Genomic DNA, 331197 nt, shown 5'->3' with positions numbered 1-331197 from the left:
AGGAGGCACTCCCCCGCGGGCGCGGGGGGGGGGGGCGGGGGGGGGGGGGGGCGCGGGCCCCCCCCCCCCCCCCCCCCCCCCCCCCCCCGCGGGGCCCCCCCCCCCCCCCCCCCCCCCCCCCCCCCCCCCGGCGTCTTCGCGTTGACGGGCACCCCCCGGGGAGCGAGCCGCGAGCAGGCCAATCCGACCAGGTACCCACCCCGCCGTTCCCCCGCACTGTGACGTGTGGCACGATGCTGGCCACCCCCACCGGCACAGCCCTCACAGGAGAAACTCCTCGTGCAGCACCCCGCCGTTCCGGACCTGTCCCACACGCACACCCGGCCGATCCACTGGGTCGCCACCGCCACGGCCGTCGCCGCGGTGGTCGCCCTGTCCTCGGTCCTCCAGCCCGACGCCGCCACGGCGGCACAGCCCGCCGCCGGCCCGAAGACGGCGCCGGCCCACGGCACGCCCCCCGATCCCGCGGCCGTCGCCTTCCCCCTGGAGTGCGGCCCGGTCAAGGCGGTGGTGCAGAAGAAGGCCACCGGCGACCTCGACGGCGACGGACGGCCCGAGACGGTGGCGGCCGTGCACTGCGACGCACCCATGGGGACCCCGCCGGACGGAGTGTACGTCGTCACGCGCGGCGCCGACGGAGGCAAGCCGCGGGTCGTCGCCACCCTCGTCGACCCGAAGGACCGCCACACCGTCACCGAGCTGACGGTCGACGGCCGCGGATCCGTGCGGGCCACCCTCCTCGGCTACTCGTCGGCCGACGTGCCCAGTTGCTGCCCCGACGTCACCGACCACGTGAAGTGGCGCTGGGAGAACGGCGCGTTCGTCAGCGACGCGCCGTCCCAGGCGCGCACCGTGTGACCCAACAGACATCGGTCACACACCGTAGACAGCGAGTCACGTTTTGGTCACTCTGAGTCCGGACCGTAGACCTCGGCCCTGTCCGAAACCCGACGTACGTGGATGCACTCGCCCGGACACTCCTTCGCGGAGTCGACCACGTCCGTGAGAAGCGGCAACGGCACGGGTGTTGCCGCCCCAGGAGCCTGCAGCAGCTCGTCGTCCGCGCCCTTCACGTAGGCCAGACCATCGATGTCCAGCTCGAACACCTCGGGCGCGTACTGGGCACAGATGCCGTCGCCGGTACACAGGTCCTGGTCGATCCAGACCTCCAGAGCCTCGCCGTCGACTCCGGCCTCCTGCTGCACGCTCATCTCTCCTGCCGTTTCCTGCGCCGAGCCGCTCGGGAATCCGGCCAGCTCTGACGGGTGTTGAACGCTTCGAGCGTACCCCCGCCTGGGTTCCATTCACGTCCGGTGGGTATTCCCCTGGCGTGAGGGAGAGCGCAAGGGTGAAGATCGGACACACCCCGACAGTCTTTGTGATCTAGGGGTTTCAATCGACACCCACCCAGGTAGGGTCTGGAAGCGTCCAGCTCCCCATGGAGGAGGTGAGGACCGTGGCAGCCCACGACGACGACATGAACCGCGGCATCCGCCCGGGACGCGGGTCCGACGACCCGGCCGGGCAGGTGGCCTATCTTGAGCAGGAGATCGCCGTCCTGCGACGCAAGCTCGCCGAATCTCCGCGGCACACGAGAATTCTCGAAGAGCGGATCGTCGAACTGCAGACCAACCTGGCCGGCGTCTCCGCACAGAACGAGCGGCTCGCCGGCACACTCCGCGAGGCCCGCGACCAGATCGTGGCCCTCAAGGAGGAGGTCGACCGGCTGGCCCAGCCACCGGCCGGCTTCGGAGTCTTCCTGCAGGCCAACGAGGACGGCACCGCCGACATCTTCACCGGCGGCCGCAAACTCCGGGTGAACGTCAGCCCGAGCGTCGAGCTCGACGAGCTCCGACGCGGCCAGGAACTGATGCTCAACGAAGCACTCAACGTGGTCGAGGCCATGGAGTACGAGAGCGTCGGCGACATCGTCACCCTCAAGGAGATCCTCGAGGACGGCGAGCGAGCCCTCGTGCTCGGGCACACCGACGAGGAGCGGGTGGTGCGGCTCGCCGAACCCCTGCGCGGACTCACCATCCGCCCCGGCGACGCCCTCCTGCTCGAACCACGCTCCGGCTACGTCTACGAGGTCGTGCCCAAGAGCGAGGTCGAGGAACTGGTCCTCGAAGAGGTCCCCGACATCGGCTACGAGCAGATCGGTGGCCTCGGCGGACAGATCGAGGCCATCCGCGACGCGGTCGAGCTCCCCTATCTCTATCCGGACCTGTTCCGGGAGCACGAGCTGCGTCCGCCCAAGGGCGTCCTGCTCTACGGGCCCCCCGGATGCGGCAAGACGCTCATCGCCAAAGCGGTCGCCAACTCGCTGGCCAAGAAGGTCGCCGAGGTCACCGGCCAGGCCGCAGGCAAGAGCTTCTTCCTCAACATCAAGGGCCCCGAGCTGCTCAACAAGTACGTCGGCGAGACCGAGCGGCAGATCCGCCTGGTCTTCCAGCGAGCCCGCGAGAAGGCCAGCGAGGGCACCCCCGTCATCGTCTTCTTCGACGAGATGGAATCCCTCTTCCGCACCCGCGGCTCCGGCGTCAGCTCGGACGTGGAGAACACCATCGTCCCCCAGCTGCTCGCCGAGATCGACGGCGTGGAGGGCCTGCAGAACGTGGTCGTGATCGGCGCCTCCAACCGCGAGGACATGATCGACCCCGCCATCCTGCGACCCGGCCGGCTCGACGTGAAGATCAAGATCGAACGTCCGGACGCCGAGGCGGCCAAGGACATCTTCGGCAAGTACCTCACCGAGCGCCTCCCGCTCCACTCCGACGACCTCTCCGAACACGGAAAGGACCGGGGTGCCACCGTCCAGAGCATGATCCAGACGGCGGTGGAACAGATGTACGCCGAATCCGAGGAGAACCGCTTCCTCGAGGTCACCTACGCCAACGGCGACAAGGAAGTCCTCTATTTCAAGGACTTCAATTCCGGCGCCATGATCGAGAACATCGTGGGCCGCGCCAAGAAAATGGCGATCAAGGACTTCCTCGAGAAGACCCAGAAGGGCCTCCGCGTCTCCCACCTCCTCCAGGCCTGCGTGGACGAGTTCAAGGAGAACGAGGACCTGCCGAACACCACCAACCCGGACGACTGGGCCAGGATCTCCGGAAAGAAGGGCGAGCGGATCGTGTACATCCGTACGCTCGTCACCGGAAAGCAGGGCGCGGACACCGGACGCTCCATCGACACGGTGGCGAACACCGGTCAGTACCTGTAAAAGGCGGGGCGGCTGCGGGTCCCCACAATGGGTACCCGCAGCCGACTGTTTTCCGGAGCCCCGACTGGAGCAAGGCAATGCCGCAAATGATCTCCCCACCAGTGCAAAGGCGTTCTAGGCTCTTCCATACCGCCGAGTCGCGCAGTGCGGGGACGGGCACCGCACACGCATCGGAGCGCCAGCGGTACTTGAGCGGTGCCCACGACCGAGGGCACCGCCGGGCAAGGAGGGCCGCATGACAGTACGGCGAGTAATGGGCATCGAGACGGAGTACGGGATCTCCGTCCCCGGCCACCCGAACGCCAATGCCATGCTCACCTCGTCCCAGATCGTCAACGCCTACGCGGCGGCGATGCACCGGGCCCGCCGGGCCCGCTGGGACTTCGAGGAGGAGAACCCGCTGCGGGACGCGCGAGGCTTCGACCTCGCCCGCGAGTCGGCCGACTCCAGCCAGCTCACCGACGAGGACATCGGCCTGGCCAACGTCATCCTCACCAACGGAGCACGGCTCTACGTCGACCACGCCCACCCCGAATACAGCGCTCCGGAGGTCACCAACCCGCGGGACGCCGTGCTGTGGGACAAGGCCGGCGAAAGGATCATGGCCGAGGCCGCCGACCGGGCCGCCCAGCTGCCCGGCGCCCAGCCGATCCACCTCTACAAGAACAACACCGACAACAAGGGCGCCTCCTACGGCACGCACGAGAACTACCTGATGAAGCGGGAGACCGCCTTCTCCGACATCGTGCGCCACCTGACGCCCTTCTTCGTCTCCCGCCAGGTCTTCACCGGCGCCGGCCGCGTCGGCATCGGCCAGGACGGGCACGAGCACGGCTTCCAGCTCAGCCAGCGCGCCGACTACTTCGAGGTCGAGGTCGGCCTGGAGACGACGCTCAAGCGCCCCATCATCAACACCCGCGACGAACCCCACGCGGACGCCGAGAAGTACCGGCGGCTCCACGTGATCATCGGCGACGCCAACCTGTCCGAGATCTCGACCTACCTGAAACTCGGCACCACGGCACTCGTGCTGTCGATGATCGAGGACGGCTTCATCGCCGTCGACCTGGCCGTCGACCAGCCCGTTCGCACCCTCCACCAGGTCTCCCACGACCTCACGCTCAAACGCCTGGTCACGCTGCGCAGCGGCCGCACACTGACCGCGGTCCAGCTCCAGATGGAGTACTACGAACTGGCCCGCAAGTACGTCGAGGAGCGGTACGGCGCGGACGCCGACGACCAGACCAAGGACGTCCTCGGCCGCTGGGAGGACACCCTCAACCGCCTGGAGAACGACCCCATGAGCCTCGCCGGCGAGCTGGACTGGGTCGCCAAGCGGGAGCTGATGGAGGGCTACCGGCGCCGCGACAACCTGGACTGGGACGCCGCCCGGCTGCACCTCGTGGACCTCCAGTACGCCGACGTACGTCCCGACAAGGGCCTGTACAACCGTCTGGTGGAGCGCGGCCGGATCAAGCGGCTGCTGGACGAGAACGAGGTCGAGCGGGCCCGTACGAAGCCGCCGGAGGACACCCGCGCCTACTTCCGCGGACGCTGTCTGGAGCAGTACGCGGACGACGTCGCGGCGGCCTCCTGGGACTCGGTGATCTTCGATCTGCCGGGCCGGGACTCGCTCCAGCGGGTGCCAACCCTGGAACCGCTTCGCGGAACGCGTAATCACGTCAAGGAGCTACTGGACCGCTGCCGCACCGCGGAAGACCTGGTCAAGGTGCTGGCCGGCGGGTAGCGGCACCCAGCGGGTACACCAGAAGGAGACCGCCGGACGAGGTGGAAAGTCACCGGGTCCGGGAACCATCGAGATGGCCCCCGCACGTTGTAGCAACTGCGGGGCCGATGTCGGACCCGGCTTGTAGGGTCTGATCTTGAACCGAGCAACTGTGTCGGGCGAACCGAGCGGGGTGAGGGTTATGGCGACCAAGGACACCGGCGGCGGGCAGCAGAAGGCCACGCGGTCCACCGAGGAGGTCGAGGAGCAGGCGCAGGACGCGCAGGCCTCCGAGGACCTCAAGGAACGCCAGGAAAAGCTGAACGACGACGTGGACTCCGTCCTGGACGAGATCGACGACGTACTCGAAGAGAATGCCGAGGATTTCGTGAGGTCCTTCGTTCAGAAGGGCGGGGAGTGATTTCGCCTTCGATTCAAAGGTGAAATCGGGGGCTGTGGCGTGATCGAGGGGTCGGCGTTGAGGCGCTGCTCAAGGTGCAAGCAACACTTGCCGAGGGCGGCGTTCGCCAGCAACAAGTCCGTGTCCGACGGTCTCCAGGCGTACTGCCGGGAGTGCTCCGCTGAGTACTACCGGCAGCGTCAGGAGGCCAAAGGCAAGAAGGTGCGCGAGAAGGTTTCCGTCCCTTCGGGGCACAAGCGATGCCCGCAGTGCAGCGAAGTGAAGCCTCACTCCGCGTGGGAGAGGAACAAGTCCACCTCCGACGGTTGGTCGAGCTACTGCCGCGAGTGCCGTGCGATGCGGAACCGGGCGAGCTACTTCAAGCGCAAGTACGGCCTCACTGAGGACCAACTCGACAAGTTGATCGCCGATCAAGGCGGCGTCTGCTGCATATGTTTGGCGGCTCCGGCCGCACATGTGGATCACTGCCACAAGACGGGTAGGGTCCGAGGCGTACTGTGCTTCAGCTGCAACGCAGCCTTGGGGCAGTTCAAGGATCGGCCCGATGCCATAAGGCGGGCTGCCGCTTACGTGGAGGGAATCGCGTGGAAGCCAACACTCGTAGCACCGGGCGTCTACCAGCTGCCTTCCTGACGCCCGGGTCCTCCTCCTTCATGGACTTCCTCGGTGCGCACCAGCCGGAGATGCTCCCGGGCAACCGGCAGCTGCCGCCGGTGCAGGGCGTGATCGAGGCGCCGCACGGCACCACGATCGTGGCCGTCACGTTCCCGGGGGGCGTCGTGCTCGCCGGTGACCGGCGGGCCACCATGGGCAACATGATCGCCCAGCGGGACATCGAGAAGGTCTTCCCGGCCGACGAGTACTCGGCGGTGGGCATCGCCGGCACGGCGGGCCTGGCCGTGGAGATGGTGAAGCTGTTCCAGCTGGAGCTGGAGCACTTCGAGAAGGTCGAGGGGGCGCAGCTGTCCCTGGAGGGCAAGGCGAACCGTCTGTCCACGATGATCCGGTCCAACCTGGGCATGGCGATGCAGGGGCTGGCCGTGGTGCCGCTGTTCGCCGGGTACGACGTGGACCGGGGTACGGGCCGGATCTTCTCGTACGACGTGACGGGCGGGCGGTCCGAGGAGCAGAACTTCGCGACCACGGGGTCGGGGTCGATCTTCGCGCGTGGTGCGATGAAGAAGCTGTTCCGTGAGGATCTGACCGAGGAGCAGGCCACGACGCTCGTGGTCCAGGCGCTGTACGACGCGGCTGACGACGACTCGGCGACCGGTGGTCCCGACGTCGCCCGCCGGATCTACCCGATCATCACTGTGATCACCGAGGACGGCTTCCGCCGGCTCAGCGAGGACGAGGGTTCGGAGCTCGCCCGGGCGGTGCTGGAGCGGCGGCTCGAGCACCCGGACGGTCCGCGGGCCGCGCTGCTGTAGCGGGTGCGTTCGTGTTGTCAGGTGGTCCAGTGACTTCTCCAGAAAGGGATGGATAACCGGTGTCGACGCCGTTCTATGTCTCACCCCAGCAGGCCATGGCCGACCGGGCGGAGTACGCCCGCAAGGGCATCGCCCGTGGCCGCAGCCTGGTCGTGCTGCAGTTCGCCGACGGCATCGTGTTCGTCGGTGAGAACCCGTCCCGTGCGCTGCACAAGTTCAGCGAGATCTACGACCGGATCGGCTTCGCGGCCGCCGGCAAGTACAACGAGTACGAGAACCTGCGGATCGGCGGCGTGCGCTATGCCGATCTGCGCGGGTACACGTACGACCGGGACGATGTGACCGCCCGTGGTCTGGCGAACGTGTACGCGCAGACGCTGGGCACGATCTTCTCCAGTCAGGCCGAGAAGCCGTACGAGGTGGAGCTGGTCGTCGCGGAGGTCGGTGACAGTCCGGAGAGCGATCAGATCTATCGGCTGCCGCACGACGGTTCGATCGTGGACGAGCACGGCTCGGTCGCGGTCGGGGGCAACGCGGAGCAGATCAGCGGGTACCTGGATCAGCGGCACCGGGACGGTATGACGCTGGCCGAGGCGCTGAAGCTGGCGGTGCAGGCGCTGTCGCGTGACACGAACGGCAGTGAGCGGGAGATTCCGGCGGAGCGGCTGGAGGTCGCTGTGCTGGACCGTACGCGGCCGCAGCAGCGGAAGTTCAAGCGGATCGTGGGCGCGCAGTTGTCGCGGCTGCTGGATTCCGGTGCGAGCGGGGGTGCCGATGACTCCGGCGCGTCCGAGGCGGATGACGCCGACGTCGAGAAGACGGACGAGTAGGACGGCGCGGGGCGGCTTCGCGCCGCCCCGTCCGGCTCACCGCGGTGGTGCCGTGGAGCCCCGTACGACCAGGCTGACGGGCAGGTCCCCTTCCTCGGGGGCCTGCCCTTCCAGTACGGCCAGCAGCGCCCGCATGCCGCGTTCGCCGAAGGCCTCCGCGTCGAGGCGGACCGTGGTCAGTTCGGGGTCGATGGCGGTGGCGAGGCCGAGGTCGTCCAGGCCGGTGACCGAGAGGTCGTCGGGGACGCGCAGCCCGGCGCGTCGGGCTGCTTTGTAGGCGCCGGCGGCCAGTTTGTCGTCGTCGCAGACGAGGGCCGTGGGCCGGGGTCCGGGTGCTCTGAGCGCGCTCTCCGTGGCGGTGCGGGCGCCTTCGATGGAGATGGGCGCGCGGGCCGTGCGCAGGTCGGTGCCGGGCGTGGCGGACAGCCGGGTCGCCAGTTCCCGGGCGCGTACCTCGAAGGTCCAGGAGGGTACGTCGGCCGCGAGGTGCAGGAAGCGGCGGTGGCCCAGGGTGAGCAGGTGGTCGGCGACCTGGCGGATGCCGTCGGCGATGTCGAGGTTGACCGTGGCGGCGCCGAGGCTGCCCTCGGGATCGCTGTCGAGCATGACGAGGGGCAGTTGGTCGCCCCGGATCGCCGTGAGGGCGTCGGCGGCCATGGAGGACGCGATGACGCCGTCCAGTGCGGCTTGCGCGGAGGCGAAGGGGTCCCTGGCGGGGCCCACGCCCTCGGGGGAGGGGTAGAGCACGACGCCGAAGCCGTGTTCGGCGGCCACGCGTGCGGCGCCGGTGTACACCTCGGCGAAGAACTCGGTGGTCAGCGCGGGGACGACCAGTAGGACGGTGCGGGTGCTGCCGAGGCGGAGGTTGCGCGCGGCGAGGTTGGGGCGGTAGCCCAGCTCGTGGGCAGCCTCGCGGACGCGCTGTGCGGTGGGCTCGGAGACGCGGCCGCGCCATTTGTCGCCGAGTACCAGGGAGACCGCGGCCTGGGAGACTCCGGCTGCCTGGGCGACGTCCCGGCTCGTGGGGCGGGTGCTGCCTTGTGCCACCGTTCGCCTGCGCTTTCGTCTGGACTCGTGAACAGGCGACATGGTACGTATGGCGGAGTAAGTTATACGTAACACGTCAGCATGTCAGTGAGTGCAGCAGAGAAGGGGGCGCCGCGTGGTCGCCGGGTATCTGGACATCCTCCGGGCGCGGCACGCCGTGCGGTTGCTGGTCGGCACGCTGGTGGGGCGGCTGCCCAACGCCACGGCGGCCATCGCGATCGTGCTGTTCGTGCGGGCGGAGGGCGGCTCGTACAGCCTTGCGGGCGCGCTGGCCGCCGTGTACGGCGTCGCCAATGCGGTGGGGCAGCCGGTGCTGGGGCGGTTGGTGGACCTGCGCGGGCAGCCCTTGGTGCAGTTGCCGGCGGCCGTGCTGTCGGCGCTGGCGATGAGTGTGTTCGCCTTCGCCGGTACCGGGTCGGCCGTGCTCGCGTATGTGGCCGTGGGTGCGGCCGGGTTGTTCACGCCGCCGTTGGAGGGCGGGTTGCGGGCGCTGTGGCCCAGTGTGCTCGGCGAGGAGGAGCAGGTGCACACGGCGTACGCGATGGACGCCGTGGCGCAGGAGGTCATGTTCACCGTCGGGCCGTTGCTGGTGACGGTGTGCGTGTCGTTGTGGTCGCCGCTGGTCGCGTTGCTGGTGCTCAACGGGCTGGGGGTGCTGGGCGCGCTGTCCGTGGTGGTGTCGCCGCCCTCGCGCGCGTGGCGGTCGGCGCCGCGGGAGGCGCACTGGCTGGGCGCGCTGCGTTCGGGCGGGCTGCTGGCGCTGCTGGGGGCGTTCCTCTTCATCGGGATGGCGCTGGGTTCCATCACCGTGGCGTCGGTGCCGTACGCGGACGAGCACGGCGGTGACGCGGTGTACGGGTGGCTGATGGCGGCCCTGGGGCTCGGTGCGCTGGTCGGGGGCGCGGTGTACGGGGCGCGGCGGTGGACCGGTGAGCCGGCCCGGCGACTGCGCCTTCTGGTGGCGTTGCTGGCGGTCTGTTATCTGCCGCTGATGTGGATGCCGGGTGCAGTCGCGATGGTGCTGCTCACGGTTGTCGCGGGCGTCTTCCTGGCGCCGTGCATCGCTTGTGCGTTCGTCCTCGTCGATGTGCACGCCCCGCGCGGGACGGTGACGGAGGCGTTCTCCTGGCTGGTGACGACCTTCACCGTGGGGGCGTCGGTGGGCACCGGGCTCACGGGGCCCGTGGTGGAGCACGGCGGGGCCCTGTGGGGCTTCGCGGTGCCCGGGGCGGCGGGGGCGGTGTCGTTGCTCGTGCTGGTGGCCACGGGGCGGGTCCTCGCAGCTCCCGCGCGGGGAGCGGTGGTTGCGGCTTCATCGGAAAATGATCCAAACCGTGCCGTCGAACCCCGTTTCAGTTCGGGTCATCAGGCGTAATGTTCAGTCATGGACCGCCGCATTTTCGGGCTGGAGAACGAGTACGGCGTCACGTGCACGTTCAGGGGACAGCGCCGCCTGTCGCCTGACGAGGTGGCGCGGTACCTCTTCCGCCGTGTCGTGTCATGGGGCCGCAGCAGCAATGTCTTTCTGCGCAACGGGGCCCGCCTCTATCTCGACGTGGGATCACATCCGGAATACGCGACACCCGAATGTGACAACGTGATCGAACTCGTCACCCACGACAAGGCGGGCGAGCGCATTCTCGAAGGACTCCTGGTGGACGCCGAACGACGCCTGCACGAGGAGGGAATCGCGGGCGACGTCTACCTCTTCAAGAACAACACCGACTCCGCCGGCAACTCCTACGGCTGCCACGAGAACTATCTGGTGGCGCGGCACGGGGAGTTCTCGCGGCTCGCGGACATCCTCATTCCGTTCCTGGTGACCCGGCAGCTGCTGTGCGGCGCCGGGAAGGTGCTGCAGACGCCGCGCGGTGCGGTGTACTGCGTCAGTCAGCGGGCGGAGCACATCTGGGAGGGCGTCTCCTCGGCGACCACCCGCTCCCGTCCCATCATCAACACCCGCGACGAGCCGCACGCCGACGCCGAGCGCTACCGGCGCCTGCACGTCATCGTGGGCGACTCGAACATGTCGGAGACGACCATGCTGCTCAAGGTCGGAGCCACCGACCTGGTGCTGCGCATGATCGAGGCGGGCACGGTGATGCGTGATCTGACCCTGGAGAACCCGATCCGGGCGATCCGCGAGGTCAGTCACGACATCACCGGGCGGCGCAAGGTGCGCCTGGCCAGCGGCCGGGAGGCGTCCGCGCTGGAGGTGCAGCGGGAGTACTACGAGAAGGCCGTGGACTTCTGTGAGCGCCGGGGTATCCGCACCGGCACCGTGGAGCGGGTGCTGGAGCTGTGGGGGCGCACGCTGGACGCGATCGAGGCCGAGGACCTCGACCGTATCGACACCGAGATCGACTGGGTCATGAAGTACAAGCTCATCGAGCGGTACCGGGCCAAGCACAACATGACCATGTCGCATCCGCGGGTCGCGCAGATAGACCTCGCCTACCACGACATCCACCGGCGTCGTGGTCTCTACTACCTGCTGGAGAAGAAGGGGCAGGCGGCCCGGGTCGCCAACGACTTGAAGATCTTCGAGGGCAAGTCGGTGCCGCCGCAGACCACTCGGGCCCGGCTGCGTGGCGACTTCATCCGGCGGGCGCAGGAGCAGCGGCGGGACTTCACCGTCGACTGGGTCCACCTCAAGCTCAACGACCAGGCGCAGCGCACCGTGTTGTGCAAGGACCCGTTCCGTTCGGTGGACGACCGGGTGGAGAAGCTGATCGCCGGAATGTGACCCCGGCCGGGTGAGGTACGCGTCACCGCACGAAAGGGCGGAACGCCACACGGGCACCGTACGTTATCCGTACGGTGCCCTTCTCACGCCGTAGAGTTGCGTGCACGCCATCACGCAGACCCCCATCGATACGAGGCCCCCACCGTGCGCCGACGTTCCCTCCTCATCGCCGTCCCCGCGGGGCTGGCCACGCTCGCCGCATGCGGTGACGACGACTCCGGCTCTTCGAGCGACGCGAGTGGCAGCCCGTCGCCCGAGGCGTCGGCCACGACGTCGGCACCGCCGCCGCCGAAGATCGTGGACGGTCCGCTGCCGGCCATCACGGCGGGGACGAAGTTCGACGAGAAGCCGACGGTCGCCAAGGGCAGCGGGGAGCCGTCGAAGGACCTCGCGGTGAAGACGGTCATCGCGGGCGGCGGCAAGGCCGTCGCGGAGGGCGACTTCGTGTCGGCCAACTACCTCGGTCAGGTCTGGCAGAGCGCGAAGGTCTTCGACAACTCCTACGACCGCAAGACCCCTCTCGTCATCCAGCTGGCGCAGGGCAGCATCATCGACGGCTGGCGGTACGCGCTCACGGGCAAGAAGACCGGCAGCCGCGTCGAGTTCTCCGTGCCGCCCAAGTGGGGGTACGGCGAGCAGGGCAACGAGCAGGCGGGCATCAAGGGCACCGACACGCTGGTGTTCGTGGTCGATCTGCAGGACACGTTCAACGCCAAGAGCTCCGCCAAGGGCGAGGAGGTGCCGCAGGACGACGCGGCGCTGCCCAAGGTCGGCACCAACACCGACGGCAAGGCGCCCTCCATCGAGGTGCCCGACGGCGACGCGCCGAAGAAGCTCGTGGCGGAGTACGTCCTGGAGGGCGACGGCGCCGAGGTCGGCGCCCAGGACAGCGTCCTCGTGCAGTACAAGGGCGTCGTGTGGGACGGCGGCAAGGAGTTCGACTCGACGTACAGCAGGAAGCAGCTGACGTCGTTCTCGCTGCAGCAGGTCGTCAAGGGCTGGTCGCAGGGGCTGACCGGCAAGAAGGTCGGCAGCCGCGTCCTCATCGTGATTCCGCCGGACCTCGGGTACGGCGACAGCCCGCCGGAGGGCAGCGGCATCGAGAAGGACTCCACGCTCGTCTTCTCGGTGGACATCCTGGCGAAGATGTGACGCTCCGGAGATGTAAGACTTGGCCCGTTGCCTTTCCGCAGACAAGCAGGAGCTGAACACGTGAGCATCGACAAGCCCGAGGTCGACTTCCCGGGCGGCGAGCCGCCGGCGGACCTCGAGATCAAGGACATCTGGGAGGGCGACGGCCCGGTGGCCGAGGCCGGTCAGACCGTGACCGTCCACTACGTGGGCGTGACCTTCAGCACCGGCGAGGAGTTCGACGCCAGCTGGAACCGCGGTGCGCCGTTCCGCTTCCCGCTCGGCGGCGGCCGCGTCATCAAGGGCTGGGACCAGGGCGTGCAGGGCATGAAGGTCGGCGGGCGCCGCCAGCTGACCATCCCGGCGCACCTCGCCTACGGCAACCAGAGCCCGACCCCGGCGATCCCGCCCGGCTCGACGCTGATCTTCGTGGTCGATCTGCTCGGAGTCTGATCCACGTCCGAACGGACGGTGATCAGAGCCGGTCATCAAGGGTCCATGCCTGTCCGGGCATGGGCCCTCGGCTTTTGCCGCGCCACCCCGGGGCGGTACGGTCATCCGTCGTAAGCACCATAGGGAGAAGGGCGTCGATGGCCATTGCCAAGGCCGAGCGGCTGATGAACCTGGCGCTGTGTCTGCTCGGGACACGGCGGCCGCTCAGCAAGCGTGAGCTGCGGGAGTCCGTCGAGGCCTACCTCGAAGCGGGCTCCGACGACTCCTTCAACCGCATGTTCGAGCGCGACAAGGACGACCTGCGCGAACTCGGACTGGTCATCGAGACCGTGGAGAGCCTCGACGGCGAGATCGGCTACCTGGCCCGCCGGGACAGCAACCGGCTGCCGCCCATCACGCTGGACGCCGAGGAGGCCGCCGCGCTGGGGCTCGCCGCCAAGGTGTGGCAGCAGGCCCGGCTCGCCGGCGCGGCCAGCGGCGCCCTGCAGAAGCTGCGCGCGGCAGGTCTGCCGGAGGACGTCGACCCCTACGAGCCGCACAGCGCGCTGGAGCCGCGCATCCCGGTGCACGAGGCGGCCTTCGAGCCGTTGATGCTCGCCTGCCGCGACCGCCGGCCCGTCGGCTTCGACTACCGCAAGGCCAACGCCGCCCAGCCCGAGCCCCGGCACGTGGAGCCCTGGGCGCTGGAGTGCTGGCGCGGGCACTGGTACCTGGCGGGCTTCGACCGGGACCGCGGGGCCGAGCGGGTCTTCAGGCTGTCGCGGATCACCGGCCGGGTCCGCTCGCGCGGCGGGCGCTTCACCGCGCCGGTGCCCGACGTGGTCACCGTCCGCGAGACGGTCGCGAGCTGGGCGGGGGAGACCGCCGACCGCTCGGCGCGGATCCGGCTGCGTACGGGCGCGGGCTACCCCCTTCGGGCGAAGGCCACCGCCGTACGGGAACTCGGCGACGGCTGGGACGAGTTGGAGATTCCGTACGGGCACGGCCTGGACGCCTGGCTGGTCGAGTTCGGGCCGGACGTGGTGGTGCTGGAGCCCGCGGAGTTGCGTGCGGACGTGGTGGACCGGCTGCGTGCCGTCGCCAAGGGCTGAGGGGGAGCGGACAACACAGTGGCAGGCAAACCGGTCAGGGCAGTGAACGCCATCGACCAGACCCGGCGGATGCTCTCCCTGGTGACGTATCTGAGGGAGCGCCCCGGGGCGCGGATCGAGGACGTGGCGCGGGCCTTCGGCATCACCGAGGACGAGCTGGTCTCCGACCTCGACGTGCTGCCCATGTGCGGCACCAGCTTCCGCGGCGGCGACCTGCTCGACATCGACACCGACGGCGAGCGCATCTGGTGGCACAACCCGGCGGCGCTCGGCGCGGACGCCGCGGAGCCGCTGCGGCTCGCCGCCGACGAGGCCACCGCGCTGCTGGTCGCCGCCCGTGCCGTGGCGACCCTGCCCGGCCTGCGGGAGAGCGACCGGCAGGCACTGCTGCGGGCGACCGCCAAGGTCGAGACCTCGGCCGGGGAGGCCGCGGGCGCCAGTTCGCGCCTGTCCGTCACCTTCGAGTCCGAGGGCGGCGTCTTCGCCGATGTCGACCGGGCGATCTCCGAGCGCCGCCGGCTGTGGATCCGCTACTACTCGCCGGCCCGCGACGAGGTCACCGAGCGCGAGATCGATCCCATCCGGCTGGTCAGCGTCGGGCACACCTACGTGGAGGCGTGGTGCCGCCGCTCCGAGGCGCGGCGCACCTTCCGCCTCGACCGGGTCGCCGAGATCCGCATCCTGGACGAGCCGTCCGCGCCGCCCGAGGTGGAGCTGCGGGACCTGTCGGAGGGGCTGGTGCAGCCGGCCGCCGAGGACCCGGAGGTCGTCGTCGAGGTCGGCCCGGGCGGGCGCTGGGTCGCCGAGTACTACCCGCACGACAGCGCGGACGAACTTCCCGACGGCGGCCTGCGCATCACTCTGCGCACCCCCGAGCCGGCCTCTCTGCGGCGGCTGGCGCTGCGGCTGGGCCGTGACGGCCGGATCGTCTCCCCGCCCGAGCTGGCCGACAGCGCCCGGCACGCCGCCCGGGAGGCGCTGGCCGCCTACGACGGGATCGAGGCGGCCGGTCCGGCAGCCGGCGCCGAGACGGTCGAGGGCCCGCGCGACAGGCAGGAGCGAGGACTGTGAGCGAGCCCCTGGGACCGGGTGGGCCGGGCATGTCGGCGGCGTCCGCGTTCGCGGGCATGAGACGGGTGTCGCCGATCGTGTTCAAGGCGGGCTGCCCGGACTGCCGGGGCCGCTTCGAACTCGCCGCGAGCGCCCTTCGGCTGGCCATCGGCGCCTCCAGCCGCACCACCTTCTACTCGTTCACCTGCCCCGAGTGCGGCTCCGCGGTCCGCAAGCCGGCGGGGGAGCGGGTCGTGGAACTGCTCACGGGTGGCGGGGTCAGGACACTGCGACTGCACTCCACCGTCTAGTCTCGACGTCATGTTCTGGCCGATGTTCGCCGTTGCCCTGGGTTTCCTTGGTCTCGCCGTCCTCACGGTGTTCGCCGTGAAGGTGTTCGTGGAGACGCAGCGACTCGCCAGGCAGGTGACGGACTCGGCCCGCAGGATCGGCCGGGCCGCGGACGATCTGGAGCGGGCCACGGAGAGCGCCGCCCGTTCCGTGGACGCCCTGTGAACGCGAGAACCGCGCCACGCGGCCCCGTGACCGGCCCGACGGACACGCGCGCCTGGCGTTGCGGACCGCTTCGCCCTGTCACCCCACAGGCCCCTGAAGGTACGCTGCTGGTCGCGGCCCGGAAAACGAGGCCCGGTCGCGGACGGGAGTACGCACGGGGATTGCCTCACGTTCACCCCTGAGCGTTACGATCGCTGCACAAGACGATCGATCGGACGTATGTCCGGCCGGTCGGACAGCACCCCACCCAGCCGCCTCGGTGAGAAGGTAAAGACTTATGTTCGGAAGGCTCGGAGCCCCCGAGATCATTCTCATCCTCGTCGTCATCATCCTGCTGTTCGGCGCGAAGAAGCTTCCGGACATGGCGCGCTCCCTCGGCAAGTCCGCGCGCATCCTCAAGAGCGAGGCCAAGGCGATGAAGAGCGAGGGCAAGACCGACGCGTCCGCCCCCGCCGACCCGCCGAACCCCGAGCAGTCCGCGGCGCAGCGCACCATCCAGGCCGCCCCCGGTGACGTGACCAGCTCCCGGCCGGTCAACGAGCCGACGGACACGACCAAGCGCTGACGCAGGGCCGGTGACCTCCGGCCCGCCGCACGAGATGGGAACGTGGGTTGCTGAAGCCTGCCCGCACCAAGGAGAGGGACCCCGAGGGGCGGATGCCCCTGGCGGAGCACCTTCGTGAGCTCCGCAACCGGCTTGCGAAGGCACTGTTGGCCATCGTCGTCGTCACGGTGGTCGCCGCCTTCTTCTATGAGTGGATCATCAACGCCCTCACGGATCCGATCCTCCAGTCGATCGGCTGTGAGAAGTCCTTCGCGGAGCTGGCCGAGTCGACGGCCGGCTCCGAGCCGTGCGCGCAGATCACCATCAACGGTCTGCTCGGCCCGTTCACGCTGGCGCTGAAGGTGTCGCTGACCGCGGGCATCGTGCTGGCCTCGCCGGTCTGGCTCTACCAGTTGTGGGCGTTCGTCGCCCCGGGGCTGCACCGCAGCGAGAAGAAGTACGCCTACGCGTTCGTCGCCACCGGGGCCCCGCTGTTCCTCATCGGCGCCTACTTCGCCTACGCGGTGCTGCCCACCTCCGCGGAGGTGCTGATCGAGTTCACGCCGAGCGACGTCGACAACCTGCTGCCGCTGGACGACCTGCTCGACCTCGTCACCCGCATGGTGATCGTCTTCGGACTCTCCTTCGAGCTGCCCCTGCTGCTCGTGATGCTCAACCTCACCGGAGTGCTGTCCGGCAGGCGGATGCTCGGCTGGTGGCGCGCGATGATCATGGGCATCACGCTGTTCGCGGCCATCGCCACGCCGAGCACGGACCCGCTGACCATGATCCTGCTGGCCGGGCCGATCTGGGTGCTGTACTTCGCCGCCGTCGCCGTCTCCCTGGTCAACGACCGCCGCAGGGCCCGCCGCGAGGCCCTGGAGCCCGACGACGACGAGGCGTCGGACCTCGACCTGACCCCCGAGAGCGTCGGCGAGGTCGAGGCCGTGACCACCGCCCGCGCCCTGCCCGAGCAGGCCACGAAGGACCGGGTCAACGGCTACGACGACGTGACCTAGCGCCACCGGGGCGGCGACGGCAGGCGTCGCCGCCGCCCCCACGGAACCCCCACAGGGCCGTTCCCGATAATGATCGTCCTGTTGTCAGTGCGGCCCGGTACGCTCGAAAGCACGATGACAGAGGATCTCTCACCGGCCGAGCGGTACGCGGCAGCCCGTCAGCGCGCTGTCGAGCAGGCCACCGCGCTCGCCTCCTTCCGCGAGATGTACGACTTCGGCCTCGACCCCTTCCAGATCGAGGCCTGTCAGGCCCTCGAGGCGGGCAAGGGCGTGCTGGTGGCCGCGCCCACGGGTTCCGGCAAGACGATCGTCGGCGAGTTCGCCGTCCACCTCGCCCTCCAGCAGGGCAAGAAGTGCTTCTACACGACGCCCATCAAGGCACTGTCGAACCAGAAGTACGCCGACCTGTGCCGCCGCTACGGCTCGGACCGCGTCGGCCTCCTCACCGGTGACAACAGCGTGAACTCGGAGGCCCCGGTCGTCGTCATGACCACCGAGGTCCTGCGGAACATGCTGTACGCGGGCTCCCAGACCCTCCTCGGCCTCGGATACGTGGTCATGGACGAGGTGCACTACCTCTCCGACCGCTTCCGCGGCGCCGTGTGGGAGGAGGTGATCATCCACCTCCCCGAGTCCGTGACCCTGGTGTCACTGTCGGCGACCGTGTCCAACGCGGAGGAGTTCGGCGACTGGCTCGACACCGTCCGCGGCGACACCCAGGTGATCGTCTCCGAGCACCGGCCCGTGCCGCTGTTCCAGCACGTACTCGCCGGGCGGCGGATGTACGACCTGTTCGAGGAGGGCGAGGGCCGCAAGAGAGCCGTCAACCCGGACCTCACACGTATGGCGCGCATGGAGGCGAGCCGCCCGTCCTACCAGGACCGCAGGCGCGGCCGCGCCATGAAGGAGGCCGACCGGGAGCGCGAGCGCCGGCAGCGCTCCCGGGTGTGGACGCCCAGCCGCCCCGAGGTCATCGAGCGGCTCGACTCCGAGGGACTGCTGCCGGCGATCACCTTCATCTTCAGCCGCGCCGCCTGCGAGGCCGCCGTCCAGCAGTGCCTCTACGCCGGCCTCCGGCTCAACGACGAGGACGCGCGGGAAAGGGTGCGCGCCCTCGTGGAGGAGCGCACCGCCTCCATCCCGACCGAGGACCTGCACGTCCTGGGGTACTACGAGTGGCTGGAAGGCCTGGAGCGCGGCATCGCCGCCCACCACGCGGGCATGCTGCCGACGTTCAAGGAGGTCGTCGAGGAGCTGTTCGTCCGCGGACTGGTCAAGGCCGTCTTCGCCACCGAGACCCTCGCCCTCGGCATCAACATGCCCGCCCGCTCGGTGGTGCTGGAGAAGCTCGTCAAGTGGAACGGCGAACAGCACGCCGACATCACCCCCGGCGAGTTCACCCAGCTCACCGGCCGGGCCGGCCGGCGCGGCATCGACGTCGAGGGCCACGCCGTGGTGCTGTGGCAGCGCGGCATGAACCCCGAGCACCTCGCGGGACTGGCCGGCACCCGCACCTACCCGCTGCGCTCCAGCTTCCGGCCGTCGTACAACATGGCCGTCAACCTGGTCGAGCAGTTCGGCCGGCACCGCTCGCGGGAGCTGCTGGAGACCTCCTTCGCGCAGTTCCAGGCGGACAAGTCGGTCGTCGGCATCTCCCGGCAGGTGCAGCGCAACGAGGAGGGCCTGGAGGGCTACCAGGCCTCCATGACCTGCCACCTCGGCGACTTCGAGGAGTACGCGCGGCTGCGCCGCGAGCTGAAGGACCGGGAGACCGAGCTGGCCCGGCAGGGCGTCAACCAGCGACGCGCGGAGGCCGCCGTGGCGCTGGAGAAGCTGAAGCCGGGCGACGTCATCCACGTCCCGACGGGCAAGTACGCGGGCCTCGCCCTGGTGCTGGACCCGGGCCTGCCCGCCGGCCGGTCCAACGGCCACCGCGGCTTCGAGCACCACGACGGACCCCGCCCGCTGGTGCTCACCGCCGAGCGGCAGGTCAAGCGGCTGGCGTCGATGGACTTCCCGGTGCCGGTCGAGGCGCTGGAGCGGATGCGCATCCCGAAGTCCTTCAACCCGCGCTCGCCCCAGTCCCGCCGCGACCTCGCCTCCGCGCTGCGCACCAAGGCCGGGCACATCCCGCCGGAGCGGGCCCGCAAGAAGCGCTCCCAGGCCGCCGACGACCGGGAGATCGCCCGGCTGCGCAAGGCCATCCGCGCCCACCCCTGCCACGGCTGCGACGACCGCGAGGACCACGCCCGCTGGGCCGAGCGCTACCACCGGCTGCTGCGCGACACCTCGCAGCTGGAGCGCCGGATCGAGGGCCGGACGAACACCATCGCCCGCACCTTCGACCGGATCGTCGCGCTGCTGACCGAGCTGGACTACCTGCGCGGCGACGAGGTCACCGAGCACGGCAAGCGCCTCGCCCGGCTCTACGGCGAGCTGGACCTGCTCGCCAGCGAGTGCCTGCGCGAGGGCGTCTGGGAAGGACTCTCCCCGGCCGAACTGGCCGCCTGCGTCTCGGCGCTGGTCTACGAGTCCCGGGTCGCCGACGACGCGATGGCGCCGAAGGTGCCCTCGGGCAAGGCCAAGGCCGCGCTCGGCGAGACGGTCCACATCTGGGGCCGCCTGGACGCCCTGGAGGAGGACTTCCGGATCAGCCAGACCGAGGGCGTGGGCCAGCGCGAGCCCGACCTCGGCTTCGCCTGGGCGGCGTACATGTGGGCGTCCGGCAAGGGACTCGACGAGGTGCTGCGCGAGGCGGAGATGCCGGCGGGTGACTTCGTGCGCTGGTGCAAGCAGGTCATCGACGTCCTCGGCCAGATCGCGGCCGCCGCACCCGCCCAGGGCTCCACGGTCCCGAAGAACGCGCGCAAGGCCGTCGAGGAGCTGCTGCGCGGAGTGGTCGCCTACTCCTCCGTCGGCTAGCCCGGACGGACGGAACGCGACGCAGGCCCGGCGGGAGACCGCCGGGCCTGCGCGCGTTCGCGAGGAGTCCGGCGCCTTTCCCCCATCACGGTGAGTGAATTTCGTACACCCGAACATGCTCACGTTTCGTGTTCGAATGATTCCCCGCCGTGCAAAAGTGCCGACCCTACTCCAGCCCCGAGGCCCGTTTCAGGCGGTTGCTGAATATGACACGGCGATGATCCGCTCGGACTAAGCTCGCCCGCAGCGCACCGAGTTGAGGTGTAATCGCGCGCTTGTTCTCTTTGCGTCGATGATCCCGACAGCTCCCAGACATACCCCGTCGCAAGCTCCCCCATCCCAGCCGATTCGTTTTCAGAGGGCCTACATGGTGAGTGTTGATTCCCCTCCAGGTCGCCGTGAACTTCCCTACGCGCGAACGCTGTTGCTGCCGGCCATACTGATGGCCGCGGCCACCGGGGCCGCCGTCGCCCTCGTGACGGAACCGGCCCGGCTCGCCGTCGGCCTGTGCGGTGCCGTCGCCACCCTGCTGGTGGTCTCCGCGGCGGCCGAAGCGGTACGCCGCGGCCGTGCGCTGCGGGCCGAGCGCGCCGCGCACGCCCGTCACAGCGCGTATCTGGAACACCGGGCGGCGAGCCACCACGAGGAGATGGTCGGGCTCGGCGGCGTCGTCCTGCCCGACGTGCTGAACTTCATGCGCAGGGGGAACACGCCCGCCGAGGTGATGCGCCGCATCGGCGAGCTGGACCCCGCCTACGCCGAACTCGGCGAGCCCCAGCGCCAGCTGATCCGCATGGTCTGCGAGATCGTCGACCACCAGGACTCCATGCGCGAGTCCGCGGAGCGCTCCTTCGTCGACATCGCCCGCCGCGTCCAGGCGATCGTCCACCAGCAGAACAAGGAACTCCGCGAGATGGAGGAGGACCACGGGCGCAACCCCGAGGTCTTCGACGACCTCCTGCGCATCGACCACGGCACCTCGCTGATCGGCCGCCTCGCCGACTCCATCTCCGTGATCGGCGGCGGCCGGCCCGGACGCCAGTGGCCCGAGCCGGTCGCCCTCTACAGCGTGCTGCGCGGCGCCATGTCCCGGATCCTGGAGTACCGCCGGATCAACCTGGCCTCCATCGCCAAGGTCAACATCAAGGGCACCGCGGTCGAACCGGTCATCCACGCCGCGGCGGAGCTGCTCGACAACGCCACCCGCTACTCACCGCCCGCGTCCAAGGTGCACGTCACCGCGACCGAGGTGCAGAGCGGTGTCTGCATCGAGATCGAGGACGCCGGCGTCAGCCTCAGCGAGGAGTCCCGCGCCCGCATCGAGGGCCTGCTGGAACAGGCCAAGCGCGGCACCGACGTGCAGGACCTCGCCCACCACCCGCGCCTGGGCCTGTCCGTCGTCGGCCGGCTGTGCACGCAGTTCGGCATGGACGTCTCGCTGCGCGCCTCCGCGTACGGCGGGGTCCGCGCCATCCTCATCGTGCCGAGCAAGATGATGACCACCGAGCCCGGCGTCGGCCTCGCCCACGGCATCGGCGCGACCTCGATCCCCACCCCGGGCCCGGACGCGCTGCCCGGACCGCAGCGCAAGCCCAAGAAGCGCCGCCCCACCAGCCCGCGCATCCCGGCCGGCGTCTCCATGGAGGACGACGTCCCCGAGGTCACCGAGTGGACGGCGGGCGGTCTGCCGCAGCGCCGCAGCCGGGTCAAGATGCCGCTCAGCCAACGCCTCGCCGAACAGGCGGTCTGGGAGCGCGAGGACGCCGAGCGCGAGGCCCGCCTGGCCGCCGAACGCGCCCGCAACGGCATCCCGGCGCCCGCGGAGCCCGAGCCCGCGCAAGGCACGGACCAGGGCCTCCCGCCGGGGCACTTCATCGGCGCCTTCTGGGAGGGCCTCAAGCAGCACCCGGGCATCACCCAGGCCCACCAGCAGTCCAGCAGTGACGAGCCGGCCCACGCCCCGGCAGACGACGAGGGGAACCTCAAGTGATCGAGCAGCAAGGCAAGTTCGACTGGATGCTCCGGGACCTCTACGACGGCGTCCCGGGCATCGAGATGATCGTCGTGCTCTCCGCCGACGGCCTGCGCATCGCCCGCTACTCGGGGGACCCCGACGCCGCCGACCGGGTCGCCGCCGCCTGCGCGGGCCTGCAGAGCCTGGCGAGCGCCGTCAGCCAGGAGATCCCCACCAGCGACGGCGACATGAAGATGGTGCTCATCGAGATGAACGGCGGCTACTTCTACCTGATGGCCGCCGGCCCCAACGCCTACCTCGCCGTGCTCTCCGACGTCCGCTGCGAACCCGGCCGGATGGGCCTGAGCATGGCCGACCTGGTCGCCCGCATCGGCCCCCATCTCACCAGTCCCGCGCGGCGCAACGGGCAGACCGTATGACTCCTCCCCAACGCCAGAGGCGAACTCCCGGCCCGGACCGGCCCGCCGAGTCGTCCGGCCCCGCCCCGCCCGGCAAAGAGGGCGAGATCCGCAACCCCGAGCGGCTCTTCGTCATCGGCGGCGAGGGCAACGGCGAGCGCGCCGACATCGACCTCGTCACCCTGATCGTGGCCCGCGCGGACCCCCCGGTGTCCGCCACCCCGGAACAGGCCGCCCTGCTGCGGCTGTGTGCCGCCCCCCTGTCCGTAGCCGAGCTGTCGGCCTACCTGAGCCTGCCGTTCAGTGTGGTGACCGTGCTGATCACCGACCTGCTGGCGGCGGAACTGGTGCAGGCCCGCGCCTCGATCGTCCGCCAGAAGGTGGCCGACCGAAACCTTCTCGAAGCGGTGATGCATGGACTTCAAAAGCTCTGACACGATCCCCGGCCCGCGGACCGAGGACCGGCTGCCGCACACGGCCGAGGCGGCCGTGAAGATCGTCATCGTGGGCGGCTTCGGCGTCGGCAAGACCACGATGGTCGGCTCGGTCAGCGAGATCAGACCGCTGACCACCGAGGAGACGATGACCCAGGCCGGCATCGGCGTCGACGACAACTACGGCTCCGCCTCCAAGACCGCCACCACGGTCGCCATGGACTTCGGCCGCATCAGCATCACCGACCAACTGGTGCTGTACCTCTTCGGCACACCCGGCCAGGAACGCTTCTGGTTCCTGTGGAACGGCCTGTTCGAGGGCGCCCTCGGCGCGGTCGTCCTGGTCGACACCCGCCGCCTGGAGGTCAGCTTCGACGTCATGGGGCGCCTGGAGGAGCGCGGCGTGCCCTTCGTGGTCGCCGTCAACACCTTCCCCGACGCGCCCCGTTACCCCGTCGCCGAGCTGCGGACCGCGCTCGACCTGCCCGAGGAGATCCCCATCCTCGACTGCGACGTACGGCGCCGCGCCTCCAGCCGCGACGTCCTGATGACCCTCATGCGCTTCCTGCACTCCCTCGCCATGAAGGGCGCGCTCACCTGACCGTGCCCGGACGACCCCCTGACCCACACTTCTGCTGCGGAGCGAGACTGTGACGCCTGAACGCCACTCCCCGACCGGAACGGGCGACCGCCTGCTCGACCCACCCCCCGGCTGCCCCGCGCACGGCCTCGGGCCGGGCGGACTGCACCGGCTGCACGAGGCGGACGACCTGGACGAGCTGTACGACGAACTGCGCGAGCGGCACGGGCCGGTGGCGCCCGCGCTGCTCCACGACGACGTACCCGTGTGGGTGGTCCTCGGACACGCCGAGAACCTGCACATGGTGAGCACCCCCGCCCAGTTCTGCCGCGACAGCCGGATCTGGAACCCGCTCAACGAGGGCATGGTCAAACCCGACCACCCGCTGATGCCGCACATCGCCTGGCAGCCCATCTGCTCGCACGCCGAGGGCGACGAGCACAAGCGGCTGCGCGGCGCGGTCACCAGCGCCATGTCCGACCTCGACTACCGGGAGCTGCGCCGGCACATCAAGCGGTACACCCAGCGCATCGTCAACCGGTTCTGCGAGGAGGGCCGCGCCGACCTCGTCGGACAGTTCGCCGAGCACCTGCCGATGGGCGTGATGTGCCACCTCCTCGGCATGCCCGACGAATACAGCGACCGGATGGTGGAGGCGGCCCGCGACACCCTCAAGGGCACCGATACGGCGATCGCCAGCCATGCCTACGTCATGGAGGCGCTGGGACGGCTCACCGAGGCACGTCGGGCCAACCCGCGGGACGACATCGCCGGGCGCCTCGTCAACCACCCCGCCGGGCTCACCGACGACGAGGTCAGGGAGCACCTGCGGGTGGTGCTCCTGGCCGCCTACGAGGCGACCGTCAACCTCATCGGCAACGTGCTGCGCGTGGTGCTGACCGACCCCGGCTTCCGCGCCCAGCTCAGCGGCGGGCAGATGACGGTGCCGGAGGCGGTCGAGCAGTCGCTGTGGGACGAGCCGCCGTTCAGCACGGTGTTCGCCTACTTCGCCAAGCAGGAGACGGAACTGGGCGGGCAGCGCATCCGGGCCGGCGACGGACTGCTGCTGGGCATCGCGCCGGGCAACGTCGACCCGCGCATCCGCCCCGACCTCGACGCGAGCATGATGGGCAACCGCTCCCACCTCGCCTTCGGCGGCGGCCCGCACGAGTGCCCGGGGCAGGACATCGGGCGCGCCATCGCCGACGCGGGCATCGACGCGCTGCTGATGCGGCTGCCCGACGTGCAGCTCGCCTGCGAGGAGGACGAGCTGCGCTGGCGGTCCTCGATCGCCTCCCGGCATCTGGTGGAACTGCCGGTGCGGTTCGAGCCCAAGGAGCAGCAGGACATCATGCAGCAGCCGAGTCACGCGCCGGCCCCCGCCCGGCGCCCCGACTGGCACGTCGGCATCCCGAAACTGGAAGAGCGGACGCAGCCGCCGGTCCCCTCGTACCCGCCGCAGCCGGTGCCCGCGAACGCCGCGCCGCCCCAGCCCGTGCCGTTCCGGGAGCAGCCCCGGCCGCGCGGCGCCTGGCAGCGCTTCCTGCTCTGGTGGCGCGGCTACTGACCGCCGGCCCACTCCTCGTACGCCGTCCACGCCCCGAGGGACCGTCCGCTGCGGAAGCGGTGCTCCCGCCCCGTGACCGGATCGGTGAACCCCAGCTCCCGCGCCAGCAGTTGCAGCGGGCGCCGGAAGTCACCGGCCGGTACGGGGGCGGTGACCTCGGGGTAGAGGGGGTCGCCGAGGAGCGGCACGCCGAGGCTGTTCATGTGCACACGCAGCTGGTGGGTCTGGCCGGTGCCGGGCACCAGCCGGTACCGCCCCAGCTCCGGACCCCCGTCCGGGGCCCGGTGGTGCGCGGCCAGTTCGACGCGGGTGACGGCGTTGGGCTCGCCCTCGATCTCACGGGCGGCCAGGATCCCGCGTTCCTTGAGGATGCGGCTGCGCACGGTCCGGGGGAGTGCGAGCCCCGGGTCGTACGGGGCGACGGCCTCGTACTCCTTGCGCACCCGGCGGTCGCCGAACAGGCTCTGGTACGCGCCGCGTTCCTCCGGGCGCACGATGAACAGGACCAGTCCCGCGGTGAGCCGGTCCAGGCGGTGCGCGGCGCCGAGCGCGGGGAGGTCCAGCTCCCGGCGCAGCCGCGCCAGCGCGGTCTCGGTGACATGGCCGCCGCGCGGGGTGGTGGCCAGGAAGTGCGGTTTGTCGGCGACGACGATGTGCGCGTCGCGGTACACGACCTCCAGCGGGAAGGGGACCGGCACCTCGGCGGGCGTCTCGCGGTGGAACCACACGAACATCCCCGGCTCGTACGGCGCGTCCGCCGGCACCGCCCGCCCGTCCGCCGCGACGAACAGTCCGGCGGCGAACATGCCGTCGACGACGCCTGCGCCCGCGCCGGACAGCCGTTCCGTCAGGTGCTCGCGCACCGTGGACCACGGGCCGTGCGCGGGCAGCCGCACCCGCATCGCGTCGATGCCGTCGCGCTGCGGCAGGGGCGAGGGCGGGGGAGGGGTCCGGCGTCTCATCACCGCCAGCCTACGAGGCGGCCGGCGGTGCCGGAAAAACGCTGGGCCGACGGTGCCGCCGGTTGGCAGGATGCCGGGCATGCCCTACCTGACGCACCCGGTCCTCGCCGCAGGCACCCTCTCCGGCACTCCGCAGCCCACGCTCCCCACGGGGGACGGGCTGCTGCTGCGCCCGTGGCGCGACGAGGACGCACCCGCCGTCCACGCGGCCTTCCAGGACCCGCTGATGCACCAGTGGCACGTCCGTTCCGCCGACTCCGAGGACGAGGTGCGCGGCTGGATCGCCGACTGGCGGCAGGGCTGGGAGCGAGAGCGGAACGCCCAGTGGGCCGTCGTCGAGGCGGCCGGCGGTCTGCTGGTCGGCCGGGTCGCGCTGCGGGAGATGGTGTTCTGGGACGGGTTGGCCGAGGTCGCCTACTGGACCACCGCGGCCGCCCGCGGCCGGGGCGTCGCCGCCCGCGCCGCCCGGGCACTGGCCGCCTGGGCCCTGGACGAGGTCGGCTTCCAGCGCCTGGAACTCTCCCACGCGGTCGCCAACGAACCGTCCTGCCGGGTGGCCCACAAGGCGGGCTTCGCCCCGGAGGGCGTCAAGCGCAAGGCCGCGCTGCATCCGGACGGCTGGCACGACATGCATCTGCACGCGCGGGTACGGGGGGACTGAGCGGGGGTGGGGCGGGCCACGCGCGCCGGTGTGGCTCTGCCGGCCGCCCCGCCGCGGCGGGCTCGCCGGGTGGCATGCGCCCGTGCGCCACCTGTCCGCCGCGACTGGAACCGGCGCGGGGGAGGGTGGGCTACGCCGCCGTGGTGCCCTCCTGCTCGGCCTCGATGCGGGCGTTCCACTCGCGCTTCGAGGCCTGCCAGCCGTCCTCGTTGTGGCCGAGCCGCCAGTAGCCGGAGATCGACAGGTCCTCGCGGGAGATCTCCCGCTCCATCCGCAGGTAGCGGCGCAGCTCCTTGACGCAGGCCGCCTCGCCGTGCACGAAGATGTGCGGGCGGCCCTCGGGGAAGTCCAGCGCGCGCACCGCCTCGACCAGGGCCTGGCCCACCGGACGGGCGCCGCGGTGCAGCCAGACGACCTCGACGTCGGAGTCGATCTTCTGCTCCTCCTCGGGCCCGTCGACCTCCACGAACGCGAAGGCCCGGGCGCCGTCGGGCAGCGCCTCCAGGGAGCGGGCGATCGCCGGCAGGGCGCTCTCGTCGCCGGCCAGCAGGTGCCAGTCGGCCGCCGGGTCGGGGGCGTAGGCGCCGCCGGGGCCCATGAAGCGGACGGTCTCGCCCGGCCGGACGCGCTTGGCCCAGGGGCCGGCCAGCCCCTCGTCGCCGTGGATGACGAAGTCCAGGGTCATCTCGAGGTGCGCCGCGTCCCAGTGGCGCACCGTGTACGTGCGGGTCACGGGCCACTGGTCGCGGGGGAACTCCTCGCGGATGCGGTCCACGTCGAAGGGCTCGGGATAGGTCACGCCCTCGGCGGCGAACAGCAGCTTCACGTAGTGGTCGGTACAGGTGTCCGCGGAGACATCGGCCAGTCCCTCGCCGCCGATCACCACACGCTGCATGTGCGGGGTCAGCCGCTCGGTGCGGACGACCTGTGCGGTGTGCGGCTTGCGCGGCTTGCGTGCCGGACGGTCTGCCATGACGGCCTCCCTGCTCACTGCGTGCGGATCACTGAGTTAGGTTCACCTAAGTTAGCATCCCCTTCTCGCTTCCCGCGTCACGAAGGGGAGATCCGCGACGTTCCGCACGCAGAGTACGACTTCCCCTCGTGCGGGAGCCGACGCGCCGCGCGGGCATTGTCCGCCGGCGCCGCACGCTCAGGCGGTGAGCGTCGTCAGCAGCCGGTGCAGCGATCCGCCCAGACCCCAGCGCGTCGCGAGCGCGTCCAGGGCGGCGGCGTCGCGCGGCCCGCGCGGCAGCGTGGTGGACACGTCCGGCAGCGGCACGTCGTCGGCGACCCGGACGACCTTCGGGGCGACGTCCAGATACGGACCGGCCTCGGTGAGCCGCTTGCGCTGTGAGGGCGTGAGCTTCGCCTTCGGGTCGTCCACGGCGGCCCGGATGCCCGCCAGGTCCCCGAACTCGGCCAGCAGCTTGGCCGCCGTCTTCTCGCCGATGCCGGCCACACCGGGCAGACCGTCGCTCGGGTCGCCGCGCAGCAGCGCCAGATCGGCGTACCCGCGGCCGTCGACGCCGTACTTCTCGCGCAGTGCGGCCTCGTCGGTGAGGTTGAGGGTGCCCACGCCCTTGACCGGGTACAGCACGCGCACGCCTCGGGCGTCGTCGACGAGCTGGTAGAGGTCCCGGTCGCCGGTGACGATGTCCACCGGGCCCTTCGCCCGCGCGGTGTACGTGCCGATGACGTCGTCCGCCTCGTACCCGGCCACGCCGACGCGGGCGATGCCGAGCGCGTCGAGGACGTCCTCGATGACCGGCACCTGCGGTGACAGCGTGTCGGGCACCTCCTCCTCGTCGGGGCCCGCGGGACGCTCCTCGGCGACGCGGTGCGCCTTGTACGAGGGGATCAGCTCCACCCGCCAGTGCGGGCGCCAGTCGGCGTCCATGCAGGCGACCAGGTCGTCGGGCCGGTGGTCCTTCACCAGGCGGTCGATGAAGTCGAGCAGGCCGCGCACGGCGTTCACCGGCGTGCCGTCGGGGGCCCGCACCGAGTCCGGCACGCCGAAGTAGGCGCGGAAGTAGAGGGAGGCGGTGTCGAGAAGCATCAGTCGTCCGGTCACGCCTCGCATCATGCCGCAGAGGGTGTGGACGAACGAGGGACGACGTGTGAACTGGGTCACTCATGTGTTTGGCGCATAAGCATCGGGGCAGGCGCGCAGCCGGGTCGAAGCTGGTTGATGCATTCAACTGTTAGCGAGGCTTCACACCCTGTCCCTGTCCCCGATGCAAGAGGTAAGCGTGTCAGCCAGACTAGAAGCCGAGGGCCTGTTCAAGGTCTTCGGCAGGAAACCGGATCAGGCAGTCGAACGACTGCGCCAGGGGGACGTGCGGAAGGAACTGCACGCCGACGGCACCACGGCCGCCGTCATCGACGCGTCGTTCACCGTGGAGCCCGGCGAGATCTTCGTGGTCATGGGACTGTCCGGATCCGGCAAGTCCACGCTGCTGCGCATGCTCAACGGTCTGCTGGAGCCGACCGCCGGGCATGTCCGCTTCGGCGGTCAGGACCTCACCGAGATCGGCGAGCGCAAGCTGCGCGACGTCCGCTCCAAGAGCATCAGCATGGTCTTCCAGCACTTCGCGCTCTTCCCGCACCGCAGCGTCCGTGACAACGCTGCCTACGGTCTCGAAGTGCAGGGCGTGCCCCGCGCCGAGCGCGAACGCCGCGCCGACGAGGCGCTCGCCCTGTGCGGCCTGGCCGGCTGGGAGAAGTCCTGGCCCGACGAGCTGTCCGGCGGTATGCAGCAGCGCGTGGGCCTCGCCCGCGCGCTCGCCACGGACGCGGATCTGCTGCTGATGGACGAGTCCTTCAGCGCCCTGGACCCGCTGATCCGCCGCGACATGCAGGACCAGTTGCTCGAACTCCAGAAGACCCTGAAGAAGACCATCGTCTTCATCACGCACGACCTCAACGAGGCCATGCGCCTGGGCGACCGCATCGCGATGATGCGCGACGGCCGGATCGTCCAGATAGGCACGGCGCAGGACATCCTGATGCGCCCCGCCAACGACTACGTCGCCTCCTTCACCCAGGACGTCGACCGCTCCCGCGTGCTGACCACCGCCGCCGTGATGGAGACCGACGTCCGCGGTGACGAGGCCGACTGCGACTGCGAGACGGCCACGCCCGAGACGTCGTTCACCGACCTGTGCGCGATCAGCGCCCGCGTCCCGCACCCCGTCGCGGTCGTCGACGGCGACGGCGAGCTGGTCGGGGTCGTCCCCACCCGCCGCCTCGTCGGCTTCCTCGGGGACGAGCAGGCCGAGCCCGGCACCTGCGACAGCCCGCGCGACCAGGGTCCCGAGAAGGTGATGGCCCGTGCCTAGGATCCCGCTCGGCGACTGGGTCAACAGCACCGTCGACTGGCTGCTCGAACACGTCGCGTGGCTCTTCGACTTCCTGAAGACCGTCTTCACCGGCACCTACGACGGCATCAACGCCGTCCTCCAGGCGCCCGAACCGCTGCTCCTCGCCGGCATCTTCGCGGTCATCGCCTTCTGGCTGCGCGGCACGCTCGCCGGTGTGCTCACCTTCGTGGGATTCGCGTTCATCGACTCCATGGAGTTGTGGGAGAACGCGATGATCACCCTGTCGCTGGTGCTCGTCGCCACGATCATCGCCCTCGTGGTGGCGGTGCCCGTCGGTATCTGGGCGGCCCGCTCCGACCGGGTCAGCGGTCTCGTCCGGCCCGTGCTGGACTTCATGCAGACGCTGCCCGCGATGATCTACCTCATCCCGGCGATCCTGTTCTTCGGCACCGGCGCCTCCGCCGGCATCGTCGCCACCCTGATCTTCGCGCTCGCCCCCGGCGTGCGCATGACCGAGCTGGGCATCCGCCAGGTCGACAAGGAACTGGTCGAGGCCGCCGAGGCCTTCGGCACCACCCCCCGCAACACGCTGCTGCGCGTCCAGCTCCCGCTGGCCCTGCCGACGGTGATGGCGGGCGTCAACCAGGTCATCATGCTCGGCCTGTCCATGGCCGCGATCGCCGGCATGGTCGGCACCGGCGGCCTCGGCGGCGACGTCAACGAGGCCATCGGGCAGCTCAACGTCGGCCTCGGCTCCGAGTCCGGCGTGGCCATCGTGATCCTCGCGATCTACCTGGACCGCATGACCAGCGCGCTCGGCACCCAGGTGTCGCCGCTCGGCCGCCGCGCCGCCGCCAAGGCCCGCAGCATGGGCGGCCTGAAGATCTGGTCCTACCGCCCCCGCCCGCAGGTCGCCGTCATCGGCGTCGTCATCCTCGGCCTGGTGGCCGGCGGCATGGGCGTCTTCGGCGGCTCCGGCGGCTCGGAGGCCGTCGCGAACGGTAAGAACGTCGGCCAGGGCAAGAAGGTCACCCTCGGCTACGTGCCGTGGGACGAGGGCGTCGCCTCCACGTTCCTGTGGAAGGAGATCCTCGAACAGCGCGGCTACGAGGTCGAGGCCAAGCAGTTCGACGCGGGTCCGCTCTACACCTCCCTGGCGCAGGGCGACATCGACATCGTCACCAACTCCTGGCTGCCGACCACCCACGCGCAGTACTGGAAGAAGTACGGCGACCGACTCGACGACCTCGGCTCCTGGTACGACAACACGTCGCTGGAGCTGACCGTCCCGTCGTACATGAAGGACATCAACTCGCTCGAGGACCTCAAGGGCAAGGCCGACCAGTTCGGCGGCAAGATCACCGGCATCGAGTCCAGCGCCGGCGAGATGGCCCTGCTGAAGGACAAGGTCTCCAAGGAGTACGGCCTCGACAAGGAGTACAAGGTCGTCGACAGCTCCACGCCGGCGATGCTGGCCGAGCTGAAGCGGGCGATGAGCAAGAAGGAACCGATCGTCGTCACGCTCTGGTCCCCGCACTGGGCGTACAACGACCTCGACCTGAAGAAGCTCAAGGACCCCAAGGGTGCCTGGGGCAAGGGCGACGGCGTGCACACGCTCTCCCGCAAGGGCTTCGCCGGCGACGACCCCACGGCCGCCAAGTGGATGAAGGACTTCAAGCTGGACGAGAAGCAGCTCACCAGCCTGGAGGCCGAGATCAACAAGGCCGGCAAGGGCAAGCAGCAGGATGCCGTCCGCACCTGGCTGAAGAGCAACCCGGACCTCGTCGACAAGCTCGCCCCGGTCGCGGGCGCCGGCGGCGCCACCCCGGCCGAGGCGAAGCGCGCCCTGGACGTGGCCTGGTTCCCGTGGGAGGAGGACGTCGCCGTCACCTACCTGTGGAAGAACGTCCTGGAGCGCCGCGGCTACAAGATGAACCTGAAGCAGATGGACGTCGGCCCGGTCTACACCGGTCTGGCCTCGGGCGACCTCGACCTCAACTTCGACGCCTGGCTGCCCCACGCCCAGAAGAACTACTGGGACAAGAACAAGGACAACCTCACCGACCTCGGCACCTGGTACGAACCGACCTCCCTGGAGATCGCCGTTCCCTCGTACGTGAAGGACGTCAAGTCCCTCGCGGACCTCAAGGGCAAGGCCGACCTTTTCGACGGGAAGATCATCGGCATCGAGCCCGGCACCGGTGAGATGCAGCTCGCCAAGGACGAGGTGCTGCCGGGCTACGGCCTGGAGGACGAGTACGAGATCGTGGACGGCTCCACCCCGGCCATGCTGGCGGAGCTGAAGCGCGCCTACGCCAAGAAGGAGCCGGTCGCGGTCACCCTGTGGTCCCCGCACTGGGCCTACAGCGACTACGAGCTGACCAAGCTGAAGGACCCGAAGAAGGCCTTCGGCGAGGGCAACACGATCCGCACCATCTCCAGCAAGAAGTTCCCCGAGCAGTACCCGCAGCTCACCAAGTGGATCAAGAACTTCCACATGAGCGAGGACGAGCTCGGCACCCTGGAGGCCGAGATCAAGGACCGTGGGCAGGGCCACGAGGAGGAAGCCGTCGCGGCCTGGCTGGAGGAGCACCCGGACATGGTGGGCCGGATGACCCCGTAGCAGTACCGCACACCGGTCACCCCGAGGGGTGGGCCCGGCGGCGCCTCCTGACGGCGCGCCGCCGGGCCCACCCCTCGGGTCGTGTCGGCCGCGGACACGGTAAGGATTTGGACAACCACGGAGCGCCAACCCCCTGCCCGAGCATCGCCCCACCGGGGCGGAAGGGGCTGGCGGGAACACGCGGGGCCGTCCGCGCCTTGAACCGGTAAGGCGTCCGGCACGTGGGACGGACCGGCCCGCGCGTGGCGAGAACTGTGAGGTCCCGGCCACCGCACCGTGACATCGATGTGACGGCCGCATGAAACGGTTTGCCGAACATGCGTAGGGTGCAGAGAACTCCTCAGGAGGACGGCGACCCGAGAAGGGCACCGCGGCGGCACGACGACGGGTGAAGGAGGGAGCCGGAGCGATGGGCGACCACAAGGATCAGCACCTCCGGGTCGGCGCGGCCGTGCGGCGCCGGCGCCGGTCCCTCGACCTGACTCTCGCCGTGGTGTCCGAGCGCAGCGGCCTGTCCGTGCCCTTCCTCAGCCAGATCGAGAACGACCGGGCGCGGCCCAGTCAGAGCTCTCTGGAGAAGGTGGCCGACGCCCTGCGCACCACCGCCGTGGAACTGCTCGCCGCCGCCGACCCCGCGTGCAGCGTCGACGTGGTCCGCGACGAGGACCCCGACCCCGAGCTGGCCCCCAAGGTGCGCTCGCTGGTGCGCGGGCACCACCAGATGCACGCCTCCGAGTTCACCGGCGACCATGACGTGGGCCGTGAACTCCAGTACCGAAACGACCAGTTGATGTTCGTCGCCGAAGGCGCCGTGGAGATCGAGGCCGAGGGCCGCGCCTACCGGCTGGGCCGGGGCGACACGCTGTACCTCACGGGCGGCGTGCGGCACCGGTGGCGGGCCACGGTGCCCGACACCCGGCTGGTCGTGGTCGCCGTCGCCGAGCACATCGAGGCGGTCCGGGAGGGGCCCCGCCGGTGAGGGTGGTCTCCCTGGTGCCCTCCCTGACCGAAGCGGTGGCCCGCACCCTCCCGGGTGTCCTCGCCGGTGCCACCGACTGGTGCACCCACCCGGCCGGGCTCGACGTCGTACGCGTCGGCGGTACCAAGAACCCGAAGACCGACCGGATCGTCGCCCTCGCCCCCGACCTCGTGATCGCCAACGAGGAGGAGAACCGCGCCCCCGACCTGGACGCCCTGCGCGAGGCGGGCGTCGAGGTGCTGGTGACCGAGGTGCGCACCGTGCCGCAGGCGTGGACCGAACTGGACCGCGTGCTGACCGCCTGCGGTGCCCCCTCCCGGCCCCGGTGGCTCGACGAGGCCGAGGCGGCCTGGTCCGCGCTGCCGTCCCCGCCGCCCGGGGAGCGCCGCACCGCCGTGGTGCCGATCTGGCGCAGGCCCTGGATGGTGCTGGGCCGCGACACCTTCGCCGGCGACGTGCTGTCCCGCCTGGGCGTCGACCACCTCCACGCCTCGCACCCCGAGCGGTATCCGAAGATCCCCGTCGAGGAACTGCGGGCGGCCCGCCCGGACGTCGTGGTCCTGCCGGACGAGCCGTACCTCTTCACCGCCGACGACGGCCCGGAGGCGTTCCCCGGTCTGTCCTGCGCCCTCGTCGACGGGCGGTATCTCACGTGGTACGGGCCGTCACTGGTCGGGGCGCCCCGGGCACTGGCCGCGGCCCTGCGAGCAGCACACCGCTGAACAGGCCGCGCGTCGTGTGCACGGCGGCGACCGCCCAGGCCGTGACCAGCACGGCGTACAGGACGACCGTGAGTCCGTCGTAGACGACGAGCCCGGTGTGCCGGGCCAGGGCCTCCGCGCCGGTGACACAGGTGCCCACCGGGAAGGTGAAGGACCACCACGTCATCGAGAAGCCCATGCCCTCCCGCCGCGCCCGCACCACGTGCGCGGTGGCCAGGCACAGCCACATCAGCGCGAAGCCCGTCACCGGCACGCCGTAGAGCACGGCGAGCACCCCGAAGCCCTCGGCGTACGGCGCCGCGACGACACCCGGGGCCACGTCCGCGAACTGCCCCACGGCGGTCGTCGACTGCCCGAGCGGGCCCAGGACCAGGAACAGCGACGGGGTGAGCGCGAGCGGCAGCGGGCCGCCGGTGAGCAGCCGGCCGAAGATCACCGGCAGGGTCACCAGGGTCGCGAGCAGGCTCACGCCGAACAGCGCGACGCAGGCGAGCAGCAGCGTCTCGCGGGGCTGTCCCGGCGGGAGGTGCGGGACCAGCAGCGGACCGACGGCCGCCGACACCATGGGCGCGACCAGCGGCAGCAGCCACACCGGGCTGGCCTGTCCCGGCTCCACCCGGTGCCGTACGGCCATCAGGTACGGCACGGCGACCGCCGCCGCGAGCCCGACGGCCGTACCGGCGGTGAACAGCACGGCGTCCAGGGCGACCGCCGCCGAGGTGCCGATCCAGTCCCGGCCGACCGTCAGGGCGCCGCCGCCGACGGCCAGCAGGGCCATCGACAGGCAGCCGTAGAACGGGGCCGCGGCCGGGTCGAGCAGATGCGCGCGGGCCTGGTCCCGGTGGTGGTACCAGTGCAGGGAACGGGCCACGAGCAGCGCCACGAGGAGGACGAGGGACAGGGCCCAGAACGCGGCGCACACGGCGCGCAGCCCGGGTATGTGCCCCGGCAGCGCGGCTCCGGCGCCGCCGACGACGGCGGTGCCCATGACGCAGGCGTACCAGTTGGGCCCGAGATGGCGGACGGCCGGGACGCGCCGGGCGGGGACGGCGGCGGGGGAGTGGGGCTGGGCGACGGTGACCATACGTCCACGATCACCGCGGCCGAAGCCGCTGACCAGGGAGCACGCCTCTATGAGGGCATAAGCTGGGGTTATGGGCAGGAGCAGTGCGGAGGGTGAGCGGGACGGTCAGGGCGGTCAGGGCGTGCCGGGTTCGTTGGCGCACCGGGTCCCGGACCTCGGCGCGATGGAACTGCTGCTGGCGGTGGCCCGGCTGGGCAGCCTCGGGGGCGCCGCACGCGAGCTGGGCATCACGCAGCCGGCCGCCAGCAGCCGCGTCCGGTCGATGGAGCGGCAGCTGGGGGTCGCGCTGGTGGACCGTTCGCCGCGGGGCTCCCGGCTGACCGACGCGGGCGTGCTGGTCACGGACTGGGCGCGGCGGATCGTCGAGGCCGCCGAGGCGTTCGACGCGGGCGCGCAGGCGCTGCGGGACCGGCGGGACTCGCGGCTGCGGGTGGCGGCGAGCATGACGATCGCCGAATACCTGCTGCCGGGCTGGCTGGTCGCCCTGCGCACCCAGCTGCCCGACACGGCGGTCTCCCTGCTCGCGGGGAACTCGGCGACGGTGGCGGCACGACTGCTGGCCGACGAGGCCGATCTCGGGTTCGTGGAGGGCGTGAGCGTCCCCGCGGGCCTCGACTCCGCGGTCATCGCCCACGACCGGCTGATCGTCGTGACCGCGCCGGGCCACCCCTGGGCCCGCCGCCGGCGCCCGCTCGCGGCGGCGGAACTGGCGGCGACCCCGCTGATCCTGCGCGAGAAGGGCTCGGGCACCCGGCAGGTCCTGGACGCGGCCCTGGGCGGCCTGGCCCGGCCCCTGATCGAGCTGTCGTCCACCACGGCCGTGAAGGCGGCGGCGGTGAGCGGAGCCGGCCCCTCCGTCCTCAGCGAACTCGCGGTGGGCGAGGAACTGACCACCCGCCGCCTGGTGAGCGTCCCCCTCGCGGACGTCACCCTGGCCCGCGACCTGCGGGCGGTATGGCCGACCGGGCATCGACCGACCGGACCGGCACGGCAACTGCTGTCGCTCACGCGGGTGTAGGGGCCGCCGTGTCCGCCCTGGGCGCTCAGGAGGGCCGGGCCGCCGCCTCCACCAGAGCCCGCATCACCCGCACGTCCTCGCCCATCTCCGGGTGCCACTGCACGCCCAGGACCCAGCCGGGCGCGGACGGGAGTTCCAGGGCCTCCACCGTGCCGTCCGCCGCGTGGGCCGACGGGGTGAGGCCGGTGCCGAGGCGGTCCACCGCCTGGTGGTGGTAGGTCGGGACGAAGGTCTCCTCGGGGACCACACCGGCGTACAGCGTGCCCGTTACCGGCTTGACCGGGTGACCCCCGAAGGCACCCACCACCTCGGCGTGGCCCTCGATGTGCTGGACGAGGGTGCCGCCCAGGGCGACGTTGAGGAGCTGCATGCCGCGGCAGACGCCCAGCAGCGGGACGTGTGCGCCCAGGGCCGCCTCGATGAGGGCCAGCTCCCACGTGTCGCGGGCGCGCGCGGGCGGGCCGGTGCGGGGATCGGGGGCCGCGCCGTAGCGGACCGGCTCCACGTCCGGGCCGCCCGCGATCACCAGCCCGTCGAGACGGGCGAGCGTCGCCGCGGCCTGCTCCGGCGCGTCCGGCGGCAGCATCACCGCCAGGCCGCCCGCCCGCTGCACCAGCCGCGGATACCCGGCGGGCAGCAGGGCCGCCTCCAGTTCCCACACGCCCCAGCGCGCCCCGGTCTCCAGGTACGTGCTGACGCCGATCAGCGGTCTGTCCGTCACCATCCGAGCCCTCCGCCTCCCGCTATGGACCGTCCTCATACCTTTGCCCGCGCGGGACACGCCCGCCCGGCACACGCCCGCCCGGCACACTCACGTCAGGAACCCCCGCAGCAGCGCCGCCGTCCCCGCGCAGTGCTCCCGCGCGATCTCCCGCGCCCCGTCCGCGTCCCCGTCGAGCACGGCCTCCACCAGCGCCGCGTGCTGCCGCTGCGAGTGCTCAAGGTTGCGCACCAGCAGCGGGATGCAGTCCAGCAGATCGTTCAGGGTGGCCCGGACGGCCGCGTACTGCGCCGCGAGGGCCGTCGACCCGCACAGCTCCGCCAGGGTGAGGTGCAGCCTCGTGTCCAGCCGCCGGTACTCCGCCAGTGGCGCGTCCCGGGTCGCGGCCAGCGACTCGCGCAGTCGCGCCGCCCGGCCGTCCGCCAGCCCGTGCGCCGCGCACAGCCCGGCCGCGCCCACCTCCAGCACCTCACGGAAGCGCAGTACGTCCTCGATGTCGACCCCGGCCACCCGGCGCCGCAGTTCGTCCTCGCCGCCGGCGTCCGCACGCGGCAGCACGAACGTTCCGCCGTACCGACCGCGCCGGGCCTCCACCAGACCCTGGTCCTGAAGCACCCGCAGCACCTCGCGCAGAGTCACCCGGCTGATCCCGAGCCGCTCCGCCAGCTCCCGCTCGGCCGGCAGCCGCTCGCCCCCGGCGACCAGGCCCAGCCTGACCACTTGAAGGATCTGCTCCAGCGCCTCCTCGAAGCCGTTGCCGGCCCGCACCGGCCGCAACACCGGTGCGAGCCGGTCCGTCACGCTCCCCCCGGTTTCCTCCGGCATGCGGCCGCGCCCCCTTCCCAACCAATGGTTCCCGGCAATACCTTATGGCTCCCGGCCAAAGGAGGCTCTCCCCGTGCCAGACCGCACACCCCCGCTCGGGGTCGAGGCACTGCACGCCCTCGTCGCCGCCGGTGACATCGACACCGTCGTCCTGGCCTTCCCCGACATGCAGGGCCGCCTCCAGGGCAAGCGGTTCGCGGCCCGCTTCTTCCTCGACGAGGTCCTGGAACACGGCACCGAGGGCTGCAACTACCTCCTCGCCGTCGACGCCGACATGAACACCGTGGACGGCTACGCGATGTCCTCCTGGGACCGCGGCTACGGCGACTTCGCCATGCACGCCGACCCGGCCACCCTGCGCCGCCTGCCCTGGAACGAGGGCACCGCGATGGTCGTCGCCGACCTGGCCTGGGAGGACGGCACCCCGGTGCTCGCCGCGCCCCGCCAGATCCTGCGCCGCCAGCTCGAACGCCTCGCCGGTCACGGCCTGACCGCGCGGGCCGGCACCGAGCTGGAGTTCATCGTCTTCCGGGACACCTACGAACAGGCCTGGGACGCGAACTACCGCGGCCTGACCCCGGCCAACCAGTACAACATCGACTACTCGGTGCTCGGCACCGGCCGCGTCGAACCCCTGCTGCGCCGCATCCGCAACGAGATGGCGGGCGCCGGGCTCACCGTCGAGTCCGCCAAGGGCGAGTGCAACCCCGGCCAGCACGAGATCGTCTTCCGCTACGACGACGCCCTGGTCACCTGCGACCAGCACGCGGTCTACAAGACGGGCGCCAAGGAGATCGCCGCCCAGGAGGGCATGTCCCTCACCTTCATGGCCAAGTACAACGAGCGCGAGGGCAACTCCTGCCACATCCATCTCTCCCTCGCCGACGAGGACGGCGCCGCCGTCATGGCCGGGGACCAGGAGGGCGGCATGTCCGAGGTCATGCGGCACTTCCTCGCCGGACAGCTCGTGGCCCTGCGCGAGTTCTCCCTCCTCTACGCCCCCCACATCAACTCCTACAAGCGCTTCCAGCCCGGCTCCTTCGCGCCGACCGCGGTCGCCTGGGGACACGACAACCGCACCTGCGCCCTGCGCGTCGTCGGCCACGGCCCCTCCCTCCGCTTCGAGAACCGGCTGCCCGGCGGCGACGTCAACCCGTACCTGGCGGTGGCGGGCATGATGGCGGCCGGACTGCACGGCCTCGAACAGCGCCTTGAGCTGCCCGAACCCTGCGCGGGCAACGCATACACCGCCGACTACGCCCACGTCCCCACCACCCTGCGCGAGGCCGCCGAGCTGTGGGAGAACAGCGCCCTCGCCAAGGCCGCCTTCGGGGACGAGGTCGTCGCCCACTACCGCAACATGGCGCGCGTCGAGACCGACGCCTACGACGCCGTCGTCACGGACTGGGAACTGCGCCGCTCCTTCGAACGCATGTGAGGCACCCGTTGTCCGACCTGCCCGACCCGTCCGGTCCGTCCACCGAACCGCCCGACGTACTGCGGGTGCTGAACCCCGCCACCGAAGAGCTCGTCGCCACCGTCCCCGCCGCCTCCGCGGCCGACATCGACGCCGCCGTCGTACGGGCCGCCCGGGCGCAGACCGCCTGGGCCGCCCTCGCCCCCGGCGACCGGGCCCGGCTGCTGCGCCGCTTCGCCGCCACCGTCGACGAGCACCTGGAGGAACTGGCCCGACTGGAGGTCCGCGAGGCCGGGCACACCATCGGCAACGCCCGCTGGGAGGCCGGCAACGTCCGCGACCTGCTCGACTACGCCGCCGGGGGAGTGGAGCGGCTCACCGGACGCCAGATCCCGGTGCCCGGCGGCCTGGACGTGACGATCCTCGAACCGCTTGGCGTCGTCGGCGTCATCGCCCCCTGGAACTTCCCGATGCCGATCGCCGCCTGGGGCACGGCACCGGCGCTCGCGGCGGGCAACGCGGTCCTCCTCAAGCCCGCCGAGACGACCCCGCTGACCGCGCTGCGGCTCGCCGAACTCGCCCTGGACGCGGGACTGCCCGAGGGGCTGTTCCAGGTGCTGCCCGGACACGGGCCGGTCGCGGGCGACGCGCTGGTGGAGCACCCCGGCGTGGCGAAGATCGTCTTCACCGGGTCCACGGCCGTGGGCCGGCGGGTGGCCGCCAAGGGGGCCGCGCTCCTCAAGCCCGTCACCCTCGAACTCGGCGGCAAGAGCCCCAACATCGTCTTCGCCGACGCCGACGTGGAGGCCGCCGCGGCCGCCACACCCATGTCCTTCCTCGACAACTCCGGCCAGGACTGCTGCGCCCGCACCCGCATCCTCGTCCAGCGACCGGTGTACGACCGCTTCCTCGCCCTGCTGGCCCCGGCGATCGACTCCGTCCGGGTCGGCGACCCGGCCGACGAGAGCACCGACATGGGCCCCCTCATCTCCCGCGCCCAACTGGAGCGCGTCCGCTCCTACGTCCCCGACGGCGCCGACGGCATCCGCGGCAAGGCCCCCGAGGGCGGCCCCGGCTTCTGGTTCCCGCCCACCGTCCTCACCGGCGCCGACCCGGCCGCGCGGGTGGCCGTCGAGGAGGTCTTCGGGCCCGTGGCCGTCGTGCTGCCCTTCGAGGACGAGGCCGACGCGGTCCGCCTGGCCAACGCCACGGACTACGGCCTGTCCGGCTCACTGTGGACGCGGGACGTCGGCCGCGCCCTGCGCGTCTCGGCCGCGGTCCGCGCCGGGAACCTGTCCGTCAACTCCCATGCCAGCGTCCGCTACTGGACACCGTTCGGCGGCTTCAAGCAGTCCGGGCTCGGGCGCGAACTCGGCCCGGACGCGCTGACCGCGTTCACCGAGACCAAGAACGTCTTCATCAGCACCGCCTCGTCGAGCACGGAGGGCCCCGCACAGTGAGCGAAGAGATCGTCTGCCGCAGGCTTGACGGCCGTACCGCCGTCGTCACCGGAGCGGGCAGCGGCATCGGCCTCGCGACCGTCCGCCGGCTCGCGTCCGAGGGCGCGAACGTCGTCTGCGGCGACGTCGACGAGACCCGGGGCAGGGCCGCGGCCGAGGAGGTCGGCGGGACCTTCGTCATGGTCGACGTCACCGACCCCGAGCAGGTCGACGCGTTGTTCGGTACCGCGTACGACACCTACGGCAGCGTCGATGTCGCGTTCAACAACGCCGGCATCTCACCGCCGGACGACGACTCGATCCTGGAGACCGGCCTGGAGGCGTGGAAGCGCGTCCAGGAGGTCAACCTCACCTCCGTCTACCTGTGCTGCAAGGCCGCCATCCCCTACATGCGGCGCCAGGGCCGGGGGTCCATCATCAACACCGCGTCCTTCGTGGCGCGGATGGGCGCGGCCACCTCCCAGATCTCGTACACGGCGTCCAAGGGCGGCGTCCTCGCCATGTCCCGCGAACTGGGCGTGCAGTTCGCCCGGGAGGGCATCCGCGTCAACGCGCTCTGCCCGGGCCCGGTCAACACCCCGCTCCTCCAGGAGCTGTTCGCCAAGGACCCGGAGCGGGCCGCCCGCCGCCTGGTGCACATTCCGGTCGGGCGGTTCGCCGAGGCCGACGAGATCGCCGCCGCCGTCGCCTTCCTGGCCAGCGACGACTCCTCCTTCGTGAACGCCACCGACTTCCTGGTGGACGGCGGGATTTCCGGGGCGTACGTCACACCGCTGTAGATCACCGCGCGCGGCGTCCTACAGTGCCGGAATGAGCATGACGCCGCCGCCCGGCTGGTACCGCGACCCGTCGGCCGCCCACCAGGAACGCTGGTGGGACGGCACGGCCTGGACCGAGCACCGGCGCGCACCGGGAGCCACCGGGTACGGAGCACCGGGGGACACCGGGTACGGCGCACCCGCGACCCCCGGGTACGGCGCACCCGCGGCCACCGGGTACGGCGCGGCCCAGCACCCGGCGGCCCCGGCGCAGCCCGGCCAGCCGTCGACCGTGCCGCTGTTCGCGGGCGGTGGACAGGGGGAGCAGGGCGGCACCGGACGGGGGAAGGCCGTCGCCATCACCGTCGCCGCGGCCGTGCTGGTCGCCGCGATCGTCACCGGTGTGTTCGTCCTGGGCGAGGACGACGGGGGCGGTCCCGAGACGCAGGCCCCGCCCGTCACCCCGACCGCCACCGACCCCGCGCCGGTGACCGAGGAGCCGTCGCCCGCCCCCTCCGGACCCTCCGCGGCCGACCCCGCCGTGGTCGAGGACCAGCTCAACGGCGTCACCTTCCCGCTGCCGGACGGCTGGGTCCTGCCCGAGCACGTCGCCGAGGACGACGTCATGATGACCACGGACGGCACCTACGACTGCCCGGCGGACGGCGGCGTGTGCCGGCACGGAATGGTCGTCTCCCGCACCGTCACGTCGAACGCCGAGTCCTCCCCGAAGACCCTCGCCCGGCAGGACATCGAGGACGCCGCCGACGACGCGTACGACCGCGACCTGGTCGGCAACAAGCCGTTCGGCGGCATCGAGTCGCACGAGGAGGTGGCGTCCGGGCAGGTCGCGGTCGCCGGACGGGCGGGCTACTACGTGCGCTGGCGGGTGCAGACGGCCAAGGGGCCCGGCGGCTACGTGCAGTCGCTGGTGTTCCCCTCCACCGTCGGCACCGAGTCCCCGATCCTCGTCCGCTACGTCTTCGACGCGGGCGAGGACGGGCCGCCGCTCGCCGACATGGACCGGATCACCAAGGGCATCCGGCCCATCGGCGACGCGGACACGGGCGGCGGAGTGGGCAGCGGCATCGGCCCGACGGACTGACCGCGCGACGGCGCGTCGGGGCCTGGTCGGGGCCTAGAGGAAGGTGTGCCCCTCGCCCCGGTACGTCGGGACCGTCGCCGTGACCGCGTCCCCCTCCACCAGGTGCAGCGTGTCGAACCGCTCGCACAGCTCACCGGCCTTGGCGTGCCGGAACCACACCTTGTCGCCGATCAGCAGGTCGTCGGCGGGCGAACCGAGCAGCGGCGTCTGCACTTCGCCGGGGCCCTCCTGGGGGTCGTAGCGCAGCCCCTCGGGCAGGTACGGCACCGGCAGCCGGTCGGCGCCGGCCGCGCCGGAGGCCGGATAGCCGCCGCCCAGCACGGTCACGACCCCGACGCCGGGCCGCCGTACGACGGGCTGCGCGAACAGTGCCGCCGGACGCCCGGTGAACGAGGTGTAGTTGTCGAACAGGCGCGGCACGTACAGGCCGGACCCGGCGGCGATCTCCGTGACCGCCTCCTCGGCCGCCGTGTGCTGCACGCTGCCCGTGCCGCCGCCGTTGACGAACTCCAGACCCGGCACCACAGCCCGCACGGCCCGCACCACCGCGGCGCGGCGCTCGGCGAGTTCCCGGCGGGCGGCGGCCTGCATCAGCCGCACCGCACGCGACCGCAGCGGCCGCCCGGCCACCGCGTCCCCGACCCCGGCGACATGGCCCTCGTACGCCATGACACCGACGACCTCGAACCCCTTGCGGCGGGCCACCGCCCGCGCCAGGTCGGCCACCTCGGCGGGGGAGTGCAGCGGGGAACGGCGGGCGCCGACCCGCACCCGGCCGCCGAGCAGCCGCAGCGAGGTGTCCAACTCCAGGCAGACCCGCACGACTTCGCGCCCGCCGTCGCGTGCCCCGTCGATGAGGTCCAGCTGTGCCGGGTCGTCGACCATCACGGTCACCGCGGAGGCGAGCTTCGGGTCGGCGGTCAGCTCGGCGTATCCGGTGCGGTCCGCCGACGGGTAGGCGAGCAGCACGTCCTCGAAGCCGGAGCGGGCCAGCCACAGCGACTCGGCCAGTGTGTACGACATGAGGCCCGCGAAACCGTCCCTGGCCAGGGCGCGTTCCAGCAGGGCACGGCAGCGTACGGACTTGCTGGCCACCCGGACCGGCTTGCCGCCGGCCCGGCGGACCAAATCGTCCGCGTTGGCGTCGAACGCCTCCAGGTCGACGATGGCCACGGGGGCGTCCAGATGGGCGGTGGCCCGGTCGTAACGGGCCCGGTCGGCGGCGCGCGCAGTCATGCCCGCAGCCTGCCAGACAGGATTACCGCAGGGTAGGGGGACGTTCCGGGCCAATGCCACGGGCGTGCGGACTGGTTCCCCGCCGGGCGGGGTCACGCCGTAGAGTGACGCGCACGCACGGCGGAACGACCCCGGGCGGCCGGGCCCCCGGGCTCGCGCCGGGATGGCGGTCCTCCCGTGCGGGTATGCGTGCCCGGGACGGATCGGTCCGCACCGGGCCGGGGCAGGAGACATCACCGGCCCGCGTCGGAGAACGGCCCGGGCCCGAGAAACGGGGGGTGCATGAGCACGGAAGCGCGCCGCGCCTCCCATCCGCCCCGTCCCACCGCCCCACCGGAGGAACACCCGCCACCATCGGGCCGCGACGAACAGGACTCCGCCGGGGACCCCTGGACTCCGTCGCCCACGACGTCCGGCTCGGGCACCGTCGCCCCGGCCCGGCCGCAGTACCCACCGCGTCCCGCGACGGAACCCGCTCCGGCCGACGCCTCCCGGAACCCCGGCGCTCCTTCCCGTCCCGCCGCGCCACCGCGTCCCGCGTCGCCCCCGCGTTCCGGAGCGGTCGCGGGCGGCGTCGGGGCCGCGTCGGTCACCGCGTCCGGTTCCGGCACCGCCGACCTCACGGGCGCCGCGGCACACCCGCAGAACCCGCCGCGCCCCGCCACCCCGCCCCGCCCCGCCGGGACACCGGCGTCGTACGACCCGGACACGGGGGGAGCCGGTCGGAGTGCGGCGGGCACGTCGGACCTCGTCCCCGGGCAGCGCCCGCAGGCCCCGCCCCGGGACACCGGCGCCGGAGCGGCCCTCCCGGCGAGCGGCGAGACCCCGGGCCGGGAGCCTTCGCCGTCCCCGGAGGCGCCCCCGAAGACCCCGCGCCCGTACCCGCGCCTCCGCCTCGACGACCGCCCACGCGGCGAACACCGCCCACGCGGCGAACACCGCCCACGCGGCGAACAGGGACAGGACGTACCCCCGCCGCGTGCTTCGGCCCGGTTTCCGGATGCTCCGCCGTCCGTCGGGCGGGAGGCCGAGCCGCGTGCTTCGGCCCGGTTCCCGGATGCTCCGCCGTCCGTCGGGCGGGAAGCCGCGCCACACGCCTCCGCCCGCTTTCCCGACGCCCCGCCCACCGTCGGCGGCGATGCCCCGGCTCCAGGCGTGACGCGCCCGGCGACGCCCGCCGCGCGCCCGGACGCGCTCACCGCACGCCCCCCGGGCGCCGTGCCGGGCTCGCCCCCACGAGACGTTCCCGCGCCCCAGGACCGGCCTCGCGGTCCGGTGGGGCCCACGGCGCACGGTCCCGGTGCGGGCGAGGCCCTTCGGGGAGCCGGGGCGTCCCGGCCGCCGGCCCGGCGGACCAGTGTCCCCGAGGAGACCCCCTCCGAGACGACCCGGCGGCTGCGGCCCGTGCCGCCCGAGCCGGTGGCGGGCCGCGACCCGGGTCCCGACCCCGCGTTCTCCTGGAGCGCCCCGGTGGTGCCCGGCGACGGGCGGCCGCGGGTGTCGTTCGGGCGGCCCGAGGGGTACGACGGGCTCGCCCGGCCCCGCCCGCTCGGCGGCCGGCTGCGGCCGCAGGCCCTCGCCGCCGCCGTCTGTCTCGTGCTCGGCGTGGGGCTCCTCACCGGAGCGGCCACCGGCAGCTGGCTCGCCGGGGACTCCGGGGACGGCGGCGCGCGCAGCGCGTTCACCGAGGCCGGGGACCTGTGGCACAGCGTGCCGGTCGACCAGCTGTTCCCGCCCACCGTGCGCGGCCAGGGCGCCGGTCCCGGTGGCGCCGACCGCACCTGGACGCGGGTCGCGGTCGCACCGGACGGTGACTGCGCCGCCGCCTTCGACCGGCTGCTCGCCAAGGTGCTGGACCCGGTCGGCTGCCGGCGCCTGCTGCGCGCCACGTACACCGATGCCACCCGGAGCCATGTGACCACCGTCGGCATGCTGTTCACCAAGGCCGACACCGCCGCCATGACCTCACTGGCGAAGCGGTTCGAGAAGGAGGGCCTGGGCGGCCGCGACGACCTGATGCCGCTGCCCTACGCCGCGAAGGACACCGTCGCCGCCGGGTTCGGCGCCCCGCAGCGGGCCGCCTGGACCGTCTCCGTCCTCACCGACGCCCCCGTTGTCGTCTACGCCGTCTCCGGCTGGGCCGACACCCGCACCGTCGACGACCCCCAGCCCGCCGAGGAGGCCATGGAGTCCGGCGCCACGTCCGCCCCCGCCCAGGCCGGCCTCGGCCACGAGGCGAAGGGCCTCGCCGACCGCGTCGAACGCGCCCTGCGCAAGAACGTGGGCCAGGCCACGGAGCACCCGTCGTGAACGCACCCCGGGTGAACACCCACCGCACCCGCCGGGCAGGCACCGCCCTGAGCCTCCTGCTGGCGGGCGCCCTCGTGCTCGTCCCCGCCCCCGCCGCACACGCCGACGGCATCCGCGCCCAGCAGTGGGCCCTGGACGCGATGCACACCCAGGACGCCTGGCGCACCACCAAGGGCGCGGGCGTCACCGTCGCCGTCCTGGACACGGGCGTGGAGGCCGACCACCCCGACCTGGCCGGCAACGTCGTCACCGGCAAGGACCTGGTCGGCTTCGGCGCGAGCGAGGGCGACCGCGCCTGGGCCAGGCACGGCACCGCGATGGCCGGGATCATCGCCGGGCACGGCCACGGCGCCGGCAACGCCGACGGCGTCATGGGCATCGCTCCGGAGGCCAAGATCATGCCCCTGCGCGTGATCCTGGAGGACGGCGACGCCTCCCGCGCCAAGGCCCGCAAGACCCGCGGCAACGCCCTCGCCGAGGGCATCCGCTGGGCCGCCGACAACGGCGCCGACATCATCAACCTCTCCCTCGGCGACGACTCCGCCTCCGCGCACCCCGAACCCGCCGAGGACGAGGCCATCCAGTACGCCCTGAAGAAGGGCGTGATCGTCGTCGCCTCGGCCGGCAACGGCGGCGAGAAGGGCGACCACGTCTCCTACCCGGCCGCCTATCCGGGCGTCATCGCCGCCACCGCCGTCGACCGCTACGGCACCCGCGCCTCCTTCTCCACGCGCCGCTGGTACGCCACGGTCAGCGCGCCCGGCGTCGACGTGATCATCGCCGACCCCGACCACCGGTACTACGAGGGCTGGGGCACCAGCGCCGCATCGGCCTTCGTCTCCGGCGCCGCCGCCCTGGTGAAGGCGGCCCATCCGGATCTCGGCCCGGCCCAGGTCAAGGCCCTGCTGGAGGACACCGCCCGCAACGCCCCCGCCGAGGGCCGCGACGACTCCCGCGGCTTCGGCTTCGTCGACCCCGCCGCCGCGATCGAGGCGGCCGGACGGCTGAAGCCGGAGGGCCTGAACTCGGCGGCCTACGGCGACGAGTACTTCGGCTCCGGCCCCGACACCGCCGACTCCGACGACTCCACCTCCGCCTGGGCGGCCCCGCTGGCCGGCGGCGCGGGCGGCGTCCTCGTGGTCGCCTCCGTGGTCCTGTGGCGCGGCCGCCGCGAACGCTACGACGACTTCTGATCCCGCTCCGCCCGGCCAATCCCGTCACCCTCCGCGGCGAGGACGGACACCACCGCCCGGGCCGCCCGCTCGACCAGCGCGATCCCCTCCGCCAGGGTCGCGCTGCCCCGCGACATGACCGCCACCAGCCGACCGTGCCCGCCCGAGGAGACCCGTCCGACGCTGTTGACGACCCACAGCCCGGTGGTGCTCCGCCGCAGCCAGCCGTTCTTCAGCGCCCACGCGGAACCGTCGGCCGCCGCCGACACCCCCCACCGCTGACCGTCCGCGATCCGCCCCATCAACCCGGTCACGTACGCCCGCGCGTCCGCGCTCAGCTCGGAACCGTCCGCGACGAACAACTGCCGCAGCAGCGCGACCTGGTCAACGGCCGTCGTCCGCGTCAGCCCCCACAGCGTCCCCTCGCCGCCCGCGGTCCCCGTCAGCCCGAACCGCTCGTTCGCCGCGTCCAGCCCCCGCGCCCCGCCGATCGCCCGCCACAGCGCCGAAGCCGAGTCGTTGTCACTCCTCACGACCATCGCGGCGGCATGCGCCCGCTCGGCGACGGTCAGCCCGCGCCCCGCGTCCCCCGCCCGCAGCAGCAGCGCCGCCAGAATGCCGACCTTGACGACGCTCGCCGTCTCGAAGCCTCCCGCCCCGTACGCCGCCCCCACCCCGGCCTCCGGATCAAACCCCGCCACCGCAACCTCGACACCGTCCCCCACACCCACCACCCCCATGACACCGGCCAACGACGCGTCCCGCTCCACGACCGCCTCCATCGCTTTTCACCGACGCCTTCCCGCCCCATCGGGGGTCCGCAATGCGCTGCCTACGTCCTGAACTAGGGTCGGGGACCGTGGCGAACAAGAACATTCCCGACTCCGGTTACTCCGACGACGACGGCTCCGCCGATCCCCGGCTCGATGCCGCGCTCGCCGCCTGGGCCGAGGACCGGACCGCTCTGCCGCCGGTGCTGGAGGCGCTCAAGGGTGCCCGGCTGCTGGTGCCCGTCGTGGCCGTGCTCGGTGAGGTGGAGGAGGGCGAGCACGGGCTGCGCCGGGAGAAGAGCAGTGACATGGCGGTGCCCACGCTGAAGGCCGGCGGCCGGACCGCGCTGCCCGCCTTCACGTCCACCGCGTCGCTCGCCCGCTGGGACCCGGAGGCCCGCCCCGTCGCCGTACCCGTGCACCAGGCGCTGCAGGCGGCCGCGCACGAGAAGGCGGACACGGTCGTCCTCGATCTGGCCGGACCGGTGCCGTTCGAACTGACCGGAGCGGTGCTGCTGGCGCTGGCCGAGGGGCGTACGACAACCGACCCGCTCGCCGATCCGGCCGTCGGCGACGCCGTACGGGCCGTCCTCGCCGCGCAGCCGGCCGTGCTCCGGGCGCACCTCGGGCGGGGCCGGGCCGACGGCACGCTGGCGCTGGTCCTGGATCCGGGTGAGGGCGACCCGGCGAAGGCGGCCCGCGCCGTCGCCGAGCGGCTGGCCGCCGACGAGACGCTGAGGGCCCGCCTGGTGCGCGGCCTCGACCTGGCACTGCTGCCGGCCGGGGCGACGCCGCCGGGCGAGCCCTTGTACGTGCGGGAGGGGCAGGGTCAGCGGTAGACGGGCCCCGTGTACTTCTCGCCCGGACCCTGGCCCGGCTCGTCCGGGACGAGCGAGGCCTCGCGGAAGGCCAGCTGGAGCGACTTCAGGCCGTCCCGCAGCGGCGCCGCGTGGAAGGAGCTGATCTCGGTCGCCGTCGCGTCGAGCAGGCCGGCCAGCGCGTGCACCAGCTTGCGGGCCTCGTCCAGGTCCTTGTGCGCCTCGCCCTCCTCGGTCAGCCCCAGCTTCACGGCGGCGGCGCTCATCAGGTTGACGGCGACCGTCACGATCACCTCGACCGCGGGGACCTCCGCGATGTCGCGGGTCATGGCGTCGAAGTCGGGCGTCTCAGGCGGGGTGTCACTCATGCCGCACACGATAGGCGCAGCGGGCGATCCGGCCCCACTCGGTCTCGGTTAGCCCTTCCCTCGCCGAGCTGCTAACCTTGTGTAACGACCGGTCGGACACGCACGCCCACGGCAGCGGATCCGGCCCACAAGTGGAGGCTCCGATCTCCCACCTGGCCGTCCTCCGGACGGCGGGTCACCGGTCAGGCGGTCCCGTCCCTGCGGCGGCGACCGGCCCGAAATCGCGCCCCGCGGTCATCGCGGCGGTGCTCCGGTAGTTCGAGGAGCCCCGCCTGTGATCGTCCGGGGCATTTTTTCTGCGTCGGCGCGGTTAGGTCTATCGAACACAGACGTTACGCGGCTGTTTGCCAGACCGTCGCGTGGTGCTACCGAGGAGGATCCATCAGCGCCGAGCCCCGCATCAACGACCGGATTCGCGTTCCCGAGGTGCGACTTGTCGGTCCCAGCGGCGAGCAGGTCGGGATTGTTCCGCTTGCCAAGGCCCTGGAGCTTGCGCAGGAGTACGACCTCGACCTCGTCGAGGTCGCGGCGAACGCCCGTCCGCCTGTCTGCAAGCTCATGGACTACGGGAAGTTCAAGTACGAGTCGGCCATGAAGGCCCGTGAGGCGCGCAAGAACCAGGCGCACACGGTCATCAAGGAGATGAAGCTCCGGCCGAAGATCGACCCGCACGACTATGACACCAAGAAGGGTCACGTCGTCCGGTTCCTCAAGCAGGGCGACAAGGTCAAGATCACGATCATGTTCCGCGGCCGCGAGCAGTCCCGCCCCGAGCTGGGCTACCGACTGCTGCAGCGTCTCGCGGAGGACGTCCAGGACCTCGGCTTCGTGGAGTCGAATCCGAAGCAGGACGGCCGAAACATGATCATGGTTCTCGGTCCGCACAAGAAGAAGACCGAGGCGATGGCCGAGGCCCGCCAGGCGCAGGAAGCGCGCAAGGCGGACGCGAAGGCCAACCCCGGCAAGTCGCAGAACGCCGCGGAGGCCGACGACGTCGAGGATGCCGAGGCTCCCGCGCAGGAACCCGCCGAGGCGTGACCCCGGGGGACGCGAGTCCCCAGGACCAACCGAAACAAGCGACGCTCCACCGTGCCCGGTTTCACGACCGGGCACCGGAGTGCCACCGACGAGGAGAGAACGGCGCTATGCCGAAGAACAAGTCGCACAGCGGTGCCAGCAAGCGCTTCAAGATCACCGGCTCCGGCAAGGTGCTCCGTGAGCGCGCCGGCAAGCGCCACCTGCTCGAGCACAAGTCGTCCCGCGTGACGCGCCGCCTGACCGGCAACGCCGAGATGGCCCCGGGCGACGCCGCGAAGATCAAGAAGCTTCTCGGCAAGTGACGTACGGGCGCCACTGAGCGCCGTACGGCACAACCGGGACCCCATCGATACCGGGTCGCGTGAGTCTCACCGCGGCCCCGCTACAAGGAGTTAACAAGTGGCACGCGTCAAGCGGGCAGTCAACGCCCACAAGAAGCGCCGGGCGATCCTCGAGCAGGCCTCCGGCTACCGCGGTCAGCGTTCGCGCCTGTACCGCAAGGCCAAGGAGCAGGTCACCCACTCGCTGGTCTACAACTACAACGACCGCAAGAAGCGCAAGGGTGACTTCCGCCAGCTGTGGATCCAGCGCATCAACGCCGCTGCCCGCGCCAACGGCATCACGTACAACCGCTTCATCCAGGGCCTGAAGGCCGCCAACGTCGAGGTTGACCGCAAGATCCTCGCCGAGCTGGCCGTCAACGACGCCGGTGCCTTCGCCGCGCTGGTCGAGGTTGCGCAGAAGGCGCTGCCGAGCGACGTGAACGCGCCCAAGGCTGCGTGACGCTGCGCCGGCTTGAGCCGTAGTCGAAGGGACCCGCAGGCTTCGGTCTGCGGGTCCCTTCGATTGCCGTTGTCCGGTTCGTTGTCTGCTGCGGGTGCGTCGTGGCTGGTCGCGCAGTTCCCCGCGCCCCTCAGGGCGCGGTGCAGTCCACGACGATTCAGATGTGAAGGTGAGCAAGAGTGCGTCCTGTCAGCCCCGAGCTGATCTCCCCCCGTTCTCCCCGTGTCCTGGCCGCGCGGCGGCTGGGGAAGCGGAACTTTCGGGGCAAGGAGCGGCTGTTCCTGGCCGAGGGGCCGCAGGCCGTGCGGGAGGCCGCCGGGTACGACGACACGCTGATCGAGCTGTTCGCCACCGTCGAGGCCGCCGAGCGGTACGCCGACATCATCGGGGCCGCACGCGAGGCCGGTGTGCGCGTGCACCTCGCCGCCGAGCAGGTCATCGAGGACATCTCCACCACCGTCACCCCGCAGGGCCTGGTCGGGGTCTGCCGGTTCATCGACACCCCCTTCGACGAGATCCTCGCCGCCCGCCCCCGGCTGGTCGCCGTCCTCGCGCACGTCCGCGACCCCGGCAACGCGGGCACGGTGCTGCGCTGCGCCGACGCCGCCGGCGCCGAGGCCGTCGTCCTCACCGACGCCTCCGTCGACCTGTACAACCCCAAGGCCGTACGCGCCTCCGTCGGATCCCTGTTCCACCTGCCGGTCGCCGTCGGCGTCCCCGTCGAGCGGGCCGTGGCCGGGCTGCGGGACGCCGGGGTCCGGGTGGTCGCCGCCGACGGCGCGGGGGAGCAGGACCTCGACGCCGAGCTGGACGCCGGCACCATGGGCGGCCCCACCGCCTGGGTGTTCGGCAACGAGGCCTGGGGGCTCCCCGAGGAGACCCGCGGCCTCGCCGACGCCGTCCTGCGCGTCCCGATCCACGGGAAGGCCGAGAGTCTGAACCTGGCGACCGCCGCCGCCGTATGTCTCTACGCGTCGGCGCGTGCACAGCGCGCCGCCGGAGGGTGCCGCTCCGTCACCAACGCCTAGTAGGGTGACCTGCCCAGGGCCCCCGCGCGGCTGAGAGGTGGGATACGGGGATGAGTGTCGGCACGAGCAGCGCGCCGGGAGCCCGGGGAGCGCCGCGTCCGCCCGCGCCCCGCACCCCCGGTGATCTCGCCGGCCTCGGCCTGGACCCGGACCAGCTGCCCGACGGCCTGGTCGTCGCCGACGAGCGCGGCCGCGTGGTCTGCTTCAACGCCGCCGCCGCCCGCATCACCGCCGTCCCGGCCGCCGAAGCCCTCGGCCGGCCGCTGGAGAAGGCACTGCCCCTCGAGGACCTGGAGGGCCGGCGCTGGTGGCAGCTCACCGACCCCTACGGCGGCCTCGCCATCCGCGCCGGCCAGCCCGAGCGCAACCTCCTGCTCCCCGGCGGCCGGGAGGTCCTCGTCTCCGCCCGCTACGTCCGCGTCGAGCGGCTCGGCCCCGTCCACCGGGTCGTCGTCACCCTGCGTGACACCGAGGCCCGCCGTCGCACCGAACGCAGCCACGCCGAGCTGATCGCCACCGTCGCCCACGAACTGCGCTCGCCCCTCACCTCCGTCAAGGGTTTCACGGCGACGCTGCTGGCCAAGTGGGAGCGGTTCACCGACGACCAGAAGCGGCTGATGCTGGAGACCGTCGACGCCGACGCGGACCGGGTCACCCGGCTCATCGCCGAGCTGCTGGACATCTCGCGGATCGACTCGGGCCGGCTGGAGGTCCGCCGCCAGCCCGTCGACATCGGCGCCGCCGTCGGCCGGCACATCCAGGCGTACGTCGCCTCCGGCCAGGAGGCCGACCGTTTCCTGCTCCGCCTCGGCCGGCCGCTGCCCGACCTGTGGGCCGACCCCGACAAGGTCGACCAGGTGCTGAGCAACCTGCTGGAAAATGCCGTGCGGCACGGCGAGGGAACCGTCACCATTGACATCACGCCCACGGCGTCCCCCCGCGAAGGGGAGGACACCGGCACGTCGGTCACGGTGAGCGACGAAGGGGCCGGCATCCCGGAGGAGTCCATGAACCGCGTCTTCACCCGCTTCTGGCGGGGCAGCAAGCGCGGTGGCACCGGCCTCGGGCTGTACATCGTCAAGGGCATCGTCGAGGCCCACGGCGGCACCATCACGGTCGGCCGCGCCCCCGGCGGCGGCGCCGAGTTCCGATTTACGTTGCCCGTGGCGGCACCGGCGTATCTCACCTGAGCGGCACCTGAGACGGCCTACGACCCCACGGGCGTAATCCGCGTTCCACAGCCCCGTTAGACTCGGTCTTTGGCACCTTTGCGTCCAGTTCCGCAGACGAAGCGTCCCAGCCCCGTCTCCGGACCGTAGACGGGGCGTTCCAGCCAGCCAATCGGAAGCACGGGAAGAGATGTCGGCACCGAATAAGTCGTACGACCCTGTCGAGGTCGAGGCGTTGAAACCGGAAGAGATCGAGCGCATGCGGGACGAGGCGCTCGCCGCCTTCGCCGCAGCGAGCTCCCTCGACGCGCTCCAGGAGGCCAAGGTCGCCCACACCGGCGGGGCCTCTCCGCTGGCGCTCGCCAACCGCGAGATCGGCGCCCTGCCCCCGCAGGCCAAGGCCGACGCGGGCAAGCGCGTCGGCATGGCCCGCGGCGCGGTCAACAAGGCGCTGGCCGCCCGCCAGGCGGAGCTGGAGGCCGAGCGCGACGCCCGCGTGCTGGTCGAGGAGGCCGTGGACGTCACGCTGCCCCACGACCGCGTGCCGGCCGGCGCCCGCCACCCGCTCACCACGCTCTCCGAGCGCATCGAGGACGTCTTCGTGGCCATGGGCTACGAGGTCGCCGAGGGCCCCGAGGCCGAGGCCGAGTGGTTCAACTTCGACGCCCTCAACATCGGCCCGGACCACCCGGCCCGCGGCGAGGCCGACACCTTCTTCGTCGAGGGCCCGGACGGCGGCACCGAGTCCGGCGTCGTGCTGCGCACCCACACCTCGCCCGTGCAGATCCGCTCCGCGCTCGACCGCGAGCTGCCGGTCTACGTGATCTGCCCCGGCCGGGTGTACCGCACCGACGAGCTGGACGCCACGCACACCCCCGTCTTCCACCAGGTCGAGCTGCTCGCCGTCGACGAGGGCCTGACCATGGCGGACCTCAAGGGCACCCTGGACCACATGGTCCAGTCGCTGTTCGGCGCGGAGATGAAGACCCGGCTGCGGCCGAACTTCTTCCCCTTCACCGAGCCGTCCGCCGAGATGGACATGCTCTGCTACGTCTGCAAGGGCGCGTCCGTCGGCAACCCCGACCGGCCCTGCCGCACCTGCTCCAGCGAGGGCTGGATCGAGCTGGGCGGCTGCGGCATGGTCAACCCGCGGGTGCTCACCGCCTGCGGCATCGACCCGGAGAAGTACAGCGGCTTCGCCTTCGGGTTCGGCATCGAGCGGATGCTGATGTTCCGCCACAACGTCGAGGACATGCGAGACATGGTCGAGGGTGACGTCCGGTTCACCCGGCCGTTCGGGATGGAGATCTGATGCGGGTCCCGCTTTCCTGGCTGCGGGAGTACGTCGACCTGCCGGCCACCGAGACCGGCCGCGACGTGCAGGCCAAGCTGATTTCGGCCGGTCTGGAGGTCGAGACCGTCGAGCACCTCGGCGCCGACCTCAAGGGCCCCCTCGTGGTCGGCCAGGTGCTGACCATCGAGGAGCTGGAGGGCTTCAAGAAGCCGATCCGCTTCTGCACCGTCGACGTCGGACAGGCCAACGGCACCGGTGAGCCGCAGGAGATCGTCTGCGGCGCCCGGAACTTCGCCGTCGGCGACAAGGTCGTCGTCGTGCTGCCCGGCGCAACCCTGCCCGGCGGCTTCTCGATCAGCGCCCGCAAGACCTACGGCAAGACGTCCCACGGCATGATCTGCTCCGGCGACGAGCTGGGCATGGGCGACGACGGCAGCCACGGCATCATCGTGCTGCCGCCGGAGACCGAGGTCGGCAAGGACGCGATCGAGCTGCTGGAACTGGTCGACGAGGTGCTGGACATCGCCGTCACCGCCAACCGCGGCGACTGCCTGTCCATCCGCGGCGTGGCCCGCGAGGCCGCCATCGCCTACGGCCTGCCGCTGCGCGACCCGGCCCTCATCGACGTGCCGGGCCCCAACGCCTACGGCTACCCCGTCAAGATCGCCGACCCCACCGGCTGCGACCGCTTCACCGCCCGCACGGTGACCGGCCTCAGCGCCGAGGCGCGCTCCCCGATCTGGCTCCAGCGGCGCCTCCAGAAGGTCGGCATGCGCCCGATCTCGCTGGCCGTCGACGTCACCAACTACGTGATGATGGAGCTGGGCCAGCCCCTGCACGCCTACGACCGGGGCCTGGTCCAGGGCACCATCGGCGTGCGCCGGGCCGAGGAGGGCGAGAAGATCGTCACCCTCGACGGCGTCGAGCGGAAGCTGCACGCCGAGGACCTGGTCATCACCGACGACCGGGGCCCCATCGGCCTGGCCGGCGTCATGGGCGGCGCCAACACCGAGATCGCGGACCACGACGCCGCGGAGAACGGCGGCGACGCGACGAGTGACGTGGTCATCGAGGCCGCCCACTTCGACCAGGTGTCCATCGCGCGCACCGCCCGCCGGCACAAGCTGTCCTCCGAGGCCTCCCGCCGCTTCGAGCGCGGCGTCGACCCGCAGGCCGCCGCCGCTGCCGCGCAGCGCACCGTCGACCTGCTGGTGCTGCTCGCGGGCGGCACCGCCGAGGCCGGCGTCACGGAGATCAGCGCCCCCTCCGCGCCGCACACCATCAGCGTCCCCGCCGACCACCCCGACCAGGTCGCCGGTGTCACGTACGGCCGCGAGACCGTCGTGCGCCGCCTCCAGGAGGTCGGCTGCGACGTGTACGGGCAGGACGAACTCATCGTCACCGTCCCGTCCTGGCGGCCCGACCTGACCGACCCGAACGACCTGGCCGAAGAGGTCATCCGGCTGGAGGGCTACGAGAACCTGCCCTCCACCCTGCCCAGGCCCTCCGCGGGCCGCGGCCTGACCTCCCGGCAGCGGCTGCATCGCCGGGTCGGCCGGGCGCTGGCCGGCGCGGGCTACGTCGAGGCGCTGAACTACCCGTTCGTCAGCGAGCAGGTCTTCGACCAGCTCGGGCTGGACGCCGACGACCCCGCCCGCCGCGTCGTCAAGCTGGTCAACCCGCTCAGCGACGAGGAGCCCGCGCTGCGGACCACGCTGCTGCCGGGCCTGCTCGGCGCGCTGCGCCGCAACGACGGCCGGGGCTCGCACGACCTCGCGCTCTTCGAGACCGGCCTGGTCTTCCACCCCCGCGACGAGCGGCGGGTCGCCGCCAACCTGCCCGTCGACCGGCGGCCCGGCGACGACGACCTCGCCGCACTGAACGCCGCGCTGCCCGACCAGCCGCGGCACGTCGCGGTCGTGCTGACCGGCGCGCGGGAGCAGGCCGGCTGGTGGGGCAAGGGCCGTCCGGCCGACTGGGCCGACGCCGTCGAGGCGGGGCGCCTGGTGGCCCGGGAGGCCGGCGCCGAGCTGATCCTCCGCAAGGGACAGTACGGGCCGTGGCACCCCGGGCGCTGCGCCGAGCTGATCGTCACGGTCGACGGCGCGGAGCGGGTCGTCGGACACGCGGGTGAGCTGCACCCCCGGGTGCTCAAGGCGCTCGGCCTGCCCGCGCGGACCTGCGCGACGGAGCTCGACCTCGACGTCGTGGCGCGGGCCGGGAACGACACCCCGCAGGCACCGGGCATCTCCACCTTCCCGGTGGCGACGCAGGACGTGGCCCTGGTCGTCGACGAGTTCGTCCCGGCCGCCGAGGTCGAGGCCGCCCTGCGCGACGGAGCCGGTGAACTGCTGGAGTCCATCCGGCTGTTCGACGTCTACGACAACGTGGAGCAGCTCGGTGAGGGGCGCAAGTCCCTCGCGTACGCGCTGCGCTTCCGCGCGGCGGACCGGACCCTCACCGTCGACGAGGCGTCGGCCGCGCGGGACGCGGCGGTCGCCCTCGCGGGCGAGCGGGTCGGAGCGGTGCTGCGCAGTTAGGCGGTGCGCCCAAGGGGCGGGGGGCTTCTGCCGGTTCGGCGGCCGCGGGTACGTCGTGGTCGCTCGCGCAGTTCCCCGCGCCCCTCAGCGGCGTTCAGGTGACGTCCCTCAAGGGGCGCGGGGAACTGCGCGACCAGCCACGGTGCACCCGCACTCGACAACGCACCCGCACCCTGAACGGCGTTGAGTCGCACCGCACAACCGGCGGAGCCGTCCGCCCCGCCACGGAGTGTCGGGCAGGCAGCCGGGCGGACGGCGTGGAAACGGGCCGCCGCACTGTACGAGGGGGAGCCGGCGGCCCGGCCGGCCTCTTTCGAGGCCCCTCAGTCAAGCCGCCCGGAACTCTCCGCGACAGTGCGCACACGCTGCGGATGCGCGTACTCCGTTCACACCCCGTGTGAAGCCCGGCACACTACGCTGTCGGCACCCAGTCACCGTGGCACCGGGGGGCACCCATGCAGCCCAACACCCTGCTCGACGCGATCCTGGACGAGGCCGGGATCTCGCACGCGGGACTGGCCGCGCACGTCAACCAGGCGGGACGCGCCCGCGGGCTGGCGCTGAGGTACGAACACACCGCCGTCGCACGGTGGTTGAAGGGGCAGCGCCCGCGCGGCCAGGTGCCCGACCTGATCTGCGAGGTCCTCGCCTCCCGCCTGCACCGCCCCGTCACCCTCGACGACATCGGTCTCGGTGTGCCCGGCGAACCGGCCGCGCCGCACACCGGCTCGCTCTCCGGGTTCGTGGAGCGCGCCACCGCCCTGTGGCGCTCCGACCAGCAGCAGCGCCCGCACATCCTCGGCGCCCCCGCGCTCACCGGCACGCCCGCCGTGATGCCGGTCTGGGAGTGGGAGAACCCGCCCGAGGACGTCGACGTCTCCCGCGGCGGACGGCACCGGGTGACCGCCGCCGACCTGGAGATGCTGCGCTGCGCGCGGGCCCACTACGAGCAGATGTACCGCAAGGCCGGCGGCATGGCGACCCGCGCCCGCATCGTCGGCTTCCTCAACTCCGAGGCCGCGCCGCTGCTGCGCGGCGGTTACACCGACGCCACCGGGCGCCACCTGCACCGGGCCACCGGCGGCCTGGTGGCGGTCGCCGGGATCTGCGCGTACGACTCCGACGCGCACGGCCTCGCGCAGCGCTACTTCCACCAGGCCCTGCGGCTCGCCAAGGCCAGCGGCGACCAGGGTCTCGGCGCCTACGTCATCGCGCTGCTGGTCAACCAGGCGCTGTTCATGCGGGAGCACCGGCAGGCCGTCGCCTTCGCCGAGGCCGCCCTGCGCGCCGCGGGCCGCCACATCACCCCGGCGCTCGCCTCCGACCTCTACGCGATGCAGGCGAAGGCGTACGCGCACCTCGGCGACGGCAGCGGCGCGCTGTCCTGCATCCGCCGGGCCGAGCAGGCCGCCGAGCGCATCCGGCGCGGTTACGAACCCGACGAGACCGGCTATGTCCAGCCCGGACTGGTCAACGTCCAGGTCGCCGAGGCCCTGTTGAGCCTCGGGGAGCTGGCGGCCGCCGGGGAACACGCCGCGGCGGCCGTCGACAACCCGGCGCACGACCGCGGCCGGGTGCACCGGCTCGCCATGCTCAGCACCATCGAGCTGCGCCAGGGCAACGCCGACAAGGCGGTGGCCACCGCCGTGCAGATGGCCGAACAGGCCCGGGGCATGGAGTCCCAGCGCCTGCGCGACCGGCTCCGCGCGGTGCGCGAGCACCTGGTGCGCAGCGGCTGCGCGGGCACGACCGAGGCCGCCGAACTCATCGACGGGGCACTGCGCGTACCGCTGTGATCCGTCCGCCCCTCGGGGCACACTGCGCCCACCACTGCGCCGTGAGCGGCCGCCGTGCGCCTGCTGCCGGGACGCTGCTGCTGCGATATTGCCACCTACTCCAAGAAAGGTGGCAGAACCGTGCAGTGGACGAAACAGAGCGAACAAAATGTGTACGCAAATCGCTGGTTCAGCGTCAATCTCGCCGATGTCGAACTACCGGACGGTCGGCATCTCGACCACTTCCTCATACGGATGCGCCCGGTGGCCGTGGCCACGGTCGTGAACGAGGCGAACGAGGTCCTCCTGCTGTGGCGGCACCGCTTCATCACCGACAGCTGGGGCTGGGAACTGCCGGCCGGCGTCGTCGAGGACGGCGAGGACGTCGCGGTGGCGGCGGCCAGGGAGCTGGAGGAGGAGACCGGCTGGCGGCCGGGACCCCTGCGGCACCTGATGAGCGTGGAGCCGTCCAACGGGCTCACCGACGCCCGGCACCACGTCTACTGGGCCGACGAGGGCACGTACGTCGGGCACCCCGTGGACGACTTCGAGTCGGACCGCCGGGAGTGGATTCCGCTCAAGCTCGTTCCCGACCTGGTCGCCCGCGGGGAGGTCCCGGCCGCCAACATGGCGGCCGCGTTACTCCTGCTGCACCACCTCAGGCTCGGGCAGGACGCCCCGCCCGGCCTCGGCCGCCGGGCAGGCTAGCGTCCGAGGGCCTGCCAGACCGCCACGATCAGCGCGCCCAGGGCCGTGACGACGGCCACCGAGGGGAGGGGCCAGCGGGCGTGCTCCAGCGCGGTCAGCCGGGTACTGAGGTCCGCCAGCTCCCTGGCGGTCTCCTCGGTGCGGTGGGAGAGCAGGGCGTGCCCGCCCTCGACTCGGGCGTAGGCCACGTCCAGCCGGCGTCGTAACTCTGCGAGTTCTCCCTGGACGACGGGGTGCTCGGGATCGGCGGTCACGGACCGCTCCTTTCCGTAGTCAACTCACATCCCTTGCATGTGCATGTCGAGTCAACTCGCCTGGTGGACGCGTGGGGAGAGTGTGCGGACGGCATATGCGTGCCCGGGGCGCACACGCCGTGTGAATGCCGCGGGCCCGGCACCGTCCGAGGTGCCGGGCCCGTGCGCGTCGCTGCGCGTAATCAGCCGTAGGAGTAGAAGCCCGAGCCGCTCTTGCGGCCGAGCCGGCCCGCGTCGACCATGCGCTGGAGCAGCGGGGGAGCGGCGTACAGCGGCTCCTTGTACTCCTCGTACATCGAGTACGCCACCGAGGCGACCGTGTCCAGGCCGATCAGGTCCGCCAGCTTCAGCGGGCCCATCGGGTGGGCGCAGCCCATCTCCATGCCGTTGTCGATGTCCTCGCGGCTCGCGATGCCCGACTCGAACATCCGGATCGCGGAGAGCAGGTAGGGGATCAGCAGCGCGTTCACCACGAAGCCGGAGCGGTCCTGGGCGCGGATGGCGTGCTTGCCGAGCACCTTCTCGGTGAACAGCTGAGCCCGGCTCAGCGTGCCCTCGGAGGTGGTGAGCGCCGGGATCAGCTCGACCAGCTGCTGCACCGGGGCCGGGTTGAAGAAGTGGATGCCGATGACGTGGTCGGGCCGCGAGGTGGCGACCGCCAGCTTCACCAGCGGGATCGAGGAGGTGTTGGAGGCCAGGATCGCGTCCGGCCGGGTCACGACCTGGTCGAGCACCTGGAAGATCTCGGTCTTGACCTGCTCGTTCTCGACGACCGCCTCGATCACCAGGTCACGGTCGGCGAACTCGCCGAGATCGGTGGTGAAGCTGAGCCGCGCCTGCGTGGCGTCCCGCTCCTCCTCGGTGATCTTGCCGCGCTCGGCGGCCTTGGCCAGCGAGTTGTACAGCCGGGTGCGGCCGATCTCCAGAGCCTCGCCCGTGGTCTCGGCGACCATCACCTCCAGACCGGAGCGGGCGCACACCTCGGCGATGCCCGCCCCCATCTGGCCGCAGCCCACCACGCCGACGCGTGCGATATCTCCCGAGATGCCGGTCACATCGTCCCTTTCGCTGACTTCAAGGCTGGCAACAGGCGCACCGGGGTCCCCGGCGCCTGCTCCGATCGAGCACGTTACCCCCGAATGGTCACGGATCCGTCTCCCGGGTCGGGCATGCTGAGGCCCCGTACACGATCCGTGAGCGTGCGGATCCACAGCGTTCAGGAGGTCTCCCCATGAGCGGTGTCTCGCGTCGTGCCTTCGCGGTGGCGGCGTTGTCGGCGTTGACCGTGGCGCCGGCGGCGTCGGCGGCGCCGGTCTCCGCGCCGGAACCGCCGGTGCGCCGCGCCGCCGCCGGGATGCGGGGCATGTGGCTCGCCACGGTGGCCGGCCGCGACTGGCCCACCCGCGCCGGGCTGGGCGCCGCGGAGCAGCGCGCCGAACTGGTCGAGCACCTGGACAACGCGGTCCGGCACCGGCTGAACACGGTGTTCCTCCAGGTGCGGCCGACGGCCGACGCGCTGTGGCCCTCGCCGTACGAGCCGTGGTCGCAGTACCTGTCCGGCAGCCAGGGGCGCGACCCGGGCTGGGACCCGCTGGGCACCGCGGTCGAGGAGGCGCACGCCCGCGGCCTGGAACTGCACGCCTGGTTCAACCCGTACCGGGTCTCCCTGCACGACGACCCGGGCCACCTGGTCCCCGCCCACCCCGCGCGCAAGCATCCCGAGTGGGTGGTGCCGTACGGCGGGAAGCTCTACTACAACCCCGGGCTGCCCGAGGTCCGGGCCTTCGTCCAGGACGCGATGCTCGACGCGGTGGAGAAGTACGCCGTGGACGGTGTCCACTTCGACGACTACTTCTACCCCTATCCGGTCACCGGCGAGAGCTTCGACGACGGCGCGGCCTTCGGCACCTTCGGCGCCGGCTTCGGCAGCCGGGCCGACTGGCGGCGGGACAACATCGACCGGCTGGTGCGCGAGACCGCGGCACGCGTCAGGAAGGTCCGCCCCTCCGCCCGTTTCGGGGTGAGCCCCTTCGGGGTGTGGCGCAACGCGGCCACCGACGAGCGCGGCTCGGACACCCGGGCGGGCGTCCAGACGTACGACGACCTGTACGCGGACACCCGCAAGTGGGTGCGCGAGGGCTGGCTCGACTACGTCGTGCCGCAGCTGTACTGGAGCATCGGCCAGAACGGCGCGGACTACGCGAAGCTGCTCCCCTGGTGGGCCGAGGTGGCCGAGGGCAGCCGGACGAAGCTCTACGTGGGTGAGGCGCTGTACAAGGCCGGGGACTCGGCACAGCCCGCCGCCTGGCAGGACCCGGCCGAAGTGTCCCGGCATCTCGCTCTCGCCGCGCGCCACCCGCAGGTAAGCGGACACGTCTTCTTCTCCGCCAAGGACGTGGCGGAGGACCGGGGCGGTGCGATGGCGCGGGTGGCGGCGGAGCACTACACGCTGCCGGCCGCCGTCCCGCGCTGAGCCCGCGCCGGACGGGAGGGTCTCAGAGCTGGATCTCCCGGTGCCGGATCTCGGTGTCGGGGCCGGGCGAGCACACGCCCTCGTGCCCGTCCTCGAACCGGACCCGGTACGGGGGAGAGCCCTTCTCGCCCAGGACCTCGACGATCTCGCCGACCTTGTCGTGTTCACCGACCACCCGGCCGTGCTGCACCAGCTGGTCGCCCTTCATTGCGTGCATGCGTGGGGCCTCCTCGCCTGTGTGCCGCTCTCAGCCCCGGGCCCGCTGGGTGACCGCGATGCACACCAGTACCGCCGCGGCAGTCAGCGGAGCGGCCACCGTCAGGTGCTCGCCCAGGAGAAGTACCGACCACACCAGTGTGAGCAGCGGCTGGGCCAGCTGCAACTGGCTGGCCTTCGGGATCCCGATGGCCGCCATGCCCCGGTACCAGACGACCAGGCCGAGGAACTGCGAGCCCGCCGCCACCCACAGCAGCCCGGTCACGCTGTGCGCCGTCAGGTGCACCGGCTCGTACGACAGGGCGACCGCGGCCATCGGCACCGTCAGCGGCAGACACAGCACCAGCGCCCAGCCGATCACGTGCCAGCCCGGCATCACCCGGGCCAGCCGGCCGCCCTCCGTGTAGCCGGCCGCGCACACCAGCAGCGCCCCGAAGAGATAGGCGTCGGCCGAGGTCAGCGCCCCGCCGCTCTGCTGCACCGTGAAGGCGATCACGGCCGCCGCACCCGCCAGGGCGGCGAGCCAGAAGGTGCGCGAGGGCCGGGTGCCGATGCGCAGGGCGGAGAACAGCGCGGTCGTCAGCGGCAGCAGGCCGACCACGACGGCGGCGTGCGCGGTCGTCGACGTCTGGAGGGCGAGCGTGGTCAGGAGCGGAAAGCCCAGGACCACCCCGGCGCCGACCACCGCGAGACCGGTCCAGTGCCGCCGCGCGGGGAGCGCCACGCGCAGGACGAGCAGGCAGCCCCCGGCGATCACCGCGGCCAGGATGCTGCGCACCGCGATCAGGGACCAGGGGCCGAAGCCCTCCAGGCCCCAGGCGGTGGCCGGGAAGGTGAGGGAGAAGGCGACGACGCCGAGCGCGGCCAGGAGCGTGCCGGAGGACCGGCCGCCGGTGCTCGCGGTCGAACCGCCCACTGCTATCCCGGACGGTGCGGTAGCGCTACTCTGTGCTCTCATGCATGAGCGTAGCAGTGTCGCTGACCTGGTGAGTCAGTTGCGAGGAGAGCTGGACCGCTACTCACCCGGCGGAAAGCTCCCGTCGAGCCGGGCCCTCGTCGACCGGTTCCGGGTGAGCCCGGTGACCGTCTCCCGGGCCCTGGCGCAACTGGCGGCCGAGGGACTGGTGGTCACCCGGCCCGGCGCCGGCGCCTTCCGCGCCCGGCCGCGCCCCACGGCCGCACCCACGGGGGACACCTCCTGGCAGGAGGTCGCGCTCAGCGCGGACGGCGCCGCCGACCTCGTACCGCGCACGGTGGACGCCTCGGGCGTGCTGGTCTCGCTGGCCGCCCCACCGCCCGGCGTCGTGGAGTTCAACGGCGGCTACCTGCACCCCTCGCTCCAGCCCGAGCGCGCGATGGCCGCGGCCCTGGCGCGGGCCGGGCGGCGGCCCGGTGCGTGGGGACGGCCGCCGATGGAAGGGCTGCCGGAGCTGCGGGAGTGGTTCGCGCGCGGGATCGGCGGAGCCATCACGGCCGCCGAGGTGCTGATCACGGCGGGCGGACAGTCCGCGCTGACCACCGCCCTGCGCGCCCTCACCCCGCCCGGCACCCCGGTGCTGGTCGAGTCGCCGACGTATCCCGGCATGCTGGCCATCGCGCGGGCGGCCGGACTGCGCCCGGTGCCGGTCCCCGTGGACGCCGACGGTGTCCGCCCGTCCCTGCTCGCCGACGCCTTCCGGGCCACCGGCGCCCGTGTCCTGGTCTGCCAGCCCCTCTTCCAGAACCCGACCGGTGCCGTGCTCGCCCCGGAGCGGCGCGGTGAGGTGCTGCGCATCGCTCGGGCGGCCGGTGCCTTCGTGGTGGAGGACGACTTCGTACGGCGGCTGGTCCACGAGGACGCCGGACCGCTGCCCGCGCCGCTCGCCGCCGACGACCCGGACGGCGTCGTGGTCCACGTCTGCTCGCTGACCAAGGCGACCTCGCCCAGCTTCCGGGTCAGCGCGCTGGCGGCGCGCGGGCCGGTCCTGGAGCGGCTGCGGGCCATCCAGGTCGTCGACACCTTCTTCGTGCCCCGGCCGCTCCAGGAGGCGGCGCTGGAACTCGTGGGGTCTTCCGCCTGGCCGCGCCACCTGCGCGCGATCGCCGCCGAGCTGAAGGACCGGCGGGACGCGATGACGTCCGCGCTGCGGCTGCGCCTGCCCGAGGTGTCGCTGCCGCACATCCCGTCCGGCGGATACCACCTGTGGCTCCGCCTGCCCGACGGCACCGACGAGGCCGCGCTCACCGCGGCCGCCCTGCGCGCGGGCGTGGCGATCACCCCGGGCCGCCCCTACTTCAGCGCGGAACCCCCCGCCGCCCACCTCCGGCTGAGCTTCGCGGCGGTGGCGGGCGCCGGGGAGATCGCCGAAGGCGTTCGACGGCTGCGCACCGCCTGCACGGAGACGTGGGGCGGCTGACGGGGCGGGCACCGGCGCTCACGCTCGGGACGTGAATGGCGTGAATCCTGGTAGCCCCGAGTAACAACCCTTGACCTGGTCACCTCTGCCCTCCACCATCACGGCATGGCGCTCCGGGTCACGTTCGTCGCCTCCGCACGCAGCTCACCGCTGCTCGCCGAGCGCTTCGACGACGACCGGCCGCTGGACCAGGCCGGATGGGACGAGGTGCTCCGTGCCGCGGGTGGTCTGCTGCCGCTGGCCGCCGCCGAGCTGCGCTACTGCTCGCCCACGCCCCGCAGCCGCGCCACCGGGGACGCCCTCGGCTGCGCGCCGCTGGTCCAGCTCGCCCTGCGGGAGTGCGACATGGGCCGCTGGCGCGGACTGACACTCGCCGAGGCCATGGCCCGCGAGCCCGCGGCGGTGGACGCCTGGCTCGCCGACCCGTGGTCGGCCCCGCACGGCGGGGAGTCGCTGCTGGTCTTCATCAGCCGGGTCGGCGGCTGGCTGGACACCCGCCCGGGCGAGCACGGCGACCGCATCGTCGCCGTCGCCGAGCCCTCCGTGATCCGGGCCGCGCTGGTCTACGCGCTGCGGGCGCCACCGGCGACGTACTGGAACCTGGACGTGCGGCCCCTCTCGGCGACCACGCTCACGGGCCGGGCGGGCCGCTGGAGTCTGCGCTTCGAGGGGACTCCTCCGCAGTGGGCCGCGCATCCGGCGTTTCACGAAGATAATCCGTTGTGAGCAGCAGGTCCTTGGCCGGGCCGCCCACCCGCCACACCGTCCGCCAGCGGCCCGGGCCCTGGACGGTGAACTCGCCTCGGTAGAGGTCGGCGGCGCACGGATGGTCGGCCACATGGCGTCCCGAGGCCAGGTCGAGGCCGTGGAAGGGGCGGCCGTCCGCGAAGCGCACGTCGGCGGTGCCCGGAGTGCTCCCCGGCGCGTAGCGCAGTGTCCGCTCCGCGGGCCGGGTCACGCCCTGCCAGGTGAAGGCGCCGGACTCCCTGCTCAGCAGCCCGCCCTCCGCCAGCGCGTCGAAGGCGGTGGTCCCCTCGAAGCGGCCCTCCGCGCCGCTCGCCAGGTCCCGCACCGTCCGCTCGGTGCGCCACCGGCCCGCGAGATACGCCAGCACGTCCGGCACCGGCCACAACTCGCCCATTTTCACTCGCTTTCCGGCCCCGGCCCACTGGTTGCTGCGTGACCCGTTGACGCACTCCGGTCACCTCCCTATCTTGCCGTTCGAAGTGCTGACCAATGTCCGATATCTCGAACGACTAGTGAGAGCCGCGGAGTATCCATGTCACGCACCCGCTGGAGACTCGGTCTCAGCGTCACCGCCCTCCTGACGGCCTCGGCCCTGCTGCCGTCCCCGGCGCGCGCGGAGGCCGTCGCCGACTACACGATCACCGTCGACCCGTCCGCCCGGGGCGCCGCGATCGACGACACGATGTACGGCGTCTTCTACGAGGACATCAACCGGGCCGCCGACGGCGGCCTCTACGCCGAGCTGGTGCAGAACCGGTCCTTCGAGTACTCCACCGCCGACAACCCCTCGTACACGCCGCTCACCTCCTGGACGGCCGACGGCACGGCCCGGGTGCTGGACGACGCGGGCCGGCTCAACGAGCGCAACCGCGCCTACCTCTCCCTGGGCGCCGGTTCGTCGGTCACCAACGGCGGCTACAACACCGGCATCCACGTCGAGAAGGGCCAGAAGTACGACTTCTCGGTGTGGGCCCGAGCCGCCGGCGGCACCACCCTCACCGTCACCCTCCGGGACGCCGCCGGGACGCTCGCGCAGGTGCGCGAGGTGGCCGTGCGGGGCGGGTGGCGCAAGTACACCGCCACCTTCACCGCGACCCGTACCGGCGACCGCGGCAGGCTCGCCGTGGCCACCGCCGCCCCGGCCGCCCTCGACATGGTGTCGCTGTTCCCGCGCGACACCTACAAGCACCGGCCGAACGGCCTGCGCGCGGACCTCGCCGAGAAGATCGAGGCCCTGCGTCCCGGCTTCCTGCGCTTCCCCGGCGGCTGCCTCGTCAACACCGGCTCCATGGAGGACTACAGCGAGGCGAGCGGCTGGCAGCGCGAGCGCAGCTACCAGTGGAAGGACACCATCGGCCCGGTCGAGCAGCGCGCCACCAACGCCAACTTCTGGGGCTACAACCAGAGCTACGGCCTCGGCTACTACGAGTACTTCCGCTTCGCCGAGGACATCGGCGCCATGCCGCTGCCCGTCGTCCCCGCCCTGGTCACCGGCTGCGGCCAGAACCAGGCGGTCGACGACGAGGCGCTGCTGAAGCGGCACATCCAGGACACCCTGGACCTCATCGAGTTCGCCAACGGCCCCCGCACCAGTGAGTGGGGACGCAAGCGCGCCGAGATGGGCCACCCGAAGCCCTTCGGCCTCACCCACCTGGGGGTCGGCAACGAGGAGAACCTCCCGGTCGAGTTCCTCGAGCGCTTCAAGAAGTTCCGCGCGGCCATCGAGGCGGAGTACCCGGACGTCACCGTCGTCTCCAACTCCGGACCGGACGACTCCGGCACCGTCTTCGACACGGCGTGGCAGCTGAACCGCGAGGCGGGCGTCGCCATGGTCGACGAGCACTACTACAACAGCCCGCAGTGGTTCCTCCAGAACAACGACCGCTACGACTCCTACGACCGCGAGGGCCCGAAGGTCTTCCTCGGCGAATACGCCTCCCAGGGCAACGCCTGGAGGAACGCCCTGTCCGAGGCGGCCTTCATGACCGGCCTCGAACGCAACGCGGACGTCGTCAAGCTCGCCTCCTACGCCCCGCTCCTCGCCAACGAGGACTACGTGCAGTGGAGCCCGGACCTGATCTGGTTCAACAACCACGCGTCCTGGGGCTCGGCGAACTACGAGGTCCAGAAGCTCTTCATGAACAACACCGGCGATCGCGTCGTCCCGTCCACGGCGACGGCCACACCGGACGTCAGCGGCCCCATCACCGGCGCCGTCGGCCTGTCGACGTGGGCGACCGGCGCCGCGTACGACGACGTGCGGGTGACCTCGGAGGACGGCCGGACCCTCCTGTCCGACGACTTCTCCGGGGACGCGTCCCGGTGGACGCACTCCGGCGCGGGCAGCTGGACCGTCCAGGACGGCGCCTACGTCCAGACGGACACCGCGGCCGAGAACACCATGGTCACGGCCGGTGACCCCGGCTGGCAGAACTACGACCTGCACGTGCGGGCCACCAAGAAGGCAGGCAAGGAGGGCTTCCTCGTCGCCTTCGGCGTCAAGGACACCGGCAACTACTACTGGTGGAACCTGGGAGGCTGGAACAACACCCGGTCCGCCGTCGAGCAGGCCGCGGACGGCGGCAAGTCGACGCTCCTGTCGAAGGCCGGGTCGATCGAGACGGGCCGCGCCTACGACATCGACGTCGAGGTGCGGGGCCGCCAGGTGACCCTCTACCTCGACGGAGAGGAGTGGGGCAGCTTCACCGACGACAAGCCGGCCGAGCCGTTCCGCCAGGTCGTCACGGAGGACGCGCGCACCGGCGACCTGATCGTCAAGGTCGTCAACGCCCAGGACACCGCGGCCCGCACGGCCGTCGACCTCGGCGGGGCGAAGGTCGCCGCCAAGGCCCGCGTCACGACCCTGGCCGCCGACCAGGACGCGGTGAACACGGAGACGACCACACCGGTCACGCCGGTGCGGTCCACCTTCTCCGGGGTGGCGGGCGAGTTCGAGTACACCTTCCCGGCGAACTCGGTGACGTTCCTGCGGATCGGGCAGGGGTAGGCCGTGCTCCGGACCGGCCGGCGGCACCACGTCGCCGCCGGCCGGCCCGGTCCGGGATGATGTGCATCGTGCTGGAGAACAGTGACCGGCCCGAGCCGGGGCGATACGCGCTCACGGAGACTGAAGACGGCCACGTCTGGGGAGTCTGCGACGAGGTCGACGGGCTCTTCGGGGAGCCGGAGCGTGGCACGTACGAGCTGTTCGGCTGGGTGCCGGAGGGCGACGACGTGCGGGGCCGGCTCGGCAGCCGGGTGTGGCTGGTGCCGGACGGCGGAGCGGGGCCCGGGGGCGAGGAGCTCGGGCCCTGGCTGCTGGAGGACGCGGTGAGCGCGGTGCGGCCGCCCGGGACGGACGGCCTCGTCCTCGTCGGGCTGGACGACTGTGAAGGCCCGCCCGAGGGGCACCGGACTCCCGTGCGGCTGCACGAGGGGCGGCGGTGGCTGGGCTCCTGCCGGGAGTTCACCCGGGTCCTGCCGCCCGAGCGTGAAGTGACCCCACTTGTCTTGCGGGGGCTGACACCGGGGGACCGGTTGCGCGCGGCCCTGGACAAGGGCACCCGGCGGGCGCTGGACCTGGAGGAGGCCGCCCTGGAGATACGCGACGGCCGGGGTGAACACCTCGCCGAGCGGTTTCTGTGGGCCAAGGTCATGGCCTGGCGGCCGTCCTCGCGCGGGGCGGGCCTGATCGACCTGGAGCTCGACTCGGCGCTGTTCGAGCCCGTGCCCGTACACGCCCGACCCGTCTGGGAGCGGTGGCTTGCCGGGCCGCCGGTGGCCGCGAACGCCTGGGCCGGTCTCGACACCAGGCACCGTGCAACGTGGCTCGAACTCGTCCGGGAGCGTGGCTGCCGACGCCCTTGCCCCGATCGGCCTGCCGGTCACGCCTACGAGATCGACGGCCGGCACATCACCGACGAACCCGGTCTCCACCTCGCCCTCGGAGAGGCCGTCAACGGACCGGGCGGTTACTTCGGCGGCTGCCTGGACGCCCTCGCCGACTGTCTGCGCGGCACCTTTGGATACACAGCGCCCGCCACCTTGCTCTGGCGGGACGCCGGGACGGCGCGCGAGTATTTGTCCCAGGTCCTGACGGCGGACGGCCTTCCCCGCGACCTGTTCGCCGAGGTACTCGGAGTGCTCGCGGACGGCGGTATGCGCGTCACCCTCGCGTGATCGATGGCCGGGCGACAGAGCCACGCTCTGGATTGCATAAACGTGCAGCGATACGTATAGTCATGCCATCAAGGATGGAGGACGTCATGGCGGTACGTGCGGCGGTGGCCGGAGCGAGTGGGTACGCGGGCGGTGAGCTGCTGCGTCTGCTGCTCGCGCACCCCGGGGTCGAGATCGGCGCCCTGACCGGCAACTCCAACGCGGGGCAGCGGCTCGGTGCGCTGCAGCCGCATCTGCTGCCGCTGGCCGACCGGGTCCTGGAGGCGACCACGCCCGAGGCGCTCGCCGGGCACGACGTGGTGTTCCTCGCGCTGCCGCACGGCCAGTCCGCCGCCGTCGCCGAGCAGCTCGGGCCCGACGTGCTGGTCGTGGACATGGGCGCCGACTTCCGCCTGAAGGACGCCGGCGACTGGGAGAGGTTCTACGACTCCCCGCACGCCGGCACTTGGCCCTACGGCCTCCCCGAACTGCCGGGTGCCCGCGCCGCGCTGGAGGGGTCCAAGCGTGTCGCGGTGCCCGGTTGCTACCCGACCGCCGTCTCGCTGGCCCTCTTCCCGGCCTACGCCGCCGGCCTCGCCGAGCCCGAGGCCGTGATCGTCGCCGCCTCCGGCACCTCCGGCGCGGGCAAGGCGGCCAAGCCGCACCTGCTGGGCAGCGAGGTCATGGGGTCCATGTCGCCGTACGGCGTCGGGGGCCTGCACCGGCACACCCCCGAGATGATCCAGAACCTCGGCGCGGTCGCCGGAGAGCCGGTCACCGTCTCGTTCACGCCGACCCTCGCACCGATGCCCCGCGGCATCCTCGCCACCTGCACCGCCAAGGCGAAGCCCGGTGTCACCGCCGAAGCCGTCCGCGCCGCCTACGAGAAGGCCTTCGCCGACGAGCCCTTCGTGCACCTGCTGCCCGAGGGCCAGTGGCCCGCCACCGCTTCCGTCTACGGTTCCAACGCCGTGCAGGTCCAGGTCGCGTACGACGCCGCCGCGGGACGCGTCATCGCCATCGCAGCCATCGACAACCTGGCCAAGGGCACCGCGGGCGGTGCCGTTCAGAGCATGAACATCGCCCTGGGTCTCGACGAGACCACCGGACTGACGACGATCGGAGTCGCCCCGTGAGCGTGACCGCAGCAAAGGGATTCACCGCGGCCGGAATCACCGCCGGGATCAAGGAGAGCGGCAACCCCGACCTGGCCCTCGTGGTCAACACCGGTCCCCGCCGCGCCGCCGCGGGCGTCTTCACCTCCAACCGCGTCAAGGCCGCGCCGGTTCTGTGGTCCGAGCAGGTGCTGAAGAGTGGGCAGGTGTCCGCCGTCGTCCTCAACTCGGGCGGGGCCAACGCCTGTACCGGCCCCAAGGGCTTCCAGGACACCCACGCCACCGCCGAGAAGGCCGCCGAGGTGCTCGGGACGGGCGCGGGCGAGGTCGCCGTCTGCTCGACGGGACTGATCGGCGTACTGCTGCCGATGGACAAGCTGCTCCCGGGCGTCGAGGCGGCCGCCGGGCAGCTGTCCGAGCACGGCGGCGAGAAGGCCGCCATCGCCATCAAGACCACCGACACCGTGCACAAGACGTCCGTCGTGACCAAGGACGGCTGGACCGTCGGCGGCATGGCCAAGGGCGCCGGGATGCTCGCGCCGGGCCTCGCCACCATGCTCGTCGTGCTCACCACCGACGCCGACCTGGAGGCCGGCGCGCTCGACACCGCGCTGCGCGCCGCCACCCGCGTCACCTTCGACCGGGTCGACTCCGACGGCTGCATGTCCACCAACGACACCGTGCTGCTGCTGGCCTCGGGCGCCTCCGGCGTCACCCCGGCCCACGACGAATTCGCCGAGGCCGTCCGGACCGTCTGCGACGACCTCGGGCAGCAGCTCATCCGGGACGCCGAGGGCGCCAGCAAGGACATCAAGGTCGAGGTCGTGAACGCCGCGACCGAGGACGACGCCGTCCTGGTCGGCCGCACCATCGCCCGCAACAACCTCCTCAAGTGCGCCATCCACGGCGAGGACCCCAACTGGGGCCGCGTGCTCTCCGCCATCGGCACCACCCCCGCCGCCTTCGAGCCCGACCGGCTGAACGTCGCCATCAACGGCGTCTGGGTCTGCAAGAACGGCGGCGTCGGCGAGGACCGCGAGCTGGTCGACATGCGCTACCGCGAGGTCCACGTCGTCGCCGACCTCGCCGCAGGCGACGCCACGGCCACCATCTGGACCAACGACCTCACCGCCGACTACGTCCACGAGAACAGCGCGTACTCCTCATGAGCACCCGCAAGCACACCGCGCTGCCCAAGGCCCAGACCCTCATCGAGGCGCTGCCCTGGCTGACCCGGCACCACGGCAGGACCGTCGTCATCAAGTTCGGCGGCAACGCCATGGTCGACGAGGACCTGAAGGCAGCCTTCGCCCAGGACGTGGTCTTCCTGCGCCACGCCGGCCTCAAGCCCGTCGTCGTGCACGGCGGCGGCCCGCAGATCAGCGCCGCCCTCGACCGGCACGGCATCGTCAGCGAGTTCAAGGCCGGCCTGCGCGTCACCACCGAGGACGCCATGGACGTCGTACGGATGGTGCTGGCCGGACAGGTCCAGCGCGAACTGGTCGGCCTGCTCAACCAGCACGGGCCGCTCGCCGTCGGCCTCACCGGCGAGGACGCCCACACCATCACCGCCACCAAGCACCAGCCCCGGATCGAGGGCGAACTCGTCGACATCGGGCGGGTCGGACAGATCACCGAGATCGACACCGGCGCCATCGAGGCGCTGCTCGCCGACGGCCGCATCCCGGTCGTCTCCTCGATCGCCCGCTCCGAGGACGACCACCATGTCTACAACGTCAATGCTGATACGGCGGCTGCGGCACTCGCTGCGGCGCTCGGCGCCGAGACTCTCATGGTCCTCACCGACGTCGAGGGCCTCTACGAGGACTGGCCGAACTCCGACGAGGTGATCAGCCGCCTCACCGCGACCCAGCTGGAGAAACTGCTGCCCGACCTGTCGTCCGGCATGGTGCCGAAGATGGAGGGCTGCCTGCACGCCGTGCGCAACGGCGTCACCACCGCCCGCGTCATCGACGGCCGGGTCCAGCACTCGATCCTGCTGGAGATCTTCACCGACGAGGGCATCGGCACGATGGTCGTGCCGGACGAACAGGGGGAGTCGTGAGCAACACCGGGGACACCGCGGGCAACGCGGAGCTGACCGAGCGCTGGCAGGGCACGCTCATGAACAACTACGGCACGCCCCGCCTGCCCCTGGTGCGCGGCGAGGGCAGCCGGCTCTGGGACGCCGACGGCACCGAGTACCTGGACTTCGTCGGCGGCATCGCGGTCAACGCGCTCGGCCACGCCCACCCGGCGGTGGTCGAGGCGGTGAGCCGGCAGATCGCCTCCCTCGGCCACGTCTCCAACCTCTTCATCGCCGAACCGCCGGTCGCGCTCGCCGAACGGCTGCTCCAGCGCTTCGGCCGGGACGGCAGGGTCTACTTCTGCAACTCCGGCGCCGAGGCCAACGAGGGCGCCTTCAAGATCGGCCGGCTCACCGGGCGGCCGCACATGGTCGCCACCGAGGGCGGCTTCCACGGCCGCACCATGGGCGCCCTCGCGCTCACCGGCCAGCCCGGCAAGCAGGAGCCCTTCCGGCCGCTGCCCGGCGACGTCACCCATGTGCCCTACGGGGACGCCCAGGCGCTGGCGGCGGCGGTCACCGAGGAGACGGCCCTGGTCGTCATCGAGCCGATCCAGGGCGAGAACGGCGTCGTCGTCCCGCCGCCCGGCTACCTCAAGGCCGCCCGCGCCATCACCGCCGCCACCGGGGCGCTGCTGGTCCTGGACGAGGTGCAGACCGGCGTCGGCCGCACCGGCCACTGGTTCGAGTACCAGGCGCACGAGGGCGTCCTGCCGGACGTCGTCACCCTCGCCAAGGGCCTCGGCGGCGGACTGCCGCTGGGCGCGACGGTCGCCTTCGGACGCGCCGCCGACCTCCTCCGGCCCGGCCAGCACGGCACCACCTTCGGCGGCAACCCGGTCGCCTGCGCCGCCGGACTCGCCGTCCTCGACACCATCGCGGACGAGGGTCTGCTGGACAACGTGAAGCGGCAGGGCGAGAGGATCCGCGGCGGAGTCGAGGCTCTCGGCCACCCGTTGGCCGGGCACGTCCGGGGCGCCGGACTGCTCCTGGGTATCGTGCTCACCGAGCCGCTCGCGCCCCAGGTGCAGCAGGCGGCTCAGGACGCCGGAATCCTGGTGAACGCGCCCGCCCCCGATGTCGTACGGCTGATGCCCGCGCTGAACCTGGGCGACGACGTGGTGGACGCCTTCCTCCGGGCCCTGCCCGGCATCCTTGACCAGGCCGCCCACGCGGCCCACGGGGACGGACGATCCGGAGAATGAGACGACGATGAGCCAGGCGCAGGAGCACGATCAGACGGCGGGGCCCGCCCTGCCGCAGACCCGCACCGCACGCCACCGGCGGATCGTGGACATCCTCAACCGGCAGGCGGTGCGCTCGCAGAGCCAGCTCGCGAAGCTGCTCGCCGACGACGGGCTGACCGTCACCCAGGCGACGCTCTCCCGCGATCTGGACGAGCTGAACGCGGTGAAGATCCGCAACACCGACGGCGACCTCATCTACGCGGTGCCCAGCGAGGGCGGCTTCCGCACCCCGCGGGCGCCGCTCGGCGAGTCGGCGAAGGAGGAGCGGATGCGGCGGCTCTCCGCGGAGCTGCTGATCTCCGCGGAGGCCTCGGCGAACCTCGTGGTCCTGCGCACCCCGCCGGGTGCGGCGCAGTTCCTCGCCTCGGCCATCGACCAGGCGGAGCTGCACGACATCCTCGGCACCATCGCCGGCGACGACACGCTGATGCTGATCAGCCGGGAGCCGACGGGCGGGCAGGCGCTCGCCGACCACCTGCTGCGGCTGGCGCAGAACGGCCACTGAGGGGGAGCGGGGCTACTCCGGGGCCAGCACCGCGACCAGCTCGGCCAGACCGTCCACCGCCCAGTCGAAGGCGTCCGAGCCGCGCGGCGGGTCACCCACCGGGCGCCGGACGTAAGCGGTGCGCATGCCCACGGCCTGGGCGCCACGCAGGTCCCAGGCGTGGGCGGCGACCATCAGCACCCGCTCCGGCGGACAGCCGGCCGCGCCGAGGGCGAGCCGGTAGACCTCCGGCGCTGGCTTGTACGCCCCCGCGTCCTCGGCCGACAGGGCCTGGTGCCAGCGCAGCCCCGCGTACGCGTTGAGGCGGAGCAGCGAAGCGCGACTGGCGTTGGAGAGCCCCAGGACCGGGAAGCGTTCGGCCAGGCGCGCGAGACCCGCGACGGAGTCGCCCCACGGCGCCAGGCGCCGGCCGGCGGTGGCCAGCCGCGCGACGGCGTCGCCGTCGGTGAGCCCGGCGTGCTCGGCGACCCGCTCCGCAGCCTCGCGGTCCAGGACCCCGGAGTCGGCGTACGGCCGCTCCTTGGCCCCGATGCGCCCGATCTCGTGCTCGACGTGCTCCTGCCATACCGTGAGCAGGTGGCCGACCGAGGCCGCGTCGGCCTCGGGCACCGCCTCGCGCAACGCCGCGCGCAGTCCCCCCGGTTCGTCGACCATCGTGCCGAGTACGTCGAACACGACGGCCTCGACATCGCTCGCCTCTGCCATGCGGCCTCCTCCAACGCGTGCGGACACCTGCCCGGCGGCGTGCCGGTCACCCGTCGGCCGGGTTCAGCCCAGCCAGGCCGCCAGTCCTCCAGTACACCGCACCTCGTCCCCGGCCGTGATCAGCAGCCCCTCGACGCCGGGCAGCGACTCCAGCCACCGCAGCCCCTCCCGCGAACCCATCGCGAACGCCGCCGTCGCCCAGCAGTCCGCCCAGGTCAGCCGCGGCGCCACCACGGTCACGGACAACAGGTCGGTGACCGCCGAACGCCCGGTGCGCGGGTCGACGACATGCGCGCCCCGCTCGGCGCTGCCGGACGTCGCCACGGCCAGCTCGGCCGCCCCGGCCGCGGAGACCACGGCCGCGAGCCCGCCGGGCCGCAGCGGGTCCGACACACCGACCCGCCAGGGCCGCCCCGACCCCGGGGTCCCGAGCAACTGCACGTCCCCGCCGCCGTTGAGACTGACGCCCGTCGCACCCGCCGCCGCGATCCGGCGGGCGGCGCGCTCCACGGCCCAGCCCTTGACGATCCCGGTCGGATCGAGCCGTCCCCGGTACCGCGTGCTGAACCAGCCGTCGCTCACCCGCTCCGCCTCGGCCGCCAGCTCCAGCACCTCGGCGACCTCGGGCGCACACGCGCCGACGGTCACCTCGTCCCGCGCCAGCCGGGAGATCTCGCTGTCGTCGCGGTAGGTGCTGAACACCTCGTCGGCCCGGTGCAGCCCGGCGACCGCCTCGTCCAACGCCGCCCGTACGGCCGTGGGTTCCCCGCCGCGGACGTCGAAGGAGAAGACGGTCCCCATCGTCTCCTCCACGTGACGCGCCGCGGCGGGAGCCTGTGCGGACTCGGCCACGGCGTCAGCCACCGGCCCGGTCCAGTGCCGATTGCAGGGACTGCTTGTATCCGGCGCTGGTGTAGGTGGCGCCGGAGACGGCGTCGATGTCGGCGGTGCCCGCGCTGACGGCGGCCCGGTCGAGCTTGGGCACCGCGTCGGCGGTGACCTGGTCGCTCCGTCCGCCCTTGGGCGCCTGGAGGGTCTCGGCGTCGGTGATCCTCCCGCCGCTGACGGTGACACGCACCTGAACGGGCCCGTACTGGGTCTGCGCGACGTCACCGGTGAGCACCTGCGTGCCCTGCCCACCGCCGCCCTGCTCCCCGCCCGAGCCGTCGCCGGTGCCCTGCCCCGTCCCGTCGCCGGAGCCCTGCCCCGAGCCCGAGCCCTCGCCCGAGTCCTGTCCCGCGGAGGCGGCCTCGACCTTGTCCAGCGCGGACTGGAGGGACTTCACGTATCCGGCGCTGGTGTAGGTGGCGCCGGAGACGGCGTCGATGTCGGCGGTGCCCGCGCTGACGGCGGCCTGGTTGAGCTTGGGCACCGCATCGGCGGTGACCTGGTCGCTCTGCCCGCCCTTGGGCGCCTGCACGGCCTCGGCCCCGGTGATCTTCCCGCCGCTCACCGTGAGCCGGACCTGCACCGGCCCGTACTGGGTGTCGGCCGCGTCACCGGTGACCGTGCCGGACCCGGCGCCCCGGCCGCCCTGCGGCGACTGCGCGGCCGCCGGCGGTGCGGCGCCGCCCGCCGCCGAGGCGGCGCCCGGGTCCGAGGCCGGTTTCAGCGACAGCAGCAGCACGATCCCGGACACGGTCGCGGCGCCGGCGAGCACGGCACGCCGAACGGGGTGACTTTTCCTCATCTGTCCTGGACTCCTGATGTCCGTCGCTCACATCTCGAACGACTCGTGGTGGATACGGCGGGCGGGAACCCCCGCGCCGCGCAGTGCCTCGTACACCGACTGGGCGAAACCGGGCGGCCCGCACAGGAAGACGTCGTGGCGCTCGACCTCCGGGATCTTGCGGCTCAGGGTCTCCGCGGAGATGTCCGGGCGCTCGCCGTCCGGGCTGTTGACCGCGTACATCAGCCGGGCCCCGCGCTCCTCGGCGATCCCGGCCAGCTCGTCCCACAGCGCCAGCTCCTGCGTGCTGTTGGCCCGGTAGAGCAGCGTGATGTCGCCGGACGCGCCGGGCAGCGTCTCGAACAGCGCCCGCATCGGGGTGATCCCGACCCCGCCCGCCACCAGCAGCACCTTGCCGCGGCTGCGGCGCTGGGCGGTCAGGGCGCCGTAGGGACCCTCGGCCCACACCCGGGTACCGGGCTCCAGCTCGCGCAGCCGGGCGCTGTGGTCGCCGATCGCCTTCACGGTGATCCGCAGCATGTCCGGGCGCGGTGCCGCCGACAGCGAGTACGGGTGGGAGCTGAACCGCATGCCCGGCGCCAGGAACCGCCAGCGGAAGAACTGACCGGCCTCCGCGCCCATCCGGTGCAGCCGCCGACCGCCGATCAGCACCGACACGATGCCGGGCGTCTCCTCGATCACCGCCTCCACCCGCATCCGGTGCCGCAGGTTGAGGCGCAGCGGCGTCAGCACGCGGTACCAGAGGACGAGCGCCGTCACCGACCCGTACAGCACGTACCAGACGGTCTTGGCGACCGGCTCGACCGCGAAGTCGTTGCCGGTGCTCAGCTGGTGCCAGAAGGTCAGGAACACGGCCGCGTACGTCAGCAGGTGCACGTGGTACCAGAGGTCGTACGGGATCCGCCGGCGGACCGGGCCGATCGAGATCAGTCCGATGACGACCAGCAGGCCGGTGCCGATGGCGGCCTTGCCCATGTCGGGCAGCTGGTTCACGGAGTCGACCGTCTGGGCGACGATGTCACCGAGGCCCTTGCCGGCCTGCGCGGCGTAGCCCCACATGATCAGGAAGACATGGGCGAGGACCAGGCAGAGCGTGTAGCGGCCGGTCATGGCGTGCCAGCGGGCGACCCGGTCGGAGCCCACCCGCCGCTCCAGCGCCGGTACGCGTGCCATCTGGAGCACCACCAGCGCCATCAGGTACCCGGCGAGCAGGCCGGTGATCCGGCCCGCGTTCAGGATCATGCCGGTCTGGTCGGAAATGGCGGGCGTGTTGCGCCACCACAGCCACAACACGCCCGCCGCGCCCGCCCACACGGCGAGCAGCAGGGGGACGGCGGGGGAGCGGCGCGGACGGATGCGCCGCATCGTCTGACGGCGGGCGGCACGGCCGCCGGCGAGCGTGGTGGTCACGGTTCCTCCGTGGGGACTTGACCCTTGGCCCACAGATACGCGCCGCGCCGCCCGAGCGTTCAGCCCGGTGCGGACTCCTGCCGCCGGTCAGTAGCGCGTGATCGCCGTCGCGCCGCCGGTGGTCCCGATCGCGAGGTGCGGGCGCTCGCCGGGCTCGGCCCATCGCAGGATGCGCCGCATCGCCTCGGCCGGCACCGACACGCAGCCGGCCGTCGCCCCGCGCCCGTTGACGTGCAGGAAGATGCCCGCGCCGCGGCCGCGCACGGGGCGGTGGTAGTTGAAGCCCACGACCAGGGCGTGGGCGTACTGCGCCGTGTAGGTGACCAGGTGCTCGGCCTCGGCGGCGCGGCAGTCGGCGGGACGTGGCTCGGTCCAGCGGTTGTAGGCGCGCGAGGCGTTGTCCTGGCACCACCAGGAGTCCTGGCGGACCGGGCGGTACCGGTATGTCGTGCCGCGCGGCGCCGCCCGGATGCCGAAGGCGTACGGCAGGTCGTACAGCCCGGTCGGGGTGGTGTTCGTGCCCTGCACGCGCGTCGCCCCGTCGGTCAGCCCCCCGGCCCCGAAACGGGCGGGAGCGGAACCGGCCCGCACCCACCGGCCGTCCCCCGCGCCCCTCCGGTCCCACCAGGTGACCGTGCCCGTCGTCGAGCCGGTGCCCGGCGCGACCGCGGTGATCAACTGGGTGCCGCCGCCGGTGTCCGCCATCCGGTCCGGAAGCGGCCGGTCGGCGCTCCCGCCGGGCGGCGCGGAACCGAGCGTGAGGAGGGACGCGGAGACGAGGACGGCTACGACACCGGGGCGCATGGGTCAGACGGTAGAGGGGGGCAGCGGCAACGGCAGCCCGGGAAGGCCGTCCAGGCTCGTCGCGACGTGGTCCTTCTTGGTGAAATAGGCGCTGAGCGAGGCGTCGTCCTCCCGGGCGAACCGCTTGCCGTGCAGATCCCGGTCCTCCTCGTACGCCATGAAGGGGACGGCGTAGCCACAGGTGTCGCGGACGAGTTCGGCGGTCACGACGATGATCGCGCGCAGTCCGTGCGCGGTGCTGTCGATGTCGGGGAAGTGGCCGAGGAGGCCGGGGAAGCGCGGGTCGTCGCGGAAGACGGGCTCGCCGCGGCCGTGCACCCGGACGATGTTCGGCGGGCCCTGGAACGCGCACCACATCAGGGTGATCCGCCCGTTCTCCCGCAGGTGGGCGATGGTCTCGGCGTTGGAGCCGGCGAAGTCGAGATAGGCGACGGTGAGTTCGTCCAGCACCGCGAAGCTGCCCGTGAGGCCCTTGGGCGACAGGTTCACCGTGCCGTCGCCGGCCAGGGGAGCGGTGGCGGTGAAGAAGAGGGGCTGCGCCTCGATGAAGGCGCGGAGTCTGCCGTCTATGCGCTCATAAGTCTTTCCCATGCCTAATGATTATGCGGGAGCGGGCGCGCCGCGTCCCGCCTGCCTGCGAGATTGACGAATCATGCAGGGTTCTGCATACTCATGCATGACAGTGATCGTACGGTGAGGAGCGACCCAAGTGAGCAGCAACAGCGGTGACGTCCGGCTCTGGGGCGGCCGTTTCGCCGACGGTCCCGCCGAGGCCCTGGCGAAGCTGTCCGCGTCCGTGCACTTCGACTGGCGGCTCGCGCCCTACGACATCGCCGGTTCGCGTGCCCACGCGCGCGTGCTGCACAAGGCCGGCCTGCTCACCGAGGACGAGCTGTCCCGGATGACCGACGGCCTCGACCGGCTCGAGGCCGACGTCGCCGACGGCTCCTTCACCGGCACCATCGCCGACGAGGACGTGCACACCGCCCTGGAGCGCGGCCTGCTGGAGCGGCTCGGCGCCGACCTCGGCGGCAAGCTGCGCGCCGGCCGGTCCCGCAACGACCAGGTGGCCACTCTTTTCCGCATGTACCTGCGCGACCACGCCCGGACCGTCGGCGGCCTGATCGCCGACCTCCAGGACGCGCTGATCGGCCTCGCCGAGGCCCACCCTGACGTGGCCATGCCCGGCCGCACCCACCTCCAGCACGCCCAGCCCGTGCTCTTCGCGCACCACGTCCTCGCCCACGTCCAGGCGCTCGGCCGGGACGCGGAGCGGCTGCGCCAGTGGGACGAGCGCACCGCCGTGTCCCCGTACGGGTCGGGTGCGCTGGCGGGCAGCAGCCTCGGGCTTGACCCCGAGGCGGTCGCCCGTGACCTCGGCTTCGAGCACGGCAGCGCCGGCAACTCCATCGACGGCACCGCCTCCCGCGACTTCGTCGCCGAGTTCGCCTTCGTCACTGCGATGATCGGCGTGAACGTCTCGCGGATCGCCGAGGAGATCATCATCTGGAACACGAAGGAGTTCTCCTTCGTGACCCTGCACGACGCCTTCTCCACCGGCTCGTCGATCATGCCGCAGAAGAAGAACCCGGACATCGCCGAGCTGGCCCGCGGCAAGTCCGGCCGCCTCATCGGCAACCTGACCGGCCTGATGGCGACCCTCAAGGCCCTCCCGCTCGCGTACAACCGCGACCTCCAGGAGGACAAGGAGCCGGTCTTCGACTCCATCGACCAGCTGGAGATCCTGCTGCCCGCCTTCACCGGCATGATGGCCACCCTCACCGTGCACCGCGAGCGCATGGAGGAGCTGGCCCCGGCCGGCTTCTCGCTGGCCACCGACATCGCCGAGTGGCTGGTCCGGCAGGGCGTCCCGTTCCGCGTGGCGCACGAGGTGGCCGGCGAGTGCGTGAAGGCCGCCGAGGCCGAGGGCAAGGAACTGGACGAGCTGACCGACGAGCAGTTCGCGAAGATCTCCGCCCACCTCACCCCCGAGGTCCGCTCCGTGCTCGACGTCCCCGGCGCCCTGGCCTCCCGCAACGGCCGGGGCGGCACGGCGCCCGAGGCGGTCGCCGTCCAGCTCGCCGAGGTGAAGGCGGACGTGGCCGGCCAGCACGCGTGGGCGAACGCCAAGAAGTAGCACCCGGTGTACCGGAGGGGCATCGCGGTTACGTTGGTCAGCGAGCTACAGCAGCTACAGCAAGCTCAGCAGCTTCAGCAGCCGACCGAACGGAGCCCGCGATGCCCTTCGCCCGCCTGGCAGCGGCGACCACCCCCACCTGCCACATCGGTCTGGGTCTCGCCGCCGTCGGCCGACCCGGCTACATCAACCTCGGCCGCGACCACGACCTGCCGGCCGACCGTACGGTACAGGCGATGCGCGAGCGGACCCACGTCCTCCTGGACGCCGCCTACGCCCAGGGCGTGCGCTACTTCGACGCGGCCCGCTCCTACGGGCGCTCGGAGGAGTTCCTGGCCGACTGGCTCCGGGAGCGCCCGGAGGCCGACGACGTGATCGTCGGCAGCAAGTGGGGCTACACCTACACCGCCGACTGGTCCACCGAGGCCGAGCGGCACGAGGTCAAGGACCACGGCACGGCGACCTACGAACGCCAGCGCGGCGAGACCGACGCCCTGCTCGGCGACCGGCTCGACCTCTACCAGATCCACTCGCTGACCCCCGACAGTCCGGCCCTCACGGACAAGGAACTGCACGCGAAGCTGGCCGAGGCCGCCGCGGGCGGGGTCACCGTCGGCTTCTCCACCAGCGGCCCCGCCCAGGCCGAGGCGATCCGCGCCGCGCTCGCGGTGACCGTGGACGGCGAACCCCTCTTCCGCACCGTCCAGTCGACGTACAACGCGCTGGAGACCTCCGCCGGACCCGCGCTGGCCGAGGCGCACGAGGCCGGACTCACCGTGATCGTCAAGGAGGGCATGGCCAACGGCCGCCTCGCCGAGCCCCATGCGCCCGGCGCCCTGCGGGCCGTCGCGGAGGAGACTGCCCTGGGCTGCGACGCGGTCGCCCTCGCGCTGATCCTGCGTCAGCCGTGGGCGGGCGTGGTCCTCTCCGGGGCCGCCACCGTGAACCAGCTCGGTTCGAACCTGCACGCCGCCGTCGTCGACTTCGACGAGGACCAGGTGGCACGGCTCGGCGCGCTCGTCGAGGAACCGGGCGCCTACTGGGAGCGGCGCGGGCAGCTGCCCTGGCACTGACCCCCGCAAGCCCGTGACTCACCTCTGAGAGGTGAGTCACGCATGTCCAGTGTGAGACAAGAATGTCTCATGTGGGTTATCGTTGTCTCATGGCCGTTGATCGAGACCAGGTACTGCGCGACGCCGCGTCCCTGCTGACCCGCAAAGCCACCGCAACGATGGACGAGGTGGCGCGGGCGGCCGGGATCAGCCGGGCCACGCTGCACCGGCACTTCGCCGGGCGTGACGCGCTGGTCCGGGCGCTGGAGGCGCTCGGCATCGCCGAGTGCGAAGCCGCCCTGGCGGCGGCCCGCCTCGACGAGGGAGCGGCGGCCGACGCGGTCCGCCGGCTCGTCGGCGAGCTGGAGCCCGCCGCCGGTCTGATCGCCTTCCTCTACACCGAGAACCAGCTGTTCGAGGGCGAGGAGCAGAACAAGGGCTGGGCCCGCGTCGACGCCCGGCTGGCCGCGCTGTTCCGCCGGGGTCAGGAGAGCGGTGAGTTCCGCATCGACCTCACCCCGGCCTGGCTCACCGAGGCGCTCTACGGCCTGATCGGCGCCGGCGCCTGGGCCGTGACCGAGGGCCGCGTGGCCCGCAACGACTTCACCCACATGATCGTCGAGCTGCTGCTCGGCGGCGCACTCCGGAGAGAGGGATCATGACCCGCACCCTGCAGTCGGCACACACGACCGAGGCGGTGAAGCGCCCCGGCCGCTGGCTGGCGCTGTCCGTCCTCGTGCTGGCCGTGCTGCTGGTGGCCGTCGACGCGACCGTGCTCGGTCTCGCGACCCCCTACATCAGTGAGGACCTCGCCCCGTCCGGCACCCAGCTGCTCTGGATCGGCGACGTCTACTCCTTCGTCATCGCCGGTCTGCTCGTCTCCATGGGCAGCCTCGGCGACCGCATCGGCCGCAAGCGGATCCTGCTCGTGGGCGCCACGGCGTTCGGCGCGATATCCGTGCTCAACGCCTACGCGCACACGCCCGAGCTGATGATCCTCGCCCGGGCGCTGCTCGGCGTCGCGGGCGCCACCCTGATGCCCGCCACCCTCGCCCTGATCCGGAACCTCTTCCACGACCCGCGCGAACGCAGCCTCGCCGTCGGCATCTGGGGCGCCACCGCCTCCGCCGGTACGGCGGTCGGCCCGATCGTGGGCGGGTTCCTGCTGGAGCACTTCTGGTGGGGCTCGGTCTTCCTGATCAACCTGCCCGTGATGGCCGTCCTGGTCGTCGTCGGCGCGAAGCTGCTGCCCGAGTCCCGCAACCCCAGCCCCGGCCCGTGGGACCTGCTGAGCGTCACTCTGTCCCTGGTCGGCATGGTCGGTGTCGTGTACGCCGTCAAGGAGGCCGCCGCGCACGGGTTCGCGTGGGCCACGCTCGCCGCCGGCCTGCTGGGCGCCGCCGCCCTCTACGGGTTCGTGCGCCGTCAGCTGACCATGCCCAAGCCGCTGCTCGACATGCGTCTGTTCCGCAGCCGGGGCTTCAGCGGCGCCGTTCTGGCCGACCTGCTGACCATCCTGGGCCTGTCCGGGCTGGTGTTCTTCCTCTCCCAGTACCTGCAACTGGTCCAGGGCAGGCGCCCCTTCGAGGCGGGACTGGCCGAGCTGCCGGCCGCCGTCGGCGCGGTGGTCGCCGGTCTGATCGCCGGCCGCGCGGCCCGTCGCTTCTCGGTCCGTGCCGTGGTCGCGGGCGGGCTCGCCGCCGTCGGCCTCGCGCTCGCCGCGCTGACCGTCATCGGGCAGAACACCGGGTACCCGCTGCTCGGCGCGGCCCTGCTGGTCGTCGGCGTCGGTGCCGGGTTCTCGTTCACCGTGACCGCCGACGTGATCCTCTCCAGCGTGCCCAAGGAACAGGCGGGCGCCGCCTCCGCGGTCTCCGAGACGGCGTACGAACTCGGCGCCGCGCTCGGCATCGCGGTGCTCGGCTCCATCGTGACCGGCGTCTACCGCGACTTCACCGGTCCGGCGGGCACTCCGGCGGCGGCACACGAGTCGTTGGGCGGCGCGGTGGAGGCCGCCGCGGGTCTCCCCGCCGACACGGCCGGGGCGCTCCTGGACTCCGCCCGCCAGGCCTTCGTCGACGGACTGACCCTCGCGGCCGGCGTCGGCGCCGCCGTCCTCCTGGCCGCCGCGGCGGCCTCCTGGTTCCTGCTCCGGGGCCAGCGCCTGGAGGACGGGGTGGAACACCCGTAGCCCCGGCACGGAGACACGAACGGCGAGCCACACCCCAGGGTGTGGCTCGCCGTTCGTGGTGCGCACGTCCACCGTCCGTGGTTCTGCGGGGCCTGCCGTCCGTGGCACGGTTGCCGTCCATGTCGGCCGTCCGCGATTCGGGACCCGCCGCCGTGGGGAGGACGGCTGCCGTCCGCGTCCTGCGGCACCCGCCGCCGTGGCTCGGGCGGGGTCCGGTGCGTGCGGTCGCGCGGCGCGCTGTCCGCGGTTCTTCCGGCCGATCGCACGGTCGGCCGTGCACGGGGCCGCCGTACGCGTCTTGGGCGGCCTGCCTCCGTGCCCGCGCGGCCCGGCCGCCGTGCGGTGCGGGGCTCCGGCCGTGCCCGGTGGATCACGTCACGGACGGGCGATGCGCGACCGGCGCGCGTGCGCCCGGCACGGTAGCGGACGGCGCCCGGATTGCGGTCGGCCAACGCCGCGCACGTCGGCGAGGGGCGGGCCGTCCTCCCGCCGGAGGCTTACGCCGCCTTCGCCTTGCTCGCGTACATGTCCACGTACTCCTGGCCCGACAGCCGCATGACCTCGGTCATCACGGAGTCGGTCACGGCGCGCAGGACGTAGCGGTCGCGGTCCATGCCCTCGTAGCGGGAGAACTCCATCGCCTCGCCGAAGCGGACCGTGACCTTGCCCGGCCGGGGCACCCCCGCGCCGCCCGGCTGGAGCTTGTCGGTGCCGATCATGGCGAACGGGACGACGGGCGCGCCGGTCATCAGCGTCAGCCGCGCGATGCCGGTGCGGCCGCGGTAGAGGCGGCCGTCGGGGGAGCGGGTGCCCTCCGGGTAGATGCCGAAGACCCGGCCCTCGTCCAGCACCCGGCGCCCGGTCATCAGCGCCGCGACACCGCCCCGGCCGCCGTCGCGGTCGACCGGGATCATGCCGACACCGGTGAAGAACCAGGCCATCAGGCGGCCCTTGAAGCCCTTGCCCGTGACGTACTCGTCCTTGCCGATGAAGAAGACCTGCCGGTCGCAGACCAGCGGAAGGATCATCGAGTCGATGAAGGTGAGGTGGTTGCCGGCCAGGATCACCGGTCCGTCGCCCGGGATGTTCTCCACGCCCTCCACCCGTGGGCGGAACATCAGGCGCATGATCGGGCCGAGCACTGCCTTGATGAGCGCGAAGCGGGACAACGGGTCCTCCGGTGTCGGGGATGCGGTATGAGTCTGTGCAGGTGAGGACATTACTCGCGGCCCAGGGGGTCACGCACCTCGGGTCACCCGGGTCTTACGCGGTGTTGACGCGTGTTCACCTGCGGTGCCGTCGTGTTGCGCGGCGGTAACGTCCTCACGCGGTGTGAGGCAGGTCGCGCCCGGAGACCGGTGTGGGTCGCCGGTCCCGGTGTGCCGACCCGGCCCGGATCGAAGCACGGGCGCCGCCCGCACCGTACGAGGCGCGCCGCCGGAGCCGCGCCACCGACCCGTGTGACATCGCGTACCCCCTCAGCCCGCCCTCAAGCCGACGGCCCGTCAGCCATCCGCGCCCACCACCCCCAGGGGCCCGACGCGCCACGCGCGCATCGCGTACGACATCACCCCGCACCCGTGTGTTCCGGCCACGGTCTCCCACTCGTCATGTACGCGCCCCTACGATCGGCCCGCACCGATGTCGACGGCAGGAGGCCCTGATGGGAACGCAGGAGTCGGACGAGCAGGCGGGCGGCACCGGACGGCGCGCGCTCCTCGGAGCGGCGGTGCTCGGCGCGGGCGGAGCCGTACTCGGCCTGTCCGGCACGGCGAGAGCCGCCGGCACCGGGCACGGCGGGGGGCACGGCGGCGGCCTGCGGGGCCTGCCCGTCCCGACCGTCATCGGCCACCGCGGCGCCAGCGGCTACCGCCCCGAGCACACCTTCGGCTCCTACGACCTGGCGCTCGACATGGGTGCCGACATCGTCGAGGCCGGCGACCTGGTCCCCACCAGGGACGGTCACCTCGTCTGCCGCCACGAGCCCGAGATCGGCGGCACCACCGACGTCGCCGACCACCCCGAGTTCGCCGACCGCGAGCGCACCAAGCTGCTCGACGGCGTCTCCACCACCGGCTGGTTCACCGAGGACTTCACCCTCGCCGAGCTGAAGACGCTCCGCGCGACGGAGCGCATCCCGGCCAACCGCCCGCACAACACCCTCTACGACGGCCGCTGGGAGATCCCCACCTTCGAAGAGGTGCTCCGCTGGCAGAACGAGCAGACCCGCAGGCGGGGCAGGCAGGTCTGGATCTACCCCGAACTCAAGCACCCCACCTACTTCCGCAAGCTTGGGCTGGGCACGGAGGAGCGGCTCGCGCGGCTGCTGCGCAAGTACGGCAAGGACCGCAAGGACTCGCCCGTCGTCATCCAGTCCTTCGAACCCACCAGCATCCAGCGGATGAACAGACTCGTCGGCAACCCCCTCGCCGTCCTGCTGTCCGGCGCGAACAGCCGGCCCTGGGACTTCGTCGAGACCGGCGACCCGCGCACCACGGCCGACCTGATCACGCCGAAGGGCCTCAAGGAGATCGCCTCCTACGCGCAGGGCATCGGCCCCACGCTCGACCTGATCATCCCGAAGGACTCCGCGGGCCGGCTCACCGAACCGACGACCCTGGTCCGGGACGCGCACCGCGCGGGCCTGATCCTGCACCCCTACACCATGCGCAACGAGAACCCGTTCCTGCCCGCGGAGTTCCGCAAGGGCGGCGACCCCGACGCCTACGGCGACGCCTTCGGGGCATTCCGCACATACTTCGCCACCGGCATCGACGGCATCTTCACCGACAACCCGGACACGGGCGTGCTGGCCCGCGAGGACTTCGTCAACGACTGAGCGGCCACCCCCGGTTGGGGTGAGCTTCGGCCGTCCGGGCAACCCGCGGCCCGGGCGGCCGCGTCGACGTGCGTATGGCGCACGACCTGGTCACCTCCCTGAGTCCCCTGCTCACCGCCGAGGCCGCGGCCGAGGCGCATGCGTCCGGGGCCGAGCCCGGCGACCTCGAACAGGCGGTCTGGCTGCGCCTGCTGGAACGCCTGGAGGCCGACGGCCCGCCCGCCGACCCGCACCGCTGGCTGCGCCGCGCCGTCCGCACCGAGGCCCGCCGCACCCGCCGGACGACCCGGCGCGAGCGGCCGTACGGCACCGAGCCCGCCGGTGCCGCCGCCGAGCAGGATCCCGAGCAACTCGCCCTCGCCGCCGCCCGGCACCGCGCCCTGCGCGACGCGGTGCGCCGGCTGCCCGGCCGCTGCCCCCGGCTGATGGAGGCGCTGTTGTCGCCGAGAGACCTCACATACCGGGAGATCGCGGGGGAGTTGGGTATCTCACAGGGCAGCCTTGGCCCGGAACGTTCCCGATGTCTGGGATGTCTGCGGCGATTGTTGACGCCGGAGGTTGCGGCCCGCTGAGGACGGGGATAGGAGTGGGGGACCACAGGTGATCAGGTGAGCGGGAGGCATGCGCACATGGGCATGAGCGTGACCATCTCGGCGGCGACCGAAAAGGACGCCGAGCAGATCTTCCGGTTGCAGTACCTCTGCTTCCAGAGCGAGGCTGCGCTGTACAGCAACTACCGCATCGACCCGCTCGTCCAGACCCTCGACTCCGTGCGCGCCGAGGTCGCCTCCGACTGCGTCTACGTGGCGCGGCTCGGCGAGGAGGTCGTGGGCTCGGTGCGCGGCCGGGTGAGCGAGGAGGGCGCCGCCGCCATCGGCAAGCTGTGCGTCCATCCCCGGCTCCAGGGGCACGGCATCGGAGCCCGCCTGCTGCGGGCCGCCGAGGCGGCCCTCGCCGACGAGCGGGGCGCCAAGCGCTTCCGTCTGCACACCGGACACCGCAGCGAGAGCGGCCTGCGGCTGTACCGGCGGGTGGGCTACGAGACGGTGGGCACCGCCCAGGGCGACGACGGCGTCCCCATGATCGTCCTGGAGAAGCCCGCCAAGGCCTACGCCACCACCGCCTGACGCACCGCCGGGACCGTACGGCGTCGTTACGCGGTGCGGGCCCGGCGCAGCCAGTACAGGGCGGACAGCGGCAGCAGCACGGGAATGAAGAGGTAGCCCATCCCGTAGTCGGACCACACGGTCGCGTCGTGGAAGGCGGACGGCTCCACCATCGTCCAGGTGCCGACCGTCAGCACGCCCACCAGCTCGGCGGCGCAGCACACCACCGCCGCCCTGCGGGCCGTCTCGCCGCCGCGTACCAGCGTGTACGTGATGAACCCGTACACGAGACCCGCCAGCGCGGACAGCGTGTAGGGCAGCGGCGCCCGGTCGAACTCGGTCGCGATCTGGTACGCGGAGCGGGACACGGCGCCGACCACCATCACGCCGTACAGCCACACCAGCAGGATCCCGGGCCCGCTGATCAGCCGCGCACCGGCCGGCTTCTCCTCCGTGGTCACCACGTCAGCCTCCCCAGATGTCATACAGCCGCACCTCCAGGACGGCGAGGACGACGCCGCCCGCGGCCACCGTCACCGAGCCCCAGCGGGTGCGCTCGGCCAGCGACATGAACCCCGCCGCCGGGACACAGGCGAAGGCGCCCAGCAGGTACGCCACGAAGATCGTCGTGCCCTGGTCCGGCTCCTCGCCCCGCGCCAGCTGCACGATCCCGACCACGAGCTGGACCAGCGCCAGCAGCGAGACCACGGCCATGCCGATGAAGTGCCAGTCCTTGGTCGGCTGGTCACGGTAGGCCGCCCAGCCGCACCAGGCGGCGAGCAGCAGCGCGGCGACGGCGGTCACCAGCGTCAGGGCGTCGAGCATGGCAGCGAGCCTATTACGGCCCAAAAGGCCCGCCGTCCCCGGCCCCGCCCCCGCACCAGGCACCGACCCGCGGCGGACCCGTAGGGTCGGGGGCATGAAGCTCCACGCACAGGCCCTGCTGTTCGACAACGACGGAACCCTCGTCTCCTCCCTCGAGTCCGTGGGCCGCTGCTGGACGCGGTGGGCCGGCGAGTACGGGATCACCGCGGAGGAGTTCTCGCGGGTCGAGTTGCACGGCCGGACCGCCGCCGAGATAGCCGCCGACCTGCTTCCCGCCCACGCGGTGCCGCAGGCCGTCGCGCGGATCGAGCAGCTGGAGGTCGAGGACGTGCCGAACGGCGGCGTACGACTGCTGCCCGGCACCCGGGACTTCCTCGACGCGCTGCCCGCCGACCGCTGGGCCGTGGTCACCTCCGCGACCCGGCGGCTCGCCGAGGCCCGGCTCGCGGCCGTCGACGTCCTCCCCAAGAACCTCGTCGCCGCCGACGACGTCACCCGCGGCAAGCCCGACCCCGAGCCCTACCTGCTGGGCGCCCGTGTCCTGGGCGTCGACCCGGCCGACTGCGTCGTCTTCGAGGACGCTCCCGCCGGTCTCCGGGCCGGCCGCGCCGCCGGGATGCGGACCGTGGCGTTGGCCACAACCCACCGGCCCGGCGAACTCGAGGCCGACCTGGTGGTCACCGACCTGTCGGCCTTGTCCCCACTGGTCACCGACGCGGGCATCGAGATCGTCGTCAGGGGCTGATCCACCGGGCCCGCGACCACCCACCGTCCACCGCTGTCCACCATGCGGACAGCGGCGTCCGGTCACGAGTACACGTCTGCTTTACTGATCGCATGAGCACGACGAGCGACCGCACCCCTGCGACCGAGGCGACGATGACGCCCGGTGCTCGTTGTATGTGCCGCATCGCTCCTCGCACGTGTCGAATGTGCGCCTTCTAGAGGGCCCCTGCACCACCTGAGCCTCGCGCCCCGAAGCGAGCGCCGCTCATGACCGCCACCGTGCCCCGCGCACGCGGCTGAGCCACGCCCCGCGCACACGTTTCTCCCCGGTCAGCCGGGTCGCACCGCCACCGCGAGAACGTGCCGCGTTCCGAAGGACCCCAAGCCCCCGAAGAACAACGCCCCGTGCCCGGCGCCCACCACCGCGCCGCGCACTCGACAGTGACGGAAACCCACGTGATCACCACATCGGGCCTCACGAAGGTCTATCGCTCACGCGGCCGCGAGGTCACCGCCCTGGACGGCGTCGACCTGCACGTCCGCGAGGGCGAGGTGTACGGCGTCATCGGCCAGTCCGGCGCCGGCAAGTCCTCGCTCATCCGCTGCGTCAACCTCCTGGAGCGGCCCACCGCCGGCACGGTCACCGTCGCCGGCCAGGACCTCACCGCGCTGGCCGGCCGCGGCCCCCGCGCGAGCCGCGAACTGCGGCAGGCGCGCAGCCGTATCGGCATGGTCTTCCAGCACTTCAACCTGCTCTCCGCGCGGACCGTGCGGGACAACGTCGAACTGCCGCTGGAGATCCTCGGCAAGTCCGGGAAGGAACGTTCCCGCAAGGCGCTGGAACTGCTCGACCTCGTCGGCCTCGCCGACAAGGCGGGGGCCTACCCCGCCCAGCTCTCCGGCGGCCAGAAGCAGCGCGTCGGCATCGCCCGCGCCCTGGCCGGCGACCCCAAGGTGCTGCTCTCCGACGAGGCCACCAGCGCCCTCGACCCGGAGACCACCCGCTCCATCCTCGAGCTGCTGCGCGACCTGAACCAGCAGCTCGGTCTGACCGTCCTGCTCATCACCCACGAGATGGACGTCGTCAAGACGATCTGCGACTCCGCCGCCCTCATGGAACACGGCCGCATCGTCGAGTCCGGCACCGTCGGCGAACTCCTCGCCACCCCGGGCTCCGAACTGGCCGCCGCGCTCTTCCCGGTCGGCGGCGACGCCTCCGCGGACGACCGCACCGTCCTCGACATCACCTTCCACGGCGAGGCCGCCACCCAGCCGGTCATCTCCCAGCTCTCCCGCACCTACAACATCGACATATCGATCCTCGGCGCCGCGATCGACACCGTCGGCGGCCTCCAGGTCGGCCGGATGCGCATCGAACTGCCCGGCCGCTACGAGGACAACGTCGTGCCGGTCGGCTTCCTGCGCGAGCAGGGCCTCCAGATCGACGTCGTGAACGCCACGACCGAGGCGCCCTCCGCGCTGGTGAAGGAAGGTGCCAAGTGACCTGGTCCGAGATGCAGCCCCTGCTGGAGCAGGCCTCCTGGGAGACCCTGATCATGGTCGGCTGGTCCACCCTGATCGCCGTCGTCGCCGGACTCCCGCTCGGTGTCCTGCTCGTCCTCAGCGACCGGGGCGGACTCCTCCAGAACGTCGTGGTCAACAAGGTCGTCGGCCAGGTCGTGAACGTGGGCCGCTCGATGCCGTTCATCATCCTGATGGTCGCGCTGATGAGCTTCACCCGCTGGGTCACCGGCACCACCATCGGCAGCGAGGCCGCGATCGTGCCGCTCGCCATCGGCGGCATCCCGTTCTTCGCACGCCTCGTCGAGACCGCCGTGCGCGAGGTCGACGGAGGGCTCGTCGAGGCCGTCCAGTCCATGGGCGGCAACACCTGGACCATCGTCCGCAAGGTCCTGGTCCCCGAGGCGCTCCCGTCCCTGATCGCCAGCACCACCACCACGGTCATCGCGCTCATCGGTTACTCGGCCATGGCCGGCACCGTCGGCGGCGGCGGCCTCGGCGACCTCGCCGTCCGCTACGGCTACCAGCGCTTCGAGACCGGGCTGATGTGGATCACCGTCGCGCTCCTCGCCGTCGTCATCTCCCTCATCCAGTTCGCCGGCGACTACGCGGCCCGCACCCTGCACAGCCGCGGGCGCGGCGGCGCCGCCCCCAGGCTCCGGCTGCTCAAGGCGAAGGAGCCGGCCGCCGCCGACATCGGCAAGGTCGCCTGACCCGCCCCTCCCAAAGACTCCCCGTTGTACCCGTGACGGGGTCGCACCACCTCAGGAAAGGCACTTTTCGTGCGTAACACCGCCAAGATCACCACCGCCGTCCTCGCCACCGGAGCCCTCACCCTCGGCCTCTCCGCCTGCGGCTCGGACAAGGACTCCGCCTCCGACACCTCCGGCCCGCTGGTCGTCGCCGCGACGCCCGTCCCGCACGCCGAGATCCTCAGTTACGTCAAGGACAACCTGGCGCAGAAGGAGGGCCTCGACCTGGAGGTCAAGGAGTTCACCGACTACGTCACGCCGAACACGGCGACGGAGGACGGCTCGGTGGGCGCCAACTACTTCCAGACCGAGCCCTACCTCGCGGACTTCAACAAGAAGAACGGCACGCACCTGAAGTCCGTGGCCTCGGTGCACCTGGAGCCGCTCGGCCTGTACTCCCACAAGGCCGACAAGGCCGGCGACCTGAAGAACGGCGCGACCATCGCCCTGCCCAACGACACCGTCACCGAGGCCCGCGCGCTGCAGCTGCTCGCCTCGGAGGGCCTGATCACCCTCAAGGACGGCGCGGGCAACTCGGCCACCACCGCCGACATCACCAAGAACCCGAAGAACCTCGAGTTCAAGGAGCTGGAGGCGGCCCAGACCCCGCGCTCCCTGAACGACGTCGACGCCGCGGTCATCAACGGCAACTACGCCCTCGAGGCCGACCTCAAGCCGGCCAAGGACGCCCTCGTCCTGGAGTCCGCCAAGGACAACCCGAACGTCAACCTCCTCGTCGTCAAGGAGGGCCAGGAGGACGACCCGCGGGTCAAGAAGCTCGCGAAGCTCCTCACCTCGCCCGAGGTCAAGAAGTACATCGAGGACAACTTCGCCGGGTCCGTGCTCCCCTCCTTCTGATCCGGCCCTGTTCCGATCCCGATCCGAACAGCGCGTCCCGCACCGGGTCCGCTCCGCACGCGCGGAGCGGACCCGGTGGTGCGGTCGGGTGCTTTCATGCTGCATGCTGGGCAGTTCGAGCAGGCCCTGACGGTCACACAGGTTACGGAGCGGCGCATGACGAGCACCTTCCCCAACATCTCCATCAGCACGGAGCGGTTGGTGCTGCGCCCCCTCGACGAGGACGACGTCCCCGCCCTCGCCGCCATGATGAACGACGAGCAGGTCGCCGCCTGGACCCACGTCCCCCAGCCCTTCACCGAGGACGGCGCCCGCACCTGGATCGGCGACCACGCCCCCGCCGAGCGCACCGCCGGCCGCGGCCTCGACCTCGCCGTCACCGAGTTCCTCACCCAGCGGCTGGTCGGCGTGGTCCAGCTGACCAAGACCAACTGGCACGTCCGGTCCACCGAACTGTCGTACATCGTCGCCCCCTGGGCCCGCGGTGAGGGATACGCCTCCGAGGCGGCCCTGGCCACCGCCCAGTGGCTCTTCGGCGACCAGAAGTTCGAACGCGTCGAGCTGCGCACGGCGGCCGACAACACCGCCTCCCAGCAGGTCGCCCAGAAGATCGGCTGCATCAGTGAGGGAGTCCTGCGCAACGCCTGTATAGCGCGGGTCCGCACCGAGGACGGCCTCTGGACGGACGTACGCACCGACTTCATCGTGTGGAGCCTGCTGCCGGAGGACCTGGAGGGCGGGTCCGGGCAGCTCACCGACGACGGCGACTTCACCGCCTTCACGGACTGGAACTGATCCCCCGGGGCCGACGCCGCCGCTTCGCGACCGGGCCGCAGCGGGTACCCTCACGGGGCGCGCCCGCGCATGGTTCAGCAACCACGACCTGCGAAATGCCTGGAGACTGACGACGATGGCCGACCGTGTCACGGTGATCGGCTGGGACGGTTCACCGCTGACCGCCGCGGCACGCTCCGCACTGGGTGCCGCCACTCTGGTGGCCGGCGCCGCCCACCACCTGGCACTTCCCGAGGTACCGCCCGCCGCCGAGCGCATCCGTCTGGGCAGCGTGGCCCTCGCCGCCCGGCGCATCGCCTCCCACCGCGGCACGACCGTCGTCCTCGCCGACGGCGACCCCGGCTTCTTCGGCGTCGTACGCACCCTGCGGGCGCCCGAGTTCGGCCTGGAGGTGGAGGTCGTCCCCGCCGTCTCCTCCGTGGCCGCCGCCTTCGCCCGCGCCGGGATGCCCTGGGACGACGCCCATGTGGTCGTCGCCCACCCCCGCACCCTGCGACGCGCGGTGAACGTATGCCGGGCGCACACCAAGGTCGCGGTCCTCACCTCCCCGGGCGCCGGGCCCGCCGAACTCGGCCTGCTGATGGAGGGCGTCCACCGCACCTTCGTCATCTGCGAGGAACTCGGCACCACACGCGAGCGGGTCACCGTCGTCACCTCCGACAAGGCCGCCGACCACACCTGGCGCGACCCGAACGTCGTCATCGTGGCCGGCGGCAGCGTCGGACCGGGCACGGCACCCGACGGCGCCGGCTGGATCGCCGGCCGCGACCCCGCCGCCGGACCGCGCGGCTGGTCCCTGCCCGCCGAGGCGTACGCCGGCCCGCTGGGCGAGGGCGAGACCGACCTGCTGCGCACGGCCCAACTCGCCAGGCTCGGGCCCCGCCCGGGCGACCTGGTGTGGGACATCGGCTCCGGCAGCGGTGCCTTCGCCAACGAGGCGGCACGCGGCGGCGCCGCCGTCATCGCGGTGGACCGGGACGCCGACGCCTGTGCCCGCACCGAGGCCACCGCACGCCACTTCGGCGTCCAGCTCCAGATCGTGCACGGCACCGCGCCGCACGTCCTGGAGAACCTGCCCGAACCCGACGTCGTCCGCGTCGGCGGCGGGGGAGCGGCCGTGGTCTCCGCGGTCGCCGACCGGCGCCCGCAACGCATCGTCGCGCACGCCGCGACCCGTGACGCGGCCGAACTCGTCGGCAGGGACCTGACGGAGCACGGGTACCGGGTCGAGTGCGCCCTGCTCCAGTCCGTCGGACTGGACACCCGGGCGTGGACGGAGACGGAGCGGAGCGTCGCGTTCCTGCTCAGCGGGGTCCGTCTGGACCGCGCCCCGTGATCGGTTGTTCATACCGCGCGGGGTAGGCTGGCGGATTGTTGTACCGCACTCGGACACCCGGCACTTCGTCGGCCGATGTCCGCAAAAACCCGCACCTTCCGGGCCAGGTGTGGTACGGCAGAACCGGAGGACGCGCAACGTGGCGCAGTCCACAGCGGGCCGTCGCGGATCAAGCTGTCGTGGCGGGGGAACGACCGCGACAATGCCACTCAATGGCTTTGTCGTCTTTTCCCGCGGGTCGTTCGTGCCGCTGGGCACGCACGCTCGTTCTTCACTGTGGGGCGGTCGGTGCGCCGCCCCGGGTGAAGCTGGTCGTAGAAAGCACTAACCGATGGGCGAGGGGTTACGCATGACCGACACCGGCCAGATCCCCGGCGAGGGGCTGCCGGAGAACGCAGGCATGGTGGAGCAGCCGGGCGTCCCCGCACCCGGCGCGTACACCTACCTCTCCGAGGCCGAAGCCGAGGACGAGGACCTGTTGTTGCTGCCGGGAGCCCAGGGTGCATGGGGCAACGAGGTCGCGCCGCCCGCGCCGGAGCCGGTCGTCGAGACCGTGCACCAGCCGGGCCCGCACGAGCTGTCCGGCCGTGACAGCGGCTCGGTCGATCTCAACGGCGTCCGCCTGCCCGATCCGGCGCAGGACCCCGCGACCGCCCCCGTCCAGCCGCGCAGGCCCCTGCACCTCGGCCCGCCGATTCCCGACACCTCCGCCAGCCCGGTCCGCTCCCTCGCCGACCGCGGCCCGGCCGACGCGCCGGTACGGCACTCGGGACCGCCGGCCGCCGGCCCCGAGTACCTCGACGGCCAGCAGGCCGCCGCGACGCCTCCGCAGGCCGCCGCGCCCTGGGGAGCGCAGGGCGAGCCGCAGACCGCGCAGGCGCCGGTGAGCGCCGCGGCGGGGCATGCGGAAACGGTTATTCCGGTACCGGAGCAGGCATCCGAGCCGGTGGGCGCGGCCCAGGCGCTCGTCACGCGCGTCGCCACGGAGGCCGTCGCGGCGACGGGCGGAACGGGCACGCCCGAAGCCGGGTCCGCCGAGGAGTCCGCGCCGGTGGCCCACGTACCCGGCCCGGCGGAGGAGCGCGAACCCGAGCCGGTCGCCCCGGAGTCCGCGCCCGAGCCGGTCGTCACGGAGTCCGCGCCCGAGCCGGTCGCTACGGAGTCCGCGCCCGAGCCGGTCGCTACGGAGTCCGCGCCCGAGCCGGTCGCTACGGAGTCCGCGCCCGAGCCGGTCGCCACGGAGCCTGCCCCCGAGCCGGTCGCCACGGAACCGGCCCCTGAGCCGGTCGCCCCGGAGTCCGTCCCCGAGTCGGTCGCCACGGAGCCCATGCCCCTGGCGTCTGACGAGGGCCAAGAGGCCCAGGCGGTCGAAGGAGCCGACGGGACCGATGCGGTCTCCGAGCCGCCGGCTCCCGAGGAACCGGCGACGTGGGATGAACCCGCGTCCGCCGAGGTCCCCGCGCCGCAGGACGCCCCGCCGGCCGAGGCTCCCGCGCCGCAGGACGCCCCGGGCGCCCCGAGCGCGGACATGCCCGCGCCGCCCGTTCTGGCAGCCGATCCCGCCCCCGAGGCCACCGAGCCCGGACCGGCCCCGGCCCCGGAGGCGCCGGTGGCCACTGAACCGCCCGCACCGGTGCGGCAGGCGGAGGTGCCGCAGCCCGAGCCGCAGGCACCCCCCGTATCGCAGGCCGTACCGCAGGATTCGGCACTCGCGCAGCCGGACGTCGTGCCCGCCGCGCAGCCGCCCGCCGAGACCGCCCCCGTAGCCCACCCCACCGCCGAGGAGGCCCCGGACGCCCCGCGGGACGACGTGCCCCAGGATGTGGCCGTGTTCCCCGCCCCGCCCGAGCCCGCGCACACCGAGGCGACCCCGGTCGCCGCCACCGTGGAGCAGCCCCGGCCCGAGCAGGCACCCCCGGCCCAGGAACCGCAACCCGACGACTCCGTCGGCCAGTTCCTGCCGGTCGACGGTGCACCCGTGCCCACCACCCCGCACCTCGCCCCCACCCCGCCGGAGGGGTTCGTCCTCCCGCCGGAGAGCCTGGCCGCGGAGCCCGGCACCGAGAACCCCACGACGGACCCCGCACTCGAGGTCCCGGCCCCCCGCGAGGCCGACCCGGGCCTCGCCCAGAGCGCCGACGACCTGGACACCCACGCCGCCGACCAGGACGACCTCGTCGACGCCTCCGTGTCCGCCCCGGAACAGGCGGCGCCCCAGGACGCACGCCGGTCCGCCGGACCCGCGGCCCCCGCCTACGACGACGCCGAGCGCGCGGCCGTACTGAAGGTCATCCGCGAGCGCCGTGACATCCGCAACGGCTTCCGCGGCGACCCCATCCCGCACGAGGTGCTGCTCCGCGTCCTGGAGGCCGCGCACACCGCGCCCTCCGTGGGCCACTCGCAGCCCTGGGACTTCGTCGTCATCCGCTCCGCCGACACCCGCCGCGCCATGCACGAACTGGCGATGCGTCAGCGCGAGGCGTACGCGAAGTCCCTCCCCAAGGGCCGGGCCAAGCAGTTCAAGGAACTGAAGATCGAGGCCATCCTCGACACCCCGGTCAACATCGTCGTCACCGCCGACCCGACGCGCGGCGGCCGGCACACCCTGGGCCGGCACACCCAGCCGCAGATGGCGCCGTACTCCTCCGCGCTCGCCGTCGAGAACCTCTGGCTCGCCGCCCGAGCCGAGGGCCTCGGCGTCGGCTGGGTCAGCTTCTTCGACGAGCGCGAGATGGTCCGCGCCCTGGGCCTGCCCGAGCACCTGGACGTCGTCGCCTACCTGTGCGTCGGGTACGTCGACGAGTTCCCGGACGAGCCCGAGCTGATGCAGGCCGGCTGGTCCAAGCGCCGCCCGCTGTCCTGGGTCGTGCACGAGGAGACGTACGGCCGTCGCGCCCTGCCCGGCGAGGCGCCGCACGACCTGCTCGCCGAGACCGTCGCGCAGATCCGCCCGCTGGACGCCAAGGCGCTCGGCGAGGCGTGGGAGCGGCAGAAGCGGATGACCAAGCCGGCCGGCGCGCTCGGCATGCTGGAGATCATCTCCGCCCAGCTCTCCGGACTCTCCCGGCAGTGCCCGCCGCCCATCCCGGAGCCCGCGGCCGTCGCGGTCTTCGCCGGCGACCACGGAGTGCACGCCCAGGGCGTCACCCCCTGGCCGCAGGAGGTCACCGCCCAGATGGTGGCCAACTTCCTCGGCGGCGGAGCGGTCTGCAACGCGTTCGCGACCCAGGTCGGCGCCGAGGTCTGCGTCGTGGACGTCGGCGTCGCCACCGACCTGCCCGCGACGCCCGGCCTGCTGCCCCGCAAGGTCCGGGCCGGCACGTCCGACATGACCACCGGCCCCGCGATGACCCGGGAAGAGGCCAAGCAGGCCGTCGAGGTCGGCATCGAGACCGCCCGCGACCTGGTGGCGGCGGGCAACAAGGCGCTGCTCACCGGCGAGATGGGCATCGCCAACACCACCGCGTCCGCCGCGCTGATCTCCGTCTTCACCGGCGCCGACCCGGCCGAGGTCACCGGCCGCGGCACCGGCATCAACGACGAGACGCTGGCCCGCAAGACCGAGGTCGTCCGCCGTGCCCTGGAACTCCACCGGCCGGACCCGGCCGACCCGCTGGGCGTCCTCGCCGCCATCGGAGGGTTCGAGCACGCCGCCATCGTCGGCCTCCTTCTCGGCGGCGCCTCCCTGCGCACACCGGTGATCCTGGACGGTGTCAGCGCCGGCGCCGCCGCCCTGGTGGCCCGGGCGATCGCCCCCGAGGTCCTCGCGGCCTGCATCGCGGGCCACCGCAGCGCCGAGCCGGGACACGTCGCCGCGCTCAACAAGCTCGGCCTGCGTCCCCTGGTCGACCTGGACCTCCGCCTCGGCGAGGGCACCGGTGCACTGCTGGCGCTGCCGATGGTGCAGAGCACCGCGCGGGCCATGCACGAGGTGGCGACCTTCGACTCGGCCGGGGTCACCGAGAAGTAGCACCGCGACGCGCCGGACGGGGCGGAGCGGGACCGGGCGGCGGCAGATCCGTCGCCACCGCCCCGGCCCGGCCGTACGCTGGACCGACCTCGTGCCGCTCGTGCACGTCTTTTACAATCCGCACGTATCCCCACGTCAGGGCCGCTCCACCGACGCAGCGCCCACCGCATGTCAGGACGAGGAGCCCACCCTGATGGCCGAACACCCCGCCTACCCCGTAGGCCTCCGCCTCACCGGCCGTCGCGTGGTCGTCCTCGGCGGCGGTCAGGTCGCCCAGCGCCGCCTGCCCGCGCTGATCGCGGCGGGCGCCGACGTCCTCCTGGTCTCCCCCTCGGCGACCGCGTCGGTCGAGGCGATGGTCGACGCCGGCGAACTCACCTGGGAGCGGCGCCGGTACGCGGACGGCGACCTCACGGACGCCTGGTACGCCCTGATCGCCACCAGCGACGCCGAGGCCAACGCCGCCGCCTCCGCGGAGGGTGAGCGGCGCCGCGTCTGGTGCGTCCGCGCCGACGACGCCGACCGGGCCACGGCGTGGACCCCGGCGTCCGGCCACAGCGCCGGCGTGACCGTGGCCGTGCTCACCACCGACGCGCGCGAGCGGGACCCCCGCCACACCGCCGCCATCCGCGACGCGGTCGTGGAGGGCCTGCGCGACGGGACGCTCGTCGCCCCGCACCAGCGCACCCGCGCCACCGGCGTCGCCCTCGTCGGCGGCGGCCCCGGCGACCCGGACCTGATCACCGTCCGGGGGCGCCGCCTGCTCGCCGAGGCCGACGTCGTCATCGCCGACCGGCTGGGCCCGCGCGACCTGCTCGCCGAGCTGCCGCCGCACGTCGAGGTCATCGACGCCGCGAAGATCCCGTACGGCCGTTTCATGGCCCAGGAGGCCATCAACAACGCGCTGATCGAGCACGCCAAGCAGGGCAAGGCCGTCGTCCGGCTGAAGGGCGGCGACCCGTTCGTCTTCGGCCGGGGCATGGAGGAGGCGCAGGCACTGGCCGAGGCGGGCATCCCGTGCACCGTCGTCCCCGGCATCTCCAGCTCCATCTCGGTGCCCGGCGCGGTCGGCATCCCGGTCACCCACCGCGGCGTCGCCCACGAGTTCACCGTGGTCAGCGGCCATGTCGCCCCCGACGACGAGCGCTCCCTGGTCGACTGGGCGTCCCTCGCCAAGCTCACCGGCACCCTCGTGATCCTCATGGGCGTCGACAAGATCGGCCGGATCGCCGAGACCCTCGTCGCGCACGGCAGGTCCCCCGAGACGCCGGTCGCCCTGGTCCAGGAGGGCACGACGGCCGCCCAGCGCCGGGTGGACGCGACCCTCGCCACCGTCGCCGACCGGGTCGTCTCCGAGGGCGTCAGGCCCCCGGCCGTCATCGTCGTCGGCGACGTCGTCGGCGTGGGCCCGCACGGGACGGCCTGACATGGGCGACATCGTCACCGTCGACGACCCCGGCGACCCGCGCCTGCACGACTACACGAACCTGACCGACGTCGAACTGCGCCGTCGCCGCGAACCCGCCGAGGGCCTGTTCATCGCCGAGGGCGAGAAGGTCATCCGGCGGGCCGGCGAGGCGGGCTACGCGATGCGCTCGATGCTGCTGTCCGCCAAGTGGGTCGACACCATGCGCGACGTCATCGAAGAGGCCCCGGCTCCGGTGTACGTCGTGGACCCCGTGCTCGCCGAGCGGGTCACCGGCTACCACGTCCACCGCGGAGCCCTCGCCTCCATGCAGCGCAAGCCGCTCCCGGCCACCGCCGACCTGCTGCGCACCGCCCGTCGCGTCGTGGTCATGGAGTCGGTCAACGACCACACCAACATCGGCGCGATCTTCCGCTCCGCCGCCGCCCTCGGCATGGACGCGGTCCTGCTCTCCCCGGACTGCGCCGACCCCCTGTACCGGCGCAGCGTGAAGGTCTCCATGGGCGCGGTCTTCTCCGTGCCCTACGCCCGCCTCGACACCTGGCCGGGCGGCCTGGAGACGGTCCGCGAGGAGGGCTTCTCGCTGCTCGCCCTCACGCCGGACGCACGGGCCGAGCCCCTCGACGAGGTCGCCCCGCACCGCATGGACCGGGTGGCCCTCATGCTCGGCGCCGAGGGCGACGGCCTGTCCCGCCGGGCGCTGGCCGCCTCCGACACCTGGGTCCGCATCCCGATGTCCCACGGCGTCGACTCCCTGAACGTGGGCGCGGCGGCGGCGGTCGCCTTCTACGCGGTGACGGTGGGCCGCCCCACGGCGTAGCCCGCCGCTACGATCCCGGTGCCGGGTCCCCGAAGAGGGATCCGCCGCCGGGCACCCGCTCCTGCGCCGCCCGTACGACACCGCGGTCGTCGCCGAGCCCCTGCGACGGCCCCTGGCAGCCCTGCGCGACGGCGATACCCAGCGCGACCAGCAGCGTCACCACCACGAACACGAACAGGCGCTGACGCAGCAGCCGCGGGTTCGCGGGACGGCGCCGGCCGGTTCCCGTGGTTCTCGGCCCGGTGCGGCCGGTTCCGCTGCGCGGCCCCGGCCGTCCGCCGTCGTTGCGTGCGCCGCCGCGGCCGGTGCCGTCGCGGGGGGCGGGCGTGGACCGGGACGCGGACCGGGCGCCCGCAGTGCCGTTGCGCGACGGCGTACCTCCGCGCGAGGGCGTACCCCCACGCGACGGAGTGGCGCGCCGGGGCGCGGGCCCGCGGGACCCCGGGGTGCTCCGCGGCGCCGGGGTGCCCTGCGTACGCCGCGGGGCGCGCTCGGGATAGGTGTCGGCGAGTCGTCCCGTCGGCAGGTCGGCCTCCGCGCTGCGCGGCGCCGGGGGCCGGGCGTCGGCCAGGCCCTGGGCCTCGCGGGCGGCGATCTCCTTCAGCCGCAGCGACAGTTGCAGCGTGCTGGGGCGTTCCGCGGGGTCCTTGGCCAGGCACGCCCGCACCAGCGGGGCCAGCGCGTCGGGAACGCCGTGCAGCTGGGCCTCCTCGTGCACCACGCGGTACAGCATCACCTCGGAACTGCCGTGCCCGAAGGGCGAGTCGCCCATCGAGGCGTACGCCAGCGTGGCACCGAGCGAGAACACGTCCGTGGCCGGCGTGACCGCGGCCCCGCGCACCTGCTCCGGCGCGAGGAACCCGGGGGAGCCGACCGCGGTGCCCACGTGCGTGAGGGTGGAGGCGCCCGTCGCCCAGGCGATGCCGAAGTCGATGATCCGCGGCCCCTTCGGGGACAGCAGGATGTTGGACGGCTTCAGGTCCCGGTGCACCACCCCGGCCTCGTGCACCGCGACCAGCCCTTCGGAGAGGGCGGCGCCCACGGCGGCGACGTCCGCCGCGCCGAGCGGGCCCCCGTCGACGACCTTGTCGTGCAGGGAGGGGCCGGGCACGTACTGCGTGGCGAACCAGGGGCGGTCCGCGTCCAGGTCGGCGGCGACCAGCCGGGCGGTGCAGCCGCCCCGGATCCGCCGGGCCGCCGAGACCTCGCGCGCGAAGCGCGACCGGAACTCCTGGTCCTCGGCCAGGTCCGGCCGGATGACCTTCAGCGCGACCCGCTGCCCCTTCTTGTCGGAGCCCAGGTAGACCACGCCCATTCCACCCGCGCCGAGCCGCCTGTGAAGCCTGAACGAGCCGACGACGCGCGGGTCCTCGCGCCTCAGGCGCATCATCGCCATGTTCATCCCCGCTGCCCGGTCCCTGTGACGAGCCACAGCTTACGTTTCCACGGGCGCCCGCGCGCAGAGGCCGCGCCCTCTCGCGACGACGGATTGTCAGTGCCGGGTGCGACAGTTGAGGGGCGGTCAGGGAACGGGCGGGCGGTCCGGCCCCGGCCCGCCGGTGATCCCAACCGACCGTCACGGGCGGGGGATTGGGTCCGGGAAGCCGGGCCGGGCGGTGCGGCGGGAGGGCGCCGGGGAGACGCCGGGTGACTGCCGAGCGGTCCGGTCCGGGCCGGACGGCCGGTGGAGACGGGGGCGTACGGGGCGGTGCCGCAAGTGAGAGAAGTCACCGGACGTCCCGGAGATACCGGGGCAGGGCGGGCACCCCGTCCGGGAAGACCCCGAGTCCCGGGACCCGGTCTCCACCCAGGGGAGTACTCGGCCGGGCATGGCTCATCCTCCGGGAGGCCCGGCAATCGGTACGAGGGCATGACGTCCCGCGATCCCCGGACACCTAGATTTGAGGTCAAGCGGCGGGTGGCAGCACTCGTCCCCCGAGGTCAGACACCCGCCGCTGCCAAGGACAACGGAATCGGTCAGGAGAGGGACCATGGCCCAGACGCTGCCGCGGACGCTGGTCCGCACGCGGGAGACCCGCAGTCAGGGCCGCCGCCACCCCGCGGTGGCGACGCTCATGGCCCTGCCCCTGGCGGTCCTGCTCCTTCTCGTCTTCGACGGGTGGGAGACAGTGGCCACACAAGCGTCGTCCGTGGGTGTGGTGCTGGGGCGCTGAGCGGCGCCCCGGGCCCGGAAGAGCGGTCCGGGCGGGGACATCCATCCATGAAACCCCGTGGGGACGGGGGTGCGGCGGACGGCAAGAATGCCGGCGCAGCTGGGGAGCTGCGCCGGCATTGCCGTGTCCGAGGAAGCGGTGCGTACCCTCACCCGGTGACCACGGACGCCCTCCTCCCCGCCCTCGCGGCCCGCGTCAGGGCGACGGCCCACGCCGACGCCCCGGCCTGCCCCTGCGGTGCGGCCACCCTCACCACCCTGGCCGACCGCCCGGACGCCACCGTCGTCCGGCACGCCGGCGCCGTCGCCAAGGCCCACGCGCCGGACGCCGACCCCGCCGCCCTGGCCCTCCGCGTCGAGGTCGCCGCCCGGCTCCCCGGCGTCCTCCTGCCGCCGCTCGCCCCGGCGCCCGTGACGCTGCACGGGCGGCTCGTCACCCACTGGCCGTACGGCACCCCCGTGGACCCCGAGGATCCGGACGCGGCGCCCTGGGAGGCGGCGGCCGCACTCCTCGCGCGCCTCCACCGGACGCCGGTGCCCGCCGCCGTGCCCGCGATGCGCGGACCCGCGAAGGCGGCCCGGGCCGTCGCCCGCCTCCGGGCCGGCGCCCCGGACCACCCCGCCACCGACCCCGTGCTCCGGGCCTGGGCGGACCTGCCCGCCTGGGCGCGCGGCGAGGCCGCCCCGCCGACGGCGGCCGGCCTGGTCCACGGCGACTTCCACCTCGGCCAGCTCGTCCGCCACCCCGTCCCCGCGGGGCCCTGGCTGCTGATAGACGTCGACGACCTCGGCACCGGCGTCCCGGCCTGGGACCTGGCGCGTCCGGCGGCCTGGTACGCCTGTGGACTGCTCCCGCCCGACGAGTGGCACCGCTTCCTGAGCGCCTACCGCGCCGCCGCCGGCCCCGCGGTCCCGTCCGACGGCGATCCCTGGCCCGCGCTGGACGTCCCGGCCCGTGCCCTCACCGTGCAGACCGCCGCCCGCTCCGTCACCAAGGCGGCCGCGGCGGACCGGCCCCTGGACGAGGTGGAGCTGCCCCTGGTCGACGCCTGCGCCCGCATGGCCGCCATCCGCCCCTCCGCCCCAGGCGGTTGAGCCGAATTTCCGCGAAGTAGGGTGCAACCGACCCGCGGCCGGACAGAGTCTGTCCTGGCGATACGCGAAGCAGGACCGACCGGCGAGGAGTTGAGCCGTCCATGCAGTGCCCCAAGTGCCACGCACCGATGCACACCTACAACCGCAACGGCGTTCAGATCGAGCAGTGCAGCGGCTGCCGCGGCATCTTCCTCGACTACGGCGAACTGGAGTCGCTGACCCGCCTGGAGGCCCAGTGGTCCCAGTCCGCTCCGCCGCCGGCCCCGCCCGCCGCCCCGCAGGCGTACCCGGCCGCGCAGCAGCCCGCCTGGGGCGCCCCGCACGGCGGCCACGGGCACGGCCACTACGGTCACCACCGTCAGAAGGGCTTCGGCCGGATGCTCTTCTCCAGCTGATCCGGCTCTCCGGCTGATCCGGACACGACGAAGCCCCGGCCGTACGAGACGGCCGGGGCTTCGGTGGGTGTGGACGATACTGGGATTGAACCAGTGACCTCTTCCGTGTCAGGGAAGCGCTCTCCCGCTGAGCTAATCGTCCGGGAGTACTACCGGTGCTGCGTGCGCGATACTGGGATTGAACCAGTGACCTCTTCCGTGTCAGGGAAGCGCTCTCCCGCTGAGCTAATCGCGCGGGGATCCATACGGATCGGTGATCCTTGCGGACCAGTGGACGATACTGGGATTGAACCAGTGACCTCTTCCGTGTCAGGGAAGCGCTCTCCCGCTGAGCTAATCGTCCTTGGAGGTGGAGACGGGATTTGAACCCGTGTAGACGGCTTTGCAGGCCGTTGCCTCGCCTCTCGGCCACTCCACCAGGAGTGTAGGAGGTCCGGGAGACCCCCTGTTCCTGCGAGCGGACGACGAGGCTCGAACTCGCGACCTCAACCTTGGCAAGGTTGCGCTCTACCAACTGAGCTACGTCCGCCTGTCGGTTCGGTCCGCTTGCGCGGCCCGGCGACGTGATGAACTCTAGCGGATACCGGGGCCAGTACAAAAACGCGTTTGTGCAGCGTGCTGCGGTGCGTCCGCTCGCCTACCTGGTCAGGGCTCCCGGAAGGACACGTTCGGGTGCCCTCCGGGACACCGGCCTAGACTCGGGCACGTGCACGACCTCCCTCCTCTCGCCCGCTTCGGCGGCCGCGTGGCCACCGGCCTCCTCGACGTCACGAGCGATCCCGCCGCTCTGGAGTCCGAGGGTTTCTGGGCCGTCTGCGCGGACTTCGAGGGCCGTACGACCTGCGCACGCTTCGCCGACGTGCGGACCGAGCCGGTGCCGTCGCCCGCAGCGGGGCGGTGGCACGGACCGGCCGTCGGTGACTGGACGTCCTCCCTCGACCGCGCCCCGTACACGGCGGCGGTCCGGCGCATCCGCGAGCACATAGCGGCCGGCGAGGTCTACCAGGCCAACCTCTGCCGGGTCCTCTCGGCGCCCCTCGCCCCCGACGCCGACGTGGACGCCCTCACCGCCCTGCTGGCCCGGGGCAACCCGGCGCCGTACGCCGGCACGATCCGGCTGCCCGGACACGGCGTCGAGATCGCCACCGCCTCGCCCGAGCTCTTCCTGCGCCGCGACGGCCGGACGGTGGAGTCCGGGCCGATCAAGGGGACCGGGCGGACCGAGGGTGACCTGCTGGAGAAGGACTACGCCGAGAACGTCATGATCGTGGACCTGGTCCGCAACGACATCGGGCGGGTCTGCGCCACGGGCAGTGTGACCGTGCCCGACCTGTGCGCCGTCGAGAAGCACCCCGGCCTCGTCCACCTGGTGTCGACCGTACGCGGCGAACTGCGCGCGGACGCCGGCTGGCCGGAGCTGTTCGACGCGGCCTTCCCGCCCGGTTCCGTCACCGGCGCGCCCAAGTCGAGCGCCCTGCGGATCATCGACGCCCTGGAGACCGCGCCGCGCGGCCCGTACTGCGGAGGCGTCGGCTGGGTCGACGCGGACCGGGGCACCGGCGAGCTGGCCGTCGGCATCCGGACGTTCTGGACCGACCGGACCGAGGGGCTGCTGCGCTTCGGCACCGGGGCCGGCATCACCTGGGGGTCCGACCCGGACGGCGAATGGCGGGAGACCGAACTCAAGGCGTCCCGGCTGCTCGCGGTAGCGTCGGGGGCGTACGAGGTCACCGGAAGTGGAGAGGCGCTACCGACGTGAAGATCTGGCTCGACGGCGGACTGCAGGACATGGAATCCGCCCGCGTCTCCGTCCTCGACCACGGGCTCACCGTGGGCGACGGCATCTTCGAGACGGTGAAGGCGGTGGCCGGCCGGCCGTTCGCGCTCACCCGTCACCTGGACCGGCTGACCCGCTCGGCCCGCGGCCTGGGCCTGCCCGACCCCGACCTCGACGAGGTCCGCCGGGCCTGCGCCGCGGTCCTGGCCGCCGACCCGGTGCCGCTGGGACGGCTCCGCATCACCTACACCGGCGGCCACGGCCCCCTCGGCTCCGACCGCGGCGAGCACGGCCCGACCCTGGTCGTCGCCCTCGGGGAGACGAGCCGCCGCCCCGACTCCACGGCCGTCGTCACGGTGCCGTGGACCCGCAACGAACGCGGCGCGCTGACCGGCCTGAAGACCACCTCCTACGCCGAGAACGTCGTCGCCCTGGCCCGCGCCCGGGAACGGGGCGCCTCGGAGGCGCTGTTCGCCAACACGGTCGGGCAACTCTGCGAGGGCACCGGCTCCAACGTCTTCGTGGTCCTCGACGGAGAGATCCACACCCCGCCGGTCGCCTCCGGCTGCCTCGCCGGGATCACCCGCGCCCTGGCCGTCGAGTGGAGCGGCGCCCGCGAGACCGACCTCCCGCTGGACGTCCTGGAACGCGCCGACGAGGTCTTCCTGACCTCCACGCTGCGGGACGTGCAGGCCGTGCACCGGGTCGACGACCGCGAACTTCCGGGCGCTCCCGGACCGGTGACCGCCAAGGCCATGCGGGTCTTCGAGGAGCGCTCCGGGGACGACCTGGATCCCTGAGCGCGGATATTGGGCTGCCGTTCGGCCTCTCCGGTGGGTAGAACTGCCCTGATGACCACGACCCTGCGGCCGACCGAGCCGCTCCAGCGCGCCGCCGACGGGACGCGCTCACGCCGCTACCAGGTGTGCGTGAACAGCCGCCCCGTCGGTGCCATACACCTCGGCACCTCGCGCTCCCTCGGCGACTCGGTGGCCGTGATCCACCGGCTGCGCATCGACGAACCGGACCGCCGGCGGGGCCGGGGCACGGTGGCCGCGCTCGCCGCCGAGGAGATCGCGCGCGGCTGGGGCTGCCGCCAGATCGAGGTGGGCGTGGCCGCCGACGCGGAGGCCGGCGCCCGCCTCGCGCAGGCGCTCGGGTACGTCCTGCGCAACCGCGGCATGACCAAACAGCTCGGCGGCACCCCGCCCGCCCTGCCCGAGGGCAGCCGCGCTCGGCCGATGACACCGGACGAGTTCGAAGCCTGGCAGGCCTACGAGTCCGAGCAGTACGCCCGCACCTGGATGGAGCGGGGGGTGCCCGAGGCCGAGGCGCGCGCCAAGGCCCGCCGTGACCACGAAGTGCTCCTGCCGCAGGGCCTGGCCACGGAGAACACGCTGTTCGACGTGTTGGAGCACGAGGGGACCAAGGTCGGGATCCTCTGGCTGGCGCTGCACGAGGACCGGGCCTTCGTCTTCGACGTCGAGGCCGACGAGGCGCACCGGGGCCGGGGGCACGGGCGCACCCTGATGCTGCTGGCCGAGGGCCGGGCGATCGGCGCCGGCCGGCCCCTGATCGGCCTCAACGTCTTCGCGGGGAACACCGCGGCCGAGCGCCTCTACGAGTCGCTCGGCTACCGGACCACGCGGTCCCTGTTCTACAAACCCCTGCTGTGAGCGCGGTGGGGGACCGGCGCGACGCGGGACGGCGGTACGCGTCTCAGCCCCGCCGTTCGGCCAGCAGCCGGTCCGCGATCTCCTCGATCCGCTCGCGCAGCCCCTCCTGGCTCTTGCCGCCGTCGAGGCGCTCGCCGCCGATCACGTAGGTCGGCGTGCCGGTCACGCCGATCGCCTTGCCCTCGGCCTGGTCGGCGTCGACGATCAGGATGTGCCGGCCGTCGACGAGGGCGGTGTCGAACTCCTCCGCGTCCAGTCCGAGGTCGCCCGCCACCTCCACCAGCAGCGCCTCGCCCTTGCGGTCCAGCTCCGCCACGCGGCCCAGCACGGCCTCGGCGTACGGCCACCCGCTGCCCTGGGCGACGGCCTCCTCGGCGGCCTGCGCGGCGGCGAAGGCGTGCTTGTGCTTCTCCAGCGGGAAGTGCCGCAGCCGCAGCTCCAGCCGGTCGCCGTAGCGGGCGCGAAGGGCGCGCAGGTCGTCCAGGGCGGCGTGGCAGTCCGGGCACTGGAGCTCGCACCAGACGTCGAGTACGGGCGCGGCGGGCCCGGCGGGGGAGGAGTCACTCATGCCCCCATCCTCCCAGCCCACGGGGCACCGCCCCGACCGTGGTCCTCCTCCGGCACCGGCACCTGGGGAGGAGCCGACCCGGAGATCTCCCTGATCTCGGCCCACGGCATGGCCTCACCGCGTGCGGGCGGTGCAGGATGGAAGGGACGAAGTACTCATGCCCGACCTGGCCCAGCTCTGGAGGACCGGATGATTGCCGAGACCGTCTGCTCCGCGGTGTCCGCGGCGGGCCTGGGCATCGCGGCGGTCACCGCGTACCGCAGGCGTTTCCTCACCGCCGTCCGTGTCGCCGCCTACGCGCTGGTTCCGATCGGCCTGGTGATGACCGGGGTCGTGGAGTGGCTGGCCGACACCGCTTTCAGCCCGGTGGCCTGGGCCGGATTCGGAGTCCTGGGCGTGGCCTGGGTGCTCTTCGTGATCACGCGCACGGTCGAGCGCCGCCGCGGCGGCACCCGCAAGGAGCGCAAGCAGGCCAGGGCGGCGGCACAGCGCGACGCGGTGGCGCCGGGCGCCTCCGCACCCTCGCTGGGCGCCGGTGCGAGCCCGGCCGCCAAGCCCGCGCCCAAGCCGGCGAACGCGTCCCGTGGTGAGGACGACTTCAGCGACATCGAGGCCATCCTCAAGAAGCACGGCATATGACCTCCGTCGTCCCGGGCTGAAACGACACAGCGGTCCGAGGCCGACAGCGCGTGCTCCGTAACGATCACGATCCGACCGGAGATTGCGACATTCAACGAACTCCCGGTCGTTACGGGCGTGTTGATCGCGAGGGTCCGCTCCGCTGCGTCATCATCGCCGCGAGATGCCGGACACCACTCAGCTGGATCCCCAGCTGGACACGAGACAGAGCGAAACCGCGCGGACACGGAGTGAACCACGCGGCTGCCTCTTCGCCCTTTCCCAGCCACCGCTCATGATCTTCCTAGCGGTGATCGGGTGTCTGCTGCTCATGGCTGCGTTGCACGATCTGCTGTTGCTGTGAGCCGTACCCGCGCTCCCCGGCGCCACCCGCCGGGGGCCGCGACACACCCCCGGGCGTGCCCTCGCAACCGCCCGTCCGCGCCGACGGCTCAGCCCGCGGCCTCCTTGCGCCGGGCCCGGTAGGCCGCCACGTGCAGACGGTTTCCGCACGTCCGGCTGTCGCAGTACCGCCGCGACCGGTTGCGGGAGAGATCCACGAAGGCGCGCCGGCAGTCGGGGGCCTCGCAGCGCCGCAGCCGCTCCTGCTCCCCGGCGACCACGAAGAAGGCCAGGGCCATCCCGCAGTCGGCGGCCAGGTGGTCCGCTACGGAGGCGCCGGGCGCGAAGTAGTGGATGTGCCAGTCGTAGCCGTCGTGGTCGGTGAGACGGGGCGTGGTGCCGGCGGCCGCGACCAGGTCGTTGATCAGTCCGGCGGCGGCCCGGGCGTCGGGAGCCGCGAAGACCGCGGCGAACCTCCCGCGGATCTTGAGGACGGCCGAGAGGTCCAGTTCCGAGAGCATGCCGACGTCGCTGATCTCGTGCGTTCCCACGAATTCCTGGAGGGCGGCGACGTCCGGCAGACCGTCCGGAGCGGTGTCGTCCTCCGGTACGGAGTTCACCAGATCGACCACGGTGTCGAGCGCGCACCGGGTGTCGTGGGTGATCAGCACACTTAGCTCCCTGGCCTGGGGTCGGGCGGGCGCCCGCCGATGCTGGCCGATGGTAGTGCCATCCGCGGCGGGCGGACCGGCCGCGATCGCCACCCCGGCCGCCGGCTGCCCCTACAACGCGGCCGGACCGGGCTTCGTTCCCCGGCGGGGACGCGCGTCGGCGCCGTCACCGCGGAGAACCGCGGCGACGACGCCGTGTGTGCCGTATGCGGTTGTCCCGGCCCGTGCCGTCACCCCGAGTCGACGGCGACGGGCGGCTTCACTCGGAGCCCCCTCCCTAGCTTTCCGCCAGGATGTGCGAGAGCTCCTGATCGAGATCGAAGTGCCGGTGCTCCGTGCCGGGGGGCACGGCGGCGTCTGTGCGCTTCAGGAAGGACTCCAGGGCCCTCGCGGGGGCCTCGAGCAGTGCCTCGCCCTCCGGAGAGCTGAGGGCGATGCACACGACGCCCTGGCCGTGACTGCGGGACGGCCAGACACGGACGTCGCCGGTCCCGGTGGGACGGTGGAGACCTTCGGCGAGGAGGTCGCGGGCGAACACCCACTCGACGGTTTCCTCGGCTCCGGTGTGGAAGGTGGCGTGCACGGCGTAGGGGTCGGCCGTGTCGTACCGCAGGCCTGCGGGGACAGGCAGGGAGGACTCGCTCGACACAACGAGGCGCAGGTGCAGCTCGCAGCTGACCGTGGTGTTCATAAGCGCCAGGGCCTTTCGCTCAGTGTGCGCTCGGGGATTCGCACGTCGGCGAAATCGACATGCCACCTACGGTGCCGTTGTAAACCCCTCTGAGTGTTTTGCGTGTGTTTACGTAACTCTTCTGGCCGAGTGATCGTTCGAGTCCTGCGCCCATTCCGGTGACAGGTTTCGCTCGGGTAGTGTTTGGCCGTATGAACACGGGGAGTAACAAGCCCGGCGAGGCGGCCGTGGCGGAAGACCGTACGGGGACGGACGAAGCCACGGGCGAGCGCGCGCTCGGCTCGCGGGCACCGGATTTCGTCAAGGCGCGCCGCGCCCTGCACCTGAGCTGGCAGGTCGGCGTGTTCATCGTCGGCCTGGCCGTGGTGGTGGCCGGCATCATCATGCTGCCGTTGCCCGGACCGGGCTGGGTCGTCATCTTCGGCGGCATGGCGATCTGGGCGACCGAGTTCGTCTGGGCCCAGCTGGTGCTGCGCTGGACCAAGCGCAAGGTCACCGAGGCGGCGCAGCGCGCCCTCGACCCCAGGGTGCGCCGCAGGAACATCATCCTGACCTCGATCGGGGTGGTGATCTTCGCCGTGCTCGCCGGGATCTACCTGTGGAAGTTCGGCCTCGTGATGCCCTGGAAGATCAAGGACCAGTGACCGCCCGCGACGGGTGCGGCGTCCCGGTACCGGCTGGTCACGAGCGCCTCTGACATGGGGTAATGTTCTTCCTGCGTCCGGGCGATTAGCTCAGTGGGAGAGCGCTTCGTTCACACCGAAGAGGTCACTGGTTCGAACCCAGTATCGCCCACCGGATCATCAGGCGGCCCGGCTCACGATGGTGAGCCGGGCCGTTCTGTCATGTCCGTCGTCCGGTGCGTACGTCGGCTTCCGCAGCCGGTGCGTACGTGTGCGTCACCTGGTGCGCGCGTGTCCGCCCCGGGCGGGGCGGCGACGGGTGTGCCGGTCGCTCCCGGTGTCCGCCCGAGCGCTCGCGCGACGGTTCCGCTTCCGTGTCCCGTCATCCAACCGTGACCTTCCGTGCCCCGCGTGCCGGCGGACTTCCCGGTGTTCGGCCCGTCGGTCGCGCGGCGCCCACCTGGCTGTTCTCCGGCGCTTCCGCCGCCGCCCGCGAAATGACGCCTCCGGCTCGTCGCGCCGGGCGCCCGCAAATTCCTGTCCGAATCGTTGACGCGCTTACGGGCCCTCCGTACCTTGTGCCAGCAAGCGCTTACTTGAAACGATTCATGGGGCGAAGGCCGCGTCGCGGGGAGGCTCGTATGCAGCAGGGCGGGATTGCGCGGAGGCAGGTCGGGAGGCGCACGGTCCTCAAGGCGGCGGGGGCTTCCCTCGCCGTCACGGGGCTGGGGGCCACGGCCACCGCGTGCGGCGGCGGGAGCGGTTCGGGAGACGGTTCGGTGACGATCCGTTACTCCTGGTGGGGTGCCGAGGACCGGGCCGAGCGCATCAACAAGACCATCGCGCTCTTCGAGAAGAAGTACCCCAAGATCAAGGTCAAGACGGACTTTCAGCCGTACACCGACTTCTGGAAGAAGTTCAACACGCAGGCTTCCGGGGGGAATCCGCCGGACGTCTTCCAGAATGCCGTCGGATTTCTTCGCAAATACGACGCGAAGAATGTCCTGCTCGATCTCGGAGGGCAGGTCGAGGCCGGAAACCTCTCCATGGACGGATTCCGCGCGGGCCTGGAGAAGTTCGGCGAGATCGACGGCAAACTCCTGGGCGTGCCCGTCGGTTCGAACTCCATGGCCCTGGTCGTCGACAAGCCCGTCTACACCCGGGCCGGCGTCAAGCCCGAACAGGGCTGGACGTGGGACGACTTCGACGAGGCGATGACGAGGGTACGGGACCGCACGGGCCGCGCCGGCGACAGCGGCATGTACGGAGTCATGTACCTCTACGACCTGTACCTGCGGCAGAACGGCAAGGCCTTCTTCACCGAGGACGGACTCGGCTTCACCGAGGCCGATCTGACCGCCTGGTGGACCAAGGCGGACAAGGCCGTGCGGTCCGGCCTCTTCGCCGACCCCAAGAAGGTCGCCCAGATCAAGCCCAAGTCGGCGCTCTCCGCCGAACTGGCCGGCTCCGAGTTCACCTGGGACAACTTCACCGTCCGCTACACGTCGGAGGGCAAGAGCGAGTACGGACTCGCGCCGATCCCCACCACGGACGGCAAGAGGACCGGCCAGTACCTCGGCTCGCTGATGCTCAGCGCCTACAAGCGCACCCAGCACCCCAAGGAGGTCGCCCAGTTCATCGACTTCATGGTCCACGACCCAGAGGTCGCCAAGATCATGGGCTATGACCGCGGTGTTCCCACGACCCAGGCGCAGTACGACGCCTACCGGCCGACCGACCCGGTGAACAAGGCCATCGCCGCCTACGAGGAGTCGCTGGTCGAGGCGGGCGTGCTGGAGCCGATCACCCCGCACCCGAACGGCGCGGACATCTGCGAGGCCGCCTTCCTGCGCATCGCCGAGGAGATGGCGCTCGGTTCGCGATCCGTCGGGGACGCCGTCGGGCAGTTCTTCGCCGAGTCGAAGACGGCCCTCGCCGGCTGAGGGGAAGCACCGTGACACACGCCCCCGCGATGGCGGGCCCGGCCCGGGACTCCCGGCTGCGGCCCGCCCCGCAGAAGCCCGCGCGCTCCGCCGCGCAGAAACGGCGGGGCCGCCGGGAGAACCTGGCCGGCTACCTCTTCATGTCCCCTTGGATCGCCGGATTCCTGCTGCTGACGGCGGGACCGATGGCGGCCTCGCTCTACTTCGCGTTCACCGACTACAACCTGTTCGACGCGCCCAGGTGGATCGGCCTGGACAACTTCTCCGAGATGTTCGGCGACCCCCGCTGGCGCCACTCGGTGCGGATCACCCTGTGGTACGTCGTCGTCGGAACGCCGATCAAGCTGCTCGCGGCGCTCGGCGTTGCGCTGCTGCTGGCGCAGAAGCGGCGCGGGCAGGCCTTCTACCGGGCCGCTTTCTACGCGCCCTCGCTGATCGGCGCGAGCGTCTCCATCGCCATCGTGTGGAAGGCGATCTTCTCGGACGACGCGGTCGTCGACCGCACCCAGCAGTTCTTCGGGATCGGGGCCGGGGGCTGGACCGGCGACCCGGAGCTGATCATCTACAGCCTGGTGGCGCTCACCGTCTGGCAGTTCGGCGCCCCCATGGTCATCTTCCTGGCCGGCCTCAAGCAGGTGCCGCGCGAGCTGTACGAGGCGGCCGACGTCGACGGTGCGGGCAGGCTGCGCCAGTTCTGGAACATCACCCTGCCGATGATTTCCCCGGTGCTCTTCTTCAACGTGCTGCTGGAGACGATCCACTCGTTCCAGATCTTCAGCTCCGCCTACATCGTCGGCGGCGGCGCCGGGGGCAACGCCTGCGGTCCCGCGGACGGCACGATGGTCTACACCTGCTACCTGTACGTCCAGGGCTTCGAGAACAGCCGCATGGGCCTGGCCTCCGCCATGGCGTGGATGCTGCTGGTCGCGGTCGCCCTGGTCACCGCGGTGCTGTTCTGGTCCCAGAAGCGCTGGGTGCACTACGAGGAGGGCGGCCGATGAGCGCGCAGGCCACGGACGTCACGCCGGCCACCGCCACCAAGGGAGCCGTGCGGCGCCGGCTGCCGGGTTCGCTCGCCTGGCACCTCGGGTCGCTGGCGATCCTCGCGGTGATCCTCTACCCGGTGCTCTGGGTCGTCGGCGGCTCCTTCAAGGAGAGCGGCGACATCGTCGGCAGCCTGGACCTCTTCCCGGGCGACCCGATCGTCTCCAACTACACGAGCCTCGCCGACGGCATCGCGGACATCTCGATCTCCACCTTCTTCCTCAACTCGCTGTTTCTGGCCGTCGGTTCCGTGATCGGGATCGTGGTGTCCTGCTCGCTCACGGCATACGCCTTCGCGAGGATCAGGTTCGCCGGGCGCAGTCTGCTGTTCACACTGATGATCGGCACGCTGCTGCTGCCGTACCACGTGCTGCTGATCCCGCAGTACGTACTCTTCCGCAACCTGGACATGATCAACACGTACACCCCGCTGCTGCTGGGGAAGTACCTGGCCACCGAGGCGTTCTTCGTCTTCCTGATGGTCCAGTTCATGCGCAACCTGCCCAGGGAACTGGACGAGGCGGCCCGGCTCGACGGCTGCGGGCACTTCCGCATCTACTGGTCGATCGTGCTCCCGCTGTGCCGGCCGGCCCTGATCACCAGCGCGATCTTCACCTTCATCAACTCCTGGAACGACTTCATGGGCCCGCTGATCTACCTCAACGAGCCCGGCAAGTACACCGTTTCGCTCGGTCTGAAGATGTTCGTGGACCAGGAAGGGCTGGCGAACTACGGCGGCATGATCGCCATGTCCCTCGTCGCGCTGCTGCCCGTGCTCGCCTTCTTCCTGGCCTTCCAGCGCTATCTGATCGACGGCATGGCGACGTCCGGCCTGAAGGGCTGAGGGGAGCGATCATGACCCAGGCGCGTGCGAAGGCCCGTACGGAGCGGGCGGGGGAGCGGGGCGAGTCGCGGTTCGCCGAGGGCTTCGCCCTGTTCGCCGAGTGCCTGCTCACCGGTGTGTGGATCGCGGTGGCCGCGCTGCCGCTGGTCACCTACCCCGCCGCGTTCGCGGCCGGCGCGCGCCACCTCGGACGCCGGCTCGCCCACGAACGCGGCGGACTGCGGGAGTTCGCGGCCGACTTCCGGGCCGCGGCGCGCCGCGGGTGGCTCGTCGGGGTCGGCGGATGGGCCGCCCTGGCGGTGGTGTGGGTGGACGTGCGGGCCGTCCGGGACGGACTGCCGGGCGGCGCCTTCGTGGGTGCCGTCGGGGTGCTGGCCCTCATCGGCGCATCCGTCGCGGGGCTGCGCGCGGCGGCGGCCTGGCACCCGGGTGCCTCCTGGCGTTCGCTGCTCGCCGGTGCCGCCCGGCGTACCGTGCTCGACCCCGCCGGTTCCTTCCTCCTCGTCGGCGGACTGGCCCTCGTGGTCTGCGCCGCCTGGTTCAGCGCACCGCTGGCGGTCGCCGTCCTGGGCGCGGTGGCGGCGGCCGCCGTCGCCGTGGAGGAGCGCCACCGGCGCCGTTGACGGGCCCGTTCCGACCGGCGTTCCCAGCCCGCGGCTCCCTCTCTGCCTGTCATGCCCCTGCCAGTCCTGTCCTGCCCCAAGAGCCCTGCCCCAAGAGCCCTGTCACGAGAAAGGAAGGCCATGTCCCGCATCCCCCGCAGGTCCCTCCTCAAGGCGGCCGCAGTCGCCGGCGCCGCCGCCCAGTTCAGCTGGGCGCTGGGCACGAAGAACGCGCAGGCCGCGGTGGCCGACGACAGCCCCGTCACCCTGACCTGGCTGGAGGACGGCGGCCTCGGCGCCGCACCCGGCTCCACCGTCGGCGTCCCCTGGCCCAGGGGCACCTTCCGGGCGGACCAGTCCTTCGCGGTCACGGACGCCGACGGCAAGGACGTACCGGTCCAGTCCTGGCCGCTCGCCCAGTGGCCGGACGGCTCCCTGAAGTGGACCGCGCACGCCGTCGGTTCGGGCACCGGCAGGCTCACCCTGGCCGCCGGTACGCCCGCCGCGCCCACCCGGAGGATCACCGTCGACCGGCGCGGCTCCACCATCGACATATCGACCGGCGTCATCACCGCGAGGATCGGCACCTCGGGATCGACCATCGTCAAGTCGGTCGTCCGAGGCTCCACCGAGATTGCCAGGAACGGCCGCCTCGTCGTGCTGCGCCGGCCCGAGATCGAGGACGACGAGCAGGGCACGGTCAGGTCCGAACGCTTCGACGGCGCGATCCACGAGGTGAAGGTCGAACAGGACGGCCCCGTTCGCGCCGTGGTCCGTGTCGACGGCGAGCACCGCAAGGGGGGCCGCGGCCTGCTGCCCTTCTCCGTGCGCCTCTACTTCTACGCGGGCGCCGACTCCTTCCGCATGGTGCACACCATCACGTTCGACGGGAAGCAGGAGCCCGGGAAGGCGAACGGCGACTTCGTCCGGGGCCTCGGCGTCCGCTTCACCGTCCCGATGCGCGACGAGTCCTACGACCGCCACATCCGCCTCGGCGGTGAGGGCACCGGCCTGCTGCGCGAGGCCGTCAAGGGCATCACCGGACTGCGCCGCGACCCCGGGGCGGCCGTACAGGCGGCCCAGTTCGCCGGTGAGAAGCTGCCCGACCCCGCCACCTGGGACCAGCGCGTCACCACCCGGCTCCAGTACATCCCCGAGTGGGGCGACCACACCCTCGCCCAGCTGTCCGCCGACGGCTTCACCGTCCGCAAGCGCACCAAGAAGGGCCACGGCTGGATCGGCGCCGGCGGCGGACGGCGCGCCTCCGGCTTCGGCTACGTCGGCGGCGTGAGCGGCGGCCTCTCCTTCGGCCTGCGCGACTTCTGGGAGAAGCACCCCGCCCAGCTCGACATCCGCGACGCCCGGACCGACGCGGCCGAGGTCACCCTCTGGCTCTGGTCACCCGAGGCCCAGCCCATGGACCTGCGCTTCTACCACGACGGCATGGGCCAGGACAGCCACGCCGAACAGCTCGAAGGGCTCAACATCACCTACGAGGACTACGAACCCGGCTTCGGCACCCCCTACGGCATCGCCCGCACCAGCGAGCTGATGTTCTGGGCCAACGCCGCCACCCCGAGTGCGGAGACGCTCGCCGGACAGGTCCGGGCCGTGCGGACACCGCCGCAGCTCGCCGCCCCGCCCGCACAGCTCATCAGGTCCGGGGTCTTCGGTCCCGGCCTCTACTCCGAACCCGACCGTTCCACGCCCGCCAAGGCCAGGATCGAGGACCACCTCGACTTCCTCTTCACCTACTACAAGGACCAGGTGGAGCAGCGGCGCTGGTACGGCTTCTGGGACCACGGCGACGTCATGCACTCCTACGACACCGCCCGCCACCAGTGGCGCTACGACGTGGGCGGCTACGCCTGGGACAACTCCGAACTCTCCCCGGACCTGTGGCTCTGGTACGCCTACCTGCGCTCCGGCCGGGCCGACATCTTCCGCTTCGCCGAGGCCATGACCCGCCACACCGGCGAGGTCGACGTCTACCACCTGGGCGAATGGGCCGGCCTCGGCACCCGGCACGGCGTCCAGCACTACGCCGACAGCGCCAAGCAGCAGCGCATCGCCAACACCACCTACCGCCGCTTCTACTACTTCCTCACCGCCGACGAACGCGTCGGCGACCTCATGCACGCGAACGTCGACTCCGACGAGACCTTCCTCGCCCTCGACCCGCTGCGAAAGATCCGCACCGAGCCGTACACACCCGACCGGCACGCCCTGTCGATCGGCTTCGGCACCGACTGGAGCGGCCTGGTGTCGGCCTGGCTGACCGAGTGGGAACGCCGGGGACCCAAGTGGGAGAAGGCCCGCGACCGCGTCCTGTCCACCATGGAGACCATCGCCGCCCAGCCCAACGGCTTCGTCCAGGGCAGCGGCCTGTACGACCTGGACACCGGGAGGTTCGCCGTCGCCGACACGCCGAAGGTCGAGGTCTCCCATCTGTCGGCCGTCTTCGGACTGAACGAACTGTGCGCCGAGCTGATCGACCTCGTCGACATGCCCGCGTTCCACGAGGCGTACTACGACTACTGCCGCTACTTCAACGCCTCCAAGGCCGAACAAGCGGCCCGGTACGGCAAGGACTTCGGCAGCCTGATTCTCTTCCAGGGCCACTCGCGCCTCGACGCCTACGCGGCCGTGCGGACCGGCGACGAGAAGCTCGCCACGCGCGCGTGGGCCAAGTTCTACGACTCAGACGGCTACAAGGAGTCGGCGCCCTGGACGACGGAGAGGCTGACCGGCCCCGTCACCCTGGTAGCGGGCAGCGAGGCGAGCTGGGTGTCGACCAACGACACCGCCCTCTACGGCCTCGCCGCCATCGAGCACCTGGCGCTCCTCGGCGACAGGATGCCCTAGACGGCACGTGACGCGGACGGGTACGGGCACACTCCACAGGTGGACTGGAACCAGTACCGATTCCGCAGCCTGTGGGCCCTGCCCGCGCCCGCCCCGGACGTCTACCGCGCGCTGGAGCGGATCGAGGACTACCCCCGCTGGTGGCCGCAGGTGCGTGAGGTCACCCGGCTCGACGACACCAGCGGACTCCTCCGCTTCCGCTCCCTGCTGCCGTACGACCTCACCGCGACCCTGTACGAGGGGCATCGCGACCCGGCGGCCGGGGTCCTGGAGGTCGCGATGCGCGGCGACATGGAGGGGTGGGCGCGCTGGACGGTCACCCCACGCGGCTCCGGCACCCTCGCCCGCTACGACCAGGAGGTCGAAGTGCACAAGCCGCTGCTGCGCCGGTTCGCCGTGCCGGGGCGGCCCCTGTTCCGGGCCAACCACCGGCTGATGATGCGGGCGGGGCGGCGCGGCCTCGCCGCGTACCTGGAAGGCGGTCGGCAAGCGGTTTGATGGAAGCGCGCCGGGCCCTGTATTGTTCGGTGCGTTCCCGGGCGATTAGCTCAGTGGGAGAGCGCTTCGTTCACACCGAAGAGGTCACTGGTTCGAACCCAGTATCGCCCACCCGGGAAGAGCCGGTCCGTCACACGACGGACCGGCTTCTTCGTATGCCCACCCGTGCGCGTCCGGCCTCACGCCGCCGCGGGCAGGTCGGGCCGCAGTGGCCAGGCCGGGTCCACCGGCTCCTCGGTGCCGTTGAGCGCGAACCATGCCTGCAGTCCCCGCGCCTGCCCCGCGTGCCACACCGCCTGGAGCGTGTGCAGTTCGGCGGGGGACAGGCGCTCCAGCCGGCCCGGGAAGCGCCGCCCCACCGCCCGCACCACCTCCAGCGAGGCCTGCGCGTCGGCTGCCGCGTCGTGCGCCTCCGCCAGCTCGACGCCGTAGTGCGCGCACAGGTCGGTCAGGGTGCGGCGGCCCTTGCGGTACCGGTCCAGGTGCTTGTCGAGCACTCGCGGGTCCAGCACGTGCAGCGACGTCCGCTCCAGCCAGCGGCCCAGGGACGAGGCGCGGTGGCGGCGCAACTCGCGGTCCAGCAGCGTGAGATCGAACGGCGCGTTCATCACCACCAGCGGACGCCCGGCGCGGGCCTGCTCGGCCAGCGCCTCCGCCATCTCGTACATCACCGGCGCCGGCCAGCGGCCGTGGCGCTGCAGATGCTCGTCGGTCAGCCCGTGCACCGCCGTCGCCGACTCCGGCACCGGCACTCCCGGGTTCACCAGCCACCGGGTGACGCGCGGCCGGAGCCCGGGCGCGTCCTGGACGACGAGCGCCGCCGACACTATCCGGTCGGTCTCGACGTCCACGCCCGTCGTCTCCGTGTCGAAGGCGGCCAGCGGCCCCTCGAACCAGCTCGCCATAGGGCACTCAACTCCTCGTCCACACACACCGGCTGACGCGCCGTCCTCTGTCCCGGTTCGGTGATACCCGGGCTGTTTGCGACGTACGCCGGAAGGACACAACAGGATTACGGGTCCTCGCAGTTCAGCGACCCGCGACTCGGACACACCAGTTCTGGAAGGCTGTTGGTCATGGCCATCGCGCAGCCCGAACGGGGCGGGCTGCTGCCGGAGCGCACCGCGCCCACCCGCGGCTCCCTCGCCACCACCGCCTGCATGGAGACCCTGCAGGTCGGCTACCTCCACGCGGTCGCCGCCGCCGCGGGCTGCTCGCTCTCCCAGCCCTTCCCGGACAACGGCATCGACTGGCACGTCAGCCACAGCGCCCCCGGGCACACGGTCGACGACGAGGTCACCATCAAGGTGCAGCTCAAGGCGACGTACCAGATCCCGCCGCAGCCGCCCGGCCGCTTCTTCTCGTTCACGCTCGACAACGCCCACCTGGCGAAGCTCGCCCGCACCCCGGTCTCCGTGCACAAGATCCTGGTCGTGATGATCGTCCCCCGGTCCAGGGAGCAGTGGCTGCGGGCCGGCCACGACCGGCTCGACCTCAGGCACTGCTGCTACTGGACCAACCTCGCCGGACACCCGGTCACCGGCCGGCGGCGCACCACCGTGCGGATACCGACCGCGCGGGTCTTCGACGACCGGGCGCTGTGCGAGATCATGACGCGGGTCGGTACGGGAGGGAAACCATGACGCACCGCCCGACCGGCGAACCCCTGCGCGCCGTACGGCCGCACCCCGCCGGCGACGACACCGACTGGGACGACGGCCGCCCGCCCGAGTCGGCCGCCGTCGACCCGGCCGTCCTGACCGCGCTGCTCCACCGGCACGGCTGGCAGCGGCGCGGCGGCGCCCCCGGCCGCTACGGCCGCTGGACGCCACCCGGCCCGGCCGCCGGCGCCACCAGCCTGCTGGTGCCCGTCAGCCGCGCCTTCCCCGACAGCGAGGACCTGCTCGGCGAGGCGCTGCTCGCCCTGTCCCGCAGCTCCACCCCCGCCGCCCGCGAGATCCTCGTCTCACTCGCCGTCCCCAGCGACGAGATCCGCTGGGCACGCGACGTGCCGGCCGGACCCGGCGACACCGCCTCCTGGACCGCCGAGGAACAGCTGCGCGCCGCCGCCCGCCGGATGCTGCTCGCCGGAGCGCTCGCCACACGCGCGCGTGCGGGCTACTTCGGCGCCCGGCACCGGCGCACCGCCGCCACCGCCCTGGAGAACGTCCTGGTCGGCACGGCCCCCGGCGGTCGCCGACTGACGGCGTTCGTGCCCGTCACCACCGGCCGCCCGCTCGCCTTAACCCTCCACCAGGCCCTGTACGCCGCGCGTGAGGCCGTCGACTACCGGCGGGCCACCGGCGGCATGGAAGCCTTCGACGCCGCCGTCGCGGCCGGCGTCAGCCACGAGCTGACCGAGGCGCTGGTCGCCCTGGTCCGTGGCACCCAGGGAGCCGGGATCGCCGTCGACTGGGCGCCGGCCGCGGGCGTCCCCGAGGGCTGCGGCGCCCTCGCCGAACCCGTCGAGTTCTCGCCCGGCGACCTGCCCGCCCTGCGCGAGGCCGCCGCCCGATATCTGCGCGCGGAGCCCTCCGTGCCGGTGCGGATCACCGGCACCGTCGTCCGCATGCGCCGTTCCGGACCGCGCGGCACGGGCACCGTACGGCTGCGGGTGCTGGCCGGTGCCGAGGTGCCGCACGTGCGGATCACGCTGGACGAGGAGGCCTACCGGATCGCGGGCCACGCCCACCTCGTCGGACTGCCGGTACGGGTGCTCGGCCGGCTGGAGAGCCGGGGCGGCTTCCGCCGGCTCACCGGGGCCTGCGAGATCGCCCCGGTGCAGGTCGACGACGCGGAGCGGGACCGGCTGCTCAAGGCGGTCCAGGAGCACGTGGAGGTGGCGGCCTTCTTCGAGGAGACGTGCGGCGGTGACGGTGACGGCGAGAGCGCCGAGGACGACGACGCGGGGTGAGGGCCGCCGCCGGGAATGATTTCGCGGTGCACGGGTCCGGGTCGGTACGATCGCCCTCATGCGTGCGCTCCGGTATGGCGCCGCGGCCCCACTTCAGTCAGGAGAGACCGGTGTCAGACGTCCGTGTGATCATCCAACGCGATTCCGAGCGGGAAGAACGCGTGGTGACGACGGGCACTACGGCCGCCGAGCTCTTCGCCGGCGAGCGCTCGATCGTCGCGGCGCGGGTGGCCGGTGAGCTCAAGGACCTCGCCTACGAGGTCGGTGACGGCGAGACCGTCGAGGGCGTCGAGATCTCCTCCGAGGACGGCCTGAACATCCTGCGCCACTCCGCCGCGCACGTCATGGCGCAGGCCGTGCAGGAGCTGTTCCCCGAGGCCAAGCTGGGCATCGGCCCGCCGGTCAAGGACGGCTTCTACTACGACTTCGACGTGGAGAAGCCCTTCCACCCCGATGACCTCAAGGCCATCGAGAAGAAGATGCAGGAGATCCAGAAGCGCGGGCAGCGGTTCTCGCGCCGCGTGGTGAGCGACGACGAGGCCCGCGAGGAGCTCGCCGACGAGCCGTACAAGCTGGAGCTGATCGGCCTCAAGGGCTCCGCGTCGCACGACGACGGCGCGGACGTCGAGGTCGGCGCCGGCGAGCTGACGATCTACGACAACCTGGACGCCAAGACCGGCGAGCTGTGCTGGAAGGACCTCTGCCGAGGCCCCCACCTGCCCACCACCCGCAACATCCCGGCGTTCAAGCTGATGCGCAACGCCGCCGCCTACTGGCGCGGCAGCGAGAAGAACCCGATGCTCCAGCGCATCTACGGCACCGCCTGGCCGACCAAGGACGAGCTGAAGGCGCACCTGGAGTTCCTCGCCGAGGCCGAGAAGCGCGACCACCGCAAGCTCGGCAGCGAGCTCGACCTCTTCTCCATCCCGGAGCAGATCGGCTCCGGCCTCGCCGTCTTCCACCCCAAGGGCGGCATCATCCGCCGGGTCATGGAGGACTACTCGCGCCGCCGCCACGAGGAAGAGGGCTACGAGTTCGTCTACACCCCCCACGCCACCAAGGGGAAGCTCTTCGAGACCTCGGGCCACCTGGACTGGTACGCCGACGGCATGTACCCGCCCATGCAGCTCGACGAGGGCGTGGACTACTACCTCAAGCCCATGAACTGCCCGATGCACAACCTGATCTTCGACGCGCGCGGGCGCTCCTACCGTGAGCTGCCGCTGCGCCTGTTCGAGTTCGGCACCGTGTACCGGTACGAGAAGTCGGGCGTCGTGCACGGCCTGACCCGGGCCCGCGGCTTCACCCAGGACGACGCGCACATCTACTGCACGCGTGAGCAGATGTCGGAGGAGCTCGACAAGACGCTCACCTTCGTGCTCGGCCTGCTGCGCGACTACGGCCTGACCGACTTCTACCTGGAGCTGTCCACCAAGGACCCGGAGAAGTTCGTCGGCTCCGACGAGGCGTGGGAAGAGGCCACCGAGACGCTGCGCCAGGTCGCCGAGAAGCAGGGGCTGCCCCTGGTCCCGGACCCGGGTGGCGCCGCCTTCTACGGCCCGAAGATCTCCGTCCAGACCAAGGACGCCATCGGCCGCACCTGGCAGATGTCGACCATCCAGCTCGACTTCAACCTGCCGGAGCGCTTCGACCTGGAGTACACGGCCGCGGACGGCACCAAGACCCGCCCGGTCATGATCCACCGCGCGCTGTTCGGCTCGATCGAGCGGTTCTTCGCGGTGCTCCTGGAGCACTACGCGGGTGCCTTCCCGGCCTGGCTCGCCCCGGTCCAGGCGGTCGGCATCCCGATCGGCGACGCGCACGTCGAGCACCTGGAGAAGTTCGCCGCGGCGGCCCGCAGGCAGGGCCTGCGCGTCGAGGTCGACACCTCCTCCGACCGGATGCAGAAGAAGATCCGCAACGCCCAGAAGCAGAAGGTGCCCTTCATGGTCATCGCGGGCGACGAGGACATGGCGAACGACGCGGTCTCCTTCCGCTACCGCGACGGCTCGCAGGAGAACGGCATCCCCGTCGACGAGGCCATCGCGAAGATCGCGAAGGTGGTCGAGGAGCGGGTGCAGGTCTGATCGCGGGCTTGCGGGGCCCCCGGGATCTCCCGGGGGCCTTTCCCTGTCGCCGTACCCGACGCCATATGCTGCACGCATGACGAGTGAGCCGGAGCAGCAGCTGGGAGTGGGGACGCAGGACGCGTTCCAGCGCCTGTGGACGCCCCACCGGATGGCCTACATCCAGGGCGAGAACAAGCCGAGCGGCCCGGGCGCCGGCGACGGCTGCCCCTTCTGCTCGATCCCGGCCAAATCCGACGAGGACGGGCTGGTCGTCCGCCGCGGTGAGCACGTGTACGCGGTGCTCAACCTGTACCCGTACAACGGCGGCCACCTGATGACCGTGCCCTACCGCCACGTCGCCGACTACACCGACCTGACCGATGTGGAGACCGCGGAACTCGCCGAGCTGACCAAGCAGGCCATGACCGCGCTGCGCACCGCGTCCGGCGCGCACGGCTTCAACATCGGCATGAACCAGGGCACGGTGGCCGGCGCGGGCATCGCCGCCCACCTCCACCAGCACATCGTGCCCCGCTGGGGCGGCGACACCAACTTCATGCCGGTGGTGGGCCACACGAAGGTGCTGCCGCAGCTTCTGGGCGACACCCGCAAGATGCTGGCGGAGGCCTGGCCCAACGCCTAGGTGTGTGACCCGCCCACGGGACCTACGCGTTGTAGAGGTCGGCCTTCCCGGGAGTCGCGTCCTGCACGGCCGTGCTCAGGAACGCCGACCGCATGCCGAACTTCTCGGTGTCCACGCCGTTCTCCTCCAGCACCTTGATCGACGCCGCGTGCACCACCCGCAGCACCGGCGCCGCCGCGCGCAGCGCGTCGTCCGCCATGAAGCGGTGCCGCCACGGCTGGTCCGCCCACGCGTGCCGGAGCCCGAACGGCTCCGGCAGCCCGATCGTGCCGCCGAGCCAGTTCAGCAGCGGCGGATACCAGGTCAGCGGTGCGCGGACGGCGAGGCGGACCACCTCGCCCGCGGTGACCAGCGGGAGCATCACCTTGCGCGTCTCCCACGGCTTGAACGACTTGGCAACCTCCTTGGAGGGCGCCTCGGGCTTGGCGGTGAACAGCGGGTTCACCGGACCGAGCGCATGGCCGGTGACCTCGATGCGCAGCGTCTCGTGCAGCACGGTCACCGTGATCAGCATGGTGATGACCAACTGGCCGTCCCACAGCGTCCACTGCACTCCCAGGTAGTGCCGGTCACCGGCACCGAACTGCTGCTTGTTGCAGATCTCCTGGATCGCGTGCGTCTTGACCTGGTACGCCTCGACGTCCGTGCCCTCCGGGCGGGACACCGCCTTCGCGTTCTCCCCGATCGGCGTGACCACCCAGTGCCGTATGGACGGCTTGGTGAAACCGCCGGTGTTCAGCGGACCGCGTTCCAGCATGCGCAGCTGGTCGTGGATGGACTTCACGACGTCCCAGCTGCGGAAGGGGTGGATCTCGCGCGCCGGGTCGGCCGGTGCCAGGTCCTCGGCGAGGTGCCAGCCGCCCCAGCGCGTGCCCATGCCGAGTATGCCCTTGGGCCCGGCGTAGAACACGGAGTTGGACTGCTGCTCGGCACCGAGCTTGGCCAGGGACTGGCGCAGTTGCTCGGCAGAGGTCTCGTTCGGGTTGCTGGGGACCGCCTCGGGCACCTTGGCGCCGACGCCGCTGCCCGACAGGAGCCCGTCCCAGCGCTCGCGGAGGTCCCTCGCGGTGCCCTCGCAGATCCGCTTGGCCCAGAACCAGCCCACGACCGGCAGGACGACCGCCGCGCGGGCGTACCAGGCCCAGAAGCCGGTGAAGGGCATCTTCACGAGGAAGAGCACGGCCAGCGCGGCGATCGCGAGCAGCACCGCGGTGCCCAGCGCACCGGCCTGCTTGTTCTCCGACTTGGCGACGGTGGTGCGGATCTGGAAGCCCAGCAGCCAGATCAGCATCCCGGGCAGGAACAGCACGCCGCACAGCAGGATGACCACGGAGAGCCGGGCGTCGCGTGCCCTGCGGATGCCGTTGGCCGCCAGGCAGTGCTCGACGACCACCTGCGGCTCCGCCCCGAAGGACTGGATGAGCGGCTTGCGGCCACTGCCCAGCATGCGGTCGGCCACCGCGCGGGAGAAGGCCTCGCCGAGGTTGGGGCGGAAGATCGTGGCCCAGGAGCGGCCCGCGTTGAGGGTCGTCTGGTGCCACTCGTTGTCGGCCTTCTTGATGTCCGCCAGCTCGCTGTCCCGGTAGGCGGCCGACGCCAGCGCGAAGGTGGCCGTCTGGCCACCGTCGTCCGTGCGCGGCACCTGCGGCCCGAAGAAGTCCGCGTAACCGCCGTCAACGGCCATTCCCGCCCCCGATCGCCACCACTGTCGCTCCTGCGGCCTTCCCGACTTCCCTGCCCCGCACACCTGTTGATCTGGTCATCAGCGTATCCGCAGCCGGCGGTGCGCGTCACCGGACGCCGGAAGGCGCCCCCACGCGCGCGGGTCGAGCCGCCCGGCGCGCCGTCGCGCGCGGGGCGGAGTGCCGCCGGCGCGGGCGTTCCCGCGCCGGACGGCCGGGCGCCGCTACGACGCCGCGCGCACCTCCTCGGGCAGCCGGTCGGCGACCTGCTGCGGCATCGGTTCGTGGCGCGCGTAACGGCGGTCGAAGCGCGCGGTGCCGTGCGAGAGGGAGCGCAGGTCGACCGCGTAGCGGCCGATCTCGATCTCGGGCACCTCGGCCCGGATCAGGGTCCGGCCCCCGCTCGTCTGCTCGGTGCCGAGCACCTTGCCGCGCCGCCCCGACAGGTCGCTCATCACCGCGCCCACGTAGTCGTCGCCGACCAGGACGCCCACCTCGGCCACCGGCTCCAGCAGATGGATCCTGGCCTGCGCGGCGGCCTCCCGCAGCGCCAGGGCGCCGGCCGTCTGGAAGGCGGCGTCGGAGGAGTCCACCGAGTGCGCCTTGCCGTCCAGCAGCGTGACCCGCACGTCGATCAGCGGATGGCCCGCCGCGACGCCCTTGGCGGCCTGCGCGCGCACGCCCTTCTCGACGGACGGGATGAACTGCCGGGGCACGGCGCCGCCGACCACCTTGTCCACGAACTCGACGCCCGAGCCGTTCGGCAGCGGCTCCACCTCGATCTCGCAGATGGCGTACTGCCCGTGCCCGCCGGACTGCTTCACGTGCCGCCCGCGCCCGCCCGCACGGTCCCCGAACGTCTCCCGCAGGGACACCCGGTGCGGTACGACGTCGACCTGGACGCCGTAGCGGCTGCGCAGCCGCTCCAGGGCCACGTCGGCGTGCGCCTCGCCCAGGCACCACAGGACGACCTGGTGCGTGTCCTGGTTGTGTTCCAGGCGCATCGTCGGGTCCTCGGCGACCAGCCGCGCGAGCCCCTGGGACAGCTTGTCCTCGTCGGGCTTGCTGTGCGCCTGGATGGCGAGCGGCAGCAGCGGATCGGGCATCTCCCAGGGGGCCATCAGCAGCGGGTCCTCCTTGGCGGAGAGCGTGTCCCCGGTCTCCGCGCGGCTCAGCTTGGCCACGCACGCCAGGTCGCCCGCGATCACGTGCGAGACCGGCCGCTGCTGCTTGCCGAACGGCGTCGACAGGGCGCCGATCCGCTCGTCGACGTCGTGGTCCTCGTGGCCGCGGTCGGCCAGCCCGTGCCCGGAGACGTGCACCGTCTGGTCGGCGCGCAGGGTGCCGGAGAACACCCGGACCATCGAGATCCGGCCGACGTACGGGTCGGACGACGTCTTGACGACCTCCGCGACCAGCGACTCCCCGGGATCGCACATCCGCAGCTCGCGCCCGGCGCCCTCGGGCGTGGTCACCCGGGGTGCCTCCCGCTCCAGCGGCGTGGGAAAGCCACGGGTGATCAGCTCCAGCAGCTCGACCGTGCCCAGTCCCTGCCGGGCGCCCTCCGCCGCGGGAGCCGCGGCCAGCACCGGGAAGAACACGCCCCGCGCGACGGCCCGCTCCAGGTCCTCGATGAGCGTCTTGACGTCGACCTGCTCACCGCCGAGATAGCGCTCCATGAGGGTCTCGTCCTCACTCTCCGAGATGATCCCCTCGATCAGCATGGAGCGGGCCTCGTCGATCACGGGCAGCTCCGCCTCGCCCGGCTCGGACTCCTCGCGTTCGCCCGACGCGTAGTCGAACAGTTTCCGCGACAGCAGGCCGATGAGCCCGGTGACGGGCGCGTGCCCGTCGGGCGCCGGCGTTCCCCGCAGCGGCAGGTACAGCGGCAGCACCGCGTCCGGATCGTCCCCGCCGAAGGCCTCCGCGCAGATCCGCGTCATCTCCTCGAAGTCCGCGCGGGCGGCCTCCAGATGCGTGATCACGATGGCGCGCGGCATGCCGACGGCGGCGCACTCCTCCCACACCATGCGGGTCGAGCCGTCCACCCCGTCGGAGGCCGAGACGACGAAGAGGGCCGCGTCCGCCGCGCGCAGACCGGCCCTCAGCTCACCGACGAAGTCGGCGTACCCGGGAGTGTCCAGGAGGTTGATCTTGATGCCGTCCCATTCGACCGGCACCAGGGAGAGCTGTACGGAGCGCTGCTGCCGGTGCTCCATCTCGTCGTAGTCCGAGACGCAGCCGCCGTCCTCGACGCGGCCCGCCCGGTTCACCGCTCCCGCGGTCAGCGCGAGAGCCTCCACCAAAGTCGTCTTGCCCGATCCGGAGTGGCCGACCAGCACCACATTCCGTACGGATGCGGGATGGTCGGCCGCCGTTGCCCTTCCGGCGGCTCCGGGATGGGTGTGGTGTGCCTTGTCGCCCATGTCCTGCCTCCCGTGCACGGTGAGGTCCCTGTGGGCGCGGACACGCGGGACCGCGTGCACTGGCGGCTCCGGCGACGCCCGCGGTCCTTCGAGCTTTCCACTCCCTTCACGCCGCGTCCATACGAAGGACCCGATCCCACCGCCCGCCGGTCTCCGGGGCGGGGGGTCCGGGTGCCCGGCCCACGCCCACGCGCGCGCGTGACTACGATGGGCCAGCCGGTGGCCAGCAGGGGCCGCGGCCACACCGACCGTCGGGAAGGCCATGCTGAACAAGTACGCGCGTGCATTCTTCACGCGTGTCCTCACACCGTTCGCCGCGTTTCTCATCCGCCGGGGCGTCAGCCCGGACACGGTCACGCTCCTGGGCACCGCCGGTGTGGTCGCGGGTGCGCTGGTCTTCTACCCCATGGGTGAGTTCTTCTGGGGAACGGTGGTGATCACCCTCTTCGTCTTCTCGGACCTCGTCGACGGCAACATGGCCCGCCAGCTCGGCCGCTCCAGCCGCTGGGGCGCGTTCCTGGACTCCACCCTGGACCGGGTCGCCGACGGCGCGATCTTCGGCGGGTTCGCCCTCTGGTACGCGGGCGGCGGCGACGACATCATCCTGTGCGCGGTGTCGATCTTCTGCCTCGCCAGCGGCCAGGTGGTGTCGTACACCAAGGCGCGCGGCGAGTCGATCGGCCTGCCGGTCGCCGTCAACGGCCTGGTCGAGCGCGCCGAGAGGCTGGTCGTCTCCCTGGTCGCGGCCGGATTCGCGGGCCTCCACAAGTTCGGCGTCCCCGGCATCCAGTACCTCCTGCCGATCGCCCTGTGGATCGTCGCCGTCGGCAGCCTCGTCACGCTCGTCCAGCGGGTCGTCACGGTCCGCCGGGAGGCCGCCGAGGCCGACGCCGCCGCGCAGGAGAGCCAGGGCACCGAGGCGGCCAAGTGAGCGCTCGCGACCGGCTGACCGACGCCCTGTACGGAGCCGGCTGGAGCACCGTGAAGAAGCTGCCCGAACCGGCCGCCGTACGGCTCGGGCGCACCGTCGCGGACCTGGCCTGGAAGCAGCGCGGAGCGGGCGTGCGGCGCCTGGAGAGCAACTACGCGCGTGTGGTGCCGGGCGCGAGCCCGGAACGCCTCGCCGCCCTCTCGCGCGCGGGCATGCGTTCGTACCTGCGCTACTGGATGGAGTCCTTCCGGCTCCCGGCGTGGAGCCGCGAACGGATCGAGACCGGCTTCACCCCCGAGGACCTGCACCACCTCACCGACGGCATGGACGCCGGGAAGGGCGTGATCCTCGCCCTGCCGCACCTGGCCAACTGGGACCTCGCGGGCGCCTGGGTCACCACGAAACTGGGCATCCCCTTCACCACGGTCGCCGAACGCCTCAAGCCCGAGACCCTGTACGACCGCTTCGTCGCCTACCGCGAGTCCCTCGGCATGGAGGTGCTCCCGCACAGCGGCGGCACGGCGTTCGGCACCCTGGCCAGGCGGCTGCGCGACGGCGGCCTGGTCTGCCTGGTCGCCGACCGCGACCTGTCCGCCTCGGGCGTGGAGGTCGACTACTTCGGCGAGACGGCCCGCATGCCGGCCGGGCCCGCCCTGCTCGCCCAGCAGACCGGCGCGCGGCTGCTGCCGGTGACGCTCTGGTACGACGACTCACCGATCATGCGCGGCCGGGTGCACCCGCCGGTCGCGGTCCCGGAGTCAGGCACCCGGGCCGAGAAGACGTCTGTCATGACACAGGCGCTGGCCGACGCCTTCGCCACGGGGATCGCCGACCACCCGGAGGACTGGCACATGCTCCAGCGCTTGTGGCTGAAGGACCTCGACCCCGCCAAGGCACCCGCGGCGGCCGACGGACAGGGCGCCTCGTGAGGATCGGCATCGTCTGCCCGTACTCCTGGGACGTGCCCGGCGGCGTCCAGTTCCACATCCGGGACCTCGCCGAGTACTTCGTCCGCCTGGGCCACGAGGTGTCCGTCCTCGCCCCCGCGGACGACGACACGCCCCTGCCCCCGTACGTCGTCTCCGCCGGGCGCGCCGTGCCGGTGCCGTACAACGGCTCGGTGGCCCGGCTGAACTTCGGTTTCCTCTCGGCCGCCCGGGTGCGGCGCTGGCTGCACGACGGCGCCTTCGACGTCATCCACATCCACGAGCCGACCTCGCCCTCGCTGGGCCTGCTCACCTGCTGGGCGGCGCAGGGCCCGATCGTGGCCACCTTCCACACGTCCAACCCGCGCTCCCGCGCGATGATCGCCGCGTACTCGATCCTCCAGGCCGCCCTGGAGAAGATCAGCGCCCGGATCGCGGTGAGCGAGTACGCCCGCCGCACCCTCGTCGAGCACCTCGGCGGGGACGCGGTCGTCATCCCCAACGGCGTCGACGTCGACTTCTTCGCCGGCGCCGAGCCCAAGTCCGAGTGGCAGGGGGAGACGATCGGCTTCATGGGGCGCATCGACGAACCCCGCAAGGGGCTGCCGGTGCTGATGCGGGCCCTGCCGAAGATCCTCGCCGCCCGTCCGCAGACCCGGCTGCTGGTCGCCGGGCGCGGAGACGAGGAGGAGGCCGTGGAGAGCCTGCCGAAGGAGCTGCGCTCCCGGGTGGAGTTCCTCGGCATGGTCAGCGACGAGGACAAGGCCCGCTTCCTGCGCAGCGTCGACCTGTACGTGGCGCCCAACACCGGCGGCGAGAGCTTCGGCATCATCCTCGTCGAGGCCATGTCGGCCGGCGCCCCCGTCCTCGCCTCCGACCTCGACGCCTTCGCCCAGGTCCTCGACCGGGGCGCCGCGGGCGAGCTGTTCCCCAACGAGGACGCCGACGCGCTGGCCGACGCCGCGCTGCGGCTGCTCGCCGACCCGGAGCGCCGCGCCGCGCTGCGGGAGCGGGGCAGCGCCCACGTACGGCGCTTCGACTGGTCCACGGTCGGCGCGGACATCCTCTCCGTCTACGAGACGGTGACGGCGGGCGCCGCGGCGGTGGCGGCGGACGACCGGGCGACCGGGCTCAGGGCACGCTTCGGGCTGGCCCGGGACTGACCGGCCGGCCCCACCGATAGGGTTGCGGCCCGTGACCGCAACCCTGATCTGGATCCTGGTCGTCCTCGTCGCCGTCGGCCTGTATCTCAGCTGGACGGCGGGACGGCTCGACCGGCTGCACGCCCGGATCGACGCCGCCCGCGCCGCCCTCGACGCGCAACTGCTGCGCAGAGCCTCCGTCGCCCAGGAACTCGCCACCTCGGGCGTGCTCGACCCGGCCGCCTCCATGGTGCTGTACGAGGCCACGCACGCCGCCCGGCAGGCCGAGGAGGAGCTGCGGGAGGTGGCCGAGAGCGAGCTGAGCCAGGCCCTGCGGGCCGTCTTCGCCGATCCGCCGCAGGTCGACGCGTTGCGCGAGGCACCCGGGGGAGAGGAGGCGGCCCACGAGCTGGCCGAGGCCGTACGGCGGGTACCGATGGCGCGGCGTTTCCACAACGACGCGGTGGGCGCGGCCCGCCGGCTGCGTGAGCACCGCAAGGTCCGCTGGTTCCGCCTCGCGGGCCACGCCCCCTTCCCGCTCGCCTTCGAGATGGACGACGAGCCGCCGGCGGCCCTGGTGGACCGGGCCGCCTGAAGCGGCGCCGCTCACCCCGCCTGCGCCGCCGCCCGCGCCAAAACGATCCACCGGCTTCCCATTGGCCCTTGCTGTGGCCTGGTCCCCTCGCGTTTCCTCGTTGCTGCACAAACCCCCTTCCCTCAGCGAGGTACCCGTGTCCAGCACGCTCTCCGAAAACCAGGCCCCCGAGACCGGCACCGCGCGCGTGAAGCGCGGCATGGCCGAGCAGCTCAAGGGCGGCGTGATCATGGACGTCGTCACGCCGGAGCAGGCGAAGATCGCCGAGGACGCGGGCGCCGTCGCGGTCATGGCCCTGGAGCGGGTCCCGGCCGACATCCGCAAGGACGGCGGCGTGGCCCGGATGTCCGACCCGGACATGATCGAGGGCATCATCGGCGCGGTCTCCATCCCCGTGATGGCGAAGTCCCGCATCGGCCACTTCGTCGAGGCCCAGGTCCTGCAGTCCCTCGGCGTCGACTACATCGACGAGTCCGAGGTCCTCACCCCGGCCGACGAGGTCAACCACAGCGACAAGTTCGCCTTCACCACCCCGTTCGTCTGCGGCGCCACCAACCTCGGTGAGGCCCTGCGCCGCATCGCCGAGGGTGCCGCGATGATCCGCTCCAAGGGCGAGGCCGGCACCGGCAACGTCGTCGAGGCCGTCCGCCACCTGCGCCAGATCAAGAACGAGATCGCCCGCCTGCGCGGCTACGACAACAACGAGCTGTACGCCGCCGCCAAGGACCTGCGCGCCCCCTACGAGCTGGTCAAGGAGGTCTCCGAGCTGGGCCGCCTCCCCGTGGTGCTCTTCTCCGCGGGCGGCGTCGCCACCCCGGCCGACGCCGCGCTGATGCGCCAGCTCGGCGCCGAGGGCGTCTTCGTCGGCTCCGGCATCTTCAAGTCCGGCGACCCGGCCAAGCGCGCCGCCGCCATCGTGAAGGCGACCACCTTCTACGACGACCCGAAGATCATCGCGGACGCGTCCCGCAACCTCGGCGAGGCCATGGTCGGCATCAACTGCGACACCCTCCCCGAGACCGAGCGCTACGCCAACCGCGGCTGGTAAGGCACCCGATCACATGAACGACACCCCCGTCATCGGCGTTCTGGCCCTCCAGGGCGACGTACGGGAGCACCTCGTGGCCCTGGCCGCGGCCGACGCCGTGGCCAGGCCGGTCAGGCGACCCGAGGAGCTCGCCGAGGTGGACGGCCTGGTCATCCCGGGCGGCGAGTCCACCACCATCTCGAAGCTGGCCGTCCTCTTCGGAGTGATGCAGCCCCTCCGCGCGCGCGTGCGGGACGGTCTGCCCGTCTACGGCACCTGCGCAGGCATGATCATGCTGGCCGACAAGATCCTCGACCCGCGCTCCGGGCAGGAGACGGTCGGCGGCATCGACATGATCGTGCGCCGCAACGCCTTCGGCCGCCAGAACGAGTCCTTCGAGGCGGCCGTCGACCTCAAGGGCGTGCCGGGCGACCCCGTGGAGGGCGTCTTCATCCGCGCCCCCTGGGTCGAGTCCGTCGGCGCCACGGCCGAGGTGCTCGCCGAGCACGAGGGCCACATCGTCGCCGTCCGCCAGGGCAACGCGCTGGCGACGTCCTTCCACCCGGAGCTGACCGGCGACCACCGTGTGCACCGCCTCTTCGCCGACATGGTGCGCGCGAACGGGGAGGCGGAGTCCTTGTAGGATTCCCCGGGTATCTCCCAGGGGCCTCGAGCGCTGGGGGAGTTCGTACAAAGACGGGTTACGCGAAGGAGACAGGCAGATGTCCGGCCACTCTAAATGGGCTACGACGAAGCACAAGAAGGCCGTGATCGACGCCAAGCGCGGCAAGCTCTTCGCGAAGCTCATCAAGAACATCGAGGTCGCGGCCCGCATGGGCGGCGTCGACATCGAGGGCAACCCGACCCTGTACGACGCCATCCAGAAGGCGAAGAAGCAGTCGGTGCCCAACAAGAACATCGACTCCGCGGTCAAGCGCGGCGGCGGCCTGGAGGCCGGCGGCGCCGACTACGAGACGATCATGTACGAGGGCTACGGGCCGAACGGCGTCGCGGTGCTCATCGAGTGCCTCACCGACAACCGCAACCGCGCCGCCTCCGACGTCCGCGTCGCGATGACCCGCAACGGCGGCTCCATGGCCGACCCGGGCTCCGTGTCGTACCTGTTCAACCGCAAGGGCGTCGTGATCGTCCCCAAGGGCGAGCTGGCTGAGGACGACGTCCTCGCCGCCGTCCTGGAGGCGGGCGCCGAGGAGGTCAACGACCTCGGCGAGTCCTTCGAGGTGCTCAGCGAGGCCACCGACCTGGTCGCGGTCCGCACCGCCCTCCAGGAGGCCGGCATCGACTACGAGTCCGCCGACGCCAACTTCGTCCCCACCATGCAGGTGGAGCTGGACGAGGAAGGCGCCCGGAAGATCTTCCGGCTCATCGACGCCCTGGAGGACAGCGACGACGTGCAGAACGTCTTCGCCAACTTCGACGTCAGCGACGAGGTCATGGAGAAGGTCGACGCGTAGCGCGCCCCAGCTCAGCGGGCCGGCGGGGACACACCCCGTCGGCCCGTCGCTTTGTCGGTGGCACCCGATAGCCTGCACAAACAGGTGATCGAGGAGAGGGGGGCGGGCATGCGCGTTCTGGGGGTGGACCCGGGGCTGACCCGCTGCGGGGTCGGTGTCGTGGAGGGCGTCGCGGGCCGGCCGCTCACCATGATCGGCGTCGGCGTCGTCCGCACCCGCGCGGACGACGACCTCGGCCACCGCCTGGTCGCCGTCGAGCAGGGCATCGAGCAGTGGCTGGACGAGCACCGGCCGGACCGCGTCGCCGTCGAGCGCGTCTTCAGCCAGCACAACGTGCGCACCGTGATGGGCACCGCCCAGGCCAGCGCCGTGGCGATCCTCTGCGCCTCCCGCCGCGGCATCCCCGTGGCCCTGCACACCCCCAGCGAGGTCAAGGCCGCCGTCACCGGCAGCGGCCGGGCGGACAAGGCACAGGTCGGGGCCATGGTCACCCGGCTGCTGCGGCTCTCCGCGCCCCCGAAGCCCGCCGACGCCGCCGACGCCCTCGCGCTCGCCATCTGCCACATCTGGCGCGCCCCCGCGCAGAACCGGCTCCAGCAGGCCGTCGCCCTGCACACCTCCCGGGGCCCGGCCGGCCCCCGGAGCCCGCACACCCCTCATCCGTCGAAAGGCACCACGGCATGATCGCCTTCGTCAGCGGCACCGTCGCCGCCCTCGCCCCCGACGCCGCGGTGGTGGAGGTCGGCGGCGTCGGCATGGCCGTCCAGTGCACGCCGAACACCCTCTCCACGCTCCGCCTCGGCAAGCCCGCCAGACTCGCCACCTCCCTCGTCGTCCGCGAGGACTCGCTCACGCTGTACGGCTTCGCCGACGACGACGAGCGCCAGGTCTTCGAGCTGCTCCAGACGGCCAGCGGCGTCGGCCCCCGCCTGGCCCAGGCGATGCTCGCCGTGCACAGCCCCGACGCCCTGCGCAGAGCCGTCTCCACCGGCGACGAGAAGGCGCTCACCGCCGTCCCCGGTATCGGCAAGAAGGGCGCGCAGAAGCTGCTCCTGGAGCTGAGGGACCGCCTCGGCGAGCCCGTCGGAGCCCCCGCCGTCGGGGCCCCCGTCAGCACCGGCTGGCGCGACCAGCTGCACGCCGCCCTGATCGGCCTCGGGTACGCGACCCGCGAGGCCGACGAGGCCGTGTCCGCCGTGGCCCCCCAGGCCGAGGCCGCCGGGGGCACGCCCCAGGTGGGGCAACTGCTGAAGGCGGCCCTGCAGACCCTGAACCGCGCCCGCTGAACCGCCACCACCGACCCCCGAGGCACACCACATGAACTGGGACGACACGACCGACCCGTCCGACGCCCCCGAAGGGCTCGTCGGCTCCGCCGAGGAGCGGCTGGTGGGCTCCGTCGCCGACGGCGAGGACCAGGCGGTGGAGGCCGCCCTGCGCCCCAAGGACCTGGGCGAGTTCATCGGCCAGGAGAAGGTCCGCGAACAGCTCGACCTCGTACTGCGGGCCGCACGCGCGCGCGGCGCCACCGCCGACCACGTGCTCCTCTCCGGCGCCCCCGGCCTCGGCAAGACCACCCTCTCGATGATCATCGCGGCCGAGATGGGCGCCCCCATCCGCATCACCTCGGGCCCCGCCATCCAGCACGCCGGGGACCTCGCCGCGATCCTCTCCTCGCTCCAGGAGGGCGAGGTCCTCTTCCTCGACGAGATCCACCGCATGTCGCGGCCCGCCGAGGAGATGCTCTACATGGCGATGGAGGACTTCCGCGTCGACGTGATCGTCGGCAAGGGGCCCGGCGCCACCGCCATCCCCCTGGAGCTGCCCCCCTTCACCCTGGTCGGCGCCACCACACGCGCGGGACTGCTGCCGCCGCCGCTGCGCGACCGCTTCGGCTTCACCGCCCACATGGAGTTCTACGGACCGGGCGAACTGGAGCGGGTGATCCACCGCTCGGCCGGCCTGCTCGACGTGGAGATCGACCCCGCGGGCGCCGCCGAGATCGCCGGCCGCTCCCGCGGCACCCCCCGCATCGCCAACCGCCTGCTGCGCCGCGTACGCGACTACGCGCAGGTCAAGGCCGACGGCCTGATCACCCGCGAGATCGCTTCGGCCGCCCTGGCGGTCTACGAGGTCGACGAGCGGGGCCTGGACCGGCTCGACCGCGGTGTCCTGGAGGCCCTGCTCAAGCTGTTCGGCGGCGGTCCGGTGGGCCTGTCCACGCTCGCCGTCGCCGTGGGGGAGGAGCGTGAGACAGTGGAAGAGGTCGCCGAACCCTTTCTCGTGAGGGAAGGCCTCCTCGCCCGCACCCCACGGGGGCGGGTCGCGACGCCGGCGGCCTGGGCGCATCTCGGGCTCACCCCGCCCGGTGCGCACACCACCGGAAACGGATAACAGGACTTGTTCGGGACGTGACGTCCCCGTCACGACGAGGACATTCGCCCGAGCAGGAACCCCAGTGCCATGCTGAGCGTTGTTCCATGCGCGCGGACTCGCTTAGACTCCGCCGATGCCGCCCTTGTCGGCGGCGTACACACCCCCAACCATCAGGCCGCTCACCATCGCGGTCGTGTGAAGGAAGTACCGACCCGTGAGTCTCGTGACCCTCCTCCCGTTCATCGTGCTCATCGGGGCCATGTTCCTGATGACCCGGTCGGCGAAGAAGAAGCAGCAGCAGGCCGCCAACATGCGGAACGAGATGCAGCCCGGATCCGGTGTCCGGACCATCGGGGGCATGTACGCCACCGTCAAGGAGGTCAACGACGACACGGTCCTCCTCGACGCCGGTCCGGGTGTCGACCTGCTCTTCGCCAAGAACAGCATCGGTGCCGTCCTGACCGACGACGAGTACAACCGCATCGTCCACGGCATCGAGCACGACCTGAAGTCGGACGCCGACGTCGTCCCGGACGACGCCTCCTCCCTCACCGAGTCCGACGCCGCCACCGACGACCAGCCCGTCGACCTCGGCAAGAAGGACGCGGACGACGAGCCGGCCGGCGAGCCGGCGGCCGACGCCGCGCCCGCCGAGGCGAAGGCCGACGAGCAGGCGAAGAAGTCCGACGGCGGCTCCGACGCGAAGTAAGCCGTGCCCCGGGGTGGGGGGGGGGGGGGGGGGGGGGGGGGGGGCGCGGGCGCCGCCCGGGGGGGGGGGGGGGGGGCGGGGGCGGGGGGGGGGGCGCGGGGGGGGGGGGGCCGGGGGGGGGGCGGGGGGGGGGGGGGGGGGGGGGGGGGGGGGGGGGGGGGGGGGGGGGGGGCCCCCCCGCCCCCGGGGCGCGGGGGGGGGGGGGGGGGGGGGGGGGGGGGGGGGGGCGTGGCGGGCCGGACGGGGAGAGCCCCGTCCGGCCCGCGTTGCCGGGGTGATCCGGCTTACGAGGTGGTGCAGGCGCTGGGGCAGGAGCTGCCGCAGGTGTCGCCCGTGCTGCACATCAGGACCGTCTCGGTCGCCGGCGTGCCCTCGATGAAGGTGATGTCGAGCTTGAACGGGTCGTCGTCGGCCTTCACGAGGTCCGTTTTCGCGGGGACGGTCGGCCTTTCGGCCTGGATGGCGGGCATGCATGCCTCCTAGGAGTGAGTGGTGCGGGATGGCCGAGGTCCGGTCGGACCTCGGGGTCTGCTACCAGACGGCGACCAGCGGCGAAGCCGCCTGAGCGGTCGCTCGCCTGGGAGTCGGTGTGGTGCCGTCAGGTCGCAGCGGCCTGTGCCCGCGGGTGCTGCTTGGCGGCCTGGTCCAGCACCCGGGTGAAGTGCTCGCCCTGCTCATCGCCCTCGGCCTCCTCGGCGCGGAGGCCGCCGAACCGCTGCCAATAGCGTCGGCAGACGTCGTTCTCCATCAGCTTCGCGGCGTGCCACGGAAGGTGTCCGGTGCGGACGAAGCCGAGGCGGTCGTGGACGCTGAGAATGCAGATGAGCCGGTTGGCGGCGAGCAGCTGCATGTATTCCTCGACGGCCATGTCCTCGGGAGCCCAGAGCTTGGCGAGGTCGGGGTTGGTGGACATCTGGGCCAGCCAGTCGAGCTGGTTGCGGGTGAGGAACGCCTCGTTGCGCTCGGCCTGGTGCCGGGCGTTCTGCCTGAGCCGGGTGGCTCCGACCACGGCGGTGGTGAGGGAGACGGCAGCACCGGCAGCGAGGACGGCGGTGGTGAGCTTCATCGGTCAACGGACCTTTCGCAGATCGGGGATGCGGCCAGTGGGCCGACTGAGGGAAAACGTGGAGTTCCGCCTGTTCACGCGGCCCCCGCGAGGACGACGGTCGGGGCTTCGTCGGCGGAGCTGTCCGGCGTGTAGCGGCGGCGCACCGCCTTGAGCGCGACGGCTAGCGGCGGCAGACCCACAGTGGCCCTGCGTGCGTCGACGGACGCCGGCGCGCGCAGCGGGCACAGCTCGATCCCATTGGCGGTCAGCAGGAGCTGGGTGCCGTACTCCTGGGCGCACCCGCCGGTAATGAGGGCGCGGTCGTGAAGGTGCGCCCAGTGCTCGACGAGCGCGTCGCCGGCCTGGACCGCACGCCCGAGCAGGATGGTGGCGGCGCGCTGGAGGGTGAGATCGTGGTCGCTGTGCAGGGCGATGCTCCAGGCGGCGCGGGCAGCAGCAGGGCCGACGAGGCGGTGGCCGGGCCACTCGTATTCGCCCAGGACGCGGCGCAGGAACTTGGTGTTGGCGTGGTCGGTGTGCCGGCCCTGCCCGAGTTGGACTGCGTCGAGCTCGTCGCGCACGCGCTTGGCTCGGCGCACGGCCGATTCCGTTGCGCGGGCGATCAGCTCGCGGGCAAGGTCGGGTCGCTGCGGTTCGTCGGTTGTCACGCGCTGCTCCGATCGTCCGCGGCCAGATCAGGTGCATGGGTCTGGCAGCTGATCAATGTGCTGAGCCTGGGGCGGTGCTCGGCGGCCAGTTCGAGGCGGGCGACGCGGTCCCCCTCCCGTCCCGGGCCGGAATCCCGCACGTCCCAGCCCATGTCCGTGAGCCGGCGCAGCAGGGCGGCGATGGGTTCGGCTTGGAGGGCGTGACGGGCCAGGATTTCGGCCCGTACGAGCGGGAGGCCCTGCCGGGCGGCGAGGTCGGAGGCCCACAGGGTGATCAGCCGGGTGATGTCGTCGGGCTGGTCGGGCAGGGTGTGGACGCGTCCCAGGCGGAGGCAGGGGCCTTGGCCCCAGCTGAGTCCGGGGTCGCGCGCGGGGACCATGCAGGCGAGCAGCTTTCCGTCCTCGAAAAGACCGGCCGACCTCGTCTGCCGGTCGCGGAACAGGGCCGGAACGTCGGCTTGAGCGGGCACGGGAAGACCGCGAAGGGTGAGCCAGCGCTGCCGGTCCTGCACGAGAGCAGCGGCTTCCGCGCGCTCAGCGTCCGTACGTAACGTGCGCACCGCGTATACGGCACCCGGGTACTGTGCCGCGACCGAGGTAGCAGCCGGTCGCTCCTCGTTGGCCAGGGGAGTGGGAGGCTTGTTCACTGGCTCGCTCCGCTCCGCGCCGCCGGGTCGGCCGGCAGCAGATTCCAGCCGTGGGCCAAAATCACCAGGCGGATGGCGTCCCGCGCGCCTGTGTCGGCGAGGAGTTGGTCGAGTGCGGCGCGCTGGTCGGCGGGGGCGAGCTTGGCGGCGACGGCGATATCGCGGGGGTCGCTGTGCTCGGCGACGGCCCGGAGCAGCAGCAGTTGATCCCGGCTGAGCGTCGGTGCCGGCCGGTCCGCCGTGGGCGAGGCCACCTGCCGGGTGGCGAACAGGCGGTGCACGATCACCGGGGGCTTGCAGCGGGGCGGGCAGTGCAGACTCTCGCGGATGTCGCGGAGGTACTGGCGGACGGTCACGGGTGACAAGACGGTCTGCGTGGCGATCTCTTGGGCCGTGAGGCCGTTCGCGAGGCGCTGGGCGACGCGCTGCAGGGTCGGCGTCAGGGGTGTGATCGGTGCGCTGGTCGTCACGGGCGGGGTCACGGCGTCTCTCTCGGCTGGCTGGATGGTCACTGGGAGGGTGCCGCCGGTCCCCGCGGGGGACGGGGGCCGGCGGCACGGGCCCGTGCGCGGCGGTAGGGAGTCACGGGGCGCCGCGCACGGGGGCTTATGCGGCCGTCGGGTCGGGGCGTGCCCAGGCGGCTTCGGCGGCGAGGCGTTCGGACCACTGGATGTGGTCCTCGTCGAAGGCGGCGTCGGCCAGGTTTATGCGCTGGACTTCGCCTGTTCCGGCCGGTGGGTAGGTGTGCTGGATGTCGCGCCACAGGCGCTGGAGGATGTAATCGCCATCGAGGGCGTGGGCGCCGTGCAGTTCCATGGCGTCCTGGGTGGACTGCATGGCCCACTGGTGGCCGAGGTATTTCGAGTTGATCAGTTCGGCGTCGCAGGGCAGGCCCTGGTCGAGGAGGTGCACGGACTGGTAGGCGAGTATCCGGGCGGCGCGCAGGCGGGCCTCCATGTCGCCGACGCGGTCCCGCAGGACGGGCAGGTCGGACAGGGTGCCCTGGTAGCGGGGGCGGGTCTTAAGCCGGCTGGTGGTGGTGTCCACGACTGCTTCGTGGATGCCGAGGCTGACGGCGGCCAGGTTGGGGCGGCCGTAGAGGATGCTGCTGCTCTGGGCCACGGCCAGTCCCTGGCCGACCTCGCCGACCACGTTGTCGTCGGGGACGCGGACGTGATCGAAGTCGAGGCGGCCGGCGGAGAAGCCGTGCAGACCGAGCCCGGCACGATGGTCGGAGACCGAAAGCCCGGGGCGGTCGGCTTCAACCATGAACGCGGTCAGCGCCTGCGAGGTGCGCACTCCGGGCCTGGCGGTGCGGGCGACAATGAGGTGGGCCCCCGCGATGTGGCTGTTGCCGATATGGATCTTGCTGCCGGTGATCACCCACTGGTTGCCGTCGCGCTCGGCGGAGGTCTCTATGCCGCCGATGTATCCGCCGGCGAGCGGTTCGGTCACCGCGATCGACAACAGCACGGACCCGTCCGCGACCCGGGGAAGCCAGCGGCCCTTCTGCTCGTAGGTGGCGAAGTGCAGCAGAGCGCCCACGGGGATCAATGTGGCCTGCAGGATGGCCGCGGCAGCCGCCGAGACCCGCGCGATGCGGTGGACCAAGACGGTCCTGGCCACGTGTCCGGCGCCCAGCCCGCCGAAGACCGCCGGGACGGTGACGGCGAACCACCGGCGGGCGGCCATCAGGTCGGCGACCTTGCGCTCCACCCTGCCCGGAGCGGCCTCCATCCGCGCGGCGCGCGGCGCGACGTGCTCGGCCGCGAAGGCGTCCGCCTCCTGCCACAGCAGGTCGTGGCGGGCGGTGAGGTAGGGATGCAGTGCTGGTGGAGGCGTGGTGGGTGTGGCGGACATGGTCTCCCTCTCCCTGGATGAAGGTCGCAACGCGTGGAGCGGCCGGGGAACGCCTACGGCTCCCGGGTGGGAAGTTGTGGAACGGCCTAGCGGACGGGGGCGCGGGCGATGTGGTCCATCACCTGTGCACTGGCGTTGATGACGATGTCCCGCAGACGGCGGGCCTCGGCCAGGGGCCGCTTCTCCGGGTCGATCACACACACCGTGCCCAGCACCGTGCCGCTGTCGTGGATCAACGGAGCGCCGAAGTAGGAGCGGATCCCGACGGCGTCGACCACCGCGTTGCCGCTGAAGCGCGGGGACGCGTGCACGTCGTGCAGCGGGAGGGCCTTCCTGCGGGCCATGACCTCCGGGCACCAGCCGTGGTCCCGGCTCATGGTGCGGCCGACGATCACGAACCCGCTGTCCGCCGGCGGCTGGTGCAGCCCGACGAAAGTCTGCTCCTCCAGGAACAGGTTGACGAACCCGTACAAGAACCCGGCCTGTGTGGCCATGTCGCGGGCCAGCTCGTCGAAGTCCTCGTTGGCCACCGGGGGCACGCCCAGGCGGTTGAGCAGCTCGTAACGCTGCGCCAGCTCCAGCGACTGCTGAGGTCGCTGGCTGGTGAGGGCGGTGGCGGGCGGGGTGAACGGGCCACGGTTGGTGTCCCGCATGTCGCGCCGAGGCAAGGACCGGGCGGGCGGGGCAGTCTGCGGCGTGCGGTAGGGGTCGCTGGGGTGCTGTGACATCAGGCGTCCTGGAGGGTGGTAGAAGGGGCGTGACCAGCGCGATTGGTGGTGGCGGCGCAATTCACGGCGTGGTCGACGAGGGCCAGCAGAACGCCGGCGACGTGATTCGTGTCGCGGGCGTCGCAGGTGACCACCGGCACGGCAGCGGGGAGTTCGAGAGCGGCGCGGACCTGCTCGGGGTGGTAGCGGTGCGCCCCGTCGAACTGATTGACCGCGACGACGAAGGGCAGGCCGATGTCCTCGAAGAAGCTGACGGGCGTAAAGCTGCTCTCCAAGCGGCGGGTGTCGACCAGGACGACCGCGCCAACGGCGCCGCGGGAGAGGTCGTACCAGAGGTCGACGAACCGGTCCTGACCCGGTGTGCCGAACAGGAACAGCTCCAAAGGCATCGGCGCGTCGGGCAGGCTCAGTCGGCCGAAGTCGAAGGCGACCGTCGTGGTCTCCTTCGCCTCGACGCCCGCCAGGCTGTCGACGTCCGCGCTCGCCTCGGTCAGGTACTCCTCCGTACTCAGCGGCGTGATCTCGCTGACGGCGCCCACGGCGGTGGTCTTGCCCGCGCCGAAACCGCCGGCGATCACGATCTTCAGCACGGTCGGCGCACCGGCCCGCGGGGGCGGCGAACTATGCAGCACCGCGGCCGGATCATCCGGCCCGGGAGTAGGCAACGGCATCAGGCCACTTCCTCTTCAAGCCAGCTGTTACGGCTGCCAGCAGTTGGACAGACGGGCCGGAGCCCGCGCAGGTATCGGCATAGGGATGGGTCAGGGGGACGACGAGGGCGTCGGCGTCCAGGAGGTCGGAAACGAGGATCTTGACGGCGGTCACGGGCCGGCCGAGGCGGCCCGCCAGCTCGACCACCGACCGCCGGCGCTCCCGGCACAGGGCGAGAATCTCCTCGCACTCCTCGGCTTGCGCCGGGCCTGGCCTTCCTTGCCCGGCCTCCAGGACGGTTTCCAGAGCGAGCAGGTGCCGCGGCTTGGTACGCCCGCGCGTCACGGCGTAGGTCCGCACGAACGCCGACTCCTCGGCCGCGCGGCCGTACGTGCTCACCGGACATCTCCGCCCGTGCCGACCCGGACGGGGATCACCATGTACGGGGCGAACTTCTGGACCAGGCGCCCCATCTCGAAGCCGACGGTGCCCACGTCGGCGTCCCTGGTGGCGATGACGGCGAGGATCGTGTCCACCTCACCGCGTTCGTTACCGGGGTGGTTTTCGAAGGCCGCGCTGCGCCCGGCCCTCTGGACGAAAAAAAGCGCGTCGTCCCGCTCGATGATGACCTGCCGGACCGGCCTCTTCCTGGAGGTGGGGCCGGTGGTGTTCGCCGCGAGGGAGGCGATCCCGCTGAAGGCAGCCGACAGTTCGTCCGCCCAGTCCTTGTCGACGTCGCTGTCCAGCAGTCGCAGTCCGTCCCGCGAGATCAGGACGGCGTGCAGAACGCCCGGCGTCTCGACGGCGAACTGCCGCAGCAGCCAGGCCATGCTGTCCCGCTGTTCGCTTGTCGTCGTCGCGGATGCGGGCGTGCCGTCGGTCACGTTGCTCATCGCGGGCTGGGTGCTCATAGGGATCGCTCCAGAAGGGGGAAGGGCCAGTGGATGTGCCGGGTCACCGGGAACGGACGGGTCAGGGAGTGGGGTGTTCTGACGAGGCGGGAGGGGGGCCAGCGGTGCCGCCGGCCTGGAGGCCGTTGCGGAAGGCGGCTGCCAGCCCGGGCGTCGCCGCGGCCACGGGGGCTTGCTCCCGCTCGTGCGGTGGACGGAAAGACTTCGTCCGGCTTGTCCGGGTCGGCAGACGGGGCGCGTCAGCCGAATGGCCCGCTTCTGCGGTCGGTGCCTCAGCGGCGCCGGGATGTGCGACCTGCGCTGCCCTCGGGGCGGCGGGAGTCGCGGTGACCTGCTGCGGCTGCCGCCCGGAGACGCGAGCGTTCCCGGGCGGCGGTGCGCCCGCATCCTCGACCGATGGAATTGCTACCAGGAGCCGTGCCGGTACGACGACCAGGGCGGTGGTGCCTCCCGTCGCGTTCTCCTGCAGGAGGACAGTCAGCCCGTGTGACTGGGCGATCTTCGCGGCGACCAGCAGGCCGAGCTGTCCGGCCCGGACTTGGCCGCTGACGTCGACCTCGTCCGGGGCTTTGAGCAGGTGGTTCATCTGTGCCCGCGTCTGCGGGTGCATGGGGATGGCGCGGTCCTCGATCTCGATGGCCAGCCCGTGTGGCACCCGCTGCGCGCGCACCATGACCCGCGTCTCTGGATCCGAGCACTCGCAGGCGTTCTCGATCAGCTCGGCTAGCAGGTGCGTCAGGTCCGGCCCCACATGGCCGGGCAACCCCAGCTCGGCGCCCACGGATCCGGCCGCGACGGCCACCCGCGGATACTGCACGACTTCGGAGATGGCGCCGCGCAGGGCCGTCGTGACGGGAACGGGTCGGCGCACGCTGCGCAGGGACTGTCCGCCCAGGACCGCCGTGCTCTCGACCTGGCGGCGCATCCGCGTCACGAGGTGATCGATCTCGAAGATCTTGGCCAGCAGCTCCGGGTCGTCGGTCAGCATCTCCAGTTGGCTCAGTGCCTGGAGTGCCTTGCTGACCAGGGCGTGCTCGCGCATGGCCAGGCGGCGCAGCACTTCCAGGAGGACCACGGACTGGGACTCGTCGTGCACGCGGATCAGAGACATGATGGCCTGCGCCTGGAGGGCACTCAGCGCGTTGTCGATCCCGGCGTTCGGAGTGGGCGACTGCGCGGTGTGCGGGTCCGGCAACGGTGGACGTTTTCCGCGGCACAGCTCGTCCGCCGACCACTGCACCGACTTCTCAACGGCTGCCGCTGCCCCTGTGACCGCTGTCAGCGCTGCTGCCTGGGACTCCTCGACGGCCGACTGCACGGCGCTGGCGACGGTGCGTGTTCCGTGTGCCGCCACCGCGACGACCGCCGCCAGGCCGCAGACCAGGCCGGCCAGGACCCAGCCGGGGCCTACGACGGACCCCGACCGGAGAGCGAAGGCGGCGAGCAGCAGCGCGGCAAGAAGTGCCAGGGGCAGTGCCACGGCGCGACGGGCGAGGTACAGCGTGGTCGCGTCGGCCGGGGGCCGCCGTCTGCGGTGGCCGGTAGCGGCCAGCCGTGCCGGGAAGGCGCTGTCGGGCATGGGAATCCTCGTCAGGGGTGGGGTGGCTATGCGTGCTGCGGCGTCAGGTCTGCGGTGGACTGGCGCGTGCTGCGGGAGGTTGAGCGAGGTGCGGGAACCGCGATCGCGTCGTGGCGGGGTGAGGACTGCGTCGCCATCTGCTGAAGGAGCAGGGCGCTTTGGATCAAACCCATGTGGCTGAACGCCTGCGGGAAGTTGCCGAGCTGGCGCTGCTGGACGGGGTCGTACTCCTCCGCCAGGAGCCCGAGGTCGTTGCGCAGAGCCAGGAGGCGTTCGAACAAGGCGCGGGCCTCGTCGGGGCGGCCGGTCAGGGCGAGGCCGTCGACGAGCCAGAAGTTGCACAGGAAGAAGGCGCCCTCGTCCCCGGTCAAGCCGTCCACCCCGACGTCCTCACCGCAGGTCGGGTACCGGTACACGAGCCCGTCGTCCGTGGAAAGTTCACGACGGACCGCATCCACGGTGCCGATGACGCGCGGGTCATCGGGCGGCAGGAAGCCGATGCGGGGGATGAGCAGCGTGGCAGCGTCCAGCTCCTGCGAGCCGTAGGACTGCGTGAAGGTGTTGCGCACCGGGTCAAAGCCCTTGTCACAGACCTCCCGGTGGATCGCCGCCCGCAGCTCGACCAGAGGGGCCACGTCCATGTTGAGGGCGCCGGCTTCGACCAGGCGGATGGTGCGGTCGACCGCCACCCAGGCCATCACCTTGGAATGGACGAAGTGCCGGCGGGCCCCGCGGATCTCCCAGATGCCCTCGTCGGGCTCCCGCCAGCGCTGGACCAGGTGCTCGATGAGCCGCTGGTGCAGGACCGCGGTGTCGGCGCAGTGGGCGACTCCGCTCTGGTGCGCGAGGTACAGGGTGTCGATCACCTCGCCGTACACGTCAAGCTGCAGCTGGTCCGCAGCCCCGTTCCCGACCCGTACCGGAGCCGATCCCTCGTACCCGGGAAGCCAGGGAAGCTCCCGCTCCCGCAGGTCACGCTCCCCGGTGATCCCGTACATGATCTGCAGGTTCTCCGGGTCCCCGGCCACAGCGCGCAGCAGCCATCGACGCCAGTCCTGCGCCTCCTGCCGGTATCCGGTCCCCAGCAGCGCGGCAAGCGTCGTGGCGGCGTCGCGCAGCCAGGTGAAGCGGTAGTCCCAGTTCCGGTCGCCGCCGATCTCCTCGGGAAGCGACGTGGTCGGCGCCGCGACGATCCCGCCGCTCGGCCCGTAGGTCATGGCCTTCAGCGTGATCGAAGACCCGACCACGGCCTCGCGATAGGGCCCGTCGTAGGTGCACTCCTGCGTCCAGTCCTGCCAGAAGGCGAGCGTCTCGGCGAGCGCGGCCTCAGGGGCAGCAACGTCAGGGGCGGCTGCATGCGACGGGCACCAGCTGAGCACGAACGCCACACTCTGTCCGGCGGCGATGGTGAAGGCGCTGACGACGACGCCGTCCTTCTCCACCTGCGGAACGCAGGTGTCGAGCCACAGAGCATCCGCGCCGGCCTCCGCGACCATGCGCCCACCGACCTCGTGGATCCACGGGCCGACACTGCCGTACCCCGGCCGAGGACGCATGGCCGAGACCATCTCCACCTCGCCGCTCAGGCCCTCCACGATCCGGATCACCTGCGGGGCACCGTCGCGCGGCGGCATGAAATCCAAGACCCGGACCGAACCAGTCGGGGTACGCCACAGCGATTCGAGAACGAGCGAGTCGCCGCGGTACCGGCGCTCAGCCACTCTTCCGGAGCCGGACCGGCCTGCGGACGAGGCCGGGGCGATCTGCCAGGTGCCGTGCTTCTGTGTGCCGAGCAGACCGGCAAACACGGCCGGTGAATCGAAGCGGGGCAGGCACAGCCAGTCGATCGTGCCGTCGTCGCAGACGTGGGCGCTGGTCTGCGTGTCGCCGATCAGGCCGTACTGCTCGATACGCGGAAGGCGTTTCATCGTGTGTGGATCTCCGTTAAGCCCCGCTGGTCTGGGGGGGGGTATCGGGGCCGCCGAAGCGGCCGGGGACAGGCCGGGAGTCAAGGAGTCAGCGGTCACTGCGGGGACGCAGGCTCGCTCGGAGGTGTGTAGAGGCCCTGTCTGCGGGATCGAGGCCAGTCGCACGAGTGCCTCGGCACACCAGCCACGCCATCGCGACGAAGATCAGTCCGATGAGGAGCGCTCCGGTGAGGGTCATGTCCGGGGCACCGAAGCGGCCCACACCAGGCAGGTGAGGGCGACGGCGAAGACCGCACCGCGCAGCACGTTGATCTGCGGCTTCCATCGAGCCAACCTCCGTGCCGGTCGCCTCCCTCCGACGTCGTCCAGCCGGATCTTCGCGATGAGTTCCTGCGTTGCCTCGGCGAGTCTGACGAGGTGCACCCGGCTGGGCAGATAGCCCTCCGGGAGCCCGACCGAGCAGAGTTGCTGCGCACGGAGCAAAACCGGCTCTTGCGAAAGCATCAGGGTTCCGAGCTGGTTGACGTGCCCTCGCAGCCGCAGGACGAGGTCCTCCACATCGGCGGCGGTCTCGGGCACCGGGGAGTCCTCGCCCAGCACGAGCGTCACCGTCTCCGTCGCGGACACCGCTTGGTCACGCCCGGCACCCGGATCACCGAGGCTCCGGTCCTGACCACTGCGCTGGCAGAACGCCCGGCGAGGGGCCAGCGAGAGACGCATGACACAACTCCTAAGTGGATCAAGCCAAGTTGAGTGAGAAACGCCGTGCACCACAGTCGGTCGGCGTGCAAGGTGAGTGATCCGGCCGCTACGTTGAGCGAACCGCGAATCCCCGCTGGGGGGTATGCCTGCGCGGCCCTCAAGGCCGTCAAAGGCGTCAAAGATCATTTCGGACCCGAGGGGCAGCCCATGGCCCGTGAGCGAAACGTCGCCCTCGCCGCACTCCTGCGCGAAGCGGGCTGGTCCCAGCCCCAAGCAGCCGCCGCGGTCGCTCGTGTCGCTGCGGAAAGCGGTGCACGCGAATTGCAGGCCATCTCCCGCTCGCACATCGCCATGTGGGTCCAGGGCACCAAGCCCAGCGGACGAGCGCCCCATATCCTGCGTGAGACGCTGTCCCGCAGGCTCAGCCGCCGCCTCACCCTCGCTGACCTCGGGCTGGAAGACGGACCGACAGGCTCGCCCGACAGCAGTTCCGACTGGAGCGTCGACCCTCTGACCGTGCTGGCCGAGCTGGGAAGCGACGACCTGGACATGCACCGACGCAAGCTGCTGGCGACCGCCGCGTACTCGGCCGCCGGCCTCACCCTGCCCGTCAGCTCGTGGTGGACAACCGCCCCAGCCGCAGCAGCATCGCGCCCAGCAGTCTCCCCACGGCTGGTCACGCAGGCCGACATCGAAGACGTCCGCAACCTGACAGCCTTCTACTCCGCACGGGACCAGCAGCGTGGCGGAGCCTCGGGGCGCTCGGCCCTGGCCGGCCACCTCCGCGACGAAGCGGCGCCCCTGCTGGGCAGCAGATTCCGAACGGAACGACACCGCCGGGACACATACTCGGCCGTCGCAGAGATGACCTACATCGCCGGCTGGATGGCGTTCGACGCCTCCGAGCACCGCACCGCCCAGCGCTACCTCACCCTCGCCGCCCGCATCGCGGCCGAAGCCGCAGACGGACCGCTCGGCGGCCACATCCTGCGCGCCCTCGCCCACCAAGCAGTCGACCTCGGACACCCACGCAGGGCCCTCGACCTGGCCGACGCCTCCATGGCCCACACTCACTACGGCCAGGCCAGCTCGCGCGAGAAGGCCCTGCTCTCCATCGTCCACGCCCGCGCCCTGGCCGCCGACGGCGACCGCCCCGGCACCCTCGCGGCCATCAGCCGAGCAGAGCGGGACCTCGCCCGCGCCGACAACGAGGACGCCCCCGACCGCGTCGGCTTCTTCCAGGAAGCCTCTCTCGCCCACGAAACTGCCTGCGCCCTGCGCGACCTGGGCAACCCCCTCGACGCGGAGATCCATTTCCAGCGCAGCGTCCGCACCCGCCGCCGACAGCAGTACGCCCGCACCCACAGCGTGACCCTCGGCTACCTGGGCGCCGTCCAGGTCCAGCAAGGACGTCTCGACGAGGCATGCGGCACCTGGGCACAAGCCCTCGACGCCATGACCGGCGTCCAGTCCGGCCGCGCCCGCGACGTCATCATCCGCATGCAGAGCGACCTGTCGCCCGTCCGGCAACGCGGAGGCCGCCACGTTGTCGAATTGGACCGCCGGGCACGGGAAATGCTGCGCGCCATAGGCTGACCACAGGGCAGGTCCGCAGGTGCGGCCGGCGGTTGCTGCACACGCGACTTCATGGGAGAGGAACGAGCGCCGATGGCGACGTACGAGGTCGAATCGATCGCAACGGTCGTCGGGGGCCATACCCGCGTCCAGGACGACTACCAGGGCGGGATTGAGTCGGTGATCCGGCTCAATGAGGCGTACCCCCTGGAAACCCTGCAGGGAATCGACGAGTTCTCCCATCTGACTGTGATGTGGCGCTTCCACCTGGCACAGCCCGAGGACGTGCAGCTCCACGCCCGCAGCCCCAGGGGCAACGTGCAGTGGCCAGCGACCGGAACCTTCGTCCACCGAAACCATCGGCGCCCCAACCAGCTGGCTATCAGCTACCCGAGGCTGCTGAGCGTGGACGGCCGCGACCTTCTGGTGACCGACCTCGACGCAGTCGACGGGACGCCGGTGATTGACCTGGCCCCCTACTTTCAGGAAATGGGACCCCGAGGTTCCGTCCGTCAGCCGGCCTGGCCGGGCGAGATGCTCGTCGACTACTGGCGCGACGCAGCGGAGCGCCCGGAGGCAGGCTTGCCGTAACTCCACGACGCTACAGCCCCTGCGGGCGTACACCACGTCCTGCCCGCGGGGACGCTGAAGGTAGACCAGGAAGTACGAGCGACCTCGCTGACGCCGCCCTACCAAAAGAGGTCTCGCGTGAGGGCCGTGCCCCAACTCGAAACTCTCATTCGATTCTTCCGAGCGCAGCTTCGCTGACGATGAACCGCTGTCGGCCTTTGTGTCGGCGCTGGGGAACGGCGTCGAATGCCGGCACATGATGGTGGTCCTTTCGGGTCTCGTCAGAGGCAGGGGAATGCGACTACGCGCAGTGCAGGATCGTGACCCAAACGTCTTTGCCGTGGGCAGTGGAGGAGCAGCCGTATCTGTCGCTGAGCGTCTTGATCAGCGTCAGGCCGCGACCGCTCTCGTCGTTGTCGCCTGCCGAGACGGCGGCTGGGAGCCAGGGGTGCGGGTCACGGACGCACAGGAAGACCCCGTCGGGGGTCCGGGTGAGGACGACCTTCACTGGAACCGAGGACTCGTCCTCCTTGCGGGCGTGCTGGAAGGCGTTCGTCAGTAGCTCGGACGCAGTGAGAGTGACCCGCCAGTCGAGTTCGGTCAGGCCCCACAGACGGAGGCACGCACTGACGAGGTCGCGTACGCCCGAGACAGCTGCGGCTGTCAGAGCGACGTCGATTTCGCACGCTCCGGAACGCGTCCGGACCGCAGCGCTTGTGCCCTCTGCAACGGGCCGTTGAGCCTCCATCAGGTCTGCTTTCACGGGGAGTCCCTCGTTCGACGAAATCTCTCCAACCGGCGCCGGATGCGGTGTGTACTGGGGTGGCGGCCGTGAGCAACCATTGAGCCAGGCCGACAGGACCGCGTGCAGATCTTGATTCGGAAACCTCGATCTTCCGTTTCGCGAGCGAGGAACAGCCCATGCCAAGACCCGAGAAGCAATTGACTCCGGACGCGTCCCCGCGTGACTGGTTCGGTTATGAGTTGCGGACCTGGCGTAAGAAGCGCAGCCCTCTCACGCACGCCGAGATGGGCGCGAAAGTGCAGGTCAGCGGTTCACTCATTGAGAAGATCGAGAAGGGGACTGCTACCTGTTCGAAGGACTTGGCTGAGCGCTTGGACGAGGTCCTGCAGACGGGCGGAGTCCTCACCCGGGCGTGGGGGATGGTGTTCGGGCAAACGGAAAAAGCCCGTCTTGAAACGGAAAGTGCACCCCCTGGCAGGGTGGAGGTGCCGATTCAGGTCCATGAAGGCCGCATCCTGGGCAGAGGTAGCACAACTCCAAGCGGGAGCCCTGCCTCTGTGGACCGTCGCGCCTTCCTCGCCACGAGCGGCCTTGCCGCCATCGCCCCCATAGACCTCGTCCACCTCGTGACCCCAGCAGCTCCCCGGGAGATCCCGACTCGGATCCGCCCGCACGAGATCAGGCAGCTGAAGTCGCTGGCCGATGTCATCCATCGCCAGGACAACGAGTACGGAGGCGGCGGCGCGGTGCGAGAACTCGCCCGCGGTGCCATCATGTGGGGCGCCTCCCTGCTACCTGTGCCCTGCCCAGAGCCCCTGCGGCCCGAACTCCTGGCCTCCGTAGCTCGGTTAGGGATTGTCGTCGGCGCCTCGCAGTTCGACGCGTACGCCCACGATGATGCCCGAGTCAGCTTCCGGCTAGCCGCTGAGTGCGCGGAAGAAGCCGGGGAGTGGCACCTGCGCGCCAAGACGTACTCGTTCATGGCCCGGCAGGAAATCTGGGTCGGAGATCCGGATACTGGCCTAACCCACGCAGAGAAGGGTCTGGTGCGCTCCGACCGGCTCACCGCCACCGAGCGTGCCATGCTGCACACGGCACGCGCCCGCGCCTTCGGTAAGATGCGCGACGTAGCCAACACCCTGCGCGCGGTCGGAGAAGCCGACGCCGCGTTCGAACAGTCCGACCCGGCACAGGATCCGCCGTGGATGGCCTACTACGACTACGCCCAGCACCACGGCGACACCGCCCACGCGCTGTTCGACCTCGCGGTCCACGCGGATCAGGACCCCGGGCAGGCGGCCCGCCGCTTCGAAATCGCGGTGAAAGGGCACGGCAACGCCTTTGCCCGCTCGCGCGCCATCTCCGAGACAAAACTCGCTTCCCTGGTCATGGCCAAGGGCGACGATCCGCGGCACGCGGTCGTACTTGGCCACCGAGCGCTGGATGACGTCGGCAAGCTGACCTCCTGCCGGGCTGCCGAGGACCTGCGGGAACTCGCCCGGTTCACAGGCCGACACCGGAACCTCCCCGAGGCCAGCGACCTGCGCGAGCGCATCGCGGCTACGGTGCAGGCGTGACCACTTCGCCCACGCCCACCCAAGCCGTACTTGAGGAGGCGTGCCTTGCAGTCGGCCTCGACGCGACCAACGCCCAACCGATACGGATCGCCGAGAACGCCATATGGCGTCTGCCCGGGGGAGTGGTGGTGCGAATCGCCCGGCCCGGACAGTCCGCCGCCGCAACGCGCGAGGTTCAGGTCGCCCACTGGCTGGCCGCCAAAGACGTGCCCGCCGTACGCGCCCTTGACCTGCGACAGCCGGTAGCAGCCAGCGGGCACCCGGTGACGTTCTGGCAAGAGCTGCCGCCACACGCAATCGGGACCGTCACCGACGTCGTTGTGCTCCTCAAGCAACTGCACGCCCTGCCCAAACCAGACCTGCCACTTGGTGAGTTGGACCCATTCGTCCGGCTGGTTGAGCGCATCGACGCAGCGATCACAATCTCTGACGATGACCGGCTGTGGCTGAAGGGCCGACTTGAGGATCTCAAGCAGGAATGGGCTTCGAGGCCGAAGGGCCTGCCGGAGTGTGTAGTCCACGGGGATGCATGGGTCGGCAACGTGGCGCGCACGGAGACCGGCCCGTTGTTGATGGACTTCGAGCGCGCTTCGTTTGGCCCGCCGGAGTGGGATCTCGTGTCGACCGCGGTGAAGCTCACCACGACCGGCGCGGTATCTGCCGATGAGTACGCCGCATTCTGCGAGACCTACGGCGCTGACGTCACGGAGTGGGAAGGGTATGAACTTTTGGCCGGCGCGCGAGAGCTGCGGATGACGACGTACGCCGCGCAGCACGCCGCCACCCGCCCGGAGTGGCGGCGCGAGGCGCAGTACCGCATCGACTGCCTGCGCGGCCGGGCAGGGGCACGGCCGTGGCGATGGAAGGCAATCGTGTAGCCCGCGGACAGGCGGACAACCAGATACTCAAGCAGGGGCGGTACCGGTGTTCGGCATGCGGGAACACCAGGTGGGCCGGGCGGTCAGCACTGGGCGACATGGATGCCTGGTCTGCACTTGGCAGCCGCGATGTCGGTGCTCAGCCAGGTGTGGTGGCAGATTTGGGAGGACAGCGGCCCAGGAACGGAGCCGAGGATCACAGCCCGCTTGGCGTACAACGGAAGGCGTGCCGGAGTTCAGCGTCGGACCACCACGGCCGCCGTGCGGGGTGTCGGTGTTCAGTGCCGGGCTGCCACGGCTGCCGCAGCCGCGGTCAGGATGCGGTGCAGGACGGGGATCGGGATCGCCGGGTTGGTGACCGCTGCGCATGCCGTGTCGCGGTCGTGCAGCAGCCCGGCCAGGACGCGGGCCGGTAGCTGCGGATTGCGCACCGCGGTGTCGCGGACGTGGGCCTCCGGGTCGTTCAGCAGCCGCACCGCGTCGGCCGGGGACAGCCGGGGGTCCTCAGCCGCGCGGCGGCGCACCTCGGCGTCGGGATCCCGGGCCAGGCGTGCGACGTCGGCCGGTGTCGACTCCGGATCGTCCAGGGCCAGGCGGCGCATTCACCCGCTGGGATCGGCGGTGTAGCGCAGCAGGCCCGCACGGGGGAAGTTGGGGTGGCTGCGGGGCCGGTCGGGTTGGCTGAAGCTGCCGTCCCACCAGCGCCAGACCTCCAGCAGCATGTCGGCCGGCGCGTCCTGGCACGATTCGGCGAGGAACAGGTGGACCACGCGGTCCTTGTCCTGCGCCAGGCGCGCCACGACATCCGGCGGGAGGTGCCGGACTCGAGCCACACTGCGGCGGACCAGTGGGTGGGGTGACGTGGCGAGACGGCGCATCGCGTCGACGTCGTCGTGCAGGTCCTCGACCCAGGGCAGGGTGTGCGACATCGACGTCGGGTCGAAGTCGTAGCGGACCGTGGCACGTTGCTCCTCGGTGAGGTCGGGGCGCAGCGCCACCGCGGAGCGGATGTCGTCCTGCAGGTCTTGCGCCAGCACGGCGACGCTGTGCGCGCCCAGGCTCGGGTTGGCGGCCAGCGCCCGACGTATCTCCGCGTCCCCGTCCCGGACCAGCTCCGCCTCCAGGTCGGGCGCGAGGCGGCACCGTTCGAGCGCCTGCCGCGGGTCGGGCAGGGCGGCGAAAACCTCGCTAGGCATGGGTACGCCGGTGTGGTGGGCGAGCAGCGCAGCCGTGCGCACCGCGTAGTCGGTGTCGGCCAGCAACCGTTCCCGCAGGGGCGCGGCGAGGTCCTCCCACCGGGCACAGGCGGCCGCCCGCACCCGGGGATCGGCGTCGGCCGCGAGGCCAGGGAGGTGCTGTGCGGGGAGCCCCGGGAGTTCGGCGGCTTGCGCGCGGGACGGGCCGGCGAGGAGGTCGTCGTACAGGTCCTCGGGGAGTTCGGCGCCCCAGACGCAGGCGCGCTCCGCCCAGAGCACGCGTCGATGGGGCGACAGCTCGGCGCGGACCAGACGTACCCACTGATCGGACGTGAGCTTGGGCCGGAAGGTGTCGGCGGGCCTTGACCGCACCCGCGGATCGGGGTGCGCCACGGCGGCGTCGAGGACGGAGGGCCGGTCGCATCCGTGCAGGAAGCCCTCCTCCACATCCAGCAGCCGGATCAGCAGTTCGTCCGTCGCAGCCGGATTGAACCCGATCCCCTCCGCCCAGTGCAGGGGCTACGCATGTCGGCCGGGCACCGCCGCCCACACCTCGGCGCGCTCGACCTCCGTCTCGCGCCCGGCAGCCGCGGCGTCCTCCTGCAGCCGCTCTGGCAGTCGGTCGAGGGCCGTCACCCGAGGCCCGCCCTCGCCGGGCACCTCGGCCAGCAGCACCTGCCCGTCGAGGGAGAGCGCCACGAACCCGGGGTCGCCGGTCAACTCCGGCACGCCGCTCCCGGCGTGCCGGCCCCGGGTCCACCAGGAGTCGTTGCCACCGATCCGGTGCCCGAGGACGGCCACCAGAAACTCGCCGTCGACGTCGCAAAGACGGCGCCACCACGCGGCATCGAGCGCTTCCCGGGCCACGCCGTCCGGCGCCGCGATCCCCCGCGCGATCCGCCAGCCGGCCTCCGGCGGGAACAGACTGCCCGGGCGCACGTCCTCGACGACCGTGAGACCGGCGCGTTCGAGTAGTTCGTGGAGCTTCTTCTGGTGCCGCACGCGGTGATGATCCCCGCCGGCTCGCGGTGGGACAAGGCCCTCAGCCCAGGCCCAACCGGCCCTCACTCGCGCACACGTCATTGACGGCGACGCCGCCCGGGCGGCTGGAATCGGCCCTCCCTTGAGTATCGGCGGCTTTTTCAGACTCCGGCAGAGACCTACCCATGCCGACACGGGGACCGCTTCGAGCCGTCATGGATCTTCACGAACCGGGGCCGCTTCGAGTCGTCACGCCGGGCCGCATTACTGACGTCGTAGCAGCGCGGTAACTGGCCCCGGTTCAGTAGCTGCCTTTCCCTATTCGCCCACGGCAGAAGAGAAAGGTGCTGGAAAAGCTGGAAGACGCCGTAGGAGTATGTCAACGTACAACACCCTAAACCATGTGGCCGGTCAGCCCGTCCCCGACGTAACGAGGAGTTCGCCCTGTCCGTGAAAGTTGCCGATGTGTCCGCCTTCTCTTTGCCCCACCAACGTACGAGACGCACTCCGAGCGTGGATCGCGTGCGGACGGCGAGCGCAACATAGACGACGATCGCCGGTTAGCAAAACCGGCGATCGTGACGATCCTTGAAGTACGTTCGCATGCGCGGCTGTGCTTGGCAGTGGAGCTGCGCGAACCTGCAGACACCGTTCTGCGCCATGGGGCGCGGAGCGTCGCTGGTCTGTTGCCAATCAGATGAGCTCAGTGCCTAGCCGGCGTAGGTCACGCACAGAAGGAGAGTGAGTACCTCCTGTCCGATCCGATCAAGAAGCTCCCACCCAACTCGAAGGGGCAGGTGCGGTACCGGTTTGTGGTCGACGTGGGAGTCGACCCTGCTACCGGAAAGCGCAGACAGTTGACTCGTACGTTCGCCACGCTCAAGGAAGCGAAGGTTGAGTACGCGCGCATTACCAACCGTCGCCAGGAAGGGACGTTCGTTCCTCCCAAGCAGATCACTGTCAATGAGTGGCTGGATCGATGGCTGGCCATGAAAGCGGATGATCTGGAAGGAACCACGATCTACAACTACCGGATTACCTTGGATCGGGTTCGCGGGAAGTTGGGCCACATCCGGCTTCAAGAGCTCACGGAGGAAGACGTAGAAGAGTGGATGAATTGGGCGTTGAGGTATGGACGCGCACGCGGCGGAAAAGCTGGCACTCCGCTCGGGGTGACCAGTGTGGAAATGAGCCTTGCGCGATTGAAGGATGCCTTGAATCGCGCAGTGACGCGGCGGCTGCTGACCGTGAACGTGGCCCAGCACGTCACAATTCCACGTAGGGCGCGTAAGGAGGATCGGAAGAAGAAGCAGGAAGTGAAGCCGTGGAACGTTCAGGAAGTCCAGATGTTCATTCACGGCGTCAGGACGGAACGGCTCTATGCCCCCCTTCTGCTGTCCCTCATGGGTCTGCGTCCTGCTGAAGTCTGCGGACTTCGATGGGAGGACGTCGACTTGGGCAATGCCACGATCACCATAGCCAACACCCGGACGATGATGGGGAATCGATACGTCGTGGAAAAGGACACCAAGTCCATGGCCGGAGAACGTGATCTTCCTTTGCCTGGCCCAGTACTGATGGCCCTTAGGACGTTCAAGACCCTCCAGGCCAAGGAGAGGCTCGTCCTCGGTGAGGCTTACTCGGACTCCGGGTACGTCGTGGTGCACGAGACCGGGGAGGCTTTCACGATCAAGCAACTCCGCAGGCGCGCGTACCGGCTCATGGAGGTTCTTGGCCTGCGCAGAGTACGTCTCTACGACGCTCGTGCCTCCTGCCTCACCTTCCTTGCCAACAACGGCGTGCCGGATCACATCCTCGCCCGGTGGGCTGGGCACACGAACGTGAAGACCACGAAGAAGTGGTACGTGAAGCCAGACGTGGAAGACCTCCGCGAAGCCGCCACCACATGGGATGGCCTGCACGGTGAGGCGGAGGGGCGTGCGTGAGTTCGACGGCGTTTCCCGAGGGTGGTTCTCAGGTGGCGATCGGAGCGGCCCGAAAGGTCTCCCGCTACGTCGTCCCGTCCTTCAGGACGGCACCACATGCTTTGCTGCAAACTCGGAACAGTTGGCAGCTGTACTGATGGAGGAGGCAGCGCGTCGACGCGAGGACCAGGAGAGAGTGCGGTCCGCAGGTCACGCTGCGTCAGGGGCGCGTGTACACGCTGAAAGGCTCAGACTCGATCGACGAGGCCGTCGGCGGAGCCCGACGAGTCGAGCCGCGGGTGCATCGAGCCGCCGGCTTCCCCGGGCTGTGTGAGATTTCGTGAGACGTGAGAGGGTCTGGGGCGTGAGCGAGACACCACCCAACACCCTGCAATACCGCTTTGACGGGCCAGAAGACGCTCCGGTCCTGATCCTGGGTCCCTCACTGGGTACCACATGGCACATGTGGGACCGCCAGGTGCCCGAGCTGACGCAGCACTGGCGGGTCTTCCGGTTCGATCTGCCGGGGCACGGGGGCGCCCCCGCCCGGCCGGCGGGGTCCGTCGCCGAGCTCACCCGGCGGCTGCTGGCCACCCTCGACGGACTCGGCGTGCAGCGCTTCGGCTACGCGGGCTGCGCGTTCGGCGGTGCGGTCGGCATGGAGCTGGCCCTGCGCCATCCCGAGCGCCTCGCCTCCCTCGCGCTGATCGCCGCCTCGCCCCGTTTCGGCACCGCCGACGAGTTCCGCCAGCGCGGCGTGATCGTCCGCACCAACGGGCTCGACCCCATCGCCCGCAGCTCGCCGGAGCGCTGGTTCACCGGCGGGTACGCCGCCGCCCAGCCCGCGATCACCGAGTGGGCCGTGCAGATGGTGCGGACCACCGACCCCGGCTGCTACATCGCCGCCTGCGAGGCGCTCGCCGCCTTCGACGTGCGGGGCGAGCTCGGCCGGGTCGGCGTCCCCACCCTGGTCCTCGTCGGCTCCGACGACCAGGTCACCGGCCCCGCGGAGGCCCGCACCCTGGTCGCCGGCATCCCCGACGCCCGCCTCGCCGTCGTGCCCGGCGCCTCCCACCTGGTCCCGGTCGAGCAGCCCGCGGCCGTCACCGACCTGCTGGTGCGGCACTTCACCACCGCCTGGCAGACCCCGCACGACACCGCCTCCACCGGGCAGATCCCCGTCCCGGCGTCCGTCGCCCCGGTGGCCGCCCCGGCCCCCGCGCAGCCGGCCCTGGCCCCGCCGGCGCAGACCGCGCCCATCGCCGAGATCGCCCCGGCCGCCGTACCGCGCCAGGGGCAGGGGCGGCCCGACCCGTACGACGCGGGGCTCAAGGTCCGCCGCGAGGTGCTCGGCGACGCGCACGTCGACCAGGCTCTCGCGCAGGCCGACGAGTTCTCGGGGGACTTCCAGGAATTCCTCACCCGGTACGCGTGGGGCGAGATCTGGGACCGGCCGGGCCTGGACCGGCGCTCCCGCAGCTGCGTCACGCTCACCGCCCTCGTCGCCGGCGGGCACACGGACGAACTCGCCCCCCACCTCAGGGCCGCCCTGCGCAACGGCCTCACCCCGGCCGAGATCAAGGAAGTACTGCTCCAGGCGGCCGTCTACTGCGGTGTACCGGCCGCGAACAGCGCCTTCCGGGTCGCGCAGCAGGTCATCCGCGAGGAGACGACACCCCCGGAGTGAGGGCGCAGGATGGAGTCATGAAGCTCACCAAGAAGTCGCACGCCTGCGTCCGCCTCGAAAAGGACGGGCGGACGCTCGTCCTGGACCCCGGTGGGTTCAGCGAGGAGGACGCCGCCCTCGGCGCGGACGCCGTTCTCGTCACCCACGAGCACCCCGACCACTTCGACGAGCGGCGGCTGAGGGCCGCGATGGAGGAGAACCCGGCCGCCGAGATCTGGACGCTGAAGTCCGTCGCGGAGAAGATCTCGGCGGCGTTCCCGGGCCGCGTGCACACCGTCGGCCACGGCGACACGTTCACCGCCGCCGGATTCGACGTCCAGGTCCACGGCGAGCTGCACGCCGTGATCCACCCCGACATCCCGCGCATCACCAACGTGGGTTTCCTCGTGGACGGCGGCAGGGTCTTCCACCCCGGCGACGCGCTCACCGTCCCGGACCAGGCGGTCGAGACGCTGATGCTCCCCGTCATGGCGCCCTGGAACAAGATCGCCGAGGTCATCGAGTACGTCCGTGAGGTGAAGCCGCAGCGCGCCTACGACATCCACGACGCGCTCCTCACCGACCTCGCCCGCCCGATCTACGACCGGCAGATCGGCGAGCTGGGCGGCACCGAGCACCTGCGGCTGACCCCGGGCGACTCCGCGCGGCTCTGAGGGCGCCCCCACGGCCCGGGACCGGGTTGTCAGTGCCGCCCGGTAGGTTGTGGGACATGCGCATCGCGACCTGGAACGTGAACTCGATCACCGCCCGCCTGCCGAGGCTCCTCGCCTGGCTGGAGAGCAGCGGCACCGACGTGCTGTGCCTCCAGGAGGCCAAGGTCGCCGAGGCGCAGTTCCCCTTCGACGAGCTGCGCGAGGCGGGCTACGAGGCCGCCGTACACGCCACCGGCCGGTGGAACGGGGTGGCGGTGCTCTCCCGCGTCGGCCTCACCGACGTCGTCAAGGGCCTGCCCGGCGACCCCGGCTACGAGGGTGTCCAGGAGCCCCGCGCGATCTCCGCCACCTGCGGCCCGGTCCGCGTCTGGTCGGTCTACGTGCCCAACGGCCGCGAGGTGGACCACCCGCACTACGCCTACAAGCTCCAGTGGTTCGAGGCGCTGCGCGCGGCCGTCGAGGGCGACGCCGCCGGCGACCGGCCGTTCGCGGTGATGGGCGACTACAACGTCGCGCCGACCGACGACGACGTCTACGACCGCGCCGCCTTCGAGGGCGCCACCCACGTCACCCCCGCCGAGCGCGCCGCCCTCGCCTCCCTGCGCGGGGCCGGCCTGTCCGACGTCGTCCCGCGCCCGCTGAAGTACGACGTCCCGTTCACCTACTGGGACTACCGCCAGCTCTGCTTCCCCAAGAACCGCGGCATGCGCATCGACCTGGTCTACGGGAACGAGCCGTTCGCCAAGGCCGTCACCGACTCCTACGTCGACCGTGAGGAGCGCAAGGGCAAGGGCGCCTCGGACCACGCGCCGGTCGTGGTCGACCTCGGCGTGTGAGCGCGCCGGGCCTGCGCGCCCTGTGGTGCGCGGGGCGGTACGAATGACAGTGTGGAGGTATGAACTTCCCCTTCCTGGGCAAGCGGCGCGAAGATTCCCGGGCGCATGACGCCGAGGGCATCGGCGAGCTGCTCGCCGACTGTGATCTGCTGCGATCCCAGGCGTTGCGGGAGGGGGTCCGACTCGACGACTCCGCGGTCTCGTTGGAGCAGTTGGACCAGATCCTGCCGCGCTGGCGCGCCGACGAGGAGATCCAGACCTGGCTGGGCAACGACGCCGGTCTGTACCTCGGCACGGTGATCGTGCGGACCGTCCCCGGAGCCCTCTGGGCCATCCGGTCCGACGGCCAGCCCGTCGTCCGGCTCGCCTCCTGCCGGGAGTTCGACGTGGTGGCGTCCGGGCACGCATGGGCGGCGGACGGGGCGCCCGAACTCTCGCAGCTGTACGGCGAGGTCGCCGAGGCGTGAACCCTCGGCACGATAATCGCCTTAAAAGGGGCTAATGCCCGAATGGTGCGTGTCGTTGGCATGTGTGCCGTTTGTCTCGGTACGTTGCTGTGGTCAGGGCACACGAACGGCCAGGGGGAATCGCAGAGTGCAGCCGGAGATCACTGCTCGCGCGACACGGCGGACACGCAAGGGTGTCCGCGGGCGAGGAGAAGGTCAGCTGCACACACCCCCTAAGCCCGGTGGGAGTTGCGGGACGTCGGTGCCGGTGCCGGTGCCGGTGCCGGCAGGGGGCTGGTCGCCGCCCGGGTGACGTCCCCCACGAGTTCGACGACGTCCGGGCCGTACGCCTGAGAGTTGACCACCTTCAGCAGCAGCACGAAGGAGCTGGTGCCGTGTTTGCGGGCCAGCTTCTCGTGGTGCCGGGCGAGGTAGCGGGTGGCGGCCTGGTTGGTGATCGCCCGCTGTCCGCAGAACAGGAAGGCGGGACGGGCCTCGCGCCGGTCCCCGGCGGTGAGGCGGGCCAGCAGGACGTACTCCGTCGTGCCCGCGTCCAGTCGGTAGCGCTCGCTGCCGATCTGGAAGGCACCGCGGTCCGGACCGGGCTCGGGGTCGACGTTGACCCGCACCCCGGGCAGCATGGCCGCCATGTGGGCGACCATGCGCCGGTTCGAGCCGGGGCCGCCCACGCAGAACTCCGTGCGCTCGCCGAAGCCCTGCCCGACCATGTCCTGCGTGACCACCTGGATGTGCGCGCCGCAGTCCTTGATCAGTGCCGCCAGCTCCAGCAGCGCGAAGACGTCGAAGCGGTGGACCGCCGGTTCGGAGGCGGCCGGGTCCCGGTTGACGACCAGCAGCGACTCGGAGCTGTCCGGCAGCCCGAAGAACGCCTGCTTGCGGCGGAGTCTGCGCTTGGACAGGTACGTGCGGGTGAACCAGCCCAGCGCGGCGCTGATGCCGGCCGCGACCACGCCCAGGACGATGTTGCGTACGTCGTCAGTCATGGGCGCGCATGCTAGCGGGCGTCGGCGTACCCGTGTTCGACGGGCCGCCGGGCCGCCCGCTCGGGTGGCGACGCCGACGACGGTGGCCTCGGTGCTCCTGACGCGACCATGACGATCAACTAAGCTGCCCGGACGGCCTTTCCCTGGAGGTGCGGATGCGTCGCCCTGTCGCACGGAATCTGACGGTCCTGGCGGTCTCGGCCGCCGTGGTGTCGGTGGGGGCCGCGGCGCCGCCCACGCCCCAGGGCAGCCCCGGCGCCCCGAAAGCCCCGGTCGCCGTCGGGTACGGGGGCGCGGTCGCCAGCGTCGACCCGGACGCCTCCGCCGCCGGCATCGAGGTGTTGCGCAAGGGCGGCAACGCCGTCGACGCCGCCGTGGCCACCGCGGCCGCCCTCGGTGTCACCGAGCCGTACTCCGCCGGGGTCGGCGGCGGCGGGTACTTCGTCTACTACGACGCCAAGTCCCGCACGGTGCGCACCATCGACGGCCGCGAGACCGCGCCGCTGACCGCCGACGAGAAGCTCTTCACGGAGAACGGCAAGCCGATCGCCTTCGCCGACGCCGTCAGCAGCGGCCTCGCCGTCGGCACGCCCGGCACGCCCGCCACCTGGCAGGCGGCCCTCGACAAGTGGGGCAGCCGGGGGCTCGCCTCCGTGCTCAGGCCCGCCGAGCGCCTGGCCCGGCAGGGCTTCACCGTCGACGACACCTTCCGCACCCAGACGGCCGCCAACGAGCAGCGGTTCCGCTACTTCCCGGACACCGCGGAGCTGTTCCTGCCCGGCGGGCAACTCCCCGTCGTCGGCTCCACGTTCAAGAACCCGGACCTGGCCCGCACCTACCAGGAGCTGGGCCGTGAGGGCGTCGACGCGGTCTATCGCGGCGAACTGGGCGAGGACATCGTCGACACCGTCAACGAGCCGCCCGTCGACCCGGACTCCGGCTGGAACGCCCGCCCCGGCGACCTGTCCGCCAAGGACCTCGCCGCCTACGAGGCCAAGTTCCAGGCGCCCACCAGGACTTCGTACCGCGGCCTGAACGTGTACTCCATCGCGCCCTCCTCGTCCGGCGGCACCACGGTCGGCGAGGCGCTGAACATCCTGGAGCGCACCGACCTCTCCGAGGCGAGCAAGGCGCAGTACCTGCACCGCTTCATCGAGGCCAGCCGCATCTCCTTCGCCGACCGGGGCCGCTGGGTCGGCGACCCCGCCTTCGAGGACGTACCGACGAAGGAGTTGCTCTCGCAGCGGTACGCCGACTCGCGGGAATGCCTGATCAAGGACGACGCGGCGCTCACCAGCCCCCTCGCGCCCGGCGACCCCCGGCACCCCGCCGCCTGCGCGGCCGGCGGCAGGGCGGCGCCGACGACCTACGAGGGCGAGAACACCACGCACCTGACCGTGGCCGACAAGTGGGGGAACGTCGTCGCCTACACGCTCACCATCGAGCAGACCGGCGGCAGCGGCATCACCGTGCCCGGCCGCGGCTTCCTGCTCAACAACGAGCTGACGGACTTCTCCTTCGCCCCGGCGAACCCGGCGGTCCACGACCCGAACCTGCCCGGACCCGGCAAGCGCCCGCGGTCCTCGATCGCCCCGACCATCGTCCTGGACCGGCACCACGAGCCGGTCGTGGCGGTCGGGTCGCCCGGCGGTGCCACCATCATCACCACCGTGCTCCAGACCCTCACCGGTTTCATCGACCGCGGGCTGCCCCTGGTGGACGCGATCGCCGCCCCGCGCGCCAGCCAGCGCAACGCGGCCCAGACCGAACTCGAACCCGGCCTCTACGACAGCGGGTTGCGGGAACGTCTCGAGGCGCTCGGGCACTCCTTCAAGGAGAACCCGGAGATCGGCGCCGCGACCGGCGTGCAGCGGCTGCCGGGCGGCAAGTGGCTGGCCGCCGCCGAGAAGGAGCGGCGCGGCGGCGGCTCGGCGATGGTGGTGTGGCCCACGCGGCAGCGCTAGCGCGGATCACAGGTCGGGGACGGGCCGCTGCGGCGTCCGGAACGCCAGCCGCCCGTCCTCGACGTCGACCGTCACCCGGCCGCCCTCCGCGACCCGGCCGTCGAGCAGCAGCCGGGACAGTTCGTTGTCGACCTCGCGCTGGATGGTGCGGCGCAGCGGACGGGCGCCGTACTCCGGCTGGTAGCCGCGCTCGGCGAGCCAGTCCACCGCCGCGTCGGTGAAGTCGACGGTGATGCCCTGCGCGCGGACCATGCGGCGGGTCTGCTCCAGGAGCAGGCTGGTGATCTGCCGCAGCTGCTCCCCGCTGAGCTGGCGGAACACCACGATCTCGTCGACGCGGTTCAGGAACTCCGGCCGGAAGTGCTCGCGCAGCGGACGCAGCACCTGCTCGCGCCGCGCCTCCTCGTCCGCCTCCGCGCCGCCGGACCCGAAACCGATGCCCGCGCCGCGCCGGGTGATCACGTCGGAGCCCAGGTTGCTGGTCATCACGACGACCGCGTTGGTGAAGTCCACGGTCCTGCCCTGCGAGTCGGTCAGCCGGCCGTCGTCCAGGACCTGGAGCAGGATGTTGAAGACGTCGGGGTGCGCCTTCTCCACCTCGTCCAGCAGGAGCAGCGAGTACGGGTGCCGGCGCACCACCTCGGTGAGCTGACCGGCCTCCTCGTGCCCCACGTAACCGGGCGGGGCGCCCACCAGGCGGCTGACCGTGTGGCGCTCCTGGTACTCGCTCATGTCGAGGCGGACCATCCGGTCCTCGCTGCCGAACAGCGCCTCGGCCAGCGCCCGGGCCAGCTCCGTCTTGCCGACACCGGTCGGGCCGAGGAAGAGGAAGCTGCCGATCGGCCGGTCGGGGCTGGAGAGCCCGGCGCGCGAGCGCAGTACGGCGTCGGAGACCACCCGCACCGCCTCCTCCTGGCCGACCACGCGTTCGTGCAGATGGGACTCCAGGCCCAGCAGGCGGTCCTTCTCCTCCTGGGTGAGGCTGCTGACCGGGATGCCGGTCTGCCTGGACACCACCTCGGCGATGGACTCGGTGCCGACGACCAGGTTCAGCCCCTCGTCGGCCTCGCCGGCGCCGTCGGCCTCGGTGATCCGCTGCTTCAGCTCGCCGATCCGGTCGCGCAACTGGGTGGCCTGCTCGTACTGCTCGTCCGCGACCGCCTGGTCCTTGTCCCGGAGCAGCTGGTCGACCTCGCGCTCCATGGCCCGCACGTCCGTGCCCTTGGTGCGCGCCCGGAGCCGGACGCGGGCGCCCGCCTGGTCGATCAGGTCGATCGCCTTGTCCGGAAGCCGGCGGTCGGTGAGGTAGCGGTCGGACATCTGCACCGCCGCCACCAGCGCCTCGTCGGTGTAGCGGACCTGGTGGTGGGCCTCGTAGCGGTCCCGCAGACCGCGCAGGATCTCGATGGCGTCAGCGGGGGTGGGCTCGGGCACCAGGATCGGCTGGAAGCGGCGGGCGAGCGCCGCGTCCTTCTCGATCCTGCGGTACTCCTCCAGCGTGGTGGCGCCCACGACGTGCAGCTCACCCCGGGCCAGCGCCGGCTTGAGGATGTTCCCGGCGTCCATCGAACCGCCCTCGCCGCCCCCGCCGGCGCCGACCACGGTGTGCAGTTCGTCGATGAAGATGATCAGCTCGTCGGAGTGGGCGCGGATCTCGCCGACGATGTTGTTCATCCGCTCCTCGAAGTCGCCCCGGTAGCGGGTGCCCGCGACCACGCCGGTCAGGTCCAGGGCGACCACGCGGCGGCCCAGCAGTACGTCGGGGACGTCGGCGTCGGTGATGCGCTGCGCCAGCCCCTCCACGACGGCGGTCTTGCCGACGCCCGCGTCACCGATCAGCACCGGGTTGTTCTTGCCGCGGCGGGAGAGCACCTCGACGGTCTGCTCGATCTCGTCCTCGCGCCCGATCACCGGGTCGATCCGGCCCTGCTGGGCCAGGTCGGTGAGGTCGCGGCCGTACTTGTCCAGCGTCGGCGTGTTCGTGGCCCGCGCGCCCTCGGGGCGGGCCTTGCCGGCTTCCGGCGCCTCCGCGGGCAGGCCGGAGGGTGCGAACCGGGCCGCGTTCAGGATGTGCCCGGCGGCCGAGTCCGGGTTGGCGGCCAGCGCGCTGAGCACGTGCTCCGGGCCGATGTACCCGGTGCCCGTCGTCCGGGCCAGTTCGTGCGCGTCCAGCAGTGCCCGCTTGACGGCCGGGGTCAGCGAGAGCGACGTCGGCGGCGGGGCCTCGCCCGGCGCGTGCTGCGCCGGGCCGGTCCGCTCGTCGATCTGCGACGCCAGCGAGTCGGGGTCGGCACCGGCGCGGCTCAGCAGGCCCCGGGTCGGTTCGGTGGCGAGCGCGGCCCGCAGCAGGTGCTCCGTGTCCAGGTCCCGGCTGCCGTGCTCGGCCGCGTACTGGGCGGCGCCGCGCACCAGCTCCCGGGCCGGCTGGCTGAGCAGCCTGCCGATGTCGATCTGCCTGGGCTTCGGCCCGCCGAAGAAGCGTGCCAGGAATTCCGCGAACGGGTCGCCCTCCGGGCCCATGAAGCCGCTGGTCATCGTTTCCGGCCCTCCGCTGCTTCGCTGATCGGCGTACCGGGGCCGGGTAACCCGGTCGGCGCGCGCTCATGCCCCAACATGACACGTTCTGTGCCGGTGGGCATGTCCGCGGAGGCGGGCGGGCCCGGGGCCGGGGCCTACCGGACCTGAAGGGCGTCCCGTGCGGTCAGGACGCGCGGGCCGCTGTCCGTGATCGCGACGGTGTGCTCCACGTGCGCCGCGCGCGAGCCGTCGTTGGTGCGCAGGGTCCAGCCGTCGGGGGCCGCGTGGTAGTCGTCCCGGCCGTCGGCGATCAGCATCGGCTCGATGGCGAGGACCATGCCGTGGCGCAGCGGGAGCCCGCGTCCCGGCCGGCCCTCGTTGGGCACGCCCGGGTCCTCGTGCATCTGCCGGCCGATGCCGTGGCCGCCGAAGTCGTCCATGATGCCGTAGCCGCCCGCCCGGCACACCGTGCCGATCGCGTGCGAGATGTCGCCGATGCGATTGCCGACGACGGCCGCCGCGATGCCCGCCGCGAGGGCCCGTTCCGCGGTCTCGACCAGGGTGACGTCCGCCGGGCGCGGGGTGCCGACGACGAAGCTGATCGCTGAGTCGCCGGCCCAGCCGCCGAGCGTCGCCCCGCAGTCGAGTGAGACGAGGTCGCCGTCGCGCAGCCGGTAGCCGTCCGGGACGCCGTGCACGATCGCGTCGTTGACCGACGCGCAGAGGACGGCCGGGAAGGGGGTCGGCGCGAAGGAGGGCCGGTAACCGAGGAACGGTGAGCCCGCCCCCGCCTCCTTCAGTACGCCGTGCGCCACCTCGTCCAGTTCCAGCAGGGAGACGCCCACGGCGGCCGCGTTCCGGGCGGCGGTCAGGGCGCGGGCGACGACCTGGCCGGCCGTGTGCATCGCGTCGATCGATGTGTCTGTCTTGAGCTCCACCATGCCAATTACTATACCGGTATTTTAATTGGGTCCGGTACGGGAAGCCGGTATTACAATGACGGTATGGTGCGCACCCCTCTGACCCCCGAAGAGCACGAGCGCGGCGAGCGGCTCGGCCGGCTGCTGCGTGAGGCCCGCGGCGAGCGGAGTATGACGGAGGTCGCCGCCGAGGCCGGCATCTCCGCCGAGACGCTGCGCAAGATCGAGACCGGCCGCGCGCCGACCCCGGCGTTCTTCACGGTGGCCGCGCTGGCCCGCGCGCTCGGGCTGTCCATGGACGAGCTGGCCGGGCTGTGCGTCCTCGCCGGGGTGTGAGGGCGTGGTGACGCCTGCGGTGACGCCCCTTTACGAAAACTCCCTGTAGCGGCGCCGTAACACGGCTGGTGTTCCCTACGTGACCGGACGGACCGGAGTCCTCCGGTCGGGCGGGAGTCGAACCATGGCCGTGGAACAACTGCCGGGTCAAGTCGGGGACTTCACCCGGTACCTGACCGGACTGCTGACACGTCTGGACCAGGGCGCCGGCTGGTGCGGGGTGTTCTGGCAGCGCGACCCCGAGGGCATGCGGGCCTGTCTCGACGGGCGTGAGATCCCGCCCTGGGACGTGGTGGAGGCGCTGCTCCAGGACCTCGCCGGCCGGTACGGTGCCGCTGCCGCGGAAGCCGGGACGGAACCGGCCCGCGCCCTGCACGCCGCCGCGCTCACCTCGTACGACGCCCTGCCGGGTGCGCGCGACGCCCTCCGGGACCGGCTCGACGTCATGCTCCGCGAGCAGCGGTACGCCGCGGAACGCGAGACCCGGCTGACCCGGACGCTGTCGCACCCCGGCACGCCCCCGGAGACGGCCGCCTCGCTCCGGCTCGACCTCGCCTGGGCCCACGACGACCACACCCGGGCAACGGCCCGCTGCACCGAACTCCGATCCCGGCTGACGGCACTGGATGCCGTCCGGCGGGAGGGCGGGGGTGCCCGGTGGGACGGCGACCCACCTTCCCCGGTGGGCGGCCCCACGCGGCCGGGGCCACCGGAAGCCGACGCCACCGCCCACACGGCAGGGCCCGAGACCCCGGCCTCTGCCTTGGACGCGTCGGCGCCCGGGCGTGTGTCCGAAGCGCCGGGGACCGTCGGTCCCGCGCACCGCCTCGCGCCCGCTGCGGAGCCCGTGGACTCCGCCCCCGCATCCTCCGGGTTCGCTCCCGGAGGTGTGTCCGGGAGGCCGGGGGAGGACGCTCTCGCGCGCCGCCCTGCGGTGATCGACGACTGGGCCTTCGGCGTGCCCGCGCCGCCCGGGGGTGCGTCCGCGGGGCCAGGGGGCGTCGGCTCCGCTCCCGCCGCGCCGCCGTCGGCCCCGGCCTCCGTCTTCGGCGGGCCCGCGCCCGGAGGCGTGTCCCGGATGCCGGTGGACGGTGATCCCCTGTACCGCTCACCGGGGGCCGAGGACTCCGCCTCCGCCTTCGGCGCCCCCGCGCAGCGCTCCGCGCCCACCGAGCCGCGCGAGGGTCCCGCCCTCGCCTCCGACGCGTCCCCGCCCGATTACTTGCCCCGGGTGCCCGGGGGCGCGGCTCGGACGTCGACGGACGGCGCGCCCGCGGATGGCTCCGCGCCACCGGAGGACTTCGCACGCCGTCCCGCCGCGCCCGCGCCCAGCACGCCGCCCCCGAACCCGGCCCCCACCCCCGCCGCATCCCCGCCCTCCACGCCCAAACAGCGAAAACGCCGCCGTGGAGGTGCCCGTTTCGCCGGGGGCGTCGACGCGGACGTGAGCCCCTTCGTGCCCGGGCAGGTGCCGGTTCCGGCCGCGCCGGGCGGGCGTACGCCACGCGGAGCGCGGTTCGCGGGGGCCGATGAAACGGTGGAGCAGCCGGTGTCGAGGGCCCCCGACGTGCCGGGGGAGGAGGATCGGGCCGCCGTCGATGCGGTCGTCGAGGGGGTGGCGCGGCTGCGGGCCGCAGGGAGGAGCGGGGAGGCGCACGCGCTGCTGGCCGAGGCGGCCCTCGGGCCCGCCGCCCGCTTCCCGCTGCTCGCCGCCCGGCTCGAACGGGCCGGGCTCGGCGCCGACTGGGCCACCCTGCTGTGGGAGACCGCTTCGCTGCCCGCCGGCCCCCTGGTCGCCGCGGCCGACGCACTGGCCGTCGCCGGGCGCGCGGCCGACGCCGAGCAGGTGCTGCGGCAGGGCGTCGTACGGCCCGCTCCCGAGATCGGCGCGGCCGTCGTCGGCCTGGTCGCCGAAGGCCGGCACCGAGAGGCCCGCGCGCTCCTCGACGCCTGCGTCCGTTCCCGTACCCCCGAGGACGCCGCTCGCAGCGCCGCACCGGACCCGGAGACACTCGTACCGCTGCTGCTGGCGGCGGCGCACGAGGTCTCCCAGGAACGCCACTGGGACCTCGTGCACGCCCTGCGCGTCGCCGGGTTCACCGCGTGAGATCCACCCCCGTGGCCCCACCGCCCCCACCACTCACCCACAGGGGTGCGAAAAGCGATCGACACCGCGCCGTGGCGACGATGGTCTTGGCAAGCCCGTCCGGCCAGGCTTACGTTCGTCCCTCTACCGCCCGCTCTACGGGCGTAGAGGCTCTGACGTCGCGTCGAAGGAGCAGCTCATGGCCAACGTCGTACGTGCCGCTCTCGTCCAGGCCACCTGGACCGGCGACACCGAGTCCATGGTGGCGAAACACGAGGAGCACGCCCGCGAGGCGGCCCGGCGGGGAGCCAAGGTCATCGGCTTCCAGGAAGTCTTCAACGCCCCCTACTTCTGCCAGGTCCAGGACCCCGAGCACTACCGCTGGGCCGAGCCGGTGCCCGACGGCCCGACCACCCGCCGCATGCAGGAGCTCGCCCGCGAGACCGGCATGGTGATCGTCGTCCCCGTCTTCGAGGTCGAGCAGTCCGGCTTCTACTACAACACCGCCGCCGTGATCGACGCCGACGGCACCGTCCTGGGGACGTACCGCAAGCATCACATCCCGCAGGTCAAGGGATTCTGGGAGAAGTTCTACTTCCGGCCCGGCAACCTCGGCTGGCCGGTCTTCGACACCGCCGTCGGCAGGATCGGCGTCTACATCTGCTACGACCGGCACTTCCCGGAGGGCTGGCGCCAACTCGGCCTCGGCGGCGCCCAGCTGGTCTACAACCCCTCCGCCACCCACCGCGGACTCTCCGCCCACCTGTGGCAGCTCGAACAGCCCGCGGCGGCCGTCGCCAACGAGTACTTCGTCGCCGCGATCAACCGGGTCGGCCAGGAGGAGTACGGGGACAACGACTTCTACGGGACGTCGTACTTCGTCGACCCGCGCGGGCAGTTCGTCGGCGAGCGCGCCAGTGACACCAAGGAGGAACTCGTCGTCCGAGACCTGGACTTCGGCCTCATCGACGAGGTGCGGCAGCAGTGGGCCTTCTACCGCGACCGCCGCCCCGACGCCTACGAAGGGCTGGTGCGGCCGTGACGAAGGACCTGTTCGGCCGCCACCGCGCCGTCCTGCCCGAATGGCTCGCCCTGTACTACGAGGACCCGCTGGAGATCACGCACGGCGAGGGCCGGCACGTCTGGGACGCCGCCGGCAACAAGTACCTCGACTTCTTCGGCGGCATCCTCACCACGATGACCGCGCACGCCCTGCCCGAGGTGACCAAGGCGGTGAGCGAGCAGGCCGGACGGATCATCCACTCCTCGACCCTCTACCTCAACCGGCCCATGGTCGAACTCGCCGAGCGGATCGCCCACGTGTCCGGCATCCCCGACGCCCGCGTCTTCTTCACCACCTCCGGCACCGAGGCCAACGACACCGCCCTGCTGCTCGCCACCACGTACCGGCGCAGCAACACCGTCCTGGCCATGCGCAACAGCTACCACGGCCGCTCCTTCAGCTCCGTCGGCATCACCGGCAACCGCAGCTGGTCCCCGACCTCGCTGTCCCCGCTCCAGACGCTCTACGTCCACGGAGGCGTCCGCACCCGCGGCCCCTACGCGCACCTGGACGACCGCGACTTCATCGCCGCCTGCGTCGACGACCTCACGGACCTCCTCGGCCACACCCGCGCCCCCGCCGCGCTGATCGCCGAGCCGATTCAGGGCGTCGGCGGCTTCACCTCCCCGCCGGACGGCCTGTACGCGGCCTTCCGCGAGGTGCTGCACGAGCGGGACGTCCTCTGGATCGCCGACGAGGTGCAGACCGGCTGGGGCCGCACCGGCGACCACTTCTGGGGCTGGCAGGCGCACGCGCGGAGCGGCCCGCCGGACATCGTCACCTTCGCCAAGGGCATCGGCAACGGCATGTCCGTCGGCGGTGTCGTCGCCCGCGCCGAGATCATGAACTGCCTGGACGCCAACAGCATCTCCACCTTCGGCGGCACCCAGGTCACCATGGCGGCCGGCCTCGCCAACCTCACGTACCTGCTGGAGCACGACCTCCAGGGCAACGCCCGGCGCGTCGGCGGACTCCTCCTCGAACGGCTGCGGGCGGTCGCCGCCCAGGTGCCGCACGTCCGGGAGATCCGCGGGCGCGGGCTGATGCTGGGCATCGAGCTGACCCGGCCCGGCACCGACGAGGCGGCGCCCGAGGCGGCGGCCACCGTGCTGGAGGAGGCCCGCGCGGGCGGGCTGCTCATCGGCAAGGGCGGCGGTCACAGCACCAGTGCCCTGCGCGTCGCCCCGCCGATGACCCTCACCGTCGCGGAGGCCGAGGAGGGCGCGGCGATCCTCGAACGCGCCCTGCGGAGCATCTGACAGCAGCGTCCCGAGCAGAGGAACCGCCGCCATGACCTCCACCCCGGACACACCCGTCACCCTGGAGCAGCAGCCCTGGGAACCTGCACTGTCGGTCCGTCAGGTCCTCGGCCTGGAGCGGGTGCTGGCCGGGCAGCCCGAGGTGGTGGCCGGCGCCCACCGGCTCGACCGGCCGGTGCGCTGGGTGCACGTGGCCGAGGCCGCCGACGTCGGCGTCATGCTCAGCGGCGGCGAGATGGTCCTCACCACCGGGGTGCTGCTCGCCGGTGACGAGGACAAGCAGGGCGAGTACATCCGCTCCCTGCACCGGGCGGAGGCGGCGGCCGTCGTGCTCGGCCTCGGCCGCGCCTTCCCCGCCCCGCCGGACGTGATGCGGCGGGCGGCCGAGCGGTGCGGGCTGCCCATGGTCGTCCTGCACCGGCCGTTCCCCTTCGCCGAGCTGACCGAGGAGGTGCAGTCCCGGCTGCTGCGGCGCAAGTTCGCCGCCGTCAGCCTCTCCGAGGCCGTACGCACCGAACTGACCGGCCTGATCACCGCGGGCGCCCCGGTGCAGCGCCTGCTCGACGAGGTCGCCCGGCACGGGGGCTGTCCGGTCGTCGTCACCAACCTCGCCCACCGTGTCCTCGCCACGGCGGGGGAGCGGCCCGCGGTCGACGACGTGCTCCGGGACTGGGAGCGCATCGCCCGCCAGGCCGGGGCCGGCTCCGCCGACGGCTGGATCCGCGCCGAACTGACCTGCCGGGGGGAGCGGTGGGGCCGCCTGGTGCTGTGCGGCTACCGCGGCGACCGGGCCGCGGGACGGCTGCTGGCCGAGCGCTCCGCCGAGGCGCTCGTCCTGCACCGCATGCTCGGCGGCGACGGCACGCACTCCGGCGGCCCCGGCGGCAGGGGCGGCTCCTGGGACTCCTGGGAGGAGCAGTCCGCCCGGAGTCTGCTCACCGACCTGGTCAGCGGTGCCGTCCCGGCGCGGCAACTGCTTCCCCGGGCGCGCGCCGCCGGGCTGCCGGTCAACCGCCGGGTCTTCGTCCCGCTCGTCGTCCGCGAGCACGACACCGCGCGTCTCGACCGGGTGCTGCGGCTGCTGGGTCTGTCCGGGATCGCCGCCGGGCTCGCCGACGACCGGGTCGCCGTGCTGCTCAGCCTCGCCCCCGACCAGGACGCCAAGGCGCTGACCGCACACTTCGCGGCCCGGCTGCGGACGGAACCGGACGCCGCGCACACCGTCGTCGCGGCGGCCGACGCCCGCACCGACTGGGCCGGTGTACCGGCCGGCCTGCGCGAGGCCCGGCACGTCGCCGACGCCGTGGCCGACTCCCCGGCCGCCCTCGAGCTGCCGCCCGTGGTGCGCCTGCGCGACGTCCACCTGCGCGGACTGGTCCGGCTGCTGCGCGACGACCCGCACGTCCAGTCCTTCGCCGAGCGGGAACTGAACGGCCTGCTGCGGAGCCCTGACGAGGACCTGCTGGGCGTGCTGCGCACCTACCTCGCCACCGGCCGCAACAAGTCCCGCACCGCCCAGCTCCACCACGTCTCCCGGCCCGCCCTCTACCGCAGGCTGGAGGCGATACAGGGCCGCCTCGGCGTCGACCTCGACGACTTCGAACAGGCCGCCTCCGTACACATCGCGCTCCTCGCCCACGACGCACAGCAGGGGTGACACCGTGCAATGCCCGACCCCCGCAGACGTGACACCGTGCCAATCGAACCGGCCGTCCGCGCTCCCTAGGCTCGCTCCACACCGAGCGCCACACCCAGCGCCACACCGAGCGAGTGGAGGCCGAAGATGAGCCGAGTGATCCGTGCCGCGCTCTTCCAGACCGCCTGGACGGGCGACAAGGAATCGATGATCCAGGTCCACGAGCAGGCGGTCCGCGATGCCGCCGCGCAAGGGGCCCAAGTGCTGTGCTTCCAGGAGCTGTTCTACGGCCCGTACTTCTGCCAGGTCCAGGACCCCGAGTTCTACGCCTACGCCGAGCGCATCCCCGACGGCCCGATCGTCGAGCGCTTCCAGCGGCTCGCCCGCGAACACGGCATCGTCCTGGTGCTGCCGATGTACGAGGAGGAGCAGCCCGGCGTCCTCTACAACACCGCCGCCGTCCTCGACGCCGACGGCTCCTACCTCGGCAAGTACCGCAAGACCCACATCCCGCAGGTGCGGGGCTTCTGGGAGAAGTTCTACTTCCGCCCCGGCAACTCCGGCTGGCCGGTCTTCGACACCGCCGTCGGCAAGGTGGGCGTGTACATCTGCTACGACCGGCACTTCCCGGAGGGCTGGCGGGCGCTGGGCCTTCAGGGCGCCGAGGTCGTCTTCAACCCGTCGGCCACCTCGCGCGGCCTCTCCGGCTACCTGTGGCAGCTGGAGCAGCCGGCGGCGGCCGTCGCCAACGAGTACTTCGTGGGCGCCATCAACCGTGTCGGTGTCGAGGAGTACGGCGACAACGACTTCTACGGCACCTCTTACTTCGTCGACCCCGAGGCCCAGTTCGTCGGCGAGGTCGCGAGCGACAAGGAGACCGAACTCGTCGTGCGCGACCTCGACCTGGCCAAGCTGCGCGAGGTCCGCGACCGCTGGCAGTTCTACCGGGACCGCGCGCCGGGCGCGTACTCCCCGCTGACCGCGCCCTGACCGACCGGGCCCGGACCGCCCCTGACAGGAGGGAACAGCATGAGCAGCCGTACCGTCATCCGCGGCGGCCTCGTCATCACCGCGTCCGACGAGATCCACGCCGACGTCCTGATCGAGGACGGCCGGGTCGCCGCCCTCGCCGCGACGGGCACCCCGGCCGCCGGATCCTTCACGGCCGAGCGCGTGATGGACGCCACCGGCAAGTACGTCATCCCGGGCGGTGTCGACGGGCACACCCACATGGAGATGCCCTTCGGTGGCACGTACGCCGCCGACACCTTCGAGACCGGTACCAGGGCCGCCGCCTGGGGCGGTACGACCACCGTCGTCGACTTCGCCATCCAGGGCGTCGGCCACTCCCTGCGTGAGGGCCTCGACGCCTGGCACGCGAAGGCCGAGGGCAACTGCGCGATCGACTACGGCTTCCACATGATCGTCTCCGACGTGAACCAGGAGACGCTCAAGGAGATGGACCTGCTGGTCGAGGAGGGCGTCACCTCCTTCAAGCAGTTCATGGCCTACCCCGGCGTCTTCTACTCCGACGACGGCCAGATCCTGCGGGCCATGCAGCGCGCCGCCGACAACGGCGGGCTGATCATGATGCACGCCGAGAACGGCATCGCCATCGACGTCCTGGTCGAGCAGGCCCTCGCCCGCGGCGAGACCGACCCGCGCTTCCACGGCGAGGTCCGCAAGGCCCTCCTGGAGGCCGAGGCCACCCACCGCGCGATCAAGCTCGCGCAGGTCGCGGGCGCGCCCCTCTACGTCGTGCACGTCTCCGCGACCGAGGCGGTCGCCGAGCTCACCCGGGCCCGCGACGAGGGCCTGAACGTCTTCGGCGAGACATGCCCGCAGTACCTCTTCCTGTCCACCGACAACCTCGCGGAGCCCGACTTCGAGGGCGCCAAGTACGTGTGCAGCACCCCGCTGCGCCCGCGCGAGCACCAGGCGGCGCTGTGGCGGGGCCTCAGGACCAACGACCTCCAGGTGGTGTCGACCGACCACTGCCCCTTCTGCTTCAGCGGCCAGAAGGAACTGGGCCGCGGCGACTTCTCCAAGATCCCCAACGGGATGCCGGGCGTCGAGAACCGCATGGACCTGCTCCACCAGGCCGTCGTCGACGGGCACATCGGCCGCCGCCGCTGGATCGAGATCGCCTGCGCCTCCCCGGCCCGCATGTTCGGCCTGTACCCGAAGAAGGGCACCATCGCGCCCGGCGCCGACGCCGACATCGTCATCTACGACCCGCACGCCGAGCAGGTCATCTCCGCCGAGACCCACCACATGAACGTCGACTACTCGGCCTACGAGGGCAAGCGCGTCACCGGGCGCGTGGAGACCGTGCTCTCGCGCGGCGAACTCGTCGTCACCGAGCGGGAGTACACCGGACACAAGGGCCACGGCGCGTACGTCCCGCGCTCCACCTGTCAGTACCTCAGCTAGGAGCCCTGCCCATGGACTTCGGACTCGTCCTGCAGACCGACCCGCCGGCCTCCCGCGTCGTCAGCCTGATGCAGCGGGCCGAGCGCAACGGCTTCAGCCACGGCTGGACCTTCGACTCCGCCGTGCTCTGGCAGGAGCCGTTCGTCATCTACAGCCAGATCCTGGCCAACACCACGCGCCTCAAGGTCGGCCCGATGGTCACCAACCCCGGCACCCGCACCTGGGAGGTGACCGCCTCCACCTTCGCCACCCTCAACGACATGTTCGGCAACCGCACCGTCTGCGGCATCGGCCGCGGCGACTCCGCGATGCGGGTGGCCGGCCGCAAGCCCAACACCCTCGCCCGCATCAGCGAGGCCATGAGGGTCATCCGGGCCCTGGGCCGCGGCGAGGAGGCCGACCTCGGCGGCGGCACCGCGGTCAGGTTCCCATGGATCAGGCCGGGCGCCGAGGTGCCGGTGTGGATGGCGGCGTACGGGCCGAAGGCCCTGAAGATGACGGGGGAGGAGGCCGACGGCTTCATCCTCCAGCTCGCCGACCTCTACCTCACCGAGTACATGGTCAAGGCCGTCAAGGACGCCGCCGCGGCCGCCGGGCGGGACCCGGACGAGGTGACGATCTGCGTCGCCGCCCCCGCCTACGTCACCGCCGACGACTCGCCCGAGGCGCTCGCCCACGCCCGCGAGCAGTGCCGCTGGTTCGGCGGCATGGTCGGCAACCACGTCGCCGACCTCGTCAGCAAGTACGGCGAGCACTCCGCCGCCGTCCCCGGCGAACTCACCGACTACATCAAGTCCCGCGAGGGCTACGACTACGCCCACCACGGACGCAGCGGCAACCCGGACACGCAGTTCGTGCCGGACGAGATCGTCGACCGGTTCTGCCTGATCGGGCCGGTCGAGCAGCACATCGAGAAGCTCCAGGCCCTGCGCGCCCTCGGCGTCGACCAGTTCGCCGTGTACGACATGCACGACGCGCAGGAAGCGACGATCGACGCGTACGGCGCGGAGATCATCCCGGCACTCCACCGCTGACCGGAACCCGTTCCGGAACCCGCCGCCGAAGGGTCAACGCCCATGACCGCGACCGTCCCGCCCACGCCGTCCGACAGTCCCATACCCGAGCAGGCGGGACGCGTCGAGCTCCCGCCCGGCACCGTCCTCACCGACAACCGCTTCGTCAACGACGACCTGCTGCCCGTGCCGCTGGCCCGCCGCCGCTGGACGACGTACAACTTCGCCGCCCTGTGGGTGGGGATGGCGCACAACATCCCCTCCTGGCTCCTCGCCTCCGGCCTCGTCGCGCTCGGCATGGACTGGAAACAGGCCGTGTTCACCATCGCGCTCGCCAACGTCATCGTGCTCGCACCGATGTTGCTGACCGGGCACGCCGGGCCCAAGTACGGCATCCCGTTCCCGGTCCTGGCCCGTGCCTCGTTTGGGCTGCGCGGCGCCAACCTGCCGGCGCTGATCCGGGCCGGGGTGGCGTGCGCCTGGTTCGGCATCCAGACCTGGATCGGCGGCCAGGGGATCTTCGTCCTGCTCGGCAAGCTGTTCGGCGGCTGGGCCGAGGCGTCGGAGGTCGGCGGCCAGCCCTGGACGCTGTGGGTGTGCTTCGTCCTGTTCTGGGCCCTCGAACTGGCCATCATCTACCGGGGCATGGAGGCGCTGCGCCGGTTCGAGAACTGGGCCGCGCCGTTCGTCATCGTCGGCGCGCTGGTGCTGCTGGTCTGGATCGCGAACAAGGCCGGGGGACTCGGGCCGCTCCTCGACCAGCCGTCGCGCCTGGGCTGGGGCGCGGACTTCTGGCCCGTGTTCTTCCCGTCCCTCATGGGCATGATCGCCTTCTGGTCCACCCTGAGTCTGAACATTCCCGACTTCACCCGCTTCGGTGCGGGGCAGCGGGCCCAGGTCTGGGGGCAGACGCTCGGACTGCCCACGACCATGACGCTGTTCGCGCTGCTGTCCGTGTTCGTCACCTCCGGCTCGCAGGCGGTGTACGGGGTCGCAGTGTGGGACCCGGTCGCGCTCGCCGCCCGGACCGACAACGTCTTCGGACTGCTCTTCGCCCTCGTGACGGTGCTCGTCGCCACCATCTCGGTGAACATCGCGGCGAACGTCGTCTCACCGGCGTACGACCTGGCGAACCTGGCGCCACGGCTGATCAACTTCCGCACCGGTGCCCTGATCACGGGCGTCGTCGGCGTGCTGATCATGCCGTGGAAGCTCACCGAGACACCCGAGCTGTACATCTTCACCTGGCTCGGCCTGGTCGGCGGGCTGCTCGGCACCGTCGCCGGCATCCTCATCGCCGACTACTGGCTGATCCGCCGCACCGTGCTGGACCTGCCCGCCCTGTACACACCCGGGGGGCGCTACTGGTACACCTCCGGCTGGAACCTGCGCGCCGTCGCCGCCTTCGTGGCCGGCGGGGTGCTCGCGGTGGGCGGCTCCCACTCGGCACCGGGCAAGGGACCCTTCCCCGAGGACGGGCTGATCCCCTTCCTCAAGCCCCTCGCGGACTACGGCTGGGCGGTGGGGCTGGGGGCGTCGCTCGTCGTGTACGTCGGGCTGACGGCGGGCCGCAGGCGTACCTGAGCGCCTGCGGCCGCGTTCGCCCGTCCCCGCTCGCCTAGCGGGCCGTGCCGAAGTCCTGGGTCCAGTAGGAGCCGGGCTGCGCGAGGCCGACGCCGATCTCCTTGAAGTCGCAGTTGAGGATGTTCTCCTTGTGGCCGGGGCTGGACATCCAGCCCGCCATCACCTTTTCGGGTGTTTCGTAGCCGTACGCGACGTTCTCGCCGTAGGTGCTCCAGTTGTACCCGGCATTGGTGATGCGGTCCTCCGGGGACGATCCGTTCGAGCCGGAGTGCGACATGGTGCCGGTGGCCGCCATGTCCTCGCTGTGTGCCTGCGCGGCCTTGGTCAGGGCGGAGTTCACCGTCACCGGGGAGCAGCCGGCCTTGCTCCGCTCGGCGTTGACGAGTTCCACGACCCTGGCGACGTCACCGGAGGCCGGGGTGGTGGCCGGCGGGGTGCTCGGGGACGCGGGGGCCGAGGGGGTGGGCTTCGTGGTGGCGGGCTTGGAGGCGTCGGCCGTGGGCTTGGAGGAGCCGGTGGAAGGCTTGGAGCCGCCGTCGGAGGGCTTGGCGGCGGGAGCCTTGGGGGTGGCCGTCGACCGCTGCTTGTGCTGCTTGTGCCGCTTGTGTGTCGGTTCGGCGTCCTGGTGCTCGGGTGTGGCCGGCTTGGTGGCGGTCGGCTTCGTCGACGGTGCCGCCGAGGGCTCACCGCTCTGCCGGCTGCTCCACTCCCGGTACCAGTTCGCGTCGCCCCACCTGTCCTTGGCCGTGGTCGAGGCGGCGGTGCTCTGCAGCTCCTGCTCCTCGCCGCCGGGCCAGTCGGAACAGGCCAGGGCGACGGAGGGTATGCCGATGGCCCCCGCAACCAGTGCCGCGACGACCGGCCGCCGGTAGTGCTGCTGGTGGCGATGCTTTCCCATGCGTGACCTCACTCGGTGGCGACATCCTGAGGTTGGTCATTCTTGGGACGGGTCGTTGCAGGGGCAAAGGGCCCTTCTACTATTGCGCTTAGTAGGCGGGCTCGGTACTTGCGGCGGACGGTCGGGCGTGCAGGCCCGGTCCCGATCGGCGACCGGTGACACCTGCCGCCTCGTCAGAAGACCGCCGTGCGCGACGAACCGCGCACTCTCCCGCATGGTCTGGACCACCACTCCCGCTGGCCCGTACCGCACCTGCGGCAAGCCGGACAAAGTCCTATTTGTCGCGGAGGAGGTGTCTACTAAGGTGCCCGCGGAGATCGGTTGGCGACGTGACGGATGTCACGGAACCGCGTATTCCGGTTCAGTCCTGCCCGTTGGACAGGGCCGCCACGGCTTCCTTGGCCGCCTTGATGGCGCCCTTGTTGATGGTGTCCGAGGACGGCGCCTTCTTGGACTCGAAGTCGCTGCCGTTGTACGTGATCATCACCAGCGCGTTGGACGCGCGGACCAGCACGGTGCCCTCGCGCGTCTGCTGCTTGTCCTCGGTGGTCAGGTTCACCACCGAGTAGGCGCCGTCACCGAGCCCCGGGACCTCGCCGCCCCCGCTGCGGTCGGCGACCCGCTCCTTGTACGACTTCTGCGCCGCCTCGTCTGACGCCATCACCTCGAAGGAGACGTCGAGCCAGCGGTAGTCGTATCCCTTGAGCGCGTTCCACGAACAGGTGCGGCGCACGTCCGTGTCGGTCGAGGGGATCTCCTTGCCGGCCGCCTTGGCGCCCGGCACCAGCGAGGCGACCGTCTTCGTGGCCAGGCTCCCGCACGGCGCGGGGGCGGTGGCGTACGTCTTGGTCTCGGCCTCCGTGGCCGGCGCGGAGGCGGACCGCTCGGCGGTGTCGGGCGGCGTCTTGTCCGTCGCGGCCGGTGAGGTGTCCGGCCCGGACGACAGCGCCCAGCCCGCCGTGGCGAGCACGGCGACGGGCGCCAGACGCGCGGTCAGGGCGAGCGGCAGGGGAAGAGAACGCACGGCGCACTTCTCGTGGGGGATGGTGCGGAGGGGGGTCCGCACTGCGGACGGGACGTCAGTCTCACACGACTCCCTGTGGGGCGGAAGCCCGAACTCGGTGCGTGGCCGGGCGGTGACGCAGACGGACCGGCGCCGCCGGGGGCGCGTTCGCCTCAAGGGCGGACCGCTGTCACCAACCACACCCCCGCCCGCATGCGGACGCCGCTGTCGGTGGCGTACGGGCGCAGGGCCGCCTCCAGTTCGGCCAGGCGGCCCGCGGGGAGCGGGCGGCCCGGGTAGCGCGAGAGCAGGAACTCGACGGCGTCCGGGACGTCGCGGCCCCAGACGGCCTCCACGGTGACCGGATCCACCGTCACCTCCTCGTACCCGGCGAGGACCTCCCGGAGGCGGTCCGGGTCGGACAGCGAGGCCATCGCGGTCCGCGCGGCGACCGCTTCGGCACCGGGCTCCTCGTCTACGAGCCGGGCGAACAGCGCGAGCGTCCGGGCCTCCGGCGAGTGCGGTCCCGGCGGCTGCGGGCAGACGAACGCGAGCCGGCCGCCGGGACGCAGGGCCCGCGCGAGATTGCGGAAGGCGGCGGCGTGGTCCTCGAAGAACATCACCCCGCCCCTGCTGACGACCACGTCGTAGGCGCCCGCCGGGAAGGGGTGCACCTGAGCGTCGGCGCACTCGTACGCCGCGTTCGCGACCCCCTCGGCCGCCGTACTCGCGCGGGCCCGCTCCAGCAGGGGCGCCGAGATGTCGACGCCTACGGCGTGCCCGGGGGCGGCGAGCCGCGCCGCGATCCGGGTCGTCGCGCCCGCCCCGCAGCCGACGTCGAGGACCCGGTCGCCGGGCGCGACGGCCGCCGCGCCGAACAGGGCCTCGTTCACCCCGGCCAGCATCGTGTCGTAACGGGCCTGGTGGGTGGCCCAGTGGGCGCCTACGGGGCCGTTCCAGGCCTCGGCCTGGCGGGAGTTGGCGACGAGGGTCATGAGTTCTCCTTCGAGGAGGAAGCTGGGGCGGAAGGAGCGGTCGGGCGGAGGCCGGGACGGGCGGCGGGCGCGGACAGTCCGCGCTCCACGCGGTCCACGGCGGCGAAGGCGCCGTACGCGACGAGGTGCACCAGGCAGTGGTCGGTGTGCTCGGGCCGGCGCCACGCCGCCACGTCCGCGTCCGTGATCCGGTACGGCGCGCAGGCGGCCAGCAGCGCCAGCCGCGCCCCGGGCCGGGTCCGCCGGTCCGGGAACGGGTCGGGCGCGAGGGGCGGATGGGCCCCGCCCCAGGCGTCCAGGGTCCGGTGCACGAGGGCCTGGTCGTCGGTGTCCAGGAGGCCCGCGCCGGACAGCGCGGCGGTGCGCAGCGCCGCGTACGCCGGGCCCACCGGTGTGCCCGCGGCCCACTCGGGCCCCGGCCCGGGATCGTCGAGCAGGGGAAGCGAGGCCCCGGGTGCGGCGATCCGGCGCACGGTGCGCGACAGCGACCGGCCCGCCAGGCTCCGCACCGGACGCAGCCGTTGCGCGTCGGCCGGGAGCAGGTTCTCGGTCACCAGCGCGGACACCACCCGGTTGATGAAGTGGAAGGCCAGCACGGTGCCCAGATAGCCGGGCGCCTCCGCGCGCGGGAACGGGTACGGCTCCCGCGCCGCCCCCGGCTCGCGGGTGCGCCGCGCCCAGTCCAGTACGCGCGCGTGCCGCTCGTCCTCCGGTTCCAGGCCCCGGGCCAGCCGCTCGGCCAGTGCGTGGTCGCCGGTGGCGTGCAGCAGGACGGTGTGCGCGTCCACGCAGAACGGGCACTTGTTGGCCGACGACACCCCGAACGCCGCGACCTCCTTGCCGGTCCGGTCGCCGGGGCCGGCGATCAGGGACTCGCGCATCAGCGCCCACGCGGGGGCGAGCAGGGCGGGGGCGGAGGCGAGGACCACGAAGGTGGAGGGTTCGGCGATACCGAAGTCCCGCGCCATCTGGGCGTAGGCCTCGGCGACGCGGCCGGTGGCCGCCTTCGGCGACGGCGGTTCGGTGTGACGGAAGGGTGTGGGCATGCACAGCAGCCTGCGCCGCGGGACCCCCCGTGGTCGTCGTCCGGGCGGATACGGTCCGCACTGCGCCGACGGTCGCGCTCACCGGGCGCACTACTTCGCCGGGAGTAGTCCGGGGGCCGTCCACAGGGCCGATGCGGCTGTCGGCGGGCCGGTCTAGTCTGCGGGCATGAGTGGGCGTCAGGTCGACCGCAGGGTGCTCGCCGACGTGGTCCTGGCGGCCGTGGTCGGCGCCCTCGGCATGGGCGTCGCCGCCTTCGACGACGGCACGGACGCGCTCGACCTCACGCTCATCGCCCTCGCGTCGGCCTCCCTGGCCCTCCACCGCGCCGCCCCGCGCGCGGTGTTGGCCGCTGCCACGCTCCTCGGCACGGCGTACGTCGTCCACGCGCACCCCGGGCCGCTCTCCGCGCTGCCCGTCCTCGGCGCCGTGCACACCGCAGCCCGGGTCGGCCACCGGGGCCTCGCGGCAGCCGCCAGTACGGTGTTCCTCGCGGGGTACGTGGCGACCGGGCCCGGCCCGCAGGAGGTGGCCGAGCGGGCCGGACTGCTCGCCGGCTGGTTCCTGTGCGCGGTGGTGACGGGCCTGGCCGACCGCAACTGGCAGGCGTATCTGCGCCAGACCGAACAACGCGCCCAGGAGGCCGAGCGCACCCGCGAGGAGGCGGCCCTGCGCCGGGCCGGTGAGGAACGCCTCCGCATCGCCCGGGAGTTGCACGACTCGCTGACCCACAGCATCTCCATCGTGAAGCTCCAGGCGGGCGTGGCCGTCCATCTGGCCCGCAAGCGCGGCGAGGAGGTGCCGCCCGCGCTGCTCGCCATCCAGGAGGCAAGCGGCGAGGCGATGCGCGAACTGCGCTCGGCCCTCCAGGTGCTGCGCGCCGACGAGCCGTCCGGCAGCCCGGCGCTGCTCGTGGAGCGGGCCCGCGCGGCCGGACTGGCCGTCGACCTGACGGTCACCGGCGACGAGCGCCCGCTGCCGCGGGCGGTGGACGGGGCCGTCTACCGCATCGTCCAGGAGGCCCTCACCAACGCGGCCCGGCACGCGGGCCCGGCGAAGATCACGGTGCGCATCGACTACGGCGGGTGCGGGGACGGGGAGTTGACGATAGACGTGGACGACGACGGAGCCGCCGACCCGGCCCGCCCGCCGGCGCCGGGCACCGGGCTGACCGGCATGCGCGAGCGGGTCACGGCGCTGGGCGGCACTCTGCGCGCCGCCCCGCGCGCGGAGGGCGGCTTCGCGGTGCGCGCCAGGCTGCCGATGGGGGAGACGGTATGAGTGACGTCCTGCGCGTGGCGCTCGTCGACGACCAGGCGCTGATGCGGGCCGGGTTCCGCGCGCTCCTCGACGCGGAGGACGGCGTCGAGGTGGTCGGTGAGGCCGCCGACGGCGAGCAGGGTGTGGCGCTGGTGCGCGAGCAGGTGCCCGACGTGGCCCTGGTCGACGTGCAGATGCCGGTGATGACGGGCATCGAGGCGACCCGCCGCATCGCCGCCGACCCCGCCCTCGCCGCCGTCCGCGTGGTCATCCTCACCAACTACGGCCTGGACGAGTACGTCTTCGAGGCCCTGCGCGCGGGCGCGAGCGGCTTCCTGCTGAAGGACACGGAGCCGGCCGACCTGCTCCAGGCCATCCAGGTGGTCGCGCGCGGCGAGGCACTACTCTCCCCGTCGGTCACCCGCACCCTCATCGGTGAGTTCGTCGCGCGTCCCCCGGACCGCTCCACCGCCCCCGGCCTGGACTGCCTCACCCGTCGCGAACGCGAGGTCACCGCGCTGGCCGCCCGCGGCCTGAGCAACGAGGAGATCGCCGCGCACATGGTGATCAGCCCGCTCACCGCCAAGACCCACATCAGCCGGGCGATGACCAAGCTGGGAGCCCGGGACCGGGCCCAACTCGTGGTGTTCGCCTACGAGTCGGGCATGGTCACGGCCCGGGGCGGCATCCGTTAGCCCTGGGGCCCCCGCCCGTCAGGGCACTCGCGCGGTCCACTCCGGGGAGGAGAACTTCGTCTCCGCCAGCTCCCGGGCCCGGGCCATCTCGTCGTCGGTCACCTTGCCCCGGCTCAGCCCGTACCGTGCGCCGAAGGAGGCGATCATCCGCCCGATCACGTCCTCGCGCGCCAGCCCGGTCTGCCGGCGCAACGGGTCCACCCGCTTCTTCGCGCTCCGGATGCCCTTGTCGGACATCTTCTCCCGCCCGATGCGCAGCACCTCCAGCATCTTGTCCGCGTCGATGTCGTAGGACATGGTCACGTGGTGCAGCACGGCGCCGGGACCGCCTCCGGGGCCGACGACGCGCTTCTGGGCGGCGCCGGCGATCTTGCCCTGGTCGGTGGCGATGTCGTTCAGCGGCTGGTACCAGGCGCGGATCCCCATCTCGCCGAGCGCCCCCAGCACCCAGTCGTCGAGGTAGGCGTAGCTGTCCTGGAAGGAGAGCCCCTGCACCAGCGCGTCCGGCACCGAGAGGGAGTACGTGATGGTGTTGCCGGGCTCGACGAACATGGCGCCGCCGCCCGAGATCCGGCGCACCACCTCGATGCCGTGGCGTGCGGCGCCCTCGGCGTCCACCTCGTTGCGCAGCGACTGGAAACTCCCGATGATCACTGCCGGGGCGCCCCACTCCCACACCCGCAGCGTAGGCGGGCGCCGGCCCGCGGCGACCTCGGCGGTCAGTACCTCGTCCAGAGCCATGTGCAGGGCCGGGGACTCGGGCCCTTCGTGGATCAGCTGCCAGTCGTAGTCCGTCCAGTCCGTGGCGTGCGCGAGCGCCCGGCGCACGGCGACCGCCACGCCCTCGGAGGTCAGCCCGTACATCACGGTGCCCTCGGGCAGCGCCGCCTCGATCCGCGCGGCGAGCCCCGCCGCGTCGGTCGCCACCGGTGCGCCCTCCAGCGCCCGGTTCACAGCCTCCAGGGCCTCGTCCGGTTCGAGGAAGAAGTCACCGGCCACCCGCACGTGCCGCAGCACGCCGTCCTCGGTCTCGACGTCCACCACGACCAGCTTGCCGCCGGGGATCTTGTATTCACCGTGCACCGTCGCGCCTCCGTTCCGCATCCGGGGCAACAGCCCGGCCGACCGGTGTGTTCCCACCGCGTGCCGGGCCGGTCCGGGGCCCGGTTAGCCTGGCCGCATGCGCGTGACCAGGGAACTGCCGACGCTCGCCGCCGGCGAGGTCGACGTCTCCTTCGTGATCAAGGGGTACGAGGAGGTCGTGGCCGCCGACACGGCCTGGAACGAGCACTCCCACCCGTGGCACGAGCTGCTGTGGAACGAGCGCGGCGCGTCCACCGCCGTGGTCGGCACCCAGGTGTGGTGCATCACGCCGACGCTGGGGCTCTGGATGCCCGCCGGACAGCTGCACTCCGCGTCCGCGGTCGCGGGCACCTCCTACCGCGCCCACTTCTTCCGGCACGGCACCGAGTCGGCGCTGCCCGACGTGCCGGTCGCCGTGGACATCACCCCGCTGCTCCGGCTCCTCCTGGAGCGGCTCGAGGAACCCGAGCTGTCCGCGCGCTCCCGGGCCGTGACCGAGGCCATGGTCCTCGACGTCCTGCGGCCCTCGCCCCGCGCCCTGCTGGTGCAGCTGCCCACGTCGGAGTTGCTGCGGCCGATCGTGGACGCGGTCCGCGCGGACCCGGCCCACCAGCGGACGCTCACCGGCTGGGCCACCGCCCTCGGGTGCAGCGCCCGCACCCTGACCCGGGCGTTCCGGACCGAGACCGGCACCAGCTTCGCCCGGTGGGTCGCCTCGGTGCGGGCCCAGCACGCCGTGCAGCTGCTCTCCCAGGGCTTCGAGGTGGACGTGGTGGCCGACGCGGTCGGTTACCACTCGGCCAGTGCCTTCGGCGCCGCCTTCCGGCGGACCACCGGCACCACGCCGGGCAGGTTCCGGGCGGGCTGACGGCGCCGGGGAACGCCGGGGGAAGGCGACGCAGGAACGCGCCGAGTGTCCCGATCGCTACAAGGGCTGTCGAAAAGTCTCGATTGATGCGCGCACATCCGCTCTCTAATCTATGCAGGTAAGCCTTACCTAACTTCCTGCCCACCTTCCCATTGAGAGTGAAACCCGGGTCGATGAGAACACCCCGCCTTCGCGTGCTCGCCCTCGCGGCGGCCCTCCTGTTCGGTCTCACCGCCTGCGGCGGCCAGGACGACACCAAGGACGACAGCGCCGCCGCCGGCACCGACGGCTCCGGCCGGTTCCCCGTGAGCATCAAGCACGCGCTCGGCACCACCGTCATCCCCGACAAGCCGAAGCGCGTCGCCACCGTCAACTGGGCCAACGACGAGGTGCCGCTCGCCCTCGGCGTCGTCCCCGTCGGCATGGCCAAGGCCAACTTCGGCGACGACGACGCGGACGGCGTACTGCCCTGGACCGAGGACCGGCTCAAGGAACTCGGTGCCAAGACGCCCGTCCTGTTCGACGAGACCGACGGCATCGACTTCGAGGCCGTCGCCGACACCAGGCCCGACGTCATCCTGGCGTCGTACTCCGGACTGACCGCGCAGGACTACGAGACCCTCAGCCAGATCGCGCCCGTCGTCGCCTACCCCGAGGCCGCCTGGGCCACCCCGTGGCGCGACATCATCCGGCTCAACAGCAAGGCCATCGGCATGGCCGACGAGGGCGACGAGCTGATCGCCGACCTGGAGGGGCGGATCGGGAAGACCGTCGCCAAGTACCCCCAGATCAAGGGCAAGTCGGCGATGTTCATGACCCACGTGTCCTCCAAGGACGTCAGCGAGGTCGGCTTCTACACCACCCACGACACCCGCACCCAGTTCTTCACCGACCTCGGCATGAAGATCCCGGCCAGCATCTCCGAGCCGTCCGAGGACACCAAGAAGTTCGTGCTCAGCAAGAGCGCCGAGCGCATCGACGACTTCAACGACGTCGACGTCGTCACCGGCTACGGCGACGACAAGGGCGAACTGCTGAAGGCCCTCAAGAACGACCCGCTCACCTCGAAGCTCACCGCCGTCAAGCAGGGCTCCGTCTACCTGCTGCCCGGCACCACCCCCCTCGCGACCGCCGCGAACCCGACCCCGCTGTCCATCCCGTACGTCCTGGACGACTACGTGAAGGCGCTCGCCGCGGCCGCGGACAAGGCCGCGTGACCGTCACCGACACCCCGCGCGCGTCGAACGCCGTCCCGGTGCGGCGTCCGGCGCGCGTCCGCGTGATCTGGTTCCTGGCGCTCGCCGCGGTCCTGCTCGCCGTGATGACCGCCTCCCTCGCCCTCGGCTCCCGCGACGTCGCCTGGTCCGACGTGTGGTCGGCGCTCGGCGGGGCGGAACACACCCTGGAGGAGGCGGCGGTCGCCAAACGCGTACCGCGCACCCTCCTCGCCGTCACGGTCGGCGCCGCCCTCGCGCTGGCCGGCGCGGTCATGCAGGGCGTCACCCGCAACCCGCTCGCCGACCCCGGCATCCTCGGCGTCAACATGGGCGCCTCGCTGGCCGTGGTGATCGCCATGGCCCACTTCGGCCTCGCGTCGGTGTCCGGGTACATCTGGGTGGCGATGACCGGGGCGGCGCTGACCGCCGGGTTCGTGTACGCCGTCGGCTCGCTGGGCCGCGGTGGGGCCACCCCGCTGAAACTGGCCCTCGCCGGTGCCGCCATCTCGGCCGCGCTCGCCTCCCTGGTCACCGCCGTCGTACTGCCGCGCAACGACATCTCCGACACCTTCCGGCTGTGGCAGATCGGCGGCGTCGGAGGTGCGTCCTACGCTCAGCTCGGCACGGTGCTGCCGTTCCTCGCCGTAGGTTTCGTGCTCTGCCTCGCCTCCGCGCGGGCCCTCAACTCGCTGGCGCTGGGCGACGACCTGGCCGCCGGACTCGGGGAACGCGTGGCGCTCGTGCGGGCCACCACCGCGCTCGGTGCGGTCGTCCTGTGCGGCGCGTCCACCGCCGTCGCCGGACCCATCGCCTTCGTCGGCCTCGTCGTACCCCACACCTGCCGGCTCCTGGTGGGCGTCGACCACCGCCTGCTGCTGCCGTTCTCCGCACTCGGCGGGGCCGTGCTCCTCACGGCCGCGGACGTGGTGGGACGGATCGTGGCCCGGCCGGCCGAGATCGACGTCGGCATCCTGACCGCGGTCATCGGCGCCCCCTTCTTCATCCACATCGTCCGCCGACAGAAGGTCAGATCCCTGTGAGCGCCCCTGCCGCGAGCGTCCCGTCCGCGCTGCGGACCGTCACCCGCGCCCGGATCCGCGGCGCGTACCGGCGGCGGCTGCTCGTCCTGGCCCTGCTGCTGCTCGTCGCCGCCGCGTTCGCCACCACCCTCATGGCCGGACACACCTTCTACCCCGCCCACGACGTGCTGCGCGTGGTCATGGGGGAGGAGGTGCCGGGCGCGTCCTTCACCGTCGGCAGGCTGCGGCTGCCCCGCGCGGTGCTCGCCCTGACCGCCGGATTCAGCTTCGGCATGGCGGGTGTCACCTTCCAGACGATGCTCCGCAACCCGCTGGCCAGCCCCGACGTCATCGGCATCAGCGCGGGCGCGAGCGCCGCGGCGGCCATCGCCATCGTGATCCTCTCCCTGAGCGGGACCGCGGTGTCGGTCCTCGCGATCGCCGCCGCGCTCGGGGTGGCGCTGCTCGTGTACACGCTCGCGTTCCGCGACGGGGTCGCCGGCACCCGGCTCATCCTCATCGGCATCGGTGTCGCCGCGCTGCTCGACAGCGTCACCTCCTACGTCCTGTCGCAGGCCGCCGAGTGGGACCTCCAGGAGGCGATGCGCTGGCTCACGGGCAGCCTCAACGGCACCACCTGGCAAGAGACCGTGCCCACGGTCGTCGCCCTGCTGGTGCTCGGCCCGGTGCTGCTCGCCCAGGCCCGCAACCTGAGCGCGCTGAGCCTCGGGGACGACACGGCCTCCGCGCTCGGCGTCCGGGTGGAGCGCACCCGTGTCACGGTGATCGTGGCGGCCGTGGGGCTGATCGCGTTCGCGACGGCGGCCGCCGGACCGATCGCCTTCGTCGCCTTCCTCTCCGGTCCGATCGCCGCCCGGCTGGTCGGCACCGGAGGTTCCCTGCTGGTGCCCGCCGGGCTGGTCGGGTCCCTGCTCGTGCTGGTGGCCGACTTCACCGGCCAGTACGCCTTCGACACCCGCTACCCGGTGGGCGTCGTCACCGGCGTCCTCGGCGCCCCCTACCTCGTCTACCTGATCGTCCGCACCAACCGGGCCGGAGGCTCACTGTGACCGCGTCCCACACCCTCTCCACCGAGGACCTCACGCTCGGCTACGGCGACCGTGCCGTCATCGAGGGCCTGGACCTGACCCTCGCGGCCGGGCGCGTCACGGTGATCGTCGGCGCCAACGCCTGCGGCAAGTCGACCCTGCTGCGCGCCATGTCCCGGCTGCTCGTCCCCCGCGCGGGCCGCGTCGTCCTGGACGGCAGGGAGGTGCACCGCACCCCCGCCAAGGAACTCGCCCGCACCCTGGGCCTGTTGCCCCAGTCGCCGGTCACCCCCGAGGGCATCACCGTCCTCGACCTGGTGGGCCGGGGCCGTCATCCGCACCAGCGGGCCTTCGCGCGGTGGACGGCCAAGGACGACGCGGCGGTCGCCGCCGCGCTCGAGGCCACGCACACCGCGGACCTGGTGGACCGCTCGGTCGACGAACTCTCCGGCGGCCAGCGCCAACGGGTGTGGATCGCGATGGCGCTGGCCCAGCAGACCGACCTGCTGCTGCTCGACGAACCCACCACGTTCCTCGACATCAGCCACCAGATCGAGGTGCTCGACCTGCTGACCGACCTGAACCGGACCCGCGGCACCACGATCGTCATGGTCCTGCACGACCTCAACCTGGCCGCCCGCTACGCCGACCGGCTCATCGCCCTGGCCTCCGGCCGGCTGCACGCGGCCGGAACCACCGAGGAGGTGATGACCGAGGACACGGTCAGGACCGTGTACGGCATGGAGAGCCGCGTCATCGAGGACCCGGTCTCCGGCCGGCCCCTCGTGCTGCCCATCGGCCGCCACCACTCGACGGCGTCATGAGTCCGAAGCTCACCGCCCTGCTTCCCGACCTCGCCCCCTGGCGCACCTCCCGGGACTTCCGCCTCCTGTGGGTGCAGGGGCTGGTCACCTATCTCGGCAGCGTCATGGCCCTGATCGCGCTGCCGCTCCAGATCAAGGACCTGACCGGATCCCCGCTCGCGGTCGGCGTCATGGGCGCCGTCGAACTCGTACCGCTGGTCGTCTTCGGGCTGTACGGCGGCGCACTCGCCGACGCGGTGGACCGGCGCAAGGTCATCGTGGTGACCGAGGCGGGACTGGGCCTGCTGGCGGTCGTCCTGCTCGTGAACGCGATGCTGCCGCGGCCCATGCTGTGGCCGCTGTACGTGGTGGCCGCAGGGGTCGCCGCCCTGGCCGGACTCCAGCGGCCCGCGCTGGACTCGTTGCTGGCCCGGATCGTCCCGCACGGCCAACTGGCGGCGGCCGCCGCGCTGAACGCACTGCGCTGGCAGGCCGGCGCGATCGCCGGTCCCGCGCTGGCCGGCCTAGTGGTGGCCTACGCGGGCAACGTCCCGGCGTACGCCACCACCGTGGCCTGCTTCCTCGGGTCGGTCCTGATGTGCCGTCGGCTCTCACCCGTGCCGCCCGCCGAGCACGCCGCCAGGCCGTCACTGCGCGGCATCGCGGAAGGCGCGCGGTACGCGTGGTCGCGACCGGTGCTGCTCGGCACGTACGCCATCGACCTGGCGGCGATGTTCTTCGCCTTTCCGAACACCATTTTCCCCTTCCTCGCCGACGACCTCGACGCCGAGTGGGCGCTCGGGCTGATGTACTCCGCGGGAGCGGTGGGCTCGCTGCTGGTCAGCCTGACCAGCGGCTGGGTGTCCCGGACCCGGCGGCACGGGCTGCTGGTGGTGTGCGGCGCCGCCGGGTGGGGCCTGGCCGTCGCGGCGGCCGGCTGGACCTCGCAGGTCTGGCTGGTGCTGGTGTGCCTCGGGCTGGCGGGAGCGGGGGACATGCTGAGCGGGCTGGGCCGTTCGACGATCTGGAACCAGACCATTCCCGACCGTCTGCGCGGGCGGCTCGCCGGCATCGAGGTCCTCTCGTACAGCATCGGCCCGCAGCTCGGCCAGGTCCGCGCCGGGGCGATGGCCGGCTGGACCGGCGCGCGTCCGGCGATCTGGAGCGGCGGCCTGGCCTGCGTCGCCGCGGTGGGCCTGCTCACCGCCGCCCTGCCCAAGCTGATCAGCTACGACGCCCGAACGGACGCGGACGCCCGCCGCCGGGCCGCCGAGGGCGTCGGTCAACAGCTGGAACCGCTTGCGGATTTGGGGACCGACGAGGCCGGCGTGAACCACTGACAACAGTGAATGAACCGCCGCCCTTGCCCGAAGGGGCAGCGGAATTGCCCGGAGAAGTTTTTCAGGACGCTCACAGTCAATGATTTCCAGCTCAGGCCGCCTACTTGACGGCTGGTAGCGTGCCCGCCGTTCCACCCCCACAGAACGATGTACCCGATCCTTGGAATTCACTTCATGACTGGTACGCCAGACGAAACCCCCACGAACACTTTCGCCCCGGGCGGACGCCGCCGGCACCGCCGGGCGAGAGCCGGCCGGATCGGCGCGCGACGGGCCCTCGTGCTCGCGATGGCCGTGCCCGTGGCCTCCGCCACGCTGGCCGGAACCTCGGCCTTCGCCGCCGACGACAGCGCCGCGGCACCGCGGGGCATCGCGGTCGACGGCCTGGACGCCGACGACGCCCAGTTGGTCAAGAACCTCAACGAGCGGGTCGCCGACGAGCGCCTGGGAGCGAACGTCAGCGGCGTGGTCCTCGACGCCGACTCGGACACCGCCCTGTGGGACCACAACGGCTCCACCACCCTCATGCCGGCCTCCAACGCCAAGCTCGCCACGGCGACCACCGCACTGACGCTGCTGGGCGCGAACCACGAGTTCACCACGAAGGTCGTGTACGGCGACGGCACCCTCACCCTCGTCGGCGGCGGTGACCGCACCCTCACCAGCGACGACGTGGCCGAGATGGCCAGGACCGCCGTCGACGGGCTCAAGGCCGCGGGCCTGACCGGCGTCAAGGTCCGGGTGGACGACAGCCTGTTCGCCGAACCCAGCCTCGCCAAGGGCTGGAACGAGGGCTACTACCCCACCGAGGTCGCACCCGTCCGCTCGCTCGTCGTGGACGGCGCCGCGGTGAACGACACGGCGATCGACGCCGGCAAGGTCTTCGCCGAGAAGCTCGCCGCGCTGGGCGTCACCGTCGACGGCGAGGTCGGCCGCGCGAAGGCACAGCAGTCCGACGTACCGGTGGCGCAGCACAAGTCGGCACCGCTGTCGGAAATCGTCAAGAAGATGCTCAAGACGAGCGACAACAACATCGCCGAGACCCTGCTGCGGATGTCCGCGGTGGAGTTGGGGAAGCCGGCCACCTTCGAGAGCGGCGCCGAACTCGTCCGCCAGGTGCTCAGCTCGTACGGGGTGTCGCTCGACAACTTCGAGATGTACGACGGCAGCGGCCTCTCCCGCGCCGACCGCATCCCCGCCGCGACCCTCGCGCAGCTCCTCGACGCGATCACGGAATCCCCGGCCCTCGGATCGATCCTGGAAGGTCTGCCGGTGGCCGGCGAGGCCGGTGCCAGCCTCGGCCCGGAGTGGGGCCGCTTCGACGACGCCGACTCCAAGTGCGCCGTCGGCAAGGTGCAGGCGAAGACCGGCACACTGACCGGCGCCATCGCCCTGAGCGGTGTCACGCGGACCGATGACGGCGAGTGGCGGATCTTCTCCTTCATCGAGAACGACTCGTCGGCCGACCCGAGCGACATCAAGGACGCCATGGACGGCCTCGCCGCCACGGTGAACGGCTGCTGGGCCTGACACCCCGCACCACACGCCCGCCCGCGCGTCGCCGGGCGGCGGCGCACGGGCGGACGTGTGCGGAGTTTCGGTGAAGAAACGAGCGGACCCGGAAACTCGGGGCCACGCCCGTCAACGGCGTCGCGCGTGCAACGGCGTATGACCTTTCGGGCAAGAGCCCCGATTCCCCACTCGGCTCCCACCGAGGTGGCGGCAGGTCAGCCGTGGTACGTGATGTAGCCGTTGCCGTCTTTGTCGTTGGCCTTCTTCGTGTAGGCGTGGACGTCGGCACGGGCCCCGGTGGGCTTGTAGAAGTAGATGGTGTCCTTGTCGTTGTTCCATATGAAGTTGCAGTTCTGGCGGTAGACGACGTTCCCGGCGTCCGAGTCGGTGCCGCGTCCGCCGCGCAGGCTGACGAGATCCCCGGGCTGCAGCGTGTGGCTGTTCCTGAAGGTGAACGTGTTGCCGACGGCGTCCTTGACCTTGTAGCCCTTCAGGTTCACGGTCGTCGTCTTCGAGTAGTTCTTGATCGTCAGGTACTCGTTCCTGGTGTTGCCGCCGGAGCACTTGTTGGAGTCCCGGCCGGGGGCGTCGTACTGGACGCCCTTGATCTTCAGGGCCGAGGAGTACTCGGCGGCCTGTGCCGGTGCGGCCGCGGCCAGACCCAACGCGGTGACGGCCGTGATGGCGGAGGCAGCGGTCATGAGGCGGCGGGTGCGCATGAGGAATCCCCCCTCAGTGGTGCGAATGGAGCCCCCGGAGCCTATCCAGAGTGAATATAAGATGGTGCTCATGTGAGGAAATTGTGACCGCCCAGGCCGTCGGGTGCGGCGCCGAGCCGGTCGGAGGGTTCGGGGGCGGGGGGAGAGTGCCTCGGTGGCGGTGGGCCACGTCGCGGGCGACGGCGAGACTCCGGTCCGTCATCGTGATCCCGTGCCGGCATGACGTGTGCGTCGATACCCACGCCGAGTCCGCACCCGCCCGTGCCCGGCCGCGTGCTGCGCTCGCCGATCGGCCTCGCGCACGCCGTCACCGCGTTGCTTGGCGTCGTCATGGTTGCTGATCTGCTGATCGTCGCGGCATCGCTCAACATGCGGGCGATGATGGGAAGCTCTTCGTGCGTCGACTGACCGCCGCACAGCATGAGAAGGCTCTCGCCGGGTCGGCCCCGCCGGTCCGTTGAAGGCTCCGTGAGGCACATCAGTCCGCTGAGGACTCGCTCGATGACGGCCAGAAGGGCCTCGCGTCCGTGCATTTCCGGCTCGGGGCGGGGAAGTTCGTCGAGGTCGAGGGTGCTGCCATCACCCTCGACCACTGTGCCCACTTCATGCGGAGGCGAGGAAGAAGGGGGAGGAAGAAGGGGGGAGGGCAGTCGATAGCCTCCTGAGGAGCGGGCGGAGGAGCCGCTGACGCAAACTCCCGAGATTCCCCCGGAACTTGTCCCAAACGCCCAACATCCGGGCGGCGACACGTAAACAGCGAGGTGCGAGGCCCGATGTTCACCACCCGACCCACCCTCCAGGGCACCTTCGGCATGGTGTCCTCCACCCACTGGCTGGCCTCGCAGTCGGCCATGGCCGTCCTCGAGGACGGGGGCAACGCCTACGACGCCGCCGTGGCCGGTGCCTTCGTGCTGCACGTCGTCGAGCCGCATCTCAACGGGCCCGCCGGGGAGGTGCCGATCCTGCTCGCGCCCGCGGGCGGCGAGGTGCGGGTGCTGTGCGGGCAGGGCGTCGCGCCCGCCGGAGCGACGGTCGCCCACTACAAGGGGCTCGGTCTGGACCTCGTACCCGGCACCGGCCCCCTGGCCGCCGCCGTGCCCGGAGCCTTCGACGCCTGGCTGCTCCTGCTGCGCGACCACGGCACCAAACCCCTGGCCGACGTGTTGAAGTACGCCATCGGCTACGCCGAACACGGGCACGCGCCCGTGGAGCGCGTCGCGGAGACCGTCGAGACCGTGCGGAACCTGTTCGAGACGGAGTGGACGACCTCGGCCGAGGTCTACCTGCCGGACGGCCGACCGCCCCGCCCCGGCGAGCTGTTCCGCAACCCCGCCCTCGCCGCCACCTGGAAGCGGCTGCTCGCCGAGGCGGCCGGCGCGGGGGACCGGGAGGCGGAGATCGACGCCGCGCGGGAGGTCTGGCGCTCCGGGTTCATCGCCGAGGCCCTCGTACGACAGGCCGAACGGCCCACCACGGACACCAGCGGAGAACGCCACACCGGCACGCTGACCGCCGCCGACCTCGCCGGCTGGTCCGCGCACTACGAGGCTCCCGCCACCTACGACTGGAACGGCTGGACCCTGTGCAAGGCCGGCCCCTGGAGCCAGGGGCCCGTCCTCCTTCAGCAGCTGGCGCTGCTCCCGCCCGAACTGCCCGCGTACGGCTCCGCCGACTACGTCCACCTGCTGGTCGAGGGCTGCAAGCTGGCCATGGCGGACCGGGAGGCCTGGTACGGCGACGCCGACGGCGCGGAGCGGGTGCCGCTCGACGACCTGCTCTCGGCCGGGTACAACGCCGAGCGGCGCGACCTCGTCGGAGACAAGGCGTCCTTCGAACTGCGGCCCGGCGCTCCGGGCGGCCGCACCCCACGGCTCAGCGCCCACGCGCTGCTGGCGGCGGACGAGGCCGAGGGCTTCGACGCCCTGGGGGTCGGCGAGCCGACGGTCGCCAAGAGCCCGGCCTCCCCGGTGCCGGGCGAACCGGAGGTCACGGGAGAGCCGGACGTCGCCGCCGACGGAGGCACCCGCGGCGACACCTGCCACCTCGACATCGTGGACCGCTGGGGCAACATGGTCTCGGCCACGCCCAGCGGCGGCTGGCTCCAGTCCAACCCCGTCGTGCCGGAACTGGGCTTCCCGCTCGGCACCCGGCTGCAGATGACCTGGCTGGAGGAGGGCCTGCCCAACTCGCTCACCCCCGGCCGCCGCCCCCGCACCACCCTCACGCCCTCCATCGCCCTGCGCGACGGCGTCCCTGTCATGGCCTTCGGCACGCCCGGCGGCGACCAGCAGGACCAGTGGCAGCTGCACTTCTTCCTGGCGGTCGCCCTGCGCGCGCGGATCCGCGGCGGCCTCGACCTCCAGGGCGCCATCGACGCGCCGAACTGGCACAACGACGGCTTCCCCGGTTCCTTCTTCCCGCGCGGCATGCGGGCCGGCAGCGTCACCGTCGAGTCCCGGATGCCGGCCGGGGTGGTGGCGGAGCTGCGGCAACGCGGGCACGACGTGACGGTGGGCGACGCCTGGTCGGAGGGCCGGCTGTGCGCCGTCGCGCGGGACCCGGAGACGGGCGTGCTGTCGGCCGCGGCGAACCCGCGCGGCATGCAGGGGTACGCGGTCGGCCGGTGACCCCCGCACCTCATGTTCGTGTCGATTCCACCCGGAGTACACCACCCGGGCGGGGATTGTCAGTGGGACGTGCTCTCATGGAGCCATGATCGAGAACAACGAAACCATCGACGAGTTTCTCGCCCGGCACGCCGACGACGTGGAGGAGGCCGTCCGCAAGGCGGCAGCCCAGGAGATCATGCCGCGCTGGCGGCGGCTCGCGGCGGACGAGGTCGACCAGAAGGCCGGCCCGCACGACCTGGTGACGGACGCCGACCGCAAGGCCGAGCTGTACCTCACCGACGCCCTCGCCGGCCTGCTGCCCGGCTCGGTCGTCGTCGGCGAGGAGGCGGTGCACGCCAACCCCGCCTCCTATGAGGCGATACGGGGCGACGCACCGGTGTGGATCGTCGACCCGGTCGACGGAACCCGGCAGTTCGTGCGCGGCGAGCGGGGCTTCTGCACCCTGGTCGCGCTCGCCCGGCACGGAGTCGTGCACGCCTCCTGGACCTACGCCGCGGCCGACGACCGGCTCGCCACCGCCGTACGGGGCCGGGGCGCGTACCTGGACGGTGAGCGGCTGTACGCGGGCGTGCCCGAGCCCGGCCGCGACCTGCGCGTCGCCACCTCCCACCCGGACTACACGACGGACGAGCAGAAGCACGACCTGCTCGGCCTGCGCACCCCGGGTGTCGCGCCGCGGGCCTGCGGCTCGGCCGGTCTGGAGTACCTCGCGGTCGCCCGCGGCGAGTCCGACGCCACCGCCTTCTCGTGGGAGGCCGCCTGGGACCACGCGGCCGGACTGCTCCTGGTCGAGGAGGCGGGCGGCGTCCACCTGACCCGTACGGGCGTACCCTTCCGCATCACCGGTGGCAATGACCTGCCGTTCACCGCGGCCCGCGACGCGGCCACGGCCCGCCGGGTGGTGGGGCTGCTGTCCGGCGAAGCCTGATCCCGGCGCCGGGGGCGCCCCGCCCCCGGCGCCCGGCGACCGGAGGCCCACCCTCGCCTCTCGCCTCCTGCCCCGCCCGCCCCACCCGCGACCGCCGACCGTCGGACCCCGGGCATATCCTGATCGGGAGTTGCCATCGGCTGACGAAGGGGTCCGAAGGTGCCGTCGATGCTCGATGCGGTCGTAGTGGGTGCGGGGCCGAACGGGCTGACCGCTGCCGTGGAGCTGGCCCGCCGGGGTTTCTCGGTCGCCGTCTTCGAAGCGCAGGGCGCGGTGGGCGGCGGGGCCCGCACCGAGGAGCTGACGCTGCCGGGCTTCCGGCACGACCCGTGCTCCGCCGCGCATCCCCTCGGCATCAATTCGCCCGCCTTCCGCGACCTCCCCCTGGAGCGGTACGGACTGGAATGGCTGCACCCCGCGCTGCCCATGGCGCACCCCTTCCTCGACGGCTCCGCCGCCGTGCTGTCCCGGTCGGTCGGCGAGACCGCCGCCTCCTTCGGGGCGCGCGACGCGGGCACGTACCGCAGGCTGGTCGAGCGCTTCCTGCCCCGGTGGGACACCCTGGCCAGGGACTTCATGTCCCTGCCGCTGACCGCGCTGCCCCGCGACCCGGTCACCCTCGCCCGGTTCGGCCTGGTCGGGCTGCCCCCGTCGACGTGGCTGATGCGCCGCTTCCGCGACGAGCGGGCCAAGACCCTCTTCGCGGGCCTCGTCGCGCACGTCATGGCCCCGCTGGGCGGGTTCGCCACCGGCGCCATCGGCCTGGTCTTCGCCCTCGCCGCGCACGCCCGCGGCTGGCCCGTGGCCCGCGGCGGCTCCCAGGCCATCTCCGACGCCCTGGCCGGACACCTCGAAGACCTCGGCGGCACCGTCCACACCGACTACGTGGTCAAGCGCCTCGACGACCTGCCGCCCGCCCGCGCCTACGTCTTCGACACCTCGCCCACCGCCCTCGCCCGCATCGCCGGCCTCGGCAACCACTACGCCGGCTACCGGTACGGACCCGGCGTCTTCAAGATCGACTACGCGCTGGACGGGCCCGTGCCGTGGACCGCCGAGGCACCGCGCCGCGCGGGCACCGTGCAGATCGGCGCCGACAGCGCGGAGATCGGCGCCGCGCTGAACGCCGCCTCCCGCGAGGGCCGCGCGCCCGACGCGCCGTTCCTCATCACCGTGCAGCCCAGCGTCGCCGACCCCACCCGCGCCCCGGCCGGCAAGCACGTCTTCTGGGCGTACGGCCACGTCCCCAACGGCTGGACCGGCGACCTGACCGACGCGATAGAACGCCAACTGGAGCGCTTCGCCCCCGGCTTCCGCGACCGCGTCCTCGCCCGCGCCACCGCCGGACCGCCCGAACTGGCCGCCCGCAACGCCAACTACGTCGGCGGCGACATCGCCTCCGGCGCGGTCTCCGGCCTCCAGCTCCTGCTCCGCCCCAAGCTCTCCCTGTCCCCGTACACCACCCCGCACCCGGCCGTCTTCATCTGCTCGTCGGCCACCCCGCCCGGCCCGGGTGTGCACGGCATGTCGGGCCACAACGCGGCCAGGGCCGTGTGGCGCAGGCTGCGGCAGACATGACGGCCCGCGGGAATCGCCGACGACCGGGAAGGGGTACCTCATGACCACCATCACCCTCGTCCAGGGCGACATCACCCGCGAGAGCGCCGACGCGATCGTCAACGCGGCCAACTCCTCCCTGCTCGGCGGAGGCGGCGTCGACGGCGCCATCCACCGGCGCGGCGGCCCCGCGATCCTCGCGGAGTGCCGGAGCCTGCGCGCCGGTCACCTCGGCAAGGGCCTCCCCACCGGCCGGGCGGTCGCCACCACCGCCGGCGACCTGGACGCGCGCTGGGTCATCCACACGGTCGGCCCGGTGTACAGCACCACCGAGGACCGCTCCGACCTCCTCGCCTCCTGCTACCGCGAGTCCCTCCACCTCGCCGACGAACTGGGCGCCCGCACCGTCGCCTTCCCGGCCATCTCCACGGGCGTCTACCGCTGGCCGATGGACGACGCGGCCCGCATCGCCGTCGAAACGGTCCGCGCCACCGGAACCTCGGTGGCAGAGGCCCGCTTCGTCCTCTTCGACGACCGCGCGTACGAGGCGTTCACGGCGCGGGTCGGCTGACCGCGCCTCCCAGCGACACCCCCACCACCAACGCCGCCGCCACCAGCCCCCCGCTCACCCACAGCGGTCCGGCCGCGCCGGCCTGGGTGTGGAGGGTCGTCGCCGCGATGACCGGACCCGTGGCCGCGCCGGTGTTGAGGGCCGCCGTCGCGTACGAGCCGGCCATGGTGGGGGCACCCGCGGCCGCGTACAGGACCCGCGTGATCAGGGTGCTGCCCACCGCGAAGGACAGGGCGCCCTGCGTGAAGACCAGGACGAGCAGCGCGGTCGGCCGGTCCGCCAGGGCGGCCATGGCCGGCCAGCCGAGGAGCAGCGGCGGGCCGCAGGCGGCGACGACCGCATCGGGGCGCCGGTCGGACAGGCGGCCGGCGACGGTGACCCCGGTGAGGGAGCCTGCGCCGAACAGGACCAGGGCCACCGTGACCCACAGTTCGCCCAGCCCCGCGGTGTCGGTCACGAGCGGTGCGAGGAAGGTGAGGCTCGCGAAGGTCGCCGCGTTCACCAGCGCGCCGAGCAGCATGACCACGAGCAGCCGCGCGTTCCCGAGCTGGGCGAGTTCCCGGCGGAGGGGCGGGCCGGCGGCAGGGTCCCGCGGTCCGGGGCGGGCCGGGACGCCGGTGAGGATGCCGACGGCCGCGGGCAGGCAGAGGGCGGCGACCGCCCAGAACGTGGCCCGCCAGTCGAGCAGCGTGCCCAGCAGCGATCCGCCGGGGACACCGGCGATCGTGGCCACCGTGGTGCCCGACAGCAGGACGGCGAGTGCGCGGCCCTTGCGGTCCGGCGGGACCAGCGCGGCGGCGGTCGTCAGGGCCACGGCGAGGAAACCGGCGTTCGCGAGCGCCGCGGCGACCCTCGTCGCGAAGAGGACGGCGAAGCTCGAAGTGACGGCGCCCGCGACGTGGGACGCCAGGAAGACCAGGACGCAGCCGAACAGGCTCGCCCGTGCGGGCAGGTCGCGGGCGAGGGCGGCCATGAGCGGCGCCCCGACGACCATGCCGACCGCGAAGGCCGAGGTGAGGGTGGACGCGGTGCCGACGCTCACGTCGAGGTCGGCGGCGATGTCCGGCAGGAGGCCGGCCAGCATGAACTCCGAGGTGCCCATGGCGAAGACGGCCACGGCGAGCAGGTACAGGGGGAGAGGCATCGAGCGGCTCCGGGGTGAGGAGAGGAACGAGGAGTCGTCTCGTCACCGCGGCCGGCCCCGACCCGAGGACGCACCCGTCAAAAGACCACCCGTCGGACCGCGGAAGGCGGTGCGACGACGGGAGTGGGGCAGCCAAGGGGCTGTGAACTGCGGACCAGTGGTTCAGGGGCCGACGGCGTGACCGAAGGCCCCCACCCTGTCCGACTCGGGGCTCGACATGGCCCGCACGCTACCCGACCGTTTCCCGAGCGGGCATCCCGGTTTCCGCGCGGCGAGCGGTCGGGTGCTCCGCCACCCCGCCCCGCACACGTCCTCACCTGGCTTGACGCTTTAATGCCTCTGATGTGCAATAACCCCGCATCGACAACAAGTGTGGGGGAGACATGACAACCCGGCGGATACGAAGTGCCGCGGTCGCGGCGGCGGTCGCCGTCGGCGTCACCGCCTGCTCCGCGCCCGGCGGTGGCGGAACGGACGACGACGCCGCCGCGGCCGAGTCCGTGGTGATCGGGGTGGGCTCCGAACCGGACACCCTCAGCCCGCTGCTCGGCTACGGCAAGGACGGCAACTCCAAGATCTTCGACGGGCTGCTCGCCCGCGACACCGACCTGAAGCTGAAGCCGGCCCTCGCGACCGCCTTGCCGAAGATCGCCGACGGCGGCCGGACCTACACGTACACCCTCCGCAAGGGCGTGAAGTTCAGCGACGGCGAACCGCTCACGGCCAAGGACGTGGTCTACACGTACCGCACCGTCCTCGACGAGAAGACGAACAACACCGCCCGCAGCGAACTCGACGCCGTCGAGGACGTCCGCGCGACCGGTGACGACACCGTCGTCTTCACGCTCAAGTACCCCTACGCCGCCTTCGCCGACCGCACGGTGCTGCCCGTCGTCCCCGAACACGTGGCGGGCGGGCAGGACCCCAACACCGGTGACTTCAACACCAGGCCCGTCGGCACCGGGCCGTACGTGCTCTCCAACTGGAGCAAGGGCGAGAAGCTCGCCTTCAAGGCCAACCCGCACTACTGGGGCGACAAGCCCACCGTGAAGTCGTTCACCATGGCGGTCATCGCCGACGACAACGTGCGCGCCACCCGGCTGCGCTCCGGCGACCTCGACGGCGCCGTCCTGCCGCCCAACCTTGCCGCCACCTTCAAGAACGACGAGGGCAGGCGCACCTACGAGGCCCGGTCCTACGACTTCCGGGCCGTCACCCTGCCCACCTCGGGCAAGGTCACCGGAGACCGCGCGATCCGGCGGGCCCTGGACGCCGCCGTGGACCGCCGGGCCATGGTCGACAAGATCCTCGACGGCGCGGGCCGCCCGGCGTACGGGCCGCTGCCCGTCGACGACCCCTGGTACGAGCGCGGCATCGAGCGCCCGCACGACCTCGCCAAGGCCGAGCGCGTCCTGGACCAGGCCGGCTGGAAGGCCGGTTCCGGCGGCATCCGCGCCAAGGACGGACAGCGCGCCTCGTTCACCCTGTACTACCCCTCGGGCGACAAGGTCCGCCAGGACCACGCGCTCGCCTACGCCTCCGACGCCAAGAAGGCCGGCATCGAGGTGAAGGTGGAGGGCGCCACCTGGGAGGTCATCGAGCCGCGCATGGGACGCGACGCCGTCCTCGCGGGCTTCGGCAGCGTCGGCGACCCCGACTTCGGCCTCTACACCCTGCTGCACTCCTCGCTCGCCGGCGACGGCTTCAACAACATGGCCCACTACGACAACCCGGCCGTGGACCAGGCCCTCGACACCGGCCGCCGCACCCAGGACGCCAAGGACCGCGCCGCCGCCTACGACAAGCTCCAGAATGCCCTCGTGGAGAACCCGGGCTACACCTTCCTCACCCACATCGACCACCTGTACGTCCTCGCCGACCGCTGGGACGGCCTGACCACCCAACTGGAGCCGCACGAGCACGGCTTCGCCAGCGGGCCCTGGTGGAACATCGAGGACTGGCAGCCCAAGAAGTGACCCGGTTTTCCCGGCGCGTGCCCTGGGGAGCGATGGCACGGCTGGCGGGGCGGCGGGCGCTGTTCGCCGCCCCCGTCGTCCTCGTCGTCACCTTCGGTGTGTTCGCGATCGCCGCCGCCTCCCCCTTCGACCCCGTCAAGGCGTACGCCGGCACCGCCGCGCTCGGCGCCGACCAGGAGACCCTGGACCGGCTGCGGGAGAACCTCGGCGTCGACCAGTCGTTCGTGGTCCGCTGGTGGAACTGGCTGACCTCCGCGCTCACCGGCGACCTCGGCCACTCCGGGGTGATGCGCCAGCCGGTGACCCAGGTCATCGGCGAACGCCTCGTCTGGTCCGCCCTGCTGTGCGCCGTCGCCTTCGCCGCCGCCGTCCTGGCCGGCACGGTCCTCGGCGTACTGGCCGCCCGCCGCCCCGGTTCGATGCTCGACCGGGCGGTCACCTCACTCGCGTACACCCTGGAGGCGGCACCGGTCTTCTGGATCGCGCTGCTCGCCGTGTGGCTGTTCGCCCTCCAGTGGGACGTCCTGCCGGCCGGCGGGCTGACCGACACCGCCAGCGAGCGGGTCACCCCCGGCCAGGTCGCGAGCCACGTCGCGCTGCCCGCGGGTGTGCTCGCCGTCTCCCAACTCCCGTGGTTCACGCTGTACGTGCGCCAAGGCGTCGGCGACGCCCTCGCGGAGGACCCGGTGCGCGGCGCCCGCGCCCGCGGCCTGGGGGAGCGCACCGTCCTGCTCGGGCACGCCCTGCGCTCGGGACTGCTGCCGGTGCTCACCCTGATCGGCTCGCGCGTTCCCGAACTCATCACCGGCGCCCTGCTGGTGGAGAGCGTCTTCAGCTGGCCGGGAATCGCCGCGGCCACCGTCGAGGCGGCCACTGCCGTCGACTTCCCGCTGCTGGCCGCCCTGACCACCCTCGCCACCGCCGCCGTACTCGCCGGCAACCTGCTCGCCGACCTGCTCTACGGACTGTTCGACCCGAGGGTGAAGCTCAGTGACATGTGACCCCGCCGCGCCGCCACCCACCGTGCCCGCGCCCACCCCGGCGCCCGACCCCGCCTGGCGCTCCCAGGGCACCGCCCGCCGCTCCACCCGCACCCTGCGCCTGCGCACCTCCGCCGCGCTGCTCGCCCTGACCGTCCTCGCCGTGCTCCTCGTGCCGCCGCTAGTCCAGCTCGACCAGCAGGCCGTCGACCTCGCGGCGAAGCTGCGGCCACCGAGCCGGCAGCACCCCTTCGGCACCGACGACGTCGGCCGCGACCTGCTGCTGCGCTGCGTGTACGGACTGCGTGTCTCCCTGCTGGTCGGGGTGGCTGCGGCGCTGACGGCGACGGTCGTCGGCACCGCCGTGGGCGCCACCGCCGGGGCGCTGGGCGGCTGGGTCGACCGCGGCGTGATGCGGGTCGTCGACACCATCTCCTCCGTGCCCCACCTGCTGCTGGGCATCTTCATCGTGGCGATGTTCCGGCCGGGCGTCTGGCCGGTGGTGGCCTCCGTCGCGCTCACCCACTGGCTGTCCACCGCGCGCATCGTCCGCGCCGAGGTGCTGTCCCTGCGCTCACGCCCCTACGTCGACGCGGCCGTCTCCGGTGGCGCCTCCCGGTGGCGGGTGGCCGTACGGCATCTGCTGCCCGGCGTGCTGCCCCAGGCCGCGCTCGCCGCCGTCCTGATGGTGCCGCACGCCATGTGGCACGAGTCGGCGCTGTCCTTCCTCGGGCTCGGGCTGCCCACGCACACCGCCAGCCTCGGCAACCTGATCCAGGAGGCGCGCGGTTCGCTGCTCGCCGGGCAGTGGTGGCCGACCCTCTTCCCGGGACTGTTCATCATCGTGCCCACCCTCGCGGTCGCCGGACTCGCGGGCGCCTGGCGGGAGCGGATCAACCCCCGCCGCCGATCGGAGCTGATGCTGTGACCGAGCGAGCCCCCGTGCTGTCGGTACGCGGTCTGTCGGTGCGCTTCCTGATGCCCGGCGGGCGCCGCGTCGCCGCCGTGACCGACGCCCACTTCGACGTGGCGGCCGGCGAGTGCCTGGCCCTGATCGGCGAGAGCGGCTGCGGCAAGTCCGTCCTCGCCTCCGCCCTGCTCGGCCTGCTGCCCGGCAACGCGCAGACCGCCGGCGCCGCCCTGCTCGGCGACCTGGACCTGCTCGCCACCGACGAGCGCACCTTCGCCCGTACCGTGCGGGGCCGGCTGGTCGGCCTCGTCCCGCAGAGCCCGGCCGCCCACCTCACCCCCGTGCGCACCATCCGCTCCCAGCTGGAGGAGACGGTCGCCGAACTCACCGGCGTCCGTGGCCGCGCGGCCCTGCGCAAGGCCGCCGAGGCCGCCGCCGGACGCGCCGCGTTCCCCGTGGACCACCTCGACCACCACCCGCACGAACTCTCCGGCGGCCTCGCCCAGCGCGCCGCCACCGCCCTCGCCCTGGTCGGCGACGCCCCGCTGCTGCTGGCCGACGAGCCCACCACCGGACTCGACCGGGACCTGGTCGACCGCACCGTCGACGAGCTGAGGCGACATGTCGACAACAAGGCGGATGGCGAGGGTCGTGCCCTGCTGATGATCACCCATGACCTGGCCGCCGCCGAGCGCGTCGCCGACCGGATCGCCGTGATGTACGCGGGCCGGATCGTCGAACTCGCCGACGCCACCGACTTCTTCGGCGCCCCCGGCCCCCGCCACCCTTACGGCCGGGGCCTGCTCGACGCGCTGCCCGACCGCGCCTTCACCCCGATCCCCGGCCTGCCGCCCGAGCTCGGCGCCCTCCCCGGCGGCTGCGCCTTCGCCGCACGCTGCGACCGGGCGACCGACGCCTGCGCCGTCCTGCCGCCGCTGACCGGCACGGTCGCCTGCCACCACCCCCACGCCGCGCTCCCGGAGGCCGCCGACCGTGCTTGAACTGCGCACCGTGACCGCCGGATACGCCCGCAACGCGCCCGTCTTCCGGGACGTCACCCTCTCCGTCGCGCCGGGGGAGGCCGTCGGACTGCTCGGCCCCAGCGGCTGCGGCAAGTCCACCCTCGCCCGGGTCGCCGCCCTGCTGCACCAGCCCGAGGCCGGCGCCCTGGTCGTCGACGGCACGCCCGTGCGGCGCTGGCGCCACCGCGCCCCGCGCGAGCGCCGCACCGCCTTCGGTGTCGTCTTCCAGCAGGCCCGGCTCTCCGCGGACCCCCGGCTGACCCTCGCCGACCTGATCGCCGAACCGCTGCGGGCCACCGGCCGGCGCGCGGACGCCGCCGTCCGGGTCGCCGAACTGGCCGCCACCGTCGGACTGACCACCGACCTGCTGACCAGGCGCCCGCACGAGGTCAGCGACGGCCAGTTGCAGCGCGCCTGCCTGGCCCGCGCCCTGGTGCTGCGCCCGCGCTGGCTGGTGTGCGACGAGATGACAGCGATGCTCGACGCCTCGACCACGGCCGCCCTGGTGCGGGTCGTGGAGGACTACCGGGCCGCCACCGGCGCCGGGCTGCTGGCCGTCGGCCACGACCGAGTCCTCCTGGACCGCTGGTGCGACCGCACCGTCGAGTGGGACACCCTCACGCGCCCCCTGAGCCCCGGCCTCTCGCTCAGGAACCAACAGAGTCCGACGGGATAATTGATTCGGTTGTGTTCGGGTCCTAGGGTGACCTTGACTCAGTAGTCGCCGCGTCACCGGCAGTTGTGAACCATCCCAATGTCAACTGCTTCCACAGCACCGTGTGTTGAGCCGCCCCCGAAGCCCACGGAAGGCCACGGTCATGCCGCACTCGCCCGTGTCACCCACCGGATCCCCGGCCCGCCTGCCCCGCCCCGTCGTCAGCCGCCGCCGTCTCATGGAGGGCGGTGCCGCCGTCCTCGGCGCGCTCGCCCTGTCCGCGTCGCCCGCCGGAGCGCACGCGGCCGGGCGGCGGCCGCAGCCCGCGGCGCCCCCGGAGTGGAACGACTTCGGCGTCTTCCGGCTCGGGACCGAGCCCCCGCACACCACGCTCATGCCGTACCAGGACGTCGAGCAGGCCCTCGCCGCCGACCGCACCCGCTCGCCCCACCGGCTCAGCCTGGACGGCACCTGGAAGTTCGCCTACGCCGACCGCCCCGAGGAGCGGGACACCGACTTCCACCGCACCGACACCGACGACGGCGACTGGGAGACGATCCCCGTCCCGTCCGTCTGGCAGCTGCACGGCCACGACTTCCCGATCTACCTCAACATCACCTACCCGTACTGGGGCCCCAACGGCCTCGGCGAGGACCCGCAGCCGCCCACCGCGCCGACCCGCTACAACCCCGTCGGCCAGTACCGGCGCACCTTCACCGTCCCCCGCGACTGGACGGGCCGCCGCACCTTCCTCCACTTCGAGGGCGTCAAGTCCGCCCACTACGTGTGGATCAACGGCGAACTGGTCGGCTACGACGAGGACTCCTACACCCCCTCCGAGTACGACATCACCGACCACCTGAAGCCCGGCACCAACCAGATCGCGGTGGAGGTCTACCGCTACGCCGACGGCGACTGGCTGGAGGACCAGGACATGATCCGGCTGAGCGGCATCTTCCGCTCGGTCTACCTCTACTCCACCCCGGCCGTGCACGTGCGCGACTTCAAGCTCGACACCCCGCTGAACGACACGTACACCGCCGCCGAGCTGGCCGTCACCGCGAGCGTGCGGGCGTACGGCGACGGCGCCACCGGCCGCTACACCGTCGAGACCCAGCTCTACGACGCGCGCGGCCACGCCGTGTGGTCCCGGCCCCTCCAGCAGTCCGCCGACCTCGGCTCGGCCGGCCCCCGCGAGGACGTCACCGTACGGGCCGCCAAGGCGGTGCCGGAGCCCCGGCTCTGGTCGGCCGAGCAGCCGTACCTGTATACGGCGGTGCTGCGGCTGCGAGACCCGGCGGGCAAGGTGGTCGAGACCCTGTCGCACCGGATCGGCCTGCGCGAGTTCGCGCTCAAGGACGGGCTGATGCGGATCAACGGCCGGCCCGTCTCCTTCCGCGGCACCAACCGGCACGAGATGCACCCGTCCCGCGGCACGGCGCTCACCCGCGAGGACATGGTCGAGGACGCCAAGATCATCAAGCGGATGAACATGAACAGCGTCCGCACCTCGCACTACCCCAACAACCCGTACTGGCTGGAACTGGCCGACGAGTACGGCCTCTACCTCGTCGACGAGACCAACCTGGAGACCCACGGCATCCGTGACGAGTACCCCGGCGACCACCCCGACTGGACCGAGGCGTGCGTGGCCCGCGCCCAGAACATGGTCCACCGCGACAAGAACCACGCCTCGGTCGTCATCTGGTCGCTCGGCAACGAGGCGGGCGGCGGCAGCACCTTCACCGCCATGCACGACTGGATCCGCTCCTACGACCCCACCCGCGTCATCCAGTACGAGGGCGACGACCGCCCCGGCATCAGCGACATCCGCTCCGAGATGTACGACACCCCGCAGCGCGTCGAGCAGCGCGCCCGGGACACCTCCGACACCCGGCCGTACGTCATGATCGAGTACGCCCACTCGATGGGGAACTCCACCGGCAACTTCAAGAAGTACTGGGACGTCGTACGCGCCCACGACGTGCTGCAGGGCGGCTGGATCTGGGACTTCGTCGACCAGTCCCTGTACACCCCGGTCCCCGCCCGCACCCTGCTCACCGAGTCCGGACCCGCCGCACTGCGCGGCGAGATCCTGGCCACCCGCGGCGCGCTCGACCGGGACGAGGGCCTGTCCGGCATCACGGTCTTCGAGCGCGACGACAGCCTCGACCTCCGCGACTCCCTGACCCTGGAAGCCTGGATCACCCCGCACGTGACCGGCTACCACCAGCCGCTCATCGCCAAGGGCGACACCCAGTACGCACTCAAGCAGAACGACCGGAAGCTGGAGTTCTTCATCCACTCCGACGGCCAGTGGATCACCGCCAACTGGGACGTGCCCGACGACTGGACCGGCCGCGAACACCACCTCGCCGGCGTCTTCGACGCGGACGCCGGAACGCTGACCCTCTACGTCGACGGCGTGGTCCGGGCCACCCGCACCACCGACCGGCGCCCCAGTGGCAACACCGCGCCCCTCGCCCTCGCCACCGACGCCGACGCGCAGACCCGCGAGTTCAGCGGCCGGATCCGCCGCGCCCGCGTCTACGCCCGGGCGCTCTCCGCCGGCGAACTCGCCCGGGACGACCGCGGTCCGAAGGACGACGGCGTGCGGTTCTGGTTCGACGCCGCCACGGTGCGGACCGAGCGGAAGCGGCCCCGGGAGAAGACGTTCCTCGCGTACGGCGGCGACTGGGGCGACAACCCCAACGACGGCGCCTTCGTGGCCGACGGCATCGTCACCGCCGACCGCGGCCACACCGGCAAGGCCGCCGAGGTCAAGCGCGTCTACCAGGCGATCCACGCCACCCGCCGGCCCGGCGGCGACCCCGGCGCGGTGACCCTCACCAACGAGTACCTCTTCACCGGCCTGCGCGAGTTCGACGGCCGGTGGGAGCTCGTCGCCGACGGCCGGGTGGTGCGGCGCGGAAGGCTGACCCGGGACCAGCTCGACGTGGCGCCCGGGGCCGCCAAGGACATCACCGTCCCCGTCCGCCTCCCCGACGGCGCGGACGACGGCACCGAGTACTTCCTGGAGCTGTCCTTCACCACCAAGGACTCCACGCCGTGGGCGAAGGCGGGCTTCGAGGTGGCCCGCCAGCAGCTCCCCGCCGGCCCCGAAGCCCCCGCGACGGCCCCCGTACGGCTCGCGAGCGTCCCGTCCCTGCGCCACGACGACCGCGACAAGGACGTGCGCGTCCGCGGCAAGGACTTCTCCGTCACCGTCGACAAGCGCACCGGCACCATCACCTCCTTCGAGGCCAAGGGCACCCGGCTGCTCACCTCGGGACCCGCGCCCAACTTCTGGCGGGCGCCCACCGACAACGACAAGGGCAACGGCCAGCACACCCGCAACCAGACCTGGCGCGACGCCGGCGCCCGCCGCGCGGTCACCGACGTGGCCGTGCGGCCGGTGGGCGACCGCGCCGTCGAGATCAAGGTCAGCGGCACCCTGCCCACCACGGTGGAGTCGACGTACACCACCACCTACACGGTGTTCGGCAACGGCGAGATCAAGGTCGACAACACCCTGCACCCGGGCGCCGCGACCCTGCCCTACATCCCCGAGATCGGCACCCTGCTCTTCCTGCCGGGCCGCCTGGACCGCCTGCACTACTACGGGCGCGGCCCCGAGGAGAACCACTGGGACCGCAACACCGGCACCGACGTCGGCCTCTACTCCGGCACCGTCGCCGAGCAGTGGACCCCCTACATCCGCCCGCAGGAGAACGGCAACAAGACCGACGTCCGCTGGATCGCCCTCACCGACCGCCACGGGGTGGGCCTGCTCGCGTCCGGCGAACCGCTGCTGGAGGCCAACGCCTCGCACTTCACGCCGGAGGACCTGTCGGCGGGTGTCCGGCACGACTACCAGCTGACGCCGCGGGACGAGGTGGTCCTGCGCCTCAACCACCGCCAGATGGGAGTCGGCGGTGACAACAGCTGGGGCGCGCACACGCACGACGAGTTCAAGCTGTTCGCCGACCGGGACTACGCCTACACGTACCGGCTGCGCCCGCTGACGGACGTGAAGACGGCGACGGCGGCCTCGCGGCGGCCCACGGCCACCGAGTAACCGGGGACGAACGGGGAGCCCGGGGCAACCGGGCTCCCCCTCCCCACGGTGATCCGGGCAGGCCCAGCAAGCACGAGGTCCATGTCGGATTCTCGCCAGCACCTGCCCCGCCGGTGGACCATCCTGGAGCCATGCAGACGGGAATGCACACCGACACCGAGCGCTGCGTGCGCGCCGTCCGGTCCAAGGACGCGCGGTTCGACGGCTGGTTCTTCACGGCCGTCCTGACCACCCGCATCTACTGCCGGCCCAGCTGCCCGGTGGTGCCGCCCAAGCCCCGGAACATGACCTTCTACCCGAGCGCGGCGGCCTGCCAGCAGGCCGGATTCCGGGCGTGCAAACGCTGCCGCCCGGACACCAGCCCCGGCTCCCCGGAGTGGAACCAGCGGGCCGACCTCACCGCCCGCGCCATGCGGCTGATCGCCGACGGCGTCGTGGACCGCGAGGGCGTGCCCGGCCTCGCCGCGCGCCTCGGCTACAGCACCCGGCAGGTCGAACGCCAGCTCCTCGCCGAGCTGGGCGCCGGCCCGCTCGCGCTCGCCCGTGCGCAGCGCGCCCAGACCGCCCGGGTGCTGATCGAGACCACCCCGCTGCCCATGGCGGACGTCGCCTTCGCGGCCGGTTTCGCCTCCGTGCGCACCTTCAACGACACCGTCCGCGAGGTCTTCGCGCTCTCCCCGAGCGAACTGCGCACCCGCGCCCCGAAGCACCGCGTCGCCGGCACCACCCCCGGCACCCTCGCCCTCCGCCTCCCCTTCCGCACCCCCCTCAACCCCGACAACCTCTTCGGCCACCTCGCGGCCACCGCCGTACCCGGGGTGGAGGAGTGGCGGGACGGCGCCTACCGCCGCACCCTGCGCCTCCCGTACGGTCACGGCATCGTGGCCCTCACCCCCGGCCCCGACCACATCGCCTGCCGCCTCACCCTCGGCGACCCGCGCGACCTCACCGTCGCCATCAGCCGCTGCCGCCGCCTGCTCGACCTGGACGCGGACCCGACGGCGATCGACGGCCAACTGCGCTCCGACCCGCTGCTCGCACCGCTCGTCGACAAGGCGCCCGGACGCCGCGTGCCGCGCACGGTGGACGAGGCGGAGTTCGCGGTCCGGGCGGTACTCGGCCAGCAGGTCTCCACCGCCGCCGCCCGCACCCACGCCGCCCGCCTGGTCACGGCGCACGGCGACCCGGTCGACGACCCGGAGGGCGGCCTCACCCACCTCTTCCCGTCCACGGCCGCACTGGCGGCGGTGGACCCGCAGACCCTGGCGATGCCGGGCACCCGCCGCACGACCTTCACCACCCTGGTCGCCCACCTGGCCGACGGCTCGGTCAACCTGGGCGTCGAGTGCGACTGGTCCGAGACCCGCGCCCGGCTCCTGGCCCTGCCCGGCTTCGGCCCCTGGACCGCCGACGTCATCGCCATGCGCGCCCTCGGCGACCCCGACGCCTTCCTCCCCACCGACCTCGGCATCCGCCGCGCCGCGGGGGAACTGGGCCTGCCCTCCACCCCGGCGGCGCTCACCGCCCGCGCGGCGTCCTGGCGGCCCTGGCGGGCGTACGCCGTCCAGTACCTGTGGGCGACCGACAGCCACCCGATCAACTTCCTGCCCGTGTAACGACGACCCGTGGGAACCGGACCCGTGAAACAGCACACCAAGAATCAGCACACCGTGAAGCAGCACACCGTGATCGACAGCCCGTACGGAGCCCTCACCCTCGTGGCCGAGGACGGCGTCCTGTGCGGCCTCTACATGACCGACCAGCGCCACCGCCCGCCGGAGGAGACCTTCGGAACGCCCGACGACGCGCCGTTCGCGCAGGCGGAGGACGAACTGACCGCGTACTTCGACGGCAGGCTCACCGACTTCACCCTCGACCTGCGTTTGAACGGCACCCCGTTCCAGCGCACGGTCTGGGACCGACTCCGCTCCATCCCCTACGGCGAGACCCGCACCTACGGCGAACTCGCCGACGCCCTCGGCAACCCGGCCGCCTCCCGGGCCGTGGGCCTCGCCAACGGCCGCAACCCGATCGGCATCATCGTCCCCTGCCACCGCGTCATCGGCGCGAGCGGCAGCCTCACCGGCTACGGCGGCGGCCTGGAACGCAAGCGCCGGCTGCTGGACTTCGAACGGGGCACGGCGGGACCGGCGCCGTTGTTCTAGGGCGCCGCTGTTCCAGGCCCTAACCCAGCCCCCGCAGCAGCTCGGGCAGGGCCGTGCCGATCGGTGCCCGGACCACCTCGTCGGCCATGTCGTCGTACGGCGTCGGTTCCGCGTTGACGATGACCAGCCGGGCGCCGTGGTCGGCGGCCACGCCGGCCAGCCCGGCGGCGGGCTGCACCTGGAGGCTGGTGCCGACGGCGACGAACACCTGGCAGGCCTTGCTGATGGCGAGCGCCTCACCCATCACCATCGGGTCGAGGCGCTCACCGAACATCACGGTCGCCGACTTCAGGATCCCGCCGCACTCCAGGCACGGCGGGTCGTCCTCACCGGCGTCGACCCGGGCGAGCGCGTCCGCCATCGGTCCGCGGACCCGGCAGCCGGTGCACACGTAGCTCAACGCGGTGCCGTGCAGTTCGAGGACCTTGCGGGCGGAGAGCCCGGCGAGCTGGTGCAGGCCGTCGACGTTCTGCGTGATCACGCGGACCGGGACCCCCGAACGCTCCAGCTCGGCCACCGCCCGGTGCGCCGCGTTCGGCTCGGCGCCCAGCGTCCGGTTCGCCCGCCGCATCAGCCAGGAGCGGCGGCGGATCTCCGGATCGCCCATGTAGTACTCGTACGTGACGAGCTTCTCGGCCTCCGGGTCGCGCCGCCACAGCCCGTTCGGGCCGCGGTAGTCCGGGATGCCGGAGTCGGTCGAGACGCCGGCCCCGCTGAGGATGGCGACGAGCGGCTTGCTGGTCATGCGGTCGAGGGTAGGGCGGCCACGGTCCGCCCGGCGAACGGTTATCGGCCGACCCGGACGCCGTTCTCCAGCTCCGCCGGGCCCGTTCCGTCCGCCAGTGCGTCCAGCGCGGCCAGGACCCGGCCGTGCAGTGTCCCGAGCAGGTGGGTGCCCAGTTCGCCGCGCGGCACCAGCCGCCACGACAGCAGTTCCTCCTCCTGGAGCCTGATCGCCTTCAGGTCGTCCTCGGAGAGCACCCCGCCGTCGTACAGGTACGCCACGATCGGCGGGCGGCCCGTCCCGCCCACCCAGTCCACCGCGAGCAGCCGGCCGAGCCGGACGTCGAGACCGATCTCCTCCAGGGTCTCCCGCCAGGCGCCCTGCCGCGGGGTCTCCCCGTCGTCGGACTCGATGGTCCCGCCGGGCAGCGCCCATCCCTCGCGGTAGTTCGGCTCGACGAGCAGCACCCGTCCCTCGGTGTCCCGGAAGAGCGCGGCGGCACCGGCGAGGACACGGGGGAGACCGGCGATGTAGGTGGCGTAGTCAGCAGTGGTCATCCCGAAAGCGTAGCGAGAGCCGGGCCCGCCCCCGGCGCGGTCGTTCCAGGGTGCGGGCAGGGCATGACGACGCGGGTGTCCTCCGGTTATGGTCGCAGCGGCGCGACTGCCTTGACGTGCGCAAGGCTCGGAGAGCAAGGGGAGATCAAGGTGGCTGACGCTGCTGTGGACGGGGCCCGTCGGGTGCTCGTCGCCGCGGACAAGTTCAAGGGGTCGCTGACGGCCGTGGAGGTCGCCGAGCGGGTGACGGCCGGGCTGCGCCGTGTCGTGCCGGACGTCCGGGTCGAGGCGCTGCCCGTGGCCGACGGCGGCGACGGCACCGTGGCCGCGGCGGTCGCGGCCGGGTTCGAGCGCCGTGAGGTGCGGGTCGCCGGGCCCCTCGGTGACGAGGTGACGGCGGCGTTCGCGCTGCGCGAGGACACCGCGGTCGTGGAGATGGCCGAGGCCAGCGGCTTGCAGCGGCTGCCCGAGGGCGTCCTCGCGCCGCTGACCGCCTCCACGTACGGCTCGGGCGAGCTGCTGCGGGCCGCGCTGGACGCGGGGGCCCGGACGATCGTGTTCGGGGTCGGCGGCAGTGCGACCACGGATGGCGGTGCCGGGATGCTCGCCGCGCTGGGCGCGCGGTTCCTGGACACGGACGGCGGGCCGGTCGCGCCGGGCGGGGGCGGTCTCGCCTCTCTGGCCTCGGCCGACCTGTCGAACCTCGACCCGCGGCTCTCCGACGTCGAGCTGGTGCTCGCGAGCGACGTCGACAATCCGCTGACCGGGCCGAAGGGTGCCCCGGCGGTCTACGGTCCGCAGAAGGGTGCGTCGCCGGAGGACGTGGCGGCCCTGGACGCGGCCCTCGCGCACTTCGCGAAGGTACTGGCCCAGACGGACAGCGTGGGCGCGCGGGCCGCCGAGTACGCGGCGTCGCCTGGGGCCGGTGCGGCGGGCGGCATCGGATACGGTGCGCTGCTGCTCGGGGCGCGGTTCCGGCCCGGCATCGAGGTGATGCTGGACGTGCTGGGCTTCGCGCCGGCGCTGGAGCGGGCCGACCTGGTGGTCACGGGCGAGGGCTCGCTGGACGAGCAGACCCTGCACGGCAAGGCCCCGGCGGGCGTCGCCGCGGCGGCACGGGCCGCGGGCAAGGAGGTCGTCGCGGTGTGCGGGCGGCTGGCACTGCCCGCGGACGCACTGGGGCGGGCCGGCATTCGCCGGGCGTACCCGCTGACGGCCGTGGAACCGGACGTGGAGAAGTGCATTGCCGATGCCGGGCCGATCCTGGAGCGGGTGGCGGAGGGCATCGCCAGGGACTTCCTGAGCTGAGTCCGCTCCCGCCCTGGGGGCTTCGCCCCCAGACCCCCCTTTCGGCCTGAACGGCCTCGTCCGCAAACGCCGGACGGGCTGGGTGGGCCGTTGCGGTCCTCTTCATCCCACCGAGTCGGGTGGTGGGTGGGCGTAGGCCGGGGGTCTGGGGGCGGAGCCCCCAGCAAGGGCGACAGAGTGCCGGGCCCGGCAAAAGCGAGGGGCCCCGGACCAACCCGGTCCGGGGCCCACTCAAGCCGGCGCAGCCGCTACGGCTGAGCCGCCCGCGCCTCCCGCCGATTGTCACGGAAGTTGTTCACCCGCCGCGCCGTCGCGAACAGCGGGATCACCGCCCCCATCACCAGCTGCAACGCGCACCCCGTCTGCAGCAGCAGCTGCCCGCTCGGCGCGTCGAAGGCCCACGCGGCCAGCAGACCCATGGAGAGCACGATCCACGACAGCATCGCCACCGCGAGGCGCCCCCGCGGCTTCGGGTACTCGACCCGGCTCACCATCAGCCACGCCGTCCCGATGATCGCCAGCAGCGTCGCCACGAACGGCAGCTCCAGCAGGACGATCGACACCACCGTCAGCGCCCCGAACGGGGACGGCATGCCCTGGAAGGTGCCGTCCTTGACGGTGACGCAGGAGAACCGCGCGAGCCGCAGCACCACCGCCAGCAGCACCACGATCGCCCCCACCGCCGCCACTCGCTGGTAGGCGTCGTCCGCGACCATGCCGTAGACGAGGACGAAGTACGCCGGCGCCAGCCCGAAGCTGATCAGGTCGGAGAGGTTGTCGAGCTCCGCGCCCATGGGCGACGACCGCAGCTTGCGGGCCACCAGGCCGTCGCAGAGGTCGAAGATCGCCGCGCACAGCATAAGGATGACCGCGGTGGCCGCGCTGTGCCGGGCCATGCCCGACTCGTCGCTGCCCATGAGGTGCGGGATGAGGATCCCGGTGGTGGTGAAGTACACCGCCATGAACCCGCACGTGGCGTTGCCGAGAGTGAGGGTGTCCGCTATCGACAGACGGAGCGAGAGAGGCATCTCCTCCTCTTCGTCCACCTCGTCGGCCTCGGGCACCCATCCGGCCTGCGTCTGTGGATCAATCACGGTCAATTCGAGTCACCCCAGCCACCGTCTTCTGACCCACTTCGACATCGACCTCCACACCCTCGGGCAGGTACAGGTCGACGCGCGAGCCGAAGCGGATCAGACCGACCCGGTCGCCCTGCTCGACCTTGGTGCCCTGCGGCACGTAGGGGACGATGCGGCGGGCCACCGCGCCGGCGATCTGGATCATCTCGATGTCGCCCAGCTCGGTGTCGAAGTGCCACACGACGCGCTCGTTGTTCTCGCTCTCCTTGTTGAAAGCGGGAACGAAGCCGCCCGGCACGTGCTCGACCGACGTGACCGTGCCCGACAGCGGGGCGCGATTGACGTGGACGTTGAGCGGGCTCATGAAGATCGCGACGCGGGTGCGGCCGTCCTTCCACGGCATGATGCTCTGCACCACACCGTCGGCGGGCGAGATGACCCGGCCCTGGGTGATCTCGCGCTCGGGGTCGCGGAAGAACCACAGCATCCCGGCCGCGAGCGCGGTGGCGGGGACGGCGACGGCCTTGGCCGCGCCGGAGCGGCGGGCGCGCAGGAGGCTGACGGCTGCGGTGGCGACGGTCGGCAGAAGCCACGGCGATGCTCCGCGCGCGAGGCGTACGCCGGCGAGGCTGTCGCGAGGTGCAGAGGTTTGGCTGTGGGGCATGGATGACCTTCGTAGCGGATGATGCCGCACACTGACGGGGGACGGCGGCTTTCCGGCGATCGTAGCGGCTCTCAGCCGCAACTGGGTAAGCCAGGAAGCCGAGTCGGCGGCCGAACACTGCCTACGGGGTGTGACCTTGTTCTCCAAGAAAACACCCCGTATCCGGACATCTAACCCTGGAATCGATACTCTTCGAGCAGTCGGCGACCGATGATCATTTTCTGGATCTCGGCGGTGCCTTCACCGATCAGGAGCATCGGAGCCTCGCGGTAGAGGCGCTCGATCTCGTACTCCTTGGAGAAGCCGTACCCGCCGTGGATCCGGAAGGCGTCCTCCACGACCTCTTTGCAGTACTCGGATGCGAGGTACTTGGCCATACCCGCTTCCAGGTCGTTTCGTTCGCCCGAGTCCTTTTTGCGTGCAGCGTTCACCATCATCGCATGCGCCGCCTCCACCTTGGTAGCCATCTCGGCCAGCTTGAACTGAATGGCCTGGTGCTGGGCGATCTGCTTGCCGAAAGTGTGGCGCTGCTGGGCGTACTGGACACCGAGTTCGAAGGCACGCTGGGCGACGCCGCAACCACGGGCCGCCACATTGACGCGGCCGACCTCGACACCGTCCATCATTTGGTAAAAACCTCGCCCGGTGACGCCGCCGAGCACCCGATTGGCCGGAATGCGCAGGCCGTCCATGATGAGCTCGGTGGTGTCGACGCCCTTGTAGCCCATCTTGTCGATCTTGCCGGGGATGGTGAGTCCGGGGCGGACCTCACCGAATCCGGGCTCCTTCTCCACCAGGAAGGTCGTCATCGACTTATGGGCCGCGGTCCCCTCGGGGTGACCCTCGTCACTTTTCACGAGAACGGCCACCAGCGACGACGTACCGCCGTTCGTGAGCCACATCTTCTGGCCGTTCAGGACGTACTCCTCGCCGTCCCGCACCGCCTTCGAGGAGATGGCCGACACGTCGGAGCCCAGCGCCGGCTCGGACATGGAGAAGGCGCCGCGGATGTCGCCCGCGGCCATGCGGGGCAGGAAGTGGTCCTTCTGCTCCTGGGTGCCGTGCTGCTTGAGCATGTACGCCACGATGAAGTGCGTGTTGATGATGCCGGACACCGACATCCAGCCCCGGGCGATCTCCTCCACGCAGAGCGCGTAGGTGAGGAGCGACTCGCCCAGGCCCCCGTACTCCTCCGGAATCATCAGCCCGAACAGGCCGAGTTCCTTGAGCCCGTCGACGATGTCCTGCGGGTACTCGTCCCGGTGCTCCAGCTCCGTCGCGACCGGGATGATCTCCTTGTCCACGAAGTCCCGGACGGTGGAGAGGATCTCCGTCTGGACGTCCGTCAGGCCGTGGGTCTGGGCGAGGCGGCTCATCTACTTCTCCTGTTCCTTCAGCTCGGGCCGGCCCGGCTGCTCGCCGCCGCGCTCCTTGATGTACGTCTCGGTCGGCACCATCACCTTGCGGCGGAACACGCACACGAGCGTGCCGTCCTGCTTGTAGCCCTTTGTCTCGACGTGGACGATGCCCCGGTCGCTCTTCGACTTGGACGGCCACTTGTCGAGCACGGTCGTCTGGCCGTAGACCGTGTCGCCGTGGAAGGTCGGCGCCACGTGCCTCAGCGACTCGATCTCCAGGTTGGCGATCGCCTTGCCGGAGACGTCCGGCACGGACATGCCGAGCAGGAGGGAGTAGATGTAGTTCCCCACCACCACGTTCTTGCCGAAGTCCGTCGTCTTCTCGGCGTAGTTCGTGTCCATGTGCAGGGGGTGGTGGTTCATGGTGAGGAGACAGAACAGGTGGTCGTCGTACTCGGTGACCGTCTTGCCCGGCCAGTGCTTGTACACGGCCCCGACCTCGAACTCCTCGTAGGTCCGTCCGAACTGCATCGCCGTCACGCCTCCGGGATCTCGAACTTGCTGGTGCGCTTCATGCCGGCGGCGCGTCCCTTGCCGGAGACGACCAGCGCCATCTTGCGGCTGGCCTCGTCGATCATCTCGTCGCCGAGCATCGCGGAGCCCTTCTTGCCGCCCGCCTCGGACGTGTAGTAGTCGTACGCGTCCAGGATCAGCTCGGCGTGGTCGTAGTCCTCCTGGGAGGGCGAGAAGATCTCGTTGGACGCCTCGACCTGCCCGGGGTGCAGCACCCACTTGCCGTCGAAGCCGAGGGCGGCGGCGCGCTGCGCGACCTCGCGGTAGCCGTCGACGTTGCGGATCTGGAGGTAGGGGCCGTCGATCGCCTGGAGGTTGTTGGCGCGGGCGGCCATCAGGATCTTCATCAGGATGTAGTGGTAGGCGTCCGCCGGGTAGCCGGGCGGCTGCTCGCCCACCACGAGGGACTTCATGTTGATGGACGCCATGAAGTCGGCCGGGCCGAAGATGATGGTCTCGACGCGCGGGGAGGCCTGCGCGATCTCGTTGACGTTGTTCAGCCCCTGCGCGTTCTCGATCTGCGCCTCGATGCCGATGCGGCCGACCTCGAAGCCCATCGTCTTCTCGATCTGCGTGAGCAGCAGGTCGAGGGCCACCACCTGCTGGGCGTCCTGCACCTTCGGCAGCATGATGCAGTCCAGGTTCGGGCCCGCGCCCTCCACCACCGTCACGACGTCGCGGTACGTCCACTCGGTCGTCCAGTCGTTGACGCGCACGACGCGGGTCTTGCCGGTCCAGTCGCCCTCGTTGAGGAACTTGACGATGGTGTGCCGCGCCTCCGGCTTGGCGAGCGGCGCGCAGGCGTCCTCCAGGTCGAGGAAGACCTGGTCGGCGGGGAGGCCCTGGGCCTTCTCCAGGAAGCGGGGGTTGCTTCCGGGTACCGCCAGACAGCTACGGCGGGGGCGAAGGCGGTTGACAGTCGTCATGCGGGGACCTCCAGGGGGTCGAGCTTGTTCGCGTACCGGATCTCGTCGACGATCCGGCCGATGATTCCGGTGATGTCGAAGTCCTTCGGGGTGAAGACCGCGGCCACTCCGGCGGCCCGCAGCGCTTCGGCATCACCGTTGGGGATGATGCCACCGGCGATCACCGGTATATCCGTGGCACCGGCCACACGGAGGCGGTCCAGCACGTCGGGGACGAGCTGGGCGTGCGACCCGGACAGGATGGACAGGCCCACCGCGTGCACGTCCTCCGCCAGGGCGGCGTCCACGATCTGCTCCGGAGTCAGCCTGATGCCCTGGTAGACCACTTCGAACCCGGCGTCGCGGGCCCGCACCGCGATCTGCTCGGCGCCGTTGGAGTGGCCGTCGAGGCCGGGCTTGCCGACCAGGAAGCGCAGTTTGCCCACTCCGAGGTCCTTGGCCGTCAGTTCCACCTTGCGGCGCACACCGGCCATCGCCGATCCTTCCTCGGCGGCGACGGCGACCGGAGCCGAGGAGACCCCGGTCGGTGCCCGGAACTCGCCGAAGACCTCGCGAAGTGCCCCGGCCCACTCGCCGGTCGTGACGCCGGCGCGGGCGCACTCCAGGGTGGCCTCCATGAGGTTGTCGGTGCCCTTGGCGGCCTCCTTCAGCTTGTCCAGCGCCTTGCAGGGGCGCGGGTGGTTGAAGGGCGGCTGGTATCGGGTGTCCCGCCAGTTCAGGAGCGAGGCGACGACGCGTGCCTCGACCGCCGGGTCGACGGTCTGGATCGCGGTGTCCAGGTCGGCGGTGAGCGGGTTCGGCTCGGTGCCCTCGAAGGCGTTGACGCCGATGATCTTCTCCTCGCCCGACTCGATCCGGGCCCGGCGCTCTGCGTGCGAGGAGACCAGCTGGGACTTGAGGTAGCCGGACTCGACGGCGGCCATGGCGCCGCCCATCTCCTCGATGCGCTCCATCTCCGCGAGCGACTCCTCGACCAGCTCGTCCACCTTCGCCCCGACCACCTTCGAGCCCTCGAAGAGGTCGCCGTACTCCAGCAGGTCGCTCTCGTACGCCAGCACCTGCTGGATGCGCAGCGACCACTGCTGGTCCCACGGCCGGGGCAGGCCCAGCGCCTCGTTCCAGGCCGGCAGCTGCACGGCACGCGCGCGTGCGTCCTTGGAGAGGGTGACCGCCAGCATCTCCAGGACGATCCGCTGGACGTTGTTCTCCGGCTGGGCCTCCGTCAGGCCCAGGGAGTTGACCTGGACGCCGTAGCGGAAGCGGCGGTGCTTGGGGTTCTCGATGCCGTACCGCTCGCGGGTGACACGGTCCCAGATGCGGCCGAAGGCGCGCATCTTGCACATCTCCTCGACGAAGCGGACGCCCGCGTTCACGAAGAAGGAGATGCGGCCGACGACGTCCCCCATACGCTCCTGCGGCACCTGGCCGCTGTCGCGCACGGCGTCCAGCACGGCGATCGCGGTGGACATCGCGTACGCGATCTCCTGCACCGGCGTGGCGCCCGCCTCCTGCAGGTGGTAGCTGCAGATGTTGATCGGGTTCCACTTCGGGATGTGGGAGACCGTGTAGGCGATCATGTCCGTCGTCAGGCGGAGCGAGGGCCCCGGCGGGAAGACGTGCGTGCCCCGGGAGAGGTACTCCTTGACGATGTCGTTCTGGGTCGTGCCCTGGAGCTTGGTGATGTCCACCCCCTGCTCCTCGGCGACGACCTGGTAGAGCGCCAGCAGCCACATGGCCGTGGCGTTGATGGTCATCGAGGTGTTCATCTGGTCCAGGGGTATGTCCTGGAACAGCCGGCGCATGTCACCGAGGTGCGCCACCGGCACGCCGACCCGGCCCACCTCGCCGCGGGCGAGGATGTGGTCGGAGTCGTAGCCGGTCTGGGTCGGCAGGTCGAACGCGACCGACAGACCCGTCTGGCCCTTGGCGAGGTTGCGCCGGTACAGCTCGTTGGACGCCTCGGCCGTGGAGTGACCGGCGTAGGTGCGCATCAGCCACGGCCGGTCCTTCTGACGATCGGTCATGCGGCGCTCCTCAGATGTTCCGGAAGCGGTTGATGGCGTCGATGTGCTGGGCCCGCTTCTCGTGGTCGCGCACGCCCAGGCCCTCCTCGGGGGCGAGGCAGAGCACGCCGACCTTGCCCTGGTGGGCGTTGCGGTGGACGTCGTGGGCGGCCTGGCCGGTCTCCTCCAGGGCGTACACCTTGGAGAGGGTCGGGTGGATCTTGCCCTTGGCGATGAGGCGGTTGGCCTCCCAGGCCTCGCGGTAGTTGGCGAAGTGGGAGCCGATGATGCGCTTCAGGGACATCCACAGGTAGCGGTTGTCGTACTCGTGCATGTAGCCCGAGGTCGAGGCGCAGGTGGTGATGGTGCCGCCCTTGCGGGTCACGAAGACCGAGGCGCCGAAGGTCTCGCGGCCGGGGTGCTCGAAGACGATGTCGATGTCCTCGCCGCCGGTGAACTCGCGGATGCGCTTGCCGAAGCGCTTCCACTCCTTGGGGTCCTGGGTGCGCTCGTCCTTCCAGAACTTGTAGCCCTCGGCGTTGCGGTCGATGATCGCCTCGGCGCCCATCGAGCGGCAGATGTCGGCCTTCTGCTCGCTGGAGACGACGCAGACCGGGTTGGCGCCGCCGGCCAGCGCGAACTGGGTGGCGTACGAGCCGAGGCCGCCGCTGGCGCCCCAGATGAGCACGTTGTCGCCCTGCTTCATGCCGGCGCCGTTGCGGGAGACCAGCTGCCGGTAGGCGGTGGAGTTGACCAAGCCCGGTGCGGCGGCCTCCTCCCAGCTGAGGTGGCCCGGCTTGGGCATCAGCTGGTTGGACTTGACGAGCGCGATCTCGGCGAGGCCGCCGAAGTTGGTCTCGAAGCCCCAGATGCGCTGCTCGGGGTCGAGCATCGTGTCGTTGTGGCCGTCGGAGGACTCCAGCTCGACGGAGAGGCAGTGCGCGACGACCTCGTCGCCGGGGTGCCAGGAGTTGACGCCGGGGCCGGTGCGCAGCACGACGCCCGCGAGGTCGGAGCCGATGATGTGGTAGGGCAGGTCGTGGCGCTTGGCCAGGTCGCTGGTGCGGCCGTAGCGCTCCAGGAAGCCGAAGGTCGAGAGCGGCTCGAAGATCGAGGTCCACACCGAGTTGTAGTTGACCGAGGAGGCCATGACGGCCACCAGGGCCTCACCCGGGCCCAGCTCCGGCAGCGCCACCTCGTCGAGGTGGATCGACTTGCGCGGGTCCTTGTCGCGGGTTTCGAGGCCCGCGAACATCTCGGTCTCGTCCTTGTGCACGGTGATCGCGCGGTACGACTCGGGGAGCTGCAGGGCGGCGAAGTCGTCCGGCGTGGAGTCGGCCGACTGGATCGCGGCCAGGATGTCCTTCATGGTCACGGTGTTGCCTCCGGCGTCGAGCGCCCTGAGGGAGGGGCGCTGAGGGTTACGTCGGTGCTGCTGAGGGTTGGGTGAGGGGTGCCGTCGGTTCGGCGGGTGTGGTGCTTCGGCGGCGCTTTGTGGCGCGGAGGGTGCCTGTGACGCAGGCGCCGGGCACGCGGGCGATGGCTCGCGGGGACAGCCCGGACACCTTCAACGTATGGCACCGCGTGTCACCCCGCAAGGCACTCGGTGCCAGAACTTGCTCTCAGATGAAATCTTTACGCGACAGATGAGCGATGATCGATCGAACGGGGGTCGCGAGAGGCGGGAAAAGGGGCGTTGACATGCAAAAACGGCCACCCGAAGGGTGGCCGTCGTCACAAGGGGAAGGGTGGGCTCAGTGCTCCTTGAGAGCCTGTTCGATGGTCCGCATGACCTCGTGCAGCGGTGCGTCGGTGCGTGCCACCGTCACCAGCACGTCGCCGTGCACCGAGGCCGAGGCGCCCTCCGGACGCTCGGTGGAGGCCGTACCGCGCCCCGCGCCGATGCCCGTCCCGAACGTCCTGCGGACGATCGCGAAGGCGTGGTCGAGCTGTGCCTCGACGTCTCCCTGCCCGCCCGCCCGCAGCCAGCGCCGGAGCACGTGGTTGTGCGCGGTGACCACGGCGGACGCGGCCACCTCCGCCAGCAGCGGGTCGTCGTTGGCGTCGTCGTCGTGCGCGTGCTCGTCGAAGTGGCCGAGCAGATAGCGGGTGAACAGGCGCTCGTAGCGGGCCACCGACGCGATCTCCGCCTCGCGCAGGGTGGGCACCTCGCGCGTCAGCTTGTAGCGGGCGACCGAGATCTCCGGCCGCGCCGCGTACATCTTCATGACCTCCTTGATGCCGCGGCACACCGTGTCGAGCGGATGCTCGTGCGCCGGCGCCGCGTTGAGGACCGCCTCGGCGCGCACCAGGGTGTCGTCGTGGTCCGGGAAGATCGCCTCTTCCTTGGAGCGGAAGTGGCGGAAGAAGGTGCGGCGGGCGACCCCGGCCTGGGCCGCGATCTCGTCGACGGTGGTCGCCTCGTACCCCTTGGCCGCGAACAGCTCCATGGCCGCCGCCGCCAGTTCCCGGCGCATTTTGAGCCGCTGGGCGGCGGCGCGGCTGCCGGCCGCGCTCTCCGGCGCGTCGGGCGTGGCTGGTGTACGTGAGGACCTGGCGGGCTGGGGCATGACCCGAACGTACTGCATGTGTGCGCAATCATGCGCGTGACCGGGGATCTACCCGCCCGCGGGGGGCGGGGGAGACCCGGCCGGATCGAGCAGTCCGCCCCAGTCCTCCGGTGACCGGAACCAGTCGCCCGGACGCTCAGCGGCGGGCATGCTCGCGGAAGCCGCGGCCCGTCTTGCGGCCGAGGCAGCCCGCGGCCACCAAGTGCTCCAGCAACGGCGCCGGGGCCAGCCCCGGATCGCGGAACTCGCGGTGCAGGACCTTCTCGATGGCCAGCGAGACGTCCAGGCCGACCACGTCGAGGAGCTCGAAGGGCCCCATCGGGTAGCCGCCGCCCAGCTTCATCGCGGCGTCGATGTCGTCGAGCGTCGCGTAGTGCTCCTGCACCATCTTGACCGCGTTGTTCAGGTACGGGAACAGCAGCGCGTTCACGATGAACCCGGCCCGGTCGCCGCAGTCCACGGCGTGCTTGCGGATCTTCGCGCAGACCTCGCGGACGGTGGCGTGGACGTCGTCCGCCGTGAGCACCGTGCGGACCACCTCGACCAGCTTCATGGCCGGCGCCGGGTTGAAGAAGTGCATGCCGATCACGTCCTGCGGGCGCGAGGTGGCGCGGGCGCAGGCGACGACGGGCAGCGAGGAGGTGGTGGTGGCCAGCACCGCGCCGGGCTTGCAGACCTTGTCCAGCGTGGCGAACAGCTGCCGCTTCACCTCCAGGTCCTCGGCGACCGCCTCCACGGCCAGGTCGACGTCGGCGAAGTCGTCGTAGGTCCCCGTCGGCGTGATCCGCTCCAGCGCCCGCGCGGCGTCCTCGGCGCTCATCCGCCCCTTGTCGACCGAGCGGGCCAGCGACTTGCCGACCCGGGCCTTCGCGGTCTGCGCCTTCTCCGCGCTGCGCGCGGCGAGCACGACCTCGTACCCGGCCTTGGCGAACACCTCCGCGATGCCGGACGCCATCGTGCCCGACCCGGCGACGCCCACCGCGCGCACCGGACGGCCCGCGACGGGGGTGGCGTCCGCGCGCGGGGTCAGGGCGTCCGGCACCACGACCGCGCTGCCGGGCGCCTCGTAGGTGTAGAAGCCGCGCCCCGCCTTACGGCCCGTCAGGCCCGCCTCGCTGAGCTGCCTGAGGATCGGGGCGGGGGCGTGCAGCCGGTCGTGCGAGGCGGCGTACATGGCCTCCAGGACCGTGCGCGCAGTGTCCACGCCGACCAGGTCCAGCAGCGCCAGCGGCCCCATCGGCAGACCGCAGCCGAGGCGCATCGCGGCGTCGATGTCCTCCCGCGAGGCGTAGTTCGCCTCGTACATGGCCGCGGCCTGGTTGAGGTAGCCGAACAGCAGGCCGTCGGCGACGAACCCGGGCCGGTCGCCGACCGCCACGGGCTCCTTGCCGAGGTCCAGGGCGAGATCGGTGACCGCCGCGACGGCGGCCGGCGCGGTCAGCACCGAAGAGACGACCTCGACCAGCTTCATCGCCGGGGCCGGGTTGAAGAAGTGCAGTCCGAGGACCCGCTCCGGACGGGAGGAGTCGGCGGCCAGCCGCGTCACTGACAGGGCGTTGGTGCCGGTCGCCAGGATCGTCTCCGGACGCACGATCCCGTCCAGTTCCCTGAAGACCTGCTGCTTGACCTCGTACGACTCCGGGACCACCTCGATCACCAGGTCGGCGTCGGCCGCGGCGCGCAGGTCGGTGGTGGTGCGGACGCGGGCGAGGGCGTCGGCGCGCTCCTGTTCGGTGAGGCGTCCGCGCTCGACGGCACGGGCGGTGGACGACTCCAGCGCGGAGAGCGCCTTGGCGGCCTGCGCCTCGCTGACGTCGACGCCGACGACGGCGCGGCCGGCCCGGGCCAGGACCTCGGTGATGCCGGTGCCCATGGTGCCGAGGCCGATGACGGCGATGGTCCGGAGCGGGGACAGAGGGGTGTCGGACAGGGGAGTGGCCATCGCGGGACTCCAGGAATGAGGGTGACGACGGAACACGCCCGGACGCGCCGAGGGGCGCGTCTGATGCGTGAAAGAGGAAGGAGTGCGGAGTGCGGGTGTTGCCGGGCTGGGATCGCACACGCCCGGTGCCGTCGCGGAGGCGTGCACACGCCCGCCCGGCGGCTCTCTCCGACCGGCCCTGTCCCGGGGCCGAATCGTCCTGCGGTACCCGAGGTACCGAACCGACTGTTCTCCCGGTGGCCGCGTCACCAGACCACCGTGAGGAGTTGCTGCGAGTGGGTGACCCGCTCGTCTGAGATTAACTCGCGAGTAACGAGCGCGCCAGCCCCCCGTGTTCGTGATGTACGTCCCACACGCAGGGTGACCCGCCTAACCTCGGTGTCATGGACGAAGAGTTGCGAGTGGTCACGGAGCGCTTACGGGCCGAGGCGGCGACCTCGGGGGTGCCGGGCGCCCCGAGCGCCCACGACCGGCTCGTGGCCACCGGGGACCACGACGAACTGGCCGCGGTGCTCACCGAGCCCGGACACCCGCTCTGGGCACGGGAACTGGCCGCCTTCCGGCTCGGCACGGCGGGCGACCGGCGGGCCTTCGAGTCCCTCGTGCTGCTGCTCAACCACCGGGACCCGCCGCGCTGCGCCGCCGCCGCCCATGCCCTGGCCCGCCTCGGCGACCCCCGCACCGCCCGCGCGGCCGCCGCGCTCGCCACCAACGAGCTGCGGGTCGCCTACGCCCTGCACCCGGTGCGGCTGCTGGTCGAGCTGCGGGCCCCCGAGGCCGTACCCGCCCTGATCACCACGCTGCAACGCCGGCTGCGCCCGCACGACCCCCACCGGCGGGTCGCGCTCGCCTGCGTCGAGGGCCTGGGCGCCCTCGGCGACGACCGGGCCGGCCCCGTGCTGAACGACGCCCTCGCCCACCCGGCGCTGGCCCAGGCGGCGGTCCGGGCGCTGGCGCGCATCCCGGGTCAGCGGTGAGCGGTCAGCCCGCCAGGTCGGCGGCGTACCGCACCTCGGGCACCTCGACCCCCTCCACCCGGAAGGGTTCCTCGGCGCCGTCGGCGCCGAAGCCCGCCCGTTCGTAGAAGCGCCGGGCGCGGGCGTTGTCCTTGAGCACCCACAGGAGCATCCGCGGGTGCCCGGCCGCCGCGCACCGGCGCACCGACTCCCGGATCAGGGCCTGCCCGATGCCCGCGCCGAGCCGCTCCGGGTCGACGTAGATCGCGTACAACTCGGCGTCCCCGGTCGGCCGTTGCCCGTCCCGGTAGGGGCCGTGGCAGGCCCAGCCCACGACTTCGCCGCGATGGTCCTCGGCGACCAGGTTCACCACGCCGGCCGGGGCGGCGGCGAACAGGACGCGGCGCCGCTCGGCGTCCCCCGCGGCGTCCATGCCGTCCAGGTACACCTGCGGGACCAGGCCCCGGTAGGCGGTCTGCCAGCCCCGGACGCGGATCAGGGCCACCCGGTCGCAGTCGGCGACCGTCATCTCCCGCACCAGCGGCCCGCTCACGGGGCCACGACCGCGAACGCCTCGATCTCCATCAGGAACTCCGGCCGGACCAGCGCCGCCACCTGCACCGCCGAGGCGGCCGGCAGCCGGTCGGCGGGTATGTGGGCGGCGCGTGCGGCACGGATCGCGTCCATGTGGGCCATGTCCGTGACGAAGTACGTCAGTTTCACCACGTCGTCGAAACCGGCGCCGGCTGCCGACAGGCACCGGTGCAGGTTCTCGAAGACCTGGCGGGCCTGGGCCGCGGGGTCGCCCACGCCGACGGGACTGCCGTCCTCGTCCAGGGCGAGCTGACCCGAGACGGCCACGAACCGCCCGGTGCCGAGGACGACATGGGTGTACTGGGCGGCGGGCGCGACGCCGTCGGGGGCGTGGATCCTGGTCAGCTCACTCATGCGCCCATCGTGGACCATGGCACCGACAACGCCCCCGGCGGGCCGTCGTCCGCGGGCCGCCGGGGGAGCGGTCGGCTAGCGGCGGAAGCCGAGCAGCTTGTGCAGGGCCGCGCCGCGGGCGGACGTCGAAGCCGCCTTGGACTCCAGCGGCTCGGGCTGGGGAAGCGCCGCGCACACGGCGTCCGGCTCACCCGCGTCCGCCGCACCCTTGCCGCGCGGCACGGTGCCGTCGGTCAGGTACGCGGCCAGGCGCTCGTCCAGGCAGGAGTTCCCGCTCAGCGTGATGCCGTGGTTGCCGCCGCCCTCCTCGACGACGAGGGCGGAGCCGCGCAGCAGCCGGTGCGCGGTGACCGCGCCCTCGTACGGGGTGGCCGCGTCGCCGGTCGCCTGGAACAGCAGCGCGGGCGGCAGCTCGGTGTTGGCGACGTCCACCGGTCGGCGCGCGCTCGTGGGCCAGGACGCGCACGGCGCGTTGTACCAGACGTTGTTCCAGACCATGAACGGCGCCTTCTCGTACAGGCCCCAGTTGTCGCCGCGCCACTCGTCCCAGTCGCGCGGCCAGGCCGCGTCGCGGCACTGCACCGCGGTGTAGACGCTGTAGCCGTTCTCGCCCGGGGCGTCCAGGGCCCCGAAGTTCTCGTACACCTCGACGAGCGGGTCCGTGTCCCCGGATTTCACGTAGGCGGCGAATGCCTCCGCCAGATAGGGCCAGTAGCCGTTGTAGTAGCCGCCGGGGATGAAGGTGTCCTCCAGCTCCGACGCGCCGACCCGCCCGCCCGCGGGCTTCTTCGCCAGCGCCGTCCGCATGGCGTACCACTGCCGCTCGATCCGCTCCGGGTCGGTGCCCATCCCGTACGCGGTGTCGTGCTCGGCGATCCATGCCAGGAACGCCCGGTGGCGGTCGTTGAAGGCGAGGTCCTGGTTGAGGTTCGCGTCGTACCAGACGTCGTCCGGGCCGACGACGGAGTCCAGGACCAGGCGCCGCACGCGCGCGGGGAAGAGCTTGGCGTAGACGGCGCCCAGATAGGTGCCGTAGGAGTAGCCGAAGTAATTGAGCCGCTCCGCGCCGAGCGCCGCGCGGATCGCGTCCACGTCCCGGGCGGCGCTGACGGTGTCGATGTACGGCAGCACATCCGCGTACTTGTCGCCGCACGCCTCGGCGAACGCCTCCGCGCGGGCGAGGTTGGCCCGCTCGACGCCGGGCGTGTCGGGCAGTGAGTCGGGGCGCACGGGGTCGAAGTGGCCGGGCCGGCAGTTCAGGGCGGGGCTGCTCTTCCCCACTCCGCGCGGGTCGAAGCCGATGACGTCGTACTGCGCGGCGACCTTCTCCGGCAGCGAGGACGCCACGAACCCGGCGAGCGTCAGCCCGCTGCCGCCGGGGCCGCCGGGGTTGACCAGCAGGGGGCCCTGGTACGTCGCGGCGGTGTGCGGGACGCGGGACAGCGCGAGCGTGATCTGCCTCCCGCGCGGGCGCGCGTGGTCGAGCGGCACCTCGAGGGACGCGCACTGGAGCGTCGGGTAGTCCTCCGTGGCGCACTTCTTCCACGGGAGCTTCGCGGCGGACGCGGCGGCAGGGGTCCCGGCGGAGTGCGGCGTGTTCGCCTCGGCGGGGACGGCCGTGACACTTCCGGCGGCGATGACTGCGGCGCCGCACAGCACGGCTGCGCGTTGTCTCATGGCGTCCTCCGGCGACGGGCTTGCGGTCCGCGTGCGTCGCGGTCCTCGCCGGATCGTCCCGGGGAGCGCCCCCGGAGGAACATATTCTGCTCATACTTGACCCAATCGGGCCGGAAGATACCTCCTAATGCCCCTGAATCTGCCTAGATGAGCGAAAGTTGGGTCGGCTCTGGGGTGGCGTCGGTCGCCTCGGAGGGCCGTGCGGGCTCGGGCTCCGCGATCCGCCGCGGCATCCCCCCGCGCGTGGGCCCGATGCCGTACTCGCGGGCCAGATCGTGCACCTGGCGCGTGATCCGGCGCTGGTACCACTTCGGGGCGTAGGCGCCCTCCGCGTACAGCCGCTCGTACCGGCGCACCAGGTGCGGGTGGTGCCGGGCGAGCCAGGCCATGAACCACTCCCTGGCGCCCGGCCGCAGATGCAGCACCAGGGGCGTCACCGAGGTGGCCCCGGCGGCGGCGATCGCCCGCACGGTCGCGCGCAGTTGGGCCGGTTCGTCGCCGAGGAAGGGAATCACCGGCGCCATCAGGACACCGCAGCCGATGCCGTGCTCGCCGAGGGTCCGCACGACCTCCAGCCGGCGTTCCGGTGCGGGCGTGCCCGGCTCCACGGTGCGCCACAGCTCCGCGTCGGTGAAGCCGACCGAGACCGAGATCCCCACGTCCGTCACCCGGGCCGCGCGCGTCAGCAGGTCCAGGTCGCGCAGGATCAGGGTGCCCTTGGTCAGGATCGAGAAGGGGTTCGCCCGCTCGGTGAGCGCCTCGATGATGCCGGGCATCAGCCGGTAGCGGCCCTCGGCGCGCTGATAGCAGTCGACGTTCGTGCCCATCGCGACGTGCTCGCCCTGCCAGCGGCGCGAGGCCAGCTGGCGGCGGAGCAGCTCGGGCGCGTTGACCTTGACGACGATCTGCGAGTCGAAGCCCAGTCCGGTGTCGAGGTCCAGGTAGCTGTGCGTCTTCCTCGCGAAGCAGTAGACGCACGCGTGCGTGCAGCCCCGGTAGGGGTTCACGGTCCACTCGAACGGCATGCGCGAGGCCCCCGGCACGCGGTTGAGGATCGAGCGGGCCCGGACCTCGTGGAAGGTGACGCCGCGAAACTCGGGCGTGTCGAAGGTGCGGGTGGTCACCGCGTCCGCCCCGAACAGCGCGGGGTCGGCCGCTCGGGCGTGGTCGGAGTCGGTGAGGTTCTCCCAGCGCATGGACGCCTCCTCGGTAGCACTGGCCACACAATAGAACACTTGTTCCCTTGATCGTGCGGCCCAGTCGCGCGGGGCCGCTTCGCGCCCCCCGATTTGGTGGCCGGGCGGTGGGGTGGTTGGCTTGCCCCGACCCCGAGAACCAGGCCCTGGAGGGACCCGATGGCGCAGGTCGAGGCGGAGACGGAGCGGATCGTCGCGGCGGACGCGGAGACGGTGTTCGACACCCTCGCCGACTACAGCGGCACCCGCGAGAAGCTGCTCCCCGAGCACTTCAGCGAGTACGAGGTCCGGGAGGGCGGCGACGGCGAGGGCACCCTCGTGCACTGGAAGCTCCAGGCCACCAGCAAGCGCGTCCGCGACTGCCTGCTGGAGGTCACCGAGCCGACCGACGGCGAGCTGGTCGAGAAGGACCGCAACTCCTCCATGGTGACCACCTGGCGGGTCACCCCCGCGGGCGAGGGCAAGTCCCGGGTCGTGGTCGTCACCACCTGGCAGGGCGCCGGCGGCGTCGGCGGCTTCTTCGAGAAGACCTTCGCGCCCAAGGGGCTCGCCCGGATCTACGACGCGATGCTCACCAGGCTCGCCGCCGAGGTCGAGAAGAACTAGTCCCGGCAGGCCGTCCGGAGTGACCAAACGGCAAGCCGCGGGCGGCCGTTGGCCGTCTCACCGGTTCGAGTGATCTCCGGTCGAACCGGCCGCTTTTCCGTAACTCGTCGCACTTGTTCGCAGTTGTCGCCTCAGGCGGCAATTGTGAGCAGGTGTGACGAGGGGAGCGGGACGTGGGCGGGATCACTCTGGTGCAGGACGAACCGGTCACCGCACCCCAGGCGCCTCCCCAGCCTCCCACCCCCGACCCGGAGCCGGGGGCCGCGCTGAGCCCTCGCCGGGTGCGTCTGGTCTTCGTCGGACTCATGCTCGCGCTGCTGCTCGCCGCGCTGGAGCAGATGATCGTCGCCACCGCGCTGCCGAAGATCGTCGGCGAGCTGCACGGCCTGGACAAGATGTCCTGGGCGATCACCGCCTACCTGCTCACCTCGACCGTCGGCCTGCCGATCTACGGCAAGCTCGGCGACCTCTTCGGACGCAAGGGCGTCTTCCAGTTCGCCATCCTGGTCTTCGTCGTCGGCTCCGCACTGGCCGGCCGCGCCCAGACCATGGACCAGCTGATCGCCTTCCGCGCGGTCCAGGGCGTCGGCGCGGGCGGCCTGATGATCGGCGTGCAGGCGATCATCGCGGACATCGTCCCGCCCCGCGAGCGCGGCCGCTTCATGGGCCTGATCGGCGCCGCCTTCGGACTCGCCTCGGTCGCCGGCCCGCTGCTCGGCGGCTACTTCACCGACCACCTCTCCTGGCGCTGGTGCTTCTACATCAACGTGCCGTTCGGCCTGGTCACCATGGCCGTCGTCGCCGTCGTCCTGAAGCTGCCCAGGCCGCGGGTCAAGGCCCGCCTGGACGTCTTCGGCGCCCTGCTGCTCGCCGCCGCCTCCACCTGCCTGGTCCTGCTCACCAGCTGGGGCGGCACCGAGTACGCGTGGGGCTCGGAGGTCATCCTCGGCCTCGCCGCCGGAGCGGCCGGGTCCACCCTCCTCTTCCTGGTCGCCGAGCGCTTCGCGCCCGAACCGCTCATCCCGCTGCGGCTGTTCCGGGACTCCGTCTTCAACGTCACCGCCCTGGTCGGCCTCGTCATCGGCGTGGCCCTGTTCGGCGCCGCCAGCTACCTGCCGACCTTCCTGCAGATGGTCGACGGCGCCAGCGCCACCGAGTCCGGCCTGCTGATGCTGCCCATGATGGGCGGCATCGTCGTCGCCTCGATCGTCTCCGGGCAGCTCATCAGCCGCACCGGGCACTACCGCTCCCACCCGATCCTCGGCAGCGCCCTGTCCGTCGTCGGCATGTGGCTGCTCTCCCGCCTCGACGCCGACACCCCCCGGCTGCACTACAGCGTCTGGATGGCCGTCCTCGGCGCCGGCATCGGCATGGTGATGCCCGTGCTGGTCCTCGCCGTGCAGAACTCCGTGCGCCCCGCCGACCTCGGCACCGCCACCAGCGCCAACAACTACTTCCGGCAGATCGGCGGCAGCGTCGGCGCCGCCATCTTCGGCACCCTCTTCGCCGACCGGCTCACCGACGCCCTGGCCGACCGGGTCCCCGCCGAGGCGGGCGCCGGCCTGCCCGACGCCGAGGCCATCACCCCCCAGCTCGTCCACTCCCTGCCCCCGGCACTGCGCGACGCCTACATCGAGGCGTACGCCGACGCCATGCCGCGGATCTTCCTCTACCTGGTGCCGGTGCTCGTCCTCGGACTGCTCATCGCCCTCTTCCTCAAGGAGAAACCCCTGGTGTCCCACAACGCCCCCGTCACCGACCCGGAGACCGCGCAGCCCACCGTCCAGGTCCCGCAGGCACGGTCGCAGCACGCCGCCGGGATCGCCGTCTGCGGCACCGTGCAGCACCCCGACGGCACCGTCGTGCCCCGCGCGGCGCTCACCCTCATCGACGTCGGCGGACAGCAGATCGGCCGGGGCGCCAGCGGCGACGACGGACGCTACGCCCTCGCCACGCCCGGCTCCGGGGCGTACGTGCTGATCGCCGCGGCCGGAGGCCACCAGCCGCAGGCGGTGTCCGTGACCGTCGGCGAACGCCCGGTCGAACTGGACGTGGTCCTCGGCGGCGCCGGGCGCCTGGCCGGCGGCGTGTTCACCGCCGACGGCAGCCCGGTGCGCGACGCGATCGTCACCCTCACCAACGTCCACGGCGAGGTCGTCGCCACCACCCGCAGCGGACGCGAGGGCGGCTACGTCATCACCGAGCTGGTGGCCGGCGAGTACACCCTCGCCGCCAGCGCCCCCGCCTTCCGCCCGGCCGCGCTGCCCGTCAGCGTCCAGGCCGCCCGCGAGACCCGCCAGGACGTCGAGCTGGCCGGCGGCGCCGTGCTGCGCGGCACCGTGCGGGCCAGTGGCGGACGGGCGGTGGAGGACGCGCGCGTGACGCTGCTCGACGCGGCGGGCAACGTCGTCGACACCCTGACCACGGGCCCCGACGGCACCTTCCGGTTCGTCGACCTGTCGTCCGGCGAGTACACCGTCATCGCCGCCGGATACCCGCCCGTCGCCACCGTCCTCCAGGTGGCCGGCGGCGGCCGCACGGAGCGCGACCTGCAGCTCGGACACGAGGACTGAGACGCCCACCGGCGCGCGGGCGCGCGCGCCGGTGTGTCCGCGCGCCACCAATTCCCCCGTTGCCGCACATGGTCACCGGGCACCGCCGTACGGTGGTGACGGCTACTCAGATCTTGCGGAGCCGTGGGCAGGGAGGGCCTGACGCCATGGACCATGGCATCGAACGGGACACATCTCACGGCCGCCCGGCCGGACGCGGCGCCGTGCCGCCCGATCCCGTGACCGGCCGTGTCCCGCTGGCCGTCGTCGTGGTGGACCGCGACGGACTGGTCTCCCACTGGAGCCGCGGCGCACGGCGGCTGTTCCGCCTGCCCAAGGAGGAGGCGATCGGGCGGCCCGCACCCGACCTGCTGCCCGTCTCCGGCGTACTCCCCGGGGCCGGCACCGAGGACGCCCCGGCCTACGGTGCGTACGCCGACTACGACGGCCTCGGGCCCGGCCTGGAGTCCTCCCTCGACGGGCGGCTGTCCTACCCGGCGGCGGGCCGCGCCCGGCTGACCGTTCCCACCGACGGGCGTGTCGACGTCCTCTGGTGGGCGTACCCCCTGGTGGGGCCGGGCCCGGAGCGACTGCTGGTGCTCGCCGCCGACGCGGACGGGCTGCGGCGGGACTACGGCCACGGTGCGGCCCCGGCGGCCACGGTGGAGCGGATCGCGCCCGCTTTCGCGCTGCACACCGACTTCCCCGGCGCCGAGGAACTCGCCCGCCGCCTCCCCGAGATCCTGCCCAGCATGAGCGTCGGCGAAAGCGCCCGCATCGTCTCGCAGGTCCTCGAACTGGGCTACCCCGTACTGGAGTTCAGCCAGAACGACCGCGTGCCGGTCACCCCCGACTGGGGCGTGCCCCGGCGGGCCGAACGCAGGGCGCGCCGCGAGCGGGCCGCCCGGGCGCCGGCGGCCGGCGATCCGGTGCCGGACGACCTGCGCGACGAGGCGGAGGACCTGGAGTACGCGGCCGTCCGCGAGCGCCTGGAGTTCCTCAACGAGGTCAGCGGCGCGATCGGCACCTCGCTCGACCTCTCACGGACCATCGTCGAGGTCAGCAGGGCGGTCGTGCCACGCTTCACCGACGTCGCCGGCACCTATCTGCGCGAACAGGTCGTCGCCGGCGAGGGCTTCCCCGACGGCGTGCCGGACACGACGACGATGTGGCACCGGGTCGCCCTGGAGCACACCGACGAACCCGGCCGCTGGGACGACGTCGTACCGGTCGGCGAGGCCATGCCGTTCCCGGCGCACACCCCCTTCTTCCAGTGCATGACCAGCGGCGAACCGGTCCTGGTGCCGCGCATCACCGAGGAGATGGGCCACGCCATCGCCTCGCAGTTCGAGAAGCGGGACATCCGGCCGCTCATCACGGGCCGCTCGATGCTGCTGGTGCCGCTGAAGGCACGCCAGGTTGTCCTCGGCTTCATGATCCTGCTCCGGCACCCGGAGCGGGCCGTCTTCAACGACATGGACCGGGTCACCGGCGCCGAACTCGCCGCCCGCGCGGGGCTCGTGCTCGACAACGCGCGCATGTACACGTACCAGGAGAACGTCGCCGAGACGCTCCAGGACAGCATGCTGCCGCACATCCCCGAGCGCATGGCCGGCTGCGACATCGCCACCCGCTACCTGCCCGGCACCCTCCTCGGCCGCGTCGGCGGCGACTGGTTCGACTCGGTCAAGCTGCCCGGCGCCCGTACCGCCCTCGTCGTCGGCGACGTCATGGGCCACGGTCTCAACTCGGCCGCGATGATGGGCCAGTTGCGTACCGCCGTCCAGACCATGGCCGGCCTCGACCTGCCGCCCGTCCAACTGCTGCGCAACCTCGACGACCTCGCCCAGCGGCTCGGCGACACCCACCTCGCGACCTGCCTGTACGCCGTCTACGACCCCATCGCCGGGGAACTCCACCTCGCCAACGCCGGGCACATCCCGCCGGTCCTGGTCCGCGCCGAGGACGGCGCCAGCGAGCTGATCGAGCTGCCCACCGGGGCGCCGATCGGCGTCGGAGGGGTGCCCTTCGAGTCGGTACGGGTGCCGGTGGCGCCCGGCGACCGGCTGGTGATGTGCACCGACGGACTGGTGGAGATGCGGGGCGAGGACATCGGTGTCGGCCTCGCCACCCTGTGCGAGTCCGCCGCCCACCCCGCCGCGTCCATGGACGACGCCTGCGACACCATCATCCGCGCGCTGGGCACCCGCGGCGGCCGCAAGGACGACGTCGCCCTGCTGATGGCGCGGCTCAACGGCATCGAGCCCGACGCGGTCGCCGAGTGGCGCCTCGCCCGCGACCCCTCCGAGGTCGGGCGGGCCCGCGCCGCGGTCCGCGAGCAGCTCCACGACTGGGGCCTGGCGAGGCAGGCCGACGCCGCCGGGCTGATGGTCGGCGAACTCGTCACCAACGCCCTACGGCACTCCCACGCCCGCCCCGTCGAACTGCGCCTGGTGCGGGCGGACACGCTGCTGTGCGAGGTGGACGACGACGACCACGAACTGCCGGCGCTGAGGAACGCGGGGCCGGACGACGAGAGGGGGCGGGGCCTGCGCGTCGTCAGCACCCTCGCCCGGGAGTGGGGCGCGAGCCGCACGACGTCCGGCAAGACCGTCTGGTTCGAACTCACCCTGCCCCGCCGCTGATTGACGGAGTTCGCACGTCCGGTGAAGGAATGCGCCGGACGCTTGTGGCCGTGCGCGGGGCGCGATACACCGTACGAACCCGTCGCTCTCGACGGGCCGTACGTCGTCGCACCTGGGGAGACGGGCATGAGCGTGACGAGTCGGTACCGGGCAGCCTGGGAGAACTTCTGGAACGAGGCACCCGGGAGCCAGGGGGCGGTGTTCTGGGACGCGGAGCCGGTGCTGACGGCAGGCCGCCACCTCGCCCACTTCGAGCCCCACCTCACCGACCCCGCCCTGCCGCTGATCGACCTCGGCTGCGGCAACGGCACCCAGACCCGCTACTTCGCCGAACGCTTCGGGCACGTCGTCGGCGCCGACCTCTCCGCCGCCGCCCTCGACCACGCCCGCCGCGCCGACTCCGAGGGCCGGGCGACGTACCGGCAGCTGGACGCCGCCGACAAGGCCGAGGTCGAGACGCTGCACGCCGAGCTGGGCGACGCCAACCTCTACGTGCGCGGCGTCCTGCACCAGTGCGAGCCCGACGACCGCCAGCCCCTCGCCGACGCCCTCGCCGCCCTCCTCGGCGCCCGCGGCCGCGCTTTCCTGGTGGAGCCCGTGCAGGCGGCCCGCACCGTCCTCGCGGACCTGGCCCAGGGCCCCGACGGCCCGCCCGCCAAACTCGCCCCCGTCCTCCGCCACGGCCTCACCCCCGGCGCGGTCCCCGACGAGGCGGTACCGGAGCACCTGCGCACGGCCGGCCTCACCGTCCTGGCGACCGGCGAGCTCCCTCTGATCACCACGGAGTACACGGCGGACGGCGCCCGCATCGAGCTGCCTTCCACCTGGGTGGTGGCGGGAGCCCGCGCGGTGTAGCGGCTCCGGCGGTGGCCGGGCGGCCGGGTCAGCGCAGTCCGGCGAAGAGGTCGTCCTCCGGGAGGGCCGAGCCGGTCGTGTCCCGGACGCGTACGAAGGTCTCCGTGCCCATCAGCTCGCCGAACGTCTCCTTGCCCATCCTGAGGAAGAAGATGTTCTCGCCCTGACTGGCGTGCGCGGCCAGCGCGTCGAACTTCTGGTCACTGAACGCGGTCGTGTCCACCCACGTGGTGACCTCGTCGTCGGGCAGACCGATCTCGGCCATCGCGGCGGCCTCGGCGGGATCCGGCTCCGGCATGTCCTCCTGGTGCTCGCTCATGAGCTCGCCGAAGCGCCGCATCGTCGAATGGGGCATCGTCGTCCAGTACACCTTCGGAGTCAGCCCGGTCGTCTCCAGCGCCGCCATGGTGATGCGGTGCGCCTGGATGTGGTCGGGGTGGCCGTAGAAGCCGTTCTCGTCGTACGTGACGACCACGTCGGGCCGGTAGTGCCGCATGAGCTCCGCGAGCCGGGCGGCGCCCTCCTCCACCGGCGTCCGCCAGAAGGAGCCGGGAGCGTCGTTGCTCGGCCAGCCCACCATTCCCGAGTCGGCGTAGTCCAGCGTCTCCAGATCGCTGATCTTGAGGGCCGCACAGCTGGCCTCGAGTTCCTGCCGGCGCATGCGGGCGACGGCCGCCGGGTCGTGCCCGGGATCGCCGGGCTTGACACCTCCCGGCCCGTCACCGCAACCGCCGTCGGTACAGGTCACCAGAACCGTGCGAATGCCCTCGGCCGCGTACCGCGCGAGGATTCCGCCCGTTCCGGTCGCCTCGTCGTCGGGGTGGGCGTGCACGGCCATGAGGGTCAGGGGCCGGTCGGTCATGAAGCAGTCCTCCTGCGTAAGTACGTCTCGTTCCGGTGCGCGGCGCCCCGGTCTCTCCGCCGGATCCAACCGCGAGGGCCGGTCCGGCTGTTCCCGACACGGCCGTCCGACCGCGAGACGGCCGGAAGCGGCCGCTCGAGTGGTATGGACCAGTGGCTGTCGTGTGGCCCCTGGCCAGCATATTCAGCGGCATGTAGCGTCCTCCGCATGAAGATCCTCATCAGCGCCGACATGGAGGGCGCCACCGGCGTCACCTGGCCGGCCGACGTGCTGCCGGGGACGCCGCAGTGGGAGCGGTGCCGGTCGATGTTCACCTCCGACGTGAACGCGGCCGTGCTCGGGTTCCTCGACGGCGGGGCCGACGAGGTGCTGGTCAACGAGGCGCACTGGAGCATGCGCAACCTGCTTCTGGAGCGGCTCGACGAGCGGGCCCAGATGCTCACCGGGCGGCACAAGACGCTGTCCATGGTCGAGGGCGTCCAGCACGGGGACGTGGACGGCATCGCGTTCATCGGATACCACACGGGCGCCGGCATGGAGGGCGTCCTCGCGCACACCTACCTCGCCAACCAGATCACGGGCGTCTGGCTGAACGACGTACGGGCCAGTGAGGGTCTGCTCAACGCGCACGTCGTCGCCGAGTACGGGGTGCCGGTCGTGCTGGTCACCGGGGACGACCTGGCCTGCGAGGACGCGCTGGGCTACGCGCCCGAGGCGCGGAAGGTCGCGGTCAAGGACCATGTGTCGCGGTACGCGGCCGTGTGCCGTACGCCCGCCAGGACCGCCGCCGACATCCGCGCGGCCGCCAAGGAGGCGACGTCGCTCGCGGTGCGCTACGAGCCGGTGCGCGGCGGGCCGTTCACCGTCGCCCTGGAGTTCGACGCCGAGCACCTGGCGGCGGCCGCGACCGTGGTGCCGGGTGTGGCGCAGGTGGGGGAGCGGAAGGTGGCGTACACCCACGACACCATGTTCGAGACGATCAGGACCTTCAAGGCGGTCACCACGATCGTCTCGGCGGCGGTGGAGGAGCAGTATGGCTGAGCACACGGGTACGGACGCCGAGGCGCTGGACGAGGTCGTCCGGTTCACCTCCGAGCTGATCCGGATCGACACCACCAACCGGGGCGGCGGCGACTGCCAGGAGCGGCCGGCCGCCGAGTACGCCGCCGCGCGGCTCGCCGAGGCCGGGATCGAGCCCACACTGCTGGAGCGCACCAAGGGCCGCACCAACGTCGTGGCCCGCATCGAGGGCACCGACCCGTCGGCCGACGCGCTGCTCGTCCACGGTCACCTGGACGTGGTGCCCGCCGAGGCCGCCGACTGGAGCGTGCACCCCTTCTCCGGCGAGATCCGCGACGGAGTCGTCTGGGGGCGCGGCGCGGTCGACATGAAGAACATGGACGCGATGATCCTCGCCGTCGTGCGCGGCTGGGCCCGCGCGGGCGTGCGGCCACGGCGCGACATCGTGCTCGCCTTCACCGCGGACGAGGAGGCCAGCGCCGAGGACGGCTCCGGCTTCCTCGCCGACCAACACGCCCCGCTGTTCGAGGGCTGCACCGAGGGCGTCAGCGAGTCCGGGGCGTTCACGTTCCACGACGGGGCGGGGCGGCAGTTCTATCCCATCGCCGCCGGTGAGCGGGGCACCGGCTGGCTCAGGCTCACGGCCCGCGGGCGCGCCGGGCACGGCTCCAAGGTGAACAGGGAGAACGCGGTCACCCGGCTCGCCGCCGCCGTCGCCCGCATCGGCGACCACGAGTGGCCGCTGCGGCTGACCCCCACCGTGCGCGCCGCCCTGACCGAGATCGCCGCCGTCTACGGCATCGAGGGCGACCTGAGCGACGTCGACGCGCTGCTGGACAAGCTCGGGCCCGCCGCCAAGCTCGTCGAGGCCACCGTCCGCAACAGCAGCAACCCGACCATGCTGGACGCCGGGTACAAGCTGAACGTCATCCCGGGTGAGGCCGTCGCGCACGTCGACGGGCGGTTCCTGCCCGGCGGCGAGGACGAGTTCCGCGACACCCTCGACCGGCTCACCGGGCCGCACGTGGACTGGGAGTTCGCCCACCGCGAGGTCGCCCTCCAGGCGCCGGTGGACTCGCCGACGTACGCCCGGATGCGCGCCGCCGTCGAGGAGTTCGCGCCGGAGGGGCACGTGGTGCCGTACTGCATGTCCGGCGGCACGGACGCCAAGCAGTTCTCGCGGCTCGGCATCACCGGCTACGGCTTCGCGCCGCTGAAGCTGCCCGAGGGCTTCGACTACCAGGCCCTCTTCCACGGCGTGGACGAACGCGTCCCCGTCGAGGCGCTGCACTTCGGCGTCCGGGTCCTGGACTGGTTCCTGCGCACGGCCTAGCGCCGTTTCGACCGGGCGGCCCGAGAAGAGAAGGAAGTGGGGGAGTCAGTGCGGACTCTTGCGTACGGGGCATGGCCCTCGCCCATCGACGCGGCGCTCGCCGCCGCGCACGACGGGCGCCCCGACGACGTGGGCTTCGTCGGCGACGAGGTGTGGTGGACCGCGCCCCGGCCCACCGAGGGCGGGCGGCGCACGCTGGTGCGGCGGCACCCCGACGGCACCGAGGAGCCGGTGCTGCCCCCGCCGTGGAACGTGCGCAGCCGCGTCATCGAGTACGGCGGCCGGCCGTGGGCCGCGGTCACCACCGACGCCGGTCCGCTGGTGGTCTTCGTGAACTTCGCCGACCAACGGCTTTACGCCTACCGGCCGGGAGGTGCCGAGCCGCGTCCGCTGACTCCGGTCTCCCCGGTCGGCGGCGGCCTGCGCTGGGTCGAGCCGCAGGTGCGCCCCGAGCACGGCGAGGTGTGGTGCGTCCTGGAGGAGTTCACCGGTGACGGGCCCACCGACGTGCGCCGCCTCCCGGTCGCGGTGCCGCTGGACGGTTCGGCGGCCGACGACCGGGACCGGCTCCGCGAACTCACCGGCGCGCGCCACCGCTTCGTCACCGGACCCCGCGTCTCGCCCGACGGGCGGCGCGCGGCCTGGCTCGCCTGGGACCACCCGCGCATGCCCTGGGACGGCACCGAGCTGATCGTCGCCGACATCGGCCCCGACGGCACCTTCCGGGACGCCCGGACCGCCGCCGGCGGCCCCGAGGAGTCGGTCACCCAGGTGGACTGGGCCCCGGACGGAGCCCTGCTGTACGCCTCCGACCGCACCGGCTGGTGGAACCTCTACCGCGACGGATCGCCGCTGTGCGCCCGCGACGAGGAGTTCGGCGGACCGCTGTGGAAGCTCGGCCAGCGTTGGTTCGCGCCCCTGGACAGCGGACTGATCGCCGTCCTGCACGGCCGCGGCGCCGCCGTCCTCGGGATACTCGACCCGGAGACCGGCGAGGTCGTCGACGCGGCCGGCCCCTGGACCGAGTTCGCGCCCACCCTGGCCGCGCAGGGTGAGCGAAGCGGGATGGGGGTCCCCCCGCCCGGAGGGTGGGGGAGGGTAGTCGGCGTCGGGGCGAGCCCGCACAGCGGCTACGAGGTCGTCGAGCTGGACACCCGCACCGGCCGCGCCCGCGCCGTCGGCTCGCTCCACGAGGATGTCGTGGACCCGGCGTACTATCCCCGGCCGGAGATCCGCACCTTCACGGGCCCGGACGGCCGCGACATCCACGCGCACCTCTACCCGCCGCACCACCCCGGCTGCCGCGCCCCGGAGGGCACCCTGCCGCCTTACGTCATCTGGGCGCACGGCGGTCCCACCACGCGCTCCCCGCTCGTCCTCGACCTGGAGATCGCCTACTTCACCTCCCGCGGCATCGGCGTCGCCGAGGTCAACTACGGCGGCTCCAGCGGCCACGGCCGGGAGTACCGCAACCGGCTGCGCGAGCAGTGGGGCGTGGTCGACGTCGAGGACTGCGCGGCCGTCGCCCTCGCCCTCGCCGAGGAGGGCACCGCGGACCGGCGGCGGCTCGCGGTGCGCGGCGGCAGCGCGGGCGGCTGGACCGCCGCGGCCTCCCTGGCCACCACCGACGTCTACGCCTGCGGCACGGTCATCTACCCGATCCTCGACCTGACCGGCTGGGGCACGGGGGAGACCCACGACTTCGAGTCCCAGTACCTGGAGAGCCTGGTCGGCCCGTACGCCGAGGTGCCCGGCCGGTACGCCGAACGGTCGCCCGCCGAGCACGCCGACCGCGTCACCGCCCCGTTCCTGCTGCTCCAGGGCCTGGACGACGTGATCTGCCCGCCCGTGCAGTGCGAGCGTTTCCTCACCCGCATGGCCGGCCGCGGGGTGCCGCACGCCTACCTCACCTTCGAGGGCGAGGGGCACGGCTTCCGCCGGGCGGAGACCATGGTGCGCGCCCTGGAGGCCGAACTCTCCCTCTACGCCCAGGTCTTCGGGCTGGAACCGCAGGGCGTCCCCACCCTGGAGCTGACCCGGTGAGCGGCGCGGTGGAACTGACCCGGCCGGACCGGCTCGCCCCCGGCGCCCGGGTGGCCGTCGTCGCGCCCAGCGGGCCGGTGCCCGAGGAGCGGCTCCAGGCGGGCCTGGACGTCCTGCGCGGCTGGGACCTCGACCCGGTCGTGGCACCGCACGTCCTGGACCGCCACGGCACCTTCGACTACCTCGCGGGCACCGACACCGACCGGGCCGCCGACCTCCAGGCCGCCTGGTGCGACCCGTCCGTGGACGCCGTCCTGTGCGCCCGCGGCGGGTACGGCGTCCAGCGCATGGCCGACCTGCTCGACTGGGAGGCGATGCGCGCGGCCGGGCCGAAGGTGTTCGTCGGCTTCAGCGACATCACCGCCCTGCACGAGGCGTTCGCGACCCGCCTCGGGCTGGTCACCCTGCACGGTCCGATGGCCGCGGGCGTCGACTTCATCAAGAACGCGCGGGCGCAGGAGCACCTGAGGGCCGCCCTGTTCGCCCCCGACACCGTCCGGGTGATCGCGTCCGGCGGTTCCCCGATGGTCCCCGGCCGGGCGCGGGGCGTCACCCTCGGCGGCTGCCTCGCCCTGCTCGCCGCCGAACTGGGCAGCCCGCACGCCCGGCCCTCCGCGCGCGGCGGGCTGCTGTGCCTGGAGGACGTGGGGGAGGAGACGTACCGCATCGACCGCTACCTCACCCAGTTGCTCCGCGCGGGCTGGCTGGACGGGGTCGCCGGGGTGCTGCTGGGCTCCTGGCAGGAGTGCGAGCCCTACGAGCGGCTGCGGCCCCTGCTGGCCGACCGGCTCGGCGGCCTCGGCGTCCCGGTCGTCGAGGACTTCGGGTTCGGGCACTGCGAGGGGGCGCTGACCGTCCCCTTCGGAGTGACGGCGGAACTCGACGCGGACGCGGGCACCCTGGCCCTGGAGCGGCCCGCGCTGCGCTGACGCCGGTCCGCGCGCCGGGTGGCGTTCCGGTCCGCTCGGGCGGATGCCTGTTCGGCCGTCCTCCCGGATGCCGCGGCAGCGGGCGTGGCGTGCTGCCGCCGTATCGGTTTCATTCGCTCAGTCCTGCCAGCCGGGATCCGAAACGGGCGATGAGCGAGGTGTTCCGGGAGTGCCGGCTCTCCTCCCAGCGGTCGGCCACCCCGAAGAGCCGGTACATGCCGTGGACGCCGGTCCACCGCAGCGGCTCGGGTTCCCAGCGCCCGGAGTCGTGGTCGTTCCACGGCAGCCGGGTCAGCGCGGTGTCGCGGTGCTCGGCCCGGTCGAGCAGGGTCCGGGCGGCCAGCCGCGTGGCCGTCACACCGTGCCCGGCATAGCCGCGTGCGACACCGATCCTCGTGGTCCGGTCGAAGGTGATGCCGGCGCACCAGTCGCGCGTGACCCCGATGGAACCGCGCCAGGCATGCTCGACGGAGAACGGCATGTCCGGGAAGAACAGGCGGAGCCGCTCGCTGAGCGTCCGTACGGTGCGGGCGTCCACCCGTCCCTCGCCGGGGGTGCCGGAGTTGAAGGCGTACGGCGTGCCGCGGCCGCCGATGGCGATGCGGTCGTCGGCGGTGCGCTGTGCGTAGACGAAGGTGTGCGCCGCGTCGCCGAGGCACTCGCGGCCGTCCCAGCCGATGCGCTCCCAGACCTCCCCGGGCAGTTGGTTGGTGACGACCATGGAGGAGTTGACCGGAATGACGTCGCGCGCGCCCAGGCCGCGGGCGTCGCTGTCGATCTGTCCGGAGTAGGCCTCGACACAGGCCAGGACGGTTCCGGCGGGCACGGTGCCGCGTGATGTGGTGACGACGCCGGGCGCGATGCGGGTCGCGCGGGTGCCCTCGCAGATCCGCACGCCCTTGGCCCGGACGACGGACGCGAGGCCGTGGACGAGCTTGGCCGGGTCGATCCGGACGGTGCTGCGGGTGAGCAGGCCGCCCAGGGCGGGCTGGACGGCGATCCGCCTTTTGACGGCCTCCGCGTCGAGAAGCTCCAGGTCCTGCGCGGGGTATCCGTGGGACAGGTCCGCGGCGCAGGTCGTCTCCAGGCGCTTCATCGCCGCGGGCGTGGTGGCCACCCGCAGGTGCCCTCCCCGGTGCTGGTCGGCGTCGATGCCCTCCTGTTCGAGGATGCGCAGGGTGTCGTCGACGCACCGGTGCATCTCCTCCTGGAACGAGACGACGGCCGCGGCTCCGTCCCGTCCCCGCCTGCGCGCGGCCTTGGCGTAGACCGCCCGGTTGCCGGGGATCAGGGGGGAGAGCCAGCCGCCGTTGCGCCCGGAGGCGCCGTAGCCGACCTCCTCGGCCTCGACGACGGTGATCCGTGCCTCGGGTCGTTCCGCGATCGCGTGGTAGGCGGCCCACAACCCGGTGAGACCACCGCCCACGATGACGAGGTCCTGCTCCTCGCCGGGCAGGTCCGTCGTCGGGCGGTGGGCCTCGCGGCCCGGGTCCGCGGCGGTGCGGGCCGCCGTCATCCAGTGCGAGATCTGACCGTTGCGGTACGCAGTCATGGGCGGGTTCCCGGTGGTGAGGTGCTGGGTCGGTGCGTGGTGCGGCGGTGCGGTGGCTCAGTAGGTGGGTGGCGCCATGGCCCACAGGACCCGGGCCTCGTCCACGCCCGTGGTCTCGGCGACGCGGTGCGGGTCGCTGCTGCGGTAGTGAACGGAGTCCAGGGCCGACAGCCGGTGCAGCTGGTCGCGGATCTGCACCTCCACCTCCCCGGAGAGGACCAGGAGGATCTCCTCGGAGCTGCCGTGGGTGTAGGGCTCGACGCCGGTGGAACCGCCCGGGGCGAAATGGCCGAGGAGCACCTCGAGGTGGTCGAAGGACGAGGGGGTGAGCTTGATCTTCGCGGCCCCCTCGCCGAAGGACATGCCGCGGGCGTCGCGGAAGCGCAGTACGGGGTTGGCCGCGGTGCCGCCCGCGGCGAAGAGGTCACCCACGTTGAGCCTGAGTACCTCGCACAGCCGCTGGAGGGTGCGCACGCTGGCGTTGGCCTGGTCCCGTTCGACCTGGGACAGGTAGCCCTCGGTGACTCCGGACCGGTCCGCCACGTCCTTGAGGGTCAGGTGGAGGGCCCTTCTGCGGCGGCGCAGACGTCCGCCCATGCCGGCCGCGGGGGCGGGGTGCTCGTTCGCCATGGAACGGCAACCTAACAACGGAGTGCCGACAGCACAATGGATATTGGCAGCATCAAAGAAATCTTTGATTACCTCGGCGGGTCCCGTGACGCCCCTTTAGGCTGATCCCATGCCGCACACCCCGTCCCGTCACCTCGCCGAGGGCCCTCGCGTGGGCATACGGCACTTCACCTACGAGGACGCCGCCGAGTTCACCGCCCGGGCCCGGGAGAGCAAGGACCTGCACCACCCCTGGCTCTTCCCGCCGGACAGCCCCCAGGCGTACGACGCCTACGCGTCGCGCCTGATCGAGGACCCCACCAAGGCCGGGTTCCTGATCTGCGAGAAGGACGGGGCGGGCGGTTCCGGCGACGGCGGGGCCATCGCGGGGTTCGTCAACATCAACAACATCGTCGAGGGCGGCTTCCTCAGTGGCGCCCTCGGCTACGGCGCCTTCGCGCACGCGGCCGGCCGGGGGCTGATGCGCGAGGGGCTGGGCCTCGTGGTGCGGCACGCCTTCGGGCCGATGCGGCTGCACCGGCTGGAGATCAACGTGCAGCCGGGCAACGCCGCCTCCATCGCACTGGCCCGCTCCTGCGGCTTCCACCTGGAAGGATTCTCACCGAGGATGCTGCACGTGGGCGGAGCCTGGCGCGACCATCAGCGCTGGGCGATCACCGCCGAGACCGTGACTTCCGGTTGATCTTCATGGTGTCCAGGTCCGTCACCGTGGAGCGCAGTTCACCGAACCCGTGGCCGAGCCCGCGCAGCGTGCCCTCGGCCCGGTCCTCGGCGATCGCGGCCGCCATCTCGTCGCCGTCCGCCGCCTCCGAGACCACCACGTACCGCATCGAGAAGTGCTTCAGCGGCGACGGCTCGTACGACAGCGACCCCTCCTCGGTGAACCGCATGCTCGTCATCCCGTGGTCACCGGCCTCGGCGAGCAGCCGGGCCCGCGCCTCCTCGGTCAGACCCTCCCAGGTGCCCCGGACGATCACCCGGTAGGTGTGCCGCTCGCTCACGTGCAACTCCTCAGTACGTACGCCGACCGCCCGACCCTAAGCCCCCGCCCGCACCGCGCCCCACGGAATTAAACGTGAGCCAAGTCGCGCGACGGTGACCGGCTCCTACCCTGTTCACCGGGGCGGGGAGCGGCTTCCATGGGGAACCGTGACGATGATCCGACGTGAGGTACTGACCCTGCCCGCCGCGCCACACGGCCCGGACAACCCCCTGCCGCCGCTGCGCCCGCTGGACGAGGCGCACCGCATCGACGACCGGGACCGGGCCGGCCTGCCGCGCGACATGGCCCGCCAGGTCGACTACGAGCCGCTGCGCAGCCTGCTGCCCGTCATGGTCCGGGACGGTTACGGACGCGCCCGCGAGCCGCGGGAACTGGACGCGCTGGTCATCGAGAACGACCGGCTGCGCGCCACCGTGCTGCCCGCGCTCGGCGGCCGGATCGCCTCCCTGCGCCACAAGCCGACCGACCGCGAACTCCTCTACGTCAACCCCGTCCTCCAGCCCGCCAACTTCGCCCTCAACGGCGCCTGGTTCTCCGGCGGCATCGAGTGGAACATCGGCGCCACCGGACACACCACCCTCTCCTGCTCACCCGTGCACGCCGCCCGCGTGCCCGCCCCGGACGGCGGCGAGATGCTGCGCCTGTGGGAGTGGGAGCGGCTGCGCGACCTGCCCTTCCAGGTCGACCTGTGGCTCCCGGAGGGCTCGGACTTCCTGTACGTGGGCGTCCGCGTCCGCAACCCGCACGAACGCCCGGTGCCGACCTACTGGTGGTCCAACATCGCCGTGCCCGAGGACCGCCGGGTCCTCGCCCCCGCCGACGAGGCGTACCACTTCGGCTACGAGCGGCGGCTGCGGCGCGTGCCCGTCCCCGAGTACGACGGCACCGACCGGACGTACCCCCTGAACAGCACCTACGCCGCCGACTACTTCTACGACGTGCCGGACGGCCGGCGCCGCTGGGTCGCCGCGCTCGACAAGCACGGCCACGGGCTGGCGCAGACCTCCACCGACGTACTGCGGGGCCGGAAGTTGTTCGTGTGGGGCACCGGACCCGGCGGGCGCCGCTGGCAGGAGTGGCTCACCGAGCCCGGCACCGGCGGCTACTGCGAGATCCAGGCCGGGCTCGCCCGCACCCAGCTGGAGCACGTCAGGCTGGACGCGGAGAGCGAGGTGTCCTGGCTGGAGGCGTACGGGCCGCTCGAAGCCACCCCCGACGGCGACTGGCACACGGTGCTGCGCGGCGCGGAGGAGCGGCTGGAGAGCGCCCTGCCGCGGGCCGACGTCGACGCCGCGTACGACGCCTGGCGGACCCACGCCGACACCGAGCCCGGCGAGCGACTGGCCACCGGCTCCGGCTGGGGCGCGCTGGAAGTGCTGCGGGCGGGATGGCAGCTGTCCGGCACCCCGTTCGACGAGGACACCCTGGCCGAGGAGCAGGAACCCTGGCTGCACCTGCTGCGCGCCGGGACCCTCCCCGAGACCGGACGCCGCGAGCCGCCCGGCTCCACCCTGGTCGCCCGGCCCTGGCGGGACATGCTGGAGACTACCGCCGCCACCCCGCTCGCCGAGTACCACCTGGGGGTCGCCCAGTGGCACGGCGACGACCGGGCCCAGGCGGTCCGCAGCTGGGAGCGCGGCCTCAAAGACGCCGCCGACCGCTGGCCTCTGCTGCGCTGCCTCGCCGCCGCCGACCAGGCGGACGGCCACCCCGAGCGGGCCGCCGACCAGTACGCGGAGGCCTTCGACGACCTGTGCGAGCGCCGGCCGGATCCCGAGGGCGCGTCGGACGCGGACGCCCCGGACCGGGAGGAACGGTGGACGGCCGTCGCCGCCGCCCTCGGCCGCGAGGCCCTCGGCGCGCTGCTCGCGGTCGGACGCACCGCCGACGCCCGTGCCGTGTGGGAGCGGCTGGACCCCGCGACCCGGGCCCGCGGCCGGTTCCGGCTGGCCGAGGGGGAGTTGCTGGCCGCCGAGGGCCGGCGCGAGGAGGCGCGGGCCGTCTTCGACGAGGGCTTCGAGGTCGCCGACCTGCGGGAGGGCGACGAGAGCATCGGAGCGCTGTGGGAGCGGCTCGGCGACGAACCGCTCCCGGCCCGGCACGACTTCCGGATGCGTCCGGACGGGGGATGAGCCCGCCCGGCGCCCGGGGCTACGCCCGCCGGTCCACGTACTCGTAGATCGCGCCGTCCGGATGCCGGGCGATCAGGTTGCGGCCCGCGGGCGTCGGGACCGGGCCGGCGATGACGTCGCCCCCCAGCGAGGTGAGGATCCGCTGGGTCTCCTCGACGTCCGTCACCGCGATCGTCGCCGCCACCTTGCGCAACACCTCGAGCTGGGACTCGGGTCCGCTCATCAGAAGGAAGCAGCCGACCGCGGCGACCTCGACCCCGCCGCGTTCGGAACGCATGGCCCGGCCGCCGGCGAGACCCTCGTAGAAGGGGATCGCCTTTTCCAGGTCGTCGACGTAGACGCGCAGTGTGGCTCCCAGAATGTCCATGGGGACGAGCCTAGTTGGCGACGGCCGGACCCGACTCGCGCCTCGGCCATGGAAGTTCCGCGGCCGGGTACCCGCAAGGCATGGACCGCATGGATCACTTGGAACACCTGGACAAGCATCTGGTCGACGAACTGGCACAGGTGGCACGCGAGACCGTGCGCGACGAGCTGCGCGAACAGACCCGCAAGCAGCGCCGCAAGGCCACGCTGTACGCCGCGTCCGGTGCCTCCGCCCTGTACGCGGGCGCGGCCCTCGCGCTCGCCGTGGGTCTGGCGCTCGCCGTGGTACTGCCCGACTGGGCCGCCGCGCTGATCACGGCCGCCCTCCTGGGCGTCGCCGCGTACCTGCTGCGCGGTGCGGCCCGGCCCCACCCGTCGGGTCCGGGATCCGGCCACGGCGTCGGCGCCGACGCGCCGCCCGTGCCGCCGGTCGCGCCCGAGGTGCCGCCGATGCCGCCGGTCGCCCCCACCGCACCGGCGGGCACCCCCGCAGCGGGCGGTACGGGACCGGCCGCGCCGCGCCGGGACGGCACCGACGCCGAGGGCCCGCGCGAGCGCGGCTGAGCCGCCGCACGCGGCGACGGTGCCGGAAACCGGCCTGCTCGCTACGTTTGGGTGCCCTGGTCAAGGGGACGCGGAAGGCTCACGAGGTACGCGACAGCCCGGAGGCGAACCGTGAGCCGACCCCGCATCGTGATCGTCGGTGCCGGTTTCGCCGGGTACCGGACGGCCCGCACCCTGTCCCGGCTCACCCGGCACCAGGCCGACATCACCCTGCTCAACCCGACCGACTACTTCCTCTACCTGCCGCTGCTGCCGCAGGTCGCCGCCGGAATCCTGGAGCCGCGCCGCGTCACCGTGTCCCTCTCGGGCTCGCTGCCGCACGTCAGGCTGGTGCTGGGTGAGGCCGACGGCATCGACCTCGACGAGCACACCGTGCGCTACACCGGGCCCGAAGGCGGCGAGGGCACCCTCTCGTACGACCGGCTGGTGCTCGCCGCGGGCAGCGTCAACAAGCTGCTGCCCGTTCCGGGCGTCGCCGAGCACGCCCACGGCTTCCGGGGGCTGCCGGAGGCGCTGTACCTGCGCGACCACGTGACGCGCCAGGTGGAGCTGGCCGCCGCGGACGACGACCGAGAGGAGTGCGCCGCGCGGTGCACCTTCGTCGTGGTCGGCGCCGGATACACCGGCACCGAGGTCGCCGCGCACGGCGCGATGTACACCGACGCTCAGGTGCGCAAGCACCCCATGCGCACCGGTATGCGGCCCCGCTGGATGCTGCTGGACGTGGCGCCCCGGGTGCTGCCCGAGATGGACGAACGTCTCTCCCGCACCGCCGACCGGGTACTGCGGCAGCGGGGCGTCGACGTGCGGATGGGGACCTCCGTGAAGGAGGCCACGCACGACGGGGTGGTGCTGACCGACGGCACGAGCGTCGACACGCGCACGCTCGTGTGGTGCGTCGGCGTGCGGCCGGACCCGCTGGTCGAGTCCCTGGGGCTGCCCGTGGAACGCGGCCGGCTGCTCGTCGACCCGCACCTCCAGGTGCCGGGCCGCCCCGAGTTGTTCGCCTGCGGAGACGTGGCCGCGGTGCCCGACCTGACGCAGCCCGGCCAGTTCACGCCGATGACCGCGCAGCACGCCTGGCGGCACGGCAAGGTCTGCGCGCAGAACGTCGCCGCGTCGCTCGGTATCGGCGCGCGGCGGCCCTACCGCCACCGTGACCTGGGGTTCGTCGTGGACCTCGGCGGTGCCAAGGCCGCCGCCAACCCCCTCGGCCTGCCGATGTCCGGTCCCGCGGCTGGCGCCGTCACCCGCGGCTACCACCTCGCGGCGATGCCGGGCAACCGCGTCCGGGTGGCCGCCGACTGGCTGCTGGACGCGGTACTGCCCCGTCAGGCGGTGCAGCTGGGCCTCGTCCGCTCCTGGTCGGTACCGCTGGAGTCGTCGTCACCGGAGGTGGCCCGGGTGGCCGGGCGCCCGGAGCGGACCGCGAAGCAGACGGCGACGACCGGGACGACCCCGACGACCGCGACGACCGGGAAGGACTCCGGCGCCGAGCCCGCGAAGGGCCGGCCGGGCGGTGAGTCCGAGAAGGGCCGGCCCGGTGGTGAGCCCGCTAAGAACCAGCCGGGCGGTGAGCGCGCCAGGAACCAGCCCGGCGCCGAGCCCGCCAAGAGCCGGCCCGGTGGTGAACCCGCCAAGAACCAGCCGGGTGGTGAGCCCGCCAAGAACCAGCCCGGCGCCGAGCCCGCCAAGAACCAGCCGGACGGTGAGCCCGCCAAGAACCAGCCGCACCCGCCCCGTGCCGCCGGTACGCCGCGTCGGGCGGGCGAAGGCGCCGGTACGGGCCCCGCCCGGGGGTCCGGCAAGGCGCGCAAGACGTCCCGCGCGTCCGGCGGAGGCCGGGCCGCCGCCCCGTCCGGACCGACCCGGTCCGCGGGCCCGCCCGACGACCCCGGCCCCGAACCCCCGGCCGACCAGCCACCCCCCGGACCCGACATCGCCCCCGGCCCGGTCAAACGCACCGACGGCCGTCGCGCGGAAGGAGACTCATGATCACCGGTGAACTCGTCGACCTCGGACAGCAACTGCGCGTCGACAGCGTACGGGCGGCGAACGCCGCCGGCTCCGGGCACCCGACGTCGTCGATGTCCGCCGCCGACCTGATGGCCGTACTGCTGGCCAACCACCTCCGCTACGACTTCGCGCGCCCCGCCCACCCCGGCAACGACCGCTTCGTGCTCTCCAAGGGACACGCCTCGCCCCTGCTCTACTCCGCGTACAAGGCGGCCGGCGCCATCGACGACGAGGAACTGCTCACCTTCCGCAAGGTGGGCAGCCGCCTGGAGGGCCACCCCACGCCGCAGCGGCTGCCGTGGGTCGAGACGGCCACCGGTTCGCTCGGGCAGGGCCTGCCCGTCGGTGTCGGCATCGCTCTGGCCGGCAAGCGCCTCGACCACAACGACTACCGCGTGTGGGTGCTGTGCGGCGACAGCGAGATGGCAGAGGGATCGGTGTGGGAGGCCGCCGAGCACGCGGGGCACGAACACCTCGACAACCTCGTCGTGATCGTCGACGTCAACCGGCTCGGCCAGCGGGGCCCCACCCGGCACGGCCACGACCTCGACGCGTACGCGCGCCGCTTCCGCGCGTTCGAATGGCACACGATCGAGGTCGACGGCCACGACGTGGACGCCATCGACCGCGCCTACGGTGAGGCCCTGTCCACGAAGGGCCAGCCCACCGCCGTCATCGCCCGCACCCTCAAGGGCAAGGGCGTCAAGGCGGTCGAGGACCGCGAGGGCCACCACGGCAAGCCGCTGCCCGACGCCGAGGAGGCGGTCGCCGAACTCGGCGGCCCGCGGGACCTGCGGGTCAGGGTGCACGAGCCCGAGGACGCGCGGTCGCTGCACTCGGCCGGTACCGGTCAGACCGAGCTGCCCCGCTGGGACCTGGGCGAGGAGGTCGCCACCCGCAACGCGTTCGGTGAGGCGCTGGCCGCGCTCGGCACCGCCCGCGGCGACGTCGTCGCGCTCGACGGAGAGGTGGGCGACTCCACGCGCGCCGAGTTCTTCGCCAAGGAGCACCCCGAGCGCTACTTCGAGTGCTACATCGCCGAGCAGCAGATGGTCGCCGCGGCCGTGGGGATGGCGGCACGCGGCTGGGTGCCGTTCGCCACCACCTTCGCCGCGTTCCTGACCCGCGCCTTCGACTTCCTGCGCATGGCCTCCGTCAGCGGCGCCGGCATCAACCTCGTCGGCTCCCACGCGGGTGTCGCCATCGGCCAGGACGGGCCCAGCCAGATGGGGCTGGAGGACCTGGCGATGATGCGGGCCGTCCACGGCTCGACCGTGCTGTACCCGTGCGACGCCAACCAGACCGCGCGCCTGGTGGCCGAGATGGCGGGACTGGAGGGCGTCCGCTACCTGCGCACCTCGCGCGGCGAGAGCAAGGTCGTCTACGGCCCCGACGAGGAGTTCCCGGTCGGCGGCAGCAAGGTCCTGCGCTCCTCCTCCGACGACCGGCTCACCCTCGTGGCGGCCGGCGTCACCCTGCACGAGGCGCTGGCCGCGGCCGACGCCCTCGCCGGGGACGGCATCCCGGTCCGGGTGATCGACCTGTACTCCGTCAAGCCCGTCGACCTGGCCACCCTGCGCCGGGCCGCGGAGGAGACCGGCTGCCTGGTCACCGTCGAGGACCACCGCCGGGAGGGCGGCATCGGCGACGCGGTCCTGGACGCGTTCTGCGACGGCCGGCCCGTGCCGCGGCTGGTACGGCTCGCCGTCGGGACGATGCCGGGCTCCGCGACCCCCGCCGAGGAACTGCACGCGGCTGGGATCGACGCCGAGTCCATCGCCGCGGCCGGACGGATGCTGGTGGAGCAGGCGATCGTGCCGTGAGCGGGAGCGACGGCGCGCGGACGGTGCGGGCGGGCCGCCACACGGTGGAGGTGCACCGGCCCGACAAGGTGCTGTTCCCCGCGGGCGAGGGTGGCGCGCCGGAGTACACCAAGGGTGATCTCGTCGACTACCACCGCGCCGTCGCCCCCTTCATGCTGCCGCACCTGCGGGGGCGCCCGCTCATGCTGGAGCGGCACCCCGACGGCGTCGACGGTCCGCGGTTCATGCAGAAGAACACTCCGGAGCACTACCCGGAGTGGGTCGCCCGCGTCGAGGTCGGCAAGGAGGGCGGCACCGTCCGCCACACGGTCTGCGACGACTCGGCCACCCTCGTCTACCTCGCCGACCAGGCCGCTCTCACCCTGCACCGCTGGCTCTCCCGGACCGGGCAGATCGACCGGCCGGACCGGATGGTCTTCGACCTGGATCCGGCCGGCGACGACTTCGAGGCGGTCCGGGAGGCCGCCCGGCTGGTGGGCGAGCTGCTCGACGAAGTGAGGCTGCCCTCCGCGCTCATGACCACCGGATCCCGGGGACTGCACGTCGTGGTTCCCCTGACGGCACGTCAGGACTTCGACGAGGTGCGGGAGTTCGCGCGGGACGCGGCCGAGGTCCTGGCCGCGGCCCATCCGGACCGCCTCACCACCGCCGCCCGCAAGAAGGACCGCGGGGACCGGCTCTACCTCGACATCCAGCGCAACGCCTACGCCCAGACCGCCGTGGCGCCCTTCACCGTCCGCGCCCGGCCCGGCGCACCCGTGGCCACACCCGTCTCCTGGGACGAACTGGACGACCCTGCCCTGCACGCCCGCCGCTGGACGATCGCGGACGCCGTCGAGCAGGCCCGCACCCGGCCCTGGGCCGGGGTCATGAACCGCGCCCGGGCGCTGGGCCCCGCCCGGCGACGGCTGGACGCGCTGCGCGGCTGAGCCGCCGCCGGGGGAGACGAGCGCGCCATGCCGGGGGGAGACGAGCGCCACGTCGGCGCGTGGCACATGCACGCGCCCGTGGAGGTTTGGCGAACATCCTTGCGGCCACACGGAGGGGGAGGTGGCCATGACGAACACGAACAACACATCCGAATCACAAGACTCACAACAGAGTTCACGTAGGACACGCAAGCCCCGGCAGTCGCAGGAGTCACGGCAGTCACAGGAGTCACGCAAGCCCCGGCCGATGGAGGTGCTGCGTGAGGCGCGCGCGCAGCTCGCGGAGCTCACCGGCATGCACGCCGAGTCGGTGTCGTCCTTCGAGCAGACGGAGGAGGGCTGGGCGCTGGAGGTCGAGGTGCTCGAACTCGAGCGGGTGCCCGACACGATGAGCCTGATGGCGAGCTACCAGGTGGAGCTTGATTCCGAGGGGCAGCTCACGGGCTACCGCCGTGTGAGGCGTTACGAGCGCGGTCGGTCCGACGCGCGAGGTTCCTCAGGCCGCTAGGTCGACCCGGACCGAGTGGAGACGCACACCGAAACCCGAGATGGAGGAACGGCTGGCATGACAGTTGTACCGGCACAGCAATCCGGTGGTGGAGGCGGCAGCAGTGGCCTCTACGACGTACTCGAGCTCGTCCTGGACAGGGGGCTCGTCATCGACGCATTCGTGCGGGTCTCCCTGGTCGGCATCGAGATACTGAAGATCGACGTCCGTGTCGTCGTCGCGAGCGTGGACACGTATCTGCGCTTCGCCGAGGCGTGCAACCGGCTCGACCTGGAGGCCGGGCCGCGCAAGGACCCCGGCCTGCCCGACCTGGTCGGCAAGATGACCGAGTCCGGCGCCAAGGGCAAGTCCAAGGGCGCCCTGTCCGGCGCGGCGGAGACGATCTCCGACGCCTTCAAGCAGGCCCGTGAAGAGGGCGACTCCGAGCGCGAGACCACGTCGCGTCCGCGTGCCCGCAAGACCGCCGCCTCGCGCCGGAAGGAGGAGCAGGAGTGAGTACGTACGTCTACGGCATCACCGCCGCCACCCATCCCGCCCTCCCGGAGGACACCGGCGGTGTCGGCGACCCGCCGCGCGAGATACGGATCCTGAAGCAGGGCGGGCTGGCGGCCGTCGTCAGCGACGCCCCCGAGGGCCTGCGGCCCAAACGCAGGGAGCTGCTCGCCCACCAGACCGTGCTGAGCGAGATCGGCGCCGAAGGCTGCGTGCTGCCGATGCGCTTCGGCAGCGTCGCCCCGGACGACAGCGCGGTGACCGGGGTGCTCGCCGAGCGCGCCGAGCACTACGAGGAACGCCTCCGGGCGCTGGACGGCCGGGTCGAGTACAACATCAAGGCCACCCACGACGAGGAGGCCGTGCTCCACCAGGTGATGGCCCAGCACCCGGAGATCCGGGCCCTCGCGGACGCCAACCGGCAAGCGGGGGGCGGGAGTTACGAGAACAAGATCCAGCTCGGCGAGATGGTCGCGGCCGCCGTCAAGGGCAAGGAGGCCGAGGACGCCACCGTGCTGGAGCGCGCTCTGGAGCCGGGCGCCGACGCGGTGAGCGTGGGCCCCGAGTCCACGGGCTGGCTGGCCAACGTGTCGTTCCTGGTGAAGCGGGACTCCGCCGAGGAGTTCCTGGCCGCCGTGGAGCGCGCCCGCAGGGACCTGCCGCACCTGGAGGTGCGGGTGAACGGCCCGCTGCCGCCGTACAGCTTCGTGGAGCCCGGCCCGGCCGAGCCCGCGGGCACCGCGGCCGGCGGGATGGATGTCGGAACGGAGTGAGGACGTGGGACTGATCTCGGAGGTCCTCCTGCTGCCGTTCGCCCCGGTGCGCGGCAGCGCCTGGGCCATCAGACAGGTCATGAACGAGGCGGAGCGGATCTACTACGACCCCGCCACGATCCGGGCCGAACTAGCCCGTCTGGAACAGCAGTTGGAGGCCGGAGAGATCACGGAGGAGGAGTTCGACCAACAGGAGGACGAGCTTCTGGACCGGTTGGAGATCGCTTCGCGCACGAGCGCGGGATTGGGCAACGGGACGGCACCATGAATCGAGTGGGACTGGGCCTCGCGGTAGGGGCCGGATATCTGCTGGGACGCACGAAGAAACTGAAACTGGCCGTCGCCGTGGGCACCATGGTGGCCGGCAAGAAGATGAACCTGACCCCGAAGGGCATCGCCGAGCTGGTCAGCACGCAGCTGCAGAACAACCCCCAGTTCAAGGAGATCGGGGACCAGCTGCGCACGGACCTGCGGGGCGTGGGCAAGGCGGCCTCGGGCGCCATGGTCGAGCGGCAGATCGACGCGCTGGCCAATCGCCTGCACGGGCGTACCGCCGAGGTCCGCGACCAGCTCTCCGGCGTGACGTCCCAGGTGCCGGGCGTCGGCTCCCGCGACTCCGAGGTCTCGGAGGACTCGGAGGAGTACGCGGAGTCCGACGAGCGCGCCGACGACGAGCACGACGAGCCCGCCGACGAGCAGGACGAGCAGGACGACCGCGACGACCGGCGCGAGGCGGCGCCCGCCGCGCGCAAGACGGCCAGGAAGGCGCCCGCGAAGAAGGCGCCGGCGAAGAAGGCGGCCGCGAAGGCCCCCGCCAAGAAGGCCGCCGCGAAGCGGGCCCAGCCGGCCAAGAAGGCGGCCGGCAAGAAGACGGCCGGTGCCCGGAGCGCCGCCCGCGGAGCGACCCGGCGGACGAAGGGCGGTGCTGAGTGATGACCGACACCCTGGGATCCGCGGCCTCCACGGCAGGCAAGGCCGCCAAGAAGAACCCCCTGGCCGACGTGGCGCAGAGCGAGGCGGCGGACCGCCTCAAGGCGGAGGTGCAGGACTACCTCGCCGCACAGGTCACGCGGCTGCTGACGGGCGTCGGCACCAAGCTCGGCCAGACCACGGGCAAGCTCAACGACATAGCCGAGGGCAACAGCCCCGGATTCGCCAAGCTCGCCCTCGACGGCGGACGCAAGCTCGCCGAGGGCAAGGGCCCGATGCGGGCCGCGTTCGAGGTCGGCGCCGGCAAGGTGAAGGACAACGTCGTCGGCGCCTTCAAGAACCTCACCGGCGGCAGGGGCCGGAAGAAGGGCGGCGGCGGTCAGAAGCCGACGGTCATCATCGAGTACGTCGACGTCGGCGTGCCGGTGCGCACGGCGTACGACCAGTGGACCCAGTACCAGGACTTCAGCACCTTCGCGAAGGGCGTCAAGAGCGCGAACCGCGGCGACGACACGTCGTCCGACTGGCAGCTGAAGGTCTTCTGGTCCAACCGCAGCTGGAAGGCGAAGACCACCGAGCAGGTGCCCGACGACCGGATCTCCTGGACGTCGGAGGGCGCCAAGGGCACCACGAAGGGCGTCGTCAGCTTCCACGAGCTGGCCGACAGCCTGACCCGCGTGATCCTGGTCATCGAGTACTACCCCAAGGGTCTCTTCGAGAAGACCGGCAACATCTGGCGCGCCCAGGGCCGCCGGGCCCGCCTGGACCTGAAGAACTACGTCCGGCACATCACCCTCAAGGGCGAGGCCGACGACGGCTGGCGCGGCGAGATCCGCGACGGCGAGGTCGTCCGCAGCCACGAGGACGCCGTGGCGGAGGAGGAACAGGAGCAGGAAGAGGGGCGGGAGCCCGAGGGCGAGGAGGAAGCGTCCGAGGCCGAGGAGGAAGCTCCCGAGGGCGAGGAGGAGTACGAGGAGGAGCCGGAGGGCGAGTACGAGGAGGAGCCCGAGGCCGAGTACGAGGACGAGTACGAGGAAGAGCCCGAGGAAGAGCCCGAAGCGGAGTACGAGGAGGAGCCCGAGGGCGAGTACGAGGAGGACAAGGAAGCCGGGGAGGACGAGCACGCGTCCCGTGAGGAGTACGAGGACGCCGGTGGCGGGAGCCGTCGATGACCACACCCAGCCGACTGCCCGAACCCTACGGTCAGGGACAGAGCGCCAACCTCGCCGACATCCTGGAACGGGTGCTCGACAAGGGCATCGTGATCGCGGGCGACATCAAGATCAACCTGCTCGACATCGAGCTGCTGACGATCAAGTTGCGGCTCGTGGTCGCCTCCGTCGACAAGGCCAAGGAGATGGGCATCGACTGGTGGGAGAGCGATCCCGCGCTCTCCTCGCGCGCCCGGCGCGACGAACTCACCCGGGAGAACGCCGCACTGCGCGAACGCCTGCGTGAGCTGGACCCGGGCCGCGTACCGAAGGAGGAGACGTGAACGGACTGCGGTACGTCTACGCCGTCTGCCGCCCCTTCGGCGCGGCCCTCCAGGCCCAGCTCACGGGGGTGGCGGGCGACCCGCCCCGGCTGCTGGTCCACGGCGACCTGGTCGCCGTCGTCAGCCGTGTGCCCGAGGCCGACTTCAGCGAGGAGGCCCTGCGCGCGCACCTGGAGGACCTCGACTGGCTGGCCGCCACGGCCCGCTCCCACCAGCAGGTGATCGACGCGCTCACCGCGGTCACCACGCCGCTGCCGCTCCGGCTGGCCACCGTCTTCCGGGACGACAGCGGCGTACGGATGATGATGGAGCAGCGCGAGGAGGCCTTCCGGAACACGCTCGCCCGGCTGGACGGACGGGTGGAGTGGGGGGTGAAGGTGTACGTCGAGGCGGAGCCCGAGAAGGCGGCCGCGCCGGCGCGGCCCGCCCCCAAGCCCGCCTCGGGCCGGGACTACCTGCGGCAGCGGCGGCAGCAGTCGCGGGCGAACGAGGATCTGTGGTCGAGGGCCGAGCGGTTCGCGACGGGCCTCCACTCGACGCTGTCCTCCCTGGCCGACGACGCGCGGCTGCACGCGCCGCAGAACCCGCGGCTGTCCGGTGCCGCCGGACGGAACGTCCTCAACGCCGCCTACCTGGTGCGGCGTGACGCCTCCGAGGAGTTCGTGGAGCAGATCGACCGGACCAAGGACGACGCCCCGGGAATCCGCGTGGAACTCACCGGCCCCTGGGCCGCCTACTCCTTCGCCGGCGAAGGAGCCGCCACCGAGGAACAGCAGGAGGAGGGCACGTGACCGTCGTGGAACGCCGGGAGATCGCTCTCGTGGACCTGCTCGACCGGCTGCTGGCCGGCGGTGTCGTCATCACCGGCGACGTCACGCTGCGCATCGCGGACGTCGACCTGGTCCGCATCGATCTGAACGCGCTGATCAGCTCGGTCAACAGCAACGTCCCATCGCCGTTCGGGGACTGACGTGACGGAACAACCCGAACCCCGCAAACGCCTCGACCTCGACCCCGACACGGTCGAGCGCGACCTGGTGAAACTGGTGCTGACCGTGGTCGAGCTGCTGCGCCAGCTCATGGAGCGCCAGGCGCTGCGCCGGGTCGACGAGGGCGATCTCAGCGAGGAGCAGGAGGAGCGGATCGGACTCACCCTGATGCTCCTCGACGACCGTATGACCGAGCTGCGCGACCGCTACGGACTGCGGCCGGAGGACCTGAACCTGGACCTCGGGCCGCTGGGACCGCTGCTGCCCCGGGAGTGAGTCTCCCGGGGCCGCGGCCTCAGCCCGTCCTCACCGCTTGCGGCACAGGATCTCTCCGTGCAGCACGCTGAACCAGCCTTCCGGCCGCTCGCCCCAGTCCCGCCAGGCGGCCGAGACCGCGCGCAGCTCCTCGGCGGTCGCGTGGCCGCCCTCGGTCGCGCGGTCGGCGTAGGCCGACGCCAGGGTCCGGTCGGCCCACAGCCCGCTCCACCACTCCCGCTCCTCGGCGGTGGCGAAGGTCCAGGTCGCGGAGGTCGCCGTGACGTCCGTGAACCCCGCCTCCAGTGCCCACGCCTTCAGCCGGCGCCCGGCGTCCGGTTCGCCGCCGTTGGCGCGCGCCACCCGCCGGTACAGGTCCAGCCAGTCGTCCATGCCCGGGGACGCGGGGTACCACGTCATGGCCCCGTAGTCCGAGTCGCGGACGGCGATGATCCCGCCGGGCCGCGCCACCCGCCGCATCTCGCGCAGCGCCCCCACCGGGTCGCCCACGTGCTGGAGCACCTGGTGGGCGTGGACCACGCAGAACGTGTCGTCCGGGTAGTCCAGCGCGTGCACGTCCCCCACCGCGAAGTCGGTGTTGCCGAGTCCGCGTTCCGCCGCCGTGGCCCGGGCCCGGCCGACGATCTCCGGTGCCCGGTCCACGCCGGTGACGTGCCCGTCCGGGACCAGGGTCGCGAGGTCCGCGGTGATGGTGCCGGGTCCGCAGCCGATGTCCAGGACCTTCATGTGGGGCCGTAGGGAGCCCAGCAGATAGGCGGCGGAGTTGGCGGCGGTGCGCCAGGTGTGCGAGCGGAGCACGGACTCGTGGTGCCCGTGCGTGTAGACGGCGGTCTCCCGCGGCTTCGGCATGGTGGATCCCCTCTCCGACGGTGCGATCACGCTACGCCCGTCGGTCGAATGGTGAGACCCGTGTTTTACATGTTGGACTCACGATGTGTCAGGACAGCAACCCGCCCTCACCCGGCAGCGGCCGGTACACCGTGAGCGCCTTCGGCAGCTTCTCCAGCGTCAGGTCGCCCTCGGTCTCCGTCAGCTCGCCGTCGAACGCCATCAGCGTGCCCGGTGCCACGCCCGACAGCCGCAGCCGGGGTACCTGCACCGCGGCGTGGGCGGGGGAGCGGGTCAGCGGACCCGCGAGCGCCGCCGACAGCAGCCGCAGCGCCGGCCGCCGTCCGCCGTGCACCACCCGCACGTCCAGCTGCCCGTCCGCCAGGTCCAGCCGGCGGCCCGAGGCGAGGCCCCTGCGGTGGTACGTGCCGTTGCCCGCGAACAGCATCCACAGCGGGCGTCGGCGGCCGCGCACCTCCGCCTCCAGCGGGTGCCGGTCCGCGCGCAGCACCCGCACCGCCGCCAGCACCCCGGCCGGCCAGCCGCCGATCCTCGACGACCAGTGCTCCCGCTCCCGCACCAGCTCCGGGTAGACGCCGAGGCTGAAGGTGTTGAGGAAGACGCCCTGCCGCCCGCCCGAGGCGAACCGGCCCACGTCCACCCGCACCCCCTCGCCCCGCTCCAGCGCCCCGCACAGATCCCGCACGTCCTCCACGCCCAGGTCGTAGGCGAAGTGGTTGAGCGTGCCGCCGGGCAGCACCGCCAGCGGCAGACCGTGCCGCAGGGCGACCTCGGCCGCCGCGTTCACCGTGCCGTCGCCACCGCACACGCCGAGCACCCGGGCGTGGTCCGCCGCCTTCTCCAGCTCCGCCGGGATGTCCTCCGGCTCGCACTCCACCACCTCGGCGTCGGGCAGCGCGTCGCACAGCGCCCGCACCCGGTCCGAGGTGCCGGAGGCGACGTTGGCCACCATCACCAGTCCCTCGCCCCCGGGCAGCGCCGGCACCTCGGCGCGCGGCCGGGCCGGCGGGATGTGCTGGGCGCGCGTCGGCACCAGGCCCCGTACGGCGAACGCGGCGCCCGCCCCGAGCGCGGCGCCCGCCACCACGTCGCTCGGGAAGTGGACGCCGGTGTAGACGCGCGAGAGGGCCACCGCGGCGGCCACCGGGGCCACCGCCGCGCCCCACGCCGGCGACTCCAGGGCGACCCCGGTCGCGAACGCGGCCGCCGACGCGGCGTGCCCCGACGGGAACGACGTCGTGATCGGCTGCCGCTTCAACTGCCGCACCCGCGGCACCGCGTCCAGCAGCGGCCGGGCCCGGCGCACCGAGCGCTTGCCGAGGGTGTTGATCGTCAGGGAGGCGAGGCCCAGCGAGGCCAGGCCCCGCGCGGCGGCCCGCCGGGCCCTCGGGGTGCGGGACGCGGCCAGGGCGGCGGCCACCCCGAACCACAGCACTCCGTGGTTGGCGGAACGGCTCAGCCGGGGCAGCAGCGGGTCGGCGCCCGGCCAGGTGCGGGCGGCGACGGCCTCGAACGCACGCTGGTCCAGCCGCAGGAAACCGTTGCGGAGGGGGTGCGGGCCGGGCGTCAGGGCGGTGAGATCTACGTCGGGGCTCATGCCACCCGCCTACCCGGTGCGCGGCGTTTCCTGCCGGTGGCGCTCGCCACGTCGCCCCGCGTGGGACCGGCCGTCCGTAATCGGTTTGCCCGGGGCGGGGGCCGCCCCGCAGAATCCGGTGCCATGGGTCATCTCGAAGCCGCGCACCTGGAGTACTACCTCCCCGACGGGAGGGCGCTGCTCGGCGACGCCTCCTTCCGGGTGGGGGAGGGGGCCGTGGTGGCCCTCGTCGGACCCAACGGGGCGGGCAAGACCACGCTGCTCCGGCTGCTGTCCGGGGAGCTGAAACCGCACGGCGGGACCGTCACCGTCGGCGGCGGCCTCGGGGTGATGCGCCAGTTCGTGGGCTCCGTCCGGGACGAGACGACCGTACGGGACCTGCTCGTGTCCGTGTCCCCGCCCCGGATCCGCGAGGCCGCGCACGCCGTGGACACCGCCGAGCACGCGCTGATGACCGTGGACGACGAGGCCGCCCAGATGCGCTACGCGCAGGCGCTCGCCGACTGGGCCGAGGCCCAGGGCTACGAGGCCGAGACCCTGTGGGACATCTGCACCACGGCCGCGCTGGGGATGCCCTACGAGAAGGCGCAGTGGCGTCGGGTGAGCACCCTCTCCGGCGGTGAGCAGAAGCGGTTGGTCCTGGAGGCGCTGCTGCGCGGTACCGACGAGGTGCTGCTGCTCGACGAGCCGGACAACTACCTCGACGTGCCCGGCAAGCGCTGGCTGGAGGAGCGGCTCGCCGAGACCCGCAAGACCGTGCTCTTCGTCTCCCACGACCGGGAGCTCCTCGCCCGCGCCGCCGAGAAGATCGTCTCCCTGGAGCCCGGACCCGCCGGCGCCGACGCCTGGGTGCACGGCGGCGGCTTCGCCACCTTCCACGAGGCCCGCCGCGAGCGCTTCGCCCGCTTCGAGGAACTGCGCCGCCGCTGGGACGAGAAGCACGCACAGCTCAAGAAGCTGGTCCTGACGCTGCGTCAGGCAGCCGCGGTCAGCCACGAGATGGCCTCCCGGTACGCCGCGGCGCAGACCAGGCTGCGCAAGTTCGAGGAGGCCGGGCCGCCGCCCGAGCCGCCGCGCGAGCAGGACATCAGGATGCGCCTGAAGGGCGGCCGCACCGGCGTCCGCGCCGTCACGTGCGAGCAGCTGGAACTCACCGGCCTGATGAAACCCTTCGACCTGGAGGTCTTCTACGGCGAACGGGTCGCCGTCCTCGGCTCCAACGGCTCCGGCAAGTCGCACTTCCTGCGCCTGCTGGCCGGCGACGACGTGACCCACACCGGCAACTGGAAGCTCGGGGCGCGCGTGCTGCCCGGACACTTCGCGCAGACCCACGCCCACCCGGAGCTCCTCGGCCGCACCCTCCTGGACATCCTGTGGTCCGAGCACGCCCAGGACCGGGGCGCCGCCATGTCGAGGCTGCGCCGCTACGAGCTGACCCACCAGGCGGAGCAGACCTTCGACCGGCTCTCCGGCGGCCAGCAGGCCCGGTTCCAGATCCTCCTGCTGGAACTCCAGGGCGTCACCGCCCTGCTGCTCGACGAGCCGACCGACAACCTCGACCTGGAATCGGCCGAAGCCCTCCAGGAGGGCCTGGAGGGCTTCGAGGGCACGGTCCTCGCCGTCACCCACGACCGCTGGTTCGCCCGCTCCTTCGACCGCTACCTGGTCTTCGGCAGCGACGGACACGTCCGTGAGACGCCGGAGCCGGTCTGGGACGAGCGGCGGGTGGAGCGGGCCCGGTAGGGGACGGGGGCGGGGCCCATCGGTCACTTCCAGCGCAGCAGCGCCCCCAGGCCGCCCACCGGCGCCTTGTCCGCGGCCTCCGACGGCAGCGCCGGCGTCACCGAGACCGCCGGTGCGCCGGTCATCACCGCCGACCGCAGCAGCGCGTCGTCCGCCCGTGCCGACCAGGAGTTCTGCTCGCCCAGCGTCTTCAGTTCGGTGCGGTGCACCGCGACCTGGTCGGCGTCCTCGCCGACCCACACCTCGCGGTGCGTGTCGGGGGCGTCCGGGATGACCAGCAGCTCGTCGATGCGGTGCTCCCGGGCCGCCTCCACCAGCGCGGGCACGCCCTCGGCGGCGCCCGCCCGGCCCTCGTCGTCGGGTGCGCGGGCGGCCAGGAACCGGTCCAGTTCCTCCCGCGCCCGCGAGCGCACGTGGTCCTCGCGCAGCCCCTCCACCTCGGCGTCGAGGAGCCTGCTCCCGGCGCCGCGCGAGGCCTCGGCGATCCGCTCCTGGAGCCGCTTCGGCAACCGCTCGTGCACGGACCGCCGCTCCCGGTCGTCACCGACCAGGATGAGCAGGTCGGCGCCGGTCTCCTCCTGGCACACCGCGAGCGCGTCCGCGATCTCCGCCGCGTTGTGCTCCCAGGTGTTCTCCACCCGGAGCTGGAAGTGGCGCTCCGACCAGTCGGCGCTGCTCGTGCGGTGCAGCGGCCACTGCCGGCCGGTCACCCCGCCCGCGTCCGAGCTGCCCAGCGCCCCGCGCAGCTCGAAGTCTGCACCCTTGCGGTCGATGTACGCCACCACGCACACCGGGTCCTCGCCCGCCAGGTCGAGCAGCGGGGCGACGTGCGGCAGCGGTGCCCAGTCGGCGGTGGTCCCGCCGTACGGGGGCCGGGCCAGCCGGGGATCGAGGACCACCCGCCCGGCGCACGCGAACAGCGCCCGGCCGTGCGGGTCGGAGGCGTGCCGCAGCTCGTCCACGGCCTCCCGCACCGCCTGGCAGGTGGCGTCGTCGGCGCCCTGCTCCGCCAGCTCCCGGGCCACCGCGGCCGCCGTCAGCTCACGCTCGTGCGCGGTGTCCTCCGTGTGCCGGGACAGATCGACGTACACGGAGGCCCACGGCCCCTGGTGTTCGTAGAGGGGATGCAGAAACGCGAGGTCCATGGCGCTCTCCCGGGTGGCGCTGGGGGGGGTGGTACTGCCGCGGGGGCGGGTACCCGGACCGCATGAACGAACACGACATGGGGGACACCATGACCGGAGTGGACCCGGGTCGCCTGGACGACCAGCAGCTCATGAAGGAGCTGGAGACCATCCACCGGACCCGCCACGACACCCTGCTGTACGGGTCGAACGACGCGCTGCGGGCCCACAACGACCGCATGGCGCGGCTGGAGGGCGAGTGGCTGCGCCGCAACCCGCGGCGCCCGGTCGCCGCCGGCCGCACCCGCGAGGGCGCCCGGGAACGCGGCTGCGGCCAGGCCGCCACCCCGGGAGCCTAGGTCTCCCAGGTCTCCGGGGCGGCGGCCCGGCCGCCGTCCGCACCGGTCAGCCGCCCGCCTTGGCGAACTCGGCGAGGAAGGCCGCGCAGAACGCCTCGAGGTCGTCCGGCTTGCGACTGGTGACGAGGATGCTGTCGCCGTGGTCGCAGACCTTCACCTGCTCGTCGACCCAGGTGGCGCCCGCGTTGACCAGGTCGGTGCGGAGACTGGGCCACGAGGTCAGCACCCGGCCGCGTACCACGTCGGCCTCGATCAGGGTCCACGGCGCGTGGCAGATCGCGGCCACCGGCCTGCCCTGCTCGAAGAAGGCCCGGACGAACGCCACGGCCTTCTCGTCGGTCCGCAGGAAGTCGGGGTTGGCCACCCCGCCGGGCAGGACCAGCCCGCCGAACGAGTCGGCCGAGGTGTCACCCACCACCTCGTCCACCGGGAACGTGTCCGCCTTGTCGAGATGGTCGAAGCCCTGGACCTCGCCGGTCTGCGTGGACACCAGCACCGGCTCGTGCCCCGCGTCCTCGGCCGCCTGCCACGGCTCGGTCAGCTCGACCTGCTCCACGCCCTCGGGCGCGGTGAGAAATGCGATGCGCATGGGGTTCGGACTCCTTTCCTGACGCCTAGGCGCCCTGCGCTCCCGAAGGGCCGGCTTCGGTGAGCGCCACCGCCAGCTCCTGGACATTGCCGTAGCGCGCCTTGTCCGGCAGCCGGCCCAGCTCCTCCACGAGGGCGTCGGGCGCGTTGCCGTGGCGCAGGGTGCGGGTCAGTTCCCGCGGTCCCGCGGGGAAGCTGCCCCGGGTCAGGTTCCGGGCCAGTTCCAGCCGCAGGGCCTCCAGATACGTCGGCCCGCGGCCCGGTGTCACCGGCCCGTGCGTGACGTCCGGATCGTCCTCCGCCACCGGCTCCGGGTCGTGCCACTCCTCGGTCCGGGTGGGGTGCCCGGACCTGAGCAGACCCTGCAGCTCGTGCTTCATCTCGTCGTCGCGGTGGGCGCTCATCCGGTCGCTGCCTCGCTGCATGTCTCCCTCCAGATCTTCAGGGTGCCGACCGCGTACCCGGACACTGTGGGCCGACACGGATTCACCCGGACGGGTCCGCTCCGATTTCACCGGCCGGCACCGGATCAGTAATCGAGAAGCGCGGGTCACGTCGGCCCCTCTAGCGTGTGAGGACCGCGGGCGTCAGCCTTCACATGGAGCCCCCGACAGATGGAGACACGATGAGCAGCGCCAAGAGGGCGGGCAGCCGGGCAGCCGTGCCGCACGTCGCCGACAGCCACGACCTCATCCGCGTGCACGGCGCCCGCGAGAACAACCTCAAGGACGTGAGCATCGAGATCCCCAAGCGCCGCCTGACGGTCTTCACGGGAGTCTCCGGTTCGGGCAAGAGCTCGCTGGTGTTCAACACCATCGCCGCCGAGTCCCAGCGGCTGATCAACGAGACCTACAGCGCCTTCGTGCAGGGCTTCATGCCCACGCTGGCGCGCCCCGAGGTCGACATCCTCGAAGGCCTGACCACCGCGATCATCGTGGACCAGCAGCGGATGGGCGCCGACCCCCGCTCCACCGTCGGCACCGCCACCGACGTCAACGCGATGCTGCGGATCCTCTTCAGCCGCCTGGGCGAGCCCCACATCGGCCCGCCCAGCGCGTACTCCTTCAACACCGCCTCGGTCCGCGCGAGCGGCGCGATCACCGTCGAGCGCGGCAACAAGAAGGCGGTCAAGGCGACGTACGAGCGCACCGGCGGCATGTGCACCCGCTGCGAGGGCCGCGGCAGCGTCTCCGACATCGACCTCACCCAGCTCTACGACGACTCCAAGTCGCTCGCCGAGGGCGCCTTCACCATCCCGGGCTGGAAGTCGGACAGCCAGTGGACCGTCCAGGTGTACGCCCAGTCCGGCTTCGTCGACCCCGACAAGCCGATCCGCGAGTACACCAAGAAGCAGCTGCAGGACTTCCTTTACGGCGAACCGGTCAAGGTCAAGGTCAACGGCGTCAACCTCACCTACGAGGGCCTGATCCCGAAGATCCAGAAGTCCTTCCTGTCCAAGGACAAGGAGGCGATGCAGCCGCACATCCGGGCCTTCGTGGAGCGGGCCGTCACCTTCACCGTCTGCCCCGAGTGCGACGGCACGCGGCTCAGCGAGGGCGCCCGCTCCTCGAAGATCGGGAAGATCAGCATCGCCGACGCCTGCGCGATGGAGATCCGGGACCTGGCCGAGTGGGTGCGCGACCTCGACGAACCGTCCGTCGCGCCGCTGCTCGGCGCCCTGCGGGACGCCCTCGACTCGTTCGTCGAGATCGGCCTCGGCTACCTCTCCCTCGACCGGCCCGCGGGCACCCTGTCGGGCGGCGAGGCGCAGCGCGTCAAGATGATCCGCCACCTCGGCTCCTCGCTCACCGACACCACGTACGTCTTCGACGAGCCCACCATCGGACTGCACCCGCACGACATCCAGCGGATGAACGACCTGCTGCTGCGCCTGCGGGACAAGGGCAACACGGTCCTCGTCGTCGAGCACAAGCCGGAGGCGATCGCCATCGCCGACCACGTGGTGGACCTCGGCCCCGGCGCCGGCACCGCGGGCGGCACCGTCTGCTTCGAGGGCACCGTCGAGGAGCTGCGGGCCGGCGACACCGTCACCGGCCGCCACCTCGACGACCGGGCCGTGCTCAAGGACACGGTCCGCAAGCCCACCGGCGCCCTGGAGATCCGCGGCGCCACGACGCACAACCTCCAGGGCGTCGACGTCGACGTCCCGCTCGGCGTGCTCTGTGTGGTGACCGGCGTGGCCGGTTCCGGCAAGAGCTCGCTGATCCACGGCTCGGTCCCGGCCGGCGCCGACGTCGTCTCGGTCGACCAGAGCCCCATCAAGGGCTCCAGGCGCAGCAACCCGGCCACGTACACCGGACTGCTCGAACCCATCCGCAAGGCCTTCGCCAAGGCCAACGGTGTGAAGCCGGCCCTGTTCAGCGCCAACTCCGAGGGCGCCTGCCCCACCTGCAACGGCGCCGGTGTCATCTACACCGACCTCGCCATGATGGCCGGGGTCGCCGCCCCCTGCGAGGACTGCGAGGGCAAGCGGTTCCAGCCCGCGGTGCTGGAGTACCGTTTCGGCGGCCGGGACATCAGCGAGGTGCTCGCCATGTCCGTGGCCCAGGCCGAGGAGTTCTTCGGCTCCGGTGAGGCACGCACGCCCGCCGCGCACAAGATCCTCGACCGGCTCGCCGACGTCGGACTCGGCTACCTGACCCTCGGCCAGCCCCTCACCACGCTCTCCGGCGGCGAGCGGCAGCGGCTCAAGCTGGCCACCCACATGGGGGACAAGGGCGGCGTCTACGTGCTCGACGAGCCCACCATCGGCCTGCACCTCGCGGACGTCGAGCAACTGCTCGGCCTCCTCGACCGCCTCGTCGACGCCGGCAAGTCCGTCATCGTCATCGAGCACCACCAGGCCGTCATGGCGCACGCCGACTGGATCATCGACCTCGGCCCCGGCGCCGGCCACGACGGCGGCCGGATCGTCTTCGAGGGCACCCCCGCCGACCTCGTCGCCGACCGCACCACCCTCACCGGCGAGCACCTCGCGGCATACGTCGGCGCCTGACCGCGGCGGCCCACGGCGCCGGTACCGGTGGCGGCCGGCGCTGTGGGATCGTAAGGGCGTGACGAGCCTGGAGGACCTGGCCCGGCTGCGCCGGGCACGCGACCTGATGGACCGCGAGTACGCCGAGCCGCTCGACGTGCCGGCGCTGGCGCGGGTCGCGCTCATGTCGGCGGGCCACTTCTCCCGCAGCTTCCGCGCCGCCTACGGGGAGACCCCCTACAGCTACCTGATGACGCGCCGCATCGAGCGTGCCAAGGCCCTGCTGCGGCGCGGCGACCTGTCCGTCACCGAGGTCTGCTTCGCCGTCGGCTGTACCTCGCTGGGATCGTTCAGCTCGCGCTTCACCGAGCTGGTCGGCGAGAGCCCGAGCGCCTACCGGGAACGAGACCACGCCGACGGCGCCGCGATCCCCGCCTGCGTCGCCAAGGTCTACACCCGACCGGTCAGGAACGGAGAAGCGACGCCCGCGCGCCCGCCCCTAGCGTGACGCGCATGGACATCAACCTCGCGCAGTGCTTCATCGCCGTCGACGACCACGACACGGCGATCGCCTTCTACCGGGACGTGCTCGGGATGGAGGTCCGGGACGACGTCGCCTTCGAGGGGATGCGCTGGGTGACCGTCGGCTCCCCGGCCCAGCCCGACGTCGGCATCGTCCTCGAACCGCCGCTCGCCGACCCCAACGCCTCGGTCACCGACCGGGAGGCCATGGCCGAACTGCTGGCGAAGGGACTGCTGCGCGGCCTGAACTTCACCACCGACGACGTCGACGCCACCTTCGAACACATCCGCGCCGCCGGCGCCGAGGTCCTCCAGGAACCGGTCGACCAGCCCTACGGCGTCCGGGACTGCGCCTTCCGCGACCCGGCCGGGAACATGGTCCGCTTCAGCCGGCCGCGCACCGGCTGACCCGCACCCCCCGGGCGGCACGGCGGGTCGCGGTGCCGCCCGGGGGTTTGCGACGGGCTTCAGGGGGCAGGGGCAAGTTCAGTGCTTCGGACAGGAGGCACGTCCGTGGGAGCGGCGCGACGCCGCCCCGGACGTGGCCGTCCGGGGCCGGACGCCCTCCCACGGGTGACCGCCCGACCCCCAGGGTCGTGTCGTCGAACCGGTGGCGTCCGTCCGGCGCGCCGGAGGTCAACGGACTCCGGCCGCCCCACGCGGGCCGTGCCCAGGGCTCGCCCCGAACCGACGACCGGCCCCGCACTCCGAAGGAGTTGCGACGCACATGCCGATCCACGCCAGCGTGAAGCACCCGCACGACGACGCCCCCGACACCGCGGACGCGTTCCGCCGGCTGACCACCCTCCCCGACGGCCCCGAGCGCGACGAGGTCCGCGACCGGATCGTGGAGGCCTGGCTGCCCATGGCCGAACGCCTCGCGGGACGCTTCCGCAGCCGCGGCGAGAGCTACGACGACCTGCGCCAGGTCGCCGCCCTCGGCCTGGTGAAGGCCGTCGACCGGTACGACCCCGAGCGCGGCAACGCCTTCGAGAGCTACGCCGTGCCGACGATCACCGGCGAGATCAAGCGGCACTTCCGCGACCACATGTGGACGCTGCACGTGCCGCGCCGGGTCCAGGAACTGCGCAACCGGGTGCGCTTCGCCCGCCAGGAGCTCTCCCAGACGATCCCGGGCCGGACGCCCACCGCGGCCGAGATCGCCGAGCACACCGACCTCAGCGAGGAGGACGTCCGGACCGGTCTGGAGGCGCTGGAGAGCTTCACCGCCCTGTCCCTGGACGCCGAGCTGCCGGGCAGCGAGGACGGGTTCTCGCTCGGTGACGCCCTCGGCGGACCCGACCCGGCCCTCGACACCGTCGTGGACCGCGAGGCCGTCAAGGAGCGCCTGGCCGCCCTCCCCGACCGGGAGCGCGCCATCCTGTACATGCGCTTCTTCGACGACATGACCCAGAGCCGGATCGCCGAGCAGCTCGGCATCTCCCAGATGCACGTCTCCCGCCTGATCAGCCGCTGCTGCGACCGGGTGCGGGAGCAGGTGCTGCGGGATCCGGGGGCGTGAGCGGGCCTCGGCACCGGTCCGGGACCGCGGTCCCGGGCTCCGAAACCTCGGGCTCACCCGCCCGGGGGCCCCGTTCGCGCGAACGGCGCAGAGTGGCGCGCGCACCCCGGACGGGCGGGCTGTGATGGCCGAGGGGCGCGAGTGCCGTGCCCCCGCCGCCGCAGCTCGAAGGAGCCCGCCCCATGCGCCGCACCGCCCGCGCCCTGTCCGTGGCCGTCCTGGCCAGTGCCGCCCTCGGCGCCCTCGCGGGGCCGGGCGCGGCCGATCCCGGCGTCCCCCCGCCGCCCGCCGGCGCCGGTGAGCCCGTACCGCCACCGGTGGCCGGGGAACCCGTCCCGCCGCCGGCCGCCGAGGAACCCCTCGCACCGGCCGGGGGCCAGGCGGCCGCCGAGGTCAGCCCCGCCGACGTCACCCCGGGCGGCACCGTCACCGTGTCGGTCTCATGCGCGCCGACCGGTGGCTCCGCGCCGGCGACTCTCGACGCCACTTCCCTGGCCTTCGACGAGGGCACCGTCGCGCTGCGCAAGGTCGAGGGGGAAGCAGGCGCGGACACCGGCCCGGCCTACCGGGGGACCGCCCGGATAGCGGCAGCCGAGGACTTCGCGAGCGAGGCGGAGGCGGAGGACGCCGAGGAGGACTGGACCGTCGACGGCTCCTGCCCGGACGAGGCGGGCGGGGAGGGCGACCCGTGGAGCGCCACCATGAACGTGCCGGACGCCACGGCGGGGGAGAGCGTCACCGCCAGGCCCGTGTGCCCCCCGTCCACCGCCCCGTACGGCGGGAAGCCCACCCACGGCACGCCCTGTGCCACCGAGCCGCCGTGCCCCGGGACCGCCGCCCCGCACGGTGAGTCCGCCGAGGCCGGGAAGTCCTGCGGCGGCGGGAAGGCGGAACACGGGGTGCGGGCCGGGACCGGCGGCACCTTCAGCGACTCGGTGCCGGCGCTGGCCGCGGGCGGCGTCCTGATCGCCGGCGCCTGCGCGGCGGCCGCCCACCGGCTGCGGCTCCGGCTGCGCGGGGAGGACGGGGAGCGCTGAGCGGAGTCATGGCTCGTGTGCCGGATGGGTACTGGGATCAACGACGGTGAGCGGCAGTACGGACCCGCGCGGAGGTACGCATGCGGCGCACGGACCCCGAAGGCCACGACGCCGTGGGCCACGGCCCCGTCCGGTACGGCCCCCACCTGCCCGACGACGGGCTGCCGGTGCCGCCCGAACTGTCCGCCGTACTCGCCGCCGCCGCGGACCGCGCACGCGGGGAACCGATCGGCGGCGCCCCCGCCCTCACGGCCGCCGCGAGCGGCTACTGGCACCGGCGCGGCCTGCCCACCGAGCCCGGCCAGGTGGCCGCCGCCCCCGGTGCGCACACCCTGCTGCTGGCGGTGACCGCCGCGCTCGGCGGCGACGTCCTGGTGCCCCGCCCCTGCGCCGCCTGGTGGGCACCGGACGCGCGGCTGCTCGGCAGCCCCGTCTTCCACGTCCCGACGCCGGCCGAGAGCGGCGGCGTCCCCGACCCGTACGCCCTCCTGGAGACCGTCCGCCGGGTGCGCGCCGAGGGCGGCGACCCCCGCCTGCTGGTGCTGGCCGTCGCCGACGACCCCACCGGCACCGTCGCACGGCCCGAACTGCTGCACGAGACCGTCGAGGCCGCCGCCGGGGAGGGGCTGCACCTGGTCAGCGACGAGACCTGGCGGGACACCCTGCACGACCCGCACGCCACCGTGCTGCTCAGTCCCGCCGAGATGCTGCCCGAGCGGGTCACCGTCGTCACGGACCTGGCCGGCGGACTGCTGCCGCCCGGCTGGCCGGCCGCCGTCGCCCGCTTCCCGGCGTCCGCCGCCGGCGACGCCCTGCACGCGCGCGTGCTCGACGTGCTCACCGCCCTCGGCGCGGGCGTGGCCGCGCCCGTCGCCGCCGCGGCCGGGTACGCGCTCGACGAACCGGAGCCGGTCACCGCCCGCCGGTCGGCCGCCGTACGCCTGCACGCGCGCGTGGCCGCCGCCGTGCACGCGGCCGTCGTCGCCGCGGGCGCCACGGCGCGGCCCCCGCAGGCCGGGCGTCACCTGTACGCCGACCTCGGCCCGCTGCGCGACGCCCTCGGCGCACAGGGCGTCGGCGACGCCCAGGAACTGGAGGACTTCCTCTCCCCCCGGCTCGGCATGCCCGCCCCCGGCGGACACCGCTTCGGCGACGACCTCGCGGCCCTTCGCGTGCGGTTCGCCACCGGCCCGCTGCTCGGCACCGGCACCGCCGAACAGCGCGCGGAATGCCTCACCTGCCCGGACCCGTTGGAACTGCCACACGTGCGACGCGCGTTGACCGCTCTCGGATCGGTCTTCGGCGGTCTGCGCGACGCTCAGCGATGGGAGCCTCCTCGATGACGCAGCAGCCCCGGTCGACCACGAGCACCCCCGCGTCCCCCGAGGACACCACCGCGTCGCCGGTCACGTCCGCCCGGGCCCCCTCGTACCCGCCGCTCGCCGATCCCCGGCCGCCCGCCGAACGCCGCGTATGGCCGCGCACCTTCCACGACCGGCTGACCGCGCCGCTGCCCGGCCTGAGGGCCCTCGCCAGATTCGCCCGCGAGGGCGCGGTGAGACCCGGCCGCGAGGGTCTCGCCGACATCCCCCGGCTGCCCTACGAGCCCGGCCCGCTGCCCCGCGTGGACGTGGACACCGTCGCCGTCACCTGGGCGGGACACGCCAGCTGGGTGGTGCGGATCGGCGGCCTGACCGTGCTGACCGACCCGGTCTGGTCCCGCCGCATCCTCGGCACCCCCGCCCGGATCACCCCCGTCGGCGTCGCCTGGAGCGACCTGCCCCGCGTCGACGCCGTCGTCATCAGCCACAACCACTACGACCACCTGGACGCCCCCACCCTGCGCAGGCTCCCGCGCGACACTCCCGTCCTGGTGCCCGCCGGACTGGGCCGCTGGTTCCACCGCCGCCGCTTCACCCGCGTCACCGAGCTGGACTGGTGGGAGGCGACCGAGATCGGCGGAGTCCGCTTCGACTTCGTCCCCGCGCACCACTGGTCCAAGCGCAGCCTCGTCGACACCTGCCGCAGCCTGTGGGGCGGCTGGGTGCTCACCGCGTCCGACGGCCGGCGCGTGTACTTCGCCGGGGACACGGGGTACGGCCACTGGTTCACCCGGATCGGCCGCCGCTACCCAGGTATCGACCTCGCGCTGCTCCCCATCGGTGCCTACGACCCCCGCTGGTGGCTCAGCGACGTGCACTGCGACCCGGAGGAGGCGGTCCGCGCCGCGCGGGACGTCGGCGCCCGCCGCATGGCGCCGATGCACTGGGGCACGTTCGTCCTCTCCGCGGAACCGGTCCTGGAGCCCCTCACCCGGACCCGCGCCGCCTGGCAGGCCGCCGGTCTGCCCCGGGAGGACCTGTGGGACCTGCCGGTGGGAGCCTCACGGGTACTGGAGTAGCTCACGCCCCCGTCCGGACGACCCCGCCCCGCCCGAGCCCTAAGCCTTCGCCGGCCGCCCCCGGAACCGTCGCCACACTCCCGGCGCCACGCTGACCAGCACGGTCAGGGCGATCGCCGCGGCCACCCCCTCCCAGGGCTTGCTGAACAGCGCGCCGCTCAGGACCCCGATCAACTGGTACGTCACCGCCCAGGCCAGGCAGGCCGGCAGGTTGCCGCGGGCGAAGCGGCGCAGCGGCCACTCGGCGAGCAGGCAGGCCAGCATCACCGGTATCCGGCCGGCCGGCACCAGCCGGGACAGCACCAGGACCGCGACGTCGTGCTCGGCGAGCTTGTCCTGCGCCTGCTCCAGCCGGTCCTCGGGCGCCCGGGACCGGATCGCCTCCAGCCAGCGCGAGCCGTTCTTCGAACCGACCCCGCGCCGGCCCAGCCAGTACAGCGCCATGTCCCCGCAGAACGCGGCCAGCGACGCCGTCGCAAACACCATCAGCATGGAGAACGGAAGCGTCTGATGCATCGCCACCACGGCCGCCGAACTCACCAGCGCGCCCGTCGGCACCACCGGCACCAACGCCCCGATGAGCACCAGCAGGAACAGCGACGGATACCCGAACGCCTGCTGCGTCGGCTCCGTCGGGATGCTCGTCACGCTCGTCGTGGCGGCGTCCAGCCAGTTCACCGCGCGACCTCCACCCGCACACTCTCGCCGTGCCCCAGCCGGTGCACGGCGACCCCCGGCGCGCGCAGCGCCGACAGGCGCACGAACTCGTCGCCGGGCGTGTGGAACTCGTGGGGGCGCACGGCGTCCATCCCGAACGGCCAGTACGTGCCGTAGTGCACTGGGACCGCCGTACGCGGCGCCAGCCGGGTCAGCGCCTCCGCCGCCCGCCCCGCGTCCAGGTGCTCCGCCCCCAGGTACGGGCCCCAGCCGCCCACCGGCAACAGCGCCGCGTCGACCGGCCCGACCTCCTTCTCCATGCCTTCGAACAGGCCGGTGTCCCCGGCGAAGTACGTCCGTGCCTCACCCTCGACGACGTAGCCGAGCGCGGGGGAGCGGTGCCGGCCGACCGGCAGCCGCCGCCCGTCGTGGAGTGCGGGCACCGCCCGTATCCGCAGGTCGCCGACGTGCGCCACGTCGCCGGGCGCCACCTCCGCCACGTCCAGGTGACCGAGCCGCCGCAGCCCCGGCACCGCCCGTCGCGCGCCCCGGGGCACGAGCAGGCGCGTGCCCGGCGCGAGCCGCGCGAGCGACGGCACGTGCAGGTGGTCGGCGTGCAGATGGGACACCAGCGCCACGTCCGCGCGCCAGGCGTCCGGCGGCGGCACCGCGCCCCGCCTGCGGCGCAAGTGGGCGAGGCGGCGGGCGAACAGGGGATCGGTGAGCACGCGGATGTCCGAGTCCTCGACCGTGCAGGTGGCGTGACCCCACCACGTGAGCTCCACCGGCACCTCTTTGCCTCCTTCGCGCGACTCCCCGAAGCCTACGTCCAGGAGTAGGGTCGGCGGCGAAAACGGGAGGTGACGGGAGGTGAGGGGGACACCATGGGGCCGGTGAGGGTGACGGCGATCGCGAGTCTGACGCCGCTGGAACTGCTGGACGACGATCCGTTCCTGGTCGACTCCCGCAGCCAGCACGCCATGTGCGCCCGCTGGGCGGCGGAACACGGCTACGTCGTCGCCAGGGAACTGCTGGTACGCGGACTGCGGCCGGACCACGACGCCCTGTGGGACGGGGTCCGCCCGGGCCACGACCTGTTCGTGGCCCCCAGTCGCCGGGTACTGGAGAGCGCGCTGGCCTCCGTCGACGACTTCACCGCGGAGTGCGCGCGGCGCGGCGCCCGCGTCGAGACCGTCGGCCACGCGGAACCGGCCTACGACGCCCGCATGAAGGCGTGCGTGCATCGCAGGCTGTCGATGCCCACGGCGGGATACGACGGCCGCTGACCACCCTTTCGGGGTGTGAACCGGGCTCAGGGGGACAAACGGGTGCCCCGGAGCGTTGTGGCAGGGTGGGGAGGGCCCGGACGACGGGCCGGGACGTGAGGTGTGCGGAGCGTGGGTGGAGGCCGTTGGCGCCGGGTCGCCAGTCAGATCGGGCGGATTGTCACGGTGTGGGCCGTGTCCACCCTCACCATGCTCGTGCTCGCGGGCATCCTGCCGGACTTCCGGCTCCAGTCGCCCGACGGGGACAGCGCGACCGACATCGCGATGACCGCCGCGGTCGGCGCGGGCGCCTTCGGCCTGCTCTCCGCCGTGGTGTGGCCGCTCATGGTCCGCCTGCTGCTCCTGGTGCCGGCGCTCGTCCTCGGGCTGCTGGTCTTCTTCCTCAACGGCGGCCTGCTGCTCCTCGCGATAGACGTGAACCCGGCCGGCCGCGGCGGCGTCGCCCCCGAGACGGCGGTCGTGGTCGCCGCCGTCATGTCCGCCGTCGCCTCCGCCACCGGCGGTGCCCTGACCGTGCGCGGTGACGACGCCTACCGGCGCCGGCTCTACCGCCTCGCCGACCGCCGCCGCAGATCGGGCCCGCCCTGCCCGGCCGGCCCGGGCATCGTCTTCCTGCAACTGGACGGCGTGGGACACGACGTCCTGCTCGACGCCGTCGACACCGGCGCCATGCCCACCGTCGCCCGCTGGCTCGGCCGCCACGGCGCGTCCGCGAGCCACCGGCTGGCCCCGTGGCGCACCGACTGGTCCAGCCAGACCGGCGCCAGCCAACTGGGCATCCTGCACGGCAGCAACCACGACGTGCCCGCCTTCCGCTGGTACGAGAAGGACACCGGCGAGGTCATGGTCTGCAACCGGCCGACCAGCGCCGCCGAACTCCAGCACCGCGCCGTCCGGCGCACCGGCGACGGCGGGCTGCTCAGCCTGGACGGCGCGAGCCGCGGCAACCTCTTCGGCGGCGGCGCCGACGAACAGGCCCTGGTGCTGTCCATCGCCACCCGCCGCCGCAGCCGCGAGACCCGGTCCAGGTCCGGCTACTTCGCCTACTTCTCCGACCCGGCCAACGCCGTCCGCACCGCGATGTCCTTCGTCGCAGAGGTGGGCCGGGAGATCGGCCAGTCCACCCGCGCCCGCGCCCACAAGGTCCGCCCGCGCGTCTCCCGCGGCGGCCTCTACCCCTTCGTCCGCGCCTTCGCCACCGTCGTCGAACGGGACGTCGTCGTCGCCGCGGTGATGGGCGACATGCTCGCCGGCCGCACCGCCGTCTACGCCGACCTCGTGGCGTACGACGAGGTGGCGCACCACTCCGGGCCGAACGGCCGGGACGCCGTCAACGTCCTGCGGCGGCTCGACCGGTCCCTCGCGCTGATCGAGAAGGTCGCCGACCAGGCCCCCCGCTCCTACCGGATCGTCCTCCTGTCCGACCACGGCCAGAGCCCCGGCGAGACCTTCCGCGCCCGTTACGGCCTCACCCTCGGCGACCTGGTCCGGGCCGGCTGCGGGCTGCCCGTGCCGCGCCGCGCCCAGCGCACCCGCAGCGGCGCCGAGGCCCGCAACACCGTCCGCGCCGCCCTGCACCGCCCCGTCGAGGAGGCCGCCGCGCAGCAGCGGCCCGCCGACACCCCGGCCGGCCGCCGCTCCGAGCCGATCGTGCTGGCCTCCGGCAACCTCGGCCTGGTCTCGTTCCCGGACGTGCCGCACCGGATGACCCGGGAGGAGATCGACGCCCGTCACCCCGCGCTGCTGCCGACCCTCGCCAACCACCCCGGCATCGGCTTCCTGCTGGTGCGCAGCGAGCGGCACGGCGGCCTGGTGCTCGGTGCGCACGGCGCCGAGATACCCCTGGACCGGCTCGACGAGGACCCCGGCCCGCTCGCCCCCTTCGGTCCCGGCGCCGCCGACGCCGTACGCCGCACGCACTCCTTCCCGCACACCGCCGACATCATGGTCAACTCCTTCCACGACCCGGCCGACGGCGAGGTCCTCGCGTTCGAGGAGCAGATCGGCTCCCACGGCGGGCTCGGCGGCGCCCAGTCGCACGCCTTCCTGCTGTCACCGGCCGTGCTCTCCGACCCGGTCGAGGAGGACACGGAGATCGTCGGCGCCGAACACGTCCACCGGGTGCTGCGCCGCTGGCTGCGGGAGTCCAACGGCCCGCAGGTACCCGTGGAAGATCCACGGCCGAACGTCGTCGAGAACGCTCCTTTTCCTGTCGCGGACGGGTTCGTGCAGGAGAAAAGCGCCTGATTTTGAGGTGCGACGGACCGTGCCCGACCATGGGCGCCGTCCCGGCGATCCCGGGCCACAGCTCCATGAGAGGCGCACCACCCCATGCACGTCACCGGGACCGTCCCCCCACCGGCTCCGGAACCGCAGGAGACCCCCGCGGCCCCCGACCCCACGTCCGGCAACGGCCGGCACGCCCGCCGCTTCGGGCTCCCCGTGGCCACCGCCCTGGTCATGGGCAACATCATCGGCGGCGGCATCTTCCTGCTCCCCGCCTCCGTCGCGCCCTTCGGCACCGTCAGCCTGCTCGCCTTCGGCGTCCTGACCGTCGGCGCCATCGCGCTCGCCCTGGTCTTCGGCCGCCTCGCCGCCCGCGACCCGCGCACCGGCGGCCCCTACGTCTACGCCCGCGGCGCCTTCGGCGACTTCGCCGGCTTCCTCGCCGCCTGGGCGTACTGGATCACCACCTGGGTGTCCAACGCGGCTCTGGCCGTCGCCGCCGTCGGATACCTCGACGTGCTGATCCCGGTGGGCGACCACCGCTGGACTGCCTGTTTGGCCGCGCTGGTCATCCAGTGGCTGCCCGCGCTCGCCAACTTCGCCGGCACCCGGTACGTGGGCGCCGTGCAACTCGTCGCCACCGTGCTGAAGTTCGCGCCGCTGCTGCTCGTCGCGGTCGGCGGGCTGTTCTTCTTCGACCCGGACAACCTCGGCCCGTTCAACGCGAGCGGCTCCAGCGGCATCGGCGCGGTCTCCGCGGCCGCCGCGATCCTGCTCTTCTCCTACCTGGGCGTGGAGTCCGCCGCCGTCAGCGCCGGCGAGGTGAAGGACCCGCGCCGCACGGTCGGCCGCGCCACGGTCATCGGCACCGCGGGCGCCGCCCTCGTCTACCTGCTGGGCACGCTCTCGGTCTTCGGCACCGTCCCACACGACCGCCTGGTCACCTCGACCGCGCCCTTCTCCGACGCCGTGAACACCATGTTCGGCGGCGCGTGGGGCGGCTGGGCCGTCGCGCTGGCGGCCCTGGTCTCGATGACCGGCTGCCTCAACGGCTGGACCCTGCTCAGCGCCCAGACCCCGTACGCCGCCGCGAAGGACGGCCTCTTCCCGGCCGCGTTCGCGCGCAGGCGGCGGGGCGTCCCTACGACCGGCGTCGCCGTCACCGTCGTCCTCGCCTCGCTGCTCACCGTCTACAACTACACGTCCGGTTCGGCGAAGGTCTTCGAGGTCCTCGTCCTCGTCACCACCTTCACCGCGACCGTGCCCTATCTGCTGGCCGCCGCCGCCCAGATCTTCCATCTGGTCTCCGGCCAGGGCGAGCAGGTCGACCGGGCCCGCCTGGTCCGGGACCTCGTGATCGCCTCGGTGGCCGCCGCGTTCTCGCTGTGGCTCGTGGGGGGCGCCGGCTACGCGGCGGTGTACCAGGGTGTGCTGTTCCTCTTCGCGGGCGTGCTGGTGTACGCGGTGATGGCGGCGCGCAAGCGGCGCGCGGAAGGGCCCGCCGCACGGTAATTCGGCTGCGTGCGGACGCCTCGGAACCCACACTGGTGCGGTCACCCTCCCCCTGATCGCCCAGGAGCCCCTGCGTGCAGGCAGCCGTCACCGTCACTCCCGCCCGTCTCCCGGACCTGCTGCTCGGCCTCGCCACCGTGCGGCCGGTCTTCCTGTGGGGCGCCCCCGGCATCGGCAAGTCCTCCCTGGTGCGGGCCTTCGCCGACTCGCTGGGCCTGGAGTGCGTGAGTCTGCTCGGCACCCAGCTCGCGCCCGAGGACCTGATCGGCGTACCGCAGATCCGGGACGGCCGGTCCGTGTTCTGCCCGCCCGAGTCCATCGCCCGCGACGAGCCGTACTGCCTGTTCCTGGACGAGCTGAACGCGGCCACCCCGGATGTGCAGAAGGCGTTCTACTCCCTGATCCTCGACCGCCGCGTCGGCAACTACGAGCTGCCCAAGGGCTCCATCGTCATCGGCGCAGGCAACCGCGCCACCGACAACGCCCTGGCCCGCCCCTTGGCCTCCGCGCTGGTCAACCGCCTCACCCACGTCCACCTGGACGCCTCCGCCAAGGACTGGCTGGCCTGGGCCGCCGAGCACGGCATCCACCCCTGGATCACTGACCACCTCACCGACCGCCCCGACCACCTGTGGTCCAAGCCGCCCAAGACCGAGGAGCCCTTCTCCACCCCGCGCTCCTGGCACATGCTCTCCGACGCCCTGCACTCCTTCGGCCACGACATCGACGAGGAGACCCTCAAGGTCCTCGCGCACGGCACGCTGACACCCGCGCACGCCACCGCCTTCTGCGGCTACGTCAAGATCGTCCGCAGCCGGTTCGGCATCGAGGCGATCCTCAAGGGCGAGGCCCGCTGGCCCAAGGGCCTCCAGGACCGCGATCTGCTCTACTACCTCGCCGAGTCGTTCCGCGGCCGGCTGGTCAAGGAGCTGCCCGCGAGCAAGGAGCACATGTCGGCGAACGGCCGCCAGACCGCGTACCGGGCCAAGTCGCTGCTCGTGCAGCTCGCCGAGATATCCGTCGAGGTCGCCCAGACCGTCATCGCCTCCGACGCCGACGGCAACCCGGTGCTGCCCGCGTGGTTCCTCGTGGAGGCCGCGCGGGACATGCCGCGGCTGGTGGAGGCGCGGCGGTGAGCGGCACCCGCAAGCAGGACCAGCAGCAGAAGAAGGACCCGGCCGCCGAGGACTGCGCCAAGGGAGTGCAGCTGGTGTGGGCCAACCCGGCGCTGGCGGCGATGGAGGTCAAGTGGTGCCGGGAGGAGGGGTGCGAGGTCGCGCCCCGGCAGGGACTCGTCCGTGTCAGCTCCAACGGCCGCGTCCATCTGCACCCCACCCGCCGCGCCGAACCCGTCGAATGGGCCTGGGCCATCGCCCACGGCCTCATCCACCTCGGCTTCGGCCACGTACCCGCGGCCACCGGGGAGCGCGTACAGCCCGACCGCTACGACCTCGCCGCCCGCTGCGTCGTCGTCAACCGGTTCCTCCAGACCTTCCCGGTCGGCCGTACCCCGGACGACCTGCCGCCGGCCTACCCCGACGGGGACGAGGAGCGCATCGCCGCCGCCTGGCGCCGCGAGGGCGGAATCCCGGCGGCGTACGAGCACTGCGGCACCGCCGGCGGCGAACCCGACCAGCTCCTCTCTTCCTGGGACGGCTGGAACGGCCAGGCCCCCGACTGGCAGCTGGCCTTCGCGCACGCGCTGACCCGCACCATGTCCACCGCCCTGGACGTCGCGGGCGGCCGGCGCGACGGCATGCTGGGCGGCCCCACCCGGCTGCACCCCTGGCAGCAGGCCCTGAGCTGGTTCGTCTCCTCCTACCCGCTCCTCGGCGGCATCGCCTCCGGCATCACCCTCGTCGCCGACGCCGAACTCGCCCGCGCCCACGGCATCTCGATCGCCGCCGTCAACGCCGAGGCCGGCGAGATCTACGTCAACCCGCTGCGCCGGTACGACGACGAGGAGTGGCGCTTCATCCTGGCCCACGAGATGCTGCACGCCGCCCTGCGCCACGGCGACCGCTGCGGCACCCGCGACCCGTACCTCTTCAACGTCGCCTGCGACTACGTCGTCAACGGCTGGCTGGTCGAGATGCGGGTCGGCACCATGCCCGAGGGCCTGCTGCACGACCCGGCGCTGGCCGGCCTGTCCGCCGAGGAGGTCTACGACCGCATCGCCGGCGACCTGCGCCGCAAGCGCCGCCTGGCCACCCTGCGGGGCAAGGGCGTCGGCGACGTCCTCGGCGCCCCGCTCGGCTCGCCCCGCGACTACGTCGACCTCGACGGCTTCTACCGCCGGGGCCTCGCCCACGGCCTGGACCTGCACCGGCAGCAGGAGCGCGGACACCTGCCCGGCGGCCTGGTCGAGGAGATCCGCGCCCTCAGCCATCCGCCGCTGCCCTGGGACGCGCGCCTCGCCCGCTGGTTCGACGAGTTCGTGCCCCGCCCGGAGCCCGTACGGTCGTACGCGCGCCCCTCGCGCCGCCAGGCGGCCACCCCCGGCATCCCGCGCGCCGGGCGGTACTTCCCGCCCGAGGAGATCGCCCGCTGCACCTTCGGCGTCGTCCTGGACACCTCCGGCTCCATGGACCGCAGGCTGCTCGGCAAGGCGCTCGGCGCCATCGCCTCCTATGCCGAGGCCCGCGATGTCCCCGCCGCCCGCGTCGTGTTCTGCGACGCGGCCCCGCACGACGCCGGCTACCTGCCCGTGACCGAGATCGCCGGCCGGGTGCGGGTGCACGGCCGGGGTGGCACAGTGCTCCAGCCCGGCGTCGACCTGCTGCTGCGTGCCGACGACTTCCCGCCCACCGCGCCGGTCCTCGTCATCACGGACGGCGGGTGCGACGTGCTGCGGGTCCGGCGCGAGCACGCCTACCTCGTCCCGCAGGGCGCGCGGCTGCCCTTCACGGCCCGGGGGGCGGTCTTCCGGGTGAGCTGAGCCGGAGTGTGATCGGATGGGGGGCGGAAACCCGGGCACGGGTTTCCATCGCCTCAGTACAGCAAGCGAATTCGAGAGGACCCGCCGTGGCAACCACGCGCTCCGCACACACCGTCTGGGAAGGCAACCTGCTCGAGGGCAGCGGTGTCGTCACCTTCGACTCGTCCGGCATCGGCGAGCAGCCGGTGTCGTGGCCGTCGCGCGCCGAGCAGGCGAACGGCAAGACCAGCCCCGAGGAGCTGATCGCCGCCGCCCACTCCAGCTGCTTCTCCATGGCGCTGTCGCACGGCCTGGCCGGCGCCGGCACCCCGCCCACCAAGCTGACCACCTCCGCCGACGTCACCTTCCAGCCCGGCGAGGGCATCAAGGGCATCCACCTCACCGTGGAGGGCACCGTCCCCGGCCTCGACGCCGACGCGTTCACCGCCGCCGCCGAGGACGCCAAGAAGAACTGCCCGGTCAGCCAGGCCCTGACCGGCACCACCATCACCCTCACCGCCAAGCTGGCCTAGCCGGCTAGGAGCCCGTACGCTCCCAGCCCCGCCGGTCCGGGCGCGGCCCCAGCTGCCTGGGGTCGCGCGACCGGTACACCACGTACGGGCGGGTCAGGTACTGCAGCGGCGCGCTGAACATGTGCACGAGCCGGGTGTAGGGGACCAGGGCGATCAGGACCATGCCGACGACCGCGTGCACGTGGTACAGCACCGGCACGCCCTCCATCAGCTCCACCTTCGGGCTGAGGGTGAACAGGCTGCGGGCCCAGGGCGCGATGGTGCTGCGGTAGTCGTAGCCGTCGCCGGAGGTGTCGGAGAGCTTGGCGATCATGCCGAGGACGATGGCGCCGAGCAGGAAGACGTACATGAACTTGTCGTTGGCGGTGGTGGCGCGGAAGACCGGGGCCTTGGTGCGGCGCCGGTAGACCAGCATCCCGATCCCGGCGACCGTGAGGACCCCGGCCAGCGTGCCGCCGTACAGGGAGAACAGGTGGTACGCGTGTTCGCTGACGCCGACCGCCCCGGTCCAGGACGCGGGGACGAACAGCCCGATCAGGTGGCCGACGAGCACGAAGAGAATGCCGTAGTGGAAGACCGGCGAGGCGATGTTCAGCAGCTTCGACTCGTAGACCTGCGAGGAGCGGGTGGTCCAGCCGAACCGGTCGTAGCGGTGACGCCAGACCAGGCCCGCGACGAGCAGGGCGAAGGCGGCGTAGGGCAGGACGCCCCAGAGGAAGACGTTCATCGGCGGGCTCCGGTGGATGCGGGCGGCAGGGTGGCGCACACGGCGTCCAGCACGCAGGCGTAGGGCGTGCCGAAGGCGGTCAGCCGGGAGCGCAGCTCGTCCAGGGCGCCGCGGTGCTCGGTGAGCATGCCGATGTCCCCGGTGCGGGAGACGAACTCCAGCACCGCCGGCAGGAAGTCGGGCAGTTCCTCGCCGGTGAACTCCAGGCCGTGGGCGCGGTACAGCTCCTTGAAGCGGACCAGGGACATCCCGCGGTTGCGGGTGTCGCCGTCGGTCCACCAGCTCAGGTACAGGCTGTGCCGGTTCTTGAAGTCGAAGACCTGCACGTAGTGCGCCTGGAGTTCGCCCTGGGGCGTCACGGCCGCGTGGTCGGTGAAGGCCCGCAGTTGCGGGGCGGCCTCGCGCAGCAGCGGCAGCCGGTCGCGGAAGTCGTCGTCGGGATAGGTCAGGCAGAGTGCCGCCGCCTGGTACAGCACCTCGAACCCGGGCATGGGATCAGGCCTCCCTCTCGTCGTCCGCCGTCTGCCGCCGGCGCAGGATGTGGAAGTTCTCCACCGGCACCAGCGGCAGCATCCTGCGTCCCGAGTCCTGGCCGAACGGTCCGTCACCGCCCATGCCGGGCCCGCCGTCGGTGTCGAGGCTGCACGTGTCCGGCAGCGCCGAGGCCTCCAGCCGGTGCGCGTCCCCGACGGCCGCCGTCGGGATCACGTACCGCTCCTCGTACTTGGCGAGCGCCAGCAGCCGGTACATGTCATGGATCTCCTCGGGGCGCATGCCGACCCCGGCACACACCGCCGGGTCGGGGTCCTCGCCGAGGTTGACCGACCGCATGTGGGCGCGCATCGCGGCCAGCTTCTCCAGCGACGCCCGCACCGGGCCCACGTCCCCCGCGGTGAACAGCTCCGCCAGGTACTCCAGCGGGATGCGCAGGGTGTCGATCGCGCCGAACAGGTTGTCCGCGTCCTCACCGTCGTGCCCGGTCTCCGTCAGCGCGTCCACCACCGGCGACAGCGGCGGGATGTACCAGACCATCGGCATCGTGCGGTACTCCGGATGCAGCGGGAGCGCCACCCGGTACCTGCTGACCAGCGCGTGCACGGGGGAGCGCCGCGCCGCCTCGATCCAGTCGTACGGGATCCCCGCCTCCTCGGCCGCCCGCCGCACCGCCGGGTCCCCCGGGTCGAGGAAGAGTCCCAACTGCGCCTCGTACAGGTCGCGTTCGTTCGGTGTCTCGGCGGCCTCGGTCACCTTGTCGGCGTCGTACAGCACCACCCCCAGATACCGGAGCCGGCCCACGCAGGTCTCCGAGCAGACCGTCGGCTCGCCGATCTCGATGCGGGGGTAGCAGAAGGTGCACTTCTCCGCCTTGCCGGTGCGGTGGTTGAAGTACACCTTCTTGTACGGGCAGCCGGTCACGCACATCCGCCAGCCCCGGCAGCGGTCCTGGTCGACCAGGACGATCCCGTCCTCCGAGCGCTTGTACATCGCCCCGGACGGGCAGGACGCCACGCACGACGGGTTGAGGCAGTGCTCGCAGATCCGCGGCAGGTAGAACATGAACGTCTCTTCGTACGCGAACCGCACCTTGTCCGAGGCCTGCCGGCGGGTCCGCTCCACGATCGGGTCCAGGTCGCCGTAGGCGGGGGTGCCGCCCAGGTCGTCGTCCCAGTTCGAGGACCAGCCGATCTTCATCGGCTTGCCGTCCAGCTGGGAGACGGGCCGCGCGACCGGGTAGTCGTCGCCGAGCGGGGCGTCGGTGAGGTTCTTGTAGTCGTACGTCCAGGGCTCGTAGTAGTCCTTGATCTCCGGCAGCCTCGGATTGGAGAAGATCCCGGCGAGCTTTCTGATCCGGCCGCCCGCCTTCAGCTTCAGCGCGCCGCGCCGGTTCAGTTCCCAGCCGCCGCGCCACCGCTCCTGGTCCTCGTAGCGGCGCGGGTAGCCCTGTCCCGGGCGCGTCTCGACGTTGTTGAACCAGACGTACTCCATGCCCCGCCGGTTGGTCCACGCCTGCTTGCAGGTGACCGAACAGGTGTGGCAGCCGATGCACTTGTCGAGGTTCATGACCATCGCGATCTGGGCCATCGGGCGCATCAGTACTCGACCTCCTGGCTGCGGCGGCGGATCACCGTCACCTCGTCGCGCTGGTTGCCCGTCGGGCCGAGGTAGTTGAACGCCCAGGACAACTGGGCGTAGCCGCCGATGAGATGGGTCGGCTTGAGAAGCAGCCGGGTCAGCGAGTTGTGAACGCCGCCGCGCTTGCCGGTGGTCTCCGTGAGCGGCGTGTTCACCGTGCGCTCCTGCGCGTGGTGCATGTACACCGTCCCGGGCGGCATGCGGTGCGAGACGATCGCGCGCGCCACCACCACGCCGTTGCGGTTGACCGCCTCGATCCAGTCGTCGTCCGCGACCCCGATGGCGTCCGCGTCCTGCGGAGACATCCAGACGCACTGGCCGCCCCGGGACAGCGCCAGCATGAACAGGTTGTCCTGGTACTCGGAGTGGATGGACCACTTGTTGTGCGGGGTCAGGTAGCGGACCGTCACCTCGCTCTCGCCGTCCGGACCGAGCCGCGGTTCCCCGAACAGCCGGTTCATGTCCAGCGGCGGCCGGTACACCGGCAGTGCCTCGCCCAGCTCGTGCATCCAGTCGTGGTCGAGGAAGAAGTGCTGCCGTCCGGTGAGGGTGTGCCAGGGCTTGAGGTGCTCGGTGTTGAGGGTGAACGCCGTGTACCGGCGCCCCCCGGCCTCGCTGCCCGACCACTCCGGCGACGTGATCACCGGCACGGGCGCCGCCTGCGTGTCCGCGTACGTGATCCGCTTGCCCTCGTGCTCGGCGGCGAGGTGCGCCATCTCCTGCCCGGTCTTCGCCTCCAGCGTGTGGAAGCCCTGGGTGGCCAGCCGCCCGTTGGTGGTGCCGGACAGGGCCAGGACGGTGTTGGCGGCCTTGACCGCCGTGTCCAGCGCCGGGCGCCCGTCGGCCGGGCCGCCGCGCACCGCGCCGTTCATCCGCCGCAGCCGCTCCACCTCCTCGTCCGGCTTGAGGGTGATGCCCTTGGCGGGCAGTCCCTTGGTCTCCACCAGCGGGCCGAGCGCCGCGAACTTCGCGCCGATCGCCGAGTAGTCGCGCTCCACCACGACCAGGTTCGGCATGGTCTTCCCGGGCTCCGGAGCGCACTCCCCGCGCCGCCAGTCCCGTACCACCCCGCCCGGCTGGGCGATCTCGCCGGGCGTGTCGTGCTGGAGCGGCGCCGCCACCAGGTCCTTGCGCACCCCGAGGTGCCCGGCGGCCAGCTCGCTCAGCTTCTCCGCGATCGCCTTGAACGTGTCGAAGTCGGTGCGCGCCTGCCACGGCGGACTCACGGCCGGGGAGAAGGCGTGCACGTAGGGGTGCATGTCCGTGCTGGACAGGTCGTGCTTCTCGTACCAGGTCGCGGCGGGCAGCACCACGTCCGAGAGGAGCGTGGACGAGGTGTGCCGGAAGTCCAGCGACAGCAGCAGGTCGAGCTTGCCCTCGGGCGCCTCCTCGTGCCAGACGACGTCCCGCGGGCGCTCGCCGGGCGCGGCCTCCTCGGCGCGCAGTGAGGACTGGGTGCCCAGCAGGTGCTTGGTGAAGTACTCGGCACCCTTGCCCGAGGAACCGAGCAGGTTGGCCCGCCACAGGGTCACGATCCGCGGCCAGTTCTCCGGCGCGTCCGGGTCCTCGCACGCGAACTTCAGTGTGCCCGCCCGCAGTTCGGCCACCGCGTTCGCCACCGGGTCGCCGAAGGTCTCGCCCAGCTCCAGCGGATTGCGGTCGAAGGTCGGGTAGGAGGGCATCCACCCCGTGCGCGCCGACAGGGCGAGGCAGTCCGCGCCCGTCATGCCGGAGAGCCGCCCCTCGCCGAGCGGCGAGGCCAGCACGTCGGCGCGGAACCGGTCGTAGCGCCACTGGTCGGTGTTGAGATACCAGTACCCGGTGCCGATCATCTGCCGCGGCGGACGCGACCAGTCCGACGCGGCGGCCAGCGTCGCCCAGCCGGTCACCGGGCGGCACTTCTCCTGGCCGACGTAGTGCGCCCAGCCGCCGCCGTTGCGGCCCTGGCAGCCGGTGAGCTGGAGCAGGGCCAGGAAGGTCCGGTAGATGGTCTCGGAGTGGAACCAGTGGTTGGTGCCCGCACCCATCAGGATCATGCAGCGGCCCTTGGACCGCTCCGCGGTCCGCGCGAACTCCCGCGCGATGCGCACACAGGCCGCCGCCGGGACCGAGGTGTGCGTCTCCTGCCACGCCGGGGTGCCGGGCGCCGCCGCGTCCTCGTACGACGCCGGCCAGTCGCCCGGCACGCCCGGCCGCGCCACCCCGTACTGGGCCAGCAGCAGGTCGAACACGGTCGTCACCAGGGGCCCGGTCGCCCCGCCGAGCCGGGTCGCCGGGACACCCCGCCGCAGCACGTCACCGCGTCCCTGCCCGTGCGCGCCGCCCTCGGTGTCGAAGCGGGGGAGCAGCACCTCGACACCCGACGCCATCTCGTGCCCGTGCAGGCTCAGCAGGGGCCGCACCTCGCCCAGGTCGAGGTTCCAGCGGCCCTGGTCGGCCTCGTTCCAGCGGAAGCCCAGCGAGCCGTTCGGGACGACCGCCCGGCCCGTCGCCCCGTCCAGCACGACCGTCTTCCAGCGGGCGTCCTCGCCGCCCTGCCCCAGGTCGGCCGCGCGCAGGAACTTCGCCGGGACGTACGCCCCGTCCCGCTCCGTCAGCGTCACCAGGAACGGCAGGTCGGTGAAGCGCCGCACGTAGTCGTCGAAGAACGGCGTGGCGCGGTCGACGAAGAACTCCTTGAGCACCACGTGCCCCATCGCCAGGGCCAGCGCGGCGTCCGTGCCCGGGTGCGGGTGCAGCCACTGGTCGGCGAACTTGGTGTTGTCGGCGTAGTCCGGCGACACCACCACGACCTTCTGGCCCCGGTAGCGGGCCTCCGCCATCCAGTGCGCGTCCGGCGTCCGGGTCACCGGCACGTTCGAACCCCACATGATCAGGTACGCCGCGTCCCACCAGTCGCCCGACTCCGGCACGTCCGTCTGGTCGCCGAACACCTGCGGGGACGCCACGGGCAGGTCGGCGTACCAGTCGTAGAACGAGAGCATCGGCGCGCCGATGAGGGAGTGGAAGCGGGCGCCCGCCGCGTGCGACACCATCGACATCGCGGGGATGGGGGAGAAGCCCGCGATGCGGTCGGGGCCCTGGGTGCGGATGGTGTGGACGTGGGCGGCGGCGATCATCTCGACCGCCTCGTCCCAGTCCGCCCGGACCAGCCCGCCCTTGCCCCGCGCCCGCTGGTAGCGCCGCCGGCGCTCCGGGTCGCCCTGGATGTCCGCCCAGGCGAGCACCGGGTCGGTCAGCCGCGCCTTCGCCTCCCGGTACATCTCCAGGAGCACCCCGCGCACGTACGGATAGCGCACCCGGGTCGGCGAGTAGGTGTACCAGGAGAACGCCGCGCCCCGCGGACAGCCGCGCGGCTCGTACTCGGGGCGGTCCGGGCCGACCGACGGATAGTCCGTGGCCTGCGTCTCCCACGTGATGATGCCGTCCTTGACGAACACGTTCCAGCGGCACGAGCCCGTGCAGTTCACGCCGTGCGTGGAGGTCACGACCCTGTCGTGGCTCCAGCGGTCCCGGTAGAAGGCGTCCGCCTCCCGGCCGCCGACCAGCCCGATGCTGTGCAGGTCGGGTGCGGCGGTGCCCGGCCGGAAGAACCGCCCGGCGCGCAGCAGCGCCGCGCCCGGCTCGGTGGGCGGTGTCCGCGTGTCGGTCACGTGCGCTCCCTTGCTCGCCCTGGTTCTCGAACCTAGGGGCGGGCACGGGAGCGCACCCGTTCGCGGGGCCCGTACGGGTCAGCGCGGGCGCCCGGTGTCCGGCGTACGGGTCAAGGCTCGCGCGCCGGGTGCGGCCGGCTGGTGTCGATGGGGGCGGTGCTGCCGTCGGGTCCGGTCGTGCCGTGACGTCTCCGGAGAGCCTCGGACCCGGACCCGGACCTCGGACCCGGACCTCGGTGTCGGGGTCGCCGGGTCAGTAGTTCTCGCGGTACTCGCGCAGGACCTTCTCGGTGCGCTGGGTCGACGCGGCACGCGCCGTCATGTGGTCCAGGACCTCCAGGTGCGCCGAGACCTCGGGCCGGGAGTCCAGGTACAGGGCGCCGGTCAGATACTCGGTGAAGACCATGTCGGGCAGCTCCGGCTCCGCGAACCGGAACAGGGTGAACGGCGCGTACGTACCCGGGTGCGGCCCGTCCTCGAACTCGGCGACCTGGAGCGTCACCCGGTCCCGGGACGCGAACTCCAGCAGCTTGTCGAGCTGTTCGCGCATCACCCGGCCGTGCACGCTGACCGGGCGGCGCAGCACCGTCTCGTCCATCACCACCCACAGGTGCGGCGGGTCCGGGCGGTCCAGCAGCCGCTGCCGCTCCATCCGCAGGGACACGTGCCGCTCGACGGCGTCACCGCCGGCGTTGCCGATCGTCCCGGCCTCCAGGACCGAGCGCGCGTAGTCCTCGGTCTGGAGCAGCCCCGGGACGAAGTGCGGCTCGTAGGAGCGCACGATCCGCGCGGCGCCCTCCAGGCTCACGTACATGCTGAACCAGTCCGGCAGCACGTCGTGGTACCGCTGCCACCAGCCCGGCTGGTTGGCCTCCTCGGCGAGGGTGACGAACGCGGCGACCTCGTCGGAGGCGACCCCGTACGTCGTCAGGAGTATCTGGACATACGGTATCTTCAGCGACACCTCGGCCGTTTCCATGCGCCGCACCGTGGCCGGGGCCACGCGGAGCACCTTGGCGGCCTCCTCGCGTCTGAGGCCCGCGGTCTCCCGCAGTTCCTGCAGCCGTCTGCCGAGGACCACCTGGCCCACGGTGGGTGCGGCCCGTCGCTCACTCACGCCACGCCTCCCCAACGCGCCCAAGTCACACCGCAGTCTGTCATGAGCCCCCGCCGCTCTCACAGGGGTGTTCGCGATCAACCTTGTCAGGACACCAGTGTGTGCAGGTACTTGACCGTCGCCGGGTCGGCCGGCAGCAGCGTCTCGATGGCCAGCTCGGCCACCGTCACGTCCATCGGGGTGTTGAAGGTGGAGATCGACGAGATGAACGACAGGGTCCGGCCCCCGTGCTCGATCCGCATCGGCAGCGCGAAGTACGGCACCGCTTCGTCCGGTTCCCCGTCCGGCGCGGTCTCCGGCGCGGTGTCCGGCACCGGATAGGCCGCCAACTCGTCGTAGAGCGCGCGCAGCGGCTCCGAGCGCTGGAGGGCGATCTGCCGCTCCATCTGCTCCAGCAGGTGCCCGCGCCACTGGCGCAGGTTGCGGATGCGCGGTGCCAGTCCCTCCGGGTGCAGGGTCAGCCGCATCGCGTTCAGCGGCGGCGCGAGCAGATGCTCGGCGACGCCGTCCATCAGCATCGCCACGCCCCGGTTGGCCGCCAGCACCTGGTACGTCCCGTCGACGACCAGCGCCGGATACGGCTCGTAGCCCCGGATCAGTCGCTCCATGCCCTCGCGCAGGGCGCCCAGCGCCGGGTCGTCCAGCGGGGTCTCCGGGTAGTGCGGGGCGTAACCGGCCGCGAGCAGCAGGGCGTTGCGCTCGCGCACGGGGACGTCCAGGTGCTCGGCGAGACGCAGCACCATCTCCTCGCTCGGCCGGGAGCGGCCCGTCTCGACGAAGCTGATGTGCCGGGCGGAGGAGTCGGCGCGCAGGGCCAGCTCCAGCTGGCTGACCCGCCGTCGCTCCCGCCAGGCCCGCAGCAGCGGACCCACGCCCTGGGTGGCGGGGACGGTGCCGGACGTGGGTGCGGTCATGGGCCGAACGGTAGTCGACGGCGGGCCGCGACGGGACCGGCCCGCCCTCCCGACCCCGCCCTCCTGACCAGGGCTCCGGCGGCTGTGCTGTGGCAGGCTGAAGGGGCACCCCGGCACCCGGGCCCCCAGGACAGGAGCGTGGCACATGCCCGTCGAACCGCTGTCGCGGCAGGAGATCGAAGAGCGGCTGACCGAGCTGCCGGGCTGGTCGCTGGAGGACGACCGGCTCACCCGTGTCTACCGGCTCGGCTCGCACTTCGCGGCGACCGCCATGGTCGTGCACGTCGCCCAGGTGCAGGAGGAACTCGACCACCACTCCGACCTCACCCTCGGCTACAACACCGTGTCCCTCGCGGTGCACACGCACAGCGCGGGCGGGGCCGTCACCGCGAAGGACGTCGAGCTGGCCCGCAGAGTGCAGGATCTGGCCGCCGGTCACGGGGCACACTGACGGTGTGCTCGACTACGACAAGGAAGCGGAGCGGTACGACGCGGCCCGCGGCGGCGAGCCCCGGGCCGAGGCCGCCGCACGGGCCGTACTGAGCCTGGTGCCGCGCGGGGCGCGCAGCCTGCTCGACGTCGCCTGCGGCACCGGCATCGTCACCCGGCGGCTGGCGGCCGCGCCGGGCGCCCCGCGGGTGACCGGCGCGGACCTCGCCCCCGCCATGGCCCGGCGGGCCGCGGCCCGGCTGCCCGGTGCCGTCGTGCTCGCCGACAGCCGGCGGCTGCCCTTCCGCGACGGCGGGTTCGACGCCGTCACCAGTGTGTGGCTGCTGCACCTGGCGGAGGGCGCCGGGGACGTGCGGGCGATCGTCGGCGAGTGCGCCCGCGTCCTGCGGCCCGGCGGGGTGTACGTGACCACCGTCGACAAGGGCGCCTCGCACAACGTGGGCAGTGACATCGACGCCGTGCTCGCGGCCCGCCCGCCCAGCACCGCCCACGACGCCGTCGCCCTCGTCGAGGCGCACGCCCGCGCGCACGGCCTGGTCCCGGCGGGGGAGGCCCGCTTCACCGGCCACGGCCAGGGCCGCAGCCCTCGCCGGACCGTCGCCGACCTGCGGCGCGGCTGGTTCGTCACGCTGCCGCCCGGCGAGCCGGGCGCGGAACACTTCGCCACCCGGCTCGCGGCCCTGCCGGACCAGGACCGGCCCCGGCCCGACCCCGTCTTCACCCTCCGCGCGTTCGTGAAGTCGTAGGCCGGAGGCGGCAACCCGGCCCTCCCGGGCGGCGACTGAGAGGCGGAACCCATCCGTCCTCCAGGAGGTCCGTCCCGTGAGGCACCCCCGCACGTACCGCAGACGCCCGCTCGCCCCGGCCGCCGCCCTCGCCGCCGCGGCACTGGTCGGCGCCGGCCTGACCACCCTCGGCTCCGGCACCGCCCACGCCGCCACGGCACGTCAGGTCGAGGCCCTCGACCGGGGCGTGGTCAGCGTCCACACCGGCGACGGCAACCTGGTCGGCTGGCGCTGGCTGGGCACCGACCCGGACGACGTCGCGTTCAACGTCTACCGGGCCGGCACGAAGGTCAACACCGCCCCCCTCACCGGCTCCACCACCTTCTTCCACGCCGGCGCCCCGTCCCACGCCGACTACACCGTCCGCGCCGTCGTCGGCGGCACCGAGCAGGGCGACTCCGTCCACGCCGTCCAGTTCCGGGCCGGCTACAAGGACGTGCCGATCAGCCCGCCCGCCGGCGGCACGACACCCGACGGCGTCTCCTACACCTACGAGGCGAACGACGCCTCCGTCGGGGACCTCGACGGCGACGGCGCGCTCGACCTCGTCCTCAAGTGGCAGCCGACCAACGCCAAGGACAACTCCCAGTCCGGATACACGGGCAACACGATCGTCGACGGCCTGCGGCTGGACGGCACCCGGCTCTGGCGCGTCGACCTCGGGCGCAACATCCGCTCGGGCGCCCACTACACCCAGTTCCAGGTGTACGACTACGACGGCGACGGCAGGGCCGAGGTGGCGATGAAGACCGCCGACGGCACCCGGGACGGCACCGGCGCGGTCGTCGGCAGCTCCTCCGCCGACCACCGCAACTCCTCCGGCTACGTCCTGTCCGGCCCCGAGTACCTGACCATGTTCAACGGCCTGACCGGCAAGGCCATGGGCACCGTCGACTACGTCCCCGCCCGGGGCACCGTCTCCTCCTGGGGCGACTCCTACGGCAACCGCGTCGACCGCTTCCTGGCCGGCACCGCGTACCTGGACGGCTCCCGGCCCTCCCTGATCATGGCGCGCGGCTACTACACGCGCTCCGTGATCGCCGCCTGGGACTGGCGCGACGGGCGGTTCACCCGCCGCTGGACCTTCGACACCAACTCCTCCACCAACACCGGCAAGGGCTACGACGGCCAGGGCAACCACCAGCTCTCCGTCGCGGACGTCGACGGCGACGGCAAGGACGAGATCGTCTACGGCGCGATGGCCGTCGACGACAACGGCAACGCCCTGTGGACCACGAGGAACGGCCACGGCGACGCCATGCACGTCGGCGACCTCGACCCGTCCCGCGCGGGCCTGGAGGAGTTCAAGGTGGACGAGGACGCCTCGAAGCCCTCGTCGTGGATGGCGGACGCGCGCACCGGTCAGATCCTCTGGTCCACCGGCGCGAGTGGCGACAACGGCCGGGGCGTCGCCGCGGACATCTGGTCCGGCAGCGCGGGCGCCGAGTCCTGGTCGTCGGCCGAGAGCGGCATCCGCAACCCGAAGGGCACGGTGGTGAACGGCCGCAAGCCCTCCAGCACCAACTTCCTGTCCTGGTGGGACGGAGACCCGGTCCGCGAACTCCTCGACGGCACCCGCGTCGACAAGTACGGCCCCTCCGGCGACACCCGCCTGCTCACCGGATCCGGCGTCGCGTCCAACAACGGCACCAAGGCCACCCCGGTCCTCGCGGGCGACATACTCGGCGACTGGCGCGAGGAGGTCGTCTGGCGCACGTCGGACAACACGGCCCTGCGCGTCTACTCCACCCCGTACGACACGGACCGCAGGATCACGACCCTCCTCCACGACCCCCAGTACCGCACGGCCCTGGCCTGGCAGAACACCGCCTACAACCAGCCCCCGCACCCGAGCTTCTTCCTCGGCGACGGCATGCCGACGGCGCCGCGGCCGACGGTGTACACACCGTGAACAGGGGTGGGGTGGGCGCCGCCGGACGCCCACCCCACCCTCGGCTCAGCCGGTCGCGCAGCTCCGGCCGGCCATCCGGAACGCGGTCGGGTCCGCGTTGGTCCCCGACCACTCGCCCGTGAAGCCGAAGGCCACCGAGGCGCCGGGGCCGACGCGGGCGTTCCAGCCGACGTTGCTCGCCGTCACCGTGGTGCCCGACCGGGTGTGCTCGGCGTTCCACATCCGGGACACCCCCTGGCCGCCCGCGAACGTCCAGTCGAGGGACCAGCCGTTCCAGGCCGCCGTACCGGTGTTGGTGAGCCGGACGTCCGCCTGGAAACCGCCGGGCCACTGGTTCGTGACCGTGTACGTCACCTCGCAGGCGCCGGTGGGCCCCGGGTCGGGGCCGGGATCGGTACCGCCGTCGCCCGCCGTGTCGCCGTACACGATCCCCCGGCCGTTGGTCGCCACGTACACCCGCCCGTACACCCGCGGGTCCCCGGTGATGGCCGCGCCCGTCCAGCCCCACTGGTGCGCGTCGTCGTTGACCCTGGTCCAGCTCGCTCCCGCGTCGGTGGAGCGGAAGATGCCGCGGACACCGCCGATCTTCGCGCTGGTGAAGAGCGTCTGGTAGGAGGCATCGGGTGCCGCCTTGCCGAAGCCGATCGTGTCGGCCGCCTCGACGTTCGGCAGCTTGGCGAAGGTCGCGCCGCCGTCCGTGGAGTGCCACAGGCCGTACCGGCCGTCCGGCGCGCCCCCGGCCAGCCAGACGTCGTCCGCGCGGCCCGGCAGGGCCTTGAAGCGGACGCTGTCACCGGCGGGCAGGCCGGTCGCCGCCGACGCGGTGAAGGTCGCGCCGCCGTCCGTGCTGACGTAGAACTTGCCGGACTTGAAGCCGTAGAAGGTCTTCGGGTCCACCCGGTCGGACTCGACGACGGCGCCGGCCGGGATGCCGCTCGACGCCTGCCATGAGGTGCCGAAGTCCGTCGTGTGGTGCACCCCGGCGCCCTCGGGGCTCCACACGAAGCGCCCGCCGTCCGAGCCCGCCGCGACCGTGCCGCCGCCGCTCACCCCCGCCGGGTCGCTGCCGCCGAACCAGGTGGCGCCGTTGTCCGTGGAGAACGCGATGTGCGGACCCGAGTCCAGGTTGCCCGACCGCACGACGACGTCCGGCTTCGCCTCCGCGAAGTCCAGGCTCGTGGAGGAGGTGAAGTTCGGGGAGGTGAACATCATCGACGGCACCTCGGTCAGGCTCGTGTGCCGGAAGCCGCCGACGTCACCCAGCGCGCTGAGGAGCGGCGCACCGGACGGTGGGGAGACGAGGTCGTTGACCGTGGTCTCCTCCAGGCCGCGCACCATGGGCTCGATGGCGAAGGTGCCGCCCTCGGCGTCCCAGTTCGTGAGGTTCTCCGTGCCGTAGATCGTCGCCCCCGTCCCGTACATCATCCTGTCCGGGTCGAACGGGTCGATCTCCAGCGCCTCCGTCATCCAGCCCAGCTTCGGGGTCTGCTCGGGCGGGGCCGGATTCGCGCCCCAGGTGAGCCACGGGGAGGAGGAGACGTCCATCGTGTAGCGGTTCTCGCGGGTCGGGTACGACGTGTACTCCCACGCCTGCGTCCAGGTCGCGCCGCTGTCCGTCGAGCGGTAGATCTGCGTGTCCGGCCACCAGGAGCTGTACGCCGTCGCCATGACCGTCCCCGGGTTCTGGCGGTCGACGGTCAGGCCGCTGAACCCGAAGTAGGTGTCCGCCTCCGCGACCGGGCTGATGTCCGTCCAGGTGCCCGTCGCCGTGGCGTACCGGTACAGCCGCCCCTTGCCGCCGTCGTACGGCCCGCCCGTGTCGCTGTAGGCCAGGTACAGGTGGCCGTTCTCCGCGTCCAGGACACCCTTGTGGGCCAGGTACCCGGTGGGCTGGCCGGCGAGCCGCTCCCAGGTCGCGCCCGCGTCCGTGGAGCGGTAGACGGCGTTCTCCTTGTCGGCGACGCCGACGTAGACGGTCTTCGTCGCCGCCCCCGCCGACCCCGTCGACTCGTCGAAGGTCACCCAGGTGACGCCCTGGTTGTCGGAGGCGTAGCCGGACGTGTCGCTCGGGTCCTGCGCGTAGTTCCCGGGGTTCGGGAAGGCCGTCACCTCGGACCAGGTCACGCCCGCGTCGGTCGACCGCCACAGGCCATGGCCGCTGGGCGCGCCCAGGTAGAGCACGTCGTTGTCGTGCGGGTCGACGGCCAGGCGTTCGCCCATGCCCCGGCCCGGCATGTTGCCGCCCAGCTTGAACGGCAGGTCCGTCTTCGCCCAGGTCGCACCCCGGTCGGCGGAGCGGAGCACCGCGCCGTCGCCCGGGTCCCAGTCGTTGGTGTAGGTGCCGACCGCCGCGTACACCCGGTCGGGGTCGACGGAGTCGGAGGCGATACTGGCCACGCCCGTGTGCCCCCAGTCGTCCCAGCCGACGTGGTCGAGGAGCGGCGTCCACGTGTGGGACGACTCCTGCCAGCGGTAGGCGCCGCCGATGTCGGTACGGGCGTAGGCCAGGTCCTTCTCGGTGCGGCTGAAGACGATGCCGGGGACGAATCCGCCGCCGTCGACACGGGCGTTCCTCCAGGTGTAGGTGTCGGCGGTGACGGCCGCCTCCGGTGTGCCGGCGGCCAGTGCGGTGGGCGGGCTGCCCGCCAGGAGACCGGCCGCGAGCGCCAGCAGAACGGTGAGGATCCTGGTTCTTCGCACGGTGGGGAACCGTCCTTCCGTCAGGAGCAGAACACATACGAGCACCGGGCGGCCCTCGCGAAGAACGAGGGCCGCCCGGCAGGGGTCCCGTCGTCCGGTGACGAGACCAAGCACGCGGAGCCTTGAGCGCCCCCCAGGGGCGCGGGGAACTGCGCGGCCAGCCACACTTGGCCCGCAGCCGAAGAACCCGCCCAACCCGCGGAGCGCCCCGCGGGGGCTATTCCAGTAGCTCCGCGTACGAACCCATGGCGAGGGCGATGTCCGCCTGCGCCCAGAACCGGTGGTACGTGAACGTGGGCGCGGCACCGCCCGCGAGATAGTCCTCGATCTTCGACCAGGCCGGGTCGTCCTGGTAGAAGGAGCGGATCGATGCGAACGTCGACGACGCGTCGATCGTGTCGCCGTTCGGCATGGTCCCGGTCCAGCCGTTCGGGACGTACACCGGGTCGTCGAAGCGGTTGTAGTCGGCGCGGGTCTCCGGGACGGCGATGCCGAGCGCGTCCTGGTTGTTCTCCCACATGCCGTCGAGCAGCGCCTTGGCGGTCGCGGCCGCCTCCGTGTCGCCCGAGCGGTCGGCGTAGTAGGTCAGGGTCTTGGCGTACGCAGCCGCCACACCCACGTCGTTGGTGTAGTCCGAGACGGTGACGTGCAGGTCGCCGTTGTCACCCGGGGAGGACGCGTTCCAGGTGTCGGGCTGCCCCGACCACTGCATCGTCGAGGGGATCCGGAAGGTGCCGTCCGGGTTGACCGTCGTCTCCGACAGCGCCCAGTCGACCCACTTGTCCAGGACCTCCTTCGCCGCCGTGTCGCCGCTCTGCTGGTAGTACTCGGCGACCCGCTCCATGGACCACGCCTGGAAGCCGAACCACTGGTTGGACGGCGGGTCGTGATACACCGGCTTCTCGTCGTAGTACATGCCGTAGAAGGTCGGCGTACCGGCCGGCGGAGTCGCGTACCGGCCCGCCCAGCTGTTGGTCGCGCCGCCCGCGATGGCCCCCTCGTCGGACTGCAGCCAGCGGTAGAACTCCACCTGCCGGTCCAGGGACTTGGCCCAGTCGGAGGCCCCGGTGGCCGACTTGGGCTTCAGGTCGGCGTAGGTGCTCAGCGCGTACGCGGCCAGCGGGTTCTGGTAGCCGCCGTGGGTGTGGCTGGAGCCGATGCGCCAGGCCCAGCCCGCCGAGGTGTCCACCGCGCCGCCCCAGGCGTAGTACCAGGACAGCAGGTAGTGCGAGGAGTCCTTGCCGGTGCCGGCCGGGCAGCTCGACGGGCCCACGCAGTCGCCGACCTTCTTGAAGTACTTGTCGAACATGGCGTAGCGAAGGTAGTCGCCCATCTTCGCGGCCTTGTCGAGGGTCCCGGCGATCTCGTCGCCCTTGCCCTGCTCCTCGGCCCAGACGTCCGCCCAGTACGCGGCCTGCACGGCCCGCGCGTCGGCGTCCGGGGCGTTGGTGAACTTCCACTGCTTCGCGTAGGACGCGTCGCCGGTGAACAGGTCCAGGTAGCCGTTCGGGCCGCCGTACTTGAAGGCGTCGCAGGTGGGCTGCGGCACCGTCTCCCACACCGACTCCTGCGCGCCGCGCTGGAAGGTGTTGATGTAGGAGGGGCCGGTGTCCGCCGGACCCGCCTCGCACTTGCCCGGCGAGTTGCCGTAGCCGTAGGTGTTGTCGACGTCCTGGAGCCAGTGCATGCCGTAGACGTCGTCGGTGCCGTACGCCGACTTCAGTTCACCGGCGATGGGGTCGGGACCGACGGAGACCGCGCCGTCCAGGGGCGCCGGATACTCGTTCGGCGTGTCCAGTTCGGGTGCGTAGGTCGCCGGCTTCGAGGCGTTGTAGGCCGAGTTGGTCGGCTGGTCGGCGTGCGTGGGGATCATGTACGTCTCCATGATCTCCCAGGCGTTGTTGAACCTCGACCAGTCGCCGGTCACCTTGCCGTACATGGCCTGGAGCCACAGCAGGTAGCTGTACGCCTCGGAGGTGGTCTCGTGCCCGTGGTCGGGCGCCTCGACGATCAGCGTCTCGACCGAGTGGTACGGGATGCCCTCGGGGGAGAAGTAGCCGTTCGCGGGGTCGGTGATCTTCCCGTACAGCTCCAGGAAGCGGGCGTCGTAGTCCTTCGCCGCGGCCAGCTGGGTCACGGTGACCGCGGCCTTGCCGTGTCCGGGGGCCGTCGACTCGAAGACCGCCGAACCGGTGCCCGACGCGTCCGCGGAGACGGTCACCCGCTGGGCGGTGTTCCAGTTCGACGGGGTGAAGGTGAGAGTCGCCCCACCGGTGAGCGAGAGCCCCGTGTTCCCGCTCGCGCGGGTCGTCGTGACAGTGACACCGGCGGCCGGCTGCTTCGACAGCTTGACCTCGTACGTCCCCGACTCGCCCTGCTGGACGCCGAGTTGGCCGGGTGAGGCGACCACGGCCGGTCCCGAGGCGACGGTGATGCCGACCGGCGTCGAACTGCCGGAGGCGCCCGTGCTGTCGTACGCCTTCGCCACCAGGGAATGACTGCCCACGGTCAAGCCAGAGGCGGAGTGCGTGTAGGGCGCGCTGGTGTCGGTGCCGAGCAGGGTGGTGTCGTCGTAGAACTCCACCTTGCTGATGCCGGCGCCGTCGGCCGCGGCGGCCGTGGCCGCGAGCGGCACCGCCTCGCCCTGCGAGTACACCGCGCCCGCCTCCGGGCTGGTCAGCACCGTGATCGGCGGCTGGTGCGCGCCGACGCACGAGGTGCCGTTGACCGCGAAGTTGGTGGGGGCCGTGTTGGTGCCGCTGTACGTGAACTGCCCCCCGGTGGTGACGGCGGCCCCGGCGGCGACCCGACCGTTGTACGAGGCGCTCCTCACCGTGACGTTCCGGCCCGACTGGGACCAGGTGCCGTTCCAGCCGTTGCTCAGCTTCTGGTCGCCCGCGTAGGCATACGTCAGCGTCCAGCCGTCGATGGCGTCGGTGCCGCGGTTGGTGAGCGTCAGCTCCGCGGTGAAGCCCGAGCCCCAGTCGTTCGTCCGGTAGTCCACGCTGCACTGAAGTGCGGCCGCCTGGGCGGGGGTCGAGCCGGTGCTCAGCATCGTGAGGGGCAGTGCGAGGGCCGCCAGTGCGGCGGTCCACAACCGCCGAGCGGTGCGGCGTCTGCGTCTGTGTCGGGGGTGCATGGTGCTGGTTCCTCCTTGCGGCTCGGGGAGGGGGTGGGGGAGGAGCAACAAGCCTTGAACCAGTGGGAGCGCTCCCATAGTGAGGAGAGGGGCATCGGCGGTCAAGATGCGTGAAGAGTCGAAATGATTCGACAGGGCGAGCGGCGAGAAAGTCGGTAACTCCTCTGTTCTTTGCCGTCACTTGGCGCTACCTTCGCTGAACCAGTGGGAGCGGTTCCATCAGTCGGCGCGTCCGTCACGGCGTGCCCGAGCTGCAAGGAGTCGCTCATGCGCCACCCCCCGCTCCACCTTCCGCGTTCAGGACTTTTAGCCGCTGCCGCGGCCTGTCCTCCCGCGCGTCTTCGGCCGGCCCGCCGGCCCGCACACACCCCGGGCCCCCGCACCATGCCCGCGGGCCGTTCCTGACCTTCGATCACGACGGCACCCCCATGCCGATCGGCAGCGGACCGCGCCGAGGGACGCGCGGTCCCGGACGACAGCACCCGCACCCCCACGAAAGAAGGAACCCGCACTCATGACCCGTACCAGAACCGCGATGCTCGCTGCCCTGACGCTGGTCGCCGGCGCCTCCGGCACTGCGCTGGCCGCCCACTCCGCGAGCGCCGGAGCCGCGGCCGCCGCCTGCACGGTCGACTACAAGGTGCAGAACGACTGGGGAAGCGGCTTCACCGCCGCCGTGACCGTCACCAACAACGGTGCCGCCACCTCGAACTGGTCGCTGGGATGGACCTACGCCGGCAGTCAGAAGGTCACCAACGGCTGGAACGCCAAGGTCAGCCAGAGCGGTGCCGCCGTCACCGCGGCCAACGAGTCGTACAACGGCACCCTCGCCACGGGTGGTTCGGCGAGCTTCGGCTTCCAGGCCACCTACAGCGGCGCCAACGCGGTCCCGGCCACCTTCACCCTCAACGGCGTGACGTGCAACGTCGACGGCGGACCGACCGACCCGACGGACCCCACCGGACCGTCCGACCGGGTGAACAACCCCTATGAGGGCGCCAAGGTCTACGTGAACCCCGAGTGGTCCGCGAAGGCGGCCGCCGAACCGGGCGGCTCCCGGATCGCGAACCAGCCCACCGGTGTGTGGCTCGACCGGATCGCCGCCATCAACGGCGTGAACGGCGGCATGGGGCTGCGCGATCACCTCGACGAGGCGCTGACGCAGAAGGGCTCGGGCGAACTCGCCGTCCAGCTCGTCATCTACAACCTCCCCGGCCGTGACTGCGCCGCCCTCGCCTCCAACGGCGAGCTGGGCCCGACAGAGATCGACAAGTACAAGACGCAGTACATCGACCCGATCGCCGAGATCCTCGCCGACCCGAAGTACGCGGGTCTCAGGATCGTCACCACGGTCGAGATCGACTCGCTGCCCAACCTGGTCACCAATGTCAGCGGCCGGCCGACCGCCACGCCGAACTGCGACGTGATGAAGGCCAACGGCAACTACCAGAAGGGCGTCGGCTACGCCCTGAACAAGCTCGGCGACATCGGCAACGTCTACAACTACATCGACGCCGGCCACCACGGCTGGCTCGGCTGGGACGACAACTTCGGCGCCTCCGCCGACATGTTCAAGACCGCCGCCACCACCGAGGGCGCGACCGTCGGCGACGTGCACGGCTTCATCGTCAACACCGCCAACTACAGCGCCCTGAAGGAGGACAACTTCAAGATCGAGGACTCGGTGAACGGAACCTCCGTGCGCCAGTCCAAGTGGGTCGACTGGAACCGCTACACCGACGAGCTGTCCTACGCCCAGGCCATGCGCGCGAAGCTGGTCTCGATCGGCTTCGACCAGAACCTCGGCATGCTGATCGACACCTCGCGCAACGGCTGGGGCGGCACTGCCCGGCCCACCGGTCCGGGTGCCACGACCAACGTGGACACCTACGTGAACGGTGGACGCTACGACCGCCGCATCCACCTCGGGAACTGGTGCAACCAGTCCGGAGCCGGCCTCGGCGAACGTCCGCAGTCCAGTCCCGCCGCGGGGATCGACGCGTACGTGTGGATGAAGCCCCCGGGCGAGTCCGACGGAGCGAGCGAGGAGATCCCGAACGACGAGGGCAAGGGCTTCGACCGGATGTGCGACCCCACCTACGAGGGCAACGCGCGCAACGGCAACAACCCCTCGGGCGCGCTGGCGAACGCCCCGGTCTCCGGGCACTGGTTCTCCGCGCAGTTCCAGGAGCTGATGAAGAACGCCTACCCGCCGCTGTCGTGAGCGGCTTCCCCCACGGGTGAGTCACCGGGGTCCGGTCCTTGCGGGCCGGGCCCCGGCGGCCTCCACCATTTTGCGGTACCGGCAACATTGTTTGCCCGAACGGGGTGAGTCGTCGCACCCTGAGGTCACCGCGAACGGGAGGCTGACCAGCATGGCGCACGACCACCACCACGACGAGCACGGTTCCGCGCACGGGCACGGGCACGGACACGGAACCGGACACGGACACGACCACACCGACCTGGACTGGGCCGAGATGGCCCCGCTGCTGGAGGCGCAGGCCGAGCTGTACACGCCGCTGTACCGGCAGGCCATGAGCTGGCTGGCGCGGGAGGTGACCGACCCCGGCCTGGTCGTCGACGTCGGCAGCGGACCGGGAGTCGTCTCCTGCGAGTTCGCCGACGTCTTCCCCGGCGCCCGCGTCGTCGCCGCCGACGGCGCCGGTCCGCTGCTGGACCGGGCCCGGGACCGGGCCGCCCGGCTCGGTGTCGCCGACCGCTTCGGCACCCTCACCGGCGACCTGCCCGGCGCCCTGGGCGAGCTGGAGTACCCCGCCGACCTGATGTGGGCGAGCCAGAGCCTGCACCACCTCGGCGACCAGCGCGCCGCCCTCGCCGCCCTCGGCGGGCACCTCGCGCCCGGCGGCACGCTGGCGATCCTGGAGGGTGGACTGCCCGCCCGGTTCCTGCCCCGCGACATCGGCTTCGGGCGTCCCGGGCTCCAGGCCAGGATCCACGCCGTGGAGGAGGACTTCTTCGCCGAGATGCGCGCGAGCCTGCCCGGCTCGGTGCCCGAGACGGAGGACTGGCCCGCGCTGCTGACCGCCGCCGGCCTGAAGCACACCGGCACCCGCAGCTTCCTCCTCGACCTGCCCGCGCCCGTCTCCGACGCGGCCCGCGACTACGCGGCTTCCTCTCTCTCCCGGCTCCGCGAGCGGGTCGGCGACGGTCTGGACGCCGGGGACCGGGACACCCTGGACCGGCTCCTGGACCCCGGGGACGAGGGGAGCGTGCACCGGCGGCAGGACGTGTTCGTGCTGGTGGCGCACACCGTGTACACGGCGGTACGGCCGGTCTGAAACGCCGCCGTACCGGGCCCTTGACTTCGAGAGCGCTCCAAGTGATGGACTCCCCTCCGTCCGGAAGCAATGCCTGCGCGGACACGCGGGCACAGACACAGGGGGAACCATGACCGACGCACCGGTCGCGCTCATCACCGGCGGCGGCAGCGGTATCGGAGCCGCCGTCGCCCGGCGGCTGCTGGACGCGGGGCACCGGGTGGCCGTCACCGGGCGCGGGGAGGCGAGGCTGCGCGCGTTCGCCGGTGAACTCGGCGATCCCGAGGGCCTGCTGACCCTGGCCGGCGACGCCGCCGACCACACCCGGGTGGCCTCCGCCGTCGAAGCGACGCTCAAGGAGTTCGGCCGCCTCGACACGGTGGTCGCCAACGCGGGGTTCGCCACCCACGACACGGTGGCCGAGGGCGACCCCGAGGGCTGGACGGAGATGGTGCTGACCAACGTGCTCGGACCCGCGCTGCTGATCAGGGCGTCGATCGACGCCCTGAAGCAGACGCGTGGGCGGATCGTGCTGGTCGGCAGCGTCGCCGGGTTCGTGAACACCCCGGGCAACCTCTACGGTGCCACGAAGTGGGCCGTGACCGGTCTCGCCGAGAACACCCGCAGGGAGGTCACCCAGTGGGGTGTCGGCGTGACCCTGATCGCGCCCGGCCGGGTGGAGACCCCGTTCTGGGAGGCGACCGGCGGTCTGCCGCCCGGCGAGCTGCTCACCGCCGACCAGATCGCCGACTCGATCGTCTGGGCCACCACCCAGCCGGCCGGCGTCGACGTCAACACGGTGGTCGTACGGCCGCTGGGTCAGCCCAACTGACGGGAGGGGAGGGGTCCGGCCGGACCCCTCCCCTCGCGCATGACGCTCAGGCGGTGCTCAGGAGTTGACCTCCGCCGGGTCCGAGCCCAGACGCCGGTCCTCGTTCAGCGCGCTGATCGCCGCCAGGTCCTCGGTGTCCAGGGCGAAGCCGAACACGTCGATGTTCTCCTTGATCCGCGACGGGGTCACGGACTTCGGGATCACCACGTTGCCGAGCTGGAGGTGCCAGCGCAGCACGACCTGGGCCGGCGTGCGGTTGTGCTTCTGGGCGATGGCCACGATCGCCGGGATCTCCAGGATCCCCTTGCCGGAGCCGAGCGGGGACCATGCCTCGGTGGCGATGCCCTGCTCCGCGTGGACCTCGCGGGAGGCGTGCTGCTGGAGGTGCGGGTGCAGCTCGATCTGGTTGACGGCCGGGACGACGGACGTCTCACCGGTCAGCCGCTCCAGGTGCTCCGGCAGGAAGTTGGAGACGCCGATGGCCCGCACCCGCCCGTCGGCGAGCAGCTTCTCGAACGCCTTGTACGTGTCGACATACCGATCCTTGGCCGGTACCGGCCAGTGGATCAGGTAGAGGTCCAGGTACTCCAGGCCCAGCTTCGCCAGTGAGGCGTCGAAGGCGCGGAGGGTGGAGTCGTACCCCTGCTCGCTGTTCCAGAGCTTGGTGGTGACGAAGAGATCCTCGCGGGCCACGCCGGAGGCGGCGAGTGCCCTGCCGGTGCCCTCTTCATTGCCGTAGATCGCCGCGGTGTCGATGCTGCGGTACCCGGCCTCCAGCGCCTGGACCACGGCCGTCTCTGCCTCGTCGTCCGGCACCTGCCAGACGCCGAAGCCCAGCTGGGGCATCTCGACGCCGTTGTTCAGGATGATCGGGGGGACCTTGCTGCTCACGAGCTCTTGATCCTTCGGTTGTGGTCAGGTGGTACTCATATCGTCAACGATCACGAGCCCGTGCGCATTCCTGACCGGGGAACTCACGCCGTGTAGAGCGCCGCGACCTCAGCACCGTAGGCCTTCTCGATGGCCTTGCGCTTCAGTTTCAGCGAAGGCGTCAGCAGGCCGTGCTCCTCCGTGAACGGCTGGGCGAGGATGCGGAAGGTGCGGATCGACTCGGCCTGCGACACGAGCGTGTTGGCCGCGACGACCGCGCGCCGCACCTCCGTCTCCAGGTCGGAGTCGTGCACCAGGTCGGCCGGGGGCATCTGCGGCTTGTTCCGCATGGCCAGCCAGTGCTCGACCGCCTCCTGGTCCAGGGTGATGAGGGCGGCGACGTAGGGGCGGTCGTTGCCGACGACGATGCACTGGTTGATCAGCGGGTGGTCCCGCACGCGCTCCTCCAGCAGCCCCGGGGAGACGCTCTTGCCGCCGGAGGTCACCAGGATCTCCTTCTTGCGGCCGGTGATGGTGAGGTAGCCGTCCTCGTCCAGGGCGCCCAGGTCGCCGGTGGCCAGCCATCCGTCGTGCAGGGTCTCGTCGGTGGCCTTCGGGTTGTTGAGATAGCCCTGGAAGACGTTCTCGCCGTTCAGCCAGATCTCGCCGTCGTCCGCGATGTGCACGGTGACGCCGGGGACGGGGCGGCCGACCGTGCCGTAGCGGGTGCGCTCGGGCGGGTTGGCGGTGGCCGCCGCCGTGGACTCGGTCAGGCCGTAGCCCTCGTAGATCTGCACGCCCGCGCCCGCGAAGAACAGACCCAGCCGCCGGTCCATCGCGGAGCCGCCCGACATGGCGTTGCGGATGCGCCCGCCCATCGCCGCCCGCACCTTGGCGTAGACGAGTTTGTCGAACAACTGGTGCTGCATCCGCAGTCCCGCGGACGGCCCCGGCCCGGTGCCCCAGGCCTTCGCCTCCACCGCGTCGGCGTACTTGACGGCCACGTCGACGGCCTTCTCGAAGGGGCCGCCCTTGCCCTCCTTCTCGGCCTTGCGCCGGGCCGCGTTGAACACCTTCTCGAAGATGTACGGCACGGCCAGGATGAAGGTGGGTCTGAAGGCCGCCAGGTCGGGCAGCAGGGCCGCGGCGTTCAGCTGCGGCTGGTGGCCGAAGCGGACCTTGCCGCGGATCGCCGCGACCTCCACCATCCGGCCGAAGACGTGGGCGAGCGGCAGGAACAGCAGGGTCGACGCCTCGTCGCCCTTCTTGGAGTGGAACACCGGCTCCCACCGCTCGATGACGGTGTCCGCCTCCCACATGAAGTTGCCGTGCGAGATGACACAGCCCTTGGGCCGTCCGGTGGTGCCGGAGGTGTAGATGATGGTGGCGACCGAGTCGGGCGTGACCGCCTTGCGATGCCGGTGGATCACGTCGTCGTCGAGGTGCGCCCCCGCGTCGTACAGCTCCTGGACGGCGCCCGAGTCGAGCTGCCACAGGCCGCGCAGGTGCGGCAGCCGGTCGATGACGGTGGCGATGGTCATCGCGTGGTCCTCGTGCTCCACGACCGCGGCCGTCACCTCGGCGTCGTACAGCATCCACATGCACTGGTCGGCCGAGGAGGTCGGGTAGACCGGCACCACCTGGGCGCCGATCGTCCACAGGGCGAAGTCGAACAGGGTCCACTCGTAGCGGGTGCGGGACATGATGGCGACCCGGTCGCCGAAGCGGATGCCCTGGGCGAGCAGGCCCTTGGCGAGCGCCAGCACCTCGTCGCGGAACGCACCGGCGGTGACGTCCCGCCACTGCCCGTCCGCGTCCTTGCGCCCCAGCGCGATGTGCGCCGGATCCTCCTGGGCATGCTCGAAGACGACGTCGGCCAGACCGCCCACCGGCGGTGCCGACGTCAAGGGAGGACTGGTGAACTCACGCAAACCCCGCTCCCCGCTCTGGAATGAAGCCCCGCACAGCGCGGTGAAAGCTACCCCACCCGAAGCGGGGACGGGAGGGGTGCCAAATCCGAGCAGGGCTCATGTTCGCGCTGGTCAGCGAGAGAAAATGCGCTCACATGGGGAAGGGTCGGACAGTTTCCTGACGGTTGAGTAAGTTTCGGTGGCGTAATCTCCACCGAATCTGTACGACCCACTTACCGCCGGTACGGTGCCGCCGGCTCCTTCGCCGCGGCCGGCGTTGTGGCGGCCTTTGCGCGCGTGTCGCGGCTCTCGCGGCCGGCCCGCACGAGCACGAGCACCAGCACCCCGGCGACGGCCGCGACCGTGCCTGCGGTCAGCGCCGCGGCGTTCAGCCCGGAGGCGAACGCGGCGCGCAGCGCGTGCTCGCCGAACACGCCCTCCAGGGCGCCGGCCGCACCGCCGGCCAGACCGTGCGCCGCGTCGTGCGGCAGCGTGTCCGTCATCCGCGCGGTCAGCACGGTGCCGAACACGGCGATGCCGAGCGCGTACCCGAGCTGCCGGAAGGTGTTGACCGCGCCGCCCGCCATCCCGGCCCGCTCCGCCGGCACCGCCGCCAGCGCGGCGCCCGCGATCCCCGGCGACACCAGGCCCGTACCGACGCCCACCAGCAGCAGCCCCGGCACCAGGGCGGACGCGCCGGACGAGGCGTCCAGGAACGCCATGGCGTACTGCCCCGCCGCGATCAGCAGCAGCCCGCCCCCGATGGTGAAGCGGGCGGGCACCCCGTGCAGCAGCCGCCCGCCCGCCGCGGCCACCACGAACGACGCCAGCGACAGCCACACGAACACCAGCCCGCCCCGCACCGGGCTCATCCCGAGCAGCGTCTGCAGCCAGATGGAGGTGTACGCCATCACGCCGAACGCCGCCGCGTTGAAGGCCAGCGCGCCCAGCATCACGCCCGAGAACGCGGGCCGCAGGAACAGTCGCGGGTCGAGCAGCGGATCGGCGGCCCGGCGCTCGACGGCGACGAAGCCGCCCAGCGCCACCGCCGCGAGGGCGAAGGAGACGAGGGTGCCCGCCTCCGACCAGCCGTGCGAACCGGCCCGCACCGCCCCGTAGGTCACCGCACCCGCGAACGCCGCGAACGTGGCCGTACCCGCCCAGTCCACGCGACGCCCGCCGGCGCCACGCGACTCGGGCACCACGCGCAGCGTCAGCCAGACCGCCGCCACGCTCACCGGCAGGTTCACCCAGAAGATCCACCGCCAGCCCGGACCGTCCGTGAGCAGCCCGCCGAGCACCGGCCCCACGGCCGCCGCGGCACCGCTGACCGCACCCCACACGCCGAGCGCCATCGACCGCCGGCGCCCCTGGTACACCGAGCCGAGCAGCGGCAGCGTGGTGGCGAACATCGCCGCCGCGCCCACGCCCTGGAGTCCCCGCGCGGCGACCAGCATCCCCGGCCCGGTGGCCAGCCCGCACAGCAGCGACGCCGCCGCGAACAGCACCACGCCCGCCACGTGCACCCGGCGGCGTCCCAGGACGTCGGCGGCGGCTCCCATGCCCAGCAGCAGCGCCGCCAGTGCCAGCGCGTAGCCGTCCATCACCCACTGCAGATCGCTGAGCGACGCGTGCAGCCCCCGGGCCATGTCCGGCAGCGCGACGACCGCGATCGTCACGTCCAGCAGCAGCATGAACGTCCCGAGGCACACCGCCGTCAGCGGCCCCCATGTACGCATTCCGTCTTCTCCCTGTGTGCGACGACTTCCCGTGCCTCCGTACGATGAGGCGCACACGGCCGATCGCGCCGGTCCTCGGCGTCCGGCCGACGAAATCCGATGGGAACTGCCGTCATGCGGATGGAATCCGACACCTTCGACGAGCTGGACCTGCGCGTCCTCGATGCACTGGAGGTCAACGGCCGCGCCTCCTTCAGCCGGATCGGGGCGGTCCTCGGCGTCTCCGACCAGACCGTCGCCCGCCGCTACCGCAGGCTGTGCGCCGAGGGCGGTCTGCGGGTGGTCGCCGTGCGGGACGCCCAGCGGCTCGGCCAGGACCACTGGACGCTGCGGCTGCGCTGCGTCCCCGACAGCGCCTCCGCCATCGCGGACGCCCTCGCCAAGCGGCCCGACACCAGCTGGATCGGGCTGGCGGCGGGCGGTACGGAGATCATCTTCGGTACCCGTCCGCGCAGCGCGGGGGACCGGGACGACCTGCTGCTCGGCAAGCTGCCGCGCACCCCGCGCGTCCTGGAGATCCACGCCCACCAGATCCTGCACCGCTTCTACGGCGGACCCAGCGGCTGGCTGCGCAAGTTCGCCGTACTCAGTGACGACGAGGTCGCCGCCCTGCGCCCCCGGCACGGCCCGGCGGCGCGGGAACCGGCCCGCATCGAGCCCGAGGACGAGCCGCTGCTGGCCGTCCTGGAACGCGACGGGCGCGCCACCCACCCGGAGTTGCAGCGGGCCACCGGGCGTTCCGAGTCCGCCGTCAAGCGCCGCCTCGCCGCGCTGTTCGCCTCCGGGGCCGTCTACGTCGACGTGGAGTACCACTCCGAGATCCTCGGCTACCCCACGGCCGCCGTCCTGTGGATCACCACCAGCCCGGCCGCCCTCCACCGGGTGGGCCAGGCCCTCGCCGCGCACAACGAGATCGCCCACGCCGCCGCCACCGCCGGCCCGTCCAACATCATTGCCACGGCGGTCGTCCGCAACACCGCCGACCTCTACGCCTACCTCAGCGGGCCGCTCGGCCGGCTGGAGGGCGTCCAGCACGTGGAGGCGTCGCCCTTTCTGCGCCGGGTCAAGCAGCTCACCTACCCGAGCCCCGCCCGCTGAGGCCGGTGCAGCCGGTCGCCGCCCGCGAGGACCGCCGCCGCCAGCGCGTCCGCCGCACCCTGCGCGGAGGGACGGCGCCGGCCGTGCACCAGCACGAAGTCGACGCGGCCCAGCTCGGGCAGCCCGGCCCGGTCCGGGACGCGCACCAGACCGGGCGGGACGAGCCCGCGCGAGTGCGCCATCACGCCCAGGCCCGCGCGGGCGGCCGCGATCAGGCCGTTGAGGCTGCCGCTGGTGCACGCGACGTGCCACTCCCGGCCCTGCCGCTGGAGGGCCTCCAGCGCGAGCGCCCGGGTGATGCCCGGCGGCGGATAGACGATCAGCGGCACCGGGCGGTCGGGGTCGAGACGCAGCCGCTCCGCGCCGATCCACACCAGCCGGTCGCTCCAGACCGGCTCGCCCCGCGGGTCCTCGGGCCGCCGCTTGGCCAGCACCAGGTCCAGCTCCCCGTCGGCCAGCTGCCGGTGCAGCGTGCCCGACAGCTCCACCGTCAGTTCCAGGTCGACCTCGGGGTGGTCGTGCCGGAAGCCCTCCAGGATCTCCGGCAGCCGGGTCAGCACGAAGTCCTCCGAGGCCCCGAACCGGAGCCGCCCGCGCAGCCGGGTACCGCCGAAGAAGGCGGTGGCCTGCTCGTGCACCTCCAGGATGCGGCGGGCGAACCCGAGCATCGCCTCCCCGTCCTCCGTCAGCTCCACCGAGTGCGTGTCGCGGCTGAACAGCTGACGCCCCGTGGCGTCCTCCAGCCGCCGCACGTGCTGGCTCACGGTCGACTGACGCAGCCCGAGCCGCCGGGCGGCCTGGGTGAAGCTCAGCGTCTGCGCCACCGACAGGAACGTACGCAGGTGGGAGGGGTCGTACACGGCACCAGGCTATCGCGGTACGTGATGACAGTCAGAGCGGTATACCGGATTCCCGATCGCAGCGTGGGCGAGCAGGATGGAGCGGGGACCCGCGAGCCTTCGGCCGTGAGCCCTCGAACGACCGTGAACAAGCAAGTGGAGCACCGTGAAACGCCTGCGATGGCCCCGTTGGATGCCGATCGACCCGTACATCCTGCTGCTGCTCGGGACGGTGGGCCTCGCGGCCCTGCTGCCGGCCCGCGGCACGGGCGCGGACGTCGCCTCCGGTGCCTCCACCGCGGCGATCGCGTTCCTCTTCTTCCTCTACGGCGCCCGGCTCTCCACCCGTGAGGCGATGGACGGGGTACGTCACTGGCGGCTCCACGTCACCGTGCTGGCCTGCACCTTCGTCGTGTTCCCGCTGCTCGGGCTGGCGTCGCGCGGACTCGTGCCCGTCTTCCTGACCGACCCCCTCTACCAGGGCCTGCTCTTCCTCACCCTGGTCCCCTCCACCATCCAGTCCTCGATCGCCTTCACCTCCATGGCCCGCGGCAACGTGCCCGCCGCGATCTGCGCCGGGTCGTTCTCCTCGCTGGTGGGCATCGTCGTCACGCCGCTGCTGGCCGCCGCCCTGCTCGGCAGCGGCGGAGGCGGGTTCTCCGCCGACTCGCTGCTGGAGATCGTGCTGCAACTGCTGGTGCCGTTCGCCGCCGGGCAGGTGCTGCGCCGCTGGATCGGGGGTTTCGTCGCCCGGCACAAGAAGGTCCTCCAGCTCGTCGACCGCGGCTCGATCCTCCTCGTCGTCTACACCGCGTTCAGCGAGGGCATGGTCCAGGGCATCTGGCATCAGGTGAGCCCCGTCCGGCTGGCCGGGCTGCTGGCCGTGGAGGCGGTACTGCTCGCCGTGATGCTGCTGCTGACCTGGTACGGGGCGAAGGGGCTCGGCTTCGGCCGGGAGGACCGGATCGCGATCCAGTTCGCGGGGTCGAAGAAGTCGCTCGCCGCCGGACTGCCCATGGCGAGCGTCCTGTTCGGCGCCCACGCCTCGCTGGCCGTGCTGCCGCTGATGCTCTTCCACCAGATGCAGCTCATGGTGTGCGCGGTCATCGCCAAGCGCCGCTCCCACGACCCGGAGGCGCCCGCGCCCGGCGACGGCACCGCCGCGCCGGCACCCGCACCGGTGGGCTCCGGCCACCGCTGAGTCCCCCGGGGGACTCTCAGTCGCCCGCCGCCACCCCGTCCACGGTGTCCATGGGCAGGTGCAGGACGGTGTTCCCGACGGCCGCGGGCGGGTCCGCGGCGGCGATCTCCTCGTCGGTCAGCGCCCGGTTCCACACGTGCACGTCGTCGACCGCGCCGGTGAGGCGGGCCCTGCCGTCCACGCGCTCGCCGATGTGCACGCCGAACGGCGAGTCGCGGCCGACCGACCCGGGCACGTCCGCCGTCTCGCCGACCGCCGTGCCGTCCACGAACAGCGCGAGCCGGCCCCCGCCACGGCGCAGCGCCAGGTGGTGCCAGCGCCCGTCGTTGAGCGCGCCGTCGGTGCGCACCCACGCCGAGCGCGGGGCCGCCGCGCCGTCGCGCGCGGTGATCAGCCCCTGGACCCGCCCGGCGCCGGGTTCGGCCCGCAGCCACACCTGTGGCTGCGAGGTCCCGACGCCGCCCATCCACAGCAGCGGCTGCTCCCCGTCGGCCGCCGAATACCGGAACCGCAGCGATGCCGTGAAGTCACCGGCCCCCAGCGGCAGCCGCTCGTCGAACGGCAGCCGTACGGCGTCGTCGGCGCCGTCGAGGGCGAGCGCGCCGCCCACCGCGCCCGACGTCGTCCCGGCACCGCCGAGCACCGCGGCGGGTGCCGCGCCGGGGGCGAGGTCCGGGGTGGTGGGATCGGCGGCCCGGCGCGGCAGGAGCCAGTCCTCGGTGAAGCGGGCGAAGCGGATCTCGTCGCGGGCGTCGACCGCCCCGGCCTCGTACAGGAGGCCCACCGTCGTGTCGTCGACGGCCACCATGTCGGAGTAGCCGGACCAGTCCCGGGTGACGACGGTGCCGCGGTCCACGCTGTCCCAGGTCGCGCCGGAGTCGTAGGAGGAGCGGACCGACATCGTCCGGCGACGGTCGGGATCGGCGGGGGCGGAGAGCAGCATCCGGTCGCCCAGGCGGAGCAGGGCCCCCTGCACCTGCGGGGTGTACAGGTCGGGCAGGGTACGGAAGGGGGCCTCGAAGCTGTCGCCGCCGTCCCTGCTGACGGCCTGGGTGCGGTGGCCGAGGTCGGTGCCCCGCTCCTCCCGGCCGCTGACCAGGAGCGCTCCGTCGGCGCGCTCGGTGAGGGTCAGTTCGGAGGGCTTCTGCCGGAAGGTGCCGTCGGCGGCGACGGGCCAGGTGTCGGTGGCGCCGACCTTCCAGTGCTCGCCGCCGTCGTCGCTGACCACGAGGGCCGCGTGGTTGGCGGTGACCCGGTCGCCGTCCCAGGTCTCGGCGTTGACGCCGACGACGAGGCGCCCGGGGTGGCCGCCGCCCGTGAGCTGGACGCCGTGCACGGGGCCGGTGGCGTACCAGGAGTTCCAGTCGGCCGGCAGGATCTCGGGGCTCAGGTCGCGGGGCGCGGACCAGGTGCGGCCGTCGTCGTCGCTGTACTGGAGGTGGGGCGTGCGGGCGCAGGGGATCGCGCAGTTGGCGGCGTCGGTGCGGCCGGCGTTGTAGGTCTCGGTCAGCAGGACGCGGCCGGTGGCGCGGTCGACGACCGGAGCAGGGTTGCCGTGCGTGTCGCCGCCGCCGTCGTTGACGACCTGGAGCGGGCCCCAGGTGCGTCCGCCGTCGGTGGAGCGCTTGAGGACGACGTCGATGTCGGCGGCGTCCCCGCAGTTCAGGACGCGGCCCTCGGCGAAGGCGAGCAGCGTGCCGTCCGTCGTCCGCACGATCGCCGGGATGCGGAAGCAGGCGTAGCCGCCCGGGTCGGTGGCCGCCCGGAAGAGGACCCGCTCCTCGAACTCCGGCGCCCGGCTCTCGGACCGGGCGTGGGCCGGCAGGGGGGTCACGGCCAGTGCGGAGAGCGCCGCGAGGGCGAACCAGGGGATGCGCGCACGCGTGCGGGAACGTGATGACGGCATGGGATGGTCTGCCCTTCGGACGGCTGGTGGGAGCCGGTCGTTCGGACATCAGTACAGCAGTACGATCCGAGCGCGCCCTGCATGATCACGCGCGTGTCGGCGGCCGCTGGGGGGTCAGCCGGCCACCGCCTGCCCCTGGACTCGTCCGGGTCGACGCCGGTGAAGGCGGCCGGCGACGTCGAGGCGGGGCCCCGCGGCGCAGGGGGCGCTCCCCGCCGGCCGGGACCCCGCCGCCGTGCCGCGGGGAGCGGGGTCAGCCCTGGGCGGCCGCGGCCCTCAGGGCGACGCGGTCCTCGCCCGCGTACACGTTCATGGAGCTGCCGCGCAGGAACCCGACCAGCGTCAGCCCCGTCTCGGCGGCCAGGTCCACCGCGAGCGAGGACGGTGCCGACACCGCGGCCAGCACCGGGATGCCCGCCATCACGGCCTTCTGCGCCAGCTCGAAGGAGGCCCGGCCCGACACCAGCAGCACGGAGCGGGAGAGCGGCAGGTCCCCGTTCTGCAGGGCACGGCCGACCAGCTTGTCGACCGCGTTGTGCCGCCCCACGTCCTCCCGTACGTCGACCAGCTCTCCGTCCTCGGTGAACAGGGCCGCCGCGTGCAGTCCGCCGGTCCGGTCGAAGACCCGCTGGGCCGCGCGCAGCCGGTCCGGCAGGTCCGCCAGCAGCTCCGGGGTCACCAGGACCGGGGGAGTGTCGGCGATGGGCCAGCGGGCCGTGGTCCGCACCGCGTCCAGGCTCGCCTTGCCGCACAGCCCGCAGGACGAGGTCGTGTAGACGTTCCGCTCCAGGGTGATGTCGGGGACCGACACGCCGGGGGAGGTCCGCACGTCGACCACGTTGTACGTGTTCGAGCCGTCGGCCGTGGCGCCGGCGCAGTACACGATGTTCTGGAGATCGTCCTGCTCGGCGAGCACGCCCTCGCTGACCAGGAAGCCGGCCGCCAGCGCGAAGTCGTCGCCGGGGGTGCGCATCGTGATCGCCAGCGGCTTGCCGTTCAGCCGGATCTCCAGCGGTTCCTCGGCGACGAGCGTGTCCGGGCGGGTGGAGACCGCGCCGTCCCGTACGCGGATCACCTTGCGTCGTTCCGTGACTCGTCCCATGTCGTGCCCCTTGCCGGTCAGTCCCGGTTCTGTACGTGCTGGTAGCCGAAGCGGCCCTTGATGCAGAGGTTGCCGTGGGTCACCGGGTTGTCGTGCGGCGAGGTGACCTTCACGATCTCATTGTCCTGCACATGGAGCGTGAGGTTGCAGCCCACTCCGCAGTACGCGCACACCGTCGTCGTCGCGGTCTGCCGCTCCTCGTCCCACGTCCCGGCGGCCCGCATGTCGAACTCCGACTTGAAGGAGAGGGCGCCCGTGGGGCACACCTCGATGCAGTTGCCGCAGTAGACGCACGCCGAGTCGGTCAGCGGGCCGTCGTGCTCCACCGCGATCCGGGCGTCGAAACCCCGGCCGGAGACCGAGATGGCGAAGCTGTTCTGCCACTGGTCGCCGCAGGCGTCCACGCACTTGTAGCAGAGGATGCACTTGCCGTAGTCCCGCACGTACAGGTCGTTGTCGACGCGCGGCTCCTCGTCGACCCGCGCCGCGTCCGGGCCGAAGCGGTCCGGCTTCGCCTCGTACTCCTTGATCCACTGCGCGACCGACGGGGTCGTCGACAGGTCGACCGAGGACGCGAGCAGTTCGAGCACCACCTTGCGGCTGTGCCGGGCGCGCTCGGTGTCCGTGCGCACCACCATGCCCTCCTCCGCGCGGCGCGAGCAGGCCGGGGCGAGCGTCCGGGCGCCCTCGACCTCCACCACACAGACCCGGCAGGCGTTCTTCGGGGTGAGCGTGTCGCCCTGGCACAGGGTCGGGACGTCCTTCCCGGCGGCCCGGCAGGCGTCCAGGATCGTCGACCCCTCGGGGACCCGGGCCTCCTGCCCGTCGAGGGTGAACTCCACCAGCCGGCGCGGCACTCCGAGCGGTATCGCGGTCATTCGTACGCCCCCAGACGGTCGATGGCGGATTCCACGGCGTTCCACGCGGTCTGCCCCAGACCGCAGATCGAGGAGTCCCGCATCGCCCGCCCGACCTCCCGCAGCAGTGCGACGTCCCCGGCCGCGGCGGCACCCGTGCGGTCCGCGATCCGGTGCAGCGCCTCCTCCTGACGCACCGTCCCGACCCGGCACGGCACGCACTGCCCGCACGACTCGTCGCGGAAGAACTCGGCGATGCGCAGCAGCAGCCGGGGCAGCGGAACGGTGTCGTCGAAGGCCATGACGACTCCGGAGCCGAGCGTCGTGCCGGCCTCGCGGGTGCCCTCGAAGGTGAGCGGGATGTCGAGCTCGTCGGGGCGGACGAACCCGCCGGCCGCCCCGCCCAGCAGCACCGCCCGCAGGTTGTCCCGGACACCGGCGAGCGTGAGCAGCTCGCCCAGCGTCGCGCCGAAGGGGAGTTCGTACACGCCTGGCCTGCGCACGCTGCCCGACACGCAGAACAGTTTCGGCCCGGTGGACGCCGGCGTGCCGATCGCCGCGTACGCCTGGGCGCCCATGGTCAGGATCGGCAGGACGTTGACCAGCGTCTCGACGTTGTTCTCCACCGTCGGCTTGCCGAACAGGCCCTTCTCCACGGGGAACGGGGGCTTGGAGCGCGGCTCGCCCCGGTAGCCCTCGATGGAGTTGAACAGGGCGGTCTCCTCACCGCAGATGTACGCGCCCGCGCCCCGCCGGATCTCGATGTCGAAGGCGTAGCCCTGGCCGAGGACGTCGTCGCCGAGCAGGCCGCGGGCGCGGGCCTGCGCGAGGGCGTGGGTGAGGCGGGCGAGGGCGCGCGGGTACTCGCCGCGGAGGTAGAGGTAGCCGCGGTGCGCGCCCGTCGCGTAGGCCGCGATCGTCATCGCCTCGACCAGGGCGTACGGGTCGCCCTCCATCAGGACGCGGTCCTTGAAGGTGCCCGGCTCGGATTCGTCGGCGTTGCAGACCAGGTAGTGCGGGTGGTCGGGCTGGGCGGCGGTCGCCTGCCACTTGCGTCCGGTGGGGAAGGCGGCGCCGCCGCGGCCGACCAGACCGGCGTCGGTGACCTCGCGGATGACGCCCGCGGGGCCGAGGGCGAAGGCGCGGCGCAGGGCGGTGTAGCCGCCGGCGGCGCGGTAGGCGTCGAGGGAGGCGGGGTCGGTGGTGCCGATCCGTTTGAGCAGGGTGAGGGTGGGGTCGCCGGTCTGCGGGACCGCGAGGGCGGGGGCGGGTTCGGGCGGGGCGTCCTCGGGGGTGGTGGCCGCGGTGATGGCGGCCTCGGGGGTCGCGGGGGCGGTGACGGCGGTGGCGTAACGGGTTTCTCTCCCCCGCCGCCCCTTCCCGTTCCCGACCCCGGGGGCTGCCGCCCCCGGACCCCCGCTGTCGGCCTGGACGGCCTCGTCCTCAAACGCCGGACGGGCTGGAGTGCCCGCGCGTATCGCCAAGGCGGCGGGTGCTCGTTCGCACAGGCCCAGGCACGGGGAGCGTTCGACCTTGACGCCGTTCTCCGGGCCCAGGCGTGCCTCCACCGCCGCGCACAGCTCGCTCGCGCCCGCCGTCGCGCACGCCAGGTCGGTGCAGACGTGGAGGACCGTCGCCGGGCGGGGACGGACCGAGAACATGGCGTAGAACGTGGCGACGCCGTACGCCTCGGCCGGCGGCACGGTGAGGCGGCGGCACAGGTAGTCCAGGGCGCCCTCGCTGATCCAGCCGATCCGGTCGTTGAGGGCGTGCAGTCCGGGCAGCAGCAGGTCGCGGCGGTCCCGGGCCTCGCGGCCGCCGCGGGCCCACCTCAGGTCGGCATCGGAGCGGTCGGCGCCCTCCCAGGACGACTCGGGCGGGCCGAGCAGGGCGTCCACGGCCGCGCGTTCCTCGTCCGTCGGCTTGCCGTCACCGAAGCGCAGGTCCACCGGTGCTCACCTTCTCGATCCGGATCGCCGAGGCCTTGAACTCCGCCGTCCCGGCGATGGGGCAGTTGGCCTCGATGGTCAGCTGGTTGGTGTCCACCTCGTCGGGAAAGTGGAAGCTCATGAAGGCCAGCCCGGGGCGCAGCGCCGTGTCGACCCAGACGGGCGCCAGCAGCGAGCCGCGCCGCGAGGTCACCCGCACCTCCTCGCCGACCACCACCCCGTAGCGCTCGGCGTCCTCGGGGCACAGCTCGACGGACTCGCCACGGCGCAGCGGGGAGGCGTAACCGCCGGTCTGCACACCGGTGTTGTAGGAGTCGAGGCGCCGGCCGGTGGTGAGCCGGATCGGGTACTCCTCGTCGGTGAGGTCCACGGGCGGGTCGTGCGCCACGATCCCGAAGGGCGCGGGCAGACCACGCAGGGCCGGGTCCGGCTCCCACAACCTGCCGTGCAGATAGGTGGGTTCCAGTGCCTCGGTGCTCGGGCACGGCCACTGGATGCCCTGGTGCTCCTCCAGGCGGGCGTACGTCATCCCGTGGTGGTCCGGGGACAGGGAACGCAGTTCGTTCCAGACCGCCTCGGCGTCGGCGTACTTCCAGTCGTGGCCGAGGCGGGCCGCGAGGTCGCAGAGGATGTCGATGTCCTCCCGGGCCGTGCCGGGCGGGGTCACCGCCTTGCGGACGCGCTGGACGCGGCGTTCGCTGTTGGTGGTGGTGCCGTCGGTCTCCGCCCAGCCGGCCGTCGCCGGCAGGACCACGTCGGCCAGTTCGGCGGTCTTCGTCAGGAAGATGTCCTGGACGACGAGGAAGTCCAGGGCCCGCAGCCGGCGGATCGCCTGTTCGCTGTCGGCCTCCGACTGGGCCGGGTTCTCGCCGATGCAGTAGACGGCCCGCAGCGAGCCCTCCTCCATAGCCTCGAACATCTCGGTCAGGGTGAGGCCGTGGTGCGGCTGGATGACCGTGTCCCAGGCCGACTCGAACTTCAGCCGGACCTCCGGGTCCAGCACGTCCTGAAAGCCGGGCAGCCGGTTGGGGATGGCGCCCATGTCCCCGCCGCCCTGCACGTTGTTCTGGCCGCGCAGCGGCTGGAGGCCCGAGCCGTAGCGGCCGACGTGGCCGGTGAGCAGGGAGAGGTTGATCAGCGCGCGGACGTTGTCGGTGCCGTTGTGGTGCTCGGTGATGCCGAGGGTCCAGCACAGCTGGGCGCGCTCGGCGCGGGCGTAGGCGTGCGCCAGTTCGCGGATGGCGGCCGCCGGTACGCCCGTCACCTTCTCGGCGAGGGAGAGCGTCCAGGGCTCGACCAGCGCCCGGTACTCGGCGTAGCCGGTGGTGGCCCGTTCGATGAACGCCTCGTTGGCCAGCCCGGCGTGGATGATCTCGCGGCCGACCGCGTGCGCCAGCGGGATGTCCGTGCCCACGTTGGGCCCGAGCCAGCTCTCCGCCCACTCGGCGGTCGAGGTCCGGCGCGGGTCGACGGCGTACATGCGGGCGCCGGCCCGGATGCCCTTCAGCACGTGCTGGAAGAAGATCGGGTGCGCGAAGCGGGCGTTGGAGCCCCACATCACGATCAGGTCGGTGTGCTCGACCTCCTCGTACGACGAGGTACCGCCGCCCGATCCGAAGGCGGCCGACAGGCCCGCGACGCTGGGCGCGTGGCAGGTGCGGTTGCAGGAGTCGACGTTGTGGGTGCCCATCACCACCCGGGCGAACTTCTGCGCCACGTAGTTCATCTCGTTGGTGGCCCGGGCGCAGGAGAACAGCCCGAAGGCGCCGCGCGCCGCGGCCAGGCCCCGGGCGGTGCGGTCCAGCGCCTCGTCCCAGGTGGCGGGGCGGAAGGGCGCGTCGCGCGAGTCCCGGACGAGGGGGTGGGTGAGCCGGGTGTAGGTCTTCGGGTTCCGGTCCCGGCGGTTTCGTTGGCGTTGGCTCATGCGGCGCTCCTCAGCGCGAGCAGGTCCGACAGGGCGTGCACGGTGCGCAGGGTCGGCACCGGGACCCCGGTGATCTCCGCCAGCTCGACGACGGCCGCGAGCAGCACGTCCAGTTCGAGCGGCTTGCCGCGCTCCAGGTCCTGGAGCGTGGAGGTGCGGTGGTCGCCGACCCGCTCGGCGCCCGCGAGGCGGCGTTCGATGGAGACGCCGACCTCGCAGCCGAGCGCGGCGGCCACCGACAGCGTCTCGGTCATCATGGTCTCGATGACCTGCCGGGTGCCGCCGTGCAGGCACATCTGCCGCATGGTGGCGCGGGCCAGGGCGCTGATCGGGTTGAAGGAGATGTTGCCCAGCAGCTTCAGCCAGATGTCGCCGCGCAGGTCGGGCTCGACCGGGCACTTCAGGCCGCCCGCGCGCATCGCCTCGCTGAACGCCAGACACCGTGCCGAGACACCGCGGGCGGGCTCGCCCACGGAGAACCGGGTGCCTTCCACGTGCCGGACGACGCCCGGCTGTTCGAGTTCGGTGGCCGCGTAGACCACGCAGCCCACGGCCCGTTCGGGCGCGAGCACCGCGCTGACCGCGCCGGCCGGGTCCACGCTCTCCAGCCGGCGCCCGTCGTAGGGGCCGCCGTGGCCGTGGAAGTACCACCAGGGAATGCCGTTCTGGGCGGCCACGACCGCCGTGGTGTCGTGCAGCAGCGGCTCGATCAGCGGCCCGCACGCCGCGTACGAGTTGGCCTTCAGTCCCAGGAACACGTAGTCGGCCGGGCCGACTTCGCTCGGGTCGTCGGTGGCGCGGGGGTGCGCGGTGAAGTCGCCGCGCGGGCTGCGCACCTGTACCCCGTACTGCCTCATGGCCGCCAGATGCGGTCCACGGGCGATGAGATGCACGTCGGCGCCCGCACGGTGGAGCGCGGCACCGACGTAGGCGCCGATCGCCCCGGCGCCGAGGACTGCGACTTTCATGACGGGAAGCTCCGTTCGGTCGAGGGATACCGCGGAACTGCCGAACGAGATGTCGACGAAATATTGTCTACAGTATGGAGGTTGGCGCAGCAAGGCTTTGTGCAGCACTAGTGGTTGTGCGCTCAACAGTCTTCTCAAGCGCTTTCCCAGTCCATACGGTTGGGGACCCATGAGTCCCCCCGTCGCACCCCCGGGCTGGAGCCGCTGGCTCGTTCCCCCGGCAGCACTCTCGATCCATCTCTCCATCGGTCAGGCCTATGCCTGGTCCGTGTTCAAACCGCCTCTGGAATCAGCGCTCGGCCTCAGCGGCACCCAGAGCGCGCTCCCCTTCCAGCTGGGCATCGTCATGCTCGGCCTGTCGGCCGCGTTCGGCGGCACGCTCGTGGAGCGGCACGGCCCGCGCTGGGCGATGACCGTCGCCCTGGTCTGCTTCTCCTCCGGCTTCCTGATCTCCGCGCTCGGCGCCGCCGTGGAGCAGTACTGGCTGATCGTTCTCGGCTACGGCTTCGTCGGCGGCATCGGCCTCGGCATCGGCTACATCTCACCCGTCTCGACCCTGATCAAGTGGTTCCCGGACCGGCCGGGCATGGCCACCGGCATCGCCATCATGGGCTTCGGCGGCGGCGCCCTCATCGCCTCGCCCTGGTCGGCGCAGATGCTGGAGTCCTTCGGCACCGACAGCTCGGGGATCGCCCTCGCCTTCCTCGTGCACGGACTGGCGTACGCCGTCTTCATGCTGCTCGGCGTGCTGCTGGTGCGGGTGCCGCGCACCAAGGAGCGGGCGGACGGCACCCCGGTCGCCCTGGAGGGCGTGCAGGTCTCGGCGCGCGCCGCCCTGCGCACCCCGCAGTTCTGGCTGCTGTGGGTCGTGCTCTGCATGAACGTGACGGCCGGCATCGGCATCCTGGAGAAGGCCGCTCCGATGATCACGGACTTCTTCGCCGACACCTCCACACCGGTGTCGGTGACCGCCGCCGCGGGCTTCGTCGCCCTGCTGTCGGCGGCCAACATGGCGGGCCGGATCGGCTGGTCCTCGACCTCCGACCTGATCGGACGCAAGAACATCTACCGCGTCTACCTCGGCGTCGGCGCGGTGATGTACGCGCTGATCGCCCTGTTCGGCGACGCCTCCAAGCCGCTGTTCGTCCTGTGCGCCCTCGTCGTGCTGTCCTTCTACGGCGGCGGTTTCGCGACCATCCCCGCCTATCTGAAGGACCTCTTCGGCACCTACCAGGTCGGAGCCATCCACGGCCGGCTGCTCACCGCCTGGTCCACCGCCGGTGTGCTCGGTCCGCTGATCGTGAACTGGATCGCCGACCGGCAGGAGGAGGCCGGACGGCACGGCTCGGCGCTGTACGGCACCTCCTTCGTCATCATGATCGGGCTGCTGGTGGTCGGCTTCGTCGCCAACGAACTCGTCCGCCCGGTCCACGCCCGCCACCACCTGCCCGCCACCGAGGCACCGAAGGAGGCCGCCGATGTCCCCCGAGAGCAGCCAGAGTCCGCCTGACGTGCCCGACCGGCGGCCGCTGATCGCCTTCACCTGGCTCTGGGTGGGCGCACCGCTCGTCTACGGGCTGTACGAACTCGTCCGCAAGGCGACCCAGCTCTTCACCGGGTAGCCGAAGCCGACGTGGACGGACGGGGGAGGACGGGAACGGGTGCCCCGTCGGCGCCGGGATGCTGACCGAAGCCGACAAGCCGGGCGCCCGTTTCCTGTCGTATCACCTGCCGTCGTACCCGTCGGTCACTGATCACACTGGTGGATCCCGTACCCGAGGCAGCGAGGACTCCACCCATGCACCAAGGCTCCCGGATCACCGCCGTCGGCCACTACCAGCCCGCCCGGGTCCTGACCAACGAGGACCTGGCGGGCATGGTCGACACCAGTGACGAGTGGATCAGGAGCCGGGCGGGAATCCGGACCCGACGGATCGCCGGGCCGGACGAGCCGGTCGACGAGCTGGCCGGCCACGCCGCCGCCAAGGCGCTCGCCTCGGCCGGTCTGACCCCCGCCGACGTGGACATGGTCGTGGTCGCCACCTCCACCGCGATCGACCGCTCCCCGAACACCGCCGCCCGCGTGGCGGCCCGCCTCGGCATGCCGGGCCCCGCCGCGCTGGACCTCAACGTCGTGTGCGCGGGCTTCACGCACGCCCTGGCCACGGCCGACCACGCGGTCCGGGCCGGTTCGTCGAGCCGGGCGCTGGTCATCGGCGCGGACAAGATGTCCGAGGTGACCGACTGGACCGACCGCACCACCTGCGTGCTGGTCGGCGACGGTGCGGGGGCCGCGGTCGTGGAGGCCTGTGCACCGGGCGAGGAGCCCGGGATCGGCCCCGTGCTGTGGGGCTCGGTGCCCGAGATGGGCAACGCGGTCCGCATCGAGGGAACGCCCCCGAGGTTCGCCCAGGAGGGCCAGAGCGTCTACCGCTGGGCGACCACGCGGCTGCCCGCCATCGCCCGCCAGGCCTGCGAGCGCTCCGGCCTCGAACCCGCCGACCTCGCGGCGATCGTCCTGCACCAGGCCAACCTGCGCATCATCGAACCGCTCGCCGCGAAGATCGGCGCGGCCCGCGCCGTGGTCGCCCGGGACGTCGTCGAGTCCGGCAACACCTCCGCGGCGAGCATCCCCCTCGCCCTCTCCAAGCTGGTCGAGCGCGGCGAGATCACCACCGGCGACCCGGTCCTGCTCTTCGGCTTCGGCGGCAACCTCTCCTACGCCGGCCAGGTCGTCCGCTGCCCCTGAACGGCCCCGCCGGACCCTTGATGTGACGTGGCCTACACCTCGGTTCCCCGCCCACTGCGCGCCGTAGACTGTAGACGAAAGACAATCGATACTTCCCCGTACGGGGTTGTATTGCCGGCTTTCGAGGGGGACCGATGTTGTCCGCAGGACTGCCGCAGGGCGCGGTGCCCAGGCTCGAACGCCCCGGCCCGCTGCGCGACCGGGTCTACGAGGCGCTGCTCGAACTCATCACCACCCGCGCCCTCCAGCCGGGCCAGCACCTCGTCGAGAGCGAACTCGCCGGCCACCTCGGGGTGTCGCGGCAGCCCGTGCGGGAGGCCCTGCAGCGGCTCAACACCGAGGGCTGGGTCGATCTGCGCCCGGCGCAGGGCGCGTTCGTGCACGAGCCGACCGAGGCGGAGGCGGACCAGCTCCTGACGGTGCGTACGCTCCTGGAGGCCGAGGCGGCCCGGCTCGCCGCCGCCAACGCCGGCCGGGCGGGCGTGACCGCGCTGGAGGAGTTGTGCGACGAGGGGGAGCGGGCCGTCGCCGCCGACGACGTGGACGCCGCCGTCGTCCTCAACGCCCGATTCCACGCGAAGATCATGGACCTGGCGAGCAACGCCGTCCTCGGTGAACTGGCCGCACAGGTCGACCGCCGGGTCCGCTGGTACTACACGCCGATCGCCCGGCAGCGCGGCCGGCAGTCCTGGATCGAGCACCGCGGGCTGATCGCCGCCATCGCCGATCGGGACGAGCAGACGGCGACCCGGCTGATGCGCGAGCACACCGAGCACACCCGGCGTTCGTACCACGCGCGCGAAGAATCCTGAGGTCGGAGCCTGTACGGAAGCCGCCCGGCGGACCTGCCGGGCGGCTTCGTCGTGCCCCTGCACGGCCGACGCCACCCCCGCCTTTGTCCACTCAGTGGAGAAAGTTCGCAGTAATTCGTGCGTGACTTCTTCCCACACCCGGCGCCCACTGCTACGTTCCCTCCGAAAGCAGGCCACGGAACGTGGCCGGAAACCGGCACACTCAAGGCCGATTGAGGCGGGGAGGGGCTCGTGAGACGCATGACCGCACGACCCGCCAACACCCACCAGGCGCGACTGCTCCAGCTGTTGCGCGACGGCGGGCCCAACTCCCGCGCCCAGCTGGGCGACCAGGTCGACCTCTCCCGGTCCAAGCTGGCCGTGGAGGTGGACCGGCTGCTGGAGACGGGGCTGGTCGTGGCCGACGGACTCGCCGCCTCGCGCGGCGGGCGCCGCAGCCACAACGTCCGGCTCAACCCGGAACTGCGCTTCCTCGGCGTCGACATCGGCGCGACCTCGGTCGACGTCGCCGTCACCAACGCCGAGCTGGAGATCCTCGGCCACATCAACCAGCCCATGGACGTACGCGAGGGACCCGTCGCGGTCTTCGAGCAGGTGCTGTCCATGGCCGCAAAGCTGCGGGCCTCGGGACTCGCGGAGGGCTTCGACGGCGCCGGCATCGGCGTCCCGGGGCCAGTCCGCTTCCCCGAGGGCGTGCCGGTGGCTCCGCCGATCATGCCGGGCTGGGACGGCTTCCCCGTGCGGGAGGCGCTCAGCCAGGACCTCGGCTGCCCGGTCATGGTCGACAACGACGTCAACCTGATGGCGCTGGGAGAGCAGCACGCGGGCGTCGCCCGCACCGTGCACGACTTCCTCGTCGTCAAGATCGGTACCGGCATCGGCTGCGGCATCGTCGTCGGCGGTGACGTGTACCGGGGGACCACGGGCAGCGCGGGCGACATCGGGCACATCCAGGCCGTGCCCGACGGACGCCAGTGCGCCTGCGGCAACCGGGGGTGCCTGGAGGCCCACTTCAGCGGCGCGGCGCTGGCCCGCGACGCCATGGAGGCCGCCGAACAGGGCGCCTCGGCCGAACTCGCGAACCGGCTGGAGGCGAACGGCGTCCTCAGCGCCGCCGACGTCGCCGCCGCGGCCGCCGCGGGCGACGCCACCGCACTCGACCTGATCCGCGAGGGCGGCCGCAGCACGGGCCAGGTCATCGCGGGCCTGGTCAGCTTCTTCAACCCGGGCCTGGTGGTGATCGGCGGCGGGGTGACCGGCCTCGGCCACAACCTGCTCGCCGCGATCCGCACCCAGGTCTACCGCCAGTCGCTGCCGCTGGCGACCGGCAACCTCCCCATCGTCCTGGGGGAGTTGGGCCCCACCGCCGGAGTCATCGGCGCGGCCCGCCTGATCAGCGACCACCTGTTCTCACCCGCGTAGGCACCGTTCGCTACCTCAGCCACGCTCCACCAGTACAGCGCTCTGCCCTGCTCTGCCCCGCTCTGCCCTGACACCGGCCCGCATGCCCGCCGAGGGGACCTCACATGGCACCAGAACCACCGCTGCTCAGCATGTCCGGCATCACCAAGTCGTTCCCCGGAGTCCGGGCCCTGGACGGCGTCGACCTCGACGTCCAGGCCGGCGAGGTGCACTGCCTGCTCGGCCAGAACGGCGCCGGGAAGTCCACGCTCATCAAGGTGCTGGCCGGCGCCCACCAGCCCGACACCGGCACCATCCGCTGGCGCGGCGAGGACGTCACCCTGCGCTCGCCCATCGCGGCCATGCGCCTCGGCATCGCCACCATCTACCAGGAACTCGACCTGGTGGAGCACCTGTCGGTGGCCGAGAACGTCCACCTCGGCCACGAGCCGACCAGCGCCGGCTTCGTCGTGCGCGGAAGGGCGGCGAAGACCTCGACGGCCCAGCTGCTGAAGCGGCTCGGGCACCCCGAGGTCGACCCGGGCCGGCTGGTCGGGGACCTCTCCGCGGCGCAGCAGCAGATCGTGTCCATGGCGCGGGCACTCTCGCACGACGTACGGCTCATCGTGATGGACGAGCCGTCCGCCGCGCTCGACCCGGACGAGGTCGACAACCTCTTCCGCATCGTCGCCGACCTCACCGCGGACGGCGTCGCCGTCGTCTACATCTCGCACCGCCTGGAGGAGATCCGCCGCATCGGCGACCGGGTCACCGTCCTCAAGGACGGCCGGGCGGTGGCGGGCGGGCTGCCCGCCAAGGAGACGCCCACCCGCGAGGTGGTGGCGCTGATGACGGGACGCAACGTCGAATACGTCTTCCCGGAGCGGCCCGCCGCCCCCGGCACCGGTGAGCCGGTGCTGAGCGTCCGCGGACTGACCCGGCACGGCGAGTTCGCCCCGCTCGACCTGGAGGTGCGGCCCGGCGAGATCGTCGGCCTCGCCGGACTCGTCGGCTCCGGCCGCTCCGAGATCCTGGAGACGGTCTACGGCGCCCGCAAGCCGAACGCCGGACAGGTCCTCGTCGACGGACGGCCGCTGCGGCCGGGCAGCGTGCGCGCCGCGGTCCGCGCCGGACTCGGCCTCGCCCCCGAGGAGCGCAAGGCGCAGGCCCTGCTGATGCTGGAGTCCGTCACCCGCAACGTGTCGGTCTCCGCCATGTCCCGCTTCTCGCGCGGCGGCTGGATCGACCGCGGCGCCGAACTGAAGGCGGCCCGCGCCGCGACCCGCGAACTGTCGCTGCGGCCCGACAACCCCACCGCGCCGGTGCGCACCCTCTCCGGCGGCAACCAGCAGAAGGCGGTCCTCGCCCGCTGGCTGCTGCGCGGCTGCCGGGTCCTGCTGCTCGACGAACCCACCCGCGGCGTCGACGTGGGCGCCCGCGCGGAGCTGTACGCCGTCATCCGGCGCCTCGCCGACGAGGGCCTCGCCGTCCTGCTGGTCTCCAGCGAGGTCCCCGAGGTCCTGGGCCTGGCCGACCGGGTGCTGGTACTGCGCGAGGGAAGCG

General features: G+C 72.3%; 301 protein-coding genes and 7 tRNA genes (1 of these 308 running past the window's edge). 199 read left to right on the top strand and 109 right to left on the bottom strand.

Annotation, left to right across the window (positions count from 1 at the left end):
- The first annotated feature begins 279 nt into the window (after positions 1 to 279).
- Positions 280 to 858, top strand: coding sequence for a hypothetical protein (locus ACGF3J_RS20040; RefSeq protein ID WP_161326204.1), 579 nt, complete (start codon positions 280 to 282; stop codon positions 856 to 858).
- Between the two features lie 47 nt (positions 859 to 905).
- Here the strand turns inward: ACGF3J_RS20040 and ACGF3J_RS20035 are convergent, their stop codons facing one another.
- Positions 906 to 1211: a ferredoxin gene (locus ACGF3J_RS20035; RefSeq protein ID WP_122617317.1), complete on the bottom strand. Its 306-nt coding sequence runs from the start codon at positions 1209 to 1211 to the stop codon at positions 906 to 908.
- A 245-nt stretch (positions 1212 to 1456) separates the two neighbouring features.
- Between ACGF3J_RS20035 and arc the strand changes: the two genes are divergently transcribed.
- From arc to prcA, 6 genes are all read left to right on the top strand, one after another.
- On the top strand, positions 1457 to 3223 hold the full coding sequence (gene arc / locus ACGF3J_RS20030; protein WP_122617315.1) for a proteasome ATPase: 1767 nt from the start codon (positions 1457 to 1459) through the stop codon (positions 3221 to 3223).
- Between the two features lie 235 nt (positions 3224 to 3458).
- Positions 3459 to 4970 carry a depupylase/deamidase Dop gene (dop, locus tag ACGF3J_RS20025; RefSeq protein ID WP_346345933.1) on the top strand — a complete coding sequence of 504 codons (1512 nt, stop codon included), beginning with the start codon at positions 3459 to 3461 and terminating at the stop codon, positions 4968 to 4970.
- Between the two features lie 181 nt (positions 4971 to 5151).
- Positions 5152 to 5370, top strand: a complete 219-nt coding sequence (locus ACGF3J_RS20020) for a ubiquitin-like protein Pup (protein WP_043374843.1) — start codon at positions 5152 to 5154, stop codon at positions 5368 to 5370.
- 336 nt (positions 5371 to 5706) lie between these two features.
- The gene (locus ACGF3J_RS20015; protein ID WP_346345934.1) at positions 5707 to 6003 is read left to right on the top strand and encodes an endonuclease VII domain-containing protein; all 297 of its coding nucleotides are present in this window, start codon (positions 5707 to 5709) and stop codon (positions 6001 to 6003) included.
- Positions 5955 to 6800 (top strand): proteasome subunit beta, encoded by an 846-nt coding sequence (gene prcB / locus ACGF3J_RS20010; protein ID WP_122617313.1) that lies wholly within the window; start codon positions 5955 to 5957, stop codon positions 6798 to 6800. Before ACGF3J_RS20015 ends, prcB begins: the two co-directional genes overlap by 49 nt.
- Before the next feature lie 59 nt (positions 6801 to 6859).
- On the top strand, positions 6860 to 7630 hold the full coding sequence (gene prcA, locus ACGF3J_RS20005) for a proteasome subunit alpha (protein ID WP_161326206.1): 771 nt from the start codon (positions 6860 to 6862) through the stop codon (positions 7628 to 7630).
- A 36-nt stretch (positions 7631 to 7666) separates the two neighbouring features.
- Here the strand turns inward: prcA and ACGF3J_RS20000 are convergent, their stop codons facing one another.
- Complete coding sequence (locus ACGF3J_RS20000; protein ID WP_393854420.1) at positions 7667 to 8677, bottom strand: LacI family DNA-binding transcriptional regulator; 1011 nt, start codon at positions 8675 to 8677, stop codon at positions 7667 to 7669.
- Positions 8678 to 8792: 115 nt separating this feature from the next.
- Here ACGF3J_RS20000 and ACGF3J_RS19995 point away from each other — a divergent pair, with 115 nt between their 5' ends.
- The 16 genes from ACGF3J_RS19995 to ACGF3J_RS19920 all read left to right on the top strand — a co-directional run bounded on the left by ACGF3J_RS19995 (position 8793) and on the right by ACGF3J_RS19920 (position 25103).
- A complete protein-coding gene (locus tag ACGF3J_RS19995) occupies positions 8793 to 10052 on the top strand; it encodes an MFS transporter (RefSeq protein WP_161328322.1) in 1260 nt (419 codons plus the stop codon).
- Positions 10053 to 10061: 9 nt separating this feature from the next.
- Positions 10062 to 11423, top strand: coding sequence for a Pup--protein ligase (gene pafA / locus ACGF3J_RS19990; protein WP_064727032.1), 1362 nt, complete (start codon positions 10062 to 10064; stop codon positions 11421 to 11423).
- A 144-nt stretch (positions 11424 to 11567) separates the two neighbouring features.
- Positions 11568 to 12575 carry an FKBP-type peptidyl-prolyl cis-trans isomerase gene (locus ACGF3J_RS19985; RefSeq protein WP_161328317.1) on the top strand — a complete coding sequence of 336 codons (1008 nt, stop codon included), beginning with the start codon at positions 11568 to 11570 and terminating at the stop codon, positions 12573 to 12575.
- Between the two features lie 60 nt (positions 12576 to 12635).
- Positions 12636 to 13007, top strand: a complete 372-nt coding sequence (locus ACGF3J_RS19980) for an FKBP-type peptidyl-prolyl cis-trans isomerase (protein ID WP_059299658.1) — start codon at positions 12636 to 12638, stop codon at positions 13005 to 13007.
- A 137-nt stretch (positions 13008 to 13144) separates the two neighbouring features.
- The gene (locus ACGF3J_RS19975) at positions 13145 to 14098 is read left to right on the top strand and encodes a YafY family protein (protein ID WP_161328318.1); all 954 of its coding nucleotides are present in this window, start codon (positions 13145 to 13147) and stop codon (positions 14096 to 14098) included.
- Between the two features lie 18 nt (positions 14099 to 14116).
- Complete coding sequence (locus tag ACGF3J_RS19970) at positions 14117 to 15169, top strand: WYL domain-containing protein (RefSeq protein WP_161328319.1); 1053 nt, start codon at positions 14117 to 14119, stop codon at positions 15167 to 15169.
- A gap of 29 nt (positions 15170 to 15198) precedes the next feature.
- Complete coding sequence (locus tag ACGF3J_RS19965; RefSeq protein ID WP_161328323.1) at positions 15199 to 15459, top strand: hypothetical protein; 261 nt, start codon at positions 15199 to 15201, stop codon at positions 15457 to 15459.
- Positions 15460 to 15469: 10 nt separating this feature from the next.
- Positions 15470 to 15664, top strand: coding sequence for a hypothetical protein (locus ACGF3J_RS19960; RefSeq protein ID WP_122617307.1), 195 nt, complete (start codon positions 15470 to 15472; stop codon positions 15662 to 15664).
- Between the two features lie 277 nt (positions 15665 to 15941).
- The gene (tatA, locus tag ACGF3J_RS19955; RefSeq protein WP_064727025.1) at positions 15942 to 16229 is read left to right on the top strand and encodes a Sec-independent protein translocase subunit TatA; all 288 of its coding nucleotides are present in this window, start codon (positions 15942 to 15944) and stop codon (positions 16227 to 16229) included.
- 47 nt (positions 16230 to 16276) lie between these two features.
- Complete coding sequence (gene tatC / locus ACGF3J_RS19950; protein ID WP_161328320.1) at positions 16277 to 17227, top strand: twin-arginine translocase subunit TatC; 951 nt, start codon at positions 16277 to 16279, stop codon at positions 17225 to 17227.
- Between the two features lie 69 nt (positions 17228 to 17296).
- The gene (locus tag ACGF3J_RS19945; protein ID WP_161328321.1) at positions 17297 to 20149 is read left to right on the top strand and encodes an RNA helicase; all 2853 of its coding nucleotides are present in this window, start codon (positions 17297 to 17299) and stop codon (positions 20147 to 20149) included.
- Positions 20150 to 20516: 367 nt separating this feature from the next.
- Positions 20517 to 22139 carry an ATP-binding protein gene (locus tag ACGF3J_RS19940; protein WP_161329727.1) on the top strand — a complete coding sequence of 541 codons (1623 nt, stop codon included), beginning with the start codon at positions 20517 to 20519 and terminating at the stop codon, positions 22137 to 22139.
- Between the two features lie 26 nt (positions 22140 to 22165).
- Positions 22166 to 22543 (top strand): roadblock/LC7 domain-containing protein, encoded by a 378-nt coding sequence (locus tag ACGF3J_RS19935; RefSeq protein WP_167308645.1) that lies wholly within the window; start codon positions 22166 to 22168, stop codon positions 22541 to 22543.
- Positions 22540 to 22956, top strand: a complete 417-nt coding sequence (locus tag ACGF3J_RS19930) for a DUF742 domain-containing protein (protein WP_161329728.1) — start codon at positions 22540 to 22542, stop codon at positions 22954 to 22956. Before ACGF3J_RS19935 ends, ACGF3J_RS19930 begins: the two co-directional genes overlap by 4 nt.
- On the top strand, positions 22937 to 23557 hold the full coding sequence (locus ACGF3J_RS19925) for an ATP/GTP-binding protein (RefSeq protein ID WP_161329729.1): 621 nt from the start codon (positions 22937 to 22939) through the stop codon (positions 23555 to 23557). The genes ACGF3J_RS19930 and ACGF3J_RS19925 overlap by 20 nt, the downstream gene beginning before the upstream one ends.
- A gap of 49 nt (positions 23558 to 23606) precedes the next feature.
- Positions 23607 to 25103, top strand: a complete 1497-nt coding sequence (locus tag ACGF3J_RS19920) for a cytochrome P450 (RefSeq protein WP_161329730.1) — start codon at positions 23607 to 23609, stop codon at positions 25101 to 25103.
- Here the strand turns inward: ACGF3J_RS19920 and ACGF3J_RS19915 are convergent.
- Complete coding sequence (locus ACGF3J_RS19915) at positions 25097 to 26065, bottom strand: RluA family pseudouridine synthase (RefSeq protein WP_161329731.1); 969 nt, start codon at positions 26063 to 26065, stop codon at positions 25097 to 25099. The genes ACGF3J_RS19920 and ACGF3J_RS19915 overlap by 7 nt on opposite strands.
- A gap of 79 nt (positions 26066 to 26144) precedes the next feature.
- Between ACGF3J_RS19915 and ACGF3J_RS19910 the strand changes: the two genes are divergently transcribed.
- A complete protein-coding gene (locus ACGF3J_RS19910; RefSeq protein WP_161329732.1) occupies positions 26145 to 26726 on the top strand; it encodes a GNAT family N-acetyltransferase in 582 nt (193 codons plus the stop codon).
- Positions 26727 to 26856: 130 nt separating this feature from the next.
- Here ACGF3J_RS19910 and ACGF3J_RS19905 read toward each other — a convergent pair whose 3' ends face one another.
- Together ACGF3J_RS19905 and ACGF3J_RS19900 are read right to left on the bottom strand one after the other, a co-directional pair.
- On the bottom strand, positions 26857 to 27699 hold the full coding sequence (locus ACGF3J_RS19905; RefSeq protein WP_161327531.1) for a siderophore-interacting protein: 843 nt from the start codon (positions 27697 to 27699) through the stop codon (positions 26857 to 26859).
- A 177-nt stretch (positions 27700 to 27876) separates the two neighbouring features.
- A complete protein-coding gene (locus tag ACGF3J_RS19900; RefSeq protein WP_202557761.1) occupies positions 27877 to 28782 on the bottom strand; it encodes a 5'-3' exonuclease in 906 nt (301 codons plus the stop codon).
- Between the two features lie 193 nt (positions 28783 to 28975).
- Between ACGF3J_RS19900 and ACGF3J_RS19895 the strand changes: the two genes are divergently transcribed.
- From ACGF3J_RS19895 to ACGF3J_RS19880, 4 genes are all read left to right on the top strand, one after another.
- Positions 28976 to 30064, top strand: coding sequence for a glycine betaine/L-proline ABC transporter ATP-binding protein (locus ACGF3J_RS19895; protein WP_386933588.1), 1089 nt, complete (start codon positions 28976 to 28978; stop codon positions 30062 to 30064).
- Entirely contained in the window at positions 30057 to 32669 is a 2613-nt protein-coding gene (locus tag ACGF3J_RS19890) for an ABC transporter permease/substrate binding protein (protein ID WP_161327528.1), read from the top strand. Before ACGF3J_RS19895 ends, ACGF3J_RS19890 begins: the two co-directional genes overlap by 8 nt.
- A gap of 409 nt (positions 32670 to 33078) precedes the next feature.
- Complete coding sequence (locus ACGF3J_RS19885) at positions 33079 to 33648, top strand: helix-turn-helix domain-containing protein (RefSeq protein WP_064727011.1); 570 nt, start codon at positions 33079 to 33081, stop codon at positions 33646 to 33648.
- Complete coding sequence (locus ACGF3J_RS19880) at positions 33645 to 34370, top strand: helical backbone metal receptor (protein ID WP_161327527.1); 726 nt, start codon at positions 33645 to 33647, stop codon at positions 34368 to 34370. Before ACGF3J_RS19885 ends, ACGF3J_RS19880 begins: the two co-directional genes overlap by 4 nt.
- On the opposite strand, the gene ACGF3J_RS19875 is transcribed toward ACGF3J_RS19880, so the two are convergent.
- Complete coding sequence (locus ACGF3J_RS19875; protein WP_161327526.1) at positions 34297 to 35454, bottom strand: TDT family transporter; 1158 nt, start codon at positions 35452 to 35454, stop codon at positions 34297 to 34299. The two genes, ACGF3J_RS19880 and ACGF3J_RS19875, sit on opposite strands and share 74 nt — an antisense overlap.
- 70 nt (positions 35455 to 35524) lie before the next feature.
- On the opposite strand from ACGF3J_RS19875, the gene ACGF3J_RS19870 reads away from it, so the two are divergent.
- Positions 35525 to 36472 carry a LysR family transcriptional regulator gene (locus ACGF3J_RS19870; RefSeq protein ID WP_161327525.1) on the top strand — a complete coding sequence of 316 codons (948 nt, stop codon included), beginning with the start codon at positions 35525 to 35527 and terminating at the stop codon, positions 36470 to 36472.
- Between the two features lie 25 nt (positions 36473 to 36497).
- Here the strand turns inward: ACGF3J_RS19870 and ACGF3J_RS19865 are convergent, their stop codons facing one another.
- Both ACGF3J_RS19865 and ACGF3J_RS19860 read right to left on the bottom strand, forming a co-directional pair.
- Entirely contained in the window at positions 36498 to 37196 is a 699-nt protein-coding gene (locus ACGF3J_RS19865; protein WP_202557756.1) for a gamma-glutamyl-gamma-aminobutyrate hydrolase family protein, read from the bottom strand.
- Between the two features lie 87 nt (positions 37197 to 37283).
- Positions 37284 to 38018: a FadR/GntR family transcriptional regulator gene (locus ACGF3J_RS19860; RefSeq protein ID WP_161327524.1), complete on the bottom strand. Its 735-nt coding sequence runs from the start codon at positions 38016 to 38018 to the stop codon at positions 37284 to 37286.
- A 73-nt stretch (positions 38019 to 38091) separates the two neighbouring features.
- Here ACGF3J_RS19860 and ACGF3J_RS19855 point away from each other — a divergent pair, with 73 nt between their 5' ends.
- From ACGF3J_RS19855 to ACGF3J_RS19840, 4 genes are read left to right on the top strand one after another with little or no spacing between them, the layout of a single operon-like run.
- Positions 38092 to 39456 (top strand): glutamine synthetase family protein, encoded by a 1365-nt coding sequence (locus ACGF3J_RS19855; protein WP_161327523.1) that lies wholly within the window; start codon positions 38092 to 38094, stop codon positions 39454 to 39456.
- Between the two features lie 8 nt (positions 39457 to 39464).
- The gene (locus tag ACGF3J_RS19850; RefSeq protein ID WP_393854419.1) at positions 39465 to 40895 is read left to right on the top strand and encodes an aldehyde dehydrogenase family protein; all 1431 of its coding nucleotides are present in this window, start codon (positions 39465 to 39467) and stop codon (positions 40893 to 40895) included.
- Entirely contained in the window at positions 40892 to 41674 is a 783-nt protein-coding gene (locus ACGF3J_RS19845) for a 3-oxoacyl-ACP reductase (protein WP_393854418.1), read from the top strand. The genes ACGF3J_RS19850 and ACGF3J_RS19845 overlap by 4 nt, the downstream gene beginning before the upstream one ends.
- 37 nt (positions 41675 to 41711) lie before the next feature.
- Complete coding sequence (locus tag ACGF3J_RS19840) at positions 41712 to 42758, top strand: DUF2510 domain-containing protein (protein WP_161327277.1); 1047 nt, start codon at positions 41712 to 41714, stop codon at positions 42756 to 42758.
- A gap of 33 nt (positions 42759 to 42791) precedes the next feature.
- On the opposite strand, the gene ACGF3J_RS19835 is transcribed toward ACGF3J_RS19840, so the two are convergent.
- Entirely contained in the window at positions 42792 to 43994 is a 1203-nt protein-coding gene (locus ACGF3J_RS19835; RefSeq protein ID WP_161327276.1) for an amino acid deaminase/aldolase, read from the bottom strand.
- A 1404-nt stretch (positions 43995 to 45398) separates the two neighbouring features.
- On the opposite strand from ACGF3J_RS19835, the gene ACGF3J_RS19830 reads away from it, so the two are divergent.
- The gene (locus ACGF3J_RS19830; RefSeq protein WP_393854417.1) at positions 45399 to 46304 is read left to right on the top strand and encodes a hypothetical protein; all 906 of its coding nucleotides are present in this window, start codon (positions 45399 to 45401) and stop codon (positions 46302 to 46304) included.
- A complete protein-coding gene (gene mycP, locus ACGF3J_RS19825) occupies positions 46301 to 47497 on the top strand; it encodes a type VII secretion-associated serine protease mycosin (protein WP_346345950.1) in 1197 nt (398 codons plus the stop codon). The genes ACGF3J_RS19830 and mycP overlap by 4 nt, the downstream gene beginning before the upstream one ends.
- Here the strand turns inward: mycP and ACGF3J_RS19820 are convergent.
- A complete protein-coding gene (locus ACGF3J_RS19820) occupies positions 47482 to 48258 on the bottom strand; it encodes a serine hydrolase (RefSeq protein WP_393854416.1) in 777 nt (258 codons plus the stop codon). The genes mycP and ACGF3J_RS19820 overlap by 16 nt on opposite strands.
- 77 nt (positions 48259 to 48335) lie before the next feature.
- Between ACGF3J_RS19820 and ACGF3J_RS19815 the strand changes: the two genes are divergently transcribed.
- Positions 48336 to 49085 (top strand): SseB family protein, encoded by a 750-nt coding sequence (locus ACGF3J_RS19815; RefSeq protein WP_161327589.1) that lies wholly within the window; start codon positions 48336 to 48338, stop codon positions 49083 to 49085.
- Here ACGF3J_RS19815 and ACGF3J_RS19810 read toward each other — a convergent pair.
- Positions 49076 to 49432, bottom strand: a complete 357-nt coding sequence (locus ACGF3J_RS19810; protein WP_125493101.1) for a DUF1844 domain-containing protein — start codon at positions 49430 to 49432, stop codon at positions 49076 to 49078. The two genes, ACGF3J_RS19815 and ACGF3J_RS19810, sit on opposite strands and share 10 nt — an antisense overlap.
- Before the next feature lie 381 nt (positions 49433 to 49813).
- On the opposite strand from ACGF3J_RS19810, the gene infC reads away from it, so the two are divergent.
- The 9 genes from infC (at position 49814) to ACGF3J_RS19765 (ending at position 59767) form a co-directional block, all read left to right on the top strand.
- Positions 49814 to 50470 carry a translation initiation factor IF-3 gene (gene infC / locus ACGF3J_RS19805; RefSeq protein ID WP_107420387.1) on the top strand — a complete coding sequence of 219 codons (657 nt, stop codon included), beginning with the start codon at positions 49814 to 49816 and terminating at the stop codon, positions 50468 to 50470.
- Positions 50471 to 50577: 107 nt separating this feature from the next.
- Positions 50578 to 50772, top strand: a complete 195-nt coding sequence (rpmI, locus tag ACGF3J_RS19800; RefSeq protein ID WP_003977225.1) for a 50S ribosomal protein L35 — start codon at positions 50578 to 50580, stop codon at positions 50770 to 50772.
- A 97-nt stretch (positions 50773 to 50869) separates the two neighbouring features.
- Complete coding sequence (gene rplT / locus ACGF3J_RS19795) at positions 50870 to 51253, top strand: 50S ribosomal protein L20 (protein WP_004002577.1); 384 nt, start codon at positions 50870 to 50872, stop codon at positions 51251 to 51253.
- A gap of 179 nt (positions 51254 to 51432) precedes the next feature.
- Positions 51433 to 52281 carry an RNA methyltransferase gene (locus ACGF3J_RS19790; protein ID WP_161327588.1) on the top strand — a complete coding sequence of 283 codons (849 nt, stop codon included), beginning with the start codon at positions 51433 to 51435 and terminating at the stop codon, positions 52279 to 52281.
- Positions 52282 to 52331: 50 nt separating this feature from the next.
- Complete coding sequence (locus ACGF3J_RS19785) at positions 52332 to 53471, top strand: ATP-binding protein (RefSeq protein WP_161327587.1); 1140 nt, start codon at positions 52332 to 52334, stop codon at positions 53469 to 53471.
- A gap of 169 nt (positions 53472 to 53640) precedes the next feature.
- Positions 53641 to 54762, top strand: coding sequence for a phenylalanine--tRNA ligase subunit alpha (pheS, locus tag ACGF3J_RS19780; protein WP_161327586.1), 1122 nt, complete (start codon positions 53641 to 53643; stop codon positions 54760 to 54762).
- Positions 54762 to 57284, top strand: coding sequence for a phenylalanine--tRNA ligase subunit beta (gene pheT / locus ACGF3J_RS19775; protein ID WP_393854415.1), 2523 nt, complete (start codon positions 54762 to 54764; stop codon positions 57282 to 57284). Before pheS ends, pheT begins: the two co-directional genes overlap by 1 nt.
- A gap of 455 nt (positions 57285 to 57739) precedes the next feature.
- On the top strand, positions 57740 to 59080 hold the full coding sequence (locus ACGF3J_RS19770) for a transcriptional regulator (protein ID WP_161329209.1): 1341 nt from the start codon (positions 57740 to 57742) through the stop codon (positions 59078 to 59080).
- Positions 59081 to 59200: 120 nt separating this feature from the next.
- Positions 59201 to 59767: an NUDIX hydrolase gene (locus ACGF3J_RS19765; protein ID WP_161329211.1), complete on the top strand. Its 567-nt coding sequence runs from the start codon at positions 59201 to 59203 to the stop codon at positions 59765 to 59767.
- Here ACGF3J_RS19765 and ACGF3J_RS19760 read toward each other — a convergent pair.
- Together ACGF3J_RS19760 and ACGF3J_RS19755 are read right to left on the bottom strand one after the other, a co-directional pair.
- On the bottom strand, positions 59764 to 60021 hold the full coding sequence (locus ACGF3J_RS19760) for a hypothetical protein (protein WP_161329210.1): 258 nt from the start codon (positions 60019 to 60021) through the stop codon (positions 59764 to 59766). The genes ACGF3J_RS19765 and ACGF3J_RS19760 overlap by 4 nt on opposite strands.
- Positions 60022 to 60203: 182 nt before the next feature.
- Positions 60204 to 61076 carry a 3-hydroxybutyryl-CoA dehydrogenase gene (locus tag ACGF3J_RS19755; protein WP_122617274.1) on the bottom strand — a complete coding sequence of 291 codons (873 nt, stop codon included), beginning with the start codon at positions 61074 to 61076 and terminating at the stop codon, positions 60204 to 60206.
- 176 nt (positions 61077 to 61252) lie between these two features.
- Here ACGF3J_RS19755 and ACGF3J_RS19750 point away from each other — a divergent pair, with 176 nt between their 5' ends.
- Entirely contained in the window at positions 61253 to 62494 is a 1242-nt protein-coding gene (locus ACGF3J_RS19750) for a glycoside hydrolase family 10 protein (protein ID WP_393854414.1), read from the top strand.
- Between the two features lie 22 nt (positions 62495 to 62516).
- Here the strand turns inward: ACGF3J_RS19750 and ACGF3J_RS19745 are convergent, their stop codons facing one another.
- Positions 62517 to 62711 (bottom strand): DUF1918 domain-containing protein, encoded by a 195-nt coding sequence (locus tag ACGF3J_RS19745; RefSeq protein WP_122617272.1) that lies wholly within the window; start codon positions 62709 to 62711, stop codon positions 62517 to 62519.
- A gap of 30 nt (positions 62712 to 62741) precedes the next feature.
- Positions 62742 to 63668: a DMT family transporter gene (locus tag ACGF3J_RS19740; protein ID WP_161326321.1), complete on the bottom strand. Its 927-nt coding sequence runs from the start codon at positions 63666 to 63668 to the stop codon at positions 62742 to 62744.
- Between ACGF3J_RS19740 and ACGF3J_RS19735 the strand changes: the two genes are divergently transcribed.
- Together ACGF3J_RS19735 and ACGF3J_RS19730 are read left to right on the top strand one after the other, a co-directional pair.
- Positions 63667 to 65106: a PLP-dependent aminotransferase family protein gene (locus ACGF3J_RS19735; protein WP_393854413.1), complete on the top strand. Its 1440-nt coding sequence runs from the start codon at positions 63667 to 63669 to the stop codon at positions 65104 to 65106. The genes ACGF3J_RS19740 and ACGF3J_RS19735 overlap by 2 nt on opposite strands.
- A gap of 105 nt (positions 65107 to 65211) precedes the next feature.
- Positions 65212 to 65832, top strand: a complete 621-nt coding sequence (locus ACGF3J_RS19730) for a histidine phosphatase family protein (RefSeq protein ID WP_161326068.1) — start codon at positions 65212 to 65214, stop codon at positions 65830 to 65832.
- Here the strand turns inward: ACGF3J_RS19730 and ACGF3J_RS19725 are convergent.
- Entirely contained in the window at positions 65738 to 66247 is a 510-nt protein-coding gene (locus ACGF3J_RS19725) for a DUF6314 family protein (protein ID WP_161326067.1), read from the bottom strand. The two genes, ACGF3J_RS19730 and ACGF3J_RS19725, sit on opposite strands and share 95 nt — an antisense overlap.
- Positions 66248 to 66385: 138 nt before the next feature.
- Here ACGF3J_RS19725 and ACGF3J_RS19720 point away from each other — a divergent pair, with 138 nt between their 5' ends.
- From ACGF3J_RS19720 to ACGF3J_RS19690, 7 genes are all read left to right on the top strand, one after another.
- Positions 66386 to 68860: an alpha-L-arabinofuranosidase C-terminal domain-containing protein gene (locus ACGF3J_RS19720; protein ID WP_161326066.1), complete on the top strand. Its 2475-nt coding sequence runs from the start codon at positions 66386 to 66388 to the stop codon at positions 68858 to 68860.
- Positions 68861 to 68916: 56 nt separating this feature from the next.
- Complete coding sequence (locus tag ACGF3J_RS19715; RefSeq protein WP_161326065.1) at positions 68917 to 70032, top strand: barstar family protein; 1116 nt, start codon at positions 68917 to 68919, stop codon at positions 70030 to 70032.
- An 86-nt stretch (positions 70033 to 70118) separates the two neighbouring features.
- Positions 70119 to 71147, top strand: coding sequence for an N-acetyl-gamma-glutamyl-phosphate reductase (gene argC / locus ACGF3J_RS19710; protein ID WP_161326064.1), 1029 nt, complete (start codon positions 70119 to 70121; stop codon positions 71145 to 71147).
- A complete protein-coding gene (gene argJ / locus ACGF3J_RS19705) occupies positions 71144 to 72295 on the top strand; it encodes a bifunctional glutamate N-acetyltransferase/amino-acid acetyltransferase ArgJ (protein WP_161326063.1) in 1152 nt (383 codons plus the stop codon). The genes argC and argJ overlap by 4 nt, the downstream gene beginning before the upstream one ends.
- The gene (gene argB, locus ACGF3J_RS19700; protein ID WP_161326062.1) at positions 72292 to 73191 is read left to right on the top strand and encodes an acetylglutamate kinase; all 900 of its coding nucleotides are present in this window, start codon (positions 72292 to 72294) and stop codon (positions 73189 to 73191) included. The genes argJ and argB overlap by 4 nt, the downstream gene beginning before the upstream one ends.
- Entirely contained in the window at positions 73188 to 74417 is a 1230-nt protein-coding gene (locus ACGF3J_RS19695; RefSeq protein ID WP_161326061.1) for an acetylornithine transaminase, read from the top strand. Before argB ends, ACGF3J_RS19695 begins: the two co-directional genes overlap by 4 nt.
- Before the next feature lie 7 nt (positions 74418 to 74424).
- Positions 74425 to 74964, top strand: coding sequence for an arginine repressor (locus ACGF3J_RS19690; RefSeq protein WP_064726981.1), 540 nt, complete (start codon positions 74425 to 74427; stop codon positions 74962 to 74964).
- A gap of 12 nt (positions 74965 to 74976) precedes the next feature.
- On the opposite strand, the gene ACGF3J_RS19685 is transcribed toward ACGF3J_RS19690, so the two are convergent.
- The 6 genes from ACGF3J_RS19685 to ACGF3J_RS19660 form a co-directional block, all read right to left on the bottom strand.
- Entirely contained in the window at positions 74977 to 75669 is a 693-nt protein-coding gene (locus ACGF3J_RS19685) for a haloacid dehalogenase type II (protein WP_161326060.1), read from the bottom strand.
- 63 nt (positions 75670 to 75732) lie between these two features.
- Positions 75733 to 76470, bottom strand: a complete 738-nt coding sequence (locus ACGF3J_RS19680) for an FAD:protein FMN transferase (protein WP_161326070.1) — start codon at positions 76468 to 76470, stop codon at positions 75733 to 75735.
- A gap of 55 nt (positions 76471 to 76525) precedes the next feature.
- Positions 76526 to 77359: an FMN-binding protein gene (locus tag ACGF3J_RS19675; protein ID WP_393854412.1), complete on the bottom strand. Its 834-nt coding sequence runs from the start codon at positions 77357 to 77359 to the stop codon at positions 76526 to 76528.
- A 27-nt stretch (positions 77360 to 77386) separates the two neighbouring features.
- Complete coding sequence (locus ACGF3J_RS19670; RefSeq protein ID WP_161331736.1) at positions 77387 to 78769, bottom strand: ferredoxin reductase family protein; 1383 nt, start codon at positions 78767 to 78769, stop codon at positions 77387 to 77389.
- Between the two features lie 87 nt (positions 78770 to 78856).
- The gene (locus tag ACGF3J_RS19665; RefSeq protein ID WP_161331738.1) at positions 78857 to 79573 is read right to left on the bottom strand and encodes a L,D-transpeptidase family protein; all 717 of its coding nucleotides are present in this window, start codon (positions 79571 to 79573) and stop codon (positions 78857 to 78859) included.
- A 3-nt stretch (positions 79574 to 79576) separates the two neighbouring features.
- The gene (locus ACGF3J_RS19660) at positions 79577 to 80164 is read right to left on the bottom strand and encodes a pyridoxamine 5'-phosphate oxidase family protein (RefSeq protein WP_122617254.1); all 588 of its coding nucleotides are present in this window, start codon (positions 80162 to 80164) and stop codon (positions 79577 to 79579) included.
- Between the two features lie 118 nt (positions 80165 to 80282).
- Here ACGF3J_RS19660 and argH point away from each other — a divergent pair, with 118 nt between their 5' ends.
- The 4 genes from argH (at position 80283) to ACGF3J_RS19640 (ending at position 84953) form a co-directional block, all read left to right on the top strand.
- On the top strand, positions 80283 to 81710 hold the full coding sequence (argH, locus tag ACGF3J_RS19655) for an argininosuccinate lyase (RefSeq protein ID WP_161331739.1): 1428 nt from the start codon (positions 80283 to 80285) through the stop codon (positions 81708 to 81710).
- A 101-nt stretch (positions 81711 to 81811) separates the two neighbouring features.
- Positions 81812 to 82783, top strand: coding sequence for an aldo/keto reductase (locus ACGF3J_RS19650; RefSeq protein ID WP_161331742.1), 972 nt, complete (start codon positions 81812 to 81814; stop codon positions 82781 to 82783).
- A gap of 89 nt (positions 82784 to 82872) precedes the next feature.
- The gene (locus ACGF3J_RS19645) at positions 82873 to 83424 is read left to right on the top strand and encodes a TetR/AcrR family transcriptional regulator (protein ID WP_185832564.1); all 552 of its coding nucleotides are present in this window, start codon (positions 82873 to 82875) and stop codon (positions 83422 to 83424) included.
- Positions 83421 to 84953, top strand: a complete 1533-nt coding sequence (locus ACGF3J_RS19640; protein ID WP_161331747.1) for an MFS transporter — start codon at positions 83421 to 83423, stop codon at positions 84951 to 84953. The genes ACGF3J_RS19645 and ACGF3J_RS19640 overlap by 4 nt, the downstream gene beginning before the upstream one ends.
- A 497-nt stretch (positions 84954 to 85450) precedes the next feature.
- Here ACGF3J_RS19640 and ACGF3J_RS19635 read toward each other — a convergent pair whose 3' ends face one another.
- Positions 85451 to 86122, bottom strand: coding sequence for a 1-acyl-sn-glycerol-3-phosphate acyltransferase (locus ACGF3J_RS19635; RefSeq protein ID WP_161330596.1), 672 nt, complete (start codon positions 86120 to 86122; stop codon positions 85451 to 85453).
- 494 nt (positions 86123 to 86616) lie between these two features.
- On the opposite strand from ACGF3J_RS19635, the gene ACGF3J_RS19630 reads away from it, so the two are divergent.
- From ACGF3J_RS19630 to ACGF3J_RS19620, 3 genes are all read left to right on the top strand, one after another.
- Complete coding sequence (locus ACGF3J_RS19630) at positions 86617 to 87792, top strand: glycerophosphodiester phosphodiesterase (RefSeq protein WP_161330597.1); 1176 nt, start codon at positions 86617 to 86619, stop codon at positions 87790 to 87792.
- Positions 87793 to 87866: 74 nt separating this feature from the next.
- Positions 87867 to 88364 carry an RNA polymerase sigma factor gene (locus ACGF3J_RS19625; protein ID WP_393854411.1) on the top strand — a complete coding sequence of 166 codons (498 nt, stop codon included), beginning with the start codon at positions 87867 to 87869 and terminating at the stop codon, positions 88362 to 88364.
- A gap of 57 nt (positions 88365 to 88421) precedes the next feature.
- Positions 88422 to 88919 carry a GNAT family N-acetyltransferase gene (locus tag ACGF3J_RS19620; protein ID WP_161327558.1) on the top strand — a complete coding sequence of 166 codons (498 nt, stop codon included), beginning with the start codon at positions 88422 to 88424 and terminating at the stop codon, positions 88917 to 88919.
- A 26-nt stretch (positions 88920 to 88945) separates the two neighbouring features.
- Here the strand turns inward: ACGF3J_RS19620 and ACGF3J_RS19615 are convergent, their stop codons facing one another.
- A complete protein-coding gene (locus ACGF3J_RS19615; protein WP_161327550.1) occupies positions 88946 to 89362 on the bottom strand; it encodes a hypothetical protein in 417 nt (138 codons plus the stop codon).
- Between the two features lies 1 nt (position 89363).
- Positions 89364 to 89723: a hypothetical protein gene (locus ACGF3J_RS19610; RefSeq protein WP_161327551.1), complete on the bottom strand. Its 360-nt coding sequence runs from the start codon at positions 89721 to 89723 to the stop codon at positions 89364 to 89366.
- A gap of 94 nt (positions 89724 to 89817) precedes the next feature.
- On the opposite strand from ACGF3J_RS19610, the gene ACGF3J_RS19605 reads away from it, so the two are divergent.
- The 9 genes from ACGF3J_RS19605 (at position 89818) to ACGF3J_RS19565 (ending at position 101927) form a co-directional block, all read left to right on the top strand.
- Entirely contained in the window at positions 89818 to 90468 is a 651-nt protein-coding gene (locus ACGF3J_RS19605) for an HAD family hydrolase (RefSeq protein WP_161327552.1), read from the top strand.
- A 437-nt stretch (positions 90469 to 90905) separates the two neighbouring features.
- Positions 90906 to 91952, top strand: coding sequence for an ATP-binding cassette domain-containing protein (locus ACGF3J_RS19600; protein ID WP_161327553.1), 1047 nt, complete (start codon positions 90906 to 90908; stop codon positions 91950 to 91952).
- Entirely contained in the window at positions 91949 to 92683 is a 735-nt protein-coding gene (locus tag ACGF3J_RS19595; protein WP_161327554.1) for a methionine ABC transporter permease, read from the top strand. Before ACGF3J_RS19600 ends, ACGF3J_RS19595 begins: the two co-directional genes overlap by 4 nt.
- Positions 92684 to 92752: 69 nt before the next feature.
- Positions 92753 to 93580: a MetQ/NlpA family ABC transporter substrate-binding protein gene (locus tag ACGF3J_RS19590; RefSeq protein WP_161327555.1), complete on the top strand. Its 828-nt coding sequence runs from the start codon at positions 92753 to 92755 to the stop codon at positions 93578 to 93580.
- Positions 93581 to 93736: 156 nt separating this feature from the next.
- The gene (locus ACGF3J_RS19585) at positions 93737 to 94375 is read left to right on the top strand and encodes a GNAT family N-acetyltransferase (RefSeq protein WP_161327556.1); all 639 of its coding nucleotides are present in this window, start codon (positions 93737 to 93739) and stop codon (positions 94373 to 94375) included.
- Positions 94376 to 94490: 115 nt separating this feature from the next.
- On the top strand, positions 94491 to 95711 hold the full coding sequence (gene cbiE / locus ACGF3J_RS19580; RefSeq protein WP_161327557.1) for a precorrin-6y C5,15-methyltransferase (decarboxylating) subunit CbiE: 1221 nt from the start codon (positions 94491 to 94493) through the stop codon (positions 95709 to 95711).
- Positions 95712 to 96060: 349 nt separating this feature from the next.
- Positions 96061 to 99681 (top strand): nicotinate-nucleotide--dimethylbenzimidazole phosphoribosyltransferase, encoded by a 3621-nt coding sequence (cobT, locus tag ACGF3J_RS19575; protein ID WP_393854410.1) that lies wholly within the window; start codon positions 96061 to 96063, stop codon positions 99679 to 99681.
- Between the two features lie 193 nt (positions 99682 to 99874).
- The gene (gene cobA, locus ACGF3J_RS19570) at positions 99875 to 101107 is read left to right on the top strand and encodes a uroporphyrinogen-III C-methyltransferase (RefSeq protein WP_393854409.1); all 1233 of its coding nucleotides are present in this window, start codon (positions 99875 to 99877) and stop codon (positions 101105 to 101107) included.
- 1 nt (position 101108) lies between these two features.
- Positions 101109 to 101927: an RNA methyltransferase gene (locus ACGF3J_RS19565; protein ID WP_161328169.1), complete on the top strand. Its 819-nt coding sequence runs from the start codon at positions 101109 to 101111 to the stop codon at positions 101925 to 101927.
- 7 nt (positions 101928 to 101934) lie between these two features.
- Here the strand turns inward: ACGF3J_RS19565 and ACGF3J_RS19560 are convergent, their stop codons facing one another.
- Complete coding sequence (locus ACGF3J_RS19560; protein ID WP_393854408.1) at positions 101935 to 103329, bottom strand: protein kinase; 1395 nt, start codon at positions 103327 to 103329, stop codon at positions 101935 to 101937.
- Positions 103330 to 103918: 589 nt separating this feature from the next.
- Between ACGF3J_RS19560 and ACGF3J_RS19555 the strand changes: the two genes are divergently transcribed.
- The 3 genes from ACGF3J_RS19555 to ACGF3J_RS19545 all read left to right on the top strand — a co-directional run bounded on the left by ACGF3J_RS19555 (position 103919) and on the right by ACGF3J_RS19545 (position 105590).
- Positions 103919 to 104101 carry a hypothetical protein gene (locus ACGF3J_RS19555; protein WP_125490898.1) on the top strand — a complete coding sequence of 61 codons (183 nt, stop codon included), beginning with the start codon at positions 103919 to 103921 and terminating at the stop codon, positions 104099 to 104101.
- Between the two features lie 155 nt (positions 104102 to 104256).
- Positions 104257 to 105195: a phosphotransferase gene (locus ACGF3J_RS19550; protein ID WP_346346326.1), complete on the top strand. Its 939-nt coding sequence runs from the start codon at positions 104257 to 104259 to the stop codon at positions 105193 to 105195.
- Positions 105196 to 105296: 101 nt separating this feature from the next.
- Positions 105297 to 105590, top strand: a complete 294-nt coding sequence (locus tag ACGF3J_RS19545) for a zf-TFIIB domain-containing protein (protein ID WP_161332392.1) — start codon at positions 105297 to 105299, stop codon at positions 105588 to 105590.
- Between the two features lie 70 nt (positions 105591 to 105660).
- Here the strand turns inward: ACGF3J_RS19545 and ACGF3J_RS19540 are convergent.
- From ACGF3J_RS19540 to ACGF3J_RS19520, 5 genes are all read right to left on the bottom strand, one after another.
- Positions 105661 to 105732: transfer RNA gene (locus ACGF3J_RS19540), tRNA-Val, on the bottom strand.
- Positions 105733 to 105753: 21 nt separating this feature from the next.
- Positions 105754 to 105825: transfer RNA gene (locus ACGF3J_RS19535), tRNA-Val, on the bottom strand.
- 36 nt (positions 105826 to 105861) lie between these two features.
- Positions 105862 to 105933, bottom strand: a tRNA-Val gene (locus tag ACGF3J_RS19530).
- Position 105934: 1 nt separating this feature from the next.
- Positions 105935 to 106008, bottom strand: a tRNA-Cys gene (locus ACGF3J_RS19525).
- A gap of 38 nt (positions 106009 to 106046) precedes the next feature.
- A tRNA-Gly gene (locus ACGF3J_RS19520) sits at positions 106047 to 106119 on the bottom strand.
- Positions 106120 to 106296: 177 nt separating this feature from the next.
- Between ACGF3J_RS19520 and ACGF3J_RS19515 the strand changes: the two genes are divergently transcribed.
- Genes ACGF3J_RS19515 through ACGF3J_RS19505 form a run of 3 tightly spaced genes read left to right on the top strand, consistent with a single transcriptional unit; the run spans position 106297 to position 109043 of the window.
- The gene (locus ACGF3J_RS19515; RefSeq protein ID WP_161332391.1) at positions 106297 to 107349 is read left to right on the top strand and encodes a chorismate-binding protein; all 1053 of its coding nucleotides are present in this window, start codon (positions 106297 to 106299) and stop codon (positions 107347 to 107349) included.
- Positions 107346 to 108167 (top strand): aminotransferase class IV, encoded by an 822-nt coding sequence (locus tag ACGF3J_RS19510; protein ID WP_161332390.1) that lies wholly within the window; start codon positions 107346 to 107348, stop codon positions 108165 to 108167. Before ACGF3J_RS19515 ends, ACGF3J_RS19510 begins: the two co-directional genes overlap by 4 nt.
- Positions 108168 to 108218: 51 nt before the next feature.
- Positions 108219 to 109043 carry a GNAT family N-acetyltransferase gene (locus ACGF3J_RS19505; protein ID WP_161332389.1) on the top strand — a complete coding sequence of 275 codons (825 nt, stop codon included), beginning with the start codon at positions 108219 to 108221 and terminating at the stop codon, positions 109041 to 109043.
- A 43-nt stretch (positions 109044 to 109086) separates the two neighbouring features.
- On the opposite strand, the gene ACGF3J_RS19500 is transcribed toward ACGF3J_RS19505, so the two are convergent.
- Positions 109087 to 109611, bottom strand: a complete 525-nt coding sequence (locus ACGF3J_RS19500) for a DsbA family protein (protein WP_161332388.1) — start codon at positions 109609 to 109611, stop codon at positions 109087 to 109089.
- A gap of 189 nt (positions 109612 to 109800) precedes the next feature.
- Between ACGF3J_RS19500 and ACGF3J_RS19495 the strand changes: the two genes are divergently transcribed.
- Together ACGF3J_RS19495 and ACGF3J_RS19490 are read left to right on the top strand one after the other, a co-directional pair.
- A complete protein-coding gene (locus tag ACGF3J_RS19495) occupies positions 109801 to 110250 on the top strand; it encodes a hypothetical protein (RefSeq protein ID WP_161332387.1) in 450 nt (149 codons plus the stop codon).
- 163 nt (positions 110251 to 110413) lie between these two features.
- A complete protein-coding gene (locus ACGF3J_RS19490) occupies positions 110414 to 110593 on the top strand; it encodes a hypothetical protein (RefSeq protein ID WP_122617228.1) in 180 nt (59 codons plus the stop codon).
- Between the two features lie 88 nt (positions 110594 to 110681).
- On the opposite strand, the gene ACGF3J_RS19485 is transcribed toward ACGF3J_RS19490, so the two are convergent.
- Together ACGF3J_RS19485 and ACGF3J_RS19480 are read right to left on the bottom strand one after the other, a co-directional pair.
- Positions 110682 to 111242: a CGNR zinc finger domain-containing protein gene (locus tag ACGF3J_RS19485; protein WP_161332386.1), complete on the bottom strand. Its 561-nt coding sequence runs from the start codon at positions 111240 to 111242 to the stop codon at positions 110682 to 110684.
- Positions 111243 to 111519: 277 nt separating this feature from the next.
- Positions 111520 to 111933: an SsgA family sporulation/cell division regulator gene (locus tag ACGF3J_RS19480; RefSeq protein ID WP_004002642.1), complete on the bottom strand. Its 414-nt coding sequence runs from the start codon at positions 111931 to 111933 to the stop codon at positions 111520 to 111522.
- Between the two features lie 191 nt (positions 111934 to 112124).
- Between ACGF3J_RS19480 and ACGF3J_RS19475 the strand changes: the two genes are divergently transcribed.
- From ACGF3J_RS19475 to ACGF3J_RS19435, 9 genes are all read left to right on the top strand, one after another.
- Positions 112125 to 112577: a TIGR02611 family protein gene (locus ACGF3J_RS19475; protein WP_161332385.1), complete on the top strand. Its 453-nt coding sequence runs from the start codon at positions 112125 to 112127 to the stop codon at positions 112575 to 112577.
- Between the two features lie 79 nt (positions 112578 to 112656).
- Positions 112657 to 112728, top strand: a tRNA-Val gene (locus ACGF3J_RS19470).
- A gap of 469 nt (positions 112729 to 113197) precedes the next feature.
- Positions 113198 to 114499: an ABC transporter substrate-binding protein gene (locus ACGF3J_RS19465; RefSeq protein ID WP_161332384.1), complete on the top strand. Its 1302-nt coding sequence runs from the start codon at positions 113198 to 113200 to the stop codon at positions 114497 to 114499.
- Positions 114500 to 114528: 29 nt separating this feature from the next.
- Positions 114529 to 115500: a carbohydrate ABC transporter permease gene (locus ACGF3J_RS19460; protein ID WP_202559033.1), complete on the top strand. Its 972-nt coding sequence runs from the start codon at positions 114529 to 114531 to the stop codon at positions 115498 to 115500.
- The gene (locus tag ACGF3J_RS19455) at positions 115497 to 116387 is read left to right on the top strand and encodes a carbohydrate ABC transporter permease (protein WP_161332382.1); all 891 of its coding nucleotides are present in this window, start codon (positions 115497 to 115499) and stop codon (positions 116385 to 116387) included. The genes ACGF3J_RS19460 and ACGF3J_RS19455 overlap by 4 nt, the downstream gene beginning before the upstream one ends.
- 11 nt (positions 116388 to 116398) lie before the next feature.
- Positions 116399 to 117010 (top strand): hypothetical protein, encoded by a 612-nt coding sequence (locus tag ACGF3J_RS19450; protein WP_161332381.1) that lies wholly within the window; start codon positions 116399 to 116401, stop codon positions 117008 to 117010.
- Between the two features lie 120 nt (positions 117011 to 117130).
- Positions 117131 to 119854 carry a Tat pathway signal sequence domain protein gene (locus ACGF3J_RS19445; RefSeq protein ID WP_161332380.1) on the top strand — a complete coding sequence of 908 codons (2724 nt, stop codon included), beginning with the start codon at positions 117131 to 117133 and terminating at the stop codon, positions 119852 to 119854.
- A gap of 39 nt (positions 119855 to 119893) precedes the next feature.
- Complete coding sequence (locus tag ACGF3J_RS19440) at positions 119894 to 120352, top strand: SRPBCC family protein (RefSeq protein ID WP_161332379.1); 459 nt, start codon at positions 119894 to 119896, stop codon at positions 120350 to 120352.
- Positions 120353 to 120391: 39 nt separating this feature from the next.
- Positions 120392 to 120463, top strand: a tRNA-Val gene (locus tag ACGF3J_RS19435).
- 68 nt (positions 120464 to 120531) lie between these two features.
- On the opposite strand, the gene ACGF3J_RS19430 is transcribed toward ACGF3J_RS19435, so the two are convergent.
- Positions 120532 to 121257, bottom strand: coding sequence for a 3'-5' exonuclease (locus ACGF3J_RS19430; protein ID WP_122617219.1), 726 nt, complete (start codon positions 121255 to 121257; stop codon positions 120532 to 120534).
- A gap of 171 nt (positions 121258 to 121428) precedes the next feature.
- On the opposite strand from ACGF3J_RS19430, the gene ACGF3J_RS19425 reads away from it, so the two are divergent.
- The 4 genes from ACGF3J_RS19425 to ACGF3J_RS19410 all read left to right on the top strand — a co-directional run bounded on the left by ACGF3J_RS19425 (position 121429) and on the right by ACGF3J_RS19410 (position 125978).
- On the top strand, positions 121429 to 121995 hold the full coding sequence (locus ACGF3J_RS19425; RefSeq protein ID WP_393854407.1) for a DUF4365 domain-containing protein: 567 nt from the start codon (positions 121429 to 121431) through the stop codon (positions 121993 to 121995).
- On the top strand, positions 121992 to 123266 hold the full coding sequence (locus ACGF3J_RS19420; RefSeq protein ID WP_393854406.1) for a hypothetical protein: 1275 nt from the start codon (positions 121992 to 121994) through the stop codon (positions 123264 to 123266). Before ACGF3J_RS19425 ends, ACGF3J_RS19420 begins: the two co-directional genes overlap by 4 nt.
- Before the next feature lie 110 nt (positions 123267 to 123376).
- Positions 123377 to 125353, top strand: a complete 1977-nt coding sequence (gene thrS / locus ACGF3J_RS19415; RefSeq protein ID WP_122617216.1) for a threonine--tRNA ligase — start codon at positions 123377 to 123379, stop codon at positions 125351 to 125353.
- Positions 125354 to 125429: 76 nt separating this feature from the next.
- Positions 125430 to 125978 carry an HIT domain-containing protein gene (locus tag ACGF3J_RS19410; protein ID WP_161329086.1) on the top strand — a complete coding sequence of 183 codons (549 nt, stop codon included), beginning with the start codon at positions 125430 to 125432 and terminating at the stop codon, positions 125976 to 125978.
- A 22-nt stretch (positions 125979 to 126000) separates the two neighbouring features.
- On the opposite strand, the gene ACGF3J_RS19405 is transcribed toward ACGF3J_RS19410, so the two are convergent.
- Together ACGF3J_RS19405 and ACGF3J_RS19400 are read right to left on the bottom strand one after the other, a co-directional pair.
- Entirely contained in the window at positions 126001 to 127662 is a 1662-nt protein-coding gene (locus ACGF3J_RS19405) for a hypothetical protein (protein ID WP_161329085.1), read from the bottom strand.
- 222 nt (positions 127663 to 127884) lie between these two features.
- Complete coding sequence (locus ACGF3J_RS19400; protein WP_161329084.1) at positions 127885 to 130086, bottom strand: elongation factor G-like protein EF-G2; 2202 nt, start codon at positions 130084 to 130086, stop codon at positions 127885 to 127887.
- A 262-nt stretch (positions 130087 to 130348) separates the two neighbouring features.
- Here ACGF3J_RS19400 and pgsA point away from each other — a divergent pair, with 262 nt between their 5' ends.
- The 11 genes from pgsA to yajC all read left to right on the top strand — a co-directional run bounded on the left by pgsA (position 130349) and on the right by yajC (position 139267).
- Positions 130349 to 131017 (top strand): phosphatidylinositol phosphate synthase, encoded by a 669-nt coding sequence (gene pgsA, locus ACGF3J_RS19395; RefSeq protein WP_161329083.1) that lies wholly within the window; start codon positions 130349 to 130351, stop codon positions 131015 to 131017.
- Positions 131014 to 131946 (top strand): phosphatidylinositol mannoside acyltransferase, encoded by a 933-nt coding sequence (locus ACGF3J_RS19390; protein ID WP_161329082.1) that lies wholly within the window; start codon positions 131014 to 131016, stop codon positions 131944 to 131946. The genes pgsA and ACGF3J_RS19390 overlap by 4 nt, the downstream gene beginning before the upstream one ends.
- Complete coding sequence (locus tag ACGF3J_RS19385) at positions 131943 to 133106, top strand: glycosyltransferase family 4 protein (RefSeq protein ID WP_161329081.1); 1164 nt, start codon at positions 131943 to 131945, stop codon at positions 133104 to 133106. Before ACGF3J_RS19390 ends, ACGF3J_RS19385 begins: the two co-directional genes overlap by 4 nt.
- Before the next feature lie 31 nt (positions 133107 to 133137).
- Complete coding sequence (locus ACGF3J_RS19380; RefSeq protein ID WP_125490920.1) at positions 133138 to 133680, top strand: hypothetical protein; 543 nt, start codon at positions 133138 to 133140, stop codon at positions 133678 to 133680.
- 136 nt (positions 133681 to 133816) lie between these two features.
- On the top strand, positions 133817 to 134728 hold the full coding sequence (gene pdxS / locus ACGF3J_RS19375; RefSeq protein WP_087810331.1) for a pyridoxal 5'-phosphate synthase lyase subunit PdxS: 912 nt from the start codon (positions 133817 to 133819) through the stop codon (positions 134726 to 134728).
- 13 nt (positions 134729 to 134741) lie between these two features.
- Positions 134742 to 135350, top strand: a complete 609-nt coding sequence (gene pdxT, locus ACGF3J_RS19370) for a pyridoxal 5'-phosphate synthase glutaminase subunit PdxT (RefSeq protein WP_161329080.1) — start codon at positions 134742 to 134744, stop codon at positions 135348 to 135350.
- A gap of 79 nt (positions 135351 to 135429) precedes the next feature.
- A complete protein-coding gene (locus ACGF3J_RS19365; RefSeq protein ID WP_161329079.1) occupies positions 135430 to 136182 on the top strand; it encodes a YebC/PmpR family DNA-binding transcriptional regulator in 753 nt (250 codons plus the stop codon).
- A 108-nt stretch (positions 136183 to 136290) separates the two neighbouring features.
- Entirely contained in the window at positions 136291 to 136866 is a 576-nt protein-coding gene (ruvC, locus tag ACGF3J_RS19360) for a crossover junction endodeoxyribonuclease RuvC (protein WP_125490922.1), read from the top strand.
- A complete protein-coding gene (gene ruvA, locus ACGF3J_RS19355; protein ID WP_161329078.1) occupies positions 136863 to 137468 on the top strand; it encodes a Holliday junction branch migration protein RuvA in 606 nt (201 codons plus the stop codon). The genes ruvC and ruvA overlap by 4 nt, the downstream gene beginning before the upstream one ends.
- A gap of 31 nt (positions 137469 to 137499) precedes the next feature.
- Positions 137500 to 138576: a Holliday junction branch migration DNA helicase RuvB gene (ruvB, locus tag ACGF3J_RS19350; protein WP_393854405.1), complete on the top strand. Its 1077-nt coding sequence runs from the start codon at positions 137500 to 137502 to the stop codon at positions 138574 to 138576.
- A 196-nt stretch (positions 138577 to 138772) separates the two neighbouring features.
- Positions 138773 to 139267 carry a preprotein translocase subunit YajC gene (yajC, locus tag ACGF3J_RS19345; protein WP_161329076.1) on the top strand — a complete coding sequence of 165 codons (495 nt, stop codon included), beginning with the start codon at positions 138773 to 138775 and terminating at the stop codon, positions 139265 to 139267.
- Positions 139268 to 139551: 284 nt separating this feature from the next.
- Here the strand turns inward: yajC and ACGF3J_RS19340 are convergent, their stop codons facing one another.
- From ACGF3J_RS19340 to ACGF3J_RS19280, 13 genes are all read right to left on the bottom strand, one after another.
- On the bottom strand, positions 139552 to 139737 hold the full coding sequence (locus ACGF3J_RS19340; RefSeq protein ID WP_393854404.1) for an FxLD family lanthipeptide: 186 nt from the start codon (positions 139735 to 139737) through the stop codon (positions 139552 to 139554).
- Positions 139738 to 139865: 128 nt separating this feature from the next.
- Positions 139866 to 140333, bottom strand: a complete 468-nt coding sequence (locus ACGF3J_RS19335; RefSeq protein ID WP_393854403.1) for a DUF6082 family protein — start codon at positions 140331 to 140333, stop codon at positions 139866 to 139868.
- Between the two features lie 74 nt (positions 140334 to 140407).
- Complete coding sequence (locus ACGF3J_RS19330) at positions 140408 to 140983, bottom strand: DUF6624 domain-containing protein (protein ID WP_393854402.1); 576 nt, start codon at positions 140981 to 140983, stop codon at positions 140408 to 140410.
- Entirely contained in the window at positions 140980 to 141453 is a 474-nt protein-coding gene (locus tag ACGF3J_RS19325) for a hypothetical protein (protein ID WP_393854401.1), read from the bottom strand. Before ACGF3J_RS19325 ends, ACGF3J_RS19330 begins: the two co-directional genes overlap by 4 nt.
- A gap of 173 nt (positions 141454 to 141626) precedes the next feature.
- The gene (locus tag ACGF3J_RS19320) at positions 141627 to 142112 is read right to left on the bottom strand and encodes a LuxR C-terminal-related transcriptional regulator (protein ID WP_393854400.1); all 486 of its coding nucleotides are present in this window, start codon (positions 142110 to 142112) and stop codon (positions 141627 to 141629) included.
- Between the two features lie 124 nt (positions 142113 to 142236).
- Positions 142237 to 143490, bottom strand: coding sequence for an acyl-CoA dehydrogenase family protein (locus ACGF3J_RS19315; RefSeq protein ID WP_393854399.1), 1254 nt, complete (start codon positions 143488 to 143490; stop codon positions 142237 to 142239).
- Positions 143491 to 143576: 86 nt separating this feature from the next.
- Positions 143577 to 144218, bottom strand: a complete 642-nt coding sequence (locus tag ACGF3J_RS19310; RefSeq protein WP_393854398.1) for a GAF domain-containing protein — start codon at positions 144216 to 144218, stop codon at positions 143577 to 143579.
- Complete coding sequence (locus ACGF3J_RS19305; protein WP_393854397.1) at positions 144218 to 144808, bottom strand: ATP/GTP-binding protein; 591 nt, start codon at positions 144806 to 144808, stop codon at positions 144218 to 144220. The genes ACGF3J_RS19310 and ACGF3J_RS19305 overlap by 1 nt, the downstream gene beginning before the upstream one ends.
- A gap of 52 nt (positions 144809 to 144860) precedes the next feature.
- The gene (locus ACGF3J_RS19300; RefSeq protein WP_393854396.1) at positions 144861 to 145268 is read right to left on the bottom strand and encodes a DUF742 domain-containing protein; all 408 of its coding nucleotides are present in this window, start codon (positions 145266 to 145268) and stop codon (positions 144861 to 144863) included.
- Positions 145265 to 145780, bottom strand: a complete 516-nt coding sequence (locus ACGF3J_RS19295; RefSeq protein WP_393854395.1) for a roadblock/LC7 domain-containing protein — start codon at positions 145778 to 145780, stop codon at positions 145265 to 145267. Before ACGF3J_RS19295 ends, ACGF3J_RS19300 begins: the two co-directional genes overlap by 4 nt.
- 61 nt (positions 145781 to 145841) lie before the next feature.
- Positions 145842 to 147359: a sensor histidine kinase gene (locus tag ACGF3J_RS19290; protein WP_393854394.1), complete on the bottom strand. Its 1518-nt coding sequence runs from the start codon at positions 147357 to 147359 to the stop codon at positions 145842 to 145844.
- Positions 147360 to 147385: 26 nt separating this feature from the next.
- Positions 147386 to 149287: a glycoside hydrolase family 15 protein gene (locus ACGF3J_RS19285; protein ID WP_393854393.1), complete on the bottom strand. Its 1902-nt coding sequence runs from the start codon at positions 149285 to 149287 to the stop codon at positions 147386 to 147388.
- Between the two features lie 234 nt (positions 149288 to 149521).
- Entirely contained in the window at positions 149522 to 150007 is a 486-nt protein-coding gene (locus tag ACGF3J_RS19280; RefSeq protein WP_393854392.1) for a DUF6415 family natural product biosynthesis protein, read from the bottom strand.
- 189 nt (positions 150008 to 150196) lie between these two features.
- On the opposite strand from ACGF3J_RS19280, the gene ACGF3J_RS19275 reads away from it, so the two are divergent.
- Together ACGF3J_RS19275 and ACGF3J_RS19270 are read left to right on the top strand one after the other, a co-directional pair.
- Complete coding sequence (locus ACGF3J_RS19275) at positions 150197 to 151585, top strand: Tat pathway signal protein (RefSeq protein WP_393854391.1); 1389 nt, start codon at positions 150197 to 150199, stop codon at positions 151583 to 151585.
- Positions 151586 to 151657: 72 nt separating this feature from the next.
- Positions 151658 to 152155, top strand: a complete 498-nt coding sequence (locus ACGF3J_RS19270; protein WP_393854390.1) for an SAM-dependent methyltransferase — start codon at positions 151658 to 151660, stop codon at positions 152153 to 152155.
- A 280-nt stretch (positions 152156 to 152435) separates the two neighbouring features.
- Here the strand turns inward: ACGF3J_RS19270 and ACGF3J_RS19265 are convergent, their stop codons facing one another.
- Entirely contained in the window at positions 152436 to 152897 is a 462-nt protein-coding gene (locus tag ACGF3J_RS19265; RefSeq protein ID WP_393854389.1) for an ATP-binding protein, read from the bottom strand.
- Positions 152898 to 153055: 158 nt separating this feature from the next.
- Between ACGF3J_RS19265 and ACGF3J_RS19260 the strand changes: the two genes are divergently transcribed.
- Together ACGF3J_RS19260 and ACGF3J_RS19255 are read left to right on the top strand one after the other, a co-directional pair.
- Complete coding sequence (locus ACGF3J_RS19260; RefSeq protein WP_393854388.1) at positions 153056 to 154456, top strand: helix-turn-helix domain-containing protein; 1401 nt, start codon at positions 153056 to 153058, stop codon at positions 154454 to 154456.
- Positions 154453 to 155334: an aminoglycoside phosphotransferase family protein gene (locus tag ACGF3J_RS19255; RefSeq protein ID WP_393854387.1), complete on the top strand. Its 882-nt coding sequence runs from the start codon at positions 154453 to 154455 to the stop codon at positions 155332 to 155334. Before ACGF3J_RS19260 ends, ACGF3J_RS19255 begins: the two co-directional genes overlap by 4 nt.
- 278 nt (positions 155335 to 155612) lie before the next feature.
- Here the strand turns inward: ACGF3J_RS19255 and ACGF3J_RS19250 are convergent, their stop codons facing one another.
- The 3 genes from ACGF3J_RS19250 to ACGF3J_RS19240 all read right to left on the bottom strand — a co-directional run bounded on the left by ACGF3J_RS19250 (position 155613) and on the right by ACGF3J_RS19240 (position 157532).
- A complete protein-coding gene (locus ACGF3J_RS19250; RefSeq protein WP_393854386.1) occupies positions 155613 to 155936 on the bottom strand; it encodes a hypothetical protein in 324 nt (107 codons plus the stop codon).
- Complete coding sequence (locus tag ACGF3J_RS19245; RefSeq protein ID WP_393854385.1) at positions 155937 to 156977, bottom strand: hypothetical protein; 1041 nt, start codon at positions 156975 to 156977, stop codon at positions 155937 to 155939.
- 72 nt (positions 156978 to 157049) lie between these two features.
- On the bottom strand, positions 157050 to 157532 hold the full coding sequence (locus ACGF3J_RS19240; protein ID WP_393854384.1) for a hypothetical protein: 483 nt from the start codon (positions 157530 to 157532) through the stop codon (positions 157050 to 157052).
- 791 nt (positions 157533 to 158323) lie between these two features.
- Here ACGF3J_RS19240 and ACGF3J_RS19235 point away from each other — a divergent pair.
- From ACGF3J_RS19235 to ACGF3J_RS19215, 5 genes are all read left to right on the top strand, one after another.
- Positions 158324 to 159457 (top strand): tyrosine-type recombinase/integrase, encoded by a 1134-nt coding sequence (locus tag ACGF3J_RS19235; RefSeq protein ID WP_393854383.1) that lies wholly within the window; start codon positions 158324 to 158326, stop codon positions 159455 to 159457.
- 343 nt (positions 159458 to 159800) lie between these two features.
- A complete protein-coding gene (pcaC, locus tag ACGF3J_RS19230; RefSeq protein ID WP_393854382.1) occupies positions 159801 to 161123 on the top strand; it encodes a 4-carboxymuconolactone decarboxylase in 1323 nt (440 codons plus the stop codon).
- A gap of 17 nt (positions 161124 to 161140) precedes the next feature.
- Positions 161141 to 161776 carry an MBL fold metallo-hydrolase gene (locus ACGF3J_RS19225; RefSeq protein WP_161329613.1) on the top strand — a complete coding sequence of 212 codons (636 nt, stop codon included), beginning with the start codon at positions 161141 to 161143 and terminating at the stop codon, positions 161774 to 161776.
- 56 nt (positions 161777 to 161832) lie between these two features.
- The gene (locus ACGF3J_RS19220; RefSeq protein WP_122618862.1) at positions 161833 to 162612 is read left to right on the top strand and encodes an exodeoxyribonuclease III; all 780 of its coding nucleotides are present in this window, start codon (positions 161833 to 161835) and stop codon (positions 162610 to 162612) included.
- Positions 162613 to 162671: 59 nt separating this feature from the next.
- Positions 162672 to 163079: a DUF6278 family protein gene (locus tag ACGF3J_RS19215; RefSeq protein WP_393854381.1), complete on the top strand. Its 408-nt coding sequence runs from the start codon at positions 162672 to 162674 to the stop codon at positions 163077 to 163079.
- Positions 163080 to 163291: 212 nt separating this feature from the next.
- On the opposite strand, the gene ACGF3J_RS19210 is transcribed toward ACGF3J_RS19215, so the two are convergent.
- On the bottom strand, positions 163292 to 164062 hold the full coding sequence (locus ACGF3J_RS19210) for a hypothetical protein (protein WP_393854380.1): 771 nt from the start codon (positions 164060 to 164062) through the stop codon (positions 163292 to 163294).
- Positions 164063 to 164217: 155 nt separating this feature from the next.
- Here ACGF3J_RS19210 and ggt point away from each other — a divergent pair, with 155 nt between their 5' ends.
- The gene (gene ggt, locus ACGF3J_RS19205) at positions 164218 to 166026 is read left to right on the top strand and encodes a gamma-glutamyltransferase (protein WP_393854379.1); all 1809 of its coding nucleotides are present in this window, start codon (positions 164218 to 164220) and stop codon (positions 166024 to 166026) included.
- A 6-nt stretch (positions 166027 to 166032) separates the two neighbouring features.
- Here ggt and ACGF3J_RS19200 read toward each other — a convergent pair whose 3' ends face one another.
- Together ACGF3J_RS19200 and map are read right to left on the bottom strand one after the other, a co-directional pair.
- Positions 166033 to 168561 (bottom strand): ATP-dependent Clp protease ATP-binding subunit, encoded by a 2529-nt coding sequence (locus ACGF3J_RS19200; protein WP_161327572.1) that lies wholly within the window; start codon positions 168559 to 168561, stop codon positions 166033 to 166035.
- Positions 168562 to 168698: 137 nt separating this feature from the next.
- The gene (gene map / locus ACGF3J_RS19195; RefSeq protein ID WP_393854378.1) at positions 168699 to 169484 is read right to left on the bottom strand and encodes a type I methionyl aminopeptidase; all 786 of its coding nucleotides are present in this window, start codon (positions 169482 to 169484) and stop codon (positions 168699 to 168701) included.
- Positions 169485 to 169547: 63 nt separating this feature from the next.
- On the opposite strand from map, the gene ACGF3J_RS19190 reads away from it, so the two are divergent.
- The 9 genes from ACGF3J_RS19190 (at position 169548) to ACGF3J_RS19150 (ending at position 180873) form a co-directional block, all read left to right on the top strand.
- Entirely contained in the window at positions 169548 to 169799 is a 252-nt protein-coding gene (locus ACGF3J_RS19190; protein ID WP_064730573.1) for a helix-turn-helix domain-containing protein, read from the top strand.
- 124 nt (positions 169800 to 169923) lie between these two features.
- Positions 169924 to 171906 carry a hypothetical protein gene (locus tag ACGF3J_RS19185; protein ID WP_393854377.1) on the top strand — a complete coding sequence of 661 codons (1983 nt, stop codon included), beginning with the start codon at positions 169924 to 169926 and terminating at the stop codon, positions 171904 to 171906.
- Between the two features lie 178 nt (positions 171907 to 172084).
- A complete protein-coding gene (locus tag ACGF3J_RS19180) occupies positions 172085 to 172927 on the top strand; it encodes a nitrilase-related carbon-nitrogen hydrolase (RefSeq protein WP_161331044.1) in 843 nt (280 codons plus the stop codon).
- The gene (locus tag ACGF3J_RS19175) at positions 172924 to 174207 is read left to right on the top strand and encodes an aspartate aminotransferase family protein (protein ID WP_161331043.1); all 1284 of its coding nucleotides are present in this window, start codon (positions 172924 to 172926) and stop codon (positions 174205 to 174207) included. Before ACGF3J_RS19180 ends, ACGF3J_RS19175 begins: the two co-directional genes overlap by 4 nt.
- 31 nt (positions 174208 to 174238) lie before the next feature.
- A complete protein-coding gene (locus ACGF3J_RS19170) occupies positions 174239 to 175864 on the top strand; it encodes a PucR family transcriptional regulator (RefSeq protein WP_393854376.1) in 1626 nt (541 codons plus the stop codon).
- Positions 175865 to 175990: 126 nt separating this feature from the next.
- Positions 175991 to 176833 (top strand): nitrilase-related carbon-nitrogen hydrolase, encoded by an 843-nt coding sequence (locus tag ACGF3J_RS19165; protein WP_122618872.1) that lies wholly within the window; start codon positions 175991 to 175993, stop codon positions 176831 to 176833.
- A 39-nt stretch (positions 176834 to 176872) separates the two neighbouring features.
- Positions 176873 to 178276, top strand: coding sequence for a dihydropyrimidinase (hydA, locus tag ACGF3J_RS19160; RefSeq protein ID WP_161331041.1), 1404 nt, complete (start codon positions 176873 to 176875; stop codon positions 178274 to 178276).
- 11 nt (positions 178277 to 178287) lie between these two features.
- Entirely contained in the window at positions 178288 to 179310 is a 1023-nt protein-coding gene (locus ACGF3J_RS19155; RefSeq protein WP_161331040.1) for a TIGR03842 family LLM class F420-dependent oxidoreductase, read from the top strand.
- A gap of 42 nt (positions 179311 to 179352) precedes the next feature.
- A complete protein-coding gene (locus tag ACGF3J_RS19150) occupies positions 179353 to 180873 on the top strand; it encodes an NCS1 family nucleobase:cation symporter-1 (protein ID WP_393854375.1) in 1521 nt (506 codons plus the stop codon).
- Positions 180874 to 180907: 34 nt separating this feature from the next.
- Here the strand turns inward: ACGF3J_RS19150 and ACGF3J_RS19145 are convergent, their stop codons facing one another.
- The 4 genes from ACGF3J_RS19145 to ACGF3J_RS19130 form a co-directional block, all read right to left on the bottom strand.
- Positions 180908 to 181771 carry a CAP domain-containing protein gene (locus tag ACGF3J_RS19145; protein ID WP_393854374.1) on the bottom strand — a complete coding sequence of 288 codons (864 nt, stop codon included), beginning with the start codon at positions 181769 to 181771 and terminating at the stop codon, positions 180908 to 180910.
- A gap of 361 nt (positions 181772 to 182132) precedes the next feature.
- A complete protein-coding gene (locus tag ACGF3J_RS19140; protein WP_161331056.1) occupies positions 182133 to 182795 on the bottom strand; it encodes a hypothetical protein in 663 nt (220 codons plus the stop codon).
- A 152-nt stretch (positions 182796 to 182947) separates the two neighbouring features.
- Positions 182948 to 183769 (bottom strand): class I SAM-dependent methyltransferase, encoded by an 822-nt coding sequence (locus ACGF3J_RS19135; protein WP_393854373.1) that lies wholly within the window; start codon positions 183767 to 183769, stop codon positions 182948 to 182950.
- Entirely contained in the window at positions 183766 to 184815 is a 1050-nt protein-coding gene (locus ACGF3J_RS19130) for a carboxymuconolactone decarboxylase family protein (protein ID WP_393854372.1), read from the bottom strand. Before ACGF3J_RS19130 ends, ACGF3J_RS19135 begins: the two co-directional genes overlap by 4 nt.
- Before the next feature lie 166 nt (positions 184816 to 184981).
- Here ACGF3J_RS19130 and ACGF3J_RS19125 point away from each other — a divergent pair, with 166 nt between their 5' ends.
- Positions 184982 to 186094, top strand: a complete 1113-nt coding sequence (locus ACGF3J_RS19125; protein ID WP_393854371.1) for a sensor histidine kinase — start codon at positions 184982 to 184984, stop codon at positions 186092 to 186094.
- Complete coding sequence (locus tag ACGF3J_RS19120; RefSeq protein ID WP_393854370.1) at positions 186091 to 186768, top strand: response regulator; 678 nt, start codon at positions 186091 to 186093, stop codon at positions 186766 to 186768. Before ACGF3J_RS19125 ends, ACGF3J_RS19120 begins: the two co-directional genes overlap by 4 nt.
- An 18-nt stretch (positions 186769 to 186786) precedes the next feature.
- Here the strand turns inward: ACGF3J_RS19120 and ACGF3J_RS19115 are convergent, their stop codons facing one another.
- Positions 186787 to 187851 carry a biotin/lipoate A/B protein ligase family protein gene (locus ACGF3J_RS19115; protein WP_161329847.1) on the bottom strand — a complete coding sequence of 355 codons (1065 nt, stop codon included), beginning with the start codon at positions 187849 to 187851 and terminating at the stop codon, positions 186787 to 186789.
- A 97-nt stretch (positions 187852 to 187948) separates the two neighbouring features.
- Here ACGF3J_RS19115 and ACGF3J_RS19110 point away from each other — a divergent pair, with 97 nt between their 5' ends.
- The 7 genes from ACGF3J_RS19110 to dacB all read left to right on the top strand — a co-directional run bounded on the left by ACGF3J_RS19110 (position 187949) and on the right by dacB (position 195677).
- Positions 187949 to 188719 (top strand): AraC family transcriptional regulator, encoded by a 771-nt coding sequence (locus ACGF3J_RS19110; RefSeq protein WP_161329848.1) that lies wholly within the window; start codon positions 187949 to 187951, stop codon positions 188717 to 188719.
- A gap of 173 nt (positions 188720 to 188892) precedes the next feature.
- Positions 188893 to 189936, top strand: coding sequence for an iron-siderophore ABC transporter substrate-binding protein (locus tag ACGF3J_RS19105; RefSeq protein WP_393854369.1), 1044 nt, complete (start codon positions 188893 to 188895; stop codon positions 189934 to 189936).
- Positions 189933 to 190976, top strand: a complete 1044-nt coding sequence (locus ACGF3J_RS19100; protein ID WP_393854368.1) for a FecCD family ABC transporter permease — start codon at positions 189933 to 189935, stop codon at positions 190974 to 190976. Before ACGF3J_RS19105 ends, ACGF3J_RS19100 begins: the two co-directional genes overlap by 4 nt.
- Positions 190973 to 192025: a FecCD family ABC transporter permease gene (locus ACGF3J_RS19095; RefSeq protein ID WP_393854367.1), complete on the top strand. Its 1053-nt coding sequence runs from the start codon at positions 190973 to 190975 to the stop codon at positions 192023 to 192025. The genes ACGF3J_RS19100 and ACGF3J_RS19095 overlap by 4 nt, the downstream gene beginning before the upstream one ends.
- On the top strand, positions 192022 to 192828 hold the full coding sequence (locus ACGF3J_RS19090) for an ABC transporter ATP-binding protein (protein WP_393854366.1): 807 nt from the start codon (positions 192022 to 192024) through the stop codon (positions 192826 to 192828). The genes ACGF3J_RS19095 and ACGF3J_RS19090 overlap by 4 nt, the downstream gene beginning before the upstream one ends.
- The gene (locus ACGF3J_RS19085; RefSeq protein WP_393854365.1) at positions 192825 to 194147 is read left to right on the top strand and encodes an MFS transporter; all 1323 of its coding nucleotides are present in this window, start codon (positions 192825 to 192827) and stop codon (positions 194145 to 194147) included. The genes ACGF3J_RS19090 and ACGF3J_RS19085 overlap by 4 nt, the downstream gene beginning before the upstream one ends.
- 174 nt (positions 194148 to 194321) lie before the next feature.
- Entirely contained in the window at positions 194322 to 195677 is a 1356-nt protein-coding gene (gene dacB, locus ACGF3J_RS19080) for a D-alanyl-D-alanine carboxypeptidase/D-alanyl-D-alanine-endopeptidase (protein ID WP_393854364.1), read from the top strand.
- Positions 195678 to 195874: 197 nt separating this feature from the next.
- Here the strand turns inward: dacB and ACGF3J_RS19075 are convergent, their stop codons facing one another.
- Entirely contained in the window at positions 195875 to 196378 is a 504-nt protein-coding gene (locus tag ACGF3J_RS19075) for a lamin tail domain-containing protein (RefSeq protein ID WP_393854363.1), read from the bottom strand.
- 261 nt (positions 196379 to 196639) lie between these two features.
- Here ACGF3J_RS19075 and ACGF3J_RS19070 point away from each other — a divergent pair, with 261 nt between their 5' ends.
- From ACGF3J_RS19070 to ACGF3J_RS19050, 5 genes are all read left to right on the top strand, one after another.
- Positions 196640 to 196786: a hypothetical protein gene (locus ACGF3J_RS19070; RefSeq protein WP_393854362.1), complete on the top strand. Its 147-nt coding sequence runs from the start codon at positions 196640 to 196642 to the stop codon at positions 196784 to 196786.
- Between the two features lie 365 nt (positions 196787 to 197151).
- Positions 197152 to 199005, top strand: coding sequence for a gamma-glutamyltransferase family protein (locus tag ACGF3J_RS19065; protein WP_393854361.1), 1854 nt, complete (start codon positions 197152 to 197154; stop codon positions 199003 to 199005).
- Between the two features lie 85 nt (positions 199006 to 199090).
- A complete protein-coding gene (locus tag ACGF3J_RS19060; RefSeq protein WP_393854360.1) occupies positions 199091 to 199936 on the top strand; it encodes an inositol monophosphatase family protein in 846 nt (281 codons plus the stop codon).
- 168 nt (positions 199937 to 200104) lie between these two features.
- The gene (locus tag ACGF3J_RS19055) at positions 200105 to 201514 is read left to right on the top strand and encodes a phytoene desaturase family protein (protein WP_393854359.1); all 1410 of its coding nucleotides are present in this window, start codon (positions 200105 to 200107) and stop codon (positions 201512 to 201514) included.
- Positions 201515 to 201554: 40 nt separating this feature from the next.
- Positions 201555 to 202064 carry an O-acetyl-ADP-ribose deacetylase gene (locus ACGF3J_RS19050; protein WP_161326532.1) on the top strand — a complete coding sequence of 170 codons (510 nt, stop codon included), beginning with the start codon at positions 201555 to 201557 and terminating at the stop codon, positions 202062 to 202064.
- On the opposite strand, the gene ACGF3J_RS19045 is transcribed toward ACGF3J_RS19050, so the two are convergent.
- Complete coding sequence (locus tag ACGF3J_RS19045) at positions 202045 to 203208, bottom strand: Cmx/CmrA family chloramphenicol efflux MFS transporter (RefSeq protein WP_393854358.1); 1164 nt, start codon at positions 203206 to 203208, stop codon at positions 202045 to 202047. The genes ACGF3J_RS19050 and ACGF3J_RS19045 overlap by 20 nt on opposite strands.
- Positions 203209 to 203591: 383 nt before the next feature.
- On the opposite strand from ACGF3J_RS19045, the gene ACGF3J_RS19040 reads away from it, so the two are divergent.
- From ACGF3J_RS19040 to ACGF3J_RS19005, 8 genes are all read left to right on the top strand, one after another.
- The gene (locus ACGF3J_RS19040) at positions 203592 to 205184 is read left to right on the top strand and encodes an ABC transporter substrate-binding protein (RefSeq protein WP_393854357.1); all 1593 of its coding nucleotides are present in this window, start codon (positions 203592 to 203594) and stop codon (positions 205182 to 205184) included.
- A 32-nt stretch (positions 205185 to 205216) separates the two neighbouring features.
- A complete protein-coding gene (locus ACGF3J_RS19035) occupies positions 205217 to 206185 on the top strand; it encodes an ABC transporter permease (RefSeq protein ID WP_393854356.1) in 969 nt (322 codons plus the stop codon).
- Positions 206186 to 206207: 22 nt separating this feature from the next.
- A complete protein-coding gene (locus ACGF3J_RS19030) occupies positions 206208 to 207092 on the top strand; it encodes an ABC transporter permease (RefSeq protein WP_393854426.1) in 885 nt (294 codons plus the stop codon).
- Positions 207089 to 208075, top strand: coding sequence for an ABC transporter ATP-binding protein (locus ACGF3J_RS19025; RefSeq protein ID WP_161326536.1), 987 nt, complete (start codon positions 207089 to 207091; stop codon positions 208073 to 208075). The genes ACGF3J_RS19030 and ACGF3J_RS19025 overlap by 4 nt, the downstream gene beginning before the upstream one ends.
- The gene (locus ACGF3J_RS19020) at positions 208068 to 208772 is read left to right on the top strand and encodes an ATP-binding cassette domain-containing protein (RefSeq protein ID WP_161326537.1); all 705 of its coding nucleotides are present in this window, start codon (positions 208068 to 208070) and stop codon (positions 208770 to 208772) included. Before ACGF3J_RS19025 ends, ACGF3J_RS19020 begins: the two co-directional genes overlap by 8 nt.
- Positions 208773 to 208914: 142 nt before the next feature.
- Positions 208915 to 212829, top strand: a complete 3915-nt coding sequence (locus ACGF3J_RS19015) for a glycoside hydrolase family 2 TIM barrel-domain containing protein (protein ID WP_393854355.1) — start codon at positions 208915 to 208917, stop codon at positions 212827 to 212829.
- A gap of 131 nt (positions 212830 to 212960) precedes the next feature.
- On the top strand, positions 212961 to 214445 hold the full coding sequence (locus ACGF3J_RS19010; RefSeq protein WP_393854354.1) for an AlkA N-terminal domain-containing protein: 1485 nt from the start codon (positions 212961 to 212963) through the stop codon (positions 214443 to 214445).
- Between the two features lie 54 nt (positions 214446 to 214499).
- Positions 214500 to 214994 (top strand): methylated-DNA--[protein]-cysteine S-methyltransferase, encoded by a 495-nt coding sequence (locus ACGF3J_RS19005; RefSeq protein ID WP_393854353.1) that lies wholly within the window; start codon positions 214500 to 214502, stop codon positions 214992 to 214994.
- A 19-nt stretch (positions 214995 to 215013) separates the two neighbouring features.
- On the opposite strand, the gene ACGF3J_RS19000 is transcribed toward ACGF3J_RS19005, so the two are convergent.
- On the bottom strand, positions 215014 to 215739 hold the full coding sequence (locus ACGF3J_RS19000) for an NAD-dependent deacetylase (protein WP_393854352.1): 726 nt from the start codon (positions 215737 to 215739) through the stop codon (positions 215014 to 215016).
- A 41-nt stretch (positions 215740 to 215780) separates the two neighbouring features.
- Complete coding sequence (locus tag ACGF3J_RS18995; RefSeq protein WP_393854351.1) at positions 215781 to 216275, bottom strand: NUDIX domain-containing protein; 495 nt, start codon at positions 216273 to 216275, stop codon at positions 215781 to 215783.
- A gap of 183 nt (positions 216276 to 216458) precedes the next feature.
- Here ACGF3J_RS18995 and ACGF3J_RS18990 point away from each other — a divergent pair, with 183 nt between their 5' ends.
- Entirely contained in the window at positions 216459 to 217583 is a 1125-nt protein-coding gene (locus tag ACGF3J_RS18990; protein WP_346346152.1) for a glycerate kinase, read from the top strand.
- A gap of 248 nt (positions 217584 to 217831) precedes the next feature.
- Here ACGF3J_RS18990 and pssA read toward each other — a convergent pair whose 3' ends face one another.
- The 9 genes from pssA to ACGF3J_RS18945 form a co-directional block, all read right to left on the bottom strand.
- Positions 217832 to 218647 carry a CDP-diacylglycerol--serine O-phosphatidyltransferase gene (pssA, locus tag ACGF3J_RS18985; protein WP_386930923.1) on the bottom strand — a complete coding sequence of 272 codons (816 nt, stop codon included), beginning with the start codon at positions 218645 to 218647 and terminating at the stop codon, positions 217832 to 217834.
- Positions 218648 to 218669: 22 nt separating this feature from the next.
- Entirely contained in the window at positions 218670 to 219326 is a 657-nt protein-coding gene (locus tag ACGF3J_RS18980; protein ID WP_161330558.1) for a phosphatidylserine decarboxylase, read from the bottom strand.
- A 170-nt stretch (positions 219327 to 219496) separates the two neighbouring features.
- A complete protein-coding gene (locus ACGF3J_RS18975; RefSeq protein WP_161330553.1) occupies positions 219497 to 220702 on the bottom strand; it encodes an acyl-CoA dehydrogenase family protein in 1206 nt (401 codons plus the stop codon).
- The gene (locus ACGF3J_RS18970; RefSeq protein ID WP_161330554.1) at positions 220703 to 221215 is read right to left on the bottom strand and encodes a MaoC family dehydratase; all 513 of its coding nucleotides are present in this window, start codon (positions 221213 to 221215) and stop codon (positions 220703 to 220705) included.
- Between the two features lie 5 nt (positions 221216 to 221220).
- Entirely contained in the window at positions 221221 to 222183 is a 963-nt protein-coding gene (locus ACGF3J_RS18965) for a CoA ester lyase (protein ID WP_125491886.1), read from the bottom strand.
- On the bottom strand, positions 222180 to 224207 hold the full coding sequence (locus ACGF3J_RS18960) for a protein meaA (RefSeq protein WP_393854350.1): 2028 nt from the start codon (positions 224205 to 224207) through the stop codon (positions 222180 to 222182). Before ACGF3J_RS18960 ends, ACGF3J_RS18965 begins: the two co-directional genes overlap by 4 nt.
- Positions 224208 to 224217: 10 nt before the next feature.
- The gene (gene ccrA / locus ACGF3J_RS18955; RefSeq protein ID WP_393854425.1) at positions 224218 to 225555 is read right to left on the bottom strand and encodes a crotonyl-CoA carboxylase/reductase; all 1338 of its coding nucleotides are present in this window, start codon (positions 225553 to 225555) and stop codon (positions 224218 to 224220) included.
- A 385-nt stretch (positions 225556 to 225940) separates the two neighbouring features.
- Positions 225941 to 226756, bottom strand: a complete 816-nt coding sequence (locus tag ACGF3J_RS18950; protein ID WP_161330556.1) for a TetR family transcriptional regulator — start codon at positions 226754 to 226756, stop codon at positions 225941 to 225943.
- A gap of 136 nt (positions 226757 to 226892) precedes the next feature.
- Positions 226893 to 228698, bottom strand: a complete 1806-nt coding sequence (locus tag ACGF3J_RS18945) for a 3-hydroxyacyl-CoA dehydrogenase family protein (RefSeq protein WP_393854349.1) — start codon at positions 228696 to 228698, stop codon at positions 226893 to 226895.
- A 383-nt stretch (positions 228699 to 229081) separates the two neighbouring features.
- Between ACGF3J_RS18945 and ACGF3J_RS18940 the strand changes: the two genes are divergently transcribed.
- Positions 229082 to 229675, top strand: coding sequence for an adenylosuccinate lyase (locus tag ACGF3J_RS18940; protein WP_386930508.1), 594 nt, complete (start codon positions 229082 to 229084; stop codon positions 229673 to 229675).
- 4 nt (positions 229676 to 229679) lie between these two features.
- Here ACGF3J_RS18940 and ACGF3J_RS18935 read toward each other — a convergent pair whose 3' ends face one another.
- The 4 genes from ACGF3J_RS18935 to ACGF3J_RS18920 form a co-directional block, all read right to left on the bottom strand.
- On the bottom strand, positions 229680 to 230183 hold the full coding sequence (locus ACGF3J_RS18935) for a GNAT family N-acetyltransferase (RefSeq protein WP_393854424.1): 504 nt from the start codon (positions 230181 to 230183) through the stop codon (positions 229680 to 229682).
- A gap of 20 nt (positions 230184 to 230203) precedes the next feature.
- The gene (locus ACGF3J_RS18930) at positions 230204 to 230602 is read right to left on the bottom strand and encodes a RidA family protein (RefSeq protein ID WP_393854348.1); all 399 of its coding nucleotides are present in this window, start codon (positions 230600 to 230602) and stop codon (positions 230204 to 230206) included.
- Positions 230603 to 230677: 75 nt separating this feature from the next.
- Positions 230678 to 232279, bottom strand: a complete 1602-nt coding sequence (locus tag ACGF3J_RS18925) for an alpha/beta hydrolase (RefSeq protein ID WP_393854347.1) — start codon at positions 232277 to 232279, stop codon at positions 230678 to 230680.
- Between the two features lie 143 nt (positions 232280 to 232422).
- Complete coding sequence (locus ACGF3J_RS18920; RefSeq protein WP_393854346.1) at positions 232423 to 233475, bottom strand: Rv2578c family radical SAM protein; 1053 nt, start codon at positions 233473 to 233475, stop codon at positions 232423 to 232425.
- A 159-nt stretch (positions 233476 to 233634) separates the two neighbouring features.
- Between ACGF3J_RS18920 and ACGF3J_RS18915 the strand changes: the two genes are divergently transcribed.
- From ACGF3J_RS18915 to ACGF3J_RS18900, 4 genes are all read left to right on the top strand, one after another.
- Positions 233635 to 234081 carry an SRPBCC family protein gene (locus ACGF3J_RS18915; RefSeq protein WP_161327338.1) on the top strand — a complete coding sequence of 149 codons (447 nt, stop codon included), beginning with the start codon at positions 233635 to 233637 and terminating at the stop codon, positions 234079 to 234081.
- A gap of 173 nt (positions 234082 to 234254) precedes the next feature.
- On the top strand, positions 234255 to 236654 hold the full coding sequence (locus tag ACGF3J_RS18910) for an MFS transporter (RefSeq protein WP_393854345.1): 2400 nt from the start codon (positions 234255 to 234257) through the stop codon (positions 236652 to 236654).
- 146 nt (positions 236655 to 236800) lie between these two features.
- The gene (locus tag ACGF3J_RS18905; RefSeq protein WP_393854344.1) at positions 236801 to 239278 is read left to right on the top strand and encodes a SpoIIE family protein phosphatase; all 2478 of its coding nucleotides are present in this window, start codon (positions 236801 to 236803) and stop codon (positions 239276 to 239278) included.
- A 126-nt stretch (positions 239279 to 239404) separates the two neighbouring features.
- On the top strand, positions 239405 to 240133 hold the full coding sequence (locus ACGF3J_RS18900; RefSeq protein WP_393854343.1) for a class I SAM-dependent methyltransferase: 729 nt from the start codon (positions 239405 to 239407) through the stop codon (positions 240131 to 240133).
- 28 nt (positions 240134 to 240161) lie between these two features.
- On the opposite strand, the gene ACGF3J_RS18895 is transcribed toward ACGF3J_RS18900, so the two are convergent.
- The gene (locus ACGF3J_RS18895) at positions 240162 to 240995 is read right to left on the bottom strand and encodes a PIG-L family deacetylase (protein WP_393854342.1); all 834 of its coding nucleotides are present in this window, start codon (positions 240993 to 240995) and stop codon (positions 240162 to 240164) included.
- Positions 240996 to 241202: 207 nt separating this feature from the next.
- On the opposite strand from ACGF3J_RS18895, the gene ACGF3J_RS18890 reads away from it, so the two are divergent.
- Genes ACGF3J_RS18890 through ACGF3J_RS18875 form a run of 4 tightly spaced genes read left to right on the top strand, consistent with a single transcriptional unit; the run spans position 241203 to position 246320 of the window.
- Complete coding sequence (locus tag ACGF3J_RS18890; RefSeq protein ID WP_161327333.1) at positions 241203 to 242036, top strand: M55 family metallopeptidase; 834 nt, start codon at positions 241203 to 241205, stop codon at positions 242034 to 242036.
- Positions 242029 to 243348 carry a M20/M25/M40 family metallo-hydrolase gene (locus ACGF3J_RS18885; protein ID WP_393854341.1) on the top strand — a complete coding sequence of 440 codons (1320 nt, stop codon included), beginning with the start codon at positions 242029 to 242031 and terminating at the stop codon, positions 243346 to 243348. The genes ACGF3J_RS18890 and ACGF3J_RS18885 overlap by 8 nt, the downstream gene beginning before the upstream one ends.
- Before the next feature lie 48 nt (positions 243349 to 243396).
- Positions 243397 to 245391 (top strand): prolyl oligopeptidase family serine peptidase, encoded by a 1995-nt coding sequence (locus ACGF3J_RS18880; protein WP_393854340.1) that lies wholly within the window; start codon positions 243397 to 243399, stop codon positions 245389 to 245391.
- Positions 245388 to 246320 (top strand): LD-carboxypeptidase, encoded by a 933-nt coding sequence (locus ACGF3J_RS18875; protein ID WP_393854339.1) that lies wholly within the window; start codon positions 245388 to 245390, stop codon positions 246318 to 246320. Before ACGF3J_RS18880 ends, ACGF3J_RS18875 begins: the two co-directional genes overlap by 4 nt.
- 109 nt (positions 246321 to 246429) lie before the next feature.
- On the opposite strand, the gene ACGF3J_RS18870 is transcribed toward ACGF3J_RS18875, so the two are convergent.
- Both ACGF3J_RS18870 and ACGF3J_RS18865 read right to left on the bottom strand, forming a co-directional pair.
- Positions 246430 to 247872 (bottom strand): NAD(P)/FAD-dependent oxidoreductase, encoded by a 1443-nt coding sequence (locus ACGF3J_RS18870; RefSeq protein ID WP_393854338.1) that lies wholly within the window; start codon positions 247870 to 247872, stop codon positions 246430 to 246432.
- Between the two features lie 57 nt (positions 247873 to 247929).
- The gene (locus ACGF3J_RS18865; protein WP_393854337.1) at positions 247930 to 248502 is read right to left on the bottom strand and encodes a helix-turn-helix domain-containing protein; all 573 of its coding nucleotides are present in this window, start codon (positions 248500 to 248502) and stop codon (positions 247930 to 247932) included.
- A gap of 109 nt (positions 248503 to 248611) precedes the next feature.
- On the opposite strand from ACGF3J_RS18865, the gene ACGF3J_RS18860 reads away from it, so the two are divergent.
- The gene (locus tag ACGF3J_RS18860; RefSeq protein ID WP_161327328.1) at positions 248612 to 249184 is read left to right on the top strand and encodes a GNAT family N-acetyltransferase; all 573 of its coding nucleotides are present in this window, start codon (positions 248612 to 248614) and stop codon (positions 249182 to 249184) included.
- On the opposite strand, the gene ACGF3J_RS18855 is transcribed toward ACGF3J_RS18860, so the two are convergent.
- Positions 249156 to 249503: a DUF6204 family protein gene (locus ACGF3J_RS18855; protein WP_161327327.1), complete on the bottom strand. Its 348-nt coding sequence runs from the start codon at positions 249501 to 249503 to the stop codon at positions 249156 to 249158. The genes ACGF3J_RS18860 and ACGF3J_RS18855 overlap by 29 nt on opposite strands.
- Positions 249504 to 249657: 154 nt before the next feature.
- Between ACGF3J_RS18855 and ACGF3J_RS18850 the strand changes: the two genes are divergently transcribed.
- A complete protein-coding gene (locus tag ACGF3J_RS18850; protein WP_393854336.1) occupies positions 249658 to 251637 on the top strand; it encodes a DUF5107 domain-containing protein in 1980 nt (659 codons plus the stop codon).
- A 19-nt stretch (positions 251638 to 251656) separates the two neighbouring features.
- Here the strand turns inward: ACGF3J_RS18850 and ACGF3J_RS18845 are convergent, their stop codons facing one another.
- Positions 251657 to 252004: a VOC family protein gene (locus tag ACGF3J_RS18845; protein ID WP_386930545.1), complete on the bottom strand. Its 348-nt coding sequence runs from the start codon at positions 252002 to 252004 to the stop codon at positions 251657 to 251659.
- 80 nt (positions 252005 to 252084) lie between these two features.
- Between ACGF3J_RS18845 and ACGF3J_RS18840 the strand changes: the two genes are divergently transcribed.
- The 14 genes from ACGF3J_RS18840 (at position 252085) to ACGF3J_RS18775 (ending at position 262798) form a co-directional block, all read left to right on the top strand.
- Complete coding sequence (locus tag ACGF3J_RS18840; protein WP_393854335.1) at positions 252085 to 252567, top strand: phage holin family protein; 483 nt, start codon at positions 252085 to 252087, stop codon at positions 252565 to 252567.
- A 111-nt stretch (positions 252568 to 252678) separates the two neighbouring features.
- Positions 252679 to 254562 carry an FAD-dependent oxidoreductase gene (locus tag ACGF3J_RS18835; protein ID WP_393854334.1) on the top strand — a complete coding sequence of 628 codons (1884 nt, stop codon included), beginning with the start codon at positions 252679 to 252681 and terminating at the stop codon, positions 254560 to 254562.
- Complete coding sequence (locus ACGF3J_RS18830; protein WP_393854333.1) at positions 254559 to 256406, top strand: transketolase; 1848 nt, start codon at positions 254559 to 254561, stop codon at positions 256404 to 256406. Before ACGF3J_RS18835 ends, ACGF3J_RS18830 begins: the two co-directional genes overlap by 4 nt.
- Positions 256403 to 257335 carry a non-homologous end-joining DNA ligase gene (gene ligD, locus ACGF3J_RS18825; protein WP_393854332.1) on the top strand — a complete coding sequence of 311 codons (933 nt, stop codon included), beginning with the start codon at positions 256403 to 256405 and terminating at the stop codon, positions 257333 to 257335. Before ACGF3J_RS18830 ends, ligD begins: the two co-directional genes overlap by 4 nt.
- 127 nt (positions 257336 to 257462) lie before the next feature.
- On the top strand, positions 257463 to 257843 hold the full coding sequence (locus tag ACGF3J_RS18820; protein WP_161328011.1) for a gas vesicle protein: 381 nt from the start codon (positions 257463 to 257465) through the stop codon (positions 257841 to 257843).
- A 57-nt stretch (positions 257844 to 257900) separates the two neighbouring features.
- Positions 257901 to 258338 (top strand): gas vesicle structural protein GvpA, encoded by a 438-nt coding sequence (locus tag ACGF3J_RS18815; RefSeq protein WP_122618936.1) that lies wholly within the window; start codon positions 257901 to 257903, stop codon positions 258336 to 258338.
- Positions 258335 to 259108: a GvpL/GvpF family gas vesicle protein gene (locus ACGF3J_RS18810; protein ID WP_161328012.1), complete on the top strand. Its 774-nt coding sequence runs from the start codon at positions 258335 to 258337 to the stop codon at positions 259106 to 259108. The genes ACGF3J_RS18815 and ACGF3J_RS18810 overlap by 4 nt, the downstream gene beginning before the upstream one ends.
- A 4-nt stretch (positions 259109 to 259112) precedes the next feature.
- Positions 259113 to 259376: a gas vesicle protein GvpG gene (locus tag ACGF3J_RS18805; protein WP_161328013.1), complete on the top strand. Its 264-nt coding sequence runs from the start codon at positions 259113 to 259115 to the stop codon at positions 259374 to 259376.
- Positions 259373 to 260041, top strand: coding sequence for a DNA primase (locus ACGF3J_RS18800; RefSeq protein ID WP_393854331.1), 669 nt, complete (start codon positions 259373 to 259375; stop codon positions 260039 to 260041). Before ACGF3J_RS18805 ends, ACGF3J_RS18800 begins: the two co-directional genes overlap by 4 nt.
- A complete protein-coding gene (locus tag ACGF3J_RS18795; protein ID WP_161328015.1) occupies positions 260041 to 261210 on the top strand; it encodes an SRPBCC family protein in 1170 nt (389 codons plus the stop codon). The genes ACGF3J_RS18800 and ACGF3J_RS18795 overlap by 1 nt, the downstream gene beginning before the upstream one ends.
- Positions 261207 to 261533 (top strand): gas vesicle protein, encoded by a 327-nt coding sequence (locus ACGF3J_RS18790; protein ID WP_122618941.1) that lies wholly within the window; start codon positions 261207 to 261209, stop codon positions 261531 to 261533. Before ACGF3J_RS18795 ends, ACGF3J_RS18790 begins: the two co-directional genes overlap by 4 nt.
- Positions 261530 to 262324: a GvpL/GvpF family gas vesicle protein gene (locus ACGF3J_RS18785; protein ID WP_161328016.1), complete on the top strand. Its 795-nt coding sequence runs from the start codon at positions 261530 to 261532 to the stop codon at positions 262322 to 262324. Before ACGF3J_RS18790 ends, ACGF3J_RS18785 begins: the two co-directional genes overlap by 4 nt.
- Positions 262321 to 262503, top strand: coding sequence for a gas vesicle protein (locus ACGF3J_RS18780; RefSeq protein ID WP_122618943.1), 183 nt, complete (start codon positions 262321 to 262323; stop codon positions 262501 to 262503). Before ACGF3J_RS18785 ends, ACGF3J_RS18780 begins: the two co-directional genes overlap by 4 nt.
- Before the next feature lies 1 nt (position 262504).
- Positions 262505 to 262798, top strand: a complete 294-nt coding sequence (locus tag ACGF3J_RS18775) for a gas vesicle protein K (RefSeq protein WP_122618944.1) — start codon at positions 262505 to 262507, stop codon at positions 262796 to 262798.
- 30 nt (positions 262799 to 262828) lie between these two features.
- Here the strand turns inward: ACGF3J_RS18775 and ACGF3J_RS18770 are convergent, their stop codons facing one another.
- Both ACGF3J_RS18770 and ACGF3J_RS18765 read right to left on the bottom strand, forming a co-directional pair.
- On the bottom strand, positions 262829 to 263647 hold the full coding sequence (locus tag ACGF3J_RS18770; protein ID WP_161328017.1) for a class I SAM-dependent methyltransferase: 819 nt from the start codon (positions 263645 to 263647) through the stop codon (positions 262829 to 262831).
- Positions 263648 to 263735: 88 nt separating this feature from the next.
- The gene (locus ACGF3J_RS18765) at positions 263736 to 265244 is read right to left on the bottom strand and encodes a bifunctional phosphatase PAP2/diacylglycerol kinase family protein (RefSeq protein ID WP_393854330.1); all 1509 of its coding nucleotides are present in this window, start codon (positions 265242 to 265244) and stop codon (positions 263736 to 263738) included.
- A 123-nt stretch (positions 265245 to 265367) separates the two neighbouring features.
- On the opposite strand from ACGF3J_RS18765, the gene ACGF3J_RS18760 reads away from it, so the two are divergent.
- Positions 265368 to 266987, top strand: a complete 1620-nt coding sequence (locus ACGF3J_RS18760; protein WP_161330228.1) for an ATP-binding cassette domain-containing protein — start codon at positions 265368 to 265370, stop codon at positions 266985 to 266987.
- A 23-nt stretch (positions 266988 to 267010) separates the two neighbouring features.
- Here ACGF3J_RS18760 and ACGF3J_RS18755 read toward each other — a convergent pair whose 3' ends face one another.
- Positions 267011 to 268132, bottom strand: coding sequence for a Vms1/Ankzf1 family peptidyl-tRNA hydrolase (locus ACGF3J_RS18755; protein ID WP_161330229.1), 1122 nt, complete (start codon positions 268130 to 268132; stop codon positions 267011 to 267013).
- A gap of 62 nt (positions 268133 to 268194) precedes the next feature.
- On the opposite strand from ACGF3J_RS18755, the gene ACGF3J_RS18750 reads away from it, so the two are divergent.
- A complete protein-coding gene (locus tag ACGF3J_RS18750; protein ID WP_161330230.1) occupies positions 268195 to 268470 on the top strand; it encodes a DUF6158 family protein in 276 nt (91 codons plus the stop codon).
- A 46-nt stretch (positions 268471 to 268516) separates the two neighbouring features.
- On the opposite strand, the gene ACGF3J_RS18745 is transcribed toward ACGF3J_RS18750, so the two are convergent.
- Positions 268517 to 269059 (bottom strand): type 1 glutamine amidotransferase domain-containing protein, encoded by a 543-nt coding sequence (locus ACGF3J_RS18745; RefSeq protein WP_393854329.1) that lies wholly within the window; start codon positions 269057 to 269059, stop codon positions 268517 to 268519.
- Between the two features lie 25 nt (positions 269060 to 269084).
- Positions 269085 to 269483, bottom strand: coding sequence for a DUF2795 domain-containing protein (locus ACGF3J_RS18740; RefSeq protein ID WP_161330232.1), 399 nt, complete (start codon positions 269481 to 269483; stop codon positions 269085 to 269087).
- Positions 269484 to 269683: 200 nt separating this feature from the next.
- Between ACGF3J_RS18740 and ACGF3J_RS18735 the strand changes: the two genes are divergently transcribed.
- The 7 genes from ACGF3J_RS18735 (at position 269684) to ACGF3J_RS18705 (ending at position 277535) form a co-directional block, all read left to right on the top strand.
- A complete protein-coding gene (locus ACGF3J_RS18735) occupies positions 269684 to 272074 on the top strand; it encodes an ATP-binding cassette domain-containing protein (protein ID WP_393854328.1) in 2391 nt (796 codons plus the stop codon).
- A gap of 58 nt (positions 272075 to 272132) precedes the next feature.
- Positions 272133 to 272561 (top strand): helix-turn-helix transcriptional regulator, encoded by a 429-nt coding sequence (locus tag ACGF3J_RS18730; RefSeq protein ID WP_161330234.1) that lies wholly within the window; start codon positions 272133 to 272135, stop codon positions 272559 to 272561.
- Between the two features lie 5 nt (positions 272562 to 272566).
- Positions 272567 to 272983, top strand: coding sequence for a VOC family protein (locus ACGF3J_RS18725; protein ID WP_161330235.1), 417 nt, complete (start codon positions 272567 to 272569; stop codon positions 272981 to 272983).
- 319 nt (positions 272984 to 273302) lie between these two features.
- On the top strand, positions 273303 to 274097 hold the full coding sequence (locus ACGF3J_RS18720) for an RNA polymerase sigma factor SigF (RefSeq protein ID WP_161330236.1): 795 nt from the start codon (positions 273303 to 273305) through the stop codon (positions 274095 to 274097).
- Between the two features lie 182 nt (positions 274098 to 274279).
- Positions 274280 to 275134 carry a hypothetical protein gene (locus ACGF3J_RS18715; RefSeq protein ID WP_393854327.1) on the top strand — a complete coding sequence of 285 codons (855 nt, stop codon included), beginning with the start codon at positions 274280 to 274282 and terminating at the stop codon, positions 275132 to 275134.
- An 80-nt stretch (positions 275135 to 275214) separates the two neighbouring features.
- Positions 275215 to 276477, top strand: coding sequence for an aminotransferase class I/II-fold pyridoxal phosphate-dependent enzyme (locus ACGF3J_RS18710; RefSeq protein ID WP_393854326.1), 1263 nt, complete (start codon positions 275215 to 275217; stop codon positions 276475 to 276477).
- On the top strand, positions 276474 to 277535 hold the full coding sequence (locus ACGF3J_RS18705; protein ID WP_393854325.1) for an MBL fold metallo-hydrolase: 1062 nt from the start codon (positions 276474 to 276476) through the stop codon (positions 277533 to 277535). Before ACGF3J_RS18710 ends, ACGF3J_RS18705 begins: the two co-directional genes overlap by 4 nt.
- Before the next feature lie 39 nt (positions 277536 to 277574).
- Here ACGF3J_RS18705 and ACGF3J_RS18700 read toward each other — a convergent pair whose 3' ends face one another.
- On the bottom strand, positions 277575 to 278213 hold the full coding sequence (locus tag ACGF3J_RS18700) for a DedA family protein (RefSeq protein ID WP_393854324.1): 639 nt from the start codon (positions 278211 to 278213) through the stop codon (positions 277575 to 277577).
- Complete coding sequence (locus ACGF3J_RS18695) at positions 278210 to 278983, bottom strand: MBL fold metallo-hydrolase (RefSeq protein WP_393854323.1); 774 nt, start codon at positions 278981 to 278983, stop codon at positions 278210 to 278212. Before ACGF3J_RS18695 ends, ACGF3J_RS18700 begins: the two co-directional genes overlap by 4 nt.
- Positions 278984 to 279076: 93 nt before the next feature.
- Here ACGF3J_RS18695 and ACGF3J_RS18690 point away from each other — a divergent pair, with 93 nt between their 5' ends.
- The 6 genes from ACGF3J_RS18690 (at position 279077) to ACGF3J_RS18665 (ending at position 286666) form a co-directional block, all read left to right on the top strand.
- The gene (locus ACGF3J_RS18690) at positions 279077 to 279478 is read left to right on the top strand and encodes a hypothetical protein (RefSeq protein WP_122618959.1); all 402 of its coding nucleotides are present in this window, start codon (positions 279077 to 279079) and stop codon (positions 279476 to 279478) included.
- Positions 279479 to 279580: 102 nt separating this feature from the next.
- Positions 279581 to 281725 (top strand): phage holin family protein, encoded by a 2145-nt coding sequence (locus ACGF3J_RS18685; RefSeq protein WP_393854322.1) that lies wholly within the window; start codon positions 279581 to 279583, stop codon positions 281723 to 281725.
- Positions 281726 to 281809: 84 nt separating this feature from the next.
- Entirely contained in the window at positions 281810 to 283216 is a 1407-nt protein-coding gene (locus ACGF3J_RS18680) for an amino acid permease (protein ID WP_161326697.1), read from the top strand.
- Positions 283217 to 283290: 74 nt separating this feature from the next.
- On the top strand, positions 283291 to 284352 hold the full coding sequence (locus tag ACGF3J_RS18675; RefSeq protein ID WP_161326696.1) for a MoxR family ATPase: 1062 nt from the start codon (positions 283291 to 283293) through the stop codon (positions 284350 to 284352).
- Positions 284349 to 286154, top strand: a complete 1806-nt coding sequence (locus ACGF3J_RS18670; protein ID WP_393854321.1) for a hypothetical protein — start codon at positions 284349 to 284351, stop codon at positions 286152 to 286154. Before ACGF3J_RS18675 ends, ACGF3J_RS18670 begins: the two co-directional genes overlap by 4 nt.
- Positions 286155 to 286240: 86 nt before the next feature.
- On the top strand, positions 286241 to 286666 hold the full coding sequence (locus ACGF3J_RS18665; protein ID WP_122618962.1) for an OsmC family protein: 426 nt from the start codon (positions 286241 to 286243) through the stop codon (positions 286664 to 286666).
- Positions 286667 to 286670: 4 nt separating this feature from the next.
- On the opposite strand, the gene narI is transcribed toward ACGF3J_RS18665, so the two are convergent.
- The 6 genes from narI to ACGF3J_RS18635 form a co-directional block, all read right to left on the bottom strand.
- Positions 286671 to 287393 (bottom strand): respiratory nitrate reductase subunit gamma, encoded by a 723-nt coding sequence (gene narI, locus ACGF3J_RS18660; RefSeq protein WP_393854320.1) that lies wholly within the window; start codon positions 287391 to 287393, stop codon positions 286671 to 286673.
- Positions 287390 to 287884, bottom strand: a complete 495-nt coding sequence (gene narJ / locus ACGF3J_RS18655) for a nitrate reductase molybdenum cofactor assembly chaperone (RefSeq protein ID WP_361358659.1) — start codon at positions 287882 to 287884, stop codon at positions 287390 to 287392. Before narJ ends, narI begins: the two co-directional genes overlap by 4 nt.
- 4 nt (positions 287885 to 287888) lie before the next feature.
- A complete protein-coding gene (gene narH / locus ACGF3J_RS18650; RefSeq protein ID WP_393854319.1) occupies positions 287889 to 289484 on the bottom strand; it encodes a nitrate reductase subunit beta in 1596 nt (531 codons plus the stop codon).
- Entirely contained in the window at positions 289484 to 293179 is a 3696-nt protein-coding gene (locus ACGF3J_RS18645; protein WP_161326691.1) for a nitrate reductase subunit alpha, read from the bottom strand. Before ACGF3J_RS18645 ends, narH begins: the two co-directional genes overlap by 1 nt.
- Before the next feature lie 253 nt (positions 293180 to 293432).
- A complete protein-coding gene (locus ACGF3J_RS18640; RefSeq protein WP_161326690.1) occupies positions 293433 to 294296 on the bottom strand; it encodes a helix-turn-helix transcriptional regulator in 864 nt (287 codons plus the stop codon).
- An 86-nt stretch (positions 294297 to 294382) separates the two neighbouring features.
- Positions 294383 to 295210: a helix-turn-helix domain-containing protein gene (locus tag ACGF3J_RS18635; RefSeq protein WP_161326689.1), complete on the bottom strand. Its 828-nt coding sequence runs from the start codon at positions 295208 to 295210 to the stop codon at positions 294383 to 294385.
- 145 nt (positions 295211 to 295355) lie between these two features.
- Here ACGF3J_RS18635 and ACGF3J_RS18630 point away from each other — a divergent pair, with 145 nt between their 5' ends.
- The 3 genes from ACGF3J_RS18630 (at position 295356) to ACGF3J_RS18620 (ending at position 298357) form a co-directional block, all read left to right on the top strand.
- Positions 295356 to 295661, top strand: a complete 306-nt coding sequence (locus ACGF3J_RS18630; RefSeq protein ID WP_161326688.1) for a 4a-hydroxytetrahydrobiopterin dehydratase — start codon at positions 295356 to 295358, stop codon at positions 295659 to 295661.
- A 4-nt stretch (positions 295662 to 295665) separates the two neighbouring features.
- A complete protein-coding gene (locus ACGF3J_RS18625) occupies positions 295666 to 296406 on the top strand; it encodes a class I SAM-dependent methyltransferase (RefSeq protein WP_161326687.1) in 741 nt (246 codons plus the stop codon).
- 76 nt (positions 296407 to 296482) lie between these two features.
- Entirely contained in the window at positions 296483 to 298357 is a 1875-nt protein-coding gene (locus tag ACGF3J_RS18620; RefSeq protein WP_393854318.1) for a rhamnogalacturonan lyase, read from the top strand.
- 45 nt (positions 298358 to 298402) lie between these two features.
- Here ACGF3J_RS18620 and ACGF3J_RS18615 read toward each other — a convergent pair whose 3' ends face one another.
- Positions 298403 to 301057, bottom strand: a complete 2655-nt coding sequence (locus ACGF3J_RS18615) for a cellulose binding domain-containing protein (protein ID WP_393854317.1) — start codon at positions 301055 to 301057, stop codon at positions 298403 to 298405.
- A 217-nt stretch (positions 301058 to 301274) separates the two neighbouring features.
- On the bottom strand, positions 301275 to 304196 hold the full coding sequence (locus ACGF3J_RS18610) for a glycoside hydrolase family 48 protein (RefSeq protein ID WP_393854316.1): 2922 nt from the start codon (positions 304194 to 304196) through the stop codon (positions 301275 to 301277).
- Positions 304197 to 304710: 514 nt separating this feature from the next.
- Here ACGF3J_RS18610 and ACGF3J_RS18605 point away from each other — a divergent pair.
- The 3 genes from ACGF3J_RS18605 to ACGF3J_RS18595 all read left to right on the top strand — a co-directional run bounded on the left by ACGF3J_RS18605 (position 304711) and on the right by ACGF3J_RS18595 (position 308309).
- On the top strand, positions 304711 to 306420 hold the full coding sequence (locus ACGF3J_RS18605) for a glycoside hydrolase family 6 protein (RefSeq protein WP_393854315.1): 1710 nt from the start codon (positions 304711 to 304713) through the stop codon (positions 306418 to 306420).
- 151 nt (positions 306421 to 306571) lie between these two features.
- Positions 306572 to 307498 (top strand): class I SAM-dependent methyltransferase, encoded by a 927-nt coding sequence (locus ACGF3J_RS18600; protein ID WP_393854314.1) that lies wholly within the window; start codon positions 306572 to 306574, stop codon positions 307496 to 307498.
- 109 nt (positions 307499 to 307607) lie between these two features.
- Entirely contained in the window at positions 307608 to 308309 is a 702-nt protein-coding gene (locus ACGF3J_RS18595) for an SDR family oxidoreductase (RefSeq protein ID WP_393854313.1), read from the top strand.
- A 57-nt stretch (positions 308310 to 308366) separates the two neighbouring features.
- On the opposite strand, the gene ACGF3J_RS18590 is transcribed toward ACGF3J_RS18595, so the two are convergent.
- The 3 genes from ACGF3J_RS18590 to ACGF3J_RS18580 all read right to left on the bottom strand — a co-directional run bounded on the left by ACGF3J_RS18590 (position 308367) and on the right by ACGF3J_RS18580 (position 312828).
- Complete coding sequence (locus tag ACGF3J_RS18590; RefSeq protein WP_386930630.1) at positions 308367 to 309200, bottom strand: aldo/keto reductase; 834 nt, start codon at positions 309198 to 309200, stop codon at positions 308367 to 308369.
- An 83-nt stretch (positions 309201 to 309283) separates the two neighbouring features.
- The gene (locus tag ACGF3J_RS18585) at positions 309284 to 311110 is read right to left on the bottom strand and encodes an AMP-dependent synthetase/ligase (protein WP_393854312.1); all 1827 of its coding nucleotides are present in this window, start codon (positions 311108 to 311110) and stop codon (positions 309284 to 309286) included.
- Positions 311111 to 311322: 212 nt separating this feature from the next.
- Positions 311323 to 312828: an MFS transporter gene (locus ACGF3J_RS18580; protein WP_393854311.1), complete on the bottom strand. Its 1506-nt coding sequence runs from the start codon at positions 312826 to 312828 to the stop codon at positions 311323 to 311325.
- A 114-nt stretch (positions 312829 to 312942) separates the two neighbouring features.
- On the opposite strand from ACGF3J_RS18580, the gene ACGF3J_RS18575 reads away from it, so the two are divergent.
- Entirely contained in the window at positions 312943 to 313926 is a 984-nt protein-coding gene (locus ACGF3J_RS18575; protein WP_393854310.1) for an Lrp/AsnC family transcriptional regulator, read from the top strand.
- Here the strand turns inward: ACGF3J_RS18575 and ACGF3J_RS18570 are convergent.
- The gene (locus tag ACGF3J_RS18570) at positions 313905 to 314786 is read right to left on the bottom strand and encodes a LysR substrate-binding domain-containing protein (RefSeq protein WP_393854309.1); all 882 of its coding nucleotides are present in this window, start codon (positions 314784 to 314786) and stop codon (positions 313905 to 313907) included. The genes ACGF3J_RS18575 and ACGF3J_RS18570 overlap by 22 nt on opposite strands.
- Positions 314787 to 314931: 145 nt before the next feature.
- On the opposite strand from ACGF3J_RS18570, the gene ACGF3J_RS18565 reads away from it, so the two are divergent.
- Positions 314932 to 315966 carry a bile acid:sodium symporter family protein gene (locus ACGF3J_RS18565; protein ID WP_161331490.1) on the top strand — a complete coding sequence of 345 codons (1035 nt, stop codon included), beginning with the start codon at positions 314932 to 314934 and terminating at the stop codon, positions 315964 to 315966.
- 16 nt (positions 315967 to 315982) lie between these two features.
- Here ACGF3J_RS18565 and ACGF3J_RS18560 read toward each other — a convergent pair whose 3' ends face one another.
- The 6 genes from ACGF3J_RS18560 to ACGF3J_RS18535 all read right to left on the bottom strand — a co-directional run bounded on the left by ACGF3J_RS18560 (position 315983) and on the right by ACGF3J_RS18535 (position 324672).
- The gene (locus tag ACGF3J_RS18560) at positions 315983 to 317872 is read right to left on the bottom strand and encodes an exo-alpha-sialidase (RefSeq protein ID WP_393854308.1); all 1890 of its coding nucleotides are present in this window, start codon (positions 317870 to 317872) and stop codon (positions 315983 to 315985) included.
- A 253-nt stretch (positions 317873 to 318125) separates the two neighbouring features.
- Positions 318126 to 318974: a formate dehydrogenase accessory sulfurtransferase FdhD gene (gene fdhD, locus ACGF3J_RS18555; RefSeq protein WP_161330809.1), complete on the bottom strand. Its 849-nt coding sequence runs from the start codon at positions 318972 to 318974 to the stop codon at positions 318126 to 318128.
- Positions 318975 to 318991: 17 nt separating this feature from the next.
- Complete coding sequence (locus tag ACGF3J_RS18550) at positions 318992 to 319852, bottom strand: 2Fe-2S iron-sulfur cluster-binding protein (RefSeq protein WP_161330810.1); 861 nt, start codon at positions 319850 to 319852, stop codon at positions 318992 to 318994.
- Positions 319849 to 321780 carry an NAD(P)H-dependent oxidoreductase subunit E gene (locus ACGF3J_RS18545; protein WP_393854307.1) on the bottom strand — a complete coding sequence of 644 codons (1932 nt, stop codon included), beginning with the start codon at positions 321778 to 321780 and terminating at the stop codon, positions 319849 to 319851. The genes ACGF3J_RS18550 and ACGF3J_RS18545 overlap by 4 nt, the downstream gene beginning before the upstream one ends.
- Positions 321761 to 323704: a molybdopterin oxidoreductase family protein gene (locus ACGF3J_RS18540; protein ID WP_161330812.1), complete on the bottom strand. Its 1944-nt coding sequence runs from the start codon at positions 323702 to 323704 to the stop codon at positions 321761 to 321763. Before ACGF3J_RS18540 ends, ACGF3J_RS18545 begins: the two co-directional genes overlap by 20 nt.
- Positions 323701 to 324672 (bottom strand): 2-dehydropantoate 2-reductase, encoded by a 972-nt coding sequence (locus ACGF3J_RS18535; RefSeq protein ID WP_393854306.1) that lies wholly within the window; start codon positions 324670 to 324672, stop codon positions 323701 to 323703. Before ACGF3J_RS18535 ends, ACGF3J_RS18540 begins: the two co-directional genes overlap by 4 nt.
- A 169-nt stretch (positions 324673 to 324841) precedes the next feature.
- Here ACGF3J_RS18535 and ACGF3J_RS18530 point away from each other — a divergent pair, with 169 nt between their 5' ends.
- From ACGF3J_RS18530 to ACGF3J_RS18505, 6 genes are all read left to right on the top strand, one after another.
- A complete protein-coding gene (locus ACGF3J_RS18530) occupies positions 324842 to 326182 on the top strand; it encodes an OFA family MFS transporter (protein ID WP_393854305.1) in 1341 nt (446 codons plus the stop codon).
- A complete protein-coding gene (locus ACGF3J_RS18525; RefSeq protein ID WP_202558626.1) occupies positions 326151 to 326294 on the top strand; it encodes a hypothetical protein in 144 nt (47 codons plus the stop codon). The genes ACGF3J_RS18530 and ACGF3J_RS18525 overlap by 32 nt, the downstream gene beginning before the upstream one ends.
- A 176-nt stretch (positions 326295 to 326470) precedes the next feature.
- Positions 326471 to 327421 carry a beta-ketoacyl-ACP synthase III gene (locus ACGF3J_RS18520; RefSeq protein WP_122619002.1) on the top strand — a complete coding sequence of 317 codons (951 nt, stop codon included), beginning with the start codon at positions 326471 to 326473 and terminating at the stop codon, positions 327419 to 327421.
- A 134-nt stretch (positions 327422 to 327555) separates the two neighbouring features.
- Positions 327556 to 328233, top strand: coding sequence for a GntR family transcriptional regulator (locus ACGF3J_RS18515; RefSeq protein WP_161330815.1), 678 nt, complete (start codon positions 327556 to 327558; stop codon positions 328231 to 328233).
- Between the two features lie 240 nt (positions 328234 to 328473).
- On the top strand, positions 328474 to 329655 hold the full coding sequence (locus tag ACGF3J_RS18510) for an ROK family protein (protein ID WP_393854304.1): 1182 nt from the start codon (positions 328474 to 328476) through the stop codon (positions 329653 to 329655).
- Positions 329656 to 329759: 104 nt separating this feature from the next.
- Positions 329760 to 331197 carry the 5' portion of a sugar ABC transporter ATP-binding protein gene (locus tag ACGF3J_RS18505; RefSeq protein ID WP_393854303.1) on the top strand. 80 nt of this gene lie beyond the right edge of the window, so only the first 1438 of its 1518 coding nucleotides appear in the window; the start codon lies at positions 329760 to 329762; its stop codon lies beyond the right edge, outside the window.

The sequence above is a fragment of the Streptomyces sp. NPDC048171 genome (genome assembly GCF_043202655.1).
In the GTDB taxonomy this organism is placed as follows: Bacteria; Actinomycetota; Actinomycetes; order Streptomycetales; family Streptomycetaceae; genus Streptomyces.
This window is presented reverse-complemented; position numbering and strand designations above follow the sequence as displayed.

What these genes read in the sequence shown, in the direction of transcription:
- ACGF3J_RS20035 (WP_122617317.1), bottom strand. Translation starts at nt 1,211, where the DNA reads ATGAGCGTGCAGCAGGAGGCCGGAGTCGACGGCGAGGCTCTGGAGGTC.
- dop (WP_346345933.1), top strand. Translation starts at nt 3,459, where the DNA reads ATGACAGTACGGCGAGTAATGGGCATCGAGACGGAGTACGGGATCTCC.
- ACGF3J_RS20020 (WP_043374843.1), top strand. Translation starts at nt 5,152, where the DNA reads ATGGCGACCAAGGACACCGGCGGCGGGCAGCAGAAGGCCACGCGGTCC.
- ACGF3J_RS20015 (WP_346345934.1), top strand. Translation starts at nt 5,707, where the DNA reads ATGCGGAACCGGGCGAGCTACTTCAAGCGCAAGTACGGCCTCACTGAG.
- pafA (WP_064727032.1), top strand. Translation starts at nt 10,062, where the DNA reads ATGGACCGCCGCATTTTCGGGCTGGAGAACGAGTACGGCGTCACGTGC.
- ACGF3J_RS19975 (WP_161328318.1), top strand. Translation starts at nt 13,145, where the DNA reads ATGGCCATTGCCAAGGCCGAGCGGCTGATGAACCTGGCGCTGTGTCTG.
- ACGF3J_RS19965 (WP_161328323.1), top strand. Translation starts at nt 15,199, where the DNA reads ATGTCGGCGGCGTCCGCGTTCGCGGGCATGAGACGGGTGTCGCCGATC.
- ACGF3J_RS19960 (WP_122617307.1), top strand. Translation starts at nt 15,470, where the DNA reads ATGTTCTGGCCGATGTTCGCCGTTGCCCTGGGTTTCCTTGGTCTCGCC.
- tatA (WP_064727025.1), top strand. Translation starts at nt 15,942, where the DNA reads ATGTTCGGAAGGCTCGGAGCCCCCGAGATCATTCTCATCCTCGTCGTC.
- ACGF3J_RS19945 (WP_161328321.1), top strand. Translation starts at nt 17,297, where the DNA reads ATGATCGTCCTGTTGTCAGTGCGGCCCGGTACGCTCGAAAGCACGATG.
- ACGF3J_RS19940 (WP_161329727.1), top strand. Translation starts at nt 20,517, where the DNA reads ATGGTGAGTGTTGATTCCCCTCCAGGTCGCCGTGAACTTCCCTACGCG.
- ACGF3J_RS19935 (WP_167308645.1), top strand. Translation starts at nt 22,166, where the DNA reads ATGCTCCGGGACCTCTACGACGGCGTCCCGGGCATCGAGATGATCGTC.
- ACGF3J_RS19930 (WP_161329728.1), top strand. Translation starts at nt 22,540, where the DNA reads ATGACTCCTCCCCAACGCCAGAGGCGAACTCCCGGCCCGGACCGGCCC.
- ACGF3J_RS19925 (WP_161329729.1), top strand. Translation starts at nt 22,937, where the DNA reads ATGGACTTCAAAAGCTCTGACACGATCCCCGGCCCGCGGACCGAGGAC.
- ACGF3J_RS19915 (WP_161329731.1), bottom strand. Translation starts at nt 26,065, where the DNA reads ATGAGACGCCGGACCCCTCCCCCGCCCTCGCCCCTGCCGCAGCGCGAC.
- ACGF3J_RS19910 (WP_161329732.1), top strand. Translation starts at nt 26,145, where the DNA reads ATGCCCTACCTGACGCACCCGGTCCTCGCCGCAGGCACCCTCTCCGGC.
- ACGF3J_RS19905 (WP_161327531.1), bottom strand. Translation starts at nt 27,699, where the DNA reads ATGGCAGACCGTCCGGCACGCAAGCCGCGCAAGCCGCACACCGCACAG.
- ACGF3J_RS19900 (WP_202557761.1), bottom strand. Translation starts at nt 28,782, where the DNA reads ATGCTTCTCGACACCGCCTCCCTCTACTTCCGCGCCTACTTCGGCGTG.
- ACGF3J_RS19885 (WP_064727011.1), top strand. Translation starts at nt 33,079, where the DNA reads ATGGGCGACCACAAGGATCAGCACCTCCGGGTCGGCGCGGCCGTGCGG.
- ACGF3J_RS19875 (WP_161327526.1), bottom strand. Translation starts at nt 35,454, where the DNA reads ATGGTCACCGTCGCCCAGCCCCACTCCCCCGCCGCCGTCCCCGCCCGG.
- ACGF3J_RS19870 (WP_161327525.1), top strand. Translation starts at nt 35,525, where the DNA reads ATGGGCAGGAGCAGTGCGGAGGGTGAGCGGGACGGTCAGGGCGGTCAG.
- ACGF3J_RS19865 (WP_202557756.1), bottom strand. Translation starts at nt 37,196, where the DNA reads ATGGTGACGGACAGACCGCTGATCGGCGTCAGCACGTACCTGGAGACC.
- ACGF3J_RS19860 (WP_161327524.1), bottom strand. Translation starts at nt 38,018, where the DNA reads ATGCCGGAGGAAACCGGGGGGAGCGTGACGGACCGGCTCGCACCGGTG.
- ACGF3J_RS19840 (WP_161327277.1), top strand. Translation starts at nt 41,712, where the DNA reads ATGACGCCGCCGCCCGGCTGGTACCGCGACCCGTCGGCCGCCCACCAG.
- ACGF3J_RS19835 (WP_161327276.1), bottom strand. Translation starts at nt 43,994, where the DNA reads ATGACTGCGCGCGCCGCCGACCGGGCCCGTTACGACCGGGCCACCGCC.
- ACGF3J_RS19820 (WP_393854416.1), bottom strand. Translation starts at nt 48,258, where the DNA reads ATGGAGGCGGTCGTGGAGCGGGACGCGTCGTTGGCCGGTGTCATGGGG.
- ACGF3J_RS19810 (WP_125493101.1), bottom strand. Translation starts at nt 49,432, where the DNA reads ATGAGTGACACCCCGCCTGAGACGCCCGACTTCGACGCCATGACCCGC.
- rpmI (WP_003977225.1), top strand. Translation starts at nt 50,578, where the DNA reads ATGCCGAAGAACAAGTCGCACAGCGGTGCCAGCAAGCGCTTCAAGATC.
- ACGF3J_RS19785 (WP_161327587.1), top strand. Translation starts at nt 52,332, where the DNA reads ATGAGTGTCGGCACGAGCAGCGCGCCGGGAGCCCGGGGAGCGCCGCGT.
- pheS (WP_161327586.1), top strand. Translation starts at nt 53,641, where the DNA reads ATGTCGGCACCGAATAAGTCGTACGACCCTGTCGAGGTCGAGGCGTTG.
- pheT (WP_393854415.1), top strand. Translation starts at nt 54,762, where the DNA reads ATGCGGGTCCCGCTTTCCTGGCTGCGGGAGTACGTCGACCTGCCGGCC.
- ACGF3J_RS19770 (WP_161329209.1), top strand. Translation starts at nt 57,740, where the DNA reads ATGCAGCCCAACACCCTGCTCGACGCGATCCTGGACGAGGCCGGGATC.
- ACGF3J_RS19750 (WP_393854414.1), top strand. Translation starts at nt 61,253, where the DNA reads ATGAGCGGTGTCTCGCGTCGTGCCTTCGCGGTGGCGGCGTTGTCGGCG.
- ACGF3J_RS19745 (WP_122617272.1), bottom strand. Translation starts at nt 62,711, where the DNA reads ATGCACGCAATGAAGGGCGACCAGCTGGTGCAGCACGGCCGGGTGGTC.
- ACGF3J_RS19735 (WP_393854413.1), top strand. Translation starts at nt 63,667, where the DNA reads ATGCATGAGCGTAGCAGTGTCGCTGACCTGGTGAGTCAGTTGCGAGGA.
- ACGF3J_RS19740 (WP_161326321.1), bottom strand. Translation starts at nt 63,668, where the DNA reads ATGAGAGCACAGAGTAGCGCTACCGCACCGTCCGGGATAGCAGTGGGC.
- ACGF3J_RS19730 (WP_161326068.1), top strand. Translation starts at nt 65,212, where the DNA reads ATGGCGCTCCGGGTCACGTTCGTCGCCTCCGCACGCAGCTCACCGCTG.
- ACGF3J_RS19725 (WP_161326067.1), bottom strand. Translation starts at nt 66,247, where the DNA reads ATGGGCGAGTTGTGGCCGGTGCCGGACGTGCTGGCGTATCTCGCGGGC.
- ACGF3J_RS19720 (WP_161326066.1), top strand. Translation starts at nt 66,386, where the DNA reads ATGTCACGCACCCGCTGGAGACTCGGTCTCAGCGTCACCGCCCTCCTG.
- ACGF3J_RS19715 (WP_161326065.1), top strand. Translation starts at nt 68,917, where the DNA reads ATGATGTGCATCGTGCTGGAGAACAGTGACCGGCCCGAGCCGGGGCGA.
- argC (WP_161326064.1), top strand. Translation starts at nt 70,119, where the DNA reads ATGGCGGTACGTGCGGCGGTGGCCGGAGCGAGTGGGTACGCGGGCGGT.
- argB (WP_161326062.1), top strand. Translation starts at nt 72,292, where the DNA reads ATGAGCACCCGCAAGCACACCGCGCTGCCCAAGGCCCAGACCCTCATC.
- ACGF3J_RS19690 (WP_064726981.1), top strand. Translation starts at nt 74,425, where the DNA reads ATGAGCCAGGCGCAGGAGCACGATCAGACGGCGGGGCCCGCCCTGCCG.
- ACGF3J_RS19685 (WP_161326060.1), bottom strand. Translation starts at nt 75,669, where the DNA reads ATGGCAGAGGCGAGCGATGTCGAGGCCGTCGTGTTCGACGTACTCGGC.
- ACGF3J_RS19680 (WP_161326070.1), bottom strand. Translation starts at nt 76,470, where the DNA reads ATGGGGACCGTCTTCTCCTTCGACGTCCGCGGCGGGGAACCCACGGCC.
- ACGF3J_RS19675 (WP_393854412.1), bottom strand. Translation starts at nt 77,359, where the DNA reads ATGAGGAAAAGTCACCCCGTTCGGCGTGCCGTGCTCGCCGGCGCCGCG.
- ACGF3J_RS19665 (WP_161331738.1), bottom strand. Translation starts at nt 79,573, where the DNA reads ATGCGCCCCGGTGTCGTAGCCGTCCTCGTCTCCGCGTCCCTCCTCACG.
- ACGF3J_RS19660 (WP_122617254.1), bottom strand. Translation starts at nt 80,164, where the DNA reads ATGGGAAAGACTTATGAGCGCATAGACGGCAGACTCCGCGCCTTCATC.
- ACGF3J_RS19650 (WP_161331742.1), top strand. Translation starts at nt 81,812, where the DNA reads ATGCCCTTCGCCCGCCTGGCAGCGGCGACCACCCCCACCTGCCACATC.
- ACGF3J_RS19645 (WP_185832564.1), top strand. Translation starts at nt 82,873, where the DNA reads ATGGCCGTTGATCGAGACCAGGTACTGCGCGACGCCGCGTCCCTGCTG.
- ACGF3J_RS19640 (WP_161331747.1), top strand. Translation starts at nt 83,421, where the DNA reads ATGACCCGCACCCTGCAGTCGGCACACACGACCGAGGCGGTGAAGCGC.
- ACGF3J_RS19630 (WP_161330597.1), top strand. Translation starts at nt 86,617, where the DNA reads ATGGGAACGCAGGAGTCGGACGAGCAGGCGGGCGGCACCGGACGGCGC.
- ACGF3J_RS19625 (WP_393854411.1), top strand. Translation starts at nt 87,867, where the DNA reads ATGGCGCACGACCTGGTCACCTCCCTGAGTCCCCTGCTCACCGCCGAG.
- ACGF3J_RS19620 (WP_161327558.1), top strand. Translation starts at nt 88,422, where the DNA reads ATGGGCATGAGCGTGACCATCTCGGCGGCGACCGAAAAGGACGCCGAG.
- ACGF3J_RS19610 (WP_161327551.1), bottom strand. Translation starts at nt 89,723, where the DNA reads ATGCTCGACGCCCTGACGCTGGTGACCGCCGTCGCCGCGCTGCTGCTC.
- ACGF3J_RS19605 (WP_161327552.1), top strand. Translation starts at nt 89,818, where the DNA reads ATGAAGCTCCACGCACAGGCCCTGCTGTTCGACAACGACGGAACCCTC.
- ACGF3J_RS19585 (WP_161327556.1), top strand. Translation starts at nt 93,737, where the DNA reads ATGACGAGCACCTTCCCCAACATCTCCATCAGCACGGAGCGGTTGGTG.
- cbiE (WP_161327557.1), top strand. Translation starts at nt 94,491, where the DNA reads ATGGCCGACCGTGTCACGGTGATCGGCTGGGACGGTTCACCGCTGACC.
- cobT (WP_393854410.1), top strand. Translation starts at nt 96,061, where the DNA reads ATGACCGACACCGGCCAGATCCCCGGCGAGGGGCTGCCGGAGAACGCA.
- cobA (WP_393854409.1), top strand. Translation starts at nt 99,875, where the DNA reads ATGGCCGAACACCCCGCCTACCCCGTAGGCCTCCGCCTCACCGGCCGT.
- ACGF3J_RS19565 (WP_161328169.1), top strand. Translation starts at nt 101,109, where the DNA reads ATGGGCGACATCGTCACCGTCGACGACCCCGGCGACCCGCGCCTGCAC.
- ACGF3J_RS19560 (WP_393854408.1), bottom strand. Translation starts at nt 103,329, where the DNA reads ATGAACATGGCGATGATGCGCCTGAGGCGCGAGGACCCGCGCGTCGTC.
- ACGF3J_RS19555 (WP_125490898.1), top strand. Translation starts at nt 103,919, where the DNA reads ATGGCCCAGACGCTGCCGCGGACGCTGGTCCGCACGCGGGAGACCCGC.
- ACGF3J_RS19545 (WP_161332392.1), top strand. Translation starts at nt 105,297, where the DNA reads ATGCAGTGCCCCAAGTGCCACGCACCGATGCACACCTACAACCGCAAC.
- ACGF3J_RS19505 (WP_161332389.1), top strand. Translation starts at nt 108,219, where the DNA reads ATGACCACGACCCTGCGGCCGACCGAGCCGCTCCAGCGCGCCGCCGAC.
- ACGF3J_RS19500 (WP_161332388.1), bottom strand. Translation starts at nt 109,611, where the DNA reads ATGAGTGACTCCTCCCCCGCCGGGCCCGCCGCGCCCGTACTCGACGTC.
- ACGF3J_RS19495 (WP_161332387.1), top strand. Translation starts at nt 109,801, where the DNA reads ATGATTGCCGAGACCGTCTGCTCCGCGGTGTCCGCGGCGGGCCTGGGC.
- ACGF3J_RS19490 (WP_122617228.1), top strand. Translation starts at nt 110,414, where the DNA reads ATGCCGGACACCACTCAGCTGGATCCCCAGCTGGACACGAGACAGAGC.
- ACGF3J_RS19480 (WP_004002642.1), bottom strand. Translation starts at nt 111,933, where the DNA reads ATGAACACCACGGTCAGCTGCGAGCTGCACCTGCGCCTCGTTGTGTCG.
- ACGF3J_RS19475 (WP_161332385.1), top strand. Translation starts at nt 112,125, where the DNA reads ATGAACACGGGGAGTAACAAGCCCGGCGAGGCGGCCGTGGCGGAAGAC.
- ACGF3J_RS19465 (WP_161332384.1), top strand. Translation starts at nt 113,198, where the DNA reads ATGCAGCAGGGCGGGATTGCGCGGAGGCAGGTCGGGAGGCGCACGGTC.
- ACGF3J_RS19460 (WP_202559033.1), top strand. Translation starts at nt 114,529, where the DNA reads ATGGCGGGCCCGGCCCGGGACTCCCGGCTGCGGCCCGCCCCGCAGAAG.
- ACGF3J_RS19455 (WP_161332382.1), top strand. Translation starts at nt 115,497, where the DNA reads ATGAGCGCGCAGGCCACGGACGTCACGCCGGCCACCGCCACCAAGGGA.
- ACGF3J_RS19450 (WP_161332381.1), top strand. Translation starts at nt 116,399, where the DNA reads ATGACCCAGGCGCGTGCGAAGGCCCGTACGGAGCGGGCGGGGGAGCGG.
- ACGF3J_RS19445 (WP_161332380.1), top strand. Translation starts at nt 117,131, where the DNA reads ATGTCCCGCATCCCCCGCAGGTCCCTCCTCAAGGCGGCCGCAGTCGCC.
- ACGF3J_RS19430 (WP_122617219.1), bottom strand. Translation starts at nt 121,257, where the DNA reads ATGGCGAGCTGGTTCGAGGGGCCGCTGGCCGCCTTCGACACGGAGACG.
- ACGF3J_RS19425 (WP_393854407.1), top strand. Translation starts at nt 121,429, where the DNA reads ATGGCCATCGCGCAGCCCGAACGGGGCGGGCTGCTGCCGGAGCGCACC.
- ACGF3J_RS19420 (WP_393854406.1), top strand. Translation starts at nt 121,992, where the DNA reads ATGACGCACCGCCCGACCGGCGAACCCCTGCGCGCCGTACGGCCGCAC.
- ACGF3J_RS19410 (WP_161329086.1), top strand. Translation starts at nt 125,430, where the DNA reads ATGACGAGTGAGCCGGAGCAGCAGCTGGGAGTGGGGACGCAGGACGCG.
- ACGF3J_RS19405 (WP_161329085.1), bottom strand. Translation starts at nt 127,662, where the DNA reads ATGGCCGTTGACGGCGGTTACGCGGACTTCTTCGGGCCGCAGGTGCCG.
- ACGF3J_RS19400 (WP_161329084.1), bottom strand. Translation starts at nt 130,086, where the DNA reads ATGGGCGACAAGGCACACCACACCCATCCCGGAGCCGCCGGAAGGGCA.
- pgsA (WP_161329083.1), top strand. Translation starts at nt 130,349, where the DNA reads ATGCTGAACAAGTACGCGCGTGCATTCTTCACGCGTGTCCTCACACCG.
- pdxT (WP_161329080.1), top strand. Translation starts at nt 134,742, where the DNA reads ATGAACGACACCCCCGTCATCGGCGTTCTGGCCCTCCAGGGCGACGTA.
- ACGF3J_RS19365 (WP_161329079.1), top strand. Translation starts at nt 135,430, where the DNA reads ATGTCCGGCCACTCTAAATGGGCTACGACGAAGCACAAGAAGGCCGTG.
- ruvC (WP_125490922.1), top strand. Translation starts at nt 136,291, where the DNA reads ATGCGCGTTCTGGGGGTGGACCCGGGGCTGACCCGCTGCGGGGTCGGT.
- ruvA (WP_161329078.1), top strand. Translation starts at nt 136,863, where the DNA reads ATGATCGCCTTCGTCAGCGGCACCGTCGCCGCCCTCGCCCCCGACGCC.
- ruvB (WP_393854405.1), top strand. Translation starts at nt 137,500, where the DNA reads ATGAACTGGGACGACACGACCGACCCGTCCGACGCCCCCGAAGGGCTC.
- ACGF3J_RS19340 (WP_393854404.1), bottom strand. Translation starts at nt 139,737, where the DNA reads ATGCCCGCCATCCAGGCCGAAAGGCCGACCGTCCCCGCGAAAACGGAC.
- ACGF3J_RS19335 (WP_393854403.1), bottom strand. Translation starts at nt 140,333, where the DNA reads ATGAAGCTCACCACCGCCGTCCTCGCTGCCGGTGCTGCCGTCTCCCTC.
- ACGF3J_RS19315 (WP_393854399.1), bottom strand. Translation starts at nt 143,490, where the DNA reads ATGTCCGCCACACCCACCACGCCTCCACCAGCACTGCATCCCTACCTC.
- ACGF3J_RS19310 (WP_393854398.1), bottom strand. Translation starts at nt 144,218, where the DNA reads ATGTCACAGCACCCCAGCGACCCCTACCGCACGCCGCAGACTGCCCCG.
- ACGF3J_RS19295 (WP_393854395.1), bottom strand. Translation starts at nt 145,780, where the DNA reads ATGAGCACCCAGCCCGCGATGAGCAACGTGACCGACGGCACGCCCGCA.
- ACGF3J_RS19290 (WP_393854394.1), bottom strand. Translation starts at nt 147,359, where the DNA reads ATGCCCGACAGCGCCTTCCCGGCACGGCTGGCCGCTACCGGCCACCGC.
- ACGF3J_RS19285 (WP_393854393.1), bottom strand. Translation starts at nt 149,287, where the DNA reads ATGAAACGCCTTCCGCGTATCGAGCAGTACGGCCTGATCGGCGACACG.
- ACGF3J_RS19280 (WP_393854392.1), bottom strand. Translation starts at nt 150,007, where the DNA reads ATGCGTCTCTCGCTGGCCCCTCGCCGGGCGTTCTGCCAGCGCAGTGGT.
- ACGF3J_RS19275 (WP_393854391.1), top strand. Translation starts at nt 150,197, where the DNA reads ATGGCCCGTGAGCGAAACGTCGCCCTCGCCGCACTCCTGCGCGAAGCG.
- ACGF3J_RS19270 (WP_393854390.1), top strand. Translation starts at nt 151,658, where the DNA reads ATGGCGACGTACGAGGTCGAATCGATCGCAACGGTCGTCGGGGGCCAT.
- ACGF3J_RS19260 (WP_393854388.1), top strand. Translation starts at nt 153,056, where the DNA reads ATGCCAAGACCCGAGAAGCAATTGACTCCGGACGCGTCCCCGCGTGAC.
- ACGF3J_RS19250 (WP_393854386.1), bottom strand. Translation starts at nt 155,936, where the DNA reads ATGCGCCGCCTGGCCCTGGACGATCCGGAGTCGACACCGGCCGACGTC.
- ACGF3J_RS19225 (WP_161329613.1), top strand. Translation starts at nt 161,141, where the DNA reads ATGAAGCTCACCAAGAAGTCGCACGCCTGCGTCCGCCTCGAAAAGGAC.
- ACGF3J_RS19220 (WP_122618862.1), top strand. Translation starts at nt 161,833, where the DNA reads ATGCGCATCGCGACCTGGAACGTGAACTCGATCACCGCCCGCCTGCCG.
- ACGF3J_RS19215 (WP_393854381.1), top strand. Translation starts at nt 162,672, where the DNA reads ATGAACTTCCCCTTCCTGGGCAAGCGGCGCGAAGATTCCCGGGCGCAT.
- ACGF3J_RS19210 (WP_393854380.1), bottom strand. Translation starts at nt 164,062, where the DNA reads ATGACTGACGACGTACGCAACATCGTCCTGGGCGTGGTCGCGGCCGGC.
- ggt (WP_393854379.1), top strand. Translation starts at nt 164,218, where the DNA reads ATGCGTCGCCCTGTCGCACGGAATCTGACGGTCCTGGCGGTCTCGGCC.
- ACGF3J_RS19200 (WP_161327572.1), bottom strand. Translation starts at nt 168,561, where the DNA reads ATGACCAGCGGCTTCATGGGCCCGGAGGGCGACCCGTTCGCGGAATTC.
- map (WP_393854378.1), bottom strand. Translation starts at nt 169,484, where the DNA reads ATGGTGGAGCTCAAGACAGACACATCGATCGACGCGATGCACACGGCC.
- ACGF3J_RS19190 (WP_064730573.1), top strand. Translation starts at nt 169,548, where the DNA reads ATGGTGCGCACCCCTCTGACCCCCGAAGAGCACGAGCGCGGCGAGCGG.
- ACGF3J_RS19185 (WP_393854377.1), top strand. Translation starts at nt 169,924, where the DNA reads ATGGCCGTGGAACAACTGCCGGGTCAAGTCGGGGACTTCACCCGGTAC.
- ACGF3J_RS19180 (WP_161331044.1), top strand. Translation starts at nt 172,085, where the DNA reads ATGGCCAACGTCGTACGTGCCGCTCTCGTCCAGGCCACCTGGACCGGC.
- ACGF3J_RS19170 (WP_393854376.1), top strand. Translation starts at nt 174,239, where the DNA reads ATGACCTCCACCCCGGACACACCCGTCACCCTGGAGCAGCAGCCCTGG.
- ACGF3J_RS19165 (WP_122618872.1), top strand. Translation starts at nt 175,991, where the DNA reads ATGAGCCGAGTGATCCGTGCCGCGCTCTTCCAGACCGCCTGGACGGGC.
- hydA (WP_161331041.1), top strand. Translation starts at nt 176,873, where the DNA reads ATGAGCAGCCGTACCGTCATCCGCGGCGGCCTCGTCATCACCGCGTCC.
- ACGF3J_RS19155 (WP_161331040.1), top strand. Translation starts at nt 178,288, where the DNA reads ATGGACTTCGGACTCGTCCTGCAGACCGACCCGCCGGCCTCCCGCGTC.
- ACGF3J_RS19150 (WP_393854375.1), top strand. Translation starts at nt 179,353, where the DNA reads ATGACCGCGACCGTCCCGCCCACGCCGTCCGACAGTCCCATACCCGAG.
- ACGF3J_RS19145 (WP_393854374.1), bottom strand. Translation starts at nt 181,771, where the DNA reads ATGGGAAAGCATCGCCACCAGCAGCACTACCGGCGGCCGGTCGTCGCG.
- ACGF3J_RS19135 (WP_393854373.1), bottom strand. Translation starts at nt 183,769, where the DNA reads ATGACCCTCGTCGCCAACTCCCGCCAGGCCGAGGCCTGGAACGGCCCC.
- ACGF3J_RS19130 (WP_393854372.1), bottom strand. Translation starts at nt 184,815, where the DNA reads ATGCCCACACCCTTCCGTCACACCGAACCGCCGTCGCCGAAGGCGGCC.
- ACGF3J_RS19125 (WP_393854371.1), top strand. Translation starts at nt 184,982, where the DNA reads ATGAGTGGGCGTCAGGTCGACCGCAGGGTGCTCGCCGACGTGGTCCTG.
- ACGF3J_RS19120 (WP_393854370.1), top strand. Translation starts at nt 186,091, where the DNA reads ATGAGTGACGTCCTGCGCGTGGCGCTCGTCGACGACCAGGCGCTGATG.
- ACGF3J_RS19110 (WP_161329848.1), top strand. Translation starts at nt 187,949, where the DNA reads ATGCGCGTGACCAGGGAACTGCCGACGCTCGCCGCCGGCGAGGTCGAC.
- ACGF3J_RS19105 (WP_393854369.1), top strand. Translation starts at nt 188,893, where the DNA reads ATGAGAACACCCCGCCTTCGCGTGCTCGCCCTCGCGGCGGCCCTCCTG.
- ACGF3J_RS19085 (WP_393854365.1), top strand. Translation starts at nt 192,825, where the DNA reads ATGAGTCCGAAGCTCACCGCCCTGCTTCCCGACCTCGCCCCCTGGCGC.
- dacB (WP_393854364.1), top strand. Translation starts at nt 194,322, where the DNA reads ATGACTGGTACGCCAGACGAAACCCCCACGAACACTTTCGCCCCGGGC.
- ACGF3J_RS19075 (WP_393854363.1), bottom strand. Translation starts at nt 196,378, where the DNA reads ATGCGCACCCGCCGCCTCATGACCGCTGCCTCCGCCATCACGGCCGTC.
- ACGF3J_RS19065 (WP_393854361.1), top strand. Translation starts at nt 197,152, where the DNA reads ATGTTCACCACCCGACCCACCCTCCAGGGCACCTTCGGCATGGTGTCC.
- ACGF3J_RS19060 (WP_393854360.1), top strand. Translation starts at nt 199,091, where the DNA reads ATGATCGAGAACAACGAAACCATCGACGAGTTTCTCGCCCGGCACGCC.
- ACGF3J_RS19055 (WP_393854359.1), top strand. Translation starts at nt 200,105, where the DNA reads ATGCTCGATGCGGTCGTAGTGGGTGCGGGGCCGAACGGGCTGACCGCT.
- ACGF3J_RS19050 (WP_161326532.1), top strand. Translation starts at nt 201,555, where the DNA reads ATGACCACCATCACCCTCGTCCAGGGCGACATCACCCGCGAGAGCGCC.
- ACGF3J_RS19045 (WP_393854358.1), bottom strand. Translation starts at nt 203,208, where the DNA reads ATGCCTCTCCCCCTGTACCTGCTCGCCGTGGCCGTCTTCGCCATGGGC.
- ACGF3J_RS19040 (WP_393854357.1), top strand. Translation starts at nt 203,592, where the DNA reads ATGACAACCCGGCGGATACGAAGTGCCGCGGTCGCGGCGGCGGTCGCC.
- ACGF3J_RS19035 (WP_393854356.1), top strand. Translation starts at nt 205,217, where the DNA reads ATGGCACGGCTGGCGGGGCGGCGGGCGCTGTTCGCCGCCCCCGTCGTC.
- ACGF3J_RS19015 (WP_393854355.1), top strand. Translation starts at nt 208,915, where the DNA reads ATGCCGCACTCGCCCGTGTCACCCACCGGATCCCCGGCCCGCCTGCCC.
- ACGF3J_RS19010 (WP_393854354.1), top strand. Translation starts at nt 212,961, where the DNA reads ATGCAGACGGGAATGCACACCGACACCGAGCGCTGCGTGCGCGCCGTC.
- ACGF3J_RS19000 (WP_393854352.1), bottom strand. Translation starts at nt 215,739, where the DNA reads ATGACCAGCAAGCCGCTCGTCGCCATCCTCAGCGGGGCCGGCGTCTCG.
- ACGF3J_RS18995 (WP_393854351.1), bottom strand. Translation starts at nt 216,275, where the DNA reads ATGACCACTGCTGACTACGCCACCTACATCGCCGGTCTCCCCCGTGTC.
- ACGF3J_RS18980 (WP_161330558.1), bottom strand. Translation starts at nt 219,326, where the DNA reads ATGCCCCACAGCCAAACCTCTGCACCTCGCGACAGCCTCGCCGGCGTA.
- ACGF3J_RS18975 (WP_161330553.1), bottom strand. Translation starts at nt 220,702, where the DNA reads ATGAGCCGCCTCGCCCAGACCCACGGCCTGACGGACGTCCAGACGGAG.
- ACGF3J_RS18970 (WP_161330554.1), bottom strand. Translation starts at nt 221,215, where the DNA reads ATGCAGTTCGGACGGACCTACGAGGAGTTCGAGGTCGGGGCCGTGTAC.
- ACGF3J_RS18965 (WP_125491886.1), bottom strand. Translation starts at nt 222,183, where the DNA reads ATGACGACTGTCAACCGCCTTCGCCCCCGCCGTAGCTGTCTGGCGGTA.
- ACGF3J_RS18960 (WP_393854350.1), bottom strand. Translation starts at nt 224,207, where the DNA reads ATGACCGATCGTCAGAAGGACCGGCCGTGGCTGATGCGCACCTACGCC.
- ccrA (WP_393854425.1), bottom strand. Translation starts at nt 225,555, where the DNA reads ATGAAGGACATCCTGGCCGCGATCCAGTCGGCCGACTCCACGCCGGAC.
- ACGF3J_RS18950 (WP_161330556.1), bottom strand. Translation starts at nt 226,756, where the DNA reads ATGCCCCAGCCCGCCAGGTCCTCACGTACACCAGCCACGCCCGACGCG.
- ACGF3J_RS18945 (WP_393854349.1), bottom strand. Translation starts at nt 228,698, where the DNA reads ATGGCCACTCCCCTGTCCGACACCCCTCTGTCCCCGCTCCGGACCATC.
- ACGF3J_RS18940 (WP_386930508.1), top strand. Translation starts at nt 229,082, where the DNA reads ATGGACGAAGAGTTGCGAGTGGTCACGGAGCGCTTACGGGCCGAGGCG.
- ACGF3J_RS18935 (WP_393854424.1), bottom strand. Translation starts at nt 230,183, where the DNA reads ATGACGGTCGCCGACTGCGACCGGGTGGCCCTGATCCGCGTCCGGGGC.
- ACGF3J_RS18930 (WP_393854348.1), bottom strand. Translation starts at nt 230,602, where the DNA reads ATGAGTGAGCTGACCAGGATCCACGCCCCCGACGGCGTCGCGCCCGCC.
- ACGF3J_RS18925 (WP_393854347.1), bottom strand. Translation starts at nt 232,279, where the DNA reads ATGAGACAACGCGCAGCCGTGCTGTGCGGCGCCGCAGTCATCGCCGCC.
- ACGF3J_RS18920 (WP_393854346.1), bottom strand. Translation starts at nt 233,475, where the DNA reads ATGCGCTGGGAGAACCTCACCGACTCCGACCACGCCCGAGCGGCCGAC.
- ACGF3J_RS18915 (WP_161327338.1), top strand. Translation starts at nt 233,635, where the DNA reads ATGGCGCAGGTCGAGGCGGAGACGGAGCGGATCGTCGCGGCGGACGCG.
- ACGF3J_RS18905 (WP_393854344.1), top strand. Translation starts at nt 236,801, where the DNA reads ATGGACCATGGCATCGAACGGGACACATCTCACGGCCGCCCGGCCGGA.
- ACGF3J_RS18900 (WP_393854343.1), top strand. Translation starts at nt 239,405, where the DNA reads ATGAGCGTGACGAGTCGGTACCGGGCAGCCTGGGAGAACTTCTGGAAC.
- ACGF3J_RS18895 (WP_393854342.1), bottom strand. Translation starts at nt 240,995, where the DNA reads ATGACCGACCGGCCCCTGACCCTCATGGCCGTGCACGCCCACCCCGAC.
- ACGF3J_RS18890 (WP_161327333.1), top strand. Translation starts at nt 241,203, where the DNA reads ATGAAGATCCTCATCAGCGCCGACATGGAGGGCGCCACCGGCGTCACC.
- ACGF3J_RS18885 (WP_393854341.1), top strand. Translation starts at nt 242,029, where the DNA reads ATGGCTGAGCACACGGGTACGGACGCCGAGGCGCTGGACGAGGTCGTC.
- ACGF3J_RS18870 (WP_393854338.1), bottom strand. Translation starts at nt 247,872, where the DNA reads ATGACTGCGTACCGCAACGGTCAGATCTCGCACTGGATGACGGCGGCC.
- ACGF3J_RS18865 (WP_393854337.1), bottom strand. Translation starts at nt 248,502, where the DNA reads ATGGCGAACGAGCACCCCGCCCCCGCGGCCGGCATGGGCGGACGTCTG.
- ACGF3J_RS18860 (WP_161327328.1), top strand. Translation starts at nt 248,612, where the DNA reads ATGCCGCACACCCCGTCCCGTCACCTCGCCGAGGGCCCTCGCGTGGGC.
- ACGF3J_RS18850 (WP_393854336.1), top strand. Translation starts at nt 249,658, where the DNA reads ATGATCCGACGTGAGGTACTGACCCTGCCCGCCGCGCCACACGGCCCG.
- ACGF3J_RS18845 (WP_386930545.1), bottom strand. Translation starts at nt 252,004, where the DNA reads ATGGACATTCTGGGAGCCACACTGCGCGTCTACGTCGACGACCTGGAA.
- ACGF3J_RS18840 (WP_393854335.1), top strand. Translation starts at nt 252,085, where the DNA reads ATGGACCGCATGGATCACTTGGAACACCTGGACAAGCATCTGGTCGAC.
- ACGF3J_RS18830 (WP_393854333.1), top strand. Translation starts at nt 254,559, where the DNA reads ATGATCACCGGTGAACTCGTCGACCTCGGACAGCAACTGCGCGTCGAC.
- ACGF3J_RS18820 (WP_161328011.1), top strand. Translation starts at nt 257,463, where the DNA reads ATGACGAACACGAACAACACATCCGAATCACAAGACTCACAACAGAGT.
- ACGF3J_RS18815 (WP_122618936.1), top strand. Translation starts at nt 257,901, where the DNA reads ATGACAGTTGTACCGGCACAGCAATCCGGTGGTGGAGGCGGCAGCAGT.
- ACGF3J_RS18800 (WP_393854331.1), top strand. Translation starts at nt 259,373, where the DNA reads ATGAATCGAGTGGGACTGGGCCTCGCGGTAGGGGCCGGATATCTGCTG.
- ACGF3J_RS18795 (WP_161328015.1), top strand. Translation starts at nt 260,041, where the DNA reads ATGACCGACACCCTGGGATCCGCGGCCTCCACGGCAGGCAAGGCCGCC.
- ACGF3J_RS18790 (WP_122618941.1), top strand. Translation starts at nt 261,207, where the DNA reads ATGACCACACCCAGCCGACTGCCCGAACCCTACGGTCAGGGACAGAGC.
- ACGF3J_RS18770 (WP_161328017.1), bottom strand. Translation starts at nt 263,647, where the DNA reads ATGCCGAAGCCGCGGGAGACCGCCGTCTACACGCACGGGCACCACGAG.
- ACGF3J_RS18765 (WP_393854330.1), bottom strand. Translation starts at nt 265,244, where the DNA reads ATGAGCCCCGACGTAGATCTCACCGCCCTGACGCCCGGCCCGCACCCC.
- ACGF3J_RS18760 (WP_161330228.1), top strand. Translation starts at nt 265,368, where the DNA reads ATGGGTCATCTCGAAGCCGCGCACCTGGAGTACTACCTCCCCGACGGG.
- ACGF3J_RS18755 (WP_161330229.1), bottom strand. Translation starts at nt 268,132, where the DNA reads ATGGACCTCGCGTTTCTGCATCCCCTCTACGAACACCAGGGGCCGTGG.
- ACGF3J_RS18750 (WP_161330230.1), top strand. Translation starts at nt 268,195, where the DNA reads ATGAACGAACACGACATGGGGGACACCATGACCGGAGTGGACCCGGGT.
- ACGF3J_RS18745 (WP_393854329.1), bottom strand. Translation starts at nt 269,059, where the DNA reads ATGCGCATCGCATTTCTCACCGCGCCCGAGGGCGTGGAGCAGGTCGAG.
- ACGF3J_RS18740 (WP_161330232.1), bottom strand. Translation starts at nt 269,483, where the DNA reads ATGCAGCGAGGCAGCGACCGGATGAGCGCCCACCGCGACGACGAGATG.
- ACGF3J_RS18735 (WP_393854328.1), top strand. Translation starts at nt 269,684, where the DNA reads ATGAGCAGCGCCAAGAGGGCGGGCAGCCGGGCAGCCGTGCCGCACGTC.
- ACGF3J_RS18725 (WP_161330235.1), top strand. Translation starts at nt 272,567, where the DNA reads ATGGACATCAACCTCGCGCAGTGCTTCATCGCCGTCGACGACCACGAC.
- ACGF3J_RS18720 (WP_161330236.1), top strand. Translation starts at nt 273,303, where the DNA reads ATGCCGATCCACGCCAGCGTGAAGCACCCGCACGACGACGCCCCCGAC.
- ACGF3J_RS18715 (WP_393854327.1), top strand. Translation starts at nt 274,280, where the DNA reads ATGCGCCGCACCGCCCGCGCCCTGTCCGTGGCCGTCCTGGCCAGTGCC.
- ACGF3J_RS18710 (WP_393854326.1), top strand. Translation starts at nt 275,215, where the DNA reads ATGCGGCGCACGGACCCCGAAGGCCACGACGCCGTGGGCCACGGCCCC.
- ACGF3J_RS18705 (WP_393854325.1), top strand. Translation starts at nt 276,474, where the DNA reads ATGACGCAGCAGCCCCGGTCGACCACGAGCACCCCCGCGTCCCCCGAG.
- ACGF3J_RS18690 (WP_122618959.1), top strand. Translation starts at nt 279,077, where the DNA reads ATGGGGCCGGTGAGGGTGACGGCGATCGCGAGTCTGACGCCGCTGGAA.
- ACGF3J_RS18680 (WP_161326697.1), top strand. Translation starts at nt 281,810, where the DNA reads ATGCACGTCACCGGGACCGTCCCCCCACCGGCTCCGGAACCGCAGGAG.
- narI (WP_393854320.1), bottom strand. Translation starts at nt 287,393, where the DNA reads ATGAACGTCTTCCTCTGGGGCGTCCTGCCCTACGCCGCCTTCGCCCTG.
- narJ (WP_361358659.1), bottom strand. Translation starts at nt 287,884, where the DNA reads ATGCCCGGGTTCGAGGTGCTGTACCAGGCGGCGGCACTCTGCCTGACC.
- narH (WP_393854319.1), bottom strand. Translation starts at nt 289,484, where the DNA reads ATGCGCCCGATGGCCCAGATCGCGATGGTCATGAACCTCGACAAGTGC.
- ACGF3J_RS18635 (WP_161326689.1), bottom strand. Translation starts at nt 295,210, where the DNA reads ATGACCGCACCCACGTCCGGCACCGTCCCCGCCACCCAGGGCGTGGGT.
- ACGF3J_RS18630 (WP_161326688.1), top strand. Translation starts at nt 295,356, where the DNA reads ATGCCCGTCGAACCGCTGTCGCGGCAGGAGATCGAAGAGCGGCTGACC.
- ACGF3J_RS18610 (WP_393854316.1), bottom strand. Translation starts at nt 304,196, where the DNA reads ATGCACCCCCGACACAGACGCAGACGCCGCACCGCTCGGCGGTTGTGG.
- ACGF3J_RS18605 (WP_393854315.1), top strand. Translation starts at nt 304,711, where the DNA reads ATGACCCGTACCAGAACCGCGATGCTCGCTGCCCTGACGCTGGTCGCC.
- ACGF3J_RS18600 (WP_393854314.1), top strand. Translation starts at nt 306,572, where the DNA reads ATGGCGCACGACCACCACCACGACGAGCACGGTTCCGCGCACGGGCAC.
- ACGF3J_RS18595 (WP_393854313.1), top strand. Translation starts at nt 307,608, where the DNA reads ATGACCGACGCACCGGTCGCGCTCATCACCGGCGGCGGCAGCGGTATC.
- ACGF3J_RS18580 (WP_393854311.1), bottom strand. Translation starts at nt 312,828, where the DNA reads ATGCGTACATGGGGGCCGCTGACGGCGGTGTGCCTCGGGACGTTCATG.
- ACGF3J_RS18575 (WP_393854310.1), top strand. Translation starts at nt 312,943, where the DNA reads ATGCGGATGGAATCCGACACCTTCGACGAGCTGGACCTGCGCGTCCTC.
- ACGF3J_RS18560 (WP_393854308.1), bottom strand. Translation starts at nt 317,872, where the DNA reads ATGCCGTCATCACGTTCCCGCACGCGTGCGCGCATCCCCTGGTTCGCC.
- fdhD (WP_161330809.1), bottom strand. Translation starts at nt 318,974, where the DNA reads ATGGGACGAGTCACGGAACGACGCAAGGTGATCCGCGTACGGGACGGC.
- ACGF3J_RS18550 (WP_161330810.1), bottom strand. Translation starts at nt 319,852, where the DNA reads ATGACCGCGATACCGCTCGGAGTGCCGCGCCGGCTGGTGGAGTTCACC.
- ACGF3J_RS18540 (WP_161330812.1), bottom strand. Translation starts at nt 323,704, where the DNA reads ATGAGCCAACGCCAACGAAACCGCCGGGACCGGAACCCGAAGACCTAC.
- ACGF3J_RS18535 (WP_393854306.1), bottom strand. Translation starts at nt 324,672, where the DNA reads ATGAAAGTCGCAGTCCTCGGCGCCGGGGCGATCGGCGCCTACGTCGGT.
- ACGF3J_RS18530 (WP_393854305.1), top strand. Translation starts at nt 324,842, where the DNA reads ATGAGTCCCCCCGTCGCACCCCCGGGCTGGAGCCGCTGGCTCGTTCCC.
- ACGF3J_RS18525 (WP_202558626.1), top strand. Translation starts at nt 326,151, where the DNA reads ATGTCCCCCGAGAGCAGCCAGAGTCCGCCTGACGTGCCCGACCGGCGG.
- ACGF3J_RS18520 (WP_122619002.1), top strand. Translation starts at nt 326,471, where the DNA reads ATGCACCAAGGCTCCCGGATCACCGCCGTCGGCCACTACCAGCCCGCC.
- ACGF3J_RS18515 (WP_161330815.1), top strand. Translation starts at nt 327,556, where the DNA reads ATGTTGTCCGCAGGACTGCCGCAGGGCGCGGTGCCCAGGCTCGAACGC.
- ACGF3J_RS18510 (WP_393854304.1), top strand. Translation starts at nt 328,474, where the DNA reads ATGACCGCACGACCCGCCAACACCCACCAGGCGCGACTGCTCCAGCTG.